The 461373-nt window shown below is 41.7% G+C and carries 448 protein-coding genes, 2 tRNA genes, 6 riboswitches and 2 other annotated features (1 of these 458 cut by a window edge); of the genes, 387 read left to right on the forward strand and 63 right to left on the reverse strand.

Features of this window, described 5'->3' with window-relative positions; all coding sequences use genetic code 11:
• From mgtE to ACUXV2_RS05600, 5 genes are all read left to right on the forward strand, one after another.
• Nucleotides 1–1291: the 3' portion of a magnesium transporter gene (gene mgtE, locus ACUXV2_RS05580; protein WP_446246056.1), read on the forward strand. It extends 107 nt beyond the left edge of the window; only the last 1291 of its 1398 coding nucleotides appear in the window; its start codon lies off the left edge, out of view; the stop codon is at nt 1289–1291.
• Nucleotides 1292–1312: 21 nt separating this feature from the next.
• A complete protein-coding gene (locus ACUXV2_RS05585; protein ID WP_446246057.1) occupies nt 1313–3175 on the forward strand; it encodes a monovalent cation:proton antiporter family protein in 1863 nt (620 codons plus the stop codon).
• A gap of 113 nt (nt 3176–3288) precedes the next feature.
• A complete protein-coding gene (locus tag ACUXV2_RS05590; RefSeq protein ID WP_446246058.1) occupies nt 3289–3780 on the forward strand; it encodes a DinB family protein in 492 nt (163 codons plus the stop codon).
• Between the two features lie 74 nt (nt 3781–3854).
• Nucleotides 3855–4631, forward strand: coding sequence for an enoyl-ACP reductase FabI (gene fabI, locus ACUXV2_RS05595; protein ID WP_446246059.1), 777 nt, complete (start codon nt 3855–3857; stop codon nt 4629–4631).
• A 172-nt stretch (nt 4632–4803) separates the two neighbouring features.
• Nucleotides 4804–5316, forward strand: a complete 513-nt coding sequence (locus tag ACUXV2_RS05600; protein WP_446246060.1) for a CotO family spore coat protein — start codon at nt 4804–4806, stop codon at nt 5314–5316.
• 66 nt (nt 5317–5382) lie between these two features.
• On the opposite strand, the gene ACUXV2_RS05605 is transcribed toward ACUXV2_RS05600, so the two are convergent.
• Nucleotides 5383–5823 carry a CotY/CotZ family spore coat protein gene (locus tag ACUXV2_RS05605; protein WP_446246061.1) on the reverse strand — a complete coding sequence of 147 codons (441 nt, stop codon included), beginning with the start codon at nt 5821–5823 and terminating at the stop codon, nt 5383–5385.
• 99 nt (nt 5824–5922) lie between these two features.
• Between ACUXV2_RS05605 and ACUXV2_RS05610 the strand changes: the two genes are divergently transcribed.
• From ACUXV2_RS05610 to ACUXV2_RS05655, 10 genes are all read left to right on the forward strand, one after another.
• A complete protein-coding gene (locus tag ACUXV2_RS05610; RefSeq protein WP_446246062.1) occupies nt 5923–6321 on the forward strand; it encodes a DUF1360 domain-containing protein in 399 nt (132 codons plus the stop codon).
• 264 nt (nt 6322–6585) lie between these two features.
• Complete coding sequence (locus ACUXV2_RS05615; protein WP_446246063.1) at nt 6586–7053, forward strand: sporulation protein; 468 nt, start codon at nt 6586–6588, stop codon at nt 7051–7053.
• Between the two features lie 11 nt (nt 7054–7064).
• On the forward strand, nt 7065–7535 hold the full coding sequence (gene spoVAC, locus ACUXV2_RS05620; protein ID WP_446246064.1) for a stage V sporulation protein AC: 471 nt from the start codon (nt 7065–7067) through the stop codon (nt 7533–7535).
• Complete coding sequence (gene spoVAD, locus ACUXV2_RS05625) at nt 7535–8551, forward strand: stage V sporulation protein AD (RefSeq protein WP_446246065.1); 1017 nt, start codon at nt 7535–7537, stop codon at nt 8549–8551. Before spoVAC ends, spoVAD begins: the two co-directional genes overlap by 1 nt.
• 19 nt (nt 8552–8570) lie before the next feature.
• Nucleotides 8571–8927: a stage V sporulation protein AE gene (gene spoVAE, locus ACUXV2_RS05630; RefSeq protein ID WP_446246066.1), complete on the forward strand. Its 357-nt coding sequence runs from the start codon at nt 8571–8573 to the stop codon at nt 8925–8927.
• Nucleotides 8928–8942: 15 nt separating this feature from the next.
• Nucleotides 8943–9641: a DUF421 domain-containing protein gene (locus ACUXV2_RS05635; RefSeq protein ID WP_446246067.1), complete on the forward strand. Its 699-nt coding sequence runs from the start codon at nt 8943–8945 to the stop codon at nt 9639–9641.
• Between the two features lie 72 nt (nt 9642–9713).
• Nucleotides 9714–9833 (forward strand): YjcZ family sporulation protein, encoded by a 120-nt coding sequence (locus tag ACUXV2_RS05640; protein WP_175988484.1) that lies wholly within the window; start codon nt 9714–9716, stop codon nt 9831–9833.
• Between the two features lie 125 nt (nt 9834–9958).
• Nucleotides 9959–10219: a stage VI sporulation protein F gene (locus tag ACUXV2_RS05645; protein WP_446246068.1), complete on the forward strand. Its 261-nt coding sequence runs from the start codon at nt 9959–9961 to the stop codon at nt 10217–10219.
• 242 nt (nt 10220–10461) lie between these two features.
• Nucleotides 10462–10740 (forward strand): hypothetical protein, encoded by a 279-nt coding sequence (locus tag ACUXV2_RS05650; protein ID WP_446246069.1) that lies wholly within the window; start codon nt 10462–10464, stop codon nt 10738–10740.
• A 71-nt stretch (nt 10741–10811) separates the two neighbouring features.
• Complete coding sequence (locus ACUXV2_RS05655) at nt 10812–11708, forward strand: MBL fold metallo-hydrolase (protein WP_446246070.1); 897 nt, start codon at nt 10812–10814, stop codon at nt 11706–11708.
• Here ACUXV2_RS05655 and ACUXV2_RS05660 read toward each other — a convergent pair whose 3' ends face one another.
• From ACUXV2_RS05660 to ACUXV2_RS05675, 4 genes are all read right to left on the reverse strand, one after another.
• Nucleotides 11709–12383: a DUF421 domain-containing protein gene (locus ACUXV2_RS05660; RefSeq protein WP_446246071.1), complete on the reverse strand. Its 675-nt coding sequence runs from the start codon at nt 12381–12383 to the stop codon at nt 11709–11711. It abuts the gene before it with no gap.
• A gap of 142 nt (nt 12384–12525) precedes the next feature.
• Nucleotides 12526–12951 (reverse strand): GNAT family N-acetyltransferase, encoded by a 426-nt coding sequence (locus ACUXV2_RS05665; RefSeq protein ID WP_446246072.1) that lies wholly within the window; start codon nt 12949–12951, stop codon nt 12526–12528.
• Between the two features lie 6 nt (nt 12952–12957).
• A complete protein-coding gene (locus tag ACUXV2_RS05670; protein ID WP_446246073.1) occupies nt 12958–13473 on the reverse strand; it encodes a YjcG family protein in 516 nt (171 codons plus the stop codon).
• A 177-nt stretch (nt 13474–13650) separates the two neighbouring features.
• Nucleotides 13651–14376 carry an alpha/beta hydrolase gene (locus ACUXV2_RS05675; RefSeq protein ID WP_446246074.1) on the reverse strand — a complete coding sequence of 242 codons (726 nt, stop codon included), beginning with the start codon at nt 14374–14376 and terminating at the stop codon, nt 13651–13653.
• Nucleotides 14377–14524: 148 nt separating this feature from the next.
• Here ACUXV2_RS05675 and ACUXV2_RS05680 point away from each other — a divergent pair, with 148 nt between their 5' ends.
• From ACUXV2_RS05680 to ACUXV2_RS05695, 4 genes are all read left to right on the forward strand, one after another.
• The gene (locus ACUXV2_RS05680) at nt 14525–15079 is read left to right on the forward strand and encodes a phosphatidylglycerophosphatase A family protein (protein WP_446246075.1); all 555 of its coding nucleotides are present in this window, start codon (nt 14525–14527) and stop codon (nt 15077–15079) included.
• 312 nt (nt 15080–15391) lie between these two features.
• Nucleotides 15392–16378: a TAXI family TRAP transporter solute-binding subunit gene (locus ACUXV2_RS05685; protein WP_446246076.1), complete on the forward strand. Its 987-nt coding sequence runs from the start codon at nt 15392–15394 to the stop codon at nt 16376–16378.
• Between the two features lie 88 nt (nt 16379–16466).
• The gene (locus ACUXV2_RS05690) at nt 16467–16988 is read left to right on the forward strand and encodes a DUF1850 domain-containing protein (protein ID WP_446246077.1); all 522 of its coding nucleotides are present in this window, start codon (nt 16467–16469) and stop codon (nt 16986–16988) included.
• A complete protein-coding gene (locus ACUXV2_RS05695) occupies nt 16972–18960 on the forward strand; it encodes a TRAP transporter permease (RefSeq protein ID WP_446246078.1) in 1989 nt (662 codons plus the stop codon). Before ACUXV2_RS05690 ends, ACUXV2_RS05695 begins: the two co-directional genes overlap by 17 nt.
• A 39-nt stretch (nt 18961–18999) precedes the next feature.
• On the opposite strand, the gene ACUXV2_RS05700 is transcribed toward ACUXV2_RS05695, so the two are convergent.
• A complete protein-coding gene (locus ACUXV2_RS05700; protein WP_446246079.1) occupies nt 19000–19227 on the reverse strand; it encodes a hypothetical protein in 228 nt (75 codons plus the stop codon).
• Between the two features lie 150 nt (nt 19228–19377).
• On the opposite strand from ACUXV2_RS05700, the gene ACUXV2_RS05705 reads away from it, so the two are divergent.
• Nucleotides 19378–19450 (forward strand) — tRNA-Val (locus tag ACUXV2_RS05705).
• A 112-nt stretch (nt 19451–19562) separates the two neighbouring features.
• Here ACUXV2_RS05705 and ACUXV2_RS05710 read toward each other — a convergent pair.
• Nucleotides 19563–19739, reverse strand: coding sequence for a hypothetical protein (locus tag ACUXV2_RS05710; protein WP_446246080.1), 177 nt, complete (start codon nt 19737–19739; stop codon nt 19563–19565).
• Nucleotides 19740–20033: 294 nt separating this feature from the next.
• Between ACUXV2_RS05710 and cspD the strand changes: the two genes are divergently transcribed.
• Nucleotides 20034–20234, forward strand: a complete 201-nt coding sequence (gene cspD, locus ACUXV2_RS05715; RefSeq protein ID WP_032089110.1) for a cold-shock protein CspD — start codon at nt 20034–20036, stop codon at nt 20232–20234.
• A gap of 97 nt (nt 20235–20331) precedes the next feature.
• On the opposite strand, the gene ACUXV2_RS05720 is transcribed toward cspD, so the two are convergent.
• The gene (locus tag ACUXV2_RS05720) at nt 20332–20457 is read right to left on the reverse strand and encodes a hypothetical protein (protein ID WP_446246081.1); all 126 of its coding nucleotides are present in this window, start codon (nt 20455–20457) and stop codon (nt 20332–20334) included.
• 165 nt (nt 20458–20622) lie between these two features.
• Here ACUXV2_RS05720 and ACUXV2_RS05725 point away from each other — a divergent pair, with 165 nt between their 5' ends.
• From ACUXV2_RS05725 to gndA, 4 genes are all read left to right on the forward strand, one after another.
• Complete coding sequence (locus tag ACUXV2_RS05725; protein WP_446246082.1) at nt 20623–21390, forward strand: 3-hydroxyacyl-CoA dehydrogenase; 768 nt, start codon at nt 20623–20625, stop codon at nt 21388–21390.
• 75 nt (nt 21391–21465) lie between these two features.
• Nucleotides 21466–22611 carry an acyl-CoA dehydrogenase family protein gene (locus ACUXV2_RS05730; protein ID WP_446246083.1) on the forward strand — a complete coding sequence of 382 codons (1146 nt, stop codon included), beginning with the start codon at nt 21466–21468 and terminating at the stop codon, nt 22609–22611.
• Nucleotides 22612–22622: 11 nt separating this feature from the next.
• Nucleotides 22623–23777, forward strand: a complete 1155-nt coding sequence (locus tag ACUXV2_RS05735) for a thiolase family protein (RefSeq protein WP_446246084.1) — start codon at nt 22623–22625, stop codon at nt 23775–23777.
• Between the two features lie 288 nt (nt 23778–24065).
• Entirely contained in the window at nt 24066–25478 is a 1413-nt protein-coding gene (gndA, locus tag ACUXV2_RS05740) for an NADP-dependent phosphogluconate dehydrogenase (protein ID WP_446246085.1), read from the forward strand.
• A 64-nt stretch (nt 25479–25542) separates the two neighbouring features.
• Here the strand turns inward: gndA and ACUXV2_RS05745 are convergent, their stop codons facing one another.
• A complete protein-coding gene (locus ACUXV2_RS05745) occupies nt 25543–25719 on the reverse strand; it encodes a hypothetical protein (protein WP_446246086.1) in 177 nt (58 codons plus the stop codon).
• A 118-nt stretch (nt 25720–25837) separates the two neighbouring features.
• Nucleotides 25838–26602, reverse strand: a complete 765-nt coding sequence (locus ACUXV2_RS05750) for a SurA N-terminal domain-containing protein (RefSeq protein ID WP_446246087.1) — start codon at nt 26600–26602, stop codon at nt 25838–25840.
• A 512-nt stretch (nt 26603–27114) separates the two neighbouring features.
• Nucleotides 27115–27297: riboswitch (cobalamin riboswitch) on the forward strand.
• A gap of 184 nt (nt 27298–27481) precedes the next feature.
• Here ACUXV2_RS05750 and ACUXV2_RS05755 point away from each other — a divergent pair.
• The 3 genes from ACUXV2_RS05755 (at nt 27482) to ACUXV2_RS05765 (ending at nt 31221) form a co-directional block, all read left to right on the forward strand.
• Complete coding sequence (locus tag ACUXV2_RS05755; protein WP_446246088.1) at nt 27482–29725, forward strand: ribonucleoside-diphosphate reductase subunit alpha; 2244 nt, start codon at nt 27482–27484, stop codon at nt 29723–29725.
• Between the two features lie 15 nt (nt 29726–29740).
• Nucleotides 29741–30778 carry a ribonucleotide-diphosphate reductase subunit beta gene (locus ACUXV2_RS05760; protein ID WP_446246089.1) on the forward strand — a complete coding sequence of 346 codons (1038 nt, stop codon included), beginning with the start codon at nt 29741–29743 and terminating at the stop codon, nt 30776–30778.
• Between the two features lie 116 nt (nt 30779–30894).
• The gene (locus tag ACUXV2_RS05765; protein ID WP_446246090.1) at nt 30895–31221 is read left to right on the forward strand and encodes a DUF3243 family protein; all 327 of its coding nucleotides are present in this window, start codon (nt 30895–30897) and stop codon (nt 31219–31221) included.
• Between the two features lie 115 nt (nt 31222–31336).
• Here ACUXV2_RS05765 and ACUXV2_RS05770 read toward each other — a convergent pair whose 3' ends face one another.
• Together ACUXV2_RS05770 and kynA are read right to left on the reverse strand one after the other, a co-directional pair.
• Nucleotides 31337–31795: an OsmC family protein gene (locus ACUXV2_RS05770; RefSeq protein ID WP_446246091.1), complete on the reverse strand. Its 459-nt coding sequence runs from the start codon at nt 31793–31795 to the stop codon at nt 31337–31339.
• A gap of 124 nt (nt 31796–31919) precedes the next feature.
• Complete coding sequence (gene kynA, locus ACUXV2_RS05775) at nt 31920–32738, reverse strand: tryptophan 2,3-dioxygenase (protein WP_446247004.1); 819 nt, start codon at nt 32736–32738, stop codon at nt 31920–31922.
• Nucleotides 32739–32962: 224 nt separating this feature from the next.
• On the opposite strand from kynA, the gene ACUXV2_RS05780 reads away from it, so the two are divergent.
• Complete coding sequence (locus ACUXV2_RS05780) at nt 32963–33769, forward strand: YihY/virulence factor BrkB family protein (RefSeq protein WP_446246092.1); 807 nt, start codon at nt 32963–32965, stop codon at nt 33767–33769.
• Nucleotides 33770–33848: 79 nt separating this feature from the next.
• Here ACUXV2_RS05780 and ACUXV2_RS05785 read toward each other — a convergent pair whose 3' ends face one another.
• The gene (locus ACUXV2_RS05785) at nt 33849–35237 is read right to left on the reverse strand and encodes a peptide MFS transporter (RefSeq protein WP_446246093.1); all 1389 of its coding nucleotides are present in this window, start codon (nt 35235–35237) and stop codon (nt 33849–33851) included.
• 261 nt (nt 35238–35498) lie between these two features.
• On the opposite strand from ACUXV2_RS05785, the gene ACUXV2_RS05790 reads away from it, so the two are divergent.
• Together ACUXV2_RS05790 and ACUXV2_RS05795 are read left to right on the forward strand one after the other, a co-directional pair.
• Nucleotides 35499–36554, forward strand: a complete 1056-nt coding sequence (locus ACUXV2_RS05790; protein ID WP_446246094.1) for a M42 family metallopeptidase — start codon at nt 35499–35501, stop codon at nt 36552–36554.
• A gap of 198 nt (nt 36555–36752) precedes the next feature.
• Nucleotides 36753–38228, forward strand: coding sequence for a UDP-N-acetylmuramoyl-L-alanyl-D-glutamate--2,6-diaminopimelate ligase (locus tag ACUXV2_RS05795; protein ID WP_446246095.1), 1476 nt, complete (start codon nt 36753–36755; stop codon nt 38226–38228).
• Between the two features lie 125 nt (nt 38229–38353).
• Here ACUXV2_RS05795 and ACUXV2_RS05800 read toward each other — a convergent pair whose 3' ends face one another.
• Nucleotides 38354–39571 (reverse strand): NupC/NupG family nucleoside CNT transporter, encoded by a 1218-nt coding sequence (locus tag ACUXV2_RS05800; RefSeq protein WP_446246096.1) that lies wholly within the window; start codon nt 39569–39571, stop codon nt 38354–38356.
• Nucleotides 39572–39741: 170 nt separating this feature from the next.
• Between ACUXV2_RS05800 and ACUXV2_RS05805 the strand changes: the two genes are divergently transcribed.
• The 4 genes from ACUXV2_RS05805 to nhaC all read left to right on the forward strand — a co-directional run bounded on the left by ACUXV2_RS05805 (nt 39742) and on the right by nhaC (nt 45545).
• Nucleotides 39742–39975, forward strand: coding sequence for a YueH family protein (locus tag ACUXV2_RS05805; RefSeq protein ID WP_446246097.1), 234 nt, complete (start codon nt 39742–39744; stop codon nt 39973–39975).
• Between the two features lie 912 nt (nt 39976–40887).
• Nucleotides 40888–42456, forward strand: a complete 1569-nt coding sequence (locus tag ACUXV2_RS05810) for a peptide chain release factor 3 (protein ID WP_446246098.1) — start codon at nt 40888–40890, stop codon at nt 42454–42456.
• A 151-nt stretch (nt 42457–42607) separates the two neighbouring features.
• Entirely contained in the window at nt 42608–43630 is a 1023-nt protein-coding gene (locus tag ACUXV2_RS05815) for an EAL domain-containing protein (protein WP_446246099.1), read from the forward strand.
• Between the two features lie 508 nt (nt 43631–44138).
• Nucleotides 44139–45545 carry a Na+/H+ antiporter NhaC gene (gene nhaC, locus ACUXV2_RS05820; protein WP_446246100.1) on the forward strand — a complete coding sequence of 469 codons (1407 nt, stop codon included), beginning with the start codon at nt 44139–44141 and terminating at the stop codon, nt 45543–45545.
• Between the two features lie 82 nt (nt 45546–45627).
• Here the strand turns inward: nhaC and ACUXV2_RS05825 are convergent, their stop codons facing one another.
• Nucleotides 45628–46503: a hypothetical protein gene (locus tag ACUXV2_RS05825; protein WP_446246101.1), complete on the reverse strand. Its 876-nt coding sequence runs from the start codon at nt 46501–46503 to the stop codon at nt 45628–45630.
• 328 nt (nt 46504–46831) lie between these two features.
• On the opposite strand from ACUXV2_RS05825, the gene ACUXV2_RS05830 reads away from it, so the two are divergent.
• From ACUXV2_RS05830 to ACUXV2_RS05855, 6 genes are all read left to right on the forward strand, one after another.
• Nucleotides 46832–49918, forward strand: coding sequence for an efflux RND transporter permease subunit (locus tag ACUXV2_RS05830; protein WP_446246102.1), 3087 nt, complete (start codon nt 46832–46834; stop codon nt 49916–49918).
• Nucleotides 49919–50301: 383 nt separating this feature from the next.
• Nucleotides 50302–50763, forward strand: a complete 462-nt coding sequence (locus tag ACUXV2_RS05835; RefSeq protein WP_446246103.1) for a hypothetical protein — start codon at nt 50302–50304, stop codon at nt 50761–50763.
• A gap of 62 nt (nt 50764–50825) precedes the next feature.
• Nucleotides 50826–50922: riboswitch (yybP-ykoY riboswitch) on the forward strand.
• 105 nt (nt 50923–51027) lie between these two features.
• Entirely contained in the window at nt 51028–51816 is a 789-nt protein-coding gene (locus ACUXV2_RS05840; protein ID WP_446246104.1) for a TerC family protein, read from the forward strand.
• Nucleotides 51817–52012: 196 nt separating this feature from the next.
• Nucleotides 52013–53251, forward strand: coding sequence for a DUF5667 domain-containing protein (locus ACUXV2_RS05845; RefSeq protein ID WP_446246105.1), 1239 nt, complete (start codon nt 52013–52015; stop codon nt 53249–53251).
• 228 nt (nt 53252–53479) lie between these two features.
• A complete protein-coding gene (gene sigI / locus ACUXV2_RS05850; protein WP_446246106.1) occupies nt 53480–54235 on the forward strand; it encodes an RNA polymerase sigma factor SigI in 756 nt (251 codons plus the stop codon).
• 14 nt (nt 54236–54249) lie between these two features.
• Nucleotides 54250–55344, forward strand: coding sequence for an anti-sigma-I factor RsgI family protein (locus ACUXV2_RS05855; RefSeq protein ID WP_446246107.1), 1095 nt, complete (start codon nt 54250–54252; stop codon nt 55342–55344).
• A gap of 134 nt (nt 55345–55478) precedes the next feature.
• Here ACUXV2_RS05855 and ACUXV2_RS05860 read toward each other — a convergent pair whose 3' ends face one another.
• Nucleotides 55479–55679, reverse strand: coding sequence for an alpha/beta-type small acid-soluble spore protein (locus ACUXV2_RS05860; RefSeq protein WP_032089084.1), 201 nt, complete (start codon nt 55677–55679; stop codon nt 55479–55481).
• A 332-nt stretch (nt 55680–56011) separates the two neighbouring features.
• Here ACUXV2_RS05860 and ACUXV2_RS05865 point away from each other — a divergent pair, with 332 nt between their 5' ends.
• The 3 genes from ACUXV2_RS05865 (at nt 56012) to ACUXV2_RS05875 (ending at nt 57740) form a co-directional block, all read left to right on the forward strand.
• Nucleotides 56012–57364, forward strand: a complete 1353-nt coding sequence (locus ACUXV2_RS05865; protein ID WP_446246108.1) for a TrkH family potassium uptake protein — start codon at nt 56012–56014, stop codon at nt 57362–57364.
• An 86-nt stretch (nt 57365–57450) separates the two neighbouring features.
• Nucleotides 57451–57612, forward strand: a complete 162-nt coding sequence (locus ACUXV2_RS05870) for a hypothetical protein (protein ID WP_446246109.1) — start codon at nt 57451–57453, stop codon at nt 57610–57612.
• On the forward strand, nt 57612–57740 hold the full coding sequence (locus ACUXV2_RS05875; protein WP_446246110.1) for a hypothetical protein: 129 nt from the start codon (nt 57612–57614) through the stop codon (nt 57738–57740). The genes ACUXV2_RS05870 and ACUXV2_RS05875 overlap by 1 nt, the downstream gene beginning before the upstream one ends.
• A 49-nt stretch (nt 57741–57789) precedes the next feature.
• Here ACUXV2_RS05875 and ACUXV2_RS05880 read toward each other — a convergent pair whose 3' ends face one another.
• Complete coding sequence (locus ACUXV2_RS05880; RefSeq protein ID WP_446247005.1) at nt 57790–59526, reverse strand: B12-binding domain-containing radical SAM protein; 1737 nt, start codon at nt 59524–59526, stop codon at nt 57790–57792.
• Between the two features lie 580 nt (nt 59527–60106).
• On the reverse strand, nt 60107–61132 hold the full coding sequence (locus tag ACUXV2_RS05885; protein WP_446246111.1) for an acyltransferase family protein: 1026 nt from the start codon (nt 61130–61132) through the stop codon (nt 60107–60109).
• Between the two features lie 173 nt (nt 61133–61305).
• Here ACUXV2_RS05885 and ACUXV2_RS05890 point away from each other — a divergent pair, with 173 nt between their 5' ends.
• From ACUXV2_RS05890 to ACUXV2_RS05900, 3 genes are all read left to right on the forward strand, one after another.
• Nucleotides 61306–63459 carry a PAS domain S-box protein gene (locus ACUXV2_RS05890; protein WP_446246112.1) on the forward strand — a complete coding sequence of 718 codons (2154 nt, stop codon included), beginning with the start codon at nt 61306–61308 and terminating at the stop codon, nt 63457–63459.
• A gap of 14 nt (nt 63460–63473) precedes the next feature.
• Nucleotides 63474–63938, forward strand: a complete 465-nt coding sequence (locus tag ACUXV2_RS05895; RefSeq protein ID WP_446246113.1) for a methylated-DNA--[protein]-cysteine S-methyltransferase — start codon at nt 63474–63476, stop codon at nt 63936–63938.
• A 140-nt stretch (nt 63939–64078) separates the two neighbouring features.
• Nucleotides 64079–64672, forward strand: a complete 594-nt coding sequence (locus tag ACUXV2_RS05900) for a DUF2087 domain-containing protein (protein ID WP_446246114.1) — start codon at nt 64079–64081, stop codon at nt 64670–64672.
• 43 nt (nt 64673–64715) lie between these two features.
• Here ACUXV2_RS05900 and mtnA read toward each other — a convergent pair whose 3' ends face one another.
• From mtnA to ACUXV2_RS05915, 3 genes are all read right to left on the reverse strand, one after another.
• Nucleotides 64716–65768, reverse strand: a complete 1053-nt coding sequence (gene mtnA / locus ACUXV2_RS05905) for an S-methyl-5-thioribose-1-phosphate isomerase (protein WP_446246115.1) — start codon at nt 65766–65768, stop codon at nt 64716–64718.
• Nucleotides 65769–65778: 10 nt separating this feature from the next.
• Nucleotides 65779–66966, reverse strand: coding sequence for an S-methyl-5-thioribose kinase (mtnK, locus tag ACUXV2_RS05910; protein ID WP_446246116.1), 1188 nt, complete (start codon nt 66964–66966; stop codon nt 65779–65781).
• Between the two features lie 108 nt (nt 66967–67074).
• Nucleotides 67075–67226: riboswitch (SAM riboswitch) on the reverse strand.
• A gap of 92 nt (nt 67227–67318) precedes the next feature.
• Nucleotides 67319–68101, reverse strand: coding sequence for a carbon-nitrogen family hydrolase (locus tag ACUXV2_RS05915; RefSeq protein WP_446246117.1), 783 nt, complete (start codon nt 68099–68101; stop codon nt 67319–67321).
• 120 nt (nt 68102–68221) lie between these two features.
• On the opposite strand from ACUXV2_RS05915, the gene ACUXV2_RS05920 reads away from it, so the two are divergent.
• The 10 genes from ACUXV2_RS05920 (at nt 68222) to ACUXV2_RS05965 (ending at nt 77227) form a co-directional block, all read left to right on the forward strand.
• Nucleotides 68222–69406, forward strand: coding sequence for an aminotransferase class I/II-fold pyridoxal phosphate-dependent enzyme (locus ACUXV2_RS05920; protein ID WP_446246118.1), 1185 nt, complete (start codon nt 68222–68224; stop codon nt 69404–69406).
• Nucleotides 69407–69464: 58 nt separating this feature from the next.
• Nucleotides 69465–69570, forward strand: a riboswitch (SAM riboswitch).
• A gap of 95 nt (nt 69571–69665) precedes the next feature.
• Complete coding sequence (locus tag ACUXV2_RS05925) at nt 69666–70883, forward strand: 2,3-diketo-5-methylthiopentyl-1-phosphate enolase (protein ID WP_446246119.1); 1218 nt, start codon at nt 69666–69668, stop codon at nt 70881–70883.
• The gene (locus ACUXV2_RS05930) at nt 70876–71538 is read left to right on the forward strand and encodes a 2-hydroxy-3-keto-5-methylthiopentenyl-1-phosphate phosphatase (RefSeq protein WP_446246120.1); all 663 of its coding nucleotides are present in this window, start codon (nt 70876–70878) and stop codon (nt 71536–71538) included. Before ACUXV2_RS05925 ends, ACUXV2_RS05930 begins: the two co-directional genes overlap by 8 nt.
• The gene (locus ACUXV2_RS05935) at nt 71535–72164 is read left to right on the forward strand and encodes a methylthioribulose 1-phosphate dehydratase (RefSeq protein ID WP_446246121.1); all 630 of its coding nucleotides are present in this window, start codon (nt 71535–71537) and stop codon (nt 72162–72164) included. The genes ACUXV2_RS05930 and ACUXV2_RS05935 overlap by 4 nt, the downstream gene beginning before the upstream one ends.
• A gap of 14 nt (nt 72165–72178) precedes the next feature.
• Entirely contained in the window at nt 72179–72691 is a 513-nt protein-coding gene (locus ACUXV2_RS05940) for a 1,2-dihydroxy-3-keto-5-methylthiopentene dioxygenase (protein ID WP_446246122.1), read from the forward strand.
• Between the two features lie 371 nt (nt 72692–73062).
• Nucleotides 73063–73308 carry a Spo0E family sporulation regulatory protein-aspartic acid phosphatase gene (locus ACUXV2_RS05945; protein ID WP_446246123.1) on the forward strand — a complete coding sequence of 82 codons (246 nt, stop codon included), beginning with the start codon at nt 73063–73065 and terminating at the stop codon, nt 73306–73308.
• 248 nt (nt 73309–73556) lie between these two features.
• Entirely contained in the window at nt 73557–74006 is a 450-nt protein-coding gene (locus tag ACUXV2_RS05950) for a MarR family winged helix-turn-helix transcriptional regulator (protein WP_446246124.1), read from the forward strand.
• A 127-nt stretch (nt 74007–74133) separates the two neighbouring features.
• Complete coding sequence (locus ACUXV2_RS05955) at nt 74134–75828, forward strand: M3 family oligoendopeptidase (RefSeq protein WP_446246125.1); 1695 nt, start codon at nt 74134–74136, stop codon at nt 75826–75828.
• 164 nt (nt 75829–75992) lie between these two features.
• On the forward strand, nt 75993–77027 hold the full coding sequence (locus tag ACUXV2_RS05960) for a YkvI family membrane protein (protein WP_446246126.1): 1035 nt from the start codon (nt 75993–75995) through the stop codon (nt 77025–77027).
• Between the two features lie 83 nt (nt 77028–77110).
• Nucleotides 77111–77227 carry a DUF6254 family protein gene (locus ACUXV2_RS05965; RefSeq protein ID WP_446246127.1) on the forward strand — a complete coding sequence of 39 codons (117 nt, stop codon included), beginning with the start codon at nt 77111–77113 and terminating at the stop codon, nt 77225–77227.
• Nucleotides 77228–77293: 66 nt separating this feature from the next.
• On the opposite strand, the gene ACUXV2_RS05970 is transcribed toward ACUXV2_RS05965, so the two are convergent.
• Nucleotides 77294–78679: a DUF2254 domain-containing protein gene (locus ACUXV2_RS05970; protein WP_446246128.1), complete on the reverse strand. Its 1386-nt coding sequence runs from the start codon at nt 78677–78679 to the stop codon at nt 77294–77296.
• Between the two features lie 226 nt (nt 78680–78905).
• Nucleotides 78906–79085: a YkvS family protein gene (locus tag ACUXV2_RS05975; RefSeq protein WP_071618072.1), complete on the reverse strand. Its 180-nt coding sequence runs from the start codon at nt 79083–79085 to the stop codon at nt 78906–78908.
• Nucleotides 79086–79253: 168 nt separating this feature from the next.
• Between ACUXV2_RS05975 and ACUXV2_RS05980 the strand changes: the two genes are divergently transcribed.
• The 3 genes from ACUXV2_RS05980 to ACUXV2_RS05990 all read left to right on the forward strand — a co-directional run bounded on the left by ACUXV2_RS05980 (nt 79254) and on the right by ACUXV2_RS05990 (nt 81083).
• A complete protein-coding gene (locus ACUXV2_RS05980; protein ID WP_446246129.1) occupies nt 79254–79448 on the forward strand; it encodes a hypothetical protein in 195 nt (64 codons plus the stop codon).
• Between the two features lie 141 nt (nt 79449–79589).
• Nucleotides 79590–80177: a cell wall hydrolase gene (locus ACUXV2_RS05985; RefSeq protein ID WP_446246130.1), complete on the forward strand. Its 588-nt coding sequence runs from the start codon at nt 79590–79592 to the stop codon at nt 80175–80177.
• A gap of 168 nt (nt 80178–80345) precedes the next feature.
• The gene (locus ACUXV2_RS05990; protein WP_446246131.1) at nt 80346–81083 is read left to right on the forward strand and encodes an SDR family NAD(P)-dependent oxidoreductase; all 738 of its coding nucleotides are present in this window, start codon (nt 80346–80348) and stop codon (nt 81081–81083) included.
• 304 nt (nt 81084–81387) lie between these two features.
• On the opposite strand, the gene ACUXV2_RS05995 is transcribed toward ACUXV2_RS05990, so the two are convergent.
• Nucleotides 81388–81768 carry a PilZ domain-containing protein gene (locus ACUXV2_RS05995; protein WP_446246132.1) on the reverse strand — a complete coding sequence of 127 codons (381 nt, stop codon included), beginning with the start codon at nt 81766–81768 and terminating at the stop codon, nt 81388–81390.
• A 150-nt stretch (nt 81769–81918) separates the two neighbouring features.
• Here ACUXV2_RS05995 and ACUXV2_RS06000 point away from each other — a divergent pair, with 150 nt between their 5' ends.
• The 8 genes from ACUXV2_RS06000 (at nt 81919) to ptsP (ending at nt 89660) form a co-directional block, all read left to right on the forward strand.
• Nucleotides 81919–82851 carry an AAA family ATPase gene (locus ACUXV2_RS06000; protein WP_446246133.1) on the forward strand — a complete coding sequence of 311 codons (933 nt, stop codon included), beginning with the start codon at nt 81919–81921 and terminating at the stop codon, nt 82849–82851.
• 5 nt (nt 82852–82856) lie between these two features.
• Complete coding sequence (locus ACUXV2_RS06005) at nt 82857–84050, forward strand: DUF58 domain-containing protein (RefSeq protein ID WP_446246134.1); 1194 nt, start codon at nt 82857–82859, stop codon at nt 84048–84050.
• Nucleotides 84020–85297 (forward strand): hypothetical protein, encoded by a 1278-nt coding sequence (locus ACUXV2_RS06010; RefSeq protein WP_446246135.1) that lies wholly within the window; start codon nt 84020–84022, stop codon nt 85295–85297. Before ACUXV2_RS06005 ends, ACUXV2_RS06010 begins: the two co-directional genes overlap by 31 nt.
• Before the next feature lie 120 nt (nt 85298–85417).
• Nucleotides 85418–86035, forward strand: coding sequence for an ABC transporter ATP-binding protein (locus ACUXV2_RS06015; protein ID WP_446246136.1), 618 nt, complete (start codon nt 85418–85420; stop codon nt 86033–86035).
• Nucleotides 86036–86049: 14 nt separating this feature from the next.
• Nucleotides 86050–86832 carry an ABC transporter permease gene (locus ACUXV2_RS06020; protein ID WP_446246137.1) on the forward strand — a complete coding sequence of 261 codons (783 nt, stop codon included), beginning with the start codon at nt 86050–86052 and terminating at the stop codon, nt 86830–86832.
• 111 nt (nt 86833–86943) lie between these two features.
• On the forward strand, nt 86944–87204 hold the full coding sequence (locus tag ACUXV2_RS06025; RefSeq protein ID WP_446246138.1) for a hypothetical protein: 261 nt from the start codon (nt 86944–86946) through the stop codon (nt 87202–87204).
• Nucleotides 87205–87672: 468 nt separating this feature from the next.
• Nucleotides 87673–87939, forward strand: a complete 267-nt coding sequence (locus ACUXV2_RS06030; RefSeq protein WP_032089054.1) for a phosphocarrier protein HPr — start codon at nt 87673–87675, stop codon at nt 87937–87939.
• Nucleotides 87939–89660, forward strand: coding sequence for a phosphoenolpyruvate--protein phosphotransferase (gene ptsP, locus ACUXV2_RS06035; RefSeq protein ID WP_446246139.1), 1722 nt, complete (start codon nt 87939–87941; stop codon nt 89658–89660). Before ACUXV2_RS06030 ends, ptsP begins: the two co-directional genes overlap by 1 nt.
• A gap of 130 nt (nt 89661–89790) precedes the next feature.
• Here ptsP and ACUXV2_RS06040 read toward each other — a convergent pair whose 3' ends face one another.
• Nucleotides 89791–90465: a GNAT family N-acetyltransferase gene (locus ACUXV2_RS06040; RefSeq protein ID WP_446246140.1), complete on the reverse strand. Its 675-nt coding sequence runs from the start codon at nt 90463–90465 to the stop codon at nt 89791–89793.
• Between the two features lie 892 nt (nt 90466–91357).
• Here ACUXV2_RS06040 and ACUXV2_RS06045 point away from each other — a divergent pair.
• Nucleotides 91358–91534 (forward strand): hypothetical protein, encoded by a 177-nt coding sequence (locus ACUXV2_RS06045; protein WP_446246141.1) that lies wholly within the window; start codon nt 91358–91360, stop codon nt 91532–91534.
• A gap of 42 nt (nt 91535–91576) precedes the next feature.
• Here the strand turns inward: ACUXV2_RS06045 and ACUXV2_RS06050 are convergent, their stop codons facing one another.
• On the reverse strand, nt 91577–92734 hold the full coding sequence (locus tag ACUXV2_RS06050; RefSeq protein WP_446246142.1) for an aminotransferase A: 1158 nt from the start codon (nt 92732–92734) through the stop codon (nt 91577–91579).
• A gap of 262 nt (nt 92735–92996) precedes the next feature.
• On the opposite strand from ACUXV2_RS06050, the gene corA reads away from it, so the two are divergent.
• Nucleotides 92997–93992 (forward strand): magnesium/cobalt transporter CorA, encoded by a 996-nt coding sequence (gene corA, locus ACUXV2_RS06055; protein WP_446246143.1) that lies wholly within the window; start codon nt 92997–92999, stop codon nt 93990–93992.
• 74 nt (nt 93993–94066) lie between these two features.
• On the opposite strand, the gene ACUXV2_RS06060 is transcribed toward corA, so the two are convergent.
• A complete protein-coding gene (locus ACUXV2_RS06060; protein ID WP_446246144.1) occupies nt 94067–94654 on the reverse strand; it encodes an HD domain-containing protein in 588 nt (195 codons plus the stop codon).
• Nucleotides 94655–94831: 177 nt separating this feature from the next.
• Nucleotides 94832–94876: riboswitch (PreQ1 riboswitch) on the forward strand.
• 178 nt (nt 94877–95054) lie between these two features.
• Between ACUXV2_RS06060 and queC the strand changes: the two genes are divergently transcribed.
• Genes queC through queE form a run of 3 tightly spaced genes read left to right on the forward strand, consistent with a single transcriptional unit; the run spans nt 95055 to nt 96873 of the window.
• Nucleotides 95055–95717 carry a 7-cyano-7-deazaguanine synthase QueC gene (queC, locus tag ACUXV2_RS06065; RefSeq protein WP_446246145.1) on the forward strand — a complete coding sequence of 221 codons (663 nt, stop codon included), beginning with the start codon at nt 95055–95057 and terminating at the stop codon, nt 95715–95717.
• A complete protein-coding gene (gene queD / locus ACUXV2_RS06070) occupies nt 95717–96154 on the forward strand; it encodes a 6-carboxytetrahydropterin synthase QueD (RefSeq protein WP_446246146.1) in 438 nt (145 codons plus the stop codon). The genes queC and queD overlap by 1 nt, the downstream gene beginning before the upstream one ends.
• Nucleotides 96151–96873 carry a 7-carboxy-7-deazaguanine synthase QueE gene (queE, locus tag ACUXV2_RS06075; protein WP_446246147.1) on the forward strand — a complete coding sequence of 241 codons (723 nt, stop codon included), beginning with the start codon at nt 96151–96153 and terminating at the stop codon, nt 96871–96873. The genes queD and queE overlap by 4 nt, the downstream gene beginning before the upstream one ends.
• Before the next feature lie 62 nt (nt 96874–96935).
• Here queE and ACUXV2_RS06080 read toward each other — a convergent pair whose 3' ends face one another.
• Nucleotides 96936–97136 (reverse strand): hypothetical protein, encoded by a 201-nt coding sequence (locus tag ACUXV2_RS06080; RefSeq protein WP_446246148.1) that lies wholly within the window; start codon nt 97134–97136, stop codon nt 96936–96938.
• A gap of 189 nt (nt 97137–97325) precedes the next feature.
• Between ACUXV2_RS06080 and ACUXV2_RS06085 the strand changes: the two genes are divergently transcribed.
• Entirely contained in the window at nt 97326–98228 is a 903-nt protein-coding gene (locus tag ACUXV2_RS06085; RefSeq protein ID WP_446246149.1) for a chemotaxis protein, read from the forward strand.
• An 89-nt stretch (nt 98229–98317) separates the two neighbouring features.
• On the opposite strand, the gene ACUXV2_RS06090 is transcribed toward ACUXV2_RS06085, so the two are convergent.
• Together ACUXV2_RS06090 and ACUXV2_RS06095 are read right to left on the reverse strand one after the other, a co-directional pair.
• Nucleotides 98318–98785 carry a YkyB family protein gene (locus ACUXV2_RS06090; protein ID WP_446246150.1) on the reverse strand — a complete coding sequence of 156 codons (468 nt, stop codon included), beginning with the start codon at nt 98783–98785 and terminating at the stop codon, nt 98318–98320.
• 196 nt (nt 98786–98981) lie between these two features.
• Complete coding sequence (locus ACUXV2_RS06095) at nt 98982–99287, reverse strand: hypothetical protein (protein WP_446246151.1); 306 nt, start codon at nt 99285–99287, stop codon at nt 98982–98984.
• Between the two features lie 219 nt (nt 99288–99506).
• On the opposite strand from ACUXV2_RS06095, the gene ACUXV2_RS06100 reads away from it, so the two are divergent.
• The 6 genes from ACUXV2_RS06100 to ACUXV2_RS06125 all read left to right on the forward strand — a co-directional run bounded on the left by ACUXV2_RS06100 (nt 99507) and on the right by ACUXV2_RS06125 (nt 105610).
• Entirely contained in the window at nt 99507–101582 is a 2076-nt protein-coding gene (locus ACUXV2_RS06100) for a sensor domain-containing protein (RefSeq protein WP_446246152.1), read from the forward strand.
• A gap of 171 nt (nt 101583–101753) precedes the next feature.
• Nucleotides 101754–101969, forward strand: a complete 216-nt coding sequence (locus ACUXV2_RS06105) for a hypothetical protein (protein ID WP_446246153.1) — start codon at nt 101754–101756, stop codon at nt 101967–101969.
• Nucleotides 101970–102096: 127 nt separating this feature from the next.
• Nucleotides 102097–102864, forward strand: coding sequence for a 2,4-dienoyl-CoA reductase (gene fadH, locus ACUXV2_RS06110; protein WP_446246154.1), 768 nt, complete (start codon nt 102097–102099; stop codon nt 102862–102864).
• A 338-nt stretch (nt 102865–103202) separates the two neighbouring features.
• Nucleotides 103203–104429: an EAL-associated domain-containing protein gene (locus ACUXV2_RS06115; protein ID WP_446247006.1), complete on the forward strand. Its 1227-nt coding sequence runs from the start codon at nt 103203–103205 to the stop codon at nt 104427–104429.
• A 135-nt stretch (nt 104430–104564) separates the two neighbouring features.
• Nucleotides 104565–104804, forward strand: coding sequence for a hypothetical protein (locus ACUXV2_RS06120; RefSeq protein ID WP_446246155.1), 240 nt, complete (start codon nt 104565–104567; stop codon nt 104802–104804).
• Between the two features lie 299 nt (nt 104805–105103).
• Entirely contained in the window at nt 105104–105610 is a 507-nt protein-coding gene (locus tag ACUXV2_RS06125; RefSeq protein ID WP_446246156.1) for a DUF3993 domain-containing protein, read from the forward strand.
• A 50-nt stretch (nt 105611–105660) separates the two neighbouring features.
• Here ACUXV2_RS06125 and ACUXV2_RS06130 read toward each other — a convergent pair whose 3' ends face one another.
• Both ACUXV2_RS06130 and ACUXV2_RS06135 read right to left on the reverse strand, forming a co-directional pair.
• Nucleotides 105661–105894, reverse strand: a complete 234-nt coding sequence (locus ACUXV2_RS06130) for a glutaredoxin family protein (RefSeq protein WP_446246157.1) — start codon at nt 105892–105894, stop codon at nt 105661–105663.
• Nucleotides 105891–106847, reverse strand: coding sequence for an MBL fold metallo-hydrolase (locus ACUXV2_RS06135; RefSeq protein WP_446246158.1), 957 nt, complete (start codon nt 106845–106847; stop codon nt 105891–105893). The genes ACUXV2_RS06130 and ACUXV2_RS06135 overlap by 4 nt, the downstream gene beginning before the upstream one ends.
• Nucleotides 106848–106998: 151 nt before the next feature.
• On the opposite strand from ACUXV2_RS06135, the gene ACUXV2_RS06140 reads away from it, so the two are divergent.
• From ACUXV2_RS06140 to ACUXV2_RS06150, 3 genes are all read left to right on the forward strand, one after another.
• Complete coding sequence (locus ACUXV2_RS06140) at nt 106999–107244, forward strand: YkuJ family protein (RefSeq protein WP_032089035.1); 246 nt, start codon at nt 106999–107001, stop codon at nt 107242–107244.
• Nucleotides 107245–107475: 231 nt separating this feature from the next.
• Nucleotides 107476–107913 carry a cyclic-di-AMP-binding protein CbpB gene (gene cbpB, locus ACUXV2_RS06145; RefSeq protein ID WP_446246159.1) on the forward strand — a complete coding sequence of 146 codons (438 nt, stop codon included), beginning with the start codon at nt 107476–107478 and terminating at the stop codon, nt 107911–107913.
• A gap of 146 nt (nt 107914–108059) precedes the next feature.
• Nucleotides 108060–109559, forward strand: coding sequence for an MDR family MFS transporter (locus ACUXV2_RS06150; RefSeq protein ID WP_446246160.1), 1500 nt, complete (start codon nt 108060–108062; stop codon nt 109557–109559).
• Here the strand turns inward: ACUXV2_RS06150 and ACUXV2_RS06155 are convergent.
• Nucleotides 109548–110273, reverse strand: coding sequence for a sulfite exporter TauE/SafE family protein (locus tag ACUXV2_RS06155; RefSeq protein WP_446246161.1), 726 nt, complete (start codon nt 110271–110273; stop codon nt 109548–109550). The genes ACUXV2_RS06150 and ACUXV2_RS06155 overlap by 12 nt on opposite strands.
• A 111-nt stretch (nt 110274–110384) precedes the next feature.
• Between ACUXV2_RS06155 and ACUXV2_RS06160 the strand changes: the two genes are divergently transcribed.
• The 3 genes from ACUXV2_RS06160 to ACUXV2_RS06170 all read left to right on the forward strand — a co-directional run bounded on the left by ACUXV2_RS06160 (nt 110385) and on the right by ACUXV2_RS06170 (nt 113325).
• Nucleotides 110385–111266, forward strand: a complete 882-nt coding sequence (locus ACUXV2_RS06160; RefSeq protein WP_446246162.1) for a LysR family transcriptional regulator — start codon at nt 110385–110387, stop codon at nt 111264–111266.
• Between the two features lie 91 nt (nt 111267–111357).
• On the forward strand, nt 111358–112068 hold the full coding sequence (gene dapD / locus ACUXV2_RS06165) for a 2,3,4,5-tetrahydropyridine-2,6-dicarboxylate N-acetyltransferase (protein ID WP_446246163.1): 711 nt from the start codon (nt 111358–111360) through the stop codon (nt 112066–112068).
• A gap of 135 nt (nt 112069–112203) precedes the next feature.
• Complete coding sequence (locus ACUXV2_RS06170; protein WP_446246164.1) at nt 112204–113325, forward strand: N-acetyldiaminopimelate deacetylase; 1122 nt, start codon at nt 112204–112206, stop codon at nt 113323–113325.
• Nucleotides 113326–113382: 57 nt separating this feature from the next.
• Here ACUXV2_RS06170 and ACUXV2_RS06175 read toward each other — a convergent pair whose 3' ends face one another.
• Nucleotides 113383–114258 carry a mechanosensitive ion channel family protein gene (locus ACUXV2_RS06175; protein ID WP_446246165.1) on the reverse strand — a complete coding sequence of 292 codons (876 nt, stop codon included), beginning with the start codon at nt 114256–114258 and terminating at the stop codon, nt 113383–113385.
• Between the two features lie 355 nt (nt 114259–114613).
• Here ACUXV2_RS06175 and ACUXV2_RS06180 point away from each other — a divergent pair, with 355 nt between their 5' ends.
• The 8 genes from ACUXV2_RS06180 to ACUXV2_RS06215 all read left to right on the forward strand — a co-directional run bounded on the left by ACUXV2_RS06180 (nt 114614) and on the right by ACUXV2_RS06215 (nt 124370).
• Complete coding sequence (locus ACUXV2_RS06180) at nt 114614–115156, forward strand: peroxiredoxin (RefSeq protein ID WP_446246166.1); 543 nt, start codon at nt 114614–114616, stop codon at nt 115154–115156.
• A 98-nt stretch (nt 115157–115254) separates the two neighbouring features.
• Complete coding sequence (locus tag ACUXV2_RS06185) at nt 115255–115710, forward strand: TlpA family protein disulfide reductase (RefSeq protein ID WP_446246167.1); 456 nt, start codon at nt 115255–115257, stop codon at nt 115708–115710.
• Nucleotides 115711–115911: 201 nt separating this feature from the next.
• Nucleotides 115912–117666, forward strand: a complete 1755-nt coding sequence (locus ACUXV2_RS06190) for an ABC transporter ATP-binding protein (protein WP_446246168.1) — start codon at nt 115912–115914, stop codon at nt 117664–117666.
• 9 nt (nt 117667–117675) lie between these two features.
• Entirely contained in the window at nt 117676–119499 is a 1824-nt protein-coding gene (locus tag ACUXV2_RS06195) for an ABC transporter ATP-binding protein (protein ID WP_446246169.1), read from the forward strand.
• A 446-nt stretch (nt 119500–119945) separates the two neighbouring features.
• Entirely contained in the window at nt 119946–120890 is a 945-nt protein-coding gene (locus ACUXV2_RS06200) for a nuclease-related domain-containing protein (protein WP_446246170.1), read from the forward strand.
• Nucleotides 120891–121101: 211 nt separating this feature from the next.
• Nucleotides 121102–122439: a cytochrome ubiquinol oxidase subunit I gene (locus ACUXV2_RS06205; RefSeq protein WP_446246171.1), complete on the forward strand. Its 1338-nt coding sequence runs from the start codon at nt 121102–121104 to the stop codon at nt 122437–122439.
• 72 nt (nt 122440–122511) lie between these two features.
• Nucleotides 122512–123525 carry a cytochrome d ubiquinol oxidase subunit II gene (locus tag ACUXV2_RS06210; RefSeq protein ID WP_446246172.1) on the forward strand — a complete coding sequence of 338 codons (1014 nt, stop codon included), beginning with the start codon at nt 122512–122514 and terminating at the stop codon, nt 123523–123525.
• 182 nt (nt 123526–123707) lie between these two features.
• On the forward strand, nt 123708–124370 hold the full coding sequence (locus ACUXV2_RS06215; RefSeq protein WP_446246173.1) for a potassium channel family protein: 663 nt from the start codon (nt 123708–123710) through the stop codon (nt 124368–124370).
• 40 nt (nt 124371–124410) lie between these two features.
• Here ACUXV2_RS06215 and rnjA read toward each other — a convergent pair whose 3' ends face one another.
• Both rnjA and ACUXV2_RS06225 read right to left on the reverse strand, forming a co-directional pair.
• The gene (gene rnjA, locus ACUXV2_RS06220) at nt 124411–126078 is read right to left on the reverse strand and encodes a ribonuclease J1 (protein WP_446246174.1); all 1668 of its coding nucleotides are present in this window, start codon (nt 126076–126078) and stop codon (nt 124411–124413) included.
• Nucleotides 126079–126082: 4 nt separating this feature from the next.
• Nucleotides 126083–126289, reverse strand: coding sequence for a DNA-dependent RNA polymerase subunit epsilon (locus ACUXV2_RS06225; protein WP_446246175.1), 207 nt, complete (start codon nt 126287–126289; stop codon nt 126083–126085).
• Between the two features lie 680 nt (nt 126290–126969).
• Here ACUXV2_RS06225 and ACUXV2_RS06230 point away from each other — a divergent pair.
• The gene (locus ACUXV2_RS06230; protein WP_446246176.1) at nt 126970–127740 is read left to right on the forward strand and encodes a Cof-type HAD-IIB family hydrolase; all 771 of its coding nucleotides are present in this window, start codon (nt 126970–126972) and stop codon (nt 127738–127740) included.
• Nucleotides 127741–127811: 71 nt separating this feature from the next.
• Here the strand turns inward: ACUXV2_RS06230 and def (ACUXV2_RS06235) are convergent, their stop codons facing one another.
• Nucleotides 127812–128366, reverse strand: a complete 555-nt coding sequence (gene def / locus ACUXV2_RS06235; RefSeq protein WP_446246177.1) for a peptide deformylase — start codon at nt 128364–128366, stop codon at nt 127812–127814.
• 310 nt (nt 128367–128676) lie between these two features.
• Here def (ACUXV2_RS06235) and ACUXV2_RS06240 point away from each other — a divergent pair, with 310 nt between their 5' ends.
• The 5 genes from ACUXV2_RS06240 (at nt 128677) to lpdA (ending at nt 134815) form a co-directional block, all read left to right on the forward strand.
• Entirely contained in the window at nt 128677–129336 is a 660-nt protein-coding gene (locus tag ACUXV2_RS06240; RefSeq protein WP_446246178.1) for a YkyA family protein, read from the forward strand.
• Between the two features lie 479 nt (nt 129337–129815).
• The gene (pdhA, locus tag ACUXV2_RS06245; protein WP_446246179.1) at nt 129816–130931 is read left to right on the forward strand and encodes a pyruvate dehydrogenase (acetyl-transferring) E1 component subunit alpha; all 1116 of its coding nucleotides are present in this window, start codon (nt 129816–129818) and stop codon (nt 130929–130931) included.
• Nucleotides 130932–130934: 3 nt separating this feature from the next.
• Nucleotides 130935–131912: an alpha-ketoacid dehydrogenase subunit beta gene (locus tag ACUXV2_RS06250; RefSeq protein WP_446246180.1), complete on the forward strand. Its 978-nt coding sequence runs from the start codon at nt 130935–130937 to the stop codon at nt 131910–131912.
• A 124-nt stretch (nt 131913–132036) separates the two neighbouring features.
• Nucleotides 132037–133401, forward strand: a complete 1365-nt coding sequence (locus tag ACUXV2_RS06255; protein WP_446246181.1) for a dihydrolipoamide acetyltransferase family protein — start codon at nt 132037–132039, stop codon at nt 133399–133401.
• Nucleotides 133402–133405: 4 nt separating this feature from the next.
• Nucleotides 133406–134815, forward strand: coding sequence for a dihydrolipoyl dehydrogenase (gene lpdA / locus ACUXV2_RS06260; protein WP_446246182.1), 1410 nt, complete (start codon nt 133406–133408; stop codon nt 134813–134815).
• A gap of 81 nt (nt 134816–134896) precedes the next feature.
• Here the strand turns inward: lpdA and ACUXV2_RS06265 are convergent, their stop codons facing one another.
• Nucleotides 134897–135280 carry a hypothetical protein gene (locus tag ACUXV2_RS06265; protein ID WP_446246183.1) on the reverse strand — a complete coding sequence of 128 codons (384 nt, stop codon included), beginning with the start codon at nt 135278–135280 and terminating at the stop codon, nt 134897–134899.
• A gap of 534 nt (nt 135281–135814) precedes the next feature.
• Here ACUXV2_RS06265 and ACUXV2_RS06270 point away from each other — a divergent pair.
• Together ACUXV2_RS06270 and ACUXV2_RS06275 are read left to right on the forward strand one after the other, a co-directional pair.
• On the forward strand, nt 135815–136648 hold the full coding sequence (locus ACUXV2_RS06270) for a polysaccharide deacetylase family protein (protein ID WP_446246184.1): 834 nt from the start codon (nt 135815–135817) through the stop codon (nt 136646–136648).
• 453 nt (nt 136649–137101) lie between these two features.
• The gene (locus ACUXV2_RS06275; RefSeq protein WP_074439988.1) at nt 137102–137221 is read left to right on the forward strand and encodes a GapA-binding peptide SR1P; all 120 of its coding nucleotides are present in this window, start codon (nt 137102–137104) and stop codon (nt 137219–137221) included.
• Nucleotides 137222–137371: 150 nt separating this feature from the next.
• Here the strand turns inward: ACUXV2_RS06275 and ACUXV2_RS06280 are convergent, their stop codons facing one another.
• Nucleotides 137372–138841 carry an aminotransferase class I/II-fold pyridoxal phosphate-dependent enzyme gene (locus tag ACUXV2_RS06280; protein WP_446246185.1) on the reverse strand — a complete coding sequence of 490 codons (1470 nt, stop codon included), beginning with the start codon at nt 138839–138841 and terminating at the stop codon, nt 137372–137374.
• Between the two features lie 205 nt (nt 138842–139046).
• Here ACUXV2_RS06280 and ACUXV2_RS06285 point away from each other — a divergent pair, with 205 nt between their 5' ends.
• A complete protein-coding gene (locus tag ACUXV2_RS06285; RefSeq protein WP_446247007.1) occupies nt 139047–140009 on the forward strand; it encodes an NAD(P)H-dependent flavin oxidoreductase in 963 nt (320 codons plus the stop codon).
• Between the two features lie 19 nt (nt 140010–140028).
• The gene (locus ACUXV2_RS06290; RefSeq protein ID WP_446246186.1) at nt 140029–140301 is read left to right on the forward strand and encodes a UPF0223 family protein; all 273 of its coding nucleotides are present in this window, start codon (nt 140029–140031) and stop codon (nt 140299–140301) included.
• Between the two features lie 45 nt (nt 140302–140346).
• Here the strand turns inward: ACUXV2_RS06290 and ACUXV2_RS06295 are convergent, their stop codons facing one another.
• On the reverse strand, nt 140347–140967 hold the full coding sequence (locus tag ACUXV2_RS06295; protein ID WP_446246187.1) for a YktB family protein: 621 nt from the start codon (nt 140965–140967) through the stop codon (nt 140347–140349).
• A 176-nt stretch (nt 140968–141143) separates the two neighbouring features.
• Here ACUXV2_RS06295 and ACUXV2_RS06300 point away from each other — a divergent pair, with 176 nt between their 5' ends.
• Both ACUXV2_RS06300 and ACUXV2_RS06305 read left to right on the forward strand, forming a co-directional pair.
• On the forward strand, nt 141144–141344 hold the full coding sequence (locus ACUXV2_RS06300) for a hypothetical protein (protein WP_446246188.1): 201 nt from the start codon (nt 141144–141146) through the stop codon (nt 141342–141344).
• A gap of 271 nt (nt 141345–141615) precedes the next feature.
• Entirely contained in the window at nt 141616–142407 is a 792-nt protein-coding gene (locus ACUXV2_RS06305) for an inositol monophosphatase family protein (protein ID WP_446246189.1), read from the forward strand.
• A 70-nt stretch (nt 142408–142477) separates the two neighbouring features.
• Here the strand turns inward: ACUXV2_RS06305 and ACUXV2_RS06310 are convergent, their stop codons facing one another.
• Nucleotides 142478–142663 carry a YlaF family protein gene (locus tag ACUXV2_RS06310; RefSeq protein ID WP_446246190.1) on the reverse strand — a complete coding sequence of 62 codons (186 nt, stop codon included), beginning with the start codon at nt 142661–142663 and terminating at the stop codon, nt 142478–142480.
• Between the two features lie 283 nt (nt 142664–142946).
• Here ACUXV2_RS06310 and typA point away from each other — a divergent pair, with 283 nt between their 5' ends.
• Nucleotides 142947–144785, forward strand: a complete 1839-nt coding sequence (gene typA / locus ACUXV2_RS06315; protein WP_446246191.1) for a translational GTPase TypA — start codon at nt 142947–142949, stop codon at nt 144783–144785.
• Nucleotides 144786–144808: 23 nt separating this feature from the next.
• Nucleotides 144809–145117 carry a YlaH-like family protein gene (locus tag ACUXV2_RS06320; RefSeq protein ID WP_446246192.1) on the forward strand — a complete coding sequence of 103 codons (309 nt, stop codon included), beginning with the start codon at nt 144809–144811 and terminating at the stop codon, nt 145115–145117.
• 38 nt (nt 145118–145155) lie between these two features.
• On the opposite strand, the gene ACUXV2_RS06325 is transcribed toward ACUXV2_RS06320, so the two are convergent.
• Nucleotides 145156–145611 (reverse strand): hypothetical protein, encoded by a 456-nt coding sequence (locus ACUXV2_RS06325; RefSeq protein WP_446246193.1) that lies wholly within the window; start codon nt 145609–145611, stop codon nt 145156–145158.
• Nucleotides 145601–145801 carry a YlaI family protein gene (locus tag ACUXV2_RS06330; protein ID WP_446246194.1) on the reverse strand — a complete coding sequence of 67 codons (201 nt, stop codon included), beginning with the start codon at nt 145799–145801 and terminating at the stop codon, nt 145601–145603. Before ACUXV2_RS06330 ends, ACUXV2_RS06325 begins: the two co-directional genes overlap by 11 nt.
• A 249-nt stretch (nt 145802–146050) precedes the next feature.
• Here ACUXV2_RS06330 and ACUXV2_RS06335 point away from each other — a divergent pair, with 249 nt between their 5' ends.
• Entirely contained in the window at nt 146051–146506 is a 456-nt protein-coding gene (locus ACUXV2_RS06335; protein WP_446246195.1) for a pyridoxamine 5'-phosphate oxidase family protein, read from the forward strand.
• A 34-nt stretch (nt 146507–146540) separates the two neighbouring features.
• Here ACUXV2_RS06335 and ACUXV2_RS06340 read toward each other — a convergent pair whose 3' ends face one another.
• Complete coding sequence (locus ACUXV2_RS06340; protein WP_446246196.1) at nt 146541–147143, reverse strand: YhcN/YlaJ family sporulation lipoprotein; 603 nt, start codon at nt 147141–147143, stop codon at nt 146541–146543.
• 178 nt (nt 147144–147321) lie between these two features.
• Here ACUXV2_RS06340 and ACUXV2_RS06345 point away from each other — a divergent pair, with 178 nt between their 5' ends.
• Nucleotides 147322–148650, forward strand: a complete 1329-nt coding sequence (locus ACUXV2_RS06345; protein WP_446246197.1) for a PhoH family protein — start codon at nt 147322–147324, stop codon at nt 148648–148650.
• A 114-nt stretch (nt 148651–148764) separates the two neighbouring features.
• On the opposite strand, the gene ACUXV2_RS06350 is transcribed toward ACUXV2_RS06345, so the two are convergent.
• A complete protein-coding gene (locus ACUXV2_RS06350; RefSeq protein WP_446246198.1) occupies nt 148765–149262 on the reverse strand; it encodes a peptidyl-prolyl cis-trans isomerase in 498 nt (165 codons plus the stop codon).
• A gap of 139 nt (nt 149263–149401) precedes the next feature.
• Between ACUXV2_RS06350 and glsA the strand changes: the two genes are divergently transcribed.
• From glsA to pyc, 4 genes are all read left to right on the forward strand, one after another.
• Nucleotides 149402–150322, forward strand: a complete 921-nt coding sequence (gene glsA / locus ACUXV2_RS06355) for a glutaminase A (RefSeq protein ID WP_446246199.1) — start codon at nt 149402–149404, stop codon at nt 150320–150322.
• 148 nt (nt 150323–150470) lie between these two features.
• The gene (locus ACUXV2_RS06360) at nt 150471–150752 is read left to right on the forward strand and encodes a YlaN family protein (RefSeq protein WP_446246200.1); all 282 of its coding nucleotides are present in this window, start codon (nt 150471–150473) and stop codon (nt 150750–150752) included.
• A gap of 116 nt (nt 150753–150868) precedes the next feature.
• Nucleotides 150869–152086: a putative lipid II flippase FtsW gene (ftsW, locus tag ACUXV2_RS06365; protein ID WP_446246201.1), complete on the forward strand. Its 1218-nt coding sequence runs from the start codon at nt 150869–150871 to the stop codon at nt 152084–152086.
• A gap of 142 nt (nt 152087–152228) precedes the next feature.
• Entirely contained in the window at nt 152229–155669 is a 3441-nt protein-coding gene (gene pyc / locus ACUXV2_RS06370) for a pyruvate carboxylase (protein WP_446246202.1), read from the forward strand.
• 47 nt (nt 155670–155716) lie between these two features.
• Here pyc and ACUXV2_RS06375 read toward each other — a convergent pair whose 3' ends face one another.
• Nucleotides 155717–156625 carry a COX15/CtaA family protein gene (locus ACUXV2_RS06375; protein ID WP_446246203.1) on the reverse strand — a complete coding sequence of 303 codons (909 nt, stop codon included), beginning with the start codon at nt 156623–156625 and terminating at the stop codon, nt 155717–155719.
• Nucleotides 156626–157103: 478 nt separating this feature from the next.
• Between ACUXV2_RS06375 and cyoE the strand changes: the two genes are divergently transcribed.
• The 8 genes from cyoE (at nt 157104) to ACUXV2_RS06415 (ending at nt 165090) form a co-directional block, all read left to right on the forward strand.
• Nucleotides 157104–158018, forward strand: a complete 915-nt coding sequence (cyoE, locus tag ACUXV2_RS06380) for a heme o synthase (protein WP_446246204.1) — start codon at nt 157104–157106, stop codon at nt 158016–158018.
• Between the two features lie 104 nt (nt 158019–158122).
• The gene (gene coxB, locus ACUXV2_RS06385; RefSeq protein WP_446246205.1) at nt 158123–159199 is read left to right on the forward strand and encodes a cytochrome c oxidase subunit II; all 1077 of its coding nucleotides are present in this window, start codon (nt 158123–158125) and stop codon (nt 159197–159199) included.
• A gap of 30 nt (nt 159200–159229) precedes the next feature.
• Nucleotides 159230–161098, forward strand: a complete 1869-nt coding sequence (gene ctaD / locus ACUXV2_RS06390) for a cytochrome c oxidase subunit I (RefSeq protein WP_446246206.1) — start codon at nt 159230–159232, stop codon at nt 161096–161098.
• Nucleotides 161098–161727 (forward strand): cytochrome (ubi)quinol oxidase subunit III, encoded by a 630-nt coding sequence (locus ACUXV2_RS06395; RefSeq protein WP_334217355.1) that lies wholly within the window; start codon nt 161098–161100, stop codon nt 161725–161727. The genes ctaD and ACUXV2_RS06395 overlap by 1 nt, the downstream gene beginning before the upstream one ends.
• Nucleotides 161728–161731: 4 nt before the next feature.
• On the forward strand, nt 161732–162064 hold the full coding sequence (ctaF, locus tag ACUXV2_RS06400) for a cytochrome c oxidase subunit IVB (protein WP_071617996.1): 333 nt from the start codon (nt 161732–161734) through the stop codon (nt 162062–162064).
• Nucleotides 162065–162386: 322 nt separating this feature from the next.
• Nucleotides 162387–163292: a cytochrome c oxidase assembly factor CtaG gene (gene ctaG / locus ACUXV2_RS06405; RefSeq protein WP_446246207.1), complete on the forward strand. Its 906-nt coding sequence runs from the start codon at nt 162387–162389 to the stop codon at nt 163290–163292.
• Nucleotides 163293–163367: 75 nt separating this feature from the next.
• Nucleotides 163368–163829, forward strand: a complete 462-nt coding sequence (locus ACUXV2_RS06410; RefSeq protein ID WP_446246208.1) for a DUF420 domain-containing protein — start codon at nt 163368–163370, stop codon at nt 163827–163829.
• Between the two features lie 106 nt (nt 163830–163935).
• The gene (locus ACUXV2_RS06415; RefSeq protein ID WP_446246209.1) at nt 163936–165090 is read left to right on the forward strand and encodes a GNAT family N-acetyltransferase; all 1155 of its coding nucleotides are present in this window, start codon (nt 163936–163938) and stop codon (nt 165088–165090) included.
• Between the two features lie 45 nt (nt 165091–165135).
• Here ACUXV2_RS06415 and ytvI read toward each other — a convergent pair whose 3' ends face one another.
• Complete coding sequence (ytvI, locus tag ACUXV2_RS06420) at nt 165136–166194, reverse strand: sporulation integral membrane protein YtvI (RefSeq protein ID WP_446246210.1); 1059 nt, start codon at nt 166192–166194, stop codon at nt 165136–165138.
• A 546-nt stretch (nt 166195–166740) separates the two neighbouring features.
• Entirely contained in the window at nt 166741–167100 is a 360-nt protein-coding gene (locus tag ACUXV2_RS06425; RefSeq protein WP_446246211.1) for a YugN family protein, read from the reverse strand.
• A 268-nt stretch (nt 167101–167368) separates the two neighbouring features.
• On the opposite strand from ACUXV2_RS06425, the gene ACUXV2_RS06430 reads away from it, so the two are divergent.
• Both ACUXV2_RS06430 and ACUXV2_RS06435 read left to right on the forward strand, forming a co-directional pair.
• Nucleotides 167369–167803, forward strand: a complete 435-nt coding sequence (locus ACUXV2_RS06430; protein WP_446246212.1) for a CBS domain-containing protein — start codon at nt 167369–167371, stop codon at nt 167801–167803.
• Between the two features lie 526 nt (nt 167804–168329).
• The gene (locus ACUXV2_RS06435) at nt 168330–169202 is read left to right on the forward strand and encodes a CAP domain-containing protein (RefSeq protein ID WP_446247008.1); all 873 of its coding nucleotides are present in this window, start codon (nt 168330–168332) and stop codon (nt 169200–169202) included.
• 58 nt (nt 169203–169260) lie between these two features.
• On the opposite strand, the gene ACUXV2_RS06440 is transcribed toward ACUXV2_RS06435, so the two are convergent.
• Complete coding sequence (locus ACUXV2_RS06440; protein ID WP_446246213.1) at nt 169261–169746, reverse strand: PaaI family thioesterase; 486 nt, start codon at nt 169744–169746, stop codon at nt 169261–169263.
• Between the two features lie 175 nt (nt 169747–169921).
• Between ACUXV2_RS06440 and ACUXV2_RS06445 the strand changes: the two genes are divergently transcribed.
• The 4 genes from ACUXV2_RS06445 to ACUXV2_RS06460 all read left to right on the forward strand — a co-directional run bounded on the left by ACUXV2_RS06445 (nt 169922) and on the right by ACUXV2_RS06460 (nt 171667).
• Nucleotides 169922–170329, forward strand: coding sequence for a YlbD family protein (locus ACUXV2_RS06445; RefSeq protein WP_446246214.1), 408 nt, complete (start codon nt 169922–169924; stop codon nt 170327–170329).
• 11 nt (nt 170330–170340) lie between these two features.
• Nucleotides 170341–170580, forward strand: coding sequence for a YlbE-like family protein (locus ACUXV2_RS06450; RefSeq protein WP_446246215.1), 240 nt, complete (start codon nt 170341–170343; stop codon nt 170578–170580).
• A gap of 168 nt (nt 170581–170748) precedes the next feature.
• The gene (locus ACUXV2_RS06455; protein WP_446246216.1) at nt 170749–171132 is read left to right on the forward strand and encodes a hypothetical protein; all 384 of its coding nucleotides are present in this window, start codon (nt 170749–170751) and stop codon (nt 171130–171132) included.
• Nucleotides 171133–171223: 91 nt separating this feature from the next.
• Nucleotides 171224–171667 carry a YlbF family regulator gene (locus ACUXV2_RS06460; protein WP_446246217.1) on the forward strand — a complete coding sequence of 148 codons (444 nt, stop codon included), beginning with the start codon at nt 171224–171226 and terminating at the stop codon, nt 171665–171667.
• Between the two features lie 51 nt (nt 171668–171718).
• Here the strand turns inward: ACUXV2_RS06460 and ACUXV2_RS06465 are convergent, their stop codons facing one another.
• Entirely contained in the window at nt 171719–172033 is a 315-nt protein-coding gene (locus ACUXV2_RS06465; RefSeq protein WP_446246218.1) for a hypothetical protein, read from the reverse strand.
• A gap of 709 nt (nt 172034–172742) precedes the next feature.
• On the opposite strand from ACUXV2_RS06465, the gene ACUXV2_RS06470 reads away from it, so the two are divergent.
• The gene (locus ACUXV2_RS06470; RefSeq protein WP_446246219.1) at nt 172743–173018 is read left to right on the forward strand and encodes a YlbG family protein; all 276 of its coding nucleotides are present in this window, start codon (nt 172743–172745) and stop codon (nt 173016–173018) included.
• Nucleotides 173019–173071: 53 nt separating this feature from the next.
• Here ACUXV2_RS06470 and ACUXV2_RS06475 read toward each other — a convergent pair whose 3' ends face one another.
• A complete protein-coding gene (locus ACUXV2_RS06475; RefSeq protein WP_446246220.1) occupies nt 173072–173461 on the reverse strand; it encodes a DUF7147 family protein in 390 nt (129 codons plus the stop codon).
• A gap of 89 nt (nt 173462–173550) precedes the next feature.
• Here ACUXV2_RS06475 and ACUXV2_RS06480 point away from each other — a divergent pair, with 89 nt between their 5' ends.
• The 4 genes from ACUXV2_RS06480 to coaD all read left to right on the forward strand — a co-directional run bounded on the left by ACUXV2_RS06480 (nt 173551) and on the right by coaD (nt 176837).
• Nucleotides 173551–173865 (forward strand): hypothetical protein, encoded by a 315-nt coding sequence (locus tag ACUXV2_RS06480; protein WP_446246221.1) that lies wholly within the window; start codon nt 173551–173553, stop codon nt 173863–173865.
• Nucleotides 173866–173961: 96 nt separating this feature from the next.
• Nucleotides 173962–175383, forward strand: coding sequence for a hypothetical protein (locus ACUXV2_RS06485; protein ID WP_446246222.1), 1422 nt, complete (start codon nt 173962–173964; stop codon nt 175381–175383).
• 261 nt (nt 175384–175644) lie between these two features.
• Complete coding sequence (gene rsmD / locus ACUXV2_RS06490) at nt 175645–176208, forward strand: 16S rRNA (guanine(966)-N(2))-methyltransferase RsmD (protein WP_446246223.1); 564 nt, start codon at nt 175645–175647, stop codon at nt 176206–176208.
• A 140-nt stretch (nt 176209–176348) separates the two neighbouring features.
• Nucleotides 176349–176837: a pantetheine-phosphate adenylyltransferase gene (coaD, locus tag ACUXV2_RS06495; RefSeq protein WP_446246224.1), complete on the forward strand. Its 489-nt coding sequence runs from the start codon at nt 176349–176351 to the stop codon at nt 176835–176837.
• A gap of 47 nt (nt 176838–176884) precedes the next feature.
• Here the strand turns inward: coaD and ylbJ are convergent, their stop codons facing one another.
• A complete protein-coding gene (ylbJ, locus tag ACUXV2_RS06500; RefSeq protein WP_446246225.1) occupies nt 176885–178111 on the reverse strand; it encodes a sporulation integral membrane protein YlbJ in 1227 nt (408 codons plus the stop codon).
• Nucleotides 178112–178283: 172 nt separating this feature from the next.
• Between ylbJ and ACUXV2_RS06505 the strand changes: the two genes are divergently transcribed.
• Together ACUXV2_RS06505 and ACUXV2_RS06510 are read left to right on the forward strand one after the other, a co-directional pair.
• Nucleotides 178284–179063, forward strand: coding sequence for a patatin-like phospholipase family protein (locus ACUXV2_RS06505; protein WP_446246226.1), 780 nt, complete (start codon nt 178284–178286; stop codon nt 179061–179063).
• 5 nt (nt 179064–179068) lie between these two features.
• On the forward strand, nt 179069–180118 hold the full coding sequence (locus ACUXV2_RS06510; protein ID WP_446246227.1) for a SepM family pheromone-processing serine protease: 1050 nt from the start codon (nt 179069–179071) through the stop codon (nt 180116–180118).
• 54 nt (nt 180119–180172) lie between these two features.
• On the opposite strand, the gene ACUXV2_RS06515 is transcribed toward ACUXV2_RS06510, so the two are convergent.
• Nucleotides 180173–181390 (reverse strand): nucleotidyltransferase, encoded by a 1218-nt coding sequence (locus ACUXV2_RS06515; RefSeq protein WP_446246228.1) that lies wholly within the window; start codon nt 181388–181390, stop codon nt 180173–180175.
• A gap of 217 nt (nt 181391–181607) precedes the next feature.
• On the opposite strand from ACUXV2_RS06515, the gene ACUXV2_RS06520 reads away from it, so the two are divergent.
• The 4 genes from ACUXV2_RS06520 (at nt 181608) to ACUXV2_RS06535 (ending at nt 184014) form a co-directional block, all read left to right on the forward strand.
• A complete protein-coding gene (locus ACUXV2_RS06520; protein ID WP_446246229.1) occupies nt 181608–182150 on the forward strand; it encodes a YceD family protein in 543 nt (180 codons plus the stop codon).
• 62 nt (nt 182151–182212) lie between these two features.
• On the forward strand, nt 182213–182386 hold the full coding sequence (rpmF, locus tag ACUXV2_RS06525; protein ID WP_032088947.1) for a 50S ribosomal protein L32: 174 nt from the start codon (nt 182213–182215) through the stop codon (nt 182384–182386).
• A gap of 142 nt (nt 182387–182528) precedes the next feature.
• Nucleotides 182529–183287: an enoyl-CoA hydratase/isomerase family protein gene (locus tag ACUXV2_RS06530; RefSeq protein WP_446246230.1), complete on the forward strand. Its 759-nt coding sequence runs from the start codon at nt 182529–182531 to the stop codon at nt 183285–183287.
• A 103-nt stretch (nt 183288–183390) separates the two neighbouring features.
• The gene (locus tag ACUXV2_RS06535; RefSeq protein WP_446246231.1) at nt 183391–184014 is read left to right on the forward strand and encodes an RsfA family transcriptional regulator; all 624 of its coding nucleotides are present in this window, start codon (nt 183391–183393) and stop codon (nt 184012–184014) included.
• A gap of 51 nt (nt 184015–184065) precedes the next feature.
• Here the strand turns inward: ACUXV2_RS06535 and ACUXV2_RS06540 are convergent, their stop codons facing one another.
• Entirely contained in the window at nt 184066–184542 is a 477-nt protein-coding gene (locus ACUXV2_RS06540; protein ID WP_446246232.1) for an N-acetyltransferase, read from the reverse strand.
• A gap of 230 nt (nt 184543–184772) precedes the next feature.
• On the opposite strand from ACUXV2_RS06540, the gene ACUXV2_RS06545 reads away from it, so the two are divergent.
• The 46 genes from ACUXV2_RS06545 (at nt 184773) to pyrE (ending at nt 234062) form a co-directional block, all read left to right on the forward strand.
• Nucleotides 184773–186122, forward strand: coding sequence for an acetyl-CoA carboxylase biotin carboxylase subunit (locus ACUXV2_RS06545; protein ID WP_446246233.1), 1350 nt, complete (start codon nt 184773–184775; stop codon nt 186120–186122).
• Nucleotides 186123–186152: 30 nt separating this feature from the next.
• Entirely contained in the window at nt 186153–186368 is a 216-nt protein-coding gene (locus ACUXV2_RS06550) for a biotin/lipoyl-binding carrier protein (RefSeq protein ID WP_446246234.1), read from the forward strand.
• Nucleotides 186369–186770: 402 nt separating this feature from the next.
• Nucleotides 186771–188312, forward strand: coding sequence for an acyl-CoA carboxylase subunit beta (locus tag ACUXV2_RS06555; protein WP_446246235.1), 1542 nt, complete (start codon nt 186771–186773; stop codon nt 188310–188312).
• Between the two features lie 152 nt (nt 188313–188464).
• On the forward strand, nt 188465–189361 hold the full coding sequence (locus tag ACUXV2_RS06560; RefSeq protein ID WP_446246236.1) for a ketopantoate reductase family protein: 897 nt from the start codon (nt 188465–188467) through the stop codon (nt 189359–189361).
• A 1-nt stretch (nt 189362) separates the two neighbouring features.
• Nucleotides 189363–189749, forward strand: coding sequence for a DUF3397 domain-containing protein (locus ACUXV2_RS06565; protein WP_446246237.1), 387 nt, complete (start codon nt 189363–189365; stop codon nt 189747–189749).
• Nucleotides 189750–189843: 94 nt separating this feature from the next.
• Nucleotides 189844–191463, forward strand: coding sequence for a bacillithiol biosynthesis cysteine-adding enzyme BshC (gene bshC / locus ACUXV2_RS06570; protein ID WP_446246238.1), 1620 nt, complete (start codon nt 189844–189846; stop codon nt 191461–191463).
• A gap of 230 nt (nt 191464–191693) precedes the next feature.
• On the forward strand, nt 191694–192125 hold the full coding sequence (gene mraZ, locus ACUXV2_RS06575) for a division/cell wall cluster transcriptional repressor MraZ (protein ID WP_175988818.1): 432 nt from the start codon (nt 191694–191696) through the stop codon (nt 192123–192125).
• 37 nt (nt 192126–192162) lie between these two features.
• Entirely contained in the window at nt 192163–193098 is a 936-nt protein-coding gene (gene rsmH, locus ACUXV2_RS06580; RefSeq protein WP_446246239.1) for a 16S rRNA (cytosine(1402)-N(4))-methyltransferase RsmH, read from the forward strand.
• Nucleotides 193099–193153: 55 nt separating this feature from the next.
• A complete protein-coding gene (ftsL, locus tag ACUXV2_RS06585) occupies nt 193154–193522 on the forward strand; it encodes a cell division protein FtsL (protein ID WP_446246240.1) in 369 nt (122 codons plus the stop codon).
• Nucleotides 193522–195738, forward strand: coding sequence for a penicillin-binding protein (locus ACUXV2_RS06590; RefSeq protein WP_446246241.1), 2217 nt, complete (start codon nt 193522–193524; stop codon nt 195736–195738). Before ftsL ends, ACUXV2_RS06590 begins: the two co-directional genes overlap by 1 nt.
• 195 nt (nt 195739–195933) lie before the next feature.
• The gene (locus ACUXV2_RS06595; RefSeq protein WP_446246242.1) at nt 195934–197850 is read left to right on the forward strand and encodes a stage V sporulation protein D; all 1917 of its coding nucleotides are present in this window, start codon (nt 195934–195936) and stop codon (nt 197848–197850) included.
• A 202-nt stretch (nt 197851–198052) separates the two neighbouring features.
• Nucleotides 198053–199513, forward strand: a complete 1461-nt coding sequence (locus ACUXV2_RS06600) for a UDP-N-acetylmuramoyl-L-alanyl-D-glutamate--2,6-diaminopimelate ligase (RefSeq protein ID WP_446246243.1) — start codon at nt 198053–198055, stop codon at nt 199511–199513.
• Between the two features lie 2 nt (nt 199514–199515).
• Nucleotides 199516–199929 (forward strand): hypothetical protein, encoded by a 414-nt coding sequence (locus ACUXV2_RS06605; RefSeq protein WP_446246244.1) that lies wholly within the window; start codon nt 199516–199518, stop codon nt 199927–199929.
• A 1-nt stretch (nt 199930) separates the two neighbouring features.
• A complete protein-coding gene (gene mraY / locus ACUXV2_RS06610; protein ID WP_446246245.1) occupies nt 199931–200905 on the forward strand; it encodes a phospho-N-acetylmuramoyl-pentapeptide-transferase in 975 nt (324 codons plus the stop codon).
• Nucleotides 200906–202255, forward strand: coding sequence for a UDP-N-acetylmuramoyl-L-alanine--D-glutamate ligase (gene murD / locus ACUXV2_RS06615; protein ID WP_446246246.1), 1350 nt, complete (start codon nt 200906–200908; stop codon nt 202253–202255).
• Nucleotides 202256–202370: 115 nt separating this feature from the next.
• Nucleotides 202371–203471, forward strand: a complete 1101-nt coding sequence (spoVE, locus tag ACUXV2_RS06620) for a stage V sporulation protein E (protein ID WP_446246247.1) — start codon at nt 202371–202373, stop codon at nt 203469–203471.
• A gap of 904 nt (nt 203472–204375) precedes the next feature.
• Nucleotides 204376–205185 (forward strand): cell division protein FtsQ/DivIB, encoded by an 810-nt coding sequence (locus ACUXV2_RS06625; protein ID WP_446246248.1) that lies wholly within the window; start codon nt 204376–204378, stop codon nt 205183–205185.
• Nucleotides 205163–205870 (forward strand): DUF881 domain-containing protein, encoded by a 708-nt coding sequence (locus tag ACUXV2_RS06630; protein ID WP_446247009.1) that lies wholly within the window; start codon nt 205163–205165, stop codon nt 205868–205870. The genes ACUXV2_RS06625 and ACUXV2_RS06630 overlap by 23 nt, the downstream gene beginning before the upstream one ends.
• Nucleotides 205871–205919: 49 nt before the next feature.
• Entirely contained in the window at nt 205920–206648 is a 729-nt protein-coding gene (locus ACUXV2_RS06635) for a DUF881 domain-containing protein (protein WP_446246249.1), read from the forward strand.
• 1 nt (nt 206649) lies between these two features.
• The gene (locus tag ACUXV2_RS06640) at nt 206650–207012 is read left to right on the forward strand and encodes a small basic family protein (RefSeq protein ID WP_175988837.1); all 363 of its coding nucleotides are present in this window, start codon (nt 206650–206652) and stop codon (nt 207010–207012) included.
• A 115-nt stretch (nt 207013–207127) separates the two neighbouring features.
• Nucleotides 207128–208429, forward strand: a complete 1302-nt coding sequence (gene ftsA, locus ACUXV2_RS06645; RefSeq protein ID WP_446246250.1) for a cell division protein FtsA — start codon at nt 207128–207130, stop codon at nt 208427–208429.
• A gap of 40 nt (nt 208430–208469) precedes the next feature.
• Complete coding sequence (gene ftsZ / locus ACUXV2_RS06650) at nt 208470–209630, forward strand: cell division protein FtsZ (protein ID WP_446246251.1); 1161 nt, start codon at nt 208470–208472, stop codon at nt 209628–209630.
• A gap of 276 nt (nt 209631–209906) precedes the next feature.
• Nucleotides 209907–210830 carry a sigma-E processing peptidase SpoIIGA gene (gene spoIIGA / locus ACUXV2_RS06655; protein ID WP_446246252.1) on the forward strand — a complete coding sequence of 308 codons (924 nt, stop codon included), beginning with the start codon at nt 209907–209909 and terminating at the stop codon, nt 210828–210830.
• Between the two features lie 53 nt (nt 210831–210883).
• The gene (gene sigE / locus ACUXV2_RS06660; protein WP_175988845.1) at nt 210884–211603 is read left to right on the forward strand and encodes an RNA polymerase sporulation sigma factor SigE; all 720 of its coding nucleotides are present in this window, start codon (nt 210884–210886) and stop codon (nt 211601–211603) included.
• Nucleotides 211604–211794: 191 nt separating this feature from the next.
• Nucleotides 211795–212571, forward strand: a complete 777-nt coding sequence (sigG, locus tag ACUXV2_RS06665; RefSeq protein ID WP_032088921.1) for an RNA polymerase sporulation sigma factor SigG — start codon at nt 211795–211797, stop codon at nt 212569–212571.
• 167 nt (nt 212572–212738) lie between these two features.
• Nucleotides 212739–213020, forward strand: coding sequence for a YlmC/YmxH family sporulation protein (locus ACUXV2_RS06670; protein WP_175988847.1), 282 nt, complete (start codon nt 212739–212741; stop codon nt 213018–213020).
• Nucleotides 213021–213078: 58 nt separating this feature from the next.
• A complete protein-coding gene (gene pgeF, locus ACUXV2_RS06675) occupies nt 213079–213900 on the forward strand; it encodes a peptidoglycan editing factor PgeF (protein WP_446246253.1) in 822 nt (273 codons plus the stop codon).
• Nucleotide 213901: 1 nt separating this feature from the next.
• Nucleotides 213902–214576: a YggS family pyridoxal phosphate-dependent enzyme gene (locus ACUXV2_RS06680; protein WP_446246254.1), complete on the forward strand. Its 675-nt coding sequence runs from the start codon at nt 213902–213904 to the stop codon at nt 214574–214576.
• A gap of 16 nt (nt 214577–214592) precedes the next feature.
• Nucleotides 214593–215042 carry a cell division protein SepF gene (locus tag ACUXV2_RS06685; RefSeq protein WP_446246255.1) on the forward strand — a complete coding sequence of 150 codons (450 nt, stop codon included), beginning with the start codon at nt 214593–214595 and terminating at the stop codon, nt 215040–215042.
• An 8-nt stretch (nt 215043–215050) separates the two neighbouring features.
• Nucleotides 215051–215314, forward strand: a complete 264-nt coding sequence (locus ACUXV2_RS06690; protein WP_446246256.1) for a YggT family protein — start codon at nt 215051–215053, stop codon at nt 215312–215314.
• A gap of 109 nt (nt 215315–215423) precedes the next feature.
• Nucleotides 215424–216191 carry a YlmH family RNA-binding protein gene (locus ACUXV2_RS06695; RefSeq protein WP_446246257.1) on the forward strand — a complete coding sequence of 256 codons (768 nt, stop codon included), beginning with the start codon at nt 215424–215426 and terminating at the stop codon, nt 216189–216191.
• A 90-nt stretch (nt 216192–216281) separates the two neighbouring features.
• Complete coding sequence (locus ACUXV2_RS06700; RefSeq protein ID WP_446246258.1) at nt 216282–216797, forward strand: DivIVA domain-containing protein; 516 nt, start codon at nt 216282–216284, stop codon at nt 216795–216797.
• Between the two features lie 50 nt (nt 216798–216847).
• Nucleotides 216848–217093: a binding site (T-box leader), on the forward strand.
• A 100-nt stretch (nt 217094–217193) separates the two neighbouring features.
• Nucleotides 217194–219965, forward strand: coding sequence for an isoleucine--tRNA ligase (gene ileS, locus ACUXV2_RS06705; RefSeq protein ID WP_446246259.1), 2772 nt, complete (start codon nt 217194–217196; stop codon nt 219963–219965).
• A 410-nt stretch (nt 219966–220375) separates the two neighbouring features.
• Nucleotides 220376–220663: a hypothetical protein gene (locus ACUXV2_RS06710; protein WP_446246260.1), complete on the forward strand. Its 288-nt coding sequence runs from the start codon at nt 220376–220378 to the stop codon at nt 220661–220663.
• Between the two features lie 99 nt (nt 220664–220762).
• Nucleotides 220763–221281: a signal peptidase II gene (gene lspA, locus ACUXV2_RS06715; RefSeq protein WP_446246261.1), complete on the forward strand. Its 519-nt coding sequence runs from the start codon at nt 220763–220765 to the stop codon at nt 221279–221281.
• Nucleotides 221229–222137 (forward strand): RluA family pseudouridine synthase, encoded by a 909-nt coding sequence (locus ACUXV2_RS06720; RefSeq protein WP_446246262.1) that lies wholly within the window; start codon nt 221229–221231, stop codon nt 222135–222137. Before lspA ends, ACUXV2_RS06720 begins: the two co-directional genes overlap by 53 nt.
• A 266-nt stretch (nt 222138–222403) precedes the next feature.
• Entirely contained in the window at nt 222404–222949 is a 546-nt protein-coding gene (gene pyrR / locus ACUXV2_RS06725) for a bifunctional pyr operon transcriptional regulator/uracil phosphoribosyltransferase PyrR (protein ID WP_446246263.1), read from the forward strand.
• A 42-nt stretch (nt 222950–222991) separates the two neighbouring features.
• Complete coding sequence (locus ACUXV2_RS06730) at nt 222992–224428, forward strand: uracil-xanthine permease family protein (protein WP_446246264.1); 1437 nt, start codon at nt 222992–222994, stop codon at nt 224426–224428.
• Nucleotides 224429–224574: 146 nt separating this feature from the next.
• On the forward strand, nt 224575–225456 hold the full coding sequence (locus ACUXV2_RS06735; RefSeq protein WP_446246265.1) for an aspartate carbamoyltransferase catalytic subunit: 882 nt from the start codon (nt 224575–224577) through the stop codon (nt 225454–225456).
• 12 nt (nt 225457–225468) lie between these two features.
• On the forward strand, nt 225469–226755 hold the full coding sequence (locus ACUXV2_RS06740; protein ID WP_446246266.1) for a dihydroorotase: 1287 nt from the start codon (nt 225469–225471) through the stop codon (nt 226753–226755).
• Nucleotides 226752–227843: a carbamoyl phosphate synthase small subunit gene (locus tag ACUXV2_RS06745; RefSeq protein ID WP_446246267.1), complete on the forward strand. Its 1092-nt coding sequence runs from the start codon at nt 226752–226754 to the stop codon at nt 227841–227843. Before ACUXV2_RS06740 ends, ACUXV2_RS06745 begins: the two co-directional genes overlap by 4 nt.
• Complete coding sequence (gene carB / locus ACUXV2_RS06750) at nt 227836–231048, forward strand: carbamoyl-phosphate synthase large subunit (protein ID WP_446246268.1); 3213 nt, start codon at nt 227836–227838, stop codon at nt 231046–231048. Before ACUXV2_RS06745 ends, carB begins: the two co-directional genes overlap by 8 nt.
• Nucleotides 231045–231821 carry a dihydroorotate dehydrogenase electron transfer subunit gene (locus ACUXV2_RS06755; RefSeq protein WP_446246269.1) on the forward strand — a complete coding sequence of 259 codons (777 nt, stop codon included), beginning with the start codon at nt 231045–231047 and terminating at the stop codon, nt 231819–231821. Before carB ends, ACUXV2_RS06755 begins: the two co-directional genes overlap by 4 nt.
• Nucleotides 231818–232759 carry a dihydroorotate dehydrogenase gene (locus ACUXV2_RS06760; RefSeq protein WP_446246270.1) on the forward strand — a complete coding sequence of 314 codons (942 nt, stop codon included), beginning with the start codon at nt 231818–231820 and terminating at the stop codon, nt 232757–232759. The genes ACUXV2_RS06755 and ACUXV2_RS06760 overlap by 4 nt, the downstream gene beginning before the upstream one ends.
• The gene (pyrF, locus tag ACUXV2_RS06765) at nt 232731–233438 is read left to right on the forward strand and encodes an orotidine-5'-phosphate decarboxylase (RefSeq protein WP_446246271.1); all 708 of its coding nucleotides are present in this window, start codon (nt 232731–232733) and stop codon (nt 233436–233438) included. Before ACUXV2_RS06760 ends, pyrF begins: the two co-directional genes overlap by 29 nt.
• Entirely contained in the window at nt 233439–234062 is a 624-nt protein-coding gene (gene pyrE / locus ACUXV2_RS06770) for an orotate phosphoribosyltransferase (RefSeq protein WP_446246272.1), read from the forward strand.
• A 116-nt stretch (nt 234063–234178) separates the two neighbouring features.
• Here pyrE and ACUXV2_RS06775 read toward each other — a convergent pair whose 3' ends face one another.
• Nucleotides 234179–235882: an Rqc2 family fibronectin-binding protein gene (locus ACUXV2_RS06775; RefSeq protein WP_446246273.1), complete on the reverse strand. Its 1704-nt coding sequence runs from the start codon at nt 235880–235882 to the stop codon at nt 234179–234181.
• 641 nt (nt 235883–236523) lie between these two features.
• On the opposite strand from ACUXV2_RS06775, the gene ACUXV2_RS06780 reads away from it, so the two are divergent.
• From ACUXV2_RS06780 to ACUXV2_RS07470, 139 genes are all read left to right on the forward strand, one after another.
• Nucleotides 236524–239202, forward strand: a complete 2679-nt coding sequence (locus ACUXV2_RS06780) for a cation-translocating P-type ATPase (RefSeq protein WP_446246274.1) — start codon at nt 236524–236526, stop codon at nt 239200–239202.
• 183 nt (nt 239203–239385) lie between these two features.
• Complete coding sequence (locus tag ACUXV2_RS06785) at nt 239386–240261, forward strand: YicC/YloC family endoribonuclease (protein ID WP_446247010.1); 876 nt, start codon at nt 239386–239388, stop codon at nt 240259–240261.
• Between the two features lie 56 nt (nt 240262–240317).
• Nucleotides 240318–240590, forward strand: a complete 273-nt coding sequence (remA, locus tag ACUXV2_RS06790; protein ID WP_172248446.1) for an extracellular matrix/biofilm regulator RemA — start codon at nt 240318–240320, stop codon at nt 240588–240590.
• On the forward strand, nt 240591–241205 hold the full coding sequence (gmk, locus tag ACUXV2_RS06795; RefSeq protein WP_446246275.1) for a guanylate kinase: 615 nt from the start codon (nt 240591–240593) through the stop codon (nt 241203–241205).
• Entirely contained in the window at nt 241206–241427 is a 222-nt protein-coding gene (gene rpoZ, locus ACUXV2_RS06800; RefSeq protein ID WP_071617929.1) for a DNA-directed RNA polymerase subunit omega, read from the forward strand.
• Between the two features lie 141 nt (nt 241428–241568).
• Nucleotides 241569–242792 carry a bifunctional phosphopantothenoylcysteine decarboxylase/phosphopantothenate--cysteine ligase CoaBC gene (coaBC, locus tag ACUXV2_RS06805; protein WP_446246276.1) on the forward strand — a complete coding sequence of 408 codons (1224 nt, stop codon included), beginning with the start codon at nt 241569–241571 and terminating at the stop codon, nt 242790–242792.
• On the forward strand, nt 242776–245202 hold the full coding sequence (priA, locus tag ACUXV2_RS06810; protein ID WP_446246277.1) for a primosomal protein N': 2427 nt from the start codon (nt 242776–242778) through the stop codon (nt 245200–245202). The genes coaBC and priA overlap by 17 nt, the downstream gene beginning before the upstream one ends.
• Nucleotides 245203–245228: 26 nt before the next feature.
• Nucleotides 245229–245714 carry a peptide deformylase gene (gene def / locus ACUXV2_RS06815; RefSeq protein ID WP_446246278.1) on the forward strand — a complete coding sequence of 162 codons (486 nt, stop codon included), beginning with the start codon at nt 245229–245231 and terminating at the stop codon, nt 245712–245714.
• Nucleotides 245711–246652, forward strand: a complete 942-nt coding sequence (gene fmt, locus ACUXV2_RS06820; RefSeq protein ID WP_446246279.1) for a methionyl-tRNA formyltransferase — start codon at nt 245711–245713, stop codon at nt 246650–246652. The genes def (ACUXV2_RS06815) and fmt overlap by 4 nt, the downstream gene beginning before the upstream one ends.
• A 1-nt stretch (nt 246653) precedes the next feature.
• The gene (gene rsmB, locus ACUXV2_RS06825) at nt 246654–247994 is read left to right on the forward strand and encodes a 16S rRNA (cytosine(967)-C(5))-methyltransferase RsmB (protein WP_446246280.1); all 1341 of its coding nucleotides are present in this window, start codon (nt 246654–246656) and stop codon (nt 247992–247994) included.
• Nucleotides 247995–248252: 258 nt separating this feature from the next.
• A complete protein-coding gene (locus tag ACUXV2_RS06830) occupies nt 248253–249002 on the forward strand; it encodes a Stp1/IreP family PP2C-type Ser/Thr phosphatase (protein ID WP_446246281.1) in 750 nt (249 codons plus the stop codon).
• A 6-nt stretch (nt 249003–249008) separates the two neighbouring features.
• Complete coding sequence (gene pknB / locus ACUXV2_RS06835; protein ID WP_446246282.1) at nt 249009–251009, forward strand: Stk1 family PASTA domain-containing Ser/Thr kinase; 2001 nt, start codon at nt 249009–249011, stop codon at nt 251007–251009.
• Between the two features lie 131 nt (nt 251010–251140).
• Entirely contained in the window at nt 251141–252022 is an 882-nt protein-coding gene (gene rsgA, locus ACUXV2_RS06840; protein WP_446246283.1) for a ribosome small subunit-dependent GTPase A, read from the forward strand.
• Between the two features lie 3 nt (nt 252023–252025).
• Nucleotides 252026–252679, forward strand: a complete 654-nt coding sequence (gene rpe / locus ACUXV2_RS06845) for a ribulose-phosphate 3-epimerase (protein WP_446246284.1) — start codon at nt 252026–252028, stop codon at nt 252677–252679.
• Between the two features lie 65 nt (nt 252680–252744).
• Nucleotides 252745–253401, forward strand: a complete 657-nt coding sequence (locus ACUXV2_RS06850; protein WP_446246285.1) for a thiamine diphosphokinase — start codon at nt 252745–252747, stop codon at nt 253399–253401.
• A 101-nt stretch (nt 253402–253502) separates the two neighbouring features.
• On the forward strand, nt 253503–253583 hold the full coding sequence (gene spoVM / locus ACUXV2_RS06855) for a stage V sporulation protein SpoVM (RefSeq protein WP_032088878.1): 81 nt from the start codon (nt 253503–253505) through the stop codon (nt 253581–253583).
• An 828-nt stretch (nt 253584–254411) separates the two neighbouring features.
• Entirely contained in the window at nt 254412–254600 is a 189-nt protein-coding gene (rpmB, locus tag ACUXV2_RS06860) for a 50S ribosomal protein L28 (protein ID WP_032088875.1), read from the forward strand.
• A gap of 194 nt (nt 254601–254794) precedes the next feature.
• Nucleotides 254795–255157 (forward strand): Asp23/Gls24 family envelope stress response protein, encoded by a 363-nt coding sequence (locus ACUXV2_RS06865; protein WP_034755738.1) that lies wholly within the window; start codon nt 254795–254797, stop codon nt 255155–255157.
• A 15-nt stretch (nt 255158–255172) separates the two neighbouring features.
• A complete protein-coding gene (locus tag ACUXV2_RS06870; RefSeq protein WP_446246286.1) occupies nt 255173–256837 on the forward strand; it encodes a DAK2 domain-containing protein in 1665 nt (554 codons plus the stop codon).
• Between the two features lie 93 nt (nt 256838–256930).
• Nucleotides 256931–257593: an L-serine ammonia-lyase, iron-sulfur-dependent subunit beta gene (gene sdaAB / locus ACUXV2_RS06875; RefSeq protein ID WP_446246287.1), complete on the forward strand. Its 663-nt coding sequence runs from the start codon at nt 256931–256933 to the stop codon at nt 257591–257593.
• 51 nt (nt 257594–257644) lie between these two features.
• Nucleotides 257645–258538, forward strand: a complete 894-nt coding sequence (gene sdaAA, locus ACUXV2_RS06880) for an L-serine ammonia-lyase, iron-sulfur-dependent, subunit alpha (protein WP_446246288.1) — start codon at nt 257645–257647, stop codon at nt 258536–258538.
• Nucleotides 258531–260576 carry an ATP-dependent DNA helicase RecG gene (gene recG, locus ACUXV2_RS06885; RefSeq protein ID WP_446247011.1) on the forward strand — a complete coding sequence of 682 codons (2046 nt, stop codon included), beginning with the start codon at nt 258531–258533 and terminating at the stop codon, nt 260574–260576. Before sdaAA ends, recG begins: the two co-directional genes overlap by 8 nt.
• Nucleotides 260577–260668: 92 nt before the next feature.
• Nucleotides 260669–261250 (forward strand): transcription factor FapR, encoded by a 582-nt coding sequence (gene fapR, locus ACUXV2_RS06890; protein ID WP_446246289.1) that lies wholly within the window; start codon nt 260669–260671, stop codon nt 261248–261250.
• Nucleotides 261251–262246: a phosphate acyltransferase PlsX gene (gene plsX, locus ACUXV2_RS06895; protein WP_446246290.1), complete on the forward strand. Its 996-nt coding sequence runs from the start codon at nt 261251–261253 to the stop codon at nt 262244–262246.
• Nucleotides 262239–263183, forward strand: a complete 945-nt coding sequence (gene fabD / locus ACUXV2_RS06900; protein WP_446246291.1) for an ACP S-malonyltransferase — start codon at nt 262239–262241, stop codon at nt 263181–263183. Before plsX ends, fabD begins: the two co-directional genes overlap by 8 nt.
• Nucleotides 263184–263927 carry a 3-oxoacyl-[acyl-carrier-protein] reductase gene (fabG, locus tag ACUXV2_RS06905; RefSeq protein WP_446246292.1) on the forward strand — a complete coding sequence of 248 codons (744 nt, stop codon included), beginning with the start codon at nt 263184–263186 and terminating at the stop codon, nt 263925–263927.
• Between the two features lie 105 nt (nt 263928–264032).
• Nucleotides 264033–264266, forward strand: coding sequence for an acyl carrier protein (gene acpP, locus ACUXV2_RS06910; RefSeq protein WP_032088865.1), 234 nt, complete (start codon nt 264033–264035; stop codon nt 264264–264266).
• A 462-nt stretch (nt 264267–264728) separates the two neighbouring features.
• Nucleotides 264729–265475 carry a ribonuclease III gene (gene rnc / locus ACUXV2_RS06915; protein ID WP_446246293.1) on the forward strand — a complete coding sequence of 249 codons (747 nt, stop codon included), beginning with the start codon at nt 264729–264731 and terminating at the stop codon, nt 265473–265475.
• 11 nt (nt 265476–265486) lie between these two features.
• Nucleotides 265487–269056: a chromosome segregation protein SMC gene (gene smc, locus ACUXV2_RS06920; RefSeq protein ID WP_446246294.1), complete on the forward strand. Its 3570-nt coding sequence runs from the start codon at nt 265487–265489 to the stop codon at nt 269054–269056.
• Between the two features lie 14 nt (nt 269057–269070).
• On the forward strand, nt 269071–270060 hold the full coding sequence (gene ftsY / locus ACUXV2_RS06925; RefSeq protein WP_446246295.1) for a signal recognition particle-docking protein FtsY: 990 nt from the start codon (nt 269071–269073) through the stop codon (nt 270058–270060).
• Nucleotides 270061–270517: 457 nt separating this feature from the next.
• The gene (locus ACUXV2_RS06930; RefSeq protein ID WP_446246296.1) at nt 270518–270850 is read left to right on the forward strand and encodes a putative DNA-binding protein; all 333 of its coding nucleotides are present in this window, start codon (nt 270518–270520) and stop codon (nt 270848–270850) included.
• A 12-nt stretch (nt 270851–270862) separates the two neighbouring features.
• Nucleotides 270863–272206, forward strand: a complete 1344-nt coding sequence (gene ffh / locus ACUXV2_RS06935) for a signal recognition particle protein (protein WP_446246297.1) — start codon at nt 270863–270865, stop codon at nt 272204–272206.
• Between the two features lie 118 nt (nt 272207–272324).
• Nucleotides 272325–272597, forward strand: a complete 273-nt coding sequence (gene rpsP, locus ACUXV2_RS06940) for a 30S ribosomal protein S16 (RefSeq protein WP_032088859.1) — start codon at nt 272325–272327, stop codon at nt 272595–272597.
• A 12-nt stretch (nt 272598–272609) separates the two neighbouring features.
• Nucleotides 272610–272843, forward strand: coding sequence for a KH domain-containing protein (locus ACUXV2_RS06945; RefSeq protein WP_446246298.1), 234 nt, complete (start codon nt 272610–272612; stop codon nt 272841–272843).
• Nucleotides 272844–273026: 183 nt separating this feature from the next.
• Complete coding sequence (locus tag ACUXV2_RS06950) at nt 273027–273413, forward strand: YlqD family protein (RefSeq protein ID WP_446246299.1); 387 nt, start codon at nt 273027–273029, stop codon at nt 273411–273413.
• 17 nt (nt 273414–273430) lie between these two features.
• Nucleotides 273431–273949: a ribosome maturation factor RimM gene (rimM, locus tag ACUXV2_RS06955; RefSeq protein ID WP_446246300.1), complete on the forward strand. Its 519-nt coding sequence runs from the start codon at nt 273431–273433 to the stop codon at nt 273947–273949.
• Nucleotides 273949–274683, forward strand: a complete 735-nt coding sequence (gene trmD, locus ACUXV2_RS06960) for a tRNA (guanosine(37)-N1)-methyltransferase TrmD (RefSeq protein WP_446247012.1) — start codon at nt 273949–273951, stop codon at nt 274681–274683. Before rimM ends, trmD begins: the two co-directional genes overlap by 1 nt.
• 135 nt (nt 274684–274818) lie before the next feature.
• Nucleotides 274819–275163: a 50S ribosomal protein L19 gene (gene rplS / locus ACUXV2_RS06965; protein ID WP_032088854.1), complete on the forward strand. Its 345-nt coding sequence runs from the start codon at nt 274819–274821 to the stop codon at nt 275161–275163.
• A 280-nt stretch (nt 275164–275443) separates the two neighbouring features.
• Nucleotides 275444–275983, forward strand: coding sequence for a signal peptidase I (gene lepB, locus ACUXV2_RS06970; protein ID WP_446246301.1), 540 nt, complete (start codon nt 275444–275446; stop codon nt 275981–275983).
• A gap of 29 nt (nt 275984–276012) precedes the next feature.
• Complete coding sequence (ylqF, locus tag ACUXV2_RS06975) at nt 276013–276879, forward strand: ribosome biogenesis GTPase YlqF (RefSeq protein ID WP_446246302.1); 867 nt, start codon at nt 276013–276015, stop codon at nt 276877–276879.
• Between the two features lie 107 nt (nt 276880–276986).
• Complete coding sequence (locus ACUXV2_RS06980; protein ID WP_446247013.1) at nt 276987–277757, forward strand: ribonuclease HII; 771 nt, start codon at nt 276987–276989, stop codon at nt 277755–277757.
• A gap of 17 nt (nt 277758–277774) precedes the next feature.
• On the forward strand, nt 277775–279577 hold the full coding sequence (locus ACUXV2_RS06985) for a hypothetical protein (protein ID WP_446246303.1): 1803 nt from the start codon (nt 277775–277777) through the stop codon (nt 279575–279577).
• Nucleotides 279574–279858, forward strand: a complete 285-nt coding sequence (locus tag ACUXV2_RS06990) for an EscU/YscU/HrcU family type III secretion system export apparatus switch protein (protein ID WP_446246304.1) — start codon at nt 279574–279576, stop codon at nt 279856–279858. Before ACUXV2_RS06985 ends, ACUXV2_RS06990 begins: the two co-directional genes overlap by 4 nt.
• A 221-nt stretch (nt 279859–280079) precedes the next feature.
• Nucleotides 280080–281240, forward strand: coding sequence for an ADP-forming succinate--CoA ligase subunit beta (sucC, locus tag ACUXV2_RS06995; RefSeq protein WP_446246305.1), 1161 nt, complete (start codon nt 280080–280082; stop codon nt 281238–281240).
• 16 nt (nt 281241–281256) lie between these two features.
• A complete protein-coding gene (gene sucD / locus ACUXV2_RS07000) occupies nt 281257–282159 on the forward strand; it encodes a succinate--CoA ligase subunit alpha (protein ID WP_446246306.1) in 903 nt (300 codons plus the stop codon).
• Nucleotides 282160–282241: 82 nt separating this feature from the next.
• Nucleotides 282242–283117, forward strand: coding sequence for a DNA-processing protein DprA (gene dprA, locus ACUXV2_RS07005; RefSeq protein WP_446246307.1), 876 nt, complete (start codon nt 282242–282244; stop codon nt 283115–283117).
• Nucleotides 283118–283415: 298 nt separating this feature from the next.
• Nucleotides 283416–285491, forward strand: coding sequence for a type I DNA topoisomerase (gene topA / locus ACUXV2_RS07010; RefSeq protein WP_446246308.1), 2076 nt, complete (start codon nt 283416–283418; stop codon nt 285489–285491).
• Between the two features lie 325 nt (nt 285492–285816).
• Entirely contained in the window at nt 285817–287118 is a 1302-nt protein-coding gene (gene trmFO / locus ACUXV2_RS07015) for an FADH(2)-oxidizing methylenetetrahydrofolate--tRNA-(uracil(54)-C(5))-methyltransferase TrmFO (RefSeq protein WP_446246309.1), read from the forward strand.
• Nucleotides 287119–287181: 63 nt separating this feature from the next.
• A complete protein-coding gene (gene xerC / locus ACUXV2_RS07020; protein WP_446246310.1) occupies nt 287182–288081 on the forward strand; it encodes a tyrosine recombinase XerC in 900 nt (299 codons plus the stop codon).
• Nucleotides 288082–288097: 16 nt separating this feature from the next.
• Nucleotides 288098–288640, forward strand: coding sequence for an ATP-dependent protease subunit HslV (gene hslV / locus ACUXV2_RS07025; protein WP_446246311.1), 543 nt, complete (start codon nt 288098–288100; stop codon nt 288638–288640).
• A 51-nt stretch (nt 288641–288691) separates the two neighbouring features.
• Entirely contained in the window at nt 288692–290107 is a 1416-nt protein-coding gene (gene hslU / locus ACUXV2_RS07030) for an HslU--HslV peptidase ATPase subunit (RefSeq protein WP_446246312.1), read from the forward strand.
• Nucleotides 290108–290213: 106 nt separating this feature from the next.
• Nucleotides 290214–290993 carry a GTP-sensing pleiotropic transcriptional regulator CodY gene (codY, locus tag ACUXV2_RS07035; protein ID WP_172249451.1) on the forward strand — a complete coding sequence of 260 codons (780 nt, stop codon included), beginning with the start codon at nt 290214–290216 and terminating at the stop codon, nt 290991–290993.
• A 756-nt stretch (nt 290994–291749) separates the two neighbouring features.
• Nucleotides 291750–292139: a flagellar basal body rod protein FlgB gene (gene flgB, locus ACUXV2_RS07040; RefSeq protein WP_446246313.1), complete on the forward strand. Its 390-nt coding sequence runs from the start codon at nt 291750–291752 to the stop codon at nt 292137–292139.
• A 2-nt stretch (nt 292140–292141) separates the two neighbouring features.
• Entirely contained in the window at nt 292142–292603 is a 462-nt protein-coding gene (gene flgC, locus ACUXV2_RS07045) for a flagellar basal body rod protein FlgC (protein WP_446246314.1), read from the forward strand.
• A 14-nt stretch (nt 292604–292617) separates the two neighbouring features.
• The gene (gene fliE, locus ACUXV2_RS07050) at nt 292618–292923 is read left to right on the forward strand and encodes a flagellar hook-basal body complex protein FliE (RefSeq protein ID WP_446246315.1); all 306 of its coding nucleotides are present in this window, start codon (nt 292618–292620) and stop codon (nt 292921–292923) included.
• A gap of 33 nt (nt 292924–292956) precedes the next feature.
• Nucleotides 292957–294546, forward strand: a complete 1590-nt coding sequence (fliF, locus tag ACUXV2_RS07055) for a flagellar basal-body MS-ring/collar protein FliF (RefSeq protein ID WP_446246316.1) — start codon at nt 292957–292959, stop codon at nt 294544–294546.
• 12 nt (nt 294547–294558) lie between these two features.
• The gene (gene fliG, locus ACUXV2_RS07060) at nt 294559–295572 is read left to right on the forward strand and encodes a flagellar motor switch protein FliG (RefSeq protein WP_446246317.1); all 1014 of its coding nucleotides are present in this window, start codon (nt 294559–294561) and stop codon (nt 295570–295572) included.
• A complete protein-coding gene (gene fliH, locus ACUXV2_RS07065) occupies nt 295565–296344 on the forward strand; it encodes a flagellar assembly protein FliH (RefSeq protein ID WP_446246318.1) in 780 nt (259 codons plus the stop codon). The genes fliG and fliH overlap by 8 nt, the downstream gene beginning before the upstream one ends.
• Entirely contained in the window at nt 296341–297669 is a 1329-nt protein-coding gene (gene fliI / locus ACUXV2_RS07070; RefSeq protein WP_446246319.1) for a flagellar protein export ATPase FliI, read from the forward strand. The genes fliH and fliI overlap by 4 nt, the downstream gene beginning before the upstream one ends.
• A complete protein-coding gene (fliJ, locus tag ACUXV2_RS07075) occupies nt 297666–298112 on the forward strand; it encodes a flagellar export protein FliJ (RefSeq protein ID WP_446246320.1) in 447 nt (148 codons plus the stop codon). Before fliI ends, fliJ begins: the two co-directional genes overlap by 4 nt.
• 4 nt (nt 298113–298116) lie before the next feature.
• Nucleotides 298117–298701 (forward strand): MotE family protein, encoded by a 585-nt coding sequence (locus ACUXV2_RS07080; protein ID WP_446246321.1) that lies wholly within the window; start codon nt 298117–298119, stop codon nt 298699–298701.
• 29 nt (nt 298702–298730) lie between these two features.
• The gene (locus tag ACUXV2_RS07085) at nt 298731–299960 is read left to right on the forward strand and encodes a flagellar hook-length control protein FliK (RefSeq protein WP_446246322.1); all 1230 of its coding nucleotides are present in this window, start codon (nt 298731–298733) and stop codon (nt 299958–299960) included.
• A gap of 8 nt (nt 299961–299968) precedes the next feature.
• Nucleotides 299969–300604, forward strand: a complete 636-nt coding sequence (gene flgD, locus ACUXV2_RS07090; RefSeq protein ID WP_446246323.1) for a flagellar hook assembly protein FlgD — start codon at nt 299969–299971, stop codon at nt 300602–300604.
• Nucleotides 300605–300615: 11 nt separating this feature from the next.
• Nucleotides 300616–301008, forward strand: a complete 393-nt coding sequence (locus ACUXV2_RS07095; protein ID WP_446246324.1) for a TIGR02530 family flagellar biosynthesis protein — start codon at nt 300616–300618, stop codon at nt 301006–301008.
• Between the two features lie 71 nt (nt 301009–301079).
• Entirely contained in the window at nt 301080–302303 is a 1224-nt protein-coding gene (locus ACUXV2_RS07100; protein WP_446246325.1) for a flagellar hook protein FlgE, read from the forward strand.
• Between the two features lie 79 nt (nt 302304–302382).
• The gene (locus ACUXV2_RS07105; RefSeq protein ID WP_446246326.1) at nt 302383–302598 is read left to right on the forward strand and encodes a flagellar FlbD family protein; all 216 of its coding nucleotides are present in this window, start codon (nt 302383–302385) and stop codon (nt 302596–302598) included.
• Nucleotides 302595–303020: a flagellar basal body-associated protein FliL gene (gene fliL, locus ACUXV2_RS07110; RefSeq protein ID WP_446246327.1), complete on the forward strand. Its 426-nt coding sequence runs from the start codon at nt 302595–302597 to the stop codon at nt 303018–303020. Before ACUXV2_RS07105 ends, fliL begins: the two co-directional genes overlap by 4 nt.
• Before the next feature lie 33 nt (nt 303021–303053).
• Nucleotides 303054–304049 carry a flagellar motor switch protein FliM gene (gene fliM, locus ACUXV2_RS07115; RefSeq protein ID WP_446246328.1) on the forward strand — a complete coding sequence of 332 codons (996 nt, stop codon included), beginning with the start codon at nt 303054–303056 and terminating at the stop codon, nt 304047–304049.
• Nucleotides 304039–305244, forward strand: coding sequence for a flagellar motor switch phosphatase FliY (gene fliY, locus ACUXV2_RS07120; protein WP_446246329.1), 1206 nt, complete (start codon nt 304039–304041; stop codon nt 305242–305244). Before fliM ends, fliY begins: the two co-directional genes overlap by 11 nt.
• A gap of 166 nt (nt 305245–305410) precedes the next feature.
• Entirely contained in the window at nt 305411–305773 is a 363-nt protein-coding gene (locus ACUXV2_RS07125; protein WP_032088822.1) for a response regulator, read from the forward strand.
• A 24-nt stretch (nt 305774–305797) separates the two neighbouring features.
• Nucleotides 305798–306454, forward strand: a complete 657-nt coding sequence (locus ACUXV2_RS07130; protein WP_446246330.1) for a flagellar biosynthetic protein FliO — start codon at nt 305798–305800, stop codon at nt 306452–306454.
• On the forward strand, nt 306447–307112 hold the full coding sequence (fliP, locus tag ACUXV2_RS07135) for a flagellar type III secretion system pore protein FliP (protein ID WP_446246331.1): 666 nt from the start codon (nt 306447–306449) through the stop codon (nt 307110–307112). The genes ACUXV2_RS07130 and fliP overlap by 8 nt, the downstream gene beginning before the upstream one ends.
• Before the next feature lie 13 nt (nt 307113–307125).
• The gene (fliQ, locus tag ACUXV2_RS07140; protein WP_175989009.1) at nt 307126–307395 is read left to right on the forward strand and encodes a flagellar biosynthesis protein FliQ; all 270 of its coding nucleotides are present in this window, start codon (nt 307126–307128) and stop codon (nt 307393–307395) included.
• A gap of 4 nt (nt 307396–307399) precedes the next feature.
• A complete protein-coding gene (gene fliR / locus ACUXV2_RS07145; protein ID WP_446246332.1) occupies nt 307400–308176 on the forward strand; it encodes a flagellar biosynthetic protein FliR in 777 nt (258 codons plus the stop codon).
• Nucleotide 308177: 1 nt separating this feature from the next.
• Nucleotides 308178–309260, forward strand: coding sequence for a flagellar biosynthesis protein FlhB (gene flhB / locus ACUXV2_RS07150; RefSeq protein WP_446246333.1), 1083 nt, complete (start codon nt 308178–308180; stop codon nt 309258–309260).
• Between the two features lie 21 nt (nt 309261–309281).
• Nucleotides 309282–311318, forward strand: coding sequence for a flagellar biosynthesis protein FlhA (flhA, locus tag ACUXV2_RS07155; protein ID WP_446246334.1), 2037 nt, complete (start codon nt 309282–309284; stop codon nt 311316–311318).
• Nucleotides 311315–312484, forward strand: coding sequence for a flagellar biosynthesis protein FlhF (gene flhF, locus ACUXV2_RS07160; RefSeq protein WP_446246335.1), 1170 nt, complete (start codon nt 311315–311317; stop codon nt 312482–312484). The genes flhA and flhF overlap by 4 nt, the downstream gene beginning before the upstream one ends.
• Nucleotides 312465–313331, forward strand: coding sequence for a MinD/ParA family protein (locus ACUXV2_RS07165; protein ID WP_446246336.1), 867 nt, complete (start codon nt 312465–312467; stop codon nt 313329–313331). The genes flhF and ACUXV2_RS07165 overlap by 20 nt, the downstream gene beginning before the upstream one ends.
• Nucleotide 313332: 1 nt before the next feature.
• On the forward strand, nt 313333–314433 hold the full coding sequence (locus ACUXV2_RS07170) for a protein-glutamate methylesterase/protein-glutamine glutaminase (RefSeq protein WP_446246337.1): 1101 nt from the start codon (nt 313333–313335) through the stop codon (nt 314431–314433).
• 15 nt (nt 314434–314448) lie between these two features.
• A complete protein-coding gene (locus ACUXV2_RS07175) occupies nt 314449–316494 on the forward strand; it encodes a chemotaxis protein CheW (RefSeq protein WP_446246338.1) in 2046 nt (681 codons plus the stop codon).
• Nucleotides 316495–316506: 12 nt separating this feature from the next.
• On the forward strand, nt 316507–316953 hold the full coding sequence (locus tag ACUXV2_RS07180) for a chemotaxis protein CheW (RefSeq protein WP_446246339.1): 447 nt from the start codon (nt 316507–316509) through the stop codon (nt 316951–316953).
• Between the two features lie 11 nt (nt 316954–316964).
• Nucleotides 316965–317597, forward strand: coding sequence for a chemotaxis protein CheC (locus tag ACUXV2_RS07185; RefSeq protein WP_446246340.1), 633 nt, complete (start codon nt 316965–316967; stop codon nt 317595–317597).
• Complete coding sequence (locus tag ACUXV2_RS07190) at nt 317594–318091, forward strand: chemotaxis protein CheD (protein ID WP_446246341.1); 498 nt, start codon at nt 317594–317596, stop codon at nt 318089–318091. Before ACUXV2_RS07185 ends, ACUXV2_RS07190 begins: the two co-directional genes overlap by 4 nt.
• A 35-nt stretch (nt 318092–318126) precedes the next feature.
• Nucleotides 318127–318885, forward strand: coding sequence for a FliA/WhiG family RNA polymerase sigma factor (locus ACUXV2_RS07195; protein ID WP_446246342.1), 759 nt, complete (start codon nt 318127–318129; stop codon nt 318883–318885).
• Nucleotides 318886–318910: 25 nt separating this feature from the next.
• A complete protein-coding gene (locus ACUXV2_RS07200; protein ID WP_446246343.1) occupies nt 318911–319219 on the forward strand; it encodes a hypothetical protein in 309 nt (102 codons plus the stop codon).
• A gap of 140 nt (nt 319220–319359) precedes the next feature.
• Nucleotides 319360–319890, forward strand: coding sequence for a DUF6115 domain-containing protein (locus ACUXV2_RS07205; RefSeq protein ID WP_446246344.1), 531 nt, complete (start codon nt 319360–319362; stop codon nt 319888–319890).
• Between the two features lie 157 nt (nt 319891–320047).
• Nucleotides 320048–320755, forward strand: a complete 708-nt coding sequence (gene rpsB, locus ACUXV2_RS07210; RefSeq protein ID WP_071617860.1) for a 30S ribosomal protein S2 — start codon at nt 320048–320050, stop codon at nt 320753–320755.
• 208 nt (nt 320756–320963) lie between these two features.
• Nucleotides 320964–321845: a translation elongation factor Ts gene (gene tsf, locus ACUXV2_RS07215; protein WP_446246345.1), complete on the forward strand. Its 882-nt coding sequence runs from the start codon at nt 320964–320966 to the stop codon at nt 321843–321845.
• 91 nt (nt 321846–321936) lie between these two features.
• Nucleotides 321937–322662, forward strand: a complete 726-nt coding sequence (pyrH, locus tag ACUXV2_RS07220) for a UMP kinase (protein ID WP_032088806.1) — start codon at nt 321937–321939, stop codon at nt 322660–322662.
• Nucleotides 322662–323219, forward strand: coding sequence for a ribosome recycling factor (gene frr, locus ACUXV2_RS07225; protein ID WP_446246346.1), 558 nt, complete (start codon nt 322662–322664; stop codon nt 323217–323219). The genes pyrH and frr overlap by 1 nt, the downstream gene beginning before the upstream one ends.
• A 566-nt stretch (nt 323220–323785) precedes the next feature.
• Nucleotides 323786–324577 carry an isoprenyl transferase gene (locus ACUXV2_RS07230; RefSeq protein WP_446246347.1) on the forward strand — a complete coding sequence of 264 codons (792 nt, stop codon included), beginning with the start codon at nt 323786–323788 and terminating at the stop codon, nt 324575–324577.
• Nucleotides 324577–325362, forward strand: a complete 786-nt coding sequence (locus tag ACUXV2_RS07235; protein WP_446246348.1) for a phosphatidate cytidylyltransferase — start codon at nt 324577–324579, stop codon at nt 325360–325362. Before ACUXV2_RS07230 ends, ACUXV2_RS07235 begins: the two co-directional genes overlap by 1 nt.
• Before the next feature lie 35 nt (nt 325363–325397).
• Nucleotides 325398–326543 (forward strand): 1-deoxy-D-xylulose-5-phosphate reductoisomerase, encoded by a 1146-nt coding sequence (locus tag ACUXV2_RS07240; RefSeq protein WP_446246349.1) that lies wholly within the window; start codon nt 325398–325400, stop codon nt 326541–326543.
• A gap of 124 nt (nt 326544–326667) precedes the next feature.
• Nucleotides 326668–327924 (forward strand): RIP metalloprotease RseP, encoded by a 1257-nt coding sequence (gene rseP, locus ACUXV2_RS07245; RefSeq protein WP_446246350.1) that lies wholly within the window; start codon nt 326668–326670, stop codon nt 327922–327924.
• 197 nt (nt 327925–328121) lie between these two features.
• The gene (locus ACUXV2_RS07250) at nt 328122–329831 is read left to right on the forward strand and encodes a proline--tRNA ligase (protein WP_446246351.1); all 1710 of its coding nucleotides are present in this window, start codon (nt 328122–328124) and stop codon (nt 329829–329831) included.
• A 101-nt stretch (nt 329832–329932) separates the two neighbouring features.
• Nucleotides 329933–334252, forward strand: coding sequence for a PolC-type DNA polymerase III (locus tag ACUXV2_RS07255; protein WP_446246352.1), 4320 nt, complete (start codon nt 329933–329935; stop codon nt 334250–334252).
• A gap of 183 nt (nt 334253–334435) precedes the next feature.
• Nucleotides 334436–334903, forward strand: coding sequence for a ribosome maturation factor RimP (gene rimP / locus ACUXV2_RS07260; RefSeq protein WP_446246353.1), 468 nt, complete (start codon nt 334436–334438; stop codon nt 334901–334903).
• Between the two features lie 38 nt (nt 334904–334941).
• Nucleotides 334942–336075 carry a transcription termination factor NusA gene (gene nusA, locus ACUXV2_RS07265; RefSeq protein WP_446246354.1) on the forward strand — a complete coding sequence of 378 codons (1134 nt, stop codon included), beginning with the start codon at nt 334942–334944 and terminating at the stop codon, nt 336073–336075.
• Nucleotides 336076–336084: 9 nt separating this feature from the next.
• The gene (gene rnpM / locus ACUXV2_RS07270; protein WP_446247014.1) at nt 336085–336354 is read left to right on the forward strand and encodes an RNase P modulator RnpM; all 270 of its coding nucleotides are present in this window, start codon (nt 336085–336087) and stop codon (nt 336352–336354) included.
• Between the two features lie 10 nt (nt 336355–336364).
• Nucleotides 336365–336667 carry a YlxQ family RNA-binding protein gene (locus ACUXV2_RS07275; RefSeq protein ID WP_446246355.1) on the forward strand — a complete coding sequence of 101 codons (303 nt, stop codon included), beginning with the start codon at nt 336365–336367 and terminating at the stop codon, nt 336665–336667.
• A 20-nt stretch (nt 336668–336687) separates the two neighbouring features.
• Nucleotides 336688–338889 (forward strand): translation initiation factor IF-2, encoded by a 2202-nt coding sequence (gene infB, locus ACUXV2_RS07280; protein ID WP_446246356.1) that lies wholly within the window; start codon nt 336688–336690, stop codon nt 338887–338889.
• The gene (locus ACUXV2_RS07285; protein ID WP_446246357.1) at nt 338886–339164 is read left to right on the forward strand and encodes a DUF503 domain-containing protein; all 279 of its coding nucleotides are present in this window, start codon (nt 338886–338888) and stop codon (nt 339162–339164) included. The genes infB and ACUXV2_RS07285 overlap by 4 nt, the downstream gene beginning before the upstream one ends.
• A 57-nt stretch (nt 339165–339221) precedes the next feature.
• Entirely contained in the window at nt 339222–339593 is a 372-nt protein-coding gene (gene rbfA / locus ACUXV2_RS07290; protein WP_224873978.1) for a 30S ribosome-binding factor RbfA, read from the forward strand.
• A gap of 85 nt (nt 339594–339678) precedes the next feature.
• Nucleotides 339679–340587: a tRNA pseudouridine(55) synthase TruB gene (gene truB, locus ACUXV2_RS07295; RefSeq protein ID WP_446246358.1), complete on the forward strand. Its 909-nt coding sequence runs from the start codon at nt 339679–339681 to the stop codon at nt 340585–340587.
• A gap of 18 nt (nt 340588–340605) precedes the next feature.
• Complete coding sequence (ribF, locus tag ACUXV2_RS07300; protein ID WP_446246359.1) at nt 340606–341550, forward strand: bifunctional riboflavin kinase/FAD synthetase; 945 nt, start codon at nt 340606–340608, stop codon at nt 341548–341550.
• A 135-nt stretch (nt 341551–341685) separates the two neighbouring features.
• On the forward strand, nt 341686–341955 hold the full coding sequence (rpsO, locus tag ACUXV2_RS07305; protein ID WP_032088789.1) for a 30S ribosomal protein S15: 270 nt from the start codon (nt 341686–341688) through the stop codon (nt 341953–341955).
• Between the two features lie 373 nt (nt 341956–342328).
• Nucleotides 342329–344449, forward strand: coding sequence for a polyribonucleotide nucleotidyltransferase (pnp, locus tag ACUXV2_RS07310; protein WP_446246360.1), 2121 nt, complete (start codon nt 342329–342331; stop codon nt 344447–344449).
• Between the two features lie 119 nt (nt 344450–344568).
• Nucleotides 344569–345606 (forward strand): polysaccharide deacetylase family protein, encoded by a 1038-nt coding sequence (locus tag ACUXV2_RS07315; RefSeq protein ID WP_446246361.1) that lies wholly within the window; start codon nt 344569–344571, stop codon nt 345604–345606.
• A 32-nt stretch (nt 345607–345638) separates the two neighbouring features.
• Nucleotides 345639–346880 carry a M16 family metallopeptidase gene (locus ACUXV2_RS07320; protein WP_446246362.1) on the forward strand — a complete coding sequence of 414 codons (1242 nt, stop codon included), beginning with the start codon at nt 345639–345641 and terminating at the stop codon, nt 346878–346880.
• 122 nt (nt 346881–347002) lie between these two features.
• Nucleotides 347003–347236 carry a YlmC/YmxH family sporulation protein gene (locus ACUXV2_RS07325; protein WP_446247015.1) on the forward strand — a complete coding sequence of 78 codons (234 nt, stop codon included), beginning with the start codon at nt 347003–347005 and terminating at the stop codon, nt 347234–347236.
• 612 nt (nt 347237–347848) lie between these two features.
• Complete coding sequence (gene dpaA / locus ACUXV2_RS07330) at nt 347849–348751, forward strand: dipicolinic acid synthetase subunit A (protein ID WP_446247016.1); 903 nt, start codon at nt 347849–347851, stop codon at nt 348749–348751.
• Nucleotides 348748–349341, forward strand: coding sequence for a dipicolinate synthase subunit B (locus tag ACUXV2_RS07335; protein WP_446246363.1), 594 nt, complete (start codon nt 348748–348750; stop codon nt 349339–349341). Before dpaA ends, ACUXV2_RS07335 begins: the two co-directional genes overlap by 4 nt.
• A 178-nt stretch (nt 349342–349519) precedes the next feature.
• Complete coding sequence (asd, locus tag ACUXV2_RS07340; RefSeq protein WP_446247017.1) at nt 349520–350569, forward strand: aspartate-semialdehyde dehydrogenase; 1050 nt, start codon at nt 349520–349522, stop codon at nt 350567–350569.
• Nucleotides 350570–350657: 88 nt separating this feature from the next.
• Nucleotides 350658–351896 carry an aspartate kinase gene (dapG, locus tag ACUXV2_RS07345; protein ID WP_446246364.1) on the forward strand — a complete coding sequence of 413 codons (1239 nt, stop codon included), beginning with the start codon at nt 350658–350660 and terminating at the stop codon, nt 351894–351896.
• 25 nt (nt 351897–351921) lie between these two features.
• Nucleotides 351922–352791, forward strand: a complete 870-nt coding sequence (dapA, locus tag ACUXV2_RS07350) for a 4-hydroxy-tetrahydrodipicolinate synthase (RefSeq protein WP_446246365.1) — start codon at nt 351922–351924, stop codon at nt 352789–352791.
• 668 nt (nt 352792–353459) lie between these two features.
• Complete coding sequence (locus ACUXV2_RS07355; RefSeq protein WP_446246366.1) at nt 353460–355127, forward strand: ribonuclease J; 1668 nt, start codon at nt 353460–353462, stop codon at nt 355125–355127.
• Nucleotides 355128–355297: 170 nt separating this feature from the next.
• On the forward strand, nt 355298–356059 hold the full coding sequence (locus ACUXV2_RS07360) for a ClpP family protease (RefSeq protein WP_446246367.1): 762 nt from the start codon (nt 355298–355300) through the stop codon (nt 356057–356059).
• Complete coding sequence (locus ACUXV2_RS07365) at nt 356056–356262, forward strand: YlzJ-like family protein (RefSeq protein ID WP_446246368.1); 207 nt, start codon at nt 356056–356058, stop codon at nt 356260–356262. Before ACUXV2_RS07360 ends, ACUXV2_RS07365 begins: the two co-directional genes overlap by 4 nt.
• A 191-nt stretch (nt 356263–356453) precedes the next feature.
• Nucleotides 356454–358817 carry a DNA translocase FtsK gene (locus ACUXV2_RS07370; RefSeq protein ID WP_446246369.1) on the forward strand — a complete coding sequence of 788 codons (2364 nt, stop codon included), beginning with the start codon at nt 356454–356456 and terminating at the stop codon, nt 358815–358817.
• Between the two features lie 561 nt (nt 358818–359378).
• Nucleotides 359379–360104 carry a GntR family transcriptional regulator gene (locus ACUXV2_RS07375; RefSeq protein WP_446246370.1) on the forward strand — a complete coding sequence of 242 codons (726 nt, stop codon included), beginning with the start codon at nt 359379–359381 and terminating at the stop codon, nt 360102–360104.
• Between the two features lie 55 nt (nt 360105–360159).
• Complete coding sequence (locus ACUXV2_RS07380; protein ID WP_446246371.1) at nt 360160–361257, forward strand: BMP family lipoprotein; 1098 nt, start codon at nt 360160–360162, stop codon at nt 361255–361257.
• A gap of 275 nt (nt 361258–361532) precedes the next feature.
• Nucleotides 361533–363068, forward strand: coding sequence for an ABC transporter ATP-binding protein (locus ACUXV2_RS07385; RefSeq protein WP_446246372.1), 1536 nt, complete (start codon nt 361533–361535; stop codon nt 363066–363068).
• Entirely contained in the window at nt 363061–364110 is a 1050-nt protein-coding gene (locus ACUXV2_RS07390) for an ABC transporter permease (RefSeq protein WP_446246373.1), read from the forward strand. The genes ACUXV2_RS07385 and ACUXV2_RS07390 overlap by 8 nt, the downstream gene beginning before the upstream one ends.
• The gene (locus ACUXV2_RS07395; RefSeq protein ID WP_446246374.1) at nt 364111–365070 is read left to right on the forward strand and encodes an ABC transporter permease; all 960 of its coding nucleotides are present in this window, start codon (nt 364111–364113) and stop codon (nt 365068–365070) included.
• Nucleotides 365071–365591: 521 nt separating this feature from the next.
• The gene (gene yfmF, locus ACUXV2_RS07400) at nt 365592–366866 is read left to right on the forward strand and encodes an EF-P 5-aminopentanol modification-associated protein YfmF (RefSeq protein WP_446246375.1); all 1275 of its coding nucleotides are present in this window, start codon (nt 365592–365594) and stop codon (nt 366864–366866) included.
• Between the two features lie 2 nt (nt 366867–366868).
• Nucleotides 366869–368158: an EF-P 5-aminopentanol modification-associated protein YfmH gene (gene yfmH, locus ACUXV2_RS07405; protein WP_446246376.1), complete on the forward strand. Its 1290-nt coding sequence runs from the start codon at nt 366869–366871 to the stop codon at nt 368156–368158.
• 60 nt (nt 368159–368218) lie between these two features.
• The gene (ymfI, locus tag ACUXV2_RS07410) at nt 368219–368935 is read left to right on the forward strand and encodes an elongation factor P 5-aminopentanone reductase (RefSeq protein WP_446246377.1); all 717 of its coding nucleotides are present in this window, start codon (nt 368219–368221) and stop codon (nt 368933–368935) included.
• Between the two features lie 81 nt (nt 368936–369016).
• Nucleotides 369017–369274, forward strand: a complete 258-nt coding sequence (locus ACUXV2_RS07415) for a DUF3243 domain-containing protein (RefSeq protein ID WP_175989076.1) — start codon at nt 369017–369019, stop codon at nt 369272–369274.
• Nucleotides 369275–369549: 275 nt separating this feature from the next.
• Nucleotides 369550–370341: a DUF3388 domain-containing protein gene (locus tag ACUXV2_RS07420; RefSeq protein ID WP_175989077.1), complete on the forward strand. Its 792-nt coding sequence runs from the start codon at nt 369550–369552 to the stop codon at nt 370339–370341.
• A 19-nt stretch (nt 370342–370360) separates the two neighbouring features.
• Nucleotides 370361–371260, forward strand: a complete 900-nt coding sequence (locus ACUXV2_RS07425; RefSeq protein ID WP_446246378.1) for a helix-turn-helix domain-containing protein — start codon at nt 370361–370363, stop codon at nt 371258–371260.
• Nucleotides 371261–371333: 73 nt separating this feature from the next.
• Nucleotides 371334–371912: a CDP-diacylglycerol--glycerol-3-phosphate 3-phosphatidyltransferase gene (pgsA, locus tag ACUXV2_RS07430; RefSeq protein WP_446246379.1), complete on the forward strand. Its 579-nt coding sequence runs from the start codon at nt 371334–371336 to the stop codon at nt 371910–371912.
• A gap of 117 nt (nt 371913–372029) precedes the next feature.
• Nucleotides 372030–373265 (forward strand): competence/damage-inducible protein A, encoded by a 1236-nt coding sequence (locus ACUXV2_RS07435; RefSeq protein ID WP_446246380.1) that lies wholly within the window; start codon nt 372030–372032, stop codon nt 373263–373265.
• Between the two features lie 273 nt (nt 373266–373538).
• A complete protein-coding gene (recA, locus tag ACUXV2_RS07440; RefSeq protein WP_446246381.1) occupies nt 373539–374576 on the forward strand; it encodes a recombinase RecA in 1038 nt (345 codons plus the stop codon).
• A 350-nt stretch (nt 374577–374926) separates the two neighbouring features.
• A complete protein-coding gene (gene rny / locus ACUXV2_RS07445) occupies nt 374927–376486 on the forward strand; it encodes a ribonuclease Y (RefSeq protein WP_446246382.1) in 1560 nt (519 codons plus the stop codon).
• A gap of 162 nt (nt 376487–376648) precedes the next feature.
• On the forward strand, nt 376649–377452 hold the full coding sequence (locus ACUXV2_RS07450) for a TIGR00282 family metallophosphoesterase (RefSeq protein WP_446246383.1): 804 nt from the start codon (nt 376649–376651) through the stop codon (nt 377450–377452).
• 137 nt (nt 377453–377589) lie between these two features.
• Nucleotides 377590–377850: a stage V sporulation protein SpoVS gene (spoVS, locus tag ACUXV2_RS07455; RefSeq protein WP_032088761.1), complete on the forward strand. Its 261-nt coding sequence runs from the start codon at nt 377590–377592 to the stop codon at nt 377848–377850.
• A gap of 203 nt (nt 377851–378053) precedes the next feature.
• Nucleotides 378054–378989, forward strand: a complete 936-nt coding sequence (locus tag ACUXV2_RS07460) for a dipeptidase (RefSeq protein ID WP_446246384.1) — start codon at nt 378054–378056, stop codon at nt 378987–378989.
• A gap of 191 nt (nt 378990–379180) precedes the next feature.
• The gene (locus tag ACUXV2_RS07465; RefSeq protein WP_446246385.1) at nt 379181–380923 is read left to right on the forward strand and encodes a 2-oxoacid:acceptor oxidoreductase subunit alpha; all 1743 of its coding nucleotides are present in this window, start codon (nt 379181–379183) and stop codon (nt 380921–380923) included.
• Between the two features lie 3 nt (nt 380924–380926).
• Nucleotides 380927–381793, forward strand: a complete 867-nt coding sequence (locus ACUXV2_RS07470) for a 2-oxoacid:ferredoxin oxidoreductase subunit beta (protein ID WP_446246386.1) — start codon at nt 380927–380929, stop codon at nt 381791–381793.
• 52 nt (nt 381794–381845) lie between these two features.
• Here ACUXV2_RS07470 and ACUXV2_RS07475 read toward each other — a convergent pair whose 3' ends face one another.
• Nucleotides 381846–382895 carry a hypothetical protein gene (locus ACUXV2_RS07475; protein ID WP_446246387.1) on the reverse strand — a complete coding sequence of 350 codons (1050 nt, stop codon included), beginning with the start codon at nt 382893–382895 and terminating at the stop codon, nt 381846–381848.
• Between the two features lie 289 nt (nt 382896–383184).
• On the opposite strand from ACUXV2_RS07475, the gene miaB reads away from it, so the two are divergent.
• From miaB to ACUXV2_RS07490, 3 genes are all read left to right on the forward strand, one after another.
• Entirely contained in the window at nt 383185–384753 is a 1569-nt protein-coding gene (gene miaB, locus ACUXV2_RS07480) for a tRNA (N6-isopentenyl adenosine(37)-C2)-methylthiotransferase MiaB (protein ID WP_446246388.1), read from the forward strand.
• 1 nt (nt 384754) lies between these two features.
• Nucleotides 384755–385186, forward strand: coding sequence for a RicAFT regulatory complex protein RicA family protein (locus tag ACUXV2_RS07485; RefSeq protein ID WP_446246389.1), 432 nt, complete (start codon nt 384755–384757; stop codon nt 385184–385186).
• 322 nt (nt 385187–385508) lie between these two features.
• Complete coding sequence (locus ACUXV2_RS07490; protein WP_446246390.1) at nt 385509–386045, forward strand: outer spore coat protein CotE; 537 nt, start codon at nt 385509–385511, stop codon at nt 386043–386045.
• Between the two features lie 204 nt (nt 386046–386249).
• Here ACUXV2_RS07490 and ACUXV2_RS07495 read toward each other — a convergent pair whose 3' ends face one another.
• Entirely contained in the window at nt 386250–387239 is a 990-nt protein-coding gene (locus tag ACUXV2_RS07495) for a YeiH family protein (RefSeq protein ID WP_446246391.1), read from the reverse strand.
• A 131-nt stretch (nt 387240–387370) separates the two neighbouring features.
• Between ACUXV2_RS07495 and ACUXV2_RS07500 the strand changes: the two genes are divergently transcribed.
• From ACUXV2_RS07500 to ACUXV2_RS07565, 14 genes are all read left to right on the forward strand, one after another.
• Nucleotides 387371–389536: a DNA topoisomerase III gene (locus ACUXV2_RS07500; protein ID WP_446246392.1), complete on the forward strand. Its 2166-nt coding sequence runs from the start codon at nt 387371–387373 to the stop codon at nt 389534–389536.
• 90 nt (nt 389537–389626) lie between these two features.
• Entirely contained in the window at nt 389627–390142 is a 516-nt protein-coding gene (locus tag ACUXV2_RS07505) for an ankyrin repeat domain-containing protein (RefSeq protein WP_446246393.1), read from the forward strand.
• Between the two features lie 271 nt (nt 390143–390413).
• Nucleotides 390414–391862: a carbon starvation CstA family protein gene (locus tag ACUXV2_RS07510; protein WP_446246394.1), complete on the forward strand. Its 1449-nt coding sequence runs from the start codon at nt 390414–390416 to the stop codon at nt 391860–391862.
• 397 nt (nt 391863–392259) lie between these two features.
• Nucleotides 392260–393150, forward strand: coding sequence for a nitrilase-related carbon-nitrogen hydrolase (locus ACUXV2_RS07515; RefSeq protein WP_446246395.1), 891 nt, complete (start codon nt 392260–392262; stop codon nt 393148–393150).
• Nucleotides 393151–393268: 118 nt separating this feature from the next.
• The gene (locus ACUXV2_RS07520; RefSeq protein ID WP_446246396.1) at nt 393269–394624 is read left to right on the forward strand and encodes an NAD(P)-dependent oxidoreductase; all 1356 of its coding nucleotides are present in this window, start codon (nt 393269–393271) and stop codon (nt 394622–394624) included.
• A 23-nt stretch (nt 394625–394647) separates the two neighbouring features.
• The gene (preA, locus tag ACUXV2_RS07525; RefSeq protein WP_446246397.1) at nt 394648–395934 is read left to right on the forward strand and encodes an NAD-dependent dihydropyrimidine dehydrogenase subunit PreA; all 1287 of its coding nucleotides are present in this window, start codon (nt 394648–394650) and stop codon (nt 395932–395934) included.
• Between the two features lie 15 nt (nt 395935–395949).
• Nucleotides 395950–397377, forward strand: coding sequence for a dihydropyrimidinase (gene hydA / locus ACUXV2_RS07530; RefSeq protein WP_446246398.1), 1428 nt, complete (start codon nt 395950–395952; stop codon nt 397375–397377).
• A 141-nt stretch (nt 397378–397518) separates the two neighbouring features.
• The gene (locus tag ACUXV2_RS07535) at nt 397519–398991 is read left to right on the forward strand and encodes an NCS1 family transporter (RefSeq protein ID WP_446246399.1); all 1473 of its coding nucleotides are present in this window, start codon (nt 397519–397521) and stop codon (nt 398989–398991) included.
• A gap of 224 nt (nt 398992–399215) precedes the next feature.
• Nucleotides 399216–399419: a hypothetical protein gene (locus ACUXV2_RS07540; RefSeq protein ID WP_446246400.1), complete on the forward strand. Its 204-nt coding sequence runs from the start codon at nt 399216–399218 to the stop codon at nt 399417–399419.
• Nucleotides 399420–399437: 18 nt separating this feature from the next.
• Entirely contained in the window at nt 399438–399632 is a 195-nt protein-coding gene (locus tag ACUXV2_RS07545; RefSeq protein ID WP_446246401.1) for a hypothetical protein, read from the forward strand.
• Between the two features lie 77 nt (nt 399633–399709).
• Nucleotides 399710–401305: a PucR family transcriptional regulator gene (locus tag ACUXV2_RS07550; RefSeq protein ID WP_446246402.1), complete on the forward strand. Its 1596-nt coding sequence runs from the start codon at nt 399710–399712 to the stop codon at nt 401303–401305.
• A gap of 203 nt (nt 401306–401508) precedes the next feature.
• Nucleotides 401509–402975 carry a CoA-acylating methylmalonate-semialdehyde dehydrogenase gene (locus tag ACUXV2_RS07555; protein ID WP_446246403.1) on the forward strand — a complete coding sequence of 489 codons (1467 nt, stop codon included), beginning with the start codon at nt 401509–401511 and terminating at the stop codon, nt 402973–402975.
• Between the two features lie 23 nt (nt 402976–402998).
• Nucleotides 402999–404348: an aminotransferase gene (locus ACUXV2_RS07560; RefSeq protein WP_446246404.1), complete on the forward strand. Its 1350-nt coding sequence runs from the start codon at nt 402999–403001 to the stop codon at nt 404346–404348.
• A 111-nt stretch (nt 404349–404459) separates the two neighbouring features.
• Complete coding sequence (locus ACUXV2_RS07565) at nt 404460–404828, forward strand: glyoxalase (protein ID WP_446246405.1); 369 nt, start codon at nt 404460–404462, stop codon at nt 404826–404828.
• Nucleotides 404829–404875: 47 nt separating this feature from the next.
• On the opposite strand, the gene ACUXV2_RS07570 is transcribed toward ACUXV2_RS07565, so the two are convergent.
• Nucleotides 404876–405604 (reverse strand): VanW family protein, encoded by a 729-nt coding sequence (locus ACUXV2_RS07570; RefSeq protein WP_446246406.1) that lies wholly within the window; start codon nt 405602–405604, stop codon nt 404876–404878.
• 338 nt (nt 405605–405942) lie between these two features.
• Between ACUXV2_RS07570 and ACUXV2_RS07575 the strand changes: the two genes are divergently transcribed.
• The 10 genes from ACUXV2_RS07575 to spoVK all read left to right on the forward strand — a co-directional run bounded on the left by ACUXV2_RS07575 (nt 405943) and on the right by spoVK (nt 420250).
• Nucleotides 405943–406797 carry a hypothetical protein gene (locus ACUXV2_RS07575; RefSeq protein ID WP_446246407.1) on the forward strand — a complete coding sequence of 285 codons (855 nt, stop codon included), beginning with the start codon at nt 405943–405945 and terminating at the stop codon, nt 406795–406797.
• Nucleotides 406798–406904: 107 nt separating this feature from the next.
• Nucleotides 406905–407546 (forward strand): DedA family protein, encoded by a 642-nt coding sequence (locus ACUXV2_RS07580; RefSeq protein ID WP_446246408.1) that lies wholly within the window; start codon nt 406905–406907, stop codon nt 407544–407546.
• 725 nt (nt 407547–408271) lie between these two features.
• A complete protein-coding gene (mutS, locus tag ACUXV2_RS07585) occupies nt 408272–410893 on the forward strand; it encodes a DNA mismatch repair protein MutS (protein WP_446247018.1) in 2622 nt (873 codons plus the stop codon).
• A 13-nt stretch (nt 410894–410906) separates the two neighbouring features.
• Nucleotides 410907–412793 carry a DNA mismatch repair endonuclease MutL gene (mutL, locus tag ACUXV2_RS07590; RefSeq protein ID WP_446246409.1) on the forward strand — a complete coding sequence of 629 codons (1887 nt, stop codon included), beginning with the start codon at nt 410907–410909 and terminating at the stop codon, nt 412791–412793.
• Between the two features lie 180 nt (nt 412794–412973).
• Nucleotides 412974–414425 (forward strand): FAD-binding oxidoreductase, encoded by a 1452-nt coding sequence (locus tag ACUXV2_RS07595; protein WP_446246410.1) that lies wholly within the window; start codon nt 412974–412976, stop codon nt 414423–414425.
• A complete protein-coding gene (locus ACUXV2_RS07600; protein WP_446246411.1) occupies nt 414422–414973 on the forward strand; it encodes an MFS transporter in 552 nt (183 codons plus the stop codon). The genes ACUXV2_RS07595 and ACUXV2_RS07600 overlap by 4 nt, the downstream gene beginning before the upstream one ends.
• Before the next feature lie 135 nt (nt 414974–415108).
• Nucleotides 415109–417496, forward strand: a complete 2388-nt coding sequence (locus ACUXV2_RS07605) for a penicillin acylase family protein (protein ID WP_446246412.1) — start codon at nt 415109–415111, stop codon at nt 417494–417496.
• A 180-nt stretch (nt 417497–417676) separates the two neighbouring features.
• Entirely contained in the window at nt 417677–418633 is a 957-nt protein-coding gene (miaA, locus tag ACUXV2_RS07610) for a tRNA (adenosine(37)-N6)-dimethylallyltransferase MiaA (RefSeq protein ID WP_446246413.1), read from the forward strand.
• 29 nt (nt 418634–418662) lie between these two features.
• Entirely contained in the window at nt 418663–418896 is a 234-nt protein-coding gene (gene hfq / locus ACUXV2_RS07615) for an RNA chaperone Hfq (protein ID WP_446246414.1), read from the forward strand.
• 412 nt (nt 418897–419308) lie between these two features.
• Nucleotides 419309–420250 (forward strand): stage V sporulation protein K, encoded by a 942-nt coding sequence (gene spoVK, locus ACUXV2_RS07620; RefSeq protein ID WP_446247019.1) that lies wholly within the window; start codon nt 419309–419311, stop codon nt 420248–420250.
• A gap of 415 nt (nt 420251–420665) precedes the next feature.
• On the opposite strand, the gene ACUXV2_RS07625 is transcribed toward spoVK, so the two are convergent.
• The gene (locus ACUXV2_RS07625; RefSeq protein WP_446246415.1) at nt 420666–421274 is read right to left on the reverse strand and encodes a trimeric intracellular cation channel family protein; all 609 of its coding nucleotides are present in this window, start codon (nt 421272–421274) and stop codon (nt 420666–420668) included.
• Between the two features lie 190 nt (nt 421275–421464).
• Here ACUXV2_RS07625 and hflX point away from each other — a divergent pair, with 190 nt between their 5' ends.
• The 4 genes from hflX to glnA all read left to right on the forward strand — a co-directional run bounded on the left by hflX (nt 421465) and on the right by glnA (nt 425940).
• Nucleotides 421465–422733, forward strand: coding sequence for a GTPase HflX (gene hflX, locus ACUXV2_RS07630; protein WP_446246416.1), 1269 nt, complete (start codon nt 421465–421467; stop codon nt 422731–422733).
• Nucleotides 422733–424001, forward strand: a complete 1269-nt coding sequence (locus ACUXV2_RS07635; protein WP_446246417.1) for a methionine gamma-lyase family protein — start codon at nt 422733–422735, stop codon at nt 423999–424001. Before hflX ends, ACUXV2_RS07635 begins: the two co-directional genes overlap by 1 nt.
• Before the next feature lie 148 nt (nt 424002–424149).
• The gene (locus ACUXV2_RS07640) at nt 424150–424566 is read left to right on the forward strand and encodes a MerR family transcriptional regulator (RefSeq protein ID WP_446246418.1); all 417 of its coding nucleotides are present in this window, start codon (nt 424150–424152) and stop codon (nt 424564–424566) included.
• 39 nt (nt 424567–424605) lie between these two features.
• The gene (glnA, locus tag ACUXV2_RS07645; protein WP_446246419.1) at nt 424606–425940 is read left to right on the forward strand and encodes a type I glutamate--ammonia ligase; all 1335 of its coding nucleotides are present in this window, start codon (nt 424606–424608) and stop codon (nt 425938–425940) included.
• Nucleotides 425941–426060: 120 nt separating this feature from the next.
• On the opposite strand, the gene lexA is transcribed toward glnA, so the two are convergent.
• Nucleotides 426061–426681, reverse strand: coding sequence for a transcriptional repressor LexA (gene lexA, locus ACUXV2_RS07650; protein ID WP_175989117.1), 621 nt, complete (start codon nt 426679–426681; stop codon nt 426061–426063).
• Between the two features lie 159 nt (nt 426682–426840).
• Here lexA and yneA point away from each other — a divergent pair, with 159 nt between their 5' ends.
• From yneA to ACUXV2_RS07700, 10 genes are all read left to right on the forward strand, one after another.
• Complete coding sequence (gene yneA, locus ACUXV2_RS07655) at nt 426841–427167, forward strand: cell division suppressor protein YneA (RefSeq protein ID WP_446246420.1); 327 nt, start codon at nt 426841–426843, stop codon at nt 427165–427167.
• 13 nt (nt 427168–427180) lie between these two features.
• A complete protein-coding gene (locus tag ACUXV2_RS07660) occupies nt 427181–427837 on the forward strand; it encodes a YneB family resolvase-like protein (protein ID WP_446246421.1) in 657 nt (218 codons plus the stop codon).
• Between the two features lie 92 nt (nt 427838–427929).
• The gene (locus ACUXV2_RS07665; RefSeq protein WP_446246422.1) at nt 427930–428163 is read left to right on the forward strand and encodes a DUF896 domain-containing protein; all 234 of its coding nucleotides are present in this window, start codon (nt 427930–427932) and stop codon (nt 428161–428163) included.
• Nucleotides 428164–428723: 560 nt separating this feature from the next.
• The gene (tkt, locus tag ACUXV2_RS07670) at nt 428724–430727 is read left to right on the forward strand and encodes a transketolase (RefSeq protein WP_446246423.1); all 2004 of its coding nucleotides are present in this window, start codon (nt 428724–428726) and stop codon (nt 430725–430727) included.
• 128 nt (nt 430728–430855) lie between these two features.
• Nucleotides 430856–431311 (forward strand): GNAT family N-acetyltransferase, encoded by a 456-nt coding sequence (locus ACUXV2_RS07675; protein WP_446246424.1) that lies wholly within the window; start codon nt 430856–430858, stop codon nt 431309–431311.
• 104 nt (nt 431312–431415) lie between these two features.
• Nucleotides 431416–431853, forward strand: coding sequence for a sporulation inhibitor of replication protein SirA (gene sirA, locus ACUXV2_RS07680; RefSeq protein WP_446246425.1), 438 nt, complete (start codon nt 431416–431418; stop codon nt 431851–431853).
• An 84-nt stretch (nt 431854–431937) separates the two neighbouring features.
• Nucleotides 431938–432156 (forward strand): YneF family protein, encoded by a 219-nt coding sequence (locus ACUXV2_RS07685; RefSeq protein ID WP_032088694.1) that lies wholly within the window; start codon nt 431938–431940, stop codon nt 432154–432156.
• A gap of 201 nt (nt 432157–432357) precedes the next feature.
• Nucleotides 432358–433485: a CamS family sex pheromone protein gene (locus ACUXV2_RS07690; protein WP_446246426.1), complete on the forward strand. Its 1128-nt coding sequence runs from the start codon at nt 432358–432360 to the stop codon at nt 433483–433485.
• Nucleotides 433486–433630: 145 nt separating this feature from the next.
• A complete protein-coding gene (locus ACUXV2_RS07695; protein ID WP_446246427.1) occupies nt 433631–435379 on the forward strand; it encodes an ABC transporter transmembrane domain-containing protein in 1749 nt (582 codons plus the stop codon).
• Nucleotides 435380–435383: 4 nt separating this feature from the next.
• Entirely contained in the window at nt 435384–437192 is a 1809-nt protein-coding gene (locus tag ACUXV2_RS07700) for an ABC transporter ATP-binding protein (RefSeq protein ID WP_446246428.1), read from the forward strand.
• Nucleotides 437193–437260: 68 nt separating this feature from the next.
• On the opposite strand, the gene ACUXV2_RS07705 is transcribed toward ACUXV2_RS07700, so the two are convergent.
• A complete protein-coding gene (locus ACUXV2_RS07705) occupies nt 437261–437437 on the reverse strand; it encodes a Spo0E family sporulation regulatory protein-aspartic acid phosphatase (protein WP_446246429.1) in 177 nt (58 codons plus the stop codon).
• A gap of 256 nt (nt 437438–437693) precedes the next feature.
• Here ACUXV2_RS07705 and ACUXV2_RS07710 point away from each other — a divergent pair, with 256 nt between their 5' ends.
• The 4 genes from ACUXV2_RS07710 to ACUXV2_RS07725 all read left to right on the forward strand — a co-directional run bounded on the left by ACUXV2_RS07710 (nt 437694) and on the right by ACUXV2_RS07725 (nt 440244).
• Nucleotides 437694–438401, forward strand: coding sequence for a cytochrome c biogenesis CcdA family protein (locus ACUXV2_RS07710; protein ID WP_446246430.1), 708 nt, complete (start codon nt 437694–437696; stop codon nt 438399–438401).
• 119 nt (nt 438402–438520) lie between these two features.
• Nucleotides 438521–438883, forward strand: a complete 363-nt coding sequence (locus ACUXV2_RS07715; RefSeq protein WP_446246431.1) for a response regulator — start codon at nt 438521–438523, stop codon at nt 438881–438883.
• Between the two features lie 197 nt (nt 438884–439080).
• A complete protein-coding gene (locus ACUXV2_RS07720; RefSeq protein WP_446246432.1) occupies nt 439081–439560 on the forward strand; it encodes a CcdC family protein in 480 nt (159 codons plus the stop codon).
• Nucleotides 439561–439764: 204 nt separating this feature from the next.
• Entirely contained in the window at nt 439765–440244 is a 480-nt protein-coding gene (locus ACUXV2_RS07725; protein WP_446246433.1) for a site-2 protease family protein, read from the forward strand.
• A gap of 356 nt (nt 440245–440600) precedes the next feature.
• Here ACUXV2_RS07725 and ACUXV2_RS07730 read toward each other — a convergent pair whose 3' ends face one another.
• Complete coding sequence (locus ACUXV2_RS07730) at nt 440601–441029, reverse strand: DUF2621 domain-containing protein (RefSeq protein WP_446246434.1); 429 nt, start codon at nt 441027–441029, stop codon at nt 440601–440603.
• 335 nt (nt 441030–441364) lie between these two features.
• Here ACUXV2_RS07730 and ACUXV2_RS07735 point away from each other — a divergent pair, with 335 nt between their 5' ends.
• Nucleotides 441365–442693, forward strand: a complete 1329-nt coding sequence (locus ACUXV2_RS07735; RefSeq protein WP_446246435.1) for an ATP-binding protein — start codon at nt 441365–441367, stop codon at nt 442691–442693.
• Nucleotides 442694–442768: 75 nt separating this feature from the next.
• On the opposite strand, the gene ACUXV2_RS07740 is transcribed toward ACUXV2_RS07735, so the two are convergent.
• Nucleotides 442769–442865, reverse strand: a tRNA-Sec gene (locus ACUXV2_RS07740).
• Between the two features lie 286 nt (nt 442866–443151).
• Between ACUXV2_RS07740 and ACUXV2_RS07745 the strand changes: the two genes are divergently transcribed.
• The 17 genes from ACUXV2_RS07745 to ACUXV2_RS07825 all read left to right on the forward strand — a co-directional run bounded on the left by ACUXV2_RS07745 (nt 443152) and on the right by ACUXV2_RS07825 (nt 461058).
• Entirely contained in the window at nt 443152–443679 is a 528-nt protein-coding gene (locus ACUXV2_RS07745; protein ID WP_446246436.1) for a hypothetical protein, read from the forward strand.
• A 125-nt stretch (nt 443680–443804) separates the two neighbouring features.
• On the forward strand, nt 443805–443942 hold the full coding sequence (locus ACUXV2_RS07750) for a YvrJ family protein (protein WP_334217614.1): 138 nt from the start codon (nt 443805–443807) through the stop codon (nt 443940–443942).
• Between the two features lie 161 nt (nt 443943–444103).
• Complete coding sequence (locus tag ACUXV2_RS07755) at nt 444104–445249, forward strand: exonuclease SbcCD subunit D (RefSeq protein WP_446246437.1); 1146 nt, start codon at nt 444104–444106, stop codon at nt 445247–445249.
• Nucleotides 445246–448380 (forward strand): AAA family ATPase, encoded by a 3135-nt coding sequence (locus ACUXV2_RS07760; RefSeq protein WP_446246438.1) that lies wholly within the window; start codon nt 445246–445248, stop codon nt 448378–448380. The genes ACUXV2_RS07755 and ACUXV2_RS07760 overlap by 4 nt, the downstream gene beginning before the upstream one ends.
• A gap of 135 nt (nt 448381–448515) precedes the next feature.
• Nucleotides 448516–449610 (forward strand): endospore germination permease, encoded by a 1095-nt coding sequence (locus ACUXV2_RS07765; protein WP_446246439.1) that lies wholly within the window; start codon nt 448516–448518, stop codon nt 449608–449610.
• A gap of 90 nt (nt 449611–449700) precedes the next feature.
• Nucleotides 449701–451155 carry a spore germination protein gene (locus ACUXV2_RS07770; RefSeq protein ID WP_446246440.1) on the forward strand — a complete coding sequence of 485 codons (1455 nt, stop codon included), beginning with the start codon at nt 449701–449703 and terminating at the stop codon, nt 451153–451155.
• A gap of 2 nt (nt 451156–451157) precedes the next feature.
• Entirely contained in the window at nt 451158–452309 is a 1152-nt protein-coding gene (locus tag ACUXV2_RS07775) for a Ger(x)C family spore germination protein (protein ID WP_446246441.1), read from the forward strand.
• A gap of 127 nt (nt 452310–452436) precedes the next feature.
• Nucleotides 452437–452733, forward strand: coding sequence for a hypothetical protein (locus tag ACUXV2_RS07780; RefSeq protein ID WP_446246442.1), 297 nt, complete (start codon nt 452437–452439; stop codon nt 452731–452733).
• Entirely contained in the window at nt 452730–453551 is an 822-nt protein-coding gene (coaW, locus tag ACUXV2_RS07785) for a type II pantothenate kinase (RefSeq protein WP_446246443.1), read from the forward strand. Before ACUXV2_RS07780 ends, coaW begins: the two co-directional genes overlap by 4 nt.
• 89 nt (nt 453552–453640) lie before the next feature.
• Nucleotides 453641–454240: an SCO family protein gene (locus ACUXV2_RS07790; RefSeq protein WP_446246444.1), complete on the forward strand. Its 600-nt coding sequence runs from the start codon at nt 453641–453643 to the stop codon at nt 454238–454240.
• 105 nt (nt 454241–454345) lie between these two features.
• On the forward strand, nt 454346–454546 hold the full coding sequence (locus tag ACUXV2_RS07795) for a hypothetical protein (protein ID WP_446246445.1): 201 nt from the start codon (nt 454346–454348) through the stop codon (nt 454544–454546).
• Nucleotides 454547–454563: 17 nt separating this feature from the next.
• On the forward strand, nt 454564–456453 hold the full coding sequence (gene selB / locus ACUXV2_RS07800) for a selenocysteine-specific translation elongation factor (RefSeq protein WP_446246446.1): 1890 nt from the start codon (nt 454564–454566) through the stop codon (nt 456451–456453).
• Between the two features lie 262 nt (nt 456454–456715).
• On the forward strand, nt 456716–457285 hold the full coding sequence (locus ACUXV2_RS07805) for a VanZ family protein (RefSeq protein ID WP_446246447.1): 570 nt from the start codon (nt 456716–456718) through the stop codon (nt 457283–457285).
• Between the two features lie 115 nt (nt 457286–457400).
• Nucleotides 457401–458327 (forward strand): GNAT family N-acetyltransferase, encoded by a 927-nt coding sequence (locus ACUXV2_RS07810; protein ID WP_446246448.1) that lies wholly within the window; start codon nt 457401–457403, stop codon nt 458325–458327.
• Between the two features lie 40 nt (nt 458328–458367).
• Entirely contained in the window at nt 458368–459003 is a 636-nt protein-coding gene (locus ACUXV2_RS07815; protein ID WP_446246449.1) for an NUDIX hydrolase, read from the forward strand.
• An 81-nt stretch (nt 459004–459084) separates the two neighbouring features.
• On the forward strand, nt 459085–459711 hold the full coding sequence (locus tag ACUXV2_RS07820; RefSeq protein WP_446246450.1) for a metal-dependent hydrolase: 627 nt from the start codon (nt 459085–459087) through the stop codon (nt 459709–459711).
• Between the two features lie 54 nt (nt 459712–459765).
• Nucleotides 459766–460010 (forward strand) — a binding site (T-box leader).
• A gap of 52 nt (nt 460011–460062) precedes the next feature.
• The gene (locus ACUXV2_RS07825) at nt 460063–461058 is read left to right on the forward strand and encodes a tryptophan--tRNA ligase (protein WP_446246451.1); all 996 of its coding nucleotides are present in this window, start codon (nt 460063–460065) and stop codon (nt 461056–461058) included.
• 127 nt (nt 461059–461185) lie between these two features.
• A riboswitch (SAM riboswitch) is annotated at nt 461186–461288 on the forward strand.
• The last annotated feature ends 85 nt before the right edge of the window (nt 461289–461373 follow it).

Raw genomic sequence — 461373 nt, forward strand, 5'->3', positions numbered from 1 at the left:
GTTCAGATCGGAATTCACTCAGTTACACTCCTATGATCAGGCTAAATTCTTTTCAAAGATCGAGGATGAACTGAGAATTCGCCTTTACCATTATCTATCTCCGGAAGAAATGGCCGAATTGTTCGAAAGTCTTGATATAGATGAAGAAGATTATCAGGAACTACTCGCTGAAATGAACCCATCCTATGCAGCTGAGATGCTTTCGAATATGTATGCGGATGATGCGGTAGATGTATTGAATGAACTTGATAAAGATCAGGTTGTCAGCTACCTGACCATCATGGATGATGATTCAGCCAGAGAAATAAAAGAACTCCTTCATTATGAAGAATATACCGCTGGTAGTATAATGACTACAGAGTTTGTGGCAATTTCACAAAATCAAACAGTCCGATCAGCCATGTATATTCTAAAGAATGAAGCTCCGAATGCAGAAACGATTTATTACATTTATGTAGTAGACGACGATAAGAAGCTTGTGGGAGTTATCTCTTTAAGGGATCTCATCATCAGTCATGATGACGTCATGATTTCTGAAATCATGAGTGAAAGGGTCATGTCAGTCGGTGTTAGCGAGGACCAGGAAGCCGTCGCCAGACAAATGAAGGACTATGATTTCCTTGCCTTGCCGGTTGTTGATTTTCAACAGCATCTGCTGGGGATCATAACGGTCGATGACATCATGGATGTCATGGAAGAAGAAGCATCGGATGACTATTCCAAGCTCGCAGGTATCGCCGATTTGGATTCGATTGACAGGAACCCTTTCAATGCAGCTAAAAAACGACTGCCGTGGCTGATTGCGCTGCTATTCCTAGGAATGATTACAGCGAATCTCATCGGGCGGTTTGAAGCAACCCTTGATAAAGTAGCCATTCTTGCGGTGTTTATCCCGCTTATAGCGGGGATGGCAGGGAATACTGGAACACAGGCACTTGCTGTGGCTGTTCGTGGAATTGCCACAGGGGATTTGGAGAAAGAAAGCAAGCTTTCCCTCATCATTCGCGAAGCAGGTACCGGACTTATTACCGGTACGACATGCGGAATCGTCGTCAGTCTGATCGTTTACGTTTGGAAAGGCACTTTTTTTCTTGGATTGCTGGTTGGTATTTCGGTATTCATTTCTTTATTTGTTGCAACATTGGCGGGTACACTGGTACCCCTTTTCATGCACCGATTGAAAGTCGACCCTGCAGTAGCATCGGGTCCATTTATCACGACCATAAATGATATCATCAGCACCCTTATTTATTTGGGGTTGGCTACGATGTTTTTAAATTACCTTATATAAAAAGAAATGGGGGAGAACACCATGGAACAGCATGCCTCTGTAACGTCACTGGTGATCGTTATCATTGTCGCTTTTTTAACACCTATTTTACTGCATCGTTTTAAACTGAATTTCATTCCTGTGGTGATTGCTGAAATCATCATGGGCTTGGTGATTGGAAAGAGCGGATTCGACCTCGTTCATCAAGATATGTGGCTAGAAACTTTATCGACATTCGGATTCATCTTCTTGATGTTCTTGAGCGGTCTGGAAATTGATTTCAAAGCATTCTCGAACAGCAAGAATAAAAAAGATATTCTTCCGAGCGGTAAGGAAGAACCGAACCGTCTGAAAGTGGCAACCATTATTTTTATCGGGATTTTCTTCGTTTCTCTCGGACTTTCTTACTTATTTGTATTTTTTGGTTTGATAGAAAACGCCTTTTTGATGACCTTGATCATTTCGACCATCTCATTGGGGGTAGTCGTCCCGACATTGAAAGAGGCTCATATATCACAGACCGCAATTGGTCAGATCATCTTGCTGATTGCTGTTATCGCCGATTTGGTGACCATGATCCTTCTTGCTGTATTCGTCTCCCTTTATGGAGAAGGACACGGTAATATGTGGCTGCTTCTCATTCTGTTTGGAGTGGGAGTCATCCTTTATCTTTTAGGCAAGCGTATGAAAAATAATAACTTCATTAAAAGTCTGTCGACAGGCACTGTGCAGATTGGGACACGCGCTGTCTTCACACTTATTATCTTGCTTGTGGCTGTGTCGGAGACAGTTGGGGCCGAGAATATCCTCGGAGCTTTTTTGGCAGGGGTGTTGGTTTCTCTACTGTCACCTAATCAGGAAATGGTACAGAAGCTCGATTCATTCGGTTACGGGTTTTTAATCCCGATTTTCTTCGTCATGGTGGGAGTGGAACTTGATCTTCAGACATTGCTGAGCGATAAGAAAATGCTTCTCTTGATTCCTTTATTGCTGCTGGCATTCCTGATTTCAAAAATACTGCCGGTCTACTTGTTGAAGATTTGGTATGATACCAAAACCACCTTAGCTTCGGCTTTCTTGCTTACTTCCACTCTTTCACTCGTTATTGCTGCTGCAAAAATCGCTGAAAGAATGGATATCATCACTAGTCAAATGAGCGGAACATTAATTCTGGTGGCAGTCATTGCATGTATCATTACACCGATTCTCTTTAAAAAGCTCTTTCCGCGGGAAAGCGCAAATGAAAAGAAATTGAAAGTAGTGTTCTTGGGGGCAAACCAGATGACCATGCCGGCGTCAAGGGAACTTCAATCTTCACTATATGAATCTGTCCTTTATCATACCATTCAAGATAAATCGGATAAGAACTTTGCAGATTCATTGTTCAAAATCAATGAAATCGAGAATTATGATCTCGATACATTAGAAGAATATACCGTGTTCGAGGCAGATATCCTTGTGATTTCGACCGGGGATGAAGAGGCGAATGCAACCCTTGCCATCGCTGCTAAAGATAGAGGAGTAGAACGCGTCATTGCAAGGGTTGAAAGCCCTGATATGCACGAAACCCTGAGAGAACAGGGTATCGAAGTTTATTCCGTGTTCCTCTCGACCAAAGCGCTGTTGAGAGCTATGATAGAATCACCTTCAGTGATGAATATCCTTACAAATCAAGAAATGTCACTGTACGAAATAAAAATGCAGAACAGTCAGTTCGAAGGGATGACCCTGAGAAAATTCCCATTTACGGGGGATGTCATCTTTGTCCGTATTTTCAGGGGCAAAGATTCCATCGTTCCGCATGGCGACACAGAACTCCATATGAATGACCGGTTGATCGTGACCGGCTCTAAAGAATATGTCGATGAACTGAAACGCGAACTTGAATTCTGTGAGTATTGTTAATGGTTTGTTGAAGAAACTCCCCGGTCTCCCGGGGAGTTTTCTTTTTGACAAGATGGAGGATTTTCGCTCGTTGGTACCTAATTAGTTATATAGAAGGAAGGAGATGATGAATAATGTGGGAAACAAAAGTGATAGAGATAAGAAAAAGGCTAGAGGAAAGTCTGGAAGGAATGTCCTTTGAACAATTAAATAAAAAACCTTCAAAGGATGAGTGGAGCGTCGCCCAAATCATCCTGCACCTTTCAGGGGCAGAGACGCGTTTTATTAACCTGGCACTCGAAGCTGCCCAAGGGCAATCGGATGGTGGCGGGGAAGCAGTAGACTTAAGCGTGTTTAAAGATAAAAGCAAGAAGCTTAAAGCACCAATCGACCCAGCTGAGGAACCTCAAACAATTGAACAATTAATGGACGCTTTGCAAACGTCAAGAAGCTTAACAGAAGAGTTTATAAAAAGCTATTCTGAACATGACCTTGCCGAAAAAACGATGGATCATCATCGATTTGGAATCATGCCGGTATGGCAGGTCCTCGAGCTGCTGGGCAGACATGAAGCGAGGCATATTGATCAAATAGAAGAGACGAAAACGAAGATATCATTGAATTGAACCTTTTCTTTTTCTAATGTTTCATGTAGAATTAGTAGCAGGTACTAATAACTTGTAACAATAGGAGGATTACAATGACTCTTTCATTAGAAGGCAAAACATTTGTCGTCATGGGTGTTGCCAATAAACGAAGCATTGCTTGGGGGATTGCCCGCTCGCTTCACCAATCAGGTGCAAGATTAATTTTTACATACGCAGGGGAACGTTTTGAAAAAGGTGTTAGAGATCTAGCCGAAACATTGGAAGGCGGAGAAGAATCTCTAGTGCTTCCATGTGACGTAACGAGTGATGAAGACATAGAGAAATGCTTTTCTACAATCAAAGAGGAAGTCGGAGTGATTCACGGCCTGGCGCACTGTATCGCTTTCGCAAATAAAGAAGAGCTTGCCGGCGATTATATGAATACGACAAGAGACGGATTCCTTCTTGCGCATAACATCAGTTCTTATTCGTTGACTGCAGTTGCAAAAGCTGCCAAGGATCTAATGACCGAAGGCGGAAGCATCGTGTCCATGACCTATTTAGGCGGGGAGAGAGTGATGCAGAATTATAACGTAATGGGAGTGGCGAAGGCATCGCTTGAAGCAAGTGTCAAATACCTCGCAAGCGACTTAGGTAAGCACGGAATCCGTGTAAATGCCATCTCTGCAGGTCCGATCCGTACACTTTCCGCCAAGGGAGTGGGTGACTTCAACTCCATCCTTAAAGAAATTGAAGAGCGTGCACCACTGCGCCGCAATACAACTCAAGAAGAAGTCGGAGACACTGCCGTGTTCTTATTCAGCGACCTCTCAAGAGGGATCACTGGAGAAAACCTTCATGTTGATTCTGGGTATCATATCCTTGGTTAAAATGATATAAACATAAAATCCCGCTGCCTTACAATGGTCAGCGGGATTTTTGTTTAGCTATGTCAAAGATAATAGCGGATTTTATTGTACACAGAAAATTCCACCCAAAAATGAAACTGACATGCACCATTTGCATACATATAAAAGTGGAGATGAATGGGAGGTGTACTTCATGAAAAAAGACAAAGCATCGAGCAAGGAACCTTTGTTATATATTCAGCAGCCAAAACTGCAGGAAGTCAAAGGGAATATGCAAGTAGTGTATCGTTCCACTAAATCAAAAGAGAGAAAAGAAAAACGTTCAACTCAACCAATCGAAAGCCAGATAGAAAAAACGCATGATGAAGCAGAACCAGTAAAATCAAAAAAGCCTGACAGGGAGTTAAATGAGGAAACCAAGGCTCATCCCCAGCTTGCCGCGGGAGAATCCAAGTCTGCAATTACCTCTTTCAAAAGGCTGAAACCATTTAAAGAACTGAACCTTGAAGAAAAACTGAATTATATTTCAGCCAGCATCAACGGGAAAGTGCCATTCCCTTGTGAATTCAGCACAGATTCAGCTGCTTATAAAGGCGTGCTTATCGATATGGACGAATCTGACATTAAGCTAAAGACATTCCGCGGAGAAGAAGTGTCGATTGCAAAAGACTCATTGAAATCAATTAAGATGATAGGCTTACACTAAAAGAAGCCAGGCGGGGTATCCCGGCTGGCTTTTTCTTACAGGTTTCAGTCACTGATACCTGACTTATCAATCTTCACATAAGTCAACGAATACATCTTTGATACATTGAATCGCACAGAAGCAATCCAGGTCAACTGTTACACAGTCGCCTGTTAATTCCCACTCAATCATATTATCTTCCGTGTCTTCGACCTTATCTGGCTTCAGTACTTGTAAAGTAGCACAGCAGTTGTCAAATACATCTTTTACACGGAAAAATGGTGATTTCCATTTGCTTCCTTTGACATGTGCTTTGAAAGTATCACCGTTTTTCAGGTATAACTTAAAGACACGGGTATTCACACGGTTAGCAGGGCTAACCATCGTTCCCAGCGGCTCAAGGAAACAGTCATTACGGCATTCGTTGCATTCGTCACCAGCGTCTTGAATATCCTTAATAGCGCGAACTGCTTGACATACACAGCTGAGATCTTTTTTACCAAAATCTCTATCTCTTCCGCAACCCATATAAAGTTCCTCCTTAAAATAAATTTCATTTACATTACTAACATATTGTGGTGTAGGCGATTAGGTAACGGACATCTGCCCTCTTTTGGAAATTTGGGCTTGTATATATTTATCATCCGAGAAAGGAAGATCGATTTGGAGTTCACTTTCGTACAACTCGTATCCCTGGGTTTTGCCATCTTTCGACTGACGCATTTGATCGTTTTTGATAAAATAACCGAGTTTATAAGGTCCCCTTTCTTTGATGAGGTTGTGGAAGAGGAGAATGGGGGGGAAGAGATTTACCTGATTCCAAAGACAGAAGGCTTAAAAGGCTTTGTGGGTAATTTGTTATCCTGTTACTGGTGTACAGGAATATGGGTAAGTGTGTTTTTATACGGCGGTTACCTATGGATTCCTTTTATTTTTGGCCCATTTATAACATTGCTTGCTGTTGCAGGTGTTGCAGCTGTAATTGAAGCCGCAGTCCAGAACTGGAATGAATCGAGTAGTAGGTAATTAGTGGAAACAAGCACACCCCTTTTCACATATAATGAAATATCAACAAGAGAAGGGGGCATGAAATTGATTAAATACAATGGCAATAACCCGATTAAACCAACAAAAACGACATCAAATTATAAAAAGAAAAAAGACTGCGGATGCGGATCGAATACGAAGAAAAAATAGATTGCTCATATAGAGCGATCTTTTTTTTTTTCATAAAATTAGACTTTAGGAAAAAAATAAGGGGTGAGTATATTCAAAAATGAGGGATGAAGTATGAAAAAATACGTAATTACAGGGGTTCTATCCTTTTTGCTAGTTGCTGGTTGTGCTAATAAAGAAGATGGAAAAGACAGTAAAATTGCTCTTCTTAAGGCGACTGATCCGCCTCCGATTGAACTGGTCGATAACCCTGAAACGGATAGCTTTGGACATGCAATAAAAAAGAAGCTGGCTAAAAAAAAGGAACTGTATGATGTTGCTGTCATTCAAAATAAAGAAGAAACATTGGTCGTTTATAAAGTGAAGCATTTACAGCGTTTCAAAATGAAGAAAATTGAAAAGGATATGGAAAAATATCTCGAGGATGAATATCCCGGGGAGGATTTCATCTTATCAAGCGATTATAAAATCTTTTTGGAAACGGTCCGTTTAAAAGAAAAAGTCCAGCACAAGTCGATAACCGATAAAGAGGCTGAAAAAGAATTCAAGAATATTATCGAGCTTCAGAAGGAGAAGACATAGGAGGGATACTTGTGGGAAAAACACCGAAAACACCAGAGCAGCAAAAATATGAAAAATTGGAAAAACAATATGAAACCAAAAGGCCCCTTTTAAAGAATGTCACTAAGGCATTTTTTGTTGGGGGAGCAATTTGCCTGATAGGGCAGGCGGTAAGTTATTTTTATATATACTTTTTTAACTTCACGGAGCAGACCGCTGGTAACCCGACAGTCGCCACCATGGTGTTCTTTGCGATGATTCTCACCGGATTTGGCATTTATGACCATTTAGGACAGTTTGGAGGAGCGGGGAGCGCAGTACCTGTCACAGGTTTCGGGAATGCTGTTATTTCTGCAGCGATCGAACATAAAACAGAAGGCTATGTTCTTGGTGTAGGTGGGAATATCTTTAAATTGGCTGGATCCGTTATTGTCTTTGGTGTATTTGCTGCATTTGTGGTTGCCTTAATTAAAACGTTATTAATTCAATGGGGAGTGATTTAATGCTTAAGGGTTCGAGATCATGGGTCTTCCCTGCACAGCCAGCGATCCTCTCTACTGGAGTGGTCGGGGGGCCTTTCGAAAAAAAGGGCAAATTGGCAGTTGATTTTGACAGGTTTTACGATGATTTATGGTTGGGACAAGACTCATATGAGAAAGCCAATCGGGTCCTTATTGAAGATGCAGTAGAGATTGCACTTGAAAAGCAATCCCTTAAAAAAGATGATGTTCAATTCTTTTTAACCGGAGACCTGATCAATCAGATTACTCCTTCAAGCTTTGCTGCACGTTCATATGCCATTCCTTATTTCGGGTTATTTGGTGCTTGCTCCACATCCATGGAGGGTCTTGCCCTGGCGGGGTTTATGGTCAATTATCAAGGTGCCGATAAAGTGGTAACGGGAGCTTCCAGTCATAATGCAGCCACGGAAAAACAGTTCCGTTACCCGACTGAATATGGCGGTCAAAAACCACCTACTGCTCAATGGACAGTCACGGGGGCAGGTTACGCAGTAGTGGGAAATGGTGCAGGGATTTCAACTCCTTGTCCGAGAGTTACATCCGCAACAATCGGAAAAGTGATTGATATGGGCTTATCAGATCCCTTTAATATGGGAGGAGCAATGGCACCGGCAGCTGTTGATACGATAGCCGGTCACTTTCAGGATTTGGGAAGGGATCCTTCCTATTACGATTTAATTGTAACAGGGGATCTTGCTGCAATCGGCAGACAGACAGCCATGGAAATGCTGAAGGAAAAAGGATACTCCCTGACCGACAAGCAATACCAGGACTGCGGTTTACTTATATATGGAAAAGATCAGCCTGTTCAGTCGGGGGCAAGCGGTCCGGGCTGTTCGGCGACCGTACTGTATGGGCACTTATTGAATGAAATGAAAAAAGGGACGTATAAACGGATCTTAATGGTGGCGACCGGTGCGTTGTTATCGCCAGTTACTTTTCAACAGGGTGAAACGATTCCATGCATTGCCCATGCTGTGTCCATTGAATTTTTGTAATGTTAAGGAGGAAGAGTATATGATAGCGATGTTCTTTTGGTCATTTGTCATAGGAGGAATCATCTGTGTCATTGGACAGTTAATGTTTGATGTAGCAAAAATGACACCGGCACATACCTTAAGTTTCTTAGTGGTGGCAGGCGCTGTACTTTCAGGGTTTGGATTATATGAACCACTGATCGATTTTGCCGGGGCGGGTGCGACCATACCGATTACAAGCTTCGGGAATGCGCTGGTAAACGGTGCGATGCAGGAATCACAAGAACACGGCCTTGTAGGAGTATTAACAGGCATGTTCGAAGTAACAAGTTCCGGTATATCGGCAGCGATCGTTTTTGGATTCATTGGTGCGCTCCTTTTTAAACCAAAGGGGTAATGGGAGGAATGAAATATGCCTGAATACTTGCAAGTAGCTTTAAGAAGCTTGTTCATTCTCCTTTCTTTGTTTTTCATTACAAAATTACTCGGAAAAAAACAGCTGTCAAAATTATCGTTTTTTGAGTATATCACCGGCATCACTGTAGGCAGCATTGCCGGTACACTCTCAATGGACCTTGGCCTGCCTTTGAGTGAGGGACTAATGAGCATCTTACTGTGGTTCTTATTTCCATTTCTGTTTTCATATCTTTCACTTAAAAGCAGTAAATTCAGAAGGTTTACGGAAGGGGAGCCTGCTGTCTTTATTAAAGATGGGAAAATAGATGAAAATGCGCTTAGAAAGGAACATTACTCGATTGATGAACTTCTTGAACAGTTAAGGAAGAAGGATGTTTTCAGAGCTGCGGATGTTGAATTCGCCACGTTAGATACTAACGGGGATTTGAGCGTGATGCTGAAAAAGGGAAAACAACCGCTGGTAAGGGAAGACATAATGGCTGAATTCCAACGCTCGAGTCCTCCGCAGGCGGTTATTGAAGACGGAAAAATCGATGAAGCCGCCTTATCAGAAATCGGATATACAAAATCATGGTTAATAAAAGAACTCTCAAGAAGAAAGCTCACTGCAGAGTCGGTCTTTTTGGCCCAATTGGATCATGAGGGCAATCTGACATTCGATCTCTTCAATTGGACAAACACACAACAAAATTAATAAAAGCCCATACGGAATAGACCTCACTTACATATGTTATAAGTGACTAAAGGTAAAGTGAGGTGAAGCTGAATGCCTTACGGATATGGATATGGTTATGGCTGTGGATATGGCGGAGGTTATGGATCAACTTTTGTCTTAATCGTCGTCTTATTCATCTTGTTGATTATCGTTGGAGCTAGCTTCTGCTAATTCAGAAGCGAAAAGCAAAAGGCAGAATCCTCGTATAGAGAGATCCTGTCTTTTTTCATGAAAATTATCACGCTCTCCGTTTTTTTACATATGATGCTTATAGTTAAAAAGGAGGCGGTTTACTCATGAATAACAACTTTTTTAAGAATCTTGAACAGAAGACAGGCGTCAATATGAACGAAGTGTTCGAGCTTGCCAACTCATTACAAAATGCCAATTTCAAAGATGAAGCAACTGTGAGAAATGTCATTAAGCGTGTTTCCAAAATTGCCAACAAACCTGTGAATAAAGAAATGGAAGATAAAATTGTAAAGTCAATCGTGAACGATGGGAAGCAATTGGATTTCGGGACCATATCCAATATGCTTAACAAAGGGAAAAAATAATTTTTTTAAAAGAGAATGGACATAAATGAGCGTGCAGGCACGTACTTTATGTTAATTCTCTTTTATTTTTGCACCGGGCTGCCATTATGGACAGGCGTCAACACCAGAAGAAATAAACATTCCCTTCCTAATCAACCGCAAGGTATTTTATGAACCAGCTTTAGAAATGAACCATTTTTGAAAGCCGCCACGTTTTATATATAAGAAAATGAGGGTAAAACCAATATAAGGAGGTTATCTATATGGGATATATTGCTCCAATTCCCCACCATCAATATAAACAGTATCAGGAAAGGGACATAAAAGTCGACAAATATCCATTTCGATTCATTCCGATACAGTCTGTCAAGGCCTTGAAAAACAAATCAAAGCAAACCGGCCGCGAAAAAATGTCCGCCCACCAGAATACCGGCCAGAAGGAAAATGAGTTCCACAAAAGCCCTCCATTTAAACACATCATCCACCCAGATTTAATAGCCAAAGTAACAGGAAAAGGCACTTACTTTAACGAATACATATAAAGAAATACTGCCTGCACATGCAAGATAACCACAACGATCCTTGCTGCATGGTACTGAAAGGAATGAAGAGTTTGAAGCTTCAACAATTTACTGATCATTGCTATGCATTCACCGGTGCCGTGAACATCGGCTATTGTCAGAAAGATGGAAAAGGGCTGCTCATTGATACAGGTCTGGATGAGTCGTCAATAAAGAAGGTATTAAATCTAATAAATCAGCATTCGCTGCCACTGGACTACTGTATCATAACCCATGCCCATACAGATCATTTCGGCGGTGCATCCTACCTTAAGAAAAGGATGGATATCCCTCTGTATGCACCTGCACTTGAATCATCTATTATGGCAAACCCCATCCTGGAACCGATATATCTTTTCAATGGAGCAAACCCAATAGAGGAATTAAGGAATAAATTTCTTGAAGGACCTTCAGTCAAGGTCGATCACCATGTGAAGATCGGGGAGAATTCAATTGGACCATTTGACATTCATGCTCTGGACTTGCCAGGACACTCGTACGCTCAGACTGGATTGCTGATCGATCATATCCTATATGCCGGAGACGGTTATTTTGGGAAGGAGGCCCTCAAAAAGCATGTGATCCCTTTCATCATCGATGCGGACCAAACCTTATCTTCATTGGAAAAACTCCTTCACATAGAATGTAAAGGAGCAATCCCGGGGCACGGACAATTTGAAGAGACCTTTCAAGATGCCGTACGAGACAACCAGAAGGTTCACAATGAATTAATATCTTCCTTATATCAACTGATTGAAAGGAAAGAGGAAGGTGAATCCTTAGATATGCTTACAAAAGAATTATTAACCTTACATAACATAAAGGTGAAAAGCTTGGGGCAATGGCTGTTGTTCCGCACATCCGTTACTGCTTATGTAGTAAGTCTGGAGCGTAAAGAACAGGTGAAGTTCATAATCAGGGATAATGAACCAAGAGTGGTGGCTACCTGATTAATAGCCTTGTACCAATAGGCTTTCACCCTCTTTCCATTCAGCATAGAGAACCTCTTTATGTGATTGAAATCCGTGTCTGTTTATTTCGGCCAGCAGCCATTCTTCCTGCTGATCCACAATTTTCAGATTATCATATACAATTTCTCCATCTACAATCAATGATAATGGCAGGCTCACATGATCGGGCTTAATGTTTAAATCCGCCCGCTGTACATTTTCAAACATAGGTTTCTTCAGCACACTCAGTGTTCCATTGGACTCAAGCAGGGCATACTCACATTCACGTACAGAAAAAATGTCTTTGGCCCTCAGTAAATGCTGAAGTTGATTTAAATCCAAATGGTTTTTCTTTAATTGTTTGAAATCGATTTTTCCTTTGTTGATCACGATTGCTGGAGTGCCTTCCATGATGTGGCGAAAACGCCTCGATTTCTGGGTGATGTATTCGGTGGTGAATATCAGCGATCCCCAGATGAAGATAGCTGCAAGGATGGGCCAGACGCTGATGTTTTTATCATAAAGGGAATTCCCGACCAGTTCCCCCAATATTAACGCAGAAATGAAGTCAAAGGCGGATATTTGAGTTATTTGTGTTTTTCCTAGTACTTTCGTTAAAATCAAAAGGGCAAAATAGCCGACTACCAGTTCTACGGCTATTGACATAATTTCCATAGGTATCCCCCTCCCCATATACTTCTTCATTATCGTCCAGTTAACATGTGTTTATACAAATCAGTACGGTATTCTTCATGCCAATATAAAAAAGATCAATCTACTGCCTAAAGCAGTGATTGATCTTTTTTTATTCGATGGTCTATGATAGTGTTTTTACCATTGTCTTATGAGGGATTCCGGCATCCATGAATTCCTCAGAGGCGATCCCATAGCCCAATCCTTCATAAAAAGGAATGGCATAGGTTTGAGCGTTTAATTTAAGATTGGAAATGGAATGATTGTTCGCGAACTCTTCAATGGCCAGCATGATTTCCCTGCCGGCACCCTTTCCACGGAGTTCTTTAAGGACACAGATCCTTTCCACTTTTCCAACTCCATCCAACACTCTGAACCTGCCGGCACCTGAAGGCAGTTCGCCATCATATAAAATGAAGTGGGTCGATTGATTTTCGAATTCATCGATTTCTTCTTCCAAAGGTACATGCTGTTCATTTACAAAAACTGTTTTCCTGACTTGAAATACTTCTTCAAGCTGTGATTCTGATTTAGCGATTTCAACTTTCAATTGACATTATTCCTTTCCAAGGCGGAATGTTTCATATACTGTCCAGGAACCATTCTCCAACTGATAAAGTAGGTGGAAACGGTCAACCGTTTCTTCATGGTTTACACCCAGCATACTAAGTGAACCGTAAATATCCGAATGTTCATCGTTTGAAAGTTTTTGTGCAATAGTGATATGTGGCACAAATGCATATTCGGGCTCATCGTCCAATACATCCCTCTTATGCATATCGTGGTGAAGGCCCTCTAATTCAGGAGTAGGCTCAACTTTGAAATAAATGACATTATTTACAGGCTGAAATGAGCTTACTTTGTACACCTTCAAGTTGAACGGATCATAGTTTTTTGCAACATTTCTCAGCTTATCGGCGATATCTTTAATTTGATCATCATCAGCTGAAAACACATTCTTGAGGGTCAAATGTGGTGGAATCAAAGCATAATGAGGATCGTAACGTTTACGATACGAATTTGTTAAATCCTGAAGCTTTTTTGATGGGAAAATGACAACACCATAATTCATTTTCTTCAATCCTCCTCTATATATCACTAATAAAAACTATATATATATTATAGTATAGCAAATTTTTCAAAAATTTAATATAGGACGAACGGAAGGGAACTTCTCCCACCCATTTGTTAACAATCATCAGCCAAATGACAAAAAGCGGGAGAGGTCCATATTATGCTCAAGGATGAATCAACCAAACATCATGGTTAATGCACGTTTCAAATCAGGCTGCCAGTATTTCCAGGTGTGGTCACCGTCGAATTCTTCGTAGAAGGCCGAGAATTTCTTTTCGGTGAATAGCTCGTGAAGCTGACGGTTGGGTGTTAAAAAGTCTTTTACTTTTCCATCGGTTGTTTTTACTTCAGTTTCTTTGTTTCCAATAATATGGTAGATATTCAAAAGGTGAGGCTGTGAGAAGTTTTCAACTTCATCCAGTACTTTTTCATTCACCAAAGGTGACTGAAGGATCACTTTCCCGAAAGTATTAGGATATTTCAATGCTGTCATGAGTGAAACGGTCGCCCCTAACGAATCACCGATGAGCGCCCTTCCCATACCCATGTGATAAGTTGGATAATGCTCATCCAGGTAAGGAACCAGTTCATGAGCCAAAAAACGGATATAAGCATCGTTTTCTTCTCCGTGGGGATGATACTTTCTTCTTCTATCTTCTACATCTTTATAAGGTACGCCCACGATGATCATGTTTTCTATTTCTTTGCTGCCCAATAATTCATCGGCCAGGCGGGGAAGCCTTCCAAGTTGAAAGTAGTCCTTGCCATCTTGGGCAATCAATAATGAATATTTATAAAGAGGAGAAAAAGTTGCAGGTAGATAGACCAGCATTTTGATTTCCTCATTCAATTCTTTACTGTAGAGGTTTATTTCGTTAACGGTGCCTCTATTTACAGTCATACAAAACCCTCCTGATTCTCTAGATAACGTTTACAAAAATGATTGTATCATAATATTTCGTGTAAATCCCTTAAGCAGATTGGGATACGAATATTCGAAAAAGTGTTATAATTCACTAAAGAGATTAAGTCAGAAAGGGGTACATACAATGCATAAACCAATTCATTCAAAGGAAGTCACCAAAGCCGCCCTGAAGAAACTACAGGATAGAGGGGTTACAATAGAAGATATTGCGGAAATCGTTTATGAAATGCAGTTTCCCTATCATAATGAGCTGGAAATGGAAGATTGTATTGAAAGTGTAAAGAAAGTGCTGTTAAAAAGGGAAATACAGCATGCCATCCTGGTAGGGGTGGAATTGGATCAGCTTGCTGAAAAGAACATGCTTTCCGAACCACTGCAATCAATCGTGGAAACCGACGAAGGTCTTTTCGGAGTGGATGAAACCATCGCCCTAGGCGCAGCCCTGGGTTACGGAAGCATCGCCGTTACCACGTTCGGGCATTTGGATAAAAATAAGATAGGAATCATCCATGACCTGGATACAAAAAGGGGGAAGGGAATTCATACCTTCCTCGACGACATCGTTGCAAGTATAGCGGCAAACGCTTCCTCTAGGATTGCACACCGATTGAGGGACAAGGAAGAAAATATAACAAGTGAAGATAAGAAGCAATTCGAAGATGAAGAGTTGATCGGGTGAATAAATCTGATGTATAACAGAAAGACTGAAGGAACGATACGTTTCTTCAGTCTTTTTTATGTGGACATTCATCTGTTTGGGGTGAATGTGAAAGTGTAAAATGAAAACGGTTTATGCATTTCGCATACATTTTACAAAACGTTGACATGATGAAAACGTACGGAAAATGAGATATTCTATAGACTTGTAGTGTGACAAAAGGTTTTTTTATGAAAAAATTTATAAGTTTATGTATCCCGTTTGACAAGATTATTACAGTTTGTGATACAATTGATTACGGGAAAGTAGAAAATTTAATAGGGGGATTAGATTATGAAAAAACGCAGTTTATTCTTAAGCACTGCCCTTCTTCTCATTCTATCTGCCGTGCTGGCAGCATGTGGAGGCGGAGCCGGCGGTGGAAGCTCCGACGGTGATGAGAAAGTTGACTTCATCGGAATCGCTACGGGTGGAACGGGAGGTACATATTATCCGCTTGGAGGTACCTTCGCGAAGATTATTGAAGATGAAACCGGTATCAAAGCATCAGCTTCAACTTCAGGTGCATCAGCCGAAAACATGGCTTCGATTAAAGATGGTAAAACTGAAATCGCATTTACTCAAACAGATATAGCTTCATATGCTTCTGAAGGTTCTCAAATGTTCTCTGAGAATAAAGTGGAGAACGCTCGCGGAATCGCCACTTTATATCCTGAAACGATCCAGATCGTCACAACGAAAGACTCAGGTATCAAATCAGTTGAAGACCTTAAAGGAAAAGTTGTATCTGTAGGTGAAGCCGGCTCAGGTACGCTTTTGAATGCAGAACAGATCCTTGAAATTCATGGTATGAAACTTGAAGATCTTGAAGCACGCAACTTATCCTTCGATGATTCAACTACAGGAATCCAAGACGGTACAATCGATGCGGCATTCATCACTTCAGGTACTCCAACTGGAGCGGTAGAAGGATTGGCTGCAACTGAAGATATCGCCATCGTTCCGGTTGAATCTTCTAAAATTGCAGAGCTTATCGAAAAATACCCTTACTATGCTGAAGATGAAATTCCAGCTGGTACGTACAGTAAAGTAGATGAAGCAGTAACAACCGTTGCAGTCCGTGCAATGTTGGTAACGAATGCAGACATCTCAGAAGATGTCATTTACGATGTAACAAAAGCAATCTTTGAAAATACAGACCAGATCACTCATGCTAAAGGAAAACTTATCAAAGCAGAAAATGGCTTAAAGGGTATGGGTATAGAATTGCATCCGGGTGCTAAGAAATACTTTGATGAAAAAGGCATTTCAGCAGAATAATCGATTCACCCCGAGATGGAACAAAGGATAGGCCGCTAATCACGGTCTATTCTTTTGTTTTGAAGAAATGGAAGGGGGAGAGCACTTCATGAAGAAGAAATATTTAGTGGGGCCGACTCTCCTTTTACTTATTCTCTTGGCAATCATCTTTCTTCCTATTCAAACATTCCTGGTAATAGAACCAAGGGATGATGCTGGAAGTCCCGCTTATTTCTCAATCAATAAAAATAAAACCTTCTCTATCCGCTATACTCATTCCATTCACCTATCAGAGGTAGAGGAGTTCTATCGCCAGACATCTACTAATCAAATTCAGCAAACTAAACTACTGTATGAAGATACAGCGATTGGAATGCCTTCGAATGCAGAAGGCGAAGAAATATTCGAAAGAACAAAAGATGGAAGGTATGTCATTTCGAATATGAATAGGAAATTTCCTTACATTGATATACGCATCGGACAAGTGGTTGCCAATCATCGTCTTGTCTTTGAAGATGACGTATACCCATTAAAAAATCTCTTTAAAGAAGGTTCCATTGTAAGGCTACAGGTTAAAAAAGTATCACTATTCAGCAAATGGAAAGGAGTGATTGTTGTTGGAAAAGGATAAAAAATTCGAATCTCTCACTGCAGAACAACAACAAGAATTATTAGAAAAATACGATCCTGAATCTTCAACGAGAAAATTGGAACATGGCATGTTTAAATGGATCATATTTTTTGGTCTATTAGCATTCTCATTATTTCAATTAACAGCATCCATCTTTCAATTCATACCGAGGCAATTATTGCTATCCATACATTTAGGATTTGCTTTATCTCTTGTATTTCTTCTTTTTCCTGCCAGGAAAAAGAATCTTAGAATGAATAAACTCGCTTGGTATGACATTGTATTAGCCGCCATTTCTGTAGGGATCGGTGCTTACTGGCCGATCATGCAGGATGATATCGTCAGCCGGGTCGGACTAATGACAAGCCTGGATTTTTATGTCGGGTTAGCGGCCATCCTTTTGGTATTGGAAGCAACAAGACGTGCCGTAGGATTGCCGATCACGATCATTTCCTCAGCATTCCTTTTGTATATGTATTACGGAAGGCAGATGCCGGGCTTCTTAGCACACCGCGGATATGATTTGGATGACATTGTAAAGACGATGTTCTTCACTTCTGAAGGGATACTTGGTACGCCATTATATGTTTCGGCTACATTCATCTTCTTGTTCCTGTTATTCGGAGCGTTTCTGGTGAAAACAGGTGTAGGCCAATATTTTAATGATTTAGCTGTTTCGATTGCAGGTAAACGTACAGGGGGGCCGGCGAAGGTTGCCATCTTCTCGAGTGCATTGCAGGGTACAATCAGCGGAAGTTCCGTAGCAAACGTGGTAACATCAGGTTCATTCACGATACCAATGATGAAAAAGCTCGGATATCGAAAAGAGTTTGCGGGCGGGGTTGAAGCCGCCGCTTCAACTGGCGGTCAGCTGATGCCGCCGATCATGGGAGCTGCAGCCTTCCTGATGGTCGAATTTATCGGGGGCATTTCTTACTGGGATATTGCTAAAGCTGCGGCTATTCCAGCCGTTCTATACTTCACTGGTATTTGGATTATGACTCATTTTGAAGCAAAACGTCTCGGTTTGCGGGGGCTTTCAGATGAGGAAATGCCGAATCGCAGGGAAGTGCTGAAAAAGATTTATTTGCTGCTTCCTATATTGACGGTCATCATCCTTCTTGTCAGCGGAATGAGTGTCATGAGAGCGGCACTTTGGTCCATCGTGGCGACGATCGCAATCAGTGCGATCCGTAAAGATACCCGAATCGGGTTTAAAGATGCTGTCGATGCATTGGTCGATGGTGCCAGAACTGCATTGTCAGTAGCGGTCGCAACAGCAGCTGCCGGTATTATCGTCGGTGTTGTAACGAAGACTGGATTAGGGTTGACATTAGCAAATGGTCTGGTTGACCTGGCAGCTGATTTAACAAACTCAGCTCAGGGGAAACTTCTTCTGACCCTGTTGTTTACAATGATCGCTTCCATTGTGTTGGGAATGGGTTCACCTACCACTGCCAACTATGTCATCACATCCACAATTGCGGCCCCGGCAATCATCTTACTGGGTGCACCTGAGCTTTCAGCTCACTTATTTGTATTTTATTTTGGAATTATTGCGGATATCACACCGCCTGTTGCTCTTGCAGCCTTCGCGGCAGCCGGGGTATCGGGGGGAGAACCGATTCGGACCGGCGTCAATTCTGCAAAACTGGCGATCGCGGCATTTATCATTCCGTATATGTTCGTCTTGTCACCTGAACTGCTTATGATCGATACAACCATTCCTCAATTGTTATGGGTTGTATTTACAGCGGTAACGGGTATGATTGCCATCGGTGCCGGTATGATCGGTTATTGGTTCCGCAGACTATACGTGATCGAACGATTCCTTTGTGTAGGAGCAGGATTAATGCTGATCTATCCTGAAGGAATGAGTGACATCATCGGTCTGGTTTCATTTGCAGCTCTATTAGCTATTCAGTTCTTCATTAAAAGAGAAGACAAACGTCCAAAAGAAGCGACTGCATAATGAAAAAAGAGGGTGTCCATGTCCAAGGCACCCTCTATTTTATTGGCTAAGTGATCGATGCTGCAGATCGATTAGTGGATAAGCAGCTAAAATACATTCGATCCGAAAAGTCCTGAACTGTTTTCGCAGGAAGCAATAGGCGACGACAGTATCCAGATTCATTTTTTTAATAATGATTTTTCTTTTCGTAGGATTATGATGTTCAGCCATATAAATGATTTCAATTGGTATCTGTTCAGTTAACGAACGGATAAAAAGTTTGTTCATCCTGATCATCCTTTCAGGCAGGGTAATAACCAGTATATGCGAACGTTAGTTCTCTTATACATTCACTCTAAATATTTTTCGACAAAATTTCCATAAGAACTTATTGACATTCTTTCCATCCGCGCTATAATAGTAAATGTAGCTTAAATCGATCTGTTAGCTCAGCTGGGAGAGCATCACCTTGACAGGGTGGGGGTCGGGGGTTCAAGTCCCTCACAGGTCATAAATGAAAAGCCGCAGTCCAACTTTAATTGGACTGCGGCTTTTTGTTACTTATGCATTATAGAGTGTAAAAATGAAAAAGCTGCAGATCGATTGATCTGCAGCTTAGTCTATTATTCATCTTTGGTTAATTCCTCTTCAAAGAAAAATGTACCTGGATGTTCTTTAACGATATATGAGTAGCGTTTCATATTCTTAACGTACTGGGATTTCAAGATAGTGACGGTTTCGCCGGTTTCTTTAATCGTGACAGCAGATCCATTACTAAATAGACTTTTAGTGGATTTCATATGACACTTCCTTTCAGCTTCTTGTATTATACCATATAAAGTTTCAAGGGATTGCTGTAAAAATAATCGAAGTATTCCTGCAATGATTTAGCAATTAGAACTGATTTACAATAGTAAGTCGTCTGACTTTATCAAGTAAGTTCTTGTTTACTTGCTTATTTCCGAGAATCCTGTTATTCTATAGAAGAATTATTTTTGTCCGGTATACGAGGGAAGAACAAGATTTGGTTTTCACCTGATATCGCAAGAATAGTAATACATTGTGTGGTAAGCACACACTAGGAGGCATTTTTCATGGAAAATGGTAAAGTAAAATGGTTTAACGCAGAAAAAGGTTTTGGATTCATCGAAGTAGAAGGTGGAGACGATGTATTCGTACACTTCTCAGCGATCCAAGGTGAAGGTTTCAAATCACTTGACGAAGGTCAAGAAGTTTCTTTCGACATCGAGCAAGGTGCTCGTGGACCACAAGCAGCTAACGTTGTTAAGAAATAATTGATTTAAACTTCCAAAACAGGCTCATCTTTTGATGGGTCTGTTTTTTTATTGTAAAAAGGGTTCATAACTTTGAACCCTTTTAGTGCAGCAGCAATTATTTTTTTAGATCATTTTTTGTTATTTCACTTCGGATGCCGGTTTCCTTCGAGAACTCTGCATCTGTTTTCTTATTATTAGGATATTTATTTTTGCGTTCGCGGTTATCGTTTTTATTTGTCATGATTGTTCCTCCATACGATTATTAAATTTGCGGTACATTTATATATTGTTCAACACGTAAAAGGAATATGAAACAAGATAAATAAACAGAATCTTCCTAAAATTATTTCTTTTTCATTGATAGAAAGATAAAATGAAGATAGTACATTTACTGGGGGATGAATAAATGAAAATGAAAGAATGTATAGCGATTGTATCAGGAGGTGCCTCAGGTCTGGGTGAAGCCACTGTCCGAAAACTGGTTGAAAAGGGCGGAAAGGCTTTTATTGTTGATATGGATGAGGAAAAGGGAAGGGAATTACAAAAGGAACTAGGCGGCGGGGTCGGGTTTTATCCTGCGGATGTGACCAGTGAAGAAGCCGTAGAAACGGCAATATTGAATGCGATCGAGTCTTTTGGAAGTATCAATATGGTTGTGAATTGTGCAGGTATCGCACCGCCCTCAAAAGTGGTTGGAAGGAATGGGGTTCACTCTCTAGAGCAGTTTTCTAAAGTGATTCAAATCAATTTAATCGGTACATTCAATGTCATACGCTTAGCTGCTCAAAACATGCAGAGCAATAAAGAAAACGAATATGGTGAGCGGGGACTCATCATTAACACAGCGTCCGTGGCTGCTTTCGATGGGCAAATCGGTCAGGCAGCCTACAGTGCTTCTAAGGCAGGGGTGGCGGGTATGACGCTTCCGATTGCGCGTGAGTTTGCAAGGGATGGAATCAGAGTGATGACAATCGCCCCAGGTTTGTTTCATACACCTATGTTCGACTCGCTGCCTGAAGAGGCTAGGGCTTCGTTAGGAAAGACCGTTCCATTTCCCAATCGGCTGGGCTATCCTTCTGAATATGCACAGCTTGTGGAAGCGATTGTAGAGAATCCGATGCTTAACGGGGAGACAATCAGACTGGATGGTGCTATTCGCATGCAGCCGAAATAAGCTGAATCTGCAGAAAAAATGAATGGACAGTCATTCATTTAGTAAAGTTCAACCACTAAGAAAGGGGACGATAGTGTGGATCATCCATATCTTACTGAAGATCATGAAATGTTCAGGAGGTCTCTACGAAAGTTTCTTCAGAAAGAAGCCTACCCTTACTATGAACAATGGGAAAATGACAGGCTTGTGCCGAGGTCTTTTTGGGAGAAGATGGGGAAGCAGGGCTTTCTCTGTCCGGACGTCGATGAACAATACGGAGGAAGCGGTGTGGATTGGGGTTTCTCTGTCATCATCAACGAGGAACTCGAGCGTGTCGGATCTGGTTTAATCGGAATTGGCTTACACAATGATATTGTGGTTCCGTATATAAGCGAGTATGGAACTGAAGAACAAAAGAAACGCTGGCTGCCCTCCTGTACAAAGGGAGATATGGTAACAGCGATTGCGATGACTGAACCTGGAACGGGCTCTGATTTGGCCGCAATCAAAACGACTGCCGTCCTAAATGATGATCATTACATTTTGAATGGGCAAAAAACATTTATCACCAACGGAATTCATTCTGACTTGATCATAGTGGCATGTAAAACCGATACGAGGACTGTCCCCCAACATAAAGGAATCAGCCTCCTGGCGGTTGAGAGAGGAACAGTGGGTTTTTCAAGGGGAAGAAAGCTGGATAAAGTCGGCCTTCACTGCCAGGACACGGCTGAGTTGATTTTTGAAGATTGTAAAGTGCCTAAGAAGAATCTAATCGGCGAGGAAGGCAAAGGTTTTCAATACCTTATGAAGAAGCTTCAGCAGGAACGGCTAGTCGTGGCCATTGCAGCCCAGGTATCCTCTGAACATATGTTTTCCATTACCATGGACTATATAAAAAGCCGTGAAGCTTTCGGCAAAGCGATCAGTCAATTTCAGCACATTCAATTCAAAATGGCAGAAATGGCGGCAGATATTGAGATGGGCAGGGCATTTCTTGATGGTTTGATTGCCGAGCACATACAAGGAAAAGATGTAGTAACCAAAGTTTCAATGGCGAAATTCAAACTTACTGAGATGTCCAGGAGGATTGCTACAGAATGCATGCAGCTTCATGGCGGATATGGATATATGGAGGAATATGAGATTGCCAGAAGGTATAGAGATGTGCCGGTCGCAAGTATTTATGCAGGAACAAACGAAATCATGAAAGTAATCATTGCGAAGAACTTGGGTCTATAAGGAGGAAGATTATGAGGGAAGTAGTCATTGTAGAAGGAATAAGGACAGCAGTAGGCAGGAGGAACGGTTCGTTAAAAAACATGCGTCCAGATGATTTGGCTGGTGAAATCCTTAAGGGATTAATGAAAAAATCAGGCATCGAGCCGGGGAGTGTAGATGATGTCATTCTCGGATGTGTAACTCAATCAGGGGAGCAGGCTGGTGACATTGCGAGGGTAGCTGCTTTGATTGCAGGGTTTCCAGTCGAGGTGCCTGGAACGACCATTGACCGTCAATGCGGGTCCAGCCAGCAAGCTGTTCATTTTGCATCACAAGCCATTCTTTCCGGAGACATGGACATTGTCATAGCTGGCGGTGTTGAAAATATGACGAGGGTGCCCATCGCTTCCAATTATGGGAAGGCAGGCTTCAGTGAAAAGCTAAAAGAACAGCACGAAATCATCCATCAGGGATTATCGGCAGAAAGAATTGCAGAAAAATATGGATTCAGCCGGGAAGAATTAGATCGATTTGCCAGTCAAAGTCATCAAAAAGCCTTAAAAGCGCAAGAGGATCACAGGTTCGATGGAGAAATATATCCGATTGAGATCTCTGTCGAGGAGAGTAGGACGGTCGTCTTTAACAAGGATGAAGGACCAAGGCAAGGTACTACTGTCGATGTCCTCTCAGCGTTGAAGCCTGCATTTAAAGAAGATGGATTCATTCATGCGGGGAATTCCAGCCAAATTAGTGACGGAGCGGCCGCGCTCCTACTGATGAGCCGCGAAAAAGCGGATGAACTTGGTTTGAAAGCAAGATTCAAAGTTCACACCAGGGTGGTAACAGGCTCTGATCCGACTTTAATGCTGACAGGACCAATCCCGGCGACAAAGAAAGCGCTTAAGAAATCAGGTTTATCACTGGAAGATATCGATGTATTTGAAGTGAATGAAGCATTTGCGCCTGTTGCCATGGCATGGTTAAAAGAGGTGGGAGCCGACCCAGCCAAATTAAATCCGAATGGTGGTGCTATTGCTCTTGGGCATCCTCTAGGTGCAAGCGGCGCACGCATCATGGTGACAATGATGCACGAGCTCGAAAGGACAGCTGGCCGTTTTGGGCTGCAGACGATGTGCGAAGGACACGGCATGGCAAATGCCACCATAATAGAACGATTGGAATCATAGCTTTTATTCTCTATATTTTCGAGGACGGACCATATACAGGTTCGTCCTTTTCATTTCGGCATTGCTCTGCAACTTTGAATTGAATATTATCCAAAAGGAAAGAATGAATACTATCTAAAGCCTATTATTAAACGTTGCATGGAAATCAAAATCGGTTTATAACAGAGCGAATCATAAAAATTACATTTAAAAAGAAGTTTTTTCATGAAAGTTCAGCATGAAAATATTTTTCGTATTATAATAGTTACGGTGAAAAAATGTTTTTTAAGCAAGGAAAGGAATGATAGTATGGCTAAACAACAAATTGGTGTTGTTGGTGTTGGAGTGATGGGGAAAAGCCTTGCTCTGAATTTTGAAAGCAGAGGGTATTCTGTCGCCATTTATGATGTCACTGAGGAAAAAGTGAATGAAATATTAGAAGAGCACAGTGATAAGCAATTTACAGGTACAAGCAGCGTTGAAGTTTTCGCAGCATCATTGGAGACACCAAGGAAAATACTGATGATGGTGCCTGCAGGTGTTATTACCGATAAAGCAATCGATTCCCTGCTGCCTCATTTAGATAAAGGAGATATCCTGATTGACGGAGGAAACACTTATTTTGAGGACACAATCCGCCGAAATAAAGCTTTGGACGAAAAAGGGATCAATTTTATCGGGGCTGGCGTGTCCGGTGGAGAAGAAGGTGCGTTATACGGACCTGCCATCATGCCAAGTGGCCAGAAAGAAGCTTATGATTTGATTGAACCGTTTTTAACAGCCATCTCAGCAAAAGTAAACGGTGAGGCATGCAGTACATATATCGGTCCGGATGGATCGGGTCATTACGTGAAAATGGTCCACAACGGAATTGAATACAGTGATATGCAGCTTATTTGTGAAGCGTATTATTTAATGAAGCATGTATTGGGGATCGAAGCCCAGGAGATGCATGAGATCTTCAAAGAATGGAACGAAGGAGAGCTCGACAGTTACTTGATTGAAATTACGGCTGATATCTTTACTAAGGTCGATGAAGAAACGGGGAAGCCGCTCGTAGAAGTCATCCTGGATACAGCAGGGCAAAAGGGCACTGGTAAATGGACCAGCATCTCCTCGCTGGAACTTGGGGTGCCTCTGTCTATTATTACTGAGTCTGTTTTCGCACGCTTTATTTCTGCAATGAAGGAAGAACGGGTCAAGGCAAGCAAGATTCTTAGAGGACCTAAAAACAGTGAATTCAGCGGTAATAAGGAAGAATTTATTGAAATGATCCGCAAAGCACTGTATTTAAGTAAAATTTGTTCCTATGCCCAAGGATTTGCACAGCTGCAATCTGCATCCAAGGAGTATAATTGGAATCTGAAGCCCGGTGAGATCGCCATGATTTTCAGGGGGGGATGCATCATCCGCGCAGGGTTCCTCCAAGAAATCAAGAAAGCTTATGACCGTGATGCGGAATTGACGAATTTACTGTTGGATCCATACTTTAAAGATATTGTGGAGAATTATCAGGAAGAGGCTCGAGAAGTAGTGGCAACCGCGATTAAGTTGGGAATACCCGTCCCGGGGCTTGCAAGTGCTCTTGCTTATTACGACAGCTACCGTTCTGAATCGCTGCCGGCAAACCTTTTGCAGGCTCAGCGTGATTATTTTGGAGCTCACACCTATCAACGTACGGATAAAGAAGGAACTTTCCATACAGATTGGTTAAGTAAATAAATGAATGAACAAGAAAGCCGCAGTACAAATTTTGTACTGCGGTTTATTTTGCAGGTTATACGTCTTATTCGTCGCTGGAGGAATCATCTTTAGTGTGATGTTTCTTTTTTTCTTCACGCTGTTCTTTCTTTAAATCTTCGAGAGGGATCGGATCTACGTTTTGTTCACTTTCATGTTTATCCAGGATCCCCTCATTGTCCTTATTCACTTGTTCAGGGTTATCGTTTGAACGTTTGTTCATGGGATTCATCTCCTTTACTCATTGAAGTAATGGTTTGGTAGACTGTACCCTTTTTATATAAGAAGAAACATGTCAAATAGAAAAAACAACCCCCAGAATGGAGGTTGTTTCAAATAAATTATATTTTTACATCTACTTTAGCATTTTCCTTTAACTCTTCAACGTGCTGTACAAGTTTTTCTTGTTTCTTTTGCTGTTCCAGTTGAGTCTTGATCTGAGGCTTCACTTCTTCAAACTTTGGTGCTTTCTGATCTTTTCCTTGCTGGCTGGCAAATTGGTCGTAAAATTTCTTCATTTCTTCTTCTGTTACTTCATCCACTTTTATCTCTTTTTCAACATAATTTGTGTACTTGATGTTTTCAGCAACTTGAGTTTTTAGTTCTTCCATCGAGAATCCGGCTTCTTTCATTGCTTTTTCGAATTCTTTATCACTCTTGTATTTCTTCTTCACTTGGTCAAGCTGTTTGTTGATTTCTTCGTCAGTTGCTTTATACCCTTTTTCGTCTGCTTGCTGCATGAGAAGGGTCTGACCTACAAGACTGTCGATTGTTTGTTTTTTGATTTGTTCTGCTGCCTTTTCGCTGGTAGGATCTTGTCCCATCTGCTGAAACTGCATTTGAGAGGAAGTAAGGATGTTATTATAATCTTCACCCTTCAGCTTCTCGTCATTGACCACGGCAACAACTTTATCTTTGTCCACTTTTTGTTTGTCCATTTTCTTTTGCATTTCTTCCATTTGCTTGGCCTGCTCTTGCTGTTCTTTACTTTTCTCTTCTGTTTTTGGTTTATCTTCAGATTGCTTCTTTGCCTCTTCTCCATTTCCGCAAGCGGCTAAGGCAATCGCCATTATTGTAATCAGTAATGCACTCATTAACTTCTTCATTTTAGTTCTCCTTTCAAAAGAGGGGATTTATAAAAATCACTTAATGCGCATTGTATATGATTCTTATGAATAAATAAACCTTTTTGACTTATTTAATCATTTTGTAATTACCCTGAAACACTAGATTCGTTTTATTTTATCCTGCAGAGTACCCTTTCATTCAAAAAAAGAGGCTGCTTACTATGGGAAATCCCAAGTAAGCAGCCCGTCAAATATTGGGGACCAAAGAATACTGTCAAACAACCTTCTATTTGGATTATAAGTATTATGCCATCGGTTCTCAAACGATAAATACGGATGTAATCTTCCTTTACCACTGATTAATGGTCTCAATTCAGAGGTGTTCGTGGATTTTTGAACAAAAAGATAATTATAAGCATATTTGTACCATCATTGAGATTTGAAGAAGAGGGTGATTTTTGCTTGAAAAATCATGGTAATTAAATTATGATGGATGAGAACACAATACTTTGTGTCCATAAAGATATTCACAACTATATATTGATTAGTTCGATTAAATCTATAAATACGGTGTCTATTAAGACTTAATAGGGAATCTGGTGAAATTCCGGAACTGTCCCCGCAACTGTAAGTGATGACGAAATAAGGATTTGCCACTATCTTGATAAAGATGGGAAGGCCTTAAAGTAGGATGAAGCACGAGTCAGGAGACCTGCCATATTTATTACGTATGATCTTCTTCGGGAATTGGGAGGATGTGCGAGGATAGAATAATAGATATCTATACATACGTCTGTTATATCATATCATCGTTATATTCATGAAAGCCCGTCCAATTGAGAGGATGGGCTTTTTTGTATCCTCTCCCGCAGCTTGTATAGTACGAATGAATTGAACAGATTCGGGAGGAATGAAGAAATGACACTGATTGAAACAGAAAAAACATTAGACCTTGCCTGGCAGCTTTGCCGGAAGCTAAAGTCGGATTTCCCAGACTTGAACACGGATGGATTTGAAGAGAAAGTGGACGGACTTCTTCAAGTGAAAAAGGATATCTCCGAAGAACAGCTTTTTCACCAGATTATCCTGACAGCTGTCGAAAGAATTTCAGCAGAAGAACCGCAATGGACATATGCAGCAGCATGTCTGTACTTAGAGAAGCTTTATCACTCCAGCAGTCAGTCCAGGAGGCTTGATCCCGCAAATCCTTATCGTGATTTTTTTAATCTGATACAAGAACTTGTTGAGAAAAAACTATATAATCCGCGCCTGCTCGAGGCATACACAAGGGATGAAATCCAACAGTTGGAATCTCTTTTGAACCCTTCTAAAGACAAGTTGTTTACCTATATTGGAATCGTTACACTTGCTGAGCGTTATTTAACGAAATCACATGATGGCAACGTATATGAGCTTCCGCAAGAGCGATTTATGATTATCGCAATGACACTCATGATGGACGAAGACAAGGCTCACAGGCTCTCACTGATTAAAGAAGCCTACTGGGCCCTGTCAAATCTGTATATGACTGTTGCTACACCCACTTTAGCGAACGCAGGTAAAAGCTACGGTCAGCTTTCCAGCTGTTTTATCGACACGGTAGAGGATGATTTGAGAGGCATCTTTGACAGCAACACGGATGTTTCGACTCTGAGTAAAAATGGCGGAGGGCTTGGTATCTATTTAGGAAAAGTCCGGAGCAGGGGAAGTGATATCAAAGGATTTAAAGGTGTGGGCTCGGGAGTCATTCCATGGATGAAACAACTAAATAATACCGCTGTTTCCGTTGATCAGCTCGGTCAGCGTCAAGGCGCAATCGCTGTCTACCTGGATGTATGGCATAAAGATATTCATTCCTTCCTTGACGTTCGGTTGAACAATGGAGACGAACGGCAGCGCACTCATGATTTATTTACAGGTGTTTGCCTTCCTGATTTATTTATGGAAGCCGTTGAAGAAAGGGATGACTGGCACCTGTTTGATCCCCACGAAGTAAGGAAAGTTATGGGATATTCCCTGGAAGACTATTACGATGAGAATATAGGTGAGGGATCATTCAGGAAAAAGTACCAGGAATGTGTGAATCACCCGGAACTGTCTAAGAAAACAGTGCCGGCCATCGATATTTTCAAGCGGATCATGATCTCACAGCTGGAAACAGGAACACCGTTTATGTTCTATAGGGATACTGTAAACCGTCAGAATGCCAATGCTCATAAAGGGATGATTTACTGCAGTAATCTATGTACGGAAATCGCTCAAAATATGAGCCCTACTGTTTTGGAACAAGAAAAGATTGAAGACGGGAAAATCATTACTTATAAACATCCAGGTGATTATGTCGTATGTAATCTCGCATCACTTTCCCTGGCCAGGGCTGTTCAGCACAACGTGTTGTCACGGACGATCAAGATCGCCGTTAGACTACTGGATAATGTCATCGAACTGAATGATATACCTGTCCTGCAAGCGCAATTGACAAATCAAAGGTATAGAGGCATCGGCCTGGGGACGTTTGGATGGCATCATTTACTTGCCTTGAAGGGCTTGAGATGGGAGAGTGATGAAGCGGCGGAATATTGTGATGAACTATACGAAGAAATTGCATTCCATACGATCAGCGCAAGTACCGATCTTGCGAAGGAGAAAGGGGCGTACCCGTATTTCAACGGCTCGGATTGGGATAATGGGAATTATTTCGGGAATAAGGGTTATGAAGGTCCGGAATGGGAGGCATTGAGGCAGGCAGTGACAACGTCTGGAATGCGCAACGGATATCTCATGGCAGTGGCACCTAACTCCTCTACTTCTTTAATAGCAGGTTCAACCGCGAGTATCGATCCATTATTCAGGCATCTGTATTCAGAAGAGAAAAAGGATTATAAAATACCGGTAACAGCGCCGGACTTATCTGCTGACACAAAATGGTACTACAAAACAGCGTACCATATCGATCAGCACTGGAGTATCAAACAAAACAGCAGGAGACAAAGGCATATTGACCAGGGGATTTCGTTCAATCTCTATGTCAGAAACGATATCAAAGCCAAGGAACTGCTGCTTCTTCATCTCGACGCTTGGAAATCAGGTTTGAAAACGACATATTATGTGAGATCCACATCGGATTCTGTTATTGATGAGTGTGAAAGCTGTCACAGCTAAAAGGGGGAAAAGGTAATGGTCATTCTGAAAAAAAGGGATCTGATGGACGCATCAGCTCCAAATAAATCTACATCCATCATCAATGGGAAAAGCTCAAATGTGTTGAACTGGGATGATGTCCGCTTCTCTTGGGCATATCCAAAGTATAAAAGGATGCTGGGGAACTTCTGGACTCCATTTGAAATAAATATGTCTAAAGACATTAATCAATTTGAGACTCTTTCACAGAAGGAACAGGACACATTCCTTAAAATCATTGGGTTATTGGCACTTTTGGACAGTGTGCAGACAGATTATGCAGGAAAAGTAGCAGACTTTTTGACAGATTCCAGTTTGAATGCTTTGATGATCATTCTGGCTCAACAGGAAGTAGTCCATAATCATTCCTATAGCTATGTGCTCTCAAGCATCGTGCCGAAACAAAAACAGGATGAAGTGTTCAATTATTGGAAAACGGAACCGATTCTGCAGAAACGCAATGAGTTCGTCGTGAAAGGGTACAAGGACTTTGCTGAGAAACCGACAGTGGAAAACCTATTAAAGTCGATTGTTTACGATGTCATCTTGGAAGGGCTATTTTTTTACAGCGGATTCGCGTTCTTCTATAATCTTGCCAGAAATCAGAAAATGGTGGCGACAAGTACGATGATCAATTACATTAATCGGGATGAACAACTCCACGTCGGCTTGTTCGAAAAGATTTTCAAAGAAATCATCGCGGAATATCCATCCTATCAAACAGAAGAATTATCGGAATTCGGACAAAAAACATTTTTGCATGCGGCACATTTGGAAATCGAATGGGCGAAGGAAATCATCGGAAATGATATAGACGGTTTATTAATGTCTGAACTTGAGAGTTACATAAAATTCATGGCTAACAAGAGGGCAAAGCAGCTTGGGTTCCAATCGCCATTTGAGGGACATCAGAATAACCCGTTAAAATGGATCATTGCCTATCAGGAAGTGGACTTGGGGAAAACCGATTTCTTCGAACAAAAATCAAGACAGTATACGAAAACGACGGATGTGAATGGCTTTGATGACTTGTAATACCGGCTGCCTCCATCTGATGAACCATCCTGGATGGTCAAACTCTTCATTGGTAGTTTAAAGATTCCTTTACCGGGAATATAGAAACTATAGTTAAGAGAGGAGAGATTTTACAAATGGCCAATCAATCCACAGACAGAATGGAAAACAAAGTAGACGACACATTATCACGCATGTCCGAGGACAAGAAGGAAGATATTCTATCAAACTTCGATCACTTCAAAGAATACTTAGGAAGCAAAGTATCCCTAGCCGATAAACTTGGCATGAGCGAAGAACAGCAGGCGAAAGCAGCGCAAAAAGTCGGGGATTATCTGGCTGCACATGAAGAACCGAAAAACAGGGAAGAAAAGTTACTTTATGAATTATGGAAAGCAGGTAACAAGGATGAACAGCATATGCTTTCCCACATGCTGGTAAAGCTGGTTGATTCAGAATCCTGATGAATGAAAGATCAGAAAAAGGCGCTTCAATACGGAGCGCCTTTTTTTCATGGTTCAATTAAACAACCATCTCTAACATGTATAGAAGGCAGATGGACCTGGGCGACTAAATAGATTACTCGTTTTTGCCCTGAATATACACTGTTTCATCCAGCTCAACTAATACATTTCCTTTGATTGCTCTCGTAATCATGCACGATTGTTCAGCTTTTACAGCAAGTTTCTTCGCCGTATTCAAGTTTTTTTCTGTGCATTCTTTTGCTAACACAAGGATGGGACGATGAATGATTTTCTTATAGGTGATGATGCCTTTTTCATATTCAACGATCCCTTCAGAGTCCATTGTCAATGATGCTTTTGGTATCCTGCTTCTCTCAAGCATTGCCGCAAGTGTAATGATGTAGCAGGTGGATGCGGCCCCTAGGAGCATTTCATCCGGATTTGTTCCGATTCCCGGACCTTCCATTTCTGGCGGGATGGAGATTTTTGTATGAAGGGTCGTTGAATTCAACGTTCCGATATCATTACGCAATCCCGGCCAATCCGTCTTTACAAAGAATGAGTGTGTTGGCATTTAAGTATTCCCCTTTTAAATCGATTAAGTATATGTGATTAGAATATCCTAACGAGTGTAAATGGGCAATTCAAAAAAGACTCTACAAAGTAGAGTCCGGATGAGCATGTATTAAATTGTCATGTTATAAGCTGGTTCTGACATTCCAAAGTTCCGGGAAGAATCGATGGTCAAGCACCTTCTTAAGGTAGCTGACACCGCTTGATCCCCCGGTGCCTGTTTTATGGCCGATTATACGTTCTACTGTTTTCATATGACGGAATCGCCATTGCTGGAGCCAGTCCTCCAAATCGATGAGTTTTTCTGCGAGTTCATATAAATCCCAATATTGATCTGTATTCAGGTACACTTCCGTCCAAGCAGAGAGTACAGAATCATTTTCTTTATAAGGAGTTGTAAAGTCCCGATTCAATACATCATCATCAATGTTGAATCCAGCTTTTGAAAGAGCTTGTATTGATACATCGTACAAGGAAGGTGATTTGTATGCTTCTTGCAGATGGGATAATAATTCGGGATCCTTTTGATAGATCTTCAAAACATGGGGAGTTTTATATCCCAATGCAAATTCGATCATTCGATATTGGTAGGATTGAAACCCGGATGCCTGACCGAGGTCATCACGAAATTGAATATATTCAGATGGGGTGAGAGTGGACAATACGTCCCATGCGTGAATGATCTGGGATTGGATTTTTGAAACCCGGGAAAGCATTTTGAATGCAGGTGATAATTCGCCTGAATTAATGGAAGCGATGCTCGTTCTCAATTCATGAAGAATCAACTTCATCCACAATTCACTCACCTGGTGGATGATAATGAATAGCATTTCATCGTGATGCCCGGATAGTCTTTTCTGGCTGGTTAATAATGTGTCCAGATGCAGATAATCTCCATAGGTCATGTTGTTGAGGAAATCTGTATGAACACTTTCGTTCCCTATAGAATGGTTTTGTTCTTCCTTCTTTGACACCTTCATCTTCCTTTCAGTATAGCTTGAATATTTATGGGTGGAACCGTTTACTAATTAACATTTCTAGATAATAAGGAAAAATCCTTTTTTTATCATTCCATTCATTTCTATAGAATTCATGCTGCACATGGATGATTGAATTTCTGAACTTGGGGAAAATAATAGTATCCTTGTTGATTAAGGAGAAAAGAGACATGAGACTATTGCATTATCCAAAAGAGGTCATTGTCCGATTCTTCAAAGAACGATTCTTTGATCAATCAGCCCAGTTAGCCTACTATTTGCTATTATCGATTTTTCCATTTCTACTTTTTGTGTTTTCGTTGTTAAGTTATCTGCCTATTTCGGAGACGAATGTATTGCTTTTAATCAAGCCATTTGCCCCGGAGAAATCGTATGCCATCATCCATGACAATATTGAAAGAATTTTGTATAACCAGCGTGGAGACGTATTGTCCATTTCTATATTCTTCACTTTCTGGTTAGCTTCTATGGCCGTTCAGTCCATGGTCCGTTCTTTAAATCAAGCCTACAAAATAGAAAGAAAGAAACCATTTTTGATCGCTTTGTTTTACGACTTATTATTAACGATGGGATTCATGATTCTCATTGCTTTTTCCCTGGTTGTCCCGGTTGTGGAAGAATACATACGGCACGCGAGATTTGCAAGTGGGAAGCTGCACGGGGAATGGAGCGAGGCGTGGGTGATCGGAAAATGGGGCTTGAGTTCGATATTTATGCTGTTATTATTTATTTTTCTTTATATGGTGGTTCCGAGCAGACGGATATCATTGCTCCATGTCCTCCCGGGTGCTCTGCTTGCCACTTTTGGATGGCAGGGGGTATCCTGGTTGTACGGGACATATGTGAAACTGAATGATTATACTCAATTTTACGGACAGCTGGGAAGTGTCATCACCCTTGTTGTTTGGTTTTATATTTCTTCCACTATTTTGCTGATTGGTGGATTGCTGAATGGAAGTGTGGCAGAAAGAAATTGAAGTCACGCTTTAACCATGAACAACCAATATGAAAATGCAATGACCTGGAGATTCACGTCTCCAGGTCATTGCATTTAGCTCACTTATTTTCTTCTTTCATCAATGAAACGAGCTTTTTTGAAATAGCGAGAAGGATAAGTCCCAAAATAATCGCAACGGCTCCGATTGTGGCGAAAATCTCCAAATATCCCAAGGTCGCAGTCAATGATGCCAATTGACCGGCCAGGAGGCTCGCAACTCCTATGGCAGCCATCCAGACCCCCATTAGCAGTGAGGCGATTTTTACCGGAGCGACCTTACTGACTAAAGAAAGGCCAACAGGCGATAAGAACAATTCACCTAGTGTATGGAATAGATAGGTGAATATGATGAACATTATGTTTGCGCGGGTGACGATGTTCTGTTCGTCAGAACCCGTCTGCAGGACGGCAGGAATTAATATCATGAATCCAAGTCCAAGAAGAATCATTCCGATTGCCATCTTTGTGGTCATGTTCAAGTCTCCTCGTTTTGAATGAGAGAGTCTTAACCAGACCCCGGAAAGGATTGGGGCTAAAATGATAATGAACAATGGGTTGACCGATTGAAACCAGGCAACCGGTATCGTATAACCAAATACCTCCCTGTCGATAAAGTTTTTTGTATAGAGAGTAAATGAACTGCCTGCTTGTTCAAATCCGGCCCAGAAGAATACGACGAAACAGGCAAGGATCAGGATGGCCCTTGTGCGCTGCTTTTCTTTCGTGGATAGGGGCACATTTTGATTTTCATTTGATTCCAGTGCCAATTGTTTATTCGGTTTTAATCCGACCTTTCCTAAATATCTCTTACTGAAGAGACTGAATATCAGCTGACCTATAATCATCCCCAATGATGAGGCTAAGAATGCCCATTTGAAGCCATAGTGCATCGTTCCGTCACCAAGCGGCCTTAAAAATAGATCTTCAGCGAGGAAACCGGCTATCAACGGGGCAAAGAAGGCTCCCAAATTTATTCCCATATAAAAAATGGTAAAAGCGGCATCTTTACGCTTATCATTTCTAGGATACAATTCTCCCACCAGGGTCGAAATATTGGGTTTGAAAAAACCATTACCAATCACCAATAAAGCCAAGCCGATATAGAGACCTGTCTGTGAATGGGTGAGGAAAATCGTGAAGTCCCCGCACGCCATTGTAATTCCGCCTATCGTAATGGCTTTTCTTAGACCGATATACCTGTCGGTCAACCATCCGCCCAATATCGGTGTGAAATAAACAGATCCTGTATAAATTCCGTATATAGACAGCGCTTGTGCTGGCTCAACTCCAAGACCGCCGCTTACAAAGGCAGTGGTTAAATAAAGAACCAGCAGTGCCCTCATTCCATAGTAACTGTACCTTTCCCAAAGTTCAGTGAAGAACAACAGGTACAGCCCTTTCGGATGTTTCCTGCCTTGAGGTAAGGTATCCAGCGTTGAAGAATTCATCTTGAATCACTCCATTCATTTGAAATTCAAAATCCTAAACTATATCGTTTGTCTTAAACAGTGAAAATATGTTCTCAAAGAATGGTTTTTCAGCATGCTCTCTCTCACAAAGGAATATAGTTATGCCACGCTGTAGTCGATAAGCATTATTTGTAGAAAAGTCAGAAAAGACGATATAATGGTTATTGGTTAGATTATTAGTGATTCAAGGAAAACAACAGCAGTGTCACAAAAGCATGTGATAAATAAGGGGGAGTCAAAATGAGTACATATCCAGATACAAAGAAAACGATTCAATTAATTAAAGAGCTGGTAGAAATTCCAAGTCCATCAGGTAACACGGATAAAATCATGAATTTCGTGGAAGAGTACCTTTCAGATTTGGACCTTGAAATGACAAGGAACCGTAAAGGGGCACTTATCATTACAATCCCGGGAGAGAACAAGGAAAGCCACCGAATGCTTACTGCACATGTGGATGCCCTGGGAGCGATGGTCAAGGAAATTAAAGGCGACGGCCGCCTCAGGCTTTCAATGATCGGGGGGTTCAGATGGAATGCTGTTGAAGGTGAATATTGTCAAATCGAAACTTCCAGCGGCAAAACATACAGTGGGACGATCCTCATGCACCAAACATCCGTGCATGTGTACAAAAATGCAGGTGAAGCAAAGCGTGATGAAACAAACATCGAAGTCCGCATTGATGAAAAAGTCGGAAATGCTAAAGAAGTAAGGGAGCTTGGCATCGAAGTGGGAGACTTTGTCTCATTTGATCCGCGGGCTGAAATTACAGGAAGCGGGTTCATTAAATCGCGTCATCTTGATGATAAAGCAAGTGTCGGAATGCTGCTTCAATTGATCAGGCAAATCAAGAACGAAGGCATCATTCTTCCATATACAACGCATTTTCTTATCTCCAATAATGAAGAAATCGGATATGGCGGCAATTCGAACATCCCACCGGAAACGATTGAGTATCTGGCGGTGGATATGGGTGCCATCGGGGATGGCCAATCCACTGATGAATATACAGTGTCGATATGTGCCAAAGATTCGAGCGGCCCATATCATTATGGATTAAGAAAGCATCTTGTTCAGCTGGCAGAAGAAAATGGAATCCAATTTAAAGTGGACATTTATCCTTATTATGGGTCTGATGCATCGGCAGCAATCAGGGCAGGGTTTGATATCGTGCATGGCCTGGTAGGGGCAGGAATCGATGCTTCTCACGCATACGAGCGTACACATGAATCATCCATTCTTCATACCGAAAATCTCTTATGGCATTATGTACAGTCTAAAATGGTAATAGAATAATGGTAAAGAAGTCTTCCTTCCAGCTGTTTTTTAGCATGGGGAAGACTTTTTGTTTTAACATGTGCCTGAACGGGAACAACTGAGATAGACAGGGAACGATTCTTGGGCAATTTAGGAGGTATTTCTCTTATCAAAGTCAGGTTGATAAGGTAAAATAGAACCAATATCATACTAAGAACTAATGTGAGGGTACAAATAATGAATACATACAACCTTTTAGAAAGTATTAAATTAAAAACTGTATATGGAGAATTGCCTTCCGAAGTGAAAGACATTTACGTTGATTCCAGAAAAGTTACGGAAGGAAGCGTATTTGTGTGCACGAGAGGCTACACGGTGGACGGCCATGATTTTGCAGGGAAAGCAGTCGAAAGCGGAGCCGCCCTGATTATCGCAGAAAAACAGCTTGATATCGATCTTGAGAAGTCTGCTTTGGTCGTTGTGAAAGATTCCTTCAAGGCGCTGGCACAGCTTGCAAATAAATATTATGATTATCCTTCAAAAAAATTGAACGTCTTTGGTGTCACTGGAACGAACGGGAAAACGACAGTTACGAATCTGATCCACTCAATTTTGAAAAGGGACCATCAAAAAGCGGCACTTTCAGGAACGATTGGTTTCAACTTAGACGGGGAACTGCTGCCGAGTGAGAATACAACATGCGATAACCTTACCAATCAGCAAATGCTCAGCATGGCGGTTGAGAGAGATATCCAAAATTTCATTCTTGAAGTTTCTTCCCATGGGCTTAGTCTTGGAAGGTTATGGGGAATAGATTTCGACGTGGTGGCATTCACGAATCTTAGCCATGATCATCTGGATTACCATGAAACAATGGAGCACTATGGATATGCCAAAGGCTTATTATTTTCACAATTGGGCCAGGACCTTGAGACACCTAAATACGTGGTGTTGAATGCAGACGATGAATGGTATGATCGTTATCACTATATGACACCTCATGAAGTGATCAGTTATGGACTGGAAGCAAACGCTGACTTTAAAGCTGAAAGTATCCAATATGATAATGACAAAACAACCTTTACCCTGCATTCTCCCGAAGGTTCATTCGAAGTTGAAATGAAGCTTCTTGGTAAGTTCAATGTATATAATATCCTTACTGCGATGGCGTGTTTGTATGCCCGCGGGATGGAAGTAGAGAAGCTAGTGGGGATTATCAGGGAATTGCCTCCTGTGAGTGGAAGAATGGAAAAAGTGGAAATGGAAGCACCATTATCTGTTTATATCGACTATGCACATACGCCGGATGCGATTGAGAAGGCAATTGAATCAGTGCTTCCTTTCAAACAAAATAAAATCATCTTCCTCGTGGGTACTGGTGGGAACCGTGATAAGTCCAAACGACCGACAATGGCAGAGAAAGCCTCGTTGGCGGACTATGTCATCCTGACGACCGATGATCCACGTTATGAGGAATACGACAGCATCCTTGGTGATCTGGAGAAAGGAATGCAGCATGATCAATACGCTCTTATCGGCGATCGTGCTGAAGCCGTTAAGCATGCCATTGAAGTAAGTGAGCCCGGAGATATCATCATCTTCGCTGGTAAAGGCCATGAGGATTATCAAATAGTCGAAAACACAAAATATCCTCATAGCGATAAACATATCGCAATTGAAGAAAGTAAAATAAAATATATAACGGCAAAGTAATTCTTGTCATAAAAGGAACCGAAATTGTTTGTATTTTTGGTTCCTTTTTTTCATGATCAGGTGTAAGAAGAATAAAAAAAAGAGAAGGCCGCAGCCTTCTCTTTTTTAATAAACCTTATAGAGAATTAAATAAACATACCTGCAATCGCAGCACTTAATAATGATGCAAGCGCACCGGCAATGACTGCTTTAAGTCCAAGACGGGCAATGTCGGCTCTGCGGTTTGGAGCCAGTTTACCAAGGCCGCCAAGTAAGATTCCCAATGAAGAGATATTGGCAAATCCGCAAAGAGCGAATGAGATGATGGCAACAGTCTTTTCAGAAAGATTACCGATTTCAGGTGCAAAAGCAGAGTAAGCAACGAACTCGTTGATGACGAGCTTTTGACCGATGAAGTTACCAGCCGTTACAGCTTCGCTCCAAGGAACTCCAATAGCAAAGGCAAGCGGAGCAAACAAATACCCAAGTATTAGTTCAAGGGATAAGTTTTCAGCACCGAATAATCCGCCGATACCTCCAAGGATCCCATTCATAAGAGCAACTAATGCAATGAATGCAAGTAACATCGCACCGATGTTCAATGCAAGAGTAAGACCCACGCTGGCACCGTTTGCTGCCGCATCAATGACGTTAGCAGATTCGGAATCAGCTTCCATATCGAATTCTGCAGGTTCCGGCGTATCATCTGTTTCAGGAACAAATAATTTTGCCATGACAAGCCCGGCAGGAGCCGCCATGAAACTTGCAGCTAGCAGGAATTCAAGCGGTACACCAAGCAATGAATAACCGATTAACACTGAACCTGCAACCGACGCAAGTCCACCCGTCATGACAGCGAACAATTCTGATTCTGTCATTCTTGAAAGATAAGGACGAACAACCAATGGTGCTTCAGTTTGTCCAACAAAAATATTTGCTGCAGCAGACATTGACTCTGCTTTTCTAGTACCAAGAAGCTTGGATAGCCCTCCACCTAAAATTTTAATGAAGAACTGCATAACTTTTAGATAGTAAAGTACTGAAATTAATGCTGAGAAGAAAATAACTACTGGAAGAACATTAAACGCAAATACAAATGCGATATTTGACTTCTCTGAGTATAATCCTCCGAATAGGAACTGTATTCCTTCGTTTGAGTAGTTAATGATCTGATTGACTCCCATTGTAAGTCCTTCTAATCCACTTTGCCCCCATGGTGTCTTCAGAACTAAAAATGCGAATAACAATTGAATCGCAAGGCCCCCTAAGACCGTTCTGAAATTGATCTTCTTTTTATTGGAAGAAAACAGGAAAGCGATTCCAAGGACAACCAATATACCTAAAATACCCCATAAATACTGCATTCTTTTCACCTCATAATAATAAAGTAACAAACTTGATGCTTTCGGTTTTTTATTTTACAATTCTTTCAGAAGTCTGACAACCTACAATTACACGTTTTTTTTCAAGTTGTACGGACAAGTTCGTATTTAGTATGCGCCATTACAGCGTTTTCATGAAAGGGGATACAAAAATGAAAATAAGAAAAAATTTTATGGAAGGTCTGGAACAAAAAGTATATATCCATGAAAATAAGAAGGAAGAACTGATTTTGATAGCCATACCTGACATCCAATGGTCTTATTCATTTACGTATGAAGATGATAATATTCAAAGGAATTTATTTGAATCATTGAAAAGACGAGTTTCTGAAGAGAATGCGGAAGTGATCAGCGGGAGAATCTTGCAGTGGACGAGGGAAATGTAAAAAGAGTTTGTTGAGTCTTGGTGGGGTGAAAATGTAATAATCGTAAATTCAAGGGAGACTTATTTACTGAATGTATAGTCGGATTTAAGTACTCCATTAGTGAGAATAACGGACAGTTGGTTGGGTCAGACTCTTTTGTTGACTAAAAGAGTCTTTTTTTATCATTTTTTGGATTGATATTTAAAGAAATCAGACTGTTTGTTAAAAATACCTGTCTTTATATCTGTAAACAGCCTATTGAAATACGAATTTTCATGGATGGACCGGATTATTGTGCCACTTTACAATTAATTGCACCCTGATTCTGAATAATTGCGTCATTTTACAATTAATTGCACCCTGTTCCCAATTAATTGCGCCACAATTCGTGATAATTGAGCCTATTGTCGAATAATCTTTAAATTATCAGCAACTTACACTCTGTATATTAGCCCAAATACATATCAGTGATAATCAAGCCCATCCTTTTTTAGCCTTATCCAGCTCCGGCGGCTAGAGGCACATGTCATAAGCCAAACCGGCCAAGAAGGGGAAGGGCGCCTTCCCGTCCGGTTCGGCTTATGCCACCCACCTCTGAGCAAGCCGCCTCCGCTTTTACTCAATCCAGCTCCGGCGGCTAGCGGAACATGTCATAAGCCAAACCGGCCAAGAAGGCAAAGTGCGCCTTCCCGCCCGGTTCGGCTTATGCCACCCACCTCTGAGCAAGCCGCCTCCGCTTTTACTCAATCCAGCTCCGGCGGCTAGAGGCACATGTCATAAGCCAAACCAGCCAAGAAGGGGAAGTGCGCCTTTCCGTCCGGCTCGCTTTTATGCCACCGCCTTTGAGCGTGCCGCCTCCGCTTTTACTATTGATTTCTCATTTCACAAAGAATATGATGAGAAGGGAAGAATGACGAGAAAGGAATTTATTTAATGAAAAAAGAATTTAAAGAAGAGGTTCAGTCACGAAGAACCTTTGCCATTATATCTCACCCTGATGCAGGGAAAACAACGTTAACGGAACAGCTGCTATTGTTTGGTGGAGCAATCCGGGCTGCAGGGACGGTCAAAGGTAAGAAGTCCGGAAAGTTTGCAACTTCGGACTGGATGGAAATCGAAAAACAAAGAGGAATCTCGGTTACATCTTCGGTGATGGCTTTTGACTATGATGACTATCGGGTGAACATCCTGGATACACCTGGGCACCAGGACTTCTCTGAAGATACATATCGAACGTTGATGGCGGTCGATAGTGCTGTCATGATCATCGACTCCGCTAAAGGGATTGAAGCGCAGACTTTAAAGCTTTTCAAAGTTTGCCGGATGAGAGGGATTCCAATCTTCACTTTCATAAACAAGCTGGATCGTCAGGGACGTGAACCACTTGAATTATTGGAAGAACTTGAAGAAGTGCTTGGGATTCAATCCTACCCTATGAACTGGCCAATCGGAATGGGGAAAGAATTTCTTGGGATCTACGACCGTTTTCATAACCGGATCGAACAATTCCGTGTAGAAGATGAGGACCGTTTCATTCCTCTTAATGAAGATGGGGAAATAGATGGAGACCATTCCATGAAGGAGAGTAATCTCTACAATTCAACATTAGAAGATGTGCTTCTTCTGAATGAAGCAGGAAATGAATTTTCAAGGGAAAGGATTGCGACCGGAGAACTTTCACCTGTATTTTTCGGAAGTGCTTTGACGAACTTTGGTGTGCAGACTTTCCTTGAGACCTATTTGCAATTTGCACCTTCACCTCAGCCGAGAAATTCCGACATAGGCGAAATAGATCCGGCAAGCGAAGAGTTCTCAGGATTCATCTTTAAAATCCAAGCCAATATGAATCCCGCTCACCGCGATCGAATTGCCTTTCTGCGAATTTGTTCGGGGCAATTTGAAAGAGGGATGTCGGTAAATCTGCCCCGTATCGGGAAGAATATCAAACTGGCACAATCCACACAATTTCTTGCAGATGACCGCAGTACGGTAAACGAAGCCGTCAGCGGGGATATTATCGGAATCTATGATACAGGTACGTATCAAATAGGTGATACCCTTACTGAAGGGAAGAAATCCTTCCAGTATGAAAAGCTGCCGCAATTTACCCCTGAACTCTTTGTAAGGGTAACGGCTAAGAATGTAATGAAACAGAAACATTTCCAAAAGGGCATTCTTCAGCTTGTTCAGGAAGGTGCGATTCAATATTATAAGACGAGAACAGAAGATGTCATACTCGGAGCAGTCGGTCAGCTTCAATTCGAAGTATTCGAGCATAGAATGAAAAATGAATACAATGTCGATGTCAGAATGGAGCCAATCGGTTCTAAAATCGCCAGATGGATCGAGAATGAAGAAGAGGTTAAAGAGTCGATGTCAAGCTCACGCAGTATGCTTGTAAAAGATCGACATGAGAATCTGGTCTTCTTGTTTGAAAATGATTTTGCAATGAGATGGTTCTCTGATAAACATCCTGACATCAAGCTGTACAGCTTGATGTAATACGAAAAATAGATCAAAAAACCCCTTGATAGGCAAACGCCTGAGAAGGGGTTTTTCGTTTATTTACTTCTCAAGGTTTATCTCTAGTAATATATAGGTAAAAAGGTCTATTATGGATACATATCAACTTATTTGAAGAAGAGGTGTTTTTTTGAATGCATTATGTGCAAATTGCGGCATCACCATGAATTTCTGTGAACCAGGCATTCTGTATCTATTGAATGAGCAGCATAGGGTTAATCCTCTTGGGGAGGGTGTGTCCATTGGCACGAATTCTTATGCTTTACCTTATGATAATCTTGAATCCCTTTATGGGTCTCTTGATGCAGTCTCCTCTAAATTATCCGAAGATGGCTGGAAATGCAGTATTTCAGCTTCAGGTGTACCGGAAAATTTTTATCCAGCATCAGAGTTCCTCAACAAAATTAAGTACAGGGAAATGATAGAAATGATTCAGGAAGGGAATTTCGTCAGCCATTTGCAGCCGATTATAGATCTTGGGAACGATGAATTGTTTGCATATGAAAGTCTTCTTCGAAACGCTGACCCTTCACTAAGGGTAAACCCAGGGGCTTTGTTTGAAGCAGCCTTATTGACAGGCTTTCACTCCTTGCTTGATCAGAGGGCCAGAAGGGCGGCAATTGAAAGCAGGATAGGAAAGGTTGAAAAAGGAGTGAAGAGCTTTATCAATTTTCTTCCTTCAACCATTTATAATCCTGAGTTTTGTCTGAAACATACTTTTGATATTGTCGATCAATATGGGGTGAACCCTGAGGACTTGGTGTTTGAAGTCGTAGAAACGGAAAAAATACAGGATGTAAACCATTTGAAGTCCGTTTTCGAAGTCTATAAACGCGAGGGAATGAAGGTTGCACTCGATGATGTCGGTTCGGGATTTTCAACAATAGAAATGCTCTCTTTACTTCAGCCTGATTTTGTCAAAATCGATCGCTCCTATATTTCAGGATGCGACCGAAGTCAAGAGAAGCAAAACTTTCTGAATGAAATAATCCATATTTCACGTGAATTGGGTATTTCCGTTTTAGCAGAAGGCATTGAGCGCAAAGAAGAATTGGCATTCTGTAAAGCCATAGGGGTGAAGTATGCACAAGGCTACCTGATTGGAAAGCCTAGTCTGCATGCAGAACGACCTTTGGTTCCTACTAATTCTTAAGAGCTCAATGACCTATAATAAACCAACATATAATGCCTGCTCCGTGATGAAGATAATCATGGAGTTTTTTATATTAATTTATTGACATCTTCTATCAACATGTTAAAATAATATCTATAAATAATTACTTTAGTGCATAAAAGCTTAAAAGCGTTTAAGTGCGAAATTATATTGAAATGTCCCGAACAAATCAGTAGGATATCCCATGACAGCAGTCAGAGACTAAGCGGTAGGTGAGAGCTTAGGTCGTGGATTATCTGAATTACATTGTTCAAAAAAGTTTTTTGCCGGCAGCTTTTACACAAGGGACAAACCGTTATGAAGCGGGAGTGATCAACCTTACAGTCCTCATGAAAAAAGAGGATGAAGTTGAAACTCCAATTAGGGTGGTACCGCGGAGAACTCTTCGTCCCTATACAGGGGATTGAAGGGTTTTTTTCTTTTTCTTATCTTTTTATCCCATCTTACGCGTACCGCAATCTCAAACTTATAAGGAAGTGACATTCAAATGTTAAATATCAAACCTGTTCAGAAGCCTAAATCAATAGAAGCAATTTTCATGTTATTCATCATACTTGCGACAATCAGTATCAGTATCATACACCTGGAAGCCGTTCCTCATATTCCGATTATCATTTCATTATTCATACTGATGATTTATGGTTTCCTTCGTAAAATAAAGTTTAAGGATATAGAAGAAGGGATGATCCTGGGAGCTCAAGGCGGACTTGGGGCTGTACTATTATTTATATTTATCGGACTCCTGATCAGCAGCTGGTTGATCAGCGGTACGATCCCTACCTTGATGTTCTATGGTTTTGAATTTGTATCGCCTTATTTCTTTTACGCCATTGCATTCCTCCTTACTTCTTTAAGCGGTGTGATGATCGGGAGCTCCCTGACGACAGCAGCGACAATCGGTGTTGCTTTGATCGGGATAGGAGAAGCAATGGGTCTATCTATGGCCATCACAGCAGGAGCAATCGTATCAGGTGCATTTTTTGGGGATAAGATGTCACCATTATCCGATACGACTAATCTTGCATCATCAATAGTTAAAGTGGACTTGTTTACCCATATCCGAAATATGGCATGGACAACGGTCCCTGCGTTCATTATTACTCTTGTCGTTTTCCTCTTATTATCACCGGGGGAACAGGACGTTGATTTATCACAGTTACAAGCTATCCAGGATGGATTGACTCAGTCAGGACTTATTCACTGGTACAGTTTCATACCTGTCATCGTACTCTTGGCTCTCATTGGATTTAAGGTTCCTGCATTACTCTCCCTTGCAATAAATGTAGCGGTCGCTATAGGGATTTCATTATTTCATTTTACCCTGAATGCAAAAGAGCTTTTTACCATCCTTTTCGCAGGATTCAGCTCAAAAACCGGCGTGGAAGCAGTCGATTCACTATTGAGCCGGGGCGGGGTGGAAAGCATGATGTTTACGATTTCCTTAGTCATTCTTTCATTGAGCCTTGGAGGATTATTATTTAAGCTTGGCATCATTCCTGTTTTGCTTTCTAGATTGTCTGTCGTGATTGGTTCCGCGAAACGTACCATTTTTGCCGCAGCTTTCTCTGCAATCGGAGTAAACGTTGTGGTGGGTGAACAGTACCTGTCCATCCTTTTGACAGGTGAAGCGTTTCAGGCTCAATTCAAGAAGCTTGGCCTTCATCCTAAGAATTTATCTAGAACGCTTGAAGATGCCGGAACGGTTGTGAATCCCTTGGTTCCTTGGAGCGTGTGTGGTATTTTTCTCACTGATGTACTTGGAGTTTCCACCTTGGAATACCTTCCGTTTGCTGTCTTTTGCATCGTCTCACCATTGATTACGATCCTTTATGGATTTACAGGCTGGACAATCAAAAGGGAAAATACGGAAATGAAACCGGCAGTAGATCAATAACATTCATCTGTTCAGCCTGAAACAATAGAAATAAAAAAGACTGTTCCTCATGGAAAAGACCAGATTTCTCAAAAATTCTTGTCTATTCATGCTGGAGCAGTCTTTTTTGTGCGGTTTGCAGGTAGGATGGAAAGAGGCGTGTATACGCCTGCTTACCGAACTGGATAAAAGCAATGTGGAGAGCAGGTAAAACAAAGATGCAAGATGGATTCTTTAAAAGAAGTATTCCCTGATCAACCATCAAAATTTCGATAGACAACAAAAATGCGACCGTCATAATGGTAAAGGGAAGTTCAATGTTCCGAAAGTAAATGATAAGTGAATAAAGATAGGTGGTAAACGACAGATAGATAAAGTTACCCGTTATGATATCTCTCATTTCTTCCTTGAAAAGTATAATAGGCAATTCATATAAACCCAATAACGCCGATAAAATCCATCCTCCTGTTTGGGTGAGTGCAAGCAGTGCAAAAAAAAGCGTAGCAAAATTGATAAAGTGATGCTTTCCTTTCATCATGTATCTCCACCAAATCTTAGAAAGGGTGACTGTCAATACCAAAAAAACAGAAGTGTAAATCGATTTCCACCAATTGTGTTCGTAAACATGAAGATATATGAATAGTGTTTCAATCATAAAGAATAGACCAATAATAAAGATGATCCATCTATTTTTCAAATGAAAAATCACGATGAATGTGATGGCGACCGGCACTGCGAATGCTTGAGAACTAATAGACCCCAATATACTGTCATTGTATTGATTCTGCAAAATTTCCGGATTATATTCATAACTATTAAAAAGGATGAATATGACAAATTCAAACGAAAAGGCCAGCCCGCATATAAATAGCCAAAATAGAATGATCTGTGGAGTTCTATTGCGATTTGTCAGCAACGTATAGGTAAGCAGGAGAACACTGATGATCGTTATGGATACAAACGGAATCCAGTTTGGCATGAATTTACTCCTTCTTTAAAGTATAAATTTAGTTTTCACAAAAAGACTCGAAATATTTATTGGTGACCATTGTGTGAACAATTGAAAACAAAAACGCTTAATGATTGAAGGTTATTGTTGAAGGACTTATAGTTAAGCTAACTGCAATTTGTCATACATAGGGGCTGTTTTCTGGAAGTTTGTTTTTTTTCGTACATATAGTATGCATTCCATGTCGTTTGCATATTTCGAACTAAGGTTAAATGTTAAATGTTTGAGAGGACCATCTGTAAAACAGCAAATGACGAAAAGAGCCTGCATAGAAGACTTAGAAAGGGGAGCAGCATCATTGAGAATCAGTGATTTTTCGATACGTCGTCCTGTATTTACGATCGTGACGATGTTGTTAATATTGATATTAGGGGGAGTTTCTCTCTTAAGGATACCATTGAAACTTATCCCGGATTTGAATCCTCCGGTAGGGGTGGTTGTGACTAACTACCCGGGTGCGAGTCCCCAAGAAGTAGTGGAGAAAGTGACGAAACCGTTGGAAGAAAACCTTTCTACATTACCTGGGATGAAAAACATCCAGTCCACTTCAAGGGAAGGCTCTAATTTCATTCTCCTCGAATTTTCATGGACTACTTCAATAGATGAAATTGAAAATGACGTGCTGCAGCGTATCGATCAATCACCTTTACCCGATGGTGCCCAAGAACCTAGGTTCCTGAAATTTGATCCCGCACAGTTTCCAATCATTCAAGTATCACTTAGAGAAGAAGGAGAGGGCAATAATCTTAAAGCTCTTTCAGAAAAACTAAAATTAGAACTTACCCGCGTAGAAGGGGTAGCAAATGTGAATGTGTCCGGTTCATTCAATGATGAAGTTGTCATTGAATTGAATCAGCAGACGTTAAAGGAGAATCGGCTAAAACAGTCCGACATCGTCAATACGCTCAGAGCGAATAATATCACATCACCAGGTGACACCATTGAAACAGATGGACAGACTCTGACGACCCGCGTCATCAGTCAATTGAAAGCTGTGGATGAAATAAAGAAACTGGTAGTTGGGGTGAATCCTCAAACAGGAAAGAACATCACTTTGGAAGATGTTGCAAGTGTAGAGCGTAAGGAAGAGAGCACGAACACTTCAACACGGGCAAATCAGGAGCCTGCCGTTCTGTTCAGCGTCCTTCAACAATCCGATGCTAATACTGCCTCAGTATCAAAAGCGTTTCAACAAGAAATGGACCGATTATTGGAACAGGATCAATATAAATCGATTAAAGCAAATATCCTGTTTGATCAAGGAGATTATATATCTGAGGCAATTGGGAACATAACCAATTCGTTATTGATTGGCGGGGCATTTGCCATGCTTGTGCTATTCTTATTCCTGAGAAATGTGAAAAGTCCGTTGATCATTGGAGTGGCCATCCCTTACTCCGTCATTGTCACATTTGTTCTTATGTTCTTTGCGGACTTTACATTAAATATCATGACGCTTGGTGCCCTGGCACTTGGGATCGGGATGCTTGTAGATAATGCCATCGTTGTCATTGAAAATATTTACAGACATCTCTCGTTAGGGAAGGATCCAAGGACAGCGGCAAGTGAAGGTGCAAAGGAAGTAGGGGCTGCCATCACTGCATCTACTTTAACGACAGTGGCGGTCTTCCTCCCGGTCGTGTTTATTTCGGGGTTATTAGGGGAGTTATTTACAGAGTTCGCTCTTACAATTTCATTTAGCTTGATTGCTTCTTTAGTCGTAGCACTTACTGTCATTCCGATGCTTGCCAGCAGGCTTCTAAAGAAGCCGAAAGGAAACCTGGAAGCAAGGCGCAGGCGTTCAAAGACCCGCAAGCGATTCATTCAAAGCATTAAATGGTCCTTACGCCACAGGTTCGTCATATTATTCATCACTGTGATTACTCTGGCGGCAGGTGGTTATGGGCTGACGACTGTGGGCACTCAGTTTTTACCGCCGACAGACGAGGGATTCTTCAATATGAGAGTAGAGTTGGAAAATGGTTCCTCGATCAATGAAACAAATAAAACCGTTAAGGCGATTGAAGAGAATTTAGAGAAACAAAAAGAAGTGGATGTATTTGTAAGTCTAGTAGGAACTACCCAGGAGGAATCCTTCAGGGGTTCGGAGAAGGGCAATATAGCTGAGATATATGTGAAGATGAAACCTCTGGATGAGAGGAATCGCTCCATCTTCGAATTTGCTGATGACATCAAACCAGATCTAGAAAAAGCAGCACAAAGCATCAATGACTCGGCAGAGATCTCATTCAATCTGCAGTCGACTTCCGGTACAAGTCCTCAAACGTTGACGTTCAATGTCCGGGACACCGATCCGGAACGTTTGGACAAATCCGTAGACCGATTATTCGACTCCCTGAAGGATATGAAGGACGTAACGGCTTTAAGTACAGATCAAATGGAAACAGTGAAAGAAATTCAGATGAATGTTGATGAAGATGAGGCTTTGAAACAAGGTCTTGCTCCCGCACAAATCGGAAGTACCGTTCAAGACATCACAAGAGGGGTCATGGCCACTCAAATCGTGACCAAAGAATCGGATGTGCTCAGTGTCTTTGTTAAATATGACAGGAATATCACCGAGAATCTGGACTCATTGAAAAAACTTCTCATTCCAAATGGCAGGGGAGAATACATTTCACTTGATTCCGTTGTGGACTTCAGCATTGAAGATGGACCTGTCAGTATTCAAAGAATCGATCAGCAGCATGCAGTTCAGTTTGATCTGAAGTATTCATCATCCACCAACCTTGGGGCCATATCAAAGGCAGTGGATGAAAAGATCGAGAAGCTGAACCTCCCTGATGCTACACAGGTCTCATTCAGTGGAGACAGAGAGCTGCTGGAAGACTCGATCGACGATATGGCACTTGCATTGGGACTTGCGATTGTGCTTGTATATTTAGTTATGGCAGCACAATTCGAGTCATTCAAGTATCCTTTTGTCATCATGTTCACTGTACCGCTGATGGTAATAGGAGTAGCTTTGGCTCTCACGATCACCCAAACGCCTATCAGTATATCGGCGATCATAGGAGTCATTGTATTAGCAGGGATAGTCGTTAATAATGCGATCGTGATCGTTGATTACATCAATCAGCGTAAAGAAACGGCCCCCAACAGTTTCGAGGCGATAGTCGAAGCTGTCCAGGACCGTACCCGACCAATACTCATGACTGCCCTGACCACCATTCTTGGTTTGCTGCCGTTGGCGCTCGGAATCGGTGAGGGGACTGAAATCAACCAGCCAATGGGAATTGCAGTAATCGGTGGACTGGTCAGCAGTACATTATTGACCATTTATGTCATCCCTGTCGTTTACAGTTTCTTCGACAAAGAAACAAGACGGATGAAACGAAAAAACAGATACACATATAAATATTAAGACGGTTTACCCTGGTCTGACAGTGAAGCAAGTAATGACCAGGGTAAGCTTTTTTATATGCGCTCGTTTAGGTATATTCGATTACCGACTGTTTGATAGACGTCTTAAACCCCGCAATCGAGAAGGAAATCATATGTAGAATCGGACATCGGTATTCGAAGGTTTCCAGTAAACGAACCACGGTTTAACACAAACACTGATAATAAAAAGAATCCGCGTAATAATTGGGAGAATAATGGTAAAAATAAGCGGAGATACATCTATAGGAGGACTCTCAGGATGTTACTTTCCCTTAACTTACATAACAGCCGGCTAAAGAGATTATATAAACGATACCTTGTGATCATAAACCTCAAGATTCCTCTGAATAACAGGGGATATTCATGAAGAAACCCATCACGAAAGCAGAAGCGATTCTCTGGAGTATCGCACTTCCCGGGTTTCCTCAATTATTGGTTGGCCTATGGTTTAAGGGAACATTATTTGTGCTGCTTGAAGTCATTATCAATGTACAGAGCAATTTCAATCAGGCAATCATGTACAGTTTTTTAGGAGAGACACATAAGGCTGCTGCGGTAATCGACTATCAGTGGCTAATGTTTTATCCATGTCTTTATATGTTTGCTATGTGGGATGCATATAAACTAGCCTTGATGGAAGAACAGGAGTATGCATACTTACCCTTTGTACTTTCAGCCTACTTTGTCACTGTCGGACTAATGTATTCTCCACGAGTATATATACTCGGGAAATTCATAGGGCCCATTTTCTTTCCGATGATATGTGTCGTTCCAGGCGTCTTCGTCGGTTTAGCACTTCGGTTTCTACTACTGAGGGCTCGGTAAGCAACATTCTTTACGAAGGTCTATTTCTGAGATAAAATGAATATATAAAAAATATACGTTTTCTACCTGTCAAAGGGGAGTAGCTATAGGCTTCGGCCTAAGCAAAGTCGTCATTTCATGGATTCTTCCATCGGCTTTGTTGGCATTATGTTCAATGCTAAGCAAGACCTTTGCCTTTTTTAGGCAAGGGTCTTTTTTATTTTCAAAAAAAATTCCTTGCCTAAACGGAAATCGGACAGCGAAAATAGGAGGGACTTTTATATTATGGATGCGTCGATGTTATTGGAATATGGATGGGTATTGCTTATCCTGGTTGGCCTGGAAGGAATCCTGGCTGCCGATAACGCTGTAGTCATGGCGGTCATGGTTAAACATTTGCCTTTAGAACAGCGGAAGAAAGCCCTGTTTTACGGGTTGTTGGGGGCATTTATCTTTAGATTTCTAGCTCTTTTCATGATTTCATTCCTTGTGGATGTTTGGCAGGTTCAAGCAATAGGGGCAATATACCTCTTCTATGTTGCCATTCATCATTTCATCAAAAAGAAAAAAGAGACTGGAGCAATTGAAGGAGAATCATCCAATGCTAAAGGGTCAGGCTTTTGGACCACGGTGCTGAAAGTAGAACTTGCAGATATTGCATTTGCTGTGGATTCAATGCTGGCTGCAGTGGCTCTTGCTGTGACTCTTCAGCCTGCTGGGTGGTTTAAAATAGGCGGAATCGACGGCGGACAATTTGCAGTCATGTTCCTTGGGGGCGTCATTGGACTTGTCATCATGAGATTTGCGGCAACCTGGTTCGTGAAACTGCTTGAAAAATATCCGACCCTGGAATCGACTGCTTTTTTAATCGTTGGATGGGTAGGTGTGAAATTAGCGGTGTTCACATTAGCTCACCCTGAAGTAGCGATCCTAGATCATCATTTTCCAGAATCCAAAGGCTGGAAAGCTGTTTTCTGGAGTGTCCTCTTACTGCTTGCAGCCGGAGGGTATTTATTGTCAAAAAGGAAAGCGCAGAAAACAGAAGTACATGATGCAGGAACTGGAACTGAATAATCGCTTGAAAAAGCTGATGCTGCCTTCATTCGCAGCATCAGCTTTTTTTTTATATCAGGTGTTGTGAAAGAATGAAATCAATCAACTCAAACGAGAAATTTTATTTTTTTTCCCAGTTACCCCCTCAAAAAAAATGACATAAACGTAATTCCTGTAATAGAGCGATCGCTTACAAAAAAATTCAGAGGTGCTACATATGACAAAACAAAAACAATTAAAAATCATGAAATCTACACTGGCTGTAATGCTTGCAGGATCTGTAACTTTCTCAGGAACGGCGGCATTTGCTAATTCGGATAGTGAAAGTTATGACACTGTGAATGTAGAGCAGAAAGAAACGGAATCCAACACGAACGTACAAGTGAATGATGAGGCGACTATCGACTCAGTCAAAGAAGAAGTCGAGAAATTGGAAGAATCCACTGAAGCTCCTTCTTTACTTCCTGGTGATTTCTTTTACTTTGCAAAACTTGCTTTAGAGAAAGTAAAGCTTGCTTTCACAATGGATGACAGTAAAGAAGCAAAGTTACTTGCTGAATACGCGGCTGAGCGTTTAGCAGAAGCAGAAGCTTTATTCCAAGCAGGACAAGAGGAAGAAGCAATCGAAGCAATCAACAAAGCAATTGAAATGATGAATTCATTTGAAGATAAGTGGTCAGATGAGGATGCTGAAGAGGAAGATACTGCTTCTGAAGATAAAGATGAAGTAACGGAAGATGACACTGCATCTGAAGAGCAACCTGCAGAAGACACTGATACAACAGAAGAAGATACAACAACTGAAGACAATGCCGATGAAATAGAAGACACAGATGGGGCTGTTGATTCAGAAGAAGATGCAACAGAAGAAGAAACAACAACTGAAGATAAAGATACTGAAGAAATGAAAGAACTTATGTCACAAAATATTGTCGCTTTAACTGCTGCATTAGAAAAAGTGAAAAATCCTACAGCAAGAGCTGCATTAGAGAAAAACATTGAAAAGAGCTATGCAAAATTAGCTGAGAAGCTTGCCAAGTTTGAAGAAAAATGGGCAAAAGAAGAGGAAGAGACAGAGGAAACAACAGAAGAAGAAACAACTGAAACAACTGAAGAAACAACTGAAACAACAGAAGAAACTGTAACTGATGAAACTTCTGTAGAAGAACAGCCAGCTGAAGAAAAAGTTGAGTCAGCACCGGCACCGGTAAAGGCAGAGAAAAATGAAGTGAAGGAAGAGCGTAAAGCAGCTAAGCAAGAAGCGAAAGAAGAGCGTGAAGAAAGAAAGCAGGAAGCAAAAGAGCAGCGCGAAACGATGAAAGAAGAAAGAAAGCAAGCTAAAGAAGGCCAAAAAGAAGAGAGAGGCCAAGCTGAAAAGAATGAAAATAAAGGTCAAGGGCATGAAAAGAATGACCATGAAAAAGGGCAAGGTCAAAAAGGGAACGGACATAACTAATTTTGCGGCTGTAAAGAAAAGGATGAAATATCTTGCAGGGTGAACGATTTTAAACCATCAGTCTGAAGGGGAAAACTAAGGCGCTTTATATCATAATGCAGTATACTAAGGAACACTTAGTGGAAGCATATGAGGTTGAAGAACGGCTTAGAGGACCCCTTCCTCTCTATTTTCCATTGAAAAAAAGCAGCTTATTAGTATAATAGTTTGCAGGATGGGGTGAGACTGATGCTAAATTTATTACTATTTTTACTAACGAAAAAAATGAAGAAGCCATCACTTGAAGAGTTGGCTATAGACATTCAAGATGGTGACGAGCAGCTGCTTAATATGGTCATCAATGACTATAAACCATTTATTAAAAAAACCGTTTCTTCTGTTTGTAAACGGTATATTTATGAAAGTGATGATGAATTTAGCATCGGTCTTATTGCTTTTCACGATGCCATCTTTAAATATAATAACGATCGTGGATCTTCCTTTATCAGTTTTGCAGAAGTAATCATAAAACGTAAGGTGATTGATTACATCAGGAAAAACGGGAAATTCCAGGATATCAGTATTGATAAGAATCTAATTGAAGATGAAGAAGACTCACCAAGATTGACCATCGAACAGGTAGTATCGGTTGAGGAATACGAAAAGCAGGAAGACAGCCTTAAACGAAGAGAAGAGATAGTCGATTTTCAAGAGCAGCTCTCCCATTATAACTTGTCGTTTACAGACCTGGTCGCTCAGTCTCCGAAACATGAAGATGCGAGACTCAATGCCATCGAAATTGCAAGAACAGTCGTCACGTCCAATGACTTAATGAATTACCTTATGGAGAAAAAGCGTTTACCAATAAAGAAATTAGAAAAACAGGTGAATGTCAGTAGAAAAACAATAGAGAGAAATAGAAAATACATAATTGCCATTTCTCTGATCATGATTGGAGATTATGTGTATTTAAAGGATTACTTAAAAGGGCGGTTAGATATATGAAAAAAGGGATCATTATGGAAATTAGACATGATGTACTCATTGTGATGACGCCGGATGGACGGTTTATGAATGGAAAGAAAACGCCAAACAGGCATTATTCGATTGGTGAAGAAATTCCTTTCTACCCTGTAAATAAAGACAAGCGAGTAGCAGTGAAGAAGAATTGGAAGGCAGCTGCATCGATTCTGACAGCAGCGATCCTTATGATTGCCCTCTTCGCCACGAATTTCTTACAGGGTGATAAAGCATATGCATATGTCTCAATGGACATTAATCCGAGCCTTGAACTTTCCTTAGACAAAGAGCAGCAAGTAATCGACATTACTCCTTATAATGAAGATGGAAAAGTCCTCATAAAGAGACTTGAGGATTGGAAGAATGAAGAGGTAAGTGATGTCGCGGAAGAAATCCTTCGTCTGAGTGAAAAGCTTGGGTATTTAAAAAATGGCCAAGATGTTTGGATTACCTCCACAATTACGGATTTATCGGAGGATGAATCACATTCAGCATTTCTGAAAGACTTGAATGACTTCGTTGAGAATTATAACAATATGCATAGTGCTGAAATCATCATAAACGAAACAACAAATGATGTCAGGGAAGAGGCTGTAAAGAAAGGCATGACTGCAGGTACACTTCTTAAAGAAACGGTTGATAAAGACAAAAAAACCATCGTCAATCCTGTTGAAGGTAAAGAAGAATCTCCTTCCAAAAAAGAAATGGAAGACAAAAAGGCAGAAAATCCAGCAGTGTCTGTTCCAAATCAGTCCGTTGAAAAAGAAGAGAAAAATAAACCGAAACAAAATAACAATCCTGCCTCAAATGGAAAAAGTAACGGGAATGGAATGAATCAAGGTTCCGGGCAAAACAAAGGCAGTGAAAGAAATGACGCTTCTAGCCGAAATGCTTCTTCTCAAAAAGAACGTGGTGAATCCGATCATCGCTCACAGAACCATAAAAGAGACAATAATAGCTCAACAGATGATCGTCAAAAGAAGAACGGTGAGGAGCAGGGTAAATCAATTCGACATGAAAATCAGGGGAACGGCCATTCTGACTCCAACAACAAAAAAAATCATGAAAACAATAACAGAGATAAGAATGATTAATGAATTAAAGACTCACGCTCTCTGATAAATTGATTAAACGAAAGGCTCATTCATCCGGAATGAGCCTTTCATTTGCTTTATTTTATTATGTAATGTAATAGTCAGCCGGCGTGTGCCGGCTGAGCTTTGCCATATTATTTAGTTTGTCCGCCTGAAAGCTGGGATTGAGCTTGTTTTACAAGACGCTTTGTTATTTCTCCTCCAACAGAACCGTTAGAACGGGAAACAGTGTCAGACCCAAGGGTCACACCAAATTCTTGAGCAATTTCATATTTCACTTGATCAAGGTATTGTTCAACACCAGGCACTAATAATTTGTTACTGCTTCTAGCCATAGTGGGCAGCCTCCTTTTTAAAAACGTGAAGCTTAAATTGCTTCCGTATCAGTAGTATTTGTATATTACTGTTCTTCATTAGTGGTAATATTTGATTCGGATGCCAGTCACTTGAGAAACAAAACGATTTAACCTTAAACATGATTCCCCATTTGCAATAGAGGAATGATTAAGTTGGGGTATTGTATACTATCTAAGCCAGAAAAGTATGTGAAAAGAGCTTGAAAGAAAGAATAAAATAAATGGGAATATGCATTTTTCCTTTCTTTCCATGTCCATTTTATTTAAGATAGATAAAGTAAACGATTATTGTTTTTGAAAGGGAAGTACATATGTGGTTAATATTACGCTCAAAACTAAACAGATTGACGCCGGCGCAAGTGATTGTCACCTATTATTTGCTGGCAGTGACAGTAGCAACCATCCTTTTAAGTCTGCCTGTTGCCCATAAACCCGGAGTCGAATGGAATTTCATAGATGCTTTATTTACTTCTGTAAGTGCAGTGAGCGTCACAGGACTGACAGTTGTGAGTACAGCAGATACATTCAGTACAACAGGGGTGTTTCTGTTGATATTCGTCCTTCAGTTCGGAGGCATTGGCGTCATGGCAGTGGGAACATTCTTTTGGCTGCTCGTAGGGAAAAAAATCGGCTTAAAAGAGCGTCAGTTGATCATGACAGATCAAAATCAAACCAATTTATCAGGCTTGGTAAATCTTTTAAAACAAATCCTGCTTCTTATTATCATCATTGAAATCATCGGGGGTCTCACATTAGGGGTATATTTCCTGAGTTATTACCCTACCTGGCAAGAGGCATTCATACATGGGATATTCGCTTCTGTAAGTGCCACCACGAACGCAGGCTTCGATATCACCGGACAGTCGATGATCCCTTTTAAACATGATTATTTTGTTCAATTTATTACGATCATCCTCATTACTATGGGAGCAATCGGATTTCCTGTCCTTATTGAGACAAAGGATTTTTTGATGAATAGTAAAAGAAGCAAGCATCATTTTTCACTTTTTACGAAAATCACGACCCTGACGTTTGCGTGTTTATTAGTGTTCGGAACATTGATGATTATCTTACTTGAATACAATCATTTCTTTAAGGGCATGGTGTGGCATGAATCCTTCTTTTATGCATTGTTCCAATCTGCTTCTACAAGAAGTGGTGGACTTGCAACGATGAATGTTGCAGAATTCTCAACTTCGACTTTAATGTTACTGAGCGGCTTGATGTTTATTGGGGCGTCCCCGAGTTCAGTCGGCGGTGGAATCAGGACGACTACTTTTGCACTGAATCTTTTATTTCTCTTCCATTTCGCAAGGGGTAATCAAACAATAAAAATTTTCAGAAGGGAAATCCATGAGCAGGATATCATTAAATCATTGGTCGTTACGATTGTAGCAACCATCCTATGCTTTAATTCCATAATCATTTTAACTTTGACAGAAAGCCATTCTTTGATTGAAATCATCTTCGAAGTGGCTTCAGCCTTCGGGACGACAGGATTATCATTGGGGATAACTTCAGAGCTTTCAACAATAGGTAAATGCGTCATCATGATCCTGATGTTCATCGGGCGTGTAGGCATCTTGTCCTTCCTCTTTATGATCGGAGGCAAGGAAAAAACGGCGAACTATCATTATCCAAAAGAAAGAATCATCATTGGATGATAAAAACGGTGTTGAATTTCAACACCGTTTTTTGAATGAGTATACATACATGAGGGAAAAGTAAGCACATAAAGGAGATGATAATCATGGCTAAACGTAAAGCACAGCATGATGCGGCTGAAAAAAATAATAAGACTCCATTAAAGAATAAACAAGAAACTGAATTTGCTGCAGAATACACACATGGCGAAGATGCCAGCAAGGCTAATAACAGAAATTCCGCCAAAGGAATGGAAGGAAGAAGCTGATGGACAAGAAAAAGGAAACAGTCCGCGAAGAATTTGGACAGGAATTTGGAGATGTCAATGCAGCAAAGCTTATAGAAGCTTCTTTAAAAGACAACAAAAAACAAAAAGATAAAAAGAAAAAGTGCTAGGCGAATGTTCGCTTGGCACTTTTTCAGTTGGGTATTGCAGCACGGCATCTTATTTGTTGGGTTTCAATTCCTTATCAAACAAAAAGAGAGAGGAACGGCCGGTTGCAGGTTCGAAGTAAGCCAACACATACCGGTTCCTGCCATCTCCTGAAACGACGGTTTCCAGAAGCGTGTGTTTATACATTTCTTTTTCAGACAGGTTTAACTGCATAAAGTCCTTTCCTGCGATTTGAGGAGAATGTAAGAGTTCCTGATAAATGCCTGATCGCTCTTCCTTCGTCATTTCATGTTCCCACCAAGGTTTACGCGGCTTGTACTTCTGGTTACTTAAGTAATCGACTTTCATGTGTCCTTCAATAACTTTCATATCATGCTTTTCTTGAGATGAAAGGAATTCGTATAACCTTTTGAAAAGGTCTTCAAGCTGGTGGCCGATCCTTGACCATCCGCGGCCTTCCCAATACGATCCGAACTGCTGAAAGAAGTCAAAAGGAGTTTCGAAACAATGAGTAACAAGGTATTCAACCGTCTGGTCCATCCTGTGATCATTCCAATATTTTTCAAGTACATCCTCCACTTGTTTGATTCTGACGATATCATCAAATGATAATACGTTGTTTCCAAGTATTTCATAAGGGGAGTGGTCCATGTAGGTGTATTGATGATCATTGGCCCGAATCCTCAGCCCCGTCCCTCTCAGCATTTTCAAGAAACCTAATTGAAGCTCTTCGGGGCGCATTTCAAATACATCGTTAAAGGTTTTTCGGAATGATTGATAATCTTCTTCGGGTAACCCTGCAATCAGGTCCAGGTGCTGATCGATTTTTCCGCCCTCTTTAACCATGGTCACCGTTCTTGTAAGCTTTTTATAATTTTGTTTTCTCATGACAAGATCGTTGGTTTCATCGTTGGTCGACTGCACACCGATTTCAAATCTAAATAGACCAGCAGGTGCTTCTCGATTAAGGAATTCAATGACTTCCGGCCTCATGATGTCTGCCGTGATTTCAAATTGAAAGACAGTGCCCGGTAAATGCTCGTCAATCAGGAATTGAAACATTTCCATCGCATAACTACGGCTGATATTAAATGTGCGGTCAACAAACTTAATGGTCTTTGCTCCGTTCTTCATTAAGAAACGGATATCATCCTTTACCTTTTCTCGGTCAAAGTACCTGACGCCTACTTCTATCGAAGAAAGGCAGAACTGGCAGCGAAATGGACAGCCCCTGCTCGTTTCGATATAGGTAACCCTCTTGGAAAGGTAAGGAAGGTCTTCTTCAAATCTGAAGGGAGAAGGAACATTGCGCAGATCAATTTTATTTTGCTGCGGTTTTACGACAGGCTTATCATTTTCTAAATAGGCAATCCCATGAACCATAGACCAATCTTCCTGACCATGGACTTGCTCAAGGAGCTGTTTAAAGGTCTCTTCACCTTCACCAAGTACGATGAAATCCACATCGCCTTTCAAACGATCAAGCCAGTAAGGGACATCATAAGTGACTTCAGGACCGCCAAGAACGATCTTGACCTCTGGGAGGATTTTTCTGAGTACTTGAATGACTTTGATTGTCTCTTCAATATTCCAAATATAGCAGCTGAATCCTAAGACATCCGGCTTTTTTGAGAACAGATCAGTAGCAATGTTCAGGATCGGGTCCTTTATCGTATACTCCGCGAGCTCTGCTTCATAGTCGGGCTCTATATAAGCCTTTAGACAGCGAATGGCCAGATTGGTATGAATATATTTTGCATTTAACGTACTTAATACGACTTTCTTCATTAAGAATAACTCCTTCTTTAATTTCATCATTCCATCTTTTGCTGGATGATTTTTCATATAAAACCATTCTTTCATAAAATGGGTGAAACAACGTATGGAAGACTGCTCTACCCATTTTATCGGAGGGAGAGAAAAAGCTCAATATTTGTCTAAAAGTAATTCGAAATTATTGTTTGAATAGGAAGGATTTTAGAGAAATATTCCGAATTATATAAAGTGTAAACATAAGTTTTGACATAACTTTTGGTATATATTGCTTTTCTTATATTAAAAAAAGGGACTGACCCATTGTATATGTGGTCAGCCCTTTATCGGTGTAGAGGTAATGTCATCCAGCTCCGGGGCTTAGAGGCTCGAGGTCATAAGGCAATTCCACCAAAAAGGCAAAGAACGCCTTTCCGGTGGAATCGCATTAAGCTTGTCGCCTCTGGTCAAAGCCCCTCCGCTTTTGGTATCATCCAGCTGCGGCGGCTAGCCCCTCGGGGTCATAAGCTAAATGGTCCAAGAAGGCAAAGAACGCCTTCCCGGCCCATTTAGCTTATGCTTGTCGGGGCTGAACGAGCCGCCTCCGCTTTTGGTATTACCTTGTTTTCATCTCTCTTTTTGAGAGGAACTTTTGAAGTTTTGTCGATTTCAGCTCAATGATCGGCTGGGTAATGGATGTAAAAAGCTTCGTCGAAAACATCATCGTCAAAACGAGCGAAACAGCCAGCAGCAACAATAGACTTGCAGTGGGGTCGATGTAATCCTTTATCTCACTTACCCTGAACAAACGGATAATAAAGCCGTGAAGCAAGTATACGTAGAGTGTATTTCTTCCCCAATTTGTAAAGAATTGCTCTTTGCTTGGTACAAACGTATAGAAACTGAAAATCATAACGATATTCAGGGTATATACAATCGCCCTGACTCCTAAGCTGATGACATCATTCCATTCGAAATCTCCATATGGCTTTGATCCAAGCAGCCATTTGTCTGAAAACTCCGGAACGAAGTACATTCCTAAGAATACCAGTACGAACATTATCCCTGCATAAACACGAGCTTTAGTGGTTTGAAAATATTCAAAATGCTCTTTCTTCATATAGTAGCCCAATAGGAAAAAAGGAAAGAAGACAAATGTTCTCGATAAACTTAAATAAGTTGAGACCTCGTCGATAAAACCGATCAGCAGTCCGAGAGCAAATGCTGCTGACAATCCCATCACCGGCTTGAATTTAAACCATTTAATAAACACGTACAGCAGTGCATTCCAGCAGAACAAGCTGATCAGGAACCATAATGACCAGTGCGGGTTCAATGGATCAAGTTCAAAAGATGATTTGTCATATAAGAAATAATAGTAAATGGTGTAGATGAGCTGGAACACGATATAGGGCAGAATCAACTTTTTAGCGAGTTTTCCTATATAGCCTTTTTTATAGAACCCTTTTGCGAATAAACCTGCAACTAATATGAAAGCAGGCATATGGAATGTGTAAATCGTCTTGTAAAGTGAGAGGATAACGGGATCGCTCTCTATATATGACCGGATTAGGTGGCCGAAGACCACTAAAAAGATTAAAATGAATTTTGCATTATCAAAATAAGAATCACGTTGTTTCATAAATCATCACCGTCTTTTTGTCAAAAATATACGCTAATTAAATTTCTACCCTAGGATACAACGTGGGAAACCTGAATTTCACTGTTAATTATCACCAATAACATAAGGTACTATTCAAACAATATTGCAGTTAAGCCGAAAGTCGTCTTTTAACAATATAGGGGGATGTAGAAATGACTAAAAGCAGCAAGTTGGAAAATCAGTTATATAAGGAAGAATGTCATCCTGTCGATAGGGAGATTTGCTTAGCGTCACCTATGGCAATGTTTGTCATTAATAATGAAATGAAAATTTGTTATGCCAATGATCAAGCATGCAGCATATTGAAAACTGAACCTGCATCGTTGACCGGCCAACTGTTCAACAGCTTTTTTACATCTGTACCCTCACCGATCGTCGCCCATTATCAAGAGGTAATGGAGTCAGGAAAGTCTCTTGAAGACGAGACGCTTATGAATACTAAATGCGATAAAATCATCCATATAGAATTGATTCTCAAAAAATCATCCGTTTCTACTAATGCGTACCTGTACTTTAAAGATGTGACCAAATCCAAAGAAATCGAACGAAAAGATCATCTCAATGTCCATCTCCTTTCGAATATTTTCCAGAATGCATCGGAAGGAATTATCCTTTTCGACCTCGAGGGAAATATCAATGATGTTAATCAGGCGTTTTCTAAGCAAGTAGGTCTATATAAAAAGGAGATCATTAAACGTAACGTACGCTCGTTCATACCTGAGAATTCCCATTATAAAATAGATAAAATTAAAGAACTGCTTTCTAAAAACAGAAAAGCAAGAGGGGAAATCCCGATCAAAAGGGACAATGGAATTTCTATTGTAGAGTTTACCACAAGCCCATTTGTTCACCATAAGCTTCATATGGCGATCCTCAGGGATGTAACGGAAAAAAGGCAAATGGAAATTCAGGTGAAAAGAAATGAAGAACTATTCAAAGGGTTATTTGAGGAGGCGATCGATGCAATCGTCCTGTGGGACCAGGATGGTAGAGTGTTAAAAGCGAATGCCTCAGCTCTCAAGATATTTGAATGCTCTTTATCCGAACTTTTATCTAAAAGAATCAAAGACTTCGTCTATCCTCTGGAGATCCAAAAGTTCGAGCTTGTCATGGAGCAGCTGTACAAAAGCGGTGCAGTAAGGGATGAAGTCCTCTTCCTGATGCCCAATAACCAATTAAAGCATCTGGAGTTCACTTCCAAGCTTCATTCCGTGGATGGCTACAATATGACGATCTTCAGGAACGTAAGCGAGAGATACCAGATGGAAAAGGAACTGAGGGAAAGTGAAGAAAGGTTCCGGAAAATATTCGAAGGATCATTGGATGGTTTATTCCTGACGAATCATAATTATGTCGTGGTTGATGCAAATCCAGAGGCAAGCAAAATATTACATCTCGACAAAGATCATTTAATCGGGAAAGACGTGCGGGAAATATTAAGCATCAAAGCCGATGACGAGACTTATCATGATTATTTGGTGCAGTTAAAAGAAGAGGGGCAGTCAAGCTTCTTAAAAACGTTCCGTTCACATGATGACCGGCTGCAATATATCGAATTATCATCCAAATATAACTTGCTGTCCAATCTCAATTTAACGATCATCCGTGACATCACGGAGCAAATAGAGATGCAGGAACAGTTGAGAAAGTCAGATACCCTGAGTGTGGTAGGTGAGCTGGCAGCAGGCATTGCCCATGAAATACGTAATCCAATGACTGCTCTAAAAGGGTTTATTCAATTGTTGGAAAACAGTGTTGGCAAAGATCATGAAATGTACTTTAATGTCATTACATCAGAATTGCAGAGGATCGAGTCGATCATTACTGAATTCCTTGTCCTGGCAAAACCGCAGGCTGTTCAGTATCAGGAAACAAACCTCATAAAGATCATGAAAGACACCGTTGAATTGTTGAGTGCACAGGCCACCATGCATAACGTTCAGTACAATGAAGTGTATCAGGACGGACTGCCGCCCATTTACGCAGAACCCAACCAATTGAAGCAAGTGTTCATCAATATCATCAAGAATGCCATTGAAGTGATGACTCAGGGAGGGGAAATCACTATTGGCATCCATGAAATGGAAAATGACTTCATCCATATAGAAATAAGGGATCAAGGAAGCGGGATCTCAAGAGATAAGATCAAAAAGCTTGGTGAACCTTTTTATACGACGAAAGAACGTGGAACTGGACTGGGACTGATGGTAAGCTTTAATATAATAAAAGAACATAACGGTAGAATAGAAGTGGAAAGTAAAATAGGAGAAGGCACTGTTTTTCATATCTATTTACCAAAGATGTAAGGAGATGAGCGTTCATGTCTGTCTATTCGCTGTTTGTGGAAAGTCCGATTGGTGTCTTGGAGATCCAGGCTGATCACGACAAGTTGTTATCGTTGGAGTTTGCCCCTGAAGACCAAGCTGCCACAGAGACAGAGCACCCAATATTAATAGAAGCTGAGCGTCAATTGGAAGAGTACTTCAGAGGAGAGAGGAAAGAATTTAACCTCCCTCTCAAAATACAAGGAACAGAGTTTCAACAGGAAGTCTGGAAAACGTTAAGTGAAATCCCATACGGATCAACTTGCTCATACGTGGACGTAGCGGTACGTATTAACAGGCCAAAAGCAGTCAGGGCAATAGGACAAGCCAATAAAGCCAATAAGTTTCCCATCATCGTACCTTGTCATAGGGTGATAGGGAAGAACAATACATTGACCGGCTATGCCGGAAAGCAAGTAGATAAGAAAGGAATCCTGCTGAACCTTGAACAAGCGAAGTAATGTATAAAGCATTTTTCTACGGAAAAATGCTTTTTTTTATTTGTATAAAAGGTGGTGTTATTCATATATCTATTGTCATTTTTATCTATTTAGATTATTATCTAATTAGATGGTAATCTAATTAGTGAGGAGGATTAAAGTTGCAGCTGGATAAACAAGTGGCTTTTCATAAAACAATGGGTGACCCCACGCGCATAAAAATTGTGCATCTCCTGTCAGCGGACTCCCTGCATGTCGGGGCTATCGCAGGAAAACTGGGGTTGACAGCGCCTACAATTTCACATCATCTCAACAAACTGAAGGAATGCAATCTCGTATACTCCAGAAGGGAAAAGAATACGATTTACTATTTCTTAAACAAAAAAGTGCTGGCGCATCATGCAAGTGTCCTTGATCGCTTCACGAATAAAGGGGAAGGGGATCCTGAAATGCACGATAAAATACTGAAAGAGAAACAAAAAGTGTTGAATAACTTCATGGAGAAGAATGGAAGATTGAAATCCATACCTGCTCAACAAAAGAAGAAACTTTTCCTGCTTGAACACATGGTAGAAGGATTGAAGGTTGGGACAAAATACAGTGAAAAAGAAATCAATGAGTACATCAAGCAATTTCATGACGATTTTGCAACCTTAAGGAGGGAGTTCATCATCCACCAGTTCATGTTCAGGGAAAATGGTATTTATGAACTGAATCCAAAGGAAATGTGGGGATCCACTCCCTTATATAAGTGATGTTTGGATGTGAAAAACCTTCCGGTGAAGGAAGGTTTTTTTGTTAGGATTGAGAGATCACTTTTCTGATGCTTTCATCATAGGAAGGGGTAAGGATGCCTTTTTCGGTGATGATTCCTGTAATTAATTCATGCGGGGTTACATCAAACGCAGGGTTATATACAAGTGTATCCCGAGGGGGAATCCTATGACCATTTATTTCAGTCAGCTCTTCCGGGGCACGCTCTTCAATCGGGATGCTGCTGCCTGAAGGAAGGGTAATATCAAATGTAGAAGAAGGAGCTGCCACGTAAAATGGGATATCGTAATGGTTACACAAAATGGCGAGCATTGATGTCCCGATCTTGTTTGCTGTATCTCCATTTGCAGCTATCCTGTCTGCCCCTACAATCACAGCTTCTACATTTTTCTCCTTTATCGTATGTGCGGCCATACTGTCTGCTATTAGTGTTACGTTTACACCTGACTGCTGCAATTCCCAGGTTGTTAAACGTGAACCTTGAAAAACTGGTCGTGTTTCACAGGCATATACATGGAACGTTTTACCTTGTTCAGACCCTAAATGAAATGGTGCCAATGCTGTCCCGTATTTGCTGGTTGCGATTGATCCTGCATTGCAGATGGTCATGATGGTGCTTTTATCATTTAGTAATTGTAGGCCATACTCTCCGATTTTCCTGCATGTGACTTCATCTTCGGCATGAAGGTGAATGGCTGAGTGCAGAAGGATTGTTTTTGCTTCATTGACAGACTGTGCCCGTTCAATTGCATTCTGTAACGAATCCAGTGCCCATCCCAAATTTACTGCAGTGGGCCGGGAGGAAAATAAATAATCTTTATCCTCTTTGAATTTTCCCATGAATTCAGCCAGGCATCCTGTATCATATCGATTCATGGATAAAGCAAGCCCATAGGCGGCAGTAATACCGATCGCGGGCGCTCCTCTTACCTTCAATGTGACGATTGCGTCATAGAATTCCTTTAGCGAATAGAGTTGAAGATATTCAACTCTATGAGGCAGCTTTTGCTGGTTTAATAGTTCTAAATGATCATCTCGAAAAATGAATGATGTCGGAATGGTGGTTGTGTGCGTCATGATTGGCTCCTTATGTTGTATGATTTCGTATGAATTCTGTAAGTTCTTCAATTGTTGAGAACGTATGCCTTTTCAGAATCAATTCTCTTCCTAAAGAAAGACAGGTACTTTTAGCCAGTAATCTCTTATCTTTATCTGGAATGGAATCAAGATCTGCAACATGTGCAAGGCCCACGGTTCTCCTGATGAGTTCACACCCGCTGAATCCTGCACTGTCTTGAAAGGCTTTATTCAATACATAATCCAAGTATCCATTCACCTTGGTGTATGCATCTCCGCTTTCCTGCCAATGTCTCGAAAAAGTTTCTGAGAAAACGTTCCATGTAATGGTGATGTGCTGGAGGATTTCATCTTTTCCTTTACTGTCCTCCCTCGCAATTACCTGGAAGATCAGGTTTGCAATGAATTGACCGACATCGAAGCCGATCGGTCCATAAAAAGCAAATTCAGGATCAATCACCTTCGTATGATTTTCATCTGCAAAAATACTTCCAGTGTGAAGATCACCATGCAACAGGGCCTCACTCTCTGTAATAAAACTTTTCTTCAATTTCGCCACTTCAAGTTTCAGACTGAAATCATTCCACAGTTCCTTGAGAAGAGGGAGCAGTTCTTCCTCATAATCATTCGTTTCACTATTGAAGAAGGGATCGGTCAAAACAAGATCCTCTGTAATCTTACATAGTTCAGGGTTGGAAAAGGTTTTGACATATTCTTTTTTCTTAAAAGGATGCAGGGCATAGTCAGATGTATGATAAAGGGTGTTTGCCAGAAAGGTCCCGATATGCTCAGACAAAAGTGGGTAGGTGACTCCACTCATCAGTCCTGAACGTACAATCGTCAGGGAACTTAGATCTTCCATAACAGTGACAGCAAGTTTGTCATCACTGTAGTATACCTGGGGGACATGATCTTGGGCATGTGTTTGCTGCAGTTTCAACGCATTTGCTTCAATTCTGGCGCGGTCCACCGTCAATGGCCAGCTTTCGCCAACCACTTTTGCATAAGGCAAAGCCTGCTTCATGATGATTCCTTTTCTGCCTTTTTCACTTATTTGAAACACCAGGTTTAAGTTTCCATCCCCGATTTCACGGCAGGTCAATTCCGCTCCTTTTTCAAAGAAGTTCAGACTGATTGCTAAATCCAGTGCGGTTTGTTCATTTAACGATTGATAACCTGTGACAGGACTGATTGACATAATGGTTCCCCCTAAATCGATAAATTGATTTTGGAGGCTTTTCATATGGGTAATAAGAAAAGCCTCTTTCATTGATGGAAAGAGGCTTAAAGATCGGATCTTATTCGCCTCTTATCTCTCAGAAAGGTGTTCTTTCTGTTGGAATTAGCACCGTGCCTTATGGAATAATCCGGCGCATATTGCGCCCCGTTTCACAACGGTATTACGGTCGGTTGCTGGGCTTCACAGGGCCAAATCCCTCAGCCAGCTCTTGATAAGAGTGATATTTAGTTTAAATGGCTTCACGCTGTTTGATTTGAATAGTACCATTTTTTGAAACATAGAGTCAATGGATTTTTGGGAAAATTTAAAATTAATAGAATTCAGGACGCCGGTCTTGAAAAATCGGTATCTTCTTTCTTACTTCTTCCACTTCATTCAAATCGATATCAGAGACGATTAACTCTTCTTCGCGGGTTCCTTCCGCAATGATTTCCCCCCAGGGACTGATAATCAATGAATTTCCGCCAAATTCATTATTTGGATCACTGCCTGCACGATTACAAGCAATGACGAAACATTGATTTTCAATGGCTCTTGCCAATAAAAGGGTCTTCCAATGAGTAATCCTTTCTGCTGGCCATTGTGCAACCACGAACACAACTTTAGCCCCTCCGATGGCATGTTTTCTAAACCATTCCGGGAAGCGGATATCATAGCAGATCATACCGGCCATCTCAGTGTCCATCAGTGTGAATGAGCCATCTTCTTTACCGGGAAGCAGGTAATGATGTTCATCCATCAGTTTGAATAAATGGAGTTTATCATACTGTTTTATCATATTCCCTTTGTTATCAAAAACGAGAAGAGTATTGGAAATCCCTTCTTTTGTTTTCTTTGCAATTGATCCGCCGACAATATGTATGGAGTGGCGCGCGGCCAGTTCTGAAAGAAAGTCAGAAATATCTTGTGCTTCTTCATCGGCGATTTCCCCGATTCTCGTTAAATCATAACCTGTCGTCCACAATTCAGGAAATACGACGGTATCACAGCCTGCTTCCATCGCTTTCTTTACCCATTGCTGAACCCGTTTCTTATTTTCAGAAGGATTGCCAAATGTTATATCCATTTGTGCGAGCCCGATATTCGTTATCAAATTAACACCTCATTTATAAGTCTATGAAAAATATACTTTACAATCTTTACTTTACGTTATATCATTTGTGACTAGAATTTGAAAGTAAATAATTTTCAAAAAAGTGTAGAAGGTGAAGAGATGACAACCTTTAAAAAAGCAGAGCGCATAAACTCGCTGCCGCAGCAATTTTTTGCATCATTGACAGCAAACGTCCAGAAAGTACTGAAAGAAGGTCACGATGTAATAAATTTAGGGCAGGGGAATCCCGATCAGCCAACACCTCCACATATCGTAAATACGATGATGCAAGCAGTGAAATCACCAAGTAATCACAAATATTCCCCTTTCAGAGGATTGGAGTCCTTCAGGGAAGCCATATCTGTTTTTTATAAAAGGGAATATGGTGTGAATATTGATCCGGAAGAAGAAGTGGCTGTGCTGTTTGGAGGGAAAGCAGGACTGGTCGAACTGCCCCAGTGTCTGTTGAACCCCGGGGATACGGTATTGGTCCCGGATCCGGGATATCCTGATTACTTGTCGGGGGTATCTCTTGCAGAAGCGAGAATGGTAACGATGCCGTTGAAAGAAGAGAATCATTTCCTTCCGGAGTATGACACGATTCCAATGGAGGACATTGAAAAAGCGAAACTCATGTTTTTGAACTATCCCAATAATCCTACAGGAGCGGTTGCTTCCCGTTCATTTTTCGATGAAACAGTATCATTTGCAAAACAACATGACATTTGCGTCGTGCATGACTTTGCATATGGTGCAATCGGCTTCGAAGGGAAAAAGCCCGTCAGCTTTTTAGAAGCAGAAGGTGCAAAGGATACAGGGATTGAAATTTATACGCTTTCAAAAACCTATAATATGGCAGGTTGGAGAGTGGGCTTCGCAGTCGGGAACAAAAGTGTGATCGACGCCCTCAACATTCTTCAGGATCATCTGTATGTCAGCCTTTTCGGGGCTGTCCAGGAAGCCGCAGAGGCTGCTTTGCTCGGGCCTCAGAAATGCGTTGAAGAATTGGTTGATACCTATGAATCAAGAAGAAAAACATTGATAGACGGTTTACAGAAAATCGGATGGGACGTAAAAGCGCCTGCTGGCTCCTTTTTTGCTTGGCTTAAGGTTCCTGAAGGATTTTCTTCTGTGGAGTTTTCTGATTATCTCCTCGAAGAGGCTAAAGTGGCTGTAGCGCCAGGTGTAGGGTTTGGGGAGCATGGTGAAGGATATGTCCGAGTAGGATTATTGACCAGTGTAGAACGCCTTGAAGAAGCTGTGGGAAGGATTGAAAATTTGAAATTGTTTGATAAAAAAGATTGACAGAAATGAAAAATGATGCCATAATCCAACTGAAATAAAATACAATAGCATATGATTTTTCTTATCAAGAGCAGGCGGAGGGACCAGCCCTATGAAGCCCGGCAACCGACTTATCCAAGCACGGTGCTAATTCTTGCAGCAGTTTATTTGCTGAGAGATAAGACAGAGTAATAGACAAACCTCTTCTTATCGAAGGGGTTTTTTTATTTTACGCCAATCAGTGATTTCGAAAAAACAATGAAGATGGGAGGCAACTGGAGTGGGAGAAGTAATTGCTACATATGTCTTATCAGGAAAAAACGGATCCTTTGAAAAAAAAGCGGAAGGAATCGCTCTTGGACTCACTGTCGGTTCATGGACCGATCTTCCATTGCTGGAGAAAGAACAATTAAGAAAGTACAAAGGCCGGGTAGTCGAGGTGAAAGAAAAAGAAGGAAGAGAGGGAGGTACGGCGGAAATTCAAATCGCCTATCCTTCAGGGAACTATTCCAATGATATACCGGCGATCCTTACAACCGTCTTTGGCAAACTATCACTTGATGGTCAGGTTAAACTCAAGGATATTCAATTTTCAAGGGATTTAAAGAAAGGGTATCCGGGTCCCAGATTTGGGATTGAAGGAATCAGGGGAAAAGTGAATGTTTTAGATAGGCCTCTTGTCATGAGCATTTTCAAAGGGGTGATCGGCAGGGACATACATTACTTACAGTCCCAGCTTAGAGCTCAGGCACTGGGCGGAGTGGATTTGGTCAAGGACGATGAAATTCTTTTTGATAACGAACTGACACCATTTGTCGACAGAATCAAATTGGGTGAAAAAGTACTTCGTGAGGTTCATGAAGAAACAGGAAAACGAACTCTGTATGCAGTCAACTTGTCTGGAAGGACCACTGACTTAAAAGAAAAAGCGAGAAGGGCAAGAGAGCTCGGGGCGGATGCTCTATTATTCAATGTATTTACTTATGGACTCGATGTATTGCAAGAGTTAAGGGAAGATCATGAAATCGGACTCCCAATAATGGCTCATCCTTCTTTCTCGGGGGCTGCAGCTGCTTCTCCACAATATGGAGTAAGTTATTCGTTGTGGCTTGGTAAGTTTTTAAGAATGACAGGAGCGGATTTCTCTTTATTCCCATCTCCATATGGGAGTGTGGCATTAGAAAAAGAACAAGTGTTGGCCATCAGGGATGAATTGATAAAATCAGATCAATTTAAGGAAACATTTCCTGTTCCTTCAGCAGGTATCCATCCCGGGTTGGTTCCCCAGTTGATGACCGACTTTGGGCATAATTGCGTCATCAATGCTGGTGGGGGAGTGCATGGACATCCCGGCGGTGCGGTTGGAGGCGGGAAAGCCTTCCTGCAAGCAATCGATGCTGTCTTGAAAGGCACTTCCCTGGCAGATGCAGCTATTAATCATGCTGAACTTGATCAAGCTCTGCAGTTATGGGGACAGGAGGTTAAAGTGAGTGGGTAAGCCCATTATTTTTTGTGACTTTGACGGGACAATCACTGAAACTGACAATATTATTTCCTTGATGAAGCAGTTCGCTCCTCCGGAATGGGAAAGTATTAAAAATCAAATACTTTCACGTGAACTGTCAATCAGGGAGGGAGTCACAAAATTGTTTGATCTGATTCCTTCTTCAAAAAAGGAGGAACTTCTTAGTTATTTACAAGAGACATCTGTTATCAGAAAAGGATTTAAAGAATTTGTTTCATATACAAAAGAGAATGACATTCCATTGTATATCATAAGCGGAGGAATGGACTTTTTCGTCTATCCACTTTTAAAGCAGTATGGTCCTTTTGACGGCATATTTTGTAACCAAACAACGTTTGAAGATCAGACAATCAAAGTACACTGGCCGTTCCCTTGCGATGCTGAATGTGACAACGGGGAATGCGGGTGTTGTAAACCGTCCATCATTCGAAGCATCGAGATCACTGAAAAACATGACATTATTGTGATTGGCGATTCAGTTACAGATATTGAAATGTCCAAATATGCCCATACTGTTTTTGCAAGAGATTATCTTGCCGAGAAATGTGAGGAATATTCCATTCCGTATGAGAAATTTGAAACGTTCCATGATTGTATAGCTTTTCTGAAAAAGGAGGTTCCGGCGTGAAGGACTATAGTGCTGAATGGGAAGAACTTGCAGAAGTTAAGAAAGAGCTTGCAGACCGGGACTGGTTCATGGGGACAAGTGGAAATCTCGCCATCAGGGTCAGCTCTTCCCCAACCAGTTTTCTCGTTACAGCAAGCGGAAAGGATAAGAGGAGGCAAACGGATGAAGATTTTCTGATTGTGGATCAGTATGGAGAGGCGCTTGAAGAAACCACATTACGACCTTCAGCTGAAACGCTCCTGCATAGCAGTATATTTCGAAAAAGCCAGGCAGGATGCAGTCTTCATGTCCATACGGTCCCGAATAATGTTGTGAGTGAGCTTTATGGGGACAGAGGTGAAGTTACGTTCAAGAATCAGGAATTGATTAAGGCTTTTGATAAGTGGGAACAAGATGATACGCTGACCATCCCCATCATTCCTAATTATGCCCATATTCCTTCTTTATCCGAAGAATTTTCCCGCCATGTCCTTGATGATAAAGGAGCTGTTTTGATCCGCAATCATGGCATCACGGTATGGGGGAGAAACGCTTTTGAGGCTAAAAAGCTTCTGGAAGCTTGCGAGTTTCTATTTCAATATCAATTGTCACTACTATCATTAAAGAAGACCACTCAACAACTATAGGAGGAAGATAAACAATGGCGACGATTAAAGTTCAAGGATCAAGTGAAATAGTGGACAATCAAGAAGAGGTTAGTACTTTTCTAGGTGAACAAGGGGTTATATATGAGAATTGGAATCTATCAAAATTAGATGCAGAATTACAGGGGAAGTATGTATTATCAGATCAAGATAAGGAAAGCATCATAGAAGCTTTCAGAGAAGAAATAGAAGACATTTCTGAGAGAAGGGGTTACCAAGCCTGGGATGTCATTTCTCTATCATCTAACACACCTAATTTGGAAGAACTGCTGAAGAATTTTCAACAGGAGCATCATCACACAGACGATGAAGTCCGTTTTATTGTAAGCGGGCATGGAGTTTTTATCATTCAAGGAAAAGATGGAAACTTTTTTGAAGTCCATCTGGACCCGGGAGATTTAATTTCAGTACCTGAAAATATTCGACACTACTTTACATTGAGTGAGGATAAACAAGTGGTCGCTGTTCGTATATTCGTTACACAAGAAGGCTGGGTACCAATATATTAAGAGAGAAAGGAGAAAAAGACGTGGTGTCTTTTTCTCTTTTTTTGTATTCGTTTCTTGAGCTATCATAGTATCAAAGGGAAGCCCCTCCTCCTTCGCATACATTTGTGAAACCAAAATAAATATTGACGATTTTTGTCAAAAAAACAGACTTAACTAGTTATTTTGTCTTGTTTTGCGAATCTATTTACTTTTCTGTTAATAGTTGCGATACTAACTGAGTAACGTTTTTATTAGTAGATTTACATGAATAGAAACAGAGGCAAAAGGATCCTGCCGGGACTACAACACTGTGGACTTATGCACGGTTCATCTGTTGAATCCCAGTTGGATTTGCAGCCTGATAGACACAAAATAAAAAGGAGTTAGTTTGAATGGGTCAATATCTTAAAAAGAAATGGTTACTGGTGAAAATCAATCAAAAGCGTGCTGAAATGATCTCCCTGGGAGATAGACTGGGGCTGGGGGCAAAAGAAACTATTGATTGCAGTCAGCAATTGGATCGATTATTGAATCAATATCAGGAATGTGATAAAAGCATTTATACGATTAATATTCAAGAAGTACCCTACGAATTGAGTCAGGTAATAAAAAATTTACTGAAAAAGACAGCTTCTTAATCATTGAATTGATATCCTCTAAATACCTTTATAATGAAAGCAGCCTCACAGAATAACCACTTAAAATGAATTCATCAATTTGTCGTTATATAAATTACAATCGAATAATATTCCAATCGAAAACCTCCGTATAGTCTATTGACTGATAATGGAGGTTTTTCTGGTCTTATGTTTGGGACATTGACTTTAACTCTAAAGGCTAGTATAATATTTTGAAACTGAGATATTAGTTTAAAGGAATGAAAATCATGAATGAAAACCAGGATACAAAACAATCATTGAAGCTGTTTATTGTTCTTTCCCGAGCCTTTAAAGCATTGAACGAAGAGATTAATAAGAATATTCAGGAAAACGGTTTGAACCCAACTGAATTTGCTGTATTAGAGCTGCTCTATCATAAAGGGGACCAGCCGCTTCAGCAAATAGGCGGTAAAATTCTCTTGGCTTCCGGAAGTATCACATACGTAGTGGATAAGCTGGAGCAAAAAGGCTACCTTAAGCGTGTTGCCTGCCCTAAAGACCGGCGTGTGACCTATGCGCAGATTTCGGAGGAGGGCAGAAGCCTGATTGACAAGATCTTTCCGAACCATGAAGAGAGGATTCACGAATTGATGTCGTCCCTCTCCCCTGAAGAAAAGAAAGACGTGATAGAGCTCTTGAAGAAACTGGGACTGTCCATCAAGAACTTATCATATTGATACATGTAAGAGCCTTCCTTGCAAGGCTCTTTTTTCTCTTCGTACAAAAGGAAAGTAATCAAACTTACAGGAGAAACAGAAGAAGGGGTCGAATACAATATATGACTTTGAAAAAGGGGGAATACATATGAAGTTTGAACAATTTACATATGAACGGCCAAATCTGAAAGAGATCCAGAATGAGTTCAAACAGGCATTGATAGATTTTAAGCAAGCAGCCACAGCAGATGATCAGGTTACTGCTATGAACGAATTGAATAAAATACGCCTTCATTTTGATACAATGCAGAACATCTGCTATATCCGTCATTCGATCGACACAAATGATGATTTCTATAAAGGGGAACAGGATTATTTCGATGAAATCATGCCTGATTTTCAGGGACTCGTCACTGAATATTATAAAGAACTCCTGAATTCATCTTTCCGGGCGGAGCTGGAGCGGCGCTGGGGTAAGCAGTTGTTCTCGCTCGCGGAGAGTGAAATCAAAACCTTCTCCCCAGAAGTGGTAAAACTGCTTCAGGAAGAAAATAAACTTTCCTCTCAATACACAAAGTTAATGGCTTCAGCAAAAATACCTTTCCAAGGTGAAGAACGAACACTTGCCCAAATGGGGCCTTTCACTCAGTCTGTAAGCAGGGAAACGCGTAAGGATGCTTCACTTGCTTCCGTGGGCTTTTTTGAAGAGAATCAGAAGGAATTAGACAGTATCTTTGATGATCTCGTCAAGGTGCGGCATAAGATTGCCGTTACATTAGGGTATGAAAATTTCGTGGAACTAGGATATTATCGAATGACCAGAACAGATTATACCCCGGAAATGGTGAAAGTGTTCCGCCAAGGGGTCAAAAATCATGTTGTGCCGCTGGTTAGAAAATTGAAAAAGAGACAATCTGAACGAATCGGCATAAGTTCCATGAAATTTTATGATGAAGGGTTTAAATTCACTTCGGGGAACGCTGCACCAAAAGGAGATCCCCAGTTCATCATTAATAATGGCAGGAGAATGTATGAAGAATTGTCAGAGGAAACAAAGGAATTCTTTCAATTCATGATAGATCGCAATTTGATGGACTTGGAAGCAAAAAAAGGGAAAGCGGGCGGAGGGTACTGCACGTATATCGCAAATTATGAATCTCCGTTTATCTTTTCGAATTTCAACGGGACGTCAGGTGATATAGATGTTCTGACACACGAGGCCGGTCATGCATTTCAAGTTTATAGCAGCAGGGGATTTGATATTCCTGAGTACCAGTGGCCGACATATGAAGCGTGTGAGATCCATTCCATGAGTATGGAGTTCTTTACATGGCCATGGATGGAGCTCTTCTTTAAGGAAGATACGGATAAGTATAAGTTTTCGCATCTAAGTGATGCTCTTCAGTTCCTTCCGTATGGAGTCGCAGTCGATGAATTTCAGCATTTTGTATATGAGAATCCTGATGCATCCCCAGCCGAAAGAAACGCAGCGTGGAGAAAAATTGAAGAGGAATATTTACCTGGAAGGGATTATGATGGTATTGCGTACCTTGAAGCAGGGGGATTCTGGCAGCGGCAATCACATATCTATAACTCACCATTCTATTATATCGACTACACCCTTGCCCAAATTTGTTCATTCCAATTCTGGGTGAAAATGAACGAAAATCGTGAAGAAGCATGGGCAGATTATGTAGATCTCTGTAAGTTGGGCGGGAGCCTTTCTTTTACGGGTCTTGCAGCATCAGCTAAGCTGGAATCACCTTTTAAAGAAGGTACAGTCGAAAGGGTCATTGAGCCCATTGCAATGTGGTTAGATCAGATTGAAGATAAGAAATTATAAATGGAAAAGCAGCCGGATTCCGGCTGCTTTTTAAGTGGGGATCATGTTAGGGATTACAAACATAGGATGTCCATGTTCGGTTGGAAAAGGTGATTTATAATCATTTGCTTCTGAATTCTTCTGCTTGTACATAGAGTGAAGTAGAAGAGGTATGAGGTGAGTGGATGAAAAGATTATCAGGGGCATTTCAAATCGCTGCCGTATATGTCGGAACGGTTATTGGTGCAGGATTCGCTACAGGCAGGGAGATTGTTGAATTTTTCACCCGGTTTGGGTTTGTTGGCTTTATTGCCATCTTATTTAGTGGATATTTGTTTATCACAATGGGAACGAGGATTATGCTCAAATCACATGATTTAAAGGCGAAATCATTTGAACAATTCAACGAATACTTATTTGGAAAGTGGTTTTCAAAGTTCATGAATATCATGATGATGGTCATGTTGATCGGGGTTTCTGCCGTTATGTTATCCGGGGCAGGGGCTGTATTCGAAGAACAATTAATGATGCCAAAACAGCTCGGTGTCCTGCTGACGATTTTGCTCGGATTCATTACGATGATGGTCGGCATGAAAGGTCTGTTTGCAGTCAACACATTTGTAGTACCGATTATGATTCTCTTCAACGTATTCTTAATGATGTATTCAGTAACGGATGCCCGATTTTTAGAGGCTTTCCTGACTATCCCCCCTGTGGACGATGGCTGGAAATCGGTTGTGGCCCCGTTTTCGTATGTAGCCTTCAATTTAGCGATGGCCCAAGCTGTCCTTGTACCGGTAGCAAGTGAAATTAAGGATCGGAAGGTAATAAAATATGGCGGTTACATAGGGGGGGGCTTTTTGACACTTATCCTCATTTCGAGTCATATGACCCTCGTGATGATCCCTGATGTGACCTTGTATGAAATTCCGATGGCTGTCGTGATGAAACATTTTGTGGCAGGTTTTTATTATCTGTACATTTTGATCATTTATGGTGAAATATTCACATCTGTCATCGGTGGTGTATTTGGTTTGGAAAAACAGCTTGCGGGCTATTGGAAAGGTTCTTCCATCGCAACATTCACAGGGATCTTCACTATCATCTACTCCCTGAGCTTTTTTGAATATAGTGAGTTGTTATCCTATTTGTATCCGTTGTTTGGATATTTGAGTTTATTGTTCTTAGTGCTCCTATGGATGAAGCACGATTCAAAATGAACCCTGGCCACATTCACAATTCTATGATTATTTCTTCGTTTTTAGCTCATCATATTAATGTAGCTTTTAAAGGAGGCTCTATGATGACAAAATCGAAGCATGAGAAAGAAAGACAATGGCAGGTACGTAAAGAGGATCAAAAGCCTCATGGAAAGGTACCTTCATTCAAAGAATTATCACAGGAAAATAAAGAGAAGTAAGTAAAGAGGGATGGCATGCAGCCATCCCTCTTTAGTTTGTGAACATTACTTGTTAAGGTGGGTATTCTATTCTTTTTTTTCAAGGCCCAATGCATCTTCCGTCTGATATTTTTGGGGGAAAAAGGAATTTCTGACTTCATCACGGTCCCAATCAGACATATCACAGCTTGAGGCCAGCTCTTCAAGGTGCTGCATCAAATACTGCATATCAAGGTTTTGGTAGCTTTCATAATCTATTCCTTCCAGGATGTAATTTTTAAACGTCCAGATTATCTCCTTAACGTCTTCATTATTATTTTCAGCAATCATCCGGAGAGATCTGAGTATTTCAGTGGTAACCGATATATCCTGTTTTCCATAATGTCTTAGCTGATAAAAGCTTTTGTACAAATAATCCACAAAAGTGGGCTGTTCCAATATGATGCGGATGGTATCCTCTTTGTCAGTAATATAGGAACCGGGAAGCTTGTGCCTCGCTAATTTAGATAAGATAATACCAATCTCTTCAATGCAATTCTTTGCGGTATTTGGATCATTTATGGCCGGGGATATGGCTCTCAGCGCTATTTCGACCAATTTACGTATTCCGAGATCGATATCTTCGATCGGTTCCTTGTCAGGGCCCAGAATAATGTAGTTCAAGTATACTTCTGGCTTGATATCATCATGAATGGACCAAACCGTCATAGCCGCTGTTCCTTCCAATAGATATTCCCCAGGTGTTTTAATCATCCTTACAATGCAGTCATCGCTTATCGCTCTTCGCAGAAGACCTTCGATTTCTATGTGCTGGAGATAGCCTGATTCTTGACTGTATACGTAACATGGTTTTGTATCCTTAAATGATAGGGGATTAATTCCACGTTGAGATTCGACTTTGTCCTTTTTTCTGTAAAGTGGGCTGTTCTCGATTTTGTTATTGGTTTTGATTGTTATGTTATGAATCAGTTTGCTGACTTTCACCCAGTTGGAAACATGGTGAACAAAATATACGAATACGAACAGGCAGATGATCGCGACCAGAGCAGCGAATGCGGCAGAAATGAACAGTTCCTGTCCCGACTCATCTTTCAATAAAATGAGAAGGGTGATACAGTACACCACACCTGAAACGAATATGGCAAGAACGCGTTGAGTGGGCCGGTCATTGATGAAATTTTGAAGTGTCCTTGGTGAATACTGTGATAAAAATGTTGTGAGGACAACCATGATCGTGGAGAATGTAATCGTCGTCATGGTCATGATGGATGAGGCGATTGTACTGATGATCATCGTGCTCAAGTCGAAATTGGCAAATAAAACTTTAGGCAGAAGAGGATAGTTGTGCTGACTAAGCCACCAATCGAAAGAAAAGGTAGCGAGAGCGAGTGCCAGTGAAATAAGTGAAAAAATAAGGGGTACAAACCAAAAGCTTTTTTGAGCTTTTTTGAGGATATGGACATTCAAATGCATCTTTCATGAGCCACCTTTAAAATAATATGCTATAAGAATATCCTGAACGAAAGAAAAGAAACTATTCATCCTATTTCTAATGGTATGAGCAGCTCAGTCTGAGAACCTTCAATTATAGATGTACGAGCGGCCGGACTTATTCATTCAGTACTGATGGATGAGACAGACCCACCCGCTATGCTGAGGGAATATACCGGCCGTTATGTTATCAAGTATGTAGAAATGATTATTGCTCAATAATTTTATAGTTTTTGTGATTGACGACGGTCTTTTCTTCAAGTTCAAGTTCTCTGTAATTTTTCATGTACGTAAGGTCGACAATTACAGAATTCTCATTTACTTTTTCCACAACCCCTTTTAGTCCTTCTTTAAATTCGATCACGTTTCCGATTTCTGCTTTTTTCATTCGAGGTCTCTCCTTTTTGGCAAAATTCTACAAACGATTACTAATATTTTGACTTAAACAAACGAAAAGGTAAAGAGTTTTCTAACAATTTAATAAAAAAACTAATACTTGTAGTTTTTTTATACTCAAATAAAATAGTAGTAGACGATTTTTGAGGAGGTTACCAGCATGGAGGAAAGTGAAGTTTTCCAGATGATGGATGCATTAAGGAATAAAGAGGTAGAAGAGGTTCGAATTGAGAAAGATGATTTTCTATCATTCAGGGCAGTCCTGGTCAAACAGCCAGACTTCAAACATTTCAGGGGGATTGCCGGGCATGGGGGTCATATACGCTATCAATACATTGATACTCCTAGAAGCTGACATGCAGCCCAGGGAAAGACGGCTTATTGTAATCATTTGATGAAAAGGTAAGTATGGTTAGTGCAGGTAACCATTACCGGATGAAATCCTTAACCAGCCTTGTTATTGTATAGGGTGAACATCGTTAAGGGGGAATTCAAGATGAGAAAACAATTACTTTCAGGACTGGCAGCTCTTGGCATGCTTGCATTTACTACTTCAGCTGTGTCTGCAGAAGGGACCCATACAGTAAAAAAGGGTGAGTCGCTGTGGGAAATCGGTAAAGAACATTCTGTTCCTGTTCTTCAATTGATGGAAGTGAACGGTTTGAAATCACATGAGATTCATCCCGGACAAGCGATAAGCCTGCCTGAAGCCGAGGTGTCTGACGCAGAAAAAGATCTGCTTGCAAAGCTGGTCGAAGCGGAGGCGAAAGGTGAGTCGTATGCCGGCAAGGTAGCTGTCGCGACTGTTGTGCTGAATAGAGTCGACTCAAATGAGTTTCCTGATTCTATTAAAGATGTAATTTATGAAGTTGCAAACGGGCATTATGCATTTTCTCCTGTTCAAAATGGAGAAATCGATAATACACCATCTGATGAATCCAGAAAAGCTGTTGATGAAGCGTTGGCGTTCAGAGGTCAAGGTCAGGGTTCACTGTTCTTCTATAACCCTGATACGTCAAGCAGTTCATGGATTACATCAACCGATACGACATTGACAATCGGGAACCACGTGTTTGCAAAATAATAGACAGAAGCTATTTCAATAAGGTTTGATTATAAAGGATTAACCTGTCCATCTATTGTATGGAAGGTTAATCCTTTTTTTGCTTTTGTGAACTGCTGTTTCCTGTACCTGTTTTTGAATCTGCCGTAAACGGGTAGTCTATTACTAACTTGGAAGGAGAGATGCTTTTTGGCCAAACGTATTGTATGTATTACAGGGGGAGCAAATGGAATCGGGAAATCGTTAGTTGAACGTTTTGCAGTACAAGGTGATAGTGTCCATTTTTTTGATAAAGATCGTGAGGGCGGGGAAAAGCTGGAGAACGATCTTAAGGAAGGTGGATATGACGCTGCATTTTATGAAATAGATGTCGCTTCCTATGAAGAAATCAAGAATGGTTTTCAAGCAATCCGAAAAAAGCACGATTCACTGGATGTCCTTATAAATAATGCGGGAATCTCGAAATTCATATCCTTCTGGGATATGACCCCGGAGGAGTGGAATACAATCATTTCTGCCAACCTCAGCAGTGTATTTTATTGTTCAAGAGAAGCGGCGGGACTCATGAAGGAAAAGGGGGGATCGATAATCAATATGGCCTCTACAAGGGCACTGATGTCCGAGGCTGATACGGAGGCCTATTCAGCGTCCAAAGGCGGTATCGCAAGCTTGACGCATTCACTGGCGATTACATTGGGGGAATACGGAATCCGTGTCAACTCCATCAGCCCGGGGTGGATCGAAACAGGTGATTACTCAGCCTTGCGGGAAGTGGATCACAGTCAGCATCCGTCCAAGCGTGTTGGCAAGCCGGAAGATATAGCAAGAGCCTGCCAGTTTTTAGCTCATCCGCATAACGATTTCATTACCGGGGAAAACCTTGTTATTGACGGCGGCATGACGAGGAAAATGATATACGAGCATTGATTTTACAACACTTCTTCCGCTACCCCTTTTTTAATATTGCGATACTGCCAGTTCCGACTACTAGTATAAACACTAAACATGCTACCATCGTATTCACCCTCTGTCCTTTTAGTAAAGTGTACAGAGGGAATATGAAAGCAACATACGATTTGTGCTAAAATTTTGTAAATATTTGTAACCAGGTCTTGATGCCTTTGACGTAAGATATGACGGCAAACGAAAGAACAGCTAAGTCTTGCTACACGCAATAGAAAAAATAACACAGAGTATTAATAAGATAAGCCAGATCGTTTTACGATCTGGCTTATTGGCGTTTGTCATCTTTGTGTTCACTCACATACTGTTTCAGTTCTTTGATGATGACTTGCTTTGTTTTTTCATCCTCTAATGCTTCTATCCCATACATATATTGACCGATGTCTTTTCGTTTCCAAACCGGCTTTCCGAGCATGGTGATCACAGATTGATTCAATGTGAAATGAAGGTCCAGTAAATAGGTGTGATGTTCAATCGGCAAATCAAGTGCTGTTTTCATTCTTGCTCCATTAGGGCTTAAGTCGATCAGCAGCGCATCCGACTGTTTGGTTTCAACCAACTCCCCGTTTTTTTCTATTATCAGCCTGTATGTAGCATTTATGGGTTCGTTAAAAGTATAGCGAAAAGATTCATGACGTTTGTACTGCATACCCATCACCTGTTTTTTTAGTATATTCATATCATACTTTATATAGAAATTGTCTTACAAGAACCTATGGAAATAAAAATAAATTATGTGAAAATTTGCTAAATTTTTACTATTTTATTATAATTAGAGGCTAGAAAGAGGGGGATGAGAATGACGAGTTTAACAGATATAAAAAAAGAAATGAATAAAGTTTTGGTTGGTAAAGACAAAGAAATAGATTTACTTTTGATTGCATTACTTCAGGGAGGTCACGTTTTGCTTGAAAGTGTTCCAGGGACGGGCAAAACATTACTGGCGAAAACATTCTCCCGTTGTATCGAGGGAAGGTTTAAACGTATACAATTCACACCGGATGTCCTGCCAAGCGATGTGACCGGAGTCCAGTTTTTTAATCCTAAAACACAGGAATTTGAACTTCGCACCGGTCCAGTCGTTACAAATGTTTTACTGGCAGACGAGATCAACCGTGCCACACCAAGGACACAGGCCAGTTTACTGGAAGTGATGGAAGAAAAACAAATTACGATTGATGGCGAAACAGTACCATTAAGCCCGCCTTTCATCGTAGTTGCCACTCAAAATCCGATTGAATCACAGCAAGGGACCTTTCCTCTCCCGGCTGCGCAGCTCGATCGCTTTTTATTAAAGGTCCCTTTTACATACCCTGAATTTGAGGAAGAAAGAATGATCCTCAGTCGCTTTAGATCGGAACAGCCTTTAGATGAAGTAGAACCAGTCGTGAGTTTATCTGACGTTCAGTTCCTATCCAAATCGGTAAAGGAGGTCCATGTCACAGGTGATATAGAGTCTTACATCCTGCAATTGACAAGGGGGACTAGAGAACACGAATGGATAGAAGTAGGGGCAAGTCCACGGGCGAGCTTGGCGCTGCTTAAAGCCTCACAAGGACAAGCATTCATCGAGGGAAGGGATTTTGTACGTCCTGAAGATGTTCTGCAAGTAGCACCTTATGTCCTTCAACACAGAATCCAATTAACTGTAGAAGCCTCATTGACCAAGTCCGAGGATGAAGTCATCACAAATCTGATTGATACGATCAATCTTCCTGTTGAAACGAGGTAACGGATGTGACTTGGAAACGTGAAGTGATCGAGGGGCCATATAACTCATTAAGTGAAATTCTTTTGATCATTCTGACAGGAACCAGTTTGTTCTTTCAGTTTTATACAGGGGCAGGGTTATTTTTGCTCTGTTTGCTCTATTTCAGGGCTCACAAATGGTATCTTGAAAATATCGGAAAGGATTTAAGGCTGGACCAGCCTCCGAAACGTGTCAGGATACACTGTGAAGAGAAAGGGAATTGGGAGGTCCATTTTACGAATGGAGGAATTCCGGTTTGGGGAGCAGTGTTGAAACTTACTTTCAAGGATATTGTGGAACCATCTGACCATCCATTTGAATCGTATCATGGCGGGAATATCGAAGTGTCAGTTCCATTTTCAATGGGTAAAGGAGAAAGCGGAAAAATCTCTTTGCCGATTGTAGGGAAAAGAAGGGGACTATGCCGTTTAACAAAAGTCCAGGTCGTCATCCCCCACCTGTTTGGTAGCGGAAAAGTACTGTTAGACTTCATGGAACCGGTTAAGTCGACAATAATGGTTTTCCCGAATCCAGCGCCTGTCATGCTTGATAAGAGCCCTGATTCACATCACATTGGGGAAGTACCTGCACTCAATTCTCTTTTTTTCGATGTCTTTCAACCGGTGGGGACGAGGGAGTATGTCCCAGGGGACAGATTTCAGGATATTCATTGGAAAGCCAGCGCAAGAACTCAAGTATTACAGACGAAAGTCTTTGCTCCGGCAGTGAAGAAAGAATGGATGATCATGGTGAATCTTTCAGAAAAGTATTCCATTACGAGGGATTTGGAAGCGATCATCAAACATACAGCGTACTTGATGCATCTGGCCGTAAGTCAAAATATCTCATTTTCGCTGGTGTTGAATATTAGAAGTCTCGGTATCACCCCATTTTATTATTTGCCAGCTGGAACAGGGAGGAAACATCAGCAAAAAGCACTTGAGGTACTGTCGACTTTATCCACAGATGACTCTACCATTCCATTTCACATCGTCATGCAGCACCTGTCGATTCGGCAGCTTGTACCCTCTGTTTTGATAGCGGCAGGTGTGCTGACAGAGGTTGACAAGGATAGACTGAGTAAGCTGGGATCAAGTCAAAAAAACATATATTTAATGCATATAGAAGATAAACAAGGAGTCGTCTCAATATGGAAACGAAAATCGAAAATGTCTTCCTGACAAAACGACAGCAGCTGCTACTGTTGAAAATGAGTTTATTCCTTGGAATTGACGTGTTGTTTGCCATACTTTCGACGACTTTCCTGGTGGATAACAAACAGATCATTTCGGGCTATGTTCCGTACATGTTGATTGTTTTTCTTACATTATTTTCACTTCTGGCAGTATGGATAAAAAAGGAGGATACATACCCTATTATGCTGTACGGGTGCCTTTTCGTCATGTTTGCTGCCGGATATATAGTCCTCAACCTATCATGGTGGATCATTGCGGCCATATTATTATTTCTTCATTGGAAATTCAGTTCGTATTTTGAAAGTGAAGACGAACATATTGAGATGGAAAGCGGAGTCATTTTACTCTTTTTATGTATGTCTGCTTTTTCATTGATCATTGGAAATGTAAGAGATCTGGAGAATAAGTATGTGGTTTTAAGCGTGATTGTATTATTATTTTCCCTCTCAGCCACATTAACCAGTGTCCAAAGGATGCTGCAAGGACAGATCGGTCACAAGGGCAGAAACAGTAAGAACCTGATAAAACCCTTCGGCATAATGTTGATTGTCCTGGCTGGAGGCGGAATCTTTACTTATTTCAGTTCATTTGTACGACTCGGGGTCTATTGGGTCCTGAACAAGCTTTTCTGGTTATTTTCTTTTCTCGTCGATCCGATTTTTGCCTTACTTGTCAAGGTCAGGGATTGGATACTAAGCAGAATGTCCAGTGAAACCCTGGGAGGTTTTGGGATGAAGCTGAATGAGAAAGTCGATACCTCACAGCAAGAGGCATTCTATGATGGGATGTCCGTGCCTTGGCTAAATGAATTATTGATAGGGATATTCATTGCGGCCATTATCATATACCTTGTAATGAAGAGGAAGGTTTCATATGGGGAAATACGGGAAGAGGCACCGGCAACAATCATGACAAAATTCATTAATACGGGCACTCAGAAAATGGATAACAAAACTGCCGGAATCCTTTACACTGATGCGGAAAATGCAATCCGCCAAGCCATTAGAGAGTTGGAAAGAGAGGCAGCATCTTTCAATAAAGGGAGAGAAGATAGTGAAAATATCAGGACTTGGTTTACAAGGATCGGCATTCACGAAGAAGATTCCTTTTTCATCTTATATGAAAGTGTAAGATACGGAACCCGTATACCTGAAAAACAAGATGTTGCTGCCTTTACTCAAAAGGTAGATAATCATATTAGCGTTTTGAAAGGACAGCACGATAAAGAGTAAATTGGTCAAAGAAGCTGATACATGCAGGAATGTGAATTTCTTGCATGCATCAGCTTTTTTTATTTTTTTTCAACGTAGGGTAAGATAAAAGTGGAAGACGATCTATGGGAGGTGCAAAAAATGCCATTCGAGCTAAGAGATGTGGCCTATAAGGATATTTTGAGAATAAAAGAGATGCAAATTCCGGAGGACAAGACGACGTGCATCATCGGGGAGAGCGGTGCAGGGAAATCGACTCTTCTGAAAATGTTAAATATGATATACATACCTGATGAAGGGGCTATTCATTATAAAGGAGAATCCATAGATGAAATGGACCCTGTAGCCCTGCGAAGGAAAGTGGTGATGATCTCCCAGACCCCTATTCTGTTTGGAGATACAGTTGAAGAAAATCTACAAAAAGGCCTTGTCTTCTCTGATCAACCCAAGGCAAGCCGGGAAGAACTGGAACGGATATTGAACGTAGTGAAATTGGATAAGCATCTGAATGCTGATGCTTTGGAATTATCAGGCGGGGAAAGGCAGCGTTTGTCGCTTGGCAGGGTCCTGTTGATGAAACCGGAAGTGTATCTGCTTGATGAACCGACCTCCGCATTAGATGAAGAAACAGAGTCAGCTGTGATGAACGGGTTCATGCAAGCTTCTGAGGATCATGATGGTACCGTCATCATGGTCACTCATTCAATGAATGTCGCTGAAGAATACGGGGAAGAAATCATAAGGATATCGAAATCATAAGGGGGGATTGACAGATGGAAAAAGGAATCATTGATATCGAACTGTGGAGATTCATTGCTGCCTATGCCTTCATCCTGATTTTGTTATTCATTGTAAAAATCAGGGGGATTTCAAGAGAAAAGCAGATCATCATTGCGTCGTTCAGGATGACGATTCAATTGGTCATTGCCGGGTATATCTTGACCTATATCTTTGAGAACCCAAGCCCCTGGCTTACTCTGTTGATCATCCTGGTTATGGAAACATTCGCGATAAGGAACGTGTTTAAGCAGGTTAAGCATGAGTTAAGTAAACAGCTGAAAGGCACCGTTGCTTTAGCGATGGTGATTGGAACTCTTGCATCTCTGTTCTACTTCAATATCGTTGTCATTCATTTTACTCCTTGGTACGAACCTCGCTATTTCATTCCGATTGCCGGTATGATAGTCGGAAATTCGATGACGGGTATAACCCTTGGCCTCAATACACTGCTTGGTGGCTTAAAAGATCAAAGGGAAGTGGTGGAAGGAGCGCTGATGCTTGGAGCAACCCCTAAAGCTGCATCCAAAAAGTATGTTGATAATGCTTTTGATTCTGCCATTCTCCCGACACTGAACAATATGATAGGGATGGGTATTATTTTTCTGCCTGGTATGATGACAGGACAAATTCTATCAGGGGTAAGTCCGCTTGTTGCCATCGAATATCAAATTGCCATCCTTCTGGGGATCATTGGAAGTGTCGCGTTGACGGTTATCCTATTCATTTATGTAGGATATAAGTTTCTATTCACTAAACATGCTCAATTGAATATATAAATTAATGTCCTTGTTAATAGAATGCGATTTGCTAGAATCAAGGTCCTTTTCGTTCTATTCCCCATTTGACTGCATATGATAGAAATAGAATAATGGGGAGGAGAGTATGTGATGAAATATGAAACAGAGCAAGCCTTGCGTGTGAAAAGCCTGGCAATAGATGTAATAGAAGAATTGATGAAAGATCGCCCCGATTATGATCAAAAAAATTTGAAGCAGGTAGCAGAATTATTTGCACGCTGCATTTGTGATTTGGTGAATGTGTATACCAATATTTCAGAGGATCATGAAATGACATTGCGTGGTACGGTCACCAAAGCTAAAATCGGGTATAACGCATTAATAAAGAACGCAGAGATGACAAAAGAGTGATCTTTATGGATTGTAGATGCGTCAGGCAGTTGAACCAAGCAACAAAGCCGCCGCCCCGCTCTGGGAACATCTGCGACGTGTACTGAAGATTTGATTAATAATGATCGCTGGTTACTACAATTGTTGAGGGGAAGTCCATTTAAACAGTAAATGGACTTCCCCTCATTTAATTTGCAACTATTCATTCATGCAGATTTCCAGTCGGAAAGTTGCTGTAGGCTCACCCTGAAGAGCGAGGAAAGCTAAGAAATAAACTTTAGAATGAAAAACATAATAGTGGCAAATATATGAAATACTAAAAAAATAAAGCTTTACAATTGTGTATATCTTCATTGCATGCTATTCTTTTTTATTGAGCAGGCTTATAGGAAGAATGGATTAATTGCTAGAAATAGTTGACGTTTTCTTCATAATCCATTACTTTTATGAAGCAACCAAAAACAAAGTTGAATAAGGAGTCGATTCATAATGGCACAAAAAACATTTACAGTTACAGCTGAAACAGGAATTCATGCTCGTCCGGCAACTCTATTGGTACAAACGGCAAGCAAATTCGACAGCGATGTACATCTTGAATACAAAGAAAAGAAAGTAAACTTAAAATCAATCATGGGTGTTATGTCATTAGGTGTTGGTAAAGATGCACAAATCACGATCATTACTGAAGGAAGCGACGAAGAAGAAGCACTGAAGAGCCTTGAAGAAACGTTAAACAAAGAAGGTCTAGCTGAGTAATGTCAAGCATCTTGAAGGGCATTGCGGCATCTAACGGGATTGCCATTGCTAAAGCTTATCGTCTGGTAGAACCTGATTTAACCGTCGAAAAGAAGTCTGTTGAAAATGCAGACGAAGAAGCAGCTCGTTTTCAGGCTGCGATATCAACTTCTAAATCAGAGCTTGAAGCGATCCGGGATAAGGCAAGGGAAGATTTAGGTGAAGATAAAGCCCAAATCTTTGAAGCACATCTTTTAGTATTAAGCGATCCAGAATTATTGACACCTATTGAAGATAAAGTAAAGACTGAAAATGTAAACGCTGAATTTGCTTTGAAAGAAACTGCTGACATGTTCGTTTCCATGTTCGAATCAATGGACAATGAGTATATGAAAGAGCGTGCAGCGGATATCAGAGACGTAACGAAACGCGTCCTTTCACATTTACTTGGGGTACAAATTGCAAACCCGAGTATGGTGACTGAAGAGGTGATTGTCATTGCAGAGGATCTGACTCCATCTGACACTGCACAATTAAACCGTCAGTTTGTAAAAGGATTCACAACCGACATCGGTGGCAGAACATCTCACTCTGCTATCATGGCACGTTCAATGGAAATTCCTGCAGTGGTGGGAACGAAGTCTATTACTTCCTCCGTTGAAAATGGTGACATGATCATCGTTGATGGGTTAAATGGGGAAGTACATATCAACCCTACACCTGAGGTCATTGAAGAGTACAAGAAGGAGCACGCACGCTACGAGGAGCAAAAAGCCGAGTGGGCGAAGCTTGTTAACGAACCGACTGTATCGAAAGATGGCCATCACGTAGAACTGGCAGCAAATATCGGTACGCCAAAAGATTTAGAAGGTGTAAAGAATAATGGCGGTGAAGGCGTAGGTCTATATCGTACAGAATTCCTTTACATGGGTCGTGACGAACTTCCTACTGAGGAAGAACAGTTCGAAGCCTATAAGGCAGTATTGGAAGGTATGAAGGGTAAACCTGTAGTCGTCCGTACGCTTGATATCGGAGGCGACAAAGAACTTCCATACTTAAATCTTCCTAAGGAAATGAATCCATTCCTTGGATATCGTGCGATTCGACTGTGCCTTGACGAGCAGGAAATATTCCGCACCCAGTTAAGAGCATTGTTGAAGGCAAGTCCTTTTGGCAATCTGAAGATCATGTTCCCTATGATCTCAAATCTTCAAGAATTCAGGGAAGCAAAGGCGATCCTTGAAGAAGAGAAAAAATCGCTTCAAGAGAACGGTACAGAAGTAGCCGACAAAATTGAGGTGGGGATCATGGTTGAAATCCCATCTACTGCTGTCATGGCCGATGTATTCGCCAAGGAAGTCGATTTCTTCTCAATCGGTACAAATGATTTGATTCAATATACAATGGCAGCCGATCGTATGAACGAACGCGTTTCTTATTTGTATCAGCCATATAATCCTGCTATCCTGCGTCTTGTGAAAATGGTCATCGATGCCGCTCACAAAGAAGGCAAATGGGCAGGTATGTGCGGTGAGATGGCTGGCGATGAAATTGCCGTGCCTATCCTGCTAGGTTTAGGATTGGATGAATTCTCAATGAGTGCTACATCCATTTTAAGAGCACGCTCTCAAATCCATCGTTTGAACCAGAATGATATGAAAAAGCTTGCTGAAGAAGTACTCGGGCTCGACACAAATGATGAAGTCATCAAGGCTGTCGAAAAAGCTGTTTCTCAAGTGTAAAAAGATGTTTTAAAGGCCCGGAATGGGGGTAATGTAATAATGAATAAGAAGTTGAGGCACCCCAAAGGCCTTTTCATTCTCATTTCCCCCTTTTCTTAGGATTGAAAGAATATTCTTTCAATCCTTTTTTTTATGTCTTTTCTTGCTGAAAAGGGTTTTTCCATTGCATCAATAATCCGTAATCACAGGATTCTTTATCTTCAAGATAGCCTTTTACCGCTTTTATCGGTGTCCTTCCGCATTGAAGCAGGAAGGTGATGACAGGGTCTTTATATTGGCCGGAGATCAATTTGTTAACATACTCTTCTATCGTAAAGAGATGAGAAAATGTATGGTAGGTAGGAATGCGGCCACCCCCTAAAAGGCGGTCCAGCTGCATATGAACCACGATCTCATACATGGCGTTCATTAATACTTTTGCTAGTTTAAATCCCCGGAAGTCAGGTTCGATGCACAAATCGACTACATATAGCGTATTCCCATTCGGATTGTGGGTGCGTATGTATCCTTCATCTGTTATTTCATCCCAAGTATGATCAGGATGAGATTCATCGAAGTCGACGATCAGGCCGGTTATGCTGCCGGCTATTCTACCATCGATCTCGACACAAAGTGCCCCTAACGGGAAGTGCTCTACATGATTTTTTAGTTGATCTTTATTCCACCATAACTCCGATGGGAATGGAGGAGGGAAAGCGCGCTGCTGGATCCCGATGAGTTCGTTGAAATCATTCTCCGTATAATTTCGGACAGTGGCTTGATATACCTGATCTTTTCTGAAAACAAACTGTTCTTTTCGATACATGACAGAACCTCATTTATCAGAATTTACTTGTTCATTATACTTTATGAAAGCGCTTTTTTAAAGGTATTTTACAAAAATAATTTTTTAAAAACATTCATCTTTTCTATACGCTGTTGATTTCCGTGCAAGACTTCGATTTCCGCGGGCTGCCCGTGCACCTCCTGGCATTCTTACAGCAGATCATGTCCAGCTCCTGCGCCTAGCCCATAGAGGTCATGATCGGTTTTTTATGGAGGTTTACGGAGGTTATAGGCGTTGTTGACGCAGTATACGAATGGTTGCACTCGCAGAATTAGGTGTATCAGCGTTATTGCTCGATGAGCAGTATAATGCAGCCTACACAACGGGGTGAATCGGGGGAATCTTTTGATTTTGGCCAATAATCTTTCGAAAACTAGACTTTTTCTTTCAATTCCGGGCAATAATCTTCGAATTCTGCGGGATAATCTTTGAATTTTAGGATTTATTCAGTCACTTACCAAAAATATCCAATTTTAAGCTTAATGGACCAATAAGGCAAAGAACGCCTTCGCTGCCAAGTCTTCTTATCCCACACGCCTTTGGAGTCTTCATCTAGCACTCCAAACAACAGCTGGATCAGTGTAATATTCAGTTCAAATTAACAAACCAAAAAAATTTAAAAAAAGTTTTATTTTTTGGTTTAGTTATTCTGAAAGGCGGGTAATCTATAATCAAGCATGAAATTGGAGATTAATTTCTCACTAACACCCCCTTTTCCTTTTTTTTGACTGACTCAGTGTATTTCTGAGCAGTCTTTTTTTTTGTGCCCTTCTAATGCCAGGTTTTGAATGGAATACTTCTTCAATGGCGGTTCAATACTAACTGTAGTGTTTCTGAGAGGGAACACAAGAAGAGAAAAGGGGCTGGAATAATGGCTAAGCGCACGAAGAAAAATGATCCACAGCAAAAAAATAAAAAGGGATTTGATTCTTCCCAACTGAATCAGGAATTCGCACACGAATTTGGCAGTGCAGCCGCGAATAAGATTCACAAAGATAAAGCCAAAAAAGAAAAAGCACCTAAAAACAACGGAGAATATAAAAAGTAACAGAAAAACAGACCTTGAATGTTATTTCAAGGTCTGTCATTTTTACATATGGTTGGTCATGAACCTCTCAATCCGTGACAGCCCTTCTTCTAACTGTCCAATCGAGCATGCATAAGAAAGTCGTACATATCCTTCACCATACTTTGAGAAAGCGTCTCCGGGAACCACAGCCACCTTTTCTTCCTGTGCAAGCGCAAGCGCAAACTCAAAAGATGTCATATTCATATTGTCTGGGATCTTAATAAAGAAATAAAAAGCGCCGTCCGGCTTGACTACATTTTCAAAGCCGATTTCCCCTAAACGCTTATATACATAATCCCTTCTTGCCATGTATTCACGCTTCATCTCAGCAGCATCATTCATGCCAGCGGTCAGGGCTTCATACGCTGCTTTCTGAGAGATGGAAGATGCACAAGATACATTGTATTGATGAACCTTCAACAAGTGTTTACTGATGCATTCCGGAGCGAATATCATCCCTATTCTCCAGCCTGTCATGCTGTGGGACTTCGAGAGGCCATTGATCATGATGGTTTGATCCCTTAGGAATTCAGCTATTGAATGATGAGTTCCTTCGAAGGTCAATTCACTATAGATCTCATCTGCCACAACAAAGATTTTCCGCCCCTCGAGGACTGCGGCAATATCCCTTAGTTCGTCTGCGTTCAGACTGACTCCTGTAGGGTTGGAAGGGTATGGGAGGATGATGCATTTTGTTGAATCTGTAATATGCTTCTCGATTGATTCTGCACTGACCTTGAAGTCGTTTTCTGTTGTATCGATATGGACTGCTTTCGCACCGCACAGATGGATGATGGGTTCGTATCCAGGATACACAGGTCCGGGAAGAAGACATTCATCTCCTGGTTCTAAAATCGAACGAAGCACAACATCTATTCCCTGGGAAGCACCATTTGTTACAATGACTTCGGATTCGGGATCATAATGCACATTATATTTTGAACCTACATAATCGGATGCAGCTTCTCTTAACTGGAGATATCCTGCATTATGCGTATATGAAGTGAAATCTTCATCGATTGCTCTCTTTGCAGCTTCTTTAATATGTAAAGGAGTGGGGAAGTCAGGCTGTCCTATAGTAAGGGAAATCATACCCTCAATGTCAGCCACCATGTTAAAGAACTTTCTGATACCCGATATTTTGATGTCCTTTACATTTGGATTTAAGTATTGTTCCAAGATGTACACCTACTTTTTGAGAATTGTCCAGCTCCAGCGCATAGCCCCTCGAGACGTTTCGGTCCGGCCAATGAAGTCAAAAAACGACTTCACCGGCCGGATCAAGAGCGTTTGTCGGGACTGAACAAGGCGCTTGCACTTTTCTTAATTTGTTACATATTTTATCACTTTTTACTGTGGTAAAGGAATGCTTTTGTTTGAAACGAATTGAAAAGGGGAATGGATAGAAAAGTAAAGCTGGGCATAGAAGGTGATTACAACAATGATTCGAACGACTGCAATTTTAAATAATGGGGATGTCCTCCAGGATGTGCCGGTATCCAGAGTAAAGGAAAGTGATGTGAAATGGTACTGGGTTGATTTTAATGAGCCGACTGAAAGGGATATTCGCATGTTGAAAGGTTTCTTTCAATTTCATCCTCTTGCCATTGAAGACTGCCTGGATGAATTTAGTGAAAGGCCTAAACTTGATTTTTATGATGGGTACATATTTGTCTTGATGCATGCGATCAATCGTAAATCACTGGAATCGTATGAAGTGAATCTATTTGTGAACTCAAGATTCATCGTTACCTTTCATAAAAAACCAGTAGACGAAATAAATAACTTATGGGATATAGTGAAAGAGGAAGGCGGACAATTGAGTCCTTTCACCATCATGCATGGAATTGTGGACAGGCTGGTCGATGAATATTTCCCTTTGATTTACAGCATCGAAGATCGATTGAATACGATTGAAGAACATACGAATGAGGAATCAGATTCAAATCTGATGGATGAATTATTCGATATCCGTCATGAAATGTCCAAATTGAGAAGAACACTTATTCCGATGCGGGATCTGTTGTACAGAATCAGTAATTCGGGAAGGTTGAATTCTTTGAAAGAAGAGCAATTATACTTTAATGATGTGTATGACCATTTGATCAAACAAGTTGAGATGCTGGAGTCGTATCGTGAATTTTCTGCAGATATTCGGGATAATTACCTCTCCATCAATTCCGATAAAATGAATAATATCATGATGACGTTAACGGTCATCACTACGATATTCATGCCTCTAACGTTCATTGCTGGCCTTTACGGAATGAACTTTGTATACATGCCTGAATTGAATGAACATAATGGGTATTTCATTGTACTTGGCGTAATGGCTGTGATTGCATTGATCATGTTCGGTTTGTTTATGAAGATCGGGTGGCTTAAATTCGGTGGCAGAAAAAGAAGGCGGAAAAGAAGGCTTCTGAAGTTGAAATAGCATCCTTACAATCCCTGTAAAGGTATGGAGAGTTTCAAAGAACAGGCGGATAATATCCGCCTGTTCTTTAGTCTCTATCTTTTTAGAAGCCACGCATTTTCGACTGCTGTATTCACCCACTTCTCAACTTGTGAATGAATGCTTGGGGATGTCTCCTTTATCCATTCGTTTCTTTTTAAGACCTGTTGAGCTTTAATACGGTGTTCCTGCCATGACTTTCCTTTTGTTGCAACATTCAAAAGGAGCGGTTGAATGTGATCAATCATGTGAGCATAGACTGCTTCATTGCTTGTTCCTTCTTCATACTCATCCCACAATGCACGAAATTCCATGCCGATTGGTTCTGGAAGAATCCCAAACAGTCTGTCTGCTGCACGCTGTTCCCTTTCTGATTTGTCATTGTAGCCGACTGCATCAAAAGCATATGTATCACCTGCGTCGATTTCAACCACATCATGCAAAAGTAACATCTTTAATGAAACGAACAAATCCGTTTCTTCCTTTTTTTCATATGCTTCAAACAAAGTCATCGCCATTATGGCAACATGCCAGGAGTGCTCCCCGCTGTTTTCCCTTCGGCTCGTGTCACTTATATATGTGCGGCGTTCAATCGATTTCAACTTGTCTATTTCCAATATGAATTCCATTACATTTGTCAGCATTGGGATACCCGCCTTCTTTTGTATTCATCCATATATTAGCCCTATCGCCTGCACCATTCAAGTGAATTCATCTATATACGGCATCCTGGAAATAAAAAATTCTTCTAAACGGTGGATTTTTACCGGAAAACGCGGTATATTGAGTGAGGATAAAAGAAGAATTGGGATGAAAGGGATTCCCGAGAGGTTCTAGCACAACCCTCTATAAAAAACTAAGGGAAACGGCATCCTTAGGTGTCGTTTGTTTTTGTTTATGCAGTATTTTCAGGAGCTGCAATATAAAGCTTTCACTCTGGCAAAAGACATATTCAGAGGAAAGAGCATGATTATAGAGTTATAGAGAATCTTTTTCTTCTTTTTAAGGCGGGATCAGAGCCTAAAGAAAGAGAGGAGAATGGCAATGAAACAAGAAAAAGCATTAGTCGTCTTCAGTGGCGGTCAGGACAGCACTACTTGTCTGTTCTGGGCAAAAAAAGAATTTAAAGAAGTGGAAGCCGTAACCTTTAACTATGGACAGCGGCATGTGGCGGAACTGGACTGTGCGAAAGAGATAGCGGACGATTTACATGTTCCGCATCATGTCCTGGATATGAGTTTATTGAACCAGCTGGCACCGAGTGCTTTGACGAGAAATGATGAAGCGATCACGCAAGAGGAAGGAAAATTACCTTCTACATTTGTTCCTGGAAGAAACTTGTTGTTTCTATCATTTGCAGGCGTGTTAGCTAAGCAGATCGGAGCAAAACATATCGTAACAGGTGTATGTGAGACAGACTTCAGCGGTTATCCAGATTGCCGGGATGTTTTTGTGAAGTCATTGAATGTATCCCTGAATCTCTCAATGGATGAACAATTTGTGATTCATACCCCATTGATGTGGATCAATAAAGCCCAGACATGGGAAATGGCCGATCGTCTCGATGCATTGCATTATATCCGTGAGAACACATTGACCTGCTACAATGGTGTGAAAGGTGATGGATGTGGTGAATGTCCGGCATGTGAATTGAGGCAGAGAGGCTTGAGAGATTATTTAGAGAGTGAAAAAGGAGGATTGGAATAATGCTGCAGCAGATTTATCCGGCTCCTCATCATGATTACGAATTCGAACTGAATAAAGATATGCATTTCGCAGCGGCACACTATATACCGCACGAAGATGCAGGCGATTGCCAAAAGGTACATGGACATACCTACTTTGCCAATATCACGATTGGCGGAAATGAATTGGATGACTCCGGTTTCCTGATTAATTTTCAACAGATTAAAAAGTTGATTCACAAACGATTTGACCACAGTCTATTAAATGATGATACCCGTTTTTCCGATAAAGAGTCCATGAATTTTCCAACCACAGAAACTGTAGCGAAAGCGGTATGGGAAATTGTTCAGGAGCACTTGGACACGTTAGAGCACCAGCCTCAATGTTTACAGGTATTCCTAAGGGAAACACCAACATCCTATGTGATTTACCGACCTAAAAAGGGGAGAAATGCATGAAGAAAATCCCCGTTTTAGAAATATTCGGACCTACGATTCAAGGTGAAGGAATGGTCATCGGCCAAAAAACGATGTTTGTCAGAACGGCAGGATGTGACTATAGTTGTGCATGGTGTGATTCAGCTTTTACATGGGACGGTTCTGCAAAAGAAGATATCAGGCTGTTGACAGCAGAAGAAATATGGGATGAATTAAAGGAAGCAGGGGGGGAACGTTTCTCTCATGTTACCATTTCAGGAGGGAACCCTGCACTATTATCGAATCTGGTTGAACTGCTCCATATCTTTAAAGAAAAAGGTATTCAGTCAGCCTTAGAGACACAGGGAAGCCGATGGCAGGACTGGTTTTATGACATTGATGATTTAACCATCTCTCCGAAGCCTCCAAGTTCTCTAATGAAAACCGACTTTACAAAACTGGATGAAATCATTCAACGATTAGTCGAAAATGGTTCAGCCTTCAGCCTGAAAGTGGTCGTCTTCAATGATGAAGATTTGCAGTATGCCAAAAAAGTGCATCAACGGTATCCATCCGTTCCTTTCTACATTCAAACAGGAAATCCTGAAGTAGCGGAAGAAAACACACGAAAATTAGTTTCTGATCTACTGAATGATTACGAAACGTTGATTGATAAGGTCTCACTAGATGAAGAATTAAATCATGTCCGCGTCTTACCGCAGCTGCATACGCTTGTCTGGGGAAATAAGAGGGGCGTGTAAAATAGAAGTGAAAAAGCGATTGGACGTTTGTCCAGTCGCTTTTTAAAATGACGAAACATCCACTATTTCCTTGAATTTTCATCTTGATCACGGTCAATCCCGCTTTTTCCCTCTACATAAAAGACCTCATCAAAATCATCATTTCCATCTTTATTTTTGCTTATTGCAAATAGAGGGGTTGAATACTGTGCAGGTAAAATATGGCCATTTATTTCTTCAAAATCAAGAATCCTTCTATTATCCGCATCTCGTCTTTCCGGCATTGTATACACCTCCTTACATTAGTTTGCTGAATCGGTATAGATGTATGTATGTGAATCTTAGAACCATACAAGCGTATTTTTGAATTATACAAAAATGAGTAAACAACTGCAGGGATTGTTCGATATAAAATATGTAAGGTAAATAAGAGCGCATGTACAATGCATGATTGAAGGGAAGGACGTATTGAAATGAATGATTCAAAAGGGATCCTGCTGGAAAGCGGCACAAATGAACTTGAAATGGTTGTATTTGAAGTTCAAGATAATAAATTCGGAATTAATGTAATAAAGGTGAAGGAAATCATTCAGCCAACCACAATCATACCGATCCCACACTCTCATCCCCATGTGAAAGGTCTGATTCAATTACGTGGGGAAGTACTTCCCGTAGTGGATATGGCAAGAGTACTGGGACTTGATGAAAAAGTCTCACCTCAGTCAAAATTTATTGTGTCAGAGTTCAATAAACAAAAAGTGGTTTTCCATGTACATAATGTTACTCAGATTCACCGTATTTCATGGAACCAGATTGAAAAACCATCAGAGATGTACTCTGGTATTAGATCGGGAATCATCGGGGTCGTGAAGCGTGAAGACTCGATGATATTAATGGTGGATTTTGAAAGTATCATGGTTGAAATCAATCCTGAATCGGGAATCCACATTGATCAAGTGAAAAAGCTGGGACCAAGGGACAGGAGGAATAAAAAAATAGTTGCAGCTGAAGATTCGCCGCTCCTCCGAAAACTTCTCAATGAAACATTGACGGAGGCGGGTTATGAATCAGTCGAGTATTTTGAGAATGGGGCTGATGCATTGGCGTATCTTGAATCACTTGCAAACGAAACCCGCCCAATTGAAGAATTCGTGGGACTGGTCATTACAGATATAGAAATGCCTCAAATGGACGGCCATCATCTAACAAAAAGAATTAAAAGTCATCCTGTGCTTAAGAAGCTGCCTGTCATCATCTTTTCTTCACTGATTACGAACGATTTACGACACAAAGGTGAAATGGTTGGTGCAGAGGAACAAGTCAGCAAGCCTGAAATAGCAGAGCTGATAACGAAGATCGATCAATACGTACTCTGATAAAAAAATGGCCGTATGATCATTGAATCATACAGCCATTTATTACCCTTTAGAAGGGATATGCGTTAATGCGCTAAAATTTCAAGGTATTAAAAGAAGCTGTCTCCCAGCTTTTTGAATACAGGTTTTTGATAACTGTTTTTTCCTTGTTTTTTATGCTTATCATCCGTGTCAGACATTCCGGTATAGTCTTCTAAGATGCTCTTTGCCTGCTGAAGTCCCATCCTGCTTCTCGGGTTCCTGAGGGATTGATCGAGTGTTCCCAGGTGCGGCAATTGTTTAAAATCTTCTTTAGTGGGAGGTATGTGAAAGGTGTATTCACCGCAATCAACCAGGACATCAGATTGCTGCTGGCTGAATTTAGGATTCTTTGAAAAATGGAGACCTATCTTTTTGGCTTTACCTTCACGGATCATCTTCGTCAATGCACGTTTTTTTAACGCATACAAGTATTTTGGGTTACCGGCGGTCTTGGCATGTCGATTCACAGTGAATATAGCTTGAGAGAGGGTATTTACTGATGTGGAGGAAGGGGTATTTTTACTAGTATTTCTCAAGTTTTTAGCTCCTTTCTGTTTATTCCATACTATTATACATTCTTTTCCTATGGTTGGAAAGGTTATGAAAATAATTTATTGTTAGAAAACTGATACATTTTAGATAAAACCAAAAAAAGAACTGCATCATGTCAGATGATCAGTTCTTTCTGTTGGCAAGTTTGATGGTTTATGGGCTGAGCAAGCCGTGTCTCCGCTAGTAGGTCCTTTGCGGATAGATATTGATATTTTCCGTAACATTGTATGGGGAAGGAGCATTGCTGCCTCCATAAGGTGCGCCACCATAGCCTCCATAAGGTGCGCCACCATAGCCTCCATAAGGCGGGTACGGCGGATAATAAGGCGGGCAGCATGGTCTGTTAAACAAAAATGGACTGATAGCCAAACCAGCTAAACCTCCAGCTATAAATGGAAGACCAAAAAAAGGGAAGAAACGCTGATCGTATCCTCTCATGGCCGGATAGTTGTAGTTATTATAAGGAATAAACGAGCGATGATACATGAATAACCTCCTCTCTAGTCTTATTATTGTATGGTCATGTTCTTCACTGTGAGCCTGTCTTGAATGAAAAAGCCAAAGGGGAGATTTGTAGGTCTAAAGTACTTGATACGCAATAAATATTGAATTTTCAAACATGCATATAGGAAATATGATCATTTACTAGTACAATGTATATAGGAAAATATATGCAACCAAGTTCACGCGATGAGGATGAAATTCATGCAGGCAATAAACAGGAAAGAAGATAATGATATGTTAGACACTGTTTTAAAAGACGTTGTATTGGAAAATATAAATGACTTGATCTTTATTATGAAGGTCGAAAAAGGACCTTCCTTTCGTTATGTTTACATAAATGAAGCTGCAAAGAAAATGACGGAAATTAACAATGAAGACATGGGGCGCCTTCTGGATGAGGTGCTAACGGGAGAGTTGGCAGAACGTCTTAAGGAAAAGTATGTGCAATTGATAGAAAATGAAGAGACGATCATCTTCAGGGACACGATAAAGCTTCCAGGCAGGGATCAGGTAGTAAATGAATCGATTTTGACTCCTATTAAAAATAAGTCGGATGAAATAGAATATGTTGTATCGATCACCAGAGATGTAACCCTATTGATGAGGGAAAAGAAAAGGCTTACAAATGCGAAAAACAGATATAAATCGATCATTGAACATAATCTGGATGCCATTTTTATTTTGGATGCTAACGGAGTAATAAAGGAATCAAATATTGCCAGCTGTCAATTGACGGGTTATCCGAAAAGACAACTGGTGAATTCAACTATCTTTGAGCTTTTTCACCCCTCGATCAAGGAGGAACTTCAGCAGACCTTGCTGAAGGCACTGAGTGGTACCCCGGCTACCCTTGAACATTGTTTGATGAAAACAAATAACAGGAAGGATAAAGTCACAAGTCTGAAAGCTGTCCCGATTGTAGTAAAAGAGAAATTTGACGGTTGTTATATCATCATCAAGGATAATACAATTTCTTATGAGCAAAATGAAATGATACATTATATGGCACTTCATGACCAATTGACCGGACTTTGGAACCGGAAAGCCTTGGATGAGCATCTTCCTTTGTTCATTCAATCAATGGAGGACACGGAACAGGAGTTATCTGTATTATACCTGGATTTAGATCGATTTAAATTTGTGAATGATACCCTTGGATTAAAAGGAGGAGACCGTTTTCTTAATAAAATTACAGAACGTTTAGTGACTCTTACTGATGAACATTGCCTTCTATACAGGCAGGGGGGCGATGAATTCATTTATTTGTTGAAGAATAGCAGCCTTGAAGATACGAAGAAAAAAGCAGGGGAAGTATTAACGTTATTTCATCAGTCATTTACGATAGATGGTCAGGAATTCTATATCAGTCCTTCTATCGGGGTCAGCCGGTACCCTGCAGATGGATATGATGCCAATTCACTTATCCAAAAGGCGGCACAGGCTCTATTTCAGGTGAAAGAAAAAGGAAGGGCCCATTACAGATTCTATCAAACTCACATGGAATCAAGCTTTCCGAATTATATCATTATGGAATCCCACTTGAGAAAAGCAATAGAGAAAGAAGAACTGTATATTCACTATCAACCTCAGATGAATCTATCAACTGGCCACGTAGACAGCTTTGAAGCGTTGATTCGATGGAATAATCGGAAATTCGGTTTCGTATCACCGGGACAGTTCATCCCGCTGGCAGAAGAAACGGGGCTCATTCATGGAATTGGTGAGTGGGTGCTGGAGCAAGTATGCCTCCAATTAAAGAATTGGAGAAATAAGGGGTATAAAAATGTGCGTATAGCCATCAACATCTCCCCTAAACAATTTCTTCAGGAACAGTTAGTGGATACGATGCGAGGATACCTTGCCAAGTATGACATTCCTGCTCCTTGTCTGGAAATTGAAATTACAGAAGGAGCCATGCAGGATACCCAGCAGACACTAAAAGTACTCAAGAAGCTCAAAGAATTGGGTGTATATATTTCTGTAGATGATTTTGGAACGGGTTATTCCTCTCTACATTATTTAAAAAGGTTTCCTATTGATATACTGAAGATCGATCAATCTTTTGTAAGGGAAATCGGATCCAGTCAAAAAGATTCGGCAATCACGACCACGATTATTCATCTCGCACATAGTCTCGGCCTTGAAGTGATTGCTGAAGGAGTAGAAAAAGAAGGGCAGGTTCATTTCCTGAGAGAGGCAAATTGCCAGAAAGCGCAGGGATTTTACTTCAGTAAACCTAAAGGTCCGGAAGAATTAGAGCACTATGTCAATGCTTGATAGGAATTTATATCTTCTTATGGTTTGACAGGTGAACGGGGATGACTTATGTTAAAATGAGGGGCGGATCAATTGCTCCATTCTGAAGCAGCAATTGATCACTACATTGATTCAAACAGTAATCGAAAGCCCTTTATTACAGAGCAATGTTTACAAAGGAGAGGGATTATAATGAAAAAGAAGCAAATGGAAATCCTATTTCTCCCTACCGATAGAGGGACGGTCAAAGTGTATGCATACGGCTTTACTGCTCCTCGATCTCTAGGTCAAGTCATCGTTACATTCGATCATGTTTCTGTCGAAGCAAAAGGATATAGAAGAAACAAGACGATTATTAAAGCTTTGGCGGAGCTTCATGAAACCATTGTCAATAATCAAGATAGTTAAATGACAAATCCGGCACGTGATGATTATCATGTGCCGGATTTTTTTATGCCAGAAAGCTGGCTGTATGGAAAAGGTTTGTGATAAAATAATGAGTGAATATTCATTCATTTAAAAGGGGGAGTCATTTATGGGAGAGAAACAATCGGTGATCATCACTGGAGGTTCAAATGGCATGGGGAAATACATGGCAAAGTTTTTCCTTGAAAAAGGTTCGAATGTCGTCATCACTGGACGGAATGAAGAGAGGCTTCAATCTGTAAAAGAAGAATTCTCAAGTCTTGAAGGGGAAATAGAAGTTTTTCAAATGGATGTGAGGCAGCCTGAGCATACAGATGCAATGGTTAAATTCACTGTAGAGAAGTTCGGTAAAATTGATGTATTGATAAACAATGCAGCTGGAAATTTTATTTGTCCCGTTGAAAAACTAACTGCTAACGGATGGAAATCTGTCATTGATATCGTTCTGAATGGAACTTTTCTATGTTCGCACGCAGTGGGCAATCATTGGATTTCAGAAAATCACAAAGGCTCGATTATCAATATGGTGGCTACATATGCATGGGGTGCAGGAGCAGGGGTAGCTCACTCCGCTGCAGCAAAAGCCGGAGTATTGTCCTTGACGAGAACGCTTGCTGTTGAATGGGGCCACAAGTATGGGATACGTACCAATGCCATTGCACCTGGACCGATAGAACGAACAGGTGGAGCAGAAAAATTGTGGATCTCGGAGGAGGCTGCCAAACGTACGATTCAAAGTGTACCATTGAAACGGTTGGGTACCCCTGAAGAGATTGCAGGTCTTGCTTTCTTTATTTCTTCAGAGCAGGCTGCATACATGAATGGAGAATGTATTACATTGGATGGGGGACAATGGCTGAATCAATTTCCATTTTAATACCCGTCATTTATGCGATAGAAGGAACATATCATTAGATAAAAACGGTGACCAACAGAATGCAAATACTTAAAGTCAGTAAATTCTACAATGTCAAATTTTTAGATGAGTAGAATGCTTTTAAGTTTTGCATTCTTTTTTTCGCCGATTTTTTGTAGTGAATGACGTTTGTGAAGACATCCAAGGAAACAAGCGTTGTCACATTACTCTTACGTATTGAACATCCGCATGGGAAAAATCCTCAATGAATCATTAAAAACATTTCGATCCTGAGCTTAAGCAATAAAAGGCTTCATATGTTATAATTATGCAAAAAAATGTTTAGGGTTGGAGGAGTGCTGATGGATCCTTTAGATGTCATTTCAAATATAGAGAAGGTCATTCCCTATTTTCAACCTGTTTTCAGCGCGGATGAACATAAAATAATCGGTTATGAAGTGCTGGGCAGGATGCTCCAGGACAACGGCGAGGCAGAGACTCTTGGTCCATTTTTTACAGGTAATGATATTCCTGATGAATACAAGATTGAAGTTGATGAGAGAGTGACGGAAAGGGCACTTGATCAATTTATCTCAGCCAAACAGGAAGGGTTGATTTTTATCAACCGGGATGCCAGGCTGCTCATGATTGATCACGGGGAATCCTTCCTGGAACTATTGCAGCGATATAATGATAAAGGGCTTCAGTTGAATCGTATAGTATTAGAGCTTTCGGAGAAGACGTTCCACGGTGACTTTGAACAACTTGTACACGTCCTTCTCTACTATAAAACGTATGGGATCAAAGTCGCTATCGACAATGTAGGCGGGAATATGGGTGAACTTGACAGACTGTCACAATTTTCTCCTGATATCCTGAAAGTCGATCTCTCACAACTGCGTAATGATGCAGGAAACAAGATGTATAAAGATATCTTATTCAGTCTTTCCATGCTTGCCAGAAAAATTGGTGCTTCACTCCTGTTCGAAAATATTGAAATTAATTATCAGCTGCAGTTTGCTTGGCTGAATGGAGGCAGGTATTATCAGGGTTATTACCTAAAGTATCCATCCGAATCTTTTTTGGAAACTGACATCCTTAAAGACAAATTAAAGGAAAAGTGTCAGGATTACATCCGTTATGAGAAAAAGCATTTAGAAGCAGGTTATCAATTCGCTGATGATCTACATAAAGAAATCACGCTAACGTTATCACAGCTGAAAAAACAAACTGAAGACTTTGATAATCTGCTCACGGGACTCGCAGACACATTCACAGACAAGTGCTTTCGATTGTATATGTGCGATGAAAATGGTGTCCAGGTCACGAGCAATATTCTGAAAGTGGATGGGGATTGGGAGGTGCATCAGCGATTCAAAGGGAAGAATTGGAGCTGGCGTCCTTATTTCTTGGAAAATATCATCAGGATGAGGATAAATAAAAAAGGGTTATTGTCGGATATCTACAGTGATATTGATTCCGGGGAACCCATACGGACATACTCTTACCCATTTGGAAATGGATTGTACCTTTTTATGGATTTATCTTATGAATTTTTGTTTGGAGAAGAGAGCCTTCTTTATTAGGCCCCTATGCAATAACGGTACTCCTGGCTATCTTCACCAGTCACCGCCGCTGCCAAAGCCGATCCGCTTTTCCTTGAATAGGGTTTTCCCATTAGGGGAAATTATCTGTAAAGGATAAATAAAGGAGGGGCTTGAATGAGTATTTTCATCATACTGCTCTCATTGATTGCGATAGGAGTAGCAGGATATTCACTTTATTATACATTTAGAGTTGCAGGGCAGGAGAAGAGGCTGAAAGGGGACTTTGATACAGATATCCCGGAGGCTGTAAAGCAGCACCCCTATATTCGAAATCCGGTGTTTCTTGCCATTTTAGTATTTACTGTTTTCGTCGTTGTTATGATTTTGTATCTTTCCTTTAATTTTGCATATTGATTTTTGCACTGCTTATGCTGTCGGCAATTTTCACTTGTTCATCTGCAGTACGGTATAGGAAGGAATGCGTAGCAAAGCCACGATAATATAAAAGCTTGGAATACACAATACGTATTCCAAGCTTTTTTGGTTTTATATTCCAGTGGTCGTGGTGTTTAACTTCCAAAAACACCGGGAAATTGACAAATAAGTGAAAATGATGTCAATCCATGTAGGGATTTTTCGAACAAAACTTAGCCAATCGACAAATTTCAATTGCTACAATAGATTCACCTAAATTAATTAAGGAGGGGAATGAAATGGCAAAAAGAAGATTATTGCTCTTATTTATGATCATCGGATTGGTTTCAGCTTCTTGTGGACAAGTTAATCAGACCCAGGCATCGACTTTCAAGGAAAAGCAGGCAATGGCTTTAGTTAAAGAAGCGTTCCACACCCAAGTGTCCTTAAGTCAACAGCCTCAATCTCTCGATGCCATTGAGAACCAGCTCCACAGGTTCTTTACTGAGGGGGTGTCAGACTCATTTATTGACGAAAATGTCGTAAAAGTTGAGGATGGTTATCAAACATTTGGTTCAGACTTTGCACCATACTATATTCCATTTTTCAAATACGATGAGTCCACCCAAGTGAAGTATACAGATGGAAAGTGGTACATATGGGAAGAACGGGCAGGTGAGGACGAAGGTCCGGTATCTACAGCCCCAGGTGTGGAAGCAGTTGTACTAATCAAAGAAAAAGGTGATTGGAAAGTATCTTCCATCATGAATGAACTGCCTGACAACATCAAGTCTGACAGTGAATAGGATGAACAAAAAGATACCTCGAGGCAGAGGTATCTTTTTGTTGAATTGATTTATAAGTTCAATGCGGTTTTGAGTGATTCCAAATCAAATCCGGAGATGATTGTATCATCGACAGTGATTGTGGGAGTTGAATAGGATTTCAATTGGTTGACCAAATGATTTCTTGCTTCATTGTCTTCTTTAATGTTTTTTTCAATGTAGTCGATCTGATGTTCTTTCAGGAAAAGCTTTACCACCTCGCAAGGCGGGCAGTCCGGCTGAGTATACATAGTAACTTTCTTCAAAATTTCATTTCCCCTTTTGTTTTTTTTGATAAGTAATCCACTATTCCCATTGCTGAAACCTTCATATCAAGCTTCAATAGTTGAAAAAGAGAGTGATGCGGATCAAGCCCTTGCTGGATGAAGGAGTTTCTGACCACATCGAATAATTCAACAGAGAGGTTTTCTACGTTATCTTCCATTGAATCCTTGAGGGAAAAAATCTCTTGTCCCTTCTCCATAAACAGGTCAAGCCACATCACCACTTCAGTAAGGGCGTGATCCACGTCTTCTGTCATCCCGTAATGACCGAAATAAATGCGATGTAATTTCTTTTCTTTGATAAAATTGATCGCTTCTTTCATTGAATCGGGGTTAAATTGGTTAGGTGAAGTGGAGGGGAGGTAGAAATATTTCTTATCTGTACGATATTGAATTCCACATGTATCACCAGTGAACATACCGCCTGAAACGGGATCGTAAATGCTAAAGTGATGATTGGCATGCCCCGGGGTATCATAAAACGTGAGAGTGCATGCATCACTAAGTTTTAAGGTTTCTTCATGACCTTTAACAATCATACGTTCTTCAGGAATCGGTTTGATAGGGGCAAATAATGTTTCAAACTCGTCACCGTAAACCGCTTTTGCCCCAGCGATCAATCTTGAAGGGTCATTCATGTGCCTGTATCCCTTTGGGTGGACGATGATGGTTGCAGAAGGGCACTCTTCCAGAAACAGTCCGGCACCCCCGGCATGATCTAAATGGATATGAGTCAGAATTATGTATTGAATATCTTCTAATTTAATGTTTAACTTAGAGAGACCTTTTTTTAAATGAGGGATTGAAGGACTGGCAGATGTTTCAATCAGTGCAAGGGATTCTTCGTGAATGATATAGCTTCCTGTCCGTTCTTTCAATGACAAATCCATCAGGTCCACTAATGATATCCTTGAATCTAAACGTTCGATACTCATCATAACAAATCCTTTCTTAATCAGATATACTCTCTTCATTATATAGGATTTTTATCTGGATTAGGGCAAAACATTAGATTTAACAGGATAGAATTTGGTACAATGCAAAAGCTATCAAAAAAGAAATAGAACAGGAAAGGAGAGACTGCTCATGTCTCAGCTTCTTGGAATCATACAAAGATTAAAGACATTGCAAGAACAAGGTGAACAAGGGGAAACTCAACAGCGTTTTTTTGAATACAACGGAAAGAAGATCTGTGAGGTAAAGTATTTACCGAAACAGGATACTTTTGAAATTGAAGTCATGAATGAAAAAGGAAGCAGTTTTCCTTTTGACAACATTGACATCACAGCAATCGAAATCTACGAACTGCTGCAAGAAGCAAATCAAGAATAATGTTAAGATAACCAGATGAGATTTCACTCTTATTTGGTTATTTTTTTGCTCGATAAGTTCCATATCCTGTAATTTTTGAACTGATTATTACTACATTTTTCTTCTCCTGTGTTAGAATTAGTGTGGTACTTTTTTGTAAGCTCTCCTATTGCCTGAAACATCTATGCACCAGGAACGAGCAGAACTAAGAAACATGCAAAATGAAACATTCATAAAAATGAGGGGTTTTACATGATTTCATTAAGTAGTAAGGAATTTTTAGAAACGAATATTAAAGATTTTATCATCCCATCAGAGAAGGTCGCTCACGTACAGATGGGAAATTCACTTGAACATGCTTTGCTGTTATTAACAAAAAGCGGATATTCTTCCATACCGGTACTTGATTCTGCGTTTCGGTTTCAAGGGCTGATCAGCTCATCCCTGATAACAGAAGCCGTATTGGGACTGGAGCGGTTTGAATTTGAAAAGCTTGAATCGATGAAAGTGGAGGAAGTCATGACCAAGGATTTCCCGACAATTTCACTCGAGGCGGATTTCAAGAAAGTAATCGAACTTTTGATTGATCATCCTTTCTTATGTGTAGTTTCTGCCGATGAATACTTTGAAGGGATCATGACCAGAAGAGTAATGTTGAAGCAGCTTCGACGAAACATATATAATTCTTAATTCTCATGAAAATAATCATTCACTATTAGCTTTTATCACGTATTGAATACTATAGGGAATTCATATTGAGGAATTCCCCCGTAGAAGAAGGAGGATGGCATTCTATGTCATCCTCTTTCAGTGAAATCAGATTTAAGGAGATAATAATGAGCAGTTTGGGGAAGCAAGGTTTAAAGAAGACAAAAAAACCTTATGTATTAATAGCCGTGATGCTTGCTATGTTTATGGGAGCAATAGAAGCGACGATTGTATCAACGGCGATGCCTGCGATTGTAGGGGACTTAGGAGGATTCTCGCTGTATAGCTGGGTATTTTCAGCCTATTTATTGATGAATGCCGTCACTGTTCTGATTTATGGGAAGTTATCTGATCTGTTTGGGAGGAAGCCGATCATTACAATCGGAATCGTCATTTTCCTGATAGGATCCATCCTTTGCGGATTTTCACAATCAATGACCCAGCTTATCTTATTCAGATTCATCCAGGGCTTTGGAGCAGGTGCGGTTCTCCCAATGGCGACGACGATCGTAGGGGACATATATACAAAAGAAGAACGAGCCAAAATTCAAGGGTATCTATCCAGTGTTTGGGGGATTTCGGCAATCAGTGGACCGCTTATCGGGGGTATTCTTGTTGAATATGTGAGCTGGCGTTATGTTTTCTGGGTGAACATTCCCCTGGGGCTGCTTGCAATAGCAGGACTTTGGCTATTCTTACATGAGAATATTGAAAAGAAAAAACCAAGCATTGATTACGGGGGAGCTCTATTACTTGTAATAACCGTTTCTTCCTTGATGATTGTGTTAGTAGAAGGAGGCGTCCGCCTCCCGTGGGACTCCTGGCAGACAATGTTTCTCATCAGTCTGACAGCCGCGGGGCTTGCTGCGTTTATCTATCATGAGGTGAAGACGGAGCAGCCTATGATGCCGTTCGACTTATGGAAGGTCCGCTCCATTTTAGTGGCGAATGCCGTTTCACTTACTGCGGGAATTATGCTGATCGGGATCTCAAGCTTTCTCCCTGCTTTTGTACAGGGAGTCATGGAAAGAAGCGCGACAGTTGCAGGATTTACACTTACGGCCATGTCGATCGGATGGCCGATATCCGCCACGATCGCCGGCAGGCTGTTATTAAAAGCCGGCTATTTCCTCACTTCCCTGATCGGTGGGATTTCTTTAATGGTGGGAGCAGCTTTCTTTGTATTTATGCAGCCTTCCTTTGGACCATTATGGGCAGCGGGTGGTTCCTTCTTTATCGGAGTCGGGATGGGATTATCCTCTACAGCGTTTATCGTTTCCATTCAATCCAACGTTGAATGGAAGGTAAGGGGGGTAGCGACTGCTGCCAATATGTTTATGAGAAATCTTGGAACCACGATCGGTGCCGCGCTTCTTGGAGGAATCCTCAACAGCAGATTGAAGGATTATCTGCAAAGATCAGAAGCAGACAATGAATTCTCCATTGATGAAGTCAATGCTTTATTAAGTGAGTCAGAAAGGGCGAGTCTGTCACCAGGGCTACTTCAGACCCTTCAGGATGGATTAACATCCTCGCTTCATACGGTTTATCTGGTAGTGTTCATTTTTGCCGCCTTAAGTTTTATGGGGATATTGTTTCTGCCCAAGGATAAAGGGTTAAAGGAGTAGGCGCAATCCTACTTGTAAAATTAAAACGAAAGTAATGACATTCAATAATATACCTGCTTGTTTAATGGAAACCTTGGCAGCTATCCTGACAGACACCTGAGCCCCAATCAGCGCTCCCAAGGCAAACGGGATCGCGGTCATCCAGTCGACATGGCCATTGCTCAGATACACAGAGAAAGCGGCGAGGCAGCTGACAAAGGTTTGAAATCTTGTCAACGCAACGGTCTTTAAATAACTCAGACCGTGCATCAGATGTGTGTACATGAGGAGCGTCGCCTGGCCGGGTCCGAATAAACCGTCATACGTGCTGATCAAGGCAAGTTTTCCAGCAGGGAGCTTGTAATCCCCATTTGTTCTTTCAGGCTGGATTCCTTTTATTAAGCTTAAGAGAAGAGCCAGTATTAAAAAGAAAAAAGCCAGCCATTCGAGGACTGCAGGACTGATTTTATCAGCAAGAAACGCACCGAGTATGCCTCCTGTCAACGCGATCGGGACGATGGGGAGACATTCCTTAAAGGTCACTTTTCGATCTTTGAGCAAATAAATAAAGCTTGAAGATGAACTGATGATATTTGAGAATTTAGCAGCAGCTATACTTGTATGAACAGGGATGCCGAGGAGAAGCATCACCGGCATTCCAATCAACCCGCCGCTTCCTGCCAGAGTACCCACAAACGCGACAATCATCCCTGTAATAAACAATAGGACTTCCATTTTCATTCACCTCGCTGATTGTTGATACTTCCAGTGTATTCAAAATGATCTGATAATGAAATATTATTTATTTTAAGATATAATATAAGAAAAACTTATGAGGGTGCGTTTATGGCTTTTACTGAATATCAGTTATTACAAGTATTGGCTCAAGAAATGAATATGCGGAAAGCGGCTGAAAGGCTATTTGTATCACAGCCGGCATTGTCACAACGGCTGCAAAACATAGAAAAAGAATGGGGTACCAAACTCTTTCTGCGTTCACAAAAGGGACTGTCTTTGACACCGGCAGGAGAGCTTGTCGTCAAATTGGCTGATGAAATGCTCAGTAGGCAAGAGATGGTAAAAGAACAGATCCAGGCATTGGAAAATGAAGTTCATGGAACTTTAAAGATTGCATGTGCTTCAATTGTGGGACAGAATTGGCTCCCAAAAGTGCTGAAGCGTTTTGTCGACACCTACCCCCACGCCAAAATATCTCTTATGACCGGGTGGAGCAGTGAAATCCTGAAAGCCATCTATGAAGATGAAGTCCATATCGGGATCATCCGCGGTACACCGGATTGGAAAGGTCCTAAACACCATTTATTCCAAGATACATTGTATCTAGTCGACCGTGAAATTCAGTCGATTGAAGAAGTGTTGAAAACAGACAGGCCGTTCATTCAATTCAAAAGTGACTCGAATTATTATCAGGAAATTCAGGAATGGTGGCACCGGCAATTCCAAACCACTCCTAAACGTACAATCGTCGTTGACCAAATCGAGACGTGCAAACAAATGACACTGAATGGAATCGGCTATGCCATCCTGCCGGCAATCACCCTTAATGGAATGGAAGAAAATATTTATAAGCTTCCTTTAATCGATGAACATGACACACTCATCCATCGTGATACTTGGCTGCTTGGGTACGAGTCTGCCTTTCAACTCAGGCAAGTCGATGCTTTTGTAGAGGTTGTAAAAGAATTCCTTGATGGAAATTCTGGATAATCAGGATTTTTGGGTTGTCTTCCACCCTTTAATTTGATAAAGTAATTCAAGAAAGAATCTGAATTTATACATAATTTTGGAGGGGAACTGCATGAAAATGATGGATGCGAACGAGATTATCTCTTTTATTCAAAATAGTACAAAATCAACACCTGTAAAGGTTTATGTAAAAGGAAAACTGGAAGGGATCGACTTTGGTCCTTCTTCACAAACATTCATTGAAGGGAATACAGGGGTGGTTTTCGGAGAGTGGAACGAACTTTCAAAAGTACTGGAAGAGAACAGCGGGAATATAGAAGACTATGTTCTGGAAAATGACCGCAGAAACTCTGCGATTCCTCTATTGGATCTGAAAGGTGTGAAGGCCCGCATCGAACCAGGCGCAATCATCAGGGATCAGGTGGAAATCGGTGAAAACTGCGTCATCATGATGGGTTCTGTCATTAATATCGGATCAGTCGTAGGTGCAGGCACAATGATCGATATGAACGTGGTGCTCGGCGGACGTGCAACTGTAGGGAAGAACTGTCATATTGGTGCAGGAGCTGTGCTTGCAGGTGTCATCGAGCCTCCTTCCGCAAAACCGGTCATCATCGAGGACGATGTCGTGATTGGTGCAAACGCTGTGGTATTGGAAGGCGTCACAGTTGGAACAGGTTCTGTTGTTGCAGCAGGGGCGGTAGTCGTAGATGACGTACCTCCATACACGGTAGTGGCAGGTACACCTGCGAAGAAACTTAAAGACATCGATGAAAAAACAAAATCCAAAACCGAAATCAAGCAGGAACTTCGCCAGCTGTAATATATCGGTGGTGAACAATCAGCTTTGAAAAAATAGCGTTTTTAAATAACAATCTTATGAAAGAACGGACGGAAAGAAAACCTTTCGTCTGTTCTTTTTGTATATGAGATAGAGAGAAAGGCAGGGTGTGGCAGTATGCCTGTAACAGATTTCAAAACAATCAGAAGAGACCTTCACAAAATTCCTGAACTGGGATTTCAGGAATATAAGACGCAAAAGTATTTGATGGATTACATCTCAAGTCTTCCGTCACATAGATATGAAATGAAAGCATGGAATACCGGTCTGTTTGTAAAAGTAAAAGGCACAAATCCTTCGAGAATCATCGGTTACCGTGCGGATATTGACGGTTTGCCTATAAGTGAAGAGACAGGGTTGGAGTTCCATTCCGATCATGGTGGGCGCATGCATGCCTGCGGTCATGACTTTCATATGTCGATTGCATTGGGGATATTGACCAATTTTATAGAGCAGCCGATTGAAGATGACCTGTTGTTTATCTTTCAGCCTGCAGAGGAAGGCCCTGGCGGAGCAAAGCCTATGCTTGAAAGTGATGAAATGAAGGAATGGATGCCAGATGCCGTATTCGCACTGCATATAGCCCCTGAATATGAGGTGGGGACGGTAGCGATAAAAGAAGGTCTTCTGTTTGCCAATACATCCGAGCTGTTTATCAAGTTCAAAGGGAAAGGCGGCCATGCCGCATACCCCCATCAAACAAAAGATATGATTGTAGCTGCATCCTACTTTGTGACTCAGCTTCAGTCCATTGTTTCCAGGAATGTGGATCCACTCGACAGCGCAGTCATCACGATTGGCAAGATGGAAAGCGGTACGGTTCAAAATATCATCGCCGAGACCGCGACCTTGGAAGGAACGATCCGCACACTCTCTCCCCAATCGATGGAGAGTGTAAAATCGCGCCTTGAAGCTCTGATCAATGGGATGATAATCAGTTACGACTGTGACATTGAAGTTGATTATGGCAGTATGTATCAACAAGTATACAACGATCCGGAATGGACGAAAGACTTCATTTCATTTGTAGAGAAATCTGAGGATCGTCACCTTGTTATATGCAAAGAAGCCATGACAGGAGAAGATTTTGGTTATATGCTGGAGAAGATACCCGGATTCATGTTTTGGCTGGGAGTGGATTCCCCTTATGGGCTTCATCATTCTAAATTGAACCCACAGGAAGAAGCAATCGATTTTGCTATAGCTCTTATTACTGAGTACTTTGAAACTTTGAAATAATTAACATGATAAAAGGGTCGGCTCCATCAATTTGGAGCCGACCCTTTTTCACTTTATTTATTTATCTTTCTTCTCAATATAAACTTGATGAGGGAAAGGAATTTCAATCCCGTTTTGGTCAAGGGCTTCTTTTAAGGCTTTACGAAGCTTTCTTTCCACTCCCCACTGTTCCATATTCTTTGTCTTGCCGATAATGCGAAGGACCACGTCAGAAGCACCAAGCGTCTGAACCCCGATGACATTGGGACCGTCAACAATGTTGTCGTCTTCCTGAGCAATCTGGTCGCAGACCTGTTGGAGCACAACAATAGCTTTATCGATATCATCATCATAAGAAATTCCGATATCTACAAGCGCACGCATATTTCCTCTAGAATGATTACTTACAGAGGTGATTTCCCTATTCGGGACATAATGGAGTGTACCGTCAAATCCGCGTATATGAGTAGTGCGGAGCCCGACCTCTTCCACGATACCTGAGAAATTCCCGGTGGAAACATAGTCGCCGACATCCACTTGTTTTTCTAATAGAATGAAAAAGCCTGTCACAACATCACTGACAAGTCCCTGAGCACCGAATCCGACAGCGAGACCAACGATGCCGGCACCAGCCAGGATAGCTGTTACCTGAATCCCGAAAATTTGCAAAATCGTTACAAAAAAGATGAAAATCAGGATATAACCAACTATATTCTTACTAAGGCTTTGTAGCGTCTGAGCCCTGCCGGGAGAAACATCATTTCTTTTGCTATACTTATCAAAAATTCTTTCGAGCACTTTGTTAGCTGCCCCTTTTACTACTATAAAGGCAATCCAGATCGCAAGAATCTGTAAAGCACCGATCCCGATGGTGACAAGTAACCCGCCCCAATTGAAATTGGCAATCTTATCGCCTAATACATTAAGTCCAACTATGTAATCCAAGTACAACATCCTTTCTAATAAAATAATGAACCTTTATAGTATATACATTGCAGTAAGGGTTATGTCAAAGGAGAAATCTGAAAATGCATATTGTTTTATTCCCCAGTTGAGAAATGATAAACTTTAATGGAGTGAAATCGTTTAACCTTTCTCTTTTAAATTGAGTAAATTTCTATTTTATAGGGAATAACAAATAAGGGATTGAATTTGTAGATTATAATGATTATAATTTTAAATTAATTATAATCTAACATTGACTGAAAAAAATGAATGCCTTATAATGAAAATTGTGAGTCAGGAAGGACAGGCACTAGCCGAAGTCTTTCTCAACACTATATAAATAACTCATTGGAGGGATTTTCACATGGCAGAACGCATGGTAGGCAAACAAGCTCCACGTTTTGAAATGGACGCTGTAATGCCAAACAAAGAATTTGGTAAGGTTTCACTTGAAGAAAATATGAAAAACGACAAATGGACAGTATTATTCTTCTATCCAATGGATTTTACATTCGTGTGTCCTACTGAAATTACAGCAATGTCAGACCGTTACGATGAGTTCGAAGATTTAGATGCAGAAGTTATCGGTGTTTCCACCGACACGATCCATACACACTTAGCCTGGATCAACACTGACCGTAAAGACAACGGACTCGGTGAGTTAAGATACCCGCTTGCAGCGGACACGAACCACAGTGTATCCAAGGAATACGGAGTATTAATCGAAGATGAGGGTATAGCTCTTCGCGGATTATACATCATCAACCCTGAGGGCGAGCTTCAATATCAGGTAGTATTCCACAACAACATCGGCCGTGACGTTGAAGAAACACTGCGTGTTCTTCAAGCGCTTCAAACTGGCGGACTTTGCCCAGCCAACTGGAAGCCAGGTCAAAAAACTTTATAAAAAACCCAAATAAATAAGGCCTAACCGTTAGTTAGGCCTTTTTCCTATCCTGGAGTAACTCTTTTCAATAAAAAATAAACATTACTGGAGGTTTAATCATGAAACTTCGTGAACCAATGCCTGAACTTAACGGTGCGACTGAGTGGTTAAATGGTGAAGTGACCAAGCAAGATCTTATCGGGGATAAACCGACACTTATCCATTTCTGGTCAGTCAGCTGCCATCTTTGTAAGGAGGCAATGCCCCAAGTCAATGAATTCCGTGATAAATACAGTAACAAGCTGAATGTAATGGCTGTTCATATGCCTCGTTCCGAAGATGATTTGAATTTGGAAGATATTAAAAAGGTTGCAGCTGAACATGACATTACACAGCCTATTTTTGTGGACAGTGAGCACAAACTGACAGATGCTTTCGAAAATCAATATGTACCAGCGTATTATGTATTCGATAAAGACGGAAACCTTCGTCACTTCCAAGCGGGAGGAAGTGGTATGAAAATGCTTGAAAAACGTGTAAACAGAGTACTTGGCGAGATGGAACAAAGCGAATAATCCTGCAAATTATCCAGAATGGATCGGTCCTATGACCGATCTTTTTTTAATTGTTTCTTATTAATATAGGGATAAATAGAAAAAATAAAAAACAATTCACAAAAAAGTAAAAAATTCTAAAAAAAGGGTAGATAAATATTTCGAAACCCGATATATTTAATAATACGTCGTTTTTACGCACCCAGGGAAGGGAGAGGAATTATGGAAACATTCAAAAAGTTAAAAGCCTATTATTGGCCCTATAAGAAATACTTTTTCATCTCAATGTTTTTCCTGTTGTTTGTAACAGGTATCACAGTGGTGTACCCGATCATCCTTCAGAAAACCATTGATGATGTGATATTGCAAGGTAATTACCAATGGATTCCATATCTTGCATTTGGTTTTGTCGGCATCATGATACTAAAAGGAATCACCACATTCGTTCAGCAGTATTGCGGTGATCTATTTGGAATCACTTCGGTTTACAGGTTGAGAAATGAACTGTATGAAAAACTTCAATTCCTGCCATTCAGCTATTATGACAATGCCAAGACAGGAGACTTAATGTCACGTTTGACAGCCGATGTAGAAGCATTCCGCTTTTTCTTATCATTCGGTTTCACTGAACTTTTACGTTTCTTCCTATTAATCACCGTCAGCTTCGGAGTCATGTTTTATTATTCTCCTTCTCTGACATTCGTGACACTCGCAACTCTGCCATTTCTGGCTATTACCGTCTATAAATTCGATAAAGCAGTACATCCTGCGTTCAGGGGGATCCGTAAATCGTTCGGTAAATTGAATACGAACGTCCAGGAGAATATTAGCGGTATCAATACGGTCAAATCACTTTCACGAGAAGATTTCCAAATCAATAAATTCAACACATCAAATGGGGATTATAAAGATAAGTATCTTTTCACATCCGACATATGGGCTAAGTATTTTCCGTTAATGGAGTTCCTCGGAAACGCCAGTGTCGTTACGCTCCTTGCGTATGGCGGCTACCTGGTGATGAACGGGAATCTTCAGCCTGGTGAACTAGTCGCATTTTACAGCCTGGTTTGGTATATCATCTGGCCGATCATGAACCTTGGATTCACCATCAATTTATTCTCTCAATCAAAAGCTTCGGGAGAACGATTGTTGGAAATCCTTGAAGTGGATGAAAAAATCAAGGATCATGATGCAGTCGTAGACGTTGACCGGATGAATGGTGAAGTAAAATTCGATCACGTATCGTTAAACTACACAGCACACGATGAAGCTGCCCTGGAAGGTATATCCTTTAAAGCACAAAGCGGAAAAATCATCGGACTGATCGGCAGTACGGGATCAGGGAAAACGAGCATAACTCAATTATTGACACGCTTTTATGAACCAACTCAAGGAGAAATCCTTATTGACGGGAAAGCATTAAGTGATTATTCACTAAAATCCCTCCGAAAAAATATCGGGGTTGTTCTTCAAGAATCCTTCCTGTTCTCTTCTACGATCAAAGCCAACATTTGTTACGGGCGCCCTGAAGCAACGATGGAAGAGATTATCGAAGCAGCAAAGATGGCGCAGGCACATGACTTCATCACCGAGCTTCCTGACGGATATGATACAAAGCTGGGAGAGAGGGGACTTGGTCTTTCAGGCGGCCAGAAGCAGCGTATTGCAATCGCCCGCGCGCTATGCACCGATCCATCAATCTTGATCCTGGACGATGCAACAAGTGCGGTGGATATGGAAACTGAATTCAGGATTCAAAAAGCGCTGAAAAATGTCATGTCTGATCGCACGACCTTTATCATCGCGCATCGCATTTCTTCATTGAAACATGCGGATGAAATTCTGGTGATGGAAAACGGAAAAATTGTAGAGCGGGGTGTCCATAACTTCCTTCTCAAAAATAATGGACCGTATCAGCGCATTTACGACATTCAATACAAAGATCAAAAAAAGATACTTCAAGCCCAAGGAAGGTAGGTGAGGGGAATGAGTAAAAAATCCAAAGTAAATAAGAATGTCTTAAGCAGGTTTCATTATTCAACCGATCAGGTAATCGACAAGCCTTTTAACTGGGAACAGCTTTGGCGCTTACTAACCTATTTAAAGCCATACTCAAAGAAACTGCTCCCCCTTTCAATTGTTACCGTCCTGATCACAACCGCAATACGGTTGATCATCCCTATCCTAATAGGGGTATATACATTAGATAAAGCGATACGACAGAAGGATGGATCGCTCCTTTTCACATTAGTGGGCATCATCGCAGGACTCTATGTCATTAATTACGTTGCGAATGTTCTCCGGATACGCTGGATGAACGAGCTGGGGCAAGGAGTCATTTATGACTTGCGGAAGCATCTGTTCAGTCATGTTCAGTGGCTCTCGCATCGCTTCTTCGACCAGCGCTCGGCAGGCTCGATCCTCGTTCGCATCATGAACGACATCAACTCCCTTCAGGAACTATTCACGAATGGAGTCATCAACCTGCTGATGGACATCATCCTGCTTGCCGGGATCATTGTCATCTTATTCACACTCAGTCCGGAACTGACATTGGCCGTCATGGTCATTTTGCCAATCATGTTCTTTATTTCCACCAGCCTGAGAAAAAATATCCGCAGGTCCTGGCAGGATGTCCGGATAAAACAGGCAAAACTCAATTCTCATTTGAATGAGAGTATCCAAGGGATCCGCGTCACTCAATCATTCACCCAGGAGAAAGAAAACATGGCTTTCTTCGATGGCGTAAACACTGAAACGTTCGACAGCTGGAAAACAGCGACCAAGAAAAATGCGATGTTCAGACCGATGGTTGAATTGACAAATGCTGTAGGGACAGCCGTATTGATCTGGTATGGGGCGCACCTTATCCAAGGTGGATCGCTTGAACTCGGGGAATTCGTTTCATTCGCCTTCTACCTGGGGATGTTCTGGGAACCGATTTCAAGACTTGGCCAGGTTTACAATCAGCTTCTGATCGGTATGGCATCATCCGAGCGCATCTTTGAATTCCTTGATGAAGAGCCGATTGTGAATGAAAAGAAGGATGCGATCGAGTTGTCTGATATCAAAGGAAGAATTCAATTTGAAAATGTGGAATTCTCCTACGATGATAAGAGAAAAGCGCTTAATAACATCAATCTGGAAATGAAGGAAGGGCAGACCGTAGCATTGGTCGGCCACACAGGCTCCGGTAAAACAACCATCGCTAACTTGATCAGCCGCTTCTACGATCCCACTAAGGGAGAAGTGAAGATTGACGGGGTCAATTTACGTGATGTGACAGTATCCAGCTTGCGAAGCCAAATCAGCATCGTGCTGCAGGATACATTCATTTTCTCAGGAACCATCAAGGATAACATTCGTTTCGGACGGCCGGATGCTTCGGATGAAGAAGTCCGCGCGGCTGCCGAAGCAATTGGGGCCAACGAATTCATCGAGAAGCTTTCGGACGGCTACGACACCGAAGTTGAAGAAAGAGGAAACGTGTTATCCGTCGGGGAAAGGCAGCTCTTGTCCTTTGCCCGCGCACTGCTCGCCAACCCGCGCATCATCATTTTAGATGAAGCCACAGCATCCATCGACACAGAAACCGAAGTCAAGATTCAAAACGCCTTGAAAAAACTGCTGGCCGGACGCACAGCGATCATCATTGCACACCGGCTCTCGACCATTCGTGAATCTGACAACATCTTTGTGCTCGAACACGGGAAGATCAAAGAATCCGGCAATCATGATGAACTCATGGACCAGGAAGGCGATTATTATGAATTGGTAAAGTCGCAGTTTAAGATGTTGGAGGCAATGTGAGGATTGATAGTTTGGAAGGACCCTGCACTTGGTGTGCGGGGTTTTTGTTTTTGGAAGGGGATACGGCGATGCTGGGACGATGGCTTTCTTTGGGAGAGGGGCGGAGGGGGGTGGTGAAATTGAAGAATTGTCGGTAAGTGATAAGTTTTTGTTGATAAATTTGGAAAAACGTTGATATAAAATTTTTTTCGTTGATAACTCACTAAAAACGTTGATAAACCTAAAATTTTCGTAGATAACGCCCGGCCCATCGTTTCAAACACTCGTTAAAATATAAGATTCTATTTTAGAACTGGAGATTTTATAATTTGGCCGCCTTAATCAGGCGGATTTTTAACTTTAATAACATGAATGAAAACATTTCTGAAAAAATAAAGGGTTTTATCTGGTAAATGTAGAATGGAAAACAAGTGAAAAATAATAAAAGTAATCGAAGGAGTGAAAAATTGATACTGAGAGAAAGACCCGTCCCCGAAATAATCAAATATAATGAAGCTTCTTTAAAAAGAACACCACCCCTTTCCGATTATCGCCCCAAAATTGAGGAATCCCTTTTAAAAGCATGGGCTGGCTACCATGGTGAATGTAAAGTAGATCGATTGTTAAGCATAATCGACAACAAGGAGATTTATATCATTAATGATCTGTGTCTAAAAGCAGGCAGCACCTATATTCAAATTGATACATTAATTCTCACGAAATATTTAGCTCTGATTCTCGAAATCAAGAATATATCTGGCCATGTTGAATTTTCCCAGGAGTTTGGTCAAATACAGAGAACGCTAAATGGTGAGATAACGGCTTTTCCAAGTCCGATAGCACAGTGTGAAAAATACAGGATTCATTTGATAAACTGGTTAAAGAAGATGAAGCTTCCTGAAATGCCGATAGAGTATTTAGTAGTTTTTACGAATTCTTCATCGCTTCTGACAGCTTCTCCGTTAGACACTGTAGTACTTGAAAAAGTGTTAAGGATTGAAAATTTGCTCCCGAAAATACATCACTTGTTAAAGTTCTTCGATACTCCCCATCTTGAAGACAAAGAATTGAAACGCATTTCAAAAATGCTTCTGAAAGAGCATACACCATTCCCCTTAAAAAAATTCCAGATAGATTTTGTGAAAGGAATACAGTGTACCCGATGTGAAGAGTTTTCTATGATCAGAAAACAGGCTTCCTGGTTTTGTGTAAAATGCAGTTCATTTGATAAAAAAGCTCATGTCCAGGCAATAAATGATTATTTTCTGCTTATGGGTCCCATTATTACAAATCATCAAGCCAGGGAATTCCTGAATATATCATCGGCCCGCCTCGCTCATTATTTACTACAATCCATGTCTTTGGTTCAATTCGGCACAGGGAAGGGGACGACATATTCTTCACCAGAGTAATTTTCCATCTCATTGTTGGGCAAGGGTCCCCCAAAACAAATCCCTTGCCCCAACCCACCCCAACCATATAAACTATACCCAAACAAAACTTTGTGAAAAATGTCACAAAACATTCATGTTCAACACATCACAAACTTCACGAAAGGTTTTATAATAGCCATTAAGTGATAAATAGTAAGTATTAGGATTAACTGGTAGGGGGATTCATGAAATGGTATTAGATAGTGTGATATTAAGTAGAATGCTGACATCCACGACCCTTGCGTTTCATATTATTTTTGCGACGATTGGTGTGGGTGTCCCAATCATGATATCGATTGCTGAGTTTGTGGGGATTAAGCGTAACGATCCTCATTATATTTTATTGGCGAGACGATGGGCGAGAGGGTTTACGATTACCGTGGCCGTGGGGGTTGTTACGGGTACAGCGATCGGGCTGCAGCTGTCCATGTTATGGCCGGCTTTCATGCAGGTGGCCGGGCAGGTAATCGCGCTGCCTTTGTTTATGGAAACATTTGCGTTTTTCTTTGAGGCTATCTTTCTCGGAATTTACTTATATACGTGGGACCGCTTCAAAAATAAGTGGATTCATTGGCTGTTGACGATTCCGGTCATGATCGGGTCTTCGGCTTCAGCTTTGTTCATCACGACAGTGAATGCATTCATGAATACGCCGCAGGGATTTGAGCTCAGCGATGGAAAAGCCATTAATATCGATCCGATTGCAGCCATGCTGAACCCTGCAACACCAACAAAGGTGTTTCATGTATTGACGACAGCATATTTGACTTCGGCTTTAATACTGGCAGGTATTACGGCTTTCGCGATTTTAAAGAAAAAGGGAAGCGAGTATCATCGGAAAGCTCTTCGTCTATCGATGATATCAGCGCTTATTTTTGCGTTTGCGACAGCACTGGCAGGGGATTTATCTGCCAAGTTCCTGGCTGAGTACCAGCCTGAAAAGCTGGCTGCAGCAGAGTGGCATTTTGAAACGGAGAAAAACGCCGATCTGATTCTGTTCGGCACGCTGGATGAAAATAATGAGGTTCATAATGAAATTAGGCTTCCAGGTTTTCTGAGCTTTTTAGCCGGAAGTTCATTCGATCATGAAGTAATTGGATTGAATGAGACACCTGAGGATGAGAGACCTCCATTGTGGATTCATTATTTATTCGATCTGATGGTAATGATCGGATTTTACAGTATCTTCATTTCTGGTTTGTTCATTCTTTTCTGGAAATGGAAGAAATGGAATGAATGGAACAAGCCCCTGCTGTGGGGGATCGTGGCAAGTGGCCCGCTGGCTATGCTGGCAATCGAATTCGGCTGGATCTATGCAGAGGTAGGCCGCCAGCCATGGATTCTGAGAGGATATATGAAGGTTGCGGATGCAGCCACAAAAGCCGATGGTGTCGGCTTGACGTTTGTGATGTTTGTTGCGTTATACGTTCTGCTTGGGATCTTATGTGTGGTCGTGTTAATCAAGATGTTCAAGAACAAACCGGCAGAAGCTGAGCTGGAGCAGCGTTTTCCTAAACGTACTGAATAACTCCGACAGCCCCTTTCATTAACAGAAGGGGCTGATTGCTCTAACGCAAGCTTTAATGAGGGAGGAATGGCTATGAGTTTGGAAATAGTGGGGATTACGGTGTTATGGATCTTCCTTTATGGTTATCTTATTGTGGCTTCCATTGATTTTGGAGCAGGTTTCTTTGCTTTTTATGGAAGATTGAAAAATAAGGAGCATACGTTGAATGTGCTAATCAGCCGCTACTTATCCCCTGTATGGGAAGTGACGAATGTTTTCTTTGTTTTCTTTTTTGTTGGCCTTGTCGGTTTTTTTCCGGATGCAGCCTATTATTATGGGACTGCTTTGCTGATACCGGGGAGTATTGCCATCATACTGCTTGCTATCCGGGGAAGCTTTTATGCATTCAATAATTACGGTTCAAAGGAAAATATCGTCTATCTTTTCCTTTACGGAGCGACAGGGTTACTGATTCCGGCATCTTTATCAACAGCTCTGACGATTTCTGAAGGTGGATTTCTTGAAGTGACAGACGGGAATGTTATATTTCTGGCGGGTGAATTGTTTACAAGCCCTTACTCCTGGAGTGTGGTAGTTTTGTCTATTGTTTCTGTGTTGTTTATCAGTGCAGCCTTTTTGACGTATTACGCGGATAGGGCAGGGGACATGGACTCAAGGGAAGTGCTGAGGAAGTTTTCATTGTTTTGGAGCCCTCCTACCATATTAGCGAGTTTTTTGGTGTTTGTCGGACTCAGGGAGCATAATCAGGAACATTTTATGAATGCCCTTGATATCTGGTGGATGTTCGGGCTTTCGTTGGCGAGCTTTTTGGCGGCATCCTTCCTGATTTACAGACGAAAGAAATTCGGCACGGCATTTGTGCTGGTCATGCTCCAGTTCTTCTTTGCATTCTTCGGGTACGGCGCGTCCCATTTACCTTATATCTTGAAGCCGTACATTACGATTGAATCCAGTGTAACCAATCCGACAATGGGTATGGCCCTCGTGATTGCATTTGTTGCAGGTCTTTTGCTCCTGATACCGTCTTTGATCTTACTTATGAGATTGTTTTTATTTGATGCAGACTATGTAAAAGGGAAAAAGTGAGCCGTTAATAAAATGTAAAACCCGCCTATTTGTTGAACATTATACTTTGATCCGGAGGAAAGAGGGAAATCATGTGCCCCTTCATGATTTTCCTCTTTTTTATCATACAAAATCGATATCGTGATACACTTCATGCTAAAATATAGGTAGGAATGTTACTGGAAAATCTGGGGGAATTTATTATGAAAAAAGAATTTGTAGTAATAGGATTGGGCCGATTTGGCGGAAGCATCGTCCGTTCTCTGACCGACCAGGGAATGGAAGTGATGGCCATTGATCAGGATGAAGATAAAGTCAATGAATTCTCATCGATTGCATCTCATGCTGTCATGGCGGATTCGACGGATGAATCCGTTTTGAAAAGCCTGGGGATTCGAAACTTTGATCACGTGATCGTTGCGATCGGGGATGATATTCAAGCAAGCGTATTGACCACTCTCATGTTAAAAGAAATTGGTGTGAAAAAGATTACTGTAAAAGCACAGAACGATTATCATGAAAAAGTCCTTAGAAAAATCGGGGCTAATCAGGTCGTTCATCCAGAGCGGGACATGGGGAGAAGGATCGCTCATAATATCATATCGAATAATGTACTGGATTACCTTGAACTTTCGGATGAGCACTCCATCGTGGAGATTGTCGCAAATGAACATTTGGCTGGTAATACGCTGATCGATCTCGATATCCGGGCCAAGTATGGAATCAATATTGTAGCCATTAAACGTCAGCGGGACATTATTGTTTCACCTCAGGCCGACGAACAAATCAGAGTGGGGGATATCTTGATTGTCATTGGTGCCGATACAGATATCAACCGATTTGAGAAGAAGGTTTTTTCCCTATAGCACATAAGAAAGGCTCAGAGTTAAACTCTGAGCCTTTTTATCATACTTCCATGATGATTGGTAAAATCATTGGACGTCTTTTTGTTTTTTCATATAAGAATGGAGCCAATGTATCGGTGATTTCATTTTTGATTTCAGACCACTGTGATGTTCTTCTTTCAAGGACTTTGTTTAAATGCTTGGCGATTAGGTTCTGTGCTTCATTGATGAGATCACCTGATTCACGCATATAAACGAATCCTCTTGAAATTAAGTCCGGGCCAGAAGCGATCTTGAATTCTTTCATATCGATGCTTACGACAACGATGACAAGTCCTTCTTCAGAAAGGATGCGGCGGTCGCGCAATACAATGTTTCCGATATCTCCAATTCCGCTACCATCAATGTAGACATTTCCGGAAGGGATTTTCCCTGCAACCTGGGCAGAATCACTGCTTAAAGCCAGAACCTCACCATTATCCATGATAAAGCAATTGCCTTCTTGCACTCCGCAATCAACGCCGAGCTGAGCATGCATCTTCTGCATACGGAATTCACCGTGAATCGGCATGAAGAACGTTGGATTCATCAAGCGCAGCATCAGTTTCATTTCTTCCTGTCCGCCGTGACCAGAAGTATGAATATCGTTCAATGGACCGTGGATGACTTCAGCACCTGCACGATACAGCAGGTTGATCGTGCGGTTAACACTGATCGTGTTCCCTGGAATAGGGGAAGAAGAGAATACAACAGTATCTCCAGGCTGAATTTGAATCTGACGGTGAGTACCATTCGCTATTCTTGATAACGCCGCCATTGGTTCACCTTGTGAACCGGTACAAAGGATGACGACTTCATTAGCAGGAAGGCGGTTAATCTGTCCATGGTCGATAAACGTATCTTTAGGGGCAGTAATATAACCTAACTCCTGACCGATTGTGATGGCTGCTTCCATGCTGCGTCCGAAAACTGCAACTTTACGGTTATGATAAACAGCTGATTCTACTACTTGCTGCAGACGGTGAATGTTTGAAGCAAAGGTTGCAAAGATGACACGACCATCTACTTTACGGAAAACATCATTGATGCTTTCACCAACTTTGCGTTCAGACATCGTGAAGTTAGGGACTTCAGCATTTGTACTGTCAGAAAGCAGGCAGAGAACTCCTTCCTTACCGATTTCAGCCATTTTGGCAAGGTTCGCGGGCTCGCCGACTGGTGTGAAATCGAATTTGAAGTCTCCAGTGTGAACGACATTTCCAGGTGGTGTCTTAACCACGATTCCATAAGAATCAGGAATACTGTGTGTCGTTCTGAAGAATGTCACAGATGTTTTGCGGAACTTGATCACATCATCTTCTTTAATGACGTTCAGCTTGGCATTTCTTAATAAACCATGTTCCTCTAGTTTATTTTTTATGAGGCCAAGAGCAAGCTTGCCTCCATAAATAGGAATGTTCAGCTCACGAAGCAAGTATGGAATTCCGCCGATATGGTCTTCGTGACCATGAGTGACGAATAGACCTTTAATTTTATCTGCATTTTTTACAAGGTATGTGTAATCCGGGATTACATAGTCGATACCGAGCAATTCATCTTCTGGGAATTTAATTCCCGCATCGATCAAAATGATCTCGTCTTGAAATTGTACGCCGTATGTGTTCTTTCCGATTTCACCTAAACCGCCAAGGGCAAATACTGCGGTTTGGTCATTCTTTACAAATTTCATCTGATTACTTCTCCAGCTCGAAAGAATGGTGGTTTTGTTCATACTCTAAAAAAGCGCCCTCTAGCTTCTGTACGAATTCAATGTTATAAGGTTGGTCTTTAAGTTTTAGGCGTACTTCCCTTTCAGACTCTGCTTCCATGTAAAGTGAATTTGTGCATTCGCGAACAGGCACTTCAGCTTTACTTTCTTGATAAAATACTTTGAAAATCATGTTTTTTCTCTCTCCTTATCCGTTTTCAAAAAATCTAACTTTCATCTATGATAAAAAAGTTATCAACTATGTCGAGCAGGTAAGCGTTAACCTACCTTTCATAAAAGGATCATGCCCTATTTAAAAGGGAAAGCCCCTTAAATCTTCTATTAATAAACAATAATAAAATGTAATCTACCATGATAATATTGATTATGTATGTTTTGATTATAAAGGATTCCCGGCAGTAAATAAAGTTTTACGAGGAACTCCCTATAAAATTGATTATATAAATAAGAGAGGGACCGAAACCATAGGAGACGAAAAAATGCTCGCTAATGGCCTCAGTCCCTAAACGTATAACATTCTTTTTTGTCTGCAAGAAACTAGTGTTAAAGGGAGTCAGTCTAAGCAATTGTTTTTCTTTTGAGAATATCTTTCCACTGTTTTAAAAGCTTCTTTCTTAGCTTCTTTAACATATGGCTCACTCCTTATCATTAGTTTACCGAGAATGTCCACTGAAGTAAAGGTGCAATCATGCTAACGTCTCTATTGTCTTACTTATAGTGTACGGAATTTATTGATTCTCTTACATGGATAAGTATGGTAATCGATGTTGTTTGACAATTAATATTGAAAGGTTTACGTTATAAAACGAATCAATCAGATAATTTTTAAAGGAAAGAAAAAGGAGATTAGCGATGAAAAAAATAGTTTTCTTTGATATAGATGGAACTCTACTGGATCATGATAAAAAATTACCCCATGCAACAAAAGAAGCAATTAAAACATTGCAGGCAAACGGGACGTATGTTGCGATTGCGACAGGCAGAGCCCCTTTTATGTATGAAGGATTAAGAGAAGAACTGGGCATTGATTCATTTGTCTCTTTCAACGGGCAATATGTCGTCTTTGAAAACCAGGTCATCTATACGAATCCGCTTAACGTTGAAAAGCTTGAGGAACTGCTGGAAGACAGTCATAGAAACGCACACCCTGTCGTGCATCTGAATCATGAAACGATGAAGGCAAACCATAAGCACCATCGTTATATTGAAGAAAGCATGGGTAGTCTGAAGTTTCCTCATCCGGGATATTCTCCGGACTTCTATAAAGATCGCGATATTTATCAGTCGCTATTATTCTGCCCAGCAGAAGAAGAAGGTTTCTATAGAGATAAATACAAGGAGTTCACTTTTATCCGCTGGCATCAATTTTCGATGGATATCCTCCCCGGAGGCGGTTCGAAAGCGGAAGGGATCAAGAAGATGATTGATCGCTTGGGATTTGAAATGAAGGATGTGTATGCATTTGGAGATGGCCTTAATGATATTGAAATGCTCCAATCAGTAGGAACAGGAGTTGCGATGGGCAACGCTGTTACGGAAGTGCAGAAACATGCCGACATGATTACAAAACCGGTCGATGAGGACGGGATCTACTGCGGGTTAAAAGAACTTCAATTAATTTAAGGCTTAAAAAGTCAAAAGGACGCATTCACTTCATGTGAATGCGTCCTTTTATTTAGCAACGTTCGTTTTGACTATCTATCAATGGCAAGGGCACCTGGGATAGGTTCGAAAGGACTTTCCTCGTTAATATGATCGTAAAACATGATACCGTTCAAATGATCGATTTCATGCTGGAATACGATAGCCGGAAGTCCTTTCAGCCTGAGTTTGACTTCTTCCCCGTCTATATTCCATCCCTTGACCGTTACTCTTCTGTAGCGTGGAACAAATCCGGGAACCTGACGATCAACGGAAAGGCACCCTTCCCCGGAAGTCAGATAAGCTTTCTCAACTGAATGACTGATAATCTTAGGGTTGAATAATGCATGGCTGTAGAGTGTACCTTTCTCATCTACAACGTTAACAGCAAGCATTTTCTTGGAAATATTGATTTGAGGGGCTGCCAGGCCGATTCCTGGTCTGAGCCCATATTTGCTTGCAACCTCAGGGTCCTGGCTGTTTACTACATATTCAAGTAAACTCTCTAATATTTCCTTATCCTCGGTCGATGGAGGCAGGGGTACTTCTTCTGCCACTTTGCGAAGGGTAGGGTGGCCTTCGCGGATGATGTCTTTCATCGTAATCATGAATCTTCCTCCTTACAACAATCAGCGGCGCTGTATATTCAGACAGTGTTCATTCTATATAAGAATATATATGTATTGACTCTTAATAAGATATACCAATATGCATAAAATAAGTCTAGCATTTTCTTATCAAAAAGTTAACAGTGCCGTGTTTTATTAATGGAGGAATACTTTATGGTCCTTGTACATAGTTATGGATATAGGATAAAAGTCTAATCGACAAAATTTTCCACAGTTGTAAATCCCTATTGTCAAATGATGTAGACGGAGATATAGTAGAAGATGTTATATAGTTAAGGGGGATCTAGTTGTGTCGAAATTTCGTTTTGCTTTCGTTTTAGGTGCAGCCATTTTTATTCTCATGGGATGTATAGGAGGCGCTTCGCCCCAGGAGAATATATATGATGTTCTGGAAGAAACAGTAGCTAAGGAAGATCAGTATGTTGAGGTACAGAAACCTCTCCAGGGTTTAGAGAAGAAAGAAAAAGAAATCTATGGCGAAATCATGAACCTTGGAATGAAAGAATTCGATAAAATTGTAAAACTATCTGATGACGCTCTTAAAAATATTTCTGAGCGGACAGAATATATTGAGAAAGAACGTAAAGCTATGAAGGAAGCAAAAGAAACGTTTTCTGATTTGGATGGATTTATTTCAGAGTTGGAAGATGACAAACTCAAAAGTGAAGCTGGAAAATTGGAAATGACAATGAAAGAACGATATAAGCTTCATGAAGAATTGACCGATTCATACTTACATGCACTGTCTCAGGATAAAAAACTATATGAATTATTCAAAAAGAAAGAATTGACGATGGAAGAACTAGAAAAACAAATTACTTCCATTAATGACGCATATGATAAAACAATTAAGCTGAACGAGGAATATAACACAAAAACGGAACAATTCAACAAACTTAAACAAGGCTTTTATTCAACTGCAGGTATAGAGGTTGAAGAAAAAGAATAAAAAGATAAGGAAGAAAGGCTAGGGACAACTGATCTCAAGCCTTTCTTTTTTTGTGCTCTAAAACGGCCATCTTATCACCCCTATCCAAGTTTCTGTCCTTACTCTATAACAGATCGTAAAATAGGGGTGGTTTATATATAACAGGTGCTCAGGTTTAACTAATACAGTTTTTTCTAAATGGATTTTGATATGATATAGACTTTTAGAAGTATATTGAAATTATAATACTTTGTCGTTGACGAGATGTTTTTTAATATTGTAAACTATGAAAGGTAGTTAAAGTTGTATTAGTGAAAGTATGATACAGACTAATACAGATAACCTATTATGCAAATATGGGTTTTCTTTCTTATTATTTGTGGAAAACTATCTATAATGTGATTCGCAAGTATTGTGGTAGGTCATACTGAATTTGGGTATTCTAAACTTTGTATGTAAAAAACCAAAATAAATGTATACAGAAAGGATAGGTGACTTCGATGGCTTCTAAATCAAAGAAGGCACAATTCGATGCAGTGAAAACGCTCGAACAGATTGAAGACAAGTTTGAAATGTTTCAAATTTTAAACGAAGAAGGCGAAGTAGTAAACGAAGACGCAATGCCGGAAATTTCCGATGAGGATCTTCAGGAATTAATGCGCCGCATGGTTTACACTCGTATTCTTGATCAAAGATCAATTTCCCTGAATCGTCAAGGACGTTTAGGTTTCTACGCACCAACAGCAGGACAGGAAGCTTCACAGATTGCTTCTCACTTTGCACTTGAGAAAGAGGACTGGATTCTTCCAGGATACCGTGATGTACCACAAATCGTATGGCATGGTCTTCCACTATACCAGGCATTCTTATTCTCACGTGGACACTTCAAAGGCAACCAGCCTCCTGAAGGCGTAAATGTATTATCTCCACAAATCATCATCGGAGCTCAATACATTCAGACTGCAGGTGTTGCATTGGGTCTTAAGAAGCGCGGAAAGAAAGCAGTTGCTATCACTTATACAGGTGACGGCGGATCTTCACAAGGTGACTTCTATGAAGGAATCAACTTCGCAGGTTCTTATGCTGCTCCGGCAATTTTCGTTGTCCAAAACAACCAGTTCGCGATTTCTACACCTCGTGACAAGCAGACTGCAGGTAAAACAATTGCTCAAAAAGCTGTTGCTGCAGGAATCCCTGGTATCCTAGTGGATGGAATGGATCCATTGGCTGTTTATGTTGCTACGCGTGAAGCAAGAGAGCGTGCAGTGAACGGTGAAGGACCTTCCCTGATTGAAACAATGTGCTACCGTTATGGTCCGCATACAATGGCTGGGGATGACCCTACCCGTTACCGTACTTCTGAAATGGACACTGAATGGGAAAAGAAAGACCCATTGGTACGCTTCCGTAAGTTCCTTGAAGGAAAAGGGCTATGGAGCGAAGAGAAAGAAAACGAAGTCATTGAAGAAGCAAAAGAAGATATCAAACAAGCGATTAAGAAAGCTGATGGAGAGCCAAAACAAAAAGTTACTGATTTCATCAATAACATGTTTGAAGAGCTTCCATATAACTTAAAAGAGCAATTAGACATTTACACAGAAAAGGAGTCGAAATAAGCCATGGCGCAAATGACAATGATTCAAGCAATCACTGATGCACTGCGCACAGAGCTGCGTAACAACGAAGACGTATTAGTTTTTGGTGAAGACGTAGGTCTAAACGGCGGTGTATTCCGTGCAACGGAAGGACTTCAAAAAGAATTCGGCGAAGACCGCGTATTCGATACACCTCTTGCAGAATCCGGAATCGGCGGTTTAGCGATCGGACTAGCATTGGAAGGGTTTCGTCCAGTCCCTGAAATTCAATTCTTCGGTTTCGTATACGAAGTAATGGATTCCATCTCTGGACAAATGGCACGTATGCGTTACCGTTCAGGCGGAACATATACTGCACCAATCACAGTTCGTTCACCATTTGGTGGAGGGGTACATACTCCTGAGCTTCACGCGGACAGCTTAGAAGGCCTAATGGCTCAACAGCCAGGTCTTAAAGTGGTCATTCCTTCAACACCTTATGATGCAAAGGGGTTATTAATTTCATCTATCCGTGATAACGACCCTGTTATCTTCCTTGAGCACATGAAATTATACCGTTCTTTCCGTCAAGAGGTACCTGAAGAGGAGTACACAATTGAACTGGGCAAGGCTGAAGTGAAGCGTGAAGGTAAAGACTTATCCATCATCACTTACGGTGCAATGGTTCATGAATCGATCAAAGCTGCTGATGAACTTGAAAAAGAGGGTTATTCAGTAGAGGTTGTAGACCTGCGTACTGTCAGCCCGCTTGATATCGACACAATCATGGCTTCTGTTGAGAAGACAAACCGTGCAATCGTCGTTCAGGAAGCACAAAAGCAAGCGGGAATCGCTGCAAATGTCGTTGCTGAAATCAATGACCGTGCAATCCTGAGCCTTGAAGCTCCTGTACTTCGAGTAGCAGCACCAGATACAGTTTACTCTTTCTCTCAAGCAGAGCCTGTATGGCTTCCTAACCATAAGGATGTTATCGAAACAGCTAAGAAAGTACTTGAATTTTAATTGATCTACATGAGAAAACAGAAGGGTTCATTCCCTTCTCTTTTCCCGTTTAAGCAGATAATTAGACAGATAAAGATATAAAAAAATTCATCTATATTATTATTCAATACAGGAGGTAGAATCCATGTCTTTCGAATTCAAATTACCGGACATTGGTGAAGGTATCCATGAAGGTGAAATCGTAAAGTGGTTTGTTAAACCTGGCGATAAAGTAGAAGAAGACGATGTACTATGTGAAGTCCAAAATGATAAAGCAGTAGTTGAAATTCCATCTCCAGTTGCTGGAACGGTTGAGGAACTTCTAGTTGATGAAGGAACTGTAGCTGTTGTTGGAGATACATTGATTAAATTCGATGCACCTGGCTATGAAGACCTTCAATTCAAAGGAAGCGACAGCGAAAGCAGTAAGAAAGAGGAAGCTAAAGCAGAAGAAAAAACGGAAGGCCAGGTTCAAGCCACAGCAGAACAAGGTCAAGATGTTGACAAAAACGCTTCTCCTGAAGCTGAAAAAGAAAAAGCTGAAGGTACGGCCGATGTTGAAGTTGATCCAAACAAACGCGTCATTGCTATGCCGTCAGTCCGTAAATATGCAAGGGAAAATGGCGTTGAAATCCGTCAAGTTTCCGGTTCCGGGAAAAACGGCCGTGTAATGAAAGAAGATATCGATTCATTCTTAAGCGGAGGCGGAGCAAAAGCTGAAGCCCCAGCGGCAGAAGAAAAAGCAGAAGAAAAAGCGCCTGCTAAAGAGGAAGCAAAAGCAGCTGCGCCTAAAGCGCCAGAAGGCGACTTCCCAGAAACACGCGAGAAGATGAGTGGAATGCGTAAAGCAATCGCAAAAGCGATGGTTAACTCTAAACACACAGCTCCTCACGTGACGTTGATGGACGAAGTAGATGTTACTAAGCTTTGGGCTCACCGTAAGAAGTTCAAAGAAGTTGCAGCTGAAAAAGGTGTTAAACTGACTTTCTTACCATACATCGTCAAAGCTCTGACAAGTGCACTGCGTGAGTTCCCTGCATTAAATACGTCAATCGATGATTCTACAAGCGAAATCGTCCAAAAACATTACTACAATATCGGTATTGCAGCTGACACAGACAAAGGTCTATTAGTACCGGTTGTGAAAAATGCAGATCGAAAATCAATGTTCTCGATTTCCAATGAAATCAATGAACTCGCTGGTAAAGCACGTGACGGTAAACTTTCAGGTGATGAAATGAAAGGTGCATCATGCACAATCACGAACATCGGTTCTGCCGGCGGTCAATGGTTCACTCCTGTCATCAACCACCCAGAGGTTGCTATTCTTGGAGTAGGCCGTATCGCTGAAAAACCTGTAGTTAAAAATGGTGAAATTGTAGCAGCACCTGTGTTAGCATTATCATTGAGCTTCGATCACCGTATGATTGATGGAGCTACTGCTCAACATGCACTTAACCATATTAAGCGTTTGTTGAACGATCCAGAATTATTATTAATGGAGGCGTAATGCGATGGTAGTAGGAGATTTCCCAATTGAAACAGATACTATAGTAGTTGGTTCAGGTCCTGGAGGATATGTTGCAGCGATCCGTGCAGCACAGCTTGGACAAAAGGTAACAATCATTGAAAAAGAAAACATGGGCGGCGTTTGCTTGAACGTTGGCTGTATCCCATCAAAAGCACTTATCACTGCAGGTCACCGTTTTCATCAAGCACAGCATTCAGATGATATGGGGATCGTTGCAGAGAACGTAAAAGTTAACTTTGATAAGGTTCAAGAATGGAAAGCTGGCGTTGTTAAAAAGCTTACCGGCGGTGTTGAAGGACTTCTAAAAGGCAACAAAGCTGAAATTGTTCGCGGAGAAGCTTACCTTGTAGACCAAAACACATTGCGTGTAATGGACGATAACTCTGCGCAAACATATAAGTTTAAAAACCTGATCCTTGCAACTGGTTCACGTCCGATTGAAATTCCTAGCTTCAAGTTCTCTAAACGCGTTCTTGATTCAACTGGTGCATTGGCACTTGAGGAAATTCCAAGCAAGCTTGTTGTAATCGGAGGAGGTTACATCGGTACTGAGCTTGGTACGGCATACGCTAACTTAGGTTCTGAAGTAACGATTCTTGAAGGTGCTGACGATATCCTAAGTGGATTCGAAAAGCAGATGACAACAGTCGTGAAAAAAGGTCTTAAGAAAAAAGGTGTTGAAGTTGTCACAAAAGCAATGGCTAAAGGCGTTGAAGAAAGTGACAGCGGAGTAGTTGTTAAGTATGAAGTAAAAGGTGAAGAGAAATCTGTCGAAGCAGATTATGTCCTGGTAACAGTTGGGCGTCGTCCTAATACGGATGAAATCGGTCTTGAAGAAGTGGGAATTGAAATGTCAGACCGCGGTGTTATCAAAATTGATAAGCAATGCCGTACGAACATTCCTAACATCTTTGCGATTGGTGATATCGTTGATGGACCACCACTTGCTCATAAAGCATCTTATGAAGGAAAAATCGCTGCTGAGGTAATCGCTGGTGAGCCGGCTGAAATTGATTACCTTGGAATTCCTGCGGTTTGCTTCACAGATCCGGAACTTGCAACAGTAGGCTATTCTGAAGCTGAAGCAAAAGAAGAAGGAATTGAAGTGGTTGCAGCTAAATTCCCATTTGCTGCAAATGGCCGTGCATTGGCTCTTAATTCTTCTGAAGGCTTCATGAAGCTTGTGACTCGTAAAGAAGACGGTCTGATAATCGGAGCTCAAATCGTCGGTTCTGGCGCATCTGACATGATCGCTGAACTTGGTCTTGCGATTGAATCCGGAATGACTGCTGAAGATGTTGCGATGACAATTCATGCTCACCCGACACTTGGAGAAATTTCAATGGAAGCAGCAGAAGTTGCGATGGGAAGCCCTATCCATATCGTGAAGTAACAATCAATAAAAAGATGACCCTGAAATATTCAGGGTCATCTTTTTTTATATTGAGAAAATAAGTTCAGGGCAAGAGAGAGATCACCATTTTTTTATAGCATTAGAAACCGATTTTACAATCGTATCCTTATGTGCTTTTCCTGTGATTTTAGTGACAACTTGATTGTTATCTACAACGACAATGGCAGGGTAGACAGGGGATTGGACTTTTGGGTTGGATTGATCTGAACTGTAATTTACTACTTCGAGGTGTTTGAGATCTTCAGGATATTTGTTCTTAAGTTCTATAATGGCATCATAATATGCAACTTCTTTAGAAATATTTCGTTCATCTGTGAAAAAAATGACTTGTCTTTCTATGAATCTATCCTCTGCCAAAACTACCTTATCTGCTGCTATATCATTGCATGAAGTGAGAAGTAACGCTGTTGATGCTAACATAATCAAGGTAAGTAAATGTTTCATACATCATCCTCTTTTCTTAGCGATGCCCATTAACTTAAGTGATTAATGCGAATAAAGACCTATTCATTGGTCACATTTTATCATATGCCAAAATGGAAAAGGGATAAGTCATTAAAATGTTACAGAAATGAAAAGACATCAATAATGAAAGTAACATTGAAAGAATATACTATGTTAATACATTCAATGGTAAACATACTCAAGATAAAAGGGTGTTTTACATGAAATTTTATGTTGCTTTTCTTATACAGATGATTTTATGGAGTATTTTTTATATTGCAGAATGGATATCTGTCAAAGATCATGTGGAATATAAATGGATCATGTTTGTATTGTTCTTCTATTTAGCTTTTATAGCAGCTAAAAAAATTGTCCAATCCAGAAAGCTCACCTTATTTATAACATCGTTCAGCTTGTCTTGTTTTTTTGCATTTAAACTAATATTTGAGAATATAATGGAAATCTTTTAATTCTTATCCAGTTACGCACAGAATATGTTAAAATATTCAAAGTGAATAATAAAGGGTGAGAATAATGAAGAAGATTATCGCAGCAGGATTGACATTGTTTCTATTGACTGCTTGTTCAAATGAACCTGCCAATGTTTCAAAAGAACCTGCACCGGCTAAAGATTCAGAAGACAAAACAGTGAACATTGAAGAAACAGGTGGTACTGAAACAGAAGATAATCAAGAAGACGCAGCCGTTTCTGAAGAGGCTGAAGAAGTGGTTCAGGAGCCGCAATACAAAATAAATGAAAACAATTGGAGCATTGAACCGATTGCTGATCAAAATGCCAAAGTCGTCCTGTTGACGATCGATGATGCTCCTGATAAACACGCGCTGAAAATGGCTGAAGATTTGAAAGCATTAGATGCCCCTGCAATCTTCTTTGTGAATGGGCATTTTCTTGATACTCCAGAAGAAAAAGAGATCTTGAAAAAAATCCATGACATGGGATTTGTGATAGGCAACCATACGTACAGTCATAGTGCACTGCCGGACCTCTCACCTGAAAAACAAAAAGAAGAGATTATTTCATTGAGTGACCTGGTTGAATCGATTACCGGAGAACGCCCTAAGTTCTTTAGAGCTCCTTTTGGGCAGAATACAGATTACAGCAGACAGATTGCCGCAGAAGAAAAAATGGCCCTTATGAATTGGACATACGGATACGATTGGGAGAAACAGTACCAAACAAAGGAAGCAATCACCGATATCATGATTAACAATCCATACCTAAATAACGGTGCAAACCTCCTCATGCACGACCGCACATGGACCAGCGAAGGCTTGACCGACATCGTAATAGGACTCAGGGAAAAAGGCTACGAAACCCTCGACCCAAATAAAATACAAACACCGTAATTGTAAAAACCTGAATGTATATCGTTCAGGTTTTTTTGTTTGCTCTTTTAAATCTAAATATTGTGATTAGTAGTAGCAATTTTTAAACCTAGAGTGGATTGGAGCTGCAGGCACTTGACTCCTGCGGGATTTGAGGGAAAGTCGAGACCCCGCAGACGGAACGTCGAGGAGGCTCGACTTCCTCCCCGCGGAAAGCAAGTGCCTGCAGCGGAAAGGAACGGTCTATGTTTAAAAGGTAAATGGTGCATTTTGAAAAAACTAACTGATAAAAAGTAATAATATCCGTTATGAGAGGATCAACAAGAGCATATCATTCAATAATATGACTAATTAAAAGAAAAATATTTTAAATATGTTATACAATTTAAGGTTGATTTTTTAAATGTGTTATATTATTATAGAGTCAGTTAAGATAAAACGCTTACAAAACATCATTAAAGGAGAGGAAAAAAGATGGGAACAATTGTTTGTCAATCATGCCTTAACACAATTGAACATTACGAAGATGAGAAGGTTTCTGTTTTATTCTCTAATTGCTGCGAATGTAATGATGATGTAGAAATAGACGATTAATCTTTACAGGGTTTGCGGAGGCAGTTCAGACTTAAAGGGGTAAACATATAGTGAAAGGTGAAGAAGATCAATCTTCTTCACCTTTTTATTTTGTTTCAAACCAATTGAAAAGACCCCATCTTGATTGATGGGGTCCGGGAAGGGGATGGATTATCTGATCGCACGATGTTCCTTTATTACTCTTAAGTGTCTAAGATCATAATCCTCTGGCCCCTGAACGGGCAAGCCTGCTTCGATATTGGTCTTGATGTAATGGATGTTTTCTTTTGTAATGATCTCTCCAGGTATGAAAATAGGAATGCCTGGAGGATAAACCATGATGAACTCTGCGATCGTTCGTCCGGCAGAATCATCAATCGGGATGACCTCTGTTTCTGCATAGAAGGCATCGCGTGGAGTAATTGCCAGAACAGGGATATCAGGCAGCATAACGGTTACCGGAGTGATATCTCCGTGCTTTTTTAATTGATTCGCCAGTTCCCGTAAGGCGCTGACTAATTGATTGCCTTCCATGTCAGTATCCCCAGGAGTAATGATGCAGAGGATGTTATAAAGGTCGGACATTTCGACTTCTATGTTATAAGCTTCCCTCAGCCATTTTTCAGCGTCAAACCCACTGATACCCAGTTCTTTTACCGATACGATCAATTTTGTAGGGTCATAATCATGTGTAGCCTTAGTGCCGAGAATCTCTTTACCTACACAATAAAGGCCGTCGATCGTATTGATTTCATCCCTGATTCTTTCGGCCAGATTTATGGTCGAACTGATCAGCTCATGTCCTTCGGTCGCCAGGCGCTTTCTTGCTACATCCAATGAAGCCAGCAGCAGGTATGAAGTGGATGTTGTCGTCAGCATGCTTAAGATGGTTTGGACCCTTTTAGGGGAAACAAGACCCTCTTTCATGTTCAGGACGGAGCTTTGTGTCATCGATCCCCCAAGCTTGTGTACGCTTGTAGCGGCAAGGTCTGCACCCGCCTGCATGGCAGAGAGGGGTAAATCATCGTGAAAATGGATGTGGACCCCATGGGCTTCATCCACCAGGACGGGAACATCGTATGAATGAGCGATTTCAACGATTTTCTTTAAATCGGCAGAAATACCAAAATATGTTGGATTGATGACAAGAACGCCCTTGGCATCAGGGTGCTGCTCCAATGCCTTAGCAACTGCATCTGTAGTAATTCCATGGGAAATCCCCAAATCTTCGTCAATGTCTGGATGAATGAAGATCGGAGTTGCTCCTGAGAAAACAATTGCGGACATGACAGACTTGTGCACGTTTCTTGGAACGATGATTTTATCTCCAGGTCCGCATACGCTCATGACCATGGTCATGATGGCCCCGCTTGTTCCTTGTACCGAGAAGAATGTATGGTCAGCACCAAAAGCTTCTGCAGCAAGGTCCTGTGCTTTTTTGATCATTCCCTTTGGCTGATGCAAATCATCAAGGGGACCGATGTTAATCAAATCGATACTCAAGGCATTTTCCCCGATGAATTCTTTGAATTCGGGATCCATTCCAGCGCCTTTCTTATGCCCGGGGATGTGAAACTGTACTGGATTCTTTTTGCTATGTTCAATTAAGCCGGTAAATAACGGCGTTTCATATTGAGACAATTCATTCAACACCTCTTTGATATGTTTGTGTATATTTACAATGATCAACTGATATCGGAAAAAAGCTATGATAGTCTTTTTCAAACAAAAGAATTATAGCATTTAGGTTTTTCTTTGCATAGTGGTATTTGCCCATACTTTATTCATTTTAAGCATCTTGAAGGAAATTATTTGTTTTATAAAGAATACGTGTAGTGTAGGAGGGATAAAAGTGAATTGGACGACTCGAGTAACTGAATTATTAAACATTAAATATCCCATCATTCAGGGAGGGCTTGCTCACCTGGCATATGCAGAACTTGCAGCTGCAGTATCGAATGCCGGGGGACTTGGGCAAATAACTGCAATGTCCCTTGATCATCCTGATGAGTTGAGGGAAGAGATCAGGAAAGTGAAGAAGTTGACTGATAAGCCTTTTGGTGTCAATTTTGCCATTGGGCAGCATGGACGGCCATTCGAGAAATTCGTTGAGGCAGCCATTGAAGAGGATGTTCCCGTTGTCTCAATAACTGGAGGGAACCCTGCGCCGTTATTTAAGCAATTGGAGGGGACGGGAATCATCAAGCTGGTACTGGTTGCTTCTAAAAGGCAGGCGATAAAAGCTGAACAGCTTGGTGCGGATGCTGTCATGGCGGTCGGCCATGAGGGTGGTGGCCATTTAGGCAAAGACGATATAGGAACGTTTGTCTTGATTCCTGGAGTAGTTGACGCAGTATCGATACCAGTCATTGCCTCGGGAGGTATAGGTGATGGAAGAGGATTGATGGCGGCACTGTGTTTCGGGGCTGAGGGAATAGAAATGGGCACAAGGTTTATTGCGACCAGGGAGTGTGTGCACGCATCTGAAGATTATAAAAGAGCCTTGTTAGAGGGGAGCGAGAATGATACAGTAGTGATTAAACGTCCTCTCGGTGCACCGGCACGAGCCATTTCGAATTCCTGGACCGACAAAATCCTGCAGGAAGAACAAACCGGATCAGGATATGAAGGGTTAAAGACGCTGATCAGCGGGGAAGCTAATAAGCGTTATATATATAACGGAGCCAGTGAAGAGGGGTTTGGATGGGCCGGTCAGGTCATGGGGTTGATAACGGATATCCCGACCGTTGATTGCCTGATTCAGAGAATGGTCAGCGAGGCAGAAAGAATCCGCAGTAGATGGAATTAATCAAGGAGTTGTTGTACAAATGGAATATCAATATCCTTTATCCATAGATTGGTCAACCGAAGAAGTTATCGATGTCATTTCGTTCTTTGAAGCGGTTGAAAAAGCGTATGAAAAAGGAATTAAAAAAGAGGACCTGATGGTTCGTTACCGAAAATTCAAGGAAATTGTCCCGAGTAAATCGGAGGAGAAAAAGGTCTGCGGTGAATTTGAAGAATCGAGTGGATACTCCTCTTACCATGTAGTGAAAAAAATGAAAGAAGCCGGTGAAGCCGACTTGATCTCCATGAAGTAAAACGACAGCCTGCAGGCTGTCGTTTTTTTAACATACAAAGTGGGTTTAGTTCATTTTATAAAGGGGTAAAAGTGTTTCAAAGACACTATCAATTTTATGGATCAGCTCATCACCGCTTAGTTCAGTCACTGTTTCCCGATCCAAGTGAAGACCGCACAGCAGTTCAGCTTTCTTTACTTTTTGTACTCTTTCACATAATGAGATGAATTCGTCCCGGGACATGGAAGAAAAAGGTACAGCTTCAGGCTTTGTATGATCACCAGACCATACATAGCCTGGAGGAATAATCGTTCTTATCTTATCAGCATTTTCTTCAGCTTTTTTACCGAATTCTGCTTTGTGTGGAGCTTCATAAATCATTGCGAACCAGATGAATAAATGGGTTTCCCATAAACCTATTTGAAAGTGAGGGTGTTTTTTATAGCCGCGTTTATTATCGGCAAAGGCCACCCAGGTATCATCTGGCGGGTTAACTGACCGGCGTGCGTGCTTAGCCACATGATAGAACATCTCATTTCCGGTTAACGTGCTGAGGACAGGTGAGAAGTACTCACCCAAATATTCAAGTTTGGGACGTACTTGCTCTTGAATGGCTTCCATTCTATTTTCTAATCCATTAATTGTGAACACATCAAAATCTTTGTTGCTGAATCCGTTGAACTTCATTATGCAGCCTCCTTATCTAATGGTCATATTTTAACACATGGATATAGGTTAAATGTAGTAATGAGCTTGTTCATTGGGTGTCTGCACATTTTAGTTACAAGATGAGATGAAATTTCATAATATGTATTAAATATTATCAGAACAATCAGATAAATCGAAAAACACGGAAGGGGTGCATGGCCTTGAAACAAGTAATGAACACGTCAAAAAAACGTGATGTTCAACAACAGCGTTTAAATGTATTAAGACTCGAAATGGATTATGAGCTAGCTGTATTGTTCGAAGCTATTCAAACAAAAAACAAAGAAAACCAGACAAAGTCTAAAGAAAAGCTGATGAATATTAGGGAAGAATTAATGAAAATGAAAGCTTTATAACGTTTTGCCTTAGAGAGGGTATAAAGATGAGTGTATTAAAATTTCAAAATTGAAGGCGAACTCCTATTTACATAAGTAGAGTTCGCTTTTTTTGTCAGCTTTTAAAAGGTGCGATAAGAGTGAATAACTTGAATCCTCCCTTTTTTTCCATTAAGCTAAAGAGCTATAGGAACATCAGTGATTCGTAATGAAAAAACGGTTTAAGGGTAAAAATAAGTCGATAAAATAAGTACTGTCAGAATGTTTTCACTTAGTATTGGAGGTCAATAGTGTGACAAATTGGAAAGAAGTAGACCAGAATGTTAGAGCTTGGATCATGGAAGCAGGGAAGACGATCCGAGAGTCTTTTAAGTCTGAATTGAATATTAAAACAAAATCCAACCGCAATGATTTGGTAACGGACATGGATGAGGCGACTGAGCGCTATTTCATAGAAAAAATCCGGGGTACATATCAAGACCACAAAATACTCGGTGAAGAAGGATTTGGAGACGAACTGAAGGATTTATCAGGGGTGACATGGATTATCGACCCGATAGACGGGACGATGAATTTTGTCCATCAACAAAGGAACTTTGCTATCTCAATAGGTGTTTATGAAAATCAGGCGGGGATGCTTGGGTATATCTATGATGTCGTTCATGATGAGCTGTATCATGCAGAGCGCGGCAGTGGAGCTTATATGAACGATGTGAAGCTTCCGTCGCTTAGCGAGGTACCAGTCGAAGATTCTGTCATTGCCTTAAATGCTCAGTGGATGACAACTAATAAACGCATCGATCCAACAGTGTTAGCTCCTTTGGTTCAAAAGGTAAGAGGCACCCGGTCATACGGATCAGCCGCGATTGAAATGGCATATATCGCTTCCGGAAGGTTGGATGCATACATCAGTATGCGGTTAGCACCTTGGGATTTTGCGGCCGGCAAGATCCTGATTGAAGAAGTGGGCGGGGTTGTAACGGATTTAGAAGGGGAAGATTTGAACCCGCTGAAAAAGAGTTCTTTATTTGTAGGTAAACCCGGCCTGCACGGCAAGATCCTGAACGAATATCTTAAGAGCTGATTCCGTTGGATGAATAGCAGAAATCAAAAAAGCTGAATGAACTTATCATTCAGCTTTTTTTGCTTAATATTTATAGCCTGCCTTCTTCACGGTATCTCTTTTTCGTAGTGAATCCGAACCCCATGATAATGGTGAGTGCGACTAAGCTGCCCGCTGCTAGCAGAGGGCTTGCCAGACTTATTGAGATGGCGATGCCCATCAGTGATACGGCAGCCAAAAGAGAATACAGTACGAAAATCCATTTGATATTACCCATCTTAACACCTCCGGTAATATGTATTTCATCAATCGTTATACCAAAACTAATTAGCTGATGAAACTGCTTACTTAAATTCTACCAGAGGCTTAAAAATGTGCAATGGCAAAATTTAATGAGCTGTACCGTGCTGAATGGAAAAGTGCTGTGTTTATAGTGGGAGTGTCCATGCAATATTTATTAGGGATTTCAGCCGCGCTGTGCTATAATGGTCTAGTTGAACAGAAATATCCTTATCTTTAGCCTTCTAGGAAAGAAATCCAATATATTCAGGAGTGGAAATATGAACTTAAGAAATGATCTTAGAAATATTGCTATCATCGCTCACGTTGACCACGGAAAAACAACTTTAGTGGACGAGCTATTAAAGCAATCTGGAATCTTCCGTGAAAATGAGCAGGTTTCAGAACGTGCAATGGATTCAAATGATTTGGAAAGAGAACGCGGTATTACGATCTTAGCGAAAAATACTGCTATTCAATATAAAGATTCACGCATCAACATTCTTGACACACCAGGACACGCAGACTTCGGAGGCGAAGTAGAACGTATCATGAAGATGGTAGATGGTGTTTTACTTGTTGTGGACGCATATGAAGGGTGTATGCCTCAGACTCGTTTTGTTCTTAAAAAAGCGCTTGAACAAAATCTTACACCAATCGTTGTTGTCAATAAAATTGACAAGCCATCAGCACGTCCAGAAGAAGTCATCGATGAAGTATTAGAGTTATTCATTGAATTGGATGCGAATGATGAACAGCTCGAATTCCCGGTTGTATATGCTTCTGCTATCAATGGTACAGCAAGCGTTGACCCGGATCCGGAAAAACAAGACGAAAACATGCAGTGTTTATATGACTCAATCATCGAGCACATCCCTGCACCAGTCGATAATTCCGAAGAACCGCTTCAATTCCAGGTAGCACTTCTTGACTATAATGATTATGTCGGCCGTATTGGGATCGGCCGTGTGTTCAGAGGGACGATGAAGGTTGGTCAACAGGTAGCCCTGATGAAGCTTGACGGCTCTGTGAAGCAGTTCCGTGTTACGAAAATCTTCGGTTTCTTTGGATTAAAGCGTGAAGAAATCCAAGAAGCAAAAGCCGGTGATTTGATCGCAGTTTCCGGAATGGAAGATATTAACGTTGGTGAGACGGTTTGTCCGGTTGAACATCAAGATCAACTACCGGTCCTTCGTATTGACGAGCCAACACTCCAAATGACATTCCTAGTAAACAACAGCCCGTTTGCAGGAAGAGAAGGTAAATATGTTACTTCAAGAAAAATTGAAGAGAGGCTTCTTGCTCAGCTTCAAACTGATGTAAGCTTACGCGTTGAGCCGACAGATTCACCTGATGCGTGGACGGTTTCAGGCCGTGGAGAGCTCCATCTTTCCATCCTGATTGAAAACATGCGTCGTGAAGGATACGAGTTACAAGTATCTAAGCCACAAGTAATCATCAAGGAAGTTGATGGTGTTCAGTGTGAGCCTGTAGAGCGTGTTCAAATCGATATTCCGGAAGAATATATGGGCGGTGTCATTGAATCACTTGGTCAGCGTAAAGGTGAAATGCTTGATATGGTGAACAATGGTAATGGTCAAGTCCGTTTAATCTTCATGGTCCCTGCTCGTGGATTAATCGGTTATTCAACAGAGTTTATGACCCTTACACGTGGATATGGTATCATCAACCACACATTTGACAGCTATCAGCCGCTTCAAAAAGGCCGTGTCGGCGGACGTCGTCAAGGAGTATTGGTTTCAATGGAAACAGGAAAAGCATCACAATACGGAATCATGCAAGTGGAAGACCGCGGAATCATCTTTGTTGAAGCAGGTACTGAAATTTATGGCGGTATGATCGTTGGTGAGCATACAAGAGAAAATGATATTACCGTTAATATCACGAAGGTTAAACAAGCGACAAACGTTCGTTCTGCAAACAAGGATCAAACCGTTACGATTAAGAAGGCAAGGATCATGACGCTTGAAGAATCGCTTGAATATCTGAACGATGACGAGTATTGTGAAGTAACACCTGAATCAATCCGTCTCCGTAAAAAAATTCTTGATAAGAATGAACGTGAAAGAGCGGAAAAAAAGAGCAAAGTGTCTCAATAAACTAAGTGAAGGGGGAGCTGGAGATGGATGTAACAGAACGTTTATCCTTTTTCGCATCCCTTTACCGTGTCGATCAAAATGCGGAATTGGGAATGTGGCTTCTTTACTTAACCATTGTAGGACTCTCGATTTTAGTTTATAAACTTGGTTTTGCCAAAAAGCTGCCGCTGGGTAAATCGATTGTGATTTATTTATTCTTAATCGTCGGATGTACGGTTCTGACGTTTTTAGGGATCTTTTTACCGGTTGCCGAGGGTCTTGTGGTAGCGGCTCTTATATTGATCATTTATAAGGTCCGCCTGAACAATGAAAAGAAAAAAGGAAATGTATAATAAAAAGCTGCGGTCTTTTGATGACCGCAGCTTTTTCATTATGAAGATTTTCTTTTTGATCTCTGTACTGCACCATAAAAAAGCGGCAGTGAAACTGCGTATACGAGATGACCAATGAACCATAGTGAAATCCCTGAAGGGTCATTCGCCTCCGGGACATCCTTGATGGCAAGGGTTGAAAGTGGAAAATACAAAAGGAACGCGGGCAAGGTCAGGGCAAATGCCAAAACCCATACCTCCTTGCCGGAAAGGTGGATTTGATCAATCAGGAAGACAAATACAAACCCGATCAAACAGGAAATGATTAAGTGGAACATGAATTCAGCCCATTCATTCCATTGGATGTCCCCTATATAAGGGATGAAATCAACATTCAGAAGAAGTACGTATACTTTTATACCAGTCAGGGACTGCAGGAGCTTAAGGAATACCCCCAGAACGATTCCGGAAGCTATCCCGATCCCTACCCCCTCGATGGAATGTTTAGAAGTCATCTTCTACTTTTGGTGAACGATATAAATTGAAATTGCCGGTTGCGGCCCGTTCTTCCGTTTTTTTCGTGATTCTTTTGTGACAGGAGTCACACATGTAAGTGTGTATTGGCCTGTTTCGCAGCCTTTTCGCTTCCAAAGAATAATCGTCAATATTTTCTATAACTTCACATAAAGCACATTTTACACGCATTTGAACACCCCATTGCTTTTTCTCTCATAAGATATCTTTCTTCAGTATATCATGTAGTATGGGCTAATGCCTTCATTTACTTTACGCTTTTGTTTGTTTAATACTTCATTAATTGATGTATAATGATATCGAAAGAAAAAAGAAGGACAATTAAAATGACTTCACGAATTGTCATATATATAGGCATACTAAGAGAAGCATGTCTATATTCTCGTGAAGGTGCAGTGAAGGACATGGAGGAGGGAATGTATGGCTAACCAAGTTGAACCTGGCTTAATTCCGGTACTATTCGAAGAACTTCAATCTGAGCGCTTTGTGACACTGTCCACTGTGGACCATGAAAGTGGCGGGCCAAATGTCAATGCCGTTTCATGGATTTTTGCCAAAGATGAAGAGACGGTGCTTTTCACTGTGAATCAAAAATCTAAGATCGTTGAAAATATTAAGAAAAACGCCCTTGCAGTCATTAATCTGATTGCGAATGAGTCCACGTATTCCATCAGCGGAAAGGCCGAAGTCGAACAGGAACACCTTGAAGGGGTTCCTCTGAAACTTACTCTCATCAAGTTGGAGATCAATGAAGTGAGAGATGTGATGTTTTACGGCTCTAAGATCTCAACTGAGCCTACCTATGTAAAAACATATGATAAAGCGGCTGCTGATCGATTGGACCGCCAAGTAATTGAAGCCATGAAAAAAGTCTGAATCCAGCTTTTTCATGGCTTTTTACGTGGTTTATTTATTCAATATGATGCTCGCTTTGCTCTTCTTGTTCTTTATTTAATTGATTTTCTTTAGATTGATTCATTTTTTTCTTTGGTTCCTTCGGTGCGTTCTCAGGATCGGTCTGCTTCAGTGAACGCGGGATTTCAGGCATGAGCCTTCCGGAAATATCAGATAGTTCGTTCATGATACCTTGAACAGGTTCCCCGCGCTGAATATCTTTACTGATTTCTTTCAGCCGGGCAGTGACGTCAGGATCAGCAACTACGATTGCCTGGGCACCATATGGATCATCTTTTAAAGCTTCAGCTACAGAATATTTAATGGATCCGACTTGAGAACGTTCGACATCGGAATCAATATCGATACCTACGAACGCATATTTACCTATGACGACTGCAGTCGCGTCTTTTACATCCGGAACACTGGTAGTCAAGTTAACGAGATGTTTTGATATTTGCTGACCGGATTTTCTTTCAACATGCTGGATATTGCTGTCCTGAACCGTGATTGGTTTATTCTTGTCGGATTGTGGATTCTTTTCGTATCCTACCTCATTATTATTGGCGCATGCCGATAGGAATAGGACAATCCCAATCAGAGAGATGATTTTATTCATGTCAGTACCTCCCGAATTAATTTCAATATCTTTTCTTATTGTGTAATTTTCTTCTATCTTTATACGTTTATTCATATATTTTAAGAAACGGGCCGTCCTATTTGAGTAGCTGGGAATAACCGGATGAACTTTGGCTACATACAATAGTAATAAGAAATGAGGAGCAGGAGGCATCGATTTGAAAAAAATTTATGTATTAGATACCAATGTCTTATTACAAGATCCACAAGCCATCTTTTCGTTTCAGGACAATGAGGTGGTTATACCAGCAGTCGTATTAGAAGAAGTGGACTCGAAGAAGCGTTACATGGATGAAATCGGACGAAACGCAAGACATGTATCAAAACTGATCGATAATTTAAGGCAAGAAGGAAAGCTCCATGAAAAGATCCCTTTGTACACAGGAGGATCGCTTAGAATTGAATTGAATCACCGTTCCTTTCACGAACTTCAAGAAATATTCGTAGAGAAAACAAATGATAACCGGATTCTGGCTGTCGCGAAAAACCTTTCTTTGGAAGAAGAAGCAAAAGAGGACGGGAAATCAGTCATATTGGTGAGTAAGGACACGCTTGTAAGGGTGAAGGCAGATGCACTGGGTTTGCAGGCTGAAGACTTTTTAAGTGACCGGGTAGTTGAGGTCAATGACATATATAGCGGTTTCAATGAGTTGTATATTGATAAGGAATTGGTGAACAAATTTTATGAAAAAGGGGAATTGACCCTTAAAGATATAACGCATCAGCGCTTTTATTCGCATGAATTCATCATCATGAAAGATGCACTGGGGAGCTCGGCTTCTGCCCTCGGTATGGTTGATGGCTCTGGAACGAAAGTGAAAAAGTTAGTATATGATCATGACCACATGTGGGGGATAAAGGCAAGGAATGTCCAGCAGACAATGGCGACTGAGCTTCTGCTTCGAGACGATATTTCACTCGTGACGATGATTGGTAAAGCAGGGACAGGTAAGACGCTGTTGGCGCTCGCAGCCGGTCTGCTGCAAACAGAGGATTTTCACAAATTCAACAAGCTCCTGGTGGCTCGTCCGATCGTACCCGTGGGAAAAGATATAGGTTATCTCCCGGGTGAGAAACAAGAAAAGCTCAGACCGTGGATGCAGCCGATTTACGATAACCTTGAATATTTGTTCAATGTGAAAAAACCTGGGGAACTGGATGACATATTAGCAGGCATGGCATCCATTGAAGTAGAAGCCCTTACCTATATAAGAGGCAGAAGCATACCTGATCAGTTCATCATCATTGATGAAGCACAGAACCTTACGAAGCACGAAGTAAAAACCATACTGACCAGGGTTGGGGAAAGAAGTAAGATTGTCTTGATGGGGGATCCCGCCCAAATCGACCACCCTTACCTTGATGAATACAATAACGGGTTAACGTATGTGGTTGAAAAATTCAAAGATCAGTCGATTGCCGGCCATGTCAAATTGATGAAAGGTGAGCGTTCAGGACTTGCCCAGCTCGCAGCAGATCTTTTATAAAAAAATGTGTAAGTATCATGAAAACAAATACATTTATACCATATGAAAAAGCCGGTGAAGGGGTTCCTTCACCGGCTTTTTTTCATATATGTAGGCAAATGATTCGGAAGTTGATCACTCAAGACGAAAAGCTTTTACATCCGTTATCGGATTTTCCCGGTTGGATCCGTCTTTAAAGAGAATATGGATCGGACCATCTTCCTTCAACGGTTTCCCATTCTTAGAAAAACCCATCAGCAGGTCATCTGCTTCATCGATACCGAAGCTGTAATCACCGGCAGCTGTTTCTAAGATGATTTTCGAAGCATCTTCAAGCGGTTCCGCGTTCTTTAGAAATGGAGTAAGAGGCATGGCAAATGTGCCTGTGAGGACTTTTTCCTTTTCATACTTCTTTTCTGTTTTTAACGTCGGAGGATAAGTGGCACCCTCCTGGATTTCACGGGACCAATGCTTTGACACAGCTTTTGTATATTCTTCAAGTTCGTCTTTCATGATGCTTCCTTCTTCGAAAAATGTGTTTAAATCAATCTTTCTGTCATCAAAAATCCATACACCGGAATCCAATGTGATGACAAACTTTACTTTACCTTTGATCGGTACGATGCTTTCCACTGCAGATTCCTCCCTTTCAATAGTACTAGTATATCGGTTATTAGAGTGTTTGTCACATGATTTCATGTAAGCATTTTCACTGTTTCATTTACTGGAATTAGGGAAACGTATAAAGAAAATGGAGGAGGCTGAGGTATAAATGTCAGACCAAAACCTATTGGGAGAATTAGTAGAGATCGCGAGGTCCTTTGCATCATATGGAAAGGTAGCAGATTATATTCCCGCATTGAGTGACCAAAATCCTGAAGATTTAGCGATTTGTATCTATTCCATCGAAAATGAGTCCTTCTATGCAGGGGATCATTTGAAAAAATTCACGCTTCAAAGTATCTCGAAGGTAATTACACTTGCGCTGGTGTTAATGGATAATGGAGAAGAGGAAGTGTTTTCCAAAGTCGGGATGGAGCCGACAGGGGACCCCTTTAATTCAATTGCCAAGCTCGAAACGAATAGACCTTCCAAGCCGCTTAACCCAATGATTAATGCAGGTGCTTTAGCAGTCACGAATATGATTAAAGGAGACACGGTTTTCGAAAAATGGGAAAGGTTAATAGAGTTCGTTTGTCATTTGACAGGACAGCAAGTTACATATAATGAAGATGTGGCTTATTCAGAATTACAGACAGCCAATTTAAACCGTTCGTTATGCTATTTTATGAAACAGCATGGTGTCATTACGGGGAATGTAGAAGACTTATTAGTTCTGTATACCAAACAATGTGCTGTGGAAATGAACTGCATGGACCTTGCGAAAATAGGTGCTGTCTTTGCTAATGACGGTCTGGATCCCGAGAGTGGAAAACAACTTATCACAAGGGATGTTGCAAGGATTTGTAAAACCTTTATGGTGACGTGCGGAATGTACAATAGTTCAGGGGAATTTGCCATTAAGGTGGGAATCCCTGCAAAGAGCGGAGTGTCCGGCGGGATAATGGGAAGTGTGCCTGGCCGGTGCGGCATAGGAATATTCGGTCCCGCTCTGGATGAGGTGGGAAACAGCATTGCCGGAGTGAAACTTCTTGAAGGTCTCAGTGCTAAGTATTCATGGAGTATTTTCTAATAAAAAGATCATTGTTCATCATCGACTGATAACTGTCTATTTCACAAATTCAATCCTTATAAATACGCTAATTGTTCTTGCAATTTATGCAATTTAACGATAAAATTTTAAGACAGGAATGCTATTTGTTCGGAATGGGGGGATCACTGTGGCGTCAGAAATGACAGTTAATCATCGAGAGAAAGCCTATGAATTATTAAAGGCTGATGCAGAAAAGATTTTACAGCTAATCAAAGTACAAATGGATAATTTAACGATGCCCCAATGTCCTCTTTATGAGGAAGTATTGGATACCCAAATGTTCGGATTATCCCGTGAAATAGAATTTGCAGTCCGATTAGGGCTCGTGGACGATGGAGATGGCAAGGAATTGATTGATTCTTTAGAAAGACAACTTTCTGCCCTTCATGATGCGTCTACAAAAAAGTAAAATAGTCATGACAACTCAAACAATACTGCACTCTGTTGTTTGAGTTTTTTTGTAGAGGTACATAAAACATAACGGTGCCAAAAAAGAAATGATATAAGAAAAAGGGTTGAATCGTCATGATTAAAAAAATACTGAAGTCCTACGACTATTCTTTGATAGCTGTTTATGTATTCCTATGTTTTTTTGGACTGGTGATGGTCTATAGTGCAAGCATGGTAATGGCTGTTGAACGTTTTGATCTGGAAAGTGACTTTTTTTATAAGAAGCAGCTGATTAACGTCATCATTGGATTCATTGCGTTTACGATTGCAGCATGGTTTCCTTATAAAGCCTTTCAAATAGGTAAAATCATCAAAAGTCTCATGTTCTTGATTATTGCAATGCTTATTTCAGTACATATTATTGGCAGTGAAGTGAATAATGCCAAAAGCTGGGTTGACCTTGGCTTCATGAGGATTCAGCCTTCTGAGTTTGCCAAGCTTGCAGTCGTCATTTATTTGGGATCGGTTTATTCGAAGAAACAGGCATATATCGATGACTTGAATCGCGGGCTTGCACCACCACTGATTTTTCTAGGGTTCATCTGCTTCATCGTTTTCCTGGAACCGGATTTTGGGACAGCGGCTATCATCTTTGCGATCGGTGCGATCGTCATCATGTGCTCCGGGATAAATTTCCGTACCATCTTTAAGCTTGCTGGAATCGGTACGGGGTTACTTGTCATCGTCTCTCCGTTCATTTATTTGGCGAGGGGTTTCATCTTTACCGAAGAAAGAATGAGCAGGATTGAAGCCTACCTGTCTCCGTTTCAGGATGCCCAGGGTGAAGGATATCAACTTGTTAACTCCTATCTTGCCATAGGTTCCGGTGGTGTCCAGGGGCTTGGACTTGGACAGAGTATTCAGAAGCTCGGTTACATTCCTGAACCTCAGACAGACTTCATCATGGCCATCATAGCAGAAGAATTGGGTGTATTCGGTGTCAGCTTTGTCATTCTCGGATTATCCTACATTGTATTAAGAGGGATTTATATCGGCGTTAAATGCCAGGACCCATTCGGGACGATGCTTGCCATCGGAATTTCAAGTATGATTGGTATTCAGGCATTCATCAATCTCGGTGGTGTATCCGGACTCATACCTATTACCGGGGTTCCGCTCCCTTTCATCAGTTATGGAGGATCGTCTTTGTTGGTACTTTCATTGTCATTGGGAGTACTTGTAAATGTCTCCATGTTTGTGAAATATGAAGAAAAATACAAGACAAAGAAGGAAAATGGCGAACCTTTGGAGAATATGTCTACAAACAGAAAAATATATGGTGTAAAAATGTAGGTCTCTAATAGAGGATGAAACACTCTATGTCTAGGGTCTGCCCCCTAAGATACGCTAGTATCCATCTTTCGGGTCAGCCCTTTTTTAATAGACTAGTAATGAAAGATTTTCAATCATGAACTAACTTAAAGGAGAGATTGTATTGAAGAAAATTCAAAAGGTATTAGTCGCAAACCGCGGAGAGATTGCCATCCGCGTATTCCGTGCATGTACGGAGTTGAATATCAGAACGGTTGCTGTCTACAGTAAAGAAGATTCCGGTTCTTATCATCGATATAAAGCAGATGAAGCATATCTGGTCGGTGAGGACAAGAAACCTATAGATGCTTACCTTGATATCGAAGGGATTATTAAAATAGCCAAGAAATCCGATGTTGATGCAATCCACCCTGGATATGGGTTCCTATCTGAGAATATTCATTTCGCCAGAAGATGCGAAGAAGAGGGGATCACCTTCGTTGGTCCGCATTCAACTCATTTAGATATGTTTGGAGATAAGGTGAAAGCGCGTAAACAAGCACAGCTTGCGGATATCCCTGTCATTCCTGGTAGCGACGGTCCTGTCTCAAGCCTCGAGGAAGTGATCAGCTTTGGAAAGGAAGCGGGGTTCCCGATCATCATTAAAGCTTCCCTTGGTGGCGGTGGCCGTGGAATGCGTATCGTCAGAAACCTTGAAAGTCTTAAGGAAGCATACGAACGTGCAAAATCAGAAGCGAAGGCGGCTTTTGGGAACGACGAGATCTATGTTGAGAAATTTGTGGAAAATCCGAAGCACATAGAGGTGCAGATCCTTGGGGATGCCGAAGGGAATATTGTGCATCTTTACGAACGTGACTGCTCCATTCAGAGACGTCACCAGAAGGTAGTCGAAATCGCTCCATCCGTATCCCTCCCGGATAAACTGAGAGAGGATATTTGTGAAGCGGCGGTACGCCTGATGGACAATGTGAAATATGTGAATGCCGGTACGGTTGAGTTCCTTGTGGCGAACAACGAATTCTTTTTCATAGAAGTCAATCCCCGTGTACAAGTTGAGCACACGATCACCGAGATGGTAACAGGTGTGGATATTGTTCAGTCTCAGCTGCTGATTGCTGAAGGACATACGTTACACAGCAGTAAAGTAGGAATTCCCCTGCAGGAAGATGTTCAATTGCACGGATTTGCGATCCAGTCAAGGGTAACGACAGAGGACCCACTCAATAACTTCATGCCCGATACAGGGAAGATCATGGCATACCGTTCCGGAGGAGGTTTCGGTGTCCGTCTTGACGCTGGAAATGGATATCAGGGAGCGATTGTTACACCGTATTATGATTCCCTGCTGGTGAAGCTTTCTACGTGGGCCCTGACATTTGAACAAGCCGCATCCAAAATGGTCAGAAATCTTCAAGAATTTAGAATTCGCGGTATCAAGACCAATATTCCATTCTTGGAAAACGTCGTGAAGCATGAAAAATTCATTACTGGGGAGTATGATACTTCATTCATCGATACAACCCCTGAATTATTCATTTTTCCTAAACGAAAAGACCGCGGTACAAAAATGCTCTCGTATATCGGAAATGTGACGGTAAATGGTTTTCCGGGAGTTGAAAAGAAGAAAAAACCGGTATTTTCAAAACCTAGGACTCCATTAATAGACTTAACCGAACCAGTGAAACCGGGGACGAAACAAATCCTTGATCAGCATGGTGCCGAAGGTCTGGTGAACTGGGTCAGGGATCAAAAGTCCGTCCTATTGACTGATACCACATTCCGGGATGCTCATCAGTCTTTGCTCGCTACCCGTGTAAGGACGAATGATTTAAAGCAAATTGCAGAGCCGACATCGAAGCTTCTACCGGATATGTTTTCCCTTGAAATGTGGGGAGGAGCTACATTTGATGTCGCCTACCGCTTCTTGAAAGAAGACCCTTGGAACCGTTTGTTGACGTTAAGGGAACGAATCCCGAATGTGTTATTCCAAATGCTTTTAAGGGCATCCAATGCAGTAGGATACAAGAATTACCCTGATAATGTCATCAAAGAGTTTGTTGAGAAATCTGCATTCGCCGGAATAGATGTTTTCAGGATATTCGACAGCCTGAACTGGGTCAAAGGAATGGAAGTGGCAATCGATGCCGTTAGACAGAGCGGAAAAATCGCGGAAGCAGCCATTTGCTATACAGGTGATATCGAAGACCCGACACGTACCAAATACGATATTGATTACTATAAGAATCTCGCAAAAGAGCTTGAAGCAAGCGGTGCACACATACTGGCGATTAAAGATATGGCTGGACTTCTGAAACCGCAGTCTGCCTATAGACTTATCTCTGAATTGAAAGATTCCGTAAATCTGCCTATCCACCTTCATACTCATGATACAAGTGGAAATGGAATCTATACGTATGCAAGAGCGATAGATGCAGGAGTGGATATTGTAGACACTGCATTGAGTACGATGTCTGGCCTTACTTCCCAGCCGAGTGCAAACACATTATATTATGCGTTGAAGGGGACCGAAAGGGAGCCTAATGTAAATATCGATTCTCTTGAATCACTGTCCCATTATTGGGAAGATGTACGTAAATATTATACTGATTTTGAAAGCGGAATGATGTCGCCGCATCCTGAAGTTTACAAACATGAAATGCCGGGAGGCCAATACAGTAATCTTCAGCAGCAGGCAAAAGCTGTCGGTCTGGGGGATCGATGGGAAGAAGTAAAAGAGATGTATGCACGAGTCAACCATCTATTTGGTGATATCGTCAAGGTCACTCCTTCCTCCAAAGTGGTGGGGGACATGGCACTCTTTATGGTGCAGAACGATCTATCAGAACAAGATGTCATTGAAAAAGGTGAAAAAATAGATTTCCCTGATTCTGTCGTGGAGCTATTTGAAGGATATCTTGGACAGCCGCATGGCGGATTTCCTGAAGAATTGCAAAAAGTCATCCTGAAAGGAAGAAATCCTTTAACAGTTCGTCCTGGTGAACTATTGGATGATGTGGATTTCACGAAACTGAAAGAGAAGCTCTATGAACAGCTCAATCGTCCGGTCACGAGTTTTGATGCCCTTGGATATGCGCTATATCCGAAAGTGTTCTCTGAATACGCTCAAACCCTTGAGCAATTTGGCGATATATCCGTATTGGATACCCCAACATTCCTATTCGGAATGAGACTTGGAGAAGAGATTGAAGTTGAAATCGAAACTGGAAAAACATTGATTGTTAAATTGGTATCAATCGGCCAGGCGCAGGCAGACGGTACACGAATCGTGTATTTTGAATTGAATGGACAGCCTCGTGAGATTGTCATCAAAGATGAAAATATCAAATCTACGGTTGCCTCGAAAAGAAAAGTAGATCCAAAGGACGAAACACATATCGGTGCCTCAATGCCGGGTACAGTCATTAAGGTGATTGTCGATAAAGGGGAGAAAGTGGAAAAAGGTGATCACTTGATGATCACAGAAGCCATGAAGATGGAGACTACGGTTCAAGCTCCATTCTCCGGAACGGTAAAAGATATTTATGTGGAGGGCGGAGACGCAATCAGTCCTGGAGACTTATTGATCGAAATGCAAAAATCATAAAGACATAGTAAAAAGGATGCCGGTTTGTAACCGGCATCCTTTTTTTATCATTCGTGATTTAATTTACTTCTTGAAGCGAGAAGATTGAAGTAACACAACAATCCGAATAGACATGAGATGATCAAGGCATGAAGAAGGGCGATTCCTAAGTTTAATCGAGTGAATACGACCAAAGCTCCGGAAATTACCTGCAGCGACACGAGAGTGAAAGCGATGATCCAACCCCAATAGATGACTTTTTGATGTTTGTGTTCTTTAATGGCGATATACGTAATATAAGCTATCCATAAAAAGATAAGTCCGGCTGCAGAACGATGTCCCATCTGTATCCATTCATACATATTCGTAGGGAGAGAAGGGCTTGAATTCACACAGAGCGGCCAGTCTTTACAGACAAGACTTGAGTTCGTATGTCTTACCAGCGCCCCTGTATACACGACAATGTAACTGTATAAAGTTACACCGATCATATGAAATCTCATACGCTTGTTGATGACAAGTGAACTTGCTTCAAATTTTTGATCTACTTCAAAAATGAGTAGAGTCAAAAGTAATATTGCTGCAAATGAAATCAGGGAAATCCCGAAATGTAAAGCAAGAACGAAATCAGATTGACCCCACATCACTGCAGCTGCTCCTATCAATCCTTGCAACAGCAAGAAAAAGAAAGACAGGGCTGATAAGAATTTCGTTTCACGCTTATACCCTATGGCTTTCCAGGACCATATTGACAAGGCGAGAACCAAAAGCCCCACTCCACCGGAGACTACTCTGTGAGCTAACTCGATCACAAGCTCCAATGTAATATCCGTTGGAATCAACTGGCCGTTGCATAACGGCCATGAGCGGCCGCATCCCATTCCTGATTCCGTCTTGGTCACTAAGGCTCCACCTAATAGTACAAATAGCATGCCCAATGTCGTGATGACGGCAAGCCATTTTAATCCTTTATGCAATCTATTCACCTTCTTAGATAAAGACTTCATTGACTAAAAAAATATAGTAGAAAAATAGTTTGTTGCCTTTACGATAATAACGAAATTACGTCTAAAACTCAACATATAAAATGTTACAGAATATTGAGCATTAATATTGGTGAGCTGGGGGACGATAATTCGTAGTAAAAATATCCTAAAAATGATTATATTAATTGTGTAAGCGCTTCTGTCGAAAGTATGTTATGATAAAATCAACATTTGTCGAATCGGGTGGTAACTTTCTGAATTTATTTTTCTTCACAATTTCTTCACAATATTATTTTTTTCCATCCCAAAAAAGAAAAAATATATGGTTTAATATAATATTGATAGCGTAATTACTATTTCTTATTTCTGTTAAAAAATTGAATTCGATATAGAAATGGTAGTTCATTTACTTTATAGTAGTAAGAGGTATCATCTGCCTCTGTTTGGTTTTAATGTGAGGAGGGGTAAAATGTCAAACAGTCGAGTAATGACAAATGTTGAAGAATCTAAGATCCCCACATCCACTGTGTGGAAAGATTTCTTAGCTTTAATCAAAGTCGGAATTGTTAATTCAAATCTGATCACAACTTTTACCGGGATGTGGTTAGCATTTTATTTTACAAATACACACTTTCTAAATTCTCTTGATATCATGTTTCTTACTTTAGTAGGTTCTTCCCTTATCATTGCAGGATCATGTGTGATTAATAATGTGTATGACCGAGACATTGATCATCTGATGGAGCGTACAAAGGAACGTCCTACGGTTACGGGCAAGATAAATGGCACGAAAGCATCGCTGCTTGGGCTTCTGATGATTGCATTCGGAATCATCATGCTGTTCATGACTACAGTAACTGCAGGTGTTATCGGAATTATAGGGGTTTTTAGTTACGTTGTATTATATACAATGTGGTCCAAAAGAAAATATGTAAGCAATACGATTGTAGGAAGCATTTCAGGTGCCGTACCTCCATTAATTGGATGGGCAGCTGTTGATGCTAATCTTGATATTATCGCTTGGATGTTATTCCTGATGATGTTTATCTGGCAGCCGCCGCATTTTTACGCGCTGGCTATGAAACGTGTGGAGGAATACAGAGCAGCAAATATCCCAATGCTTCCTGTCGTAAAAGGTTTTGCTGTTACCAAGCACCATATCGTCGCTTGGGTGGCTGCCCTGCTGCCGCTTCCGTTCTTTCTGATGGATCTGGGAATGTTCTTCTTCATTCTTGCAACAGCTTTCAACATAGGCTGGCTGGCTCTTGGCCTTGCAGGCTATAAAATGAAGGATGACATCAAGTGGTCTAAACTGATGTTTGTATATTCACTTAATTATTTGACTATCTTGTTTGTAGCGATGGTTATCGTTACCGTTATATAAGATTAGTGGGAATTCTTTCTGATAAGAAATCCAAATAGATATTTTTTTGAGTCCTTGTTTTATTTCAGGAAGTACATTACACGAAAGAGGGGTTTGATTAAGCTATGAAAGCAAGGCTAACTAAGTGGCGCTTATTCTCCATTGTAGCCATAATGGCACTTATTCTTTCTGGTTGCGGTGAGCCGTTTATTTCTACACTGCAGCCAGCTGGAGAAGTAGCACAGACACAATATGATCTTATGATTCTGGCTACATTAATAATGGTATTGGTTATTATTGTAGTTGTAATCGTGTACGCAGTGGCGATCATTCGTTTCCGCAGGAAAAAAGGAGACACTGCAATTCCAAAACAAGTAGAAGGAAGCCATACATTAGAGATTTTATGGACTGTCATTCCAATCATCCTTCTGCTTATCCTTGCAGTTCCAACTGTTACTGCAACGTTCCAGCTTGCTGATACAAAAGCAATGGACAAAAAAGACGCTGACGGAAATCGGGAAGCGCTGGTCGTAAATGTTCGTGCTAACCTATATTGGTGGGAATTCGAATATCCTGATCAAAAAATCATTACATCCCAGGATTTAGTTGTTCCAACAGATCAGAAGGTTTACTTTAATGTAACCGCTTCAGATGTTAAACACTCTTTCTGGATCCCGGCTGCAGGTGGAAAGATTGATACCAACGTAGATGGTGTCAACACATTCTTCCTTGAGTTTGACGGACAGAAATCCGAGGATGCCGGCGGAGTATTCTATGGTAAATGTGCAGAGCTTTGTGGTCCTTCTCACGCTTTAATGGACTTTAAAGTAAAAGCATTGCCTCAAGATGAATTCAATGGCTGGGTAAAAGATATGCAAAATGCAGGAGAACCTGAACCTGCTTCTGATTTAGCTCAACAAGGACAAGAAATCTTCAACCAAAAATGCTTAAGCTGTCATGCTGTTTCCCCAGAAGATGGCCGTCCCGAGTCTGCACGTCTTGCTCCGAACTTAGCAACATTTGGAGAGCGCAACCGGATCGCTGGAATTTTGGAACACAATGAAGAAGAACTGAAAAACTGGCTGGAAGACCCTGAACAATATAAGCCAGGAAATAAAATGACTGGTACATACGGAGAGTTATCGGATGAAGAAATGGATGCTCTTGCAGAATACCTGATGGGTCTCAAAGTTCAAGATTAATAGGGGATAAGTTAAAAGGGAGGTTAAATCGTGAGTAGCTTAGCACAGAAAAAAGGCTTCGGTGCGACAATTTGGGATTACTTAACAACAGTAGACCATAAAAAGATCGCCATCCTTTACCTCATGTCAGGAGGATTCTTCTTCTTGCTGGGAGGTTTGGAAGCTCTTATTATCCGTATACAGCTTGCAGTGCCTAATAGTGACTTTATTAGTGCAGGCTTATACAATGAAGTATTGACAATGCACGGTACAACAATGATATTCTTGGCTGCCATGCCACTTATATTTGCATTTATGAATGCCGTCGTGCCATTACAAATTGGTGCTCGTGATGTTGCATTCCCGTTCGTGAATTCACTTGGATTCTGGTTATTCTTCTTTGGAGGAGTATTCCTGAATCTTTCATGGTTCATGGGCGGAGCACCTGATGCAGGGTGGACATCCTACGCGTCCTTATCAATTGCATCAGAAGGTCATGGGATCGACTTTTATGTCTTAGGTTTACAGATTGCCGGTGCAGGAACTTTGATTGGTGGTATCAACTTCCTTGTTACCATCATTAATATGCGTGCTCCGGGAATGACTTATATGCGTATGCCATTGTTCACATGGACAGCGTTTGTTACATCAGCACTTATCTTATTTGCATTCCCAGCATTGACTGTCGGACTATTCTTAATGATGTTTGACCGTATGTTCGGATCGAATTTCTTCGATGTAGCAAATGGCGGTAACACAATCATCTGGGAACATTTCTTCTGGATCTTTGGGCATCCTGAAGTGTACATCCTTGTATTGCCGGCATTCGGTATTTTCTCTGAGATTATTCCACATTTCTCAAGAAAACGTTTGTTTGGATACTCTTCGATGGTATTTGCGACCGTATTGATCGGTTTCTTAGGATTCATGGTGTGGGCCCACCACATGTTCACGGTCGGCCTTGGTCCTATCGCAAACGCTATCTTCGCTGTTGCAACAATGGCGATTGCAGTTCCAACAGGTATTAAGATCTTTAACTGGCTTCTCACAATGTGGGGAGGAAGCTTGAAATTTACGACTCCAATGTTGTATGCGGTAGCTTTCATTCCATCATTCGTAGCCGGTGGGGTTACAGGTATCATGCTTGCATCTGCTGCAGCTGATTACCAGTTCCATGATACGTATTTCGTAGTAGCTCACTTCCACTATGTTATCGTTGGTGGTGTAGTATTTGCATTATTAGCTGGTACTCATTATTACTGGCCAAAAATGTTTGGTACGATGTTAAATGATTTCCTTGGGAAAATTTCTTTCTGGTTATTCTTTATCGGATTCCACCTGACATTCTTTATCCAGCATTTCTTAGGGCTGATGGGGATGCCGCGTCGTATATGGAAATTCCTTCCAGGTCAAGGTTTCGAGACAGGTAACTTAGTAAGTTCTATTGGAGCAGGATTCATGGGTGTATCCGTCATAGTCATCCTGATCAATGTCATCATCACTCAAGTAAAAGGTGTTAAAGTAGGTAATGACCCTTGGGGAGACGGACGTACAATTGAATGGGCAATTCCATCACCGCCTCCATTCTATAACTTTAAGCAAACACCACTGATCAGAGGGCTGGATGCTTATTGGTTAGAGAAAATGGAAGGTAAGAATGAACTTACGCCAGCTGAACCTATTGGCGATATTCACATGCCGAATAACTCGATTCTGCCGGTGATCATCTCCTTCGGATTGTTTGTTGCAGCTTTCGGAGCTATGTATCGTCCAGATGGAGAACCATGGGCAATTCCTGTATTAATCATTGGTATGCTCATTACTCTAGGAGCGATGTTCCTGAGATCTGTAATCGATGATCATGGTTATCATATTCACAAAGAAGATTTAATGGATGATGATAAAGGGGGTAAGGCATAATGCATGCTGAAGAAAAATTCACGCCGAAGACCTGGCCAGCCTCCCCTGAAAAGGCAACCCTTGAGGGGAAAAATAAGTTTATGGGCTTCTGGTTCTTCCTTGGTGGAGAAACAGTTCTGTTCGGATCACTTTTTGCTACTTATTTAGCACTTAAAAATAAAGTGCCAAGCGATAGCCACGCTTTAACTACTGATATTTTTGATCTGCCTTTATCATTTGTTGCTACAATGCTGCTTTTAACAAGTTCATTAACAAGTGTTTATGCAATGTATCATATGAAGAATTACAATTTCCAACGTATGCAGGCTTGGTTATTAATCACTGTACTTTTAGGTGCAGGATTCCTAGGTTTGGAAATTTATGAGTTTAATCATTACGTACATGAATACGGGCATACTTTTACTAGCAGCGCGTTTGGTTCTGCATTTTACGCACTCGTTGGTTTCCACGGAGGACACGTTGCATTCGGTCTCCTTTGGATCATCAGTTTGATGCTCCGTAATGCAAAACGCGGTTTAAATCTGTACAACGCTCCGAAGTTTTACTTAGCTTCTCTATACTGGCACTTTATCGACGTTGTATGGGTATTTATCTTTACAGTAGTATACTTAATGGGAATGGTGGGATAAACTGATGGCGAATCAACAATCAAATTCAGGTAACCCAAGTGTAGATTACGAATACCGTCGTAAGAAAAATGCAGAAGACATGAGAATGCAGGTTACTTCATTCATGTTCATGATTTTCTTAACACTAGTTGCATTCATCGCTGTTGCAGGTGATTTTGATAAGTACTTCGTAGTACCATTCATCCTGCTGCTGGCAGTAGTACAATTGATTTTCCAATTATATTACTTCATGCATATGAGTCATAAAGGACATGAAGCTCCTGCATTGTTCTTGTATTCTGGAGCACTTGTAGCGTTCATCACAGTGTTAACATTCTTGACAATCGTATGGATCTAAAATGAAAGTCAGCCAATTTAATTGGCTGGCTTTTTTTTCGGTTCCGGTCATTTGCTTTCGCCTTTGAGCGAGCCGCCTCTCGGCAAAGCCCTCCGCTTTTCTATTGTCCAGCTCCAGGGCTTAGAGGCACATGTCATAAGCCAATCCGGCCAAGAAGGCAAAGAACGCCTTCCAGTCCGGCTCGTCTTATGCCACCCGCCTCTGAGCAAAGCCCCTCCGCTTTTCTTAATTGTTCATGAACTTGTCATTAGCTTACATTGAAGTGGGGGATGGTTGACAGTATAATGGTGGTATAGGTTTAAAAGTGAAATGAGGTGAGGAAATGCCGTTGGGTATATTCGGTTTTATGGCTTTGTGGAGCCCGTTTTTTATTTTGACATTGGTATTTATTACAGTTGTTTATTTTTTGATTACTGTAAAGTGGAGAAGCAGCTTCATGGAAAATTCTCCGCTGACTCGAAAAGAAGCAGCTTATTTTATATTGGCAATGATCCTTTTATACGCAATTAAAGGCTCGCCTGTTGAAGTAATGAGCACGATCTTATTTTCTGCGCATATGACTCAGATGGCTCTTCTCTATTTAGTTGTTACACCGCTTATCATCATGGGGATACCCAATTGGGTGTGGAAGGCAGCGATCAACCTGCCGGTTGTCAAACCGTTATTTAAATTTATGACAATGCCTTTAATCTCGCTGCTAACGTTTAATATCGTTTTTTCCATCTATCATATTCCATTGGTATTCGATAATGTAAGAACGGATGTAACTCTTCATGGTTTAGCTACAGTTATCCTGTTCATGCTATCTGTCTTCATGTGGTGGCCGTTGTTGAATCCAGCTGATGAAGACATCGATTTAAGCGGCTTAAAAAGGATCGGCTACATATTGGGGAGTGCGGTATTGTTAACTCCGGCATGTGGATTGATTATCTTTGCAGAAAACCCTTTGTATGCACCTTACTATGATCCGGAGGAGTTTCTGAAAGCCTTAGCTCTTTGTGTTCCGGTTGATACTTTGCAAGGTCTGACGTTAACAGGTCCAGAGTTATTCACATCGATGTCCACGGTAAATGATCAGCAGCTTGGCGGAGTGATCATGAAAATCATCCAGGAAATTGTTTTCGGTGTCATGTTATTCAATCTTTTCTTTCAGTGGTATCGAAAGGATATGGAGAAGCAGGAAAAACTTTCGTATGAACCGGCTGTTGATCCATCTCCTACAAAATGAAGATAAATCGTGCAGGGATAGCTTGCTGCCATTCCTGCCGTATCTAGAATAATTACAGAAAAGTGAGGACTAGTAATGGGTGTACCAATTTTACCTACGATCAGTACCAGCTTCATTGTCTTAAGTGCTATTACTGTCGCAATTGGCTGGTGGCAAATTAAACAGAGAAAAATTGAACAGCATCAGGGGACGATGACCCTGGCTGGAATTTTTGCACTGATTTTCTTTATCATTTATGCAAGCAGAACCATTTTCATCGGGAATACATCTTTTGGCGGACCTGATGATATTAAGATTTATTATACGATATTCTTGATCTTCCATATCACTCTTGCCACAATAGGCGCAGTATTCGGTTTAATGAGTTTATGGACGGGATATAAAGAAAAGTTGGCAAGACACAGAAAGCTTGGCCCCATCACCAGTATGATATGGTTTTTCACTGCCATTACAGGAGTGGCTGTATACCTGCTTCTGTACGTGATTTATGAAGGCGGGGAAACCACATCTGTCATAAAAGCAATACTCGGGAACTGAGATTAAGAGTCCGTATAAGAAATTTCTTATACGGACTTTTTTTGTTTAGGGAAAGGAATCTCCCATTACCTGTCGAATAAACAATTGAGAAAGGGGAGATCAAAAGGTGCAGCCTACTATAACTAAGTTGAAACAGTCTCATTATGAGGATTCTTTGCAGTTATCTGAATATGCGTTCCAATATAAAGTACCTGCTGAAAAAAGAGAAAATAGACTTGAACAGTTAAAAAAACAGGATGTCTACTGTATATTCAATGATGATGCACTGGCAGCGAAGCTTCATCTATTATCTTTGGAAATCTGGTTAGGGAAGACGAAATTTTCAATGGGCGGAATAGCAGGAGTAGCAACATATCCTGAATATAGAAGAAAAGGATTTGTCAGATCCTTACTGTCTCATTCATTGGAAGAAATGAAGAATAAAGGTCAATCTCTATCCATGCTTCATCCTTTTGACATTGAATTCTATAGGAAATTCGGTTGGGAGGTATTTGCTTATTTTGATAAGCTTCATTTAAAAAAGAAGGATTTACAGCCTTTGACAGGGACAAATGGCCAAGTTAAGAGATTCTCTAAAGATTCTTACCCGGAAGAACTTCATGACCTGTATGAGAAATATGCTCATAGACACAATGGGATGCTTGCCCGTACAAAGGAATGGTGGAAAGAAAGAAGCATCACTGACTTATGGATTGCAGTTTATTATAATGAAGATCGGGTTCCGCAGGGGTATTTGACCTATGAGGTTAAAAATGAAAAATTGAAGGTTGAAGAATTCGTTCCACTAACTGCCGAGGCGAGATATGGGCTATGGAACTTCATCTGTCAGCATGATTCGATGATCAATGAGGCAGAACTGGTTTTAAATCCGAGAGAGCCACTTCCATTTTTGCTCAAGGATCCCCGGGTTAAAGTTGAAAAACAACCGTATTTTATGAGTAGAATAGTAGACGTAGGGCGATTTTTGGAGGATTATCTAAGGAATATTGAGTTTAATGACACTGTACATATATCCCTTACGGATCATACCGCGGACTGGAACAACCGTACATTTAAAGTTGATAGCAGGGGCGTAACGGAAAGTAAAGCATATGAGAATGATGTAAAAATGACCATAAACACATTTACTGCAATCATTTTCGGAGTGCACACGCCTCTTTCGCTTCTCGAAATGGGACAGATTGAAGGGAAGCGGGTGGATGTCGTTAAGCTCGAAAAGCTTACACAGAAGGTAAGCCCGTTTTTCTATGATTTCTTCTGAGCCTTATAGAAAAGGACTACCGGTTTACCGGTAGTCCTCTTTACGTTACACCTTGAAATTTGTTTTGATAATGCCCGCTTCTTTTGCTGAATTAAAGACGATTAATAAAAGTGGGCCGATGATGAAACCGAGGACCCCAAACAGCTTCAGGCCGAGATACATGGCAATCAGAGTAGCCAGCGGAGAAAGTCCTATATGTGTACCCATAACTTTTGGTTCCACAGTTCTCCTGATAATCAGAAGAATCGCTGCCAATACAGCGAGCTGTGTACCCAGGGCGATATTACCGGTGATTAGATGGAACATCGCCCATGGTCCAAGAACGACAATGGAACCGATCAAAGGGATGAAATCAATGATCCAGATAACGAGAGACATCACGATCGCCACTTCAGGCGAGATAAAAAGCAATCCGATCAATGAGACAAGAAAGATGATGACACTCACTAGAAACTGTGCTTTAAAGAAGCCAAAGATAACATAAGAAAGCCTGGATGTCATGAAATTGACTTTCTCTGCCGTCCGTTCAGTCAGGTGATTGAAAATGCTCTGTTTAATACCCGGTAAATCCAGCATAAACAAAAATAGGGCGATTAAATAAACGAGAAAGCTCACGAGGTAGCTTGGAATATAAGATAAAAAGGCGCTGATCTTTTCTATATTTAACGAATTTAGTATCTTTGTCTTTACTGAGTTTAAGAAATTCTGAACTTCTTCACTAAATCCGGTCACAACTTCATTGGGCAGATCTTCAGTTGCACTCAAAAGTCTTTCCTCGTAATCCAGCCATATGTCACTTAGTTGATTAATATATTTTGGTGTATCTTCTATTAATTTAACTCCTTCTCCAACCACTTTTGTCGTAATGAAGAATGCGGATAAACCAATTAGCAACATGAAAATGATAAAAACGGGTAAGACCGCTATTTTTCTGTTGGTGGAGAATCTTCTTTGAGTGAACTTAACTGCAGGCTCTAGAAATAACGCGGTAATGAGAGCAGTAATTAAGGGGACTGATATCGGCAAAATAAAAAAAGATACTAATGCCAATATAATAATACTTAATATAATGAATAAAACTTTTCTGGTGAAGAACTTGGACAATTGAGAACCCCTTTCTGACGTTTCCTCTTACTATTTATTATATTAAAGTAGAGTAAGATTGAACAGTAGGGAAGAAGTGAATTTTGATATTTTTGAGGAGGGAGTGTAGGATCCTTGGAGGATTTGAGTAATGTATTAGTGAAGTTTCCGATTATGTTTATCGGCTATTGGTATCATCCAGCTCCGGCGGCTAGAGTCTCGAGACATAAGCTAAGCCACCCAATAAGGCAAAAAGCGCCTTTTTGGGTGGCTCATCTTATGCTTGTCGCCTCTGGGCGAGCCGCCTCCGCTTTTGGTTCATCCAGCTCCGGCAGCTAGAGTCTCGAGACATAAGCTAAGCCACCCAATAAGGCAAAAAGCGCCTTTTTGGGTGGCTCATCTTATGCTTGTCGCCTCTGGGCAAGCCGCCTCCGCTTTTGGTATCATCCAGCTCCGGCGGCTAGCCCCTCGAGGTCATAACTAAAAAATCCCCAAAGGCAAAGAGCGCCTTCAGGGATATTTTAGTTATACTTGTCGGGGCTGATCAAGCCGCCTCCGCTTTAGTTATTACCAAGCGAATTCTGTTGCTTCTTTTTTTACGTCGGCGATGAGTTTTTCACATGATGTCAGCAGATGTTTAGGGAAGTCTTCACCTTCACCGTATTCCACTCCGTGCGGGTAGTAGTGTTTGCCTAATAGCGGTGTCATGAGCTGGATGATGGCATCGTGTTTGCCGATATCCCCTTCAACAGCAAGACCTTGGATACGAAGATAGAAAACGCCTTCTCTGATTTCAAACTTACGGTCGTATGTTACCCTTTCGTAATCCCATTGTCCGGCACGTACCAGGCCGTGTGATTCCATGATGTCATCAAGACGGTTAAGATCTACTTTTAAGTTTTCAATTCCAGTTGCTTCAAAACGCATATGAGTTCCCTCCTATATTGTCTGGTGCAAGGCTCGGGTTGACAGTCATGTCCCCAGGTGCCAGTTTGCATTCTTCATGATAGAAGCATTTATATCGCTAATATGTACATTGATACAAAATGCGGTATTTCTCCTTCTTAATAATAGTGTAAAATCCTTTTTCTTGCAATGTCTTGGTGAAAGGGAATATGTCAAATTTTTAAACGGTGTATAAGTTATGGAAGAACGAGAAAAATAATCTTGATTTATATATTGGAGGAGGACTACAATGCCAAAGCTGAATGAGATCATGACAAAAGATGTAGAATCCTGCACGCTCCTGGATAATGTATATGAAGTTGCAGTGAAAATGAAAGAATATAATGTGGGTTCCATACCGATCCTGGACGGTGACAGAATCGTAGGCGTCATAACAGACAGGGACATTGTCACTCGCTGTGTGGCAGAGAAGCACCCGGCATCTTCAAAAGTTGAGGATATTATGAGTAAGGAACTGATTACCATAGGTCCGGATGCAGATGCGGCCCAGGCAGCACAGTTGATGGCGGATAAACAAATCAGAAGGCTGCCGGTAGTAGAAGGCGACCGCCTTGTCGGTGTGGTTTCTCTAGGTGACTTCGCCATCAGGGAATCTTTGGAGGCACAAGCCTCAGTAGCGCTAGAAGAAATTTCAGAATCTCACTTTAGCAACAAGCCATGTTAATACTGAAGGGGCGATTTTAAAATCATAAAAATCGCCTCTTTTTTGTTCGAGATGATTCTTATGCTCTGAAAAAACGTTATTTTGATTTGAACGAGTTAAATTTGTGGTGCGAATTCTTGCAGGAGGGGAAAGGGACTGTTTTGAAGGAGTGCAATAAAATAATTTCAAATAAAACGATTACCATTTAACTTTCTTACATATCCATCAGTTTTAGTGAAAAATAAAATATGCTATGCTTTATACAATACATAATATTTAGAAACCTTTTAAATGGTATAATAATTCTAGTATTTCAAGCATATTCTGCTAGAGAAGGCAGAGAGGAGGGAAATCTCTGAAGACGGTTTTTCGTATTGCTATTATTCTTGTATTTATCCTTTTAATAAGTATTTATCAAAGTCTTAATGATGAGAATGAACCTCTAAAAGGTCCGGACACACAGACTCTTAAAAAAGATCACGATAATCAGCTGAAACAACCGCTGGAAAAAGCCGGGGAACGGCCGGTCACCGGACTCTCCACATGGATAGGCAAAAGTACAGAAAAGGTAATTGAAGCGTTTGGGGAACCTGAAAGAATCGAACCAAGCTCTTATGGGTATGAATGGTGGGTGTATCCTATTTCCTCCAAACAATATATCCAACTGGGAGTGCACGACAATAAAGTAGTGACTCTATATACGATCGGCAACGAAGTGGATGTAACTCCATACAAGCTAGGTCAAAAACTGGAGGATATCTATCGCTTTACCATAATCGAGTCTGAAATTGTCGTAAACGATGAATCAGGATCTTATCAATTTGAATTGAATGAAGAAGACCTTAATACACGATTGTTGGTTTCTTTAGGGGATATTTATGCCCAGCTTTATTTAGATAAATTCACTGGTGAACTGATGAGTATCCGATTTTTGGACAGTTCAACTCTAATAAAAATGCACCCTTATGAAATGATGTACCGAGGAGAATTGGTTGAAGAAACGGTTCCTACAGATGAAGAATGGAAGAAAATCGATATGGCAAGTGAGCAGCAGATATTCGATATTACAAACGTGATGCGTACACAATTTGGGATTGGTGAGGTAGAATGGAATGAACAAACTGCCGAAGTAGCCAAGGGACATAGTGAAGAAATGTACAAAGAAGAATATTTTTCACATGAGTCACCTGTGTTCGGGAGCCTTTCTGACAGATTGGAAAAACAAGAAATCACCTTCAAGACTGCAGGAGAAAACATCGCTTCACAATATACGGATGCCCCTGAAGCTGTCCACGGCTGGCTGAATTCCGAAGGACACAGGAAAATCCTCCTGGAAAAAGATTTTACCGATCTTGGAGTCGGGGTTTATAAAAAATACTATACCCAGAATTTTATTGAAACGTTTTCAATTGAACAATAAAAAAAGGTTGACTCTTCAAGGACATTCCGCGTCCTCGAAACAGTCAACCTTTTTTATGTCAATCCTTCTTAATGATAAAAAATGATCCAGTGGAGTGGGCTACCACTTTACCGGCAGAATCCACAACCTTGCCGTCCACCACCATTGTTTTTGACCCTTGGTGGACGATGGTCGCACTTGCGGTCAATCCTTCACCGATACCAGGAGCGAGGTAATGAACATTTAAGTTCGTTGTGACCGCACCATAACCTTCAGGAAGCATCATATTTGCCAGTGTACCCATGGCTGTATCCACTAAGGTAGCCGTCACTCCCCCATGTACAATATGTAATGAATTATGAGTAACGGTTGTGATAGGAATACTTATAGTAAAGTTTCCAGCATCTAAACATTTGTCCATGGCAAAAATGCCGCCGATGATAGATTCATTCAGTTTATTCTGCTTCCGTTTAACTCCGTTGAGAAGCTGTCTGATACTGATTACTTCTTCTTCATCTGCCCCCTCTAAAACCTCATCCAATAATTTGTGCATTTCTTCTTGCATGTCAAACATCCTTTTCTTTACACAGCACTCATCTTATATTCTGTATGATCGTGACTGTTTAGTTTTTCACGGTAGATACTACAAATGAATTTTACTATAAAAAGGAATGTATCACCATTTTATCATTCCATCATAATCTGTAATAGGTAAATGTCCTGAGCAGGAGGTGCTGGGAATGGGAAAATCATTACACCCTAAAGTGAAAGAGTTTAAAGAGTTTGTCAGGAAGCATCCGAAGATTGTAAAAGATGTCCGCAGTGGTAATGCTAATTGGCAGGAATTATATGAAGATTGGTATTTGCTGGGGGAAGAGGATACCCGTTGGGACATATATAGGGACGAGGAAAACAAAGTTGGTGCAGATAAGGGCGAAAGCAGTAAAAATGGATGGTTCGATCACGTTGGTGAATTAGTGAAAAATATGGATGCTAATCAATTACAAAGTCATATCAATAATATCAGTGAAGTCTTGGGAACCGTCCAGGGTGTCATCAGCCAATTTCAATCCAATCCAAAAAGTTCCTCTGTGACAAATGAGACACGGTCAAAACCTTCTCATCCCTTTTCATTCAGAAAGGACTAGGGGGTTTGATTATGAGAGCAGATATTATTGAATACATTCATTCAAACGAAGAATTAAAAATGTTTTTGAGGGAAAAACCTGAATGGTATAGAAGACTGGCAAGAAATCCAAATGAACTGGAGAAATTTGAAATCGCATCAATCAACCACTTTCAAAAAACGATTCCGCATCGTGTACAAAAATTTTCGAATGGCGTCCAAATGGCATCGATGATGATCAGCATGTTTCAAAGTATGAATGAATCTGAATAGATGAAAACAGAGGGAGACAAAAGGGAAAATCAATCATCAGGTTGGTTTTCCTTTTTTATATCAGTACAAGCCGGCAGTACTGGAATCGAGAACTTTATTTTCAATGGTTATCTATGAGTAAACAATGTGCAGGATGGGGAAGGCTATGGGAAAGGAGTGGTTTCGATTATGAAAAAGCTTATTGTTTTGTCCCTATCGCTGCTGATGGTTTTATGCGGGTGTAAAGATGATATCCCGGAACCAGAAAATTTCTCTTTTGTGAAAAAGGTTCAGGCTGAAGAATCCCTTTCTGTTAAACATATTGTACAAGGAAATCAAGTGTTCATTGAATGCATCGTGCCCAATGTAACGTTCTCATCCGCAAGAAAAGGAGCTAAGAAAGGGAAAATCCTTGTTACTTCAAATACTAATGGCCTTTACAAGGAGTATCATACTGCAGCATTTGTCGTAAAGAATCTGCCAAAGGGAAATCATATATTGACGATCGAAGTAGTAAGTCCATCGAATAAATCATTTGGAATCAAAAAACAATTATATGTGACAATTCCCTAGACAAATCAACTAACAAACGGGCATTTTTTTACAGAGCATATTCGCTTCCAGTCGTAAAACGTGTTAAAATAGCGTTACGGAGGTGGGCATTATGCTTGCTACTATAGAAAGAATGGAAATTTTAGATAGTGCAGATGAACTATCTCAATGGATTTTACATTCCGATGTTGCAGAAAATTATCGGAAGTCTCTATATAAACTTCGTAACAACAACGATACGCAGACAAAGATACAAAAGTTCACTCGTATGAAAGAACGTTACGAAGAAGTACAGCGATTTGGACGCTTTCATCCTGACTATAAAACGGTCATGAAGGAAATTCGTGAACTTAAAAGGGACATGGACATGGATGACAATGTAGCTGAATTCAGGCGGGCAGAAAATGAACTTCAGGATTTATTGGACAAAGTGAGTCTGATCATAGGGCACTCCGTTTCTAAAAGCGTGAAGGTACCTTCAGGCAATCCTTTCTTTAGTGGAAGTTCATGCGGCGGAGGCTGCGGATCAGGTGGAAGCTGCGGCTGTTCAGCCTGATACGAAATATCAAGAGCTGACGATTTTTCGTCGGTTCTTTTTTTTGAGAATTTACTGTTTTAGCCTTACACAATCAACACATAAGTTGCCGCAGCAGAACATTTTTTCCTGCGGTACGTAGAAACGATGGCGGTATACGTATAAGGATGCTTGTGTCCTGAAGAATATCGTGTCAGAATGCAGTCTTTTTCCTCTCATGGCCCGTGCTGACCATTTCCTTATTAAATATTCAACCTTGCTTTTATCAAGGTCGGAATCTATATATAGAAAAGGGATTCCCGTGATCCATTTAACGTATGCATCCTGAATATCCGGTTCTGCACGAAGATACTCGATAAAATCGTTCCATATGACGTTCAGATCCATCATACCCCTCCAATCAGCCGTTAAAATAGCATTTACTTATGTACTATACCCTAAAAAAGAGAAAAAAGTTCGGTTTTGTGTGGAATTTTGATTATAGGTGGATGCTGTGTGATTGTTGCATGATCAAGCCGCCTCTGCATTTCGTATTGTCCAGCTTCGGCGGCTAGCCCCTCGAGGTCATAAGCTAAATGGTCCAAGAAGGCAAAGAACGCCTTCCCGGCCCATTCATCTTATGCTTGTCGGGGCTGATCAAGCCGCCTCCGCTTTTCGTATTGTCCAGCTTCAGGGCTTAGAGGCACATGTCATAAGTCAAACCGGCCAAGAAGGCAAAGAACGCCTTCATGGCCGATTCGCCTTATGCCACCCGCCTCTGGGCAAAGCCCTTCCGCTTTTCGTATTGTCCAGCTCCGGCGGCTAGAGGCTCGAGACATAAGCCATGCCATCCAAAAAGGCAAAGAGCGCCTTTATGGCTGCCCTGTCATATGCTTGTCGCCTCTGATCAAGCCGCCTCCGCATTTCGTATTGTCTAGCTGCAGGGCTTAGAGGCACATGTCATAAGTCAAACCGGTCAAGAAGGCAAAGAGCGCCTTCATGGCCGGTTCGCCTTATGCCACCCGCCTCTGAGCAAAGCCCTTCCGCATTTCATATTGCTTATTCCCATATTTTTGTGCTAGACTTAAAAAAAAGTGATTCCTAGAGGGGAAACTGTATGTTGACGCAAAGACAAGGTTTAGTTGTTTGGTTACATAGTTTAAAGCATGCAAAGTCTTTGAGACGATTTGGGAATGTACACTATGTATCAAAAAAAATGAAATACGTTGTATTGTATTGTAATCAGGACGATATCGATTCAGTCATGGACCGAATCAATTCTTATTCTTATGTTAAAAAAGTGGATCCTTCCTATAAACCTTTTATTAAATCAGTGTTTGAGAATTCCAGACCTGATAAGGCGAAGGAATATGATTATAAGATGGGATTTTAAAAAAAGCTGCCAAACGATTGTTGTTGGCAGCTTTTTTCTTATGTTTTAGCTTGTCATTGCAAGGGTAAAATATAGTGATTCAATCTTAAAATGGCAATTAAGTGCTGATAATACAAATCTTTTTCTGGAAATAATGTGGATGGTTTTACATCAAGTTGAATGATTGTCTTTTCAACTTCTTCTGCTGTCTGTTGGAAAAGGGAATAACGCTTATTTTCCATCATATTTGGATTGGGAACCCCTTCACGGCAAACGTATATAGCCTGAAATTTACCTTCTGCTGTCGGCTTCATCACGACGCAAAGAGACGTAACCGGCCGTTCTTTTACAATCGTATGAAATGCCATCATGTGCTGGACTCTTTCTTTATTGTATCTTGCCAGTTCCATCAATTCATAAATATCGGATAATCCCTCACCTAATTCGATAAAACGCTGAATCATGTTCTAACTCCTTTTATTTACGTATTTTATCAATTCCTTATTATTTCAAACATAGTATGAGAAGTAAAGAAGATATGAGGGGTGATCATATGTTATGGGTATTCATATGTATGGTGGTTTGTTTAACAGTTTCTTATATCATTTCCATGAAGAAGAAAGAAAAAGAGGTTGTCTTGAAGAATGTTGATGCATTTGTCGTAACGGCCATCCTTTCAACCTTGGCTGCTCATGGAGTGATTTCATTCCTTGAAGAGAAGGAGCTTGAAGCTGAGAACTTGATTGGTTTAAAAGAGCACCTTTTGGACACATATGGGATTGGAGAGCTGGAATGGGATGAATTGGTTAGTGATCATCTGGAAAGCGGCAGTCCTTTTATTGAAAGTAAGGATTTAGACATGGGATGATTGTAACGAATATGTTGAAACTTTCACGTACTTACTATATAACCCTTTTGTAAAATCTGATATCTTAATAATAAGATCAATCAAAGGGGTACCAAGATGCGACGAATCATTCTTTCATTTACTTTCGTCATGGTGTTGGCGATTGCAGGAATCCTTTTTTTTCAGTGGAACGGATTTTTATCAGGCAGTGCCGAAGTATCACGAATATCTGAAGTGAACCAGACATTTACGATCAAACATATGGGGAACGGTTTTTTTATTACCCAAGAGGTTCATTTCGTTTCAGGCAATCAGAAGGAAATGAAAATTGGCTGGCCAGAAAATGCTACGAATTTTGAGTGCGTGGATGAAGACGGTGATCGTTGTTTGTCTAAAGAACATGGAGAATTTTCTATAAAGGTCAAAGAGGAAGAAAACGAAAAGCTGACAATCACATATAAACTTGAAAGACAATTGGCTAAGGGTAACCTGCTATTAAGGGATTGGTATCCTGTACTATCCTCTGCGATACCTGTGAAAACAACGATTAACATCATTGAAGAAACAGCCAGGCATGCTGCCTGGATATCAGGGTATAAAGACAGTAAACATGAAGAAATGGATTTTATCGATTATTATTCCTTTAACGGATCTGGACTTCCGTCGGATTTACTTCTTTACTCAGGTGAACTGAATCTGTATGAAGATGAGAGAGTGAGAGTCTATTCAAAGGAAAAAACAAATTACAACATGGGGGAAGCTGAATATAGTGATTCCGGTTTCGTTACGGTAGTCATAGATGACGGTATACCTGCCCATGAAACGGAGAATCTTCTGATCATGGGCAAAGATCAATCCCAATCTATATTAATGCAAAAGGTGAATTGGGGATTAAAACAGCAGAAATATTCTGCCTCCTATCAGGAAAGCTGGCTAAAAGAGTTTATGGCAAGTATGATCATGAAATCTCCTCAAGGATCTCCAAAAGCACTGAAGGTTTATCAAGAATTGGAAAATGGACTGACAGTAAATCAATTTGCCGCCTTTAGACAACTTTTGATGGAGGAGAGAAGCACGATGATTCAGGCGGGACGAATGGATGTTCTGTTGAAGCAGGCAACTAATTTCACGTCATCCTACATAACTGAAATGACCAAACATAAAGGGAAAGAGATTCCGTTTGTCTTAAAGGCATCACAGACTGTAATTCTGAATGGTAAGCCATTAAATGGTGCAGACCTGATTCAATATAAAAGAGATGAACTGATCTCTATGACTGAGGTGCTGCAGGCAGCTGGTATAGAGTTTAAGTACCTTCAGGAGGGCATCATATATTCGATTAAGGGGGGTAATTCGTATCGGTTCTTTATCGATAAAGATTATTTTATCATTAACGAAGAAAATTACGGACTGCTGACAAAACCGGTCCAGAGAATAGGCGGCACTGTGTTTATGGATGTGGAATGGCTTGAAAAACTGTTTAAGATGGAAATTGAGCGGACAAGTACCAATATCAACATACAAACAAACGAAACATAAAAAGCCCTGCAGAATTTTCTGCAGGGTCCTTCTATATCCATTTCTGGAAAGAAGGCAAAGGGAGAGGAGAAACCGGAGGAAGAACTTATGGGGAAACGTAAGTCTTCTCCGCGGTTGGCAACAACATCAATTAGGATGTTGTTACTTCCATTATCACCTAACAATATGATTTTATACATTTTAAGGATAATTTCCTGAAGTGGCGGATGCTGTAGATTTGTGTTAGGATAATGAGGAAAAATACATATATGGTGGATGATTATGAGAGTAATAGCAGGAACTTTAAAAGGAAGGCCGCTAAAAGCCGTTCCGGGAAGCGGGACACGGCCGACCACAGATAAAGTGAAAGAGTCAATATTTAACATGCTGGGACCCTTTTTTGAGGGCGGGATCGGTCTGGATCTATTTGCAGGCAGCGGCGGACTGGGAATAGAATCATTAAGCCGGGGGCTCGATAAGGTAATCTTTGTCGACAAAGATTCAAAGGCGCTGCAAACCATTAAGGCCAATCTGAAAGAATGCGGCTTGATGGATCACAGTGAAGTGTATCGAAATGACGCTGGCAGGGCACTTAAAGCAATTGTAAAAAGAGAGATTACGTTTGACTATATCTTTTTGGACCCTCCTTATAAACAGAAAAAGCTGGAAGAACTGCTGGCATACATCGACGAAAATAACCTTTTAAATGAAAACGGTTACGTCATGTGCGAATATAGCTCAGAAAGCACACCTGTGAATGTCATAGGCCGGCTGCATAAAGTGAAAGAAGAAAGCTATGGGATTATCGGTATTTCGATTTATACATATCAGGAAGATGCACTCTAAAGATTGCTTTAAATATCAACATGAGAGTATAAACCGCTAGTTAAAACCTGATTGGAGCGGAAATGCATTTAAAAGCATATTTTCTAGAAACAATCCAGTCAAAACAACGAAAAATGCAGACACTTGGGGGTAAGATGATCATGACGAGTATCGCAGTTTGTCCGGGGAGTTTTGATCCCATTACATACGGACACCTAGATATCATTACAAGAGGGGCTAAGGTTTTTGATCAAATTTATGTAGTGGTACTGAATAACTCTTCGAAAAAACCTTTATTTTCAGTTGAAGAAAGAATCGAACTGATTCGTGAATCCACAAAAGACATTCCAAATGTTGTTGTCGATTCATTTCAAGGTCTTCTTGTGGACTATGCCAAGAGCGTAAAAGCAAGTGCCATCATCAGAGGCTTAAGAGCTGTGTCGGATTTTGAATATGAAATGCAGATCACATCCATGAACAGAGTACTGGAAGAAGACATTGAAACGTTCTTTATCATGACGAATAATCAATATTCCTTCTTGAGCTCCAGTATAGTCAAGGAAGTAGCAAAGTACGGTGGGAACATTTCTGAATTGGTCCCTCTTCCGGTAAAGGAAGCACTGAAAGATAAATATACAGTGAAAGAATAAGAGAAGGGCTGTTCTGGTGCATTTTGTCACAGAGCAGCCCTTTTGGGTTAATCGAAATGGTTAAACATTCTTCTGCTGTAAATCAGAATATAAACAAGCAAGCTTACAATGGTTATAAGGGGACCGGCTGTTTTCAGCCAATAGATGATTTCATTCCAGATATAGGCGTTCTGTTGTGAGAATACCGGTATGGCATTCGAAAGCTGTTCATCTGAAAACCGCTCATAAACAGGCTTCCAAATGATGATTGTCGCTATCGATGCGGCAGCGCCATGAAGAAACCTGGCGTAAAAGAAGGGCTGAAAACGAATATCCGTCTGCGCAAGAATGCTGGCAACCTGTGCTTGAACACTGAAGCCTGAAAAGCCTAAGATAAAACTGGTGATGATAGCCTGATGCAGCAATGTAGCTTCTGTCACTCCGCTTGTCATTTTGGATCCAAGAGTGATTTCAAATAAACCTGAAATGAAAGGGATGCTTAATTGTTCAGTTAAATGAACAAGGTGGAACAATGTTGAAAATCCGGCAGCAACAAAGGTCGTTATATGAAGGTGATACAACATTTTGTTAATGACCGAGAATAGGATGATAAAGCCGCCTATCATTAATAATGTCTGGATGGATGATGTAACGGCATCTCCTAGCAGTTTTCCTATCGGCCGCTTATCTTTCAATCTGGTTTGATGAAGTGCTGAGAACGCTTCCCTAAGAAAAAATCGTTTCTTTACAGTTGATCGGTTCATTATTGTTTCGTCGTCTTTTCCCCCATAGAACCTCATCGCAAGACCCACACAAAAATTTCCTAAGTAGTGAGCGGAAGCAAGTACAATTCCGAGTGTCGCATTTTGAAAGAACCCTACTGAAACAGCTCCGAAAATAAATAAGGGATTGGAAGAGTTCGTGAATGAAACCAGTCTCTCAGCTTCAATCCTGGTCAGCTGCTTTTCCTGGCGAAGACGCGCTGTTAATTTTGCTCCTGCTGGAAAGCCGGACGCCATCCCCATAGCCCATACGAACCCGCCTACACCAGGAACACGGAATAAAGGGCGCATCATTGGTTCGAGTACCACCCCTATGAATCTTACAACGCCAAATCCTATGAGCATTTCAGAAACGATAAAAAAAGGCAGCAGAGATGGAAATACAATTTCCCACCACATATCCAGCCCCCTGATCGAAGCCTCCAAGGATTCATCAGGCATAAGAATCAATGCTGCAGCAAATATTGTCACACTTGCCGATAAGACCAAAGTTTTCAATTTCGACTTCAACAACCCAATGTCCTCCTCACAAACCATACTATGTCAATTTCTTGTGAAACACAGAAAGAATGATAAAATGAGAGTAACTTCTACTTGTCCTCATATTAATCAATATACTCATACATATTAGAAATAGACCATATGATGAATTGAACCGCAAACTAAGGGTAAAGGGGGAAGATTGTTGAATAGACCAAAGATAGGATTAGCCCTTGGTTCAGGTGGAGCTAGAGGATTTGCACATTTAGGTGTCTTAAAGGCATTTGATGATGAAGGAATCCCAGTGGATATGATTGCCGGAAGCAGTATGGGAGCACTGGTGGGCTGCTTGTATGGAGTGGGTCATCGTATGGAAGATCTCTATAAATTATCCACCACCTTCAGAAGAAAATACTATTTGGATTTCACCGTCCCCAAAATGGGATTCATCGCTGGCAAGCGGATAAAAGAATTCATACAGTTATTTTCTCATAATAAAAATATTGAAGATTTAAATATACCTGTGAGTGTTGTCGCCACTGATATTACCAATGGTGAAAAAGTGGTCTTTACAACAGGGCCGGTATCCAGTGCAGTCAGGGCAAGTATAGCAATTCCAGGGATATTCGTGCCTGAGAAAATCAATGGCCGCCTGCTGGTTGATGGAGGAGTCATCGATCGGGTCCCTGTTTCTGTTGTGAAGGAAATGGGTGCTGATATCGTCATTGGCGTGGACGTTTCCCACGTCAAACGAAATGCGGAAATCACAACAATTTATGATGTCATTATGCAAAGTATTGATATCCTCCAGCTTGAAATTGTGGCTCATAGAGAATTTGCTTCAGATTTCATGATCAGGCCCCATGTGGAAATGTACAGTACACGGGCATTCAAGAATATTGAAGAAATTATCGATATGGGGGAAGAAGAGGCTAAGAAGGTCATTCCTTCTATTAAAAAAGCGTTGGAGGAGTGGAAGGGGTAAATTCTATGAAGAACAGAACGCTGATTCGGATCCTGGTCCTGATGACTGTATTTATCGTCGCAACATCCTTTTATTATCTTCCCTATTATGTAACGAAGCCTGGCAGTGCCCATGAGCTTGATCCCATTGTAAAAGTAAAGGATGGGTACGATGATGAAGGTGAGTTTATGCTGACAACTGTCAGGATGGGAAAGGCAAACATTTATGCATATCTTATAGCCAGTATTAAAAAGTATGAGTTTATCTATCCTGTTGAGGAAATTAGAAACCCTCATGAAAGTGATGAAGAATACAACATCAGGCAGCTGCAACTGATGGAAAATTCACAAAATTACGCAATAGAAGTTGCTTATAAAGCGGCGAATAAACCTTTTCACTATAATTATAAAGGTATTTATGTACTGAATGTCTATCCATCCATGCCTGCCGAGGACATATTGAAACCGGGTGACCGTATCACAGCGATAGATGAGCAGGAATTTGAATCATCCGAGGAGTTCATTCAATATGTGGGGAAGAAAAAGAAAGGTGACAAAGTAACGATTAAGTTTATTAGAGATGATGAAGAAATGTCAGAAACGCTTCTCTTAAAGGAATTCCCCGATATGCCTGATAAAATAGGACTAGGCATTTCATTAAGTGATGATAAAGAAATTGTGACAGATCCTGAAGTGTCCCTGCAAACAGATGAAATTGGCGGACCTTCCGCCGGTTTGATGTTCAGTCTTGAGATTTACAATCAATTGACTGAATACGATTTGACTAAGGGTTATCAAATTGCAGGTACAGGAACAATTTCAGAGAATGGGGAAGTTGGGAGAATTGGGGGAATCGAGCAGAAAATCATCGCTGCTGACAAAGCAGGTGCAGCCTATTTCCTTGCCCCAAACGATACGATATCGGAAGAAATACAGGAAAAACTTCCTGAACTTGAATCCAATTACTCAGCGGCAAAAAAGACAGCAGAGGATATAGGGACAGACATGAAAATCATACCGGTAAAAACATTTGATGATGCCATTACGTTTTTACATTCCCTCCCTGAGAAAAATTAAAGAAGAGAGACTGCCTGAATGCAGTCTCTCTTCTTTGTTAAAATGAAAGGAATTCTACTTCATCATAATCGGTGGCTGAGACCATTCCAGACGAAGAAGCTTTTTCCTGGCTTCAGACGACGGAAGTCCAAGTGAATAAATTTCAGCAGCTTTTATATCCAAGTAGATATCTTCTTTGTCTGCACTTGAAAGTTTACTTATAAGTGGAAGACCCAGCGACTTCTTCCGTGTATGGAGGAATTCTTGTCCTTTTCGATTCATTCCAAGTAATCTGATATATGCGGGAGCATGATGTCTTTTGTTCATCTCATCCTTTGTGGTATTGGACAGAATATGAAGAGACATTCGCTGTAAACGTGTCCATGTGTATCTTTTGGTTTTCAGCCTGTTCATGAAGTCCTCGAAAGAAAGTGCTGCCCTTGCGCTCTCGATGATTCGATTCTCAATGCCTTCTTCGATTTCATAGATCTCTTGCAGCTGAGAAGGAGAAGAGGCTATTATTTTATACTGCAGTAATGGCCAATAATTCTCCCATCGATGATAATTCCCAAACTCCTTCCTGTATTCTTCAAGTACGTTAAGGGTCTCACCAGGAATATATCGATTGATGACGTTTTCTTTTTGTTCAGGATCAAAAAGGTTTTTGCGGATACTGGTTGCACTTGCAATCGATGGAGATGAGAAGTGCTCATCATGATAACCTGCTGATTCGCGTGTGATTGTATACGCATTTAAACTCGGGGCAACTGCATTCCGTGCCTCGATGTAATGATAGCCCAATATATTATTCGGCTTGCTCAAATCGATCAGGTCTTCGTTACCTTTTAATTCCTTGAAAGCTTTTGATAATGCTGTGGGATAACTTAAGCCTTCATCGACAAAGCGCTTAATGGAAGTATTGTATGTATGTTGATTATCATGAATCAAATCGACGGTTTCCTCAAATGAGGCAATCCCTCCGTCTTCACTGCCAAAGCAAAAGCTTTCACAGCCTATTTCATGAAGAAGGGATATGGATCCCTTCGCAAAGACTTCTGCATGCTGTGTAGCAAAGGAATAAGGCAGTTCAATGACCATATCAACCCCTGCAGCCAAAGCCATCTTAGTGCGAGCCCATTTCGATACAAGTGCAGGTTCCCCGCGCTGCAAGAAGTGCCCGCTCATACAGGCGACAACAACATCTGCCCCCGATGCTTTCTTTGTCTCATTCAAATGATGCAAATGTCCATTATGAAACGGATTATACTCAACCACAACCCCAGTTGTTTTCATTATTTTATCTCACTCCTTTTAATTTGAACTTAATCTCAAATCCACTTCAAATATATAATTTATATAAGTATCATATCGGATATTAATAAATATTTGAAACAGATTATAATAAAGCGTTATAATTGCAACACTGGTACAGTAATAAGTGTAAAGAAAAAATATTGACAAACGGTAATATCAAGTCTATAATTACCTTTGTTGCCTTGAGGTGATGACATTGAAATGGTCAATTATACAATTACAAAAATTCAGGGATAAAGGACTTGCTCTTGATGAAATGGTCACTTTCGAAGACCCAAAGGAAATTGATCCCCAAGTCAGAGAAGTATCCCCGATTCATGTTACAGGTAAAGCAGACATAGGTTCCAACCGTGTCACCTTTCATCTGCACTTGGAAGGGAAAATGGTCTTGCCTTGTTCGAGAACCCTTGTGGACGTGGATTTGCCAATTGATCTTAAAACGATCGAAACATTCCTGCTTTCAAACACTGAGTATGATCAGTATGAAGAAGAGGAAGTTCATCGTATCGAAGGCGATGTAATTGATTTAAAACCAGTAATCAGAGAGTTGCTGTTACTTGAGATACCACTGCAGGTAATCAGTGATGAAGCGAGAGAACAGGATAAGCTTCCTTCCGGTAAGAACTGGGAAGTATTGACGGAAGAACAAGCTTATGAAGTCGAAGAGGAAAAAGAGCAAAAGGTTGATCCTCGACTCGCTGACTTAGCAAAGCTTCTTGATCAAAACAAGAACTCTTAAAAGCGAAGTACCAGTTCGTTCTGGCTTCATAATATTTTTATCTCTTTAAGGAGGTGGGAAGAATGGCAGTACCTTTTAGAAGAACATCTAAAACAGCAAAAAGACAACGTCGTACACACTTCAAACTACGTGTACCTGGTATGGTAGAATGCCCAAACTGTGGTGAAATGAAACTAGCACACCGTGTTTGCAAAGAGTGCGGAACGTATAAAGGAAAAGAAGTTGTAAACAAATAATCGATTTACAACTAGTTGTAAATATCATTTACAACCAATAAAAAAGCGTGAAGAGACCATGGCTCTTCACGCTTTTTTTTATTGCAATACTGTTCATTTATATTGAATCAATTTACACTATAGAAAAAGGAGGGATTATAAGATGGGAGATTATATCATACATAAAAATCAACATGGGGTACTTCAATTCATCATCAACAGGCCTGAAAAGCGGAATGCCATCAATTATGAAATAATGGACGGGTTGGAAAAAGCTCTGAAAGAGTGTGAAGGTAATCCGTCCATTAAGGCATTTGTCATTACTGGCAGTGGAGAAGAGGCATTTTGTTCAGGAGGGGATTTATCTGAATTCCATCGTCTGAAAACAGAAGAAGAAAGTTATGGGATGCTAAGCAAGATGGGACGGATATTGATCGAACTGGCTTTTCTTCCAAAGCCGACGCTCGCATTTATTAATGGTACTGCGATTGGAGGCGGCTGTGAGATTGCGGCAGCTTGTGACTTAAGGATCGCTAAAAAAGGGGTAAAGATGGGATTTGTGCAGGGGAATCTGGCCATCACCACAGGCTGGGGCGGCGGCACACTGCTGCATAAACGCATTACATCACCGAGGGCATTATCTCTCTTGATGACAGCAAGTTTGTACGAAACTGAAACGTTAGTTGAAATGGGCTTTATAAATGAACTAGTGGGAAGGACAGAAGATTTCAAGGATCTACCTCTCCTAAATGCCTTATCCTCTAAAACCACCGATGTCCTTCAGGCATACAAACAGCAGCAGTTGAACGGATGGGACCGTAAGAACATGGAAAAAAACATCGAAAGTGAAATCCGTCAGTGCTCCAAACTATGGGCAATGGATGAACACCACCAGGCGGTTGACCGCTTCCTGGCAAAGTAGCCTGGGGATTATGTAATTATTTCGTTGTCTGTTATTCTGTTGATTCTATCTACTCTAGTAAGTGCATATGCATGAATAAATGGATCTTACAGGAGGGATGGAAATGTCTTCAAATAGACAGGATGCTTGGAATCAGGATGAGGATGTAATACTTGCTGAAGTGGTATTGCGCCATATCCGTGAAGGCGGTACACAGCTTAAGGCCTTTGAAGAAGTGGGCAGGAAACTTTCAAGGACTTCCGCTGCATGCGGATTTAGATGGAATTCATTTGTCCGTAAACAATATAAATCAGGTATTGAGTTGGCAAAAAAACAACGAAAACAATCGAAGAAGCATACTCCTCTAATAAAGAAGTCTCTACAGGGGGAAAATCAGGCACTGCCTCCTGTTCATGCAGAATCCGGGCAAAGTATGCCAGATACCTTCTCAATGAGCAGCATGATACAGTACTTACAAAAAGCGGAGGAAGCAGTTAGAAATGAAGCAAAGGTAAAAGAAGAAAATACAAAGCTTCATGAGGAAATCTCTCATTTAACAAGTAAGTTAGAGCAGGCTGAAACAGAATTAAAAGAATACAAAAGCAAGTTTACTTTACTTGAAGAGGATCATAAATCGCTTTTGACGATTTTTGAAAAGGCAAGAAAAATGGCTCTTTTGCAAGGTAATGAAGAAAAAGTCAAATTCCAAATGGATAAGAACGGAAATCTTCAAAGGGTCAATAAATGAATCCATAATGAAAGGCTGGCTAGCATTGCACTAGCCAGCCTTTCCGGTTATTTAGCTGATTTTTTGTTCTTTGACACCAAGTGGATACCAGACCATAGGATTCTGCCCCAAATCTCGTTCTACATCATAAGTGACAGCCTCAAACCCCATTTTCTCCCAGAAACCTTGGGATTTTATGCGTGAATTCGTCTTGATGGGAAGCCCAAATCCTTTTGCGAATTCAACGAGCAGTTTGCCGTATCCTTTACCTTGATATCTAGGAAGAACCTCAAGTTTCCATAATTCCAGATAATTTTGAGGCGGATCAAAGTATTGGTCGAATCTTGCCTCCCTCTGATACAAGCTCATTCTTGCAATCAATGTATCTCCAAAGTAAATACCGTAAAAAGGTGATTCACTATCATTTTCAATGATGTTCGCCTGCAGGTCTTCAAGCATTGATAACTCTTGAACACCATATTCTTTAAACTTCTTAAACTCTTCAAGAGTCTTGTAATTCACTTTTAATTTTTCAACTTTTACTGCCATCTTTTTTACCTCCTACTAATGCTTCATGATACTCTGTAAGGAACGGAATCACTTGAATCCGTTTACACCACTGAGAAAAATCATGTGGTTATTTATTATTATTATATAACAAATAAACAAAAAATTCTGCACTTAATTAAGAAAACGTTTACAATAAAGAGGAGGATTTCGACGAGTTTTGTAGAAATCTTTATATGAATTGCTGTTTTTTTGAAGAAAGGGGAGATAATGTGCAGAAAGTCTTAATTGCAAACAGGGGAGAGATCGCTTCAAGAATCATTAAAACTTGTAAACAATTAAATATTCAGACGGTTGCTGTCTATTCTGATGCAGATGAGGATATGCCTTTTGTCAAGGAAGCTGACATCGCTCATCGAATCGGTGAACCGCCAGTTAACAAATCTTATTTAGTTATAGATACTATTCTTGAAGTGGCAAAAAAAGAAAACGTAGATGGCATTCATCCAGGTTACGGTCTGTTATCAGAGAATGGAGAATTTGCGAAGAGAGTATCAGAAGAAGGCTTTACCTTTATCGGACCTCATCACAGCATCATTCAAAAGATGGGAGACAAAGTAGAGGCAAGAAAGGTGATGCAGGAGGCTCAGGTTCCGGTTGTACCGGGAAGTGACGGCGGAGTGGACAGTATAGAGTCCGCTAAGGTGGTTGCAAAGGAAATTGGTTACCCTGTCATGCTTAAGGCGAGCGGCGGAGGCGGCGGAATCGGTATGATTCGCTGTGAAAATGAGCAAGCGCTCGTTCAAAGCTTTGACTCTACAAGAAATCGTGCAAAAGCATATTTTGGAAAAGATGAAGTATTCCTTGAAAAATGTGTGGATAATGCGCGGCACATTGAAGTGCAGATATTTGGAGATGGGCAGGGGAATATCGTCCATTTATTTGAACGAAATTGCTCTGTTCAAAGACGTAATCAAAAAGTGATAGAGGAGTCCCCATCTCCTATGTTGTCTGAGAAGACAAGACAAGCGATGTATGAAGCTGCAGTCAAGGCAGGTAAGGCTGTAGATTATACCAACGCCGGGACGGTTGAATTCATCGTTGATGAAGAAGAAAACTTCTACTTCCTTGAAATGAATACAAGATTACAAGTGGAGCACCCGGTTTCGGAATCTGTTACAGGTCTTGATTTGGTCAAATGGCAGCTCCTGGTGGCGTCTGGAGAGCCCCTCCCATTAATAAATCAAGATGAAATCACATCTAACGGTCATGCATTGGAGTTCAGGGTATATGCTGAAGATCCAAAAACGTTCTATCCTTCCCCAGGATTAATCAATACGCTGGATTGGGGTAATAGTGAAGATGTGAGGATTGATTCAGGATATGTGCAAGGGAATAAAGTCACTCCTTTTTATGATCCGATGATTTCCAAATGTATCATTTACGGTAAAGATCGATCAGAAGCAATAGAAAAAGCCAGAACATTCTTCGCAGGAGTGAAAATCGAGGGGCTAAAAACGAATGTAAATCTCTTTAAGGAAATCATTGACGAAAAAGAGTTTCTGGATGGAACATATACGACTAAATGGCTTCAGGATTATTTGACTGCAAATCGAACATAAGAAGATTTAAGACAATTGGAGGAAACGATAATGAAAGAAATTACAGCAGCTATGGCAGGAACAGTATTAAATGTTTTAGTAGAACAAGGCGGAAGTGTCGCTGCAGGGGACACGGTACTCATGCTTGAATCAATGAAAATGGAAATCCCTGTAGAAGCCGAAGCAGAAGGTAAAATCGCAGAAATCAAAGTAAACATCGGAGACTTCGTAAACGAAGGCGACGTATTACTCGTCCTTGAAGGATAAGAGAGCTTTGCATATTGGAATGTATTAATTTCCGGACGAATATTGAGGAAGATATATTCTGAAAAAACGACGGAAAATGATTTTATGGTAAGTGACTGTTCCAGCTGTTTGTTGTAGTGGAAGACGAAGACTCCTGCGGGAAAAGTAGCTAATGTGAGACCTGTCCAGCTCTAGCGACTAGAAGCTCGAGACATAAGCAATGCCATCCAAAAGGGCAAAAAGCGCCTTTGTGGCTGCCCTGTCTTATGCTAGCCGCCTCTGAGCAAGCCGCCTCCGCTTTTCTTCCCGCAGGGAGGCACGACCGAGGAGGCTCACGGGCTACCCGCGGAAAGCGAAGTCTTCCACGGAAACGAACAGCGGAATTAACAGCCAACGCTACATAACGAACAAAGGGGGATTCATATGACTGCATCTAAAACATTCATAGATACACTCAATGAAACAAAAGAAAGAATAAGTGCCGGCGGACAGCCGAAATACCATGAAAAATTAAAGGAACAAAACAAAATGTTCGTCCGTGATCGTCTTCAACTATTATTTGATAATGGAGATTACCAGGAAGACGGGATGTTCGCGAACAATAAAGCGGATGACCTGCCTGCGGATGGAGTAGTGACGGCCATCGGGAAAGTTGGCGGACAAACGGTCTGTGTCATGGCTAATGACTCTACCGTAAAAGCAGGCTCTTGGGGTTCAAGGACTGTAGAAAAAATCATTCGTATCCAAGAAACCGCTTTGCGATTGCAGGTTCCTATCTTTTATTTAGTGGATTCTGCAGGTGCGCGGATTACTGATCAACTTGAAATGTTCCCTAATCGGAGAGGAGCGGGGAAAATTTTTCATAATCAAGTAAAGATGTCAGGCATGGTCCCACAGGTTTGTGTCCTTTTCGGGCCGTCTGCGGCAGGGGGAGCGTATATACCGGCTTTCTGTGATATCGTTATCATGGTTGATGGGAATGCTTCCATGTACCTCGGCTCACCTCGTATGGCAGAAAAAGTAATAGGGGAAAAAGTCACTCTTGAAGAGATGGGCGGTGCAAGAATGCACTGCTCAGTAAGCGGCTGCGGTGATCTGTTGGCTGCATCTGAAGAAGAAGCGATCAAAGAGGCAAAAAGATACCTGGGTTATTTCCCGGCGAACTATAAAGAGAAGCCTTCTGTTGAAGAAGGGATGGCGCCAAAGACTGAAAAGCTTCTTGAAGATATCATCCCTCAGCATCAAAATGCCCCATTTGATATGTACGAGGGAATTAACACACTGATTGACGAAGGCAGCTTCTTTGAAATGAAAAAATTGTTTGCACCGGAGCTAATCACAGGGTTTGGCCGGATGGACGGGAAAGTGGTAGGGATCATTGCCAACCAGCCAAAGGTAAAAGGCGGCGTTCTGTTCCATGATTCTGCCGATAAAGGGGCTAAATTCATTCAGCTGTGTGATGCTTTCCATATTCCTTTATTATTCCTTGCTGATGTTCCGGGCTTTATGATTGGAACAAAAGTGGAAAGAGCAGGGATAATCAGGCATGGAGCCAAGCTTATCGCGGCTATGAGTTCAGCAACTGTGCCAAAAATTTCTGTCATTGTAAGAAAAGCATATGGAGCAGGATTATATGCCATGGCAGGACCGGCATTCGATCCGGATGTCTGTATTGCCCTTCCGACGGCACAGATTGCCGTGATGGGACCTGAAGCAGCAGTCAATGCAGTCTATTCCAATAAAATTCAGGCTATTGAAGATCCAAAAGAGAGAATCAAATATGTTCAAGAGAAACAACAAGAATATAAAGAACATATCGATATCTATAAATTGGCTTCAGAGTTGATCGTTGATGAAATTACGGCACCTAATGAGCTGCGTTCTGTTTTGATCGAACGTTTTAAATTATATGAAACGAAGGAAGTCCAGTTCAGTGAGAGAAAGCACCCGGTATATCCGGTGTAATCATTTTAGGAAAGTAGACTTGTTCCCGCGTATTTACGGGAACAAGTCTTTTTAAACTGCATCATTCTTTATACCCATTGTTTTCTGCCGGTGAAAAATTTGCTAAACTATGATTAAGTACTTATCAATTCGTATTTAATGAAGGAGAAGTCATGAAGATTGGAATTATCGGAGGAGGAGCGATCGGGCTTCTATTCTCCCATTATTTAAGTAAAAAGTTTGATGTCACACTTCTCGTGAGAAGAAATGAGCAATTGGAAGAAGTTAACCGCCTTGGTGTCACCGTTAATTTGGGGGGCCATTCCGACACGGCATACTTACATACCGAAAGATTGTCTGAAAGCAGGATGGAATATGATTTAATCATTATCGCTGTTAAGGAATATAGCCTCGATTCGATTCTATCGAACCTGGTTGATTCGGATGCTCAAATTCCTCTATTCTTCTTGCAGAATGGTATAGGTCACATAGAACGGGTTAAAAAGCTCCCTCATTTTTCACTGCTGGCCGGTTCTGTAGAACATGGGGCATTGAAAGAAAATGATCACTCTGTGACCCATCTGGGCATAGGAAGAACAAATCTTGCTTTGATTAGAGGAGAATCAAGTAGTATAGAAGAATTATTAATACAACAAATAGAAAATTTTCCATTTGTTCTTCAAGACGACTATGAAAAAATGTTGATAAAAAAATTATTTGTCAATGTCTTGATCAACCCCCTTACCTCAATTGCTGGGGTAGCAAATGGAAGATTACCGGAAAACCCACACTTCCTTCATATTCAACACAAGTTATTTGAAGAACTGCAAATCCTTTTTCCTCACATGAAGGATCACATTCACTTCCAGGAGATATTGGACATATGTTACAGCACGTCAGCTAATCGTTCATCCATGCTGAAAGATATTGAAGAACACAGAAAGACAGAAGTCGAGACCATTCTGGGGTCCTTATTGATGAAGGCTGAAAAAGAAAACCATTTTGTACCCATCATGAAAACACTTTACGAATTAGTTAAAGGAATAGAAAGAGAAAGTCAGGGGGGGTAAAATGGCTTCTATTTTTTCTACGGTCATTGCCATATTTGTGATTATTCCATTTTTGGGGTATTTCATCAGTTTTATCATTGCGAAGGAAGTAATGAAGAATCACCGGAAAGCGTTTCATCTTGCAATTGATGTGACAACGTTTTTACTGATGGTGTCCGTTCATTTTATTGTTCTCGCGATATGGGATACATCATATTTATGGTTGATATTCTTATGTGTTTGCTGCGTTGGTTTGATATTCGCCATTTTATATTGGAGGGCAAAGGGTGAGATTCACTACCCGAAGCTGCTAAGAGGTGTATGGAGGATAAATTTCCTTTTGTTTTTCGCTGCGTATATCACTTTGATGATCACGGGGTTGATCCTTAGGATCATTGAACTGAACTAGTTGGCAAACACAGGCAGTTTTTTTCCTTTTCAGCTAGTGAAATGTTATACTCTTCGTTAGGAAATAAAGAGCTAGAAAAGGAGTAGTAGTTCATATGGAATTGGAGAATCTGAACATTCCGGCAATCAACCAGTTTGCTTCACTTTATATAAATCAGAAAGAACCTGTGACTTCTTTTTTTCACTATAATATAAATCAGCCTGATGTCTATACACGGAGATTGGAAGATTTGAAACATCGTGAGTTTCCGCGTGAAGAGCTTGCAGGATGTATCGCTTCATATATGACGGGGCTTCCTTCAGCATTTGAAGTGGAGGAGTCTTTAGAGAAATTCAAGAAGGGTGCTGTGACTGTCGTAGCAGGTCAGCAGGCGGGTTTACTGACGGGGCCCTTATACACCATACATAAAATTATTTCGATCATCAAAATGGCGCGGCAGCAGGAAGAAGCTTTGAATCATCCTGTTGTGCCTGTATTCTGGATTGCCGGAGAAGATCATGATTATCAGGAAGTGAATCACATTTACCTGGAAAAAGGCAACAAAATCGAGAAGGCGGGTTATCCGGAACGAGTACTCGAAAAGAAAATGACCTCAGATATTTCCTTCGATAAACATGTAATGAAGAATTGGGTGAAGGAGATCGTCCAGACCCTTGGTGAAACCCGGCACACCAACAAACTTGCCTTTGAATTGAACAAAATGATCGATGCTGAGGGTGATCTTGTCAGGTTCTTCGCTCATTTTGTGATGCATCTGTTTAAGGAATCCGGTTTATTGGTGATAGATTCTGCGTATCCTCCTTTAAGGAATCTCGAAAAGAATCATTTTCATCATTTGATCGAAAGCAGTCAGAACATTACAGATGCAGTACTCCAGCAGCAGGAAGAAATTAAAAAGAACGGGTTCTCCACACAACTGGACATTTCTCCTGAAGCAGCGAATGTATTTATCAACATAAATGATGAGCGTTCATTATTGGAAAGACAAGGCTTCGATTTCAAAGAGAAAAATAGCGGAAGTGTAATCCCGGGCAGGGAATTACTGGCGATGCTCGAAAAGTCTCCTGAAATATTCAGCAACAATGTGGTGACTAGACCGATGATGCAGGAATGGCTGTTTCCGACCCTTGCCTTTATTGGAGGACCAGGCGAAATCGCCTACTGGGGTGAATTGAAGAAAGCATTTGAATATACTGGATTGAAGATCCCCCCTGTCGTTCCTAGATTGAGCATCACCCTCCTTGAAAGGGAAGTAGAGAAGAAATTGAACCAACTCGGCCTGTCGCTGCCGCAGGTATTGATTGGAGGGGTCAATGAAGAAAGAGAGAAATACTGGAATTCAATAAAAGTACCAACGTTAGAAAGAGATATTGCCGAACTCGAACAATTGCTTCAACAAACATACAGCCATATTCGTGATAAATCTCAGCGTATCGATCGGGGATTGAATCAGATCGTGGACAAGAACTTATCCATCCATCTTTATCAATTTGATTACTTGAGGAAGAGGGCAGATAAGGCTCTTAGGGAAAAACATGACAAAACATTTTCAGACTTCACTAAAGTGGAAAATTGTCTCCGTCCTAATAATGGACCGCAGGAGAGAACCTGGAACACTCTCTATTTCCTTAATAAATACGGAGAAAGCTTTATTCAGGACTTGACCTCCCTCCCGATGGATTTTGATGGGACACATAAGGTTGTTTACTTGTAATGTTCAACACTTAATTAGTAAATAGTAGAGGACTTCTTTCGGAATAAAAGCCGAAAGAAGTCCTTTTTTTGTGTTTAAAAGACAAAATTTTCTTCTCTTCACTGTCAGGAAAAGGGAGAAAAAGGCTAATAAAAGTTAAAGGAAATATTTTATAAAAAGAGAATTTATAAAACAGTGGAGAAAAGTGGGGGGATGTGGTACATTTGTGATAGAAAGTGGGGGCAGTGCATATGTTCATGGGCGAATATCAACATAACATTGATAATAAAGGCCGTTTAATAGTGCCTGCCAAGTTCCGCGATCTACTCGGCGAGTCATTTGTCATCACACGTGGATTAGACCAATGCTTATTTGGCTATCCCATGGATGAATGGCGGGCCCTCGAAGAAAAGCTGAAAGCTTTACCACTTACAAAGAAAGATGCCCGAGCCTTTACGCGCTTCTTCTTTTCAGGAGCTACAGAAAGTGAATTGGACAAGACAGGGAGAATAAATATCCCTTCGACTCTTGTCAGCTATGCACAGTTGGATAAAGAATGCATCATCCTTGGAGTTTCCAATCGGATTGAGATTTGGAGTAAGGCTTTATGGGAAGACTACTTCACAGAGTCTGAAGATTCTTTTGCAGAACTTGCAGAGAATATGATAGGATTTGATATTTAGCAGATCAAAAACGTTCGATTGGAAAGGTGACGTCAACATGTTTAAACATACAACAGTTTTATTGAAAGAAACGGTAGATGGATTGGATATTAAAGAAGACGGGGTATATGTGGATTGTACTTTGGGCGGTGCAGGACATAGTGAGTATCTGCTTAGCCAATTGTCTGAAAAGGGGCATTTATATTGCTTCGATCAAGATGAAACCGCAATTAACCACGCAAGAGAAAAGCTTTTACCTTATCAAGGGAAGGTTACCTTCGTTCAGTCGAATTTCCGTTATTTGAAAGAAGAACTTGAGCAGCTTGGAGTACATAGTGTCGATGGCATACTTTACGATCTTGGAGTTTCATCACCCCAGCTTGATACACCTGAAAGGGGCTTCAGCTATCATCATGATGCACCGCTCGATATGAGGATGGATCTAGAAGCTGAAATCTCTGCATTCGATGTGGTGAACCACTGGGCATATGAGGATCTTGTACGAATCTTCTACCGGTACGGCGAAGAGAAATTCTCAAAGCAAATCGCTAGAAAGATCGAAGCCGCCCGTGAGTTGAAACCGATTGAAACAACAGGAGAGCTTGTTGAATTGATAAAAGAAGGGATTCCTGCACCTGCCCGGAGAAAGGGAGGCCACCCTGCCAAGAGAGTATTTCAGGCTATCCGTATTGCAGTAAACGATGAACTGGGGGCCTTTGAAGATTCTCTCGAACAAGCAATAGACATGCTTGGAAAAGGCGGAAGGGTCAGTGTGATCACTTTCCACTCGCTGGAAGACCGCATGTGCAAGACGATGTTTAAAGAGAAAGCATCCGGACCTGATTTACCACCGGGGCTACCGATCATTCCCAAGGAATATGAACCTGAATTAAAACTCATTACGAGAAAGCCGATATTACCAAGTGAGGAAGAACTCTCAGAAAATAATAGAGCCAGGTCAGCAAAGTTAAGAATTGCAGAAAAAAATAAATAAAGAGGCTAAATATATGAGAAAAAGCCTTTAAAAAAGGAAATGGGAGGGAGAAATGATGAGTAATTTAGCCAAAAAGTTTGAAAGGGAGCAAATTGATCAATCGAATCAATCTGTTCAAGTGAATCCCCAGCCGCTTAGAAAAGAGCAGCGTTCTGTCATCACACCAGGGGAAAAGATCCTGGTCGCAATCTTTGCTGTGGTATTTTGCTTCTTAGCCGTACAGATTGTACAGACTCAAGCAGCCATCTATGACGTAAACAAAGAAGTGCAAGTGATGGAAACAGCCGTTGAAAAACAGGAAAAGGCGAATAACGACCTTAAACTTCAAATCAGCGAGTTAAGCACGTACGAGCGTATTTTGGAAAAAGCCAAAGAACTTGGACTTAACTTAAAAGAAAAGAATGTGAAGGTTGTTGAACAATAATGAAAAAAAGACCAAGTATGAACATAGGGGCAGCCATCCTTTTCGGGATTTTCGGCTTGCTCTTTTTTGTATTAATGGTTCGGTTTATTACAATTCAAGTTACAGGCGAGGCTGAGGGTAAAGTCCTGGCTTCACAGGCTGCAGAGAAATATATCAAGAGCCGGATCCTTGAAGCTCATAGGGGAACCATCTATGACCAAAAAGGGGAAGTGATTGCAGAAGACACTTCCGCTTACACTTTAGTGGCCATTCTAAGCCCGACGGTGACAAGTGATCCTGAGAATCCCAAGCATGTAACAGATCCAAAAAAGACGGCTAGGGAACTATCCGGGTTCATAGATATGAACGAAAGTGAGATTTATAAAAAATTAACGACAGATGGAGCCTATCAGGTGGAATTTGGCTCAGCCGGCCGTGCCCTCTCGCATCAATTGATGCTTGATATCAAAGAAGAAAAACTCCCAGGTATCACATTCCGGAAAGAAGCCAAACGATTCTATCCAAATGGGACATTTGCTTCCCATTTGATCGGTTTTGCCCAGAAAACGACTAATGATGATGGAGATTCTGTTACAACAGGTAAAATGGGGATAGAAAAAAGCTTTAATGACATCCTGAGCGGAAAGAACGGTTCAGTGGAATATAAAAGTGATGTATGGGGATATCTTCTTCCTAATTCGGAAGAACACGTCACACCTCCACAGGATGGGAATGATATCTATCTCACCATTGATAAGAAAATCCAGACGTTCCTGGAAGAAGCCATGAATCAAGTTCAAAAGCAGTATAAGCCTAAAAAGATGTATGCAATTGTGGCAGATCCCAAAACAGGAAAAATCCTTGCTATGACCCAGCGCCCGACATTCCACCCGGATACCAGGGCAGGGCTGATGGATAACTGGACCAATACGATTGTAGAAGAAACGATTGAACCGGGATCTACCATGAAATCCTTCTCGCTTGCAGCAGCAGTAAATGAAGGGAAGTTCAATCCAAACGAAGCATACCAATCAGGGACTTATAAAGTTGATAATGTCCCTAATCCTATCCGTGATCATAATGGCGGGGAGGGGTGGGGCTCCATTTCTTTCCTTGAAGGAGTTCAGCGGTCATCCAATGTGGCTTTCGCTTATCTGCTGGACCAGATCGGCTTTGAAACATTTGAAGGATATTTACATGATTTTGGTTTCGGGGAACCGACTAACGTCGGCCTGCCGCATGAGGCATCCGGTTCGATCCTTTATCATTATCCTATTGAAAAATACACAACCATTTTTGGACAAGGAACAACGGTCACTCCGCTGCAAATGATCCAGGCGGAATCTGCGATTGCGAATGACGGGAAAATGATGAAGCCTTATGTCATTTCGAAAGTGGTAGACCCCAATACGAAAGAAGTAGTAAAAGAAACAAAGCCTGAAGTGGCGGGGACCCCCATCACAAAGGAAACAGCTGAGAAAACAAGGAAGTACTTAGAGACGACTGTCACATCCGAACATGGCACAGGTACCAGGTTTGCGATTGAGGGCTATAGTGTAGCCGGAAAATCGGGAACTGCACAAATTCCGGATCCTGAGACCGGGGGATACAAGTATGGTAAGGAAAACTACCTCTTTTCCTTTATGGGAATGGCGCCTGCTGATAATCCGCAGTTAATCGTCTATGTAGGAGTGCAGGAACCAGAATTGAAGCCGACAGAAATCGGTTCTGATCCTGTTTCAGATGTTTTTAAGCCAGTCATGCAGAACAGTTTGAAATACTTAAATATTAAACCGCAGGAAAAAGTGAATCTTAAACAAGAGCAAATTCCTGACCTTACTGGTATGAGCGTTGAAAAAGCAAAGGCAGAAATAGAAAAAACAGGGGGCGAACCTGTAGTAGTCGGTAATGGTTCAGAAGTAATCAGGCAATTGCCTCATGAAGGCAGTGAAATGCTTGAAGGAGGGAAAGTGATTCTCAGAACGGACGGAGACATTACCATTCCGGATATGAAGGGCTGGTCAATTAGAGATGTTTTCAAGATTGCGAATATCGCCGGTCTGAAAATCAATATGGTTGGCAATGGATTTGCGGTCAGTCAAAATATACAGCCTGATTCACCTGTGAATGAAGACGAACCTCTTGTAGTAAACTTCAAAACCCCAGAAGAACAACTGCAGAAGAAAAAAGAAGAGGAAGCCTCTGAAGGGTCAGAAGAAGAAAGACCTTTGAATTAGATAGTGGAATAAGAAGGATGGACTTTTCAATGTGTTAATCCATACTTACCTGGCGATTTTGCCAAGGGTATGGAGCAGAACATGAAGGGTCGTCCTTTTCTTTTTGTTGTGGCGGAAGGTCTTCGGATAATGAAAATCATACCACTGTGTGTCCAAGCATATAATGGAACGAGCCATAGAAGGGGAGGTCCATTTGTGAAAAGAGTATCGAACGTAACAGTTAGGAAAAGGTTGGCGATTGCTCTGATTGTGGGAGTGTTGATATTTTCTATCATTGATTTAAGGCTGGGGTATGTGCAGTTTTTCATGGGGGATATGTTGACAAGCCGTGCCAAAGATTCGTGGAGCCGGAATATTCCTTTTCAGCCTGAACGGGGGAAGATAGTAGACAGGAACGGGGTGGAGTTAGCGGGTAATCAAAGTGCCCCGACCATTTTTGTCGTGCCAAGACAAATTACCGACCCTCAAGAGACCGCGGAGAAACTGGCACCAGTTCTTAATATTTCAGTAGAAACTGCATATAAATATGTAACACAGCAGGCGAGTATGGTCCTGATAAAAGAAGCGAGAAAAATATCATATGAAAAAGCGAAGGAAGTCACAGAACTAAATCTTAAAGGTGTTTACCTTGGAGAAGACTCCAAGAGGTATTATCCATATGGAAGCTATCTGTCACATGTGCTCGGATTCGCAGGAATCGATAACCAGGGGCTGATGGGACTTGAACTGTCATACGATAAGGAACTTACAGGTGATAAAGGATACGTCAAGTTTTTTTCAGATGCCAAAGGGAAAAGGATGGGTGACATGGCGGACGATTTTGATGACCCTGAGAACGGGCTTGACCTGAAGCTGACCATCGATACGAAAGTCCAGACAATTGTAGAAAGGGAGCTGGATATCGCTCAGGCCACCTATAACCCCGATGGTATGATCGCTATTGCGATGAATCCAAAAAATGGTGAAATATTAGCGATGGCAAGCCGTCCTACATTTGATCCTGCAAATTTCCGGAATGTCCCGCAGGAAATCTATAACCGCAACCTTCCCATCTGGAGTACGTATGAGCCGGGATCAACCTTTAAGATTATCACTTTGGCAGCTGCCCTTGAAGAAAAAAAGGTTGATCTGTATAAGGAAAAGTTTCATGATTCCGGTCATGTAGAAGTGGCAGGGTCTACGCTTCACTGCTGGAAAAGAGGGGGGCACGGAACGCAAACCTTCCTCGAGGTTGTCCAGAACTCCTGCAACCCGGGTTTTGTTGAACTTGGCGAGCGCCTTGGCAAGGAAACGTTGTTTAAATACATTAAAGACTTTGGATTCGGTCAAAAAACTGGAATCGATTTACAGGGTGAAGGAAAAGGGATTCTATTTAATCTGGACCGTGTCGGACCGGTTGAGCAGGCGACGACTGCTTTTGGCCAGGGTGTTGCAGTTACCCCTATCCAGCAGGTGGCTGCCGTTTCGGCAGCAGTCAATGGGGGAATCTTGTATCAGCCATATATAGCGAAAGAGTTGATCGACCCTGAAACGAATGAAGTCGTTATGAGAAAGTCTCCTCAAGTGAAGAAGAGGGTGATTTCCGCAGAAACATCCAAACAAATAAGGGAAGCTCTCGAAAGTGTCGTTGCACAAGGTACAGGAGGGAAGGCTTTCGTGGATGGCTACCGTATTGGCGGGAAAACAGGGACTGCCCAAAAAGCCAAAGATGGAAAGTACCTGGAGAACAATCATATCGTTTCATTTATGGGTGTAGCACCTGCAGATGACCCCGAGATCGTCGTTTATGTAGCGGTGGATAATCCTAAAGGCACCGTCCAATTTGGTGGGGTGGTAGCTGCCCCCATTGCCGGCAGTATCATTGGAGATAGTTTAGAGGCGATGGGAGTGCCTAAAAGAAAGGAACAGATCGAGAAAAAAATGAATTGGGATGACATCCCGATGATCGAAACCCCGGATCTGATCGGTTTGTCTAAAAAAGAGCTTCAGCAGCAATTGGTTAACCTGAACCTTGATATTAGCGGAAGCGGAGAAAAGGTGGTAAATCAGTCGCCTGATCCGGGCGTGAAAATAAAGCAGGGTTCAACCGTACGCGTATATTTATCTGAATAAAGAACAGGGGGTGCTTTCTTTGATGGATTTATCGTCCATTAGCATGCAGAAAAGAAAGCCCCTTTTTCTCTAGGTTGTCTCGTTTTTGAAAAAACGACATAACCGAGAAAATTTAGAACTAAGTTAAAAGGTTGATAGCTTTCAAGTCTGATTTTATGTAAAATATAAAAAGGTTGCTTTCTACCTGTGAGGAGTTGAAATGATGAGATTGCACACTTTGCTGGAAGTACTTCCATTTTATAAAGTACATGGTGAAGGAAATCCAGCTATTTCAAACATCGCTAATCACCATAAGAAAGTAATGGATGGTGACTTATTTATCTGTATCAAAGGCCTGGAGATTGATAGCCACTCCCTGGCTCAAGTTGCAGAGATGAATGGTGCAGCTGCTATTCTTGCAGAAAGGAAAGTGGATGTTCACATACCCGTCATACTTGTACCTGACACAAAGAAAGCCATGGCTGTGCTTTCGGATTATTTTTATAAACAGCCTTCACATCAATTACTTTTAGTGGGTGTAACCGGCACGAACGGTAAGACGACAACCACCCATCTGATCGAGCAGGTCTTTACAGGTAATGGAATAAAGACTGGCCTTATCGGCACAATGCATATTAAAGCGGGCGATGAGCTTGAAGTCAGCCATAACACGACGCCGGACAGTTTGACCCTGCATCAGACGTTCTACCGATTCCTGCAGAAAGGGATTACTTCTGCCATCATGGAAGTTTCTTCTCATGCCCTTGATCAGGGAAGGGTTCATGGTTGTGATTACGATATTGCTGTATTTACAAATTTATCGCAGGATCATTTGGACTACCATCGCTCCATGGATGAGTACCGGAATGCAAAAGGCTTATTGTTTTCACAATTAGGAAATACTTATTTTAAAAAATCGCCTAAATATGCCATCATCAATAAAGATGACGATACAGCTGAGTATTTTATCAAATCAACAGCCGCGCATGTTTTCACATATGGATTATCAGAAGACGCAGATTTTTATGCAAAGAACTTACAGTTGAAATCTACGGAATCCTGTTTCAGGCTGGTGAGTCCGTTCGGGGAAAAGGATGTGGTCCTGAGTTTTTCGGGAAGGTTCAATGTTTACAACGCATTAGCAGCTATAGCAGCCGCTTCTGCTGCCGGCATCCCCATTGACCAAAGTGTTAAATCACTTGAGAGAGCACAAGGCGTCAGAGGTAGATTTGAATCAGTCGCTGAAGGGCAGCCTTTCTCTGTGATCGTTGACTATGCTCATACACCGGACGGTTTAAAGAACGTTTTGGAAACCATTCAATCCATTACAAATGGAGACATTATCGTTGTAGTCGGATGCGGAGGGGACAGGGATAAAATAAAGCGCCCCATCATGGCTGAAATTGCTTGTGACTACGGCGATTTTGCCATTTTCACTTCTGATAACCCGCGTACTGAAAATCCAATGGATATACTGAAGGATATGGAAGCCGGGGTTGTCGGCAAACAGTATAAGTTGATTCCCGATCGAAAAGATGCGATAAAAGAAGCAATCCTTCATGCAAAAGAAGGAGATATTGTACTTATTGCCGGTAAAGGGCATGAAACCTATCAAATAATCGGGCATGATGTCTTTGATTTTGATGACCGGGAAGTTGCAAGACAAATCATAAGGGAGATGTAACCATGCTCTTTTATGATGATGTTAAGAAGTTGTTTCCAGTTACACGTGGAGTCGGATTGCCAGGAATAGGATTCCTTACGGTTTCTTCCTTGCCGGAAGTAAGATTGGAAAGGGGCTTATACATTCCTTTGGATTCTCATCGGAAGCTTTTTGATAGCATCAATAATGGTGCGATTGCTTCTTTATGGGATGGAAGTGAAGAAATCCCCTTATTCGTACCGAATCATTTTCCTTTGTTTATTGTGGAGGATGTCCATGCTGCTTATCGTGAACTTATACAATTTTACAAACAAAAAAACAATCAAGAAAAGTGGGAAATTATGACGAAGTTTATATGTAATAGTGAATCTGATTTAATCAAAACAATGGATGAAGAATTTTTGGAAGTTTTGAACGAGAAGAAAGGAGGGGAATAAAGTGCTGGAACAAGTTATCTTTTTTACAATCATCATGGCATTTCTGATCACTGTTCTTCTGGCACCGCTCTTTATTCCTTTCTTACGAAGATTGAAGTTTGGCCAGAGTATTCGAGATGAAGGGCCAGAGTCACACCAAAAGAAAACAGGGACGCCAACGATGGGTGGTATTGTATTCCTGCTTTCAATCATCATTACGACATTTGTCATGACGGGGAAATATTCAGAACCCGGTGCTGAGACATATTTATTGCTTCTCGTTACAGTCGGATTTGGATTGCTTGGATTTCTGGATGACTTCATTAAAGTTGTCATGAAGCGGAACCTCGGGTTGACTTCCAAGCAGAAACTGTTGGGACAAATCGTGATTTCGGCTATTTTCTATTTCATCTTCAAGCAAAACGACTTCCCTACGACTGTATCGATACCATTGACGGACGTATCATTCGACCTTGGATGGTTTTATGTGTTGTTTATCATTATCTGGCTTGTCGGTTTTTCAAATGCCGTCAATCTTACAGACGGATTGGATGGATTAGTATCCGGTACATCAGCTATTGCTTTTGGAGCCTTGGCAGTGCTTGCCTGGAATCAGGGTCAATATGATGTAGCGATTTTCGGAGTAGCTGTAGTCGGAGCAGTCCTTGGATTTTTAGTGTTTAATGCTCATCCTGCCAAAGTATTTATGGGGGATACAGGTTCACTGGCACTAGGTGGCGCGATTGCAACGATTGCCATTTTAACGAAACTTGAGATTATCCTTATATTGATCGGCGGAGTCTTTGTCATCGAAACATTGTCGGTCATTTTACAAGTTGCGTCCTTTAAAACGACTGGAAAACGAATCTTCAAAATGAGTCCCCTTCACCACCACTATGAATTGGTCGGCTGGTCTGAATGGAGAGTCGTCGTTACTTTTTGGACGGTTGGGCTGCTTTTTGCCGTTTTAGGAATCTATATCGAGGTGTGGTTATAATTGAAAAAAATTACGAAGTTCAAACATAAAAAAGTTCTTGTATTGGGGTTAGCCAAGAGCGGGGTTAGTGCCGCTTCATTACTACATAAGCTTGAAGCTTTTGTCACAGTGAATGATCAGAAGCCTTTGGCGGAAAATCCCGAGGCCCAGGGTCTGCTGCAGGAAGGAATCAAAGTGATTTGCGGAAGCCATCCGATCGAGTTGTTGGACGAAGGCTTTGAATATGTCGTTAAAAACCCGGGCATTCCCTATCATAATCCTTTGATAAAAAGGGCTCTTGAAAAAGACATACCCGTCCTTACGGAGGTGGAACTTGCTTACTTAGTATCAGAGGCAGAAATGATCGGAATTACCGGGACGAATGGTAAAACGACCACGACCACTTTGTTGTATGAAATCCTGAATGAAGACAGACAGCAGCCCCTGATTGCCGGGAATATTGGTACAGTGGCCTCTGAAGTGGCACAAACAGCGAAAAAGGATGAAAAAATGGTGGTGGAATTATCATCCTTCCAATTGATGGGGATCGATGAATTTTCCCCTCATATCGCCATCATCACCAATTTGTATGATGCACATCTGGATTACCACGGTACAATCGGGGAATATTGGAATGCTAAAGCCAATATTACAAAGAATCAAACCGAGGAAGATTATTTGATCATCAATCATGACCAGGAGCATCTTCGTGATTCCGTCAGTTTCACGAAAGCTTCAATCATTCCTTTTTCCACTACACAGGTAGTGAAAGAAGGGGCTTATATAAAGGACGATGCAATCTATTTCAAGCATGAACGCATCGGTGAATTAGCCTCTGTTGTGTTACCCGGGGCTCACAACCTGGAAAATATCCTTTGCGCAGTCGCCGCTTCAAAATTATATGGAGTCGCAAATGACAGTATTACGAATGTGCTTGGAACATTTACAGGCGTTAAGCACCGCACTCAATTTGTAAAAGAAGTGAATGATAGAAAATTTTACAACGATTCAAAAGCGACAAACAGCCTGGCGACAAAAAGTGCACTGAATGCCTTCAATGGACCGACAATCCTATTAGCAGGTGGATTGGACAGAGGGAATGATTTTGATGATCTGATTCCTCATTTGAAAAACGTGAAGGTACTTATTACATTTGGTGAAACAGCTGATAAATTACAGACAACCGGTCAAAAGGCAGGGATACAAACGATCATACGTGTCGATAATGTTGAGAAGGCAGTGCCGGCCGCTTATGAAAATTCACAAGCTGGTGATGTGATCCTGTTATCTCCGGCCTGTGCAAGCTGGGATCAATATCGAACTTTTGAAGAACGCGGTGACATTTTTATTAAAGCGGTGCATAACCTTTAATAAGGGCTTGTCATTAAAAAGCAACATTACTTAGACAACAAGATAGGCAATCTGAGAAATTGAACAGTATGTATTGCTTGCAGCGGCTCAAATACGTCTATTCGAGGTGTTAAGATTGCCTTTAAAAAAATCGACTCCCGATTTTATCCTTATCATCGTCACCCTTACACTTTTGGCTGTAGGGCTTATCATGGTGTACAGTGCAAGTGCCGTTTGGGCGGATTATAAATTCGATGATTCGTTTTTCTTTGCAAAAAGACAAATGCTCTTTGCAGCTGTAGGAGTCTTTGCCATGTTTTTCATTATGAATGTGGAATATTGGACCTGGAAAAACTGGGCGAAAGTCCTTATCATCATTTGTTTTGTTCTCCTGGTACTGGTATTGATTCCTGGGATCGGGGTTTTGAGAAACGGATCAAGAAGCTGGATCGGAGTCGGTGCATTTTCGATTCAGCCTTCAGAATTCATGAAACTTGCCATGATTGCATTCCTTGCCAAATACCTTTCAGAGAACCAGAAATATATTACTTCTTTCCGTAAAGGGGTACTACCTTCGCTGCTGTTGGTCTTTTCAGCCTTTGGCATGATCATGCTCCAGCCTGATTTAGGGACAGGTACTGTGATGGTTGGCACATGTGTTGTGATGATCTTTATTTCCGGTGCAAGGGTCATGCATTTTGCTTGGCTTGGTATAGCCGGATTGGCAGGGTTCGCTGCATTGGTCCTTTCAGCACCCTACCGGATAAAACGAATCACCTCCTTCCTTGATCCCTGGGAGGATCCATTGAACAGCGGTTTTCAAATCATTCAATCACTGTATGCAATCGGTCCGGGGGGGCTGTTTGGATTGGGGTTGGGTGAAAGCAGACAGAAATTCTTCTATCTGCCTGAACCTCAGAATGATTTCATTTTTGCGATTTTGGCCGAGGAATTGGGTTTTATCGGCGGGACATTTGTACTTCTGCTATTTTCACTGATCTTGTGGCGAGGGGTGCGTATTGCTCTCGGTGCACCCGATTTGTTTGGAAGTTTCCTGGCTGTCGGAATCGTATCGATGATCGCCATCCAGGTAATGATCAATGTAGGAGTGGTAACAGGTTTGATGCCTGTAACAGGTATCACCCTTCCATTCCTCAGCTACGGAGGATCTTCATTGACCCTCATGCTCATGGCCGTAGGGGTTCTGCTGAATATCAGTCGGTATTCAAGACATTAACAACAAATAAGATTGGCTTCATCATTTATTCAATAATAACTTCCCTCAAATCAGAGTTGGGAAGGATCTGAATGTATGATTGGAAGTCAATCTTTTTTGTTGTCTTTTTTATGCTGTTATTATTCGGTTTAGAAAATAAGTGTTGCTATTTTAACTTGTTCCAGCTGTTGATTGGAGTGCAAGACGAAGACTCCTGCGGGAAAAGCGAGACAGGTGAGACCTGTCCAGCTCCAGGGCTTAGAGGCACATGTCATAAGTCAACTCGTCCAAGAAGGCAAAGAACGCCTTTGTGGCTGCCCTGTCTTATGCTTTTCGCCTCTGAGCAAGCCGCCTACGCTTTTCTAACCCGCAGGAGCGCAGCGGCGAGGAGGCTCACCGGCCGCCCGCGGAAAGCGAAGTCTTGCACGGAATCGGGCAGCGGCAATAAGAGGTAATTTTACATAAAGTGAAAAAAGCACTATTAAGCAAATTTTATTGAAATAACAATAGGATATTTGAAGGTAAGATGTTACAATTAATTACATAAATGCAACGTGTGAAAGGGTTTTGGTTTTCAATATTATAGGAGGTTATATTACTTTTATTAACCAAAACTTTTACAATTCAATGACATCCTTTCATAACATGGAATTCGTGTTTAGAATAGAGGGAAAGAGTGAATTATACAAGGTGTTGTGCTCTTTTTCGATTCCATGGAATGTACATAACGATCATTTGAGATTTTCATTATGTTTAATGTAGTTAAGGGAATGTAAATTGACCTTTCTAAATGATAACCGTCCTATTCTCTTTCGCATACATTGCCTTCACAATGACAAAGAAGGTAACTCATATAAGAGTACTTTCATTTTAAGGCGTGACGAACCATGCCCCATAAATTCGAAATGAAATTGAGGAAAACGTAATGAGAAAAGAAAATGTTGTTTCCATTGAAGAAAGAATTCCCAAACTGAAACAGCACAGAAAAAAGAAAGCAAACAGAAGGCTGCTATTCTTACTGGCACTTTTCCTGTTTATGATACTGTCTGTCATTTACTTTCAGTCACCTCTCAGTCATGTAAAAACAATCGAGGTGAAGGGAAATGAACTGGTTTCCAGTGAAACGATTCTTTCAGAAAGCAAACTTAAACCGGGAATGAATGTCTGGAGCGTCAATAAAAGTGAAACTGCTGAACGGTTAAATAAACTACCTGAAGTTAAGAGTACAGAAGTCAAGTTGTCTTTTCCAAATTCCTTTGTGATTCAAGTGAATGAATTAGGCAAAAAAGCTTATCTCCTTAAAGATAATAAGTTTTTGATCATTCTGGAAAATGGCAAGGTCCTGAATAAAGGAACCGAGTCCATTCCTGTGGACGCCCCTCTCCTGAGAGGGTTCAAAGAGGATAATACATTGAAAAAGATGATTCAAGAACTGGGAGAGCTTCCAAAAGAGGTTCAGCATCTGATTTCAGAGATAAATTTAGTGCCGAAGAAAACAGATCAATACCATTTGACCTTATTTATGAATGACGGTTATGAGGTAAGCGCGACAATTCGTACATTTTCAGAAAAGATGGAGCATTACCCGTCGATTGTCAGTCAACTGGACCCATCCAAGAAAGGGATCATCGATTTGGAAGTAGGCTCGTATTTCAGGGCATATGAAACGGAAGAAGCAGGAAGTGACGCAGAAGAGCAAGGCGAAGGGGATGATGAGGATGAAAGTGAAGGGTAAACACGTTATCCTCTCTCTCGTAGGTTTAGTGCTGGGTTTCATCCTTGCTTTTTCTTATAGCCTTGCTAATACAGAAGAAGCTGGACAGGGAAAGCGCAGCAACGGTCAATGGAAACAGGAAGAAGAGCTTAGGGATCAAATCCTTGCGCAGCAGCAAAAGAATAATAGTCTGCAGGAACAGCTCTATGAGAAACAGGAAAAAGTAGTCAACCTCGAAAAGGAATTCTCTAAAGAAAAACAAATTTACTTTAATCTTGCTGAAGAAGCGGAAAAGTACCGCATGTATTTAGGGAAAACCAAAGTCAAAGGTCCGGGAGTGAAAGTGACGCTTTCTGATGCTGACTATAAACCAAATGAAGATAACGCAAACAATTATATTGTTCATGAGCACCATATATTCAAGGTAATCAATGAATTGTATATTGCCGGAGCTTCTGCAGTTGCCATTAACGGACAGAGGCTGAAGCATGATTCATATGTATTGTGTCATGGACCGGTCATACAGATAGACGGGATTGAATACCCTGCTCCATTTGAAATCACAGCCATTGGAGACCCTGAGGTACTCTCTTCCGCCATGAATATTACAGGTGGGGTTAAAGATCAATTGGTGAATGATAATATTGAATTCTCTATGGAAAAGAAAACGGATATTGTTCTGGAACCACTGATCGGTGAATCATAAAGTTTGCACTCCAATAAAAGGTAGTGATTGGGAAGCAAGGTGAAGGGGAATGGACAACAAGCTAAAAGCGAGTTTTACGGTTATCACCATTATCATCGGTTTCATGATTGCCATACAATTCCAGACAGTCAAGGAACCTGTTGTCCGTGATACGAGAGACATATGGGAATTAAGGGATGCACTCCTTAACGAGAAAGAACTGAACTCCAGTCTGCTTGAGGAGATGAGAGCAGTCGAGGAGAAGCTGGAAACGTATGAGACAGAGAGAGAGGCAAGCCCCGAGCAGGCATTGAAACAAACGTTAAAGGAACTGAAAACAGAAGCGGGTTTGACGGAGAAAAAAGGTACCGGCCTGATTCTTACGATTGAACCTGCCATGGAAGAAATTCTGCTGGGTGAAAAAGTACATACTGTCTCCCCTCAGCTCCTTGAAAGGTTAGTGAATGAATTAAATCAATATGATGCAATGGATATTTCAATAGACGGACACCGGCTGATCAATACCTCGGTCATCAGGGATATTAACGGCGAAACAAATGTAGATGGATACTCCATCACCAAAATCCCGTTTGAAGTCAGAGTATTGACAAAGGATCTTGAAACAGCACAAAAATTGTATAACCGAATGCAAGTGTCACAATCTGTAGAGGATTTCTTTATCGATAATCTCCGGGTATCCATATCCAAACCGCTGGAAGAAGTGATTTTGCCGTCATATGATGATACAATCCGCGTCCGTTATATGGAACCGGTCAGTGAAAGAGGAGGTAACGGATAATATGTGGCTTCCCGTTTTAGGGTTGCTAGTAGGGGTCATACTTGGCCTTCTGACAGATATAAGAATTCCAGATGAATACTCGAATTATTTATCGATTGCAGTTCTGGCAGCCTTGGATACGCTATTTGGCGGAATCCGTGCTCACCTCCAAAATATATACGATGATAAAGTCTTTGTTTCGGGGTTCTTTTTTAATATTTTACTAGCAGCAAGTTTAGCTTTTCTAGGGGTCCATCTTGGTGTAGACTTATATTTGGCAGCTGTTTTTGCTTTTGGAGTCAGATTATTCCAAAACATTGCAGTCATCAGACGGATACTAATAAGTAATTGGACTACTAATCAAGAAAAAAGAGAAAAAAATTAGAATTTTAAAAGGGAATCGTTTTTGTTACGACGAATATCTTAATTAAGATATACTTAGGATTGAGACTATCTAGGGTTGTTGTTCCCATAAACATTTTTTAAGGAGGTGCCATAGAGTGAACAGCAATGAAATTTACGTTAGCCTAGACATCGGTACATCCACAGTGAAAGTGATCATTGGTGAAATGTCAAATGATTCCTTGAACATTATCGGTGTAGGACATGTAGAATCAGAAGGAATCAGAAAGGGTTCCATCGTAGATATAGACGAAACTGTTCATACAATTAAAAAGGCAGTTGAGCAAGCAGAAAGAATGGTCGGTTTATCCATAAACCACGTCATTGTTGGAATAACAGGAAATCATGTATCACTTCAAAATTGTCATGGTGTGGTAGCCGTTTCAAGCGATAACCGTGAAATTGGGGATGAAGATGTCCTGAGGGTGATGGATGCCGCTCAAGTTGTTTCCATTCCACCTGAAAGAGAAATCATCAATGTAATCCCGAGACAGTTCATCGTTGACGGACTGGATGAAATCACAGACCCGAGAGGTATGATCGGTGTCCGACTCGAAATGGAAGGCACCATCATTACAGGATCTAAGACGATATTACATAATACTCTGCGTTGTGTAGAAAAAGCAGGGCTCGAAATTGTCGATATTGTTCTACAGCCGCTGGCAGCAGGATCGGTCGCCCTTTCTAAGGACGAAAAAAATCTTGGGGCTGCACTGATTGACATCGGTGGAGGTTCCACGACGATTGCTGTATTCGAACAAGGCCATTTAAAGGCAACAACAGTTTTACCTGTAGGCGGAGAACATATTACCAAGGATTTATCAATCGGATTAAGGACATCAACCGAAGATGCCGAGAAGATTAAGACTAAATATGGACATGCTTATTATGATCATGCATCAGAAGATGAAGTATTCAGTGTTCCAATTATAGGAAGCGATCAACATCAACAATTTAATCAATTAGAAATTTCTGATATCATAGAAGCAAGGCTTGAAGAGATACTTGACCTAATCAGTCATGAACTGAAAAGAATGGGTATCAGAGACCTGCCTGGTGGATATGTATTAACTGGTGGTGTAGTAAATCTGCCAGGTGTGTTAGAATTAGCACAAATTGTATTCCAAAATCGAGTTCGCGTGGCTATTCCGGATTATATCGGAGTAAGAGAGCCTCAGTATACGACAGCTGTCGGGTTGATAAAGTACGCACAGAAGAATGCCAGATTACAAGGGAAAAGCGTAAGCGCTGAACCTGTACCGGTTGATGCATCTGAAAAAAGGCAGCAGTCGAAACAAACGAATAAGAAGCCAAAGCCAGCAAAAGTAACAGAAGAAACACATGAAGATGATAAGGCGATGTCAAAAGTGAAAAAGTTCTTTGGATACTTCTTTGAATAAATAAGGAATCCATTGATTCGACGAGTTAGGAGGATTTGTCATGTTGGAGTTTGATACAAATTTAGATTCATTAGCGACAATAAAAGTTATCGGTGTCGGTGGAGGAGGAAACAATGCTGTAAACCGAATGATTGAGCACGGTGTACAGGGTGTTGAATTCATCGCTGTAAATACAGATGCACAAGCTCTTAATCTATCAAAAGCAGAAATTAAGATGCAAATCGGCGGTAAATTGACCAGAGGTTTAGGCGCAGGTGCCAACCCTGAAGTCGGTAAGAAAGCTGCAGAAGAAAGTAAAGAGCAGATCGAAGAAGCTTTAAGAGGAGCAGACATGGTCTTCGTCACAGCTGGAATGGGAGGCGGTACCGGTACTGGAGCTGCACCTGTAATCGCCCAGATTGCACGTGAAATCGGTGCATTGACGGTTGGGGTGGTAACCCGCCCATTTACCTTTGAAGGCCGTAAGCGTTCGAACCAGGCCAGCGGCGGTATCGCAGCGATGAAAGAAGGCGTGGATACATTAATCGTCATTCCTAATGATCGACTTCTTGAAATCGTTGACAAGAGTACACCGATGCTTGAAGCCTTCAGGGAAGCGGATAACGTATTGAGACAAGGTGTACAAGGTATTTCTGACCTTATCGCAACTCCAGGGTTAATCAACCTTGACTTTGCAGATGTTAAAACAATCATGTCCAACAAAGGTTCCGCTTTAATGGGAATCGGCGCAGCTTCAGGTGAAAATCGTGCTGCAGAAGCTGCTAAAAAAGCCGTTTCAAGTCCATTGCTTGAAACATCAATCGATGGAGCACAAGGTGTATTGATGAACATCACAGGCGGAACGAGCTTAAGCTTATATGAAGTACAGGAAGCTGCCGATATCGTAGCTTCGGCATCTGACCAGGATGTAAATATGATTTTCGGATCAGTCATCAACGAAGACTTAAAAGATGATATCGTGGTTACTGTCATCGCGACTGGATTTAACGAAGAAGTCATTCAAGCTCCGAAACAGACTCGTCCTACATTTGGCGGTGTGAAGCCTAACCCTGCTCCTAGTCAGCAGCAGGTCAAGCGTGAACAGCCTAAACGCGAAGAACCACAACAGCAGGAACCTGTACGCTCTACTTCTAATAACCATGGTGCGGAAGATACTTTGGATATTCCGACATTCCTGCGTAACCGTAACCGCAGACGATAATCACTGCTAAGGGACAAGGTAGATACAGCTAAATAACTTTCACAAAAAAGACCCCTCCATGAGTGGGTCTTTTTTGTGTTTCAGCCGATGCTTCCCTAATGTAATGATCAATATAAAATTTGAGGTGACATATTTCGTTACTTTCTCTAAAAAGTTTTCCTTCCTGGCATACATAAAATGACAAACTTTTAGAGGGTATGTACGATATACTTCGTATAAGTCATTCAGTTTCAGGAAAAGGGTATCAAGCTAGATGAAGTTTAAGGAGGGTAGCGATTGACCTTATATTTAGATGTCATCTGGTTGTTGAATGTATGTGTGGATTTTATATTGCTCTGGCTGACAGGCTTGCTCCTCAAAAGGCAGTTCGCTCTGTGGAGAATCGCAATAGGAAGTTTGATAGGTTCTGCCATTATAATTCTTTCCTTTTCTCCCTATGCCTATGTAGTTGGAAACCCTCTGGTTAAGCTGCTATTTTCACTGATTATGGTTTATTCGGCATTTGGTTTCAAAAGATTTCGTTATTACCTTACGAATCTTCTTATGTTTTATTTTGTCACGTTCCTGACAGGTGGGATCCTCATAGGTGCCCATTACTTCCTTACATTCAATCCAGGTACGGAAGCCACTGTGCTTTTGGCAAGCATCAAGGGATTTGGAGATCCAATCAGCTGGGTATTCGTCATGATTGCACTTCCAATCGCTTGGTATTTTTCGAAAGGCAGGATGGATAGTGTGGAACACGTTAAGATCCAATATGATCAACTAGTGGATGTCGCCATAAAAATCGGGGATTACGAATTCAGCGTAAAAGGGCTCGTGGACAGCGGTAACCAGTTGCAGGATCCCATATCAAAGACTCCTGTCATAATTGTGTCCATTTCATCTTTAAAGGATTCAGTTCCTGAAGAGGTGAGCATGTTATGTGAAGAAGCAGAGGACATCTTTTCGGGTCAACTGAACCTTGAAGTAGAATGGTCAGACCGATTAAGAATCGTTCCTGCCCAGTCGGTTGGAAGGAAAAGTCAGCTGTTAGCAGCAATTAAGCCGGATTCCATCATATTAAAAGATCATGAATCCTCCTGGTCATCCAGCGGCTTAATCGTTTTCAGGCATGAACCGCTTTCGGCTGATGAGAGCTTTGGAGCGATCGTCCATCCCAGAATGGCTTCAGGAAAGCCGATACAGAATGTTTCATAGTACGATTACTATTACTATACTCACATTCTAAAGAAATAGAAGGGGGAACAACGATGAAAAAATTAAAAATGAAATTTTTATATTTTTGGTACAAATTATTAATCAAACTTGGAATAAAGACGGATGAGATTTATTACATAGGTGGAAGTGAGGCGCTTCCTCCTCCCCTGACGAAAGAAGAAGAAGAAGTTCTTCTCAACAAGTTGCCAGGTGGTGATAAAGCGGCACGGTCTCTACTCATTGAACGGAACCTGAGGTTAGTCGTTTATATCGCAAGGAAATTTGAAAATACAGGCATAAATATTGAAGATTTGATAAGTATCGGTACAATCGGTTTAATTAAAGCAGTTAACACCTTCAATCCGGAAAAAAAGATAAAACTTGCTACGTATGCATCCAGGTGTATAGAAAATGAAATACTTATGTACCTCAGAAGAAATAACAAAATCCGGTCGGAAGTCTCATTCGATGAACCGTTGAACATTGACTGGGATGGGAATGAGCTACTGCTGTCAGATGTACTTGGTACGGATGAAGACATTATCACGAAAGACCTGGAAGCGACTGTGGATAAGAAATTGCTTTTCAATGCGCTTCACCAGCTTTCCGATCGGGAAAAACAAATCATGGAGCTGAGATTCGGTCTTATGGGAGAAGAGGAGAAGACTCAAAAAGATGTAGCGGATATGCTGGGAATATCCCAATCTTATATCTCCAGGCTCGAGAAAAGGATCATAAAGAGACTGAAGAAAGAATTTAATAAAATGGTGTAAATCCAGACGGCTGATCTTTATACAAGATCAGCTTTTTTAATGGGTATCATAAAATATTTTCGTTCGATATTTCTTGTGTTTGCAAGGGGTTGAACGGAGAACATCCATCATTCAACTGAATGAAATGCATATTTTTCCTCCTCAAGGAAATACTGAATTTTGTACAACAGCTCCTGCAAGGAGGGGAAAGAATGACACGTAATAAAGTTGAGATTTGTGGTGTAGATACTTCCAAATTACCAGTATTGAAGAATGAAGAAATGAGAGTCCTATTCAAACAAATGCAAGCAGGCGATATCTCCGCAAGAGAGAAGCTTGTGAATGGGAATTTGCGCCTCGTCTTAAGTGTAATTCAACGCTTTAACAACCGTGGTGAGTATGTTGATGATTTGTTTCAAGTCGGATGTATTGGTTTAATGAAATCAATCGACAATTTTGACTTGGGCCAAAATGTACGGTTCTCCACCTATGCAGTACCGATGATTATAGGAGAGATACGCCGTTACCTGCGTGACAATAACCCCATCCGTGTATCGCGCTCTCTGCGTGATATTGCTTACAAGGCATTGCAAGTAAGAGAAAAACTGATGGGTGAAACTTCAAAAGAACCTACTGCAGAAGAGATTGCCAAGGTTCTTGACGTCCCGCATGAAGAAATTGTATTTGCATTGGATGCGATCCAAGATCCAGTTTCATTGTTCGAGCCCATTTACAATGATGGAGGAGATCCGATCTTTGTCATGGACCAGCTAAGCGATGAACGAAACCGGGATTTCCATTGGATCGAAGAAATCGCGTTGCAAGAGGGCATGCGAAGACTGAATGACCGTGAAAAGCTGATTATCAGTAAACGCTTTTTTCAAGGAAAAACTCAAATGGAAGTAGCTGACGAAATAGGGATTTCACAAGCTCAAGTATCTCGATTAGAAAAAGCAGCCATAAAACAAATGAATAAAAATATTCAATAGAAGACATCGTGGAAGAAGGCAAATATTCTTCCCTTGATCAATCGAGAAAGGCAGATCCTTAAATCCCGGGTCTGCCTTTTTTTTTGCTGCATACAATATAATGAGGGCACAATGTTGACCTAAGGGCATTCGGGGTCGCATTCAAACGTTTAGGGAGGGGATCTCTTGTGGTTCGAATATCTGAATTCCAAATTAAAGACGTAGTCAATATATCGGATGGAAGAAAGTTGGGGAATATTGGAGATATCGAAATCAATTTGGATACAGGCAGAATTGAAGCAATTGTCATCGGAGGAGGCGGAAAGTTACTTGGTTTCTTCGGGAAAGATGAGGATATTGTCATCCCGTGGAAAAGTATAGTGAAAATTGGTGAAGATGTCATACTGGTTCGACATAAAGAAAGCCATTATATACAGGGACAGCTGGAAGAACCGAAAGAATCTTCTTGATAAATGACGAATATTCAGATTCTGTGGTACACTTATAAAAAAAGAAGGAGATTCAATCGTGTCTACCGAGCCTTTTTACAAAGAAACTGAATCGTTTTATACAATAAAGAAATGGACTGAACAATTTCCCGGTTTGAAAGCGGGTATCACTACCAGGCTGGGGGGAGAAAGTGAAGGCTGTTATGATTCATTAAATATGGGCCTGCATGTTGGAGATGACAACCAGCATGTGGCAAAGAACAGAACAAGAATCGCTCAATCACTTCAATTCCCTTTAGAACACTGGGTAGGTGCCGAGCAGACCCATGGGAACAGGATTCATGAAGTAATTCCTGCTGACCGCGGCAAAGGGAGCATCTCATATTCCACGAGTATCAAAGACACGGATGGTTTTTTGACAGAACATCACAATACTTTGTTGACGATGTGTTATGCAGACTGTGTCCCTTTATATTTCCTTGATAAGCAGGATGGGAAAATAGGGGTCGCTCATGCCGGCTGGAAGGGAACAGTGGGGGAGATTGGACCAGCCATGATATCAGCATTCATGGACAGGGGTTCCCGGCTGGCTGATATAGAAGTCGTAATAGGACCTTCCATTTGTGAGACATGCTATGTTGTAGACGATAGAGTATTGGATCGAGTAAAAAAAGTACTAGAAGATGGTAACGACTTGCCCTATAATTTAAAGGAAGAGGGGCAATATCATTTGGATTTGAAGAAGGTGAACAGACTCCTTCTGCTTCAAAGCGGTTTAGCAGAAAAGCAAATCCATACTTCTGGTTATTGTTCTTCCTGCAGCAATGAATTTTACTCTTTCCGCAGAGATGAGGGGAAGACAGGAAGAATGATGAGCTTTATTGGCTGGAAGGAGATGTGAAATGAAAGTTGAGGAAAACCTGAAAATCATACAGGATAACATTTACGAAGCTTGCAGCAGTGCTGGAAGAAAGCCAGAAGAAATCAATATTGTTGCTGTAACGAAATATGTTTCAACAAAAAGAGCGGAGGAAGCCCTCCAAGCCGGGTTGATACACTTGGGAGAAAACAGGGATTCCGGTCTCTTGTCCAAGTGGGATGAATTAAAAGACAAACCGCAGTGGCATTTTATCGGTACACTTCAATCAAAGAAGGTTAAGAATATCATTGACAAAGTATCGTACATACACTCCTTGGATCGGTTATCCCTGGCCAAGGAAATTCATAAAAGAGCGGACAAGCCTGTCTCTTGTTTCGTTCAGGTGAATGTATCGGGTGAGGATTCGAAACATGGTATGTCTCCCCAGGATGTCGAAGGTTTCATTAAAAACCTCAAAGACTACTCCAATGTAAAGGTCATCGGCCTAATGACGATGGCGCCTTATACAGATGATGAAGGATTTCTAAGAAAATGCTTCCGCACACTAAGAGAACTTCAAGAAAAGATCCATTCCTTGGAATTATCTAATGCACCATGTACAGAGCTATCAATGGGGATGAGTAATGATTATAGTATTGCAATTGAAGAAGGAGCTACTTTTATCCGTATTGGATCAGCGTTAGTTGGAAATGACTGAGAGGGGATGTACGCAAATGGGCATTAAATCTAAATTGAAAACGTTCTTCCTATTAGATGAAGAAGAATATGATTATGAAGAAGATGAAAAGTTCGAAGAGGAATTCGAGGAGAAAAAGAAAATGAAAACACAACCAGTGTCTGGGTCCAAGCAGAATGTAGTGAGTCTTCAGAGCGTACAGAAATCTTCCAAGGTGATTTTGGTAGAACCAAGAGTTTATGCTGAAGCGCAGGAAATAGCAGACCACCTGAAGAATAGGCGGTCAGTGCTTGTGAACCTGCAGCGGATTCAGCATGACCAAGCTAAACGTATCGTCGATTTCCTTAGCGGTACAGTATACGCGATAGGCGGCGACATCCAGCGTGTGGGCATGAACATTTTCCTCTGCACACCTGATAATGTGGAAGTGAGCGGCAATATTTCTGAATTTCTTAAAGAAGAAGATATATCTGATTCAAGGTGGTAATGTAAATTATGGGATTTGTTTTTGAAGTATTATCTACACTTATTCAGCTTTATTCATGGGCATTAATCATTTATATATTAATGTCATGGTTCCCGAATGCGAGGGAATCTTCAATTGGGCAATTTTTGTCCAGGATATGTGAACCGTACCTGGAACCATTCAGACGGTTCGTGCCTCCGCTTGGAATGATCGATATTTCTCCAATCGTTGCATTCATTGTGTTGAATTTGGCTCAAATGGGCCTCAATCAACTATACATGTGGTTCATCTAATGGATGCACTATAAACATGTTTACCGTAAAGAACTGAAACATCTCAATCCGTTTCAGTTCTTTTATTTTGGCGTTAATGTATCTAAGATTATCTAAGGGGGTGAGTCCCGTGTCCATTTATCAGCATTTCAGGCAGGATGAAAAGGAGTTTGTAGATAATGTGCTACAGTGGCGGGAACAGGTGGAAAGCCAATATGCACCAAAGCGGACGGATTTTCTGGATCCGAGGCAGCAGCATATTGTCCAATCGATCATCGGGCAGAATGAAGAGGTGCTTCTATCCTTTTTTCCAAACCATACAGAAAGGAAAAGGGCTTTGCTATATCCCGCCTATTTCCATCCTGAAGAAGAAGATTATGGTATAAAGTTATTTGAGATTGAGTACCCTAGCAAGTTTGTTACAATAGAACATAGGCAAGTATTAGGAAGTATCATGTCTTTGGGACTGAAGCGTGAAAAGTTTGGAGACATCCTCACTGATGAACAGCGATTCCAACTAATCGTTGCAGAGGAAATATCTGATTTTGTCAAAATGGAATTAAACCAGATAGGCAAAGCAAAAGTGACACTGCAAACCGTTCCTTTTACAGATTTAATTCAAGCACGTGAGGAATGGCAGGAAAAAGTAACAACTGTGAGTTCCTTGAGACTGGATGCAGTCATAGCAGCCATTTATAATATCTCACGCCAGAAGACTCAAACTTACATCAAAAGTAATCTTGTAAAACTGAATTGGAAGACCACGGAAAACCCATCGATCGAAGTTGAAACAGGGGATGTAATATCGGTAAGGGGTTACGGCAGAAGTAAGCTTATTTCGATCGAAGGAAGAACCAAACGAGAAAAATGGCGAATTTCTTTGGGGATTCTTAAATAATTTATAGAAAAATAAAGGATTTTTCCCACATGCTGTCGAAATTTTAGTTATAATAAACTTGTAATTCACCAAGTACTGGAGGTGGCTCCCATGCCTTTAACGCCATTAGACATACATAACAAGGAGTTTAGTCGTGGCTTTCGCGGTTATGATGAGGATGAGGTTAACGAATTTTTAGATCAAATCATAAAAGATTACGAAATTCTTATCCGTGAAAAGAAAGAAACTGAAGAACGTTTGAATTCTCTTAATGAACGTTTGGGTCATTTTACAACCATTGAAGAAACGCTTAACAAATCCATCGTCATCGCTCAGGAAGCAGGGGAAGAAGTAAAGAGAAATGCAACGAAAGAAGCTAAGCTGATTATCAAAGAAGCGGAAAAAAATGCAGACAGAATCGTCAATGAATCACTTTCAAAAGCCAGAAAGATCGCGATCGAGATCGAAGAGCTTAAGAAACAGTCGAAAGTATTCCGTACCCGCTTCAAGATGCTGATCGAAGCGCAGCTTGATCTACTGGATACAGACGATTGGGATCAGCTGATGGAATTTGATTTAGATGCCACTGAATTAAAAACTCTTAAAGAAGAAGAGACTCTGTCTTGACGAAAGCTGCTTTCATTTCATATAATTGTAAAACAATCTGATTTGCCATAATAAAGGCTGAGATAGGGACAGTACGTTTCTACTTTGATTCCTATATAGCGAACCGGGGATGGTGGGAGCCCGGTGAGGAAATAGAAGCGGAAGATCACCCTTGAGCTCCAAACATGAAACTCTAAAAGTTACTTGTGATGATTAGTGTTTGGCGTTTTATTCACGTTACGAATGAAACGAGTGAAAATGTCCTTTTGGATATTTTTATGAGGGTGGTACCGCGGGAAAGCTTTCTCGTCCCTTTTTAGGGATGAGAAAGCTTTTTTTGTTATCCGGATTGATTAAGAACACAAGAAAGTAGAAAAGATGGCAATTAAGATACATGCTGAAGGAGGATTTTAAATAATGGAGTATAAAGATACTTTATTGATGCCGAAAACTGAGTTTCCGATGAGAGGGAACTTGCCTAAAAGAGAACCTGAAACTCAAGAGAAATGGGAAGATATGGACATCTACAAAAAGGTTCAGGATCGTACAGAAGGGCGCCCGCTATTTGTCCTTCATGATGGGCCTCCATATGCAAATGGAAATCTCCACATGGGGCACGCACTGAATAAAATCCTGAAAGATTTTATCGTACGATTTAAATCAATGAACGGTTTTCACGCACCATATGTTCCGGGCTGGGATACACACGGACTTCCGATTGAGCAGGCACTTACGAATAAAGGTGTGAAGCGTAAAGAAATGACTGTCGCAGAATTTCGTAAATTATGCGAAGAATACGCTTATGAACAAGTAGATATCCAGCGTACTCAATTTAAGCAATTAGGAGTTCGCGGTGACTGGGAAAATCCTTATATCACTTTAAAACCTGAATACGAAGCACAACAAATCAAAGTATTCGGTGACATGGCGAAGAAGGGATATATCTACAAGGGCAAAAAGCCTGTCTACTGGTCTCCTTCAAGTGAATCTGCCTTGGCAGAAGCTGAGATCGAGTATCAAGATAAACGCTCTCCATCCATTTATGTAGGGTTCAAAGTGACCGATGGAAAAGGGGTCCTCGAGGAAGGCACTCAGTTCATCATCTGGACGACAACCCCATGGACAATTCCTGCAAACCTTGGCATCGCGGTTCATCAGGACCTCACATACGTAGTTGTATCTGTCAATGGCAGCTCGTATGTTGTGGCTGAAGACCTGCTTGAAGATGTTGCAGAGAACCTTGAATGGGCAGGGGCTGAAGTAACGAAAAAGGTCAAAGGTTCGGAGCTTGAACGCCTAAAAGCCAAACATCCGCTCTATGACCGTGAATCCCTTGTCATCCTTGGGGATCATGTTACAACTGACTCAGGTACAGGATGTGTTCACACTGCACCTGGCCACGGGGAAGATGACTTCCTGGTCGGTAAGAAATATGGGTTGGAAGTATTGTGCCCTGTTGATGATAAAGGCGTAATGACTTCTGAAGCTCCGGGCTTCGAAGGGCTCTTCTATGACAAAGCAAACAAACCGATCACCGAAAAGCTGCAGGAAGCCGGAGCATTATTGAAGCTTAACTTCATCACGCATTCATATCCACATGACTGGCGTACAAAGAAACCTGTTATCTTCAGAGCGACTGCTCAATGGTTCGCGTCCATCGATAAATTCCGTGATGAGCTGCTGCAAGCTGTCAAGGACACGAAATGGGTTCCAAGCTGGGGTGAAACCCGTCTCTTCAATATGGTAAGAGACCGCGGAGACTGGTGTATTTCAAGACAGCGTGCATGGGGTGTCCCAATTCCTGTATTCTACGCGGAAAACGGCGAAGAGATCATAACAGATGAAACAATCAATCATGTATCTGCTTTATTCAGTGAGCATGGTTCAAATATTTGGTTCGAAAGAGAAGCGAAAGATCTTCTTCCAGATGGTTTTACTCATGAGGGCAGCCCGAATGGCCAGTTCACGAAAGAACAAGACATCATGGATGTATGGTTTGACTCAGGTTCTTCTCACCAGGCAGTACTTGAAGCACGCGAAGATTTGCAGCGTCCCGCAGATCTGTACCTCGAAGGATCCGATCAATATCGCGGATGGTTCAATTCATCCTTGACGACAGGTGTTGCAGTTACGGGAAAAGCGCCGTATAAAGGTGTCTTGAGTCACGGCTTCGCCCTGGACGGTGAAGGAAGAAAGATGAGTAAATCACTTGGAAACGTCGTTGTACCTGAAAAAGTCATGAAACAGCTTGGTGCAGACATCCTTCGTCTGTGGGTAGCTTCGGTTGACTATCAATCAGATGTACGCGTATCTGATCCGATCTTAAAGCAGGTAGCAGAGGTATATAGAAAAATCCGTAACACATACCGATTCCTTCTAGGTAACTTAGCGGATTTCGATCCAAAAGCCGATGCGGTATCCTATGAGAATCTCCGTGAAGTCGATCAGTTCATGATGGTCAAGTTGAATGACTTGGTAAAAAATGTGAAAAATTCTTATGACAACTATGAATTTGCAAGCATCTATCATGCAGTGAATAACTTCTGTACACTGGACTTGAGTTCATTCTATCTTGATTTCGCGAAAGATGTCCTGTACATCGAAGCAAAAGACAATTTTGAACGACGTGCGATGCAGACTGTATTGTATGAAGCATTGGTCGTTCTTACAAAATTAATGTCTCCGATCCTTTCTCATACAGCAGACGAAGTTTGGGCTCATGTACCTGGAGTAGAGGAAGAAAGTGTACAATTAACGGATATGCCTGAATGGAAGGAACTTCCTAATGCTGAAGAGCTTAAGAAAAAATGGAATGCGTTCCTTGAGCTGCGCGACGATGTATTAAAAGCCCTTGAGGAAGCGCGTAATCAAAAGCTTATCGGTAAATCATTAACGGCAAAAGTAACCCTTTACGTAAATGATGAAACAAAATCACTATTGAATTCAATTTCAGAAGACCTAAAGCAATTGTTCATCGTGTCAGCTATTGAAATTGGCGGTGGATCGGGTGAAGCGCCTGCAGAAGCCTTAACTGTCGGACAGAACAGCATTGTCGTTGAAAAAGCGGAAGGCGAAACATGTGACCGCTGCTGGATAGTCACTCCAACAGTTGGAGAAGACAAAGATCATCCTTCCCTATGCACTAGATGTGCGTCCGTAGTCAAAGAAAATTATTCACACTTAGCATAAAATATAAAAAAAGCTGGTCCTATGTTATAGGATCAGCTTTTTTCTATGGGGTATGATAAAGATCATTATTGAGTTTTAGGCAGTTCCAGCTGTTGATTGGAGTGCAAGACGAAGACTCCTGCGGGAAAAGCGAGACAAGTGAGACCCCGCAGGAGCGTAGCGACGAGGAGGCTCACCGGCCGCCCGCGGAAAGCGAAGTCTTGCACGGAAATCAACAGCGGTGTTTAACAGAACTTTTTTGGATTAAATAAAATGCTCTTATCGAATGAAGAAATTATATGGATGAAAACATTGACATTTCTCATCAAATGGCTTTGTATCGTCTTTGCTGAACCCAATTCCATAATTACTATATCTTGCAAGACAAATTTTATGACACTTACCTCCATACTAAGAGTGGAGGGATCAAGATGACATATGACCGATACACATCCATCATTCAAGAACTGACAGCATCCTTGAAAGAGCTAGAGGCAAGTCAATCTCAACATCCTTTAATTCAACATTATATACACCAGGAGATTTCAGATGTGAAGCATGCCCTTCATCTGGCCTCACAAAATCGTTACGGACTTTGTGAGATGAGCGGGGAAGAAATTCCTTTCGATTTAATCAAAGTGAATCCAACGCTCACTTCGATAACAGAAGCAAATGATTGGAGGCAGTACGGCAAAATTCAGATGGGCAGGTATTCATAAAACAATCTTTTTATAAAAGCCTTAGATTAAGTGTCTTTATTCTATTGTTTGTGCTAAAATGCAAAGGTAATCATTTCATACGATGTGGAGGTTGCCTTTGTGTTTTATTATTTAGTGGCTTTGGTTGTAATTGGATTGGATCAGCTGACGAAATGGTTGGTTGTGAAAAAGATGACAGAAGGGGAGAGCATAGAAATCATTGAAAATCTTTTCTATTTGACTTCTCATCGAAATCAAGGTGCAGCATGGGGAATACTCCAGGGGCAAATGTGGTTTTTTTACATTATTACGTTAGTAGTGATTGTAGGTATCGTGTATTATATGCAGGTCCATGCAAAAGGACAGTCTTTATTTAGTTTAAGCCTTGCTTTTATGCTTGGTGGAGCAATAGGGAACTTTATTGACCGTGTCTTTCGAAAAGAAGTTGTCGACTTTTTAAATACATATATTTTTTCCTATGATTTCCCGATTTTTAATATTGCCGATGCAGCATTGACGATTGGAGTAGCGCTATTAATTATTTATATGTATCTGGACGAACGAAAAGCAAAGAAGGAGAAAGAGAATGGAAGTAATTCAGCACATCATACAACAGAACGAACAGGGCGAACGAATTGATAAAATTGTCAGTGGATTGAATAATGAATGGTCACGTTCACAAGTTCAGCAATGGATTAAAGAAGGACATATCACAGTGAATGATGAAAAGGTAAAACCAAACTTTAAATGTCCATTGGAATCGAGGATCACTGTTACGATTCCCGAACCGGAAGAATTAGATGTAGAACCCGAGAATCTTCATCTTGATATCACTTATGAAGATTCAGATGTGATTGTAGTGAACAAGCCGAAAGGTATGGTTGTACATCCCGCACCCGGCCATTACTCTGGGACGATGGTGAATGGTCTTATGTATCATTGCAATGATCTCTCCGGCATCAACGGTGTATTGAGACCGGGGATCGTGCATCGTATCGACAAAGATACATCAGGTTTATTGATGGTCGCGAAAAATGATTTGGCACATGAACACTTAGTCAATCAGCTTGTCGAAAAGACAGTCACAAGAAAATATACCGCTATCGTACATGGACTGATCCCGCATGAATACGGGACGATCGATGCTCCTATCGGACGCGACCCCAAAGACCGTCAAAGTATGGCCGTCGTTGACAATGGGAAGAATGCGGTCACGCATTTTAAAGTATTGGAGCGATTTAAGGATTTTACTTTGGTACAGTGTGAATTGGAAACAGGAAGAACTCATCAAATCCGCGTCCATATGAAGTATATCGGATATCCGCTCGCAGGTGACCCTAAATACGGTCCGCGTAAAACATTGAATATTGATGGACAGGCGCTCCATGCCGGCGTATTGGGTTTCAACCACCCAAGGACAAATGAGTATATGGAATTCCAGGCCGAGCTGCCAAACGAATTCAAAGAGCTGTTAACGCAATTGAAAAATAAATGATTGACAAAACATCGAACTACCTGTACCATTTAGTTAATTGAATAACACCTTTAATACGGTCCCGTGAGGCTGAGAAGGAGCATGTACGACCAATTACTTTTGGCGTGCAATGATTTATACGATAAGTGTACCCTCTCATCCCTAAGGTGAGAGGGATTTTTTATTGAATCAGCGTTTACGATCAATAGTAAATCGGGAAGCTGTGTATAGAGCAGTTGAATCATCACCGATTATAAAATGATAAGAATGTGAAAAGAGGTGCAGTAATGACAAAGAAAGCTACGGTGTTAGATCAGCCAGCCATCAGAAGGGCACTGACGCGAATCGCACACGAAATCATCGAACGAAATAAAGGTATCGAAAATTGTGTACTGGTCGGTATCAAAACCAGAGGGATCCACATTGCCAACCGCTTGGCTGAACGCATTCACGATATCGAAGGAGAAGAAATCCCTGTAGGTGAAATTGACATTACACTGTACAGAGATGATCTCAGCAAAAAAACAGCAGATAACGAACCAGAGGTCAAAGGATCGGATCTGCCTGTGGATATCACCAATAAAAAAGTCATACTTGTAGATGACGTATTGTTTACGGGAAGAACAGTAAGAGCAGGACTCGATGCACTGATGGACAGAGGGCGTCCGAGCCAGATTCAATTAGCGGTCCTTGTGGACAGAGGTCATAGGGAACTTCCGATCAGAGCTGATTTTGTCGGAAAGAATATTCCAACCTCAAGTTCCGAAAAAATCATGGTCTCGCTTTCTGAAGTAGACGGTGAGGAACAAGTAACCATACACGAAAATGAATAAAGCATAATCCTTTTAAGATTAGTCCAGAGAGGCTGACAAAGGATGGGAATGAAGTGCTCCAGGCCTTCTTATACCCTCTTTGTACCCTCTTGCAGGACAAAGAGGGTATTTTTTTGGAGAAAAACAGAATCAAGGGAGGAACAAGTTATGAATGAAAATCAAAAAATAGTACTTGATGTAGAAGAAAGACCGAATCCAGGGAAATGGCTCACACTGAGCATACAGCATCTTTTCGCAATGTTCGGGGCAACGGTACTGGTTCCTTTCCTAGTAGGTTTGAGCCCCGGCGTTGCATTGATTTCAAGTGGTTTGGGGACATTGGCGTACCTGATCATAACAAGAGGCAGAATCCCCGCGTACTTAGGTTCATCCTTTGCATTCATCGCACCGATTCTTGCTGCTAAAAGCTTTGGCGGACCACAAGCAGCCATGATGGGAAGTTTCCTTGCCGGAATTGTCTACGGTATCGTCGCACTGCTTATATCGAAGCTAGGTCTGAAATGGCTGGTCCGCATCCTGCCTCCAATCGTGGTCGGTCCCGTTATCATGGTCATCGGTCTGGGGTTGGCAGGTACGGCAGTCAACATGGCGATGTATGAAAATCCGGGAGCGGAAAATCTGGTGTATAGCAACACTCATTTCATGGTAGCACTCGCTACATTAGCGATAACCATCATTTGCTCGATTTACTTCAAAGGGTTCCTTGGCATGGTACCGATTCTTGCAGGAATCGTCGGAGGCTACATCATTGCGGTGTTTGCGGGGCTGGTTGATTTTCAAAAAGTGATCGAAGCGCCGATCTTACAAATGCCTGACTTCTTTATACCTTTTGTAGACTATACACCAAGCTTTTCTTGGGAAATCGTTTCAATCATGGTGCCGGTAGCACTCGTGACGCTGGCAGAACATACTGGGGACCAAATGGTATTAAGCAAGGTGGTCGGACGGAACTTCATCGAAAAACCAGGCCTTCATCGTTCGATTCTAGGTGACGGGGTCGCAACGGTGATTGCCTCCCTGATAGGAGGGCCGCCTAATACAACTTACGGTGAAAACATTGGAGTCTTGGCCATCACACGCGTATTCAGCGTGTTCGTCATAGCCGGAGCAGCGGTGCTTGCCATCACTTTCGGTTTCATCGGAAAGATCACAGCATTGATCGGCTCGATCCCATCAGCGGTCATGGGCGGTGTATCAATCCTTCTGTTCGGAATCATCGCTTCAAGCGGACTGCGCATGCTGATCGATAACAAAGTAGATCTTGGAAACAAGAGGAATCTGGTAATCTCCTCGGTTATCCTCGTAATCGGGGTCGGAGGGGCTTTCGTAAAAGTAAGTGATGAGATTTCATTATCTGGCATGGCACTGGCAGCGATTGTAGGAGTAGTGCTGAACCTGGTCTTACCTGGAAGAGAAGAAAGTGAAGGAAATAATAATCTCTTTGAAGAAGAACACTCTTCAAAAAATGAAGTTGCATAGAAACACCTTTTAAGTAAGTCCAGAGAGTCTACAAGGGTGAAATTTGAACGGGACAAGGGAGCAGTATACTCCCATGTCTTTAGAAGTATGTTCAAAACCACCCTGTCGCACCTATGGCAGGGTGGTTTTTTTAGGAGGGGTTCATCGTGAAGAGCTTATTGACAATGAATGAATTAACAAAAGAAGAAATCATCGACATCCTTGATCAGGCTGAACGATTCAAGGAAGGTGAGTCCTGGGACAAAGGGTCAGATAAATATGTTGCGAACCTTTTCTTTGAAGCAAGTACTCGTACCAAGTGCAGTTTTGAAATGGCAGAAAGGAAGTTGGGGCTCGAGGTCATTCCCTTCGAGGCACATACTTCGAGTGTACAGAAAGGCGAAACACTATACGACACAGTACGGACCCTGGAAGCGATAGGGGTTGAAACGGTCGTCATCCGACATACACTCGAGCGCTACTTTGATGAACTCTCAGGTTTGAGAACAAGGGTGATCAACGGGGGCGACGGGTGCGGGAATCATCCGACCCAATGCTTATTGGATCTTTTGACCATACGTCAGGAATTTGGAGGGTTTGAAAATCTTCAAGTGGCAATCATCGGGGATATTGCACATAGCCGGGTAGCACGATCAAATGCCGAGGCGTTGAAGAAATTGGGAGCCGAAGTCGTTTTCTCAGGGCCGCGCGAATGGTTCCCGCCTGAATATCAAGATCAGTATATGACGGTTGATGAAAGTGTGGCGACATCAGACGCAGTCATGCTTCTAAGGATCCAGCATGAACGCCACGGAAGCACGTCAAACCTTACAAAAGAAGAATATCACGAAAGCTTCGGGCTGACGGTAAGCAGAAAAGAAAGAATGAAAGAAAACAGCATCATCCTTCATCCTGCCCCTGTCAATCGAGGTGTGGAAATTGCCGATTCATTGGTGGAATGCGATAAATCAAGAATTTTCAAGCAGATGGAAAACGGAGTATTTGTAAGGATGGCTGTGTTGAAAAGGGCACTGGATAACAACGAATAGGGGGAATGTCAGATGAACAGAATCATTCGAAATGCAAGTATCATAAAAGAAAACGGTGAACTTGAGAAAATTGATATTAAGCTTCAAGAAAATAAAATCACTGCAATGGGTGCGAACCTCGACAACAGCGGTCATCAAGAATACCAAGCTGAAGGATTGTTGATCTCACCTGGGTTTGTCGACCTGCATGTTCATTTGAGGGAACCAGGCGGAGAACATAAAGAAACGATCAAAACCGGAACTGAAGCAGCGGCAAGAGGGGGCTTCACAACAATCGCAGCCATGCCGAATACGAGACCTGTACCTGATTCAGAAGAAACCCTGAGATCCCTGAATGAAAGGATTGCCGAAACAGCCAGCATCCGGGTCTTGCCATACGCAGCGATTACTGAACGCCAGACTGGGAAGAGTCTGAATGACTTATCTTCCCTGAAAGGAAATGGAGCATTTGCATTTACGGATGACGGGGTAGGGGTTCAATCGGCAGGAATGATGCTCCAAGCGATGAAAAAAGCGGCGAGCATCGGTGCATCAATTGTCGCTCACTGTGAAGAGAATACATTAATCAACAAGGGAGCGGTACACGAAGGGGAATTTTCTAGAAAACACGATATCGCTGGAATCCCATCTGTATGTGAAGCCGTACATATTGCGCGGGATGTGTTACTGGCTGAAGCAGCAGGCGTTCATTACCATGTGTGTCATATTTCGACGAAAGAGTCGGTAAGGGTTGTGAGGGACGCAAAGAAAGCTGGAATCAACGTCACTGCGGAAGTAACACCGCATCACCTTCTTTTATGTGAAGATGATATCCCTGGTCTTGATCCGAACTTCAAGATGAATCCCCCGCTTAGAAGCAAAGAAGATCAAGATGCCTTAATCGAAGGATTATTGGATGGAACGATAGATTTCATCGCTACAGATCATGCACCGCACACAGAAGCTGAAAAGTCAGAAGGTATGCAGCTTGCACCATTCGGGATCGTTGGACTCGAAACAGCATTCCCGCTGCTTTATACCAATTTTGTTGAAAAAGGGATTTTCACACTGAAACAGTTGACCGAATGGATGACGATTAAACCGAGCTCGGCATTCAATCTTCCATATGGAAGGCTGGAAGTGGGCGGAGATGCAGATTTCACCCTAATCGATTTATCAAAACAGGAAGCCATTGATCCTGACAGGTTTTTATCTAAAGGTAAGAACACCCCATTCAAAGGCTGGGAGTGCAAAGGCTGGCCTGCAGCTACTTTTTATCAAGGTTCCCTTGTATGGGAAGAAGGAGGAAATGAAGGATGAAAAGACAACTTATATTAGACGACGGGACAGTATTCATAGGAGAAGGCTTTGGGGCGAATGAAGAAACTGTTGGAGAAGTTGTATTCAACACAAGCATGACAGGCTATCAGGAAATTCTTTCGGATCCTTCCTATTGCGGACAGATTGTTACATTAACGTATCCTTTAGTTGGAAACTACGGAATCAACCGGGACGACTTTGAATCGATCACTCCTGCCATCAAAGCATTCATCGTGAGGGAAGTGGCCGACTTCCCATCAAACTGGAGAAATGAATCAACGCTGGATGAGTTATTGAAAGTGAAAGGCATTCCAGGTATAGCTGGTATTGATACCAGAAAATTGACAAGGATCATCAGACAGCATGGAGCGATGAAGGGAATCGTTTGTTCAGCTGAATTAGATAAAGAAGAAGTGCTTGAAAAGCTGCACTCAACCTCATTAAGATGCGATCAAGTGAAACAAGTATCGACAAAAACGGCTTATGCCAGTCCGGGTAGAGGGTTCAGAGTGGTCCTGGTGGATTTTGGGATGAAGCATGGCATATTAAGAGAACTGAATAAACGGAATTGCGACGTTATAGTGGTTCCTTACAATACATCAGCAGAAGAGATCCGCATGCTTCAGCCGGATGGAATCATGCTGTCGAATGGACCTGGAGATCCGAAAGACGTACCTCAGGCTATCGAGACGATCAGGGAATTGATTGGTGATATACCTCTATTCGGAATCTGTCTTGGCCATCAGTTGTTCGCACTGGCTTGCGGAGGGGATTCCTTCAAAATGAAGTTTGGCCATCGCGGCGGCAATCATCCAGTAAAAGACTTGAAAACTGGAAAAGTGGCATTGACTTCACAAAACCACGGTTATGCAGTGGAAGAAAAATCGCTGGCAGGAACTAGGCTCGAAGTCACTCATATAGCCATCAATGACGGTACGGTGGAAGGTTTGAAACACCTTGATTATCCTGCATTTACTGTTCAATATCATCCGGAAGCATCTCCAGGGCCGGAGGATTCAAATTACTTATTCGATGATTTCATGAAATTAATGGAAGATGAGAAAAGAAAGGAGCTTCAACATGCCTAAACGTACAGACATTAAAAGCATTTTAGTAATTGGAAGCGGACCGATCATCATAGGACAGGCGGCGGAATTCGACTATGCGGGGACCCAGGCCTGTATAGCCCTTAAAGAAGAAGGTTACCGTGTCATATTGGTCAATTCCAACCCTGCAACGATCATGACAGACGCTGAAATGGCTGACAAAGTCTATATTGAACCGCTGACACTGGAATTTGTGAGCAGGATCATCCGCAAGGAACGCCCGGATGCCCTCCTTCCGACACTCGGGGGCCAGACTGGCTTGAATCTGGCTGTTGAGCTTTCTAAATCAGGGGTTTTAGACGAATGCGGCGTTGAAATACTCGGAACAAAACTATCTGCCATTGAAAAAGCGGAAGATCGTGATTTATTCAGGAATCTGATGAATGAGCTCAATGAGCCGGTACCGGAGAGCGAAATCATCCGCAGTGTGGAAGAAGCGTTCCATTTTGTCGATGGGGTCGGCTTCCCGGTCATCGTAAGACCTGCTTACACTCTTGGTGGCACTGGTGGAGGAATTTGCCACAACGAAGAAGAATTGATTGAAATCGTAAGTTCCGGATTAAAATATAGCCCTGTGACACAATGTCTTCTTGAGAAGAGCATTGCAGGATTTAAAGAAATAGAGTACGAGGTTATGAGAGATGCTGCCGATAACGCAATCGTAGTGTGTAACATGGAAAACATCGATCCTGTTGGGATCCACACAGGTGATTCAATCGTAGTTGCTCCTAGTCAGACCTTAAGTGACAGAGAATATCAAATGCTCAGAAACACCAGCTTGAAAATCATCCGTGCTCTGGGGATAGAAGGAGGATGTAACGTTCAGCTCGCACTGGATCCCGACAGCTTCCAGTATTACATCATCGAAGTGAACCCAAGGGTCAGCCGTTCATCCGCTCTTGCTTCAAAAGCCACCGGTTATCCGATTGCCAAGCTCGCTGCGAAGATTGCAGTGGGATTGACACTGGATGAAATGATGAACCCTGTTACCGGTAAAACGTACGCTGCCTTTGAACCCGCCCTTGATTATGTAGTAACGAAGATTCCGCGCTGGCCGTTTGACAAGTTTGAAGCTGCCAAACGAAATCTTGGCACCCAAATGAAAGCAACAGGCGAAGTGATGGCGATCGGAAGAACCTTCGAAGAATCACTGTTGAAGGCAGTCCGCTCCCTCGAAAGCAATACGTACCACATCGAGTTAAACGATGCAGAACAGATGACTGATCAGTGGATTGAGAAAAGGATCCGCAAAGCCGGTGATGAACGTCTCTTCTATGTAGGAGAAGCACTCAGAAGAGGAGTTAAGATGGAAACGATTCATGAATGGAGTAAGATCGACCTCTTCTTCCTCTATAAAATGAATAGAATTGTAGAGTTCGAAAGAGAATTAAAGGATCATCCATTCAACGTCGAACTTGCTCAAAAAGCGAAACGTATGGGCTTCTCTGACATCACTGTCGCAAAGCTTTGGGGCAGTACAGAAAATGAAGTCTATCAGTGGAGAAAAGAAAATGGCCTTTTCCCGGTGTATAAGATGGTCGATACCTGTGCAGCGGAGTTTGAATCTGAAACACCATATTTCTATGGGACATATGAGGATGAAAACGAATCGAAAGTCACTGATAGAGAAAGTGTCATCGTTCTGGGCTCAGGCCCGATCCGAATCGGTCAGGGCGTGGAATTTGATTACGCGACAGTCCACTCCGTCTGGGCGATCAAGGAAGCAGGATATGAAGCGATCATCGTAAATAATAACCCTGAAACGGTATCAACGGATTTCAGTATCTCAGATAAGTTATACTTCGAGCCTCTTACGGTCGAAGATGTGATGCACATTATTGATTTGGAAAAGCCTAAAGGGGTTGTGGTCCAATTTGGTGGGCAGACGGCGATTAACCTGGCAGAGGAATTGGTGAAAAGGGGTGTCAAGATTCTTGGGACTTCACTTGAGGATCTCGACCGCGCCGAGAATCGCGACAAATTCGAGCAGACTCTTAACGAATTAGGGATTCCGCAGCCAGAGGGCAAAACAGCCGTATCTGTAGAAGGAGCGCTTGAAATAGCAGAATCCATCGGGTATCCGGTATTGGTCAGACCTTCTTACGTCCTTGGCGGTAGAGCGATGGAAATAGTGTACAGAAAAGAAGAACTTCTCCACTATATGGAAAATGCGGTAAAGGTAAACCCGCAGCATCCGGTACTGATCGACAGATATTTGATCGGGAAAGAGATTGAAGTCGATGCGATTTCAGACGGAGTCGATGTCGTTGTCCCTGGAATAATGGAACACATTGAACGGGCAGGCGTCCATTCAGGGGATTCCATTGCGGTATACCCACCACAGCAGCTGACAGAGGAACAAAAGCAAACATTAGTGGATTACACAACCCGCCTGGCAAAAGGATTGAATATTGTCGGCCTGCTTAACATTCAATATGTCATCTCCAAAGGTGAGATTTTTGTTCTGGAAGTGAATCCGCGCTCGAGCAGGACGGTGCCATTCATCAGTAAGATCACGAATGTGCCTATGGCCAATATGGCAACGAAAGCGATACTCGGAGTTTCCTTGAAGGAGCAGGGGTACGAATCAGGTTTAATACCTGAAAAGCAAGGAGTATATGTAAAAGTCCCGGTTTTCTCTTTTGCAAAGCTGAGAAGAGTCGATATCACGCTGGGCCCTGAAATGAAATCGACAGGGGAAGTCATGGGGAAAGACTCAACGTTAGAGAAAGCACTTTATAAAGGAATGGTCGCAGCGGGAATGGAAATGAAGGAGTACGGTTCCGTCCTGATGACAGTGGCAGATAAAGACAAGGAAGAAGCGGTGTTATTAGCGAAACGCTTCGTCAATATCGGCTATGGGATCCTGGCGACAAAAGGGACCGCTGAGCATTTAACAAAAGAAGGTATCGCTGTTAAGGAAGTCGATAAAATCGGTTCTGAGGGTCCGACCCTGCTTGATATCATTCAAAGCGGTGAGACACAGCTTGTCATCAACACGCTTACGAAAGGGAAGCAGCCAGCCCGAGACGGTTTCAGGATTAGACGGGAATCAGTGGAAAACGGGGTTCCTTGTCTCACTTCTTTAGACACAGCTGAGGCGATCTTAAGGGTGATTGAATCAATGACCTTCTCTGCCGAGGCGCTGCCATCACAGACGGAGAAAAGAGAGGCGGTCCATCAATGATCGTAAACGACCAGATGACGGTGGTTTCCCATGAACAGATTGCAAAGAATATCTTCGAATTGATCCTTCAAGGGGAATTAGTGAATGAAATCAAGGCTCCGGGACAATTTGTCCATGTGAAAGTCGGAACCGGGATCGACCCTCTGTTAAGGAGGCCGATCTCCATCGCAGCACACAACATGGAAGAACAAACGATGACGTTGATTTACCGTGCGGAAGGCAAGGGGACAAAGCTTCTTTCCCTTGTCGATATCGGGGGGACAGTCGACGTATTAGGACCTCTTGGAAATGGATTCTCTGTAGTGGAGGGTAAAAATAAGACTGCATTATTGGTAGGCGGGGGAATCGGTGTTCCTCCCCTTTACGGTCTGTCCAAAAGTCTGATCGCAAGAGGCTGGGAAGTGAAACATATATTAGGCTTTCAAGATCAGTATGTCAGCTTTTATGAGGAACGCTTTCAGGAACTCGGTGAAACGTATATAGCCACAGTGGATGGATCATTGGGTACTAAAGGATTTGTCACGGATGTCATCCAAACTGACGCACCCGATTTTGATGAGTATTTTTCATGCGGGCCGACACCGATGCTCAAAGCATTGGAATCCAAATTACAAACGAAAACTGGTTTCATATCCTTAGAGGAGAGAATGGGCTGCGGGATCGGCGCATGTTTTGCATGCGTCTGTCACAAACAGGATGATCCCGAAGGTCACAGCTATGTAAAGGTATGCAGTGATGGACCGGTATTTCCTGCAGGGGTGGTGCAATTATGAGAAGACTGAAGGTTGAATTACCGGGATTATCGCTGAAGAATCCCATCATGCCAGCGTCAGGCTGTTTCGGATTTGGGCGCGAGTACAGTCAATTCTATGATTTAAGCGAACTTGGTGCGATTATGATAAAGGCAACAACGGAAGAGCCGCGCTTTGGCAACCCGACTCCTCGTGTAGCGGAAACTAATGCAGGGATGTTAAATGCAATCGGGCTTCAGAACCCGGGTCTCAAAGGGGTCATGGAAAATGAGCTGCCGTGGCTATCCCGGTTCGACGTTCCGGTCATCGCAAATGTTGCCGGATCACAAATGGAAGATTATGTGGAAGTCGCAAAAGAAATTTCGACAGCTCACAATGTAAAAGCATTGGAACTGAATATCTCTTGTCCCAATGTTAAAACGGGAGGAATTGCATTCGGGACCATTCCGGAAGTGGCACAGGAATTAACGGAAAGAGTCAAAGATGTTTCAGAAGTCCCCCTTTATGTGAAGCTATCACCGAATGTATCCAATATTGTTGAGATGGCTAAAGCGGTTGAGGCAGGCGGAGCAGACGGATTGACGATGATCAATACGCTTCTGGGGATGAGACTGGATATCAAAACCGCAAAGCCTGTTCTTGCTAACAAAACTGGAGGGCTATCCGGACCGGCAATCAAACCGGTTGCGATCAGGATGATTTATGAAGTAAGCCAGGCGGTGGACCTCCCGATTATTGGAATGGGCGGTATTCAGTCAGCTGAAGACGTCATCGAGTATTTTTACGCAGGTGCAAGTGCCGTTGCAGTCGGGACTGCAAACTTCGTCGATCCTTTTGTGTGTCAGAGGATCATTAACGAACTTCCTGGATTGCTCGATGAACTAGGAGTCGAGCATATTTCCGATCTTACCGGAAGGAGCTGGGGAAAGAATGAATCAAAAACCATTTATAGCTCTTGATTTTCCGACTTGGGAAGATACTTCATCATTTCTGGGACTATTCAATGAGAGTTTGAATGTAAAAGTTGGAATGGAATTATATCTTCAAAACGGACCGATCATCATCGAAAAGTTATTAAAAAAAAATCACCGGATATTCCTTGATTTGAAGCTTCATGATATCCCCAACACAGTTTACGGGGCAATGAAAGGTCTTGCTCAATATGATCTGGAACTGCTCAATGTCCATGCTGCAGGTGGGAGTATCATGATGGAAAGAGCTTTAGAAGGCCTCCAGGCAGGATGTTCATCAAATCGGAACCGGACAAAACTGATTGCAGTCACTCAATTAACATCCACATCAGAAAAACAGATGAGGGAAGAGCAGTTGATTGATCAATCGATTAATGATTCAGTCTTGCATTATGCCAATCTGGCAAAACAGTCAGGGCTTGATGGAGTGGTATGTTCGCCCCATGAGGCTTTGCTGATCAGGGAACATTGCGGGGAGGACTTTTTAACGGTGACACCGGGTATCAGACTTGTGGACGATGATAAAGGAGACCAGCAAAGAATGACTACCCCTGCAAAAGCAAAAGAAATGGGATCCTCGTTAATCGTTGTCGGAAGAAGCATCACGAAAGCAGTGGATCCGCAGCGTGCTTATAATCAAGTGGTAGATGAATGGGAGGGCTTTTAGATGAAACAAGAAATTGCCAAACAACTATTAGACATTGAAGCTGTCTTTTTAAACCCTGCAGAGCCTTTTACATGGTCATCCGGGATCAAGTCGCCGATTTATTGTGATAACCGTCTAACGATGTCCTTTCCCCAAGTGCGGAATGCCATCTCGAGCGGCCTTTCAGAAATGATAAAAAAGCACTTCCCTGAAGCAGAAGTGATAGCCGGTACGGCAACAGCAGGGATTCCGCACGCAGCCTGGGTAAGTGAGAAATTAAATCTCCCGATGTGTTATGTCCGTTCCAAAGCGAAAGCACACGGAAAGGGAAATCAAATAGAAGGTAAAGTCGCGGCAGGACAAAAAGTAGTAGTGGTGGAGGACCTGATCTCAACAGGCGGCAGCTGCATCACTGCAGTCGAAGCGCTAAGAGAAGCAGGATGTGAGGTATTGGGGGTTGCTGCCATCTTCACATATGAACTTGATAAAGGCAAAGAGATGCTGGAGGAACATCAAATAAATGTTCATGCGTTATCGGATTACTCCAGTTTGCTTCAAGTCGCACTTCAACGCTCGATCATCCAAGAAGAAGAGTTGGATGAATTGAATAAATGGAGAGAGAATCCAGAGGCGTGGGGTAATTAGAAGGAAGAAGCTCGCCATTATATTAAGCCATTTTATCCAAGCGCCGATTCTTCAAATGACGACGCGAAACAAAAAAAGCGCTTTTACCGAAGGCTGTGGTAAAAGCGCTTTTTGCATCAATCTTTGAGTGAACGCACCAAGTCCAGGTCTGGTGTGACATACACTGTTTGCTGACCTTCATAAATGACAAAGCCAGGTTTTGCCCCTTTTGGCTTCTTAACCTGTTTGACGGCGGTGAAATCGACAGGAACCGAACCAGACTCCCTTGCTTTGCTGAAATAGGCAGCGATATTTGCCGCTTCCTTGATTGTTTGTTCGGAAGGTTCAGTACTTTTGATGACAACATGTGAACCTGGTATATCTTTTGTATGCAGCCAGATGTCATCCTTGCCGGCGGCTTTATTCGTTAAATAGTCATTTTGTTTATTATTTTTACCGACTAAGATTTGTGTGCCGTCGCTTGAAATATATTTTTCGAGTACAGGCTTCACATTTGCTTTCTTCTTTTTCGACTGTTTACGGGCTCTAAGATAGCCTTCTTCTTCTAATTCTTCACGGATTTCTTCAACATCCTTGGTTGATGCTGATTCCAGCTGCTGCATTAACCGCTCCAGATAAATGATCTCATCCTCTGCTTTTTTGATTTGCTCGTTAACGATTTCAATCGCATTCTTGGCTTTTTGATAGCGGGAGAAATAAAGCTGAGCATTTTCAGAAGGCGATTTCTGTGGATTAAGCGGGATGGTGATGCTGCCGCCATCCTCGTCATAATAATTCACTACGCTGACTTCAGTCATTCCTCTTTCCACAGCATAAAGGTTTGAAGTAAGGAGTTCTCCCAATAGCTGATAGCGGTCAGCCTGCTCGGCATCTTTCAATGTCTGTTTCAATTTTTCAATTTTGTTTACGTTCTTATCCCGTTCATTCCGGATAAACCGCTCCAGGTCATTTCCTTGCTGCTTAACACGGTCCCTGGCAGCTTTTTGATGAAAGAATCGATCAAGTAATTCACTTAATGAAGAAAAGGAGAGCTGTTCCCCTTCCACATGTTCAAGGGCCGTCCAGTAGAATACTTCTTTCTCCCCGATTATGAGCGTTGGAGACACTTGATTTTCCTTGGATTTCCCTATTAAATCAAGGAAGGACTGAGCGATTGCAGCCTGTTTACCCAGACCGGCATGGTGGATGACTTCTTTGGCGAACAACGGAGAGATCCCGGCGAATGATTGGACGATTTGTTTATCCAGTTTCCCTGCATTGAAGTCAAGTGCCCTCAGCACATCTTCAGCCGTTGCTTCCAGGGGATTTCCCTTGTCCTGCTGAGGCGGCATGACATACTCATGCCCCGGTAATAAGGTACGGTGAGTATTCATGCTTGGAGAGATATGCTTTATGCTGTCCAGGATCATGTTTCTTTCTTTATCGACCAATATGATATTGCTGTGTCTTCCCATCACTTCTATGATCAGCTGCTTATAAGAAACGTCACCTATCTCATTTCTTCCTTTAACTTCAAAGACAATCATCCGGTCCAGATCCGATTGTCTGATATCTTCAATGATGTATCCTTCCAAATGCTTGCGGAGAAGCATGCAGAACATAGGAGGGACTGCCGGGTTCTCGTAATCTTCTTTCGTAATCTGAACTCTTGAATAACTCGGGTGGGCGGATAAAAGAAGCTTATGATTCTTACCATTCGCCCTTACGATCAAGATGATTTCATTCTTATACGGCTGGTGAATCTTATTGATCCTCCCATTCAGTACCTCATCCTTCAACTCCAACGTCATAGCTCTAGTAAACAATCCATCAAATGACATAACCAACATCCTCTTCAAAATAACTTATTTTATATTTTCTCTTAAGTATCTTATTAATTTTCTTGATTTACAGCTGTTTAATATCGAACTTCAAGAAAAAACACTGTCCGTTTCTTTCCGCTGCAGGCACTTGCTTTCCGCGGGGAGGAAGTCGAGCCTCCTCGGCGTTCCGCCTGCGGGGTCTCGACTTTTCCTCTAATTCCCGTCGGAGTCAAGTGCCTTCCGCTCCAATCCACTCTGTATTTTTCAATAGAGAGGATCAACCATTTGTATTTTTAATTATTGCTTCTAATTTTATATTACTTACCAGCTTTGCACCAAGTTTAGCTCTTTCTTAATATCTTACCGTCTCCAGCTGTTGGTTGGAGTGCGAGACGAAGACTCCTGCGGGAGAAGTGACCAATGTGAGACCCCGGAGGCGATAGCCGAGGAGGCTCACGGGTCACCCGCGGAAAGCGAAGTTTCGCACGGAAACCAACAGCGGTGATCAGCACTGATGCATTCTTTAGAAACAATAACGATTAATTCAACCAAGCCTAAAATTCATATCTAAATCATATCATTTTTTAGGACGAGTCTGAATAAGAATGCTAAGAGAAGAACAACTTTTCGTTATTGTAGGAGGAGAGTGAATTGGTTGAATGAAATATCATGAGATGAGACAGGAAGATATAGAAAAGTCATTAAACACCGATTATAACAATGGGCTATCAGAAGAAGATGTGTCTAAGAGAAGGAAACAATTCGGCTACAATCAGCTGGAAGAAGCAGAGAAACAATCAAATTTATTATTGTTCTTCAGCCAATTTAAAGACTTCATGGTGTTGGTTTTGCTCGCAGCCACCCTTATATCGGGACTGCTGGGAGAATATATTGATGCGATTGCCATTATTGCAATCGTTCTTATTAATGGATTTCTGGGTTTCTTCCAGGAAAGGAAAGCTGAAAGGTCGCTTCAGGCACTAAAAGAGCTGTCAGCTCCACAGGTGTCAGTACTTAGAGAAGGAAGCTGGGTCAAAATCCTTTCCAAGGAAGTGATTGTAGGAGATATCATGCGCTTTGGAAGCGGTGACCGCATAGGAGCGGATGTCCGCTTGATTGAGACCAATAATTTAGAAATTGAAGAATCAGCGTTGACCGGTGAATCCGTACCTGTCACGAAGTCCACCTCTCCAGTCACGGGTGATCATATCAGTCTTGGAGATTTAGAAAATATGGCTTTCATGGGAACAATGGTCACAAGAGGGAACGGTATCGGTGTCGTAACAGCGATTGGAATGAAGACCGCGATGGGGCAGATTGCTGACATGCTTCAGAAAGCGGAATCGATGATCACACCTTTACAAAGAAGACTGGAAGAGTTAGGTAAAATCCTGATTACGGTAGCCTTGATCCTTACAGCATTGGTAGTAGGTGTAGGTGTGATCCAAGGGCATGATATCTACACTATGTTCCTGGCGGGGGTGTCACTGGCTGTAGCAGCCATTCCTGAAGGGCTTCCGGCCATCGTGACAGTCGCTCTTTCACTAGGCGTACAGAGAATGATAAAGAAGAAGGCGATTGTAAGGAAATTGCCGGCTGTAGAAACATTGGGATGCGCCTCAGTCATCTGTTCAGATAAGACCGGCACACTCACTCAGAATAAGATGACCGTCACTCATCTTTGGAGCGGGGGCAGGAACTGGGCCGTAACGGGTACCGGATATGATCCAGACGGTCAATTTTACAGTGGGGAAGAAAGGGTCTCACCACATAATCAAAAAGCGCTTAATCAATTGCTGACGTTTGGGATGCTGTGCAATCATGCCGAGCTGGTTACGAGAGAAGACACCTTCGCAGTAGATGGTGATCCTACTGAAGGGGCTCTTTTGGTGGCAGGGATAAAGGCAGGATTGAATCGGGAAGCCTTATTACAAAAGTTTAAGATTGTAAAAGAGTTTCCGTTCGATTCAACCAGGAAAATGATGAGCGTCATCGTAGTCGATCAGAATGGCAAACAATTTTCGGTAACCAAAGGCGCACCTGACGTGCTGGTAGGCAATAGTGAGTCCATCCTGTGGGAGGATAAGCTGCAGTTCAAAACAGGTGAATTGGCTCATCGGGTTGAGGCTGCAATCAGTGAAATGTCATCGAATGCACTGAGGAATATTGCGATTGCCTATAAACCATTAAATGGAGTCAAGGCTGAATCTTTGAGTGAAAAAGACGTGGAAGAAGGAATCACATTCATCGGACTTCAAGGAATGATCGATCCCCCAAGGCCCGAAGTGAAACAAGCTGTCAGGGAGTGTAAGGCTGCAGGCATCAAAACGGTGATGATCACCGGAGATCATCTCTTAACCGCAAAAGCCATCGCTAGTCAATTAGGGATTTTAAAACGCAATGACAAAGTGCTTGACGGAAAAGCGTTGAATGAAATGGATGTAGAAGAACTTCAGGAAGTGGTTGAAGATGTCTCTGTATTTGCCCGGGTTTCGCCTGAGCATAAATTAAAGATCGTCAAGGCATTACAAAACAGGGGTCACGTTGTCGCAATGACAGGTGACGGGGTAAATGATGCCCCGGCAATCAAATCAGCCGATATCGGAGTGGCAATGGGTATTACAGGTACCGATGTTGCGAAGGAATCTTCTTCGCTGGTCCTTCTCGATGATAATTTTGCAACAATTAAATCTGCCATTCAGGAAGGCCGTAATATATATGAAAACATCCGTAAATTCCTCAGGTATCTGCTTGCGTCAAATGTTGGGGAAATCCTGGTTATGTTATTTGCGATGCTGCTGGCATTACCGCTTCCGCTTGTTCCCATTCAAATCCTTTGGGTCAATCTGGTCACAGATGGGCTTCCTGCCATGGCACTCGGACTTGATAAGCCCGAAGATGATGTGATGAAGAGAAAGCCGAGGAATATGAATGAAGGTGTATTTGCCAGAGGGTTAGGGTGGAAAGTTGTGTCAAGGGGATTCTTGATCGGATTGGTCACATTGCTCGCTTTCATCCTGGCATACAAAGCTCACCCTGACCACCTTGCTTACGCACAGACCGTAGCCTTTGCCACGTTGGTAATGGCTCAATTGATTCATGTGTTCGACTGCCGGAGTGAAGTTTCGGTATTTTCAAGGAACCCGTTCGGGAATATGTATTTGGTCTGGGCCGTCATATCGTCGCTTGTCCTGATGCTTCTGGTGATTTATATTCCGTCCCTTCAACCTATCTTCCATACGGTACCGATAGAGGTAAAGGATTGGATGTTGATCATCGGTCTGAGCTCTGTTCCTACCTTTTTGCTGGCCGGGTCATTTTTTGCAAGAAAAAAATAGTTAATTGTGGTATAATCCAAAAGGTAATAGAGTTTCGTCCTCTATTACCTTTTTTCATATATTCCGACTGTCCATCTTCGGAGATTTCCCGATGCCAGCAATCGCTATGATAGCTGGGGGCTTTTATACATATACGAACAACATTACATACACTAATACACATAAGGATTGGAAGTGATCGTAATGGTTGTCAGCATGACAGGCTTTGGAAGAAGCAAACTGGATTCTGGACTACATACAATAACAGTCGAAATGAAATCGGTGAATCATCGATTTCATGAATGTACAATCAGACTGCCGCGGCAGTTGATGAAGGTTGAAGAAAAAATAAAAAAGCAGGTCTCTGAATTTATTAAAAGAGGGAAAGTGGATGTTTTCATTACCATTGCCGGAGAAGGACTCGTTCATAGAAACCTGCATATTGACTGGAAGCTCATTCGAGATTATTATCAGTTAGTACATGATGTAAAAGATCGCTTCTCATTGAAGGGGGAAGTTGAGTTAAATCACTTATTATCAAGAGAAGAGTTCATCACGATTGAAGAAATGGAAGAAGAAAATGAAGAACTCGAACGATTGGTACTTGATGCTGTAATCCTGGCAGCCAAGGAATTGAAGGAGATGAGGGTGAAGGAAGGAGAGGCACTGAAAGAGGATTTCCTGACCCATCTGAATCATTTTGAACAAAAAGTTTCCGAGTTAAGCAGTTTTGCACCGCACGTCGTCAATGAATACAGGGAAAAATTAAAAAAGAAAATGATGGAGTATAGTGAAGGGGCAATCGATGATACCCGGCTATTGAATGAGGTTGCCATCATGGCAGATAAATCGGATATAACGGAAGAGTTGACCCGCTTGAAGAGCCATCTCCATTATTATCATTCTACTTTGAATCTGAGTGAACCTGTTGGCCGAAAGCTTGATTTTTTGATCCAGGAGATGAACCGGGAAGTAAATACCATTGGTTCAAAAGCCAATGATTCAAACATTACGGCTTTGGTGGTAGAGTTGAAATCTACTCTTGAAAAGCTGCGGGAACAAGTACAAAATGTTGAATAACAAGTTTAGTTTAGCCGGAATACGGAGAAACTAAGCTATTGATTAGGAGGAGCGTCATGTCTATTAAGCTCATCAATATAGGATTTGGAAATATTGTATCAGCCAACCGGATTATCTCAATTGTCAGTCCTGAATCTGCGCCGATCAAGCGACTGATTCAAGATGCAAGGGACCGGGGTACTTTAGTGGATGCTACATACGGAAGAAGAACGCGGGCTGTAATCATTACAGATAGTGACCATGTGATTTTATCAGCTGTTCAACCCGAAACCGTTGCTCACCGCTTAACCGATAAAGAGGATTTGCAAGAAGAAGGGCAGGGTAAATAAATGAATGAAAAAGGATTGCTGATCGTACTTTCTGGTCCATCCGGAGTTGGAAAAGGAACAGTGCGTAAAGCGATTTTTTCCCAAGAAGATACGAAATTTGAATATTCCATTTCGATGACGACCCGTAAGCCGCGGGAGGGAGAAGTAGATGGGATTGACTATTTCTTTAAATCAAGAGAAGAATTCGAAGCATTGATCGATCAGGGGAAGCTGCTCGAGTATGCTGAATTTGTAGGTAACTATTACGGTACTCCGGTCGACTATGTCCGTGAAACGATCAATAACGGCAAAGATGTCTTCCTGGAAATTGAAGTTCAGGGTGCACAGCAGGTACGTGATAAATTCCCGGAAGGATTATTTATTTTCCTGGCACCACCTAGCCTTTCAGAACTTCAGAACCGTCTTGTGACGAGAGGGACTGAAACAGACGAAGTCATTCAAGGAAGGTTGAACACTGCCAGAAAAGAAATCGAAATGATGAATCTTTACGATTACATCGTGGAGAATGACAAGATCGAAAATGCTGTAGAAAAAATCAACTCGATCGTGCAGGCTGAGCATTGCAAAAGAGAAAGAGTCCAACAACGATATATTAAAATGCTGGAGGTTGAATAGATGTTATACCCATCCATTGACTCATTGATGAAAAAGATTGATTCTAAATATTCTTTAGTAAGTGTCGCTGCAAAGCGTGCAAGGAATCTTCAGGATACTGGAGATTTCCGTCTGGATAAGTATTCTTCACAGAAATTCGTAGGAAAAGCGCTTGAAGAAATACATGCAGGTCAATTATCCATGAAAGAAAGAGACGAAAAAGCTGTTTACTCTGATGAGTAAAAAAAGCATTTCAACTTTATGAAAAAATCAGAGGGTTGACCCAGGAGATTTTAATTAATCTTTATGGGACAGCCCTATTTTCTTTTTAGTTCAAATTCCTTCATAATAAAAGGAAGTATAAAGGTACTGGGGGAAAGATCGATGAATCAGGGGAAAAAAATCCTATTATGTGTATCAGGTGGAATAGCCGTATATAAAGCTGCAGCTCTGACAAGTAAGCTCGTGCAAAGCGGAGCGGAAGTGAAAGTCATCATGACGGAATCTGCCCGGAAATTTGTAGCACCACTTACGTTCCAGGCCCTTTCAAGACAGGATGTCTATTGGGATACGTTTGACGAAAAGGATTCTTCTAAAATAGCACATATCGACTTGGCTGATTGGCCGGATCTCATTCTGGTGGCGCCTGCCACTGCAAATATAATAGGAAAGCTTGCGAATGGCATTGCGGATGATATGATTTCGACAACCCTGCTGGCGACAAATGCTCCTGTATGGGTTGCCCCTGCGATGAATGTACATATGTATGATCATCCTGCAGTCCAGAGAAATATTCAAACGTTGTTTGATGACGGATGCCGCTTCATCGAACCGAGTGAAGGATACTTAGCTTGCGGTTATGTTGGGAAAGGGAGACTGGAGGAGCCTGAGAAAATCGTAGAAATCATACACGACCACTTTACACAGGCAATGAACGAACAGTCTCTACTCAAAGGTAAACGGATTGTCATTACAGCAGGGCCAACAAGAGAAATGGTGGATCCTGTCCGATTCTTCTCGAACCGTTCCACCGGTAAAATGGGATATGCTTTAGCAAAGGCCGCTATAGACCTTGGGGCCGATGTGACATTGATCTCAGGTCCAACAAATTTATCCCCGCCTGCAGGCGCACATGTTGTAGAGGTGAATTCTGCAGAAGAGATGTATAATGCGGTACACTCAGTGTTCAATGCAGCAGATATTGTTGTGAAAAGTGCTGCAGTCGCAGACTATCGCCCAAAAGAAGTCCTGGATGAAAAATTAAAGAAAAAGGACGGTAATCTGGTACTTGAATTTGAACGGACCAGGGACATCCTCAAAAGTCTGGGTGAACAGAAAGACGGACAATTTTTAATCGGATTTGCTGCAGAAACGACGAAAGTCGAGGAATACGCAAAAGCAAAGCTTCATAAAAAAAATGCCGATATGATTATAGCGAACAACGTGAAGGAATCAGGTTCAGGTTTTGGTACGGATACGAACAAAGTATCCATTATCACAGGTGATGCTGTGCGCCATTTGCCACTGCTTACTAAACAGGAAGCTGCAAAGGAAATTTTCAAAGAAGCAATAAAGCAAATGAGGGCTAAACATGAAGAACGTAGCTAGTGTCATCGTGGATGTTCCCGCAATGCAGACAGACCGTGTGTATGACTATCTTGTTCCTGATGAATGGATGGGGAGTATTTCACCCGGTATGAGGGTGGTGGTGCCCTTTGGTCCAAGGAAAATCCAGGGTTTTGTCATTGAGCTTAAAGAAAAAGGGGAAGTTACAAAGTTAAAGGCTATCTCTGAGCCCATGGATTTAGTCCCGGTGCTGAACGAAGAACTTTTATCATTGGGTGACTGGCTGACTGATAAAACCTTGTGCTTTAAAATATCAGCATTCCAAGCCATGCTGCCCGCAGCGATGAAAGCGAAATATGAGAAGTTTTTTCGTTTGGAAGAAACGACCCAAATGGAAGACATACCAGAGTCCTTAAGCCGCTTTTTCATAAAAGGCAGCGAGGTTTCCTGGAAGTCGGTCGAGGAGGGAGGCTGTCTTCCGCTTATTCAGAAGCAGGTCAAAAAAGGTTTCGTTGACGTCATATATAAAGTCAAGGCCAAAGGGAAGAAAAAGACAGTCAAGAAAATCCTTCCAAACTTCCCGGAAGATCAGCTTGAAGAGTTACTCGAAAGCCTCCCGCCTCAAGCGAACAAACAAAAGGTGGTCATGGAATATATCAGCCATTCCGCCCGGTCGGGAGGCGGTCTGCTTCTTAATGAAATCATTGAAGGAGCCGAAACGACAGCTTCTACAATTAGAGCATTGGTTAAAAAAGGACTCCTGATTGAAAGAGATGAAGAGGTATACCGTGATCCTTTTGAAAACAGGAAGTTTGAAAGGACTTCACCATTGCATTTGACAGAGCAGCAAGCTGAAGCCATTAAGCCAATAATGGATAAAATAGATCGATCCCTTCATCAGACGTTTCTCTTATATGGAGTGACTGGCAGCGGAAAAACCGAAATATATCTCCAATCGATCCAACGGGTGTTAGAAAAGGGGAAAGAAGCGATTGTCCTGGTACCTGAAATTTCCCTGACACCGCAAATGGTGCATCGCTTCAAAGGGAGGTTTGGAGATGACGTAGCTGTGCTGCACAGCGGGTTATCGGTAGGGGAAAAGTACGACGAATGGAGAAAAATCCAACGGAAAGAAGTGAAAGTGGTCGTGGGAGCAAGGTCAGCCATTTTTGCCCCATTTGAAAATATCGGGATCATCATCATCGATGAAGAACATGAGACAAGCTATAAACAAGAGGAAAATCCACGATACCATGCAAGGGATGTAGCTGTCCACAGGGCCGAAACCCACCAGTGCCCAGTCATACTGGGGAGCGCCACTCCTTCTTTGGAGTCATTCGCCCGGGCTTCAAAAGGGGTCTACCAACTGTTGACGTTAAATAAAAGGATGAATGACGGAGACCTTCCGAAAGTATCCATCGTAGATATGAGGGAAGAATTAAGAGGCGGGAACCGTTCGATGTTCTCCCAAGAACTCTTTGACAAGCTGCAAAACAGACTGGAGAAGGGTGAACAGACTGTCCTTTTTTTAAACAGGAGAGGCCACTCATCTTTTATCATGTGCCGCGATTGCGGTTTCGTCGTGCAATGCCCTCATTGCGATATTTCACTAACGTACCACCGCTTTTCCAATGGAATGAAATGCCATTATTGCGGTTATGAAGAAGGTGTACCACATACATGCCCTGAATGTACCAGTGAGCATATCCGCTATTTTGGAACCGGAACCCAGAAGGTGGAAGAGGAGCTGAATAAACTTCTGCCAGGTGCACGAATCATCCGGATGGATGTGGATACCACCAGCAGGAAGGGGTCGCATGAAAAACTACTGACAGCATTCGGGGAAGGTAAAGCGGATATTTTGCTTGGCACTCAAATGATCGCCAAAGGTCTCGATTTTCCGAATATCACACTCGTGGGCGTATTAAGTGCCGATACGATGCTGCACTTACCGGATTTTCGGGCGGCAGAAAAGACCTTTCAGCTGTTGACCCAGGTGAGCGGACGTGCTGGAAGGCACACCCTGCCGGGGGAGGTAGTCATTCAAACCTATACCCCTGAACACTATTCAATCGAATTAGCGTCGGAGCACGATTATGACCGCTTTTATATGCAGGAGATGATGATGAGGAAAATGGGTGCTTATCCGCCATTTTATTTCATAACATTGATCACCCTTAGTCATGAAGATCTCATGAAAGTTGTCGGCATCGCGGAGAAACTGGCTGGTTTTGTACGTTCACGCCTGTCGGACACCACTGTCATTCTCGGACCTGCTGCTTCTCCGATACCCCGGATAAAAAATAGATATCGTTACCAATGTTTGATAAAATACAAGCGGGAACCGAATCTTTCAGCAACACTAAAAACGGTGCTGGATCAATTTCAACAGCAACATGCATCGGGGGGGTTATCCATCTCCATTGATGTGAACCCTTATATGATGATGTAAAGTACTATAGAAAGTCGAGGATATATATGGCGATACTTCCAATTGTAATGCATCCAAATCCGATCTTGGAAAAAGATTGTGAAAAGGTAACTGCATTTGATAAGAAACTGAAAAAGCTTTTGAACAATATGTATGACACGATGATTGAAGCAGACGGAGTGGGCTTGGCAGCACCTCAAGTAGGAGTAGACCTGCAAGTTGCCATCGTCGATATTGGGGATGACAGCGGTACGATTGAACTGATCAATCCTGAAATCATAGAGAGTGATGGAACCCAGACAGACCTTGAGGGCTGCCTTAGTTTTCCCGGTTTGTATGGGGAAATATCGAGACCATCCTCTATTAAAGTGCGTACGTTTAACAGAAAAGGGAAAATCATAGAATTTCAAGCCAAGGATTTTTTGGCGCGTGCAATACAGCATGAAATAGATCATTTACATGGCATTCTTTTTACATCGAAAATAGAAAAATACATTAGTGAAGAAGAATTAGAAGGGTATGAAGTTGAATGACAAAGATCGTTTTTATGGGAACACCGGATTTTTCAGTACCGGTATTACAGTCTTTATTAAATGCTGAATACGAAGTGATTGCGGTGGTTACACAGCCGGACAGGCCTGTAGGGAGAAAGCGTGTAATGACTCCGCCTCCTGTTAAAGCGGAGGCCATGAAGCACGGAATCCCGGTGTATCAGCCGGAGAAAATCAGAAACCAAGAGGACTTGGATGAAATACTGGCACTGAACCCGGACCTTATCGTCACTGCTGCGTTTGGGCAAATCCTCCCGAATGAATTACTGGAAGCACCAAAACACGGCTGCATTAATGTTCATGCATCCTTGCTTCCCGAACTTAGAGGGGGAGCCCCGATTCACTACTCCATTATTCAAGGAAAGAAGAAAACAGGGGTAACCATCATGTATATGGTAGAAAAATTGGATGCAGGGGATATGATCAGCCAGGTTGAAGTGGAAATCGAAGACAAAGATCATGTTGGCACACTGCATGACAAATTGAGTGCTGCGGGCTCTAAACTGTTGATAGACACATTGCCTGACTTATTATCCGGAAAACTTACACCAAAAAAACAAGATGACTCCAAAGCGACTTTCGCCAGAAATATCAAGAGAGAACAAGAAAAGATCGATTGGACGAAATCGGGCGAGGAAATCTATAACCATATCAGGGGGATGCACCCTTGGCCTGTTGCATACACCACGTTGGATGGGACAGTGATGAAGGTTTGGTGGGGAGAAAAAGTGAACGGTACTTCTTCAACCCCAGGGGAAATCATTGCGTTGCATAAGGACGGGTTTGTCGTATCCACTGGAAACGAAACAGCAATTAAGATAACAGACATGCAGCCTTCTGGAAAGAAAAGAATGAGTGCAGTGGATTACCTCCGGGGAGCAGGCGCACATTTAGAAGAAGGAATGAAGTTAGGAGATTAATATGAGTAAATATAAGAAAAGCGTGAGGGAAGCTGCACTGGACGTCATTGAAGCAGTCGAAAAAAACCAATCTTATAGCAATCTATTGTTGAATTCGGTGATTGAAAAGAATGAGCTTCCCTCCAAGGACATAGGCCTCTTGACCGAGCTCACCTATGGGACCATACAGAGGAAACTGACACTGGACTATTTTCTTGCTCCATTCATCAAGGGAAAGCTGGAGGGCTGGGTACGGCACTTGTTAAGATTATCTCTTTATCAAATTGTCTATCTTGACCGGATTCCAGACAGGGCCGTATTACATGAAGCGGTGGAAATAGCTAAAAAAAGAGGGCATAAAGGAATCTCAGGCCTGGTGAATGGTGTACTTCGTTCCATTCAGAGAAAAGGGGTCCCTGACCTTGCCGAAATAAAAGATCCCATCGAAAGAGTTTCCATTGAAACCAGTCATCCTTTCTGGCTCGTAAAGCGCTGGGAAGAGCAGTTCGGGCTGGAGAAAACCCGCGAGATGTGTGAGATGAACCTGGTGGCTCCGAAACAAACGGCCCGTGTGAATACGACTAAGCTGACAAGGGAGGAACTGATACATAACTTAAGCGGTATTGGTGTAGAAGTGACACCTAGTCCTGTTACAGGAGAAGCTATTCAAACCCTGCGGGGGAACCTGGTGAAGACGGACGCTTACCGGAACGGTGAATTAACCATTCAGGATGAGAGCTCCATGCTGGTTGCACATGCCCTTGAATTGGAAAAGAACATGAAAGTCTTGGATGCATGTGCGGCCCCTGGCGGTAAAACGACTCATATTGCTGAACTGCTTGGAGGAACGGGAGAGGTACATGCATTGGATTTGCACAAGCACAAAGTCAAGCTGATTGATGAAAATGCTTCCCGCTTGGGCCTTTCAAATATTTTCACCTCCACTCTGGACAGCAGGAAAGCCGGTGAGAAGTTCGAAAATGAAAGCTTCGATCGTATACTCGTCGACGCTCCGTGTTCGGGATTGGGTGTTCTCAGGAGAAAACCGGATATCAAATACGCGAAAAAAGAAGCTGATCTTCATTCTCTTCAAAAAATACAGCTCGACATATTGTCAGCAGTAGCACCACTGCTTAAAAAAGACGGAATTTTAGTATACAGTACCTGCACAGTAGATAAGAATGAAAATGAAGGGACAGTGCGTTCATTCCTAAGTTACCACCCTGAATTTAATGAATATCATTTGAAAAACCTTCCCGAAGCGGTCCATCCGTTTATCGAAGGAAATGAACTGCAAGTGTTTCCACAGGATTTTGGCGGAGACGGATTTTTCATTTCCTGCTTCATCAAAAAGGGTTCATGATCCGTTTCCATATGGAAAATATCGTAATTTGAATGATTTTGTACTTTGCAAGCAGGAAAATGCTCGATTTAAGTCGTAGATGTAACAAGAAGAACAGCATAACTCTTATATGAAGATAGTTATATTGTTTTGTTCCATCCATGCTTGTGACGCTGCTGTTTCACTCTGGATATTTTGAACCATACAGGAGGAAACAGGGCCGTCTAGGATGATGGGGTTCTACATAGGGGTGCGGAAAGAAGAGAAGAGGTGACCTGAGTGAAAACTGTTTTTTATACGGATAAAGGGAAAGTGCGTCAACATAACGAAGACAGTGTCGATGTATTCAAAAACTCACATGGAGACTATCTCGCTGTTGTAGCTGATGGTATGGGCGGACATCGTGCAGGCGATGTAGCGAGCCAATTGGCGATTTCCACTTTGAAGGGCATGTGGGAAAATACGGATAAGTTTAAGACTGCAGACCAGGCTGAAAATTGGTTAAAAACGACTATTAACGAAGTGAACCAAGAAGTTTATAGTTATTCTCAATCCCATACAGAATGTGAGGGTATGGGAACAACCCTGGTCGGTGCGATATGCACCTCCCTGTTTGCGACCATTGTAAATATAGGGGACAGCAGGGGTTATATATTAAATGAAAATGGGTTTCACCAGCTGACAGAGGACCATACATTGGTGAACGAACTTGTCAGGAGCGGTGAGATTACCAAAGAAGATGCAGAGCATCATCCAAGGAAAAACGTGATCTTAAGAGCGATTGGGACAGAAGCGACGATTTCCATGGACATCAAGACGATCATGTTCGAAGATGATGATGTTTTGCTTTTATGCTCGGATGGTTTATCAAATAAAGTTTCAGAACAAGAAATGAAAGAGATCTTATCAAATGATGACTCTCTCGGGAACAAAGGCGAGAAGCTCGTTCATTTGGCTAACGATTACGGCGGGGAAGACAATATCACCGTCCTGATTGTTGAGTATGCCGCTGAAACGGAAAGCGGGTGATAGTACATGATGAATGGAAAGCGCATCAGTGACCGATACAGGATTATTAAACTGATCGGCGGCGGAGGGATGGCCAACGTATATCTTGCTCACGATATGATTCTGGATCGTGAAGTGGCCATTAAGATGCTCCGTATGGATTTTGCTAATGAAGAAGAATTTATTAAACGATTTCAAAGGGAGGCACAATCTGCCACAAGCCTTGTTCACCCGAACATTGTCAGCATATATGATGTCGGGGAGGAAGATGATCTCTATTATATCGTCATGGAATATGTACAAGGCATGACCTTGAAACAATACATACAGCAGCATTCACCTGTTGGCATCGATACGGCACTGGACATCATGAAACAGCTGACCATGGCTATTTCACATGCCCATCAGAATCATATCGTCCATCGGGATATCAAGCCCCATAACATATTGATAGATGACGAAGGCACGGTAAAAATCACCGATTTCGGAATCGCGATGGCACTTAGTGCCACCTCCATCACACAGACAAACTCTGTACTGGGCTCTGTACACTATTTGTCTCCTGAACAGGCGAGAGGAGGAATGGCGACCAAGAAATCGGATATTTATTCACTTGGAATCGTCATGTTCGAATTATTGACAGGTCGACTTCCATTTTCCGGTGAATCAGCCGTTTCAATCGCTTTAAAGCACTTGCAGTCTGAAACACCATCATTGAGGAGATGGAACCCGGACATACCGCAGAGTGTGGAGAATATCGTCCTGAAAGCCACTGCCAAGGATCCTTTCAGAAGGTATGACAGCCTCGAAGAAATGGATGAAGATCTGACCACGGCACTCGATCCAGACCGGGTGGATGAGCCTAAGTTTTCTGTTCCGATGGATGATGAGGCGACAAAAGCCATTCCCGTCATAACGGATGACAAGGGTTCATCGAATCTTGATGACACCATCATTCATACCCAGTCAAGCCCTGAGACGAAGCCGGCGAAACCGGTCAAGGCTGCCCAAGATGCCAAGCCTGCAAAAGGGAAAAAGGATAAAACCAAAAAGAAAAGCAAGAGAAAATGGCCGGTGCTGATCATCAGCTTGTTCTTTTTACTGATCCTGTTGGGGGTTGCTGCGGTAACATTTGTTCCAAAATTACTTGGACCAAAGGAAATAGAGGTTCCAAGGGTTGAAGGGAAGGAACCTACTGAGGCTGTTTCCATCATTGTTTCTGCAGGGTTCGTGGTTGGAGAGACTAAAAATGTATCCAGTGATGAGGTTGAAGAAGGACTGGTGATCAGAACAAACCCTAAGGAAGGCCGTATGGCAAATGAAGGCTCTTCAATTGATATTTACGTCAGCACAGGCAAAGAAAAGGTTGAGGTACAGGATGTAAAAGGGAAGAGCTATGAAGATGTAGTATCTGACCTTGAAGATCAGGGCTTTACCGTAAAGAAAGAAGAAGAACCATCAAACGAGGTAGAAGAGGGTACGATCATCGATCAGGATCCTTCACCAGGAAATGAAGTCGTTGCGGGTGAAACGACTATCACCCTTACAGTAAGTTCCGGACCATCATCATTTGAGTTGCTTGACCTGACAGACATGAGTCAAAAGGTGCTTGATGATTATGCGAATTCCCGCGGTATTTCCATTGTAACTTCAGAAGAAAAATACTCAGATTCTATACCTGAAGGACATGTGATTTCACAAAGCACAAAACCTGGTACTCCTACATATCCAGGAGATGAAGTGTATGTTGTGATGTCCAAGGGACCAGAACCCGCAAAAGACAAAGACGTTCCTTTAGAGCTTGAAGTTCCATATAAGAAAACTGATGGAAGTCCTCAATCGGTCGAAATCTTCATTGAAGATAAAGACAGTACCTATGAAGATAGTGAAATAGTTGATGGCATTACAGAAGACAAAAAATATAATCTGACACTACTACTCGAAGAAGGCAAACAAGGGAAATATAAGATTATGATCGACGGACAAGTGTATAAAGAAGGAACAGTTGAGTATCCTAAAGACGAATAATAAATGAGCGGGACTGTACCCCGGGTTTAGTAACCTAAGGGGACAGTCCTCTTATTTTCCTTTATAATGAAATTGTGATATAAAATGAAGTATACATACGTGAATGTTTATAGATTAAAAGGAGGTCCCGAATGGCAGAAGGGAAAATTATCAAAGCATTAAGTGGGTTTTACTATGTCCTTTCCGACGGGAAAATCACTCAATGCCGGGGCAGAGGGGTATTCCGTAAGAATAAAGTGACCCCACTTGTAGGCGACTATGTGGAATTCCAGGCGGAAAATGAAACAGACGGCTATATTCTAAAGGTATTCGACCGGAAGAATGAACTGGTGCGGCCCCCGATTGCAAATGTGGATCAGGCCATTTTAGTTTTTTCAGCTCGGGAACCTGATTTCAGTACCGGGCTATTGGACCGTTTCCTTGTTTTGGTTGAAAGCAAAGACATAGACCCGCTCATTTGCATAACCAAAATGGACTTACTGGAACCCGATGAAGTAAAAGAAATCGAAGAGTATGTGGAGCATTACCGCTCTTTTGGCTATGAAGTGGTCGTCACATCATCGAAGACCGAACAGGGCATTGAAGAATTATCTCCATACATGAAAGATAAAACGTCGGTATTTGCAGGCCAATCCGGAGTGGGCAAATCCACCTTATTAAATGTGATAAACCCCGAACTGGACCTGAAAACCGCCATGATTTCTACTCATTTGGGCAGAGGGAAGCATACCACCCGCCATGTTGAGCTGATTCATATCGATAATGGATTAGTGGCGGATACGCCGGGGTTCAGTTCATTGGAGTTTACAGATATCGAAGTTGAAGAACTGCCTCAATGTTTCCCGGAGATGGTGGAAGCGTCCGAGCAATGTAAATTCAGGGGCTGCCTCCACATCAACGAACCGAAATGCGCGGTGAAGAATGCTGTTGACACAGGTGACATTCCAAGTTACCGATATGATCACTATCTGACATTCCACCAAGAAATAAAAGACAGAAAGCCGAGGTATTAAGAAATGAAGATAGCACCATCCATTCTATCTGCAAATTTTGCAGAATTGGGAAAAGAGATCAAGGATGTCGAAAATGGGGGAGCGGATTATATCCATATTGATGTGATGGACGGACACTTTGTCCCGAATATCACGATGGGACCGATGGTGGTGAAAGCGGTTCGTCCCCTTACAGAATTGCCATTGGATGTTCATCTTATGATCGAGAACCCCGATCAATATATCGAGGAATTTGCTGATGCGGGAGCTGATTACATCACGGTGCATGTCGAGGCAGCACCTCACCTGCATAGGACCATTCAGCTGATAAAGAGTAAAGGTGTGAAAGCAGGAGTCGTATTGAATCCTGCTACACCTGCCGATTGGATAAAACCAATTCTGACAGATATTGATATGGTCCTATTGATGACGGTTAATCCGGGATTTGGCGGACAATCATTCATTTCATCGGTCGTACCTAAAATCAAGCAGATCAGAAGCTGGGCAGAAGAAGTCAATCCGGGGCTTGAAATCGAAGTGGACGGGGGAATCAACCCTGAAACGGCAGCGATCTGTGCCGATGCTGGAGCAGATGTGTTTGTCGCTGGGTCGGCTATCTATAACAAAGAAGACCGGGGAGCAGCGATAGAAGAATTGAGAAAGTCGCTTTCTAAATAATTTACACGGACTGATCCAGGTAAAAGTTATGGATCAGTCTCTTTTATATAAGAGAGGTGAACAGATTGAAATACTGTATTGTTGCCGGTGGACCCGAAGGATATTTGCCGGATTTGCGGTCTTTCCATTCAGATGACGTAAAATGGATAGGAGTTGACAGGGGAGTATTTACCCTCCTGCAAAACGAACTGGAACCAGTAGGGGCATTCGGTGATTTTGATTCAGTAAATGAAGAAGAATGGTCACTGATTAAGGAGAGAGTAAATACAGTTAACACGTATCAGCCCGAAAAAGATGAAACGGATTTAGAACTTGCCCTGAACTGGGTTCTCACGCAAAACCCTGACTCCATCAAGATATTCGGGGCTACGGGCGGACGCATGGATCACTTTATGGGGAATGTGCAATTATTGATGCAGCCGGCCCTCCTGGAATCAGGAATAAAATGTGAACTGATCGATGTCCAAAATCGTCTCTGGGTCGCAAAAACAGGAGAGCATGTGGTTGTTGATAGCCCTTCGCATAAGTATATTTCGTTTGTCCCTATGACAGGATCTGTGGAGAATCTGACCCTATCCGGTTTCAAATACCCGCTAAAAAACCGGAATATTTTCCGCGGTTCCACACTATGTATTAGTAATGAACTTATACAATCATCTGGTACTTTTTCTTTTACAAAAGGCATATTAATGGTGATAAGAAGCAGCGACAGAGCTTCTTGACCCAATGAAGAAAGAAGACGTACTTAAATGCACCTGCTTGAATAGACTGAAATGATGTCAAGCGAAACATTACGTTCTTTAGATTGCGGGGAGGGACTGAAATGCGATTTTATACAATTAAATTACCAAAGTTCTTGGGTGGGCTTGTTCGAGCGATGTTAGGAACATTTAAAAAGGAATAATGATGGCATTGAAGGCAGCAGGGGGCTGTCTTCTTTTTTTATGGTTGGAGGTTAGGTGATGTGTGGGGTGTATCCTTTTATGTTATGTAGGATTTCTTACTGATAAGAGGATGATTGCTTTGAAGGTTTTGGCCGCCACCTAGGTATGTGATTAGTGGATAGAATGAGAGCTCTTTTGCTGGGGGCTTTTTGTTCGTTTACGGATTCTAGAAGATGTGGTTTTATGGATTTATTTTCCAAGTGACGGAATTAATTTGAAAATCGAAAGAATAATGGGCGGAACTCGAAGAATGTTGGTTGAACTTGAAAGATTAAGGGTTAAAACTAAAAGATTATTGACCAAAACTCGAAGATTCAGGCGTATTGGCCGAAATACACTTCGTACAAACCGTTGATCTTATGCTTGTCGTCTACCGCCTCCGCTTTTCTACATGTCCAGCTCCAGGGCTTAGAGGCACATGTCATAAGCCAAATCGGCCAAGAAGGCAAAGAACGCCTTCCCGTCCGATTCGTCTTATGCCACCCGCCTCTGAGCAAAGCCCTTCCGCATTTCAACCTGTCCAGCTCCAGTGGTCTGCTCCCGTTTGAAAATTAACCTTCGTCTTTTGAGGCAAAAAGCGCCTCTAAAGACGAAGAACATTTTTCAAAGGGAGCAAAACGCCCACTTCCGCATTTCAACCTGTAAAGTATTTTTTCTTGAAACCTTTTAATTGAACTGTTGCATTATGATGGCTTGTGTGATAAATTATTAAAGTATCTTTATGAAAAAAGCGAAATGTAGAACTGAAATGTAACTTCAGCTTCTTGTTAGTGAGGAGGGAATAGATTATGGCAAAGAAATGCGTAGTAACAGGCCGTAAAGCTAGCGCTGGTAACGCTCGCTCTCACGCTATGAATGCGAACAAGCGTACTTGGGGTGCTAACCTGCAAAAAGTTCGTATTCTTGTGGACGGTAAACCTAAAAAAGTTTGGGTTTCTGCAAGAGCGTTGAAATCAGGTAAAGTTGAGCGTGTATAATACTTAAAAATGAGGAGACGTCTTTCTAGAAGGGCGTCTTTTTTCTATTTATAAGTCTAAAGCGAAATAATTTGGAAAAAATGATAAATATTGATGCAGAAATAGTGGTTAGAATATACTTTAGCTTTCAATAAGCGCATAGTTATAGTAAAATGTTTTTAGCCAAGCATGTATTTAAAGGGGGAGAACATTCCATGTCCATCGAATTAAAAACGCAGTACGGACAAATTGATATTACGAATGATGTCATTGCAATGATTGCTGGAGGTGCAGCGGTGGATTGCTACGGAATTGTTGGAATGGCTTCAAAAAATCAAATTAAAGACGGTTTCACAGATATCTTACGTAAAGAAAACTTCACTCGCGGAGTGATTGTTCGTCAAGATGAAGAGGAAGTACATATTGATATGTATATTATTGTGAGCTATGGTACAAAAATTTCTGAGATTGCTCATAACGTACAATCCAAGGTTAAATATACCCTTGATAAGACCGTCGGCTTGGCGGTAGATTCAGTAAATATTTTTGTGCAGGGGGTTCGAGTTACGAACCCGTAGTGAGGAGGAAGATTTGTGTCGATTACATCTTTGGAAGGAAAACGTTTTGCCGAAATGGTGATTCAAGGCGCTGCTAAGCTGTCTGCTAATGCCCAGCTGGTTGATGCGCTGAACGTCTTTCCTGTTCCTGATGGTGATACTGGAACAAACATGAATTTATCAATGACTTCAGGTGCTAAGGAAGTTAAACAAAATACCCAAGATCATATTGGGAATGTTGCTTCTGCACTTTCAAAAGGGTTATTGATGGGGGCGAGAGGTAACTCAGGTGTTATCCTTTCCCAGTTGTTTAGAGGATTTGGAAAAGCAATTGAAGGAAAAAGCTCCTTAACAAGCAAAGAATTTGCGGATGCCTTGCAGTCTGGAGTGGAAACGGCTTATAAGGCTGTAATGAAACCGGTCGAAGGAACGATCTTGACGGTGGCAAAAGATGCTGCCAAAAAAGGTGTGAGCTCTGCACAAAAAGAGAGTGATTTCGTAAAGGTGATGCAGGATATCGTAGATGAAGCAAAGGCTTCTTTGGACCGGACACCCGATCTGCTTCCGGTACTAAAGGAAGTTGGTGTGGTTGATAGCGGCGGACAGGGTCTGTTATTCGTCTATGAAGGGTTCCTTGCTGAATTGAAAGGCGAAAAAGTTTCAGACCAAGCTTCATTGCCATCCATGAATGATCTTGTCAGTGCTGAACATCATAAGGCGGCACAGGACTTCATGAGCACCGAAGACATTGAATTTGGCTATTGTACTGAATTTATGGTCAAATTTGAAGAAGATAAGCAGGCATTTAACGAAGAGGACTTCCGCAATGATCTAAGTGAATTTGGAGACTCATTGCTAGTGATCAGTGACGATGAACTGGCAAAAGTACATATTCACTCAGAACAGCCGGGAAATGTTTTATCTTATGGACATAAGTACGGAAGTCTCATTAATATAAAGATTGAAAATATGAGACAACAGCATAGCAGTATCGTAGGTGAATCCCCTGTTGTCAAGGCAGAGGCCCCTCCTGTTAAAAAGGAAGTGGACTTCGCCATCGTGACGGTTGCCATGGGTGAGGGCATCTCAGACCTCTTCAAGAGTATCGGAGCCACTGCGGTTATCGAAGGCGGTCAGACGATGAATCCAAGCACCGAAGATATCGTGAAGGCAGTAGAAGAAGTGAATGCCAAAAAAGTCATCATCATGCCTAATAATAAAAATATTATCATGGCAGCGGAACAGGCAGCGGAAGTATTGGGAGCAGAAGTTGCTGTAGTCCCTACAAAGACTGTACCGCAGGGGATGGCTGCATTACTCGCTTTCAACCCTACCGCTTCTGTCGAAGATAACAAGAAAATGATGAGTGAAGCCTCACAGCATGTTAAGACAGGTCAGATCACCTACGCTGTAAGGGACACGAACATCGATGGCATTACGATTTCTAAGGATGATTTCATGGGGATCGCTGAAGGGAAAATCGTGATTGCAGAGAAGGATCTCGGGCAGACAGCAAAAAGTCTATTGGACGAAATGCTTGATGAAGAATCCGAAATTCTTACCATCCTTTATGGTGAAGGTGTAACCGAAGAGGATGTAAATTCAATACAGGAATATGTAGAAGGTAATTATGAAGATGTAGAAGTGGAAGTTCATAATGGTAAACAGCCACTTTACTCCTATATATTCTCAATCGAATAAGGAAAAAAGGGGACGGCACTATACTAGCGCTTGTCCCCTTATATTATGTTAAAATGAAAGTAGTTTGCTTGTTTAGACAGGGGGAAATCTGCGATGAAATACAAAAGTGTATTTGATATTATCGGTCCCGTGATGATTGGGCCATCAAGCTCCCATACTGCAGGGGCAGCTCGAATCGGTAGGATTGCGAGGAACCTTTTCCGCCGGGAACCAAAATGGGTGAAGATTTCGTTTTATGGATCTTTCGCTAAAACGTATAAGGGCCATGGGACGGACGTAGCAATTGTTGGAGGAGTCCTTGATTACGACACGTATGATGAACGAATCATTCATTCAATCGATCAAGCAAGGAAAAAAGGGATCAAAGTGAAATTCCAGGAAGAAGATGCCATTACAGATCATCCGAATACTGCACGGATCCAAATGGGTGACGACCAAGGCGAGTTGGAGCTTGTCGGTATATCCATTGGCGGGGGGAAAGTTGAAATCATTGAATTGAATGGATTTGAACTTAAACTGTCAGGTCATCATCCTGCCATCTTGGTCGTCCACGATGACCGATTCGGTGCGATTGCTTCTGTTTCAAATATATTAGCCAAGCATCAGTTGAACATTGGTCATATGGATGTTTCAAGAAAAGAAAAAGGCAAAATGGCGCTGATGACGATCGAAGTGGATCAACCGATTGATGAAGCAGTAATTGAAGAAATCACAGCACTTCCAAATATTACACAGGTAACAAGGATTTCAGATTAAACCACTATTTTTATGAGAACGTTTACATCAGCATTGTAAGGGGGTTTCTACATGTTTAGAAATGTTGCCGAATTAATTGAACTGGCTGAAAGCCAAAATAAAAAGATATCCGATATCATGATTGAGCAGGAGATCGAGTTTACAGGTAAATCGTATGAAGAGATTTATGCTCAGATGGAAAAGAATCTGGAAGTGATGGAACAGGCAGTGGCTCGCGGGCTGGAAGGTGTAAAATCCCATTCCGGCTTGACGGGCGGAGACGCTGTTCTCCTGCAGAAATATATTGAAAAAGGTAAGTCATTATCAGGAGACACCATCTTGGATGCTGTCAGTAAAGCTGTAGCTACAAATGAAGTGAATGCAGCAATGGGGACGATTTGCGCAACGCCGACAGCGGGTTCCGCCGGGGTCGTTCCGGGGACTTTATTTGCGGTGAAAAATAAATTGAATCCTTCTAAAGATGAAATGATCAGATTCTTGTTTACGTCTGGTGCATTTGGCTTTGTGGTTGCAAATAATGCTTCTATTTCAGGTGCTGCCGGCGGTTGTCAGGCTGAAGTGGGATCGGCTAGCGGAATGGCGGCAGCTGCTATTGTTGAAATGGCTGGCGGAAGCCCAAGTCAATCAGCTGAAGCGATGGCCATTACTTTGAAGAATATGCTCGGATTGGTATGCGACCCTGTCGCAGGATTAGTTGAAGTCCCATGTGTCAAACGGAATGCAATGGGTGCTGCCAATGCAATGGTTGCAGCCGATATGGCCCTTGCGGGGATCACGAGCCGCATTCCTTGTGATGAAGTGATTGATGCTATGTATAAAATCGGTCAAACAATGCCCGTTGCCTTAAGGGAAACTGCACAAGGCGGATTAGCCGCAACACCTACGGGCAGGGAATTAGAAGCAAAAATTTTCGGGGTTTCACTGAATAAACGTGAAGATTCATAATGAAGAACTGACAGTCCAGAACATAAAGGGGATTGGTGAGGAAACTGCACTGCAGCTGAACCAGATGGGGATATACAGCGTTCTGGACTTGTTGGAATATCTTCCTTACAGATATGAGGATTACAGACTGAGAGATTTAGAGGAAGTCGGACATGACGAGAGAGTCACTGTCGAGGGGAAGGTCCATTCCGAACCTTCACTGATGTATTATGGAAGAAAGAAATCCCGTCTGACTGTGAGGGTACTGGTCGGAAGGTATTTAATTCAAGCCGTTTTTTTCAATCAGCCGTATTTGAAAAAGAAAATCAATCTGCACGACACAGTCACAGTGACTGGTAAGTGGGATAAGAACAGGCAGGTGATCACCGTCCAGCATTTCCAGGGCGGTCCTCACAACAAAGAGGGTGATTTCGAGCCGGTATATTCTTTGAAGGGAAATGTGAAAAATAACACCCTCAGAAAATTCATAACAAAAGCTTTTGCAGATTATCCGAATGTCATCTCGGAAAATCTGCCTGCAGTCCTTTTGGATAAGTACAAATTGATGAGCCGTGGGGAAGCACTATACCAGTTGCACTTCCCGGCTTCGCCATCTGATATGAAACAGGCGCGGAGAAGGTTTGTTTACGAAGAATTTTTATTGTTTCAACTGAAAATGCAGGCTCTCCGGAAATTCGAGAGGGAACACTCATCAGGGATTCAGCAGCATTATGATGTCGAAAGAATAAAAGCATTCACAGATTCTCTGCCTTTCCCGTTAACCGGGGCACAAAAAAGAGTAGTGAATGAAATTTCTGCGGATCTGAAGTCCCCCTACCGGATGAACCGTCTGCTGCAAGGGGATGTAGGTTCAGGAAAGACCGTCGTCGCAGCGATCGCCTTGTTTTCATCTGTAACAGCTGGTTATCAGGGGGCTCTTATGGTTCCTACTGAAATCTTGGCGGAACAACATGCAGATTCAATGAGTGAACTGTTATCCCCCGCTGGATTATCCGTTGCACTTCTCACCAGTTCTGTAAAAGGAAAGAGGCGGAAACTTCTTTTAGAGAAGTTAAAAGCAGGCGATATCGATATTTTGATCGGCACTCATGCCCTGATCCAGGAAGATGTCGAGTTCAAATCGCTGGGCTTGGTGGTAACAGATGAACAGCACCGTTTTGGCGTGAACCAAAGAAGGGTATTGAGAGAAAAAGGGAAAAGCCCGGATGTTTTATTCATGACGGCCACTCCGATTCCGAGGACTCTTGCCATCACGGTTTTCGGCGAAATGGATGTAAGTATCATTGATGAGATGCCGGCAGGAAGAAAGGCGATTGAAACCTATTGGGCAAAAGCAGATATGCTTCCACGTGTTCTGACGTTTATGGATAAGGAGCTCGATCAGGGAAGGCAGGCATATGTCATTTGCCCGTTAATCGAGGAATCTGATAAATTGGATGTCCAAAATGCGATTGATGTCTACAATCAGCTTCTCGTTTATTTTGAAGGACGTTATAAAGTGGGACTCATGCATGGCAGGCTCCATCCTGATGAAAAAGATGATGTGATGAGACAGTTCAGTTCAAATGACCTCCAAGTTCTGGTTTCAACTACAGTCGTAGAAGTTGGGGTCAATGTTCCAAATGCCACATTTATGCTCATTTATGATGCTGAAAGGTTCGGTTTATCCCAGCTGCATCAATTACGGGGACGTGTCGGCCGCGGCGAGGACCAGTCTTATTGCATTTTATTGGCAGAACCAAAGACCGAGGTAGGGAAAGAGCGGATGAAAATCATGACCGAAACCAACGACGGCTTTGTTTTAAGTGAGAAAGACCTGGAACTGCGCGGACCGGGTGACTTCTTTGGTAAAAAACAAAGCGGGCTTCCTGAATTCAAGGTAGCCGATATGGTCCATGATTATCGTGCGTTGGAGGTTGCAAGGGATGATGCCGCAGGACTGATAAACTCCGAAGGCTTCTGGAAAGACGCGGAATGGGAAGGACTGCGTTCATACTTATCCGAAACAGGCGTAATGGAAGGTGAAAAGCTGGACTAGAAAGGCAGGTTGTGAGATTATTTCTTGCAATCTGCTTTTTTAGATTATATACTACTATTAGTACCTAGTACTAATAGTGGACGGTGTTGAAAATGAGACTTTCAAAAAAAGAAAGACAAGCGAACCTATTAGAAACGATAAAAGAAAATCCTTTTATTACGGACGAAGAATTGGCAGAGCGCTTTCGCGTGAGCGTCCAAACAATACGACTGGACCGGATGGAGCTCTCGATTCCTGAGCTTCGTGAGCGCATTAAAAATGTAGCGGAAAAATCATTTGAAGATGAAGTTAAATCGCTTCCCATTGAAGAGGTCATCGGGGAAATTATTGATATAGAATTGGATGAAAGTGCGATTTCTATTTTTGATGTCAAAGCTGAGCATGTTTTTATGAGAAATAGAATCGCAAGGGGACATCATCTGTTCGCGCAGGCAAATTCACTTGCTGTTGCTGTAATAAATGATGAACTGGCTTTAACAGCCAAGTCCACGATCCGCTTCACTCGTCCTGTGAAAGAAGGCGAGAGAGTTGTGGCGAAGGCAAAGGTCATACATATGAATGAGGTAAAAGATCGAACAATGGTGGAGGTACATAGTTTTGTCGGGGGAGAGCTCGTGTTCAGAGGGGACTTCGAGATGTACCGCTCCAAAAAAACAGAAAAGGATGAAGCATAGATGAAGTTAGCCGTTGATGCAATGGGCGGAGATCATGCTCCTAAAGATATAGTCCTTGGTGTAAAGAAAGCACTGGAAGAATTTCATGATATAGAAGTACTTTTATATGGGGATGAAAACAGAATCAAAGAATGGCTGCCTTCTCATGAACGATTGACCATCATCCACACAGATGAAGTGATTGAAGCTACGGATGAGCCTGTTCGCGCAGTCAAGCGAAAGAAGAATTCCTCCATGGTAATGATGGCACAAGCTGTGAAAAATGGTGAGGCCCATGCCTGCATCTCTGCAGGGAATACAGGGGCGCTGATGACAGCGGGCTTATTCATCGTGGGAAGAATAGATGGGATTGAACGTCCTGCTCTTGCTCCCACCCTTCCTACCCTTGACGGAAGCGGCTTCTTGATGCTGGATCTAGGTGCAAATGTGGATGCTAAACCGGAACACTTGGTACAATATGCAATCATGGGCAGTATTTACGCCGAAAAAGTAAGAGGGATCAAACAGCCCCGTGTCGGTTTGTTAAATATCGGAACAGAAGACAAAAAGGGAAATGAGCTGACAAAGAAAACGTTCAGCCTTATGAAAGACTCTCCAGTGAATTTTGTGGGGAATGTCGAGTCACGTGATTTATTGAATGGTGTGGCGGATGTCGTGGTCACTGACGGTTTTACGGGCAATATGGTATTGAAAACAATTGAAGGGACCGCACTGTCAATCTTTTCACTATTGAAAAAGACGCTCACTTCTTCTGTGAAGAATAAAATCGCTGCAGGCCTTGTTAAAAATGACTTAAAGGAATTGAAAGGCATGCTTGATTACACTGAATATGGTGGAGCGGGATTATTTGGATTGAAAGCGCCTGTCATCAAAGCTCATGGTTCATCCAATGACGTAGCTTTGTACAATGCGATGAGACAAGCGAGAGACATGGTGAAGAACGACGTTTCAAATACCATCAAGGAAGCTGTAAAAGGAGGAGACGCACATGAGTAAAATTGCATTTGTTTTTCCCGGTCAGGGTTCTCAAACAGTTGGAATGGGGAAGGAACTGGCAGATAAGTATAATGAAGTCGGGAACTATTTTAACATAGCTGACGAAAAACTTGGCACTGAATTATCCTCTATCATCTTTGAAGGACCCCAGGAAGAGTTGACTCAAACGACGAATGCTCAGCCTGCTTTATTAACGACAAGTATAGCGATCCTGGAGAGATTGAAAACAGAAGGGATTCAAGCAGATTACACTGCGGGTCATAGCTTGGGTGAGTATTCCGCGTTGGTTGCAGCCGGCTCACTGTCCTTTGAAGACGCTGTATATGCAGTGAGGAAAAGGGGAGAATTCATGGAAGAAGCCGTTCCAAGCGGCGAAGGGACGATGGCAGCTGTTCTTGGAATGGAAAGGGAATCGTTAAAAGAGGTCACGGATGGAGTAACGGAAGAAGGTCATCCGGTCGGGCTGGCGAACCTGAACTGTCCTGGACAAATCGTGATTTCTGGTACTGTAAAGGGAGTGGAGACCGCTTCAGAGCGTGCAAAAGAGGCTGGCGCAAAAAGAGTGATTCCCCTCCAGGTGAGCGGACCTTTCCATTCACAATTAATGAAGCCTGCAGCAGAGAAATTCGTTACGATTTTGGATTCAATTGAAATCAGGAATGCCGATGTCCCTGTCATCGCAAATGTGACGGCTTCACCTGTTACTGATGCAGAGGAAATCAAGCGTTTACTGATTGAACAGCTATATTCCCCTGTATTATGGGAAGATACCGTTGAAAAACTATTGGACCTTGGAGTAGATACATTTGTTGAAATAGGTTCGGGTAAAGTACTATCAGGTCTCATTAAAAAAGTGAATCGACGTGTGAAAACATTTGCAGTTCAGGATGAGGCTTCCTTGACTGAAGTGATCGAAAAGTTAAAGGAGGAAGCGTAAATGAATCTAGATGGAAAAGTGGCACTGGTAACAGGGGCATCCAGGGGGATTGGCAGAGAGATTGCCTTGGAACTTGCACGTGAAGGTGCTAAAGTAGTCGTGAATTATTCAGGCAGTGAAGCAAAAGCCAATGAAGTGGTTGATGAAATCAAAAGCATCGGCAGGGAAGCGGTCGCGATTCAATGCAATGTGGCAGACAGCGACTCCGTACAATCGATGGTAAAAGAAACAATCAGTCAGTTCGGAGCATTGGACGTACTTGTCAATAATGCAGGTATCACAAAAGACAACTTATTGATGCGCATGAAGGAAAACGAATGGGATGATGTCATCAATATTAACCTTAAAGGCGTGTTCCTTTGCACGAAAGCAGTAACCCGACAGATGATGAAACAAAGAAGCGGACGCATTATCAATATCTCATCCATCGTTGGTGTGAGCGGTAATCCAGGGCAGGCTAATTATGTAGCAGCCAAGTCAGGTGTCATCGGTTTAACGAAGACGGCTGCAAAGGAGCTGGCACCGCGCGGAATTACAGTAAATGCGATTGCACCAGGCTTCATTTCTACTGATATGACAGATCAGCTTCCGGAAGATGTGCGAAATGAAATGTTAAAGCAAATCCCTTTGAGTCGCTTCGGAGATCCAAAGGATATCGCAAAAGTAGTTAGTTTCATCGCCTCAGAATCATCTTCTTATATGACTGGGCAGACCCTTCATGTTGATGGCGGAATGGTGATGTAAAAAGGATCTGGAATGAGGCTGAACCTGAAAATTTCTAAAAATCATCCCATATGCTTTTCATTCCGGGGTAAAATACTCTATAATACTTGAGGGGAGGTGACAAAAATGGCAGAAGTTTTAGATCGTGTAACTAAAATCATTGTAGATCGTCTGGGTGTAGATGAATCTCAAGTAACTCTTGAAGCTTCTTTCAAAGAAGACTTAGGAGCTGACTCCCTTGATGTAGTTGAGCTTGTAATGGAACTTGAAGATGAATTCGACATGGAAATTTCTGACGATGATGCTGAGAAAATTGGCACAGTAGGTGATGCTGTGAACTACATAAAAGCAAACGCATAATCGTTCGTTTGAATGCACGCCCTTATTCCAAATAAGATCGCATGCACCTCAAACATTTCAAACTTGGCAGAATTCCTCTGCCAAGTTTTTTGTCTTTTATCTAGACTGTTTCTATAAGGTGTTTTTCAACTGATGTTTAAGGAACAATGTATGAAAACAGTCTCAAATTTTATATCCAGGTGAGAGGTTAAGGAAGTATAATAGTGTATCCAGCTGTTGATTGGAATGCAAGACGGAGACTCCTGCGGGAAAAGCGAGACAGGTGAGACCCCACAGGAGCGAAGCGACGAGGAGGCTCACCGGCCGCCCGCGGAAAGCGGAGTCTTGCATGGAAATCAACAGCGGCATTCAAGGAAGCAATTCCTGTTAGTTTGATCTAAATAAACTTTTGATTATTTGTTTTATTTATCATAAACTTGATTAGTGTATATTGAGAACCTATAGAGCAAGGTGGAGTGCTTTATGCGTAAGCATAGTAGAAACAAAGGAATAACAAAACAAAAGAATGACCTGAAATTCAAGAAATTTCAGGAGGAAATCGGAATAAAGTTTCAAGATGAAAAACTTCTTAAACAAGCTTTCACTCATTCATCCTATGTGAATGAGCATCGCAGAAAACCTTACGAAGACAACGAACGCCTTGAATTTCTGGGCGATGCAGTGCTGGAATTGACTGTTTCGCAATTTCTCTTCAAAAAATATCCAATGATGTCGGAAGGTGAATTGACCAAGCTGAGAGCGGCAATTGTATGCGAACCTTCTTTGGTCAAGTTCTCCACAGAGATGAAGTTTGGGGAACTGATCCTTTTAGGCAAGGGAGAAGAAATGACTGGCGGAAGGGAAAGACCGGCTCTTTTGGCGGATGTCTTTGAGGCATTCATCGGAGCAGTCTATCTTGACCAGGGACTTGATACCGTGATCAGCGTTCTTGAAAAAGTTGTCTATCCTAAAATAAATATCGGTGCTTTTTCTCATGTGATGGATTATAAAAGTCAATTGCAGGAGTTCGTTCAAAGAGGGAATGCAGGTACGATTGAATATGGAATCCTTGAAGAGAGCGGACCTGCACACAATCGTCAGTTTATTTCTCGTGTCTGTCTTAATGACGAGGAACTCGGTATAGGTAAAGGACGCTCAAAAAAGGAAGCGGAGCAGCAGGCTGCGCAAAGAGCGCTTGAAAAGCTAAAACAAAAGTTAGACGTTAAATAGGGGGAAAGAAGATGTTCCTCAAACAACTGGAAGTAATGGGGTTTAAATCTTTTGCAGAAAGAATATCGGTGGAATTCGTACCTGGTGTCACAGCTGTAGTGGGGCCGAATGGGAGCGGGAAAAGCAATATCATCGATGCGATAAGATGGGTATTGGGCGAGCAATCTGCCAAAAGCCTGCGCGGTTCGAAGATGGAGGATGTCATTTTTGCAGGAAGTGACTCAAGAAAAGCTCTTAATATCGCAGAAGTCACATTGGTCCTTGACAATGAAGATGGTGCTCTGCCGATCGATTATAGTGAAATAAGTGTAACGAGACGCGTGTTCCGTTCAGGGGACAGCGAGTATCTCTTGAATAAGCAGCCTTGCAGACTGAAGGATATTATTGAGTTATTTATGGATTCAGGGCTGGGGAAAGAAGCTTTTTCTATCATCAGTCAGGGGAAAGTGGAGGAAATATTAAACAGTAAGCCGGAAGAGAGAAGAACCATATTTGAAGAAGCTGCCGGCGTCTTGAAATACAAATCAAGAAAAAAGAAAGCAGAATCCAAGCTGTTTGAAACACAGGAAAACCTGAATAGAGTGAATGATATTCTTCATGAACTTGAAGGCCAGGTAGAGCCTCTCAAAATCCAGGCGTCGATGGCAAAGGATTATCTTGAGAAAAAAGAAGAACTCGAAAAGTTCGAAGTGGCTCTTACCGTCTATGATATTGAAGATCTACATAAACAGTGGGAAAGTTTGAGTATCGATTTTGAAAAGCATGGAAAAGAGGAACTCACTCTTTCCTCCCGTGTTCAAAAGAAGGAAGCAGTCCTTGCGCAAACACGCGACAAGATTTCCGCCCTGGATGAATCAATCACCGGTCTGCAGGAAGTATTGCTTTCTACAAGTGAAGAACTGGAGAAGCTGGAAGGAAGAAAGCAGGTACTGATCGAACGTAAGAAAAACTCATCCACAAATGAAACACAACTAAGACAGTCCATTGATGAGACTGAGGTACGGTTAGATCAATTATCGTCTGAAAAAAACAGACTTCAGGCAAGCTTCAAAGAGATCGAAGCAGAAGTGAGTGCCCTTAAACACGAACTGTCCTTGAAGCAAGGTCAGCTGAATCACTACAGTGAAAATATCGAAGAAATCATTGAATCCTATAAGAGTGATTATATTGAAAAGTTGAATCAGCAGGCCGCTGCCAAGAATGAAATTCAAAATCTGCAGCAGCAGCTTGAACAGCAGTCCAACAGGAGCGGGCGCTTAGAAGCTGAAAACGAAAAATATGTTCATCAGCGGGATGAACTGCAAAAAAAACATAAAGAACTTTCCAAGGACCTGCAGCTGCAAAAAGAAAAGATAGATGAGCATATTTACTTGTACAGAGAAGAGAAGAAAAACCTGGAATCGGTAAGGGCGAAGTATGAAAAACAAGAAAAAACCCTTTATCAGGCCTATCAATATTTACAGCAGGCAAAATCCCGAAAAGAAATGCTTGAAGAGATGGACGAGGATTACTCCGGTTTCTTCCAAGGTGTCAAAGAAGTGCTAAAGGCGCGGGATAGTGTCCTTACCGGGATTGAAGGAGCTGTAGCGGAGCTGATCCAGGTTCCAAAGCAATATGAAACAGCAATGGAAACGGCACTGGCTGCGTCCATGCAGCATATCGTTACTGCGACTGAAGAAGACGGCCGTAAAGCAATCGGTTATTTGAAAAAGAATCAATATGGACGTGCCACATTCCTGCCGATGAACATCATCAAAGGGAAGTCCATTTCAGAAAGTCAATTGAATATGCTAAAGGGTCATCCTTCCTTCATAGGAGTCGGATCTGAACTGATCAGTTATGATTCACGATATAAAATGATCATGTCGAATTTGCTTGGAACCGTCCTTATCACTAAAGATTTGAAGGGTGCAAATGAAATCGCCAAGCTTATCCAGTACCGGTACCGTCTTGTGACTCTTGACGGGGACGTTGTCAATCCAGGTGGTTCAATGAGTGGTGGTACGGTGAAGCAGAAGAAAAATTCATTGCTTTCCCGAAAAGGCGAGTTGGAAGAAATGAAAGAAAAGCTTTCGGCCATGGAAACACAGACGGAGCAGCTTCAGGTCCAGGTTAAATCCCTTAAAGAAGAGAGTGCCTTCAGAGAGAAGAAACTGGAGGAAATGAGAGTATCCGGGGAGCGCCATCGCCTGAAAGAACAGGAACTTTTATCTCAATTGCGTGAAAATGAATTGTCTCAGCAAAACATGGATGAAAGGCTTTCTTTGTACGACTTGGAAAAGAAAGATTATACATCCATCAAAGAAAAGCATGATTCACGTACAACTGAACTGAAGGAATCGCTGAATCATATCCAAGGCGAAATAAAAGAGCTGGATAGGAAAATTGAAGAGTTGACTCTTCAAAAGAATTCTGAGCGAACTTCCAAAGATGCCTTATCTGATGAAATAAGCGATATGAAAGCAAACTTGGCAGCCCGGAATGAACAGCTCGTAAACACGAGAAATCAATTGGATCGAGTAAAAGAAGATTTTTCAGAAACCGAAAAAAAGGTCATGACATTAAAAGAAGATCTTCAATGGCTGCAAACGGAGATGAAGGACAATTTCTCAGGAGAGAAACAGCTCATTGAAGAAGCAGAAAAATGTGCCGGCCAAAAGGCTGAAACGACGGAGCTTATTTCCATGCGTCGTGATGAGCGCTTAAAGCTGCAGCAATCGGTTGAAGACGAAGAACTAGAACTGAAAGAACTAAAGCGTCAGCATAAAGGCCTTGTAACCGCCTTGAAAGACGAAGAAGTAAAGATCAACCGTCTTGACGTCGAGCTTGAAAATCGTCTGGATCACCTTAGAGAAGAGTACATGCTCTCATTTGAAGCTGCGAAGAGTGATTATCCGCTTACGATTGAAGTGGAGGAAGCCAGAAGAAAAGTTAAGCTTGTCAAATTAGCGCTTGAAGAATTGGGAACGGTAAATATAGGAGCGATCGATGAGTACGAGCGTGTGAAAGAACGATATGAGTTCCTATTGGAGCAGAAGGATGACTTGACTGAAGCAAAAGACACTTTGTATCAAGTCATCAATGAAATGGATACGGAAATGATCAGACGGTTCGATCAGACATTTTCTGCGATTCAGGTTGAATTCGAAGGTGTCTTTAAAGCACTCTTCGGGGGCGGACGGGCTGAGCTGAAACTCACGGACCCGTCAGACCTGCTTCATACAGGTGTGGATATTGTGGCACAGCCTCCGGGAAAGAAGCTTCAGAACCTTGGTCTGATGTCGGGTGGAGAAAGAGCGTTGACAGCGATTGCCCTCCTGTTCTCGATTCTTAAAATACGTCCAGTGCCATTTTGTATCCTGGATGAGGTTGAAGCTGCTCTGGACGAAGCGAATGTACAGCGGTTCAGTCAATACTTAAAGAAATTCAGCGACGATACCCAATTCATCGTCATTACCCATCGTAAGGGGACGATGGAAGAAGCGCATGTATTGTACGGGGTAACGATGCAGGAATCAGGAGTATCCAAGCTTGTTTCTGTAAGGCTGCAAGAAACAAACGAATTACTTGAAACTAAATAGGCGAGGTGTTATAGATGAGCTTTTTTAAAAAACTTAAAGATAAATTCACGCAATCCAGTGACAATGTCACGGAAAAATTCAAGGATGGGTTGAGCAAAACGCGAAATAACTTCACTTCCAGAGTGAATGACCTGGTTGCTCGTTATCGCAAAGTGGATGAAGATTTCTTTGAAGAACTTGAAGAAATTTTAATCGGTGCAGACGTCGGTTTTGATACGGTGATGGAACTGATCGATGAATTGAAAATGGAAGTGAAACGACGCAACATCCAAGATACTGAGGAAATCCAGCCGGTTATATCTGAAAAGCTGGTTGAGATCTATCAGGGAGAAAATGATGATGACAGTTCATTGAATATCAAGAAAGATGAGCTCACTGTCATTCTATTTGTAGGAGTGAATGGAGTAGGGAAAACCACTACAATTGGAAAGATGGCTCATATGTTCAAGGAAGAAGGAAAGAATGTCGTCCTTGCAGCAGGTGACACCTTCCGTGCCGGTGCAATCGAACAATTGGAAGTCTGGGGGGAAAGAGTCGGGGTACCGGTCATCAAGCAGGCTGCCGGCAGTGACCCTGCAGCGGTCATGTTCGATGCTGTCCAATCAGCGAAAGCCAAGAAAGCGGACATCCTCATCTGTGATACAGCGGGCCGCCTCCAAAACAAGGTTAACCTGATGAAAGAATTGGAGAAGGTTAAGCGTGTCATTGAAAGAGAGATCCCGGGAGCACCTCATGAAGTATTACTTGTACTCGATGCAACAACAGGCCAGAATGCAATGATCCAGGCCAAGACTTTTAAAGAGGCGACAGATGTATCAGGAATCGTCCTTACAAAGCTTGACGGAACAGCCAAAGGCGGAATCGTACTGGCTATCCGCAACGAACTGAACGTACCCGTCAAATACGTCGGCCTCGGAGAGAAAATGGACGATCTGCAGCCATTTGATGCTGAGAAATATGTCTACGGATTATTCTCCAACCTGGTGGACAACGAAGAAGAATGATATACAGAGAAAAGCAGCATAGAATATTGCTGCTTTTTTTGTGGTTATTTAATCTGCCCTTTTTTGTAGTAACTCGTTCCAGCGGTTGATTGGAGTGCAAGACGAAGACTCCTGCGGGAAGAGTAGTTAATTAGAAAAGCGGAAAGGCTTTGCTCAGAGGCGGGTGGCATAAGACGAATCGGCCTGGAAGGCGTTCTTTGCCTTCTTGGTCGGTTTGGCTTATGACATATCCTCTAAGCCCTGCAGCTGGACAAGTGAGACCCCGCAGGAACGAAGTGTCGAGGAGGCTAACGGGCTACCCGCGGAAAGCGAAGTCTTGCACGGAAATCATTGGCGGTGTTTAGAAGACTAAGTTAATCTAAAACAATTCAAAAATATAGGACGAAACCTTGACAATCCCTCTTAAAATCTGTATTCTTCATATGTAAAGGTTTTTCACTTAACAAGGAGGGATAACATGTTAGAGAAAACAACGAGAATGAACTATCTCTACGACTTTTATCAATCTTTGTTAACTCCAAAGCAAAGAAGCTATATGTCCCTCTATTACCTGGATGATTTTTCGCTGGGTGAAATTGCAGAAGAGTACAATGTGTCAAGACAAGCAGTCTATGATAACATCAAACGTACAGAGGCAATGATCGAGGAATACGAAGAAAAGCTTTTATTATTTAAGAAATTTCAAGAACGTAACGAGATTCTTGCACAATTAAGAAATAGTATAGAAGATTCATCAATCGATTCTTCTGTCTGTCTGAAACTCATTGATGATCTTGAAATATTGGATTAGGAGGCGGCATGAATGGCATTTGAAGGTTTAGCCGACCGACTGCAAGGTACAATTCAGAAAATCCGCGGTAAAGGTAAGATTTCAGAAGCGGATGTTAAAGAAATGATGCGTGAAGTTCGTCTTGCTCTCCTTGAAGCGGACGTTAATTTTAAAGTGGTTAAGCAATTCGTCAAGAAAGTAAGCGAACGTGCTGTCGGTCAGGAAGTCATGAAGAGCCTGACACCTGGACAGCAGGTCATCAAGGTGGTCCAGGAAGAGCTTACTGAATTGATGGGCGGTGAGCAAAGTCAGATTGCTGTGGCCAAACGACCTCCGACCGTCATTATGATGGTTGGACTGCAAGGGGCCGGTAAAACGACGACCACTGGAAAACTTGCAAATCTGCTCCGGAAGAAACATAATCGTAAACCTTTGCTTGTAGCGGCAGATATTTATCGTCCCGCTGCAATCAAACAGCTGGAGACCGTCGGAAAGCAGCTAAGCTTGCCTGTCTTCTCTTTAGGGGATCAAGTGAGCCCGGTTGAAATTGCGAAGCAGGCGATCGAGAAAGCAAAAGAAGAACATCACGATTATGTGCTGATTGATACAGCAGGGCGGCTGCACATTGATGAAAACCTGATGGGAGAGTTAAAAGATATCAAGGAACTCTCGAATCCAGATGAGATTTTCCTCGTTGTGGATGCCATGACAGGTCAGGACGCTGTAAATGTTGCTCAAAGCTTCAATGAGGCGCTTGGCATCACTGGTGTTGTATTAACCAAGCTTGATGGTGATACACGAGGCGGGGCGGCTTTATCGATACGTTCTGTCACCGGCAAACCGATCAAGTTCGTCGGTATGGGTGAGAAGATGGATGCACTTGAACCTTTCCATCCGGAACGAATGGCTTCCAGGATCCTCGGGATGGGGGACGTACTGTCTCTTATCGAGAAGGCGCAGGCCAATGTCGATGAAGAAAAAGCCAAGGAACTGGAACAAAAAATGCGCACCATGTCTTTCACATTTGACGATTTCCTGGAGCAATTGGGACAGGTAAGGCAAATGGGTCCACTAGATGAATTATTGAAAATGATGCCGGGTGCGAACAAAATGAAAGGCCTGGATAAGCTTCAGGTCGATGAAAAACAGATCAGTCATGTCGAGGCGATCATTCAATCGATGACTAAAAATGAAAAGATTCATCCGGAAACAATCAATGCAAGCCGCCGTAAACGGATTGCGAAAGGAAGCGGAACGTCCATCCAGGAAGTAAACCGTCTTCTGAAGCAGTTTGAAGACATGAAAAAAATGATGAAGCAAATGAGCGGCATGCAGGGTAAAGGTAAGAAAAAAGGGATGAAATTCCCATTCATGTAGGTTAATCAGTTCAATTTTATTAAAAAAAATTGAACTGTTAAGAAAAAACACTTTACAAACAAAATACACATTTGATATCATACTAACTTGTGTGAAACTATTCGGAGGTGCTTTAATAATGGCAGTAAAAATCAGATTAAAACGTATGGGAGCAAAAAAATCTCCTTTCTATCGTATTGTAGTAGCAGATTCTCGTTCACCACGTGATGGACGTCAAATCGAAACAGTTGGAACTTACAACCCGGTTGCTAAGCCAGCTGAAGTGAAAATCGACGAAGAGCTTGCTCTTAAATGGTTATCAAATGGTGCGAAACCATCTGACACAGTTCGTAACTTATTCTCAAAACAAGGCATTATGGAAAAATTCCACAATGCTAAAAACAGCAAGTAATCGATTAAATCGATGAAAGATCTTATTCTAACGATTGTGAAACCCTTGGTCGACCGTCCTGAAGATGTTCATATCGATATCGAAGAGGGATCAAAAGGAATAACCTATAAGTTGTCCGTTCATCCCGAGGACATGGGAAAAGTGATTGGGAAACAAGGGAGAGTAGCTAAATCGATTCGAACTGTGGTATACGCTGCAGCAGGATCTTCACAACAGAAGAAAATCTTCTTAGAGATTGTTGAATAACAGCGGTGAGTAATCGCAATCAATCTTCTCTTGGAGAGTAGGGGACTGACCCAAAAAGGTTCATACAGCCTTATCAAGTCAGTCCCCTTTTTCATATCTTGAAACATATGAAATCCACAACTCCCTAAGAAAACACCCTTTTATAAGTCATCTCTGGGGGTGAAAGAAGGAGGGAACCAAAAGTTGAATATTTTACATACGATCACTGTAAAGCAAGTGCTGACTGAGAGTACGAAGGAAATCCTGTTAAAGCGATATGAGAATCAAAAGATCCAATTGAAGCGGGAGCATGAACAGCTGCAATTCGAGTGGAAAAAGATCGAACGTGCCAAGAAATATCCTTCTCATAAACTAAGTCAGCATTTTCAGAAGGAAATGGATGAAAAGCTTGAGAAAATCAAGCTGTTGGATTTTCAGTTGGAGCAGCTGGATATTCTGCCGATCGGCAGTGAATTGAAAGAGAAGGAAGTTCAAGGTATGATAGATATTCAAGTTGGTGACAATTGGGATGAAGAGGCATTGTCAAGAACAATCATAATAGAAGATGGAATTGTAAAAGAAATTCGGTGACAACAAGAGGTGGAAGTATGGAAAAATGGTTTAATGTAGGTAAGATCGTAAATACCCATGGGGTAAAAGGGGAAGTGAAGGTTGTATCAAGTACAGACTTTCCTGAAGAGCGTTATCAACAAGGGAATACGCTTCACCTTTTTACTCCTAAAACGAAAGAACCTATTTCATTGATCATTGAATCTCACAGAAAACATAAGAATTTTGATCTCTTAACATTTGAAGGATATCATGATATCAATCAGGTGGAGGTATTCAAAGAAGGGATTCTTAAGGTTCAGGAAGATCAATTGCAGGATCTGGATGAAGGCGAATATTATTATCACGAAATCATTGGCTGTAAGGTCGTTACCGTTCAGGATGATGAGTTAGGAACGGTGAAAGAAATCCTGAGTCCTGGTGCGAACGACGTATGGGTCGTCAAGGGTGAAAAAGGAAAAGAGCATTTGATCCCTTATATTGAGGATGTTGTGAAGGAAATCGATATAGAAAAAGGCTTGATCATAATCGAGCCGATCGAAGGGCTGCTTTCATGATGAAAATCGATGTATTGTCTTTGTTCCCTTCTATGTTTGATGGGGTATTTGGAGAGTCAATCCTGAAGAAAGCCAACGAAAAGCAGGCTGTCACTTATAATGTAGTGAATTTCCGCGAGTATGCTGACAACAAACACGGTCAGGTGGATGATTATCCATATGGCGGGGGAGCTGGTATGGTCCTCAAGCCTCAACCGATTTTTGATGCGGTAGAAAGCCTCACAAGCGAAAATAATACAAAGCCGCGTGTTATCTTGATGTGCCCTCAGGGAGAGCGCTATTCTCAAGCCAAGGCTGAGGAGTTAGCGAAGGAAGAGCACTTAATATTCATTTGCGGTCATTATGAAGGCTATGATGAGAGAATCAGGGAACACGTGGTCACAGATGAAATTTCAATCGGAGACTATGTACTGACAGGTGGAGAACTTGGAGCGATGGTCGTCATCGACAGTGTGGTAAGACTCCTTCCGGGCGTACTTGGTAATGTGGATTCACCAATACTGGATTCGTTTTCGTCGGGGCTCCTTGAACATCCGCATTACACTCGTCCCGCTGACTTCAGAGGAATGAAAGTACCTCCTGAACTTATCTCTGGCAACCATCGTTTAATCGAGGAATGGAGAGAAAGAGAAAGCTTTAGGAGAACGTATGAAAGAAGGCCGGACTTACTCGACAAGCGCGAATTATCCGATAAACAAAAACAATGGATAGAGGAATGGGAAAAGTCCAGATAATCTATTGCATCCTGACATTCAGTATGTTAATATATTCTTTGTGGCTCGAGGAGTTATCCTCTTAGCTGCTGATCCCGATGTTCCGCTGCAATCAAACGCTTTTGTAAGAGCATCTGTTGGAAGGAGTTGAAAAAGATGCACAAATTAATCGAAGATATTACTAAAGAACAGCTTCGCTCTGATCTACCATCTTTCCGTCCTGGTGATACTGTACGTGTACACGTTAACATCGTTGAGGGTACTCGTGAACGTATTCAGGTATACGAAGGTGTAGTAATCAAACGCCGTGGTGGCGGAATCAGCGAAACATTCACTGTTCGTAAAATTTCTTACGGTGTAGGTGTTGAGCGTACTTTCCCAGTACACACACCTAAGATCGCTAAGTTGGAAGTTATCCGTCGCGGTAAAGTACGTCGTGCGAAACTTTACTACTTGCGTAACCTTCGCGGTAAAGCGGCTCGTATTAAAGAAATTCGATAATCAAGAACGTATGAAAAGGAGCTTGGAGACAAGCTCCTTTTCTTCTTGTTTCATTTGTTCTTAATGGAAGCGTCCACGATCAAAGGGCTCTGTGAAACACCTGCTCATAATGGTGGATTCCATAGGCTTACGAAGAGATCTTTATAGTGAGCGGACTCCCACAGTTACTAAGGCTATTGTGGTTGGGGCTAATGGAGTAATTCCTCCTTTTTTAATGAGAAAAAAAGGATTTTCTAGTAGAATAGAAAAAGATAGGAAATTTCATTGGGTGGTGGATGTGTTGGCGAAAGAGAAGAACGAGTGGTGGGAGTGGATGAAAGCTCTGCTAATCGCGGTTGGTCTTGCGGCTATTATCAGATATTTTTTATTTGCGCCGATCGTGGTTGACGGTTTATCTATGACACCTACTCTTGAGAATGGTGATCGTATGATCGTGAATAAGCTTGGTGAGCCGGACCGATTTGATATCGTCGTATTTCATGCTCCAGAGCAAAAGGATTATATAAAACGGGTGATAGGTCTGCCCGGAGATAAGATAGAATATAAGAATGATACATTATACGTAAACGGCAAGGCATATGATGAGCCGTATTTACAAGAGTATAAAGACCAGGTCAGTGAAGGCCCGTTAACAGAAGATTTTTCCTTGAAAGATATCATAGACAGAGAAACCGTACCGGAAGGCGAAATTTTTGTAATGGGTGACAACCGCCGATTCAGCAAGGACAGCCGTCATATCGGAACCGTTCCATTTGAAGAAGTAATCGGTGACACGAAGTTCATTTATTGGCCTGTTAAAGATATGGGAATAGTGGAATAATAGTTAAAAGTAAGTTTGGAGGTGGTCATATGACGATACAATGGTTTCCGGGACATATGGCTAAAGCCCGCAGGCAGGTAACCGAAAAATTAAAACTGGTCGATATTGTCATCGAATTGGTGGATGCCCGCATCCCGTTGTCGTCCAGGAATCCCATGATCGAGGAAATCATCGGCCAGAAGCCCCGGCTTGTCCTGCTTAACAAGGCAGATATGGCAGATCCGGTGAGAACCGATCAGTGGATCTCTTATTTCGAAGAACAGGGTATCATAGCACTTGCTGTCAATGCGCAGGGTGGAAAAGGTCTCCACTCGATCGTTCAATCAGCGAAAGATATCCTAAAAGAGAAATTTGACCGTATGAAATCCCGTGGAATGAGACCCCGCGCTATAAGAGCGATGATTGTGGGGATACCGAATGTCGGGAAATCTACATTAATCAATCGGCTTGCAAAAAAGAATATCGCCAAGACTGGAAATACCCCAGGTGTAACGAAAGCCCAGCAATGGATCAAAGTGGGCAAAGAACTTGAACTTCTTGATACTCCTGGGATCCTTTGGCCAAAGTTCGAAGATGAACAAGTCGGTTATAAACTTGCCCTCACCGGGGCGATCAAAGATACCATCCTGAATTTGCAGGACATCGCCCTCTACGGTTTGAAGTTTCTCGAGGCGAATTATCCTGAACGGTTTAAAGCACGTTACAGCCTTGAAGAGATACCGGAAGAAGTCCTTTCGAAATTCGATGCAGTAGGAAAGAAACGCGGATGCTTGATGGCTGGCGGCGAAGTCGATTATGATAAGACTTCAGAAGTGATCATCCGTGATATCAGAAGTGTGCAGCTCGGCCCAATGACCTTCGACATGATTGAAGAGTTGGACAGCGAAGAGGAATAATAGTTTGAATGAGGCTCTTTAAAGAGGTAAACGCCCTTTATGGATGCCTCTTTATTTTTGTAAGTTTGATCCGATATATATAGAAAAGGAGAACAAATTCATTGGAACTGAAAAACATGACGATCAAGGAAATCAAGTCGCTCGTAGATCAGATGTCAGAAGATGATCCGCTTTTTGAACAATTACATAAGGATAAGAGAAAAGGTGTACAAAAAATCATAGAGAACTATAACCGGAATAAGCAAAGGCTGAAGAAAGAAAAAGAAGAATTCGTGAAGCTGACTGTTTTTGAACAGAAGTTATATGGCGAAGGCTTTTCGTTGATTGCAGGTATAGATGAAGTCGGGAGGGGGCCACTGGCAGGACCGGTAGTTGCTGCAGCGGTCATATTGCCTAAAGACTTTTACCTTGCAGGCTTGAATGATAGTAAAAAATTATCTGAATCAAAAAGAAATGAGTATTTTGATGTGATCAGGAAAAACGCTCACTCCATCGGGATAGGGATGATTGAAGCTGAAGAAATCGACTCGATAAATATTTATGAAGCGACCAAGAAAGCAATGCATCATGCCATTGCAGATCTTGATTGTAATCCTGATTATCTATTGATCGATGCAATGAAACTACAAACTCCATATCCGCAGGAATCGATCATAAAAGGAGATTCTAAAAGTATTTCGATTGCTGCAGCCTCAATCATTGCCAAAGTGACACGTGATAGACTGATGAAAGAATATGCTGTGAAATATCCAGGATATGGATTTGGGCAAAATGCCGGTTATGGGACGAAAGAACATTTGGATGGGTTAAGGGAAAAAGGGGTAACACCGATACACAGGAGGAGTTTTGCCCCGGTTAAAGACTGCGAACTGAAATGATAAGGGAGTAATAAGAGATGAATGACATTCAAGGGGCCAACTTTTCAAATGCTTCTTATCAAATGAAGAGCAATCCGTTCTCTCTGCAGAACGGAAAAGTACTTGCTGTTTCTGTCAATAAGCTTGTTGGGGAAGGCATGGCTGAGGTATCCTCCTCGGGGCAAAAGTTCATTGCAAAGCTCGATGCGCCTCTCGAGGCAGGAAAACATTATCTGGTGAGGGTAAATCAATCGGATGACATGATAAGCCTCAGTCTCGTCCATAAAATCTCGGGAGAAAGAAACAGTAAGAATGTGGCACAAGCCTTGATACAGCACTTACATAATCAGCCTGGGGATAAAGTACTTCTTAATGCCGTCATGGAATTGATCAATCATAAGATCCCTGTCACGAGGGAACTGATTCAATTTGCCTCCGAACAGATCAATACAGGGAACATGAAATCACGCCTGCCCGTTCTTGTCGATATGCTGAAGGCCCAACTGCCTTTGTCAGAAAAGGTGCTGTTATCATTGGAAGCAGGAAAGGGGCAGGATACATTCAGCGGACTGCTGAACAGCCTTCTAGACCGCTTAACAGCCTCTGGTTCCGGCCATGATACGGTGAATCTCATTAAAAAGATTCAAAACCCCCTTCAATTCCACGTATCTAAGCAAGTGGCTGTAAAAGCGATGGGCAATGCTATGAATCAGTCGGAATCATTTTCAAATCGTATTGGGAATTTTGAACTGTTGAAGTCGTTGGGGATAGTTCCGGAAGACCTTGCCTTTCAACGGATGAATGAAGGGTTAAAAAATTCGTTTTCCAGTGCCCTGATACAAAACAATACCTCACTCAAGCAACTCCTAGATTTAATGTCCAATATGAAGGAAATGATTGCTCAGAAGGATCCAAAAAGTTTACAGGAAATCGATCCTATCATGTCTAAGTTGGCTGCCGAACTCAGCAAAGGAGTTGCTGTAGACAAAAAAAGCATTGAACAAGTCGTAAAATTCATCTTTGAATCAGGTGTAAAACAGTTGACCTTTTCTAGAATGGCGGAACAATTGATTGACTTGATGGGAGATCGGAGAAAGCAGCTGCTTGAAAGAAACTACATGAACCTTCTCTCAAAATGGGATACCGGACTTCCGACATCAAATGAGGGGAAAATCTTCACTATGTTAACCGCTGGTATAGATGCAGAATTGACGTTTAATCTGAGAGGAGAAGACTTGGGACAGGCAATGAAAAAAATGTTGCGCACTTTCGGATTCAATTTAGAATCCCAGCTTCACAGCCAGCCGCAAATCTCTGCTTCCACTACACTTAAAGAGAAGCTGACTCAATTATTCCTTCATCACCCGGGTGCGGAAATAAGGGACCTTGCTGAAAGGCTGGTCATGAAAATGAACCACCCTGCCTTAGTGTCATGGGAGCAATCTTCCATTATGAATATCGTCCAACAATTTCCGCTCTATTTATTCGGGCGACATACAGATATAACCGTGCAGTGGATGGGAAAAGAAAAAGAAAAGGGAAAGATCGACAGTGATCATTGCAGAATTTTGTTCTATCTCCAATTGGATAGACTTAAAGAAACGCTCGTTGATATGCACGTTCAAAACAGGGTGATCTCGCTCTCGATCTGGAATGAACAGGATTCTGTGAATGAATACTCTCAATCACTCATTCCCGCCCTTAAAGAATCACTTCAAAGGATGGATTACCAACTTTCTTCAGTGAAAGTAAAAAAACCGGATAATCAAAACACCATAAAGCAGATAAGGGAGCAGGAAATGCAGAACGGTTCTTATACAGGAGTTGATTTGAAGATATGAAATCACAGCCAAGAAAAGAAGCAATCGCCCTTGGCTACGAACAGTCCGGAGAATCAGCACCCCGGGTTCTTGCTAAGGGGAAAGGACTCATTGCCGAAAATATTATATCTAAAGCAAACGAACACGGGGTTTCCATTCAGGAGGATAAAAGTCTTTTAGCTTTGCTGGGCAAGCTGGATGTCGGGGAGTCCATTCCGGAAGAGCTGTATGGGGCTGTAGCTGAAGTATTTGCTTTTGTATACAGACTGGATAAAGAAATGGAGAAAAGGAAGAGCCGATAAGCTGAAATAGTTTGAATATGGACCGAAATAATTTTATAAGAATAATAAAATGAGGCTAAAAAAGACTTGTCAACCCGCTAAATATTGTGAAATAGCGTAAATATTGTTCAGAATTTTTAAATTAATATAATATTTTTAGCATAATGGTAGACAGATAAACTGTCATTTTATACAATGAAAGCGCAGTCTATTTTTTGAAGAGTTTGATAGGAGGATGGAAAATGAATATCCATGAATATCAAGGTAAAGAAATCCTCAGAAATTACGGGGTGTCCGTACCAAATGGTAAAGTGGCTTTCACAGCTGAAGAAGCTGTAGAAGCGGCGAAGACGCTGGATTCAAGCGTTTATGTAGTTAAAGCACAAATTCACGCAGGCGGCCGCGGTAAAGCGGGCGGTGTCAAGATCGCGAAGAGTCTTGACGAAGTGCGTACATATGCAGAAGAGTTACTAGGGAAGACACTGGTAACACATCAAACTGGTCCTGAAGGTAAGGAAGTAAAGCGCTTACTTATCGAAGAGGGCTGTGATATCAAGAAAGAATACTATGTTGGACTAGTATTGGACCGTGCAACTTCTCAGGTTGTCCTGATGGCTTCTGAAGAAGGCGGGACTGAAATTGAAGAAGTGGCGGAAGCGACTCCAGAAAAAATCTTTAAAGAGTATATCGATCCAGTGGTAGGGCTGACTGGATTCCAGGCACGCCGTATCGCATTCAATATCAATATCCCGAAAGAGCTTGTGAATAAAGCGGCAAAGTTCATGTTGGGACTTTACAACGTGTATATCCAAAAGGATGCTTCAATCGTTGAAATCAATCCTTTGGTTGTGACAGGTGATGGAGACGTAATGGCATTGGATGCGAAGTTCAACTTCGATTCAAACGCATTATATCGTCAAAAGAATGTGATGGAATTACGTGACCTTGAAGAAGAAGATGCAAAAGAAATCGAAGCTTCTAAGTACGATCTAAGTTATATCTCACTAGACGGCAACATCGGCTGCATGGTAAATGGTGCAGGCCTTGCCATGGCGACAATGGATATCGTCAAGCATTACGGCGGAGATCCGGCTAACTTCCTTGATGTAGGGGGCGGTGCGACTGCTGAGAAAGTAACGGAAGCATTCAAAATCATTCTTTCTGATGAAAATGTGAAAGGTATCTTTGTCAATATCTTTGGCGGAATCATGAAATGTGATGTCATCGCAACAGGTGTCGTTGAGGCAGCTAAGCAAATCGGTCTGGAAGTACCATTAGTTGTTCGCCTTGAAGGGACAAATGTGGATTTAGGTAAAGAGATCCTGAATAAGTCCGGATTGAATATTATTGCAGCTGAATCAATGGCAGACGGCGCACAAAAAATCGTTGAGCAAGTAGGCTAAGAAAGGCGGGGGACAAATGAGCGTATTTATTAATAAGGATACAAAGGTTGTTGTACAGGGGATCACTGGATCAACAGCTCTTTTCCATACAAAGCAAATGCTTGAATACGGCACACAAATCGTGGCAGGTGTTACACCTGGTAAAGGTGGAACTGAGGTTGAAGGCGTTCCTGTCTTCAATACGGTAGAAGAAGCTAAAAAAGCTACAGGAGTCAACGCTTCAGTCATTTATGTTCCTGCTCCATTTGCAGCAGATGCAATCATGGAAGCGGTTGATGCTGAACTTGATTTAGCTATTTGCATCACAGAGCATATCCCGGTACTTGATATGGTTAAAGTGAAACGTTATATGGAAGGCAAGAAAACTCGTCTTGTAGGACCGAACTGTCCGGGAGTCATCACTCCTGAAGAATGTAAGATTGGTATCATGCCTGGATATATCCATACAAAAGGTCATGTTGGCGTTGTATCCCGTTCCGGGACATTAACATACGAAGCTGTGCATCAGCTTTCCCAAGCCGGAATCGGGCAGTCAACTGCTGTAGGTATCGGCGGAGACCCTGTAAATGGTACAGACTTCATTGATGTATTAAAAGCTTTCAATGAAGACGAAGATACGTATGCAGTCATCATGATCGGTGAAATTGGAGGTACGGCTGAGGAAGAAGCGGCTGAGTGGATCAAAGCCAATATGTCCAAGCCTGTTGTAGGCTTCATCGGTGGACGTACAGCTCCTCCAGGGAAGCGCATGGGACATGCCGGTGCAATCATTTCAGGAGGTAAAGGAACAGCTGATGAGAAGATCCGTGTAATGAACGAATGCGGAATTCAAGTAGCTCCGACTCCTTCAGATATGGGAGAAACATTAATTAAGGTATTAAAAGAAGAAGGAATCTTCGATAAGTGTAAAACACATTAATCAATCAGATGCTAAGAGGCTGGGTATTTTACTTCCAGCCTCTTTCATCTATTTCCTATTAAACTATCTACAGGAGGTCCGAATGAAGGAAATAACCCGCCTGCTATTTCAGATGCAGCATTGCAGAGGCCTTGGGCTGAAAGGGACTAAGCTGCTATTATCACGGTTGTCTAAGCCGTCGGTGATCTACGATTTATCTCCGGCATCGATACAGCATTTATCACAAACCACCGCAAAAAACTCTGAATTATTCCACAACGACCTTCACTCCATCCCATTTCATGTGTATGAAGAGCGCTACCGCAGGGATGACGTTCATTGGTTATCATGCTTTGATGAAGATTACCCCAAACTTCTAAAAGAAGTGTACGACCCCCCGTTCATCATTTTTCTAAAAGGAAGAAGGGAACTCCTCCAGTTTCCGAGAAAGCTGGCCGTTGTCGGTTCTAGGCAGGCCACCTCTTATACCGAAGATAATCTCCGCAAAATGATGCCGGGGCTAGCGGAAAAAGATATTGTGATCGTCAGCGGGCTGGCTCGAGGTGCAGATACGATGGCACATAAAATGGCTATTCGCAGCAATGGTCTTACCATAGCTGTAATTGCAGGTGGATTCCACCATATCTATCCTAGTGAAAATAGAAAGCTTGCCGAATATATGATGAAGCATCAGCTGCTCATATCTGAATACCCTCCCAATTTTAAACCACAGAAATGGCAATTCCCCTTCAGAAACAGGATCATAAGCGGTCTATCAGCTGCAATATTAGTAACGGAAGCTCAAAAAAAGAGTGGTACCTTTATTACGGCTGACTATGCCTTAAATGAAGGAAGAGAAATCCTTTGTATTCCGGGAGCTGTCCATCACAAGCTATCAGAAGGAACAAATAGCTTGATCAAGGAAGGGGCTAAAATGGTATTATCCATAGAAGATATTTTTTCTGAGCTCCATGTATAAAGTTCCAGAAAATTATATAAAATCATGTAATAAAGCAGCTTTTTTCCCATCAAATAGAGATTTTATAGCAGTATTTTATACAAAAAGGTTGCAATTCTTTGTAAACTGTTATACATTTTGCAACAGGTATCGAAAACAATAGAAGAGAAGTTAACAAGATAAATGGGGTGAAAGCTCCGCACTGAATGAAATAAATTTATGCTGTATAGAATGATGTGAAACCGTTTACCACGGTTCCCCTTAATACAGATTGTAAAAATAAACAGTGATTATTATCCTCTTCAAGGAGGCATATTGGATGGCAGATTATTTAGTAATAGTGGAATCGCCGGCTAAGGCGAAAACAATTGAACGTTATTTAGGAAAAAAATATAAAGTACGGGCCTCCATGGGGCACGTAAGAGATTTACCTAAAAGCCAAATGGGTGTCGATGTGGAAAAGGAATTCGAACCTAAGTATATAACAATACGCGGTAAAGGGCCTGTGTTGAAGGAGCTCAAAACGGCCGCGAAAAAAGCGAAAAAAATCTTTCTCGCAGCCGACCCCGACAGGGAAGGGGAAGCGATTGCGTGGCATCTGGCTCACAGCTTGGATATGGACACGGACTCCCAGTGCCGGGTCGTTTTCAATGAAATCACAAAAGATGCGATTAAAGAGTCCTTTAAACATCCGCGTCCGATCAATATGGACCTTGTGGATGCTCAGCAGGCTCGAAGAATTTTAGACAGGCTGGTCGGTTATAACATTAGCCCGCTGCTTTGGAAGAAAGTCAAAAAGGGTCTAAGTGCCGGCAGGGTGCAGTCTGTTGCGGTAAGGCTGATCATTGACCGTGAAAACGAAATAAAAAATTTCCAACCTGAAGAATATTGGTCCATTGAAGCGGAATTCAAGAAAGATAAAGAAAACTTCCAAGCTTCTTTTTATGGACTTGATGGAAAAAAAGTAGATTTAAAAACAGAAGAGGAAGTTAAGGCTGTCCTTGAAAAAGTAAAAGGGAAATCCTTTGAAGTGAATAAAGTGACGAAAAAGGAAAGAAGACGGAACCCTGCGCTTCCTTTTACAACTTCTTCCCTACAGCAGGAAGCTGCCAGGAAGTTGAACTTCCGTGCGAAGAAAACGATGATGCTTGCGCAGCAATTATATGAAGGTATCGCTATAGGCAAAGAAGGTACAGTCGGTTTGATTACCTATATGAGAACCGATTCCACACGCACTTCGGAAGTCGCTCAAAAAGAAGCGAGCGACTACATCACTACAAAATATGGTGATGACTTTGTAAGACAATCTGAAAGAAAAGAAAAGAAACAGCAGAAAGCCCAGGATGCGCATGAAGCGATCCGTCCTACAAGCACACTGAGGGATCCCGGTTCGGTGAAGGAGTTCCTTTCAAGGGACCAATACCGCCTGTATAAATTAGTCTGGGAACGCTTTGTTGCCAGCCAGATGGCACCTGCCATAATGGACACGATGAGTGTGGATTTAGTTAATGGTCCGGTTTATTTCAGGGCGAATGGATCCAAAGTCAAGTTTCCAGGTTTTATGAAGGTATATGTTGAAGGATCAGACGACCAGAAGGAGGAAAAAGACAACCTCCTGCCTGAGCTTAAAGAAAATGATAAAGTGAAAAGTGAATTGATTGATCCAAAACAGCACTTCACTCAGCCGCCGCCAAGATATACGGAGGCAAGACTTGTCAAGACGCTTGAAGAGCTCGGTATCGGCCGTCCATCTACGTACGCTCCGACACTTGATACGATTCAAAGAAGAGGGTATGTCTCACTTGATAATAAGAGGTTCATTCCGACGGAACTGGGAGAGATCGTCCTTGAGCTGGTCAGAGAGTTCTTTCCTGAAATCATCGATGTGGAATTCACTGCCAACATGGAAAGAAGTCTGGATGATATCGAAGATGGAAAAATGAAATGGGAAAGAATCATTGATGAATTCTATCGGGAATTCGAAAAGCGTTTGGTCATAGCAGAGAATGAAATGGAAAAAATCGAGATTCGTGATGAACCGGCTGGTGAAGACTGTGAACAATGTGGTCATCCTATGGTATTCAAAATGGGACGCTACGGTAAATTTATGGCTTGCAGTAATTTCCCGGACTGCCGTAACACGAAACCGATCGTTAAAGAAATTGGAGTCAAATGCCCTAAATGCGAAAAAGGAAATATAATAGAAAGAAAAAGTAAAAAGAAACGGATTTTTTATGGCTGTGATCAATATCCGGAATGCGATTTCTTATCGTGGGATAAGCCGATCGAAAGAAAATGTCCGAAATGTTCAGAGCTGCTTGTAGAGAAGAAGCTGAAAAAAGGTAATCAGGTACAATGTACGAACTGTGATTATAAAGAAGAACCGCAGAAATAAGAGTGATTCGTAAAAAAAACGATTGCTTCTTCGCTGCGGTACTTATACAATGTATCGAGGGACTGTCCCAAAAGGTGATGATTCTTGCCTGCCGGGTCAGTTCTTTTCTGTTTTTTGAATGATTGTAAAACATTTATCATTTTTGTAGAATTTATACAAAAATTCGTCTGGCGACAGATCAATAGCTTCTGTTTTATGAGGGAATCATGGGAAATGAGCCATGGCAAATTCACGGATGCTTTTAGCTTTTTAAATAAAATGCGTTGTTGTACAATGCAAATTGGATAAGATGAAGATTATAGGGTGTAATGGGAGGACTTTATAAATGACAGTTGTTAATGTAATCGGTGCCGGGTTAGCAGGGAGCGAGGCAGCCTGGCAAATTGCAAAAAGGGGCATTAAGGTTAATTTGTACGAAATGAGACCGGTCCGTCAAACACCAGCACATCATACGGATAAATTCGCAGAGCTGGTTTGCAGCAATTCCCTTAGAGCGAATACACTGACGAATGCTGTGGGTGTCTTAAAGGAGGAAATGAGACGTCTTGATTCCATCATCATATCAGCGGCTGATGCATGTTCGGTACCTGCAGGGGGAGCCTTGGCGGTGGACCGCCATGAATTCGCAGGACATGTAACAAATCATGTGAAAAACCATCCGAATGTGACCGTATACAATGAAGAAGTCACTGACATCCCGGAAGGTATCACCATTATCGCTACAGGTCCCTTAACCAGTGAAAGCCTCTCAGGGAAGATTAAGAGTATGACCGGAGAAGAGCACCTGTACTTTTATGATGCAGCAGCCCCAATTATCGAAAAAGATTCAATCGATATGGATAAAGTCTATCTCAAATCCCGTTATGATAAAGGTGAAGCGGCCTATCTGAACTGTCCGATGACAGAGGAAGAATTCAATACCTTCTATGAAGCCCTTATTTCTGCTGAAACCGTACCATTGAAGGATTTTGAAAAGGAAATATTCTTTGAAGGCTGTATGCCGATCGAAGTGATGGCTGCAAGAGGAAAGAAAACAATGTTGTTCGGCCCTTTGAAACCAGTTGGACTAGAAGATCCCAAGACAGGAAAACGCCCATATGCGGTCGTCCAACTAAGACAAGACGATGCAGCCGGCACGTTATATAATATCGTAGGATTTCAGACTCATTTGAAATGGGGTCCTCAAAAGGAAGTGCTGCGCTTAATTCCGGGACTTGAGAATGCAGAAATCGTACGGTATGGAGTGATGCATAGAAACACCTTCATCAACTCGCCCAATGTATTAAGGGATACATATCAGATAAAGGGAAATGAGAACCTGTTCTTTGCCGGACAAATGACAGGGGTAGAAGGGTATGTTGAATCTGCTGCAAGCGGACTAGTTGCAGGAATCAATGCGGCAAGACTTGCATCAGGTACGGAACCGCTGGTCTTCCCTCATGAAACGGCAATTGGAAGTATGGCAAGATATATCACGAAAGCTAATCAGAAGAATTTCCAGCCTATGAATGCTAATTTCGGTCTATTCCCTGACCTTCCCGAAAAAATAAGAGGGAAAAAAGAGCGGAATGAACAGCATGCAAACAGGGCATTGGAAACAATTCAGAACTTTGTGAAAAAAATGTAAAATCAATTGCATGGGCCGCATGGTTGTGTTACTATTTAGTAGCCCTTGTGAGGTGTTAACGATATGTCAAATACATTATCCGAACAATTACAATCTTTTATAGAATATTTACAAATAGAAAAACAGTATTCCACTTATACTTTTGAACAATATCGTCATGATATCGAAGATTTCTACGTATTTATGAAAGAACAGGGCCTTCGTTCATTAGGGGAAGTGGAATATTTTGATGCGAGGCTCTACTTAACGGGTCTTCACGAAAGAAAGTTAATGAGAGCATCCATTTCCAAAAAAATATCAAGCTTAAGAAGTTTTTACCGATTTCTAAACCGGGAGGAACAACTAAAGACAAATCCTTTTTCATTTGTAAATCTTCCAAAGAAGGAACAGCGTCTTCCCAAGTTTTTTTATGAGGAAGAAATACAGGTCCTGCTGGAGGCTTGTAATGGGGATTCTTTATTGGATATCCGCAATAAAGCAATCTTTGAGCTTCTGTACGGCACCGGAATTCGTGTAAGTGAATGTGCCGACCTCAAGCTGAAAGATGTAGATATGGCGTTATCCACCATTCTTGTAAGGGGGAAGGGGAACAAAGAAAGGTATGTCCCTTTCGGAAGCTTTGCTCAAGATGCATTGACAGCATACATAAATCAATCACGGCCTTCTCTTATCAAAGAACAAAGTCATTCTGCCGTATTCGTCAATCATCGCGGCGGGCCTCTTACAACCCGCGGGATACGTCTTATCCTCAATAAGATCGTTGAAAAGGCTTCATTGACAGGCAAGATAAACCCTCATAAATTAAGACATACTTTTGCAACACACTTATTGAATAATGGAGCTGACTTGAGAACAGTGCAAGAACTGTTGGGACACTCAGATTTGTCTGCAACCCAAGTATATACACATGTGACAAAAGATCAGTTAAGGAAAACATATCTGGCACATCATCCGCGTGCTTAATATTGGAGGTCATACGATGGATCAATTCCATGCTACCACTATTTTTGCTGTGCAACATAAAGGGGAGTGCGCCATGTCCGGGGACGGACAGGTCACATTTGGAAATGCAGTCGTTATGAAACACACTGCAAAAAAAGTACGCAAGCTTTTCAATGGCAAAGTGCTGGCCGGCTTTGCGGGATCGGTTGCGGATGCCTTCACATTGTCTGAAAAGTTCGAAGGGAAGCTTCATGAATTTAATGGAAATCTTCAGCGGGCAGCCGTGGAGCTTGCGAAAGAGTGGCGCAGTGATAAAGTATTAAGGAAGCTTGAAGCGATGCTTATTGTCATGGATGAAAATCATTTACTTCTTGTGTCTGGAACTGGAGAAGTAATTGAACCTGATGATGGCATTTTAGCCATTGGTTCTGGCGGGAATTATGCTTTATCTGCAGGGCGTGCATTGAAACAATATTCCGGAGACCATCTTTCGGCTAAAGAAATTGCCAAAGCATCATTGCAAATTGCAGCTGATATTTGCGTCTACACCAATGAACAGATCATTGTAGAAGAATTGTAATAGCTCATTATATGATTTTCTCACACTATAGAAAAGTTAGGAGTGTGCCAATTGAAAAAAAATGCTGAGCAATTAACCCCAAGACAAATAGTTGAACGATTAGATCAATATATTGTCGGACAGAAGGATGCAAAAAGGGCGGTAGCGGTTGCTTTGAGAAATCGTTACCGCAGAAGCAGGCTTCCTGAAGGAATGAAAGAGGAAGTAATACCCAAGAATATATTGATGCTTGGTCCTACCGGGGTAGGGAAAACGGAAATCGCAAGAAGGATTGCGAAACTTGTACGTGCTCCGTTCGTCAAGGTGGAAGCAACAAAATTCACAGAAGTAGGTTATGTAGGCCGTGACGTAGAATCGATGGTGAGGGACCTTGTGGAAACCGCTGTAAGACTGGTCAAAGAGGAAAAAATGACGGGTGTCCGCGAGCGTGCAGCAGAAAATGCTGAAATGCGCCTTGTCGAGCTGCTGGTTCCTTCGAAGAAGAAATCATCGTCCTATAAAAATCCTTTTGAAATGATCTTTGGCGGGAATGGCAACGGTCAAAGCCAGGATGAAGACGAAGAAAAACAAGAAGAGCTGTCCTTAAGAGAACAAAGAAAAAGAGCAGAGCAGCGATTACGAAACGGAGAACTTGAAGAGGAATTCATTACCATTGAAGTGGAAGAACAGCAAGCTTCTATGTTTGATATGCTGCAAGGATCCGGTATGGAACAAATGGGCATGAACATGCAGGATGCGCTCAGTAACTTTATGCCGAAGAAAAAGAAAAAGAGAAAGCTGAAAGTGAAGGAAGCACGAACAGTGCTCATCAATGAAGAAGCGCAAAAGCTGATTGATATGGATGAAGTGACACAGGAAGCCATCATAAGGGCTGAACAATCCGGGATCATATTCATTGATGAAATTGATAAGATTGCAAGTAAAGGATCTGGTCAATCTTCCGCTGATGTATCGAGAGAAGGGGTTCAGCGCGATATTCTGCCGATCGTGGAAGGATCGACAGTCGTGACTAAATATGGTTCTGTCAAAACGGATTATATGCTATTCATTGGAGCAGGAGCATTTCATATGTCTAAGCCCTCTGATTTGATACCGGAATTACAAGGACGATTTCCAATCAGGGTGGAGCTTAAGAAGCTTTCTACAGAGGATTTTGTTCGTATCTTAGTTGAGCCTGATAACGCGATCATCAAGCAATATATAGCATTAATGGAAACAGAGGGTATACAAATTGAATTTTCTGACGATGCTATTCGTAGGCTGGCTGAAATTGCATATGATGTTAACCAGAATACCGATAACATTGGTGCAAGGAGACTTCATACCATATTGGAGAAGCTGCTTGAAGACTTATCTTTTGAGGCACCGGAGATTACATTGGAAACCATTAAAATTACTCCACAGTATGTCGATGATAAGTTAGGCGCCATATCAAAAAACAAGGATTTAAGCCAATTCATCCTATAAGTTTTTTCTATAGCTAAACGGGGTATAGAAGAAAAGGATTAGTGAATTCGATAAAATAATAAATATAATATTAGACACAATTTAGTTGTACTAGGAGGAAATGAAAATGAATCTATTAGGAAAAACAAGAACGATTAACGCCATGCTGCAAAAGGCGGCAGGCAAACCGGTGAATTTTAAAGAAATGTCTGAAACCCTCAGCGGTGTAATTGAAGCAAATGTATTTGTAGTAAGCCGCCGAGGCAAGCTGCTTGGATTTGCGATCAACCAGCAAATCGAAAATGAAAGAATGAAACAAATGCTTGAAGATCGTCAGTTCCCTGAAGAATATACTCAAAATCTGTTCAATATCCAAGAGACTTCTCCAAACCTGGATGTTGAAAGTGAATATACAGCATTCCCAGTTGAAAACAGAGAGTTATTCAAAAACGGTTTGACGACAATTGTACCGATCATCGGTGGGGGAGAGCGTCTTGGTACGTTAATCCTTGCACGTCTTCAAGCAAGTTTTGAAGATGATGATCTGATTCTTGCTGAATACGGTGCTACAGTGGTTGGTATGGAAATCCTGCGTGAAAAAGCAGAAGAAATCGAAGTGGAAGCCAGAAGTAAGGCAGTGGTTCAAATGGCGATCAGTTCCCTGTCATACAGTGAGCTGGAAGCGATTGAACATATTTTCGAAGAATTGAATGGGAATGAAGGTTTGTTAGTAGCTTCTAAAATTGCTGACAGAGTGGGTATCACCCGTTCGGTAATCGTGAACGCCCTTCGTAAATTGGAGAGTGCTGGAGTGATTGAATCCCGTTCCCTTGGAATGAAAGGAACATACATCAAAGTTCTAAACAATAAATTCCTGCTTGAACTTGAAAAACTTCGTACAAATTAATAAGTGATCATTCAAAATCCGTTATTCCCTTTGTGGAGTAGCGGATTTTTTTAGTTTAATTCGATTCGTAAAAGAAAATAGGTACATATTTATGCTTATTTCAACCAATATTCACTGACGATATAAATGATTGGTTATGCAACAGTTAATGGTTTTTTTGGCTGAGAAGGCTTGTTAATAAAAAGGACTGAATCAACATGATATGGAAGAAACCAGAAATCATGAAAAGGTAGTGTATGAATGCATTTACTTGCTATTAAATAAGTCAAAAGAACTACAAGTAGAAATGTGCTGGGTCTTGTCTTCTATAATAGGGATAGTAAAATTAAGATGTTACATTATTATTACGACTTTTTTCGACAATATTACAATCAATAAGAATAAATAGAAAAATTCGTTAGTTGATCCAAATAAAAGGAATATCATATTCAAATGATTTCCTAATCGATAATGTAATTGGAAAAATATACAGCTAGTGGAAATTACACCAGGTTGATAAAATTAGTCGTGTAAAACTTTGTAATGATTTAAACATATAAATGAAACACTTCAGTAAAGAACAACAAAACCATTTTCCAAAAACAGGACTTTATGTAGGTTTAAAGTCATGAATTCTTCATTTTTCGACGTTTTTCTTTAAAAAATACTGAATATTCATAGACACTATTCGACCTAAACATTACAATAAGGACGGACAGAAGTTATATTTGTAAAAAAAACCGTATCTTACTAAATAAATGGATAGAGGTGTTTGATATGAAATTATTTTCCAGCACTTTTGCAAACTTAGAAAGAGGACTGGATTATGCCTCTTTAAATCAGAAAGTGATCTCTCAAAATATTGCGAATGTAGATACCCCAAATTATAGAGCGAAAGAAGTAGAGTTTAAGACAGTCCTGAATGATTCAATCAATCAATTAGAAGCGAAAAGAACGAATGCCAGGCATTTTTCTTTTCAGTCCTCTAACCAGCATCCAGCTGTAAAAACGAAAAGCGCGTATCAATATAACCATAACGGGAACGGTGTTGATTTGGATCGGGAAATGTCAGAAATGGCATCGAACCAAATCTATTTCAATGCTCTGACAGACCGGATTAATGGGAAATTTAACTCTTTGAAGTCAGTCGTTACAGGAGGTAAATAACATTGTCGATCTTCTCTAGTATGAACACTACATCTTCAGCATTGACAGCTCAGCGGTTAAGAATGGATATCATTTCTTCCAATATGGCCAATGTCGACACCACACGGGCGAAAGTGAATGAAAATGGAGAGTGGGAGCCATATCGAAGAAAGTCAATCGTAATGGAACCCAAGGAAGCAGGTTTTTCTTCCTTCTTGAATGCAGCGGTGAATAGGGGCAATCATGCAGCCGGGCAGGGAGTCAAAGTTTCAAAGATACAGGAAGATGAAAATACTCCTTTTAAAATGGTATATGACCCCGTACACCCCGACGCCAATGAAGAGGGGTACGTACAACTGCCTAACGTCGATCCGCTTCGTGAAATGGTCGATCTTATTTCAGCTACACGTTCTTATGAAGCGAACGTCACTGTATTTAACGCAAACAAATCAATTTTAATGAAATCTTTAGAAATAGGTAAGTAAGGAGGTACACACTTATGACCATACATAGTATAAGTTCGGTGACCCCCGGGGTTTTAAGTCCGTCTTTAGCAAAAAAACAAATTTCACCTTCAGATGCAACAGGGAATTTCGGTCAATTGCTGAAGAAAACAATTGAAGAAGTAAATCAGACACAGATACAATCTGACCGCATGACAGAAAAACTGGTACGGGGTGAAAACGTTGACCTTCACCAAGTGATGATCGCATCACAGAAAGCCAGCATTACTCTTCAAACAACCATGGAAGTGCGCAATAAGGTTGTCGAAGCATATCAGGAAATAATGAGAATGCCAATGTAATAGATACATGCAGTCGAGTACCGGAGGATTGTAATGAATGAATCGTTTAAGAACTATACAGAACAAATAAAGACTTATTGGACAAGCAGAACGAAAAAACAAAAAATCAGCATGGGAGCAATCTTGCTGTCTGCCATTATTCTTATAAGTATTGCAGTCTTTCTTACAACAAGAACCCCGATGGCTCCCCTTTATAAAAATCTGTCGCCTTCAGAAACAGGCACGATTAAGGAAAATCTGGATGGCAGGGGCATTCCGTCTCAAATTACAGAAGGCGGAACCGCCATATTGGTTCCTACAGAACAAGTAGATACGTTAAAAGTAGAGTTGGCTGCTGAAGGAATTCCTAATTCCGGCAGCATTGATTACTCTTTTTTCAGTAAGAATGCCGGTTTCGGAATGACAGATAATGAGTTTAATGTTATGAAGCTTGATGCCATGCAGACAGAGCTTGTAAATCTGATAAAAGGAATTGATGGTGTCAAAGATGCGAAGGTCATGATCAATCTGCCAGAAGAACAGGTTTTCCTAAATGATGATGTTCAGAATGCAACCGCATCGATTGTCCTTAACACAAACCCTGGTTTTAATATGGACCAGCGCCAAATCAAATCACTTTATCATTTAGTTTCCAAGAGCGTTCCAAACCTTCCTACTGAGAATATCGTCATCATGAACCAGTTTTTTGAGTACTTTGACTTGGAATCTCAAAATAATTTCATGGGAAGTGGAGATATCGCCCAGCAAATGGATGTGAAGAAGGAGATTGAACGAGATTTACAGCGTCAGGTTCAAAATATGCTCGGGACATTGATGGGATTCAATAAAGTGGTTGTATCAGTATCGACTGATATTGACTTTACTCAGGCAAACCATGAAAAAAACCTCGTAACCCCAGTTGATGAAGAAAACATGGAAGGCATTGCCGTCAGTGCACAGCGAATTACAGAGACATTTTCCGGAGAAGGAGCCGGCCCTGGGGGAGTACCATCAGGGGGAGATACTGATGATACTCTTGATTCGTATCAAGAAGGCACAGGAACGGACGGAGATTATGAAAGAATTGAAGAAACCATCAATAATGAAGTGAACCGGATACGGTCAGAGATTGTAGAGAGCCCATACAAGATCCGTGATTTGGGGATCCAGGTAATGGTTGAACCTCCGAATCCAGAGGACGAAAACTCGCTGCCGCAAAATCGCATAGATGATATCCAGCAGATATTATCGACAATCGTGAGAACTTCCATTGATAAGGAAGCTGCCCCTGAGCTGACAGATGAAGCTGTAGAAGATAAAGTGGTTGTTTCCGTTCAGGAATTCAACGGAAAAATGGAATTTGAAGGGGACGCTAAGCAGGTGCTGCCTTGGTGGATTTACGTGGTCGGCGGTATTTTGCTTGTGATCATCCTATTACTTGTATTCTTCCTTCTGAGATCGCGTAATAAGAAAAAGGAAGAAGAGTTGTTCTATGAAGAGGAACGCATTCCTGAAGAAATACCGGATATCGAACCGAAAGAAGAAACAGAGGGTTCAATCAGACGAAAGCAGCTTGAAAGAATGGCTAAAGAAAAACCGGAAGAGTTTGCTAAGTTACTACGTACTTGGTTAGCGGAAGATTAGGAGGATGAGCACATGGTTAGAAGAGAGAAAGAATTAACAGGCAAACAAAAAGCGGCCATCCTCTTGATCTCACTTGGTCCCGATGTGTCAGCATCAGTGTATAAACATTTATCTGAGGAAGAAATCGAGAAGCTGACTTTGGAGATATCAGGAGTGAGAAAGGTCGAAACTGAAGCAAAAGAGGATATTTTAGAAGAATTCCACAATATCGCGATTGCTCAGGACTATATATCTCAAGGCGGGATCGGCTATGCGAAAACAGTCTTGGAGAAGGCACTCGGCTCAGACCAGGCTGCAGCCATAATCAATCGGCTGACGTCGTCGTTACAGGTCAAGCCGTTCGACTTTGCACGTAAAGCGGATGCAGCCCAAATCCTGAATTTCATTCAAAATGAGCACCCGCAAACGATTGCCCTCATTCTCTCTTATTTAGACCCGCAACAGTCGGGTCAGATTCTTTCAGAGCTTCCTCAAGAGGTTCAAGCAGATATTGCAAGAAGAATTGCCATAATGGATGGTACGTCACCGGAAGTGATCAGTGAAGTTGAAGCCATCCTTGAAAGAAAGTTATCTGCGACAGTTACACAGGATTATACTCAAACAGGCGGCGTAGAAGCTGTAGTCGAAGTCCTCAATGGAGTAGACCGCTCTACAGAGAAAACCATTCTCGATGCACTGGAAATACAGGATCCAGAATTGGCTGAAGAAATCAAAAAGAGAATGTTTGTATTCGAGGATATTGTCACTCTTGATGGCCGTTCCATTCAACGGGTTATCAGAGACTGTGACAATGAAGATCTCCTTCTATCACTTAAGGTCTCCAGTGATGAAGTGAAGGAAATCGTATTTAAAAATATGTCTAACCGTATGGTGGAAACGTTAAAAGAAGAGATGGAGTTTATGGGTCCTGTCAGACTTCGTGATGTTGAGGAAGCACAGTCAAGGATCGTTGCAATCATCAGAAGATTAGAAGAAGCCGGGGAAATCATTATTGCCCGTGGTGGAGGGGACGATATTATTGTCTAGGATCATCAAATCTACCATGACCCAGTCCCGGGAGAAGAATGAAAAGGTCATAGCGCTCAAAGAAATTCGTTCTTCCATGAAAGAGGGTTCTCAGTCGGATGAAACAATCCGTTTACAGATGCAAAATAGAGAAATAGATAAGTTGATTTCAGAAGCACAAGGTAAAGCTGAAAAGATGATGGAAGAAGCTTTTGAAGAACAAATGCGAATTCATGATCAAATTCAACAGGAAAAAGACATTTGGGTGAAAGAACGCGAGCAGTATATTCAAGAAGCGTATAATGTCGGGTTTCAGCAAGGTGAAGAAGAAGGAATGAAAAAGGGCTACCAGGAATATACCCAACGACTCAAGGAAGCTGATACGATCATCGAAACCAACAAGCAACAATATTATGCCTATCTTGAAAATGCTGAAAAAGTCATTGTATCCCTAGCAATCGCAAGTGCTGAAAAAATCATTGGACAAAAGATAGATGACGACCCGGAGACATTTATCTCGATCATAAAACGGGGGTTGAAGGAAGTAAGGGAATTACCTGAAGTGCAAATTCATTGCCATCCTTCAAAGTACGCTCTCCTGATGGAGAACAAAGATGAAATAGAAGTGGTATTTCCTGCAAATGTACAGTGTTTTATTTATGCGAACGAAGAGTTGAATCCTCAAGAAAGTTACATAGAAACAAATCAAGGAAGAATCATCGTCAGTATCGATTCCCAGTTAAAGGAATTAAAACACAAACTGCTTGAGATTCTGCAGGGGGATGCAACATGAAAGCAAAAGACTTACTTCCGCATATAAATCAGGTCCCTACGTTTAAAAAGTATGGGAAAGTAAAACGGGCAGTCGGCCTGATGATCGAGTCACAAGGTCCTGAAAGTTCTGTCGGTGAGGTATGCCATATTCACATCCAGAGCCGAGGGGTTCCGAGGATCATTCCGGCTGAAGTCGTGGGTTTTAACGGTCAATTGGTTATTCTTATGCCCTATTCAAATATGCAGGATATATCACCCGGAAGTCTGGTCGAAGCAACCTCAAAACCGCTTGAAATTAAAATTGGTCCGGCATTGATCGGAAAAGTTGTGGATTCATTGGGGAATCCATTGGACGGAAGTATGCTGCCTGGTGGATTGACTGCCACTCACACCGATCAAGAACCGCCAAACCCTCTTTCAAGGCCTCCTATAGATGAACCCATGGAAGTGGGAGTGAAAGCAATCGACAGCATGTTGACTGTAGGAAAAGGGCAGCGGGTAGGTATTTTTGCAGGAAGCGGAGTCGGCAAAAGCACCTTATTGGGAATGATAGCCCGTAACACAAAAGCTGATCTGAACGTCATCGCTTTAATAGGAGAACGCGGCAGGGAAGTCAGGGAGTTCATTGAGAGGGACTTGGGGGAAGAAGGATTAAAGAGGACGATTGTCGTCGCTGCTACATCGGACCAGCCCGCCCTCATGAGAATCAAGGGAGCTTTTACCGCAACTGCCATTGCGGAATATTTTCGCGATAAAGGAATGAATGTCATGTTGATGATGGATTCTGCAACCCGCGTAGCAATGGCACAGAGGGAAATTGGCTTGGCTGTAGGTGAACCGCCTACGACTAAAGGGTATACTCCTTCTGTATTTGCCATTCTTCCTAAGCTGCTCGAAAGGACGGGAACCAACTTAAAAGGCAGTATCACTGCATTTTATACTGTACTGGTGGATGGCGATGATCTTAATGAACCGATATCAGACACGGTCAGGGGGATATTGGACGGTCATATTGTCCTGGATCGACAAATAGCAAACAGGGGGCAATACCCTGCCATCAATGTGTTAAAAAGCGTAAGCCGTCTCATGAATCATCTTGCTTCCGCTCAGCATTTATATGCATCAGTGAAAGTCAGGGAAATGCTCAGCACCTATTTAAACTCTGAAGATCTAATTCAAATAGGCGCATATAAGAAAGGGTCTTCCAGAGAAATTGATGAAGCGATTCACTATTATCCAAAAATCATTTCATTTCTGAAACAAGGTGTGTATGAACAAATCACTCAGGCAGACAGCATAAATCAGCTGATTCAGTTGGCGGAAAAAGGTGATGGCGGACAATGAGTTATCAATATCGATTTGAACGGATCTTAACTCTCAAGGAAAAAGAAAAAGATGAAGTAAATGAGCAGTACAAAGGCGCCATCGCAAAATTTGAAAAAGTGGCGGAAAAGCTCTATGAGTTTCTTAAAAAGAAAGAAGAGTTGGAACTCCACCAGGCTGACAAACTTCAGGCCGGCCTTTCTGTACAAGATATCCGGCATCATCAACAATTCATAACAAATTTGGAAAAGACCATCGCTTATTACCAGGACCTGGTTATCCAAGCACGGAATCGTATGAATTGGTATGAAGAAAAACTCGTCGATATGAACGTGGAAGTAAAGAAATATGAAAAGATTAGAGAAAAAGATTTCGGCCTCTTTTTGAGAAATATGAAAGAAAATGAAAATAAACAATTGGATGAAGTATCCGTTGTTCAATATTTGAATCGGGGAATTAGGTGATTGAATGCCAAAAGTGTTCGAAGAAGAGAAAGATACCAAATCTAATAGTCGCTTTCAATGGATTGTTTTTGTTGTCTTCATTCCTCTTTTATTTGCCATTACCGTCGCTTTGGTTGTGATGACGCTGGCAGGGATTAATGTATTTGAAAAAGCACAGTCCGTTCCTTTCGTATCAAACATACTACCGGCTGAAAATGAGCAAGATCAAGAACAGCTTAAGAGCAGGATCGTTTCTTTGCAAGCATCCATTGAAGACAAAGAGGCAAAAATCTCCCAGCTCCAAAGTGAGATCGGCGGCAAGGAAAAAGAAAATGAGAAACTCCAGGCAACGATTGAACAGCAGAAACTCGAGTTGGAAGAACTGAGGCAGATTGGTGAAGAAAATAAGCGGGCATTTAAAGAAGTCGTAAGCACATTTGAATCAATGTCGGCAAAAAGCGCGGCACCGGTACTTTTGAAAATGGAAGATCAAGAGGCAATAAAAATTTTATCCAGCATCAAACCCGATGATTTGGCTGACATCTTGGAGAAAATGCCGCCTGAAGATGCTGCAAGGTATACGGGGTTATTGTCTGCAGATGAAAGCTAAACCTTAAAGAGCTGAGAGGAGGTGAAATGATGGATATCGGAGTGATCAAAACTGTACAGCATAAAGGGACTGCAGGGCATGGAATTAATTCACTGACATCCAAACCTGTGAATAATGAAACATTTTCTCATCATTTGCTTGGAAGTTTAAATGGCTCGATCCAAAGCAGTGCGTCGACGCATATTGAAATGACTCCAGACTTATCAGTATTAAGTCAGTTGATGAGTGCAGAAGGATTGGAAGGAATGGAACTTTCTGAAGAACAAATGCTGACATTGAATCAGATGGGTGAGCTGGATATCGGAATGATTGCCGAAATTCTGGGGATCGATTTAACTGAAATCGATAAACTCCATTCACAGCTACAAGACGCGATACCTTCCCTTTCAGAGAAAGAGGCAGAAGAAGAACTCTCGTTGGAATCTTTGGTTTCAGTTTTACAGCTATTACAGTTGTCCTTTAGTAAAGAGGCGATTCAATCAAAGAATCTACACAGGCTGGAGGAACTCGTCAAGCTGTCGAAAGTAATTGAATGGTTTGCCACTCGTAAAGAACTTCCCATTACGGAAGCTCAAAAAGTGTTTGAAGTGAAGGATCTCCTGAAACAGCTCCACCACAAAGCGGATACTGTCATGGCTGGTATGACGAATCAGCCGAAGAGCTGGAATGAAATCATGAAGGCTGCTTATAACCGTCACATCCCGCCTGAGACGGCAACGGAAGGAATTAAAACGGAACAGAACAAGAACCTCCAGACTGGCCCTGGAAATCATCTTCATATAGTACTTCCCAAAGCGGAACAATTTTCAATGACTTTGTCACAGGCAAAGGGCCAGATGCATTATGAAAAATTTGTGAAAGATCTCCAATCCATTTTAAGTAAATCTCACATGCAAACCCAGCCTAACATGAGTAAGCTGTTGATTAAATTGTATCCGGAACAGTTGGGATCATTACGTATCGAGCTACTCCAGCACAATGGGATGATGACAGCGAAAATCCTGGCTACCACTGCAACTGCTAAGGAATTGCTTGATTCGCAGATTCAAGGATTGAAGCATGCATTTGCTTCCCAGAATTTACAGGTCGAAAAGATTGAAATCTCACAGGCACTGACAGAATCGGAAAGGCAATCGAAAGGTCAATCCCAACAGCAGTCCAATGGCCAGACAAAGAAAGACCATCAGGATAACTCGAAAAATAATGAGGAACAGGATCCAGTATCCTTTAAAGAATATCTCGTGAATAGCGAAGTATAGGTGATGATATGACAAAGATAGATCCAAGTTTACTTTATTCAACCATGCAGTCGAAGAAGCGTGAAGGTGGAAATGATATTTTAGGAAAAGATGATTTCCTCAAAATCCTGATGACCCAGCTTCAGAATCAGGATCCGATGAATCCCATGCAGGACAAGGACTTTATTGCTCAAATGGCTACATTTTCATCATTGGAACAAATGACAAATCTCACAAAGACAATGGAGAAATTTGTGGAGAACCAAAATCAATCTCAATTGATTGCGTACAATCAATTTGTCGGAAAACAGGTAACCTGGCATAAAATCTCGGAATCGGATTCAAATGAAGCACCTGAAATTTCTGAAGGTCAAGGACTAGTCAAAGGGGTCCGCTTTAAAGCAGATAGCGTTGAATTCATCATGGAGGACGGCACCATTCTTAATCCGGGAAATATCTCACAAGTGAATAACGGGACTTCTTCAGACGTTTCACTGGTCAATGCTTCAATGTTGATAGGGAAAAAAGTGACGTGGGAAGGTGAAGAAGGGGAAGTCAGTGGTATCGTGCAGTCTGTGTCTTCAAAAGATTCCCGAATTTGGATCCATACTGATTCAGGTGGTAAGGTCCTAAGCGATCACCTGTTAAAAATTGAGTCTCAATAAGGAGTGGTTGTATGGATAAAGCTTTCTTGCATCGCATTCCACCGCAGCCTTTATCGACTGCCTTAAAGCCGAAAGCAGTTGATTCCAGTACTAATAGAAGCCCTTCATTTGTAACTGAGTTAAATAAAGCGATGACCCGTTCAACTGAAATGCAGATTAGTAAACATGCCAAGGCAAGGATGGAACAAAGAGGAATATCAATTTCCCCGCAGAAATGGGAAGAAATAGGGGAAAAGGTCAGAGAAGCAAAATCCAAGGGTGTTCAGGAATCACTCGTTTTACTGAAAGATGCTGCATTAATCGTCAGTGCAAGAAATCAGACGGTCATAACGGCACTGGACAGGCAGGAAGCTAATTCGCAAATTTTCACAAATATTAATGGAACGATCTTAATAGATTCATAGGCTGGACCTTTAAGGAAGCCTAAACGCTGTGGAATGATAGAAGCAGCTAATCACGAAAGGGGAAAAAATTCATGCTACGTTCAATGTATTCAGGTATCAGCGGGATGAAGAACTTTCAAACAAAACTAGACGTCATTGGGAATAATATTGCGAATGTTAATACTTATGGGTATAAGAAAGGACGTGTAACGTTTCAGGATCTTATGAACCAGACAGTGTCGGGAGCAAGCCGGGCAACTGAAAACCGCGGCGGTCAAAATGCAATGCAAGTAGGATTAGGTTCTACTCTGTCATCCATTGACAGTATCCAGACTCAAGGAAGTCTACAAACGACAGGAAGATCACTGGATGTTGCAGTTTCAGGCGACGGATTCTTCATGGTCAGACAAGGTAACAATGAACTTTATACAAGAGCCGGAAACTTCTATTTAGATTCAAATGGTAGTCTTGTGACGGGAGGGGGAGCTCTTGTACAAGGTTATCCGGTTGATGCAGATGGAGTGGTCAATCGATCAGGGGTAACAGATATCAAGATCGATACGGATACTACAATGGCGCCGCAAGCGACCACCAAGGCAGCTTACAATGGGAATTTAAAAGCGACTGCTGAAGAAGGTGCCGAAGTAGAAATTGAAACAAAAGTAAAAGATTCCCAAGGGAACGATATCAGCTTGAACATCACCCTGACCAAAGGTGCAGGTAACAACGCATGGACAGCGGATATAACCAGCTTGACAACTGGAATAACTGTCGCCGGCGGCGGAAGTTTATCATTTAATTTTGATCAGGATGGTAAATTGACCACTGCTATGCCGCATGAATTGAATTTGTCCAATACGAATGGGGCAAATGATTTGGAAATTGACATGGATTTCTCAAAGATCACCCAGTTCGACAGCTCTTCATCCGCAAATACAGATACTGTGAACGGTAACTCAGAAGGTTACCTCGAAAGCTTCAATATCGGATCTTCCGGTGAAGTGAACGGTGTATTTTCAAATGGTGAAGTACGAGTGTTGAGCCAGCTCGCATTAGCGACATTTTCAAATCCGGGAGGACTTACAAAGGCAGGGAATAATCTATTCCAGGCATCCAACAACTCGGGACTCCCTAACATGGGATTAGCTGGAGAAGGAAGAGGCTCCCTTCAATCCGGTTCACTTGAAATGTCCAATGTGGATCTATCTGAAGAATTCACTGAAATGATCACGGCACAACGCGGATTCCAGGCAAACACGAGAATCATCACTACCTCGGATGAAATCTTGCAGGAACTGGTTAATCTGAAACGATAATTCGTTACTAAGGGAGGTAAGGAGCTGACTCAAACATGAAGCTTTTTTCTGCTTAGGTTTTGGGTCAGTTCTACATAATATGATTACGTTAACTAGATTGAACGGTAAATCCTTTACCCTCAATGCTTTTTACATAGAGACCGTTGAAGCATTCCCGGATACGACAATACAACTAACCAATGGGCGAAGATATGTAGTGAAAGAATCGGTTGACGAGGTGAATGTTCAGTCTCTTGATTTTTTTCGTAAAGTTAACCTTCTCGATCCAGGGTTCAAAGGAGGCAGTGCAGATTGAAAAACAAATTCTTAACCATCATGATGATCTTACTGGTAACCATCACTCTGGTAGGAGTGATCGCATTGGTTGTCATATTAAAATTCTCGGATGAAGAAGAAACAAAGGAGCCTTCCATTGAAGAGGTCATTGAAGCCTCTGTCGATATACCCGAAATCACAACCAATCTCTTAAGCAATGATTTTATACGTATTTCATTCAAGATTCAAACGGACAGCGAAAAAGCAAAAGAAGAGTTAGAGAAAAGAGATTTCCAAGTGAATAACATCATCATAGAAGAACTTTCTGAGATGAAAGCAGAAGACCTGCAGGGAAAAAAGGGAAAAGAATTGATTGAAGGCAAGGTCAAGGAAAAGGTGAATACCCTGATGCAAGAAGGCATGGTAGAAAAAGTGTACATCACCTCTATGATGATTCAGTGATGATCATAAAATGCAAGGGCCGGGGGTGAAGAAATGGCAGATGTTTTATCGCAAAGTGAAATCGATGCCCTGTTATCTGCATTGAACACAGGTGAGATGAGTGCGGATGATTTTAAAAAAGAAGAAGAAGAGAGAAAAGTAAAAGTATATGACTTCAAGCGGGCATTACGATTTTCAAAAGATCAAATCCGAAGCTTGACACGCATACATGAGAATTTTGCCAGGATCCTGACGACGTATTTTTCAGCTCAGCTTCGTACATATGTGCATATAAATGTTGCCTCCGCTGATCAGATACCTTATGAAGAGTTTATCCGTTCAGTACCAAAGATGACGATTCTAAATGTGTACGAACTCCCTCCATTGGACGGCAGAATCCTTATGGAAATCAATCCGAATATCGCTTATTCGATGATGGACCGTGTGATGGGGGGAAAAGGAGTCAGTGTAAATAAAGTGGAGAATCTGACTGAGATTGAAACCACCATCATGTCGCAGTTGTTCGAGCGTGCTTTTGAAAACTTGAGTGAAGCATGGAGCACTGTGGTAGATGTTGATCCGGTACTTGCGGAATTTGAAGTCAATCCGCAATTCCTTCAGATGGTTTCTCCAAATGAAACAGTCGTTGTCATTTCGTTAAATACGACAATCGGGGAAACAAGTGGAATGATCAATATTTGCATTCCGCATGTTGTGTTGGAACCGATACTCCCTAAGCTGTCAGGAAGTTATTGGATGGAATCAAAGAAAAAAGACATCAAGCCCGAAGAAGCGGCAAACCTGGAGAAAAGAATAAAGAAGGCTTATGTACCTGTGGTCGCAGAGCTTGGAGGCTCTGAAATATCGATTGAAGATTTCCTGATGCTCGATCGAGGGGATGTCATCCAATTGAATACAAGAATCGATGACCCGCTAACCATTAAAGTCGGTGAGATTCCAAAATTCACTGCCCAGCCAGGTAAATCCAACAACAGACTGGCCATTCAAATTTTAGAATCATTGAAAGGGGGAGACGACGATGATGAGTGATGATATGTTATCACAGGATGAAATCGATGCGCTTCTTAGAGGCTCTGCAGAACCTGAAGAACAGGATTCCAGCGAGATGAACATAGAAGAATATATCAGTTCCATGGAACAAGATGCTTTAGGTGAGATTGGGAATATCTCTTTTGGAAGTTCCGCAACAGCTTTATCAACCTTACTTAATCAAAAAGTTGAAATTACAACCCCTAAAGTTTCCATTGTGAATAAAAATTCCTTAGAGGAAGAATTTCCTCATCCATACGTTGCGATAGAAGTTCAATATACTGAAGGTTTTTCAGGTGCAAACCTGTTAGTGATCAAACAATCGGATGCTTCCATCATAGCTGATCTAATGCTGGGAGGAGATGGGTTGAACCCTTCGGGGGAACTCGGGGAAATCCAGCTTAGCGCAGTTCAGGAAGCAATGAATCAAATGATGGGTTCGGCAGCGACCTCAATGTCGACCGTGTTCAGTAAAAAGGTCGATATTTCGCCTCCGTCGGTGGATTTGATGTATATCCCCCAAGGGGAAGGACAGGATAACCTGCCGGATCAGGACTTGCTTGTCAAAGTGTCATTTTCACTTAAGATCGGTAATCTTATTGATTCAAATATCATGCAGCTCCTTCCATTAAGTTTTGCCAAAAGTCTTGTTGATGAGCTGATGAATGGTGGTGCTGAAGAAATAGCAGAAGATACACATCTGCCTTCAGAAGCGCCAGGGATACAGCTTGAATCAAATGCCCAGCCTCCCGAAGGCCGCACGGTTCAAAACGACTTGGCCCCGGAATATGCGAATGTGGGTGCTGCTTCAGCACACGCAGGACAGCATCAGGCTCAGCATTACGGAGGGCAAAGCTATTCCGGACAGCAGCCAGTGAATGTGCAGCCGGCTACATTTTCAAACTTTGAACCAGCCGGATTGGGACAGCAGGAGTCAAAGAATCTGAATATGCTTCTTGATATACCTTTACAGGTGACGGTTGAGCTTGGAAGAACAAACCGTTCAGTGAAGGACATACTGGAAATGTCTTCAGGGTCGATCATTGAGCTGGATAAGTTAGCTGGGGAACCTGTCGATATATTAGTGAACAGCAGGCTGATTGCCAAAGGAGAAGTCGTTGTAATTGATGAAAATTTCGGTGTCCGGATCACGGATATCGTCAGTCCGAGCGATCGGTTGAACAAACTTAAATAAGGGTTTTTTTCTAAAAGAATGTCGCACGTTGTCCTGAAGGCCTGAGTGGAGTGAGTACACGACTCTATAAAACCGAGACTTGATTGGATTTATAAGGAAAATATCATGTGTGACAGAGAATGCGAAATACCTGGATAAATTATGTGAAAAATGGAGGATGACGGCGATGGCGAATAAAATTTTGATAGTGGATGACGCTGCATTTATGCGAATGATGATTAAGGATATTTTGACAAAAAACGGATTTGAAGTAGTGGGTGAGGCTGCAGATGGAGCCCAGGCAGTTGAAAAGTACAAAGAAGTGCAGCCTGACTTGGTGACAATGGATATCACAATGCCTGAAAAAGATGGTATCGCAGCACTGAAGGATATTAAAGCGATGGATCCCGGTGCGAAAATCATCATGTGTTCGGCAATGGGACAGCAGGCTATGGTAATCGATGCAATTCAAGCAGGGGCTAAGGACTTCATCGTCAAGCCATTCCAGGCGGACCGGGTAATTGAAGCGATCCAAAAGGCTTTAAGTTAACAGTTATGTAAGAAGGTGTATTGATTGAAGAAGCTTCAACTAATAGTGAGTGTAGTATGTATCTTTATCTTGGCAAGTGCTGGAGGCACAACGGCACTTGCCAGCATGAAATCTGTTGATGATTGGTATGAAGAACCTAAAGGGGAGAATGATGCAAACAAAGACGCTCCGGCTTCCACCAACGAAGCCCCTGCAGAGATGCAAACCCCGACGGTCACTTTTTTTGATTATGTGAAAATGATTTTTGCGTTGATTTTTGTTGTTGCACTTATATACTTCCTCCTGAAATTCATCAATCAAAAAGGAAGATCATTTCAGCAGACAAAGATGATTAACCATTTAGGCGGTGCACCTCTTGGAGGGAACCGCTCCGTGCAAATTGTGAAAGTGGGAAATCAGGTACTGGTACTAGGAGTTGGTGAAGACATCCAGCTTTTGAAAGAGGTTCAGGACGAAAAAGAAAAAGAAGAGATTCTGGCTTTTTATAATAGTGGGTCTGAACAATTGAAAGACCCGAAAACATTAGTTACAAATCTGCTGATGAAAGTAAAAGGCGGTGAATCCGATACTTCACCAAGCTCTTTCCAATCCCATCTCAAAACACAGCTGGAGGAAATGAGCAAAGGAAGAAAAAGGATGCTTAAGGATTTAAAGAATAAGGAGAACCATTCAGATGAATGAATTCATGGAATTTTTTAATAGCAGCTCAGCAGATTCTGTCTCAACAAGTGTAAAGCTTCTACTATTATTCACGGTTCTTTCCCTGGCTCCCAGTATACTCATCCTTATGACGTCTTTTACACGGATCATGATTGTCCTTTCCTTTGTAAGGACTTCACTGGCAACACAGCAAATGCCGCCTAACCAGGTCTTGATCGGTCTTTCCCTATTCCTGACCTTTTTTATTATGGCACCGACGTTCCAGGAGGTTAACGATCAGGCTTTGACTCCGCTCTTTAATGAAGAAATCAACCTTGAAGAAGCGTATGAGAACGCAGCTGTCCCTTTTAAAGAATTTATGAGTAAACATACCAGGCAGAAGGATCTGGAGCTTTTCTTAAACTACTCAGGTGCTGAGAGACCGGAATCAATTGCTGATATCCCGATGACATCACTCGTTCCGGCATTTGCCTTGAGTGAAATCAAAACAGCTTTTCAGATCGGTTTCATGGTTTTCATTCCGTTTCTTGTCATTGATATGGTAGTGGCCAGTGTTCTAATGTCTATGGGAATGATGATGCTTCCGCCGGTTATGATCTCATTACCATTTAAGATATTGCTCTTTGTACTAGTGGATGGCTGGTACTTGGTCGTTAAATCTCTATTAGAAAGTTTTTAAGTAGGTGAGTTTTATGAATGCCGAATCTGTTATAGCATTAGCCGAGCGGGGGATTTATGTAACCTTGATCGTTTCAGGGCCATTATTGGTGCTTGCACTTGTTGTAGGTTTGATCGTAAGCATATTCCAGGCGACAACCCAGATCCAGGAACAAACGCTTGCGTTCATTCCTAAGATTGTAGCTGTATTGATCGGGATTGTGTTTTTCGGGCCGTGGATGCTGACTAAAATCGTCACTTATTCATCACAGATCTTTTCCGACTTGACAAGGTTTGTAGGTTAATAGAATGGCAGAGCTTGTACCTGTATTATCGGTATTCTTACTGGTTTTTGTTAGGGTTTCAGCATTTTTTGTCACCATGCCTTTGTTTTCATATCGTAATATACCAGCTCAGCATCGGCTTGCCTTCTCGCTGGTTCTTTCCTGGGTGATGTATTATACGGTTGAATCGAAGGCTTTTGAAATCAACGGGCAATACTTTCTGCTTGTGATGAAAGAAGCGATGATCGGACTTCTGATCGGGTTTGTTGCATATATGATTATTTCCGCGATTCAAATTGCCGGAGGGTTTATCGACTTTCAAATGGGCTTTGCCATCGCGAATGTCATAGATCCCCAGACTGGTGCTCAAAGCCCTTTGATGGGTCAGTATTTATATACGTTTGCCCTTTTATTATTGCTGGCATTGAATGGCCACCATTTAATTCTTGACGGTATTTTTTACAGTTACCAGCTCATCCCGATTGACAGCCCGTGGATCCCGTTGGGTGATGAAATGTTGATTGACTATATTGTCAAAACATTCAATTCCATGTTCATTATCGCTTTTCAGATGTCCATCCCGGTTGTAGCCACTCTCTTCCTGGTGGATGTCGCATTGGGGATTGTTGCAAGGACCGTGCCGCAGCTGAATGTATTCGTAGTGGGATTCCCGATAAAAATAGCGGTCTCATTCATTGTTCTTTTTATCGTAATGGGGGTAATGTTCGCGGTCATGCAGCAGTTATTTGAAATGATGTTCGTGACCATGAGGGATTTAATGAAGTTAATTGGAGGATCGTAAGGTGCAGTGGATATCATTAGATTTACAGTTTTTCAGCGGCGAAAAAACAGAAAAGGCCACACCCAAAAAAAGGGACGATGCCAGGAAGAAAGGGCAGACTGCTAAAAGTCAGGATGTAAACACAGCGATCATCCTGCTGGCCGTTTTCTTATTCTTAACCTTCGGTGCCTCTTATATCGGGAATATTGTATTTGATCTGTTTCGTCATTCTTTTCAGGAATATATGCTGATGGAGGTCACTGAAAATACTGTACAGGTCATTACATTGGATCTTATGAAAGAACTGGCGCTGCTGCTCGGACCGATCATGCTGGTTGCACTGGCGGCTGGTGTTGTTTCCAACTACATTCAGGTGGGTGTCATGTTCACCACCAAACCTTTGGAACCAAAATTGGAAAAAATCGACCCGATAAAGGGATTTAAGCGGATTTTTTCTCTGAGGGCGATTGTCGAGTTGTTAAAATCCATTTTGAAAATCTCCTTTATTGGTGCCATCACATTTGTCATCCTATGGACGAATATAGAAGAAGTGCTGAGTCTATCTTTCAAGTCGGTGGGAGATTCGCTGGCCGTGATGGCAAAGTTAGCCGTTCAGATGGGCATAGCCGCTTCACTGGCGCTGTTATTCCTATCGGTATTCGATTACCTTTATCAAAAATATGATTTTGAAAAGAATATCCGGATGTCAAAACAGGATTTGAAGGATGAGCATAAGAATATCGAAGGTGACCCGTTGATCAAATCAAAAATCAAACAAAGGCAGCGGGAAATGGCGATGCGCCGCATGATGCAGGAAGTCCCGCAGGCCGATGTGGTGATTACGAACCCTACTCACTTTGCCATTGCGCTGAAATATGATGAAAATAAACGAGACGCTCCTTATGTCGTTGCCAAAGGAGTTGACTATCTGGCACAAAAGATTAAATACATCGCGAAAGAAAATGATGTGGTGATGGTGGAGAACCGTCCATTAGCGCGATCCCTGTACGATTCAGCCGAAATCGGGGATACGGTCCCTGAAGAATTCTTCAAAGCGGTAGCTGAAATTTTGGCCTATGTGTATCGGATCAAAAACAAACTGTAAGAATGTTAGGAGAGTAATAGTATGTCAGCAAGAGATTTATCCGTATTAGCCAGTGTCATATTGATTGTAGCCATGCTGATCATCCCATTTCCGTCATGGATGTTGAGCGTGCTGATCATCATTAATATTTCACTAGCTCTTTTAGTGCTCCTAACGTCCATGAATATGAATGAACCCCTTCAATTTTCAATATTTCCGTCTTTATTACTGCTGCTTACGCTTTTCCGCTTAGGTCTAAATGTTTCCACAACAAGATCGATTCTCAGTAAAGGAGAAGCAGGGGGTGTTGTGGAAACATTTGGAACATTTGTTGTGGGTGGAAATGTTTTAGTGGGACTGGTTGTCTTCGTAATCCTGATTGTCATTCAGTTCATAGTTATTACGAAAGGATCTGAACGTGTATCAGAAGTAGCGGCAAGGTTTACTCTTGATGCAATGCCCGGGAAGCAAATGAGTATCGATGCAGACTTGAATGCTGGAATGATATCGGAACACGATGCCAGGCACCGAAGAGATAAAATCAGCAGGGAAGCAGACTTTTATGGTGCCATGGATGGTGCTTCCAAATTCGTAAAAGGTGACGCGATCGCAGGTATAGTCATCGTCATGATCAACTTGATCTTCGGCATTATCATCGGTATGACCCAGCAGGGACTTCCGATCGGGGAGGCAGCGACACGCTATTCCCTTCTCACAGTGGGAGACGGGATCGTCAGTCAAATACCTGCCTTATTGATTTCCACCGCCACGGGAATCGTGGTAACAAGGGCCGCTTCGGAGGGAAACCTTGGACAGGATATCATGAAGCAGCTATTAGCTTATCCATTTATGCTCTATGTTGCCGCATTTACGATTTTCATGCTTGGAGTGGCAACACCTATAGACGACATTTTAACCATACCTATTGCTGCAGCAATGGCGTTTGGAGGATACATGCTTTCACGCACCCCTGCTGAAAGTGAAACAGAAATAGCTGCGATGGAAGAAGAAGTGGAAACAGATGAGATGAAGAGTCCGGAAAGTGTTGTAAATCTTCTTAACGTCGACCCGATTGAGTTTGAGTTCGGCTACGGATTAATCCCCTTGGCTGATACGAATCAGGGGGGAGATCTGCTTGATCGAATCGTCATGATCAGAAGGCAGTTGGCTATCGAGTTGGGACTGGTGATTCCAGTGGTCAGAATTAGGGATAATATACAGCTTCAGCCCAATGAGTACCGCTTGAAGATCAAGGGGAATGAAATGGCGCGCGGAGAATTGCTGCTCGATCATTATTTGGCCATGAGTCCAGGAGTTGAAGATGATTCAATTGAAGGTATAGATACGATCGAACCATCATTCGGACTGCCGGCAAAATGGATTTCTGAGGAAATGAAAGAACAGGCGGAAATATTCGGTTATACAGTCGTAGATCCGCCATCTGTTGTTTCCACTCATATCACTGAAGTGATCAAGACGAACGCCCATGAGCTTCTCGGAAGGCAAGAGACAAAACAACTAATCGATCATCTCCAGGAGTCTTATCCCATTTTGGTCGAAGAGGTTACCCCCAATCCGTTGTCTGTTGGGGAAGTTCAGAAAGTGCTGGCAAAGCTGTTGAAAGAGAATGTGTCAATTCGTAATCTACCAATCATTTTTGAAACACTGGCCGACTTTTCGAAAATGAGTTCTGATACAGATTTGCTGGCAGAGTACGCAAGACAGGCACTTGCACGTCAAATCACAACTCAATATGTCCAGGAAAACGGGTCTCTTAAAGTGGTTACCATGGCCGGTAAGGCAGAAAAGATGATCGCAGACTCCATCCAGCAAACAGAACATGGAAATTATTTATCAATGGACCCAAATGATTCACAGCGGATACTCGAATCAATCGCGTCCCAGATAGAACAATTATCCTTGATGGAAGAATCACCGATCATCTTATGTTCACCTGCAGTCAGGATGTACGTGAGACAATTAACTGAAAGATACTTCCCGCAAGTGCCGATCCTGTCATACAACGAATTAGAAGCAAATGTAGAAGTACAAAGTGTTGGGGTGGTGAATGTAGATTGAAAGTAATTAAATATGTTGCACCTACTATGAATGAAGCCATGAAAAAAGTCAGGAACGACCTTGGAGAAGACGCGGTTATCTTAAATTCAAAAGTTACCCATTCTGGCGGAGTTTTCGGTTTGTTCAAGAAAAAAATGGTCGAAGTCATTGCAGCAGTCGATCCTGGTATTGAAAAAGAAAAAGCAGAGATGAAACGTCTACGTTCACAGCCTGTTATACCGAAGACGACTCCTATAAAAGAAGATAAGCCCAGAATAAAACAGCCGGTCAATGAAGACTCTGTCCATAAAGAGTTAAAAGAACTAAAAAAGATGATATCTTCATTTAAATCAAGCAATGAATTCGAAAGATATGATTCTTCCATACGTGAAATATTGATCCACCTGCAATGTCAAGGGATTAATGAGTCTTTGATACTACAAGCGGGTGATTACCTGGAAGACGGATTGAAGTCAGTTAAGGAAGGTCACCAAGAGTTGAGAGATTCATTACTTAAGGATGCTAAACATTTCTTGAAGAATACGGTAAGTGATCTCCCGATGAGCGGTATAAGTTATAAGAAAAAATATATCAATGTGATCGGACCCACAGGGGTTGGGAAAACGACCACTCTTGCGAAAATGGCTGCTGAAGCAGTGATTGAAAAGAAAATGAAAGTTGGTTTCATCACTACGGATACCTATAGGATAGCAGCCATTGAACAATTAAAAACGTACGCCGGGCTGTTGAATGTTCCGGTGGAAGTAGTATATAAGCTTGAAGATTACCAAAAAGCCATTGAAAAATTCAAGGATTTCGATCATGTATTCATTGATACGGCAGGCAGGAATTTCAGGGAGAAGAAATATGTAGAGGACCTCCAGACGGTCATTGACTTCAAATGCGATATGGAAACATTTCTTGTGCTATCACTGACAAGTAAAGAAAGTGATATGAAAGAAATCATCAGACAATTCTCTTCCATTGAAATCGACCGCTTTATCTTCACGAAGCTTGATGAAACGTCAAGCTATGGCTCGATGGTGAATATCATCACCGAATCAAAGACAGGTATTGCTTATCTAACGACAGGTCAGGATGTTCCTGAAGATATAACTGAAGTAAAGGCCGAGGATATCGGAGAGCTGCTTCTGAAAGGGTTCAGTTATGAAAGATCAAGCCTATAATTTAAGACAGAAAATGCTGTTGAATTCAACAACACCAGCCAAAACGATCGGTATTGTCAGTGGAAAAGGAGGAGTGGGGAAGTCTAACATTTCCACTAACCTTTCGATTCTATTAGGCGAGGCGGGTAAGGAAGTTCTTTTATTTGATATGGACATTGGAATGGGGAATATCCATATACTGATGGGCAGTAATCATAGATATTCAATCATGGACTATATTGAGGACAAGGAACTGGCGATAGAAGATGTGATATGTGAGAACGTTCATGGGATTTCCTATATCAGTGCAGGGAACGGACTTAAAAGTATAGTAGAGTGGAAGGAAGAGCAGAAAGAGCGCTTTTTTGAAGCTATGGGTCATCTGGTCCTGAAGTACGACTATATTATCTTTGATATGGGAGCGGGAGCCACAAAAGAAACACTCCAATTTCTATTGACGATGGAACAAATATTGGTCGTGACGACTCCCGAGCCGACTTCTATCACTGATGCATATTCCATGATGAAATATATTCATTTGAGGGATGCTGAGAAAGAATTTTTCCTTGTCTGCAATCGGGCAGAGAACAATCAGGAAGGGTTGTTGACCATTTCAAGATTACAGGAAACTGTCAGGAAGTTTTTGAGTAAAGACATTATCTCATTGGGAGTTTTGCCGGAAGACCAAGCAGTGAGAAAGGCGGTCAGCCAGCAGACCCCCCTGATTAAAAGTTTCCCGCGATCACCTATCTCTTCAAGCTTGCATTCACTTGCAAACAATTTACTTTCAGAAACTGACAAGTTGAACATTCCAAGTGAGAAACCTTCTTTCTTGAAAAATATTAAACATTTATTTTTCAGGAGGTAAGATGATGAGGAAAAAAGTACTGGTTGTAGATGATTCTGCATTTATGAGAAAGCTTATTAGTGATTTTCTATCAACTTCAGAACTAATGGAAGTTGTGGGTATTGCCCGTAATGGGGAGGATGCGATAGCGAAAATAAAAAGACTTTCACCTGATGTAATCACCCTGGACGTCGAAATGCCGATAATGAACGGTATTGAAGCATTAAAGAAGATAATGGCCGAATGCCCGGTTCCAGTCGTCATGCTTTCATCGACCACCAAAGCGGGAGCGGAGGAAACATTCAAAGCGATACAACTTGGTGCGGTAGATTTCATTGCAAAGCCATCAGGTACAATCTCACTAGATTTACATAAGATTCAGGATGAAATCGTACAAAAGGTATTAGCGGCGAGTCAAGTTTCAATCACTAAACTATTGAACAATCGGACTTCATCAGCTTCTGTTCAGAACAAGACGATCATGACTGAAAATAAAGAAACTGCCGTTACCCAGATAAGTCCTGCTACTTATACACAAGACAACAATAAACCGGGGATCATTCTCATAGGGACCTCTACAGGGGGACCAAGGGCATTGCAGCATGTGCTGACAGGCTTACCTTCCACTTTGGATGCACCTGTGCTCATCGTTCAGCATATGCCTCCAGGCTTTACTAAGTCATTGGCTGACCGCTTAGACTCGCTTTCAAGTATCAGGGTGAAAGAAGCAGAGCATGGGGAACAGCTTCATAAAGGTACTGCATATATAGCACCCGGTGGATTTCATATGAAAATAAAACAATCAGAGACAAAGCTTAAGGTCGAATTAAACAAAGAAGAATCCCCCCGTAATGGACACCGTCCGTCCGTTGATGTCCTTTTTGAATCAGCGGTAACAATAAGGGATCGTAATATAGTTACTGTCATCATGACGGGGATGGGCTCAGATGGAACACAGGGGTTAAAAAAACTTAAGGTGTCAGGGTCTGTAAAAACGATCGCAGAGTCACATGAAACGTGTATCGTATACGGGATGCCGAAATCAGTCATAGCTTCGAATCTTGCAGATGAAGTTGTAAATGTTGAGGGAATTGCTCAATCAATAATGAAGTACATGGTGTAGAGAGGTGTGGAGCACATGGAAATGAGTCAATATTTAGAAGTCTTTATAGAGGAAAGTAAAGAAAATTTGCAAACCTGCAACGAGCAATTGCTTGAACTTGAAAAAAATCCTGAGGATTTATCAATCGTAAATGAAATATTTCGTGCAGCCCATACGTTGAAAGGCATGTCTGCAACGATGGGTTACGAAGATCTGGCAAACCTTACTCACAAAATGGAGAATGTCCTTGATGGGATCAGAAATGAAAAAATAAATGTTACTCCTGAAATTCTCGATGTTGTATTTAAATCCGTGGATGATCTCGAAGAAATGGTCCTTTCCATCTCAGGTGGAGGGGACGGAAAGAGAGATGTAACAGAAGTAGTAGCGATGCTGCAGGCAATCGAAAATGGGGAAGATTTATCTTCACAGGCGATTGCCCATAAAGAGACAGCATCTGCATTGGTTGAAGAGAAGGCTGCAATTGAGTATGAAGCTTACGAACAGACTGTCATTGAGCAATCTTATGAATTGGGAATGCATTGTTATGAGCTTGTCGTGTCTTTAAGAGAAGATTGCCTTTTGAAAGCAGCAAGAGTATTTATGGTTTTTGAAGTATTGGAAAAAATCGGAGAAGTAATTAAATCAGAGCCTACAGTAGATAAGCTTGAAGAAGAACAGTTCGATCAATCTTTTACAGTGACAATCGTTACAAATGAAAACTCCCATGACCTCGAGAAGAAAATTATGAAGGTGTCGGAGGTTGAAAAAGTAGACGTAACAGAAGTAACACCTGAAAATCTGCAAAGCCGCAATAGGGTGCATACAACAGAAGAGGAAAAGAAGGAGATCCATACAGAGAACGCCACTGTAAAACCAGCAAAGCCTGTGAAAGATTCAAATGCTCCCAAAGAATCCTCAAAGTCAACGACATCCAATAAAACGATTCGTGTGAACATCGAGCGTTTGGATATATTGATGAATCTATTCGAAGAGCTGGTTATCGACCGAGGCAGGCTGGAACAGATATCAAAAGACCTTGATAATCCTGAATTAAATGAAACGGTTGAAAGAATGACGCGCATATCGGGTGACCTGCAAAATATCATCCTGAATATGCGGATGGTTCCGGTAGAAACAGTATTTAATCGCTTTCCACGTATGGTGCGTCAGCTTGCAAGAGATTTGAATAAAAAGATTAACATTGAAATCATCGGGGCTGAGACAGAATTGGATCGTACGGTCATCGATGAAATTGGCGACCCGTTGGTCCACTTGATCCGCAATGCAATCGACCACGGGATAGAAAAGCCGGAAATCCGCATGAAAAATGGCAAACCTGAAGAAGGAACAGTCAAGCTGAAAGCTTATCATAGCGGAAATCATGTATTCATTGAACTTGAAGATGACGGTGCTGGCATCAATACACAACGGGTTCTGGAAAAAGCGGTCCAAAAAGGAATTGTCAGTGAAGAAACTGCACAAACACTGACAGATCGTCAAATCTATGAGCTGATTTTAGCCTCCGGTTTTTCTACGGCAGAACAAATTTCTGATATTTCCGGCAGGGGAGTTGGACTTGATGTAGTGAAAGCAACGATCGAGTCGCTTGGAGGATCGATCACAATCGATTCGACGGAAGGGAATGGTTCATTATTCTCCATTCAGCTGCCGTTAACACTTTCTATCATTTCGGTGATGCTTGTAGAAATCGAGAAAGAAAAATACGCAATACCGTTATCGTCAATTATTGAAACAGCCATTGTGAAAAAAGATGAGATTATGAATGCGCATAACCAAAGAGTAATCGATTTCAGAGGGAAAGTAGTGCCTCTGGTATTTCTTGAGGATGTTTTTGATGTACCAAAAGAAAAAACGGATGAGGAATTCTATTCCACTGTCATTGTACGAAAAGGGGAAAAGATGGCCGGGCTGGTTGTAGATTCATTTATCGGACAGCAGGAAATCGTCTTAAAATCATTAGGCAATTATTTAACCGATGTATTTGCCATTTCCGGTGCCACCATTCTTGGAGATGGACAGGTAGCATTGATTGTTGATTGCAATGCATTAATTAAATAGGAGGTAGATGGAATGAGTGAGATGACTGTTTTAACGGAAGACATGAAACTTATCGTGTTTCAATTGATGGATAAAGAATATGCCATTCCTGTCAATCAAGTGCGGTCGATCGAGAAACTGCAGTATATTACCAGAGTCCCTAAAACCCCGGCATATGTGAGAGGTGTCATTAATTTGCGGGGAGTTGTGACTCCCATCATCGACTTAAGGTCCAAGTTCGGATTAACGCCCGCTGATACTTCCGAAAGTACAAGGGTCATCATTGCAGGTCACCAAGATAAAGAAGTCGGTCTGATTGTGGATGCAGCTAATGATGTTCTGGATGTCTCCAAAGATGCCATCGAACCTCCTCCTGAAGTAGTCGGTGCGGTGGAGGATGAGTATATAGGCGGTGTAGTAAAGAAAGACAGAAGGTTGCTGATCTTACTCCATTTGGACAAGATCCTTCAGACATTATAGGAGAAAAACATATGGGATATGAACAAAAAGTCAACTCTATGCATCTCGATATTTTAAAAGAGATTGGTAATATCGGTGCTGGCCATGCAGCCACCGCCCTTTCTATACTATTGGATAGACAAATAGATATGAAAGTACCCCGCGTGAAAATTGTTTCTTTTGATCAAATAATGGAAATGGCAGGGGGGGCTGATAATGTGGTGGTCAGTGTTTTTCTGCGGATTGAAGGAGATGCTCCCGGAAGCATGTTTTTCATCCTTTCTCTTGAACAGGCAACAGCATTTATTAAATTTATGACCCATGACGAAAACTTCTCTTTTCATGCGTCGCCTCCATCCGAATTGGGTCTTTCAGCAATGCAGGAATTAGGAAATATTCTCTCTGGATCTTATTTATCGTCATTATCGGATTTTACACAACTCAACTTGTATCCGTCTGTTCCTTCACTGTCAATTGATATGGCAGGGGCAATCATCGGTTTCGGGTTAATTGAGATCTCACAGGTGAGTGATTATGCGATTGTAATCGATACTGCTATTAAAGACTTGGCAGAAGATTCAGGCAGTGTGAATGGACACTTCTTCCTGCTGCCTGATCCCGATTCCCTGGACATCATCTTTCAATCCCTCGGTGTTCAGGGATGATTGAATTTCAGTCTGTCGTTAAAGTCGGTATCGCGGATATGAATACAGTGAGGGAAAGTGGTTCAATCCGCACCTCGGGACTAGGCTCTTGTGTGGGTGTCGTTTTATTTGACGATTACATGAAAATAGCCGGAATGGTACATGTCATGCTTCCAAGTTCTGCGATTGCTAAAGAAAAACCGCTGAATGCAGCTAAATATGCAGATTCAGGAGTGGAAGAGCTGATACGCAGGTTGAGGGATATGGGGGCGGCTCTGCCTAGGCTGAAATGTAAAATGGCAGGTGGGGCGCAAATGTTTCAGATTTCATCAAAGAGTGAAATCATGAGAATAGGTCCCCGAAATGTAGAAGCAGTGAGAGAAGTACTGCTGAAAAATAATATTCCGATCATTGGAGAAGATGTAGGAGGCAACAAAGGGAGAACAATTGAATTTTTTGTTCCTGATAGTACTCTTCAGGTCCGTACCGTGAATGAAGGAACTAAAAAGTTATAATATCACCCCAAAAAAATTTCAGGAGGAGGAGTCTTATGTCTCAGCAACCCGCTCGAACCGAAGAACAATACTATTGGGATAGATGGATATCGAACCGGGATACACAAGCTGGTGATCTGTTGGTGAAGAAATATATGCCTTTAGTATCCTATCATGTTGCCCGAATTTCAGTCGGACTGCCGAAAAACGTCTCGAGAGAAGATATTAAAAGTCTTGGGTTGATGGGATTACTCGACGCCCTTCAAAAGTTTGATCCTTCCAGAGATTTGAAGTTTGATACGTATGCTTCTTTTCGGGTAAGAGGGGCCATTCTTGACGGACTCAGGAAAGAAGATTGGCTCCCCAGATCCACCAGGGATAAAGCTAAGAGAATTGAAGCGAAGATGGTCGAACTTGAACAAAGGTTTCTTCGGCATGTCACTGCAGAAGAAGTTGCCACGGAATTGGAGATGTCTCCGGAGGATGTATATAAGACAACGAATGAACACTTCTTTGCAAATGTACTATCCATGGATGACCAGCTTACGGATGAAGATCATGATACTGGGACGTATTCCTTGAAGGATGATAAGACAATTTCACCGGAAGAGGAAGTTTTAAAGGGTGAGAGGCTGATAGAGTTGGAACAGACCATCGGGAAGCTTTCAGAAAAGGAACAACTTGTGTTAAGTTTATTCTATAAAGAAGAATTAACCCTTACAGAAATAGGGGAAATCATGAAACTTTCCACCTCCAGAATTTCACAAATACATTCTAAGGCCATTTTTAAATTGCGTCACTTGCTTAGCTCGTAACCTTTTCTGGAATGAGGGACGATATATGAGTTTAAAAGCCATTGAAATGCAAATCGCGCTTCCGAGGACATTTGATGCGTCTAAAAAAGCGGAACAGCATAATGTCCACAATCTTGTGTCCCAGAGTGCTGCAGGGCTTGAAATGGAAAAGGAATTGAAAAAGAAAAGACAAACCGCAACAGGAATCGATCAAAAAGGGAAAGCCGGACTTCATAGGGACAAAGATAAGGGTGACGAACCATATCAAGACAACCGGCAGCGGGATTCAATTTCAGATGAAAAAAAGTCAGATCCCCACCCTTACAAAGGAAGAAAGATTGATTACTCTGGTTAGCTGTATAAAAACAGTAAGGCTGTTCCTGTAAGAATATTGTAGAGGGCAGTCTTTTTAATTGGTCTGTAAAATTTGCTAGTGCGTGTAACAGACATTTCTCATTCAAAAACAAAGCCATATTCCAATGAACGGGTGATTTCATGACCACTTTTTTATTTTTTATATCGTTTCTGCTCAACATTGTCTGCCTCCTTGCCGTCATCATCCTTTACACAAGGCAGAACAGATTCATCGATCTTGAAAAACGGCAGGGGAAGATGATCCAGGAGATGGAAGAGACGATCTCTACGTACCTTATTGAAATGAAAGAAGAAAATGAAGCATTTATTAAAAGCATGCATAGTAGTAAAAAAGGATTTTCTGTCCAAGAAAATATTTCAGAGCCCCAGACAAAGTATGAATCCTCTGAAACACCACATCCGGCCTCAATGGCCAATAATCGTCTGAATGCTTCTAAAGCGTATAAGAGACCGGCATTCGAAAAGGAAAACGACGATCGAGGATGGACGCCGCTTGTTCCCGATGATCATGGTGTGCATGAGGAGAAGTCGTTGATCGCTCAAGTTCTCACCCTTCAGAAAAATGGACTTTCTATTGAAGAAATTGCAAAAAGACTTGGAAAAGGGAAAACAGAAATTGAACTTCTATTAAAATTTAATCAAAAAACATAAGAAGTTCTTGCTTGGGTAAAAGAGGTATGCTATAGTATTCATGGTGTGATTACACACGTTTCTCGATTGAGTGGATGGTGCTATTCAAAACGATAGTTTCCGCTCCAAGATGACAGAAACGGAGGAGAAAATTTAAAACCATTAGGAGGAAACACACATGTCAGTAATTTCTATGAAACAATTACTAGAAGCTGGTGTACATTTCGGACACCAAACTCGCCGTTGGAACCCAAAAATGAAGAGATACATCTTCACTGAGCGTAACGGCATCTACATCATCGACCTTCAAAAGACTGTTAAGAAGGTAGAAGAAGCTTATAACTTCGTGAAAGAATTAGCTGGTAACGGCGGTAAAGTTCTTTTCGTAGGTACTAAGAAGCAAGCACAAGAGTCTGTTAAAGAAGAAGCAGAACGTGCTGGTATGTATTACATCAACCAACGCTGGTTGGGTGGAACACTTACTAACTTCGAAACAATCCAAAAGCGTATTTCACGTCTTAAACAAATCGAAAAGATGGAAGAAGACGGAACGTTTGAAGTACTTCCTAAGAAGGAAGTTGTTCAACTTAAGAAAGAACATGAGCGCTTAGTTAAATTCCTAGGCGGAATCAAAGATATGAACACACTGCCTGATGCATTATTCATCATTGACCCTCGTAAAGAGCGCATTGCTGTAGCAGAAGCTCGTAAATTAAATATCCCTATCGTGGGTATCGTTGATACGAACTGTGACCCGGATGAAATCGATGTTGTCATTCCTGCGAATGACGATGCGATCCGTGCAGTCAAGCTTCTTACAGGTAAAATGGCAGATGCTATTTTAGAAGCTAAGCAAGGTGAAGAAGCAGCGGTAGCAGCTGAGTAATTTAAAGAGAAGGTGATAAGAGGGACTTACCCTTATCACCTTTTTTTAAAGAGTATGACCAATCGGTGCCCTTTATCCAAGGGACATCGTTTTTATGACGGATCTCTTTGCGGGATATGGAATCAAATATGGCCCAATCGCCCATACTGACTACTGACTGTATAAGGAGATTTTAGTCTACATAGTTAATCTAAGGAGGAAACCCACTATGGCAATTACTGCACAAATGGTTAAAGAACTTCGTGAAAAAACTGGCGCTGGAATGATGGATTGTAAAAAAGCGTTAACAGAAACTGACGGAGATATGGACAAAGCAATTGATTTCCTTCGTGAAAAAGGGATTGCGAAAGCAGCTAAAAAAGCTGACCGTATCGCGGCTGAAGGAACTACATTCATCACAAGTGAAGGTAACACTGCTATCATCCTTGAAGTGAATGCAGAAACAGATTTCGTTGCGAAAAACGAAAACTTCCAAAACTTAGTTAGCGAACTTGCAGAGCATTTATTAGCTGAAAAACCAGCTTCAGTAGAAGAAGCGATGGATCAAAAGATGAAAAACGGTTCTACAGTTACTGAATTCATCAACACTGCAATTGCAAAAATTGGTGAAAAAATCACTTTGCGCCGTTTCGAAATCCGCACTAAAGGCGATAATGCAGCATTTGGTGAGTACCTGCACATGGGCGGCCGTATCGCTGTTCTTTCTGTTGTTGAAGGTACAACGGATGCAAATGTAGCGAAAGACGTTGCAATGCACGCAGCTGCTTTAAACCCTAAATATGTTTCACGTGACCAAGTATCTGCAGAAGAAGTAGAGCGTGAGCGTGAAGTCCTTAAACAACAAGCACTTAACGAAGGCAAGCCTGAAAATATCGTTGAAAAAATGGTCGAAGGCCGCCTAGGGAAGTATTTTGAAGATGTTTGTATCCTTGATCAAGCGTTCGTTAAGAATCCAGATCAAAAGGTACGTCAATATCTTGAGTCTAACAAAGCTACTTTGACTGACTTCATCCGTTACGAAGTAGGAGAAGGTCTTGAAAAGCGTCAAGATAACTTCGCTGAAGAAGTAATGAGCCAAGTTAAGAAGTAATCGTATTAAGAAAGTCATAACATTTTTAGTAGGGAACACCTAGTGTGTTCCCTATTTTTCAAGAAAAATTCTACTACATATGGAGGTTCCCATGAGCGTTCCTAAATACAAACGTGTCGTTCTTAAACTGAGTGGAGAGGCTTTGGCAGGAAATGACGGCTTCGGAATCAACCCTTCAGTTATTAAAAACGTGGCAGAAGAAGTGAAAGAAATCGCCGAGCTTGGCGTGGAAGTAGCCGTTGTTGTTGGCGGAGGTAACATCTGGCGTGGTAAAATAGGTAGTGAAATGGGAATGGATCGTGCATCAGCAGACTATATGGGGATGCTTGCGACCGTCATGAATTCCCTTGCACTACAGGACAGCCTGGAACAAATCGGGATTGAAACACGTGTTCAGACTTCGATTGATATGCGTCAAGTTGCAGAGCCTTACATCAGAAGGAGAGCGATTCGTCATTTAGAGAAAAAACGAGTTGTCATCTTTGCTGCAGGTACGGGTAATCCATACTTCTCTACAGATACTACAGCAGCTCTCCGTGCGGCTGAAATTGAGGCTGAAGTGATCCTGATGGCGAAAAACAATGTCGACGGAGTTTATTCTGCAGATCCTAAGAAAGACGAATCGGCAGTAAAGTACGAAGAATTGTCTTACCTTGATGTTCTTAAGGAAGGCCTAGCAGTTATGGATTCAACTGCCTCATCACTATGTATGGACAATGATATTCCACTTATTGTATTCTCAATAATGGAAGACGGAAATATCAAGAGAGCCATTACTGGTGAAAACATCGGTACAATAGTTAGGGGGAAAGCATAATGCCAAATACGATTATTGCAAATGCCAACGAAAGAATGACGAAAGCCATTCAAACATTTTCTCGTGAATTGGCGAGTATCCGTGCGGGTAGAGCCAATGCATCTTTACTTGATAAGATCACAGTAGATTACTACGGTGCTCCAACACCTGTTAATCAACTGGCCGGTATTTCTATACCAGAAGCAAGAATGCTGGTTATCCAGCCGTATGACAAATCCGCTTTGGGTGATATCGAAAAAGCAATTCTAAAATCAGATTTGGGAATAACGCCGACAAGTGACGGTAATATCCTTCGCATCGTAATCCCTGCATTGACAGAAGAGCGCCGTAAAGATCTGGTTAAACTGGTGAAGAAAGAAGCGGAAGATGCAAAAGTTGCGATCCGAAACATCCGTCGTGATGCAAATGACGATTTAAAGAAAAAAGAGAAAAATGGGGACATCACAGAGGATGATCTTCGCGGTTTCTCTGACGATGTTCAAAAAGCTACTGATGAGAGCATCGCAAAAATCGATAGTATCTCTAAGGAAAAAGAAAAAGAAATCTTAGAAGTTTAATTCAACTATCATAATTTAAGGGGCTGGCCTATAAGTGAACTCATATTCCTTATGGGACAGCCTCTTTTCCATACATAACCATCATTTCCTTATAACATATTGAGAAGATGTCCGATTCCATATCGGAGAAATAGAAGTCCTAAATAGGATCAGTTTAAGGTTAATGTTGTTATTAACCGGATCCAGCAGTTGACTGGAGTGCAAGACGCAGACTCCTATCAGAAAAGCGGAAGGGCTTTGAAGAGAGGCGTGTGGCATAAGTCGAATCGGCCTGGAAGGAGCTCTTTGCCTTCTTGTTCGGTTTGGCTTATGACATGTGCGTCTAAGCCCTGCAGCTGGACAATTCCTCCCCCGCCAATAAGTAGAGGAGGCTCACCGGCCGCCCGCGGAAAGCGGAGTCTTGCACGGAAATCAACTGCGGAGTTTAAGAGGGGATTTAGTTTATATTCAACCTTGTACCTCAAGTAAAGAATAAAGCACCACGTATTTTCTTGAAGATATCTTCATTGTTTTTTGATATGATAGTAAAGGTAAATATTTTTTGGATTGTTGGTGGAGGAAATTTTATGCTAAACAAGCTTAAACAATGGAAACGACAACAAAATAATGAAGATGTTGATGAGCGCTTCCAGGAATTATTAAAGCATCCCGTACCCGGGCATATTGCTATCATCATGGATGGAAATGGACGCTGGGCCCAGAAAAGAGCTCTCCCGAGAGTGGCAGGGCACCATGAAGGGATGAAGTGTGTTCGGAGAATAACTAAACTGGCTAATGAGTTGGGTATAGAAGCTTTGACTTTATATGCATTTTCGACAGAGAACTGGAAACGGCCAAAGATGGAAGTAGAATTTCTGATGAAGCTTCCTGAGGAGTTTCTTGGTACCTTCCTGCCTGAATTGATAGAAGAAAATGTACAGGTGAAGATGATGGGAACGAAAGAAGCAATCCCGCCACATACCTTAAGGGCAGTTAACAAAGCGATCGAAGCGACGAAAGAAAACGACGGACTTATCCTGAATTTCGCCTTGAATTATGGAAGCCGTGCAGAAATACTCGATTCCATCAAACATGTCTTAAAAGACGTGCAAAATGGTATACTAGATGAAAAACAATTAAATGAGGAAGTATTTTCAAATTATTTGATGACGAAAGAATTGAAAGATCCAGATCTGCTGATCCGTACCAGCGGTGAAATCCGATTGAGCAATTTTATGCTGTGGCAGTTAGCTTATACTGAATTCTGGTTTACAGAATGTTTATGGCCTGATTTCGGTAAAGAACAACTAGTTGAGGCAATCGAAGCATATCAAGGTCGTTCAAGAAGATTCGGCGGGATACAAAGTGAGGAATCATAATGAAACAAAGAATCATTACTGCAATTGTTGCAGCAGCTGTTTTTCTACCTATTATTCTTTATGGTAAATCCCCTTTTATCATATTGATGTATTTGATCGCTTCAGTGAGTCTATATGAAGCATTGAAGATGAGAGGTTACAAAATCTATTCCATACCAGGTTTAATATCCCTGGCAATACTTTGGGTGTTTTTAATACCCGATATGTACATAGGAGTCATCAGCTATATTGGCTATTCAAAGATTGAGCTGTCATTTTTTGCCGTCTTGATTTTTCTAACCTATACGGTCATCACGAAAAATCGTTTTACGTTTGACGATGTAGCTTTTTCGTTATTGAGCATACTTTATGTCGGAATCGGCTACTTTTACTTTATGGAAATTCGTTTGGAAGAGGGCGTGCAGTTTGTTTTTTATGCCCTGTTCATCATCTGGGCGACTGATTCAGGTGCATACTTCATTGGTAAAGCCATCGGCAAGAAGAAACTCTGGCCACATATCAGTCCCAATAAGACAGTTGAAGGGTTTCTAGGCGGGGTGGTATGCGCGATTATCGTGGGAGTGATCATGACATTCTTCAGCGACCTGGAAATGTCGATTCCTAAGCTTATCGTCGTAACCGCCATACTATCCATATTTGGACAAATGGGTGATTTGGTTGAGTCCGCTTTAAAGCGCCATTATAAAGTGAAGGATTCGGGTCATTTATTACCGGGCCATGGAGGAATGCTGGATCGGTTTGACAGTCTTTTATTTGTTTTACCCCTTCTTTATTTCCTTTTATAAAACGATGGAGGGGCGCCTTGGGAGGAGTGTAAGTTTTGAAGAAAATTAGTTTAATGGGGGCCACAGGTTCAATAGGGACCCAAACTCTGGACGTAATCAGAGAACACCCCGAAGAGTTTAAATTGACTGCGTTTTCGGTAGGCATGAATATAGATGGTGCAAGGAAGATGATTTCGGAATTCAATCCATCCCTTGTTTCTGTACAAAGGAAAGAAGATGCTGAGATGCTGCGAAAAGAGATACCTTCAAGTGTAAAGGTTCTTTTCGGCGAAGAAGGATTAGTACAGGTAGCATGCCATCAGGACTCGGATGTCCTTGTGAATGCAGTACTTGGAAGCGTAGGTCTTTACCCGACGCTGCAGGCGATCGAAGCTGGGAAAACAATAGCGATCGCCAACAAAGAAACACTTGTGACTGCAGGTCACATTGTAATGGAGGCAGCCAGTAAAAAGGGTGTGGCCTTATTACCTGTCGACAGTGAGCATTCTGCCATTTTTCAGGCACTGCAAGGGGAACAAGAAAAAAACATTGAAAAACTGATCATTACCGCATCCGGGGGAAGCTTCAGGGACCGCAAAAGACATGAACTGGTCGGGGTAACGGTTAAAGAAGCTCTTAATCATCCCAATTGGTCAATGGGTGCCAAAATTACAATTGATTCAGCATCCATGATGAATAAAGGGCTTGAAGTAATTGAGGCACATTGGCTATTCGATATCCCTTACGATAAAATTGATGTTTTACAGCACAGGGAGAGTATTATCCATTCGATGATTCAATTCCATGACACTTCTGTCATGGCTCAGCTTGGAACACCTGATATGCGAGTGCCCATCCAATATGCACTGACATATCCCGACCGCTTGCACCGGCCTGAAGGAAAACGATTGAATCTGGCGGAGATAGGTCAACTGCATTTTGAGAAAATGGATTTAGAGCGCTTCAAGTGCCTTGGTTTTGCTTATGAAGCTGGCCGCACAGGGGGCAGTATGACAACTGTGTTAAATGCAGCCAATGAAGCGGCGGTGGCATTATTCCTGGAAAACAAAGTCTCATTCCTGGGAATAGAAGAGTTCATAGAAAGAGCATTGAATGAACATGAAGTAATACAGAATCCTGATTTAGAGACCATTCGCGAGATCGATAGAAAGACGAGATCAACCGTTTCCAAGTGGATTTAAATAGCAGGCTTGTGCATGATTGCATGTACATCGACGTAGTATTATTTAAAGAGATATATTTTCCCGTTAAAGTTGTACTTATCAGGCCTGAGAATATCAGGTTTATAAAAAGGTGGTTTTTTATTTGCAAACAGTAATTGCCTTTATCGTTATTTTTGGTGCATTAGTATTTTTTCATGAACTAGGCCACTTAATCTTCGCTAAGCGTGCCGGGATATTATGCCGTGAATTTGCGATAGGCTTTGGTCCTAAAGTGTTTTCTTTCAAGAAGGACGAAACGACGTACACGATTAGACTTCTGCCCCTGGGCGGTTTCGTCCGGATGGCGGGGGAAGACCCGGAAATGGTAGAACTGAAAGCTGGACATAGAATCGGTCTAATTCTGGACCAGGATGAAAAGATAAAGAAGATCGTCCTGAATAATAAAGACCGCTATCCGAATATCCGTGTGATCGAAGTCGAAGATGCAGATTTAGAGCACCGGCTTTACATTCGAGGATACGAAGAAGATGAAGAAGTTATTAAGAAATTTGAAATTTCACGTGAAGCGGTATTTGTTGAAGATGGTGTGGAAACACAAATAGCACCATGGGACCGACAGTTTGCTTCTAAGTCACTTCCTAAACGGGCGATGGCCATTTTTGCCGGTCCGCTGTTCAACTTCATTCTGGCATTCTTTATCTTTTTACTGGTAGGACTGCTGCAAGGGGTGCCAACCAATGATCCTGTCCTTGGGAATTTGACAGAGGACGGTGCAGCCAAAGAAGCTGGACTCCAAAAGAACGATATCGTTCAAAGCATTGATGGCAAGGAGATATCCACGTGGGAAGACATCGTGACGGTCATTCAGAAGCATCCTGGAGATGAACTGAAGTTCACTGTTGAACGCGGAGGCACCACCGAGGAGATTTCTGTCACACCTAAGCCTCAGGAAATAGAGGGCAAGGAAATTGGGATCATCGGGGTTCACAGCCCGGTTGAAAAGTCTCCATTGAAGGTTGTGACGAATAGTGCAGAGCAAACCTATGAATGGACCAAAATGATTTTTGTCCTGCTGGGTAAACTTGTATCAGGTGAGTTCTCCATTGATGCTTTATCAGGGCCGGTAGGGATTTATCAGTCGACAGATGTAGTAGCTAAATCCGGAATCTTTTATTTGATGAGATGGGCAGCCATTTTGAGCATCAATTTAGGGATTATGAATTTACTGCCTATACCTGCTCTTGACGGCGGAAGGCTCCTTTTCTTTGCCATAGAAGCCGTACGTGGAAAGCCGGTTGACCGCCAGATGGAAGGGATGGTCCATTTTGTTGGATTTGCTCTTCTTATGGTGCTGATGCTGGTCGTTACTTGGAACGATATACAACGATTCTTTTTATAAGATATACTTTTCAATCGAAAGGTTATAGAAGGATGTTCAGGCAGTTTCTACCTCAAACAACTAAAAACTGAGGGTAGTACTGCCTGTTCATTTACGCTAAAATAGAGATGAGAATGGAGAGTGTATCTCCGTTCTTTTCTTATGATTTACATATAACTTTTTTAATAAATAATATCTGGTAACCGAGGTGCTAATAAATGAAGCAACGTAATACTTTGATCCCTACCCTTAGAGAGACTCCGGCAGACGCGGAAATCAAGAGTCATCAGCTTTTGCTGCGGGCAGGTTATATTAGACAAAATGCTAGCGGGATATACAGTTTTCTCCCTTTAGGGAAAAAGGTCCTGAAAAAAGTAGAAGAAATCGTACGTGAAGAATTGGATGCTGTCGGTGCAGCAGAGCTCCTGATGCCTGCTCTCCAACCTTCTGAATTATGGAAAGAATCAAGGAGATGGGGCACATATGGTCCTGAGTTGATGCGTATGAATGATCGTCATGAACGGGAGTTTGCGCTCGGTGCCACCCATGAAGAAATGATTACAAGTATTGTCAGGGATGAAATTAAGTCTTACAAGCGGCTTCCGCTCACCCTTTATCAAATCCAAACGAAGTACCGTGATGAAAAACGTCCGCGCTTTGGTTTGCTGCGAGGAAGGGAATTTGTGATGAAAGATGCTTACTCTTTCCATTCTTCTGCAGAAAGCCTTGACGAGACGTATGAACAAATATTTCAAGCATATACGAATATCTTTAAGCGGTGCGGCCTGAATTTCAGGGCGGTCATTGCCGATTCCGGAGCAATGGGCGGAAAAGATACTCATGAATTCATGGTTCTATCCGAAGTTGGTGAAGACACGATTGCTTATTCGAATCAATCCACATATGCCGCAAATATTGAAATGGCTGAAGTGATTGATTCATATTCACAATCTGAAGAAGAAATGAAGGACGTGGAAAAAGTATCTACCCCTGATGTAAAAACAATAGCGGAAGTAGCATCTTTCCTCGAGTCCGGTGAAGAGAACTGTATTAAATCACTACTATTTAAAGTAGATGAAGAATTTGTACTTATTCTATCCCGCGGTGATCACGAAATAAATGACATAAAGGTAAAGAACTTTATGAATGCAGATGTGGTAGAACTGGCTACGGCTGAAGAAACAAAAGAAATTCTTGGCTGCGAGGTCGGTTCGATCGGTCCTTGTTCGCTGGCAGATAATGTGAAGATTGTAGCTGACCAGGCTGTGAAATATATTCGTAATGGTGTAGCAGGTGCTAACGTGGAAGGATATCATCTGATCAATGTGAACCCAGATCGTGACTTCCAGGTTTCCGAATACGGAGACTTGCGTTTCATTCAAGAGGGAGACCCTTCACCTGATGGCGAAGGAACAATCGTCTTTGCAAAAGGTATAGAAGTAGGACATGTATTTAAGCTGGGAACAAGGTATTCTGATGCCATGAACAGTACCTTCCTGGATGAGAATGGACGTGCACAATCAATCATCATGGGCTGCTATGGTATCGGGGTTTCACGTACACTTGCAGCGGTGGCAGAGCAATTCAACGATGATAATGGTCTTGTATGGCCATCTAACCTGTCCCCTTACGATCTTCACCTGATTCCGATCAACCTTAAGGACGAACATCAATCAGCTGTAGCTCATGAACTTTATGAAGAGCTTAAAAAGAATCGTTATGATGTACTTATGGATGATCGTGCCGAACGTCCGGGTGTGAAATTTGCGGATTCTGACTTGATTGGACTCCCTGTACGTATTACGGTCGGAAAGAAAGCGTCTGAAGGCATCGTGGAAATTAAGGTAAGAAAAACGGGCGAGATGCTGGAAGTTCACAAAGATGAACTGTTATCCACCCTGACCGGTTTATTCGAAACACTATCTTAATAAAAAGGGCTGATCCTTTAGGGAAGCAATGATCCTTAGTATCAGCCCTTTTCTTCGGTTTTGAATGGAACAAATAATATATAGAAATGGGGGAAAAACAAATGGATGAAAAGCCCCTCGGCAAAAAAGAGAGATTTCAATTGTTATTGCAGCAATTAGGGCTGACAGAAGATGCATTCGTAAAGTACTTCAACAATGCAGAAATAGAAAAGCTTGCCGTCTATCGAAGCGAGAGAAAATGGCACTTCTATTTTACGTTGGAAGAAATGATCCCATGCAAAGTGTGGAGCCGCTTTTCAATGGCTCTTCAAACGTCGTTCAAGCATATAGCCAATGTCACCTTCAGCTTGAAGGTGCTTAATATGGATGTAACGGAACAATCGATCCTCGATTATTGGAGTGAATGTGTAAAAGAGATTCAGGGGATTTCTCCTCCGCTGTTAAAACTTCTCAATACTCAAAAACCTGAAATAATCGGAAACAAAATTATCGTTAAAGCATCTAACGATACGGAAGCGGCACAATTGAAACGAAAGTATGGAGAAATCATTTCTTCTGCATTCGAGAATTTCGGTTTTCCCAAATTGATTCTCGATGCTGAAGTTGCTCAAATCGAGGAGCAGAATAATGATTATGAAAAATTCCTTGAAGAGAAGATGAAAGAAGACCAAGAGAGAGCGAAGCAGGCTCTTATCGAAATGGAAAAAGCGGAAAAAGAAGAAGCATCTGATGCTCCAAGCGGTCCATTCATGCTTGGTCTTTCCATTAAGGATGACGCAGACTTCAGGAAGATTGAAGAAATTTATGACGAAGAGAGACGGATTGCAATCGAAGGTTACGTTTTCGACTGTGAAACGAGGGAACTTAGAAGCGGCAGAACTCTATTAACCTTCAAAGTGACAGATTATACCAGCTCGATTCTCGTCAAGATGTTTTCAAGGGACAAAGAGGATGCGGCTGTCATGAATAATATGAAAAAAGGAATGTGGGTCCGCTGCCGGGGAAGTATCCAGAACGATACCTTTGTCAGGGATCTGGTCATGATTGCAAATGATGTGAACGAAATTAAACCTGTCCTCCGACTTGATACTGCACCTTCTGAGGAGAAAAGAGTGGAACTTCATATGCATTCACCTATGAGTCAAATGGATGCGGTGAGTTCTGTCTCCAGTCTTGTGGCACAGGCAAAGAAATGGGGACATAAAGCAATAGCGATTACAGACCATGCAGTCGCTCAATCGTTCCCGGAGGCTTTTAATGCGAGTAAGAAAAATGATATTAAGGTTTTATATGGGATTGAGGCTAATCTGGTGGACGATGGGGTCCCGATCGGTTACAACGAAACCGACCGCCCATTGGAAGATGCCGTTTATGTAGTTTTCGATGTTGAAACGACGGGTCTTTCAGCAGTTTATGACACCATCATCGAGCTTGCAGCCGTGAAGATAAAAGATGGCGAAATCATCGATCGATTTGAATCTTTCGCAAATCCTCATCATCCGCTGTCCGCCACTACGATCGATTTAACAGGCATTACGGATGATATGGTCCAGAATGCACCAGAAATCAATGACGTTCTTCACGATTATCATAAATGGGTGGGGGACGATATTCTGGTCGCTCACAATGCCTCCTTTGACATGGGTTTCCTCAATGCAGGATACCAAAAGGCAGGCCTCCCGAAAGCTGCCAATCCGGTTATCGATACGTTAGAGCTTGCGAGATTATTGTATCCGCAGTTTAAAAACCATCGGTTGAACACGCTTGCCAAGAAATTCGATGTGGAATTAACCCAGCATCACCGTGCGATCTATGATGCGGAAGCTACCGGATATCTTCTGCTAAAGATGCTGAAAGATGCGTTTGAAAAAGGCATAACCAACCATAATCAATTAAATGATTATATGGGGAAGGGGGATGCCTATAAACGCTCAAGGCCATATCACTGTACGTTGATTGCCCAAAATGAGGAAGGACTTAAGAACCTGTACAAATTGGTATCCATTTCACATATGCATTACTTTTACAGGGTCCCGCGAATTCCCCGGTCACAGCTGCAGAAGTACCGTAGCGGCATTTTGGTGGGATCAGGCTGTGATAAAGGTGAAGTCTTTGAAGGGATGATGCAGAAAGGGATAGCCGAAGTGGAGGAGACGGCTCATTTCTATGATTATTTAGAGGTACACCCTAAAGAGGTTTATCAGCACTTAATCGAGCTTGACCTTGTGCAGAGCCAAAAGAACCTTGAAGACATCATCAAGAATATCGTCGAGCTTGGAGAAAAGATCAACAAGCCCGTTGTAGCAACAGGAAATGTCCATTATTTAAATGAAACGGATAAAATTTACCGGCAGATCCTTGTTGGTTCTCAGGGCGGGGCAAATCCTTTAAACCGCCATACCCTCCCTGACGTGCATTTCAGGACAACCAATGAGATGCTTGATTGTTTTTCCTTCTTGGGTAAGGAAAAGGCGAAAGAAATTGTCGTCGAGAATTCTAATAAGGTCGCAGATATGGTCGAAGTAATCAAGCCGATCAAGGACGATTTGTATACACCTAAGATCGAAGGTGCCGACGAAGAAATGCGCCGGATGAGTTATGCGATGGCAAAGAGCATTTATGGGGATGAACTCCCTGAAATCGTGGAAGCAAGGCTTGAAAAGGAGTTAAAGAGTATCATCGGACATGGATTCGCCGTGATCTACTTGATCTCTCATAAACTTGTAAAGAAGTCCCTGGATGATGGCTATCTTGTAGGTTCACGTGGATCTGTCGGGTCTTCCTTTGTTGCGACAATGACGGAAATAACCGAAGTGAATCCGCTGCCGCCGCATTATGTTTGCCCGGCATGTAAGAAGTCGGAGTTCTTTGATGACGGATCTGTAGGTTCCGGATTTGATCTTCCGAATAAAGACTGTCCGGATTGCGGACACGCATATAAAAAAGATGGGCATGATATTCCCTTTGAAACCTTCCTTGGTTTTAAAGGAGATAAAGTTCCCGATATCGATTTGAACTTTTCAGGTGAATACCAGCCTCAGGCACATAATTACACGAAAGTATTGTTCGGGGAAGATAATGTTTATCGTGCAGGAACGATCGGTACAGTTGCTGAAAAAACAGCCTACGGATATGTAAAGGGATATGCAAATGACAATGCACTCCAAATAAGGGGAGCTGAAATCGACAGGCTGGTCAGCGGCTGTACAGGTGTCAAGCGTACGACGGGTCAGCATCCGGGGGGGATCATCGTTGTACCGGATTATATGGATATCTTTGACTTTTCCCCGATCCAATTCCCTGCAGATGACAAAAACTCAGAATGGAGAACGACACACTTTGATTTCCATTCGATTCATGATAACTTGTTGAAGCTCGATATTCTTGGTCACGATGACCCGACTGTCATCCGCATGCTCCAGGATTTATCCGGGGTCGATCCGAAAACGATCCCGACTGACGACCCTGAAGTGATGAAGATATTCAGTGGAACTGAGTCCCTGGGAGTTACAGAGGAGCAAATCATGTGTAAGACGGGAACGCTTGGTATTCCCGAGTTCGGAACTCGATTTGTCCGGCAGATGCTTGAAGATACAAAACCGACAACATTCTCGGAGCTTGTCCAAATTTCAGGACTTTCACATGGTACGGATGTGTGGCTGGGGAATGCGCAGGAGCTGATTCACAACAATATATGTAACCTGAGTGAGGTTATCGGCTGTCGTGATGATATTATGGTTTATCTTATTTATCAGGGACTGGAACCATCCCTGGCGTTTAAGATCATGGAATTCGTGCGTAAAGGGAAAGGTCTTCAGGATGAATGGGTAGATGAAATGAAGAATAATGGAGTACCTGATTGGTATATCGACTCCTGTTTGAAAATTAAATACATGTTCCCGAAAGCCCATGCTGCAGCCTACGTACTTATGGCAGTCAGAATCGCTTATTTCAAAGTCCATCATGCTCTGCTATATTATGCTGCATACTTTACAGTCAGGGCGGAAGACTTTGATATTGAAGCCATGGTGAGGGGTTCTCAGGCAGTGCGAGCAAAGATAGAGGAGATCAACAGCAAGGGCCTCGATGCTTCACCTAAGGAAAAGAATACACTTACTGTTTTGGAGCTTGCACTCGAGATGTGTGAGCGTGGCTATAAATTTCAAAAAGTCGATCTTTATCGTTCCCACGCTTCTGAATTCATTATCGATGGGGATTCTTTAATACCTCCGTTCAATTCCATACCTGGTTTGGGTACAAATGCGGCTATCAATATCGTCAAAGCACGTGAAGATGGCGAGTTCCTTTCAAAAGAGGATCTTCAGCAAAGAGGGCGTGTTTCCAAGACCATTATTGAGTACCTGGACAATCATGGGTGCCTGGAAAGCTTGCCGGATAAAAACCAATTATCCCTCTTCTAGCCCTGTATGATGGGAATTGTTTGCATAAAAATGTGGATTATGGTATATTTTTATTGGAAATACTAAAGATAGCTCTAAAGCAAAAGAGTGGGGTCGCACCCCACTCTTTCGTTATTACATGGGGATTTTTAACGATTATTTCTAGTCTTGGTGCAAGATTTTCATATAGACCAGGAGGTAAGTATGAGCAAAATTATTACACTAGTAGAAGAACTTGTCACACCTATTCTAGATGACATGTCATTAGAACTCATTGATATGGAATACGTAAAGGAAGGTTCCAATTGGTTCCTCCGTGTTTTCATCGATAAGGATTCAGGTGTTGACATTGAAGAATGCGGAATGGTCAGCGAACGATTAAGTGAGAAGCTGGATGAAATCGATCCAATCACACACAATTATTTCCTGGAAGTCTCTTCACCAGGTGCAGAACGTCCTTTGAAAAATGAAAAGGATTTTCAAAAATCAATCGGAAAGAATGTTTACGTAAAAACGTATGAACCGATTGGTGGGGAAAAAGCTTTTGAAGGAACGTTGCTATCCTATTCTTCAGAAACAATTGTATTGGAAGTAACAATCAAAACACGAAAAAAGAAGGTTGAAATTCCTGCTGATAAAGTTGCGATCGCAAGATTAGCTGTTACTTTCTAAAAGGATACAACCGTATAATAAAGGGGGATGACACCACCATGAGCACTCAGTTATTAGATGCTCTAACTGTTTTAGAGAAAGAAAAAGGCATCGCAAGAGATGTGATCATTGAAGCAATTGAAGCAGCTTTGGTTTCAGCTTATAAAAGAAACTTTAATCAAGCACAGAATGTCCGTGTTGACCTTAACCTTGAAACCGGCACCATGCGGGTATTCGCCCGTAAAGAAGTCGTTGAGGAAGTCTTTGATTCCCGTCTTGAAATTTCAGTTGAAGATGCCGGGGAAATCAACCCAAGCTATGAAGTCGGCGATGTAGTGGAATTAGAGGTTACACCTAAAGATTTCGGACGAATTGCTGCTCAAACAGCCAAACAAGTTGTTACACAACGTGTAAGGGAAGCGGAACGCGGGATCATTTATTCTGAGTTTGTCGATCGTGAAGAGGATATCATGACAGGTATCGTGCAGCGCCAGGACAATCGATTCATTTATGTAGCTTTGGGCAAGATTGAAGCGCTCCTTCCTGTGAGTGAACAAATGCCTAATGAAACGTATAAACCTCATGACCGGATTAAAGTATTTATCACAAAGGTCGAAAAAACGACAAAAGGTCCTCAAATCTTTGTATCCCGTACTCACCCAGGCTTATTAAAACGTTTATTCGAGATTGAAGTTCCTGAAATTTTCGACGGTACGGTAGAAATCAAATCGGTAGCTCGTGAAGCCGGCGACCGATCCAAGATTTCCGTCCATGCTGAAAATTCCGAGATCGATCCGGTTGGAGCGTGTGTCGGGACAAAAGGAGCACGTGTACAGGCCATTGTCAATGAATTAAAAGGCGAGAAGATAGATATTGTACAGTGGTCAGAAGATCCGGTTACATTTGTCGCGAATGCTTTGAGTCCATCAAAAGTACTGGATGTCCAAGTGAATGAAGAAGACAAAGCAACCAGAGTGGTCGTACCTGATTATCAACTTTCACTTGCCATAGGTAAACGAGGGCAGAATGCACGTCTCGCGGCTAAATTGACAAATTGGAAGATTGATATCAAGAGTGAAACAGATGCACGTGAACTTGGACTCTATCCTCGTGAAGAAGCATTCCTTCCTCAAGATGAAGAAGAAGAGTATGATAACGAACCTTTGAATATTGATTTCGATGATCAAGAGTAAGAGGTGAAAATCATGAGCAGTAAAAAGATTCCATTGCGCAAATGTGTAGCAACTGGAGAAATGAAACCAAAGAAAGAAATGATACGGATTGTCCGCTCAAAAGAAGGAGAAGTATCGATTGACCCAACAGGCAAGAAGTCAGGGCGCGGTGCTTACCTTTCAAAGGATAAAGAAGTCATTTTACAGGCGAAAAAGAAAAATACTTTAGCCAATCAATTACAAGCAAAGATAGACGATTCCATTTATGATGAATTGATAAGTCTTGTAGAGAAGGAGTAACGTTTAGCGTATGAAACAAGATCGTTGGATGTCACTTTTAGGGTTGGCGAATCGGGCACGAAAGATTATATCAGGTGAAGAATTGGTGATAAAGGAAGTCCGGAGCGGAAGAGCAAAGCTTGTCCTGATTTCCAAAGATGCTTCCGCAAACACACACAAGAAGGTCACAGATAAATGCAAATCTTATCACGTGCCGGTCAGGTTTGTGGAAGACAGATATATCCTCGGTAATTCGATAGGAAAAGAAGCCAGGGTGGTTGTAGCTTTATCCGATAAAGGATTTGCCGATAAATTATCTGAAATGCTCGATTGAATCTCAATGGGGGTGAACATATGAGCAAGACGCGTGTTTATGAATATGCAAAAAAATATAATGTTTCAAGCAAAGATGTTATTTCTAAATTAAAGCAATTGAATATTGAGGTATCAAATCATATGGCAACAATAGAAGACGACACGGTGAAAAAATTAGATTCGATGTTTTCCGGTAATTCAAATGCAAAAGAGCAGGGAAACAAGTCAGCTCAAAAAAATTCCGGTCAAAAACAAAACTCTGCTAAAGAAGAAAATTCCCCTAACATGGGCAAGGTGAAGTCTGCCCCTAAAAACCGTGAAGGGAAAAAACACGAACAGCAGTCCCAATCAAAGGAGAAGAAAGTTTTCAATAATAATAACAATAACAACAACAAAAAAAATAAAAATAACAGAAACAATAAACCTAATAAAAACTTCAAGCAGGCTCCACAGCAGCAACAGCAGCAGCCTGCCAAGAAGAAGGAGCTTCCTTCAAAGATCACTTTCTCTGAATCATTGTCGGTTGCTGAACTTGCCAAGAAACTTCATAAAGAGCCTTCTGAAATCATCAAGAAGCTATTCATGCTTGGCGTTATGGCAACGATCAACCAGGAACTTGATAAAGATTCAATCGAATTGATTGCCGGTGAATACGGAGTAGAGGTTGAAGAAGAAATCAAAATCGATACGACAGACCTTGGTGTGTACTTCACTGAAGATGCTGAAGATCAATTGAAGGAGCGTCCTTCAGTTGTAACGATCATGGGTCACGTCGACCATGGTAAAACGACACTTCTTGATTCAATCCGTAATACGAAGGTGACAGCAGGCGAAGCAGGTGGGATTACACAGCATATCGGTGCTTATCAAGTAGAAGTGGAAGGAAAGAAAATCACTTTCCTTGATACTCCTGGACATGCTGCCTTCACTACAATGCGTGCCCGCGGTGCTCAAGTAACGGATATCGCAATCATTGTGGTTGCAGCAGACGATGGTGTCATGCCTCAGACTGTGGAAGCAATCAATCACGCAAAGGCTGCTGAAGTGCCTATCATCATTGCTGTGAATAAAATGGACAAGGAAGCAGCTAACCCGGACCGTGTCATGCAGGAACTGACAGAATATGAGCTTGTACCTGAAGCTTGGGGTGGAGACACCATTTTCGTTCCACTATCAGCGTTATCGGGAGAAGGTATTGATAACCTTCTTGAGATGATTGTCCTTGTAAGTGAAGTGGAAGAGCTGAAAGCAAATCCAGAGCGTCTTGCACTTGGTACAGTCATCGAGGCCCAGTTGGATAAGGGCCGCGGATCTGTAGCTACTTTATTGGTGCAAAATGGTTCACTTAAAGTCGGAGATCCGATTGTAGTAGGAAACACATTCGGCCGTGTTCGAGCGATGGTTAATGATCTTGGCCGCCGTGTTAAAGAAGTGGGGCCATCTACACCGGTTGAAATCACTGGTCTTAATGATGTACCTCAGGCAGGGGATCGTTTTGTCGTATTTGAAGACGAGAAAACGGCACGTTCCGTTGGTGAAGCCCGTGCTTCTCAAGCCCTTCAGGCCCAGCGTGGCGAAAAATCCAAAGTAAGCCTTGAGACTTTATTTGAACAAATGAAACAAGGTGAAATGAAGGACCTTAACCTTGTACTTAAGGCAGACGTACAAGGTTCTGTAGAAGCCTTGGCTGCTTCATTGCTGAAAATTGAAGTAGAAGGTGTAAAAATTAACATCATTCACACTGGTGTAGGGGCTATCAATGAGTCTGACATCACTCTTGCATCCGCATCGAATGCAATTGTCATTGGATTTAATGTGCGCCCGGATGTAAATGCGAAGCGTGCTGCTGATGCAGAAGGTGTAGAAATCCGTTTACACCGCATCATTTATAAAGTGATGGAAGAAATTGAAGCAGCAATGAAAGGGATGCTTGATCCTGAATTTGAAGAAAAGATTATTGGTCAGGCAGAAGTTCGCCAGACATTTAAAGTGTCTAAAGTTGGTACGATTGCGGGAAGCTATGTAACAGAAGGTAAAATTTCTCGCGACTCTGGCGTACGTCTGATCCGTGATGGCGTCGTAATCTTTGAAGGCGAGCTTGATGCTCTAAAACGCTTCAAGGATGATGCGAAGGAAGTTGCAAAAGGATATGAATGTGGAATTACGATCAAAAACTTCAATGATGTTAAAGAAGGCGATGTTATCGAAGCCTATGTTATGGAGGAAATCACTCGTAAATGATCACATATGTTGAATGTGAGTGCATGATTCATGATTCTCACTCTTTAAAAGAGAAAAGAGCTGTATTACAGAGAGTGCTTACTCGATTAAAACAGAAATATAATGTAGCTGTTTCTGAAATAGATCACCAGGATGTATGGCAAAGAACGAGAATAGCCATTGTCACCGTGTCTTCTACCAGGGCGTCCAGTGAAAAAGAAATGGAAAATGCATTGAAGTTTATCGATTCTTTCCCTGAATGGGAAAGAGTCGATACGATAAGAGAATTGATTTAATGGATGACACTCACGCTTCAACGCTAACACTAATGATATAAATATGGGGTGATATTGATGAGCCATCGTGCAAATCGAGTTGGCGAGCAAATGAAGAAAGAGCTCAGCGATATTATCGGACGGAAAATTAAGGACCCGCGTATTGGTTTTGTAACAGTTACGGATGTACAGGTTTCCGGAGATCTTCAACAGGCAAAAGTATACATCACTGTACTTGGCGGAGAAGACCAAAGAGAAAATACATTGAAGGGTCTGGCGAAGGCGAAAGGATTCATCCGTTCCGAAGTGGGACAGCGAGTCCGTCTTCGTAAAACACCGGAAATAATCTTTGAGTTTGATGAATCGATCGAATATGGTAATCATATTGAAACTTTACTTCGTAAAGTACAAGATGAGCCGGAAGAAGATTCACAGAATAAAGACGAGTAAGAAGAGAGGGCTGATCCAAGCGGGAACCATTTTCGTAGGGGTCAGTCTTTTCTTATGATTTTTGATAAGGAACGGAGGTTTGGATATGAACGGAATATTACCATTATGGAAACCGAAGGGCATGACTTCGCATGACTGTGTATTTAAATTAAGGAAATTGCTACGAACGAAGAAAGTGGGGCACACAGGCACTCTTGACCCTGAAGTATCGGGTGTCCTTCCCATCTGCATCGGAAGAGCGACGAAAATAGCTGAATATATCACTTCAGCAGGGAAGACATACGAGGGAGAAGTAACACTCGGTTATTCTACCACTACCGAAGATGCCTGGGGAGAAGCGGTTGAAACCAAGCCTGTTGAAATACCGATCGACAGAAGCAGAGTGGAGGGGATATTGAGAGAATTGACGGGTGAAATCACTCAGACACCACCGATGTATTCTGCTGTTAAAGTGAATGGTAAAAGGCTTTATGAATATGCGCGGAAAGGCATTGAAGTGGAAAGGCCATCGAGAAAAGTCCAGATTCATGAATTGGAGCTTTTGGAGGATTGGACAGAATTGGAGGAGGGGTATCCTCGCTTTTCATTTAAAGTATCCTGCAGTAAAGGGACATACGTAAGGACCCTTGCTGTGGAAATCGGGAAGCAGCTTGGCTATCCTGCCCATATGTCTTCGCTTACCCGTACGAAATCAGCCAGTTTTACTCAAGCGGAGTGCTTCACGTTGGAAGAGGTCGAGGAATATGTTCAAAGCGAAAGAGCCGGAGACCTTCTTTTCCCTTTGGAATTGGGGCTTTCTCATTTGCCGAAAATGGCAATTAGTGATACATTAGCAGAGAAAGTGAAGAACGGTGCACGCTTAAATGAGCCTGGTGATTGGCCTGGTGAATCAGAAGTGGTGATGGACCATAACGGACGCGCCATTGCTATTTATCAACGCCACCCTGACAAACCTGAGGTCATTAAGCCTGTTAAAGTACTATTCAACGATTAGTGAAAAAGGTGAAATTCTGTGAAATTAATTACTGTCCATCATCCTCATTCGTTTAGTAAAGATGAATTCCCCCCCATGGTCCTGGCGCTGGGTTATTTTGACGGCGTTCACAAAGGGCACCAGAGGGTAATCAGAACGGCTGTTGAAACGGCAAGGGAACAAAATGTACATAGTGCTGTGATGACGTTTGATCCCCATCCTTCTGTTGTACTGGGGCATAAGCACAAACATATACATCTCATTACCCCCCTTGAAGATAAAAAGGGAATCATAAGTGACTTAGGGGTGGACTATTTATTTGTGGTGCGCTTCACTTCAGAATTTGCCAGTCTTTTGCCGCAGGAATTTGTGGATCAATATATCATCGATTTAAATGTATTGCATGTAGTGGCGGGATTTGACTATTCTTATGGAAGAATGGGAAAAGGAACGATGGAAACCCTGCCTTTTCACTCGAGGGAGAGGTTTACTTCCACTACTGTCCCGAAGCTAACCGAGGAAGAAGACAAAATCAGTTCTACCTTGATCCGTGAAAGTCTGAAGGAAGGGAACGTAAGAAGGGTTTCTAAGCTTTTGGGCAGACCTTACAGAATGAAGGGCACCGTTATACATGGTGATAAACGCGGCAGGAAAATCGGCTTTCCTACAGCGAATATAGAAATGGCACATGCCTATTTGACTCCTAAAAACGGGGTATACGCCGTACGTATGGGGATCCACGGTCAATGGTATGATGGGGTGTGTAATGTCGGTTTTAAACCTACATTTAAAAATCCTGATGAATATTCTTTATCAATCGAAGTTCATTTATTTGATTTCCATTCCTCCATCTATGGAGAAGAGGTATATGTGGAATGGTTTGAGAGAATAAGGGATGAACAGAAATTTTCGGGTATTGAAGAGCTGATTTCCCAAATTCAGAAGGATAAAGAAACCGCCATCTCATACTTTTCAGGAATTTGATGTTATCACTTGATTTTTGTAGAAAAAAGTAGTATTCTAAATAGCGTATGAAATGAACCTTTGCTTGGCATCACGAATCACCAACGTATGCTCGGTAACAGGGGATTTGAAAGAAATTATTAGGAGGTGAAAAGGATGGCTATCACTAAAGAGCGTAAAAACGAACTTATCAGTGAATACAAAACACATGAGAACGATACTGGATCTCCAGAAGTTCAAATTGCTGTCCTAACAGAAGAAATTAACAACCTGAACGATCACTTGCGCGTTCATAAGAAAGACCACCACTCTCGTCGCGGTCTTCTTAAAATGGTAGGTCACCGTCGTAATCTTTTATCTTACCTGCGTAAGAAAGATGTACAACGCTACCGTGAGTTAATTAACAAATTAGGTTTACGTCGATAATCAGACACAAGGAAGCGGGAATATTTCCCGCTTTTTCTTTAGTTTTTATAAGTGGAAATCTTTGTATGATTGACCATCATTTTTTTATCCGTCATTCAAAGATTTTATTTCAAAAGTATTCATATAGCGTTTTTTTGTCTACAATACATAATAAGAAAAGCGGATTGGCTTTTGTGGGAGACGGCTGCTTTTGCTGTGTCTGGTTATAAGAAGCCGTAGTTAAATTGCTCTGCTTAGCAAAAAGGCATTAAGATTCATACTTATTTGAATATAACGGCACTCTAGTGCATGATATAGATTACTGAAATGTATTAATACGGGTAAGGTAAAACCGACACCCTTTAAGTGATGTATAAAGAGAGGGGTACACTATATGGAACAAACTAAACAAACCTTTTCCATCGAATGGGCTGGAAGAGAATTAACGGTGGAAGTGGGTCAATTGGCCAAACAAGCCAATGGGGCAGTATTGGTGCGCTACGGAGATACAGCAGTACTTAGCAGTGCAACTGCGTCTAAAGAACCGAAACCGCTGGATTTCTTTCCATTAACAGTTAACTATGAAGAAAGATTATATGCAGTTGGTAAAATCCCTGGAGGATTTATCAAACGTGAAGGGCGTCCAAGTGAAAAAGCCATCTTAGCCAGCCGCTTAATCGACCGCCCAATCCGCCCGTTATTTGCAGACGGATTCCGTAATGAAGTACAGGTCATCAGCATGGTCATGAGTGTAGATCAGAATTGTTCGTCCGAAATGGCGGCTATGTTTGGATCTTCACTTGCCCTGTCGGTATCTGATATTCCTTTCGAAGGTCCGATTGCCGGTGTGATAGTAGGACTTATTGATGGAGAGTTCATCATTAACCCTTCAGTGGAGCAGCTTGAGAAGAGTGAAATCCACCTTTCAGTGGCAGGAACAAAGGATGCAATCAACATGGTTGAGGCAGGGGCAGATGAAGTTCCTGAAGAAACGATGCTCGAAGCCATTATGTTCGGTCATGAAGAAATCAAACGATTAGTAGCATTCCAAGAAGAAATCGTTGCAAAAGTCGGAAAAGAAAAACTAGAAATAAAGCTCTTCGAACTTGATCAGGAACTGGAAGCAGAAGTACGTTCACTATGTGAAGAAGAATTGATTCCTGCTATTCAAGTTCAGGAAAAGCACGCACGTGAAGAAGCAATCAGTGCCGTTAAAAATAAAGTAATCGCAGCATTTGAAGAAAAAGAAGCAGAAGAAGACACCTTGAAGCAAGTGAAAAAGATCCTGGACAAACTTGTTAAAAATGAAGTGCGTCGTCTGATCACTCAAGATAAAGTACGTCCTGATGGCCGTAAAGTAGATGAGATCCGTCCGCTTTCTTCAGAAGTGGGCCTTCTGCCAAGAACGCATGGTTCCGGATTATTTACACGTGGACAAACTCAGGCACTCAGCATTTGTACATTAGGTGCCTTAGGCGATGTGCAAATCCTTGATGGATTGGGAATTGAAGAGTCCAAGCGTTTCATGCACCATTACAATTTCCCTCAATTCAGTGTAGGGGAAACAGGCCCTATCAGAGGACCAGGCCGTCGTGAAATCGGACATGGTGCTCTAGGTGAGCGTGCACTTGAGCCGATCATTCCAAATGAAAAAGATTTCCCTTATACAATCAGACTTGTATCCGAAGTCCTTGAATCGAATGGTTCTACTTCACAAGCGAGTATTTGTGCAAGTACACTAGCGATGATGGATGCAGGTGTACCGATTAAAGCCCCTGTAGCAGGTATTGCAATGGGTCTGGTTAAATCCGGTGAACATTATTCCATTCTTACTGATATTCAAGGTATGGAAGATTTCCTTGGCGATATGGACTTTAAGGTAGCAGGTACTTCCAAAGGTGTAACAGCCCTTCAAATGGATATCAAGATTGAAGGTTTATCGAGAGAGATTCTTGAAGAAGCGCTTCAGCAAGCTAAGATTGGCAGAATGCAAATCCTTGACAGCATGCTTGCAACATTGGGTGAGTCAAGATCTTCCCTTTCTCAATATGCGCCAAAGATTCTTACAATGCATATCAATCCTGACAAAATCCGTGATGTTATTGGGCCGAGCGGTAAGCAAATCAATAAGATCATTGATGAAACTGGTGTCAAGATTGATATTGAACAAGATGGAACCATCTTCATTTCCTCAACAGATGAAGAAATGAATAAAGTAGCTAAGAAAACGATTGAAGATATCGTAAGAGAAGTTGAAGCTGGGCAAATGTATCTCGGTAAAGTGAAACGAATTGAAAAATTCGGTGCATTTGTAGAAATCTTTGCCGGAAAAGACGGATTGGTTCATATTTCTGAGATTGCAGAAGAACGCATCAGAAAAGTCGAAGATGTCGTTGCAATCGGCGATGAAATCTTAGTAAAAGTCCTTGATGTAGATAATCAAGGAAGAGTCAACCTATCCAGAAAAGCCGTGCTTAAAGAACAACGCGAAAAAGAAGAACAAAATCAAGCATAATGTACAGACAGGCTGTCCTGTAAGGAGATCATTCTTCCGACAGGCAGCCTTTTTCTATGGTGTTTAAACTGCGTTCTACCTTGTCCATTAAACTCATATGTTAAAAAAGAGGAAGGTGAATGCAGGTGGAAAAAAAATACTTGATTGGAATTTGTGTAATTGCTATTCTGACAATATTAGCTGTTGAAAATCCATTAACAGATCAGTATGTACTCAGCTTAAAGCAGGAAACAGCAGCCGTAAACGGCACTGTAAGTACCATGGCAGTCAGCGGCAGTATAAATAATGAAGATTTAGCACAAAAAATAAAGGAAGCAGCAAAAACAAACTCTTTTCCCGCTCAAAATGCCAAGATTGATTCGGTGTGGAAGGCTACTCCAGGTTATAACGGGGTAAAAATAGATATTGATAAATCGTTGCATAATATGAAGAAGAACGCTGTTTTTTCTGAAGAGAAACTCGTTTATAAACAAATCCCACCACAAACACATTTGTCCGATTTACCACCTTCCCCGGTATACCGTGGAAATCCGGATAAGCCTATGGCTTCTTTTATCATTAATGTTGCGTGGGGAAATGAGTATATTCCCGATATGCTTGCTACTTTGAAAAAGCATCACGTTTATGCTACCTTTTTTCTAGAGGGCAGGTGGGTAAAGAATAATCCGGAGTTAGCTAAGATGATAGTGGATGCAGGTCATGAAATAGGAAATCATTCTTATTCCCATCCAAATATGGAGACACTCGAAACATCAAAAGTGATCGAGGAATTAAAAAAGACAAATGAAATCATTGAAGTGACGACTGGGGAAAAGGTGAAATGGTTTGCACCGCCAAGCGGAAGTTACAGGGATGAAGTAGTGAAAATCGCTCACCAGATGGATATGCGCACCATCATGTGGAGTGTCGATACGATTGATTGGCAAAAACCTCAGCCTGATGTTCTCATCAACCGAGTGATGTCAAAAGTGCACAAAGGAGCCATCATCCTTATGCATCCAACCGCTTCAACCGCAAACTCATTAAACAGCTTAATTGTTCAAATAAAAGACAAAGAGCTTCGCCTGGGAACCATTTCGAGTTTATTCAAAGAAGAAAGGATTCTAGAAGAGACCGATCATTCGTCAAAAGAAGGAAATGACACTACAGACTTATAAATTTGCTGCACCATGAATAGGAGGAACACTCTTTGATAAAGAAACATACTTGCCAAAATGGACTAAGAATCGTATTAGAAGAAATCCCTACTGTACGATCGGTCGCAATCGGTATTTGGATCGCTGCCGGTTCTCGGAATGAAGTACAGGATAATAATGGTATCTCGCATTTTCTTGAGCATATGTTCTTCAAAGGAACTAAAACCAAGTCTGCCAGAGAAATCGCAGAGTCATTTGATAGTATCGGTGGGCAGGTAAACGCTTTTACCTCTAAAGAATATACATGCTACTATGCGAAAGTACTTGATAATCATGCAGAATATGCACTACATACATTATCAGACATGTTTTTCAATTCCGCATTTGATATGGAAGAAATGGGCAAAGAGAAAAATGTGGTTTATGAAGAGATAAAAATGTATGAAGATACACCCGATGATATTGTCCATGATTTACTTAGTAAGGCCATTTATGAAGAACACTCGCTGGGTTATCCTATACTCGGTACCGAAGGCACTCTGAGTACGTTTGATCAGGATAAATTAAAGCAATACATGCATGATATGTATACTCCAGATCAAGTAGTCGTATCGGTAGCAGGAAATGTGGACGAAAGCTTCATCAAGGAAGTTGAAAAACTTTTTGGCTCGTACGAAGGCGGTAAAGGACCTGAGGAGAGGGCGCAGCCTTCATTCAAGTACAATAAACTTGCCCGGAAAAAAGATACGGAACAAGCTCATCTATGCCTGGGCTTCGATGGTCTTCAAATTGGCCACAGTGATATTTATAATCTGATTGTCTTGAATAATATCGTCGGAGGAAGTATGTCTTCCCGTCTTTTCCAGGAAGTCAGGGAACAAAGGGGCTTGGCATACTCTGTATTTTCTTATCACTCCGCGTATCAAGACAGCGGTATGGTAACCATCTATGGCGGTACGGGAGCGAATCAGTTAGATCAATTATTTGATACCATTCACCACACGCTTCAAGAATTAAAAGCTGAGGGCATCACTTCCAAAGAGTTGACCAATAGTAAGGAACAACTGAAAGGAAACCTGATGTTAAGCTTGGAAAGTACGAACAGCCGTATGAGCAGGAACGGTAAAAACGAATTATTATTAAAGCGTCATCGGACGCTGGATGAGATAGTAGAGGAAATCGACGGTGTTACTATGGATAAGGTCAATCGTGTTGCAAAGGACATTTTTACAGATGACTATGCAGCTGCACTGATCAGTCCTGATGGGAATCTTCCAAAAAACTTTAAACAATGACTTCATTGAATGAAAAGCAGGTGAAAGCCTGCTTTTTATTTTTCCTCGGACAGAAAGTCCTTCTAAACGTACAAGACAATGTATACATTGTACTACAGAGCAAAATAGGAGGATTGATGACAGTGAGGTTGAGTGAGCTGAGCGGAAAAGAGATCGTGGACTATCGAAAAGCTGAAAGGCTGGGCGTGCTTGGTCAAACCGATTTAGAGTTTAATGATAAATCAGGCCAGATTCATGCCTTGGTCATACCGACAGGTAAATGGATGCGTAAACAAGGAGGAGAAATCAGGGTCCCTTGGCATCAGATCAGAACGATTGGTACGGATATGATCATCTTGGAGGTTTCAAACGATTAACCTATATATTGACTTAAAGGAAGAACGGGGATAAGCCCCGTTCTTTTTTTATTTAAGTTTAAAAGGCCAGGAAGGCAAAGAACACCTTAGTGGCCTGTTCGTCTTATGCCACACGCCTCTGAGTATAGCCCCTCCGCTTTTCTTATTGTCCAGCTCCGGCGGCTAGAGGCTCGAGACATAAGCCATGCCATCCAAAAAGGCGAAGAGCGCCTTTATGGCTGCCCTGTCTTATGCTTTTCGCCTCTGAGCGAGCCGCCTCCGCTTTTCTTATTGTCTAGCTCCGGGGCTTAGAGGCACATGTCATAAGTCAAAGTCAAACAGGCCAAGAAGGCAAAGAGCGCCTTCGTGGCCTGTTTGCCTTATGCCACACGCCTCTGAGCAAAGCCCCTCCGCTTTTCTTATTGTCCAGCTCCGGCGGCTAGAGGCTCGAGACATAAGCCATGCCATCCAAAAAGGCAAAGAGCGCCTTTATGGCTGCCCTGTCTTATGCTTTTCGCCTCTGAGCGAGCCGCCTCCGCTTTTCTTTTCACCCATTCCATATCCATAACATACACTGTTGAAGTGAAAAGGGATTTAGAATAGCGATTATGTTAAAAGAAGGTGAAAGCAGTGATGTTGACCGGAATGCAGATCGCAGTTCTAGGCGGAGATGCTCGTCAACTGGAGATCATACGCAAGCTTACTGAGCTGGATGCGAAGATTTCTCTGGTTGGTTTTGAACAGTTAGATCATGCCTTTACAGGGGCTACGAAGGAAAAGTTAGATGAGTTGGACTTCTCCATTTTAGACGCCATCATCTTACCTGTACCCGGCACGAATCTACAAGGAGAAATAGATACTATCTTTTCTAATGAAAAAATATGTCTGAGTGAAGATATCGTATCGCAAACGCCAGAGCACTGTACGATCTATTCAGGAATAAGCAATAAATACTTGGATAATGTAGTCAATTCAACAAACCGGAAACTGGTTCAGTTATTTGAGAGAGATGATGTCGCCATCTATAATTCAATTCCTACAGTGGAAGGTACAATTATGATGGCTATTCAACATACGGATTTTACTATACATGGCTCTTCAATCGTCGTATTGGGATTGGGGAGAGTGGGCATGAGTGTAGCCAGGACATTCAATAACCTTGGTGCAAAAGTGAAGGTGGGAGCACGCAAAACCGAACATCTTGCCAGAATCACGGAAATGGGGCTGGAACCGTTCCATCTTGATCATTTGCCTAAAGAGGTTGAGAACTGTGATATCTGCATTAATACCATTCCTACTTCCATTATTAAAGCAAATGTTATTGCAAAGATGCCCCCGCATACCCTGATTATCGATTTAGCATCAAAACCGGGAGGCACAGACTTCCGATATGCAGAAAAGAGAGGGATAAAAGCATTGTTGGCACCGGGGCTTCCTGGCATTGTAGCTCCAAAAACTGCCGGTCAAATATTAGCCAATGTATTGGCACAGCTTCTTGAAGAAGATTTTGATTCTGGAAAGGAGAGCTTATCTTGAGTATTAAAGGAAAACGAATCGGATTTGGATTAACGGGCTCGCATTGTACTTACGATGCCGTATTCCCCGAGATCGAAAGGCTGGTTAATAACGGAGCGGAGGTCATGCCGATCGTGACTTCTACGGTGATGAATACAGAAACGCGCTTTGGAAAAGGGGAAGACTGGATCAAAAGGATCGAGAATGTAACAGGGCATAAGGTGATTGATTCAATCGTGAAAGCAGAGCCATTAGGGCCAAAAATTCCTTTGGATTGTATGGTAATAGCACCTTTGACTGGAAACTCGATGAGTAAATTTGCAAATGCCATGACGGATTCACCTGTGCTGATGGCAGCAAAAGCTACCCTCCGTAATCATCGCCCAGTCGTTTTGGGCATTTCCACAAATGATGCATTAGGGTTGAACGGCATGAATCTCATGAGGTTGATTTCAACCAAGGATATCTATTTCATCCCATTCGGCCAGGATGCTCCTGAAAGCAAACCTAAATCAATGGTTGCCAGGATGACTCTCATTCAAGAGACGGTCGAAGCGGCTATTGAAGGGAAACAACTGCAGCCGGTCATTATAGAGAAGTTCTTAGACTGATTGATTTGAAGGCTATCATCTGTTGGTTGGATGGCCTTCTTTTCATGCAGATTTATAAATCATCAAAAAACCACTATTGTCAAATAATTGTTTATGTTAAAATAACCTTTATTATAGTAAAAGACTAAATTGTTTAATACTACTATGACAAAACATAAATGGTTGGAAGGGGAGAAGAATTTTGAATACAAGTGGTTTTCATGTAGCGGTTGTCGGTGCTACAGGCGCTGTAGGACAACAGATGCTTCATACATTAGAAAAAAGGGATTTTCCGATAAAACAGCTGACATTATTATCGTCTGCCCGTTCAGCCGGTTCGACTGTAACGTTCAAAGGGAAAGAATGGACGGTTGAAGAGGCTAAGCCGGAAAGCTTCGAAGGTGTTGACATTGCGTTATTTAGTGCTGGGGGAAGTGTATCAAAACTTCTTGCTCCCGAAGCTGTTAAACGCGGTGCAATCGTGGTGGACAATACAAGTGCCTTCCGTATGGATCCGGATGTTCCGCTTGTGGTTCCGGAAGTCAATGAAGAGGACATCAAACTTCATAATGGCATCATTGCCAATCCAAACTGTTCAACGATCCAAATGGTAGCTGCTCTTGAACCACTCAGAAAAGAGGTTGGTTTAACGAAAGTGATTGTCTCTACTTATCAGGCAGTTTCAGGTGCTGGTGCTGCTGCCATCGACGAAATGCATGAACAATCACAGGCAATTTTAAATGGGGATTCATTCGAACCTTCTGTATTACCTGTAAAAGGTGATAAGAAGCATTATCAGATTGCCTTTAACGCCATTCCTCAAATTGATATGTTCCAGGACAATGGATTTACCTTCGAAGAGATGAAAATGATTAATGAAACGAAGAAAATCATGCACATGCCGTCTCTTAAGGTATCCGCAACATGTGTGAGGCTGCCGGTTGTAACAGGTCACTCTGAAAGTGTATATATTGAAATAGAAAAGGAATCAGTCTCAGTTAAAGAGCTGCAATCCTTGCTCAAACATGCACCTGGCGTAACGCTTGAGGATAATCCTGAAGAACAAGTATATCCGATGCCTGCCTACGCGGTAGGAAAGCCTGATGTATTCGTAGGGAGAGTTCGCAAGGATTTAGATGAAGATAAAGGATTCCATATGTGGATTGTCTCTGACAATTTATTAAAAGGTGCTGCGTGGAACTCGGTGCAGATTGCAGAAAGCTTGGTGAAACTGGGATTGGTTAAGTAAATTAAGAGGATTATTCTACTATTCGTTCCCTAAGTTGAACTAGTTCGTTCCCTCCATGCCTCTTGAACAATGACAATGAGGTGTAGTCATGAAAGTGATCGTTCAAAAATTTGGTGGAACATCTGTACGTGATGAGGCAAGCCGTCTAAAGGCGCTTGCTCATATTAAAGGGGCGATCGATAAGGGATATAAGGTGGTAGTAGTGGTCTCTGCTATGGGACGAAAGGGAGAGCCCTATGCCACAGACTCTTTATTATCCTTGATCGGGGGCACAAATGCACTCGTCAGTAAAAGAGAACAGGACTTACTGTTATCGTGCGGGGAAATCATCTCCAGTCTGGTTTTCTCGAATATGCTGCTTGAAAACGGCATCCGTTCTGCAGCGTTAACTGGTGCGCAGGCTGGTTTTGTCACAAACAGAGATTTTAATAATGCAAAAATCATTGAGATGCGGTGCAGCCGTCTATACAAAGAACTTGAAACTCATGATGCTGTAGTAGTAGCTGGTTTCCAAGGAGCTACAAAAGAAGGGGATATCACAACGATAGGAAGAGGGGGGAGTGATACTTCTGCTTCTGCACTTGGAGCCGCACTGAAAGCAGAGTTCATTGATATTTTTACAGATGTCGAAGGCGTCATGACTGCAGATCCCCGCATCTCGGCGAAGGCAAGGCCAATTTCTGTCGTTTCGTATAATGAAGTTTGCAACATGGCATATCAGGGAGCGAAAGTGATCCACCCGAGAGCAGTAGAAATCGCGATGAACTCTAACATTCCGATCAGAATTCGATCCACTTACTCAACGGGTGAAGGTACACTCGTGACGACAGCAGAAAATACGAAGGCACATAAAGAATTCAGAAACCACCCGGTCACAGGGATTGCCCACGTCAGTCAACTGACTCAAATAAAAGTATTCGCAAAAAAGGATCAGTATAATCTTCAGGCTGAAGTGTTCAAAGCAATGGCGAATGAAGGAATCAGTGTGGATTTCATTAACATTTCTCCCCGGGGAGTCGTCTACACCGTAGCTTCGACACTTGCTGAAAAAGCGATAACGATATTGAAAGAGAAGGGTCATGATCCTGTTGTAGAAGAAAACTGTGCTAAAATTTCAGTTGTTGGGGGCGGAATGTCCGGAGTGCCTGGAGTCACTTCAGCCATTGTCACTTCCTTGTCCGACAACGGAATCCGGATTCTGCAATCGGCAGACAGCCACACGACGATTTGGGTGCTTGTGAAAGAAAGTGAATTAATCCGTGCAGTGAATGCTCTCCATGATACATTTCAGTTAGAGAAGGCTCACTGTACATTCAAAGCAGGATAGATTTAAAAAAAGGGGAGTGTAAGTCTTGAATTTTGGCCTTGTTTCAACAGCTATGGTCACACCATTTGATCATAAAGGAAATATTGATTTTACAAAAACTACTCAGCTGATAAATTATTTGATTGATAACGGAACGGATTCTCTTGTTGTAGCTGGTACTACTGGGGAGTCCCCGACACTGACAAAAGAAGAGAAGGTTGCTTTATTTCGTCATGTGGTAAAGGTTGTGGATGGCAGGATCCCTGTGGTTGCCGGAACAGGCAGCAATAATACCCATTCTTCAATCGAATTGACGAAAAAAGCTGAAGAAGCGGGCGTAGACGCTATCATGCTGGTAGCTCCATATTATAATAAGCCCAATCAGGAAGGGTTGTTTCAGCACTTTAAAGTGATCGCTGAGTCAACCTCTTTGCCAGTTATGCTTTATAATATCCCGGGAAGATCTTCAGTGAATATTGCACCGGAAACCATTATTAGGTTATCTGAGATTGATAATGTCGTTGCAGTCAAAGAAGCAAGCGGCGATTTGGATGCAATGACTGAAATTATCTCTAAAACTTCAGAAGACTTTGCACTTTACAGCGGAGATGATGGCCTTACGCTTCCAATCCTATCAATTGGAGGGAACGGGATTGTTTCTGTGGCCTCTCATATCATCGGGAACGAAATGCAGGAAATGATTAAAGAGTTTGTGGAAGGCAATGTATCTGCTGCAGCAAAGTCTCATCAAAAGCTGTTACCGGTAATGAAAGGGTTGTTTACCAGCCCAAGTCCAACGCCAGTAAAGACGGCACTGCAATTAAAAGGCCTGGATGTAGGCTCTGTGCGTCTGCCGTTAATACCTTTAACTGAAGCAGAAAGAACAAAGCTCAGCCAGTTGATCAATTCGTTATAAGTATGTAAAAAGGCTGGGACAATAGTGTTTTAGTCTAAGGAAAACCCGAACTATACTATGAATTCTAGGATTCATTAATAGTTCGGTTTTTTTTAGTATTGTTCAAATGTGAGTTGAGTTTTTGTTTGTTCCAGCGGTTGATTGGAGTGCAAGACGAAGACTCCTGCGGGAAGAGTAGCTTATCAGAAAAGCGGAAGGGCTTTGAAGAGAGGCGGGGGGCATAAGACGAATCGGCCACGAAGGCGTTCTTTGCCTTCTTGGTCGGTTTGGCTTATGCCCCCCGCCTCTAAGTCCTGCAGCTAGACATGTGAGACCCCGCAGGCAAAGCCGAGGAGGCTCACGGGCTACCCGCGGAAAGCGAAGTCTTGCACGGAAATCAATAGCGGTATTAAAAGCCTACACAGAGATGTTCGTCTTTGGGTTTGAAGTTTCGTCTCAGGCTCATTATACGAGTGAAAAATATATCATGAAAATAAAGGATTTACTAAACCGATATCGAAATAGTTATGTAGAAAATTTATGCATACTTCGACTTTATCCAGTAGAACACCTCAGTACCTGAACGTTCCTTTGCAGGGTAAAATTGGTTGTACTTAAAAAAAGTAATCAAGTATAATGAATCTGACTGATTATAGATCGGGGAAGCACAGCATAGGAGGACACAAATTGTGAGTAATACAAAAAATGAGGTAATCCGCATAATTCCATTAGGTGGAGTAGGAGAAATCGGCAAGAATATGTACGTTGTGGAAGTCGACCATGAAATCTTCATCATAGACGCAGGTCTGATGTTCCCGGAAAACGAGATGCTCGGGATTGATATCGTCATACCTGATATCCAATATCTGATCGAAAATAAAGATCGGGTGAAAGGAATATTCCTGACTCATGGCCATGAAGACAGTATCGGTGCTATTTCATATGTATTAAACAGGATCAAAGCACCTGTTTATGGAACGAAATTGACGAATGCTTTAGTCAAAGCGCGTTTAAAAGACGCACAGGTTGACCAGGGTGTGAAATTTTTCAATGTTCATTCGGACAGTTTGTTAAATTTCGATGGAGTTCAAGTTTCTTTTTTCAGGACCACTCATAGCATTCCGGATTCCGTAGGGGTTTGTATCCATACTTCCGAAGGTGTAATAGTACATACAGGAGAATTTAAATTCGATCAGTCTGCTAAACACCTTTACAGGCCGGATTTAGGTAAGATGGCTGCTATCGGCGATAAAGGTGTGCTATGCCTGTTATCGGACAGTACTGAAGCGGAGAGGCCGGGTTATACGACATCGGAGGCTGTTATTGCCAATCAGCTCACTGAAACTTTCCGTACTGCAAAAGGGAGAATCATTGTCGCATGCTTTGCTTCCAATCTGATTCGCCTGCAGCAAGTCTTTGATGCAGCGGAACAAAATAACCGTAAAGTGGCGGTTGTGGGGAAAAGTTTGAAACGGGTATACGATGTTGCTTTAAAACTAGGATATTTACATATCCGTGATGAAATCATCATCACTCTTGATGAAATTGAAAATTATCCAAATGATGAAATTGTCATCATTGCCACTGGAACACAAGGTGAGCCTTTTGAAGCATTACAGCGCATGGCAAAGAAATCCCATCGCCTCGTAAATATCGAGTCAGGTGATACAGTGCTTATTACAGCTACTCCATCGCCGGGCATGGAAGTGATCATCGGCCGTACTGTCGATATGTTATTCAGGGCAGGTGCAGAGGTACTGACTGCGAATAAAAGAGTCCATGTTTCTGGACACGGCAGTCAAGAGGATTTAAAGTTTATGCTGAATGTCATGAAACCAAAACATTTTATTCCCATCCAGGGTGAATATAAGATGCTTGTTGCACATACCAAGCTGGCACATGACATCGGCCTGCCATATAAAAAGATCTTTATCTTGGACAAAGGCGATGTGCTTGAATACAAAGATGGCAAAATGAAAATGAGCGGAAGGGTCCAGGCAGGCAACGTCCTCATCGATGGAAGCGGCGTTGGGGATGTAGGGAATATCGTACTGCGTGACCGTAAACTGCTCTCTGAAGACGGTGTATTCACTGTTGTGGTGACCATTAACCGCAGATCTAAAACAATCGTGGCAGGTCCAGAGATCATCTCTCGCGGCTTTGTTTATGTAAGGGAATCAGAGGAGTTAATTGAAGGGGCATCCGGTATCGTCAATGATGTCGTTCAAACGTATCTCCAAAAGGGCTCTTTTGAATGGTCTGCCATCAAGCAGGACATCCGTGATCAGCTTAATTACTATCTGTTCAATAAGACAAGAAGACGCCCGATGATCTTACCAATCATCATGGAAGTGTAAAAGTGAGTCAAATCCTATAAAAGAGAGCTATCCGTCTAAACATTGGCGGATAGCTTTTTTCTTTGTGTACATAGCACCACATCATTATTCAGTATAACGATAGGTAGTATGAAATAGGTCTCTTATAAAAATAATAACAAAAGAAGCGGATTGAAAAAGGAGATGTCATTATGAAAGAGACTGATTTGAACATGAATCAAGGACAGCAGCCAAATAAAGGGGAAGAGGATGGAAAAGACAAGCCATCCGGACTAATGGAAAAGATACAGCAATTAGGGCAGACAAATGTACCTCAGCTTTCACAGGATTCAAATATCCACTGCCTGACAATCGTAGGTCAGATTGAAGGTCATATGCAGCTGCCGCCGCAAAACAAAACTACAAAATATGAACATGTGATTCCTCAATTAGTAGCGATAGAGCAAAATCCGAAAATAGAAGGAGTGGTAGTCATCCTGAATACTGTTGGCGGGGATGTGGAAGCGGGACTGGCTATTTCCGAAATGCTTGCCTCACTATCAAAACCCACTGTTTCTGTTGTATTGGGTGGGGGACACAGTATCGGTGTACCGATTGCTGTTTCCTGTGACCATTCATACATTGCCAGCACAGCCACCATGACAATCCATCCAGTACGTCTGACCGGACTGGTCATCGGTGTACCGCAGACCTTTGAGTACCTGGATAAAATGCAGGACCGCGTCGTCAGTTTTGTCACGAAGCACAGTAATATCACAGAAGAAGCATTTAAGGACCTCATGTTTGCCAAAGGTAACCTTACACGAGATATAGGTACAAATGTAGTGGGAGATGATGCCGTTGATTATGGATTGATAGATGGTATCGGAGGCATAGGGGAAGCCATACGCAAAATCAATGAATTGATCGAAACCAAAAAACAAACTGATGAAAAAGAAGGGTTGATACAATGATATTATACACAACCGTTCCTCAAGAGCAGATCTATCCAACCGATGCTGCAGAATACAGCGGGCAGATGATGGTAGAGCATCAGGGTGTACCCTTGCTAGTTCAGAGGGTCGATGATCGGTACCGGATTGTCCGGGTCATGAGCAGTGACCCTGCACATTATCTAAACGGTACAATATGTCCAGGTGAATTTATCACGAATTAAGAACGAAAGAGGATTCTCTGAAAATATTGGATATGCTATAATAAAAGTGGAAGAAAAATATCCAAAAAGTAAATCATACTCCATTTTAACGGGAAGGGTCTGACACCTTAGGCACATGATATGCCCCAAGTGATCAGCCCTTTCTTCAATTACATAACAACAAAGAATTTAAAGAATTTAGGTGAAACATATTGGCAAAACGAAAAAAACGAAAGAAACGTTCTTCAACAAGTGCTTCTCTGAAAAAAACGATCAAATATGAGATTACCGGACTGGCTCTGATGGCATTGAGTTTAATCTCTATCATAGAGCTTGGAGCTGTGGGAAAGGCATTCGTGTATTTCTTTCGGTTTTTTCTTGGAGAATGGTATATGGCTGCATTATTATGGGTTTTGTATCTTGCAGGCTACCTGATGATCAAGAGGGAAGTCCCTTTATTATTCAGCAGAAGATTACTGGGTGTTTATATTATTATCGCAAGTTTTTTACTTCTGAGTCATGTGAAATTATTTGATTTGTTATCTAATAACGGTATGTTTGAAAATCCGAGTGTCATCATGAATACATGGGATTTATACTGGATGGATGTAAATGGTGAGACCAGTACTTCAGACCTCGGGGGAGGGATGATCGGCAGTATCTTATTTGCCGTGTCGTATTTCCTGTTTGATTCACAGGGTGCAAGGATCGTGAGTGCCACCTTCATCTTGATCGGGATCATACTGGTAACGGGAAAATCACTTGGCGAGGTATTGGGCAAAATCGGATCTCGTTTTCGTGTGTTTTTAAGCGGTCAATGGACGGCTTTCAAGAGTGATATGAGTGATTGGAAAGAATCCAAAGGGAAGAAAAAAGTAGAAAAACAACAAAAAGCTAAGACAGATAATAAGAAAGAAGAACCAGTCGTTCAACAAGCTGTACAGGAAGAAGAAAAAATAGAGCCTATCATTTCAAACTTTGCAGAAAGAGCTTATGGGGGAGTGCCTGCAGATAAAGACAAAACGGAAAACAATGTACCTGTTGGCGAGAATGAAAAGAAGGCAGCTCCATCCCCTGACAAGAAAGATGAGGAGGGTGAAGCGGATTCTTCTCCTCCTATCACATTTACTGAAGTGGAAAATAAAGATTACAAGCTCCCTTCACTGACTTTATTAAAGAGCCCGAAACAGACAGACCAAAGCAATGAGTACCAATTGATCCATGCAAATGCTGCCAAGCTGGAAAGAACATTCCAAAGCTTCGGTGTAAAAGCAAAAGTGACCCAGGTTCACCTTGGACCTGCTGTTACCAAATATGAAGTTCATCCGGATGTAGGGGTCAAGGTAAGCAGAATCGTCAATCTGAGTGATGACTTGGCATTGGCATTAGCCGCTAAAGACATCCGGATCGAGGCACCCATCCCAGGGAAGTCTGCTATCGGTATCGAAGTTCCGAATTCTGAAGTCGCCATGGTTTCTTTACGTGAGGTACTGGAGTCTAAGCAGCATAACAAGCCTGATTCGAAATTGCAGATCGGACTGGGAAGGGATATTACCGGTGAAGCAGTGTTGGCTGAGCTTAATAAAATGCCTCACTTACTTGTTGCCGGTGCAACAGGCAGCGGGAAGAGTGTATGCATCAACGGAATCATTACAAGTATCTTGATGCGTGCCAAACCTCATGAAGTTAAATTGATGATGATTGATCCGAAGATGGTTGAGTTAAATGTGTACAATGGCGTACCGCATCTTCTCGCTCCGGTCGTCACAGATGCGAAAAAAGCTTCACAGGCATTAAAGAAAGTGGTCAGTGAGATGGAGCGGCGTTATGAATTATTTTCTCACACCGGAACAAGAAACATTGAAGGCTACAATGAGTATGTAAAAAGGCAGAATATAGAGAACGAAGATAAGCAGCCATTACTTCCGTACATTGTAGTTATTGTAGATGAATTGGCTGATTTGATGATGGTAGCCTCGAACGATGTAGAGGATGCTATCACCAGACTTGCTCAAATGGCCCGTGCAGCAGGAATCCATTTAATCATCGCCACCCAGAGACCATCAGTGGATGTCATTACCGGCGTGATCAAAGCGAATATACCTTCCCGCATTGCCTTTGCTGTGTCTTCACAAACGGATTCAAGGACGATATTGGACTCCGGTGGAGCAGAAAAGTTGTTAGGGCGGGGGGATATGTTGTTCATGCCCGTCGGCGCTTCCAAGCCGACAAGGGTGCAGGGCGCTTTCTTATCCGATGAAGAAGTGGAAGAAGTGGTGGATTTCGTAATATCACAACAAAAAGCACAATATCAGGAAGAGATGATCCCTGATGATATACCTGAGGAAGCAGGCAGCGGGGAAGCTGAAGATGAATTGTATAATGATGCTGTCCAATTGATTGCAGAAATGCAGACTGCATCTGTATCGATGCTTCAGCGCAGATTCAGGATAGGGTACACAAGGGCAGCACGTTTAATAGACGAAATGGAAGTAAGGGGAGTAGTCGGTCCATATGAAGGAAGCAAGCCGAGGACTGTGCTGGTCGGTAAACCTTCTGAGGAGCAAAATGCGTAAATGAATGACTGAGTAAGTTCAAGTGAAGCTGTGCCTGCATGGGCAGCTTCACTTTTTTTTATACAATTTTAAGCGAAACAATTGAAGTGTTCTTCACAAGTGGTCAGTTCATTCCATGGAGGATTGAACAAAGGTGAAAAATGTACCAACGATAAACAGCGGCTCGTTAGAGTAATTGCTGAAAAAATTGAAGAATCAGAGCATGAATACATGTATTGTAAGCGGTTCAATTTATAGATTTATAGTTTATCCACTAATGTGATATACTATTAAAAGCGTTTACAAAAAGAAGTTAATTATTTCAATTGTGTAATAACAAGGACATAAAAGTTGTAATATGTAAATAAGAGGTAAAAAATGTCACGAAAACATGAAAAAATACCGTTATTTTTCCTATTAATTACCATAATTATTTTCAGAATTGCCTTATTGGTCTTTTTTTTCGACAAAATCACATAATGCTATTTATTTATTAAAAGAAAAGTGTTATAGTATTTTCGATTAGTAGGAAAGATATACATCAGAGGTCTGATGTCTTGAGAAAATTTGGTGGTGGTTCCAGTGACAATTAAAACAGACAATCGACATTTATACTTACAAGTTATTGACCGTTTGAAAAAGGATATTGATGCAGGAGTTTATAAAGAAAAAGAAAAACTTCCTTCTGAATTTGATCTTTCCAAACAATTGGGTGTTTCTAGAGCGACTCTCAGGGAAGCGTTGAGGATCCTTGAGGAAGAAAGTGTCATAATACGCCGGCATGGTGTAGGAACTTTTGTAAACGCTAAACCCTTGTTCACTTCAGGGATTGAGCAATTGAACAGTGTTTCCAACATGATTATACAGGCTGGAATGGAGCCAGGAACCATTTTCTTAAGCTCAACGACTCAAGAAGCAACTGAGGATGATGTCAAAAGGTTTCAAAGTGAGGAAGAGGAGAACATTATTCTGGTCGAACGTGTTCGGACAGCTAACGGGGAGCCGGTAGTCTATTGTGTGGACAAGATTCCTGAAAGGATTCTGACAAGGAATTTTACGCATGAAGATAATTCGATATTCTCTGTATTGGAAAAACGGGAGAATAGAAGAATAACTCATGCAGTCGCCCAAATCGAACCGATGGGATATCATGATAAAATTTCCCCGATTCTGAATTGCGAGCCTGAGACGGCTTTACTCGTACTCAAACAAATGCATTTTGATGAGAACGATGAGCCGATATTATACTCAGTGAACTATTTCAGATCAGACAAATTCAGCTTCCATGTTTTAAGAAAACGGGTATAGGAAACAATCTTTCTACTAATTTATTACAACAAACAAATTTTGGGGGGTACTCTAGGTGAAAAAGCGTAAATTCGGTTTAGCGCTGTCTTTTGTTCTTGCAGCAGGTACAATTTTAGGTGCATGTGGTTCAAGCGAGAAGGAAGAAGGTGCATCTAGTGGTGATGGTAAGAGTAAAGAAGATCAATTTACAGTAGCCATGGTTACAGATGTTGGTGGAGTAGATGATAAATCATTCAACCAATCTGCTTGGGAAGGCCTAAAGGCTTTCGGTGAAGAGCACGGATTGGAAAAAGGTAAAAGCGGTTACGATTATCTTCAATCTCAATCTGACGCAGACTATGCTACAAACTTAAACACATTAGCTCGTCAAGATTTTGACTTAGTATACGGAATCGGCTTCCTGATGGAAGGTGCAATCAATGATATCGCACAGCAGCAGAAAGATTCTCACTTTGCTATCGTAGATGCAGTTGTTGAGCAGCCAAACGTTGCCAGCATCACGTTTAAAGAGCAAGAAGGTTCTTTCCTTGCAGGTGTGGTAGCAGGTTTAACAACAAAAACAAATAAAATCGGTTTCATCGGCGGAATGGAAATCCCGGTTATCGAGCGTTTCCACTCTGGTTTCTTAGCTGGTGTTAAAGCGGTTAACCCTGATGCTGAAGTAGTGGCTGATTATGCTGGTGCTTTCGATAAGGCAGAGCTTGGTCAAACAATCGCTTCTAAAATGTATTCTCAAAACGCAGACGTCGTTTTCCACGCAGCTGGTGGAACAGGTAACGGTTTATTCAAAGAAGCACGTGACTTGAAAGAAAAAGATCCTTCCCGTGAAATCTGGGCAATCGGTGTTGACTCTGATCAATCTGCCGAAGGTAAAGTAGGAGATCACAACATCGTTCTGACTTCTTCTCTAAAGCGTGTTGATAATGCTGTCCTTGACCTTGCAAACAAGGCGAAAGAAGGAAACTTCCCTGGTGGAGAAATGATTTCATACGGACTTAATGAAGATGGTGTAGGTCTTGCGGAACTCAACGATGAACTATCAAACAAAGATGAAGTAATGACGAAAGTTAACGAATGGAAAGAAAAAATCGCTAATGGAGATATCAAAGTACCTGAGTCTCTTAAAGATGCGGAGTCTTTCTCAGCAGAGTAATAGTCTAAAAGATGACAGGGATAAGCGGGCCATGGAATGCCGGTCTCTTATCCCTTTTTCTTTAAAAACAACTGGATATATAGTACTAACCGAATCTTTCGGATTGGTATAAAATAACTGGTTTTACGGTTTAAAACTTTAATTGAAGTATAGAAATCATCCCTTCTATCTTTCATTTAGAGTTTTAATAGAGGAAACCCTTTTTTCTAACAGACCAAGGTCTGACCTCTAACTACTAAACTATTTATCCCTAGCCTAAGCAAGGAGTGAAAGCAATGGATTATGTAATCGAGATGCTGAATATCCGCAAGGAATTCCCGGGCATCGTGGCAAATGACAATATCACCCTCCAGCTAAAACAAGGTGAGATTCATGCGCTTCTTGGTGAGAACGGTGCAGGTAAGTCAACGTTAATGAACGTCTTATTTGGACTTTATCAGCCGGAGCAAGGTGAAATCCGCGTAAAGGGTAAGAAAGTAAACATCACAAACCCTAATATTGCAAATGATCTGGGAATCGGCATGGTACATCAGCATTTTATGCTTGTTGATACATTTACCGTCACTGAGAATATCATTCTCGGCAGGGAGCCTAAATCCGGAGCATCTGTAGATATCAAAAAAGCTGAAAAAGATATTTTGGACATTTCTGAAAGGTATGGCCTTAAAGTGGATCCATCCGCAAAAATATCCGACATTTCAGTGGGCATGCAGCAGCGTGTAGAGATTCTTAAAACCCTTTATCGCGGAGCGGACATCTTGATCTTCGATGAACCTACCGCCGTATTGACCCCGCAAGAAATAAAAGAACTCATTCAAATTATGAAAACCCTCATCAAGGAAGGTAAATCGATCATTCTCATCACTCATAAGCTCAAGGAGATTATGGAAGTGTGTGATAATGTAACCGTTATCAGAAAAGGTAAGGGCATTGGAACCGTAAAAGTTTCTGAAACAAATCCAAACCATCTGGCAAGCTTGATGGTCGGCCGTGAAGTGACATTCAAAACAGATAAAACAGAAGCCACACCAGAAGGAAACGTGCTGGAAATAAACGACTTGAATGTAAAGGATAACCGAAACGTACCAGTTGTCAAAGGGCTGAACCTAGAGGTGAGGGCAGGAGAAATCCTGGGTATTGCCGGTGTCGATGGGAATGGGCAAACCGAGCTGATCGAAGCAATCACTGGACTGCATAAAGCTGAAAGCGGCTCTATCAAGTTGAATGGAAAAGAAATTGCAAACTTGAAACCTCGTAAGATTTATGAAACCGGAGTGGGCCATATTCCCCAGGACCGTCATAAACATGGATTGGTATTGGATTTTCCGATAGGTGAAAATATGGTCCTCCAGACCTATTACCAAAAACCGTATTCCAGCAAAGGGATTTTAAACTATAAGAAGATTTATGATCAAGCCAGAAAGCTCATATCTGAGTTTGATGTAAGAACACCATCCGAGTTCACTCTGGCACGGGCTCTATCCGGAGGTAATCAGCAAAAAGCGATCATCGGCAGGGAAATTGACCGTGATCCGGATTTATTGATTGCAGCACAGCCTACTCGCGGATTGGACGTGGGTGCAATTGAATTCATCCACAAGCGCCTGATCGAACAAAGAGACAACGGAAAAGCTGTATTGCTGCTTTCTTTTGAACTGGACGAAATCATGAACGTAAGCGATCGTATTGCAGTCATTTATGAGGGACAAATCGTTGCGATTGTCGATCCTAAAGAAACGACCGAACAGGAACTTGGCCTGTTGATGGCAGGTTCAAAAGGAAAGGGAACGGGGGAAAACGCAAATGTCTAATCGAGTAACAAATATATTAATCCCGGTTATTTCTGTCCTTTTAGGTATCATTGTTGGAACGATTATCATGCTAGTGAGCGGATATGATCCTGTTGCGGGATATTCAGCATTATGGCAGGGGATATTTGGTGAAATCTACTATGTAGGTGAAACGGTCAGACAGGTAACACCATATATTTTAGCCGGACTGGCTGTGGCCTTTGCATTCAGAACGGGACTATTCAACATTGGTGTAGAAGGGCAATTGATTGTAGGCTGGATGGCTGCTGTCTGGGTCGGTATCGCGTTTGATGACCTGCCGAAAATCATTCACTTGCCGATGGCCATCATCGCGGCTGCGTTAGCAGGTGCAATCTGGGGGTTCATTCCGGGATTATTGAAAGCGAAGTACCGGGTGCACGAGGTTATCGTTACGATCATGATGAACTATATCGCTTTACACGTAACAAACTCCATCATTCGAGATGTATTGACGGAGCGTAAGGATCGTACTGATTATATTGCTGACTCAGCATCATTAACATCACCATTTTTTGAAAGTATTACGGATTATTCCCGGTTACACTGGGGAATCTTCGTTGCTCTTGCCTGTGTATTCATCATGTGGTTCTTACTGGAGAAAACGACACGCGGTTATGAGCTCCGTTCTGTAGGGTTCAACCAGCATGCATCACAATATGCAGGTATGAATGTCAATGGGAACATCATTCTTTCAATGGTCATTTCTGGTGCATTTGCTGGTTTGGCAGGTGCGATGGAAGGTCTTGGGACATTTGGATACGCATCGATCAAAGGCGGATTCACAGGTGTAGGTTTTGATGGTATCGCCGTAGCATTATTGGGCGGTAACGTGGCAATAGGTGTAGTGTTTGCAGCCCTCTTGTTCGGAGGTCTCAAGGTTGGTGCCTTAAATATGCCGCTTGAAGCAGGTATACCGAATGAGCTGGTCGATATCATTATCGCTCTTATCATTTTCTTTGTGGCTTCAGGCTACATGATCCGTTACCTTATTCAACGATTCAGTAAAAAGGGGGTGAAATAAGTGGGTTTAATGGATATTTTATTAATACTCATCCCGTCTACATTACTATGGGCTTCGCCACTTATTTTCACTGCTTTAGGCGGAGCGTTTTCGGAACGATCCGGTATTGTCAATATTGGACTTGAAGGCCTGATGGTCATTGGTGCATTTTCCAGTATCGTCTTCAACATAACGTTTGCCGAGACGTTCGGTTCTGCTACTCCTTGGGTAGCGCTTCTCGTCGCGATGGTGATGGGAGGATTATTGGCTGTTCTGCATGCTGTAGCCTCCATTACATTCAGAGCAGATCAGGTGGTATCAGGTGTAGCGATCAACCTTCTTGCAATTGGTTTGACACTGTTTCTTGTGAAGCGGATTTATGGCAAGGGTCAAACAGATATCATTTCAGAAGGTTTTGGTAAAGTGGATGTTCCGCTGTTACACAAGATCCCTGTGATTGGTGACATCTTTTTCTCTAATACGTACTGGCCTCCTTTTGTAGCCATTCTTGTATCGGTCATCGTGTGGTACGTCATGTTCAAGACACCATTTGGACTGCGTCTCCGCTCTGTGGGTGAACATCCGATGGCTGCGGATACTATGGGGATCAATGTGACGAAGATGCGCTATATCGGAGTAATCTTATCTGGTGCATTCGCAGGTGTCGGCGGTGGAGTTTATGCTCAATCCATTTCTTCCGATTTCAGTCATGCTACGATCAGCGGACAAGGGTTCATGGCACTAGCCGCATTGATCTTTGGTAAATGGCATCCGCTTGGTGCAATGGGTGCAGCGTTATTCTTCGGCTTTGCACAAAGTTTGAGCATCATCGGAAGCAGTATTCCATTATTCGAAAATATTCCAAGCGTCTATTTACTAATCGCTCCTTACGTATTGACAATCTTAGCATTGACAGGTTTCATCGGCCGCGCCGATGCACCTAAAGCATTGGGTACACCATACGTAAAAGGAAGCCGCTAATTACAGAAGAGAGTGTCTATGTTATAACATGGGCACTCTTTTTTATACTTTGAAACAAAGTTAATATGAATACGAAGTAGAGAATAATTCATGTTTAATCTTTGATGGTCTTAGTGGTTCCAGCTTTTGATTGGAGTGCAAGACGAAGACTCCTAACAGAAAAGCGGAAGGTCTTAGCTCAGAGGCGGTTTGGCTTATGACATGTGCCTCTAAGCCCTGCAGCTGGACACTTGACACCTCTTAAGATAATGCGACGAGGAGGCTCACCGGCCGCCCGCGGAAAGCGAAGTCTTGCACGGAAATCAAAAGCGGTGTTCAAAAGCAAATAACCATAGTCTGAACAAATATCTCTAAACATATAATGAATATCATGTGTCGATTTTTCCAACAGAGGAAGATGCTTGAATTCTTTCTATTACAACATGTATAGTTAAACTAAAATACCGCACAATAAAGGTGTTTATATCTTTTTTAGTTCTATGTATATAAAAAATGCAAGTATGGACAAGGAGGATGGTACAATGACGGACATTAATGAAGTCGTTAAGAAGAAGCAAGGCTACACATTACATATCGTGAAAACGGATAAGTATAAAACGAATAACCTTGTGATGAAAGTGAAAGCCCCCTTAGATCAGGAAACTGTCACGCTGCGCGGGCTTCTTCCTCACGTCATGCAAAGCAGCACAAAGACGTATCCGAATACAACAAAACTCCGTACTTATTTAGATGAACTATATGGTGCCAGCTTTTTTACCGACTTAGCAAAAAAAGGCGAATATCATATCGTCAATTTCTCGGTTGAAATAGCAAACGAGAAATTTTTGAAGGATTCTGAGCCGCTGCTTGAGAAAGGGCTTGAATTCCTTTCAGATGTGTTATTGAACCCTAATATTGAGAACGATCAATTTGATGAGGGTACAGTCGAGAAGGAGAAGCGGAATCAAAAGGTGAGGATCCAGGCAGTATATGACGATAAAATGCGTTATGCCAACTCAAGACTGGTTGAAGAAATGTGTAAGGATGAGAGATTCGCACTTCATGTAAACGGAATGAAAGAGAACGTCGACTCGATTTCTTCAAGTGAATTATACGATTATTACCAGAAGGTCATCAGTGAAGATCAAATGGACCTGTATGTTATTGGGGATGTCGACGAAGAGCAGGTCGAAAATTTCTGTGACAGGCTGTTTTCACTGCCGGAACGATCCGCTCTTGAAGTCGATTCTTCTGAAGTGAAACGTAAAGAGAAGGAAAATGTAGTAAAAGAAAAGCAGGATGTTAAGCAAGGGAAGCTGAATATGGGATATCGTACGAATACTCAATATGGTGATGAAGATTATTATGCACTTCAGGTCTTTAATGGGATATTCGGAGGATTCTCTCATTCCAAGCTGTTTATCAATGTAAGGGAAAAAGCCAGCCTCGCGTATTATGCTGCCAGCCGCCTGGAAAGCCATAAAGGACTCATGATGGTCATGTCGGGTATTGAATTCAAAAATTATGATCAGGCAGTCGGTATCATAAACGAACAGTTGGAAGCTATGAAGAATGGTGATTTTACCGACGGCGAGATCGAACAGACAAAAGCAGTCATAAAAAACCAGCTGCTTGAAACTGTTGATACATCGAGGGGGCTTATTGAAGTTCTGTATCACAATGCTGTATCCAATAAGCAAATCGATCTTAAGACTTGGCTGGAAGAAGTGGACAAAACGACCAAAGAAGAAATTATCGCAGCAGCTAACAAAGTGGAGCTTGATACCATTTATTTCTTAACAGGAATGGAGGAATAAAGATGAAGAAAATTTCCTTCGATCAGATTCAAGAAAATTTATATTATGAGAAGATGTCTAACGGCCTTGATGTTTTTATCCTTCCGAAAAAAGGATTCAATAAGACGTATGCAACCTTTACAACGAAATACGGAAGCATCGACAATCATTTTGTACCATTGAATGAAGAGGAATTTGTGAAAGTGCCGGATGGCATCGCTCACTTCCTCGAGCATAAGCTGTTTGAAAAAGAGGATGGAGATGTCTTTCAGCAATTCAGCCGTCAAGGGGCTTCAGCGAATGCCTTTACTTCTTTCACGCGAACGGCGTATTTATTCTCAAGCACAGATAATGTAGAAAGAAATCTTGAAACACTGATCGATTTTGTTCAAGATCCTTATTTCACAGAGAAAACAGTTGAAAAAGAAAAAGGCATCATCGGACAGGAAATCACGATGTATGATGATAACCCGGATTGGCGTTTATACTTCGGAGTCATCCAAAACATGTATAAAAATCATCCTGTGAAGATTGACATTGCAGGCACAATCGACTCGATCACTCCAATTACGAAAGATATGCTGTATCAATGCTACAATACTTTCTACCACCCAAGTAATATGCTTCTCTTTGTGGTTGGTCCCGTCGATCCAGAACAGGTCATGAATCAGGTCCGCTCAAACCAGGAAAAAAAGCCATATGAAAAAATGCCTGAGATAAAACGTCAATTCGATGATGAGCCAAATGAAGTTGCCGAAACAAAACAGGTGCTCGAAATGAACGTTCAGTCTCCTAAATGTCTGGTGGGATTAAAGGCACCAGAACCGACTCAACAAGGAAAAGAAATGCTGAGGCAGGAACTTTCGATGAATGTCTTCCTCGACTTATTGTTCGGAAAGAGTTCTTCCTATTATTTCGACCTTTACAATGAAGGGCTCATCGATGAGACATTCCATTATGATTACACCCAGGAAAATGGATTCGGCTTTGTAACTGTTGGAGGGGATACAGAAAAGCCCGACTTACTTGCCGAAAAACTGAAGGAACTATTATTGAAAGCAAAAGCAGAATCGCTGTTTACCGAAGATGGCCTTGAAAGGACCAAAAAGAAAAAAATCGGTGCTTTCCTTCGTGCAGTGAATTCACCTGAATTCATTGCCAACCAGTTCACAAGATATGCATTCAATGAAATGGATTTATTTGATGTGGTACCTACGCTGGAATCATTGACGTACAAAGATATTCAGAAAGTGGCTGACTCAATCATCAGTGAAGAGCGATTCACTGTATGTCAAGTGGTTCCAAAATCATAAGAAGTATAGGAACTGCCCTCTATAGCGGGGTGGTTCTTATCTTTGTTTGGGGGGAGAAATATGAAATTTGCTTTGATTACAGGGGCTTCAGGCGGTATTGGGAGAAGCACTGCCCTGGCTCTTGCGAAAAAGGGATGGAACCTTTATCTTCATTATCATTCTGATCGGGATAGTGTCGAGAACTTGATGGCTGAAATAAGAAGCAGTGGAGTAGAAGCGATCCCCATACAAGCGGATCTAACCAAGCCTCACCAGGTTAAGAAGGTCGTTGACTCCATTTTTCGTATCGATGCTATTGTTTATTCAAGCGGTTTAGCCGGCTGGGGGCTTTTTCAGGATCAAACCGAACAGGAGATGGACAAATTGATCAACATCCATGTGAAAAGCCCGATGCTGCTAATACAGGGATTGCTTCCTAAGCTATTGAAGAATAAAGGCAGTATTGTGATTGTCAGCTCGATCTGGGGACAAATCGGGGGTGCTTGCGAAGTGGTCTATTCAACAGTTAAAGGGGCTCAGCTTTCCTTTGTGAAGGCCCTTGCCAAAGAAACGGCTTTAAGCGGGGTCAGGATCAATGCGGTAGCACCTGGGGCAGTGGCAACAAATATGATGGAATCCTTTTCAGAGGAAGAAATTCAACAAGTAAGTGAGGAAATTCCAATGGGAAGGCTGGCTTTAAGTAAAGAGGTCGCTTCCTCCATATATTTCTTATTATCTGAAGAGTCATCCTACATAACCGGCCAGACTTTGGCTGTCAATGGAGGCTGGCATACATAATTAATTTTATCTGCATGCGCATATTTTTCCCTCTGTGATACAAACTAACATTGTATTTCAATTAAGAGGAGGTTCATTACGATGTCTGTATTAGATAACTGGTCAGAGTGGAAAAACTTTTTAGGGGATCGCCTTAACCAAGCTCAGCATACTGGAATGGAAAATGAAACGGTTTCAGATTTAGCTTATCAAATCGGAGATTACCTGGCTAAGCAAGTCGAGCCAAAGAACGACCAGGAAAAAGTGTTAGCGGATCTATGGTCTGTAGCTTCTCCTGAAGAACAGCATGCTATTGCAAACATGATGGTAAAGCTAGTGAACAATAACGGCACTCGTTAAGGAGAGGGAATTTTCCTCTCCTTTTCTTATGGCTCGCTTTTGTAAGTGATTATGAGGCCTTCTTATCTTATCAATATGAACAATTCTTTCCCTTAAATCATCCTAAAGAACTGTTTATGTAAGGAATATGCAGAAATTGTATTAATTCTTTAGGTTTTCCTTTTCTATTAGATGAAAATCATTTATTATAAAAGCTAGATGTTTCAAGTACAATGATCGAAAAACCCCCTATGTTGTCGGATTATGTTGTCGCATAGAATATCAGGAGGTAACCAATGGAACGAAAAGAATGGTATTTAGAATATGAAATTCAAAAAAACCGTCCTGGCCTCTTAGGTGATATTTCCTCATTATTAGGGATGCTTTCTATAAATATTGTGACGATCAATGGTGTTGACGAAGGAAGAAGAGGGATGCTCCTTCTTGCCAATAATGAAGAACAAATAACCCGTCTGGAATCGATCCTGCAGACAATGGATACGATTAATGTGACGAAATTAAGGGAACCTAAACTAAGAGACAGGCTCGCTGTCAGGCATGGCCGGTATATTCAGCGGGATGCAGATGATAAAAAAACATTCCGGTTCGTACGTGATGAATTGGGATTGTTGGTCGACTTCATGGCTGAGCTTTTTAAGCAGGAAGGTCATAAGCTTGTCGGAATCAGGGGAATGCCGCGGGTAGGAAAGACAGAGTCAGTTGTCGCTTCTAGTGTGTGTGCCAATAAGAAATGGTTATTTGTGTCATCCACATTATTAAAGCAGACGATCAGAAGCAAGCTCATTGAAGATGAATATTCATCCGATAACTTATTCATCATTGATGGCATCGTTTCAACCCGGCGGGCAAGCGAAAAGCATTGGCAGCTGGTTAGGGAAATCATGCGGCTGTCGGCTGTGAAAGTCATTGAACATCCGGATGTGTTTGTTCAGAATTCAGAGTACTCATTAGATGATTTTGATTATATTATCGAGCTGAGAAACAATCCTGAAGAAGAAATTACATACGAATTAGTTGAACAAAATAACCTTTTTCAAAATTCTGATTTTGGAGGTTTTGATTTTTAATATTGGAAGGTGTTAAATAGTGACGGAATTAGGAAAACGTCTGAAAGAAGCTCGCGAAGCAAAAGATTACAGTCTTGATGACTTACAAAGAGTGACGAAGATACAAAAACGATATCTCATCGGCATAGAAGAAGGAAATTATGATATCATGCCGGGGAAATTCTACGTCCGGGCTTTTATAAAGCAATATTGTGAGGCAGTGGGCTTGCAGCCCGAAGTGATTTTTGAAGAATATAAAGGTGAAATCCCGACAACGTATGAAGATGAGATACCAGTCTCTCTTTCCCGCGTGCAAACAAGGAAGGGAGTTTCAGGCAGCTCATCAAAGGCCCTTGATGTAATCCCGAAACTTTTGATCGCTGTATTTGTTATTGCCGTGTTAATTGCCCTGTGGGTATTCGTGCAAAACAAAGTGGCTGATAATGCCAGCAATGCAGACACTGCCAACAAAGAACCTGTCGCTGTCGACCAGCAGGATCTGCCTGAAGAAGAACCTGCTGAAGAGGAAGACAAGGATCAAAAAGAATCAGGCGCTGAAACTGAATCTGATGAGAAGAAAGAAACCAAAGAACCTGAAGAGAGTGCGGATCAATCACTGAAAGCCGTAAAGACTGAAGGTACTAAAACGACCTTTGAGCTCAAAAACACAGATCAGTTCAAGCTGGGGTTAGCTGCTAAAGGTGACGCCTGGGTAGCTGTGTACAATTCCAAAGATGAAGTGTTGTTCCAAGGGATGCTATATGATGGGGATAAGAAGGATTTTGATCTAGGATCTGATCAGCAGGCATATCTCGTTATCGGTAACGCTGCAAATACGGATATCAATGTGAATGGTAAACTGCTCCAGTATAAGATTCCTACAGATACGGTCAGACAGGATATCATCATCCAATACCAGCCTGCAGAATCTCAACAATAAGCTGAATGGAGCAAACGTACTCCACACTTCACATTCTGTCATTATTTTGTTTCTAAGTATTGGAGGTAGAAAGGTGAACTTACCTAATAAGATAACAATTTCGCGAATCTTTTTGATTCCATTATTTTTGATCATCATGCTGGCACCTTTTAACTGGGGAGATATGACCTTCCTGGGGGCTGAGATGCCGGTGACGCATTTTGTAGGAGCGATGATTTTCATTATTGCTTCGACGACTGATTGGATAGACGGATATTATGCAAGAAAGTATAATATGGTAACCAATCTGGGGAAATTCCTGGATCCGTTGGCGGATAAGCTTCTCGTGTCTGCCGCTTTGATCGTACTGGTTGAGCTTGGCCTTGCTCCTTCCTGGATCGTCGTCATCATCATCAGCCGTGAATTTGCCGTAACAGGTCTTCGGTTGGTACTTGCCGGGGAAGGTGAAGTAGTAGCAGCCGGTCAGCTTGGGAAGATTAAGACATGGGCACAAATCATCGCTATTTCTGCTCTATTGCTTCATAATGCCATCTTTGAACTATTCCATTTACCATTCGCGACAATCGCTTTATGGGTTGCCATGTTCTTTACGGTTTGGTCGGGATGGGATTATTTCAAGCACAACAAGCAAGCGTTTGTTAACTCGAAGTGATGTTTTCAGGCGGGATGCTGGACGTGTGTTCGTTCCCATTATAATCTATAAGAGATGATTCTTGATTGAATCATCTCTTTCTTTATATGGAAGAGTCTACTTAAGGGGGAAAAACAAGTGAATGCTGAAATCATTGCAGTGGGATCGGAATTATTATTGGGGCAGATTGCCAACACAAACGCTCAATACATATCAGGGCAGCTTGCTGAAGCCGGTGTGAATGTTTATTATCACACTAGTGTAGGGGATAATCCCCTTCGACTGACTCAGGCAATAGAAGTTGCACAAGGAAGAGCCGATTTGCTTATCTTCACAGGCGGGCTCGGACCTACTAAGGATGACCTGACGAAAGAAACGATTGCAAAAGCATTGGGAACAGGGCTTTCGATGGATGAAGAGGCTCTGGAATCGATTAAATCATACTTTCAAAAAACAAAACGCCAAATGACGCCGAATAATGAAAAGCAGGCTCTAATACTAGAAGGTTCACAAGTGTTGAAGAATGAGAATGGAATGGCTCCTGGTATGTTTTTCAAAAAGGATGCTACTTCATACATGCTGCTCCCGGGACCGCCGTCTGAAATGCGGCCGATGTTCAGTAAGTATGGAATCCCTGCCATTTTAGGTACATTAAAAAGGAAAGAAATCATTTATTCCCGGGTGCTGCGGTTTTTTGGAATCGGTGAAGCTCAATTGGAATCAGAATTGGAAGAACTGATCGACGCACAGACGAACCCGACTATTGCGCCGCTGGCAGGCGATGGGGAGGTCACTTTGCGATTGACAGCCAAGCACGGGTCGAGGGAAGTGGCAGCTGCACTGCTGGATGCTTTGGAAGAAAAAATAATGAATGTGGCTGGGGATTTTTTCTACGGGTACGATCATGATTCACTTGTCGAAGTGGGTATGAGGTTACTGAAAGAAAAGGGTCTTACCTTATCATGTGCTGAGAGCCTTACGGGTGGGTTGTTTCAATCGGAAATAGCCTCTATATCCGGAGCATCGACAGTATTGAAGGGAGGGGTTGTCTGCTACCAGGATGAAATAAAGAAAAAGGTGCTCTCCATTCAGGAAAGGACACTCGAACAGTATTCAGCCGTAAGTGAACAATGTGCAAAAGAACTGGCCGAAAATGTCCGGACTCTCTTTTCTTCGGAGATAGGTATCAGCTTCACTGGAGTAGCAGGCCCTGACGACCATGATGGCAAGAAGGCTGGCACAGTATGGATTGGACTGGCCATAAACGGCCGGAGCACTAAAGCATTCCTATTGAATCTTGCAGGCGGAAGGAATTCCAATCGAAAGAGAACAGCAAAATACGGCTGGCATTATCTATTGAAAGAACTATCATGAATATACTAGAAAGAGGCTGTGACATAAGTGTTTTAGTCTAAATAATACCCGAACTAATTTGCCATTTTGGAGGCAATTTAGTTCGGTTTTTTCGTCTTGTTCGAGCCTCATTTATAGTTGTTCTTAATGAGAAATTACCAAACGCAAAAAACCGAATGGATGTTCGATTTTTTTCTTGTTTTCTACTTTGACATGGTTTATAGTATAGATAGGTTGGATTTGAGACAAGCTTATAAGTTGTCTTTAAGTTCTATATTCAAAGGAGGAAAAATTGTGAGCGATCGTAAAGCAGCCTTAGATATGGCGTTGAAACAAATAGAGAAACAGTTTGGAAAAGGCTCTATCATGAAGCTTGGGGAACAAACTGACAGAAAAGTAGTGACTTGTCCGAGTGGATCACTTGCGCTTGACGCGGCTCTTGGAGTCGGCGGGTATCCTCGCGGAAGAATTGTTGAGGTATATGGACCGGAATCCTCAGGTAAGACAACTGTAGCACTTCATGCAATCGCTGAAGTACAGGCGCAGGGCGGACAGGCAGCATTCATCGATGCCGAGCACGCACTGGATCCTGTATATGCACAAAAACTTGGTGTAAACATAGATGAATTATTGCTTTCTCAGCCTGATACAGGTGAGCAGGCACTCGAAATCGCTGAAGCATTGGTACGAAGCGGTGCAGTTGATGCCATCGTGATCGACTCGGTAGCAGCACTTGTACCTAAAGCCGAAATCGAAGGGGAAATGGGAGATTCACACGTAGGTCTTCAAGCCCGCTTGATGTCCCAGGCACTTCGTAAATTATCAGGTGCGATCAACAAATCGAAGACCATTGCGATCTTTATTAACCAGATTCGTGAAAAGGTTGGAGTCATGTTCGGAAATCCAGAGACGACTCCTGGTGGACGCGCGTTGAAATTCTACTCTTCTGTACGTTTGGAAGTACGTCGTGCGGAAACCCTGAAGCAAGGCAATGAAATGGTTGGTAACAAAACGAAAATCAAAGTCGTTAAAAACAAAGTCGCTCCTCCTTTCCGTGTAGCGGAAGTAGATATTATGTACGGACAAGGAATTTCTAAAGAAGGAGAGATTGTCGATCTTGGATCAGAGCTTGATATCGTTCAGAAGAGTGGTGCATGGTACTCTTATAACGAAGAGCGCCTGGGTCAAGGACGTGAAAATGCGAAGATCTTCTTGAAAGAGAACCCTGAACTCAGAAATGAAATCATGTTGAAGATCCGTGAGCATTACGGATTGGATACAGGTGCAGCGGATACGGAAGATCAAGGAGAACTAAATCTAGTAGAAGATTAAGACTGACACTGGAGAAGCAGGCATGTTCATGTTTGCTTCTCTTTGTATTTCCGCTTATTTCCATATACATCGAAGATAAACAAGAGTAGTCCGTAATAATATTATGTAAATTAAAGTAGTTATCCTTATCGAAATATGTCGAATAGCGAGAAATCCTCGAGAAATCCAGTGAGAGAGCGGACAACCCCTTGACAATAAATTTTCTGAGATTTAAAATTAACATGTATATTTTACAAATTTTTCGAATGAATATTTGAAAGCCTAGCGCTGTATATTGAGTTCAAATGAGCAATGTACAAGCCGACATGTAAAAGACATGATGACAGTTCATAGCAAGAGGAGGTGAAATAATGCAACCTATTACAATCATCTCCATTTTGCTTGGCCTTATCGTCGGTGTAGTTGTTGGATACTTTATTCGTAAGTCCATTGCTGAAGCAAAGATTGCCGGTGCCAGAGGTTCAGCAGAGCAGATTTTAGAAGATGCTAAGCGCGAGGCAGATGCTCTGAAGAAAGAAGCACTACTGGAAGCAAAGGACGAAAATCATAGACTTCGCACTGAAATGGAAAACGAACTTCGTGAACGAAGAAATGAATTGCAAAAACAAGAAAATCGTTTAATGCAAAAAGAGGAAAACCTCGACCGTAAAGATGATACGCTTGATAAGCGTGAAGCTTTACTGGAAAGAAAAGAGGCAACTCTTAACGAAAGACAACAACATATTGAAGAGATGGAAAGCAAAGTGGACGAGATGGTACGATCACAGCAGACTGAACTTGAACGTATCTCGAGCTTGACTCGTGATGAAGCGAAAGGAATCATTCTCGACCGCGTGGAAAATGAGCTTTCCCATGATATTGCGATCATGGTCAGAGAACATGAAACACGTGCGAAAGAAGATGCTGACAAGAAAGCGAAAGAAGTCCTTTCACTAGCCATTCAACGTTGTGCTGCTGAACACGTGGCAGAGACAACGGTTAGCGTTGTGAACTTGCCAAATGATGAGATGAAAGGTCGAATTATTGGACGAGAAGGACGTAACATTCGTACGCTGGAAACATTAACAGGAATTGATCTCATAATTGATGATACTCCTGAAGCGGTTATTCTTTCTGGTTTCGATCCGATTCGTAGAGAAACGGCTCGAATTGCATTAGAGAAATTAGTACAGGATGGGCGCATCCACCCTGCACGAATTGAAGAAATGGTAGATAAATCCCGTCGTGAAGTGGATGAATATATCCGTGAGATCGGGGAACAGACAACCTTCGAAGTTGGTGTTCACGGACTTCACCCGGACTTAATCAAAATTCTGGGCCGTTTGAAGTATCGTACAAGTTACGGACAGAACGTATTAAAACATTCAATGGAAGTGGCTTATCTTTCCGGATTGCTTGCAGCTGAGCTTGGAGAAGATGAAAGACTTGCCAAACGTGCCGGATTACTTCATGATATCGGTAAAGCAATCGACCATGAAGTGGAAGGAAGCCATGTTGAAATTGGTGTGGAACTCGCAACGAAATACAAAGAACATCCTGTTGTCATCAACAGTATTGCTTCTCACCACGGTGATACGGAACCGACATCAATCATTGCGGTTCTGGTAGCTGCTGCCGATGCCTTATCAGCAGCACGACCAGGTGCCAGAAGTGAGACGCTTGAGAATTATATCCGCCGCCTTGAGAAGCTTGAAGAGATTTCTGAGTCCTATGAAGGAGTGGAGAAGTCCTTCGCCATTCAAGCGGGACGTGAAGTGCGTATCATGGTAAGACCTGAAGCCATCGACGATTTGGAATCCCACCGATTAGCAAGGGATATCCGTAAGCGGATTGAAGATGAACTCGATTACCCAGGCCATATCAAAGTAACGGTCATCCGTGAAACGAGGGCCGTGGAATATGCGAAATAATGAAGTTGACTCTCGAAAGGAATGATTCCTTTCGGAGTCAGCTTTTTTATTTGAAACTGTACAGCTTTTCTTCATGCATAGAGCTAAGGTCAAATGTGATACAATAAACTACATAACTAGTTGGTCATTTGTCACAAATACATAAAAGAGAAGGGAATTTTCATGAGGATTCTATTTGTTGGAGACGTAGTCGGCTCAATGGGCCGTGAAATGATTACAGAATACTTATCAAAGCTTAAAAAGAAACATCAGCCTGATTTCACCATCGTGAATGGTGAGAATGCTGCATCAGGAAGAGGGATTACTGAGAAAATCTATAAAAAGTTCCTTCAGGATGGCGCTGACATGGTTACTATGGGAAATCATACATGGGACAATAGGGAAATCTTCGCATTTATCGATTCATCCAAAAAAATGGTCCGTCCTGCTAATTTTCCTGAAGGCACACCGGGTTCCGGTTTAGTTTTTGGAGAAGTCCGTGGAAAGACAGTGGCGGTGATAAATGCTCAAGGGAGAACATTTATGCCCCCGCTTGATGATCCATTTAAGATAGTCGATGAATTAGTGGATGAAGCCAAAAAGAAAACCTCCATCATTTTCGTTGATTTTCACGCAGAAGCTACGAGTGAAAAACAGGCAATGGGATGGTTTTTGGATGGAAGAGTTTCAGCTGTCATCGGAACACATACCCATGTTCAGACAGCAGATAATCGAGTCCTTCCCAATGGGACGGCCTTTATGTGTGATGTAGGAATGACAGGTCCTTATGATGAAATATTGGGAATGAACAAAGAGTCTGTTCTTAAGAGGTTTCAAACGAGTCTGCCAGTACGATTTGAAGTCCCGAAAGAGGGTAGGAAAATATTAAGTGCGTGTCTGATAGATATCGATCCTAAAAGCGGAAGAGCGAAGAAGATTGAGAGGATCCTTATCAATGAGGACCATCCATTCATAGCAGAATATTAATGTTTTTTCACTCCTTTTTCTGTCATACCGGAATGAATTGTCCATTTCATGAATATAGTAGCAGTGGAATCATTTATACCAAGTTTGTTCTTTACCACGGACATACGGTATGGGGGAAATGACAAGGAGGAAAAGGAATGGAAATATTAAAAGTTTCAGCAAAATCTAATCCTAATTCTGTAGCTGGTGCACTCGCCGGTGTTCTTCGTGAGAGAGGAGGAGCTGAGATTCAGGCAATCGGAGCAGGAGCGTTGAACCAGGCTGTGAAGGCAGTTGCGATTGCCCGGGGATTTGTTGCTCCTAGTGGTTTAGATTTGATTTGTATCCCGGCATTTACTGATATACAGATTGACGGAGAAGAACGTACGGCCATAAAGTTAATAGTGGAGCCCAGATAAACTACTAAAAGTACTGCCTCTTAAATAGTGTGATGAAGCTCACGATAGCACTTCGGCAGAAATACGTGGGCGGGAATGATTGGTGATTTGTATCCCGGCAGTTAATGAAGCAGGGCTGTTCGTTAAAGATTTTTCTTTAGTGGACAGCCTTTTTGTTTTTCATTTATAGTACTTATATGATGTAAGGGAGGAGTTTTAGACACATGATCTTTGACGCTCATTGTGATGTATTGATGAAGCTTTATCTGGACCCGGATAAACTTTCGTTTCAATCCAAAGAAGATATGCATATTACATACCCGCAATTGAATGAATGCGGATCTAAAGTACAATTGTTCGCGATTTATATACCCTCATACTTAAAGCCCGGGCAGCGATTTCAAGCAGCATTGGAAATGGTGAACCTTTTTCATAAGAGGATCATAGAACCCCACCCCGATGTAAAATTCGTAACCTCCAAAGAAGATATCGACAATCTTGCTCAGAATGAAATTGGGGCAGTGCTGACACTTGAAGGGGCAGAAGCAATCGAAGAAGATCTTGAAAAGCTTGAAACGCTGTACCGCCTTGGTGTACGTTCAGTAGGGTTGACTTGGAATTGGGCGAATGCGGCAGGAGATGGTGCACTTGAACCGCGGGGGGGAGGCCTTACTAACTTTGGGTTTGAAATGATTGATTTCCTCAATGAAAAGAATATGTGGACCGATGTTTCCCATTTGTGTGAAAAATCCTTCTGGGACACCGTCGAAGCGGCTCAATACCCTATTGCTTCCCATTCCAATGCCTATTCAATCTGTCCTAATCCACGGAACCTAAAAAATGAGCAAATTGAAGCACTGATCAAAAAAGATAGTGTAATGGGGGTCACCTTCGTACCTCCATTTTTAAACAAAAAAGGAAGTGCAGAACTGACGGACGTAGTAAGGCATATTGAGCACATTTGCAGCCTGGGGGGAGAAGATCACATTGGTTTCGGTTCTGATTTCGATGGAATTGATCAAACGGTTAAAGGGCTGTCAACATATAAGCAATATGACAATCTGATTGGGACCCTGCAGCGCTACTATAGTGATAAACAAATAAAAAAATTCTTATTTGAAAACTTCTATAAACGATTCCCATTCGGATGTATACGCTGATCTTCTTAGGAGATCAGTTTTTTTATGTCGAGTGGTTCAGACAGTAGTGATTTACAGTGAAAAGTGATAAACTTGATAAGTACGTGATTAATAGAGCCAAGTTAAATGAGATATTTATCTATACATTTTACCGGTGATTGTTCCTGGTGAGATGATGAAAATAATAGACCTGTAAGAAAGGGTGTTACTATATGAAAGAACAACTTTCATGGAAGGTTGGCGGACAGCAGGGTGAAGGGATCGAGAGTACGGGGGAAATTTTCTCCATGGCGTTGAACCGCCTTGGTTATTACCTTTACGGTTACCGCCATTTCTCTTCCCGTATCAAGGGGGGGCATACAAATAATAAGATTCGCGTCAGTACTACTCAGGTTCGTGCGATTGCGGATGACTTAGATATTTTAGTAGCCTTCGATCAAGAAACGATTGATGTGAACTATAAGGAGCTGCATAAGGAAGGTGTCATCATCGCAGATGCCAAGTTCAAGCCTGAGAAACCAGAAGATACAGGGGCTTCTTTGTACATAGTGCCTTTTTCTGAATTAGCAGCAGAGCTTGGGACATCACTTATGAAAAATATGGTCGCTGTCGGTGCAACTTGTGCTGTTTTAAATCTGAATCCTGAAGTGTTTAAAGAGGTAGTAGAAGAAATCTTTGGACGCAAAGGTGAAACCGTTGTAGAGAAGAACATGGAAGCAATCAGACAGGGATCTGAAATCATGAAAGCTGAACTTGGGGATAAAGCAGGTTCCCTTCAGTTGAAAGAAGCAGACGGCCATAAGCGTATGTTTATGATCGGTAACGATGCGATTGCCCTGGGTGCTTTGGCAGGCGGAGTGCGTTTAATGGCTGCTTATCCCATCACCCCGGCATCGGAAATCATGGAATACTTAATCAAGAAGCTGCCGATGGTAGGCGGCACCGTTATCCAGACAGAGGATGAAATCGCAGCAGCAACAATGGCAATTGGTGCGAATTACGGAGGTATCCGTTCATTTACGGCATCAGCAGGGCCAGGGCTGTCTCTTATGATGGAAGCGATCGGCTTATCTGGAATGACTGAGCAGCCTCTTGTCGTAGTCGATACACAGCGGGGTGGTCCATCGACAGGTTTGCCTACAAAACAGGAACAATCTGATCTAATGGCTATGATTTACGGTACACACGGCGAAATACCTAAGATCGTCATGGCTCCAAGTACAGTTCAGGAAGCCTTCTATGACACTGTTGAAGCATTCAATCTTGCAGAAGAATATCAATGCCCGGTCATTATCCTCTCTGATCTGCAGCTTTCTTTGGGTAAACAAACGGTAGAACCGCTTGATTACAGCAAAGTAGAGATCCGCAGAGGGAAGCTTGTCGATGATGAAGCTCTGCTTGAAGAGCTGGAACCGAAAAAATACTTCAAACGGTTTGAGGTAACAGAAGACGGAGTATCCCCTCGTGTTACCCCGGGAATGAAGAATGGAATTCACCATGTGACCGGAGTGGAGCATGATGAAACCGGAAAACCTTCAGAATCGCCTGTAAATCGCCAAGCTCAAATGGACAAGCGTATGCGAAAAATTGAGAATATCAATTTTAATCATCCAATTCATATTGCAGCTCCTCACGATGAAGCTGATCTGCTTCTCGTAGGCTTCAATTCTACGCGCGGAGTAATTGAAGAAGCAATGACCCGTTTGGAAGATGAAGGCGTAAAAGTGAATCATGCGCATGTCCGCCTGATCCATCCTTTCCCTGCGGAACAGTTACAACCGCTTATGGAGAAAGCCAAGAAAGTAGTGGTTATCGAACATAATGCCACGGGGCAATTATCAAATATCATTAAAATGAATGTGGGATATGGGCATAAAATCAAAAATATGTTGAAATATGACGGCACCCCATTCCTGCCTCATGAAATTCACTCTAAGTGTAAGGAGTTGAGCTAATCCATGGCTACCTTTAAAGATTTTCGTAATAATGTGAAGCCTAACTGGTGTCCTGGATGCGGAGACTTCTCGGTACAAGCATCCATCCAGCGTGCGGCAGCGAACGTAGGACTCGATCCAGAGAATTTAGCAGTCGTTTCAGGCATCGGATGTTCAGGGCGTATTTCAGGATATATCAATTCATATGGTTTCCATGGGATTCATGGCCGTTCACTACCAATCGCTCAAGGATTAAAAATGGCAAACAAAGACTTGACTGTGATTGCCTCAGGTGGTGACGGCGACGGATTTGCAATTGGCCTTGGCCATACAATTCATGCTATTCGACGTAATGTTGACATCACATACATTGTCATGGATAACCAGATCTATGGGTTGACCAAAGGACAGACGTCCCCTCGTTCATCAACGGGATTTAAGACGAAGTCAACACCGCAAGGTTCAATTGAACCTGCACTTGCACCGATGGAAATGGCATTGACTGCCGGTGCAACTTTTGTGGCACAAAGCTTCTCGTCTGATTTGAAAGAGCTGACTGCATTGATAGAAGCAGGATTGAATCATAAAGGATTTTCTCTGATCAACGTGTTCAGTCCTTGTGTTACCTATAATAAGATAAATACGTATGACTGGTTTAAAGAAAACTTGACGAAGCTCGCAGATTTAGAGGGGTATGATCCTTCTAACCGTGAGCAGGCAATGAATACACTCATGGAAAAAGAGGGACTTGTAACAGGTTTGATCTATCAGAACACTGTGCAGCCATCTTATCAGGAGTTAGTCGCGGGTTACTCCGAAGAACCACTTAATACACATGATCTTAAACTTGATGATGAGACGTTTGATGGGTTGTTAAAAGAATTTATGTAATGAAAAAGCCGGTTTCTATATAAATAGAAGCCGGCTTTTCTATTGTGATAAATTAGGGGTTATTCGTATTCTTATTTTCAATAAGAGCCTGTTTAGGGCGGTTTTGAATGATATGCGTTTGAATCCTCTTCTGATTTTCCACAAGCCGCTTTAAGTCAAACAAACTTTGAGACATTTCATCATTTGAGTCCTTAATTGATTCTATTTCTCCGATGAATTCGAGAAACTTACCTTCAACATCTTCAAATTTACATAAGATTCTCTCGTTTTGCTCGTTGAATTGAACTTCATGCTCATGTACGATCAAATCGAGTCGTTCTTCTTGCTGTTTGGTCCGGGTATCGATATCAGCAAATTGTGCAGAGAACCACCATTCGTTTTCTTCAATCGTTTTCTGGTACTGATGCAGCATGTCTTTAATAAATTGCATCTTTTGCTTCTCTGACTGAATCAGCTGCTCTTTGGCTTCCTCCAAGGATTGAATTGCGTGTTTCCGTTCCGCCATAAGTTTTTCTAATTCTTCTGTTTTCGATACTAAATCAAAGAACACGCCTTTCTTGGTTTCTTCAGATTGTATCAAGGCATTATTTAAATCGTTTATGTGAAGTTTCTGGCTTTTGATTTGTGATTTCAATCTTTCTGAGCTGGTCACCAGGTTCCTGTTATCTTTCAGGAGTTGATCATTTTGAGACGATAGTTTTATATTAATGTCTTCAAGTCGGGACAGGGATCTGACTTGGTTCTTATTTTCCATTTCTAATTGAAGAATGTCTTTTTCTAACGTGTTAATTTCTTTACTTTGAGTTTCAATCACTGATTCTTTGTCATGCAGGGCTTGATGGAGAGTCAAAACCTCTTCTTCGAGTTTTTCATTCGCTTCTTTAAATCTATTTCTTTCAAGGATCAGTTCTTCTTCAATCGACTCATTCATTTTGATATGTGTGTATAAATCCTTAATCACTTCTTCCTTCTCGTTGATGATGCTTTTATAATGCTTGGCCTCTGTATAAAGATAGCTTTCTTTGATTTCTTTGATGGTTTTTTTTAACTGATGTATTTGTGACTGAAGATAGTGTTTTTCCTGGTTCTCAATGGTGTACATGGGAGACTTAATATGTTCCTCGATCAGAATCTCCTCCTTGGGTATTTGTCTTACTTTACGTTATGCATTGATAAGGTGTACAGTTCCCGGAGCAGATGCCCATTTTTAAAGGGACGAATGAAGTTTAGAACAAATTTCAACAGTTATGCCTCTCTATTGTATAAGCCTTAAAAAACCTTTATACTGTTATAATGTGCAAGTGTAATCGTCGACTTTACTATTACGGATTTTATAATAGAAGAAATCGGTTTATTATTCGTTTGTTATAGAGTTAGAAAGGGGAATTTTCATGAACGAAGAACAACGCAAACATGGACAGCAAGCGAAGTCAGATATTCCAACGGACAAAAAATCCGAAAAGGATTACAGTAAGTACTTCCAAAGCGTCTATATCCCGCCATCGTTGAAAGATGCGAAAAAAAGAGGTAAAGAAGAAGTAAAATACCATAATGATTTTACAATTGATGATCAATATAGAGGGCTCGGGAACGGCAAGAAGTTCTATATTCGTACCTATGGCTGTCAGATGAACGAACACGACACGGAAGTGATGGCAGGAATCTTCATGGCTCTTGGTTACGAAGCGACCCATTCAACCGAAGATGCGGATGTGATTCTCTTGAACACATGTGCCATCCGTGAAAATGCTGAGAATAAGGTATTCGGAGAATTAGGTCATTTAAAACACTTGAAGCGAGAAAAGCCCGATCTCTTAATCGGGGTTTGCGGCTGTATGTCCCAGGAAGAAGCGGTAGTAAATAAGATTCTAAAAACCTATCAACAGGTGGATATGATTTTCGGTACTCATAATATTCACCGTCTTCCTCAAATTCTATCCGACGCTTATATGTCAAAAGCGATGGTGGTGGAAGTGTGGTCTAAAGAGGGCGATGTCATTGAGAACCTCCCTAAAGTCCGCAGAGGCAATATCAAGGCATGGGTAAACATCATGTACGGCTGTGATAAGTTCTGCACGTATTGTATTGTACCTTATACCCGTGGTAAAGAACGCAGCAGACGTCCTGAAGAGATCATAGCCGAGGTACGCCATCTGGCAGCGCAGGGCTATCAGGAAATCACCCTTCTTGGACAAAATGTAAACGCGTATGGTAAAGATATTGAAGATCTTGAGAATTATGGTCTTGGTGATCTGATGGATGAACTCCGAAAAATTGATATTCCGCGCATTCGTTTCACAACGAGCCATCCAAGGGACTTTGATGATCATTTAATCGAAGTGCTCGCTAAAAAGGGGAATCTCGTAGAACATATCCACTTGCCGGTACAATCAGGCTCAACACCAGTATTGAAAATCATGGCACGTAAATATTCGCGCGAACAGTTCCTTGAATTGGTCCGAAAAATAAAGGCGGCTATGCCTGATGTCGCACTGACAACTGACATCATTGTAGGATATCCGAATGAAACAGAAGAGCAATTCGAAGAAACACTTTCACTTTATCGTGAAGTAGGATTTGAATCTGCATATACGTACATTTACTCTCCTCGAGAGGGTACGCCTGCAGCGAAGATGAAAGATAACGTTCCGATGGAAGTGAAGAAAGAGCGTTTACAACGTCTGAATGAAGTCGTTCAAGAATACTCTCGAAAAGCACTTGAGAAATATACGGGTACAACAGTAGAGGTCCTTGTTGATGGGGAAAGTAAGAAGAATCCTGATATCTTGGCAGGGTATACACGCAGAAATAAATTGGTGAACTTTAAAGCGCCAAAAACAGCGGTTGGTAAAATCGTAAAAGTGAAGATCACGGATGCAAAGTCCTGGTCACTAGATGGAGAAATGATAGAAGTGGGCCGAATAGGGTCAGAATTTCAAGAAGCGGCAGAGGTGAAGTGAAATGGCAAAGTATACAAAAGATGATATTATGAAAAGAGCAGAAGAGTTGGCGGAAATGATCGCTGAAACAGAAGAAGTGGATTTCTTCAAGCGTGCTGAAGCACAGATCCATGAGAACCAAAAAGTACGTGAGATGATTGCAAGCATCAAGAGTTTACAAAAGCAAGCTGTCAATTTCCAACACTATGGAAAAACAGAGGCGTTAAAAATGGTGGAAGCAAAAATCGAGAACCTTGAAAAGGAAATTGATGAAATCCCGGTTGTACAGCAATTTAAGGAATCTCAGACAGATGTCAATGACCTGCTTCAAATCGTTGCATCCGTTATCTCTAATAACGTAACCGACCACATAATCGAATCAACAGGCGGAGACCTCCTTCGCGGAGAAACAGGTTCCCAGGTGAAAAACTCCACTCCTGGCAGCTGCTCCTAAAAAACAATCATTATATATATGTTAAACAAGACCAATGCCATGAAGATGATCATCTTCATGGCATTTTTTTGTTATTAGCTAATGTAGAAATTACGTTGATGTTAGTACTTCCAGCGTTTACACGGAAATCAATAGCAGTGAAAAAGGTGTATTTAAACTCCCCATTATTTCACTCCCAAAATACCTTTTAGGGAACATTCAATGGGTATTCGCATACAATACATTATCTCGCAACAATCCCATTATGTAATAAAATTTTCTCGCACAAACACCTAGACAGTCGCATAAGATGAATTGAAAATGAATGAGGAGGTTCGCTCGAATGGCAGAATATAGAGAGATTATTACGAAAGCGGTCGTAGCGAAGGGACGTAAATTCACACAGTCTCATCATACGATTAGCCCGCCGCATAATCCATCGAGCATTTTAGGCTGCTGGATCATCAATCATAGGTATGAAGCACACAAAGTAGGCAAGAAGGTGGAGATTCACGGTTCATTTGAGGTAAACGTATGGTACTCTCACAGTGACAATACGAAAACATCCGTTGTAACTGAAAGAGTCGAATACTGTGATGAAATCAAACTCAAATACCGTGATCCGGACGTCTTGGATGATATTGAAGTATGTGCGCGCGTACTCCAACAGCCGAATTGCTGCGAAGCGGTGATATCACCAAACGGTAACAGAATCATTGTTCATGTTGAACGTGAAATCCTGGTAGAAGTTATCGGAGAAACGAAAGTATGTGTACTCGTAAATCCAGATGGCTGCGATGATAACGACTGGGATTGCGACTTAGACGATGAAGAATTTGAAGAGCTCGACCCAGACTTCTTAGAAGGAGTAGAAGAATAGCCTGTGCTAGGAAGAAGGCCTCTTCCTAGTTTTTTCTTCTGCATGATAACGATCAAAGAGATGGCTCATTTTAGAAAACGGCAACTATACATGAGTTAACATTTTGTGAATATCTTACAAGAGCGTCTCCTTGATGCTCTTTTTTATTGTTATATAAAGGGAAAGGCAGCTAATGGGATTAGCTGCCTTTCTTCATGTATCTGATTACAAAATGAACAATAAACTGATGACCGCACATGTAATGGAAGCAATCAGACCCGTAAATAAGGGTTTGAAACCGAGGTTTGAAAGGTCTTTCAAGCTGACCTGAAGTCCAACGGCTGCCATTACCATGATGATCATAAATTTAGAAAGGGATCTTAGGATTCCTTCAATGAACTCCGGTATCACACCGATTGTATGAAGGACCGATACTCCAAGGAACATCAGAACAAACCATGGAAATGCCTGTTTAAATGATGAAGCGCTAGGGGTCTCATTCTTTAATATGAAAGGTAATAAGAACATGACAGGGATCAGAAATAGAGTACGGGCAAGTTTCACTGTCGTGGCCACTTCACCCGAGCGATCACCATAACTGTAACCGACGGCAACAGCCGAAGACGTATCGTGAACAGAGACGCCTGCCCATATACCAAACGCAGCCTGAGACAATTCAAGCAAATGTCCGATAAAAGGGTAAGAAATAAACGCAATCAGATTAAAAAAGACAATGGTGGTCAATGCATAAGCCGTTTCATTCTCTTTTGCACCGATGACCCCTTTCACAGCAGAAATAGCTGTAGCTCCGCAAATGCTTGTTCCTATACCAATCAATAAACTCAGTCTTGTCTGGATACCGAGCATTTTCCCGACAGCATAAGTAACGCTGATTCCGGCAGTCACCGAAATAAAGATGATCCAGAGTGCAGATTGGCCGATTTCCATTATTTCTAAAAGGCTTAACCCCACTCCTAAGAAGACAATTGCCACTTTCAGCAGTTTTTTAATCGTAAATTGAATGCCAGGCTGCCAAGAGTTCGGCAGTTCAATGGTATTGCGGAGAATGACTCCTATAAGAATGGCAAATAAAAGGCTGCCGGCCAATGGGAACCAAGAGCCCAAAACTTTTGCTATGATGCTGATCAATAATATGAAAACCAATCCGATGGTTTCCTTTGGAAGAATATTCGTTGAATGCTGATGCACGGTCATGTAGCTCCTTCTTTAAAAAATCTATTTTCAAGTATAATATATTATTAGAGTAAAGGGGAACCCTGACCAATTTCTAATGTATGTTAAAATGGAAAGATACTCTAAGATTTTTTTTGTGAAAGGATTTTATTATGAAAAAGACATTAGTGCTTGCAGAAAAACCATCTGTCGGCAGAGATATTGCAAGAGTGCTTCAATGCACGAATAAAGGAAATGGATTCTTGGAAGGGAAAGAATATATTGTAACGTGGGCGCTTGGACACCTTGTCACACTCGCAGATCCTGAATCCTATGATGATAAATACAAATCATGGAAGCTGGAAGATCTCCCGATGATGCCTCCATCTTTAAAGCTGGTCGTCATCAAAAAAACCGGAAAGCAGTTTAATGCAGTGAAGACTCAGATGAATCGGACGGATGTCGGTACCATCGTAATCGCGACGGATGCAGGACGCGAGGGTGAACTCGTTGCACGGTGGATCATCGAAAAATCAAGGGTCAATAAGCCTCTTAAACGGCTATGGATTTCTTCTGTGACTGATAAAGCCATTAAAGAAGGCTTCAATAATCTGAAAGACGCGAAGAAATATGAGAATTTATACGAAGCAGCACAAGCAAGGTCCGAAGCGGACTGGTATGTTGGAATGAACGCAACAAGAGCATTAACGACCAAGTATAATGCACAGCTTTCCTGTGGAAGGGTGCAAACTCCTACGTTGAGTATAATCGCTCAGAGGGAGGAGGAAATTAAGCAATTCAAACCGAAAGCGTATTATGGGATGAAAGCAGCGACTGAAAAAGGGACCTTCCTTTGGACTAATGCCAAGGGTGATACGAAAACATTTTCCAAAGAAGAGGTCAATGGACGCATGGCCTCATTAAAGAATGTGAAAACCGGTATCGTTAAGTCAGTGAAAACCACCTTAAAAAAACAATATGCTCCGTCCCTTTATGATCTCACTGAATTACAGCGGGATGCGCATAAGATGTATGGATTCAGTGCCAAAGAGACACTCTCTATCATGCAAAAGCTTTATGAACAGCATAAGCTTGTAACGTATCCCCGTACGGACAGTAAGCACCTGTCATCAGACATCACTGATACGTTAAAAGACCGTCTATTGGCAATTAATGTTCAGCCTTACCGTGCTTCTGCAAATAAAGCGTTGAAAAGCTCCATGTCACTTTCTAAAGCATATGTCGATGACCGCAAAGTCAGTGATCACCATGCGATCATCCCGACCGAGGAGACGCCTTTCCTTCAGCGTTTACAAGACAGGGAAGTGAAAATATATGACCTGATCGTGAAACGGTTCCTGGCAATATTCTTACCTCCTTATCAATATGAGCAGACGAAAGTTGAATTGTCGATTGGTAACGAACATTTCCAGACAAAAGGAAAGCGTGTTAAAGACAGCGGTTGGAAAGACGTTTACGGATTTGATGAAGATGAGGATCAGTTCTTGGGTAAAATGGAAGAAGGTACTGAACTGAATCTCCTTTCTATTGTGGAGACCGAGGGTATGACCACTCCGCCTGGCCGTTTTAATGAAGGGACTTTATTAGCAGCGATGGAAAATCCCGTAAAATATATGAAAGAAAGCAGCAAGAAGCTACTGGAAACCATCGGTGAGACAGGCGGGCTTGGAACCGTCGCGACCAGGGCTGACATCATCGAGAAGTTATTTAACTCAGGGGCTATGGAACCGAAAGGCAAAGAAATTCATCTTACTTCCAAAGGGAAACAATTATTAGACCTTGCCCCAGATGAATTGCGTTCCCCTTCCCTAACGGCAGAGTGGGAATTGAAGCTTGATAAAATAGCCAATGGCACCCTGCAAAAACGGGAATTTATGAAAGAAATTAAAGATTATACAAATAAGTCGGTACACGAGATAAAAAATTCGGATAAAAAGTTTTCCCATGATAACCTCACAGGAACAAAATGTCCGGATTGCGGGAACCTGATGTTAGAGATAAAGAATAAAAATGGAAAGAAATTAGTTTGTCAGGACCGCGAATGCGGACATCGGAAAAATATAAGCAAGAAGACAAATGCACGATGCCCGAACTGCCATAAGCGCTTAGAGCTCCGAGGAGAAGGAGAAGGACAGCTATTCGTATGCGTGTGCGGACATAAAGAGAAGTTGTCCAGCTTTAATGATCGAAGAAAGAAAGAGAAGCACAATAAGGCAAGTAAGCGTGATGTGAATAAATACTTAAAGACCCAGCAAAAAGATGAACCCGCAAATACGGCATTGGCTGATGCGCTGGCAAAATTAAAACTTGATCAATAATATTGCAAAAAGATAGGGATCTCTTCCCTATCTTTTTTTCTGATATATTGATAGAATATTCTTAATAATCATGAAGATGAGGTGAGAAGGATGACGCCGGTTACTGTAAAAGGATTTTTCGCGGCCATACAAAACGGGGAAATAGAAGCCGTAGAACAATCATTACAAGCGGATACTAATTTATGTAATGCCGAGGATGACAATGGATTGATCGCACTCGGGGTTGCTGCACATTATGGACATATGGGAATTGTCCAGCTTTTATTGAACTACGGTGCGGATATCAATTCGGTATCAAGTTCAAAATTATCTTATATACCATCCAATAGTGCCCTGCATGCAGCGATAGCAGGAAAAGCCCCTAAAGAATTGGTTGAATTATTATTAAGAGAAGGTGCAGACATTCATGGTATTGATTCTGCAGGTTATACACCACTTCATATCGCTGCTTTTGAAGGGGATGAAGACCTCGTCACGCTGCTGTTGGAATTCAGTGCAGACCCTGAGTTCAGGAATGATGCCGATCAAAGAACTCCTCATGATATTGCAGAACATAGAGGAAACATCGATTTTATAAAAGCATATGAACGTTTTTCAACAAGATGATCGTTTGTTTTTTGAAAGAAGCTTATCTTATGTGATAGCTTCTTTTTTTATGGAATTTAACGTTGCCATTCACCTGTTGTGTTTATGTGTGAATGAGAAATTATTTTCCTGATGAATGAAAACACTTACATTGCTGATATCAAAGCAATATTGGTGTAAAACGGTCCTGTCCTTTTATCAGAAAAAATAATATTTTTAGAAAATTCTGTTGTTATTTGTCGTTTGACGTATTAAAATGAATCATAAATTCATCTGGAGGGAGGACATCTTGATGCTGACATTTCTTGCATCAGTCTGTATTTTAGTAGCAGGTTACATTATCTATTCAAAGGTGATCGAGAAGATTTTCGGAATTGATGATTCGAATGTAACACCTGCTTACAAAAGTGAAGACGGTTTTGATTACATGCCAATGAGCTGGTGGAAAGCAAGCCTGGTACAATTATTGAATATCGCAGGACTCGGTCCCATCTTCGGAGCCATATTGGGGGCTTTATACGGACCGGTCGCCTTCATATGGATCGTTGTCGGCACGCTCTTCGCAGGAGCTGTACATGATTATTTTTCAGGCATGTTATCACTTCGCCATAATGGAGCTCAATTTCCTTCATTAGTTGGCAAATACCTGGGGAGACATGTCAGGTCTGTAATGAATATTCTTTCTATCATCTTGATGATACTGGTTGCAGCGGCGTTTACTTCAGGACCTGCTCAATTGATGGCCGAAGTAACGCCATTATCTTTCATGGCATCATTATTGATTATCTTTACATATTTCATCCTTGCGACCGTTTTGCCGATCAATAAAATCATCGGGAAGGTTTACCCGATATTCGGTGCGATCCTGGTATTTATGGCAGTGGCGATAGGGATTGGGTTGTTTTTCTTCGAGCATCCTGTACCTAACCTGACATTCAATAATTTACATCCTCAGGAACTTCCGTTGTGGCCGTTATTAATGGTGACTGTTTCATGCGGAGCGATATCAGGCTTCCATTCAACACAAAGCCCGATCCTTGCCAGGACGATAAAGAAGGAAAGCGAGGGCAGGAAAGTATTTTATGGAGCAATGGTGGCTGAGGGTATAATCGCATTGATCTGGGCTGCTGCGGGAATGGCATTCTTCAATGGTACTGGAGGGCTTCAGGAAGCACTGGCTGCAGGCGGTCCTGCAGGAGTGGTAAATGAAATCAGCAAAACGACACTCGGAACTCTTGGCGGTATCCTTGCTGTGCTCGGTGTCATCATCCTGCCAATCACGACCGGGGATACTGCTTTACGCTCCTCGAGGATGATGCTTGTTGATTTATTGTCTGATTGGAGAAAAGAAAAACCGAAAGGGAAATGGCTGCCTGCACTTCTGGTTATCCCTGTAGCGCTTCCGACCTTCCTGCTGACTCAGATAGATTATACTTTCCTGTGGAGATACGTAGGCTGGTCAAATCAAGTAGTAGCAACTGTCATGCTTTGGACTGCAGCTGTTTATCTTCTGCAAAACCGGAAATTCCATTGGATCTGCAGTGTCCCGGCTTTATTCATGACAGCGGTAGTCAGTTCTTATATCTTTTATGCTCCCGAAGGATTTCACCTTCCATACACAGAATCCATGATCATTGGAGCTGTCATCTGGACAGCCGTGCTGATTTGGTTCATACGACAAATCCTGAAATATAAGCCTGTAAGGCAAAAATCACTAAATGTAAAATCAGTTAATTCATAAGAACTTAAAAGGCCCTTCGTTTGGAGGGTCTTTTAAGTGTTGAATCAGGCTGAGTTTCAATCGTGAAAGTTCTGAATATTTTGTCGATAAAAAACGAGCTATTCTAAAGAATTACTCTAATTATTTTACAAATTTCGCAGAATACATATGCTAACGTTAATTCAACTCCTATAAATAGTCTATTCTATTTTAGAATATACATAATGACCAAAAGTCAAAGGAGCTGATTTTACATAGTGTATAGTGCAATTTTATATTGTACAAGTTAAAATGAGTTGAAAAGACAAAATATTCAGACATCATTGAATCCGTGAAACTTAGTAAGTGTTCAATAAGCGCAAAAAAACATGAAAGCGCTTACTATTTAATTGAATCTATTAGTCTAGGAGGAATAGGGATGTCAGACAAGGTGAAAATTGGTCTTATTCAAGCTTCTCACGATGTGGATGGAAGCGAACCGGTAGAGGTGCATAAAGAACAATCCATTAAAAAACACATTGAATTGGTAAGGGATGCGGCAAAGAAAGGTGCTCAAATCATTTGTTTACAGGAGATTTTCTACGGCCCCTATTTTTGCTCGGAACAAAATCCTAAGTGGTATGATTCTGCAGAAGAAATACCTAATGGTCCGACAACAAAGCGGTTTCAGGAATTAGCTAAAGAGCTGAATGTCGTAATCGTTCTCCCGATCTATGAAAGAGAAGGCATAGCCACATATTACAATACAGCGGCTGTGATCGATGCTGATGGATCGTATCTCGGTAAATACCGGAAGCAGCATATTCCTCATGTCGCAGTTGGGAGTGAAGGGTATGGTTTCTGGGAGAAATATTACTTTAAACCAGGTAACCTTGGTTATCCGGTATTCGATACGGCCTATGCAAAAGTGGGGGTATACATCTGCTACGACCGACATTTCCCTGAAGGAGCAAGGTTATTGGGGTTGAAAGGAGCGGAAATCGTATTTAATCCTTCTGCAACCGTGGCGGGGCTCTCAGAATATTTATGGAAGCTTGAACAGCCTGCCCATGCTGTTGCAAACGGCTATTATCTTGGGGCGATTAACCGTGTCGGTCATGAAGGACCATGGAACATGGGGGAATTTTACGGGCAGTCCTATCTGGTAGATCCACGCGGAGGGTTTGTCTCTATCGGCAGCAGAGACAAAGATGAAGTGATCCTTGGGGAAATGGACAAGAAATTGATCCGTGAAGTAAGGGATACATGGCAGTTCTATCGTGACAGGAGACCCGAAACATACAACGATATGACAGCGCTTCTGCCTTGATTTATTTAGCGCTGGTGTGTGAATAAAAGGGGCTGACATCGAAATGATCTTTGGATGCATTCTTTGTCGGCCTTTGATTCTATGAATTTATTAACTGGGGAAAAAGGGGGAAACCATTTTGTCCAAGACACTATCACTACTCCATCTTGAGGAGAATTTTCAGGAAGCCCATAAAGGATTATCCAACAGAGATGCTTTGGAAGAAGCGAATCGATGTTTGTATTGTTATGATGCACCTTGCATTCAGGCATGTCCCACTGGTATAGACATTCCTTCCTTCATTAAGAAGATAGCATCAGGAAACCTTAAAGGTTCAGCAAAGACAATCATGAGTTCAAATCCGGTCGGTGCCAGTTGTTCAAGGGTATGTCCGACAGAGGAATTGTGTGAAGGTGCCTGTGTGCTTAATCATTCGACGAAACCGATCATGATTGGTGATCTCCAGCGGTATGCTACCGATTGGGCCCGTCATAATGACGCGGTATTATTTGAAGCAGGTGAATCTAACGGCAAAAAAGTGGGGATTGTCGGCGGAGGGCCTGCAGGCTTGTCAGCAGCAAGGGAATTAGCACGTTTTGGTTATGAAGTAACCATTTTCGAAGCGGCGAAGGAAGCTGGAGGATTGAACACATATGGAATTGTTTCCTTCCGGCTTCCACAAAGCATTTCCTATTGGGAAGTAGAACAAGTCAAGAAGCTGAACGTAGAGATCCGGACGAATACGAAGGTCGGCGAGGATATCTCTGCAGAAGAAATCCTCGATAGCCATGACTTTGTCATCCTGGCTGCGGGCATGTCACATGTACCTCCATTGAATATTGAAGGTGAGCACCTTGAAGGTGTTCATGATGCCATTGAGTTTGTAAAGTCCACGAAAAGCGGTGAAATATCAAAAGAGTACGTTGGTAAGAAAGTGGTTGTCATCGGAGCTGGTAATACAGCTATTGATGGTGCGACATGTTCAGTTCGGTTAGGAGCTGAAAATGTGAAGATCTTGTACCGCCGCACTTTGGAAGAAATGACGGCCTATGATTTTGAATATGAATTTGCTAAACAGGACGGAGTTGAATTCCGCTGGCTTACAGCTCCCAAGAGAATCCTTGGGAATGAAGATGGTAAGGTAATCGGAATTGAGTGCTTGAAAATGGAGCTCGGTGAACCAGGCGAAGATGGAAGACGCCGTCCGGTCCCGGTAGAAGGGTCCGAATTCACCTTACCCGTTGATGCTGTCATTAAAGCGATCGGCCAAACAAGGCATCGGTCATTGATCGAGCAATTCCAATTAGAACATAATGACGGGGTCGTTCAAGTGGATAAGGATACACTTCAAACGTCCAATCCGAAAGTGCTGGCTTGCGGGGATGTGATTTTCGGTAAAGGAATCGGGGAAGCGATGGTAGTGACAGCTGCTGAACAAGGTAAGCAGGCAGCCTATCACCTTCATAGAAAATTGACGTCGCTTCAGGTGAATTAAGATTTGTTCTAGGGGGGAAACACATGGCAAATTTAAATATCGACTTAGCAGGAATTAAATCACCAAATCCTTTTTGGCTGGCATCAGCTCCACCGACCAATTCGGGTTATCAAGTACAGAGAGCGTTCGAAGCAGGTTGGGGAGGCGCTGTCTGGAAAACGCTGGGGGAACCGATCATCAACGTATCGTCAAGGTTTGCTGCTGTAAGCTTTAACGGACAGCGGGTAGCAGGCTTTAATAACATCGAACTCATAACGGATCGGCCATTGGAAGTGAATCTTAAGGAAATTTATGAAACGAAAAAACGATTTCCGAATCATGCGATCATTGCATCATTAATGGTGGAGCCTAAGCAGGAGAAATGGCATGAGATCGTCAAAAAAGTGGAAGATGTCGGGGTCGACGGATTAGAGCTGAATTTCGGCTGTCCTCATGGTATGGCCGAAAGGGGAATGGGAGCCGCATCCGGACAGGTGCCGGAATTGGTGGAAAAACAGACGTACTGGGCAAAGGAAGTGGCCAAAACGCCTGTCATCGTCAAACTGACTCCTAATATTACAGATATCACCGTCACAGCAGAATCAGCCGTAAAAGGCGGGGCTGATGCAGTAAGCATGATCAATACAATTAATAGCCTTGCAGGTGTTGATCTTGACAGCTGGAACACCATTCCCCATGTAGCAGGTAAAGGTGCTCACGGAGGCTATTGCGGACCTGCGGTTAAACCAATTGCACTGAACATGGTGGCTGAATGTGCACGCAACCCGCGTATCAATGTCCCTATTTCGGGAATGGGGGGAGTTTCAAACTGGCAGGATGCCGTTGAATATATGCTGATGGGTGCATCGGGAGTACAGGTTTGTACAGCAGCCATGCATCATGGGTTCAGAATTGTCGAAGACATGCTGGACGGCTTAAATAATTATCTTGATGAAAAAGGCATTGCATCCGTTCAGGAACTGGTTGGTAAATCAGTACCGAAATATTCCGATTGGGGGAATTTGGACCTCAACTATAGTGTGGTAGCAAAAATAAACACCGATGTGTGCATCAATTGCAATAAATGCCATATAGCCTGCGAGGACACTTCCCACCAATGTATCGACATGCTTAAAGACCCGAAAGGAAACAGTTATTTAAAGGTCCGTGAAGAAGACTGCGTCGGATGTAATCTATGTTCGATCGTCTGTCCGGTGGACGGAGCGATCGATATGGTGGAAGTACCGAGCGGACATATGCCGATGACGTGGAATGAACGTCAGGCGGCAGTCGGTAAATTGGCACAATGTGAAACGAATGCGGTGAAATAATCAGGAGGGTGAGCAATGAAAAAGATAATCCAAAACGGAACAATTGTTACAGCAGCGGACACTTATAAAGCCGATATTCTCATAGAAAATGAAAAAATCATCAGTATAGGAAAAGGTTTCGATATCAGTGATGCAGAAGTCATTGATGCGGAAGGGAAGTATATTTTTCCAGGCGGAATCGATCCGCATACCCATTTGGAGATGCCATTCGGCGGTACAGTCTCGAAGGATGATTTCGAGACCGGGACAATAGCCGCAGCCTTCGGGGGAACGACGACACTAATCGATTTCTGTTTGACCAATAAAGGTGAACCTTTGCAAAATGCCATAGATACATGGCATGCAAAGTCAAAGGATAAGGCTGTGATTGATTACAGCTTTCATTTAATGATAGGGGAAATCAATCAGGAAGTATTAGGGCAGCTGCCTGAAGTGATTGAAAACGAAGGCATTACGTCTTTCAAAGTTTTCATGGCGTATAAAAATGTCTTTCAAGCTGATGATGAAACCTTGTTCCGTACCTTAGTGGCTGCAAAGGAACTTGGTGCCCTGGTCATGGTGCATGCGGAAAATGGAGATGTCATCGAATATTTAACTGAAAAAGCTCTGGCTGAAGGAAAAACAGACCCTATTTTCCATGCGTTGACCAGACCTCCTGAGCTTGAAGGAGAAGCAACGGGAAGAGCGGCGAAGTTAACAGGGCTGGCTGATTCTCAATTGTATGTCGTTCATGTATCCTGTTCTGAAGCTGTAAAGCAAATCGCCGAAGCCAGAAGCAAAGGACTTAATGTATGGGGGGAAACCTGCCCTCAATATTTAGTCCTGGATCAATCTTACTTGGAACGTCCGAATTTCGAGGGTGCCAAGTATGTATGGTCCCCGCCTCTGCGTGAAAAGTGGAATCAGGAAGTATTATGGAATGCATTGAAAAGCGGAGAGCTCCAAACGCTGGGTTCAGATCAATGTTCTTTCGACTTTAAGGGACAGAAAGATCTTGGTCTGGGAGACTTCACAAAAATCCCAAATGGCGGACCGATCATTGAGGACCGTGTATCAATATTATTCTCAGAAGGAGTTGAGAAAGGAAGGATTTCCCTGAATCAGTTCGTTGATATCATGTCCACACGGAGTGCGAAGCTTTTTGGTCTTTACCCGCAAAAAGGAACCATTGCGGCAGGCTCCGATGCTGATGTGGTGATTTTCGATCCAAACGCGGAACGTGTCATATCCGCAGAGAACCATCATATGGCAGCTGACTATAACCCGTTTGAGGGCATGAAGATCAAAGGTGAGCCTGTTTCAGTCTTATCAAGAGGCGAATATGTCATTAAAGATAAAGAATTCGTCGGCAAATTGGGGAAAGGAAAGTATGTTAAGAGAGCGAGATACGGTAAACATCTTTCACAAGAAGAGAGCGAAGCCTTACAACCTTCTAAATCCTAGTATCACACGACTTATGATTCTTGCTTAATTGTAGAACAGCTCCTGCATGAGAGAGTGGAAAGAAGATTCTTTCTGCTCCCATGCCTCTCTTTTAATTCGTTTGGTTTTGCCATTTGAAGCAAACAAAAAGGAGTGTTCATGTTGAAAACAAGCTATTTGAAGTCACCTGATTTACTGCCGGTAAAAGAGAAAGATAGAAAAATTACGAAATTAGGATATTCATTCATGTGGGTCGGGATGGTCGTCGTACTTGCCACCTTTGCTATCGGAGGAGCAGGAGTGATGTCTTTACCGCTTCCCCTTGTGCTCCTGGCCACTCTGATAGGATCTATAGGAATTGGACTTTTTATCACCTTGACAGGTGATATCGGAGTAGAACACGGCTTATCTTTTCCTGTATACATGCGGGCCCCATTCGGAACGTTAGGGACTCATATTCCTTCAATTGTAAGAGGTGTGGCAGCATCTATGTGGTTCGGTATCAATACCTATTTCGGAGCCACTGCAATGAATGGGATCTTGAATCTCCTTTATGGTTTTGATAATTGGTTTGTATGTTTTATGATTTTTGCGCTATTGCAATTAGTCAACACAGCATTGGGGATCAAAGCGGTAGAAAGATTTGCCGACCTCGCAGCTCCTGTCATTATTCTTATATCTGTATGGATGTATTCATCTTTATCCGACACTGCAGCAGCACAAGGAAGAGATATTTGGAACTGGGTGGAAAGCCCTGTCACGGGAGGAGCCGCTGTTACGGCATTTCTCGTTGTCATTTTCAGTAATATGGGATTCTGGGCAACCCTAGCAGCCGATATCCCTTCGATTTCACGTTATATGAAAGCACCTCGAAATGAAAAGAATTGGTTCAAACGCAATAGGAGCTCTTTAATCGGAAATTTGATCACTTTGCCGATTACTCAGACATTCATGGTATTAATCGGTGCTGTATCCTATATAGCCGTCTTAAATTATGATCCTGTTATTGCACTGCAGGAAGCAGCCGGCGGTCTGGTACTTGGGATACTGCTTCTCATGATTGTTCTTGCACAATGGTCGACAAACATTGCAGCGAATGTTGTCCCCGCAGCGACTATTTTCTCTAACGTCGGAGGACCGAAGTTTCCTTTCTGGGCCGGTGTATTTACCGCGGGTATCGTCGGTACACTTGTACAGCCTTGGAACTTATTTGGAGTCATCATTCCGGTTCTACTGTTTGTAGGGGGGATTTTATCCGCCATTGTCGGCATTCTCGTAGCAGATTATTATTTAATCAGAAAGCGAAGAGTGAATGTTCCTGCACTATATGAAGACCATGGCCAATATAAATATATGAATGGTGTCAACCTTGCAGGTTTTATCTCTTGGGTGATCGGTGCAGTTGCATCTTATTTTGTTCCAAGCTTTTCATTCCTGGTAGGCTTTGGTGCAGGTGCGATTTGTTACTATGTACTGGCCAAGTATTGGTGGTTCCAAAAATACGAACAGGCGGAATTACTCGACCCGGATGACAATAAGTATTTAGGGATTTCAGCAGGACGGGATTGGGAAATAGATGTTGAAGCTGACAAGTCAGTGGAAAAGGCGCCGACTGGTACAAGTGCCACTATTTAATTTGCGGGCCATGTAATATCAAAGCTTGATGTAGAACATTGGGAGAGTTGTTTGAAGCGGATAGCGGATTGAATCCGTCCCATGTGGGGAAGAGCATCGGCAAAGAAATTGGATAAGACGCTTTATCCCCCGCGCCGTCTGAAATCAGCCTCCCTTTTGTTATCGTAAGTCTTTGATCTGCAGCGACTTGTTTGACTAAATACAGTTTATTTGGGGGTTTGCACATGTCTGAATATCAAGAGTTTTTAAGTGAGCGGGATAAAATTGATTTCCTCATTCAAAAGGGATTTAAAATCGAAAAAGTAACAGAAAATTTAAGCGGGGCATTCGTCGTCTTTAAGCATTTAGAGAATAAGAGAAGTGCAACACTTCATATACAAACGGCAAATGCAAGAAAGTACTTTTCAAATCTTTTGATCCATTCTTAAGACGTGAGGGGGATATAAATGGAGAACCTGCCTGAAATGAACATAGATAAGTTAAATGAAATGAAAAAACTTCAATTGTTCACAATCATGGACACATCAGAGGAACTAGTGGAATGGATGTTATCCTTCCTGTCTTCAAATGAAATGTCGGAAGAAGAGTGGATGAAGATTTACCATTCAGAGGTTCACATTTTGATCCCTGCAGTTGAGTAAAGGGTTGGGTTATTCCAATCCTTTTTATCTATTTATGTCTATAGAACGTATCACCCTATAAGAAGGAGAATATGTTGATGAGTCTTTATTATCATTCAGTGGAATCGATTCTTTCCAGAAGATACTTTGAACATTCAAGGGTCATAGCCGGTCAAAAAGGGCTTCAGCGCCAAGTGAAATGGGTCCATGTAGTTGAAGTTACCTCTATAAAGAACTTACTCAACGGGAATGAATTAATCCTTACTACAGGGCTTGCCTTAAAGGAAGAGCCTTCTTTCATTTGCTTGCTGAATCAGCTCATACAAAGTGAAGCAGCCGCCCTATGCATCGAACTTGACACGAATATCTCAGCCATTCCCCACTCGGTCATACAATTGGCTGAACAGCACGATTTTCCCATTATCGTGTTCGACAAAGAGGTGCCGTTCGTCAGTATTACACAGGATATTCATTCCGTTCTTATCAATCAGCAATATGAAATGATGAAAAAATTAGATGATTTTGCTCAAGTACTTAATAAAAGATTGCTTACTGTTAATCAGTCCCATGAAATACTAAATGTTTTACATAAAGAATTGGACGTCCCAATCATTTTTCAACTGAAGGAACAAGAACCGCTTTTTCATCCCTCAATGCGGCGTTCTGAGGAAATGAAAGTCCGAATGAAGTACGAAGAACACTTGAATACTGCCAGAAAAGATTTTACATCTGCAAAAGTCATCCTGTTCGATCGGGAATACGCAGAGCTCTTTATTTTCAGGAATGATCCCCCATTTACTGAATATGAAACGCTGCTCCTGGACAGGACTTCCACTGCATTGGCTCAATTTTTAATGAGGGAACTCTATTTTAATGAGAAAAAGAGAATCGAAGAATCAAAATGGATCATGTCCTGGTTAAAAGGGGAGCAGTCCAGTGAAAGACTTGAGTCTTATCTAAGAGGATTAAAGACGAATTTTCATGGCGGTGTCGTTTGTATCTTTAGTGACATGAAAGAACAGGAAATACAGGATTGCACGTATTTCAATCTGGTCGCAAGAAGTATATTTGAGCAGCAAGGATTTCATGCTTTACCCGAGAAAGATGGAAATGATTTATTATTCATCCTTCTTGATACTCGTAAGCAGCATGATTGGAAGAATCGGATGAAGACAGCACTTGAGAAGATTGAGAAATCACATTTCCTTTCAAAGGGCAAAGACACAGTCATCTCCATAGGTAAATATCAAGAAGAAATGATGAATATTCATTTGAGTTTCAGGACGGCTAGGGAAAGCTTATTGTTCCGTTCGAAAGTCAAAGGGCATCAACGATTCTTTTTCTTTGATGACTTGCACCTTTACAGACTGATTTCCATCGTCAACAACAATGTGAATCTATGGGAGATGATTGAAGAATATCTGAATCCACTCATTTCTTATGATGAAGAGAATGACGGAAGTTTATTGTTGACGCTAAAAGTTTTCTTAAGCTGTCAAGGTTCAAAACAAGAGACAGCAAAGAAATTATTCATCGTCAGGCAAACACTTTATCATCGCCTGAAAAAAATAGAAGAACTGCTTGGTGAAGATTATATGAGTTCCGATAAAAGATTAGCGATTGAGTTTTTATTGGCATCTCATGATTATCTAGCCCCATTAAAGACCGTAATGAGACGTTCAGTATCAAGATGAGAGGGTCAGTGATTTTTTTAGGTGCTCTTTCCTAATTAGAGCCTAATGTTAAAAACGAATTGACAAATGTTGAGAACCGGTTACTTTACATTTTGTCTAATGAAAGCCTTTACTTTATCTTTCATAATGTACTTATACACTTCGTAAAGCATAAATCACGTGAATATCAGTGCTATCAGAAACGTAATCAAGGAGGAGTTTATATGTCGGTTATTAAAAAAGAAGTAGCTGTCCTAAAAAACTACATTGATGGGAAATGGGTCGAATCACTAAGTTCACAGACTATGAATGTTTTAAATCCTGCCACAAATGAAGAATTGGCAAACGTTCCTATTTCGACTAAAGAAGATGTCGATCGTGCGGTTCAGGCAGCTAAAGCAGCTTCGAAAACATGGAAGAAAACTCCGGTTCCGAAAAGGGCGAGGATCCTCTATAAGTACCATACACTTTTATCTGATAATCATGAAGAATTAGCAAAGCTCGTCGTGCAGGAAAACGGAAAGTCATATAAAGAAGCTTATGGTGAAGTACAGCGGGGGCTGGAATGTGTGGAATTTGCATGCGGGGCGCCGACGTTGATGATGGGTGAAACCCTTAGCGGCATTGCAGAGGAAATCGATTCGGAGATGTTCCGTTATCCGCTGGGAGTGGTCGCTGGTATTACACCTTTCAACTTTCCGATGATGGTGCCGCTCTGGATGTTCCCTCTGGCTGTTGCATGTGGGAATACATTTGTACTGAAACCTTCGGAAAGAACCCCTCTCCTTGCAAACAGACTCGCAGAATTATTTACCGAAGCCGGAATTCCTCAAGGTGTGCTGAATGTGGTGCACGGGGCGCATGATGTGGTTAATGGGCTGATTGAACATCAAGATATTGCAGCGGTATCTTTTGTCGGTTCACAGCCTGTAGCCAAATATGTTTATGAAAAATCCGCTTCTCAAGGAAAACGTGTCCAGGCACTTTCGGGAGCGAAAAATCACCATGTGGTAATGCCGGATGCAGATATTGATAAAGCGGCGGACCATATCATCAGCTCTGCATTTGGGAGTGCAGGACAGAGGTGCATGGCATGCAGTGCTGTCGTTGTAGTAGGGGAGAATGAACCGTTCGTCAATACACTTAAGAAGAAAGCGGATGAACTTTGTATCGGTAATGGAATGGACGATGAAGTGCTGCTGACCCCGGTAATCAGAAGTGAACATCGCGATCGGACACTGAATTATATTGAAAAAGGCCTGCAGGAAGGCGCTTCCCTTATTCGTGACGGAAGAAAGGAAATGGATGAGTTAAAAGAAGGAAACTTTTTGGGGGCAACGATATTCGATCATGTGACTCCAGAGATGACCATCGCAAAAGAAGAAATGTTTGCCCCGGTATTGAGCCTGCTGCGTGCCGATGATTTAGATGACGCGCTTGAATATATTCGTAAATCCCGCTTCGGAAATGGAGCAACCCTCTATACAAAAGATGCTAAAGCGGTAAGACAGTTCCGGGAAGAAGCTGATGCGGGTATGTTGGGTATCAATGTTGGAGTTCCAGCGACTATGGCATTCTTCCCATTTTCCGGGTGGAAGGATTCTTTCTATGGAGACATGCATGTAAACGGGAAAGATGGAGTAAATTTCTTTACAAGGAAGAAAATGATCACCTCAAGATTCGATTTCTAGGAAGAAATAAGGAGGGGTTCCCAATGGTGAAAACTGGTCAGGATTTGTGGCTGAAACAGGATGAACAATTCATATGGCATTCCATGAAGCCGTATAATCCTTCAGGGACGATGGTTGTGACGGAGTCAAAGGGTTCATGGGTAACCGATCATGAAGGAAAGAAATACTTGGATGGAATGGCCGGGTTATGGTGTGTAAACGTAGGTTATGGGAGACAGGAACTGGCAGAAGCTGCATATGAGCAGCTGAAAAAAATGGCCTACTTCCCTCTGACACAGAGTCATCAGCCGGCAATTCAGCTGGCTGAGAAACTGAACGGTTTACTGGGGGATGAATATGTAATATTTTTCTCTAACAGCGGCTCGGAAGCAAATGAGACTGCGTTCAAAATAGCCCGTCAATATCATCAGCAGAAAGGTGAAGGAGAGCGCTATAAGATTGTTTCAAGGTATAGAGCCTATCACGGAAACTCAATGGGAGCATTGGCTGCTACAGGGCAGGCACAAAGAAAGTATAAATACGAACCATTGGCTCCAGGGTTCATCCATGTTGCCCCGCCGGACTCATACCGTGATGAAGCATCAGGGAAATCCCCACATGAATTACCTGGTGTAAAAGCGATTGACCAGGCAATGACTTGGGAGCTCAGTGAAACCGTAGCTGCCCTCATCATGGAGCCGATTATAACGGGTGGAGGAATATTAATTCCTCAGGAAGAATACATGAAAGCAGCCAAAGAAGTGTGTGAGAAACACGGTGCATTGATGATTGTAGATGAAGTGATATGCGGTTTCGGCCGCACAGGCAAGCCGTTTGGCTTCATGAATTATGACGTCAAGCCTGATATCATCACGATGGCTAAAGGGATCACATCCGCGTATCTGCCATTATCCGCTACGGCAGTCAAACGTGAGATATATGAGGCCTTTAAAGGTATCGAAGAGTATGATTACTTCCGCCATATCAACACATTCGGAGGGAATCCTGCAGCTTGTGCGCTTGCGTTGAAAAATCTCGAAATCATGGAAAGTGAAGACCTCTTCACCAGATCAGCCGAGCTGGGTGAAACGGCGCTCAATACGCTCAAAAATCAGCTGCAGCAGCATAAACTTGTTGGTGATATCAGAGGTAAAGGACTGCTGATTGGTATCGAAATGGTCAAAGATAAACAAACGAAAGAACCTTTGGAAGTGGAAAAAGTGAATGAAGTCATCTCCTACTGCAAGCAAAACGGTGTCATCATCGGAAAGAATGGGGCGACAGTCGCCGGATATAATAATGTCCTGACGCTTTCTCCGCCGCTTAATATTGAAGTGGAAGATCTTGAATTATTAGTCACTACAGTCATCGAAGGCATAAATCATGTACAATGAAAAAATAGCAGCTGCAAACTTTTGCAGCTGCTATTTTTTCCATTTCACACTACTTTTCAGAAAATGGTGATAAAATGAAATCATCCAAAATATAGAAAGAGGAGATTGTCAATGTCCGTATCATTTAAAGGGATTGATCATATTCAATTGGCTGCACCTGAAAATTGTGAAACACAAGCAAGAACATTTTATGGGGAAATAATAGGGCTGATGGAGATTCCAAAACCTGAAAACCTTCGGGGGAGGGGAGGATGCTGGTTCCAGTATGGCACACAGGAAATACATGTTGGCGTTCAGAAAGATTTCATTCCAGCAACAAAAGCTCATCCCGGCTTACTGGTTGAAGGGTTGGATGACTTTCGCAATACCCTGCTCGAGAAAGGCATAGAAATAAAAGAAGATACCCCAATAAACGGAAGAAGCCGCTTCTTTGTTTCGGACCCATTCGGAAATCGGATAGAATTTTTAGAATATCATTGATTTTATCAGTTTGATCACATGCATCTCCACGATTGGAGATGCATGGTTTAATTAGATGACTCTCGGATTTCTTCTTTCAAATCTTTGGATGACGGAGGCACATTTCTTTTTTTTACTTTGATGGAATCCGATGAATGGATGGTTACAATCAGCTGTCCGCCGTATATTTTTGAACGAATCAGAAGGGGCTGATTATAAATGTTGCGAAACATGAAATCCGGACCATACCAACTTACAGTGGCATCTCTTCCTTGAGGTACATAAGGGACCCTTTTACTATGATGATATCGTTCGACGATTTTTACACCGGCAAGGTCGACCGCATTGAATAACGTTGAAGAGACCTGACAAATACCGCCCCCGATATCTTCTGAAAGCTCCCCTCTCACTATGACGGGAGCTTTTTTATACCCTTTCTCTTTTGTCCGTTTTCCCACCACTTTATTGAATGAGAATACTTCACCGGGAAACACAACAGTATTGTTAATTTCATTTGCAGCAAGTGCAATATTATGAGATCGTTCGTTATTAAGTTGGTTGAAATAAGTGACATAACTTCCGATTTGCTGGGTTCGGATCGAAGAAAGCAGTTCACTATCCACTCTGGGATATATGACTTCCAAAGGCACTTCAATGTAAGCGGATCCTTTAGAGAATAAAGCTTCCAACAGTAAGTTCTTGAACTTTCCTTGATGTAATTCATATCCATTTTCATGATGGATAATTTGATTGTGTTCATCCAGATAGGCATCACGAGGCGGAACTGACACTTTCATATTGATGTCTTCCATAATCTTTTCACTGATTTTAGGGTTTAGAAGTGGTTCATCAATTTCTTTATAAATTAAATCTCTCTTTTGATATGAAGAAAGATGGCTTTCCTGAAAGGTAATATCAATATGACTGGTGGGGGGTTCTTTCATAACAGGAAATGAAAGAAGACTGATCAAAGTTATTTTCGTTAATAGCTGCACGAATATCATTCCCTTCTTCAGTAGTATAAGTGAGTTATTTACTTTCATGTAGGAAATGAGTGAGATAAAGATTTCCAATAATTACAGCTTATTCATTTTTGGTTCATTCAGAAACTAAAGAAAAAAAGGTATGGTTCAGTATGTATTTTGCAAGGGCAATCCTCATTTATCTACTTTTCCTTATGATTGTGACAGGTAAAGCAGAAGCTGAGATGATGAAAGACAAGAAAAGTGCCATAAGCAGTCAGTTTCCTTCTTTTTCGATTGAGATTCAGCCATGGCATACAGTAAATGAAATGATCCCGAATAAATCATTCTTCACAATCATTGACGTGGAAACTGGCCTCAGTTTCAATGTGCAGCGGAGGGCAGGAAGTAAACATGCAGATGTACAGCCCCTTACACGAGAAGATACAAAAATCATGAAAAGGATATATGGAGGTGAATGGAGCTGGGATAGAAGGGCCATTCTGGTTCAATACAACGACAGTTTGATACCTGCTTCAATGAACGGGATGCCTCATGGAGCAGGTGCCCTGCAGAACGGATTTCCAGGACACTTTTGTGTTCATTTCTATGGAAGTACCACACATAAGACCCCGACACCCGATTTAGCTCATAAATTGATGATTCTTAAAGCTGGAGGAGAACTCCATCGATATTTATACAATATGGACCCTTATGAAAGCCTTCATATCATGGAAGTGGCAATCAATCAGCATGATGACAATCTTCTTTCACTCGTTCTGACGAAAGGGAAGGAAGGAACTGCAAAAAAGCTTATCAATGAGATTGAATACATTGACATTTCAGAGCTTTCATTGCTTCCATCCGAGGATTTACATCCTTTCTTCGGGCTGATTGTGAAAGCGAAGCTGAAATGGGTTTCGAGTGAACAAACTCATGTGCAAAGAGGGGAATTGATCTTACGGAAAAATAGTCCTGAAGATCAATGGGCCATCGATTCCGAAGCACTCATCAAATTGGTGCATTAGATACTTACATTAATTTCAAATAATGTATATAAAAATTGATGCGTTTGAGTTTCTTCTCTCTGTGATAGGGGAAAAGGTTATTAAATGAATTGTGGAGGGTAGGACTCATGCTGGAATTTATTATAAATGTCATTAAAGAATTGGGAATGTGGGGACTGTTTGCCGGGAATGCACTCGAAGCTTCTTCTCTGCCTTTTCCCGGGGTTTTAGTCACACTGACATACGGATATCTCCTTGACCCTTCATGGGCAAAGCTGATCAGTCTTGCTGTTTTCAGCAGTCTGATTTATACCCTGTTCAGCTACATCCCGTATGTGATCGGGTTTAAATTAAAGCATACCATCAAGGATAAAACGAATGATAAGAATACGCGAAAAGTTGAAAAAGCACAGAAGTGGTTCAGGAAATATGGTATATGGAGCATCGCTCTTTCACGCCCACTCGGGATCGGGAATTATATTTCCTACGCCTCCGGGATAAGTAAAGTGAACAAGATAAAGTTTGGCACTCTTACGTTTGTGGGGATTTTTCCTGTTACCTTCATCATGCTCATTGTAGGGAAAAACGGTCATTTGGAGTCGGTTCAGGCATTGATGAGCAGTGTTCAGAACTATATCTTCATTGGTGGAGCCGTATTGCTCATCCTTTATATTGCATACAAATTCATGTATTCAGCCAAAAAGAAGAAAAACGATGACCCCTCTCAGAATAAGCTTTCTCCCAAGATGGCAAAGCAAGGTGATTCATAGATCAAGCAGTTTATCTAGAAAAGCTCATTAATGAAGCGTCCCTCCTTATAAAGAGGGATGTTTTTTTGTATGTGGGTTTGCAGGTTGGCATCAGCTTATGATTGTCGGGGCTGAGCAAGCCGCCTCCGCTTTTCGGTTTTGTCCAGCTCCGGCGGCTAGAGGCTCGAGGTCATAAGTCAAAAACACCAAAAAGGCAAAAGACGCCTTTCCGGTGTTTTCGCCTTATGCTTGTCGCCTCTGAGCAAGCCGCCTCCGCATTTCGATTGTCCAGCTCCAGGGCTTAGAGGCACATGTCATAAGCCAAACCGTCCAAGAAGGCAAAGAGCGCCTTCATGGCCAGTTCGTCTTATGCCACCCGCCTCTGAGCAAAGCCCTTCCGCTTTTCTTCTGTCCAGCTCCAGGGCTTAGAGGCACATGTCATAAGCCAAACCGTCCAAGAAGGCAAAGAGCGCCTTCATGGCCGGTTCGTCTTATGCCACCCGCCTCTAAGCCCTTCCGCTTTTCTTCTGTCCAGCTCCAGGGCTTAGAGGCACATGTCATAAGCCAAACCGTCCAAGAAGGCAAAGAGCGCCTTCATGGCCGGTTCGTCTTATGCCACCCGCCTCTGAGCAAAGCCCTTCCGCTTTTCGCATTTCCTCAATCTGCTACGTGCTCCTTTTTTGGTCAGTATGATATAATGAATAGTCGAGATTAGTAGAATTAGCATGAAAGGTTTGATTCGAACCATGACTCAATATACGCCGATGATTAGGCAATATTTACAGGTGAAGGCAGATTATCAGGATGCCTTTTTATTTTTTCGTCTTGGAGATTTTTATGAAATGTTCTTTGATGATGCGATAGCTGCGTCCCAAGAACTTGAGATAACGCTGACAAGCCGTGATGGCGGCGGCGAGGAAAGAATCCCCATGTGTGGGGTCCCTTATCACTCTGCACCTAATTACATAGAACAGTTGATTGATAAAGGGTACAAAGTTGCCATATGCGAACAGACAGAGGATCCGAAGCAGGCAAAGGGAGTCGTAAAGAGGGAAGTGGTACAGCTTATCACTCCTGGTACGGTAATGGACGGCAAGGGATTGAATGACAAGGAAAACAATTACATCGCTTCCGTGACACCTTTTGACGACTGTACTTTCGGTCTCTCATATAGTGATCTCACTACAGGTGAATCGAAAGTGACCCTTGTAACAGAAGGGGTCCAATCATTATTAAATGAACTATCGACAATCGGGGCAAAAGAAGTTGTTCTTCCACCTGATATGGATGAGGAGATCCAAAGAAAGATCAATGAAAGAAATGAGCTTACACTTTCCTTTGAAGGGGAAACGGGACCCGATCCTTCATTCTCTCATCTTCTTTCATCCCTCGAACAGGATAAACTGAAAGAGGCTGCCTCCAGACTTTTTCAGTATTTGTTCCGTACCCAGAAGAGAAGCCTGGATCATTTGCAGGAGGTAGAGACGTACAATATCTATCAATATATGAAGATGGATTATTATTCAAAAAGGAACCTCGAATTGACCGAAACGATCCGTTCCAAAGGAAAGAAAGGTTCACTCCTCTGGCTGCTGGATGAAACGATGACCGCAATGGGGGCACGTCTCCTTAAGCAATGGATAGATCGTCCACTTATCCAATTAAAGGACATCCAAAAACGTCAGACAGTAGTGGAAGTCCTCCTTGAAAGATTCTTTGAAAGACAGGATCTGAGGGAACGTCTGAAAGAAGTATATGATTTGGAGCGGTTGGCAGGAAGGGTAGCCTTCGGAAACGTAAATGCACGCGATCTGATCCAGTTGAAAAAATCACTTCAGCAGGTCCCTGTTTTAAGGCATCTTGTTGAGACGATGGGCAATGAAGCAACAGATCAACTCGTTTCGGAATTAGATCCGTGTGAAGACCTGACTGATATATTGGAACTGGCACTTGTGGACAATCCTCCTCTTTCAATAAAAGAAGGCAGCATCATAAGGGATGGTTACCATGACGATCTGGATCAGTACCGTGATGCAAGTAAGAACGGGAAAAGCTGGATTGCAGAGCTCGAGCGTAAAGAGAGAGAGCGTACGGGAATCCGTTCACTGAAAGTCGGTTTTAATCGTGTATTCGGTTATTACATTGAAGTGACAAAAGCCAACCTGCAGCATTTAGAAGAGGGACGGTACGAAAGAAAACAAACATTAACAAATGCTGAACGTTTCATCACACCTGAATTAAAAGAAAAAGAGTCTCTTATTCTTCAGGCAGATGAAAAGTCCGTTGAGCTGGAGTATGAACTGTTTCTCGGGATCCGCGAAACGGTGAAAGAATATATTCCACGCCTTCAGAAACTGGCGAGACTTGTCAGTGAACTGGATGTTCTTCAATGTTTTGCAACGGTAAGTGAAAAAAGGCACTACCATAAGCCTTCATTTAATGAGGAACGTAAAATCATCCTTAATGACGGACGTCATCCCGTTGTTGAAAAAGTCATGGGTGCACAGGAATATGTACCAAACGACTGCTTTATGGATTCAGAGCGGGAAATGCTGTTAATCACAGGACCCAATATGTCTGGTAAAAGTACGTACATGCGTCAAATCGCGCTGACATCCATCCTTGCCCAAATCGGTTGTTATGTACCTGCAGAGAAAGCAGATCTTCCGATTTTTGACCAGGTATTCACGCGTATCGGTGCAGCGGATGACTTGATCTCAGGCCAGAGTACATTCATGGTTGAAATGCTTGAGGCAAAAAATGCAATCGTCAATGCGACGCAGCAGAGTCTGATCCTATTTGATGAAATAGGCCGCGGAACATCCACATATGACGGGATGGCACTTGCGCAGGCAATCATTGAATATATTCATGAGAACATCGGTGCAAAAACGCTGTTTTCTACTCATTATCATGAATTGACCATTCTTGAAGAAGAATTAAGCAAAGTGAAAAATGTACATGTAAGTGCAATGGAACAAAACGGAAAGCTTGTATTCCTTCACAAGATTAAAGATGGGGCTGCTGATAAAAGTTACGGTATTCATGTGGCGGAACTTGCCGATCTGCCGAAGGAACTGATCCAGCGAGCGAACCAGATCTTATTGCAGCTTGAGCAAAAGGAAGATGGGCTGACTTTATCAAATCAGGAAGCAGCGGTCACGAAAGAGAGAGAGTCTGAAGGCTCTGTGATCAATGACGCTCAGCTATCCTTCTTCCAGACAGAGAAGAGGGAAACAAAGGATTCATCCATTACATCGAAAGAAAAGAAACTACTGGATGAACTAAAAAAACTCGATATCCTTGAAATGACCCCATTGGATGCGATGAACACTTTATATGGAATCCAAAAGAAGCTAAAAAACTAAAGGCGGTGTAAACGTGGCAAAAATCTTTCAACTAAACGACTCGCTTTCAAACAAAATTGCCGCAGGCGAGGTTGTTGAAAGGCCCGCTTCGGTCGTAAAAGAGCTCTTGGAAAATAGTATTGATGCAAATGGAAGCGTAATAGAAATCCACATTGAAGAGGCGGGTCTAAATTCAATCCGAATCATCGATAATGGAGATGGAATCGAAGAAGAAGATGTTGAGACAGCTTTTAGCCGCCATGCAACCTCTAAGATAAAAGATGAAAATGATCTTTTCCGGATCCGTACACTGGGATTTAGAGGGGAAGCCCTGCCAAGTATCGCTTCAGTTTCTCACTTCACTATGAGGACCAGTACAGGGGATGGCCCTGGTACATTCATAGAGCTTCATGGAGGAGAAATCCAAAAGTTGGAGAAGACTTCTTCAAGAAAAGGCACCGATATTACAGTGTCGCAGATCTTCTATAATACTCCTGCCAGGTTAAAGTACTTAAAGACCATTCATACAGAGCTGGGAAACATAAGTGATGTGGTGAATCGTATTGCACTGGCTCATCCGGATGTATCTATTAAACTGCTGCATAATGGCAAATCTCTTCTTCACACGAATGGAAACGGTGATGTTCTTCAAGTATTGGCGGCCATTTACGGAGTGGGAATTGCAAAAAAAATGGTCCCTATCAATGTGAGTACGCTTGATTTCCGCATAAATGGCTATGTCTCTCTCCCTGAGGTGACCCGTGCATCAAGAAATTATATTTCCACGATGATCAACGGGAGGTTCATTAAGAATTATGCTTTGGCTAAAGCCATAGGCGAGGGGTATCATACACTGCTTCCGATTGGAAGGCATCCGATTGTCTTACTGGATATTGAAATGGATCCTGTTCTCGTGGATGTGAATGTCCATCCTTCCAAAATGGAAGTGCGCTTAAGCAAGGAAAGTGAATTGAATGCGCTTGTGACAGATGGGATCAAGGCTATCTTTAAACGGAAAGAACTTATTCCTTCTGGAGCTCCTGTTCCGAGAACCGTAAAAGCTAAGTCTGAACAAACGTATATGGACCTGGATCACAGCCATGCATCCGTAAACAAAGAAACACGTTCTTCATGGTCTGTTAACGAAAAACACCTTCCGAATGCGGATGTGAATGAGAAAGAGGCCTATGATGCACAACAATTGGTGAAAGAAGAGAAAGTACCTTTGGCCAGTGAAATGACGACATCAGATCATGACACAAAAGAAAGCATGGTAGATGAAACGGTAATGAATCATGCAGAAGAGACCAGACTGGATGAAGATATCATTGAATCACCGAGGGTTCCCCCTCTTTATCCAGTAGGACAGATGCACGGCACATATATTTTTGCTCAAAATGACCAAGGTCTTTATATCATCGATCAACATGCTGCCCAAGAACGCATCAAGTATGAATTTTTCAAAGAAAAGGTAGGACAGGTGGCGAAGGAGCTTCAAGAGCTGCTCGTACCGATGACTTTGGAGTATTCCACGGATGAGTATATAAAAATCAATGAAAACAGGTCAGCCCTTGAAGAGGTCGGGGTATTCCTTGAAGAGTTTGGGCATAACAGCTATATTGTACGTGCTCATCCACAATGGTTTCCGCCAGGGGAAGAAAAAGAAACGATCGAAGATATGATTCAACAAGTGCTTAAGATGAACAGGGTGGATATCAGGAAGCTGCGGGAAGAAGCAGCAATCATGATGAGCTGCAAAGGTTCGATCAAGGCCAATCATCATCTGAGGAATGATGAAATCCTTGCGTTACTGGATGAATTGAGAAGAACGACCGATCCTTTCACATGTCCTCATGGCCGGCCCATCATCATTCATTACTCTACCTATGAAATGGAAAAAATGTTCAAACGAATCATGTAAATGCGATTTAAGAAGCCTGGCAGAACCAGGCTTCTTTTTTTTACCACTACACCCAATAATATTATTATGTTAACCACTTCGATGCTCATTATGTTCTGTAAAATATTTTCAGTGCATTATTGAATTATTTCATTTTTAGTGTAAAATTACACTAAAAGGAATTAGTTGGGGGAGTTGGAAATGTTTTTAGATCCTATAAAGAAAAAGAGCATGTTTATTATCCTCATTCTCTTACTCGCATACTCTTCAGTCTTTACTTTTATTTCGTTAGAAAAAGAAGAAGAAAATGTCATGACTGACGTGGGCCGGTTAATGCCGACTAAAATTAAACAAGTGGTAAAAGGCAAAGAAGAGGAAAGTATGATTGAAACAATCAAAAATGCGAATGAAAACGAATTAAAGATATCGGTCTCGGGGAAACGGCACAGTCAAGGGGGGCATACGTATTATCCAGATGGGGTCGTCTTGGATATGACGGAATATAATGAAATCCTTCATGTTGATCCTGAGAATAAGACCGTACACGTACAAAGCGGGGCAACATGGGATGATATTCAACAGGCAGTGAATCCTTATGGTTTAGCGGTAAAAGTGATGCAGTCACAAAACATATTTACAATCGGAGGTTCTCTGTCTGTTAATGTTCATGGAAGGGATATACGAAACGGGTCGTTGATCGAGACGGTCAACTGGTTCAGGTTATTGAAACCGGACGGGAAGATCATAAAGGTATCCAGGACTGAAAACAGCGAGTATTTTCCTTTGGTGATAGGTGGGTATGGCCTATTCGGGGTCATCCTTGATGTGGAGCTTCAGTTAACAGAAGATAAATTATATACGATGAGAACGAAAGAACTGTCACACGAAGAGTATACGGAATATTTTAAGAAGCATGTATTGGCTGATGAAAAGGTTGAGATGCATCTAGCGAGGATTTCTACAGCTCCGCACTCTTTTTTGGAAGAAATGTATGTAACAGATTATTATTCTGGAGAAAACCAAAGTGAATACAGCATGTACAGTAAACTTAAAGAGGAAAGGTTCACTTTTTTAACAAAGTTCCTGCTCGGATTATCCCGTGATTTCGATTGGGGTAAAGATGCATTCTGGGACATGCAGAAGGCATTTTTTCTAAAACGAAATGAGAAATTGGTGACGAGAAACAACGTAATGCGTTCCGAATCTGAATTCCTTGAATATGAATCAAACAATGATACTGATATTTTACAGGAATATTTTGTGCCTGTAGATGAATATGAAGAATACATCAATGACTTAAGGACGTATCTCCAGAAAAGAGATTTAAACCTGATTAACATTACCGTCCGCTATGTTGAGAGGAACAATGAAGCAGTGATGTCTTTTGCTAAAGAGGATATGTTTGCACTGGTTCTCCTCATCAATCAAGGAATGACTAAAGAGGATATGTCCGAGACAGGGGAAACAGTGAGGGGAATGATCGATATTACGTTAGAACACGGAGGCAGCTACTATTTGCCCTATTATGAGTATCCTTCGAAAGAACAGATGAAAGTGGCATATCCGAATAGTGAGAAATTCTTTCAGGAGAAAAGAAGGCTCGACCCTGACGAACGATTCATCAATCAATTTTATGAGGAGTATGGCTTATGAGATGGTTTATATTATCTCAAAGTTTCGCCATGACCGCAGCCAGTGTATCATTTCCGTTCTACTTGCTGTTTATACAGAATATAGGCAGGTCAGTTTCTTCATTTGGATTTGCATATGGATTATTCACGTTGAGTGCAGCAATCTGTCACCGCCTGATAGGGAAGCTGGCAGATCATTCAGGAGGTTTGAAACTCTTAATCTTTTATGCTGTTGGTATGAGTTTTATATTCCTTGTCATACCCTCTGTCAATTCAATAGAAATGGTTTACATGATTCAGATTATCCTTGGGATTCTCGGAGCTGTACAAAAGACGAGTGAAAAGCTGGTACTCAGTGAGATTCCACATGATGGCAGCAGGGGCAGGATGATCGGAAACTATCATTATTGGACGTCGCTAAGCTCAAGTTTTGCCGTCATGGGGACCGGGCTGTTATTAAATTACTTTACAATCCACTATATCTTTTATGGGTGCTCTATATTTTTCCTGGTGAGCGGTATAAGCCTTATCATTAGTCATGGTGGTAAAATTCAAACTGCGAACAAGTAGGACGAAAGGTGAATCGCCTTTCGTTCTACTACTCTGTCATTTTATTGAAAATAAGAAGGAAATAGTGAATAAAGAGCCAATTATAAATAATAAGATATTTCTGAATTTTCAACGAAAACATACAGGGGGAGTAAGATGAATGGTGGAGTAGAACTTCAACCGCTAAAAAAGAAAAAACGGTCAGATATTTTACTATGGGCGCTTGGAATATTGTTTATTCTTTTGGGAGCAGGTGTCATTGGGGTGAATGTCTATATAGAAAGGTCATTGCCCGTAACGACAGGGACTATCGCGTTAAGCGGATTGTCTCAAGATGTGGAGGTTATCAGGGATGAACAAGGGGTCCCGCATATATCGGCAACAAACGAAAAAGATTTATTCATAGCACAGGGATATGTCCAGGCGCAGGACCGATTATTCCAAATGGATTTAAGCAGAAGGCAGGCATCGGGTCGTTTAAGTGAAATCATTGGGGAAAAAACGGTGGAAAGGGATAAATTTTTTCGAACTTTGGGTCTGAGGAGGGCTGCTGAAGTATCCTATACAGCCTATCCGGAAGAAGCAAAGCAAATCCTGGAATGGTATGCCGAAGGGGTCAATGCGTTCATAAAGGAAGCGGATGAAGAAGGCAGGCTGCCGGTCGAATTTACTCTCATGGGATACAAGCCAGAAGAGTGGAAACCGGTGGATTCATTGACCATCGGAAAATACATGGCTTTTGATCTGGGGGGACATTGGCACGGACAGGCATTCCGGTATTGGGCATTGAAAAACCTCCCTGAGGAAAAAGCATACGACCTGTTTCCATCGTATCCGGAAGATGCTCCTGAAATTCTCTCTGCCATCGGTGAGTTTACAATAGACATAGAGGACTCGTTTGCCGGAGCGGTCATCCCACCCGAATTTAACGGAAGCAACAACTGGGTGGTGAGCGGGGGAAAAACCAAAAGCGGAAAGCCTTTATTGGCTGATGATCCGCACTTATCACTCGGGGCTCCTTCCATATGGTATCAGATGCATTTGAAGGCCCCAGAAATGAATGTAAGTGGTGTGATCTTCGCCGGGATCCCAGGGATCATCCTTGGGCACAATGAGGAAATCGCTTGGGGAGTTACAAACACGGGACCGGACGTTCAAGATTTATATATAGAAAAAAGACACAAACAGGATTCATCACTTTTTCTGTATGATAACAAGTGGGAAGAAGCGACTGTGATCGAGGAACCGATCTCTGTAAAAGGGAAAGAAATGATTCCTTATGAAGTGGTCATCACGAGACATGGACCGATCATTTCAGATTTTACTCATCAAAAGGATAAGGAACATGCCCTTTCACTGAGGTGGACCGCTTTAGATCCCGGTCTGGAACTGCAAGCCATAATAGATATGAATAAGGCGGGTAACTGGGAAGAATTTGAAAAAGCACTGGAGGACTTTCATACTCCTACCCAAAACTTTGTGTTTGCCGCAAAGGATGGCACGATTGCATATAAAGCGAATGGTAAAATACCTATTCGCAATAAGGGTGACGGTTTGATGCCTGCTCCGGGGTGGGATCCGGACTATGAATGGAAGGGTTTTATTCCATTTGACGAACTGCCTTCGGTTGTGAATCCGGAGAAAGGGTATATAGCTACTGCCAATAATAAAGTCATTGATGACAGTTACCCTTATCACATCAGTCATCACTGGGCTCAGCCATACAGATATATGAGAATTGCTCAGTATTTGGAGCAAAAGGATGACTTAACGATACAGGATATGAAAGATCTTCAAATGGACCAAATCAATTTGCATGCTGCTGAGTTTCTACCGAATTTATTAAAGGATATGAAAGAGAAAGAATTGTCATCAGAACAAAAACAAGCTCTTGAAATACTTGAAGTATGGGATTATAAAGATGATAAATCGCAGGCAGCACCACTGTTATTTCATTCATGGATGAACATTTTATCAATGGATATGTTTAAAAAAGAGATACCTGAGGAAATGATGGATCTTTTTGAAGGGCGTCAAAGTATTGTAGATGAAATGCTGCGGAGAGCTCATATAGGGGACGTATCTCCCTGGTTTGAACCTTTCGGAGGTTATCAAGCGTATCTGCAAGAATCATTGGGTAAAGCCATAAAAGAATTGGAGGATAAATACGGTCCTTCCATGGATGAATGGAAATGGGGGGATTACCATAAAGTTTATTTTGAGCATCCCATTTCAAGTGCTTCACCAGTTTTAGAATGGTTCTTTAACAGGAAAGATCCCGCTCCTGTCGGAGGAAGCAGGGTCACCGTTCAGGCAGCTAGTTACAATCAGAAAGGGATCGTTAACCACGGTGCCTCATGGAGATTTGTAATAGACGCAGCAAACCTTTCTGAAGGATATCATATTGTAGGACCAGGGCAGGCAGGCCACTTCAAGAGTGAATGGTATGATAATCAAGTCGATGCATGGGTGCAGGGCGATTATCATAAAACGTCAATGAACGAAGTGAAAAAAGATAATAAATTAGTGTTAAAGGCTGAATGAATTGCCGTCTTATACCTTTGAATGAGTTTTTTTTTTAAGGGTATAAGACGGATTTTTTTCATTTAGGTACAAAATATGATTAAAAAAATAGAAAAAGGTTATACTATCAAGATGTGATTTTATAAACTATTATGGTACGATAATATGTAAAGGAAGATATACATAGAAAGCAGTGAAAGCATGGATCACACCACCAAACAAAAACTGATCGTACTCATCGGCCCGACTGCTGTAGGGAAAACCAATACCAGCATTCACCTTGCCAAAACCTTTGATGCGGAAATCATCAGCGGCGATTCCATGCAAATTTATAAAGGTATGGACATCGGTACAGCGAAAATAACTGAAAAAGAGATGGAAGGGGTTCCGCATCACCTGATTGATATTAAAGATCCCCTGGAGCCCTTTTCTGCTGCAGAGTTTCAACAGCTTGTCAGAGAAAAGATCACGGAAATCCATTCACGGGGAAAAACGCCTATGATTGTAGGCGGGACAGGTTTATATATACAATCTGTCATTTTTGACTACCAGTTTACGGATGTACCAGGTGATGCTGAGTATCGAACGAAACTTGAAGAAAGTGTGAAGGAAAACGGAATTGCACCCCTTTATGATCATCTCCAGAGCGTTGATCCCGAAGCTGCAAAAAATATCCACCCAAACAATACACGAAGGGTCATTCGGGCTTTGGAAATCTATCATTGTACCGGGAAGACGATGACGGATTATCAGGAAGATCAATCGGATGATTTGCTTTATGACATCGCTCTGGTCGGCTTGACCATGGACAGGGAAAAGCTTTATAACCGGATCAATATGAGAGTTGATCTCATGATTGATGAAGGGCTCATAGAAGAGGTGAAAACCCTTTTTGATCGTGGAGTGCGTGAGGTTCAATCCGTTCAAGCCATCGGTTATAAAGAGATATATGATTACCTGGAAGGGAATGTAAGTCTGGAGCATGCAATCGAAAACCTCAAGCAGAATTCCCGGAGATATGCAAAGAGGCAGTTAACCTGGTTCCGCAATAAGATGGATGTATCCTGGTTTGACATGACCGATGAGCAGCACCACCCTGAAATTATCAAGCAGATTTCTGAATTCATTGCAGGAAAGCTTGAACTAAAGTCGAATTAGTAAGTAGAGATAGAGGAGGAGGACTAAACATGAAACAATCCATTAATATTCAAGATCAATTTCTCAACCAACTGCGTAAAGATAATTCAATGTGTACGGTATTCCTTTTAAATGGCTTTCAAATCCGAGGTCATGTAAAGGGATTTGATAATTTTACCGTTCTTTTTGAATGTGAAGGGAAACAGCAGCTTGTTTATAAGCATGCCATTTCAACATTCGCACCTCAGCGAAATGTTCAAATAAATTTTGAAGAAAGTAATTAAACGTTTAGTTCTGGTTCTAATCGATTGTAACTGACAAGGCTGCCTGATAATATCGGGCAGCTTTTTTATTTTTTAACCGATATTCCTCGTAAATTTATACTTTTAAATAATGAAAAGGGGAACGTTTGAATAGAATGATATGAGAATCTCAGTTCATCTTCTTTTTTTACTTTGCTGTTGAAGATGTGACCGGGATCTAACTTGGGAATCGTTCTAAATACGTTCAGTTTTCTGTATATTTCTCGGGAAAGCGCAAGATATGACAGGATTCTGCGTTTTTTTCAATTCGTTTTCTTTCATTAATATCTGCGTGTCGAAATAGAGAAGGAATAATAGGCGTTTGTCACCCAAAAGGCCTCTAAGCGTATACTGTCTGTAGAATGGTGAGGTGAAATCTTTGGAACAGCAACCAATGAGAATGAAAAATAATGGACAAATCAGTATCGTGCTTAATTCACAGAAACGCAATTCAGTGAGGGACACACTTAAGCCCGATACCCTGCCCCCATCATTTCCTCAGGAGCATGTGGCATTAAAGGAGATTGAAGAAGAGTTAGGGTCTCTTGTCGGAATGGAAGAAATGAAAAAGATGGTAAAAGAAATTTATGCATGGATATATGTGAATAAAAAACGTGAATCAATGGGATTGAAAGCAGGAAAGCAAGCCCTTCATATGATGTTCAAGGGTAATCCGGGTACTGGAAAAACGACGGTAGCAAGAATAATAGGCAGATTATTTTTGAAGATGAACGTCTTGTCAAAAGGTCATCTGATTGAAGCTGAAAGGGCAGATCTTGTCGGGGAATATATTGGTCATACTGCCCAAAAGACAAGGGACCTGATCAAAAAGTCTTTAGGAGGGATATTATTCATCGATGAAGCGTATTCCCTGGGAAGAGGCGGAGAAAAGGATTTCGGGAAGGAAGCGATTGATACACTTGTAAAACATATGGAAGATAAACAGCATGATTTCATCCTTATTCTTGCGGGTTATTCAAAGGAGATGGATCATTTCCTTACGTTAAATCCAGGGCTGCAGTCAAGGTTTCCGCTCGTGTTTCATTTTCCGGATTATTCTGTCGATCAATTGATGGAAATCGGGAAAAGGATGCTGGATGAAAAACAATACTTATTAAGTTCGGACGCTGAACGAAAGATCCGGGAGCATTTGCACTCTGCAAAACATTCACTTTCATCCATGGCATTTTCAAATGGCAGGTACGTTAGAAACATACTGGAAAAATCAATCCGCGCCCAAGCAATGAGACTACTCTTGGAAAATAGTTATGGAAGAAACGATTTGCTCACCATCAGGAGCAATGATTTGATATTTACAAAGGGTTCCACAGAGTGATGAAGACAACAAACGAAATGCATTCATACTAAAGAGGCTGGGACAAAAGTGTTTTAGCCTAAGTAAAACCCGAACTAATTTGTGGTATAAAAGACAAATTAGTTCGGGTTATTAATTTGATCTAATGGACATTTAGATTTAGCTCTTTCTAGCGGTTGATTGGAGTGCAAGACGAAGACTCCTGCAGGAAGAGTAGCTTATCGGAAAAGCGGAAGGGCTTTGCTCAGAGGCTTATGACCTGTGCCTCTAAGCCCTGTAGCTAGACATGTGAGACCCCGCACCCGAGGAGGCTCACGGGCTACCCGCGGAAAGCGAAGTCTTGCACGGAAATCATTAGCGGTATTAAGAGCCTACTCTCAAATTGTTCGTCTTTATGTGGTAGTTTTTTAGTTTTGTCCCAGCCTCTTCTATTCTGTCACCCTTGTGCACGGAGACTTCTATTCGGTAATCGCCATTTATATAAATAAGAAAGAACACGTAATGATGTTGTCAGTATGAATAACGTATACAATTCAAATGAAGAACTTGTGATGCCGAGCCCCACTGCAGCCCCGCACATGACTGCCCAGACCGCATATATTTCAGAGCGCAAAACAAGCGGCTTTCTTCCCGCCAGAAGGTCACGGATAATCCCTCCGCCGCTTCCGGTCAATACCGCAGCCACTATGACTGCAGAAAGGGGATGGCTCATCTCAGAAGCATATAGAGCACCTTGGATTGCAAACGCAGAAAGACCTACAGCATCAAAGAAATTGCCCCAGCGCCTCCAATGTTTTAACAGGTTATTCGGAAACATAAAAACAGCTGTAATGGCTAAAAGGGCAATTTGAAACAACATTCCCTGTTCCCATAAAGCAGAGACCGGAACACCGATAAGTAAATTCCTGATAGCCCCTCCGCCAAATGCGGTAACAATCCCTAATATATATACTCCAAGTATGTCATATTCTTCTTCCATGGCAATGATGGCTCCGGATACAGCAAATGCAATGGTTCCGATGATGCTCAGTACTTCCCAGGTCATACCTATACCTCCTAACCTTTATACGTAATCTATGTAGATTATAGACTGCTCTCTGTCATGCAAACATACTGATTTTAACACGAAAATATTCAATTGCAACCATTTTTCATGACTTTAAACATAGAGTTTGTGAATTACTTTTGATAAGATGGGATTTATATAACAATATCAATCGAAAGAAGGGTGTTTTTTGAAAAAAGATGTAAAGGAAAAAATCCTGTTAGTCGGTTGTCAGTTAGAAGAAGATGACCTCCGCTTTCGATATAGCATGAAAGAGCTTGAAGAATTGACACAGACCGCTCAGGGGGAGGTCCTCGCCGTATTATCTCAAAAAAGGGACCGGATTCACCCCAGTACATATATAGGAAAAGGAAAGGTAGAAGAACTGGCGGCGTTGGAAGAACAGTTTGAACCTGACATCATCATTTTCAATGATGAACTTTCCCCCAGCCAGATACGGAATCTTTCTAAGGAACTGGATGCGAGGATCATCGACCGCACTCAGCTTATTTTGGATATTTTCGCTCAACGGGCCAGGTCCCGTGAAGGAAAGCTGCAAGTTGAACTCGCGCAGCTGCAGTATCTGCTCCCCCGTTTAATCGGACAAGGCACCTCCTTATCGAGGCTGGGCGGGGGTATCGGGACAAGAGGCCCAGGTGAAACAAAGCTCGAAAGCGACAGGAGGCATATCCATCGGAGAATCGATGACATTAAAAAGCAGCTTCAGACAATAGTGGAACACCGGGAAAGATATCGGGAAAGAAGGAAGAAGAATAAAACCTTTCAGGCTGCCCTGGTAGGCTATACGAACGCAGGTAAGTCAACCTTATTCAACCGACTTTCGATAGCTGATTCCTATGAAGAAAACCAGTTGTTTGCCACATTGGATCCAATGACAAGGAAGATGGTTTTACCAAGCGGCTATCATACCTTACTGACGGACACCGTCGGATTCATTCAAGATCTGCCGACCTCCCTGGTAGCTGCCTTTCGCTCCACTCTTGAAGAAGTAAAAGAAGCGGATCTCCTTTTGCATGTAGTGGACAGTTCGAATCCGGATTATCATCAGCATGAACAAACCGTTCAATCTCTTCTTAAAGACCTTGGGATGGAAGGGCTGCCAGTGCTGACGGTTTACAATAAGAGGGATATACGTCATGCTGAGTTTGTGCCAGTCAGTGGTACAGACCAGATCATGATCAGTGCCATCGACTCTGACGATCGAAAACAGCTATTGTTAAAAGTAGAGGAGAAGGTTAAGGATCAAATGGATTCCTATCATGTCTTTGTACCTGCAAGTGAAGGGAGGATCCTCTCTCAGCTTAAGAATGAAACCATCTTAAAGAAACTTGAATTCATGGAGGAATCCCAATCTTATGAAATAGCCGGGTATCATCTAGAAGATCACCATATTAGTGGAAGCATCAAGAAATTTCAAAAGCAGAAGGGAAGCAAGTAATGTTTGAACAACTAATACACGGAGAGGTATTGAAACCTCTAGCAAATAATGTGGAAAATTCAATTCACCCTATTCATAAACTGATTGATGAACAAGCTGAGCAGAACCAGTTTAAAGTGCTCAGATCGTTTCAGAAACATAAAGTAAGTGACTCGCATTTCATACCGTCTACCGGATATGGGTACGACGATATCGGCCGGGACACGCTCGAAAGTATTTATGCAGATGTACTCGGTGGGGAAGCAGGATTGGTCAGGCCGCAGATCATTTCCGGAACTCATGCCATCTCCATTGCTTTATTTGGTGTGTTAAGACCTGGTGATGAGTTAGTATATATAACTGGTAAGCCTTATGATACCCTTGAAGAAATAGTAGGTATTAGGGGAGAAGGGACCGGTTCACTTAAAGATTTCAACATATCATATGAATGTGTAGACCTGGATCCTTCCGGAAAAGTGGATTTTACACAAGTTCAGAAAACAATCTCCCCAAAAACGAAAATGGTTGGGATCCAACGTTCAAAAGGTTATGCCAACCGTCCTTCTTTTACAATTGAAGAAATAAAAGAAATGATTCACTTTGTCAAAGAGATCAACCCGAACATTGTCGTGTTCGTGGATAATTGTTACGGAGAATTCGTGGAGGATCATGAGCCATGTCATGTCGGGGCTGACCTTATGGCCGGTTCATTAATAAAAAATCCGGGTGGCGGTCTGGCTAAGACAGGCGGTTATATTGTAGGGAAAAAGGGATTGGTGGAAGCCTGCTCATACAGAATGACGTCTCCGGGCATCGGAGCGGAAGCGGGTGCTTCCCTCTATAGTCTGCAAGAGATGTACCAAGGATTTTTCCTTGCACCCCATGTAGTGGCACAGTCCTTGAAAGGAGCTGTTTTCACTTCAGCCATGCTGACTGAGTTAGGGATGAATACCAATCCTTCCCCCGGGGACAAACGGACAGATCTCATACAATCCGTTCAATTCGATGATAAGGAAAAGATGGTCGCTTTTTGCCAGGCCATCCAGTTTGCATCACCAATCAATTCTCATTTTACTCCTTATCCGAATTATATGCCCGGATATGAGGATGACGTCATCATGGCTGCAGGTACATTCATCCAGGGATCAAGCATCGAACTATCGGCAGACGGACCGATCAGGCCTCCATACACCGCGTATGTGCAAGGCGGGCTGACCTATTCGCATGTTAAAATAGCTGTATGCACTGCCATAGATAAATTGATTGATAAAGGTTTAATAACCATATAAAACGGATATTAAAGTAGTAATTGGATAGTCTAAAATCGACTATCCTTTTCTTCTGAGTTTTCATGTAAGAATTTCTAACATTTCATTGACAGAACATCTGACATTACATATAATGAAGACATGAAGGAAAAGAAAAGGAGGAATCGGGATGAGTGGAAGTGAAATTCGTCGAACGATGGCATTGTTTCCTATAAGTATTGTCATGCAGCTCACGGACTTAACGGCTCGTCAGATTCGATACTACGAAGAACATGAGTTGATTACTCCTGCAAGAACAGAGGGGAATCGTAGACTCTTTTCCTTGAATGACATTGATAAACTATTAGAAGTTAAGGATTTGTTAGATCAAGGGGTGAATATGGCAGGTATCAAAAAGATATTCTCTGTGTCTGCCATGGATGAAAAGAAAGTAGTATCTGAAACAAGCAAGCAGGAGGAAGAAAAAGCACGACAGGATCTTTCCGACGAACAGCTGCGAAAATTACTCCGAAATGAATTGATGCATTCCGGAAAGTTAAATCGGGCTTCCTTGCGCCAGGGAGATATGTCACGCTTTTTTCATTAATAAATAACCTTTAATTAAATCTGAGGAGGAATTACGTAAATGGCAAAGTATACTCGTGAAGATGTGATTAGATTAGCGAATGAAGAGGGTGTTAAGTTCATTCGTCTGCAATTCACTGACATTTTGGGGACGATCAAGAATGTAGAGATCCCTTTCAGTCAGTTAGAAAAAGCGTTAGATAACAAAATGATGTTTGATGGATCTTCGATTGAAGGATTCGTACGCATCGAAGAGTCTGATATGTACCTTTTCCCAGACCTTGACACATGGCTTGTATTCCCATGGACAGCGGAAAAAGGGAAGGTTGCACGCTTAATCTGTGATATCTATAATCCGGATGGAACTCCATTTGAGGGTGATCCGCGTAACAACCTTAAGCGAGTACTTAAAGAAATGGAAGAGCTTGGATTTTCTGATTTCAATCTGGGGCCTGAACCGGAATTCTTCCTCTTTAAATTAGATGTAAATGGTGAACCTACACTTGAATTGAATGATAATGGCGGTTATTTTGACCTTGCACCTACAGACTTAGGTGAAAACTGCCGTCGTGATATCGCGCTTGAATTAGAAGAAATGGGCTTTGAAATCGAAGCATCTCACCATGAGGTTGCTCCTGGTCAGCACGAAATCGATTTCAAATACGCCAACGCGTTGAAATCATGTGATGACATCCAAACATTCAAGCTTGTTGTAAAAACAATTGCACGCAAGCACGGTCTTCACGCTACATTCATGCCAAAACCGTTATTCGGTGTAAATGGTTCAGGTATGCACTGTAATATGTCCCTGTTCAAAGAAGGTCAAAATTCATTCTTCGATGAAAAAGGAGATCTTCAGTTAAGTGAAACTGCACGTCAATTCCTTGCAGGTATCATTAAACATGCTACTGCATTCACTGCCATCACCAATCCAACAGTGAATTCATACAAGCGTCTTGTACCTGGCTATGAAGCTCCTTGTTATGTAGCATGGTCTGCACGAAACCGCAGCCCGCTGATCCGTATCCCTGCATCCCGTGGAATCAGTACACGTGTTGAGGTGCGTAGTGTCGATCCAGCGGCTAACCCATACTTGGCAATGTCAGTTCTGCTTGCTGCAGGTTTAGATGGAATCAAGAATAAATTAGAGGCTCCTAAGCCAATTGACAGAAACATTTATGTTATGGATAAAAAAGAGCGTGAAGAAGCAGGAATCATCGATCTTCCAGCGACTCTGCATGCTGCATTAGAAGAACTGAAGAAAGATGAAGTCATCATCGGATCCCTTGGTGGACACATCTTCGAACACTTCGTGGAAGCGAAAGAGATCGAATGGGATATGTTCCGTACACAAGTACATCCTTGGGAGAGAGAACAATATATCCAAATGTACTAAGAAGCATTTTAAAGAAACGAACAAAAAGCCAGCGCCTAATCCGGCGCTGGCTTTTTGTTTTTGTATGAATTTTGTATAAAGGGAAAATAAAAAACGCTAATGAGATAGCGTTTTTTAAAATTAATGAACTTGTCGATAGACACCGATGACTTTACCTAAAATAGATACATTTCGTAAGATGATCGGACTCATTGTTGAGTTTTCCGGCTGAAGTCTCACAAAATCTTTTTCTTTGAAAAAACGTTTAACTGTTGCTTCATCCTCTTCAGTCATTGCAACTACGATGTCGCCATTGTTAGCGGTCTGTTGTTGTCTCACAATGACGAAGTCCCCATCCAGAATACCAGCTTCAATCATACTGTCTCCCATGATTTCAAGCATGAAGACCTGTTCATCTGAAGGAGCCAGGCGTTCAGGCAGCGGAAAGAATTCCTCGACATTTTCGACCGCCGTAATAGGTTGGCCTGCCGTTACTTTACCAATCAACGGGACATTAACCACTTTTTGACGAGGGATGGTATCCTCTTCTAAATCAAGAATCTCAATTGCCCTTGGCTTGGTGGGATCACGGCGGATGAGTCCTTTGCTTTCAAGTCTTGCCAGATGGCCATGCACCGTGGAACTGGAAGCCAAACCGACAGCTTCGCCGATTTCGCGGACTGAAGGCGGATAGCCTTTTTCTTTCACAGATACTTTAATGTATTGAAGTATGTCTTGCTGTCGTTTAGACAATTTAGTCATGTTCACGCACCTCTATTATCGATCTTATGTTCCCATTATAGCATGTCTTTCCATATGATACAAACATAAGTTCGAATTTTCGGTTGACACCAAACGAATGTTCGTATTACAATCAAATTACAAAGAACAGAACAAACATTCGCATGGGGGTCATTTTATATGTTATCGCTAATTTGGAATCGTTTCTCTTACATAATCATTCTTTTTGTATTATCTTTTTTATCAGCCGGCTATTTATTTTTAACCACAGGAAGCGAGCCTTACTATGAAACAGTTACTGTGAGTAAGGGTGATACTCTCTGGACAATTGCAGAAAAATTTGAAGGGGAATATTCCATGAGCAGGGAAGAGTTCATTAAATGGGTCGGAGAAGAAAATAATCTTATTTCTTTCTCTATCGAACCGGGAATGTCCCTGGTTTTACCGGTGGAATCTTCAACTTTCCCGACCCACTCGGATTTACAGCTTGCCATGAATAACGAATAGAGGGTGAGAGTATATGAAAGCAGCAGTTTACTGCAGGGTAAGCACAAAGAAAGACACACAGGAAACCTCACTGGAAAGACAGGAAGCAGAATTGGTGAAGCTTGCAGAGGAACATCAATTTGAAGTGGAAGCTGTCATTAAGGATCAGGCAAGCGGCTTTGAATTGGACCGCCCGGGAGTCCTTATGCTGCTGGATTTAATAAAAGATAAGTCCATTGATGCAGTGCTGATTCAAGATGAAACAAGAATTGGAAGAGGAAATGCAAAGATTGCATTAATACATTGCATATTAAAGGAAGATGTAAAGATCATTAGTCAGACTCATAGCGGGGAGCTGCATTTATCCGAATCAGACTCGATGGTCATCAATATTGTCAGCATGGTAGAAGAGTATCAGAGAAAGCTCCATAACCTAAAAATTAAAAGAGGTATGAAAAGAGCGGTTGAAAATGGATTCCGTCCTCATCAAAACTTAAAAAACAAGGGGAATCTGGAAGGCAGGGAGCGAATTGAAGTTCCGGTTGAAGAAATTGTGCGACTGAGAAAGAACGAGCTGACGTTTGCTGAAATTGCTGCTACTTTGAGAGGGTTTGGGTATAATATATCAAAAGCGACAGTACATAGAAGATTCAAAGAGTATACTGAAGCTGAAGCACAGCGAGAAACATGACCCTTGTCATATAGGCTATTATCTAGTAACATATCGGTATATTTCAAAGAGTTTCAAGTACCCGGATAATAGCTATAAAGGAGTTTTTAAATATGCTTTCAAAGAATAAGATGAATAGAATAAATGAGCTGGCAAAGAAGGCAAAAGCCAGTGGCCTGACCGAAAGTGAAGCAAAGGAACAAACGAAGTTAAGAAAAGAGTACCTGGAGACATTCCGTCAATCAATGAAAGGTACGATAGAAAACACCCGGATCTTCGACTCAGAGGGCAACGAAGTAACCCCTAAGAAAGTCAAAGAAATCCAAAACAAACGAAAAATGCATTAATAGAAATAAGATCAGGTCATCATGGTTGAAATCATGATGACTTTTTTGTTTGCTTTCCAAAAGTTATGACAAAGAATGTTTATTGAGAATTAGCTCATTCCAGCTGTTGGTTGGAGTGCAAGACGTAGACTCCTATCAGAAAAGCGGAAGGGCTTTGTTCAGAGGCGGGTGGCATAAGACGAATCGGCCTAGAAGGCGCTCTTTTGCCTTCTTGGTCGATTTGGCTTATGACATGTGCCTCTAAGCCCTGTAGCTGGACAGTTGAAACCCCATAAAGTCTCTTCACCCTGGCTCAACGCCCGCCCGAGGAAAGCGAAGTCTTGCACGGAAATCAACAGCGGTGTAATATTTTCATTTCTAAATAATAAGCAAACGTTATTAATGATTTGGAGTTATTACAATCAAGAAATTTCAAAGCATAGTTACCATTGAAATATACTTTTAAAGGGGTTTTTATTTCTCAACATAACAAAGTCATGTTATCATTCAAGTTAGTTGTATAAACTACCAAAGAAGATTAATATTAATAAGGAAGTATGAAAAGGAAGGATGTCTGACATATGTTTGATAATACAGACCAATTAGCAATTAATACAATACGTACATTATCGATCGATGCAATTGAAAAAGCAGGTTCCGGACACCCGGGTATGCCGATGGGTGCAGCGCCGATGGCGTATGCTCTATGGACACGCTTCATGAACCATAACCCAAAAAACCCTGAATGGTTTAACAGAGACCGTTTTGTTTTATCTGCAGGACATGGTTCTATGCTCTTATATAGCCTATTACATTTATCAGGTTATGATGTGTCAATGGACGACCTTAAGGAATTCCGCCAATGGGGAAGCAAAACACCGGGACACCCTGAATTCGGTCACACACCAGGTGTTGAAGCCACTACTGGACCTCTTGGCCAAGGGATTGCGATGTCTGTCGGAATGGCGCTTGCAGAAAGACATTTGGCTGCAGCCTACAATAAAGATAAGTACAATCTTGTTGACCATTATACATACTCGATTTGCGGTGATGGTGATTTAATGGAAGGTGTTTCTTCTGAAGCAGCATCTTTAGCAGCTCACCTCAAACTTGGACGCTTGGTTGTTCTTTACGATTCGAATGATATTTCGTTGGATGGAGATTTAGATAAATCTTTCTCTGAAAGTGTTAAAGGCCGTTTTGAATCATATGGCTGGCAATATATCAGGGTGGAAGACGGTAATGATCTTGAGGAAATCTCAAAAGCAATCGAAGAGGCTCAATCCGACACTGCACGTCCGACGATGATTGAAGTCAAGACTGTTATCGGATATGGTGCACCAAATAAGTCAGGTAAGTCAGATGTTCACGGTGCTCCGCTTGGTGAAGAAGAAATGAAGCTGACTAAAGAAGCGTATAAATGGACCTTTGAACAGGATTTCCATGTGCCTGACGAAGTGTACAGCCGCTTTGAAGAACAGATTCAACAAACAGGCTCCCAAAAAGAAGAGGAGTGGGCAAACCTCTTCAAGAAATACAAAGAAGAGTATCCTGAACTGGCAGTTCAATTAGAAGCTGCGATCAAAGGTGAGCTTCCTGAAGGCTGGGATAGTGAAATTCCTGTGTATGAAGAAGGTTCATCATTGGCAAGCCGTGCTTCTTCCGGAGAAGTGTTAAATGCCATTGCAAAAAAACTTCCGTCCTTCATCGGGGGATCTGCAGATTTAGCAGGTTCCAACAAAACAATGATTAAGGGAGAGGCAGACTTCACTCCTGAATCTTATGAAGGTAAAAACATCTGGTTCGGTGTCCGTGAATTCGGAATGGGTGCAGCCATGAATGGAATGGCTTTACATGGCGGCCTGAAAGTCTTCGGCGGAACATTCTTTGTATTCAGTGACTATTTAAGACCGGCAATCCGTCTAGCTGCACTTATGGGTCTTCCTGTAACATATGTGTTCACGCATGACAGTATTGCTGTAGGGGAAGATGGACCAACACATGAACCGGTCGAACAACTTGCATCACTTCGCGCGATGCCTAACCTGTGTGTGATCAGACCGGCTGACGGAAATGAAGTAGCGGCCGCTTGGAAGCTTTCCATGGAAAGTACAGATCAGCCTACAATGCTTGTGTTATCACGTCAGAACCTTCCTACTCTGAAAGGGACTGCAGATAAAGCATATAACGGAGTGGAAAAAGGTGCGTATGTGGTTTCCCCGGCAGGTAAAGAACAGCCGGATGCATTATTGCTTGCTACAGGTTCGGAAGTAAGCTTGGCTGTAGATGCACAAAATGCGTTGGAAAAAGACGGCATCAGTGTTTCTGTTGTAAGTATGCCTTCTTGGGACCGCTTTGAAAAGCAGTCTAAGGAATATAAGGATTCCATCCTTCCTAAGGGTGTAACGAAGCGTCTTGCCATTGAGATGGGCTCACCGCTTGGTTGGGATCGTTATGTAGGTACAGAAGGAGATATTCTTGCGATCAATGGATATGGCGCCTCTGCACCTGGAGAAAAGGTACTTGAAGAATACGGTTTTACAACGGATAATGTAGTATCAAGAATCAAAGCATTACTACAATAAGTTTCAATCAACTTTCGGGCTAACTCCTTAGGAGGCAACTTCTCTTGGGAGTTGGCCTTTTTTGATGCACTCATCTAATGTGTGGATGCAGTTTTTCAACCGTATGGAAAAGGAGGAGCATATCGGAGATGGAGTTAATACGAGAAAGTCAAAATGGCCGTACAGAGTTTATCCCGCTCCTTCTGATAGGAGATGAGTCAGAAGAAATGATCATGAATTACTTACATGATGGCGATATCTATACTATTTGGGATCGAGGTGAGAGAATCGGCATCATTCATGTTCTCCCTCACTCTCCCATTTCAGCTGAAATAAAAAACATTGGTCTATTGAACGGCTTTCAGGGAAAGGGTATTGGAAAAAAGGTGATGAAGCTTTTAGAAGAAATCCTTGTAAAAGACGGGGTTTTGGACTTGAGTGTCGGCACGGCAAACAGCAGTATTGAAAACCTCGCATTTTATCAAAAATGCGGATTTAGGATAGATGAGATAAAACAAGACTTTTTCCTGCAATATCCCCGTCCGATCGTTGAAAATGGTATAAGGGCATTAGATATGCTTGTTTTAAAAAAATCAATAGGGTGAGATGAACTTCGACAAAACTAGTGCAATTTCTCTACAATTTCTGACATGGTCGCATTCTATCTTCCTTTATACTAGATAGAAGGAAATGTAGGGGGGATAAAAAGGTGAGAAGTTATCAAATCTATTGGATCGAAGAACCATTTGCCAACCACTACTATGGACGTGAACGAATGTTTTTTGACCTTTTTTCAGATTGGGAAGCAAGCTGCGGAGAACTCAATCAAATCATCGCTAAACAAGTAGACTTCATCACTAAGCCTATTCCTTACCTTCCTACACAAAGAATCTTGCAGCATGAACTGGTAAAGGTTGAAGGTTCAAGGTGGATAGATACTACTGCCAGGATTGAAAGAAATGATTCGGGAGCAACCCTTTTATTGAATGAAAAATGCATGCTGATAGAAGCGTGGGGTCCCCATGACTGCGAGTATATATTTTTCGAAATCTTAAGAAGGAACATGGGCCAATTACTCGCCATTGATCTGAAAAATGAGCGGTATGGCTGGTTGAAGCCCATAAAACAAAGAAAATTTATATATTAATAAGAAATTATGACAGAAATATTGTATAATGTTCCTTGGTTTAGTACACTTTTATAAGGACAACATGAAGGAGGAAGTAAGAACATGTCAACTTGGCTAGTTGTTCTAGTTGCAGTTATAGCATTACTTGCAGGAATTGCACTAGGATTTTTCATCGCTCGCAAATACATGATGAGCTACTTAAAGAAAAACCCGCCTATTAATGAACAAATGCTTCGCATGATGATGATGCAGATGGGTCAGAAACCATCACAGAAGAAGATCAATCAAATGATGAACGCAATGAACAAGAATATGAAGTAATAGGTCAGAGCACTCACAATGATGAGTGCTTTTTCTATTTATGGTCTCATCTTATGCACGGCCCTGAAAACAGAAGGAAGCACATTCATACCTTCTATCAGCCTGCAGGAGAGGAGAGAATGAATTCATATGGAAAAACTTCATCTTTATTATTCAGTATAAAAAAGAATTTATGATAGAATAAGGTGCGGAGGGAGACAAATGAAAAAATGGATGATTGCTTCACTTTCACTTTTGGTTTTATTGTCAGGTTGTAATAATAATAAAACCCAAGAAGTGATCGATGAAGAAACACTTGAAATACAAGACAGTGCGGCCAGCGAGGCCCGTGAATACTTAACCTATAAAATCAATAAGCAGAAGAAATCCGTAAACAGGGGTTTAATCACTATGATGATAAATAACCGCAGTGATATGGATGAAATCGAGACTGGTCTGATGTCTTTGTCAAAAGATCATTTTTCTCCGGAGGATTATGTTTATCAAGAAGGGCAGTATTTGGATAAAATCAGTTCATGGTTAGGCAGAGAATCGAAGGATAATAAGGAAGGTCTCAATCCGGCCATAAAGATTACTGAAGATATGGGCTGGGAAGAGAGAATCGAAAGAGAAAAGAAAGACCCTATGTACCTTGCCTATATACACGAGCAGAATTATGTTGATTCCAAGGGTAAGATCCAAGGAATTTCGTTAGGGTTTGCAATGAACAAGATTGATTACATACGTGTAAAAGATTCCAAAGGGTTAATGCATTTTGATGAGAAGGTCATCGATGATAAAGTGCTTGAAGAATACGGAAAGGAAGCTGCCAAAAAAGTCGTCAGCAGGATTCGGTCGATAAAAGAATTAAAAGAAGTACCGATTTTTATTTCAATCTACAAACTACAGCCGATAAATAGTGTGGTTCCCGGCACCTATTTCACAAGCAGCTTTGTTGATGATAATGACAAAACGATCAAAAAATGGGAAGAGATTAAAGAGAAGTATTATTACTTCCCAAGTAAGGAAGGGGAAGAAAAAGATCGTGACCTTCAGAACCGCATCAGGGATCTGGAAGATTACGTGTCGAGTTATTTTTCACATCAGGATATCGAATTTGTGGGTAAAGCTTTGTACAAAAAAGATAACTTGAACCAACTGGTCATTGATGTACATACAGGAATGGTCAAAGAAACCGAGCTTGTAGGGTTTGCCCAGGCAATCGGACCGGAAATTGTCGACTATTTTCCTCATATGCCCGTATATCTCTATGTGAAAACACCAAAAGGATTAAAAGCCACAATTGTAAAAGAAGTGGATCAAGAACCATTTGTCGAAATCCACGAATAATAGGAACATCATGCAGGGGCAGCCTTTTAAAAGGCTGCTCTTTTTGTTTGATGATTTTACGCTGCTCCTGAAAAATAAAGATTTCTCAATTTTAGAATATTTGGTAAAATAAAGAGTCATTTATTATATCTGCGGAGGATTTGATATGAAGGTCTTTTTAGATTTGAAATGGTTCTTTATTCAAGAAAAAAAATCGTACTTAACGGGGATTGTCATCCTCTTGTTTGTAGCTTTACTACAGTTGATTCCTCCGAAAATCGTCGGGATCGTCGTAGACAGCATCAAAAACAATAATCTGACTGCAGAACAGCTGATGAAATGGGTGCTCATTCTCACAGGAACAGCCCTTTCTATGTATGGTTTGCGCTTTATATGGCGTATCATGATATTCGGTTCGGCCACCAAGCTGTCCCGCTTGCTAAGAAATCGCTTGTATCACCATTTTACAAAAATGTCCCCTTCTTTTTATCAAAAAAGGAGGGTCGGGGATCTTATGGCTCATGCTACGAATGATTTACAAGCGATCCAGCAGACGGCTGGGGCAGGCGTCCTGACATTGGTCGATTCTCTTGCTACGGGAGGTTTTGTGATCATCGCCATGGCATTTACAATCAGTTGGAAGCTGACTCTGATTGCGCTCATCCCGATGCCGTTTATGGCCCTGTTGACGAATTACTACGGTACGCTTCTCCATAAACGTTTTCATAAAGCCCAAGAAGCGTTTTCGGCTTTAAATGACAAGACTCAGGAAAGTGTCTCTGGTATTAAGGTGATCAAAACATTTGGCCAGGAAGATGAAGATATTGAATCCTTTAACATACAATCCAGGGATGTGGTAGAGAAAAATGTTGCCGTAGCGAAAGTGGATTCTTTATTCGATCCGACCATTTCCATCATTGTAGGCATCTCATTTTTCCTATCCATTGTTTTTGGGTCCAGACTGGTCGTGAATGGAGAGTTGACGATAGGTGAATTGATATCTTTCACCACCTATTTGGGATTGTTGATATGGCCGATGCTCGCTTTCGGCTGGCTCTTTAATATTGTAGAAAGAGGCAGGGCGTCCTATGACCGGGTATCCAATCTGTTAAGTGAGGATATAGAAATTAAAGATAGAGAAAATGCACTGGATGTCTGTCCTTCAGGGGATATCGAGTATCGCGTCGAATCATTTTCTTTTCCGGGTGAAGAAAAGACGGCATTGGAGGATATCCATTTCAAAGTGGAGAAAGGCAGTACCATCGGAATCGTTGGAAAAACAGGTGCAGGTAAAACGACGATATTACGTATGCTCTTAAGAGAGTTTGACGGGTATAGAGGAAACATATTATTCGGCGGACATTCGATAAATGAGTATAGACTGGCAACTTTGCGGGAAGCGATCGGATACGTCCCGCAAGACCATTTCTTGTTTTCTTCAACCATATTTGACAATATCGCATTTTCTGATCCAACCACCGATCCCCGCCAGGTGGAAGAAGCGGCAAAGATTGCACAAATCCATGATGATATCATGGGATTCACCCATGGATATGGGACCATAGTGGGGGAAAGGGGCGTCTCCTTGTCAGGTGGACAGAAACAGCGAATCTCAATAGCCAGGGCACTTCTGATGGATCCCGAAGTCCTGCTCCTGGATGATTCTTTGTCAGCGGTGGATGCCAAGACGGAAGAAGCCATTTTATCTTCTTTAAGGAAAAACAGATCAGGAAAGACTACCATCATCACCGCACATAGACTTAGTGCCATTCAACATGCAGACCTTATTGTCGTATTTGAAGGCGGAAGAATTGTTGAACGGGGGTCTCATGAAGAATTGATGGATCTTAAAGGTATTTACAGGGAAATGTATATCAGGCAGCAGTTAGAAGAGCTCGTGGAGCATGGGGGGTAAGGGAATGGAAAAAGTACCAGCGATGACATCAGCCAGGCAGCGTGAAATTTTCTTCCGTTTAATGAAATATACAAAACCTCATAAAAAGAAAATCTTCACGGCTTTTTTACTATTATTGTTAACGACCATAGGTGATGTGTTCGGTCCGATCATCATTAAAGTCTTCATCGATGATTACTTGACGCCGAGAGAGTTTCCCTATGGACCTCTTGTCGCTTTGGGGTCGGCGTATTTACTGATCCAAATAGGAAATGTTCTGATTTCATACTTCCAATTATTAAAATTCCAGGAAATTGCATTAACAATCATTCAACAGCTGCGGGTGGATGTTTTTACAAAGGTTCAAAGCCTTGGTATGAAGTATTTTGATAAAACCCCTGCAGGCAGTATCGTATCACGGGTGACAAATGATACCGAGGCTATCAAAGATATGTTCGTAAGTGTCATGGTTTCTTTCATTCAGGGAGCATTTTTACTAACGGGGATCTTTATTGCGATGTTCGTCCTTAATCCGAAGCTCGCGCTCTTTTGTTTATTCATATTACCCCTTATCCTCTATATCATGGTTCTTTACCGCAAATATAGTTCGATATTCTATCAAGATATGAGGGAGAGGCTTAGCCAATTAAATGCAAAATTGAGTGAGTCATTGCAAGGAATGTCGATCATCCAAGTATTCAGGCAGGAACATAGGATGCGTGAGGAATTTGGTGATATCAATGAGAAGCACTTCTTAGCTGGGATGAAGAATATTAAAGTGGACGGATTGCTTTTAAGGCCCGCGATCGATCTTGTTTATGTTGCAGCGCTGATTGTGGTTCTAAGTTTTTTTGGTATTACATCATTTAATCAGCCAATAGAGATCGGGGTCCTTTATGCATTCGTAAACTATCTTGACCGCTTTTTTGAACCGGTTAATCAAATCATGATGCGGCTCTCCATGTTTCAGCAAGCAATCGTTGCTTCTTCAAGGGTTTTTACATTATTGGATGAGGATGAAGTATCCCCTTCACAAACTTCAGAAGGCGTTCATAAAGAAATTGAAAAGGGGCAAATCACGTTTAAAGATGTATCTTTCTCTTATGATGGACATAAAGAGGTGCTGAAAAATATCTCTTTTACTGCCAAACCCGGTGAGACTGTAGCGCTTGTGGGTCATACCGGCAGTGGAAAGAGTTCGATTATTAATTTATTGATGAGATTTTATGAATACTCTTCAGGAGAAATTTTAATAGATGGAAAGTCCATCAGATCCTATCCAATGAATGAGCTGAGGGGAAAGATGGGTCTGGTGCTTCAAGATCCATTTCTCTTTTATGGAACAATCAAGGATAATATCAAGCTTCATAACAAAACCATAACCGAAGAAGAAATGATGGAAGCAGCGAGATTTGTTCAAGCAAACGTATTCATAGAGGAGCTTGAAGACGGTTATTCCAGCAAAGTAGTCGAACGGGGGGCCACACTATCCAGCGGGCAGCGGCAGCTGATTGCTTTTGCCAGAACGATTGCGACCAAACCCAAAATCCTGGTCCTCGATGAAGCGACGGCAAATATTGATACTGAAACTGAGGAAGCAATCCAGACAGCGTTGTCCAAGATGAGGAAGGGCAGAACCACCATCGCTATTGCTCATCGCCTGTCAACGATTCAAGATGCAGATACCATCCTTGTACTGCACCAAGGTGAGATAGCAGAGAGAGGTACGCATCAGGAATTGCTCTTAAAGAAGGGGATTTATCATAAGATGTTTTTATTGCAGAATGGACTGGTTGAAGGAATGGAAGATGTAGTTTCTAAAGGGATTTCATGAAATTGAAAAGCAGACCGGATGCCGGTCTGCTTTTTCATTCTATGAATACATGTATGCGTTACTGGTTATCAGCTTACTTGCGTCGAATATTTTTTTATGTAGGTTGTATTGTAACTGTTCAATAGTAAATCCAATTCTTGACTGTATTGAATGGCTTGTGGTGACGATAGTCCATTTTCGGCAACTATAGCAATCAATTGAGCACGCTTTTTTTCAATACGTTCCAGAAGCTCTTGTTTAGACACGGCTGTTTCCTTTCTTTTGTAGTTCCTTACATAAGGAATACAAAACTAGTAATAACTGTAACTTTTTATTAGTATAACGAAAAAGGGATAAATTTTCAAAGCTAAAATAACTTTTTAAAGTCGTTGAAACATGTTTGGAAAGTGGCAAATGAATTTGTAATTGAATGGTCACAAATCGTTCACAGAATAGATTCTCATAGTATAAGCGATTGTTTGATAGAATAGATATATACAAACAAAAACAGGAGTTGTGATTATGGCAGATATCAACCTATTTCTGGCTTTCGGTGCGGGATTTTTAAGTTTTATTTCTCCATGCTGCCTGCCTCTATATCCGGCATTCCTATCCTATATTACAGGGATGAGTGTCAGTGAATTAAAAGCGGACAATGCCATGCTCCAAAGAAGAAGCATGATACATACCATATTGTTTCTGTTGGGCTTTTCAGTCATATTCATCGCGATCGGATTCGGTACATCCTTTATCGGGGAGTTCTTCCTCGACTATAAAGATTTAATCCGCCAGCTCGGGGCAATATTTATTGTTGTGTTCGGATTAGTGGTCATCGGTGTATTCACTCCTGAAATGCTGATGAAAGATCGCAGAATCGAATTTAAAAACAGGCCATCGGGATTTATTGGCTCTGTATTGATTGGGATGGCGTTTGCAGCCGGATGGACACCGTGTACAGGACCCATTCTTGCCTCGGTACTTGCGCTTGCAGCAACAAACCCAGGTTCAGGGGTATTATACATGACAGCTTATGTGCTTGGTTTCGCTATCCCATTCCTAATCCTTTCTTTCTTCATCGGGAGAATGCAGTGGATCAGAAAAAACAGTGCAAAAATCGTCAAGATCGGCGGTTATATCATGATTATCGTCGGTATTATGCTTTTCTTTGATTGGATGACTGTCATTCTTTCTTATTTCACTTCTATATTCGGGGGCTTTACAGGGTTCTAAGCGTATTCATGAGAATTTAAAATGGAATATTTTTCTGAAAAATGATATAGTAAGGACGTGAATAGGACTAAAGTATCATAAAATGGATGCGGCGAAAGCTCTTACGAGGAGGAACACCTGTGGCAACAATACTTGTAGTGGATGATGCGAAGTTTATGAGAATGACATTGGGGAATATGCTGGCATCAAGCGGACACACTGTAGTAGGGGAAGCGGAAAATGGAGCGGAAGCTGTGGAAAAGTATGGCGAACTTCAGCCTGACCTGGTAACGATGGATATTACCATGCCAGAGATGGATGGGATCGAAGCAGTGAAGAGAATCCTTGATGAGTATCCTAAAGCGAAAATCATCATGTGCTCGGCCATGGGGCAGCAAAGAGTCGTAGTTGAAGCGATTGAATGCGGCGCCAAGGATTTTATCGTAAAACCTTTTGATGAGGTAAGAGTGGTAGATGCAATAAAGAGAGTTTTAGGTTCATAATGGGGGAGGGAGGTTGATTCAACCTCTCTTTTTGATGTCCGGCTCCGACATCCGGCCACTTGAGGCGTTTCGGTCCTCCCTCAGATGCTTGCAGGGGCTGGACATGCTGCTTAACCTTTTCATTGTTGTTTTCGTTTTCATGCGAAATAAGCTATAATGGTAAAGTAAATAAGTAGAGAGTAAAAGGATGATCGTTTATGATGATTGCTTCATCCATCGTAGCAATATGTATGGGATTTTTTGTTTTATTTATTCGAATGAAGGCACAGAAAAAGCCGGTTAGCGCTAAAAAGATTATTTTGCCCCCGCTATTTATGAGTACAGGCGCATTAATGTTTGTTTTTCCTTTTTTTCGCGTTACGCCGCTGGAACTGTTAGAAGCACTGACTGTGGGAATGTTGTTTTCCATTTTACTGATAAAAACGTCTAAATTTGAAATACGGGACAATGATATTTATTTGAAACGATCCAAAGCATTTGCATTTATACTGATCGGTCTTCTTATCATCAGGATAGTCGCCAAATCGATTTTGAGTACATCAATCGATTATGGTGCACTCAGCGGCATGTTCTGGATCCTCGCATTCGGGATGATCGTCCCTTGGAGAATTGCCATGTATATTCAATATCGAAAACTGTATCAGGAGAATCGCGACTTTACTACAAATTCCATTTGAATGAGTTTGAAAAACGGGACAAAATGATTTCATTTTGTCCCGTTTTTTTTATGGAGTGAATTTAAAAGATTTATGTTGATGTTAGTAAATCTTTTAGATAGTAAAAAGAGTGTTACGTTTTTCTTACAATGCAAAAAAATATGAGTAAGGTTTTTTCTTCAGGGGAAGAGGGAGAGAAACATACATAAAAAAGGGGTTGTCGAGTTGTTTACTTTACATGATATTTGGACGTTTTTTCTCGCCTTTTTTTTAACACTGCCGCTAGTGACCATTGTACATGAAGCAGGCCATGTATTAGTGGCCAGGATATTCGGAGCGAAGATAAAATTTGCAATAGGTACCGGGAAAAAATTATTTAATATAGGACCTCTTGAGGTCAATAGGATGTATTTCATGGAAGGATGGTGTCAATACACTGAACTGAAATACAATAAAGTGTGGTCACATGTGCTGATCTATTTATCAGGCAGCCTCTTTAACCTTATGGTCATTTTAATGATTAATTTTCTCATCTACCAAGGTGTTATTCCCGTTCACATCTTTTTCTATCAATTCGTTTACTTTTCTGTATATTTCATCTTTTTTTCACTATTCCCTTATCGGAATGGGGAAGGAAAGCCAAGTGATGGACTAGCTATCTATGACGTAATCAAATATGGAAAAGCGGCAGACCCTATAGATTAATACGAAAGCGGAGGCGGCTGGCCCAGAGGCGACAAGCATAAGGCGAGCCTGTCGTGAAGGCGTTCTTTGCCTTCATGGCAGGATTGACTTATGACCTCGAGCCTCTAGCAGCCGCAGCTGGATGAGACAAAAGCGGAGGCGGCTCTCTCAGCGGCGTCAATGCATGAAGGAAGCTTTCAGGAAACAACTCTTAGGAAGAAAAGAAAATAAAAAAGGTAAACGATATGAATCGTTTACCTGCGGTTTGCTTTTTTCCATCTCCTAAACAGGAAAACAGCAGCCACTGTAAAAATGATGTATAAAATAATTGGAATCACTAGAATAGACCCCATACTGTTCATTCCTTTTTCAATAATTTAAAATAAGTGCTCATAAGGAGCTACGTCAATCCTCATGTCATCCAGTTTTTTTCTCAGGAATTTATGGTCACGTCTTGGAGTAGCCATGATGTAACCTTTTATCACCAGTTCCTGTGAAATGGAAGGTGCATTTTCCTTGAGTGCCAATTCCCCTATTTTACCTGCGATTTTTTGCTTCGCAACATCTCTGAATAGCTCAGGAACGGGAGTGACTAATTCATTCAGCATCTTTTTTTCCTGATCGCCCCATAAATGAATCGTTTCATTTACATAATATTCTTCCCAGTCCATATCTGATTTTCCATCTTCCTTAGGAAACCTTTTTAAAAATTTCCGAAACATAAAGAATCCGCCGATGGCAAAGGAAGCCATCAAGAAAACCACCCAAAAAAGGATAAAGTATAAAAACCATCCGTCAAGCTGCATGCTTTCACCTCATTTTTCTAAGCGCTTTCGTCGAAAACTGCTGAAATGGCGGCATTCAACCATTCAATTCCTGTCAATTCTCCAAAAAATCCGGAATTTTTTCATCATATCAGTTAAATAGTGAATACGTACAGTATCTCAAAAAAAGCATATGTATCGTCTTTCATTATAGACAACGTAAAAGGATGTGACAAGAATATCATCATAAATCTAAAAGATACCTATACTGTTCTTAATAAGAAATGATATACTAATAAATAACAAATATCGTGAAAATTCTTTCTTTTTCGATTGTCATCTATTTTTAGCTGGATTTGGAAGGAAGGGGAAGTCAAATGACAAAGTATAAAGGCAGAATCTTGTTTGTTTTAACAGGAGCTCTATTGATCATTGTTTGGGATTTCATTTACTATTTTGTTCTTAACTATTCCTTCAACCTGCAAGTTGATTTGCTTTTTGGAACGCTTATTTTGTTCATCGGATATTACACCGGAAAAAATTACGATGAAAGCAATGAAACCGTCTCGGCACTAAGTAAAAGTGAAGAGAAAATAAGAAGGTTAAACGAAGAGCTGCAGCTAGTCCTGCAAAACATTTCAGATGTGGTGTTTCACACAAATTCAAAAGGGGAATTTCAATTCCTGAATCAATCCTGGGAAGATTTAACGGGTTACAGCCTCAAAGAAAGCTTACATAAAAATGCACTTCATTTCATTTCACTCCATGAACGTCATGAATTCCTTCGTGTGCTGAGAAGAAGCATCAGTGATAAGAAAGAAAAAGCGAAGATGGATTTTTCTTTTCAGATGAGGAATGGGCAGTTTCGATGGGGAGAAGTAAATATCAAGCTGAACTATAATGAAGACGGAGAACTGGCTGGCACCGTTGGCACGATATCCGATATAACAGAAAGAATACATAATGAAGAAGAGTTACTAGAAATGAATGAGACCCTTGCTATCGAATCCCAGAAGCTTTCAGTTGCGGGACAATTGGCAGCCGGCATTGCACATGAAGTGAGAAACCCTCTTACATCCATTAATGGTTTTCTGCAACTTTTAAGGGATGATGCAGATGAAAAGACGAAGGAGTATCTCGAAATCGTATTTTCTGAAATTAAGAGAATTGAGCTCGTACTCAGTGAATTATTGATTTTGGCAAAACCTCAATCCGTCACTTATAAACGAATCAATATTGTTGAAACACTCGATCATGTGGCGAAGCTGCTCAATACAAATGCCATTCTTTACAATATAGAGATACAAACCGCATTTATGCAGCGAGAATTATACATAAAAGGGGACGAAAATCAGCTGAAACAGGTTTTTATAAACCTCGTAAAAAATGCAATCGAAGCAATGCCGCATGGAGGCAGTATAACGATACAGGCAGGTTTAACTGAATACAATAAAGTGGAACTGACATTTAAAGATGAAGGGATAGGGATGAAAAAGCATATCCTTGATAAGCTGGGAGAACCGTTCTTTACGACGAAAACCAAGGGAACCGGCCTTGGCCTGACGATCTGTCTGCGCATCCTAAGAGATCATTCAGCTGATATAAACGTACACAGTGAAGAAGGGGAAGGAACGACATTTTCAATCAGATTTGACGCTGTACAGCAGCAAGAAAGGAAAAAGAGGGAACAAGTACAGAATGTATAATTGATAAAGAAGTTTTGGGGGGAGTCTCCTGAAGCTTCTTTTTTTTCGGAGGAAGTTGAAAGAAGAAGGAAAGATTGGCGGGACTGCCTGGGAATCGAACCCAGCGGAGACGGCACGCGCCTCCCAAGAGGTTTTGAAGACCTAGGCAAGCACCAGCTCTACAATCAGCCCCGTGTTTAATAATCTACATAAGTTATATCATGTTGCCGACGTTTATTCAAACAAAATCAAAAAGATAGCACTCCCATAAACCGGACTTTAATGGCATTACAAATTGCTTATTTATTTCAACTATTTGTAAAATTAGAACTTTGGTGAAAGTAGAAAATATTTCTTTACCAACCGTTCAGCGCCGTGATAAGATACTTTCTGCCGGCTGATAATGGAAGAAGAAAGCGATTACTTAGCTTTATCTCCCGCACAATTCATGCATAAGAGACAGAAAGGGGATATGAACTATGAAAAAATTATGGTTCTTAGGTTTAGGTTTATCTTTATTCTTGGTTGGATGTTCTGATACTGGTTCCGAAGAAGGAAAAGAAAAGGAATCTGCAGAAACAAGTGAGGAAAATACAAACGCAGCTGGGGAATTAATGGATTTTTATCTTAATTTAACTACCACAGTTAATGGTACCGATATTGACTTGAATGGATACGAAGCAGCAGTTGGTGGAGAAACACCGCCGACGGGTGATGAGCTTGCAAAGCTAGAAGATGCAGCTGCAATGTCAGCTGAGGAAACGGCTAAAGCAGTGGAAAGTACAGAAATTCCATCTGGACTTGAAGACTATAAAAAAGACATCGAAGAATTTAAAGCAACATTGGCAGAGTCTTATACGATGAAAGCCGAGGCTTTGAAAAAAGAGGGAGAAGCTGATCTTACAGCAGCTGATGAAAAAATGATCGAAGCTGAAAATCAGATTAAAGCAATCCTTGATAAAGCTGGGTTAGTAAGCTCCAGCTTAATGAACGACTTAAACGGTTAATAAGAATTGACCCGTACGTATGTATGGAAAACGAATCCTTTATCAAAGGGTTCGTTTTTTTTATTGATAATGGTGTCCTACTTCCTTTCATTCCCCTATATAGAGAATGAAAGGAGGTAAATGTCATGGAGTCCATTATTCCTTTTATCTCTGAGGTCGGATTTCCGATTGTGGTGACGATGTATCTGCTTTATCGTATAGAAACGAAGCTGGATGCAGTTGTGACATCCATTCAGACTCTTCCTCAAAGAATGAAAGAGTAGGAAAAGGGAGGCCATTGGCCTCTCTTTATAATAGTGGAAAAATATAGTATTCCATTATATGATTAGAACGAGTGTTCCGGTTTGGAAACAATTCCTTTTCCGGGTATTTTCATATTTTGTTATAATTCAAGATAGTGAACAGGTAGAGAGGAGATACAACGTTGAAATTTATTCATACTGCTGATTGGCATTTAGGGAAATTGGTACATGGAATATATATGACGGATGAGCAGAGATACATATTAGAGCAATTCATTGAGTTGGTACAGGAAGAAAAGCCTGATGCAGTTGTGATAGCAGGTGATCTATACGACCGTTCTGTACCTCCGACTGAAGCGGTGGAGTTACTGGATGAGGTGCTTTACAGAATCAATGTCGAATTAAACACGCCTATTGTTGCTGTTTCGGGGAATCACGACAGTGCTGAACGTTTATCGTTTGGCTCATCATGGTACAAGCATAGCCACTTTTACTTAAAGGGGAAATTGACAGCGGATTTTACACCCATCAAAGTGAGCGGGGTGAATTTTCACTGCGTGCCATATGCAGAACCGGGAACGGTACGTCAACTGCTAAATGATGATTCGATTCATTCCCATCACGATGCCATGAAAGCGATCGTAAGCAGGATCCAGGAGGAAATGAATCCTGAGGAACCCCATGTTTTCGTAGGGCATGCTTTTGTCCTCGGCGGAAAAACGACGGATTCAGAAAGGACCTTGTCAGTTGGAGGCTCAGGGTGTGTGGGCAGTGATTTATTCGAACCATTTCATTACACAGCCTTGGGGCATCTGCACAGTCCTGATGCAATCAGACATGATACGATCCGATATTCAGGGTCGCTTCTAAAATACTCGTTCTCAGAAGCAAGTCAACGGAAATCAGTGACAGTTGTGGAGATGAGGGAAGACGGTTCGTTTGAACTCGGTGAACGCATCCTGCGTCCAAAGCAGGATATGAGAGAGCTCAAAGGACATTTGGAAGAGCTGCTTGACCCTGCATTCTATCAATCTCAGAAAGTGGACGATTACTTAAAGGTCACCCTGCATGATGAAGGAACCCTTATCGACCCTATAAATAAGCTTCGCCAGGTATATCCGAATGTACTGCATCTTGAACGGAAATTGGAATTGACGGATGCAAAAAAGAAAAACAGTTTCAAAGTACTTGAGGATAAAAAGAAGTCCGAACTCCAATTGTTTAAAGAATTTTATTCAGACATGACGACAGGGGAATTTTCTCCATCCAAAGAAGATGTGTTAGAGAAGGTCATCGAAAAAGCAAGGCAGGAGGTGTATGAAGGATGAAACCTCAAAAATTGACATTACAGGCATTCGGCCCCTATGCAGAGAGGGAGGAAATTGATTTCCGTCAACTGGACAACCGTACGATGTTTGTGATTTCAGGTAAAACGGGATCGGGAAAGACTACTATTTTTGACGGTATATCATATGCGATTTATGGCAAGGCAAGCGGGGAGGACCGCACTCCGACTGAGATGAGGAGTCAATTTGCCAAAGATGAAGATGTGACAGAAGTGGAGCTTTTATTCAGTTTAAGGGGGAAAACGTACAGGATCTGGAGGTCTCCCCAGCAGGATAAAAAGAAAGCCAGGGGAGAAGGTTTTACGACGATCAATGCTAGAGCGGAATTATACACGTATGATAATGATGGCAATGAGCAGCTGCTTGCCGCCAATGTCAGGGATGTTGAAGAGAAGATAAAATCGCTCATTCAATTGGACGCTAATCAGTTCCGTCAGATCCTCATGATACCCCAAGGGGAGTTTCGTAAACTATTAACCTCCGACAGTAAAGATAAAGAAGTCATCCTTCAGAGGTTGTTCCATACGCAGCTCTATAGAATGATTCAGGAAGGCTTGAAGGCAGAAGCCGATGATTTAAGAAAAACGGTGGAGGCATCTGTTGAAACACGCACAAGGGAAATCCTAAAGATCTATGCTGATGACAATGAAGAATTACATGAATTATTACAGGAAGAACCCATAAATGACAGCAAGATACTTAGAATCCTGCCGGATCATATTGAACAAATGGAGCAGCGGCTGGCTGAAGTGCAAAAGACTTATCAAGCTGTCCAAAGCAAAAGAGATAACATCAATAAGCAGCTGGCGGAAGCGAATACCCTCTTACAGCAGTTTGAAATGGAAGAAAAATTGGCAGTTGAATTGACCGGTCTGGAGCAGGAAAAAACGGAGATGGAAAACGTTAATCAAGAAATCATCCTTGCTCATAAGGCATCCAGGTTATTGAAGCAGGATGAATACTGCCACAAACTGAGTCAAATTCTTAAAGGGCTGCAGCATGAACTGGAACAACTGATAAAAGAAAAAGAAACAGTCTCCAGCAAACTCCAGCATGCAAAGAAACAATTTAAAGAAGAAGCCGGCAAGGAATCAGTCAGAGATGATCTGGTTAAAAAGATCAATCACCTTGAAAGCATCCAGAAAGATATGTATTCACTGGATGCCTTACAATCTGAATTGAATGAGCTGCAGGAGAAGAGCTCAAAGCATCAGCAATTAATCAATAAACAATCGGACCAGATCGCATTATTGAAAAACGGTATCAAGGAAAGAGAAGGCCGGCTTGAGAAGCTTGAAGACAGTCAAAATGTATTGTTTGAATATGAAAAGTCACTTCAGGAAAAAGAGTCTTTATTAGAATCTCTTAAGGAAATTCAAGCGTTATCTTCCCGTCTTGATCAATTTAAGAAAACTTATAAACGATTGAATGAACAATACGAGAGCATTGGTAACCGGGTGAAAGATGCATCCGATTCAGTCGCTTATCTGGAGAGTGAATGGCGCTCGGCACAATCTGCCATCCTGGCCAGTGATCTCAAAGAAGAGTCACCCTGCCCAGTATGCGGTTCGCTTCATCACCCGAGTCCGGCCAAGGACGGACACCAATTACCTTCAGAAGAGGACATGAATAGCGCTAAGGAAACACTTCAGTCTCTTCAGTCAGAAGAAAAACAAATAAGTCTTGCGCTGGCCCAGGAAGAAACCAAAATCCAGGGAACCGAAGAGCAAATTCATTTACTCATCAAAAGGGCAGCGAAAAAATCTGAAAACCTTACGATACAGAATTATATGGAAGTCACAGAAGAGGTCCGGTTAAGTGTGAAGTACCTTAATGGAGAAATACTTGAAAAGAAAAAAGAAGTGGAACATCTAAAAGAGATGAGGGAACAAGTCAAGAAGGGAAAAGAGAAACTTACGGAACTTGAAGAAACCAGTAAGGAACATGAGGAAAAGCAGAGAGAGCTCCAAATGGCTTTCTTAACTAAGAAAACGGCTTTAGAGAAGGTCAGAGAGTCAATCCCTTCAGAACTGAATTCAAGAAAAGACTATGATGTTGCATTAAAAAAGACGAAAGATACGCTGGAGAAGATGAGGGCTGATTTTGAGAAAGCTCAATCACATTTTTTTGCATGTGACAATGAATACAGTGTAAAAGAGTCACAAATAAATGATAAGAAGGCTCAAGTCGAGAAGGCAGATGCTGATATGAAAGAGGAGAGGGAAGCTTTTCTTTCTCTATTGTCAAAGGAAGGTTTTCCACATTATCGTGCATTTCACGAAGCGAAAAGGTATGACGAAGAAATAAGTGCACTTGAAGAGAAAATAAAGAAATATGGTGAAGATTTACGATCCGTCACAGATCGCCTGTCCGATGTCAGGAAGCAGCTTGAAAATAAGGAAAAACCGGAGATTCAAGTGATTGAAGAATCATTGGCAGCCGTTTCTGAAGAAATGAAAAAATTGAACGAGGAACTAAATAATATGATTTCACACACGCAGGAAAATAAAAAAATACATGTGCGGGTTGTTGAAATCAATGCAAGCATCAAAGAGCTTGAGGAGGCTTACCAAACGGTTGGACACCTTGCAGACATTGCACGCGGACAAAATGCGAACCGTCTGACATTTGAGCGGTATGTGTTGGCATCTTTTCTTGAAGATATACTAAATGTAGCCAATGACCGTTTGATTAAAATGACAGCCGGCAGGTATAACTTGATCCGGAAGACCGACCGGAGTAAAGGGAATATACAAAGCGGGCTGGAGCTGCTCGTGTTTGATCAATATACCGGACAGGAGAGGCATGTCAAGACCTTATCAGGAGGGGAAAGCTTTAAGGCATCATTGGCATTGGCGCTCGGGCTTGCGGATGTAGTCCAGCAATATGCCGGGGGCGTTTCCCTTGAAACGATGTTCATCGATGAAGGCTTCGGTACCCTCGATCCTGAATCTCTTGATCATGCCATCGAAGCATTAATGGACATCCAAAGCAGCGGCCGCCTGGTCGGTTTGATTTCCCACGTCCCTGAATTAAAAGAAAGAATCGATGCGCGCCTGGAGGTCATATCCTCACAGAATGGAAGCAGAACAGAATTTCAATTTATGGTTTAAGGCATGGTAGAAGTTAAATACAGTCATTCATTGGAAAAAAGTCAGGTCCCACCTGGCTTTTTTTGTTTATCAGCAGGTTTGTTTTGGAGAACAGAGGAAATAAATAGAGATACATCATAATTGAGGAGAAATGAAATGAAGAATTTACAGCCAGTCCTGATCCCGCGGCAACTGACCTTATTACTGATCCTTTCCACAGGACTCTTGAACCACGTTATGATCATCCCTAGTATCTTAAATGCTTCCGGCAGGGACGGTTGGGTAAGTGCGGTCATTTCTTATCCAGTCTTAATAATAGCTACATTTTTAATTTATTACATACTGAAAAAATCACCGCCTGAAGGCTTCTTTCACCTATTGAGAACAAAATGGAACAAAGCATTCGTCTGGTTATTTGGGCTGCCGATCTGTTTATTTTTGTTAGCAAGCGCATATATCACTTTCGTTGATTTAATAATATGGTTAAAGGCATATTTTTTAGCCGATGTTCCCAAATTACTGATTGTCATCATTATGATATTCACTTGTTTCCTGATTACATGGTCTGGGGTGAAATATATGGCCATCGCAAGCGGTTTTTTATTGCCACTGGTCATGATTTTTGGCTTTTTCATTGCTTTCACCAATACAAACATGAAAGATCCCAGCCTGCTTTTGCCTATTCTAAGCGATGGCTTTTATCCCGTTTTTAAAGGCGTAATCTATGTTCTGAGTGGATTGTTGGAGATATACATAATCATTTTGCTTCAGCCTTTCAGTCAAGGGAAAATAAAATTGCATCATTTGATATTTTTAGGTCTAATATTACTTGGGTTGATCATGGGACCTTTAACCGCCTCTATCATGGAGTTCGGACATGAAGAAGCTTCGAAAATGAGGTATCCAGCCTATGAACAGTGGAGGATATTAGGTATTGGGGAGTTCATCACCCATCTTGACTTTTTCGCACTTTATCAATGGTTATGCGGGGCTGTCATCAGAATCGGTTTGTTTCTATTTTTATTGGCGTTCTTGATTACAAATTCCAAAAATAATTACAGAATGAAGCTGAGAGTGATAGTGCCTCTTTACGTTGTATTCTTGTTCTTACTGCTTATCGATGTTGATACATTCTTTTTTTATCGTTTTTTATATGAGATTTTCTTCCCTGTCACCGTTGTATTTTTTCTGTTCCAGATCATAGTCAGTGCTTTGATCGTGAAAATCTTCTCCGTCACTGGCTCACAATAATGCAAGTGAAGGATTAGAAGGCTCATATCCAGGGAGCAACAATACGCCGTACAATAAAATGCTGCAGACACAAAAAAGGTGTTGTCTAATATGAAATATGATAATAAGCGTACAGGTAAAAAGGAAACAGCAATAGAAAAGATGGAAGATTTACAATCCTTATTCTGTAAAAGTAAGGATTTGATTTATAAAGAACATGAGTTTGAACAGGGAAAAGTAACAATGGTGTTTTTTGAGAGCCTCATTGACACCCAGTACCTTGATAAATTCATCCTGCCCAGGCTGGATCTATTTACAGAGAAGTCAGTTCTTCAAAAGTTGCAAGAATACTTTCAAATAGATAATCTTACGGATCGGAATCAAGAACAATTGTCAACATCCTTATTCTCAGGCTATGTGCTCTTTTTTGTTGAGGGTGTAATCTTTGGTGTACAGGCCGGGAACCTTCCTAAGAGGAGCCCGGAAGAATCTGCACTGGAAACATCAATCAGAGGACCGAAAGACGGGTTTGTCGAGGATTTGAACACGAATATCTCTTTAGTGAGGAGAAGACTCTTTTCACCATCATTATGTGTAGAGAAATATACTGTGGGCAGCAGAAGCAATACAAAAGTTGCGGTCTTATATTTGGATGATGTACTTGATGAGAGGGTGCTGATCGAACTTCATAAAAGGATAGAAAAAATTGAAATTGATGTATTAATCTCCAATGAAGAATTGGAGTCCCTGATATCCGATTCCCCTTATTCGGTTTTTCCAAGTTTTGATTACACCGGAAGACCTGATTTTATCGTGGAAAGCCTTAATCAGGGCAGATTCGCCATTATGGTGGATGGATGTCCAACTGTATCATTTGCACCCGTCAATTTGTTATTGCAGACAAAATCACCTGAAGATGCAAGCATCAATTATTTCTACGTCTCCATTGAACGAATGATAAGGCTGAGCGGTTTGATCATATCCGGTTTTCTACCTGGAATTTGGGTCGCTCTTTCTGCTTATAACATTGAACAGATTCCTTACTTGCTTGTCGCTACGATATCGATGTCGAGATTCGGCTTGCCGCTTTCTGCCCCTGTTGAAATGTTCATTGTCTTGTTTTTATTTGAATTTTTTAATGAAGCAGGCATACGCCTTCCGCGGGCCATCGGCCAGACGGTTTCGGTACTTGGCGGGCTCATTGTCGGAGACGCCGCCATCCGGGCGGGATTGACCTCGCCTACCATGCTCGTTGTAGGTGCCATAACGTATATATCATCTTTTACACTCGTCAATCAATCTTTAAAGAACGGGATTACAATCTTAAGGTTCATCGTCTTACTTTTAAGTACATTTTTAGGATTATTTGGTGTGGTGTTATCATTTGTGGTCACCGTTCTTTATTTAGCAACAAAATCTTCATTCGGTGTCCCATACTTGGGTTCTATCGCTCCATTAAGTATAAAGGAATCACTTCGTTCATTTACCAAGTTACCTCTTAAATTTTATAAGGAGCGTACGAAATCCACCAGCCCGGCAGACTCTACAAGGAAGGGAAATGAATAATCGTGACCTCTAGATCAATCAAAATCAGCATCATTTTTTCATTGCTCTTCTTGTCAGGGTGTTCAGGAATCAAAAATATCCAGGACTTGACGTATATCGTGACGATTGGTATGGACTATGATCCCGATGATGATGAGTACACAGTTTATCTGCAAGGCTTGAACTTTATTAATGTGGCTAAACAAGAAACCAGACCCACGGAAACAGTACCGACATTGGTCGGTACCGCAACTGGTAAAACGATGAATCTGGCAGTGAGTAAGCTGTACAGGCTTTCCAGGCCGCCTTTATTCTTTGGTCATACGAAAGCGCTCGTGTTATCAAAAAATGTGATGGAATATAAATTCAAGGAAGTACTGGAGGATGTAGGGAGAAATCGTTCGTTGAGACCCAATCTTTTACTTTTCACCACCGATCAAAATATAAACGAACTCCTGCAAACCAAAGGCTTATTTGGCTATCCCCCTGTCTATACGGTTTTGTTGACTGAAGAGCATATAGAACCCAGTCTGGATGATATAGGTCCAGTCAGCTTGATGTCATTCTTAAGAAAGTATTATGAGCCGATGGGATCTGCGACCATCCCTATTCTGACAGTCAATCGTGATGCATGGGTAACCGATGCGCCAAACCCCTCACTCCTGCTGAATGGTTTCAGCTTGTTTCAAAGTTCCTCTTACAAAGGAACTCTTCCTTCCAAAGAGTCTATTTGGGTTGAGTGGTTACTTCATAAAAAGAGTCAAATCGAATATGGTCTTTATATGGAAGATGAATTAACCGCTACGTTTAAATTATCCTCAGAAAAATTGAAAGTGAAATACAATAAGAAAGCCGCTGAACCCGTATTCACACTTGATGTGAATGTGGAAGCGGAGATGCTGGAAAAGTTGAAGGAAGCCCCTTATAAAAAGGTAAAAAGCGCATTGGAGGATTCAATCAAAAAGGAAATCCAATCTGTTTATAATATCGGAATAGAAAAGAAGGTGGACTTACTGAATCTTGGTGAAAAGTACTACAGATTCAGGGCTGGTCAATATAAGGAACTCGAAGACGGGAAATCATTCTATCTTAGTAAAGATTCTTTAGAAAAGATCAACGTGAACGTAAGTATTTCCCATTATAACGCCTACCGGTATGATAACGTAGAGAATTAATCTATTCATGTTATGAGTTTACGACGTTCATAATCAAATAATTTACCTGACTTTTCTATTTAGACTTTATATTTCCAATTCGATTTAATATGATTAAGACAAAGAAAAAGTAAAGCGGGTGATAATAATGAAAATAAGTATTTATATTTTATTATTATTAATTTCAGCTGCAGTTGCAATCGGATGGAGCTGGAAGAGGCTGTTGGATTTTAATAGTTACAAAAAGCCCTTCTTGGAAGGGGTTGCGCTTCAATTCTTCTTCTTGCTTTTAGCGTCCATATGGTGGCTATTGACCGAGGATTTTTCCAAGGGTATCATGGGTGTATTTTATTATCTGGTTGCATTCCTGGTCATCATGGTGATCCATGGCTATATTCTTCACTATCTATTCTCTAAAAAGAAATTGAAAGAAGAAGCAGAATGAAGCATATAGGTATTGATGCAGGAGGAACTCTTACTAAAGTGGTGTATGAAGAGAACGGGAGATACCATTATAAAACCTACCCCAGTGAAGATCTCGTTTCCGTGATAAAGTGGCTGGAACTCACTTCGCCTCATGCATCATTGTACGTCACTGGGGGAAAGTCAGGGAAAATGAAATCATTGCGGCCTGATTGTACTGTATACCCTGAGTTTAAAGCGGTTGAAGAAGGAACGCGGTGGCTGTTAAAAGACCAAAACTATAAGGAAGACCGATTTGTTCTTGTGAATATAGGAACAGGCACTTCTTTTTTTATGGTAGATCAAACGTCTTTCGACCGTGTACTAGGAAGCGGCATAGGCGGCGGGATGTTTATGGGGCTTGGTGCCAAATTGACAGGTGTGAAGGATTTTACTGAAATGGTGAGATTATCAGCACACGGCCGGCGTGAAAAGGTCGACTTGATGGTGAAAGAGATTTATGAAGGTCAGGAAACACCTGTTCCTGAATACTTGACCGCGGCCAATTTTGCCAAACAACCAGAAGGTGAGGTCAGCAAAGAGGATGTACTGCGATCAGTAACCAATATGATCGCTGAGACAATCATTTTACTGGCGCATCGACTTATCTTGACACATAACACTAAATCAATCGTCTTCATCGGCAGTACACTAAATGGAAATACATCTTTAAAAGAAGATTTATCACAATTCAAAGAACTGCTGGATTATCACGCTATCTTTATTGAAAATGGATCTTTCTCAGGCAGCCTTGGGGCCTTGAGCCTTGGATTGAAGGAACAGGCTGATTTCACAGAATAGACATGGAAATGCAAGAGAAGCTCATTGTCTTTTCCTTTTCTTTCTACTAACATAGAATGAGAAAAGTAGTGAAAGCGGAGGAGATTGAAGTGTCAAAATCGAAAACACTCGCAATAGTGATGACTCTGATCGTTATTCTCCTTGCAGGTTGCAGCAATAGTGACTTCCAAGCAGAAACGAATTATGAAATTGCAGACTTCACGTATACCAACCAATATAATGAGAAAGTGAGTCTGAAGGATTTAGAAGGAAAAGTATGGATTGCTGATTTTATTTTCACCAACTGTGAAACGGTCTGTCCCCCGATGACATTCAACCTGACCAAGCTTCAAAAGGAGCTTAAGAAAGAAGGAGTGGAGGATTACAAGATTGTATCCTTCAGTGTAGATCCTGAAAACGATAAGCCCCAGGTCTTAAAAGACTATATTTCGAAATATGAAGCAGCAGATACCAGCAAGTGGGAATTATTGACCGGTTATCAATTTGATGAAATCAAGGAATTTGCGGAACATTCGTTCAAAACGATCGTTGCGAAAGACCCCAATTCCGATCAAGTTATCCATCAAACGAGCTTTTTCCTGGTCAATCAAGAAGGTGTGGTAGTTAAGAATTACAGCGGAAACAGCGATGTTCCATATGCTGAAATGACGGCAGACATAAAGACCCTCATCGAAGAAGGTTCGAATTAACATCCGACACCACTAAATAGCCGAGAAGAAACAAGCTTCAGGAAACTTGTTTCTTTCGGCTATTTTTTTATTCATTTCTGGGGATATGGTAAAGTTAGTATAATAATGAAATCAAATAAGTGGGTGAAGAAAATTAGAAAATCTAAAGGAATCTTCGTTTTTGATTGTGTCATAACAGTCGTCATCCTGATTTGGACGATTAAGTCTTTCTTAGAAGGAGAAAACGTGAAAGGCATGCTGTTCATCGCATGTTTTGCATTGATGACGGGCGTATTATTTACTCATTATAAACAGAGGAAATCGTAGCGGAAGCAGGTGAGAAGGTGCACAAACGGTTTTATACGGTAGGAATGGCAGGACATATTGATCATGGAAAGACTACCCTTACTAAAGCGCTCACCAATGTCGACACTGATCGGCTCAAAGAGGAAAAGGAAAGGCAGATCTCAATAGAACTTGGATTTGCCCCTCTCTTCCAAGAAGAGGACTTGCAGATATCGATCATCGATGTACCCGGACATGAGCGGTTCATCAGAAAAATGATTGCCGGGGTAGGGGGGATAGACCTTGTTGTGCTGGTTGTAGCGGCAGACGAAGGTATAATGCCGCAGACCCGTGAGCACGTGGACATCCTTTCGCTCCTTGGTATCTCAAATGGGATTGTGGCACTCACAAAACTTTCAAATGTGGATGCAGAATTGAGGGAGCTTGCGAAAGAGGAAGTGGAGGATGAACTTAGAGGTACTCCTTTTGAAAACGCACCATTCATGTTGGTCGACAGTGTGTCAGGGGAAGGAGTCCAAGAATTAAGGGATTTGATCATACGATCTATGGAAGATATTCCTGTCAGGAGTAGAGAAGGGGATTTCCGTTTACCGATCGATCAGGTATTTACCATGAAAGGGCAAGGAACGATCGTGAGGGGGACCATATACGAGGGAACGATATTGACAGGAGAAGACCTTACGATACTCCCACAAAGGGTTCAAGCGAAAGCAAGACAAATACAAGTGCATGGAATGAATACCGGGCAAGCATCTGCAGGACAACGTGCAGCCATTAATCTGGCAGGGGTTCATTATCATCAAATAGAACGCGGGAACGTATTGGTTTCCTCCTCCCACTTTTCAGTGACGGACACGATTGATGTTTCACTAGACATCCTGAACGGCATCGAGCTTGGTCTTAAACAGCGAATGGAAGTCAAAGTACATACAGGCACTTCGGAGGTGATGGGTACCCTTATATTCTTCGACCGCAACAGGGTAGATGAGGAAGAAGACTCTATCCTCTGTCAGATCCGGTTACATGATAGAATCGTGGTTAAACGCGGTGATCGTTTTGTTATAAGGAGACCGACACCGGTAGAAACATTAGGCGGCGGCTGGATCATTAATCCAAATGGAGGAAAATACAAATTTGGAAGCGGAACGATCTCGATGTTACATTCGTTAAAGGAAGGGACACCGGAAGAAAGGATCTTGAAGCTGATACAAAAGGAGAAGAGCCTGCCTATTGAAACCATCCTTAATGAAGCATCAATCAATCGGAACGAACTTAACGATATTCTGAAGAAGGACGGGTGGATTGAGCTGCGTGGTTCCAGAGTAACCCACACAAGCATTGTTGAGAGCTGTGAAAAAATGCTGACGAATGTTCTTAGTTCATATCATGAAAGACATCCCCTCGAAAAAGGAATCAACAAAGGGGAACTTCAGTCATTGCTTAAACCATTCACCGATCTTGTGATCCAATTTAGTATTGAAGAGTTACTTCAACAGAAAGCAATATCAAAGGAAAACGGAGTCGTTCGTATGGAGTGGTTCGCTCCGAGCCTTCCGCAGCAATGGGAAAAGAGGTGTTTGCAGATACTTCATTCCATGGAGCGGGATGCGCTGAATGTAAAAGCAATGGAAGAGTATTTTAAGGAAGCTGGTATACCTGAATCACTCAGGCAAGACTTTTATCTTTTCTTTGTACAAGAGAAGTGGATCGTCCCATTGGATGAAAAGCATGCTTATTCTCATAAAACATTCGTGCAGGCAGTGGAAGTGTTGAAGGAACATACGGACCTCAGTTTTAACATAGCACAGGCGAAAGAGGCACTGGGTATATCACGAAAATACATGATTCCATTTTTAGAAAGACTGGATAAAGAAGGACATACAGTCAGAATGAAAGAAGAAAGGAAATGGATTTCTTGTGAAGAATAACAGGAATATGTTTTTCTTTCTTAGAAATGTGGTATAAATGTACTCATACAATTGTATATCTTAGTAATTGGCTGTTTTCTAATAGAATTGTTACTTTGCGTATGTTGTTTGTATATTAAAAACGAAGTGCGTGCACGTGATCTTTTCGTAATAGATAAACGTGCCGTGGATCGTATAAATAAAAATACCCAAGTTCCGGTATTTTCTTGTTTTGTTTAATAACAATTGTAAATAGTCGAGGTAAGAAAGTAGGAGACGTACGATGCAGGAATTATGGAGCGCATTTGGCTGGGTGATCCCCATCCTCGCACTGATAACCATTACTTCTATCCTAGCCGTCTCCGTGTGGAAAAAGAAAAAAGGTAAGGGAAGGTGGATGAACCTCCTTCCCATTTTATTGCTTTCGATTTCCATTGGCGGTATATGCATGATCACCCTCACACCATTTATAGGTGACGGAGGAATGAACGGCGGGGTTAAAGGACATACCAACATGGAGCCTTTCTCCAATCTGAAACTGAACCTTCTATATATGAATCACTTAGAGGTACCGATCCGAAACCTGTTGGCAAACGTCGTTCTCTTTGTGCCATTCGCTTTCTTCTCAAGCTGGTGGATGCGTCATCAAAGGGCGATTCTCCTGAAGGTGACGTTTCTCGGGGCACTCTTTTCATTCTTTATCGAATTGACTCAGTATTTTCTTCCTTTGGGAAGGTCAACTGATATTGATGATTGGATGATGAATACGTTGGGCTCGCTTCTTGGCGGTATTTTATTCATCATCGGAAGTTTCATGTACAGAGTGTTGAAGGTAAATGGCAAAATAAAATGATGATAGAAGACAGAGGGAGTGTATACCTTTCGGAAGGTATACACTCTCTTTTTTTGTGATGAAATTAGAAAATTATGTTAATATTTAAAGGATATCATCTAAAAGGAGAACACAAATGGAAATAGCAATAGAGAAGGCATCCCTTGATGATGCTCCATTATTAACTGAAATAATGAAAACCACATTCGATGAGGAGGCAGTTAGATGGCTGGATAATGGAAAGTACACAGTGGATTACAACGTACAACCGCCTGGGTACGCCTCGGTCGAAAAGAACAAATATATGATTCGTGAATTGGAAGTCTACAAGATTTTCGTTGAGAAACAGATAGCTGGAGGAATTATTGTCACCATTTCAGGTACTTCATATGGAAGGATCGATCGCATTTTTATACACCCTGACTTTCAAGGGAAAGGCATTGGAACCAGTGTGATCGAACTGATCGAGACAGAATTTCCCCAAGTGAAAATATGGAATCTTGAGACATCTGCGAGGCAGAAGAATAATCACTTCTTCTACGAAAAAGTCGGGTATCGGACAGTTTATGAATCTGAAGAGGAGTATTGTTACGAGAAAAAGATTGAAAAGAACGTGGAAAAAAAGAACCTCGTAAAGGAAAAAGACATATCAGGAAGGCTTTACGAACATTGTGATTTGAGTCATTCTGAATTCTATGGGGTCAGGTCGGAAGAAAGTTCGTTCAGTAACAGCAATCTGATGGGGAGTCACGTGAGTAACTGTAATGTGAGTCGAGCAAAATTTCAAAATATCAATTTTACACACTCTCTATTTGCTGATTTAAATCTTTCAAATAGCCAATTTGCCCATGTGACACTAAGTGACGTTCACTTTCGGAACACTGATCTGGGAGAAGAAAAAGATTCCTTGAGCTTTGAAGGATGTGATCTTCAAGGAACCAGGTTCTCTAACTGTAATTTGAAGGGTGTTACAATTGAGGACTGTGACCTTTCAGAGGTAATGATTAATCATATTCCTGTAAAAGAACTACTGGATGCATATAAGCGTCTGCACAATACGTAAGAGGTTTAACGATCAATCACAAGTAGAAGGAGACGGATATATGAACGAAGAAACATTATCTATCTTTGATAAAGATTATAATAGATTAGGAGAGTGTCCCCGATCCCAAGTCCATGAAAAAGGGTACTGGCATGAAACGTTCCACTGCTGGCTGGCACATCATGATGAAAACAGTGAGGAAGTCTATATTTATTTTCAACTGAGGAGTGATCGTAAGAAAGATTACCCCGGACTATTGGATATCACAGCTGCCGGCCATGTTCTGTCACATGAATCGATCAAAGATGGTGTAAGGGAGATTCAGGAAGAATTGGGACTGGACATTGGATTCGATGATCTCTCTTTTGCTGGCATCATTAAAGAAGTGCTGAATGGCGGAGGTTTTGTAGATCGTGAGCTGGCAAATGTTTATTTATATACAAAGCCAGTCACTTTTGAAAGCTTTACTCTTCAAACGGATGAATTATCAGGGATGTTTCGTACGACTCTGCAAAACTTTGAAAAGCTATTTTTCCATGAAAAAGCTGAAGTCAGTTCTGAAGGATTTATGATGAATGAAGAGTGGGAAAAGGAATACATGACAAGAAACATTTCAATAAATGATTTTGTAGACCATCCGATTTCATATTTCCATGAAATCATTAAAAAAGTAAGAAGAGAACTTTTGGAAAAATAATTCAAGTTTCCCATGTTCATTTCACCATAAATCCTCTATCATGATAAATTCAGTATTATATGTAGAATTAGGAGGAGAGTTGTGAACGGAACAGCACACATGGCAGCGGGAGCAGCTGCAGGGTTTATCACCGCCAACTCAATGGGCTCGAATCTAAGTACGACTGCCATACTAGTCACAGTCGGTGGAATTTCCGGGTTGATGCCGGATATGGATATAGATGGTAAGCTCAGCAATAAGGTGACCTTTTCACCGAAGATGATTCGCGCGGTGGCTCAGGTAATTGGTATCATGGTGATGGTATACAGTTTCCTTGAAGAGCAAGGAAGAGAACAATGGATAGGCATAGGATACGGCATCGGTATTTTATTGCTTTCAACGGTGATTACACAGAGGAGGATGCTGACCTTTACAGGATTAGGTGTGACTGCAGCAGGCTGGCACCTTAATGAAACCTGGTTATGGCTGCTTGGAATTTACATAATCATTGCTTCCCTTGTTTCGCATAGGAGTTATACCCATTCCCTGCTTGGATTGATCTTTTTTGGAATCATAGCAAGATACTTTGAAGCTTCGCTGATGATCGAAGGCATTTTTGAAGCATGTATGCTCGGATATGTCAGTCACCTAGTTGGAGATATGAAATTACTTCCTTTCAATAAAAGAGGAATAAAATTATTTCTCCCCTTTACATCAAAGGAAATGTAAAAAGCATATTGACCAAATTTTCCTGTTATTATAAAATATTGGAAGTACAAAATAACGTATGCAATGATGAAGAAAAGTAAACTGTTGAAACACTTCAGAGAGCTGATGGCCGGTGAGAATCAGTGCGGGAAAACAGTCGAATGGGCTTCTGAGCATCCAGACTGAAAATGAAAGTAGGTTATGGCGGAAAGTCCCACCGATAGAAGGGACAATGTATCGAGTGTATATCCTCTGTACAGATAAGTGCGTTCACGGTCGTGAACGAATGAAGGTGGCACCACGGGTTTCCCGTCCTTTTATAGGATGGGAAGCCCTTTTTGCGTTTAAAAGGATAGGGAGGAATGAGGAGAGATGAAAAAGCAAGTGTTGACAGGGATCAAACCCACAGGCAGGGTGCATCTTGGTAATTATATCGGGGCAATAAAACCAGCGCTGGAACTTGCTCAAAACGAAATGTATCAGCCTGCTTATTTCGTAGCGGATTATCACGGACTTACAAAGATACATGACAAAGAGGAAATGAGCCAGCTCAGCAGGGGGATTGCGGCAACATGGTTGGCGTTGGGGCTTGATCCGGAGAAAGCAATCTTTTACAGGCAATCGGATGTTCCGGAAATTTTTGAACTAAGCTGGATTCTAGCCTGTTTTACACCAAAAGGACTGATGAATCGCGCACATGCATATAAGTCCATTGTCGAGGAAAATGCTCACACAGGGAGAGAATCAGATACTGGTGTGAATATGGGGGTATTTACGTATCCGATATTAATGTCTGCGGATATCCTGCTTTTCCAAACTGACCTTGTTCCAGTCGGGAAGGATCAAATACAGCATGTTGAAATCGCAAGGGATATCGCTGAGAATTTCAATCATACCTATGGTGATACATTCACTCTGCCCCAACATGTGATCGAGAAAGAAACCGCTGTTCTCCCGGGTCTGGACGGTCGAAAAATGAGTAAAAGCTATAACAATACCATTCCATTATTCGAGGAACCGAAAAAACTGCAAAAACTGATCAATAAGATCAAGACGGATTCCACGCCGCCTGAGGCACCGAAAAATCCGGATGATTCCATCATTTTCACATTATATAAAGAGTTTGCTGCAGAAGATCAAATAAATGAAATGAGGTCGCGTTTCACATCTGGAATCTCATGGGGCCAAGCGAAGAAAGAACTGTTTGACGTGATGAATGCACGCTTGGAAGAGCCGCGGCAAAAGTATAATGAATTAATGGAAACACCTGAAAAACTTAATGAAATTCTACAAGCAGGTGCGGAAAAAGCAAGACAGAAAGCCAGGCCGTTTTTGGAAGAAGTAAAAATAAAAATCGGCTTGCAATAACCTTCAGATGAATTGATGTATTTTTTAAAGTATTCATAATTTTCATTGACATTTAATAAAGTATGTTGTAAGTTATGAAGAAGTTATTTTAGCAAAGTGAATGTTGATTTCCATAAAACCAAATAGATTCTTATCCAGAGAGGTAGAGGGACTGGCCCTGTGACACCTCAGCAACCAGCTATGGCATGGTGCTAATTCCAGCAAGTTGAATTCAACTTGGACGATAAGAGGGAGAATGAACGACTGAAACCTTCTTATATTGATAAGAAGGTTTTTTGTTTTTATATCCCTTTTCGTTAAATAAGAAAAGGAGTG

The organism is Rossellomorea sp. NS-SX7 (genome assembly GCF_052828565.1).

Bases quoted from the DNA above. Each gene is read 5' to 3' on its own strand.
- fliP (WP_446246331.1), top strand. From the start codon at position 306,447: ATGAATGAATTCATGGAATTTTTTAATAGCAGCTCAGCAGATTCTGTC.
- ACUXV2_RS05800 (WP_446246096.1), bottom strand. From the start codon at position 39,571: ATGCAGTATTTATGGGGTATTTTAGGTATATTGGTTGTCCTTGGAATC.
- ACUXV2_RS07565 (WP_446246405.1), top strand. From the start codon at position 404,460: ATGTCCGTATCATTTAAAGGGATTGATCATATTCAATTGGCTGCACCT.
- spoVAE (WP_446246066.1), top strand. From the start codon at position 8,571: ATGATAGCGATGTTCTTTTGGTCATTTGTCATAGGAGGAATCATCTGT.
- ACUXV2_RS05760 (WP_446246089.1), top strand. From the start codon at position 29,741: ATGGTCATTCTGAAAAAAAGGGATCTGATGGACGCATCAGCTCCAAAT.
- ACUXV2_RS07805 (WP_446246447.1), top strand. From the start codon at position 456,716: ATGCAGGAATTATGGAGCGCATTTGGCTGGGTGATCCCCATCCTCGCA.
- ACUXV2_RS07460 (WP_446246384.1), top strand. From the start codon at position 378,054: ATGATCTTTGACGCTCATTGTGATGTATTGATGAAGCTTTATCTGGAC.
- ACUXV2_RS05755 (WP_446246088.1), top strand. From the start codon at position 27,482: ATGACACTGATTGAAACAGAAAAAACATTAGACCTTGCCTGGCAGCTT.
- ACUXV2_RS06680 (WP_446246254.1), top strand. From the start codon at position 213,902: ATGAAAGTTGAGGAAAACCTGAAAATCATACAGGATAACATTTACGAA.
- ACUXV2_RS07735 (WP_446246435.1), top strand. From the start codon at position 441,365: ATGACAAAGTATAAAGGCAGAATCTTGTTTGTTTTAACAGGAGCTCTA.
- ACUXV2_RS05685 (WP_446246076.1), top strand. From the start codon at position 15,392: ATGAAAAAACGCAGTTTATTCTTAAGCACTGCCCTTCTTCTCATTCTA.
- ACUXV2_RS06720 (WP_446246262.1), top strand. From the start codon at position 221,229: ATGGAAGTAATTCAGCACATCATACAACAGAACGAACAGGGCGAACGA.
- mtnA (WP_446246115.1), bottom strand. From the start codon at position 65,768: ATGACGCACACAACCACCATTCCGACATCATTCATTTTTCGAGATGAT.
- ctaF (WP_071617996.1), top strand. From the start codon at position 161,732: ATGGCGAATCAACAATCAAATTCAGGTAACCCAAGTGTAGATTACGAA.
- ACUXV2_RS05865 (WP_446246108.1), top strand. From the start codon at position 56,012: ATGTGGTTAATATTACGCTCAAAACTAAACAGATTGACGCCGGCGCAA.
- ACUXV2_RS07285 (WP_446246357.1), top strand. From the start codon at position 338,886: ATGATCACATATGTTGAATGTGAGTGCATGATTCATGATTCTCACTCT.
- ACUXV2_RS05600 (WP_446246060.1), top strand. From the start codon at position 4,804: ATGAAAAAAGACAAAGCATCGAGCAAGGAACCTTTGTTATATATTCAG.
- ACUXV2_RS07175 (WP_446246338.1), top strand. From the start codon at position 314,449: ATGGAAATGAGTCAATATTTAGAAGTCTTTATAGAGGAAAGTAAAGAA.
- ACUXV2_RS07230 (WP_446246347.1), top strand. From the start codon at position 323,786: ATGCTAAACAAGCTTAAACAATGGAAACGACAACAAAATAATGAAGAT.
- dpaA (WP_446247016.1), top strand. From the start codon at position 347,849: ATGTTGACCGGAATGCAGATCGCAGTTCTAGGCGGAGATGCTCGTCAA.
- ACUXV2_RS06455 (WP_446246216.1), top strand. From the start codon at position 170,749: ATGAAAAAGCTTATTGTTTTGTCCCTATCGCTGCTGATGGTTTTATGC.
- ACUXV2_RS06565 (WP_446246237.1), top strand. From the start codon at position 189,363: ATGGCTTCTATTTTTTCTACGGTCATTGCCATATTTGTGATTATTCCA.
- ACUXV2_RS05885 (WP_446246111.1), bottom strand. From the start codon at position 61,132: ATGAAACAACGTGATTCTTATTTTGATAATGCAAAATTCATTTTAATC.
- ACUXV2_RS07545 (WP_446246401.1), top strand. From the start codon at position 399,438: ATGGAGAACCTGCCTGAAATGAACATAGATAAGTTAAATGAAATGAAA.
- ACUXV2_RS07635 (WP_446246417.1), top strand. From the start codon at position 422,733: ATGTTTGAACAACTAATACACGGAGAGGTATTGAAACCTCTAGCAAAT.
- ACUXV2_RS07690 (WP_446246426.1), top strand. From the start codon at position 432,358: ATGAAAAAATGGATGATTGCTTCACTTTCACTTTTGGTTTTATTGTCA.
- hydA (WP_446246398.1), top strand. From the start codon at position 395,950: ATGAAAAAGATAATCCAAAACGGAACAATTGTTACAGCAGCGGACACT.
- ACUXV2_RS06430 (WP_446246212.1), top strand. From the start codon at position 167,369: ATGCCAAAGCTGAATGAGATCATGACAAAAGATGTAGAATCCTGCACG.
- ACUXV2_RS06745 (WP_446246267.1), top strand. From the start codon at position 226,752: ATGAAAAGACAACTTATATTAGACGACGGGACAGTATTCATAGGAGAA.
- ACUXV2_RS06445 (WP_446246214.1), top strand. From the start codon at position 169,922: ATGGGAAAATCATTACACCCTAAAGTGAAAGAGTTTAAAGAGTTTGTC.
- carB (WP_446246268.1), top strand. From the start codon at position 227,836: ATGCCTAAACGTACAGACATTAAAAGCATTTTAGTAATTGGAAGCGGA.
- dprA (WP_446246307.1), top strand. From the start codon at position 282,242: ATGAAGGAAATAACCCGCCTGCTATTTCAGATGCAGCATTGCAGAGGC.
- ACUXV2_RS06080 (WP_446246148.1), bottom strand. From the start codon at position 97,136: ATGCCGGAAAGACGAGATGCGGATAATAGAAGGATTCTTGATTTTGAA.
- acpP (WP_032088865.1), top strand. From the start codon at position 264,033: ATGGCAGAAGTTTTAGATCGTGTAACTAAAATCATTGTAGATCGTCTG.
- dapD (WP_446246163.1), top strand. From the start codon at position 111,358: ATGAAAATGATGGATGCGAACGAGATTATCTCTTTTATTCAAAATAGT.
- ACUXV2_RS05940 (WP_446246122.1), top strand. From the start codon at position 72,179: ATGGCGACGATTAAAGTTCAAGGATCAAGTGAAATAGTGGACAATCAA.
- nhaC (WP_446246100.1), top strand. From the start codon at position 44,139: ATGTTAAATATCAAACCTGTTCAGAAGCCTAAATCAATAGAAGCAATT.
- ACUXV2_RS05985 (WP_446246130.1), top strand. From the start codon at position 79,590: ATGAGAAAACAATTACTTTCAGGACTGGCAGCTCTTGGCATGCTTGCA.
- ACUXV2_RS05795 (WP_446246095.1), top strand. From the start codon at position 36,753: ATGAATACATACAACCTTTTAGAAAGTATTAAATTAAAAACTGTATAT.
- rnjA (WP_446246174.1), bottom strand. From the start codon at position 126,078: ATGAAATTTGTAAAGAATGACCAAACCGCAGTATTTGCCCTTGGCGGT.
- sdaAB (WP_446246287.1), top strand. From the start codon at position 256,931: ATGAAATACAAAAGTGTATTTGATATTATCGGTCCCGTGATGATTGGG.
- def (WP_446246177.1), bottom strand. From the start codon at position 128,366: ATGATTACGATGAAAGACATCATCCGCGAAGGCCACCCTACCCTTCGC.
- ACUXV2_RS05835 (WP_446246103.1), top strand. From the start codon at position 50,302: ATGAAGAAACCCATCACGAAAGCAGAAGCGATTCTCTGGAGTATCGCA.
- lpdA (WP_446246182.1), top strand. From the start codon at position 133,406: ATGGTAGTAGGAGATTTCCCAATTGAAACAGATACTATAGTAGTTGGT.
- ACUXV2_RS06730 (WP_446246264.1), top strand. From the start codon at position 222,992: ATGGGAATGAAGTGCTCCAGGCCTTCTTATACCCTCTTTGTACCCTCT.
- ACUXV2_RS06515 (WP_446246228.1), bottom strand. From the start codon at position 181,390: ATGAAAACAACTGGGGTTGTGGTTGAGTATAATCCGTTTCATAATGGA.
- sigE (WP_175988845.1), top strand. From the start codon at position 210,884: ATGAAAAAATTAAAAATGAAATTTTTATATTTTTGGTACAAATTATTA.
- ftsW (WP_446246201.1), top strand. From the start codon at position 150,869: ATGATTAAAAAAATACTGAAGTCCTACGACTATTCTTTGATAGCTGTT.
- ACUXV2_RS05975 (WP_071618072.1), bottom strand. From the start codon at position 79,085: ATGAAAAAAGCAGAAATCGGAAACGTGATCGAATTTAAAGAAGGACTA.
- plsX (WP_446246290.1), top strand. From the start codon at position 261,251: ATGAAGTTAGCCGTTGATGCAATGGGCGGAGATCATGCTCCTAAAGAT.
- ACUXV2_RS05955 (WP_446246125.1), top strand. From the start codon at position 74,134: ATGAAGTTTGAACAATTTACATATGAACGGCCAAATCTGAAAGAGATC.
- ACUXV2_RS06060 (WP_446246144.1), bottom strand. From the start codon at position 94,654: ATGCTGACAAATGTAATGGAATTCATATTGGAAATAGACAAGTTGAAA.
- ACUXV2_RS06030 (WP_032089054.1), top strand. From the start codon at position 87,673: ATGGCACAAAAAACATTTACAGTTACAGCTGAAACAGGAATTCATGCT.
- pknB (WP_446246282.1), top strand. From the start codon at position 249,009: ATGATGAATGGAAAGCGCATCAGTGACCGATACAGGATTATTAAACTG.
- ACUXV2_RS07540 (WP_446246400.1), top strand. From the start codon at position 399,216: ATGTCTGAATATCAAGAGTTTTTAAGTGAGCGGGATAAAATTGATTTC.
- ACUXV2_RS05825 (WP_446246101.1), bottom strand. From the start codon at position 46,503: ATGCCAAACTGGATTCCGTTTGTATCCATAACGATCATCAGTGTTCTC.
- flgD (WP_446246323.1), top strand. From the start codon at position 299,969: ATGACAAAGATAGATCCAAGTTTACTTTATTCAACCATGCAGTCGAAG.
- ACUXV2_RS06710 (WP_446246260.1), top strand. From the start codon at position 220,376: ATGACATATGACCGATACACATCCATCATTCAAGAACTGACAGCATCC.
- coaW (WP_446246443.1), top strand. From the start codon at position 452,730: ATGAAGCATATAGGTATTGATGCAGGAGGAACTCTTACTAAAGTGGTG.
- rpsP (WP_032088859.1), top strand. From the start codon at position 272,325: ATGGCAGTAAAAATCAGATTAAAACGTATGGGAGCAAAAAAATCTCCT.
- ACUXV2_RS07495 (WP_446246391.1), bottom strand. From the start codon at position 387,239: ATGACCGTGCATCAGCATTCAACGAATATTCTTCCAAAGGAAACCATC.
- ACUXV2_RS06320 (WP_446246192.1), top strand. From the start codon at position 144,809: ATGGATGTAACAGAACGTTTATCCTTTTTCGCATCCCTTTACCGTGTC.
- ACUXV2_RS06785 (WP_446247010.1), top strand. From the start codon at position 239,386: ATGGTTGTCAGCATGACAGGCTTTGGAAGAAGCAAACTGGATTCTGGA.
- ACUXV2_RS06600 (WP_446246243.1), top strand. From the start codon at position 198,053: ATGAGATTGCACACTTTGCTGGAAGTACTTCCATTTTATAAAGTACAT.
- ffh (WP_446246297.1), top strand. From the start codon at position 270,863: ATGGCATTTGAAGGTTTAGCCGACCGACTGCAAGGTACAATTCAGAAA.
- spoVM (WP_032088878.1), top strand. From the start codon at position 253,503: ATGCGATTTTATACAATTAAATTACCAAAGTTCTTGGGTGGGCTTGTT.
- ACUXV2_RS05640 (WP_175988484.1), top strand. From the start codon at position 9,714: ATGCCTTACGGATATGGATATGGTTATGGCTGTGGATATGGCGGAGGT.
- rsmB (WP_446246280.1), top strand. From the start codon at position 246,654: ATGAGTAAATATAAGAAAAGCGTGAGGGAAGCTGCACTGGACGTCATT.
- ACUXV2_RS05855 (WP_446246107.1), top strand. From the start codon at position 54,250: ATGGAAATTAGACATGATGTACTCATTGTGATGACGCCGGATGGACGG.
- ACUXV2_RS05995 (WP_446246132.1), bottom strand. From the start codon at position 81,768: ATGCAGTACAAACGTCATGAATCTTTTCGCTATACTTTTAACGAACCC.
- ACUXV2_RS06170 (WP_446246164.1), top strand. From the start codon at position 112,204: ATGCCTGTAACAGATTTCAAAACAATCAGAAGAGACCTTCACAAAATT.
- ACUXV2_RS06180 (WP_446246166.1), top strand. From the start codon at position 114,614: ATGGCAGAACGCATGGTAGGCAAACAAGCTCCACGTTTTGAAATGGAC.
- ACUXV2_RS06440 (WP_446246213.1), bottom strand. From the start codon at position 169,746: ATGCAAGAAGAAATGCACAAATTATTGGATGAGGTTTTAGAGGGGGCA.
- def (WP_446246278.1), top strand. From the start codon at position 245,229: ATGGCGATACTTCCAATTGTAATGCATCCAAATCCGATCTTGGAAAAA.
- mraZ (WP_175988818.1), top strand. From the start codon at position 191,694: ATGTTCATGGGCGAATATCAACATAACATTGATAATAAAGGCCGTTTA.
- fliQ (WP_175989009.1), top strand. From the start codon at position 307,126: ATGAATGCCGAATCTGTTATAGCATTAGCCGAGCGGGGGATTTATGTA.
- ACUXV2_RS07710 (WP_446246430.1), top strand. From the start codon at position 437,694: ATGGCAGATATCAACCTATTTCTGGCTTTCGGTGCGGGATTTTTAAGT.
- ACUXV2_RS07695 (WP_446246427.1), top strand. From the start codon at position 433,631: ATGAAGGTCTTTTTAGATTTGAAATGGTTCTTTATTCAAGAAAAAAAA.
- ACUXV2_RS07100 (WP_446246325.1), top strand. From the start codon at position 301,080: ATGCTACGTTCAATGTATTCAGGTATCAGCGGGATGAAGAACTTTCAA.
- ACUXV2_RS05860 (WP_032089084.1), bottom strand. From the start codon at position 55,679: ATGGCTAGAAGCAGTAACAAATTATTAGTGCCTGGTGTTGAACAATAC.
- ACUXV2_RS06685 (WP_446246255.1), top strand. From the start codon at position 214,593: ATGGGCATTAAATCTAAATTGAAAACGTTCTTCCTATTAGATGAAGAA.
- ACUXV2_RS06160 (WP_446246162.1), top strand. From the start codon at position 110,385: ATGGCTTTTACTGAATATCAGTTATTACAAGTATTGGCTCAAGAAATG.
- ACUXV2_RS07700 (WP_446246428.1), top strand. From the start codon at position 435,384: ATGGAAAAAGTACCAGCGATGACATCAGCCAGGCAGCGTGAAATTTTC.
- ctaG (WP_446246207.1), top strand. From the start codon at position 162,387: ATGCCGTTGGGTATATTCGGTTTTATGGCTTTGTGGAGCCCGTTTTTT.
- ACUXV2_RS05680 (WP_446246075.1), top strand. From the start codon at position 14,525: ATGCATAAACCAATTCATTCAAAGGAAGTCACCAAAGCCGCCCTGAAG.
- ACUXV2_RS07770 (WP_446246440.1), top strand. From the start codon at position 449,701: ATGAAATATGATAATAAGCGTACAGGTAAAAAGGAAACAGCAATAGAA.
- ACUXV2_RS07780 (WP_446246442.1), top strand. From the start codon at position 452,437: ATGAAAATAAGTATTTATATTTTATTATTATTAATTTCAGCTGCAGTT.
- ftsY (WP_446246295.1), top strand. From the start codon at position 269,071: ATGAGCTTTTTTAAAAAACTTAAAGATAAATTCACGCAATCCAGTGAC.
- ACUXV2_RS06535 (WP_446246231.1), top strand. From the start codon at position 183,391: ATGTCTTCAAATAGACAGGATGCTTGGAATCAGGATGAGGATGTAATA.
- ACUXV2_RS07275 (WP_446246355.1), top strand. From the start codon at position 336,365: ATGAAACAAGATCGTTGGATGTCACTTTTAGGGTTGGCGAATCGGGCA.
- ACUXV2_RS06450 (WP_446246215.1), top strand. From the start codon at position 170,341: ATGAGAGCAGATATTATTGAATACATTCATTCAAACGAAGAATTAAAA.
- ACUXV2_RS07475 (WP_446246387.1), bottom strand. From the start codon at position 382,895: ATGTACACCATTGAGAACCAGGAAAAACACTATCTTCAGTCACAAATA.
- ACUXV2_RS05700 (WP_446246079.1), bottom strand. From the start codon at position 19,227: ATGAACAAACTTTTTATCCGTTCGTTAACTGAACAGATACCAATTGAA.
- ACUXV2_RS07385 (WP_446246372.1), top strand. From the start codon at position 361,533: ATGGATTATGTAATCGAGATGCTGAATATCCGCAAGGAATTCCCGGGC.
- ACUXV2_RS06550 (WP_446246234.1), top strand. From the start codon at position 186,153: ATGAAAGAAATTACAGCAGCTATGGCAGGAACAGTATTAAATGTTTTA.
- ACUXV2_RS06775 (WP_446246273.1), bottom strand. From the start codon at position 235,882: ATGTCATTTGATGGATTGTTTACTAGAGCTATGACGTTGGAGTTGAAG.
- rpsO (WP_032088789.1), top strand. From the start codon at position 341,686: ATGGCTATCACTAAAGAGCGTAAAAACGAACTTATCAGTGAATACAAA.
- yfmH (WP_446246376.1), top strand. From the start codon at position 366,869: ATGAAGAAAATTTCCTTCGATCAGATTCAAGAAAATTTATATTATGAG.
- rsmD (WP_446246223.1), top strand. From the start codon at position 175,645: ATGAGAGTAATAGCAGGAACTTTAAAAGGAAGGCCGCTAAAAGCCGTT.
- trmD (WP_446247012.1), top strand. From the start codon at position 273,949: ATGAAAATCGATGTATTGTCTTTGTTCCCTTCTATGTTTGATGGGGTA.
- preA (WP_446246397.1), top strand. From the start codon at position 394,648: ATGGCAAATTTAAATATCGACTTAGCAGGAATTAAATCACCAAATCCT.
- yneA (WP_446246420.1), top strand. From the start codon at position 426,841: ATGTTATCGCTAATTTGGAATCGTTTCTCTTACATAATCATTCTTTTT.
- ACUXV2_RS07675 (WP_446246424.1), top strand. From the start codon at position 430,856: ATGGAGTTAATACGAGAAAGTCAAAATGGCCGTACAGAGTTTATCCCG.
- ACUXV2_RS05660 (WP_446246071.1), bottom strand. From the start codon at position 12,383: ATGGAAATTATGTCAATAGCCGTAGAACTGGTAGTCGGCTATTTTGCC.
- ymfI (WP_446246377.1), top strand. From the start codon at position 368,219: ATGAAATTTGCTTTGATTACAGGGGCTTCAGGCGGTATTGGGAGAAGC.
- ACUXV2_RS05980 (WP_446246129.1), top strand. From the start codon at position 79,254: ATGGAGGAAAGTGAAGTTTTCCAGATGATGGATGCATTAAGGAATAAA.
- ACUXV2_RS07795 (WP_446246445.1), top strand. From the start codon at position 454,346: ATGAAATCAAATAAGTGGGTGAAGAAAATTAGAAAATCTAAAGGAATC.
- queC (WP_446246145.1), top strand. From the start codon at position 95,055: ATGAAACAAGAAAAAGCATTAGTCGTCTTCAGTGGCGGTCAGGACAGC.
- ACUXV2_RS06040 (WP_446246140.1), bottom strand. From the start codon at position 90,465: ATGTATCGAAAAGAACAGTTTGTTTTCAGAAAAGATCAGGTATATCAA.
- ftsZ (WP_446246251.1), top strand. From the start codon at position 208,470: ATGTTGGAGTTTGATACAAATTTAGATTCATTAGCGACAATAAAAGTT.
- trmFO (WP_446246309.1), top strand. From the start codon at position 285,817: ATGACAGTTGTTAATGTAATCGGTGCCGGGTTAGCAGGGAGCGAGGCA.
- ACUXV2_RS05765 (WP_446246090.1), top strand. From the start codon at position 30,895: ATGGCCAATCAATCCACAGACAGAATGGAAAACAAAGTAGACGACACA.
- ACUXV2_RS05950 (WP_446246124.1), top strand. From the start codon at position 73,557: ATGAATGAAAACCAGGATACAAAACAATCATTGAAGCTGTTTATTGTT.
- ACUXV2_RS06300 (WP_446246188.1), top strand. From the start codon at position 141,144: ATGGCCTTGAAACAAGTAATGAACACGTCAAAAAAACGTGATGTTCAA.
- ACUXV2_RS07365 (WP_446246368.1), top strand. From the start codon at position 356,056: ATGATATTATACACAACCGTTCCTCAAGAGCAGATCTATCCAACCGAT.
- ACUXV2_RS06510 (WP_446246227.1), top strand. From the start codon at position 179,069: ATGAAGAACAGAACGCTGATTCGGATCCTGGTCCTGATGACTGTATTT.
- fliG (WP_446246317.1), top strand. From the start codon at position 294,559: ATGGTTAGAAGAGAGAAAGAATTAACAGGCAAACAAAAAGCGGCCATC.
- remA (WP_172248446.1), top strand. From the start codon at position 240,318: ATGTCTATTAAGCTCATCAATATAGGATTTGGAAATATTGTATCAGCC.
- ACUXV2_RS07660 (WP_446246421.1), top strand. From the start codon at position 427,181: ATGAAAGCAGCAGTTTACTGCAGGGTAAGCACAAAGAAAGACACACAG.
- ACUXV2_RS06630 (WP_446247009.1), top strand. From the start codon at position 205,163: ATGAGGATGAAAGTGAAGGGTAAACACGTTATCCTCTCTCTCGTAGGT.
- ACUXV2_RS07665 (WP_446246422.1), top strand. From the start codon at position 427,930: ATGCTTTCAAAGAATAAGATGAATAGAATAAATGAGCTGGCAAAGAAG.
- spoVAD (WP_446246065.1), top strand. From the start codon at position 7,535: ATGCTTAAGGGTTCGAGATCATGGGTCTTCCCTGCACAGCCAGCGATC.
- ACUXV2_RS06340 (WP_446246196.1), bottom strand. From the start codon at position 147,143: ATGAATAAAATCATCTCTCTGATTGGGATTGTCCTATTCCTATCGGCA.
- cyoE (WP_446246204.1), top strand. From the start codon at position 157,104: ATGTCAAACAGTCGAGTAATGACAAATGTTGAAGAATCTAAGATCCCC.
- ACUXV2_RS06015 (WP_446246136.1), top strand. From the start codon at position 85,418: ATGCCATTCGAGCTAAGAGATGTGGCCTATAAGGATATTTTGAGAATA.
- pyrF (WP_446246271.1), top strand. From the start codon at position 232,731: ATGAATCAAAAACCATTTATAGCTCTTGATTTTCCGACTTGGGAAGAT.
- ACUXV2_RS06275 (WP_074439988.1), top strand. From the start codon at position 137,102: ATGGGAACAATTGTTTGTCAATCATGCCTTAACACAATTGAACATTAC.
- ACUXV2_RS07165 (WP_446246336.1), top strand. From the start codon at position 312,465: ATGAAAGATCAAGCCTATAATTTAAGACAGAAAATGCTGTTGAATTCA.
- fliE (WP_446246315.1), top strand. From the start codon at position 292,618: ATGACCATACATAGTATAAGTTCGGTGACCCCCGGGGTTTTAAGTCCG.
- ACUXV2_RS06175 (WP_446246165.1), bottom strand. From the start codon at position 114,258: ATGTTGTACTTGGATTACATAGTTGGACTTAATGTATTAGGCGATAAG.
- ACUXV2_RS07170 (WP_446246337.1), top strand. From the start codon at position 313,333: ATGATGAGGAAAAAAGTACTGGTTGTAGATGATTCTGCATTTATGAGA.
- ACUXV2_RS07640 (WP_446246418.1), top strand. From the start codon at position 424,150: ATGAGTGGAAGTGAAATTCGTCGAACGATGGCATTGTTTCCTATAAGT.
- queD (WP_446246146.1), top strand. From the start codon at position 95,717: ATGCTGCAGCAGATTTATCCGGCTCCTCATCATGATTACGAATTCGAA.
- ACUXV2_RS05735 (WP_446246084.1), top strand. From the start codon at position 22,623: ATGAGGGAAGTAGTCATTGTAGAAGGAATAAGGACAGCAGTAGGCAGG.
- ACUXV2_RS06020 (WP_446246137.1), top strand. From the start codon at position 86,050: ATGGAAAAAGGAATCATTGATATCGAACTGTGGAGATTCATTGCTGCC.
- gmk (WP_446246275.1), top strand. From the start codon at position 240,591: ATGAATGAAAAAGGATTGCTGATCGTACTTTCTGGTCCATCCGGAGTT.
- ACUXV2_RS05690 (WP_446246077.1), top strand. From the start codon at position 16,467: ATGAAGAAGAAATATTTAGTGGGGCCGACTCTCCTTTTACTTATTCTC.
- ACUXV2_RS05810 (WP_446246098.1), top strand. From the start codon at position 40,888: ATGAAAAAAGAATTTAAAGAAGAGGTTCAGTCACGAAGAACCTTTGCC.
- glsA (WP_446246199.1), top strand. From the start codon at position 149,402: ATGTCAGACCAAAACCTATTGGGAGAATTAGTAGAGATCGCGAGGTCC.
- flhA (WP_446246334.1), top strand. From the start codon at position 309,282: ATGTCAGCAAGAGATTTATCCGTATTAGCCAGTGTCATATTGATTGTA.
- ACUXV2_RS07580 (WP_446246408.1), top strand. From the start codon at position 406,905: ATGCTGGAATTTATTATAAATGTCATTAAAGAATTGGGAATGTGGGGA.
- ACUXV2_RS06325 (WP_446246193.1), bottom strand. From the start codon at position 145,611: ATGACTTCTAAACATTCCATCGAGGGGGTAGGGATCGGGATAGCTTCC.
- ACUXV2_RS07390 (WP_446246373.1), top strand. From the start codon at position 363,061: ATGTCTAATCGAGTAACAAATATATTAATCCCGGTTATTTCTGTCCTT.
- ACUXV2_RS06590 (WP_446246241.1), top strand. From the start codon at position 193,522: ATGAAAAAAAGACCAAGTATGAACATAGGGGCAGCCATCCTTTTCGGG.
- sigI (WP_446246106.1), top strand. From the start codon at position 53,480: ATGCTAAATTTATTACTATTTTTACTAACGAAAAAAATGAAGAAGCCA.
- flgB (WP_446246313.1), top strand. From the start codon at position 291,750: ATGAAATTATTTTCCAGCACTTTTGCAAACTTAGAAAGAGGACTGGAT.
- ACUXV2_RS07195 (WP_446246342.1), top strand. From the start codon at position 318,127: ATGTCTCAGCAACCCGCTCGAACCGAAGAACAATACTATTGGGATAGA.
- bshC (WP_446246238.1), top strand. From the start codon at position 189,844: ATGGAATTGGAGAATCTGAACATTCCGGCAATCAACCAGTTTGCTTCA.
- ACUXV2_RS06530 (WP_446246230.1), top strand. From the start codon at position 182,529: ATGGGAGATTATATCATACATAAAAATCAACATGGGGTACTTCAATTC.
- ACUXV2_RS07255 (WP_446246352.1), top strand. From the start codon at position 329,933: ATGGATGAAAAGCCCCTCGGCAAAAAAGAGAGATTTCAATTGTTATTG.
- ACUXV2_RS06395 (WP_334217355.1), top strand. From the start codon at position 161,098: ATGCATGCTGAAGAAAAATTCACGCCGAAGACCTGGCCAGCCTCCCCT.
- ACUXV2_RS06295 (WP_446246187.1), bottom strand. From the start codon at position 140,967: ATGAAGTTCAACGGATTCAGCAACAAAGATTTTGATGTGTTCACAATT.
- ACUXV2_RS07415 (WP_175989076.1), top strand. From the start codon at position 369,017: ATGTCTGTATTAGATAACTGGTCAGAGTGGAAAAACTTTTTAGGGGAT.
- mutS (WP_446247018.1), top strand. From the start codon at position 408,272: ATGACTCAATATACGCCGATGATTAGGCAATATTTACAGGTGAAGGCA.
- rplS (WP_032088854.1), top strand. From the start codon at position 274,819: ATGCACAAATTAATCGAAGATATTACTAAAGAACAGCTTCGCTCTGAT.
- ACUXV2_RS07235 (WP_446246348.1), top strand. From the start codon at position 324,577: ATGAAACAAAGAATCATTACTGCAATTGTTGCAGCAGCTGTTTTTCTA.
- hslV (WP_446246311.1), top strand. From the start codon at position 288,098: ATGGATCAATTCCATGCTACCACTATTTTTGCTGTGCAACATAAAGGG.
- ACUXV2_RS06310 (WP_446246190.1), bottom strand. From the start codon at position 142,663: ATGGGTAATATCAAATGGATTTTCGTACTGTATTCTCTTTTGGCTGCC.
- pyrH (WP_032088806.1), top strand. From the start codon at position 321,937: ATGAGCGTTCCTAAATACAAACGTGTCGTTCTTAAACTGAGTGGAGAG.
- ftsL (WP_446246240.1), top strand. From the start codon at position 193,154: ATGAGTAATTTAGCCAAAAAGTTTGAAAGGGAGCAAATTGATCAATCG.
- ACUXV2_RS07815 (WP_446246449.1), top strand. From the start codon at position 458,368: ATGAACGAAGAAACATTATCTATCTTTGATAAAGATTATAATAGATTA.
- ACUXV2_RS07720 (WP_446246432.1), top strand. From the start codon at position 439,081: ATGATGATTGCTTCATCCATCGTAGCAATATGTATGGGATTTTTTGTT.
- fliY (WP_446246329.1), top strand. From the start codon at position 304,039: ATGATGAGTGATGATATGTTATCACAGGATGAAATCGATGCGCTTCTT.
- ACUXV2_RS07560 (WP_446246404.1), top strand. From the start codon at position 402,999: ATGGTGAAAACTGGTCAGGATTTGTGGCTGAAACAGGATGAACAATTC.
- fliI (WP_446246319.1), top strand. From the start codon at position 296,341: ATGAAAGCAAAAGACTTACTTCCGCATATAAATCAGGTCCCTACGTTT.
- coaD (WP_446246224.1), top strand. From the start codon at position 176,349: ATGACGAGTATCGCAGTTTGTCCGGGGAGTTTTGATCCCATTACATAC.
- ACUXV2_RS05720 (WP_446246081.1), bottom strand. From the start codon at position 20,457: ATGACAAATAAAAACGATAACCGCGAACGCAAAAATAAATATCCTAAT.
- ACUXV2_RS06185 (WP_446246167.1), top strand. From the start codon at position 115,255: ATGAAACTTCGTGAACCAATGCCTGAACTTAACGGTGCGACTGAGTGG.
- rpsB (WP_071617860.1), top strand. From the start codon at position 320,048: ATGTCAGTAATTTCTATGAAACAATTACTAGAAGCTGGTGTACATTTC.
- ACUXV2_RS07180 (WP_446246339.1), top strand. From the start codon at position 316,507: ATGAGTGAGATGACTGTTTTAACGGAAGACATGAAACTTATCGTGTTT.
- sigG (WP_032088921.1), top strand. From the start codon at position 211,795: ATGACACGTAATAAAGTTGAGATTTGTGGTGTAGATACTTCCAAATTA.
- ACUXV2_RS07825 (WP_446246451.1), top strand. From the start codon at position 460,063: ATGAAAAAGCAAGTGTTGACAGGGATCAAACCCACAGGCAGGGTGCAT.
- ACUXV2_RS05590 (WP_446246058.1), top strand. From the start codon at position 3,289: ATGTGGGAAACAAAAGTGATAGAGATAAGAAAAAGGCTAGAGGAAAGT.
- ACUXV2_RS06120 (WP_446246155.1), top strand. From the start codon at position 104,565: ATGAGTATTTTCATCATACTGCTCTCATTGATTGCGATAGGAGTAGCA.
- ACUXV2_RS07085 (WP_446246322.1), top strand. From the start codon at position 298,731: ATGGATATCGGAGTGATCAAAACTGTACAGCATAAAGGGACTGCAGGG.
- ptsP (WP_446246139.1), top strand. From the start codon at position 87,939: ATGTCAAGCATCTTGAAGGGCATTGCGGCATCTAACGGGATTGCCATT.
- rpmB (WP_032088875.1), top strand. From the start codon at position 254,412: ATGGCAAAGAAATGCGTAGTAACAGGCCGTAAAGCTAGCGCTGGTAAC.
- ACUXV2_RS05670 (WP_446246073.1), bottom strand. From the start codon at position 13,473: ATGAATTATGGTGTTGTCATTTTCCCATCAAAAAAGCTTCAGGATTTA.
- ACUXV2_RS07750 (WP_334217614.1), top strand. From the start codon at position 443,805: ATGGAGTCCATTATTCCTTTTATCTCTGAGGTCGGATTTCCGATTGTG.
- ACUXV2_RS07810 (WP_446246448.1), top strand. From the start codon at position 457,401: ATGGAAATAGCAATAGAGAAGGCATCCCTTGATGATGCTCCATTATTA.
- pnp (WP_446246360.1), top strand. From the start codon at position 342,329: ATGGAACAAACTAAACAAACCTTTTCCATCGAATGGGCTGGAAGAGAA.
- truB (WP_446246358.1), top strand. From the start codon at position 339,679: ATGAACGGAATATTACCATTATGGAAACCGAAGGGCATGACTTCGCAT.
- gndA (WP_446246085.1), top strand. From the start codon at position 24,066: ATGGCTAAACAACAAATTGGTGTTGTTGGTGTTGGAGTGATGGGGAAA.
- fadH (WP_446246154.1), top strand. From the start codon at position 102,097: ATGGGAGAGAAACAATCGGTGATCATCACTGGAGGTTCAAATGGCATG.
- ACUXV2_RS06605 (WP_446246244.1), top strand. From the start codon at position 199,516: ATGCTCTTTTATGATGATGTTAAGAAGTTGTTTCCAGTTACACGTGGA.
- fabI (WP_446246059.1), top strand. From the start codon at position 3,855: ATGACTCTTTCATTAGAAGGCAAAACATTTGTCGTCATGGGTGTTGCC.
- ACUXV2_RS06095 (WP_446246151.1), bottom strand. From the start codon at position 99,287: ATGTATCATCGCTCGTTTATTCCTTATAATAACTACAACTATCCGGCC.
- cbpB (WP_446246159.1), top strand. From the start codon at position 107,476: ATGATTTCATTAAGTAGTAAGGAATTTTTAGAAACGAATATTAAAGAT.
- rnc (WP_446246293.1), top strand. From the start codon at position 264,729: ATGCGTAAGCATAGTAGAAACAAAGGAATAACAAAACAAAAGAATGAC.
- ACUXV2_RS06560 (WP_446246236.1), top strand. From the start codon at position 188,465: ATGAAGATTGGAATTATCGGAGGAGGAGCGATCGGGCTTCTATTCTCC.
- ACUXV2_RS06105 (WP_446246153.1), top strand. From the start codon at position 101,754: ATGAAAAAGAAGCAAATGGAAATCCTATTTCTCCCTACCGATAGAGGG.
- ACUXV2_RS07730 (WP_446246434.1), bottom strand. From the start codon at position 441,029: ATGCAGCTTGACGGATGGTTTTTATACTTTATCCTTTTTTGGGTGGTT.
- ACUXV2_RS06635 (WP_446246249.1), top strand. From the start codon at position 205,920: ATGGACAACAAGCTAAAAGCGAGTTTTACGGTTATCACCATTATCATC.
- fliF (WP_446246316.1), top strand. From the start codon at position 292,957: ATGAATGAATCGTTTAAGAACTATACAGAACAAATAAAGACTTATTGG.
- ACUXV2_RS06255 (WP_446246181.1), top strand. From the start codon at position 132,037: ATGTCTTTCGAATTCAAATTACCGGACATTGGTGAAGGTATCCATGAA.
- ACUXV2_RS07490 (WP_446246390.1), top strand. From the start codon at position 385,509: ATGGCAGAATATAGAGAGATTATTACGAAAGCGGTCGTAGCGAAGGGA.
- priA (WP_446246277.1), top strand. From the start codon at position 242,776: ATGAAGAACGTAGCTAGTGTCATCGTGGATGTTCCCGCAATGCAGACA.
- ACUXV2_RS06215 (WP_446246173.1), top strand. From the start codon at position 123,708: ATGAAAAAAGAATTTGTAGTAATAGGATTGGGCCGATTTGGCGGAAGC.
- ACUXV2_RS05635 (WP_446246067.1), top strand. From the start codon at position 8,943: ATGCCTGAATACTTGCAAGTAGCTTTAAGAAGCTTGTTCATTCTCCTT.
- ACUXV2_RS07500 (WP_446246392.1), top strand. From the start codon at position 387,371: ATGAAAAAGACATTAGTGCTTGCAGAAAAACCATCTGTCGGCAGAGAT.
- ACUXV2_RS06265 (WP_446246183.1), bottom strand. From the start codon at position 135,280: ATGAAACATTTACTTACCTTGATTATGTTAGCATCAACAGCGTTACTT.
- ACUXV2_RS07485 (WP_446246389.1), top strand. From the start codon at position 384,755: ATGGCAAAGTATACAAAAGATGATATTATGAAAAGAGCAGAAGAGTTG.
- mtnK (WP_446246116.1), bottom strand. From the start codon at position 66,966: ATGTCAATCAGTCCTGTCACAGGTTATCAATCGTTAAATGAACAAACC.
- dapG (WP_446246364.1), top strand. From the start codon at position 350,658: ATGAAAGTGATCGTTCAAAAATTTGGTGGAACATCTGTACGTGATGAG.
- ACUXV2_RS07575 (WP_446246407.1), top strand. From the start codon at position 405,943: ATGTATTTTGCAAGGGCAATCCTCATTTATCTACTTTTCCTTATGATT.
- ACUXV2_RS06625 (WP_446246248.1), top strand. From the start codon at position 204,376: ATGAGAAAAGAAAATGTTGTTTCCATTGAAGAAAGAATTCCCAAACTG.
- ACUXV2_RS07450 (WP_446246383.1), top strand. From the start codon at position 376,649: ATGAGGATTCTATTTGTTGGAGACGTAGTCGGCTCAATGGGCCGTGAA.
- hfq (WP_446246414.1), top strand. From the start codon at position 418,663: ATGAAACAATCCATTAATATTCAAGATCAATTTCTCAACCAACTGCGT.
- ACUXV2_RS05805 (WP_446246097.1), top strand. From the start codon at position 39,742: ATGAAAATAAGAAAAAATTTTATGGAAGGTCTGGAACAAAAAGTATAT.
- sucC (WP_446246305.1), top strand. From the start codon at position 280,080: ATGAATATCCATGAATATCAAGGTAAAGAAATCCTCAGAAATTACGGG.
- yfmF (WP_446246375.1), top strand. From the start codon at position 365,592: ATGACGGACATTAATGAAGTCGTTAAGAAGAAGCAAGGCTACACATTA.
- ACUXV2_RS06460 (WP_446246217.1), top strand. From the start codon at position 171,224: ATGCTTGCTACTATAGAAAGAATGGAAATTTTAGATAGTGCAGATGAA.
- ACUXV2_RS06250 (WP_446246180.1), top strand. From the start codon at position 130,935: ATGGCGCAAATGACAATGATTCAAGCAATCACTGATGCACTGCGCACA.
- frr (WP_446246346.1), top strand. From the start codon at position 322,662: ATGCCAAATACGATTATTGCAAATGCCAACGAAAGAATGACGAAAGCC.
- ACUXV2_RS06230 (WP_446246176.1), top strand. From the start codon at position 126,970: ATGAAAAAAATAGTTTTCTTTGATATAGATGGAACTCTACTGGATCAT.
- queE (WP_446246147.1), top strand. From the start codon at position 96,151: ATGAAGAAAATCCCCGTTTTAGAAATATTCGGACCTACGATTCAAGGT.
- ACUXV2_RS06210 (WP_446246172.1), top strand. From the start codon at position 122,512: ATGAGTTTGGAAATAGTGGGGATTACGGTGTTATGGATCTTCCTTTAT.
- ylqF (WP_446246302.1), top strand. From the start codon at position 276,013: ATGACGATACAATGGTTTCCGGGACATATGGCTAAAGCCCGCAGGCAG.
- ACUXV2_RS05960 (WP_446246126.1), top strand. From the start codon at position 75,993: ATGAAAAGATTATCAGGGGCATTTCAAATCGCTGCCGTATATGTCGGA.
- ACUXV2_RS05845 (WP_446246105.1), top strand. From the start codon at position 52,013: ATGACAAAACAAAAACAATTAAAAATCATGAAATCTACACTGGCTGTA.
- ACUXV2_RS07125 (WP_032088822.1), top strand. From the start codon at position 305,411: ATGGCGAATAAAATTTTGATAGTGGATGACGCTGCATTTATGCGAATG.
- miaA (WP_446246413.1), top strand. From the start codon at position 417,677: ATGGATCACACCACCAAACAAAAACTGATCGTACTCATCGGCCCGACT.
- ACUXV2_RS06475 (WP_446246220.1), bottom strand. From the start codon at position 173,461: ATGATTCAGCGTTTTATCGAATTAGGTGAGGGATTATCCGATATTTAT.
- cspD (WP_032089110.1), top strand. From the start codon at position 20,034: ATGGAAAATGGTAAAGTAAAATGGTTTAACGCAGAAAAAGGTTTTGGA.
- fliM (WP_446246328.1), top strand. From the start codon at position 303,054: ATGGCAGATGTTTTATCGCAAAGTGAAATCGATGCCCTGTTATCTGCA.
- ACUXV2_RS05745 (WP_446246086.1), bottom strand. From the start codon at position 25,719: ATGAACAAACGTTCAAACGATAACCCTGAACAAGTGAATAAGGACAAT.
- ACUXV2_RS05725 (WP_446246082.1), top strand. From the start codon at position 20,623: ATGAAAATGAAAGAATGTATAGCGATTGTATCAGGAGGTGCCTCAGGT.
- ACUXV2_RS07080 (WP_446246321.1), top strand. From the start codon at position 298,117: ATGCCAAAAGTGTTCGAAGAAGAGAAAGATACCAAATCTAATAGTCGC.
- ACUXV2_RS06205 (WP_446246171.1), top strand. From the start codon at position 121,102: ATGGTATTAGATAGTGTGATATTAAGTAGAATGCTGACATCCACGACC.
- sucD (WP_446246306.1), top strand. From the start codon at position 281,257: ATGAGCGTATTTATTAATAAGGATACAAAGGTTGTTGTACAGGGGATC.
- ACUXV2_RS06470 (WP_446246219.1), top strand. From the start codon at position 172,743: ATGTTGACGCAAAGACAAGGTTTAGTTGTTTGGTTACATAGTTTAAAG.
- fapR (WP_446246289.1), top strand. From the start codon at position 260,669: ATGAGACTTTCAAAAAAAGAAAGACAAGCGAACCTATTAGAAACGATA.
- ACUXV2_RS06465 (WP_446246218.1), bottom strand. From the start codon at position 172,033: ATGGATCTGAACGTCATATGGAACGATTTTATCGAGTATCTTCGTGCA.
- sdaAA (WP_446246288.1), top strand. From the start codon at position 257,645: ATGTTTAGAAATGTTGCCGAATTAATTGAACTGGCTGAAAGCCAAAAT.
- ACUXV2_RS05890 (WP_446246112.1), top strand. From the start codon at position 61,306: ATGACTAAAAGCAGCAAGTTGGAAAATCAGTTATATAAGGAAGAATGT.
- miaB (WP_446246388.1), top strand. From the start codon at position 383,185: ATGAACGAAGAACAACGCAAACATGGACAGCAAGCGAAGTCAGATATT.
- ACUXV2_RS07420 (WP_175989077.1), top strand. From the start codon at position 369,550: ATGGAACGAAAAGAATGGTATTTAGAATATGAAATTCAAAAAAACCGT.
- ACUXV2_RS07095 (WP_446246324.1), top strand. From the start codon at position 300,616: ATGGATAAAGCTTTCTTGCATCGCATTCCACCGCAGCCTTTATCGACT.
- coaBC (WP_446246276.1), top strand. From the start codon at position 241,569: ATGAATCAGGGGAAAAAAATCCTATTATGTGTATCAGGTGGAATAGCC.
- coxB (WP_446246205.1), top strand. From the start codon at position 158,123: ATGAAAGCAAGGCTAACTAAGTGGCGCTTATTCTCCATTGTAGCCATA.
- ACUXV2_RS05750 (WP_446246087.1), bottom strand. From the start codon at position 26,602: ATGAAGAAGTTAATGAGTGCATTACTGATTACAATAATGGCGATTGCC.
- ACUXV2_RS05615 (WP_446246063.1), top strand. From the start codon at position 6,586: ATGAAAAAATACGTAATTACAGGGGTTCTATCCTTTTTGCTAGTTGCT.
- ACUXV2_RS07515 (WP_446246395.1), top strand. From the start codon at position 392,260: ATGTCAGACAAGGTGAAAATTGGTCTTATTCAAGCTTCTCACGATGTG.
- ACUXV2_RS06425 (WP_446246211.1), bottom strand. From the start codon at position 167,100: ATGCGTTTTGAAGCAACTGGAATTGAAAACTTAAAAGTAGATCTTAAC.
- tkt (WP_446246423.1), top strand. From the start codon at position 428,724: ATGTTTGATAATACAGACCAATTAGCAATTAATACAATACGTACATTA.
- ACUXV2_RS06780 (WP_446246274.1), top strand. From the start codon at position 236,524: ATGAAATATCATGAGATGAGACAGGAAGATATAGAAAAGTCATTAAAC.
- rimM (WP_446246300.1), top strand. From the start codon at position 273,431: ATGGAAAAATGGTTTAATGTAGGTAAGATCGTAAATACCCATGGGGTA.
- rpoZ (WP_071617929.1), top strand. From the start codon at position 241,206: ATGTTATACCCATCCATTGACTCATTGATGAAAAAGATTGATTCTAAA.
- ACUXV2_RS06555 (WP_446246235.1), top strand. From the start codon at position 186,771: ATGACTGCATCTAAAACATTCATAGATACACTCAATGAAACAAAAGAA.
- ACUXV2_RS07550 (WP_446246402.1), top strand. From the start codon at position 399,710: ATGAGTCTTTATTATCATTCAGTGGAATCGATTCTTTCCAGAAGATAC.
- ACUXV2_RS06125 (WP_446246156.1), top strand. From the start codon at position 105,104: ATGGCAAAAAGAAGATTATTGCTCTTATTTATGATCATCGGATTGGTT.
- ACUXV2_RS07205 (WP_446246344.1), top strand. From the start codon at position 319,360: ATGACCACTTTTTTATTTTTTATATCGTTTCTGCTCAACATTGTCTGC.
- pyrE (WP_446246272.1), top strand. From the start codon at position 233,439: ATGAAACAAGAAATTGCCAAACAACTATTAGACATTGAAGCTGTCTTT.
- ACUXV2_RS07625 (WP_446246415.1), bottom strand. From the start codon at position 421,274: ATGACCTGGGAAGTACTGAGCATCATCGGAACCATTGCATTTGCTGTA.
- rsmH (WP_446246239.1), top strand. From the start codon at position 192,163: ATGTTTAAACATACAACAGTTTTATTGAAAGAAACGGTAGATGGATTG.
- ACUXV2_RS05945 (WP_446246123.1), top strand. From the start codon at position 73,063: ATGGGTCAATATCTTAAAAAGAAATGGTTACTGGTGAAAATCAATCAA.
- ACUXV2_RS07185 (WP_446246340.1), top strand. From the start codon at position 316,965: ATGGGATATGAACAAAAAGTCAACTCTATGCATCTCGATATTTTAAAA.
- ACUXV2_RS06135 (WP_446246158.1), bottom strand. From the start codon at position 106,847: ATGAGTATCGAACGTTTAGATTCAAGGATATCATTAGTGGACCTGATG.
- fliR (WP_446246332.1), top strand. From the start codon at position 307,400: ATGGCAGAGCTTGTACCTGTATTATCGGTATTCTTACTGGTTTTTGTT.
- ACUXV2_RS05895 (WP_446246113.1), top strand. From the start codon at position 63,474: ATGTCTGTCTATTCGCTGTTTGTGGAAAGTCCGATTGGTGTCTTGGAG.
- rbfA (WP_224873978.1), top strand. From the start codon at position 339,222: ATGAGCCATCGTGCAAATCGAGTTGGCGAGCAAATGAAGAAAGAGCTC.
- ACUXV2_RS06190 (WP_446246168.1), top strand. From the start codon at position 115,912: ATGGAAACATTCAAAAAGTTAAAAGCCTATTATTGGCCCTATAAGAAA.
- ACUXV2_RS07745 (WP_446246436.1), top strand. From the start codon at position 443,152: ATGAAAAAATTATGGTTCTTAGGTTTAGGTTTATCTTTATTCTTGGTT.
- ACUXV2_RS06025 (WP_446246138.1), top strand. From the start codon at position 86,944: ATGAAATATGAAACAGAGCAAGCCTTGCGTGTGAAAAGCCTGGCAATA.
- ACUXV2_RS07760 (WP_446246438.1), top strand. From the start codon at position 445,246: ATGAAACCTCAAAAATTGACATTACAGGCATTCGGCCCCTATGCAGAG.
- ACUXV2_RS05770 (WP_446246091.1), bottom strand. From the start codon at position 31,795: ATGCCAACACACTCATTCTTTGTAAAGACGGATTGGCCGGGATTGCGT.
- ACUXV2_RS05650 (WP_446246069.1), top strand. From the start codon at position 10,462: ATGGGATATATTGCTCCAATTCCCCACCATCAATATAAACAGTATCAG.
- xerC (WP_446246310.1), top strand. From the start codon at position 287,182: ATGTCAAATACATTATCCGAACAATTACAATCTTTTATAGAATATTTA.
- ACUXV2_RS06760 (WP_446246270.1), top strand. From the start codon at position 231,818: ATGAGAAGACTGAAGGTTGAATTACCGGGATTATCGCTGAAGAATCCC.
- ACUXV2_RS06085 (WP_446246149.1), top strand. From the start codon at position 97,326: ATGAATGATTCAAAAGGGATCCTGCTGGAAAGCGGCACAAATGAACTT.
- spoVK (WP_446247019.1), top strand. From the start codon at position 419,309: ATGAGAATGAAAAATAATGGACAAATCAGTATCGTGCTTAATTCACAG.
- fabD (WP_446246291.1), top strand. From the start codon at position 262,239: ATGAGTAAAATTGCATTTGTTTTTCCCGGTCAGGGTTCTCAAACAGTT.
- ACUXV2_RS06225 (WP_446246175.1), bottom strand. From the start codon at position 126,289: ATGATTTTCAAAGTATTTTATCAAGAAAGTAAAGCTGAAGTGCCTGTT.
- ACUXV2_RS06010 (WP_446246135.1), top strand. From the start codon at position 84,020: ATGGAAACGAAAATCGAAAATGTCTTCCTGACAAAACGACAGCAGCTG.
- typA (WP_446246191.1), top strand. From the start codon at position 142,947: ATGAACTTAAGAAATGATCTTAGAAATATTGCTATCATCGCTCACGTT.
- ACUXV2_RS07570 (WP_446246406.1), bottom strand. From the start codon at position 405,604: ATGAAAGTGTCAGTTCCGCCTCGTGATGCCTATCTGGATGAACACAAT.
- ACUXV2_RS06330 (WP_446246194.1), bottom strand. From the start codon at position 145,801: ATGCGTGTAAAATGTGCTTTATGTGAAGTTATAGAAAATATTGACGAT.
- rsgA (WP_446246283.1), top strand. From the start codon at position 251,141: ATGGCAGAAGGGAAAATTATCAAAGCATTAAGTGGGTTTTACTATGTC.
- ACUXV2_RS06290 (WP_446246186.1), top strand. From the start codon at position 140,029: ATGGAATATCAATATCCTTTATCCATAGATTGGTCAACCGAAGAAGTT.
- ACUXV2_RS05585 (WP_446246057.1), top strand. From the start codon at position 1,313: ATGGAACAGCATGCCTCTGTAACGTCACTGGTGATCGTTATCATTGTC.
- ACUXV2_RS06755 (WP_446246269.1), top strand. From the start codon at position 231,045: ATGATCGTAAACGACCAGATGACGGTGGTTTCCCATGAACAGATTGCA.
- fmt (WP_446246279.1), top strand. From the start codon at position 245,711: ATGACAAAGATCGTTTTTATGGGAACACCGGATTTTTCAGTACCGGTA.
- ACUXV2_RS07605 (WP_446246412.1), top strand. From the start codon at position 415,109: ATGAATGGTGGAGTAGAACTTCAACCGCTAAAAAAGAAAAAACGGTCA.
- ACUXV2_RS07470 (WP_446246386.1), top strand. From the start codon at position 380,927: ATGGCTACCTTTAAAGATTTTCGTAATAATGTGAAGCCTAACTGGTGT.
- topA (WP_446246308.1), top strand. From the start codon at position 283,416: ATGGCAGATTATTTAGTAATAGTGGAATCGCCGGCTAAGGCGAAAACA.
- ACUXV2_RS07595 (WP_446246410.1), top strand. From the start codon at position 412,974: ATGTTTTTAGATCCTATAAAGAAAAAGAGCATGTTTATTATCCTCATT.
- pyrR (WP_446246263.1), top strand. From the start codon at position 222,404: ATGACAAAGAAAGCTACGGTGTTAGATCAGCCAGCCATCAGAAGGGCA.
- rpmF (WP_032088947.1), top strand. From the start codon at position 182,213: ATGGCAGTACCTTTTAGAAGAACATCTAAAACAGCAAAAAGACAACGT.
- ACUXV2_RS05875 (WP_446246110.1), top strand. From the start codon at position 57,612: ATGGACAAGAAAAAGGAAACAGTCCGCGAAGAATTTGGACAGGAATTT.
- ACUXV2_RS05645 (WP_446246068.1), top strand. From the start codon at position 9,959: ATGAATAACAACTTTTTTAAGAATCTTGAACAGAAGACAGGCGTCAAT.
- ACUXV2_RS06155 (WP_446246161.1), bottom strand. From the start codon at position 110,273: ATGGAAGTCCTATTGTTTATTACAGGGATGATTGTCGCGTTTGTGGGT.
- ACUXV2_RS06150 (WP_446246160.1), top strand. From the start codon at position 108,060: ATGAGCAGTTTGGGGAAGCAAGGTTTAAAGAAGACAAAAAAACCTTAT.
- ACUXV2_RS05790 (WP_446246094.1), top strand. From the start codon at position 35,499: ATGAGTACATATCCAGATACAAAGAAAACGATTCAATTAATTAAAGAG.
- ACUXV2_RS07765 (WP_446246439.1), top strand. From the start codon at position 448,516: ATGAAGAATTTACAGCCAGTCCTGATCCCGCGGCAACTGACCTTATTA.
- ACUXV2_RS07510 (WP_446246394.1), top strand. From the start codon at position 390,414: ATGCTGACATTTCTTGCATCAGTCTGTATTTTAGTAGCAGGTTACATT.
- ACUXV2_RS05840 (WP_446246104.1), top strand. From the start codon at position 51,028: ATGGATGCGTCGATGTTATTGGAATATGGATGGGTATTGCTTATCCTG.
- spoVS (WP_032088761.1), top strand. From the start codon at position 377,590: ATGGAAATATTAAAAGTTTCAGCAAAATCTAATCCTAATTCTGTAGCT.
- rny (WP_446246382.1), top strand. From the start codon at position 374,927: ATGCAACCTATTACAATCATCTCCATTTTGCTTGGCCTTATCGTCGGT.
- ACUXV2_RS06100 (WP_446246152.1), top strand. From the start codon at position 99,507: ATGCAGGCAATAAACAGGAAAGAAGATAATGATATGTTAGACACTGTT.
- ACUXV2_RS07105 (WP_446246326.1), top strand. From the start codon at position 302,383: ATGATTACGTTAACTAGATTGAACGGTAAATCCTTTACCCTCAATGCT.
- ACUXV2_RS07360 (WP_446246367.1), top strand. From the start codon at position 355,298: ATGAAAGAGACTGATTTGAACATGAATCAAGGACAGCAGCCAAATAAA.
- ACUXV2_RS06990 (WP_446246304.1), top strand. From the start codon at position 279,574: ATGAAATCACAGCCAAGAAAAGAAGCAATCGCCCTTGGCTACGAACAG.
- fliJ (WP_446246320.1), top strand. From the start codon at position 297,666: ATGAGTTATCAATATCGATTTGAACGGATCTTAACTCTCAAGGAAAAA.
- ACUXV2_RS05785 (WP_446246093.1), bottom strand. From the start codon at position 35,237: ATGAATTCTTCAACGCTGGATACCTTACCTCAAGGCAGGAAACATCCG.
- ACUXV2_RS06480 (WP_446246221.1), top strand. From the start codon at position 173,551: ATGTTATGGGTATTCATATGTATGGTGGTTTGTTTAACAGTTTCTTAT.
- rimP (WP_446246353.1), top strand. From the start codon at position 334,436: ATGAGCAAAATTATTACACTAGTAGAAGAACTTGTCACACCTATTCTA.
- ACUXV2_RS06195 (WP_446246169.1), top strand. From the start codon at position 117,676: ATGAGTAAAAAATCCAAAGTAAATAAGAATGTCTTAAGCAGGTTTCAT.
- ACUXV2_RS06865 (WP_034755738.1), top strand. From the start codon at position 254,795: ATGTCCATCGAATTAAAAACGCAGTACGGACAAATTGATATTACGAAT.
- corA (WP_446246143.1), top strand. From the start codon at position 92,997: ATGATTCGAACGACTGCAATTTTAAATAATGGGGATGTCCTCCAGGAT.
- ACUXV2_RS06945 (WP_446246298.1), top strand. From the start codon at position 272,610: ATGAAAGATCTTATTCTAACGATTGTGAAACCCTTGGTCGACCGTCCT.
- ACUXV2_RS06540 (WP_446246232.1), bottom strand. From the start codon at position 184,542: ATGGCAGTAAAAGTTGAAAAATTAAAAGTGAATTACAAGACTCTTGAA.
- ACUXV2_RS06485 (WP_446246222.1), top strand. From the start codon at position 173,962: ATGCGACGAATCATTCTTTCATTTACTTTCGTCATGGTGTTGGCGATT.
- ACUXV2_RS06140 (WP_032089035.1), top strand. From the start codon at position 106,999: ATGTCTCAGCTTCTTGGAATCATACAAAGATTAAAGACATTGCAAGAA.
- ACUXV2_RS06335 (WP_446246195.1), top strand. From the start codon at position 146,051: ATGGCTAACCAAGTTGAACCTGGCTTAATTCCGGTACTATTCGAAGAA.
- rpe (WP_446246284.1), top strand. From the start codon at position 252,026: ATGAAGATAGCACCATCCATTCTATCTGCAAATTTTGCAGAATTGGGA.
- ACUXV2_RS06700 (WP_446246258.1), top strand. From the start codon at position 216,282: ATGCCTTTAACGCCATTAGACATACATAACAAGGAGTTTAGTCGTGGC.
- ACUXV2_RS07190 (WP_446246341.1), top strand. From the start codon at position 317,594: ATGATTGAATTTCAGTCTGTCGTTAAAGTCGGTATCGCGGATATGAAT.
- ACUXV2_RS07685 (WP_032088694.1), top strand. From the start codon at position 431,938: ATGTCAACTTGGCTAGTTGTTCTAGTTGCAGTTATAGCATTACTTGCA.
- ACUXV2_RS05920 (WP_446246118.1), top strand. From the start codon at position 68,222: ATGACAACCTTTAAAAAAGCAGAGCGCATAAACTCGCTGCCGCAGCAA.
- ACUXV2_RS06930 (WP_446246296.1), top strand. From the start codon at position 270,518: ATGTTAGAGAAAACAACGAGAATGAACTATCTCTACGACTTTTATCAA.
- ACUXV2_RS05675 (WP_446246074.1), bottom strand. From the start codon at position 14,376: ATGACTGTAAATAGAGGCACCGTTAACGAAATAAACCTCTACAGTAAA.
- smc (WP_446246294.1), top strand. From the start codon at position 265,487: ATGTTCCTCAAACAACTGGAAGTAATGGGGTTTAAATCTTTTGCAGAA.
- ACUXV2_RS05970 (WP_446246128.1), bottom strand. From the start codon at position 78,679: ATGCATTTGAATGTCCATATCCTCAAAAAAGCTCAAAAAAGCTTTTGG.
- ACUXV2_RS05880 (WP_446247005.1), bottom strand. From the start codon at position 59,526: ATGAAGAAAGTCGTATTAAGTACGTTAAATGCAAAATATATTCATACC.
- infB (WP_446246356.1), top strand. From the start codon at position 336,688: ATGAGCAAGACGCGTGTTTATGAATATGCAAAAAAATATAATGTTTCA.
- ACUXV2_RS06410 (WP_446246208.1), top strand. From the start codon at position 163,368: ATGGGTGTACCAATTTTACCTACGATCAGTACCAGCTTCATTGTCTTA.
- tsf (WP_446246345.1), top strand. From the start codon at position 320,964: ATGGCAATTACTGCACAAATGGTTAAAGAACTTCGTGAAAAAACTGGC.
- lexA (WP_175989117.1), bottom strand. From the start codon at position 426,681: ATGACTAAATTGTCTAAACGACAGCAAGACATACTTCAATACATTAAA.
- ACUXV2_RS07600 (WP_446246411.1), top strand. From the start codon at position 414,422: ATGAGATGGTTTATATTATCTCAAAGTTTCGCCATGACCGCAGCCAGT.
- ACUXV2_RS07505 (WP_446246393.1), top strand. From the start codon at position 389,627: ATGACGCCGGTTACTGTAAAAGGATTTTTCGCGGCCATACAAAACGGG.
- ACUXV2_RS05965 (WP_446246127.1), top strand. From the start codon at position 77,111: ATGACAAAATCGAAGCATGAGAAAGAAAGACAATGGCAGGTACGTAAA.
- ACUXV2_RS07250 (WP_446246351.1), top strand. From the start codon at position 328,122: ATGAAGCAACGTAATACTTTGATCCCTACCCTTAGAGAGACTCCGGCA.
- ACUXV2_RS06640 (WP_175988837.1), top strand. From the start codon at position 206,650: ATGTGGCTTCCCGTTTTAGGGTTGCTAGTAGGGGTCATACTTGGCCTT.
- ACUXV2_RS07555 (WP_446246403.1), top strand. From the start codon at position 401,509: ATGTCGGTTATTAAAAAAGAAGTAGCTGTCCTAAAAAACTACATTGAT.
- ACUXV2_RS06740 (WP_446246266.1), top strand. From the start codon at position 225,469: ATGAACAGAATCATTCGAAATGCAAGTATCATAAAAGAAAACGGTGAA.
- ACUXV2_RS07315 (WP_446246361.1), top strand. From the start codon at position 344,569: ATGCAGGTGGAAAAAAAATACTTGATTGGAATTTGTGTAATTGCTATT.
- ACUXV2_RS05780 (WP_446246092.1), top strand. From the start codon at position 32,963: ATGAGACTATTGCATTATCCAAAAGAGGTCATTGTCCGATTCTTCAAA.
- ACUXV2_RS06270 (WP_446246184.1), top strand. From the start codon at position 135,815: ATGAAGAAGATTATCGCAGCAGGATTGACATTGTTTCTATTGACTGCT.
- pdhA (WP_446246179.1), top strand. From the start codon at position 129,816: ATGGCTTCTAAATCAAAGAAGGCACAATTCGATGCAGTGAAAACGCTC.
- ACUXV2_RS07465 (WP_446246385.1), top strand. From the start codon at position 379,181: ATGAAAGAACAACTTTCATGGAAGGTTGGCGGACAGCAGGGTGAAGGG.
- ACUXV2_RS05710 (WP_446246080.1), bottom strand. From the start codon at position 19,739: ATGAAATCCACTAAAAGTCTATTTAGTAATGGATCTGCTGTCACGATT.
- ACUXV2_RS05870 (WP_446246109.1), top strand. From the start codon at position 57,451: ATGGCTAAACGTAAAGCACAGCATGATGCGGCTGAAAAAAATAATAAG.
- ileS (WP_446246259.1), top strand. From the start codon at position 217,194: ATGGAGTATAAAGATACTTTATTGATGCCGAAAACTGAGTTTCCGATG.
- ACUXV2_RS06690 (WP_446246256.1), top strand. From the start codon at position 215,051: ATGGGATTTGTTTTTGAAGTATTATCTACACTTATTCAGCTTTATTCA.
- nusA (WP_446246354.1), top strand. From the start codon at position 334,942: ATGAGCACTCAGTTATTAGATGCTCTAACTGTTTTAGAGAAAGAAAAA.
- ACUXV2_RS06985 (WP_446246303.1), top strand. From the start codon at position 277,775: ATGAATGACATTCAAGGGGCCAACTTTTCAAATGCTTCTTATCAAATG.
- ACUXV2_RS05605 (WP_446246061.1), bottom strand. From the start codon at position 5,823: ATGGGTTGCGGAAGAGATAGAGATTTTGGTAAAAAAGATCTCAGCTGT.
- ACUXV2_RS06000 (WP_446246133.1), top strand. From the start codon at position 81,919: ATGACGAGTTTAACAGATATAAAAAAAGAAATGAATAAAGTTTTGGTT.
- codY (WP_172249451.1), top strand. From the start codon at position 290,214: ATGAATCTATTAGGAAAAACAAGAACGATTAACGCCATGCTGCAAAAG.
- ACUXV2_RS07200 (WP_446246343.1), top strand. From the start codon at position 318,911: ATGAGTTTAAAAGCCATTGAAATGCAAATCGCGCTTCCGAGGACATTT.
- fabG (WP_446246292.1), top strand. From the start codon at position 263,184: ATGAATCTAGATGGAAAAGTGGCACTGGTAACAGGGGCATCCAGGGGG.
- ACUXV2_RS06045 (WP_446246141.1), top strand. From the start codon at position 91,358: ATGGCTAAGCGCACGAAGAAAAATGATCCACAGCAAAAAAATAAAAAG.
- glnA (WP_446246419.1), top strand. From the start codon at position 424,606: ATGGCAAAGTATACTCGTGAAGATGTGATTAGATTAGCGAATGAAGAG.